The sequence below is a fragment of the Enterobacter sp. Sphag1F genome (assembly GCF_014193275.1).
Taxonomy (GTDB): Bacteria; Pseudomonadota; Gammaproteobacteria; order Enterobacterales; family Enterobacteriaceae; genus Pantoea; species Pantoea symbiotica.
The window spans coordinates 862,865-1,192,292 of record NZ_JACHZD010000001.1 but is presented as its reverse complement, the minus strand read 5'-3'; the positions used below and the strand labels follow the sequence as shown (position 1 = coordinate 1,192,292).

The window sequence follows — 329,428 nt, the reverse complement described above, 5'->3', positions numbered from 1 at the left end:
ACGTGGCGGTTCCTGACGTCGATGACGGATGCGATGCGCTATCCGGGGAAAGAGATAGCGGACCTGTACAGCCATCGCTGGGAGATAGAGCTGGGGTATCGGGAAATCAAGCAGGGGCTGCAGGATAACCGGCTGACGCTGCGCAGCAAAAAACCGGAGATGGTGCGTCAGGAGCTGTGGGGCGCGCTGCTTGCGTATAATCTGGTGAGATATCAGATGATAAAAATGGCGTCGACGCTTAAGGGATACTGGCCTAATCAGCTGAGCTTCAGCGAGTCTGCGGCCTGGGTCATGAAGCTGCTCTGGACGCTTGAGGGCGCGTCACCGGGGCGGATCCCGGAACTGGTGAAAAATGTGGACGCGATAGCGCAGATAGTCAAACTGCCGGGGCGACGGGAGAGGTCGTTCCCGAGAGTGGTGAAAGAGAGGCCCTGGAAGTACCCGACAGCCAAAAGAAGAAATGCCAGTCAGGCTTAACTGACTGGCATTAGGCCGTAAGGCCCGTTTTTATTTGTATCGCTTAGTGAGCGCCACCACCGCCACTGCCCGCACCAAATGGTGGACGCGCAAACCACACCAGAACCAGCAAGATCAAGAACACTCCCGCCGATGCCCAGAAGATCTCATTCGCCGAGATAATCAGACCCTGATTAGTAATTTGCTGCGCGATATACGCCGAGGCCTGCTGCTGGGTCATGCCCAGACTTTCCAGCTGGTCATACATCTGCTGTGAATTGACGTTGTACGGATTCACCGACTCCGACAGATAGCTGTGATGCATCGATTCACGGTTACTCCACATGGTGGTGGTGATCGAGGTACCAATGGAACCCGCCAGCGTACGCACGAAGTTCGACAGGCTCGATGCCGCCGCCATACGTTCTGGCGGTAAGCCTGAGAGCGTAATGGTGGTGAGCGGCATAAAGAAGCACGCTACCGCAAAGCCCTGAATAAACTGCGGCCACGCCGATGCACCAAAATCCATTCCCGGCTCAAACGTGTAGGCGCGCCAGTAGAAACAGACGGCATACATGATGAAGCTGAAGGTCACCAGCTTACGCATATCCAGCTTGTGCGCGAAGCGGCCAATGATCGGCGACAGGATTACCGGCAGAATCCCCACCGGCGCCGACGCCAATCCGGCCCAGGTGGCGGTGTAGCCATATACCTCCTGTAACAGCTGCGGCAGTAACACTATCGAGCCGAAGTAGAGCATATAGGCGAGGCTTATCGACAAACAGCCGATGGTGAAGTTGCGCATCTTGAACAACGACAGATCGACTATCGGATGGTCGTCGGTGAGCTCCCACACCAGTAACACCAATAGCGCCACCACGGCGACCACCATCAGCACAATGATTTCGGTGGAGCTAAACCAGTCGAGCTCTTTACCGCGATCCAGCATCACCTGCAGCGAGCCAATGCCCACCACCAACAGCACCAAACCCACCATATCGATCGGGCGAATTTCGGTTTTGGTTTCACGTCCGCGCAGCGTTTGCAGCGTCAGTAACACCACCACCAAACCAATCGGTACGTTGATGAAGAAGATCCAGCCCCAATGATAGTTATCGCTGATCCAGCCGCCCAAAATCGGGCCGCAGATCGGCGCGACAATCACCGTCATCGCCCACAGCGATAGCGCCACGCTGCGTTTCGCGGGTGGATAGTTGTTCAGCAGCAAACTCTGCGACAGCGGAATCAGCGGACCGGCAACCACGCCCTGAATGATACGGAAGAAGATCAGCATCTCAAGGCTTTCGGACATGCCGCACGCCCATGAGGCGATCACAAACAGGATGGTCGCCCAGGTAAACAGCTTCACTTCACCGATGCGCTTCGCCAGCCAACCGGTAATCGGAATCGAGATGGCGTTTGCCACCCCGAAAGAGGTAATCACCCATGTGCCCTGCGAGTTCGAGGCACCGAGGTTACCGGCGATGGTCGGAATCGCCACGTTAGCGATGGTGGAGTCGAGTACCTGCATAAACGTCGCCAGCGACAGGGCGATGGTCATCAGGACTAACGGCGCACCTTCAAGCGGTTTTTGTGCCATAACAGCCTCCCGCGGCGTTAGTCAGCGTTGGCACGAACGATGTCAGTAATCAGCTGGTTAACCGGCGCGAGGTCGATTGCCAACGCATTACTTTCATACGCGGCTTGCGAACGCGCGGCACTGGCCAGCGTGGCGCCATCTTTGTTCTGCGTGTCTACTTTCACCAGCGTGGAGAGGCCGATACGCAGCGGATGTTCCGCCACTTGTTTCGGATCCAGCTCGATACGCACTGGCAGACGCTGAACCACTTTGATCCAGTTACCGGTGGCGTTCTGCGCAGGCAGCAGCGAGAAGGCGCTGCCGGTACCCATATCCAGACCTACCACTTTGCCATGATACTCCACGTCATCGCCGTAGATATCGCTGATCACCGTGGCCGATTGGCCAATACGCACACCCGCAAGCTGTGTCTCTTTGAAGTTCGCGTCGATCCACAGATTGGTGGACGGCACCACCGCCAGCAGCGGCGTGGTAGTGGAGATTTGCGAACCCACCTGCACGCTACGACGTGAAATGAAGCCATCGATCGGGCTACGGATTTCAGTACGCTGCAGCGCCAGCCAGGCATCGCGCAATTCAGCCGCACTCTGCTGTACCGCCGGCTGGTTTTCCAGCGCGGTATTCAGAATCATCGCCTGGTTAGCGTTGTATTGCTGCACTGCCACATCCAGCTGTGCTTTGGCGGTTGCCACGGCATCACGCGAGTGTTGCAGTTCTTCGCGACCAATCAAATTAGACGCGCCCAGCGGCTCGCGGCGTTTCAGGTCAGCTTCGGCCTGTTCCAGCGCGGTTTGTTGCAGCTTGATGGTGGCTTGATACTGCTTGCCATTGATCATCAGCTGGTGGGTTTGACGCACGCTGGTGGCCAACGCGGTCTGCGCTTTTTCAAACGCCTGCTCGGCATCGGTTTTATCCAGCGACACTAAGACGTCGCCTTTCTTCACCACGTCAGTGTTATCAAACCACACTTTGTTTACGCTGCCGGAAACCTGCGCCATCACCTGCACCTGGTTACCTGCCACGTAGGCATCATCGGTTTCCTGGAAGTGACGCAGCACCAGATACCAGTAAGCCAGATACGAAACACCAATAATTACAAACACGATAGCCAGCAGGATCAGCACACCTTTGCGCTTCTTCTTTTTATTCGCTGGCTGTTGCGGGCTTTGAGCTTCCGCTGTCGCACTCATGTCGTTCTCCACGTTTTCCATTTAGTCGGGATGTGCTGATCCTTCAACACGGTTGCCCGAGTCGAAAAAGCCAGCGCTTGAGCGCTGGCCGGACAAAAGGGGATTAAAATAGCGATTTCGGAAGGTGATTGTGTCGCACTTCTTGCTATTAGCGTGACAGGGAAGCGATAACCTGATCTTCGTCCATTTTATCGAGACGGTTAAGTAACTTACGGGTAATCGATTCCAGCTGATCCTGCTCGTTAGTGGAGAGCGAAGACCACAAGTATTGCAGGCTCTGATGCTGCGGTGGCAGCAGCTGACGCAGGAACTCATTACCTTTTTCGGTCAAATGCAGATGCAGGCAGCGACGGTCGTTCTCGCTTTCACGGCGTTCGATCCAGCCGCGCTTCTCCAGCTCATCGGCGATACGCGTGGCATTGGTGCGTGAAGAGCCGAGAGCAGAACTCAGTTCTGAAGGCTGAATGCTCTGATTTTCCTGCGCATCAAGGGTAATCAGCGCCATGAATAAGGTCTCGTTAATTCCCTGCGCCTTCAACATTTTGTTGCGATTATCCAGCAGTTTTCCCTGCATATGCATGCACAAGCGGGTCAGAATGATCTCCTGCAGCGGAAAATCTTTATGGCGGTTAGCACGGATGTTTAGCATCTGTTCAATGGGAGTAAACGAACTTTCCATTTTAAAAAAACCTCTTAGTTGCAACTGGTATAGTAATGATGGTGACAGATTAAGCGTAGTCACAATTTCCGCAGGTGATTGTTAGTACGATCACATTGTCAACATCTGACATTCCAGGTTGTTCCTTAACCCAGGGCATTTCGCCCTGACATCCCGCCTGATCATGCAAGCAGCCGATGTCATCAATTGATCCCGGGAAACCTTTTTACTGATAAATAATTTCGCGAGAAAAAATAACTCTGGTGAATAACTGCGCTGCTAACCATAACAAAGCCAATCATCAATGAACAGTATCGCTCAGCGGTTTGGTCTCATCTTTACGATTTCTAAACACTTTTAGCACGCAGCTTGTCCACTAAAATCAAGGTGTTGATTAACATGCTCTTAACAACGTCCGCGCGGAAGCGATACCAGCAAAAATGATGGAATTCGATCGCTAAGCGGGAAGCATTCATTGCGCGAGGAGAAGAGAGATAATCATTTGTGGGTAATAGTAACCGAAAAAATTATTTCAATGGTGTGTTAATTAACAGGACGTACCAGTGCGCTATAGCGCACGCTTCGCTTATTGGGGAGAGGGAAAGATTGAGACAGTCACTTACCGTAGCGGCGCAATTTATTGCGCAAAGTGATTTTAGTGCATTTATCGCAAGAAAAACGGCGCGATAAATCGCGCCGCCACAATACCAACGCTAATGTAAATTGCGTTACTTCGCTGCCGCCAGTGCGTCCTGAATCCACTTATCGAATTCCGCCTGGTGACCTTTGATCCAGCCATCAACGTGGCCATTGATATCGGCTTCAGAAGCGTGGCCCGCATGCATCGCTGCATTCTCGGCGTTGATGTCGCCAATTGGCAGCTTCATCTCAGCAAACAGTTTTGCTGCTGCCGGATTTTTCTCGGTCCAGGCTTTGTTGGCGACAATGTGCATGGTGTTCACCGGGAAACCGTAGTTAGCACCGTTCGCCAGCTTGGTATCAACTTTGCTCTGTTCGCCTGGCAGTGAAGAGAACGGCACCTGCAGCCATACCACATCTTTACCCGGCTTCAGCACATCGCTGACCCAATACGGTGTCCAGGTGTAGTAGAACACCGGTTTGCCCTGCTTAAAGCGCGTGATGGTATCGGCGATCATCGCCGAGTAGTTGCCCTGATTGTGCTCTACGGTATTGCTTAGCTTGTAGGCATCAATCTGGTGATTAATCACCGCTTCACAGCCCCAGCCTGGCGTACAGCCCGTCAAATCAGCTTTGCCATCGCCATTGGTATCAAACAGCTTGGCGATTTTTGGATCTTTCAGCTGCTCAATATTGGTGATGTGATACTGCTCGGCGGTTTTCTTATCGATCAGGTAACCCTGCGCAGCGCCACCGACGTAAGTGCCTTGACGATAAAACTTCGCATCGCCGCCCGCTGCTTTATACATATCGTCGTGCAGCGGTTTCCAGTTGGTGGCAATAAAGGTGGCATCACCGGCTGCGATAGTGGTGTACGCCACGTTGTAATCAATCTCGCTTGGCTTCTCAACGGTATAGCCGAGTTTCTCCAGAGCGCGGCTCACCAGCAGCGTCTGGAAGGTCTCTTCAGATATGGTGCTTTGAGTCGGTTTAACGGTGATGCCTTTACCGGGCAGGTCGGCGGCGGACACGTGCGTCGCGGCGAACGTCGTCAGGACGGCAGCGATGAGAGCTGTCTTGCGCATAGTCATTCCTTATTTTACGTGTTACGTCGGAGACGGGCGGCCGCAGCGGACCGCCCATTGAAATCAGGCTTTTTTACTGAAGGGGCGTAGCAGCAGACCCAGCGGTCCAGTGCTGTACCAGTGACGGCTGCCACGGCTGCGGCTGTCGCGGCCCATCGACTGCGTCAAACGATCGAGGATGATAGCGAGAATCACGATGCCCACGCCGCCGACGGTGGCGAGGCCCATATCCAGGCGACCAATGCCGCGCAGCACCATCTGACCGAGACCGCCAACCGCGATCATCGAGGCGATGACTACCATCGACAGCGCCAGCATCAGCGTCTGGTTTACGCCGGCCATGATGGTCGGCATCGCCAGCGGCAGCTGCACTTTGAATAGCATCTGACGCGGACTGGCACCGAAGGATTCACTCGCTTCAATCAGATCGGCCGGCACCTGCTTAATGCCAAGAATGGTGAGGCGCACAATCGGTGGCAGCGCAAAGATAATGGTCACCACCACGCCCGGCACGTTGCCGATACCAAACAGCATCACGATCGGCACCAGATAGACGAAGGCGGGCGTGGTCTGCATCGCATCCAGCAGCGGACGAATAATGCGCGCGGCACGTTCGCTGCGCGCCAGCCAGATGCCGAGTGGCAAGCCGATGATGATGCAGAACAGCAGGGCGGTTAGCACTAGCGCCAGCGTTACCATCGCCTGCGACCAGGCACCAATCGCGCCGATGGCAATCAGCGAGACCAGCGTGGCAATACCCATCGCCGGGCTGGCAATCTGCCAGGCGATCAGCGCAAACACTACAATCGCCACCGGCGCGGGCATGCCAAGCAGTAACTGCTGGAACGCGCTGAGGATGTAATCCACCGGCACGCGAATGCCCTGAAACACCGGACGGAAATGGCTCACCACCCAATCGATGCCTTCGGTTACCCAGCTATCGAGTGGAATCCAGGTTTTATGGAACGGATCCATGATGTTGAAATGTTCTGGCGCGGGAGCGGGCGCGCTGCTCAGCCAGTCGCTGCTGCTGGCAGCATTGCTGGCGGCATCGTGGCCACCGCTGCTGGCGGCGGAGGGATCGCCCCATGCATCGGCGCTGTTATTATCAGCAGGCGCGGCACCGCCGCTCGCCCAGGGATCGCTGCTGCTGGCGGCGGCGCTGGTATCGGTTGTGGCAGGTTGCTGGGTGGTTTGGCTGGCGCTTTCCCACGGATTCGCTGTTTGTTCACTCATAATTAGGCTCCTTCACGGTCTAAAGCACGCAACAGCATGCTTTTCGAAATGATACCGATGTACTGATTCTCCTCGCTGACCACCGGCACCGCGCAGGGCGCTTGTGCCACATGCGACAGCAGATCATTCAGGGAGGTATCGGCAGGAACCGCTAACGGCGTGTCGAGCAGGGCGCTATCCAGCCCTTCACCGGCCGCCAGCGCGGCTTTCAGTGAATCGGTGGAGACCACACCAACAAACTTCTGTTTCTCCAGCACATAGCCATATTCGCGATCTTCATCCTGCAGCAGCTTGATGGCGGATCGCGGGCCAAAACCGGCGGCTTTACGGATCAGTGAACCTGCGCTGCGACGCGCAATATCTTTGGCGCTAAACACGTGACTGATATCGACGCCGCGGAAGAAGGTGCGTACATAATCGTTGGCAGGATTATTGAGGATTTCATCCGGTGTGCCGACCTGCACCACTTCGCCGCCCTGCATAATGGCAATACGGTCGCCAATACGCATCGCTTCATCGAGGTCGTGAGAAATAAATACGATGGTACGCTGATGTTTCGCCTGCAGTTTTACCAGTTCATCCTGCATTTCGGTACGAATCAGCGGATCAAGTGCTGAGAAGGCTTCATCCATTAATAAAATATCAGGATTAATCGCCAATGCGCGGGCTAATCCAACGCGTTGACGCATGCCGCCAGAAAGTTCATCGGGATAAGAGTGAGCGTAATTATCCAGGCCAACCTGACGCAATGCTTCCAGCGCTTTTTCCTGACGTTCCGCCAAAGCGACGCCGGCTAATTCCATGCCAAAAGCAGCGTTATTTAGCACCGTCATGTGCGGCATTAATGCGAAGGATTGGAATACCATGCTGATCTTATTTCTGCGTACTTCACGCAGTTCCGATTCCGATATTTTGGCAATATCGACACCGTCTATGATTACCTGGCCGCGAGTGGGCTCGATCAGACGATTGAGAAGGCGAACCATGGTGGACTTACCTGAACCTGAAAGCCCCATGATGACGAAGATCTCGCCTTCTTCAATGGCCAGACTGGCATTTTTGACGCCAACAGAGAGACCGATTTTTGCCAGAATACTCTCTTTGCTTTCGCCTTTATCGATCAGCTTAAATGCCTTTTCGGGATTATCCCCAAATACCTTATATAAATTCTTTACTTCGAGTTTAATTGCCATGCAGTAATTAATTTCCCGGTTAAATGTTTAACTATTTCTTGTTGTGGTCCTGATTAAATTTAAGCGCCCTATACCCTAACATAGTGAAATTATCTGACAACCCTAAGTGGCGATATTCGGCGGCGCGCGCAACGGTCGATAGCTAAAATCGTCAGTGCTCACAAGGGATGCGAGTGGATTAATTTTTTATGAAGGAGAGTGGGGTTTATCACTATTTCATGGCGAAAATGGTGTCAATGACGTGAAAAAAGATGTTGTGAGGGAAAATAGAGAAGTGCGGTTTAGGGATATTTAAATATCAATTATGACGAGGCGATGGAAATAAATGTGGAATCCAGGTCGCCATCAATGGCGACCCTACGACGTAGGGTGCGCATTAATGCGCACCGGGTTTTAATGTTAAAAGTTCCAGTCTTCGTCTTCGGTCTCGACGGCTTTGCCCATAACGTATGAGGAACCGGAGCCGGAGAAGAAGTCGTGGTTTTCATCGGCGTTAGGCGACAGCGCGGACAAGATCGCCGGGTTCACTGCGGTCAGTTCCGCCGGGAACAGCGCTTCGTAGCCGAGATTCATCAGCGCTTTATTGGCGTTGTAGTGCAGGAAGGTTTTCACCTCTTCAGCCCAGCCGACTTCGCCGTACAACGCTTCGGTATACACCACTTCGTTTTCGTACAGCGCCAGCAGCAAATCAATCGCGAACTGTTGCAACTCTTCGCGGCGACCAGCATCAACGTTTTCCAGCGCTTTTTGGTACTTATAGCCGATGTAGTAACCGTGAACCGCTTCGTCACGAATGATCAGACGAATCAGGTCAGCGGTGTTGGTCAGCTTGCCACGGCTTGACCAATACATTGGCAGCCAGAAACCGGAGTAGAACAGGAACGATTCAAGGAACACGCTGGCGATTTTCTTCTTCAGCGGATCTTCGGCGCGATAGTGCTCCAGCACAATCTTCGCCTTGTTCTGCAACGCTTCATTCTCTTCACTCCAGCGATACGCCGCATCGACATCTGCGGTGTTACACAGCGTGGAGAAAATCGAACTGTACGAACGCGCATGCACCGCTTCCATAAAGGAGACGTTCGACAGCACGGCTTCTTCATGCGGTGTAATCGCATCGTCCATCAGACCCGGCGCACCAATCACGTTCTGGATGGTGTCGAGCAGCGTCAAACCGGTAAACACCCGAATGGTCAGCTGCTGTTGCTGGTGGTCCAGCGACTGCCACGCCGGCAGATCGTTGGAGAGCGGCACTTTTTCCGGCAGCCAGAAGTTGCTGGTAAGTCGGTTCCACACTTCGAGGTCTTTCTCGTCCTGGATGCGGTTCCAGTTAATCGCTTGAATCTGTTTTAGTTGCATAGTTTTCATCACAGTGAGCAGGAGACGCAGCCCTGCACCTCGGTGCCTTGAAGCGCCATCTGGCGCAGACGAATGTAATAGAGCGTTTTGATGCCTTTCTTCCACGCGTAAATTTGCGCTTTATTGATATCGCGCGTGGTGACGTCGTCGCGGAAGAACAGCGTCAGCGACAAGCCTTGATCGACGTGCTGCGTGGCTTCGGCGTAGGTATCAATAATCGCTTCCGGCCCAATCGAGTACGCATCCTGATAAAGGTCGAGATTGTCGTTGGTCATAAACGGTGCCGGATAATAGACGCGGCCGGTTTTGCCCTCTTTACGGATCTCAATGCGCGACACAATCGGGTGAATACTGGAGGTCGCATGGTTGATGTACGAGATCGAACCGGTTGGCGGAATCGCCTGCAGGTTCTGGTTGTACAGCCCATGCTGCATCACCGCTGCACGCAGCGCTTGCCAGTCGGCCTGCGTTGGCAGAGCCAGTCCGGCATCAGCGAACAGTTTTGCCACGCGCGCAGTACGCGGTTGCCACGCTTGTTGTGTGTACTTATCGAAATATTGACCGCTGGCGTATTTCGACTCGGCGAAACCGTCAAAACTCTTCTGATGCTCCTGCGCCAGCAGATTCGAGGTGCGCACGGCGTGATAGGTGACGCAATAGAAGTAGAGATTGGTGAAATCCAGCGCCTCTTCTGAACCGTACGCCATGCCTTCGCGCGCCAGATAACCGTGCAGGTTCATCTGACCCAAGCCAATTGCGTGCGAGCGGCGATTGCCTTCCGCCACCGACGGCACCGAATTGATCTCACTCATCTCGGAAACGGCGGTCAGCGCCCGCACGGCGGTTTCCACGGTTTGCGCCAGATTGCGCGAATCCATGGCATGGGCAATGTTGAGCGAGCCAAGGTTGCAGGAGATATCTTTGCCGACGCGACGGTAGCTGAGATCGTCATAGAACTCGCTGGCGCTATTAACCTGCAAAATCTCGGAACAGAGATTACTCATGTTGATGCGGCCGGCAATCGGGTTGCTGCGGTTCACGCTGTCTTCGAACATGATGTACGGATAGCCCGACTCAAACTGAATCTCTGCCAGCGTCTGGAAGAAATCACGCGGCTTGATGTAGGTTTTGGTGATGCGATCGTCCGCCAGCATTTCGTCGTAATGCTCGCTGATGCTGATGTCACCAAAGGCTTTGCCGTAGATGCGCTCAACATCGTACGGCGAGAACAGCGCCATATCGCGATTCTCTTTCGCCAGCTGGAAGGTGATATCCGGGATCACCACGCCAAGCGACAGCGTTTTGATGCGGATCTTCTCGTCGGCGTTTTCGCGTTTGGTATCGAGAAAACGGAAAATATCCGGGTGATGCGCATTCAGCCACACCGCGCCTGCGCCCTGACGCGCACCGAGCTGGTTGGCATAGGAAAACGCATCTTCCAGCATCTTCATCACCGGAATCACGCCCGATGACTGGTTCTCAATGCGCTTAATCGGCGCACCTGATTCACGCAGGTTGGAGAGCAGGAACGCCACGCCGCCGCCGCGTTTCGACAGCTGCAACGCCGAGTTCACTGCGCGACCAATCGATTCCATATTGTCTTCGATGCGCAACAGGAAGCAGGAGACCAGCTCGCCGCGCTGCTGCTTACCGCAGTTAAGGAAGGTTGGCGTAGCCGGCTGGAAGCGACCGCTCAGCATTTCTGCCAGCAGCTCGCGCGCTAAGGTTTCATTGCCGCGTGCCAGCGTCAGCGCCACCATGCAGGCGCGCTGTTCGAAACTTTCCAGATAGCGTTTGCCGTCGAAAGTTTTCAGCGTGTAGCTGGTGTAAAACTTCCATGCACCGAGGAAGGTGTGAAAAGTGAAACCTGCCGCATCGGCTTCATCGTGCAGCTGGCACAGGAAAGCGAAATCGTACTGATTCAGCACTTCGGCTTCGTAGTAGCCTTCGGCCACCAGATAGCGCAGGCGTTCACCCGCAGAGGCAAACTGCACGGTATTGGGTTGCACATGCTGCAGGAAGAACTGGCGCGTCGCTTCGTGATCTTTGCTGAACTGGATGCGGCCATCGGCGTCATACAGGTTCAGCATCGCGTTAAGCGCGTGGTAATCCGTTAGCGAGCTGTTTAGGGTGTCTGTCGTTGCCAAAATTGGGTCACTCCCGCTTTTACATTAGCGATATCGTCGGGGGTTCCCATCAGCTCAAAGCGGTAGAGATAGGGAACCTGACATTTCTGCGCAATGATGTCGCCCGCCAGGCAATAGCCTTCACCGAAGTTGCGGTTACCGGCAGCAATCACCCCGCGAATCCCGCGTCGGTTGGCATCATCATTGAGGAATTGAATCACTTGTCTCGGCACGGCTCCGCGCGAACTGCCGCCGCCGTAGCTCGGCACCACTAAAATGTAGGGCTGTTCGATCTGCAGGCGCTGCGTGCCGTCAACCGGAATACGGCGGGCAGGCAGCCCAAGACGCGTGATGAATCGGTGCGTGTTTTCCGACTGGCTAGAGAAATAGACCAGTGGAAACATGGCTTATCCCCCGACGGCCGCGAGCTGGCGCAGGCTGGCAATTTTGTCGGGACGGAAGCCACTCCAGTGATCGTCTTGCGTCATCACCACCGGCACCTGGCGATAGCCGAGAGATTTGAGGTTGTCGATGGCTTCTGGTTGGGTATCAAGGTTGATCAGCTGATAGTCGATACCTTTGCGGTCCATGGCATTTTTTGTCGCATTGCACTGGACACAGTTGTCTTTGGTGTAAATAATAATGCGCATGATTCGTATTTCCCTTTGATTGCGGTCAGATTGCGAGATACGAAGCAAATTCCTGTTTGCATCGAACTTCGTCCTTGACGACATTTGGTAGCTGGTTGATGAGTTGAATACTAGATGTAGTGATTAAAAGGGTCAAGCCCACCAGATATAGGGTTTTGTTATTTTGATCTTCGGATAATCGCTAAGCCCAGAGATCATGCGCCTTCCAGGCCGGAAAAATTTTTTGTAAAGGGAATGAGGTGGGAAGGTTGGTTGGATTTTGTGCGATCTGGACCTCATCCCAGCCTTCTCCCGCAAGCGGGAGAAGGAGCCGACCGAGCGAATCATTCCCTCTCCCGCTTGCGGGAGAGGGCTAGGGTGAGGGAAAGCGCGCACCCCCTCGCGCCCACAAAAAAGCCCCGCATCAGCGAGGCTTATTGAGTCTACTTTCAGGCTTATCGGCGTGAAGACACCAGCAGCGCGCCGAGCACTAAACCGATTGCCGCACCCACGCCGACGCCGTGCCACGGCTTGTCGTGTACATACGCATCAACCTGCGTACCGGCGTCACGCGCCGCTTGCGATACGCGACTCTGTCCGCCGCTCAGTTTGGCACGCGTCTGCTTCAGCAGCGCCTGCGCCTGGCTGCGTGCATTATCAACCTCATCTTTAGCTTCACTGCCATAAGATTTAAGTAACGCCTCTAGCGAATCGGCCAGTTCGTTTACATCCTGATTAATATCAATGTCATCGTTTTTTGCGCTTCGATTAAACATTTTTTAGCTCCCTTTGATTTAAAACGTAATACTCAGTGTAGACGAAGCGTGATTAAACGCAGGGATGTGCCAGGCTTTAGGGAAAATTCCGAATGCCCATGCCATCCTGCTGCTGTAAGGTTGCGGGGCTGTGAGAAGAGAGGAGCAAGCATGTATTTACGACCAGATGAGGTAGCGCGCGTACTTGAGAAAGTGGGCTTCGAAATGGATACCCAAACGCCAAAAATTTACGGTTATCGTCGCGGCGAAAACTATGTGTACGTCAATCGCGAAGCGCGTATGGGACGGACCGCCTTAATCATTCACCCGACGCTGAAAGAGAAAAGCCAGAGCTTTGCTGAACCGGCTTCAGAGATGAAAACCTGCGATCACTACACGCAATTCCCACTCTATTTAATGGGCGATTCGCAGGAGCATTACGGTATTCCGCACGGCTTCAGCTCGCGCGTTGCGCTTGAGCGTTATCTGCAAGGCGTATTCGGCGCCTGATCTTGCGCCCCGTCAACGCGGGGCCGCAAATCCTCACTTAATCCTTACCTTCTGCCCCGTTGCAAATCCGCACGCTGACGCGTATAACCCTGTGTCCATATAGATGTTCAGACGTCCATACGGATAAATATGATGCAAACTCAGGATACGCCTCCGCAGGAAAATTTTAAGCGCACCATGAAAGTACGGCATCTGGTGATGCTGTCGCTTGGCGGTGTGATCGGAACCGGACTGTTCTTCAATACCGGCTACATCATCTCCACCACCGGCGCAGCCGGTACGTTGCTGGCCTATCTGATTGGTGCGCTGGTGGTGTGGCTGGTGATGGTATGTCTCGGCGAATTGGCCGTGGCGATGCCGGAAACCGGTGCTTTCCACGTCTATGCCGCGCGCTATCTCAGCCCGGCCACCGGTTATACCGTCGCCTGGCTTTACTGGCTCACCTGGACGGTGGCGCTGGGTTCCAGCCTGACCGCCGCCGGATTCTGCATGCAGTATTGGTTCCCGAGCGTGCCGGTATGGATGTGGTGTCTGGTGTTCTGCATCGCCATTTATCTGCTGAATATCGTCTCGACGCGCTTCTTTGCCGAAGGTGAATTCTGGTTCTCCATCATCAAAGTGATCACCATCATCGCCTTTATTATTCTCGGTGCGGGCGCGATCTTTGGTTTTATCCCGATGAAAGACGGCAGCGCCGCGCCGGGATTGCACAATCTCACCGCTTCCGGCTGGCTGCCGCATGGCACGTTGCCGATTCTGATGACCATGGTGGCGGTCAACTTCGCTTTCTCGGGCACGGAATTGATTGGCATCGCCGCCGGTGAAACCGAGCAGCCGCAAAAAGCGCTGCCGCTGGCGATCCGCACCACCGTTGCACGGTTGATCATCTTCTTTATCGGCACGGTATTCGTGCTGGCGGCGCTGATCCCGATGGATCAGGCCGGGATCGTCAAAAGCCCGTTTGTGCTGGTGTTTGAAAAGATCGGCATTCCGTACGCGGCAGATATCTTCAACTTCGTGATCCTGACCGCCATCCTCTCCGCCGCCAACTCCGGCCTGTATGCTTCTGGCCGCATGTTGTGGTCGCTGGCCAATGAGAAGACGCTGCCGCGCTGTTTTGCGCGCGTTAATCGTCGCGGTATTCCGGTGCTGGCGTTGACCGTGAGCATGATTGGTGGCCTGCTGGCACTCTTCTCCAGCGTGATTGCGCCGGACACGGTGTTTGTGGCGCTGTCGGCGATTTCCGGTTTTGCGGTGGTGGCGGTGTGGCTCAGCATCTGCGCCTCGCACTATGTGTTCCGTCGTCGCCATCTGCAGGCGGGCGGCACCTTGCAACAGCTGGCGTATCGCGCGCCGCTCTATCCGCTGACGCCGATTCTGGGTTTCCTGCTTTGCCTGCTGGCATGTGTCGGACTGGCGTTCGATCCGTCGCAGCGTATTGCGCTGTGGTGCGGCATTCCGTTTGTGCTGTTCTGCTATGCCGCATACCATGTCACGCAACGACGTAAGTCATCCCTTAAGGCTGAGGAGGCCAACGATGTCGCGTAATCCCATCGCGCAGGCACTAACCCAAACTGACACGCTGATTCTCGATGGTGCGCTGGCGACCGAGCTGGAAGCGCGCGGCTGCAATCTGGCCGATGCGTTGTGGTCGGCCAAAGTGCTGATGGAAAATCCTGAGCTGATTTATCAGGTGCATCACGACTACTTTGCCGCTGGCGCACATGTGGCGATCACCGCCAGCTATCAGGCCACGCCGCAGGGTTTTGCGGCGCGTGGATTAGATGAAGCGCAGGCGCTGGCACTGATCACCCAGAGCGTACAGCTGGCGCAGCGCGCGCGTGACGACTATCGCGCATCCTCGGCCAGCACCGCGCCGCTGCTGGTGGCCGGATCCGTCGGGCCATATGGCGCGTTTCTGGCGAATGGTGCGGAGTATCGCGGTGATTACGCGCTGCCGGAAGAGCAGATGAAAGCGTTCCACCGTCCGCGCGTGAAGGCGTTGCTGGAAGCGGGAGTCGATCTGCTAGCCTGCGAAACGTTGCCGTCCTTCGCTGAGGCGCAGGCGCTGGTGAGTTTACTGGCCGAATTCCCTGCCAGCAGCGCGTGGTTCTCCTTTACCCTGCGCGATGCCGAACACATCAGCGACGGTACGCCGCTGAGCAAAGTGGCGGAGCTGGTGAATGCGGCACCGCAGGTGGTGGCGATTGGCATCAACTGCGTGGCGTTGGAGAGCGTGACGCCCGCACTGCGCAGCTTACAGGCGCTGTGTGACAAGCCGCTGCTGGTCTATCCGAACTCCGGCGAGCAGTACGATGCCAGCAGCAAAACCTGGCACTCGGCGCCATCGGGTTGCACGCTGCACGATAAGTTCGCCGAATGGCAGCAGGCTGGCGCACGTCTGATTGGCGGCTGCTGCCGCACCACGCCGCAGGATATCGCGGCGATTGCTGCTTGTTGTCAACCGCAATAAAGCGCAGAAAATCATCAGTGATAGCGCGATTAAGCACAGAAGGGCAGTTTACACTGTCCTATCTGATGCTGAAGCGGACCTGCTATGAACCTGCAACCTCTTTTTCCTGCCTGTGCGCTGCTGCTGAGCGGCTGCGCCACCATTGTCGGCACTGAAACGCAACCGGTAAAAATTGACTCCTTGCCACAAGGCGCGCGTTTCACCGTGCAGGATGAGACCGGCCGCGCGGTGGCGCAGGGTTATACGCCGCAAACCGTTGAGCTGGCGAAATCTACCGGGAATTATTTTGGTAAGAAGCACTATCAGGTGATGCTGGAGAGTCCGGGCTACGTGCCGCTAACCTTGCCGATCGAGGCCAACGCCAATTTGTGGTATTTGCTGGGAAATATTCCGCTGTTGGGCTTCCCCGGCTGGCTGCTGGTCGATCCCTTTTATGGCGGTATGTACGATCTCAAACCTGAACATCCGCAGCCGAAGCTGAACGTCGTCGGCGCGCGCGGTTAATCATGGCTGTTACATTACGCTATGCGCTGAAGATGTCACCCAACACCAACGTCTGTTATTAGCGCATTTAGGCGCACCAGGTCGCCATGAATGGCGACCCTACGGGGTTTAGCGATTGTGAGTCAGGAAAATGCACTGTTGCTGCAGCGCGGGTGTTGAGGCGACATCCTAATCCGCTGAACGATTGAGGGATTCTAGGGCGAGCCGCATGGATGCGGCGAGAGGTGGCGCTGAGCAGGAGCGAATCGACACCGGTCCGTCAGGAATCGTGAATGAGTGAAGGTACCGCGCAGCGGCGGATTGGGCTGGCGCAAGGCCGGGGAGTGCAGAGGGCGCGGCCAGGCGTCCTCTGCTCGGTCGCCGCACCAAGGTGCTGTAACTGCCTCAGCTCAAGGCGAACGAAAGTCGCTTAGCGCTCAACCGAGCGGCATTGCGCCATTCATGGCGACCAAACGATTACTGCGCGGTGGGCTTAACCATCGCATTGGCGCTTTTATGCTGTGCCAGATGTTGCTGCTGGAAAATGCACATGCGGATGGTGTTGCGGTATTCGCCGTTGATGAAAAATTCGTGCTTCAGTACGCCTTCCACCTCAAAACCCAACTTGGTGTAGATATGCACCGCCTTCTTATTCTCTTCATCAACAATCAGATAGAGTTTGTAGAGATTCAGCACCGAAAAGCCGTAATCCATCGCTAACTTTGCCGCTTTCGTGGCTAAGCCTTTGCCCTGATGTGAAGGATCGATAATGATCTGAAACTCAGCGCGGCGATGCACGTGATTAATCTCGACCAACTCCACCAAACCGGCTTTGTGTCCATCATGCTCCACCACAAAGCGACGCTCGGTTTGATCGTGGATGTGTTTGTCATACAGGTCAGAAAGCTCGACGAAGGCTTCGTACGGCTCTTCAAACCAGTAACGCATCACGCTGGCGTTGTTATCTAATTGATGCACAAAGCGTAAATCTTCCCGCTCCAGCGGACGTAACTTAACCGTCATACGGTGTTCCTTGTTGTTGAATGTTGTTCCACGATGCGGCCCTGCGCCATGCGCGCCGCGCGATCGCACATGTGATCGATCACATCCGGATCGTGGCTGACCAGCACCATGGTTAATCCATCTTTCTGCTTCAGATCGTTGAGCAGGTTGAGGATCTCGGCCTGCACCGACATGTCCAGCGCCGAGGTCGGCTCATCCAGCAGCAGGATCTTCGGTTCCAGCAGCAGGGCGCGCACAATTGCCACGCGCTGGCGCTGACCACCTGAAAGCTGATGCGGATAGCGATCCGCCAGCGCCGGATCCAGCCCGACATGGCGGAAGCCGGCATTAATGCGGTCATCGATATTATCACGCTTGAGCATTTTCAGCGGTTCCGCCAGCGTGCGACGCAGGCGATGGCGCGGATGCAGTGAAGCGTAGGGATCCTGAAACACCATCTGCACATCGCGACGCAGTTGGCCGGTGAAGGCTTTACCGGGCTGCACGGCGGTGCCTGCCAGCGACATGCTGCCGCTCCAGTGCGGATTCAATCCCGCCAGCACCCACAGCAGCGACGACTTGCCGCAGCCGGACGGGCCAACCAGACCAAAACACTCGCCGGCCGCAACCTGCAGCGACACATCGTGCACCACGGTGCGCAGCTCGTAACCTTGCTTGTGCGAAACGCTGAGGTTCGATAACTCAATCATCATTCTTCTCCAGCGCAGCACGATCCAGCACCGGCAAGCGCTCGCCGTGCGTAGCTTTACTCGGACGACAGGCCCACAAGGTGCTGGTATAAGGATGGCTGGCGTTGGAGAGCTCGGACGCCGGCAAGGTATCCAGCACGCGGCCCTGATACATCACCATCACGCGCTCGCAGTGTTCAGAAACCTGTTGTAGATCGTGGCTGATCAGCAGCAAACCCATGTTGCGCTGCTCCACCAGACGACGAATCAGCGCCAGCACCTGATCGCGCATTGCGTGATCGAGCGCTGATGTAGGCTCATCGGCAATCAGCAGTTCAGGATCGGTGATCAAGGCGATCGCCAGCATCACACGTTGGCCCATGCCGCCAGAGAGTTGATGCGGATAGCGTTTCATCAACTGACGCGGATCGGGCAAGCCAACCGCATCCAGCATCTCGCACACTTTCTCTTTGCGCTCGGCGCGGCTCAGTTTGTGGTGTAGCACCAGCGGTTCTTCCACCTGCCAGCCGATAGTGCGTGTGGGATTGAGTGCATATTTCGGATCCTGCATCACCATCGCCACTTTACTGCCGCGCAGCTGGATCCAGTCACGCTCGCGCAGGCTCAGCGCATCGGTGCCAACAATCTGCAAACGCTCGGCCTGCAAATGCAGCGAAGGCGACAGCAAGCCCATCAGCGTGCGCGCGGTGAGCGATTTACCGGAACCGGATTCACCCACCAGCGCCACGCGCTCGCGGCCAATTTGAAAGCCGATGTTATCGACCAGCAGCGCATCATCGCTGCGAATCGTCAGGCCTTGTACATCAATTAACAGATCATTTGGCATGGCGAGTATCCAGTCGGTCACGCAGGCCATCGCCTGTCAGGTTAAACGCCAGGCTGGCGAACAGAATCGCGCCGCCGGGTGCGGCGGCAACCCACCATTGGTCGAAGATCACTTTACTGCCTTCCGCCACCATCGAACCCCATTCAGCGGTAGGCGGTTGCACGCCCATGCCGAGGAAGCCGAGGCCAGCGGCAGAAAGAATAATGCCGCCGAGGCTCAGCGCGGCGCGCACCACCGCCGTTGGCATACACAGCGGCAGAATATGACCAAACATCAGGCGCAAGCCGGTGATACCCTGCATGCGCGCGGCGGCGAGGTAATCACTGCGGCGCAGCGCCAGCGTTTCCGCACGCGCCTGACGGGCAAACGGCGGCCAGCTGGTAAGCGCCAGCGCCAATGCGCCATTCATCAGGCCGGGGCCGAGCATGGCGACCAGCGCCAGCGCAATCACCAGATTCGGCAGCGACAGGAAGATATCGGTAATGCGCATCAACACGCGCTCGGTCCAGCCGCCAATGTAACCGGCGGTGATGCCGACCAGCAGGCCAACCGGGATGGTCAACACCAGAATCAGTGACACCAGCAGCAGCGTTGGGCGCGCGCCGTAAATCACGCGTGACAGCAGATCGCGGCCAAAGCCATCGGTGCCGAACCAGTGCAGCGCCGACGGCGCTTGTAAACGTTGGGAGATGATCTGCGCATTGGGATCAAAAGGTGCCAGCAACGGCGCGAACAACGCCATCGCCACCACAATCAGCACCAGCGTCAGGCCGATGGTGAGCGAGGTCACGCGCGCGCGGCGGCGGCGCGGACGCAGCGTTTCCAGTTCAGAGAGTTGTTGAGTCATCGGGTTCTCGGATCGGTTAACCAGGTCAGGGCATCGGCCAGCGCGTTGAGCAGAATAAAGCAGCTGCCAATCAGCAAGGTCGAGCCGAGAATCGCCGGTACATCAGAGGAAAACAGCGCGTTGGTCATGTAGCGACCGACGCCCGGCCAGGCAAATACCGTTTCGGTCAATACCGAACCTTCCAGCAGCGTGGCGTAGGAGAGGGCGATAACGGTAATCAGCGTGCCCAGCACGTTGGGGAAAATATGACGCAGCAAAATGCGGCCACGGCTGGCACCTTTGGCGCGCGCCAGCACCACGTACTCTTTGCTGCTCTCTTCCAGCAGCGCCGCGCGCAGCAGGCGTGTAATGCCCGCCATCGCCAGCAGGCCGAGAATCACTACCGGCAGCCACAAATGGGCAATCGCATTGCGGAACATCTCGGGATCGCCGGACATCCAGCTATCAATCAGCACAAAGCCGGTTTTCGGCTCCAGCGTGTAGATCCAGATGTCATCGAGCTGGCCCGGTCCGGCTGACCAGTGCAGCACGGCGTAAAACAGCAGCAAACCCAGCAGGCCGAGCCAGAACACCGGCACCGAGTAGCCAAGCAGCGACACAAAGCGTGCCACGTTATCGATGATGCTGCCCGGTTTCCATGCCGCCAGCAGCGCCAGGGCAATGCCGAAAACTGCAGCAAAAATCATCGCGCAGGTCGCCAGCTCAATGGTGGCGGGGAAGGTACGCATCAGGTCGGCGCTGACCGGTTGATTGGTTAGATGCGATAAGCCGAGATCGCCGCGCGCCAGATGGCTGATATAGCGCCAGAACTGCACCAGCACCGGCTGATCGAGGCCGAGATCGTGGCGCACCTGCGCGTAGGTGGCTTCGCTGGCGTGATCGCCGGCGATCTGCTGCACCGGATCGACAGGCGACAGGTGCGACAGCATAAAAGTGAACGCTAACAAACCGACCAACGTCACCAGCAGCGAAAGCAGGCTGGTGACGATGTGGCTAACGCGTTGCCAGAGTGGCCGGGCGAACCCGGCCTGTGAAGCTGACACTGCCATTACTTAGAAACCTGCGAGTAATAGACCATGTCCGGGTTGATGCCCTGCACATAGCCTTGCAGATTGTCGCGCAGCGCAATCAGGTTTTTCGCCTGCAAGCCAATCACGTACGGCGAGTTCTTCAGCACTTCACGCTGCATCGCCTGATAAAGTTCGACGCGCTTGTTGTTATCGCTTTCGGCGGTGGCGGCCAGCGTTTGCTTGTTCAGCTCTGGGATATGCCAGTCAGAACGGTAAGCCACGGTTTTGCTGCCATCTTCCGGGTTGTAAGCGAACGACGCGGCGTTGGTATTAGGATCGAAATAGTCTGCGCCCCAGGCGTTGAGGGTGGCTTCGTATTTGTGCGCCTTCACGCGGGTAGAGACTTCAGAGCTCAGGCCAGGCTGCACTTCAACCTTCACGCCGCCTTTAGCAAAGCTGCCCTGCAGCGCCTGCGCGATATCGAGGTAAGGCGGCTGATTGCTGGTGGAGAGCTTAAAGCTGACGTTAGTCAGACCGGCTTTCTTCAGAATCGCTTTGGCTTTCTCAGGATCGTAGGTGTAAGGCGTGTCGTTGATTGCGCCGAGGAAACCTTTCGGCAGGAAGGTCTGATGCACGTCGAACTGGCCTTTCAGCAGGTCGTTTGCGATACCTTTATAGTCGAACAGGTAACGAGCCGCTTCCCACAGCGCCGGGTTCTTCAGCACCGGATTTTCACCAATGTTGAACTGGATGTAGTAGAGCGACGCCATCGGGATCGCTTCGGTCTTCACGCCCGCTTTGCCTTTCAGCGAGGCGATCTGATCCGCGCCGAGGTTACGCGCGATATCTACATCGCCCTGTTCCAGCAGCAGACGGCGCGCCGCCGGTTCCGGAACGTTTTTGATCAGGATGTTTTTCAGCTTCGGTGCGCCCGCCGGAGAGGTTGGGTTGGCGCTCAGCAGAATCGCTTCATGCAGCACCACTTTACGAATCTGATACGGGCCGCTACCGGCAGAGTGGGTGCCGAGCCATGCGTGGCCGAAGTCACCGTTCTTCGCGTTGGCCTGCGCGGTTTTCTCATCAACAATCGAAGAGACCGGCGCAGAGAGTAGGCTGAGTACATACGCCGGGCTGACGTTGGCGCTCCAGCTGATCTGTACGTGGTTGTCATCAACCTTCTTCAGGAAGGTATCGACGTTATCTTTATTCCAGCCAAGTTGGGTAAGAATAAAGGAGGGATCGAGGTTGAGTTTCACCACGCGGCCCAGCGAGAAGATCACATCTTCCGGACGCAGCGGATTGCCGCTGGCGAACTGAGCGCCTTTGCGCAGTTCAAACGTCAGGCTGCGATTATCGCTGCCCGCTTGCCAGGAAGTAGCCAGCGTTGGCTTTAAATCGGTGGGATTGGTCGGATCGGACTGAACCAGGCGCTGATAAATGTTAGTGAACGCTTGCACTGTTGTGAGTTCAAAGCCCTGCGCGGGATCGAAGCTGTCGGCATCGTCGGTAGACTGGGCAATTACCAGCGTATCTTTCGGCGTCGCTGCCTGAACAGAGAAGGCGGCTACCAGCGATAACGCCAGCAGTGATGGAATAATTTTTTTCATGTTGTTTCCTTGCCTAAAAAAAGTAACGCGAGTTTACGAGAGCGCAGCAGTGAAGAATAGTCAATTTCAGGCTATGCATATGCATTAATGATCTAAGTCGGGTGGTTCAGTTATAAGGGTTGAAGGTTGCATGGCCATCGTAGGGTCGCCATTCATGGCGACCAATAATTCTTATATCAACTCAACTGCAACGAAATATAAATGATCTGTGATTAACCAATAATTAACTTTACTTCGTTCCTTCCGGGAATATAATGGCCGCAATTTCAAAGCAGGAGAGTTCAGTTGGACAGTCACCCTTTTAGTTGGCATCACAAGGCAAGCTGACGCGCGAACTTTTTTGTCGCTGCTTGCCACCCTGGCGGGCAGCAATCCTCCCTTTTCTGATGATTGTTCCCTTAAAACGACACTGTAACGGGCCAAAGCCCGTGGGAAGATCATCATGCACATGATTTTTAACACACTTTTCCCTCCGCCTCGATACGCGCGCTGAACCCCAGCGTGCTGATTTGCGCTGCGCATTAGACAGCTTTTCGCTGTTCGATTGCGTGGTGTTTACCTTCGTCTTTATTTATTACTCGTTATTTTGCGAGCGACTCTTTTCGTCTTTAATTTCCGGGAGGTGATATGGAAATTCCCGACAGGTTATTTTTAATTTAAAAAACGCATTGCCGTTAATTTAATTTGTGTGCCACGCACGCAGGGATTTTTATTGCCGTAATAAAGAGGAATGTCACTATGACTGACATGAAACTCAACCAGGAAAAAAAGGCCTGGAATACCACGCGCCAGCCGCGTCAAAAAACACCTCGTTACCTGATTGAAGATGAAGCCGGTTTCACTGCCGATGAAACGCTGGTGCGTCTGCGCAGCGATGCCCTTGGTCTGAGTGAACGTGAAGCCGAGGCACGTTTAGGCGTCTATGGCCGCAATCAGGTTGAGCACGACAAAGCGCCACCGGCGTTATTGCAGTTGCTACAGGCGTTCAACAATCCGTTTATCTATGTCCTGATGGCGCTGGCGTTGGTGAGCTTTTTCACTGATTTCTGGCTGCCGCTGCGCAACGGCGAGGAGACCGACCTGACCGGTGTCATCATCATTGTGACGATGGTAACGCTCAGCGGTTTGCTGCGCTTCTGGCAGGAGTTCCGTACCAATAAAGCGGCGCAGGCGCTGAAATCAATGGTGCGCACCACCGCAACGGTGCTGCGTCGTGAGTCAGCGCAGCAAGCGCCGCTCAAACAGGAAGTGGATATCGCCACGCTGGTGCCGGGTGACATCATCTATCTGTCGGCGGGAGATTTGGTGCCTGCCGATGTGCGCCTGCTTGATTCACGCGATCTGTTTATCAGCCAGGCGATTTTGACTGGCGAATCGTTACCGGTTGAAAAATATGACGTCACCGGCCACGTCACCAGTAAAAGCAGCGGGGCCAGCGAGCAGGGCACCTCGCTGCTGGAACTGGGTAGCGTTTGCCTGATGGGCACCAACGTGTCCAGCGGTAGCGCGAAAGCGGTAGTGGTGGCGACAGGCAGCGAAACCTATTTCGGCAGCCTGGCGAAATCGATTGTTGGTAACCGCTCACAAACCGCCTTTGATCGCGGGGTAAACAGCGTGAGCTGGCTGCTGATCCGCTTCATGCTGGTGATGGTGCCGATAGTGCTGCTGATTAATGGCCTAACCAAAGGTGACTGGCTTGACGCGTCACTGTTTGCGCTGGCGGTGGCGGTAGGTTTAACGCCTGAAATGTTGCCGATGATCGTCAGCTCGAATCTGGCGAAAGGTGCCATCGCCATGTCGCGGCGTAAAGTGATCGTCAAACGCCTGAATGCGATTCAAAACCTTGGCGCGATGGATATTCTCTGCACCGACAAAACCGGCACGCTGACGCAGGACAACATCATTCTGGAGCATCATCTGGATTGTGCTGGCGTGGAGAACTCACGCGTGCTGATGCTGAGCTGGCTCAACAGCCATTATCAAAGTGGCACGTTGAACCTGATGGATCGCGCCATTTTGCAGTACGGCAAAAACCGCGTCAGCGAGGCGGTGGGCGATACCTATATCAAAGTGGATGAACTGCCGTTCGATTTCATTCGCCGTCGCGTTTCGGTGGTGGTGCGCGATCGTCGTCTCAATCAACAGATGTTGATCTGCAAAGGCGCGGTGGAAGAGATGCTGAGCATCGCGACTGCCGAGCGTGAAGGCAAACTGGTGCAACCGCTGAACGAAACGCGTCGTGCAGAACTGCTGGCGCTGGCACATCAATACAATGAGCAGGGTTTCCGCGTGCTGCTGGTGGCGAGCCGCGTGCTGGCGGAGCCGGGTTTACAACAGCCGCTGAGCGTGGCGGATGAGCAAGGATTAACGGTTGAAGGGCTGCTGACTTTCCTCGATCCACCGAAAGAGAGCGCCGCCAAAGCCATCGGCGCGCTGCGCGACAATGGCGTCAGCGTCAAAGTGCTGACCGGCGATAATCCGGTGGTGACCGCGCGCATTTGCCAGCAGGTTGGCATCGACAGCGGCGCCATCATCACCGGCGACCAGATTGCCCTGATGAGCGACGAGCAGTTGGCAGACGCCGCCGCGCAAAGTTCGGTATTCGCTAAACTCACGCCGCTGCAAAAATCACGTATTCTGCGCGCGCTGCAGCAGCAAGGGCATACCGTTGGCTTCCTCGGCGACGGGATTAATGATGCCCCGGCGCTGCGTGATGCCGATGTCGGGATTTCCGTTGATAGCGCGGCGGATATTGCCAAAGAGTCCTCCGATATCATCCTGCTGGAAAAAGATTTGATGGTGCTGGAAGAGGGCGTAATGAAGGGACGCGAAACCTTCGGCAACATCATCAAGTACCTGAACATGACCGCCAGCTCGAACTTCGGCAACGTGTTCTCGGTGTTGGTGGCGAGCGCCTTTATTCCGTTCCTGCCGATGCTGGCGATTCATCTGTTGATTCAGAACCTGATGTACGATCTGTCCCAGCTGGCGCTGCCGTGGGACAAAATGGACCGCGAGTTCCTGCGCAAACCGCGTAAATGGGACGCGCGTAATATCAAACGCTTTATGCTGTGGATTGGGCCAACATCGTCGATTTTCGATATCACCACCTTCGCACTGATGTGGTACGTGTTCGCGGCGAATACGCCAGAAATGCAGTCACTGTTCCAGTCCGGCTGGTTTATTGAAGGCTTGCTGTCGCAGACGCTGGTGGTGCACATGCTGCGCACACAAAAGATTCCGTTTATCCAGAGCCGTGCAGCGCTGCCGGTGCTGCTGACCACTGCGTGTGTGATGATCGCCGGCATTCTGCTGCCGTTCTCACCGCTGGGTGCGATGGTGGGATTAGTGCCGCTGCCGTGGTCTTACTTCCCATGGCTGGTGGCAACGCTGCTGGGTTATTGCGTAGTCGCGCAGGGCATGAAAATTCTCTACATCAAGCGCTTTGGTCAGTGGTTTTAAACACATGGAGGCGAAATGCGTAACCGCAATCTCAATAAGGTGGTGTTTCACCTGATACTGATGATGATCGTCATCGTGGTGTTGACGCTGGTGTTTCGTTAACGAAAAAGGGCAGGATTTCCTGCCCTTTTCTTTACTCTTCGTCTGGCTGGTAATACTGCACGCCGATCTCAATGCGCTCGCGGCCGCTGGCTACGCGATGGCGATTACTGTCGCGCAGCGAATAGATGCAGCCGCAATACTCTTGCTGATAGAAGCGTTCGCGCTTGCTGATCTCAATCATGCGTGATGAGCCGCCACCTTTACGCCAGTTAAACTCCCAATAAAGCATATCGGGGTAGTGCGCCGCAGCGCGCACGCCGCAGTCGTTGATCTGCTGCATATTCTTCCAACGCGAAATACCGAGTGAACTGGTGATCACCGGGAAGCCGTTTTCATGTGCATACAGCGCGGTGCGTTCAAAGCGCATGTCGAAACACATGGTGCAGCGCACGCCACGTTCCGGTTCCCACTCCATGCCGCGCGCCCGCTCAAACCAGTTATCTTTGTCGTAATCGGCATCAACAAAGGGCACGCCAAACTGCTCGGCAAAACGGATGTTCTCCTCTTTACGCAGCTCGTACTCTTTCAGCGGATGAATGTTTGGATTGTAGAAGAAGATGGTGTAATCGATGCCGGAAGCCAGCATCGCTTCCATCACTTCGCCCGAGCAGGGCGCACAGCAAGAGTGCAACAGCACTTTGTTGTGACCGTTGGGTAAGGGCAGCGGCTGGCGGGTAAAAGTGTCAGACATGAGCTTTAGTGGGTAATGGAGTGTTGCGTAAAGTCTAAGGGGATAGGGCGGAAGATGCAAAGTTGAGGAAAAACAGGCAATAAAAAGGCCGCAAAAGCGGCCTCTTGGTTGAGCGAAGAAAGTTATTCAGTCACTTTCTTTTTCAGATCGCTGGCACCTTCTTTGGTTTTATTCCAGCCTTTCTGCGTGCCTTCTTTAGTGGCATCCCAACCTTTCTCAGAACCTTCTTTGGTTTTGTTCCAGGCTTTCTGCGTACCTTCGCTGGCTTTGCTGGTCATGCTGTCGCTTTTACCTTCAGCGGCATGCTTGGCTTTGAGCTGCTGCTCTTTGCCTTCGTTCTGCGCCTGATGCAGTTTTTCTTTAGCGGTGTTAGCACCGGCCTGCGCGTTAGCGACAGTCTCATCAGTTGCATGTGTGGTCGCGGCAAAAGCCGAAGAAGCCATCAGAATGGCTGACAGTGCAATAATGGTCTTTTTCATAATTCCCTCTTTCATGAAATATGTCTTCTCAGGTATTCATCCTGGCATAGGCCGGGATGGAAAGATTTAAGAATAAACCAGGAATGAAAAAGGTCTAGTTTCGTTGGTTAAATCGACACCAGATAGCATTTTAGGTTGTTGCAGAGAGTGAAGGGAGCCACCTTAACGGTGGCCCCCGTAGCATTAATCTGCCAACTGCTGCGCAATCGCGCTATACATTAACGCCGCTTCAAGTGGCTGAGCATTCATCTTTGGTTCAGCTTCAGGCCAGGTTGACCATTGCACGATCACCAGGTTTTCAGCACGGTTCACCATAATCACCTGACCATAAATTCCCAGCGCCCACAGGGAATTTTTCAACGCTTTATCGGCGGTTGGAGCGACATGTTGCGCATTGGCGGCAACCGCGTTGTTCCACCATTGATAGCCATAGGTGCCGTCGGGATGAGCGGCGGATACCGAGTTGCGCGCCTGCGTCCAGTTGGATGCATCATCCAGCCAGTGATCGGGCAACATCTGCTGACCATTTGGCAAACGACCATCATTCATGATGAACAAGCCGAAGCGGCCCCAATCCTCCAGCGTGGCGTTAAAGCCATGTGCGCCCACGTCGTGCTGGCCTTTGGCATAGGCATGCCATACGCCATCGCTGGCCATGCCGTAAGGCTTCCAGATGGATTGCTCCAGCCAGGAGGCGATTGACATGCCGGTCGCTTTCTCCAGCACATCGCCGAGCAACCATGCACCGCCGGATGAGTACGACCAGAATTCTCCCGCCGGATGTGCGCGACGCAGCTGTTTGATGATATTGCGCACGCAATCGTAGGTGCCAGAGCGCGCTTCACACTGCGTCAGATGCGCAAAGTCAGAGTTGGGATTAGTGTAATCCTCGTTCCAGGCGACACCGGAAGTGTGCTGGATCAATTGTTTCAGCGTGACGCCATCCCAGGCGGTGCCTTTGAGATCTGGCTCGTATTCCGTCACCCGATCGTCAAGCGAATGGATTTTACCTTGCTTGATGGCGATACCTACCAGCGTGGAAACGACCGATTTGCCCACTGAGCGAGACGTCCATAATGTCTGGTCGGTATTGCCTGCGCCAAGATACTTATAGGCAATTTGACCCTTTTTCAGCACCAGCATGCCGCTGACATTTTCCCGTTTCAGGTAATCGGACAATGAATAGCGTTCGCCGTTAAAGGTGTAAGAAGCATCGGTCAGCGGCTTGCTGGCGGCTTTCAATAGCGTTGAATCGCCATGATGAAATACATCGCCCGCGTAGTTGCGGTAATCATTGCGGAATCCCACCACACGATCGGCCTGGCTCCAGCTCAGCATCTGATGCGGATCCGGCAGCTTTTTATCAAAAGGCTGCGGGCAAGATTGCAGCATTACGCCACCGCAATTCTTTGTTTCCGCCGCGAAGGAGTGCGAGGAGAAGGAAAGGGCGATCGCGCTTAGCGATGCGGCCATCAGGATGGCTTGTAAAAGACGTTTTTGCATTTTGTTCTCTGCGCGTGAGGAGTGAATAAGCAACAGTATATGAATGGTTAATCCCCTGATAAAATCACTCAATGGGGGAAAAACCCTCTAAATTATGGAGTCTGCTATGACCGCGTTGCGCTACTCTTTTTCGCAAATTGAAGCCTTTGCCACGATTGCTGAAACCGGCAGCGTCTCGAAAGCTGCCCTGTTGCTGGGGAAGGATCGCACCACGGTGCGTGACTTGCTGGATTATCTTGAAGATGCGTTGGGTTACACGCTTTTCTTACGGGAAGGGCGCAGGTTGCTGCTAACGGAGAAAGGTCAACAGCTGCATCGTCAGGCGCATCTTTTTCTGCGTCAGGCGCAGGCATTTGAATCCTATGCGCGCGCATTGCCTGCTGCCGTCAAGCAGGAACTGGTGCTGGTTTACGATCCTTTCGTTCCGCACGCTTTTCTTCACGCGGTGATTGAATACATGGCTGAGAAAAACATCCGTTTTAACGCATGGAGTGGTACGCGTGATGAGGCTGAAGCGGCGCTCAAAAGTGGGACGGCGCATGTTGCTATCTGCCAGGCGCAGCACCGTACGTTGGGAAATGAGATGGAATGGCAGGCGCTGGGCACCATCGAACTTAATTTTTTCGCCGCCCGCACGCTGTTTCGCGATCAGCCGCGGCCGGTGACGCTGCTCAATCTGTCACTGATTCCGCAGTTGGTGATGCATCCACACCACGATGAACAGATTAGCCGACGCCTGCAAATTTCTGGCAAATCCCTGTTCGTTAACGATCGCGCCATCCTGCAACATTTGCTGGAAAGTGGTGCGGGTTGGGGATTCCTGCCGATGCATTTTCAGGCTCAGCAGTGGCGCAATGTGCAACTATTGCCCACCGAAGTCGGCAATCAGGGATTGAATGTTACGCTGGTAACGTTATGGAATCCGGGGGGCAATAAACATGCGATAGCCGAGGCGTTTATTGCCAGCCTGCCCGAGCTGTGGAGCAGCATCTACTCTTCGTCGCGTTCTTTAGCGGCGCGCTGACGATCGTAGAACTCATCTTCTGCGGCGATGATCTCATCCATCAGCGAATTCATATCCACTTCATGCAACTCTTCGACAAAGAGACCGGTAAGCGGCGTTTCTGGCGTCAGCTTTCCGTCTTCATATAACTGCCAGATCTCTTTCGCATAGCGCGTTTGCAAAATCTGCGGAGCGTATTGCCCGTAATAGGCGGTGATGTTATTCACATCGCGCTCAAACATTGATTCCGCGTGGTTGTTTGCTGCGGCATCGACAGCTTGCGGCAAGTCGATAATGACCGGTCCGTTGGCATCCTGTAGCACGTTGAATTCCGACAGATCGCCATGAACAATACCGGCGCACAGCATGCGCACGATATTACGGATCATGGTATCGAAATCCTTTAAGGCGTTCTCTTCGGACAGGAACACATCGCTCAGGCGTGGCGCAACCAGGCCTTCTGCGTCTATGACCAGCTCCATCAACAATACGCCGTCGATGCAAATGTAGGGCTGTGGGACGCGCACGCCAGCATTCGCCAGGCGGAATAACGCATCAACTTCAGCGCTTTGCCAGGTCTCTTCTTGCTGCTTACGCCCGAATTTCGACCCTTTCTGCATCGCACGTGAATTGCGGCTGTTACGGACTTTACGTCCTTCCTGATAATGCACGGCCTGCTTAAAACTTCGTTGCGTGGCGTCCTTGTACACTTTGGCACATTGGATTTTGCCGCCCGTTAACACGGTATAAACGTCAGCTTCTTTGCCGCTTCTTAGTCTCTGTAGTACTTCATCTACCAAGCCATCATCGACGAGAGGCTGGAGTCGGTTTGGGATTTTCATGCGAGTCGCCTTGAAAGAGTCCAGATACAAAAAAGCCCGTAAGGCTTGCGCCATACGGGCTCTTAGGACTTCATCGAATGACTCTGGTAATCATCGATGGAGAATTTTGGTGGAGCTGGCGGGAGTTGAACCCGCGTCCGAAATTACTACACCGTCGGCACTACATGCTTAGTCAGTCTTTACATTCGCCGGCCAGCTGCGGACAGACACGCCACTGACAAACTAGCCTGATTAGATTTAGTGCTTCAACCCCAGGCAAGGCATCCACACGATCTCTTTTGGGTTTGACCTCTCTTGATCCCCGTCTTAAGAGCGGAAGCTAGGGAGAGAGGGCTTCAAAGCAGGTTATTAAGCTGCTAAAGCGTAGTTTTCGTCGTTTGCGACTATTTTTTTGCGGCTTTTTACGAGGCAAACCGCCCCTCGGCATGCTCCTAAGGCTTCACAATCCCGTCGAGTCCAGAATCAGCCCCAAGAAATTTCAATACTACAGACAAGTGGCGTCAAGATCCAGCGCTTAACGCTTTGAATTCTTCATAATACGTGCTTTATCCATCTTCCATTCGCGCTCTTTAACGTCGTCACGCTTGTCGTGCTCTTTCTTACCGCGCGCCACACCAATCTTCAGTTTGGCCCAGGCATTTTTCCAGTACATCGACAGTGCAACCACGGTAAAGCCTTCACGGTTAACGCGACCATACAGCGAATCGAGTTCGCGTTGTTTAAGCAGCAGCTTGCGGCTTCGCGTGGGATCACACACCACATGCGTTGAAGCAACCGCCAGCGGCTGGAAAGTGGAGCCGAACAGGTAAGCTTCACCATCGCGCAGCAGAATGTAGCTATCGCTGATGTTTGCCTTACCGGCACGCAGTGATTTGACTTCCCATCCTTGTAACGACATACCCGCCTCGAACTCTTCTTCAATGAAGTATTCATGACGTGCGCGTTTATTGAGGGCAATAGTGGCTGAACCGGGTTTGTTAACTTTTTTCTTTGTCATAGTGCGGCGTAGTCTACATCACTCAGTTTATGGGCGCATCCCCTGTCCTGCAGGGCGGTAAAAAACACTCCATTTTAGCACAGCAAGCAAAGCCGTGAATTTTTGTTTGGTGTCCGAAAATGGTATTATTCAATGGTTTTGTGATGAACAGGAACCATTATGGCCCAGATTAGTCGTTCAGCGCTGGTCCCTTATAGCGCTGAGCAGATGTACCGTCTTGTGAATGACGTGGATGCTTATCCTCAGTTTCTGCCGGGCTGCACCGGCAGTCGCGTGCTGGATAACAGCGGAGATCAAATGACCGCGGCCGTTGATGTCTCGAAAGCCGGCATCAGTAAAACTTTCACCACACGCAATACGCTGATCAGCAACCAAAGCATATTGATGCAGTTGGTTGATGGCCCGTTTCGTAAATTAACCGGCGGCTGGCACTTCACCTCATTGGGTGATGATGCCTGCAAAGTTGAGTTAAACCTCGATTTTGAGTTCACCAATATGCTGGTAGAAATGGCGTTCGGCCGCATCTTTAAAGAGCTGGCGAACAGCATGGTGCAGGCATTCAGTCAGCGCGCGAAAGAGGTTTATCGTGCCTGATATCAGTGTGGAAGTGGTTTACGCACTGCCGGATAAGCAGTATTTAAGAGCCGTCACGCTTAAGGAAGGCGCTACCGTTGAGCAAGCGATCAAGGCGTCGGGTTTGCTGTCACTGCGTAAAGATATTGACCTGAACTCGAACAAGGTCGGGATTTATAGCCGCCCGGTAAAACTGGCTGATGTCGTGCAGGATGGTGATCGCATTGAGATTTATCGTCCGCTGATTGCCGATCCGAAAGAGTTGCGGCGTCAGCGAGCAGAGCGTTCAGCTGAAAAGAAATAGTCAGAAGTAAAAACTAAAAAAGGCGCTTAAGCGCCTTTTTTATTGCCGTTCACTTAGCCTTCTTTGCCAGTGAGCTTCGGCTTATTGTCGATGTTGGTCAGCGTTCCGTTGCTGTCAAAGGTCAGCGTCAGCGTTTGCTGTTTCACACCTTCATGGCCTGGTTCCTGGCGGAACACGTAATACCAAACGTTGCTGCCAAACGGATCGCGCATCATCGGCGTACCGAGCGTGTAGGCAACCTGCTGCTGCGTCATGCCGTTATGAATCTTCGACACATCGTTGGCGACCAGGTAATTCCCCTGATTGATATCCGGACGATACACAACGCGCTCAAGGGTGGAACATCCAGCGGTCATCATCAACATTACTACTGCCGCGGCAGTCAGCGTTTTACAGCGCATCTATACATTCCTTTTCTGGGGCCAAACGCCTTTCAGCAGGCTATTTTTTTGCCATCAAATTCTGAACTCTGCCTGCGGCAGGCTTTATTACTCAGACGACATAACTGCCGATGATAATAAACCTTTTCGCTATTTGAAACCTCTACAGAGCAAGCATATGACCACCAGCCGGGAAAAAAGTGCGGTATCAGGCGGCTAAAAGTTCTTTAGCGTTGGCCAGCGTGTTGCGAGTCACCTCGCTGCCACCCAGCAAACGCGCCAACTCTTGCAGACGCGCGCGTTTATCCAGCGGCTGCATATGGGTTTCTGTCATCGCGCCATCGGTCTCTTTGCTGACGTAGAAGTGCTGATGACCGCAGCCAGCAACCTGCGGCAGGTGCGTAACACACATCACCTGGGTTGACTCGCCTAGCTGACGCAGCATTTGGCCTACCACTGCGGCGGTTGGGCCGCTGATACCGACATCAACTTCATCGAAGATCATCGCTGGCGTTTCCATTTTCTGTGCGGTGATCACCTGAATCGCCAGCGCAATACGCGACAGCTCACCGCCGGATGCCACTTTGCCCAGCGGCTGGAGCGGTTGACCTGGGTTAGTTGTGACGCGGAAATCAATGCGCGTTGCGCCATCTGCAGTGAGTTGATCGGCATTGAACTCCAGCACGATAGCGAACTGGCCGTGCGGCATCGCCAGCGTGCGCATGCTTTGGGTAATCAGCTGGCTCAACTCTTGAGCGGAGTGTTCACGCAGTTGATGCAGATTTTCAGCACTCACTAACGCGGCTTTGTGGTGCGCGACGACTTCAGATTGCAGGGTTTCCTGATCGCTTTCTTGCTGCGAAAGCAGTTCCGCTTCATCCAGCAACTGCTGATAAAGTACCGGCAAGGTTTCAGGTGAGACATGATGCTTGCGCGCCAGTGCGATCTGCCGTGACAGACGTTGCTCCAGCTCATGCAGGCGATTGGGATCGAGATCCAGACGTTCACAATAGTGACGCAATTCATCGCTGGCTTCACTGAGTTGAATTGCGGCTTCTTCCAATAGATTGAACACGCCGCTGACTTTATTATCCAGCGTCACTAATTCACCCAGCATGTGACGGGCGCTATACAGCAGGCTCTGCAGGTTGGTGTCATCACCATCGGCGAGAATTTGCAGCGCTTGCTGGCTGGTAGAAAGCAACTGGCCGCTGTTCGCCAGACGTTTGTACTCTTCATCAATCTGTTCAAATTCGCCCAGCTGCGGGGCAAATTCATTGAGTTCTTTCAATTGATATTGCAGCAGCTCGCGACGTGACTCACGCTCTTGCGAGAGCTGCTGATGCTGCGCTAGTGCGCGGCAACTCTGATGCCAGCGCTGATAGTGCTGGCGCATTTCAGACAGCAAATCATCGTGGGCTGCATAAGCATCCAGTAGATGTTTTTGGTGATCGGATTTGAGCAACAGCTGATGCGCATGCTGGCCGTGAATCTGAATCAACAATTGACCCAGTTCACGCAGCTGCGACAGCGGCACCGACGTGCCGTTGATAAAGCCACGCGAACGACCATCCGCGCTAATCACACGACGCAGCAGACACTCATTGCCTTCATCCAGTTGATTCTCCACCAGCCAGCGCTGTGCGGAAGGCGAGGCTTTAAGTTGGAAGCGGGCGCAGATATCCGCGCGACTGGCACCCTGACGCACCATATCTGCTTCAGCGCGTCCGCCCAAACACAGGCCCAGCGCATCGATGGCGATAGATTTACCTGCGCCGGTTTCACCCGTGATCGCCGTCATACCACGATGAAAGTCGATCTCCAGTTCACGAACGATAGCAAAGTTACTGATGGTCAGTTGTGCCAGCATAGAATCACCTGTATGTAAAAACAGATATGGTTTTACATACAGTATATCCTGGTATTTTATACAGTAAAGTAGTCAGTGCTGATTTTCAGAACAATTTTTTAGACCAACCCAACTTTGAACTTAAGGTATTGAAATAGTTGTAATTTTTAGGGTGGATGAGATTGAGGTGATTGGCACTGCGGCGAATCAGGACGTCTTCACCTTCCTGAATCGGCAAGGCAATCTGGCTGTCACAGCTGATCTCCAGATCGCTGCGCAGGGAAGAAAAACGCAGGCGGATGGTGCTGCTGCTGTTGATCACCAGCGGACGCGCTGAGAGCGTATGCGGGAACATCGGCACCAGCGTAATGGCATCCAGTGACGGCGTCAGAATGGGGCCGCCAGCCGAGAGCGAATAGGCGGTGGAGCCGGTTGGCGTAGAGATGATCAAGCCATCGGAGCGCTGCGAAAAGGCAAATACCTCATCAATATAGACTTCGAATTCAATCATGTGCGCGACTTTGCCGGGATGCAGCACTACTTCATTAATGGCGCTACCAATACGCGGCGAGCAATCTTCTTTGCACACCTGCGCCTCCAGCAGGAAGCGGCTTTCGACGAAGTAATCGCCCTGCAGCACATCGTCCAGCTGCTGCTGCGCGTTGTCCGGATCGAGATCGGTAAGAAAACCGAGGTTGCCACGGTTAATGCCAATGACTTTGATGTCATAGCGCGCTAGCACGCGGGCAGCACCAAGCATGTTGCCATCGCCACCTACTACAACCGCTAAATCAGCGCGTTGACCAATATCCGCAAGGCTGCCGGTTTCGGCATTTTTCAAATCCAGTTCGCGCGCAATCTGCTGCTCGACAATCACCTCATAACCCTTTGCCGTTAGCCAGCGCCAGAGCATTTCATGGGTGGTTAACGCAGTAGGATGGCGCGGATGGCCGACAATCCCGATGCAGTTAAAGTGTTTGTTCATTTAGCGCGAGTTCCTTATAAGCCAAAACGGCCAGGCAATGTGATGGGTTTACTTGAAACCGTCAAACTGATCCCCATAATAAGCCAACCAGCGAGATGAATGTGCAAAACGCGGAGAAATTCATGAGTAGTAAAGAACAGAACACCCCAAACGAGCAAGTCTCAGACGAAATTCAACTGGATCAGCAGCACGTGGACGCAGAGACAACCGCTGAGGTGGATCCGCGTGATGAGCGTATCGCGCAACTGGAAGCCGAGTTAGCCGTGTCGCAAACCGGCGTGCGTGATGCACAGCTGCGTGCGCAGGCGGAAATCGAGAATATCCGTCGTCGTACTGAAATGGATGTGGAAAAGGCGCATAAATTTGCGCTGGAAAAATTTGCCAACGAGCTGCTGCCAGTGATCGATAGCCTGGAGCGCGCGCTGGAAGTCGCAAACAAAGATAACGCTGAGCTGGCTTCGATGATTGAAGGTATCGAGCTGACGCTGAAGTCGCTGTTGGGCGCGGTGCGTAAGTTTGGCGTGGAAGTGGTTGGCGAAACCAATGTGCCATTCAATCCAGAGATCCATCAGGCGATGTCGATGATGGAATCAGAAGAGATGGCGCCAAATCACGTGCTGATGGTGATGCAGCGCGGTTACACCCTCAACGGTCGCCTGCTGCGTCCGGCGATGGTGGCAGTGACCAAAGCCAAAGGCTAATTCATCGCTATCATAACAACGGCCGCTTAATGCGGCCGTTTGTTTTTTCAAGGCAGCACCGGCATCCAATCGATCGGTGACTGGCCTGATTGGTTCAGCAGCGCATTCGCCTGCGAGAAGTGTTTGCTGCCAAAAAAGCCGCGATGCGCGGAGAGCGGGGAAGGATGAGGCGCTTTCAGCACATGATGACGTTGCGTATCAATGATGCTGCCTTTCTTCTGCGCGTGCGATCCCCACAGCAAGAAAATCACCCCTTCGCGATGCTGGTTGATGGCGCTGATAACATTATCGGTAAAGGTTTCCCAGCCAAAGCGCGCGTGCGAATGCGCCTTACTGGCTTCCACCGTTAACACGGTGTTCAACAGCATCACGCCTTGCGTTGCCCAGCTTTCAAGAAAACCGTGCGTAGGGCGCACAAAGCCGGGCATATCCTGCTCCAGCTCTTTGTACATATTCAGTAATGACGGTGGAATCGCCACGCCGGGCAGCACAGAAAAGGCCAGACCATGTGCCTGATTCGGGCCGTGATAAGGATCCTGACCCAAAATCACCACTTTGATATCGCCCAGTTCGGTCAGCCGAAAGGCATTAAACACATCCTTCTGCGGCGGATACACCGTTACGCCGGCAGCGCGTTCATTGGCCACCGCTTTCAGCGTTTCCACGAAGTAAGGTTTCTCTTTCTCTTCAGCCAGCACGTCGTGCCAGGTCAGCTTCTCAGCCATCATTGACTCCCTGCAAAATAGTGCGCCTAGCTTAACGTGTCGAACTCAACAGCAGAAGGGTAAAAATAATTTGAATATTTACGTAAATTTTTAATTGTCGAAGTTGTTATGAATCAAGTTGTTAGGTTTTCAGCTTGCAATAGTGACTGGACGAAATTGATACAAGTCAAAACGGCGGGTTTCATGCAGTGATATACCACATCATTCCATAACCTCATGAACCTCGCTGTCCGGTTGCGACAGCGTAAAGCCCTGGAGACCTACTATGATTACCGGCATTCAAATTACTCAGGCAAATAATCCACAGCTGTTGAACTCATTCTGGCTGCTGGACGATGATAAAGCCGAAGCGCGCTGCCTGTGCGCCAAAGGGGATTTCGCGGAAGATCAGGTTGTTGCTATCAGCGACCTCGGCGAAATCGCTTACCGTGAAATTCCACTTGAGCAGAAGCCGCAAGTGCGCATCGAAGGTGGTCAGCATCTGAACGTTAACGTGCTGCGCCGCGAAACGCTGGAAGATGCCGTCAATCATCCGGAAAAATATCCGCAGTTGACCATTCGCGTATCTGGCTATGCCGTGCGCTTTAACGCGCTGACGCCAGAGCAGCAGCGTGACGTGATTACACGTACATTCACCGAAAGCCTGTAATTGCAGCGCTGACGAAAAGACACACAGCAATACAAGCCGCGCCAATGTTGATTGGCGCGGCTTTTTTTATATGGCTTGATGACAAAGAAAGGCTTCTTGAGGCCGTTTGATAGCGAAAGCGCTCTTTCGCTACGCTTAAAACAAAAAATCGCCTCAAAAGAGGCGATTAATTACAGCGAGTGCTGTTTTATTCCGCACCAGACTCTGGTGCATCGCTACCGCTTGGCTTGCGGCGTTTACCCACATTTTTGGTATCGCGATGGCGTTGTTTGACGCGCGGTTTCTCTTGTTCTTTTTCTTTACGCTCTTGACGCTTCGCAAGGGCTTTTTTCGACGGTTTCCCCGTCACTTTGGCACTTGGCGCACGGCTTTCTGGACGCAGCTCATCAATCACACGCGCTTTCAACGGCTCGTTGATGTAACGGGTGATTTTGCCCAGCAGCACGTGGTCATGAGCTTCGACCAGCGAGATTGCGGTACCTTTACGGCCCGCACGCGCGGTACGGCCGATGCGGTGCAAATAGGTATCAGCGGTGCGCGGCAAATCGTAGTTAATGACGTGTGAGATATCGTCAATGTCGATACCGCGCGCAGCAACGTCGGTGGCAATCATCACCGTAACGCGGCCATCATTCATACGTTTGATCGCTTCGTTACGATTGACCTGCACCATTTCTCCTTCGAGATAGCTGGTGCGAATACCGGCTTCATGAAGCCAGGTGACCAGCTCATGTAGGCGCTCACGTTTACGCACAAATACGATGACGCGCGTGGCGTCTGGCTGTTTCAACAGGTGAATCAGCAGCTTGTTTTTATGCTGCAGATCGTCGGCGCGGTAATACCATTGCTGAATCTTTTTACGTTCGCTTTTGCTTGGGTCGGCTTCAATAAACACCGGCTCGTTGAGCAAGCGCTCGGCGAAGTCTTTAATGTGATCGCCTTCCAGCGTCGCTGAGAACAGCAGCGTCTGTTTGCGCCAGCGGGTTTCTGCGGCGATGGTTTCGATGTCCTGCGCAAAGCCCATATCGAGCATGCGGTCAGCTTCATCAAGAATCAGCGTTTCTACTGCGCGGCAGTCAAAGTTCTCTTCTTTGATGTACTGCAGCAAACGGCCAGTAGTCGCGACAACAATGTCCTGGTTTTCGCTGAACACTTCGGCATGGTTCATATACGCCACACCACCGGTGATGGTGGCGATATCCAGATGCGTGTGTTTAGCCAGTTCGCGCGCGTGATCGGCAACCTGCATCGCCAGTTCGCGCGTTGGGGTGATGATCAGAATGCGTGGTGGGCCTGATTTCTTGCGCGGGAAATCGAGCAAATGCTGTAAAGCGGGCAGCAAAAACGCTGCAGTTTTCCCCGTCCCGGTTGGAGCCGAACCCAGAACGTCACGGCCTTCCAGCGCGGCAGGAATGGTCTCGGCCTGAATAACAGTAGGGCGAGTAAAGCCTTTTTCCTGCAAAGCTTGTAGCAGGCTTTCGTCGAGTTCGAGTTCGGAGAATGTGGTTACGGTCATGGTCTACCTCAGTTTGGGGCGCTGATTATAGACAGAACGAATATAATCTTCATCTGTTTGTGTAGGTATTACAGGCGCAGGTGAATTCCCATCGCCACCACGTTACACTTCCGGCAGTAAAAAATTCAATGGTAGTGAAGTATGTCTCAGGACCAGCCGCAGGTGCGGCCGACGTTAAGAAAAGATGGTTTTACCTTTAAGCAATTTTTCGTGGCGCACGATCGCTGTGCGATGAAAGTCGGCACCGATGGCGTGTTAATCGGGGCCTGGGCGCCAGTAGCAGGCGCGCGTCGCATCCTCGATATTGGCTGCGGCAGCGGGTTGATAGCGCTGATGCTGGCGCAACGCACGCCCGATTCGGTAGAGATTGATGCCGTCGAACTGGAAGCCAGCGCGGCGCAGCAGGCGCAGGAAAATATGCAGGCCTCGCCGTGGGCAGATCGCATTCATGTGCATCATCAGGATATTGTCAGCTGGAGTGAACAGTGTGAAAAACGCTTTTCACTCATCGTCAGCAACCCGCCGTTTTTTGCGCCCGGCATGGCAACAGGCTGTGTCGCGCGTGATACCGCACGCAGCACCGCCACGCTCGACCATCTTACGCTGCTGCGCTGTGCCGCCCAGTTGATTGAAGAAGAAGGGCTATTTTGCGTGGTGCTGCCGGCTGAAGCAGGCGAAGCATTGATTTCACTGGCGCTGGCGGATGGCTGGCATTTGCGTTATCGCTACGATGTCGCCGCCTATGCGCAGCGCCCGCCGAATCGCGTGGTGTTGGGCTTTTCTCCCTCCGCCGGCGAAACGTTGCTGGAACGTCTCGCCATTCGTGATGAAGATAAAAGCTATTCAGCCGACTGGCTCAGCCTGGTGAAAGACTTTTACCTGTTTCGCTAACTTCGGGCTGCAGGATGGTCGGTAACGCCTCATCCAGCAAATCGGGATTGTCGAGGGTAAAGTGCAGCCCTCGACTCTCCTTTCTCTCTAGCGCACAGCGCACCATCAGTTCGGCGACCTGCACCAGATTGCGTAGCTCGAGCAAATTGTTAGAGAGGCGGAAGTGCGCGTAGTACTCATCAATTTCCTGTTGCAGCAAATTAATGCGCCGCAGTGCGCGCTCCAGACGCTTAGTGGTGCGCACAATGCCCACGTAATCCCACATGAATAGCCGCAGTTCATGCCAGTTATGCTGGATCACTACGCGTTCATCGGCATCATCAACGCGGCTTTCGTCCCACGGGGGCAGATGTTCTACCGCCGCGACGTCCGGCAAGCGGGCGATCATATCTTCAGCCGCTGACCAACCATAAACCAGGCACTCCAGCAAAGAGTTGGATGCCATACGGTTTGCGCCATGTAAGCCGGTGTAGCTCACTTCGCCTATCGCATAAAGCCCATCTACGTCAGTGCGGCCTTGCTGGTCGACCATCACGCCGCCGCAGGTGTAATGCGCGGCTGGCACAATCGGAATTGGCTGTTTGGTGAGATCGAGGCCAAAGGTCAGCAGCTTTTCGTAAATCATTGGGAAGTGCGCGCGCACAAAGCTTTCAGGCTGGTGGCTAATGTCGAGATACATACAATCGACGCCCAGCCGTTTCATCTCATGGTCAATGGCGCGCGCCACAATATCGCGCGGCGCCAGCTCGGCACGCTGATCAAAATCAGGCATAAAGCGCGTGCCGTCGGGACGTAACAGCCAGGCGCCTTCACCGCGCAGTGCTTCAGTCAGCAGGAAGTTTTGCGCCTGCGGATGGAATAAACAGGTGGGATGGAATTGATTGAATTCCAGATTTGCCACGCGGCAACCGGCGCGCCATGCCATCGCAATGCCATCGCCAGACGCTACGTCCGGATTGGTGGTGTACTGATAGACTTTCGCTGCGCCGCCGGTAGCTAACACCACGGCGCGCGCGCGACAGGTTTCCACCTGTTCACGCTTGCGGTTCCAGATCCACGCGCCAACCACGCGACGCTTGCCTGGCAGGCCAAGCTTATCGGAGAGAATCAAATCCACCGCATTGGTGCGCTCTATAATGCGGATGTTGGGATGGCTCAACGCCTGGCTTACCAGCGTGGTTTCTACCGCGCGTCCGGTAGCATCGGCGCTGTGTAGAATGCGGCGATGACTGTGTCCGCCTTCGCGCGTGAGGTGATAACGCGCTTCGCCATCAGCCTGCGGCTCTTTATCGAAGGCGACGCCGTTATCAATCAGCCACTGTACGCAGTGACGCGCGTTGCTGGCGATAAAGCTAACCGTATCGCGATCGCACAAGCCTGAGCCAGCAACCAGCGTGTCTTCAACGTGTGATTCGATGCTGTCTGTTTCGTCAAACACCGCCGCAATCCCGCCCTGCGCATACAGCGTTGAGCCCTCATTCACCTGCGCTTTACTCAGCACGGTAACCTGATAATGCGGCGCTAAGCGCAGCGCTAACGATAAACCTGCCGCACCGCTGCCGACGATGAGGACATCACACTGATATTCCGGGAGAGAAGTCATGGTGTTTAATTTACTAAACAAAAGGTGGCTTGAGCATAAGCCGGGATAGGGATGCTGTGAAGTATTTTGAACAAATTGCGCGGAAAAATTATTCAGCAGAGGGAGATAATAACGTGAATTCAGTAAGTTAACTCTGAAATTAAGCACAATGTGTTTTTTATATCAAACACTCTGAAAATTCAGGTAATAAAGGTGAAAATGACGGCGTCATAAGGTACTCTGCCAGCGATTATCGGTGCCGCAAAAGACACCACCAGCGTGGCAAGTCGCTACACTGAAAGACAATCAACAACAATGATGTCGTGGTTCCGATACGGAAAAATTCTGGTCGTAGTGAACTTCAGACCATTAGGTCACTCTAAGCGCATGCTTGCTCAGAACAATGAGATGTGCTGGCAGTTCACTTACGCATAAAAAAGTTTTGGGGAGATATTACCTCGGATGAGCGAGCAGTTAACGGATCAGGTTCTCGTTGAGCGGGTTCAGAAGGGAGATCAAAAGTCCTTTAATTTACTGGTGATTCGATACCAGCATAAAGTGGCGAGCCTGGTTTCACGCTATGTTCCGTCAGGCGATGTGCCTGATGTGGTTCAGGAATCTTTTATTAAAGCGTATCGCGCACTGGAATCATTCCGTGGCGACAGCGCCTTTTATACATGGCTGTACCGCATCGCGGTCAATACAGCGAAAAATTATCTGGTTGCTCAGGGGCGACGTCCGCCATCCAGTGATGTGGATGCAATTGATGCGGAAAATTTCGAAAGTGCAGGTGCACTGAAAGAAATTTCGAACCCTGAGAACTTAATGTTGTCTGAGGAACTGAAACAAATCGTCTTTCGTACCATTGAGGCGCTTCCCGAAGATCTTCGTATGGCCATTACCCTCAGGGAATTGGATGGCCTGAGTTACGAAGAGATTGCCGTCATCATGGATTGTCCGGTCGGTACCGTACGTTCGCGTATCTTCCGTGCACGAGAGGCTATTGATAATAAAGTTCAACCGCTTATCCAACGTCAGTGATAACGGCTACTGGAAGGGTACCAAGGCATGCAGAAAGAAAAACTTTCCGCTTTAATGGATGGTGAAACTTTAGATAACGAGCTGTTGGCGTCGTTATCTAAGGATGCGGATCTTCAGCAAAGCTGGGAAAGCTACCATCTCATCCGCGACACCTTACGAGGTGATATCGGAGAAGTGCTGCATTTTGATATCTCAGCACGTGTGGCTGCGGCCATCGAAAACGAGCCGGCACGCAAAGTCACTCCGCTGATCCCTGAAGCGCAGCCTGAGCCGTCACGTTACGAAAAGATGCCGTTCTGGCGTCGCGGTGGCAGTTGGGCGGCACAGCTGACGCAAGTCGGTGTTGCTGCTTGTGTTTCACTGGCGGTGATTGTCGGTGTTCAGCACTACAACAGTTCACCAACCGGCAGCGCGACTGAAGCGTCCGATTCACCGGCATTCAACACCTTGCCGATGATGGGTAAAGCGTCGCCGGTCAGCTTGGGCGTGCCTTCTGAAGCCTTTGACACTAACAGCTCTAATCAGCAGGTGCAGGAACAGCGTCGTCGCGTCAATGCCATGCTGCAGGATTATGAACTGCAACGTCGTCTGCATGCCGATCAGGTTCAGTTTGAGAAAAACGATCCGCAACAGGCTCAGGCTAATGTTCCCGGAAATCAGTCGTTAGGAACTCAGCAGCAGTAATGAAGCAGCTTTGGTGTGCCGTTAGCCTGCTGGCAGGCAGCCTGTTTTGCTCATCTATCGCCTCGGCGCAGACCTCTGCGTCCGGGGCGTTGTTACAACAGATGGAGCAGGCAAGCCAGAACCTCAACTACGAATTTGCCTACATCAATGTCTCGCGTCTCGGCATTGAATCTCTGCGTTATCGTCACGCGGTTATCGACAATCGTATCTTCGCCCAACTGTTGCAGATGGACGGGCCGCGCCGTGAAGTGATCCAGCGCGGAAACGACATCAGCTATTTCGAGCCGGGATTAGATCCCTTTTCGCTGCCGGGCAATCACATCATCGATGCGTTACCTGGTTTGATGTTCGCCGACTTCTCCCGTTTGGGTGAAGCCTACGATTTCATTCCGGTTGGCCGCTCGCGCATGGCCGATCAAATGTGCGAAGTGGTGCGCATCGTGTCACGTGATGGCACGCGCTACAGCTATGTGGTGTGGCTGGATGTGGATACCAAATTGCCGCTGCGCATCGATCTGCTCGATCGCGACGGTGAAACGCTGGAGCAGTTCCGCGTCATCAGCTTTGCCGTCGATGAAGGCGTGCGCAACTTGATGCAAGGGCTGGAGAAAGCCAACTTGCCGCCATCGCTGTCTTTGCCGGCGGGTGACAAAGTTGAACTCAGCTGGCAGCCAGGCTGGCTTCCGGCGGGCATGAAACTGATCTCACAAAGTCGCCGTGATATCCCATCGATGAACAAAACGGTCGAATCGCGCCTGTACAGCGATGGCCTGTTTAGCTTCGCCATCAACGTTACGCCAGCCGATAAAAGCAGCAGCGTGCAGGCATTGCGCACTGGGCGTCGTACGGTGCAGACAGAAGTGCGCAATAATAACGAAATCACGGTGGTGGGCGAGTTACCGCCAGCCACGGCTAAACGTATTGCGGACAGCATAGATTCGGGTTCACCAAAATGATGAGAGAATGGGCCACCGTGGTGGCGTGGAAAGAAGGCATTGCCACACTGCACACGGAAGCGAAAACGTCTTGTAACAGCTGCTCAGCGCGTAAAGGCTGCGGCAGCCACGCGCTTAATCAGCTGGGGCCGAAAAATGCCCACGTGATGACTATCGCCAGCGCGGAGCCGTTGCAACCCGGCCAGCGCATTGAGTTAGGCATCCGCGAAAGCAGCTTGTTGGGTTCCGCTTTGCTGGTTTACATGACGCCGCTGTTTGGCCTGTTTTTAGTGGCGGGCATCTTCCAGATGCTGTTCGCCAGCGATCTGGCTGCGGCCTGTGGCGCGTTGTTAGGCGGCATTGGCGGCTTTATCGTCGCGAAAGGTGTATCCAAACTCTTCGGCGATCGCGAGGCTTTCCAGCCGGTGATTCTTAGCGTTGCGTTACCGCCTGATGCGTTGCGCGTGGAAAGCGAAGCGTGATCCCCGTCCAGGCCGCATTTGATGCGGCCTTTCTCAATCGGCTTAACCGCTGAAATCTGTTGCGATTCCCCACAGTTCCATTCTTTAACGCGCGGCGTTAACAGTGTAATATGCGTCGTCATTAATGAGGCCGACAGGGTTCCGGGTAAAGCTCACTTTCCTGAATGTGTCCGTGCTCAAGTTTCCCACTGATTTTCTACGTGAAGATATTCATATAAATGAAGCACATACGAAATTTCTCCATCATCGCTCACATTGACCACGGCAAATCAACGCTCTCTGACCGTTTGATTCAAATTTGTGGTGGCCTGAGCGATCGTGAGATGGCGGCGCAGGTTCTGGACTCCATGGATCTGGAACGTGAGCGCGGCATTACCATTAAAGCGCAGAGCGTGACGCTCGATTACAAAGCGCTGAACGGTGAAACTTACCAGCTCAATTTTATCGATACTCCCGGTCACGTTGACTTCTCCTATGAAGTTTCCCGCTCGCTGGCGGCGTGTGAAGGAGCATTGCTGGTGGTCGATGCAGGGCAGGGCGTTGAAGCGCAGACGCTGGCAAACTGCTACACCGCAATGGAAATGGATCTGGAAGTGGTACCGGTACTGAACAAAATCGACCTGCCTGCCGCCGATCCAGAGCGTGTAGCGGAAGAGATTGAAGATATCGTCGGCATTGACGCGACCGATGCGGTGCGTTGCTCGGCGAAAACCGGCGTCGGCGTGCCCGACGTGCTGGAACGTCTGGTGCGTGACATCCCGCCGCCAGAAGGCGATCCGGAAGGGCCGCTGCAGGCGCTGATCATCGACTCCTGGTTCGATAACTACCTTGGCGTGGTATCGCTGATTCGCATTAAGAACGGCACGCTGCGCAAAGGCGACAAAGTTAAAGTCATGAGCTCCGGTCAAAGCTACAACGCGGATCGTCTCGGCATCTTCACGCCGAAGCGTGTTGATCGCAACGAACTGAACTGCGGTGAAGTAGGCTGGCTGGTGTGTGCGATTAAAGACATCCTCGGCGCACCAGTGGGCGATACCTTGACCTTGCAGCGCAATCCGGCGGAGAAAGTGTTGCCAGGCTTCAAAAAAGTGAAGCCACAGGTTTACGCCGGTCTGTTCCCGATCAGCTCTGACGACTATGAAGCGTTTCGTGATGCGCTGGGCAAATTGAGCCTGAACGATGCGTCACTGTTCTACGAGCCAGAGAGCTCAACGGCGCTGGGCTTCGGTTTCCGCATCGGCTTCCTCGGTCTGCTGCACATGGAGATCATTCAGGAGCGTCTGGAGCGTGAATACGATCTGGATCTGATCACCACCGCGCCAACCGTAGTGTATGAAGTGGAAACCACCGACGGCGAAACTATCTACGTTGATAGCCCGTCGAAGCTGCCACCATTGAACAATATTGCCGAGCTGCGTGAGCCGATTGCGGAGTGTCACATGCTGCTGCCGCAGGAGTTCCTCGGCAACGTCATTACGCTGTGTATCGAAAAACGTGGCGTGCAGACCAACATGGTTTACCACGGCAAGCAGGTTGCGCTGACGTATGAGATTCCGATGGCAGAAGTGGTTCTCGACTTCTTCGACCGTCTGAAATCAACTTCGCGCGGTTATGCCTCGTTGGATTATAACTTCAAACGTTTCCAGACCTCTGACATGGTGCGTGTCGACGTGATGATTAACTCAGAACGTGTTGATGCGCTGGCGCTGATTACTCACCGTGATAACTCACAATATCGTGGCCGCGATCTGGTAGAGAAGATGAAAGATCTGATCCCACGTCAGCAGTTTGATATTGCGATTCAGGCGGCAATCGGCAACCACATTATCGCTCGCTCAACGGTAAAACAGCTGCGTAAAAACGTCCTGGCGAAATGCTATGGCGGTGACGTTAGCCGTAAGAAGAAACTGTTGCAGAAGCAGAAAGACGGTAAGAAGCGAATGAAGCAGGTCGGCAACGTTGAGCTGCCGCAGGAAGCATTCCTTGCCATTCTGCATGTCGGTAAAGACAGCAAATAAGGATTTTTAATGGCTAACATGTTTGCCCTGGTTTTAGTGATCGCCACACTGGTCACTGGCATTATCTGGTGTATCGATCGCTTTAAATGGGCACCGGCGCGTCGTGCGAAACAGGCTGCTGCGCAAGCGCAGGCTGGCAATGCACTCGACAGTAAAACGCTGGCGAAAGTAGCCGCGCAGCCGGGTTGGGTTGAAACCACCGCATCGGTGTTCCCGGTGCTGGCAGTGGTGTTGATCGTGCGTTCGTTTATTTTTGAGCCGTTCCAGATTCCATCGGGCTCAATGATGCCAACGCTGCTGATTGGCGACTTCATCCTCGTGGAGAAGTTTGCTTACGGCATTAAAGATCCGATTACTCAAACCACGCTGATCCCAACCGGCCATCCGCAGCGCGGTGATGTCGCGGTATTCAAATACCCGAAAGATCCCAGCGTGGATTACATTAAGCGCGTGATTGGCTTGCCGGGCGACAAAGTGGTGTTTGATCCTTACAGCAAAACCCTGACCATCAATCCGGGTTGCAGCAGCGGCAATTGCGACACGGCGCTGCCGGTGACTTACACTAACGTTGAGCCAAGCAACTTCATTCAGACCTTCAGCGGCTTTGATGGCAATGAAACCGGCAACGGCTTCTTCCAGGCGCCGCAGGGCGAAACCATGAAGGGCGGCCTGCGTCTCGGCACCCGTAAAGAGACATTGGGCAGCGTAACGCACGATATCTTGCTGGTAAACGAAGCGCAAAGTCAGGCAAGCATGTATTATCAGCAGCCGGGCCAGCCGCAATCGACCTGGATTGTGCCGCAAGGGCAGTATTTCATGATGGGCGATAACCGCGATAACAGCGCCGACAGCCGCTACTGGGGCTTTGTGCCCGAGAAGAATCTGGTCGGCAAAGCGGTGGCTATCTGGATGAGCTTCGAGAAACAAGAAGGACAGTGGCCGACCGGCGTGCGCTTTAGCCGCATTGGTGGGATTCACTAATTAGCTTCAAAAAAGGTTGGCCTCTCTTTCGGGAGGCCAGTGCACACCAAACAGAACAGGTTGGAACCTCAGCCCTGTTTCGTATGCAGTGATAGACGCACAGAACAACTGGAATAGCATGAACCCCATCGTCATTAACAAGCTGCAGCGCAAACTGGGCTACACTTTTACTCATCCGGATTTATTGCAGCAGGCACTGACGCATCGTAGCGCCAGCAGCAAACACAATGAACGTCTTGAATTTCTTGGCGATTCTATTCTCAGCTACGTGATCGCCAATGCGCTCTATCACCGCTTCCCGCGCGTGGACGAAGGCGACATGAGCCGCATGCGTGCCACCTTGGTGCGCGGCAATACGCTGGCGGAGATGGCGCGCGAGTTCGACCTTGGCGAATGTTTACGTCTCGGTCCGGGCGAGCTGAAAAGCGGCGGTTTCCGTCGTGAATCGATCCTCGCGGATACCGTTGAAGCCTTGATTGGCGGCATTTTCCTCGATAGCAGCATTCAAACCGTCGAAAAGTTAATTCTCGACTGGTATCACTCGCGACTGGAACAGATCAGTCCGGGCGATAAACAAAAAGATCCGAAAACGCGCCTGCAGGAGTATTTGCAGGGACGTCATCTGCCGCTGCCATCGTATTTGGTGGTGCAGGTGCGTGGCGAAGCCCACGATCAGGAATTCACCATTCACTGTCAGGTGAGTGGCATGGCAGAACCGGTGGTGGGCATTGGCTCAAGCCGCCGTAAAGCCGAGCAAGCAGCCGCCGAACAGGCGTTAATTAAGCTTGGCCTCGAATAAATAGTCACATCGCAGCGTCGAAAGCGACGCTGCCCAAGTCAGGACTCGAATGAGCGAACTCGAAACATATAGCGGCTTTGTCGCGATTGTAGGCCGACCAAACGTCGGTAAATCCACTTTGCTGAACCAGTTGCTGGGGCAGAAAGTGTCGATCACTTCACGCAAGCCGCAAACCACGCGTCACCGCATCATGGGCATCCACACCGAAGGCGCTTATCAGGCGATCTACGTGGATACGCCAGGGCTGCACATGGAAGAGAAGCGGGCAATCAACCGCCTGATGAACCGTGCCGCCAGCAGCTCCATCGGTGACGTTGAGCTGGTGATCTTTGTGGTTGAAGGCACGCGCTGGACGCCAGACGACGAGATGGTGCTCAACAAGCTGCGTGATAACAAAGTTCCTGTGGTATTGGCGATCAATAAAGTCGACAACATTCAGGACAAGAGCATTCTGTTGCCGCATCTGCAGTTCCTTAGCCAGCAGATGAACTTCCTCGAAATCGTTCCGATCTCAGCGGAAAGCGGCAAAAACGTTGACGCTATTGCGGCGATTGCGCGCAAATGTCTGCCAAAATCTGAGCATCATTTCCCGGAAGATTATGTCACTGACCGCTCTCAGCGTTTTATGGCATCTGAGATCATTCGTGAAAAATTGATGCGCTTCCTTGGCGCTGAGCTGCCTTACTCGGTTACCGTAGAAATTGAGCAGTTTGTTTCGAACGATCGCGGTGGCTACGACATCAATGGCCTAATCCTCGTTGAGCGCGAAGGCCAGAAGAAAATGGTCATCGGCAATAAAGGCGCCAAGATCAAAACCATCGGCATTGAATCGCGTAAAGACATGGAAGAGATGTTTGAAGCGAAAGTGCATCTCGAATTGTGGGTTAAAGTGAAATCTGGCTGGGCGGACGATGAACGTGCGCTGCGCAGCTTAGGTTACTCTGACGAAGGTTAATTGATGGAAGGCTGGCAACGCGCCTTTGTGCTGCACAGTCGCCCTTACAGCGAAACCAGCCTGCTCCTCGATCTCTTCAGCGAAAGTGAAGGACGCGTCCGCGTCCTTGCCAAAGGCGCCCGATCGCGCCGCTCCCAACTGAAAGGTGCGCTGCAACCCTTCACGCCACTGCTGGTGCGCTGGGGTGGACGCGGTGACGTCAAAACGCTGCGCAATGCCGAAGCCGTTTCGCTGGCATTGCCGCTCAGCGGCATCACGCTTTATTGCGGACTCTACGTCAACGAGCTGCTATCGCGCGTGCTGGAGCAGCAAATTCCCTTCTCTGACATGTTCTTTGATTACCTGAATTGCATCCAAACGCTGGCGGCAGGCAACGGCTCGCCTGAACCGGCGCTGCGCCGCTTTGAGCTGGCGCTACTCGGGCATCTCGGCTACGGCGTGGATTTTCTGCATTGCGCCGGCAGCGGGGAAGAGGTTGCTGACGGCATGACCTACAGCTACCGGGAAGAGAAGGGCTTCATCGCCAGTTTGGTGGTCAATCAGCGTAGCTTTACCGGCCGCCAGCTGCGGGCGTTGTGGGAACGCGAATTCCCGGATGCTGATACGCTGCGCGCCGCTAAACGCTTTACGCGCATCGCGCTGAAGCCCTATCTTGGCGGCAAACCGCTGAAGAGTCAGGAACTGTTTCGCCAGTTTGTGCCAAAAAAGAAACCAGATGTGGCAAACGACTAGCGCTGGTCGTACCGCCTGATATATTCAGCGCGGTACACTGCAAACACACTGAACACATTTAAGGACTGTCATGGCTGAGTTGCTGTTAGGCGTCAACATTGACCACATTGCCACCGTTCGTAACGCGCGTGGCACAAACTATCCCGATCCGGTGCAGGCCGCGTTTGTTGCTGAGCAGGCTGGCGCCGACGGCATTACCGTGCATCTGCGTGAAGATCGCCGCCACATCACCGATCGCGATGTGCGCATTCTGCGTGACACCATCCAGACGCGCATGAATCTGGAGATGGCGGTCACTGACGAGATGATCGACATTGCCTGCGAAATCAAGCCGCACTTCGTTTGCCTTGTGCCAGAAAAGCGTCAGGAAGTGACCACCGAAGGTGGGCTGGATGTGGCGGGTCAGCAGGATAAAATCAATGCTGCGGTGCGCCTGTTAAGCGACGCCGGCATTCTGGTATCACTGTTTATCGATGCCGATCACCGCCAGATTGAAGCAGCGGTTACCAGCGGCGCGCCTTATATCGAAATTCACACCGGAGCTTATGCCGAAGCACCCGAAGGTCTTGAGCGTCAGGCGGAGCTGTCGCGCATCCGTAAAGCCGCGACTTTTGCCGCCAGCCTTGGCCTGAAGGTGAATGCCGGTCACGGTTTGACCTACCACAACGTGCAGCCGATTGCTGAACTGCCGGAAATGCACGAGCTGAATATCGGCCATGCGATTATTGGTCGCGCGCTGTTCAGCGGTCTGGCCGATGCGGTCAGTGAAATGAAGCAACTGATGCGGGAAGCGCGTCGCTAATGGCAATTCTCGGACTCGGCAGCGATATCGTAGAGATCGAGCGCATTGCTGGCGTCATTGAGCGCTCCGGCGACCGTCTGGCGCGCCGCGTATTGAGCGAAGCCGAGTGGCAACAATATCAGGCGCACCAGCAACCGGTGCGCTTTCTTGCCAAACGTTTTGCGGTGAAAGAGGCGGCAGCAAAAGCCTTCGGCACCGGCATTCGCGGTGGGCTGGCTTTCAATCAGTTCGAAGTGTACAACGATGCACTGGGCAAGCCGGGATTACGTTTCTTTGAGCAGGCCAAAGTGATTGCCAGCCAGCTCGGCGTGAAGTACGTGCATGTGACGTTAGCGGATGAACGCCATTACGCCTGTGCAACGGTGATTATCGAGAACTAAGGATGCAACACCACGAACTTCTCCCACAGCGCCTCGCGGCTCTCCGGGTGCTGTGGATCGAGAATAATGGTGTTATCAATCGGGCAGACGCTTTGGCAGGTCGGCACATCGTAATGGCCCACGCACTCGGTGCAGCGGTCTACATCAATCTCATAGATCGCATCGCCTAAGCTAATTGCCTGGTTTGGGCATTCAGGTTCGCACATATCGCAATTGATGCATTTAGTGGTGATGAGCAGGGCCATAGCGGAAGTCCAATAACAGCAGAAAAGGCGCGGGTATTATACGCGCCTGATCTCATCAGACCAGCTTTTTCACCAACTCTTCGCTGTGGCGAATGTGGCTGGAAGCACGTTCGGGATCGTTTTGTACCAGCGCCATAAACAGCAGATCGGTCAGCGCCAGCTGCGCGCTGGTCGACGAGATCGCCGCGCTGCGCGTGCTTTGCTCTTCCGCCACGGTGTAGAGGCAAACCGTGGCGCATTGCTGCAGGGCATTCGGCGTAAAGCCGGTGAAGGCAAGCACATCGGCACCGACCTGCGCCGCTTCCTGTGCCGCCAGATTGATTTCGCGTCGTTCGCCGGTGTAGGAAATCGCCAGCAGCACATCGCCCGGCGCCATCGCTTGCACGCTGGCAAGCAACGCGTGCATATCCTGTTCCGCCACCGCATTGATGCCGATCTTCATCAGCTTCCACGAAAAATCTTTCGCCACTAAACCGGACGCACCGATGCCAACCAGCAAAATACGATTGGCGTTCTTCAACAGCTGTAAGGTTTGCAGCAGCTTCTCTTCGCTGTTGATATCCAGCGTGGCGCGGATCGCTGAGATCTTCTCGGTCAGCAGCTTTTCACCGACCACTTTCAGCGGATCGTCGCTGAGAATATGGTTATGCACGGTGATCGCATCGCGATCGGCCATCGACTCGCTCAGCGCCAGCTTCAGCGCCGGAAAGCCTTTATAGCCCAGCTTCTGGGCAAACTTCACCACGCTGGACTGGCTAACGCCCGATTCCTCAGCGAGTTTTTGTGAACTGAGATGCCGTGCACGATCCGGCTGCGACAGCAAAAAATCCGCCAGCCGACGCTCATTTAGCGCCAGTCGAGGGTAGAGCTGACGAATGCGCAGCAATGAACTCATGGTTCGATCCTTAATTCCTTTATCCGCAAACAGCGCGTAAACGCGAAGAATAAACTATTCAAATGGCATTGTAGTCATTGGAATTAAAAATAGCAGCTTTCGCCTCGAACGCCGAAGCTGGCTACACTGTAGTGCAGAAACCGCGAAGGATAGAGAAGGAGTGCTGTTTGACAAAGGGTACACAACGACGCGTGGTGTTTTTCGATCTCGATGGCACGCTACATCAGCAAGACATGTTTGGCACCTTTATGCGCTATCTGCTGCGACGTCAGCCGATCAATCTGCTGCTGGTGGTGCCGCTGTTGCCGGTGATCGGTCTTGGGATGCTGTTCAAAGGGCGCGCCGCACGCTGGCCGATGAGTTTATTACTGTGGGCGATCACCTTCGGCCATAGCGAAACACGTCTGCGCCAGCGTGAGGCTGAATTCGCCGAGTGGTTCCGCCAGCGTGTTACCGCGTTTCCGGTGGTACAGCAGCGACTTACCGACTATCTCAGCAGTAATGATGCTGATGTCTGGCTGATTACCGGTTCGCCGCAGTCGCTGGTGGAGCAAGTCTATTTCGATTCGGCATTTTTACCGCGCGTGCAGCTGATCGCCAGCCAGATGAAACCGGGCCGTGGCGGACGTTTACTGTCGATGCGCTGTCTTGGTCATGAAAAGGTGGCGCAGCTGGAGGAGAAAATCGGCACGCCGCTGCAACTGTATAGCGGTTACAGCGACAGCAAACAGGACAACCCGCTACTGTTCTTCTGCCAGCATCGCTGGCGCGTCACGCCAAGCGGTGAGCTGCAACAGCTGGAATAACGCTTCGATTCCAGCTGCAGCATCGCTATAATGCGCCGCCTTAAATGTCCGCAGGAGTTGCCCGGTGAACCCACAAACTGATGAATATTGGATGCGTTATGCGCTGGAACTGGCGAAGCGCGCGTGGGAGCAGGGCGAAGTGCCGGTCGGTGCGGTGCTGGTGCAGGGCGACAAGGTGATTGGCGAAGGCTGGAATCGGCCGATTGGTCAGCACGATCCTACCGCACATGCCGAGATCATGGCGCTGCGCCAGGGCGGCAAAGTACTGGAAAACTATCGTCTGCTGGATACCACGCTGTACGTCACGCTGGAACCCTGTGTGATGTGCGCCGGTGCGATGGTGCATAGCCGCATCACGCGACTGGTGTATGGCGCTAAAGATGAGAAAACCGGCGCGGCCGGTTCACTGCTGGATGTGATTGGTCATCCTGGCATGAATCATCAAATTCAGATTGATTGCGGCGTGCTGGCGGAAGAGTGTGCCGGGATGCTGAGTGACTTCTTCCGCATGCGTCGCGAGCAGAAGAAGGCGCTGCGTCAGGCGCAGCGCACCGGTTAATTCATCGCAATTTTCGGTTCGACCGCCGGGTAACCGGCGCCTAACTCCGCTTCCAACGCCGACTGCTGCGCTAAACGCTTCTCCTGCTCCTGCAAATATCCTACCAAACTGATCTGATACTTACGGATGTTCTCAACGTAGTTATAGGCTTCGTGGCCGCGCGCGTAGCCGTAGGTGGTTTGCGTGTAGTAGCGCTTCTGGCTCAGCATCGGCAAACGCAGCTTCACGTCGGCCCAGCTGTCCGGATTGCCGCCCTGTTTCGCCGTTAGCTTGCGTACATCCAGCATGTGCGCGTAGCCCATGTTATATGCCGCCAGCGCGAACCAGATGCGTTCATCCTCCGGAATGGTCTCCGGCACTTTCTCCATCATGCGCTTGAGATATTCGCTGCCGCCGCGAATGCTCTGTTCGGGATCGAGGCGATCGTCAACGTCAAGGCTATCGGCGGTATTGCGCGTCAGCATCATCATGCCACGCACGCCGGTTGGCGACGTAGCCTGCGGATTCCAGTGCGATTCCTGATAAGAGATTGCCGCCAGTAAACGCCAATCCATGCTGGCAGAATATTTCTCAAACAGCGGTTTGATATCCGGCAGCGTGTTATCAATAGCGCGCAGGAAGGTGCGGGTATCAACGTAATCGAAGGTGCCAACGTGGCCGAGATACTTCTCTTCCAGTCGCGCCATGGTGCCTTCCTCGCCCATCTGGCTGTAGAAGTCGAGCATCGCCGCGCTCAGGCTGTCGTCATCGTTACGCGGCAAATACCAGGTTACCGGCTCTTCATCGGTCACATCAAACGCCACCGCCAGCTGCGGATGAATGCGCTGCAACAGGCCGATGGTGACCGAATCGCCCACCGTGTAATCGAGTTTGCCGTCTGCAACCGCTTCAAGCAGCGCTTTCTGGCCCTGATCGGTGGAGATCGCCCAGTCGAGATCGGGATAGCTGTCAGCTTTGGCGGAACGTAAAGTTGACAGATATGCCGAACCGGACTGCACAATCAGGCGGCCTTTGAGATCGCCGAGATTTTTCGGCCGGGGCTTATCAATGCGGTACACCAGCTGCTGCGACACCGAATAGTAGCTCGGGCCACTTTGGTAGTGCGCGAGGCGCTCGCTGTTGTAGATCAAGCCGGCAGCCAGCAAATCCGCTTTACCGTCATCGAGGTCGTCAAACAGGTCGCCAAGGTTAGGACGCACCTCAACTTCCAGTTTCACGCCCAGGTAATCGGCGAAGCGCTTCGCCAGCTCGTAATCCATACCGGCTGGTGCATTGTTAATGGTGTAGTAAGTCAGCGGAGAGTTAACGGTACTGATGCGCAGCACTCCGCGTGATTTGATCTGTGATAGCGCGTCTGTTCCGCCCCCGTACCACGGGATGGAAGGCCACAATGCTAGCGCAAGTAGCACGGTGATCAGACCGATAAACAGATAGTTTATTTTTAGGCGTTTCAAATAGTTGTCTCGTAATGGCTCACAGGCCTCTGTCTTTTAAAGGCAGTATTTATGTTGTTTTAACTCCCAGAGCGAGGGGCATTTTGCGCAACAAAAAGGGGCAGGGCAACTTTTATAGCAAGAATTGTGCAAAATTCAGCCAAGCGCCAGGTGCCAGAATTTATGCGCAAACGGTTTCGTAACCCGTGCTGTTTCTCTATAATACCGCCCGTTTTCCCCTGTTGCGCCCAATGAAGCGTCGCCCGGCACTTCAAAGACGAGAGATCTTTAATGATGGAAATTCTGCGTGGTTCGCCCGCTCTGTCGGCATTTCGTGTAAACAAACTGCTGACCCGCTTTCAGGACGCTCACCTTGCGGTGAGTGATATTTACGCCGAGTACGTCCATTTTGCCGATGTTAGTGCACCGCTCAGCGCGGATGAGCAAGCCCGCCTGCAACGCCTGCTGAAATACGGTCCTTCTCTCGCCGAACACGCGCCACAAGGGCGTCTGTTGCTGGTAACGCCGCGTCCCGGCACCATCTCTCCGTGGTCATCGAAAGCCACCGACATCGCCCACAACTGCGATCTGCCACAGGTATTGCGTCTTGAGCGCGGCATGGCCTTCTATGTGCAGGCACCTGAGCTGACGGAAGCACAGTGGCAGCAGCTGGCTAGCCTGCTGCATGACCGCATGATGGAAACGGTGTTCGCTGACCTCAACGATGCGCAGCAGCTATTTGCTCACCATCAGCCGCAACCGCTGAAAAGCGTTGACGTGCTGGGCGCCGGTCGCAGTGCGCTGGAGCAGGCCAACACCACGCTGGGCCTGGCGCTGGCCGATGATGAGATCGATTACCTGCTTGATGCCTTTACTAAGCTGGGCCGCAATCCAAACGACATTGAGCTCTACATGTTTGCGCAGGCAAACTCTGAGCACTGTCGTCACAAGATCTTCAACGCCGACTGGATTATCGACGGCGAAAAGCAGCCGAAGTCGCTGTTTAAAATGATCAAAAACACCTTTGAACATAATCCTGAGCATGTGCTGTCTGCTTATAAAGACAACGCAGCGGTAATGGAAGGTTCTGAGGTTGGCCGCTTCTACGCCGATGCGCAGAAGGGCGAATATGAATTCCATCAGGAAGAAGCGCATATCCTGATGAAGGTCGAAACCCATAACCACCCAACCGCCATTTCACCGTGGCCGGGTGCCGCGACCGGTTCCGGTGGCGAAATCCGTGATGAAGGCGCAACCGGACGTGGCGCGAAGCCAAAAGCCGGTCTGGTCGGTTTCTCGGTATCGAACCTGCGTATTCCTGGTTTTGAACAGCCGTGGGAAGAGGATTTCGGTAAGCCGGATCGCATTGTCACCGCGCTGGATATCATGACTGAAGGCCCACTGGGCGGCGCGGCGTTCAACAACGAATTTGGTCGTCCAGCCCTGAACGGCTACTTCCGTACCTACGAAGAGCGCGTAAACAGCCACAATGGCGTTGAGCTGCGCGGCTATCACAAGCCAATCATGCTGGCGGGCGGCATCGGTAACATCCGTGCCGATCACGTGCAGAAAGGCGAAATCGTGGTGGGCGCCAAACTGATCGTGCTGGGTGGACCGGCGATGAACATCGGTTTAGGCGGCGGCGCGGCATCTTCGATGGCGTCTGGCCAATCGGATGCCGATCTCGACTTTGCGTCAGTACAGCGCGACAACCCAGAAATGGAACGTCGTTGCCAGGAAGTGATCGACCGCTGCTGGCAGCTGGGGGAAGCCAACCCGATTCTGTTTATCCACGACGTCGGCGCGGGCGGTTTGTCGAACGCCATGCCAGAACTGGTGAGCGACGGTAATCGTGGCGGTAACTTCAACCTGCGCGACATCCTCAGCGATGAGCCAGGCATGAGCCCGCTGGAAGTGTGGTGTAACGAGTCGCAGGAACGTTATGTGCTGGCGGTTGCCCCTGCACAACTGGCGCTGTTTGACGAGCTGTGTAAGCGTGAACGCGCACCTTATGCCGTCATCGGTGAAGCCACCGAAGAGCTACATCTGAACCTTGCCGACAGCCATTTCGACAACAAGCCAATCGACATGCCGCTCGACGTGCTGCTGGGCAAAACGCCGAAGATGACGCGTGATGTTGCCAGCCAGCAGGCTAAAGGTGATGCGCTGCAGCGTGACGGCATTAGCGTGGCGGATGCGGTAAATCGCGTGCTGCACTTGCCGACCGTGGCAGAAAAAACCTTCCTGATCACCATTGGTGACCGCAGCGTAACCGGCATGGTCGCGCGCGATCAGATGGTAGGTCCGTGGCAGATTCCGGTTGCGAACTGCGCTGTCACCACCGCCAGCCTCGATAGCTATCACGGTGAAGCATTCTCCCTCGGCGAGCGCGCGCCAGTGGCGTTGCTCGACTTCGCCGCCTCAGGTCGTCTGGCCGTCGGTGAAGCGCTGACCAACATCGCAGCAACCTCAATTGGTTCGCTGCAACGCGTTAAGCTGTCTGCGAACTGGATGGCCGCTGCTGGTCACCCGGGCGAAGACGCCGGCTTGTACGCTGCGGTGAAAGCGGTCGGCGAAGAGCTGTGTCCGGCGCTGGGCATCACCATTCCGGTGGGCAAAGACTCGATGTCGATGAAAACCCGCTGGCAGAATGGCACCGAGCAGCGCGAAATGACCTCGCCGCTGTCGCTGGTGATCACCGCTTTTGCCCGCGTTGAAGATGTGCGTCGCACCGTGACGCCACAGCTGCAAGCGGATCAAGACAACCTGCTGTTGCTGGTGGATCTCGGCAACGGCGCGAACACGCTTGGCGCGACTGCGCTGTCGCAGGTTTATCGTCAGCTGGGCGACAAGCCTGCCGACGTGCGTGACGCCACGCAGCTGGCGGGCTTCTTCAACGCCATTCAGGCGCTGGTGGCCGAGCAGAAACTGCTGGCTTACCACGACCGTTCTGACGGCGGCCTGCTGGTCACGCTGGCGGAGATGGCCTTCACCGGTCACTGCGGCATCGAAGCGGATATCGCCGCGCTGGGCAGCGATGCGTTAGCCGCATTGTTCACCGAAGAGCTGGGCGCGGTGCTGCAGATCAACGCAGCGGATCGTGCAGCAGTCGAGAAGGTGTTTGCTGACCACGGCCTGAGCGCTAACCTGCATGTGATTGGTAAAGCACTGCCGGGCGATCGCTTCGTGATCCGTTCTGGCGACAGCGCGGTGTACAGCGAAAGCCGTACCACGTTGCGTACATGGTGGGCAGAAACCACCTGGCAGATGCAGCGTCTGCGTGATAACCCAGCCTGCGCCGATCAGGAGCATGAAGCGAAGAAAGACGATAACGATCCAGGTCTGAACGTCCATCTGACCTTCAAGCCAGAAGAAGATGTTGCGGCACCGATGATCGCAACGGGCGCGCGTCCGCGTGTGGCAGTGCTGCGTGAGCAGGGCGTCAACTCACACGTGGAAATGGCTGCCGCCTTCCATCGTGCGGGCTTTACTGCGGTTGACGTGCACATGAGCGATCTGCTGGCTGGCCGTCGCGGTCTGGAAGAGTTCCAGGCGCTGGTCGCCTGCGGCGGCTTCTCGTACGGTGACGTGCTGGGCGCGGGCGAAGGCTGGGCGAAATCCATCCTGTTCAATGGCCGCGTGCGTGATGAGTTCGAGAACTTCTTCCATCGCCCACAAACGCTGGCACTTGGCGTGTGTAACGGTTGCCAGATGATGTCGAACCTGCGTGAACTGATTCCAGGCAGCGAGCTGTGGCCACGCTTTGTGCGCAACCAGTCCGAGCGTTTCGAAGCGCGTTTCAGTCTGGTTGAAGTGGCGGCGAGTCCATCGCTGCTGCTGGATGGCATGGTCGGATCGCATATGCCAATCGCGGTATCGCACGGTGAAGGTTTTGTCGAAGTGCGTGACGGCGCGCATCTGGCACAGCTGGAGAGCAAAGGTTTAGTGGCGCTGCGCTTCGTCGATAACTTCGGCAAAGTGACAGAAAGCTATCCGGCCAACCCGAATGGCTCGCCAAACGGCATCACTGCGGTGACCAACGAAAGCGGTCGCGTCACCATTATGATGCCGCACCCAGAGCGTGTGTTCCGTACCGTGAGCAACTCATGGCATCCGGCAGAGTGGGGCGAGGACAGCCCGTGGATGCGTATCTTCCGCAACGCGCGCAAGCAGTTGGGATAAGCAAAACAAAGGCCGCTAAATAGCGGCCTTTTTTATTCTTCTGCGTGTTTTGTAAGGTCGCCATTCATGGCGACCTTGCTAAAATCCGCATAAGTTTCAAACTGTCGGAAAACAACGACAATCCCGCCATTACACTGTCGCCAAAAGGTGACATTTAACTCATTGATTTATATGAATGGGAAATTAACACGCCAAACTCGTTGCTAATTAGCGACACTTTTCACTGACCGTCCGGTCCGCTTTTCTCAAGGATCCCGCTTCCTGTCTGGCATTCCTCTGATAATAAACGCTATTTATTTATTGGCACGATACTTGCTATACTCCTTGCGTGGCTCATTCACCTGTTTATGATTGCCCCGCTTTAGCGGCTGAGCTCATAAAAACCGAATGACGCACCAAACGGAGCCTGTCGTCCACCTCACCGATAATCGTTTGCTTTGCAACGTTATCAAACATCGGACGCAACGTTGAGTTAGGCTCCACCTAATTTGCAAGCGATGCTGCGGCGTCGCTCTCACGGCAGGCCAAAAGGCCTGCCGTTTTCATATCTGGCCTTTCTTCCGTTTTGATACTTCGCTAGCATGCCTGCAGCTCACATTTAAGGAAGCGCGGTTGTGATGAAATGGCGTCTGTTTCCCCGATCCCTGCGGCAGTTAGTGTTAATGGCTTTCCTGCTGGTACTGCTGCCGTTGCTGGTGCTGGCGTGGCAAGCGTGGGAAAGTCTTTCGGCGTTAAGCAACCAGGCAGCGGATACCAACCGCAACACCTTTACCGATGTGCGTCGCAGCGAAGCGATGGCGCGAACCGCGCTGGAGCTGGAGCGCAGCTACCGCCAATATTGCGTGCTCGGTGATGCGTCGCTGGCGAAGCTGTATCAAACGCAGTGGACGCGCTACGGCCAAATGCTCAGCAGCCACGCCGCCAGTTTGCCCGATCTGCCCTCCTTCAAAGTGCTGCAAACCACCTTGCCGCAGCTGCAGCAGTTGCAGTGCGACAACGGCAACCCCGAGGCGCAAGCCGCCAGCGCGCTGGAGCGCTTTTCCGATACCAACACGCAAATGGTGCAGGCAACGCGCGAAGTGGTGTTTTCGCGTGGATTACAGCTGCAGCGTGAAATCGCCGATCGCGGTCAGTTTTTTGGCTGGCAGGCGCTGATTTTGTTCCTGATAAGCCTGGTGTTGGTCTTGCTGTTTACCGGGATGATCATCGGTCCGGTGAAACGGGTCGAACGCATGATCAATCGATTGGGCGAAGGTAAAGCGCTGGGTGATAGCGGCAGCTTCCGTGGCCCGCGTGAGATCCGGTCGCTGGGGCAGCGCATCGTCTGGCTGAGTGAGCGCTTAAGCTGGCTGGAAGAGCAGCGCCACGAATTTTTGCGTCACCTGTCGCACGAGCTAAAAACGCCGCTCGCCAGCCTGCGTGAAGGCACTGAACTGCTGGCCGATCAGGTCGCCGGTCCATTGAATACCGAACAGCAGGAAGTGGTGGCAATCCTCGATACCAGCAGCCGCCATTTACAGCGGCTGATCGAGCAGTTACTCGATTACAACCGCAAACTGGCCGATGGGCCGATGGCGCTTAAGCCCGTGGCGCTAAATGAAATCATTGATTCAGTGGTAAAAGTGCACTCGTTGCCCGCCAATGCGCGTGAAATGACCACTCATGTTGATCTGCAAGTGCATCACTGTCTGGCGGAAGCGACGCTGCTGCAGCGGGTGATTGATAACCTCTATTCGAACGCCGTGAACTACGGCAGCGAATCCGGTAACATCTGGCTGCAGAGCCAGCAGAAGGGCAACCAGGTGTGGATTGAGGTGGCAAACACCGGCACACCGATTCCGGCTGAAGAGCAGGCGATGATTTTTGAGCCCTTTTATCAGGGCAGCCAACAGCGCAAAGGGCCGGTCAAAGGCAGCGGGCTGGGCTTAAGCATCGCCAAAGATTGTCTGCGCAGGATGCACGGCGATCTGCAGTTGGTAACGCGCAAGGATGCGGATGTCTGTTTTCGTATCATTCTGACGACCAGCGCCGGGAATGCCTGATTAATGAAATTAACCCTATTCAAACTTGTGGCCAGTGCAGTGCTGGTTTTGGGCCTCAGCGCCTGCCAGGCACCGTCACAAGATCGTACGCAGCATAATGGCGTCAGCGTGCCTGAACCGGACGTGCGCCTGCCGGATTATCTGGCGACCGATTGCCAAAACGTGTGGCAAATCGAAACGCCAGCCGCCTCCGGCAATCCGCTCTATTGGCAGCGCGCCATTGATTGCGCTGAGCGCTTATCGCCAGCCGAAGCGCGGGCAGAAGCACGTCGTTGGCCGGTGCAAGGCTGGGCGCGCGCCTTCAAGCAGGGCATCTTGCTCGCTAACGGTAACGTCACGCCGGTTGAGCGCCGTGATTTTGTCACCACCTTAGACGGTTACAGCGCCGCTTATCCGGCGGCGGTGCGTCCGTTGTTGCAGCTGTGGCGTAGCAATCAGGCGGCACAACTGGAGCTGAGTGAAGCGCGTGGACGTTACGCCGCTTTGCAGCAGAGTAATGACGCCGAGATGGATAACCTGCGCCAGCAGCAAACCAAAATGCGTCAGTCGCTGGCCGATACCCAACGCAAGTTAGAGCGTTTAACCGATATTGAACGCCAGCTGTCGTCGCGCAAAGCGCCCGACAGCAGCGACACATCGCACGGCGGCAGCGATGTGCAAAGTGAGGATCAGTAACCATGAAACAAGCCGCACGTTTATTGCTGGTGGATGACGATCCGGGCTTATTGAAACTGCTCGGCATGCGCCTGAGCAGTGAAGGCTATCAGGTTGCGACGGCCGCCAGTGGGCCAGAAGCGCTGCGCCATCTGCAGAAAGAGAAGGTCGATCTGGTGATTAGCGACCTGCGCATGGATGAAATGGATGGTCTGGCGCTGTTCGGTGAAGTGCAGAAACGTCATGCGGGCTTGCCGGTGATTATCCTCACCGCGCACGGATCGATCCCCGAAGCCGTGTCCGCCACGCAACAAGGCGTGTTCAGCTTTCTGACCAAACCGGTTGATCGTGACGCCTTGTACAAAGCTATAGATGAAGCATTGGCCCAACGCGCGCCGATCAGCGATGACGGCTGGCGAGAAGCGATTGTGACCCGCAATCCGCAGATGCTGCGTTTGCTGGAGCAGTCGCACATGGTGGCGCAATCTGACGTCAGCGTGTTGATCAATGGTCAAAGCGGCACCGGTAAAGAGGTGCTGGCGCAGGCAATTCACGCCGCCAGCCCGCGCGCCACTAAGCCGTTCATCGCCATCAACTGCGGTGCGCTGCCGGAACAACTTTTAGAGTCCGAACTGTTTGGCCACGCTAAAGGCGCTTTTACCGGCGCGGTCAGCGCACGTGAAGGTTTGTTTCAGGCGGCCGAAGGCGGCACGCTGTTTCTCGATGAGATTGGCGACATGCCGCAGGCGCTGCAGGTGAAACTGCTGCGTGTGCTGCAGGAGCGCAAAGTGCGTCCGTTAGGCAGCAACCGCGATCTGGATATCAACGTGCGGATTATTTCCGCGACGCACCGCGATTTGCCCAAAGCAATGGAGAAGAAGAGTTTCCGCGAAGATCTCTACTATCGTCTTAACGTGGTGAACCTGAAAATTCCCGCGCTGCACGAGCGTGCTGAAGATATCCCGCTGCTGGCAAATCATCTGCTGCGCCAATCGGCCGATCGCCATAAACCTTTTGTGCGTAGCTTCTCGGTGGATGCAATGAAGCGGTTGGTCAGCGCCGCATGGCCGGGCAATGTGCGCCAACTGGTCAACGTGATTGAGCAGTGCGTCGCCTTAAGTACCGCGCCGGTCATCAGTGATGCTTTAGTTGAACAGGCGCTGGCGGGCGAAAATACCGCGCTGCCCACTTTCGTCGAAGCGCGTAATCAGTTTGAACTCAACTATCTGCGTAAATTGCTGCAGATGACCAAAGGAAATGTCACCAACGCTGCGCGTCTGGCTGGACGTAACCGCACTGAATTCTATAAGCTGCTGTCGCGCCATGAATTGGACGCCAGCGAATTTAAAGAGTAGCTTGCTGCGGCGGCGGCAGGAACACGTATACTATATTTATCCGTCCATCATGGAGGGAGTTAAAAAGGATCTGTCATGAAAAAGATCGATGCAATTATCAAACCATTCAAACTCGATGATGTACGTGAAGCGTTAGCTGAAGTGGGCATCACCGGGATGACGGTCAGTGAAGTGAAAGGCTTTGGACGTCAGAAAGGTCACACTGAGCTGTATCGTGGCGCTGAGTACATGGTCGATTTTCTGCCAAAAGTGAAAATCGAAATGGTGGTAGGTGACGATATCGTCGATACCTGCGTAGAAACCATTATGAAAACCGCGCAGACCGGCAAAATCGGCGACGGCAAAATCTTTGTTTTTGACGTGGCGCGCGTTGTGCGTATCCGTACCGGTGAAGAGGACGAAGAGGCGATTTAAGCCCCTTCGCGCATTGCCTGAAAAGCCTGCCTTGTGCAGGCTTTTTTGTTTTACAGCACCTTGTGCGGACCAAACACTTCGTAGTGGATGCGATCGGCATTGATGCCGGCATCAACCAATTGACGCGCGACAAACTGCATAAATGGCAGCGGACCACAGATCCAGAACTGACGCTCGGCCTGGTTAAGCGCGGCGGATACGCTCGCTAAATCCATCAAGCCTTGCGCGTCGTAGCGTCCGGCATCTGCACTTTCTGGCTGACGATACCAAACGTGGCTGGTGAAGTTTGGCAGGCGTGCGCCAAGGGATTTCACCTCTTCGGCAAATGCATGCTGCGAACCGGCTTCTGCGGCGTGCAGCCAGTTAACCGCCGCCGCATGTTGCTGCTGCGCCAGGTTAGCCAGCATCGCCAGCATGGGGGTTTGGCCGACGCCAGCCGAGATCAGCGTAATCGGCGTAACTGCTTCAGCCTGCAGGAAGAAATCACCGGCTGGTGCCGCGCACTGCACGATATCACCCACCTGCGCGTTATCGTGCAGCCAGCCCGACACGCTGCCCAGCGCTTCGCGTTTAACTGCGATGCGATAAAACTGCCCATTTGGTTGGTGCGTCAGCGAATACTGGCGATGCTGGATATTTTCAAAACCTGCCGGTTGTAAGCTGATCGCCAGATACTGACCGGGCAGGAAGGTTGCCACCGGCTGACCGTCGTTTGGCACCAGTTCAAAACTCTTGATCACCGAACTTTCCTGATTGATGGCGCGAATACGGAAATCACGCGCACCGCGCCAGCCGCCGGTTTTATCTTCGGAGGCCGAATAGATGGCTTCTTCACGCTGGATAAACACATCGGCCAGCACACCATATGCTTTGCCCCACGCGGTCAGCACTTCTTCACCCGGATGTAGCAGCTCATCAATCGTCGCCAGCAGATTTTCACCGACAATGGCGTACTGCTCAGGCTGAATGTTCAGGCTGGCATGCTTCTGCGCAATTTTCTCCACCGCCGGCAACAGCACGGCCAAATTCTCCAGGTTGCTGCCATACGCCACAATGGCGTTGAACAACGCTTCCCGCTGATTGCCGCTGCGCTGATTGTTCATGTTGAACACATTTTTCAGTTCAGGATGTTGCGTCAGTAAACGCTGGTAGAAATGGCCTGTAAGTTGCGGACCGATCTGGGCAATGGCGGGCAAGGTAGATTTGATGGTAGCGATGGTTTGCGCGTCGAGCATGGTGAAATCCTTAGGGTGAATTTAAACATGTATTTAAAATGCATCTTATGAGTAATCGAAGCGCCTGTAAATCCCTCTTTTTGATTAAGGATTAAGCAAAAAAGGTGCGGGCTGGCCCGCAAAGCTGAAATTCTTTCGCGATGAAAGTGAGCAAATTTCGTGATTTTCCGGCTTGCAAAAAAGCGTAAAAAACCCGTTCCAGCGCCATGCCAATCGTTTGCGCAAAAAGAGGGGATTGACGCTACCGTCACCTGTCAAAACCGTTTACACTGTTCGCCTTCGCCCCCTAGCCGGGGCCTAAACTGCCGTTAAAAAGTTAGCTGAGTCAGGAGAGTCCGGATGTTAAAGCGTGATATGAACATTGCCGATTATGATGCCGCGTTGTGGCAGGCTATGGAGCAAGAGAAAGTGCGTCAGGAAGAGCACATTGAACTGATTGCTTCTGAAAACTACACCAGCCCACGCGTAATGCAGGCCCAAGGTTCACAGCTCACCAACAAATATGCCGAAGGCTATCCGGGCAAACGTTATTACGGCGGATGTGAATACGTCGATATCGTTGAGCAGCTGGCAATCGATCGCGCTAAAGAGCTGTTCGGCGCAGATTTCGCTAACGTGCAGCCGCACTCTGGTTCTCAGGCCAACTTCGCGGTTTACACCGCGCTGCTGCAGCCGGGCGACACCATTCTGGGTATGAACCTGGCGCACGGTGGTCACCTGACGCACGGTTCTCCGGTGAACCTGTCTGGTAAGTTGTACAACGTTATCCCTTACGGCATCGATGAAACCGGCAAAATCAACTACGAAGAGCTGGCTGAACTGGCGCAAACCCACAAGCCAAAAATGATCGTCGGCGGCTTCTCTGCTTACTCTGGCGTGTGCGACTGGGCCAAAATGCGTGAAATCGCAGACAGCGTTGGCGCGTACCTGTTCGTTGATATGGCGCACGTTGCGGGCCTGATCGCCGCAGACGTTTACCCGAATCCGGTTCCTCATGCACATATCGTGACCTCAACCACCCATAAAACCCTGGCAGGTCCGCGTGGCGGCCTGATCCTGGCGAAAAACGGTGACGAAGATCTGTATAAAAAACTGAACTCCGCGGTGTTCCCGGGTGGTCAGGGCGGTCCTCTGATGCACGTGATCGCTGGTAAAGCGGTGGCGTTCAAAGAAGCGATGGAGCCAGAGTTCAAAACTTATCAGCAGCAGGTTGCTAAGAACGCGAAAGCAATGGTGGAAGTTCTGCTGGAGCGCGGTTACAACATCGTTTCCGGTGGCACTTACAACCACCTTTTCCTGATCGATCTGGTCAGCAAAAACCTGACCGGTAAAGAAGCCGATGCCGCTCTGGGCCGCGCTAACATTACCGTGAACAAAAACAGCGTACCAAACGATCCGAAGAGCCCGTTCGTGACTTCAGGCGTGCGTATTGGTACCCCAGCGGTGACGCGTCGTGGTTTCCAGGAAGCTGACGTTCGCGAGCTGGCTGGCTGGATCGCTGACGTGCTGGACAACATCAACGACGAAGCGACCATCGAACGTACTAAACAGAAAGTGCTGGAAATCTGCAGCCGTCTGCCGGTGTACGCGTAAGTTTTACGCTGACCGATGCAGTTCAAAAAAGGATGGCGCAAGCCATCCTTTTTTTATTGCCGTCGCGGCAGCGCTCTGACAAAGTAGCGGCCACTCGTGCTGCTCAGCAGCATTTTTGCTGGAGGGAATATGGCAATCGGCTCCGCCAAATGGCTCGGTTTGGGCTACTTCACTTACTTCTTCTGTTACGGCATTTACCTACCTTTCTGGAGCGTCTGGCTAAAAGGCACCGGACTCGATGCGGAAAAAATCGGCCTGCTGCTGGGTTGTGGCATGGTGGCGCGTTTTGTCGGCAGCTTGCTGATTGCTTCGCAGGTAAAAAATCCCTCCCAGCTGATCACCGCGCTGCGCCTGCTGGCGCTGATGACTTGCCTGTTCGCCATCGGTTATTGGCTGGGGCAACAGTGGATGTGGCTGCTGTTCGTGATGATCGGCTTCAACCTGTTTTTCTCCCCGCTGGTGCCGTTAAGCGATGCGCTGGCCGCCACCTGGACGCAGCAAATCGGTCTGACTTATGGTCCGGTTCGTTTGTGGGGGTCGCTGGCGTTTGTCATCAGTTCTGCCTTAACCGGCATGCTAGTTACTGCGTTCTCGTCGCAGGCGATTCTGGTGCTGCTGTCACTGGGCGCGATCAGCATGTTGGGTGGGATGATGTTAACGCCTGCGACTAAGCCGCAGGGCAGTGAACGTCAGACATCCACCGACGGTGGCTGGCAGGCATGGCGTGATTTGCTGCGTGAAAATGCGGTTTGGCGCTTTATGTTATGCGTGACATTGTTGCAGGGCGCACATGCGGCTTACTACAGCTTCAGCGCGATTTGGTGGCAGGAGAGCGGTTATTCCGCGTCGATTATCGGCTATTTGTGGTCGCTGGGCGTCGTGGCTGAAATCATCATTTTTGCCCTTAGCAGCCGACTGTTCCGCCGCTGGAGCGCACGCGATCTGCTGCTGTTATCGGGTGTGTGCGCCATTATCCGCTGGACGATGCTCGGCTCCAGCACCGCCTTGCCGTTGCTGATCGTGGCGCAGATTCTGCACTGCGGCAGCTTTACCGTCTGCCATTTAGCGGCGATGCGATTTATTGCCGCGCGCAAAGGTGCGGAAGTGATTCGTCTGCAATCGCTCTACTCGGCGCTTGCCATGGGCGGCGGTATTGCGGTGATGACCATGATTTGCGGTGTGCTGTTTGCTCATCTGCAAGGACATCTGTTCTGGGTGATGGCGTTAGTGGCGCTGCCGGCGTTGTTCCTGCGTCCGCGTGCCGCTTAACTCTCCAGCAACTGGCGAATGCGCTGCTGCTGATGGCTACTCAGCGGCAGCTCAGCCTGGATCAGCGGCGGTGAAAACAACGGCAACGAAATGGCGTACGGCGTGATCACCAGCGCGATATCGCGCGGCGCGCCTTCACGCTGAAAGTGCACGACGTCCTGATAGCTGATGTTAATCGGTAGCAATGTCATTTCACGTAGCTGCTGCTCCAGCAACTGCTCCAGCGCGGCATCCGCGCCTGTCAGCAGCAGCACCTGCTTTTCCTGCAATGCACTCTCCTGCATCAGCCAGGCACCAAATAATACCGCCACCAAACTCACCTCTTCGGCACTAAAGCGCGTGGCAAAATTACGGCTGAAATGCTCAAGCGCGCGCTCCGTGGTGCGCAGCAGGCGCGGGTAGAGTCGTGCGACATCCAGTGCCACGCTGTTATCAATGCCGATGGCGAAATGACTGCGATCCAGCGCCTGCGCCAGATGTGTAAAGAGTTGCTGAGTAAGTTCGGATCGATTCTTAAAGGTGGTTTGTGCCAGCTGCTCAAAGCGCGTAATCAGCGCTTCCACTGACTGCATCAGCTTTACCGCTTGTGGATGCTCCAGCTGCGTAGCGGTTGGCGCGTGAATCAAGCTAAACAACAGCGTCCAGAAGTCGGTTTCGCTCACATCCGGCGCTATATGGCAGCGTTTCTGCCAGTGATGGATCACGTCGTCGGCGGCAGCACGTTCGGCTTTTTCCGCCAGCCATGCACGTTGCCCGTCATTGAACAGGGCGTTTTGCCGCTGACACAGCGAGTATTTCATGAAGATTTGCAGAAACAGGCGGTCGCGCGCGCTGAAGTCGCGCGCCAGGCGCAAACTACAGTGCTGGATCAGCGCCTGCAGGTTGGTTTCATCCCACAGCGCTTTCTCGATTTTCAGTACTTTCAGGCGCTGACGCAGCACCGGGGCAAAATGCTCGCAGACAAAATCCTGCGACAAACGCAGCGCGCGTCGCAGCCAGTGGATCAGGCACAGCCGCCTGTCCAGTTCCGTCCCATGAATGCGGAAGCTGCCATCGACCATCTGGTGTAGCTCCAGTTGATGGTAACGCTGTATCTCCTCTCCCACATCCGCGATATCCTGTCGGGCGACAACAGGCGCCACGCCATTTAACTGGCAGAGCTTATCAAGCGTCAACGCGGGAGCGGGCAGAAATAGCAGCAGTAACAGATGACAACGACGCTGGGAGCGGCTGAAGAGTGGTGCAGAGGAAGGTGCAGAACTCATCAATGGTTTATCCGCAGGTCACTTTTGAGCTAAGAATAGCTAACTCCACGCGGTAACCTTGCACTTTGTCGTGACTTTTGTTCAGAGCTTTAGGGCGGGTCACAATTTTTCTGGACCACTCTACACTTCACTTTAAAATTGTTACTTTATAACACATGAAAATTGCACTCATTACGTTCACGCTGTTGTTCAGCACCGCAGCCTGGTCACATCCGCACAGCTTTATTGACATGAAAACCGAGTTCATCAGTGACAACCAACATCTCAGCGGCATGAAAATGGTGTGGACCATGGATGAGATTACTTCTGCCGATCTGCTATACGACGCAGGTAAGGCCAAACCTGGCGATGTGGTATGGAAAAAGCTGGCGGCGCAGGTGATGGCCAACGTGCTCGGTCAGCACTATTTCACTGAAGTGTGGCAGGACAAGAATCGGGTCAAGTTCCTCAATCTGCCGAAAGAGTACAACTTATCGCGTAACGGCAACAAAGCGGTGCTTGAGTTCATCGTGCCGTTTGGCGAGCCACAGTTATTAAGTGCGAAGCAGTATCGCATTCAGACCTTTGATCCCAGCTATTTCGTTGATATGTATTACGATAATCCACAGGCATTAACCATGGACGACACCGTTAAATCGCACTGCCAAATCGAACTGCACACGCCGAAACCGGATGACTCGCTGAAACAATATGCGCTGTCGCTGGATAAAGCCGATGCGCCGCCGGAGGATATGGATCTTGGCCAGCAATTCGCCCAAACGGTGACGCTGACATGTCATTGATTTCGCTGCCTTCCCGCTCACGTCGTTTGTGGCCGCTGTGGCTGATGGCGGCGTTATTGCTGATGGCGGGCGTGTTGCTGTGGCAGCACTGGTCACAGATTTTGCTGCAAAGCGTGCTGTGGCAAAAAGTTCTGAATCGCGAGATGACGCAGCTTTTGCAGCAGGTCGCTGAACAGCCGCAGCAAGCGGGCGTGACTTTGATGCTGTTCAGCCTTGCGTATGGCGTGTTGCATGCGCTGGGTCCGGGACACGGCAAGGTGGTGATCACCACCTTCCTCGCCACCCATCCGGCAAAGTTGAAAACCAGCATGAAACTGACGCTATTGGCGGCATTGCTGCAGGGCGGCGTGGCGATTGGTTTGGTGACGCTGATGCTGGTGGTGCTGCAAACCTCGTCACGGCAGATGCATCTCGGCAGTTACTGGCTGGAGAAGGGCAGTTATCTGCTCGTTGTCGCGCTGGGTGTTTGGGTCGGTTGGCGTGCACTACGATCGCTGCGCCAGCAACTGCGTTCTCAGCCAAAGCTGCAGATCCACGCTATTCGTCCCACACATCAGCATGATGAACACTGCGGCTGCGGTCATGCGCATCTGCCCAGCGCCGCACAGATGGATCAGGCGGTTAGCGCTAAAACTCAGGCGCTGGTGGTGTTTTCCATGGGGCTGCGGCCCTGTTCCGGTGCCATCATGATGCTGCTGTTTGCCAAAGTGATCGGCGTTTATGCATGGGGCGTTGCCTCTGCCGTGGCGATGGCGGCGGGCACGGCGTTGACGGTTTCGGCGCTCGGCTTGTTAGTGCAGCGTTCCCGTGTACTGGCGCAACGTTTAGGACAGGCTGGCGGCAGCCATCCTTCTGCTAAGCTGCTGGTGCCGCTGCTCGCCTTGTTGGGTAGCTTGCTGTTAATCGTTGCGGGCGTTGCATTATGGCAAAGTGCTTCACCAGGCATTGGCGGCGGAATTCGTCCTTTCTTGTAGTCTAAAAAATAATAAACGCAGCGGTAATAGTATCGTCTGCGTTTAAACCGTTATCCGCCTCATATAATTAAATCTCATCCCTGTACTAATCTGGTGGAAATAGCGTTCACCGACTACGCTAATTGTTACCAGTCAGGCTTCTGGTCCATTCAGTAACAATAATTATTTATCGTAATATTTTGCGAGGAAAAAACGATGCCTGAAACCCGGATTAATAATGGCGGAGTAGAAACTGTTCATGAAAATCATGTCGGTTTGCCGTTGAAGCGTATTTCCTGGAGCGCGGTATTTGCAGGCGTTATCGCTGCGCTAATCATTCATATTTTATTAGGTATATTGGGCACGGCAATTGGTGCGACCACCATCGATCCGCAGCAGGAACAAAACCCACTGCAGCATCTGGGAACTGGCGCGTTAATCTGGACTGGCGTGAGTATGTTAATCGCCATGGCCGTGGGTAGCTACGTTGCGGGGCGCCTGGCGCAGCGCGAAGGGGCGATGCACGGATTACTTATGTTTGGTGTCAGCACCATTCTCACGCTGTGGCTGGCGATTACCTTAGCCACTGGAATAATTGGAGGAGCCTTTAATATTTTAGGCGCTGGGGTTAATGCGGTTGGCAGTGGAATTTCCGCTGCGGCGCCTTCACTCACCAATATGGCAAAAGAGAAGCTGCAGGAAAGTAATATCAATTTAGATGATTTAAAAAATGAATTACAAACCACGCTGCGTCAAACCGGCAAGTCAGAATTACAACCTGAGAATCTGCAAAAGGATGTAAATAACGAAGCCAATAACGCGCAAAATCAAGCAGAGCAAACGGCACAAAATCCACAGAATGCTGACAATGATCTGGCTAATTGGTTGAAAGGCGTTATGAATCGTCATTCAGATACATTGCAGGCTGCCGATCGTGATGCGCTGAAAAATATAATTAAGGCGCGTACCGGTAAAAGCGATCAGGAAGTTGAGCAGATCGTGACGAAGACTGAAGAGAGCTACAAAAAAGCCGTACAGCAATATCAGCAGTTGAAACAGCAGGCAGAGCAGAAAGCGCGTGAAGTGGCTGAGCAAGCCGCTGCCGCAACGGCGAAAGCAAGCTGGTTCACCTTCTTTATGCTGGTGATTGAAGCGGTACTGGCGGCGTTGATGGGACGCGTGGGGCGCAAGACGCAGCCGCGTCAGGTATTAAGTCACGAACGTCGGTAAATAAAAAAGGCGGCTGATTCAGCCGCCTTTTCTCACTTAGCGCTTCAGCGCTTCACTCAATTCTTCACGCATCGATGCCAGCATCGCTTTCACTACGCGTGGGTTACCCGCAACGATGTTACCTGACATTACGTAACCGTGGTTGCCGGTAAAGTCAGTCACCAGGCCGCCCGCTTCACGCACCAGCAGTTCGCCCGCGGCAAAATCCCACGGCTTCAGGCCAATTTCGAAGAAACCATCAACGCGACCCGCAGCGGTGTAAGCCAGATCCAGCGCCGCTGAACCGGTACGACGGAAATCCGCACACTGAGTGAACAGTTTGCCAACGATGTTGATGTATGGCGTTGCGTGCTGTTTCAACTTGAACGGGAAGCCGGTAGCCAGAATGGTGCCATCCAGATCTCGAGCCGTGCTGCCGCGCAGGCGATAGCCGTTCAGCTGTGCGCCCTGACCGCGTACGGCGGTGAAGAGTTCGTTACGCATTGGATCGTAAACCACAGCGACTTCGGTGCGGCCTTTGATGCGCACAGCGATAGATACTGAGAAGTGTGGAAGACGTTTGATGAAGTTGGTGGTGCCATCCAGCGGATCGATTACCCATTGAATGTCCTGATCTTCGCCCGCCAGTTCACCGCTTTCTTCGGTGATGATGGTGTGTTTCGGGTACGATTTACGAATTACTTCGATAATCAGACGTTCTGCGTCACGGTCAACATTGGTAACGAAGTCGTTGCTGCCTTTCTGGCTAGCTTCAACTGCGTCCGGGGTTTCATAATTCTTGGCAATTAAATTTCCGGCCTTGCGCGCTGCGCGCACGGCGATGTTGAGCATCGGATGCATCGGTATCTCTCGCTGGATGTTAAAGAACGGGGAAAACGGCGCGGAGTATATCAGCGTGTTCAGCAAATGTCCTCTTTTTATGTTAGGATGCGCGCCATCATTTCCCTGACCGCCTCTAATTATGCTGCAGAATATCCGAATCGTACTGGTAGAAACCTCGCACACTGGCAACATGGGCTCCGTCGCACGCGCGATGAAAACCATGGGCTTAACCAACCTTTATCTGGTCAATCCGCTGGTGAAACCGGATTCACAGGCCATTTCCCTCGCCGCCGGTGCCAGCGATGTCATTGGTAATGCGCGCATTGTCGATACCATGGATGAAGCCATTGCCGGCTGTAGTTTGGTGGTTGGCACCAGCGCACGCTCACGTTCACTGCCGTGGCCAATGTTGGATTCACGCGAATGCGGCATTAAAAGCGTGGAAGAGGGCCAGCAGGCGCCGGTTGCGTTGGTGTTTGGTCGCGAGCGCGTCGGCCTGACCAACGAAGAGTTGCAGAAGTGTCACTATCACGTCGCGATTCAGGCCAATCCGGAATACAGCTCACTGAATCTGGCGATGGCGGTGCAGATTATCGCTTACGAAGTGCGCATGGCCTGGCTGGACGCGCAGGAAAAAGCCGCGCCGACGGAACAAGCTGTTGAGTCGCCGTATCCGCTGGTTGACGATCTCGAACGCTTCTATCAGCACATCGAGCAGATGATGCTGAACAGCGGCTTTATCCGTGAAGGCACGCCAAGCCAGGTCATGAGCAAGCTGCGTCGTTTATATACGCGTGCGCGTCCGGAACGCGATGAACTGAACATCCTGCGCGGCATGATGGCATCGTTCGAAAAGCGCAAAGGTAATGTGGATAATAGTTGAGTAAAACACTTGGTTAAATAGTTGAGCAAATTACTCGGTTAAATAGTTGACCGTTTTACTCAGGAATGTCAGACTGCATCCAATTCATCAGATAACCCGCCGATAACCGGACGGACGCTTACGAGGTTGTATGCTATGAGACTGACATCCAAAGGACGTTATGCCGTAACCGCTATGCTGGACGTTGCACTGCACTCCAATGAGGGCCCGGTGCCGCTAGCTGACATTTCTGAGCGTCAGGGCATCTCGTTGTCCTATCTGGAGCAGTTATTCTCACGTCTGCGTAAGCACGGCTTGGTTGCCAGCGTTCGTGGTCCAGGTGGCGGTTATCTGTTAGGTAAAGATTCAAGCGCGATTGCTGTGGGCGCGGTCATTACCGCCGTTGACGAATCTGTCGATGCCACCAAATGCCAGGGCAAAGAAGGCTGCCAGGGCGGCGAGCGTTGCCTGACCCACGTTTTGTGGCGTGATCTGAGTGAGCGCATTAGCGATTTCCTCAACAACATCACGCTGGCGGAACTGGTGAATAATCAGGAAATCCTCGAAGTGGCCGATCGTCAGAACACGGTCGATAATCGCCGCTTCCAGCAGCATCGTGTGCAAGAAACCATCAACGTCAATCTGCGCGCTTAATCTATTCTGGCTCGGCCTTTCCTGTTAACTCAGGATGGGCCGATTCGTGCTATAAAGACGTATGATTTTTTATACGGAGTTTTAGCGCAATGAAATTACCGATTTACCTGGATTACGCAGCCACTACGCCTGCGGATCCGCGTGTCGCCACCAAAATGATGCAGTTCCTCACGATGGATGGCACTTTCGGTAACCCCGCGTCCCGTTCCCACCGTTTTGGCTGGCAGGCTGAAGAAGCCGTTGATGTGGCTCGCAATCAGATTGCGGAGCTGGTCAACGCCGATCCGCGTGAAATCGTCTTTACCTCCGGCGCGACCGAAGCGGACAACCTTGCCATTAAAGGTGCCGCACAATGCCATCAGGCGCGCGGCAAGCACATTATTACCAGCCAAACCGAACACAAAGCAGTGCTCGACAGTTGCCAGCAACTGGCGCACGAAGGCTTTGAAGTCACCTTCTTACAGCCGGGCAGCGACGGTATCGTCACGCCGCAGATGCTCGAATCTGCACTGCGCGACGACACGGTGCTGGTGTCGCTGATGCACGTCAATAATGAAACCGGTGTGATTCAGGATATCGCCGCCCTCGGCGCGCTGTGCCGTGCGCGTGACATCCTGTTCCACGTTGATGCCACGCAAAGCGTCGGCAAACTGCCGATTGACGTCACTGAACTGCCGGTGGATTTGATGTCCTTCTCGGCGCACAAGTTGTATGGACCGAAAGGCATCGGCGCGCTGTGGGTGCGCCGCAAACCGCGCCTGCAAATTGATGCGCAGATGCACGGTGGCGGCCACGAGCGCGGCATGCGTTCTGGCACTTTGCCGGTGCATCAGATTGTCGGCATGGGCGAAGCCTACCGCATTGCGCGTGAAGAGATGAGCAGCGAAATGGCGCGTCTGGCCGAGTTGCGCCAGCGTCTGTGGAGTGGCATCAGTCAACTGGGTAACGTGAACCTCAACGGTTCGCTGGAGCAGGGCGCTCCGAACATCCTCAATATCAGTTTTGCCCACGTCGATGGCGAATCGCTGATTATGGCGCTGAAAGATTTGGCGCTGTCATCCGGTTCCGCCTGTACCTCGGCCAGTCTCGAACCTTCCTATGTGCTGCGCGCGATGGGCGTTGAGCAGGAGCTGGCACACAGCTCGCTGCGTTTTTCGCTCGGACGCTTCACCAGCGCAGAGGAAATTGAGTACGCTATCGAGCTGGTTAACAAAGCGGTAACACGTCTGCGGGCGCTCTTGCCGGCAACAAACGCCCGCTAATTCATGCACCCCTTGCGCCGGTTCTGGCGCAAGGTGACACCTAACGCAAACGGAGCCACGCGATGACAACACAACCGATGATAATTACGCTCAGCTCCCAGGCCGCCGACGCGCGCTGGGGTGACAAAGCGCTGCTGAGCAGCAACGAAAGTGGCATGACCATTCACCTGACTGGCGCAGATGCGCTGATGAGCATCCAGCGCGCGGGTCGCAAGCTGGACGGTCAGGGCATTCGTCACGTCTCACTGCAGGGCGAAGGCTGGGATTTAGATAAGTGCTGGGCATTCTGGCAAGGCTATCGCAGCCCGAAAGGCAAACGCCAGGTCGAGTGGCCGGAATTCAATGAGGCCGATCAGGCTGAATTTGCGCGTCGCCTGAAGATCGTTGATTGGGTGCGCGACACCATCAACCTGCCGGCGGAAGATCTTAGTCCAGAGCAGCTGGCGCATAACGCGGTTGATCTGATCAATGAAGTGGGCGGCAAAGCGGTGAGCTATCGCATCACCAAAGGCGACGATCTGCGCGAGCAGGGTTATGCCGGTATTCACACCGTGGGCCGTGGTTCAACGCGCGCGCCGGTATTGCTGGCGCTGGATTACAACCCAAGCGGCGATGAAAGTGCGCCGGTTTATGCTTGTCTGGTCGGTAAAGGTATCACCTTCGATACCGGCGGTTACAGCCTGAAGCAAAGCGCCTTCATGGACTCGATGAAGTCCGATATGGGCGGCGCGGCAACCTTGACCGGCGCACTGGCGCTGGCGATTTCGCGCGGTCTGAATAAGCGCGTGAAACTGTATCTGTGCTGCGCCGACAACATGGTCAGCGGCAACGCGTTCCGTCTGGGCGACATCATTCGCTATCGCAACGGTAAAACCGTAGAAGTGATGAACACCGATGCGGAAGGTCGCTTGGTATTGGCCGATGGCCTGATTGATGCCAGCGAGCAGAATCCTGAACTGCTGATCGATGCGGCAACCCTGACCGGCGCGGCGAAAACCGCTCTGGGTAACGATTACCACGCGCTGTTTACCTTTGACGATGTGCTGGCGGAATCGCTGCTCGGCAGCGCGACCGGCGAAAACGAAGCCTTCTGGCGCTTGCCGCTGGCCGAGTTCCATCGCAGCCATCTGCCTTCGAACTTTGCCGATCTGAATAACATCGCCAGCCCGTCTCACGCAGCAGGTGCGAGCAGCGCGGCGGCGTTCCTGTCGCATTTCGTCAGCAAATATCAGCAAGGCTGGCTGCACATTGACTGCTCCGCGACGTATCGCAAAGGCGCGGTGGATCAGTGGTCCGCTGGTGCGACCGGTCTGGGTGTGCGCACCGTCGCCAATCTGTTACTGAAATAGTACTCATCACGGCAGGCGTAAGCTTGCCGTCTTTTTTGGAATACGATAAATGAGTAACCGTCTTGAAGAGGTGCTGAAGCTGGCGGCCACTGAGCCTGCGCACCGTCCGGAATTTTTCCAACTGCTGCTGGAAGCCGATGTTTGGGTGCCAGGCGAAAGTCCCGCTGAGCAGTTTGATGCGACTTCGCCGGTCGAATTACAGCATTGGGAAAAAGAGGGTGGCGGCAGCGTGATCCCGTTCTTCACCTCTGAAGAAGCGATGGGCGAGGCAATCAAAGATGAGCAGCCTTATCTGCGCATGCCGGTGCGTACGCTGTTTGAGATTACGCAAGGCGAAACGCTGTTCCTCAATCCGAAGCTGCCAGCGGGCAAAGAGTTTTCGCCGGGTGAAATCGCGCATCTGATTGGAGAAGAGGGCAGTGCGCTGAGCCAGCAAACCGTGCTGGAAGGCGGCCAGGCGCTGCTGCTGTCTGAAGTGGCCGAGCCGCCAGCGCAGATGATTGATTCACTGACGCAGCTGTTTGCCAAGTACAAGCAGGTGCGCCGTGCTTACATCGCCAGCATTCGTGAAAGCGCCACCGAAGAACCTAACCTGCTGATTGGTATCGAAGCCGATAGCGATATCGATGAGATTATTCAAGCGGCGGGCGGCGTAGCAACGGATACGCTGGCCGATGATGCACCCATTGATATTTGTGAAGTGGTGAATGAAGATCGCGGCGTGAGCCACTTCTTTACTGCCCACATCACGCCATTCTATGAACGTCGCTGGGGCAGTTTCCTGCGCGATTTTAAGGGCAGTCAGCGGATTATATAATCCGCACCTTACATGTAGGGTCGCCATTTATGGCGACCTGCTATCACTTCTCGATCGGTAAATCGTCGCGGCTGCCCCATTCGCCCCACGAACCGTCGTACAGCGTCACATCCCGTACACCCAGCGACGTCAGCGCCAGAATCACCACCACCGCCGTAACACCTGAACCGCAGCTGGCAATCACCGGCTGATCCAGTTTTACGCCCGCCTGAGCAAACAGATCGCGCAGTTCCGCTGCCGGTTTCAGTTCACCATTTACCACCAAATTGTTCCACGGCACGTTCAGGCTGTGAGGAATATGCCCGCGCAGCAAGCCCGGACGCGGTTCATCTACTTCGGCATTAAAACGGTTGGCCGCGCGTGCATCGACAATTTGCGCGCCGCCTTCGTGGCTGATCAGCAGCACGTCAGTCAGACGTTTCACCTGTGCGCCATCATAAGTCGCTTCGAATTCGCCTTCCGGTAAACTTACTGGTCCGGTGGCGACATCGAAACCGGCCGCTTTCCAGCCCTGTAATCCTCCGGCCAGAATCGACACATTTTCGCAGCCAAAGGCGCGCAGCATCCACCATGCGCGCGGTGCCGAGAACAGGTTTCCTTCGTCATACACCACCAGATGTTTATCCTGGCTGACGCCCAATTCGCGCATCGCCACCGCAAAGGATTCGGCGCGCGGCATCATGTGCGGATAAGGCGAGGTGTGATCGGACAAGGCTTCGATATCAAAGAACGGGGCATTCGGCAGATGGCCAGCCAGATATTCAGCCTGCAGATCGCGTACGGCTTCCTGGCCAGGCGGCAACATGCGGGCATCAAGCACCTGCAATGTTTCCTCGGTGTAATGTTCTTTCAACCAATCAGCGGACACAAATATGGCTGTCATAGCAACCTCTTCTCAGCAAACGGGAAACGACCAGTGTCCGGGAATGTGAACGCTATCTCAAGGGTGTGATTGCTAAAGTTGGCGGGTTGATGTGAAATTGCGCGAAATTACGTTTTCTTAATTTATGGGACTGGTGAGGGAATTACCATGGCAAAACGTTTTAATCGGCTGCTGCTCAGCGCGCTGATTGGTGGTGTATTACTGGGCGGCGTAACCTCGACGATTCACGCGCAGGAAACGGCAGCCGCAGCAACAACGCCGCAATCGCTGTCCGTTATCGATCTCTCCGAACTGCAACTCGACGGCGCTGCCGCGCTGGTGTTGACCTTCAACTCGCCGCTAGATAGCAAACAGGATTTTGCCGCACACGTGCAAATTACCGATGATAAAAGCGGCAAGGTCGACGGCGGCTGGGAGCTGGCGCAAAACGGTAAAGCGTTGCGTTTTCGTCATCCTGAACCGTCGCGCAAGTTGACGGTTAACGTCGATGCCGGTCTCAAAGCGGCCGATGGCAGCACCTTATCCACGCCTTTTAATCAAACGCTCACCACGCGCGATATCCAGCCGATGGTGGGTTTTGCCAGTCGCGGATCGCTGTTGCCGCTGCGCCTGATGCAGGGTTTGCCGGTGCTGGCATTAAATGTGAATAACGTCGACGTCGATTTCTTCCGCGTGAAAAGTGCCTCGCTAGCCGATTTTCTCGCCCAGTGGAATTACGGCAACAACATGTCGTACTGGGAATCGCGCGAGCTGCTGAAAAATGCCGATCTGGTTTACGGCGCACGCTTCGATCTCAATCCGGCGCGCAATACGCGCGAGAAAATGCAGCTGCCGCTGGGCGATGTCGATGCGCTGAAACAGCCGGGCGTCTATCTGGCGGTGATGAAACAGGCTGGAACCTACAACTATACGCAGCCGGCGACACTCTTCACATTGAGCGACATCGGTTTGTCGCTGCACCAATTCCCCGAACAGCTGGAACTGTTCGCCCAAAGCCTGGCCAACGGCGCGCCGCTGGATGATGTCAGCGTGCAGTTGCTGGATGAAAAAGGCAAACAACTCGCCAGCGGCACCAGCGACAGCAACGGTCATCTGCGCTTACCAGCGAATGCCAAAGGCAAGTTGCTGCTGGCGACACAAAAGGGCCAAACCTCGCTGATCGATCTCAATCGTCCGGCGCTGGATCTGGCTGAGTTTCCGATTGATGGTCCGCAAGGCTATGACAAACAGTTCTTCGTATTTGGTCCGCGCGATCTCTATCGTCCAGGTGAAACGGTGATCGTCAACGCGCTACTGCGTGATGCTGATGGCAAACCGTTGCCGCCGCAGCCGGTGAAAGCCGAAGTGGTGCAGCCGAATGGCGAAGTGTCGCAGACTTTTGTCTGGCAGTCGGAAAACGGCGTCTATCAACATCGCTTCGCGTTACCCGCTTCCGCAATGACTGGCGAATGGACGCTGCGCATCAACAGCGGCGACAACCAGCCGCGCAGTTGGCCGTTCCACGTAGAAGACTTCCTGCCGGAGCGCATGGCACTGGATCTAACCAACAGCGCGCAGCCGGTGACGCCAGATGACGACATTACTTTTGCGGTCGAAGGCCGCTATTTGTACGGTGCGCCTGCCGCAGGTAACGAGTTGCAAGGGCAGCTGTTCCTGCGCCCGGCACGTGAAGCGGTTGCCGCGCTGCCAGGCTATCAATTTGGCGACATCACTGAAGAGCTGAAACGCTCGCTCGATGATGTGGACGAGAAGCTGGATGAGAGCGGCAAGTTGCAGCTCAACGTTGAGAGCAGTTGGAAAGAGAGCCATTCGCCGCTCAATCTGATTCTGCAAGCCAGCCTGCTGGAAACTGGCGGCCGTCCGGTGACGCGCCGCGCAACTCAGGCGATTTGGCCGGCTCCGGCGCTGCCCGGCATTCGTCCGCTGTTTAACAGCGAATCGGTATATGACTATCGCAGCGATCGTTATCACGATGAGCCGACCGTGGCGGAAAACAGTCTGGCGGAGTTCGACGTGGTCTACGCCAATCCGCAGGGCGAGAAACTGGCGGCATCAGATCTTGATGTGCGCCTGATCCACGAACGCCGCGACTATTACTGGAGCTTCTCCGACAGCGAAGGCTGGCAATCGCGCTTCGATCAAAAGGATCTGCAGGAGGAGCAGCAGCGCATCACTATTGCGGCGGGCGGCAGCCAGAAAGTGAGCTTCCCGGTGGAGTGGGGTACCTATCGTTTGGAAGTGCATGCCGGCGACAACATCATTAGCAGCGTGCGTTTCCAGGCCGGATATTGGTGGCAGGACAACACCAACGGCACCGGCGCGCTGCGTCCGGATCAGGTCAAACTGAAAATCGATAAAACCGCCTATCAAGCGGGCGACACCGCGCATGTAAAGGTGGAATCGCCTGCTGCCGGTAAAGGCTATCTGATGGTGGAATCCAGCAGTGGCACGCTGTGGTGGCAACCGCTGAACGTTCCAGCGGGCGGCGCAACCATTGATGTACCGATTAGCGATAGCTGGAAGCGACACGATCTCTATCTCAGCGCTATCGTGGTGCGTGACGGCGACAAAGCCAGCGGCGTCACGCCGAAGCGCGCGGTGGGCTTGCTGCATCTGCCGATGGCGACTGAAGCGCGTCGCCTCAGCTTAGCGCTCGACGCGCCGGATAAAATCCGTCCTGAGCAGACGCTAAAAGTGAAGGTCAAAGCCAGCCGTGAAGGTGGCGCATTGCCGCAGCAGGTTCAGGTATTGCTCTCGGCGGTGGACAGCGGCGTGCTTAATATCACTGACTACAAAACCCCGAATCCGTGGGACGCGTTTTTTGGCCGTAAGCGCTACAACGCCGATCAGTACGATGTGTTCGGTCAGCTGATTGAAGGCGGTGGCAAGCTGGCCGCGCTGCGCTTTGGTGGTGACGGCGACGATGCGGATGCGCTGTCGCGCGGCGGTAAAAAACCGGTCACAGAGGTGCAGATTGTGGCGCAGCAGTTGCAGCCCGTAACGCTGGATGCCAATGGCGAAGGTACGCTGGAACTGCCAATTCCGGCGTTTAATGGCGAACTGCGTTTGATGGCGCAGGTGTGGAGCGACGACAGCTTCGGCTCGGTCGATCGCAAGCTGGTGGTTGCTGCACCGTTGATCAGTGAACTGGCGACGCCGCGCTTCCTGGCCAGCGGCGATCAATCTACGCTGGCGCTGGATCTCACCAACCTCACCGATCAACCGCAGACGCTGAAAATCAACGTCACGGCCAGCGGCCAGATCGCCCTTAACGGCCAGATCCCCGCCAGCGTGCAGCTAGCGAAAGGCGCGCGCACCACTTTGCAAATTCCGGTCAAAGCGCAGGGCGGCTTTGGTGAGGGCGATGTGCAGGTCAAGGTTTCCGGCATGAGTTTGCCGGGCGAAACGCTGGCAGCAAGTGAGCGCAAATGGAAAATTGGCGTGCGTCCGGCTTATCCGGCACAAACGCTGAGCTTCGATAACGTGATGCAAACCGGCCAAAACTGGCAGGTGATGGCGGGCGCCTTCAATGGTTTGCAGCAGGATACCTTGAGCGGACAGCTGTCACTCAGCAACCGTCCACCGCTGAATATCGCCAGCTATATCAGTTCGCTGTATGCCTATCCTTATGGCTGCCTTGAACAGACCGCCAGCGGCATTTGGCCGTCGGTGTTCACCAACCATGCGCAGCTGACGGCTATGGGCATCAAAACCAGCAACGATGAAGCGCGTCGCGCCTCGATTGATACCGGCATCGCGCGCCTTGCCGGTATGCAGCGCGGCAACGGCAGCTTTGGTTTGTGGAGCAAAGAGAGTCAGGAAGAGTTTTGGCTGACGGCTTACGTCACTGATTTCCTGCTGCGCGCCAGCGAAGCCGGTTACAGCGTGCCGGATGGCGTGATTATCCGCGCCGACGAACGTCTGCTGCGCTATCTGCAGGATCCCACGCAAATCGAAACCAGCTGGAGCAGCGATGCAGATGGTTTGCGTTTCAGCGTGCAGGCCTATGCCGGATTGGTGTTGGCACGTCAGCAGCAGGCACCGCTCGGCGCGTTGCGTGCGCTGTATGAAAAGCGCGATCAGGCTAAATCCGGCCTGGCGATGGTGCAGCTTGGCGTGGCGTTGAAGCTGATGGGCGATCAACAGCGCGCACAACTGGCGCTGGCGCAGGGCATTGGGCTGGAACGTAAGCCTAACAGCTGGCTCGGCGATTACGGCAGCCCGGTGCGCGATCGCGCACTGATTTTGTCGCTGTTGACGGAAAACCAGCTGCTGCCGGAGATGCAAGGTCCGCTGCTGATCGATCTGGCGAAAGCCGTGCATGGACAGCACTGGTTCTCGACGCAGGAAAACAACGCGTTGTTCCTAGCCGCCCGCACCTTGCAGCAACATAAAGGCGAAAGCTGGCAGGCGACACTACAAGGCAAAGCGGAACCGCTCAGCAGCAATCAGCCGCTCAATATTGGTATGACGGAAGATCAGCTGCGCCAGGGCGTGTCGGTGAAAAGCGACAACGCGTCGCCGCTTTACGGCACGCTAAATGTGGTGGGCTATCCGCGCACCGCACCGTCGCCGATGAGCAACGTGCTGCAGATCAGTCGTGAGTACTTCACGCTGGATGGTAAGCCAGCGGATCTCACCAACCTGAAAAGTGGTGAACTGCTGGTGGTACGTCTCAAAGTCGCGGCCAGCGAGCGCGTCAGTGATGCGCTGGTGGTGGATCTGCTGCCTGCTGGACTTGAGCTGGAAAACCAGAACCTGAGCGACAGCAGCGCCAGTTTAGGCGACAGTGCCGATGCGCTGAAAGAGAGCATGATGGATATGCAGCAAGCCAACATTAAGCATATCGAATTCCGTGACGACCGCTTTGTCGCCGCGCTGGCGCTGGATGGCTACACGCCGGGCACGCTGTTGTATCTGGCGCGTGCGGTTACGCCAGGCAACTATCGCTTGCCGCCGCCGCAGGTGGAATCGATGTATGTGCCGGAATGGCGCGCGATTGGCAGCACGCCGGAAAAACTCAATGTGCGTTAACCATTGATGTTTGGAAGTAAGCAACTACAGCGGTGGCGCTGGCTGCCGCTTTTTTTAGTGCTGCTAATGGCTGCGCTGTGGCTGCTGGATCGACTTACGCCTCTGCCGCTGCGTGAGTTGCAGCCGGCGCGCGTGGTGGTAGCCGAAGACGGTACGCCGCTGTGGCGCTTTGCTGACCAGCAAGGCATATGGCGCTATCCGGTGACGCTGGAGGATGTCTCACCCGCTTATATCGAGGCGCTGCTGACCTACGAAGATCGCTGGTTCTGGCATCATCCCGGCATCAATCCGATGGCGATTGTGCGTGCAGTCGGGCAGAACGTGCTGCATCACGGCGTGGTCTCCGGCGGTAGCACGCTCACCATGCAGGTGGCGCGGCTTATCGATCCGCAACCGCGCACGCTGCGCGGTAAAGTGGTGCAGGCGTGGCGCGCGCTGCAGCTCGAATATCATCTCTCCAAACGCGACATCCTCACGCTGTACCTCAATCGCGCCCCTTTTGGCGGCACGGTTGAGGGCGTTGGCGCGGCGAGCTGGATGTGGCTGGGCAAACCGCCGTCCCAGCTAACCAAAGGTGAAGCGGCGCTGCTGGCGGTGCTGCCACAGGCGCCGAGCCGCCTGCGTCCGGACCGCTGGCCACAGCGCGCCGAAGCCGCACGCAATAAAGTGTTGGATCGCCTCGCGCAATATCACGTCTGGTCAGCGCAGGATGTCGCCGATATCAAACAAGAAGCGGTGTGGCTGCCGCCTCGCCAAATGCCGCAACGTGCGCCGCTGCTGGCCCGCCGCTTGTTGTCGCTGTCACCCGACAACAAAATCACCTCAACTATTGATGTGTCGCTGCAGCGCGAACTGGAGAATCTGTCGGCGTCGCTAAAAAGCAACTTGCCGCCGCGCACCTCGCTGGCGCTGCTGGTGGTGGATCATCAAAACATGAAAGTGCGCGGCTATGTCGGTTCGGTGGATTTCAATGACGACAGCCGTTTTGGTCACGTCGATATGATCGCCAGCGTGCGATCGCCCGGATCGGTGCTGAAGCCCTTTGTCTACGGCATGGCGCTGGACGATGGGTTGATACATGGTGAATCGCTGCTGCAGGATGTGCCGCGCCGCTTCGGTGACTATCGTCCCGGTAACTTCGACTCGGGTTTTCACGGACCGGTGAGCGCCAGCGATGCGCTGGAGCGATCGCTCAATCTCCCTGCGGTCCAGCTGCTGGATGCGCTGGGGCCAAAAAGTGTCGCCGCGCGCTTGCGTAACGTGGGATTGAATCTGCGCTTTCCAGCCAGCGCAGAACCCAATCTGTCGCTGGTGCTGGGCGGTACCGGCGCGCGCATGGATGAGATTGTGGCGGCCTACAGCGCCTTTGCCCGTCACGGCAATGCGGCACAGTTGCGCTGGCTGACGACACAACCGCTGCAGGAAAGGCCGCTGTTGTCGCCGGGTGCGGCATGGATTGTGCGGCGCATTTTGGCTGGCGCGGCGCAACCTCCGGCCAGCGGCACGGTGCCGGATATCGCGCCTTTGGCGTGGAAAACCGGGACCAGCTACGGCTATCGCGATGCATGGACGATTGGTATTACGCCACGCTATCTGATTGGCGTGTGGGTTGGGCGACCGGATGCGACACCGGTCGCCGGGCAATTTGGTTTTGCTTCGGCGGTACCGGTGATGAATCAGGTTAATAATTTGTTGGCTGGCCATATGCCGGTGAACGGTGCGCCGCGCGATCCGCGTCCGCAAGCGGTCAGCGCCATGAGCATTTGCTGGCCTGGCGGTCAGCCGTTGCCCATCGGCGACGTGAACTGTCGCCAGCGTCGTCAGAGTTGGGTATTGAATCAAACCGTGCCGCCAACGCTGCTGGCGCCGGGGCAGGAAGGCGTTAATGGTTTGCGCCAGCGTTACTGGCAGAACAGCCGGGGATTGCGCGTAGCAGCAGACTGCCCGGATGCACAAAGTCATGAGCGCCTGATGTGGCCGCTGCCGCTTGAGCCCTGGCTGCCGGTTGCTGAACGCCGTGCGCAGCGCCTGCCGCCGATCGATCCTGCTTGTCCGCCGCTCAATCAGGGCAACGCGCCGCCGATGGTGATTACCGGTGTGATCAACGGCCAGCGCGTTCAACCGCTTCCGGGTAAAGTTGTGCTGGTGATGCCGGTAGCGGTGCAGGGCGGACAAGGTGAGCAGCGCTGGTGGTTTTTAAACGGACAGCCGCTGGAGCGGGACGCGAATAATAATAGTGCGGCGCTGGTGCTGGATGAGCCGGGAAGTTATCAACTGGTGGTGATGGATGAAGCGGGGCAGCTCTCATCGGTGGCCTTTACCCGCGGTTGAGTGCATGGATATGGCATACTTTTTGCCTGCGCGCCCCGACAAAAATCAATTATTTTCAATAATTCCGCTAATCGCTAATAGGCAACGCGCCATGATATCCCTATAATCGGCGCGTTTTCTTACCGGGAGGAGCTCCCGGATTCTTCAGGATGCTAACTAGAGGTCAACATGGCAATCGAACGTACTTTCTCAATCGTGAAACCAAACGCCGTCGCTAAGAACGTGATTGGTGCAATCTATAACCGTTTTGAAAGCGCGGGCTTCAAAATCGTTGGCGCAAAAATGCTGCACCTGACCAAAGAGCAGGCTGAAGGCTTCTACGCTGAGCACAAAGGCCGTCCATTCTTTGATGGTCTGGTTGAATTCATGACTTCTGGCCCAGTTGTGGTTTCTGTACTGGAAGGCGAAAACGCCGTTCAGCGTCACCGCGATCTGATGGGTGCAACTAACCCAGACAACGCGCTGGCAGGTACTCTGCGTGCTGATTACGCGGACAGCTTCACCGAGAACGCGACCCACGGTTCTGACTCTGCTGAATCTGCAGCACGCGAAATCGCGTACTTCTTCGCAGAAAACGAAGTCTGCCCACGCACTCGCTAAGTGCGTTGATCGCCTAAGCGGACACGCGTCTTTACAGCTGTTCAACATCTGTGAAACGGTTCCCCTGGCATCATGCAGCAGATGTAGTACAATTATGCGCCCTTGTTGAGCCAGCCTCAGCGAGGGCGCTGTTTTTTCCTACTATTAACCAGAGCCGTAACGTGTAACAACGAGGCCAGAGAACATTATGTCCGAACAGATTGTGACGCCGTCGTCCGCTTCCCCCGTGGTTGTTTCCCCAAAAAACGAAAAAATTAACCTGCTGGATCTTAACCGTCAGCAGATGCGCGAATTCTTTCTTGAGATGGGCGAAAAGCCGTTCCGTGCCGATCAGGTCATGAAGTGGATGTATCACTACTGCTGCGATGATTTCGAGCAGATGACCGACATCAACAAAGTGCTGCGCGGTAAGCTGATGCAGCGCGCTGAAATCCGTGCGCCGGAAGTGGCGGAAGAGATGCGTTCCACCGATGGCACCATTAAATGGGCGATCCGCGTGGGCGACCAGCTGGTTGAAACCGTCTATATCCCGGAAGCAGATCGCGCAACTTTGTGCGTCTCTTCGCAGGTAGGCTGTGCGCTGGAGTGCAAGTTCTGTTCGACGGCGCAGCAGGGCTTTAACCGTAACCTGCGCGTATCAGAAATTATCGGCCAGGTATGGCGCGCCGCGAAAATCATCGGTGCCGCAAAAATTACCGGTCAGCGCCCGATCACCAACGTGGTGATGATGGGCATGGGCGAGCCGCTGCTGAACCTGAACAACGTGGTACCGGCAATGGACATCATGCTGGACGACTTTGGTTTCGGCCTGTCAAAACGTCGCGTTACGCTCTCCACTTCGGGTGTAGTGCCGGCGCTGGACAAGCTGGGCGACATGATCGACGTAGCGCTGGCGATTTCGCTGCATGCGCCAAACGATGCGATTCGTGACGAGATCGTGCCGATCAACAAAAAGTACAACATCGAGACTTTCCTTGCGGCGGTAAAACGCTACATCGGCAAATCCAACGCCAATCAGGGCCGTGTCACCATTGAGTACGTGATGTTGGATCACGTCAATGACAGCACCGACAACGCGCATGAGCTGGCGGCACTGCTGAAAGAGACGCCGTGCAAAATCAACCTGATTCCGTGGAACCCGTTCCCCGGCGCGCCGTATGGCCGTAGCTCCAACAGCCGTATCGACCGCTTCTCCAAAGTCCTGATGGATTACGGTTTCACCACCATCGTGCGTAAAACCCGTGGTGACGATATCGACGCCGCTTGTGGTCAGCTGGCGGGTGATGTAATCGACCGTACCAAGCGTACGCTGCGTAAGAAAATGGCAGGCGAAGCCATCTCTGTGAAGGCGCTCTGAAAGCCAGCGCCTGCTGATATTCACCGGGCGTAACTCATGTCAGTCTCTCCGCATATTTTTCATGGAGAGACTGAAATGCGTAAAGGATTACCCGCAGCGATTCTGGCTGGCTTTGTTGTAACCGGTTGTGTCAATCATCCCGCACAGCAAAGCGCAGCGGATATTCGTTTGCAGCTTGGATTGCACTACCTGGCGGTGAAGGATTATGCCGCCGCACAGCGCAATTTATTGCGTGCTCAGCAGGCAGCGCCAAAAGATTATCGTGTCCCGTTGGCCCTTGCTCGGGTGGCGCAGGCTCAGCAGAATAGCGCGCAAACTCGCTGGCACTACCAGCGGGCGCAGCAGTTAGCGCCGTTGAATGGTTATGTGGCTAACAATTACGGTGCGTTTCTCTGCGGTTTAAGGCAGTATGACGAAGCGCATCAACAGTTTAAGCTGGCAATTGAGGCGCAGGAAATCGATGCTCGTCAGGATGCATTCCTGTTTTCGGGCTATTGTTACCTGCAGGCTGATGAGAGTGCCGCAGCGCGCGAGCAGTTAGGTTACGCGCTGGATGCCGCACCGGAGCAGGGCAGTCAACTGCTAAGGGAAGTGGAAAGGCGGCTTGAACAGCAGGAACAGCAGTCGGTTCCGCTGCTTTTAGAAGTGTACCATCAGCGTTTGCCGGCAACGGCAGAGAGCCTGTGGTTACAGATACGTTTCGCCGCGCAACAGGGAAACGCTGCTGACGTTACACGTTATGGCGACCGGTTGGCGCGAAGTTTTCCACAATCGATACAGTACCAGCGTTATTTAGCTAATGAATACTGAAGCCACTCAAGAGAATTCTGCAGTACATTCCACAGGTGAACGCCTGCGTCTGGCCCGTGAGCAGATGGGGCTGACCCAGCAAAACGTCGCTGAACGCCTGTGCCTGAAACTTACTACCGTGCGTGATATTGAAGAGGATAAGTCACCTGCTGATTTAGCGTCGACATTCCTGCGCGGATACATTCGCTCCTATGCCCGACTGGTGCATGTACCGGAAGATGACCTGCTGCCGATGATGGCAAAACAGGCTCCGGTGCGCGCGGCCAAGATCGAGCCGATGCAGAGCTTCTCATTGGGTAAGCGTCGTAAAAAGCGCGATGGCTGGCTGATGATCTTCACCTGGTTGGTGATTTTTGTCGTAGTCGGTTTAACCGGTGCGTGGTGGTGGCAGAACCATAAAGCGTCACAGGCTGATTTGGTGTCGATGGCCGATCAAAACGGCAGCGGCGACAATAGCCAGTCCATTCCATTGGGCGATAACAGCACCGACAGTAATGCCGATGCGGATACCAACGCTGCCGGTACGCCAGTTGATAACGGTGCTGGCGCTGTCGCCACGCCGGAAAGCAATACCGCCGCACCTGCGGCGAGCACGAGTAATACCGCGCAAACCAACGGCAGCGACAACGCCGTGGTTTCGCCAAGCCAGGCGCCGATTGATACGGCACCGCCAGCGGCGACGTCTCCGGCCCCAGCCAACAGCGTTCCTGCCGGCCAAATGCCTACCGGAAATGCGGCAGTCAGCCAACCGGCAGGCGATCCGAATGCCATCGTGATGAACTTCAAAGCCGATTGCTGGCTGGAAGTCAGCGATGCGACCGGCAGGAAGTTGTTCAGCGGTCTGCAACGTAGCGGCGGTAAGCTGAGTTTGTCCGGAACGGCTCCGTATCGTCTGAAAATTGGCGCACCAAGTGCGGTTGACGTGCAATATCAGAATCAGCCCGTTGATTTAAGTCGTTTTATCCGTAATAACCAGGTTGCCCGTCTGACGCTGGGTGCGCAATAACGCGCAGCGCGCTTTCCGGGTAATTGTGGAGAGAGAATATGCATAACGAAGCACCCATTATCCGTCGCAAATCAACACGGATTTACGTCGGCAAGGTGCCAGTTGGCGATGGTGCGCCCATCGCCGTTCAGTCAATGACCAACACCCGCACCACTGATGTGGACGCCACCGTTAACCAGATTCGCCAGCTTGAGCGCGTCGGGGTTGATATCGTGCGCGTCTCCGTTCCCACGATGGATGCGGCTGAAGCCTTCAAACTGATTAAGCAACAGGTCAACGTGCCGCTGGTAGCGGACATTCACTTTGACTATCGCATCGCACTGAAAGTCGCTGAATATGGCGTGGATTGTTTGCGTATCAATCCAGGCAACATCGGCAACAATGAGCGTATCCGCCAGGTGGTGGATTGTGCGCGTCATTACAATATTCCGATCCGTATCGGCGTGAATGCCGGTTCGCTGGAAAAAGATCTGCAGGAAAAATACGGCGAGCCAACGCCGCAAGCGCTGCTCGAATCCGCCATGCGCCATGTTGATCACCTCGATCGCCTCAACTTTGATCAGTTCAAAGTGAGCGTCAAAGCCTCCGACGTCTTCCTTGCCGTTGAATCCTATCGTCTGCTGGCGAAAGCCATCGATCAGCCGCTGCACCTCGGTATCACCGAAGCGGGCGGCGCGCGTGCGGGTTCTGTGAAATCGGCGATCGGTTTAGGTCTGCTGCTGGCCGAAGGCATTGGCGATACGCTGCGTATTTCGCTGGCGGCCGATCCGGTTGAAGAAGTGAAAGTCGGCTACGACATCCTCAAATCTCTGCGCATCCGCGCGCGCGGCATCAACTTTATTGCTTGCCCGACTTGCTCGCGTCAGGAGTTTGATGTCATCGGTACGGTGAATGCGCTGGAAGAGCGTTTGGAAGACATCATCACGCCGATGGATATTTCCATCATCGGTTGCGTGGTGAACGGTCCGGGTGAAGCGACAGTTTCAACTCTCGGCGTGACCGGCGGCGCCAAGAAAAGCGGCTTTTACGAAGATGGTGTGCGCCAGCGCGATCGTCTCGATAACAACGACATGATCGACCAGCTGGAAGCGCGTATTCGCGCCAAGGCTAGCATGCTGGATGAAAGCCGCCGCATCAACGTGCAGCAGCTGGAAAAATAATCGTGGTGCGCGCCTGTCGCGTGCCAGTTTGTGATTGAACCTGTGCGGTTTCATCCTCATAAGGTATGATGCCGCTCAGGTTTTTTTGTCTTAAAGAGATTCTAACGTGGCGAAGAATATTCAAGCGATTCGCGGGATGAACGATTACCTGCCGGCGGATACCGCGATTTGGCAGCGTATTGAAGGCACCCTTAAGCAGGTGCTGGCCAGCTATGGTTACAGTGAAATCCGTTTGCCAATCGTTGAGCACACCCCGTTGTTCAGCCGCGCGATCGGTGAAGTCACCGACGTGGTTGAGAAAGAGATGTACACCTTTGAAGACCGCAACGGCGAAAGCCTGACGCTGCGTCCGGAAGGCACCGCAGGTTGCGTGCGCGCCGGTATCGAGCACGGTCTGCTGTACAATCAGGAACAGCGTCTGTGGTACACCGGCCCGATGTTCCGCTACGAGCGTCCGCAGAAAGGTCGTTATCGCCAGTTCCACCAGATGGGTGTGGAAGTCTTTGGTCTGCAAGGCCCGGACGTGGATGCTGAGCTGATCATGATGACCGCGCGCTGGTGGAAAGCGTTGGGTATCGCCGATCACGTTGAGCTTGAGCTGAACTCTATCGGTTCGCTGGACGCGCGCGCCAACTACCGCAGCGCGCTGGTAGCGTTCCTGGAGCAACATCAGGACGTACTCGACGAAGATTGCAAACGCCGCATGTACACCAATCCACTGCGCGTGCTCGACAGCAAAAATCCTGACATCCAGAAACTGTTAAACGATGCGCCAACGCTGGGCGAATTCCTTGATGAGGAGTCACGCGAGCACTTCAGCGGGTTGTGCGCCTTGCTGGACGACGCGGACATTAAATATCGCATTAACCAGCGCCTGGTACGCGGCCTCGATTACTACAACCGTACCGTGTTTGAATGGGTGACCAGCAGCCTCGGTTCGCAGGGCACCGTATGCGGCGGCGGACGTTACGATGGTTTAGTTGAACAGTTGGGTGGCCGTGCCACGCCAGCGGTTGGTTTTGCCATGGGCATGGAGCGTTTGGTATTGCTGGTGCAAGCGGTTAATCCAGAATTTGAACCGACGCGCATTGTTGATGTCTATGTTATCGCTTCGGGGCAGGGCGTTCAGTCCGCCGCGATGCAACTGGCGGAAAAACTACGTGATGCTGATCCGGCATTGAAGCTGATGACCAACTTCGGTGGCGGTAACTTCAAGAAGCAGTTTGGACGTGCAGACAAGTGGGGCGCACGCATTGCGCTGGTGCTGGGCGAAGATGAAGTGAAAGCGGGCCAGGTTGTGGTGAAAGACTTGCGTACTGGCGATCAACAGACGCTGGCTCAGAGCGACGCCGCTGCGACGTTGCGCACGCTGCTGCAGTAAGCGCAGCACTGCAACAGCCATTTTAAAGAGAGGGATTGCGTGGAAGTTTACAGCAACGAAAACGAACAAGTTGACGCACTGCGTCAGTTCTTTGCCAACAATGGCAAATTCCTGGCCGTTGGCGTAATCATCGGTATCGCTGCGCTGGGTGGCTGGCGTTTCTGGTCCAGCCATCAGGAAGGAACCGATAAAGCGGCATCAGCAGAATATCAACAGCTTACCAGTGCGATGCAGGCGGACAAGCCGGATTCGCTGGCAGCGGTAGCCACTTTCGCTAGCGAAAACAACAGCACCTATGGTGCGTTGGCGTCGCTGGATCTGGCGAAGCAGTATGTTGAAACCAATCAGCTCGATAAAGCTATCACTCTGTTACAGAGTGGGCTGAAAGATACCAAAGATGCCAACCTGCAGGCGGTGATTAACCTGCGTCTGGCACGCATTCAGTTGCAGCAAAGTCAGGCCGATGCCGCACTTTCTACCCTTAACAATGTTAAAGGTGATGGCTGGACAGCCATTGTGGCGGACATTCGTGGCGAAGCACTGCTGAGCAAAGGCGATAAGCAGGGCGCGCGTGATGCCTGGAGCAAAGGTGCTGAATCGCAGGCCTCTCCTGCGCTGAAGCAAATGCTGCAGATGAAGATGAATAACTTAAGTTAAGCCAGTCAAGAGAGCGCACATGGAATTACGTAAATACCTGCTGCCAGGGCTGATTTCAGTCACTCTGCTCAGCGGTTGCTCGCTGTTCAGCGGCGAAGAAGATGTAGTGAAAATGGCCCCGCTGCCTAAAGTGGAAAACCAGTTTACGCCGCAGACCGCGTGGAGCACCTCAGTCGGAGACGGCGTTGGTGATTTCTATTCCAATCTGCATCCAGCCTGGCTGGACGGTACCGTGTATGCTGCGGATCGTTTTGGTGTGGTTAAAGCGCTTGATGCCAGCAATGGTAAAGAGAAATGGAAAGTCGATCTCTCTGAGAAAACCGGCTTCTTCTCGAAAAACATCTCGGCACTGCTTTCTGGCGGCGTAACGGCCAGCGGCGATCGCATCTATATCGGTAGCGAACGTGGTCAGGTATTTGCGTTGAATACCAGCGATGGTGGCATTGCCTGGCAGACCAAGGTCGCCGGTGAAGCGCTGTCGCGTCCGGTAGTGAGCGACGGTTTAGTGCTGATCCACACCAGCAACGGTATGTTGCAAGGTCTTGATCAGAGCACTGGCGTGATCAAATGGACCGTCAACCTCGATATGCCTGCGCTGTCACTGCGCGGTGAATCGGCTCCGACCGTGGCCTTTGGTGGCGCAATTGTTGGTGGCGACAATGGCCGCGTGAGCGCAGTCATCGTCAACCAAGGTCAGCTGATTTGGCAGCAGCGTATTTCGCAGCCAAGCGGCGCAACGGAAATCGATCGCCTGAGCGACGTCGATACCACGCCAGTCGTGGTAAACGGTGTGATTTATGCGCTGGCGTATAACGGCAACCTCACCGCACTTGAACTGCGTTCTGGTCAGGTTCTGTGGAAGCGTGAGATTGGCGGCGTGAAAGACATGGTGGTGGATGCGGGTCGTATCTATCTGGTCGATCAGGATGACCGCGTGATTGCCCTGAATGCTGACGGTGGCGTGGCCATCTGGCGTCAAAGCGATCTGCTGCATCGTAATCTAACCTCGCCGGTGCTGTTCAACGGTTATCTGGTGGTGGGTGATAGCGAAGGTTATCTGCACTGGATCAACACCCTTGACGGCCGCTTCGTGGCGCAGCAGAAACTGGACAGCGATGGCTTCCAGACTGAACCGGTTGTCGCCGGTGACAAGCTGCTGATCCAGGCGAAAGGCGGAGAAGTTTACGCCATCACCCGTTAAGGAATTGGCTCTGCGGGAACCCGTTTCCCGCTCGCTTACACGGCTCCTGATTCGTCAGGGGCCGTTTCGTTTTTAGTCAGGCATGGTATTCTTTGCGCCTTCAGCCTGACGCCTGGCGTCAAATGTCGTTATAATCAAGCCATTCGGGCGAATTATTTTAAAAACTGAGGCAAGTGTTATGGTACCTGTGGTCGCGCTGGTTGGGCGTCCCAATGTGGGAAAATCTACGCTATTTAACCGTTTAACACGCACACGTGATGCGCTGGTGGCGGATTTTCCTGGACTGACTCGCGATCGCAAATATGGTCGCGCCGAAGTGGAAGGGCGCGAATTCATTGTTATTGATACCGGCGGTATCGATGGCACCGAAGAGGGCGTTGAAAACCGCATGGCGGAGCAGTCGCTGCTGGCGATTGAAGAAGCCGATGTGGTGCTGTTTATGGTGGATGCGCGCGCGGGCGTGATGCCGGCGGATCAGCAGATCGCCAATCATCTGCGTGCGCGTGAGAAAGCCACCTTTGTGGTCGCCAACAAAACTGACGGTATCGACCCGGAAGCAGCGGTGCTGGATTTCTATGCGCTGGGCTTAGGTGAGATTCACGCCATTGCGGCTTCGCATGGTCGTGGCGTTAACAGCCTGCTGGAAACCGCACTGTTGCCGTGGATGGAAGAAATTGTTCCAGAAGTCGAACTCACTGAAGAAGAAGAGAACGCCGCCTATTGGGCCGATTTAGAAGAAGAGACTGAGAATGCGCTGGAGGAAGAGGAAGAAGAAGACTTCGACCCAACCACACTGCCGATCAAACTCGCTATCGTTGGCCGCCCGAATGTGGGTAAGTCAACGCTAACTAACCGCATTCTTGGCGAAGACCGTGTCGTGGTCTTCGACATGCCGGGCACCACGCGTGACAGCATATACATTCCGATGGAACGCGACGATCGTGAGTATGTGCTGATTGATACCGCTGGCGTACGTAAGCGCGGTAAAATCACCGAAACCGTCGAGAAATTCTCAGTTATCAAAACGTTGCAAGCGATCGAAGACGCTAACGTTGTAATGCTGGTGATTGATGCACGTGCCGGAATTTCCGATCAGGATCTGTCGCTGCTGGGCTTTATCCTGAATAGTGGGCGCTCACTGGTGATCGTGGTCAACAAGTGGGATGGCATGACGCAGGAAGCCCGAGATGAAGTCAAAGAGATGTTGGACTTCCGCCTGGGCTTTATCGATTTTGCGCGCATCCACTTCATTTCAGCCCTGCACGGCAGCGGCGTCGGTAACCTGTTCGAATCGGTGACCGAAGCCTACGACTGCTCCACCAAACGTGTGGGCACCGCAATGTTGACGCGCATCATGACCATGGCCGCCGACGATCACCAGCCGCCATTGGTGCGTGGTCGCCGCGTGAAGCTGAAATATGCGCACGCCGGTGGTTATAACCCGCCAATCGTGGTGATTCACGGCAATCAGGTGAAAGATCTGGCCGATTCCTACAAGCGTTACCTGATGAACTACTTCCGTCGTTCACTCAACGTGATGGGCACGCCAATTCGCATTCAGTTCAAAGAGGGCGATAACCCGTACGCGGGCAAACGCAACCTGTTGACGCCAACGCAGCAGCGTAAACGTCAGCGTCTGATGTCGCATCTGAAGAAGAACAAGCGTTAAGATGAGAAGGGCCCAGCAGGGCCCTTTTTTTATGAACCTGTAACGCGTAGGGTCGCCATTCATGGCGACCGATGCGCACCACGCAGAGGACAATTGATGAATTTTTCCTGCCCAGCCTGTCAGCAACTACTCACTCACAATGAAACCGGTTTTAACTGCCCCAGCTGTGAACGTCATTTCGCACTCATCGCCTTATGCCCGGATTGCCATCAACCGTTGCAGGTGCTGAAAGCCTGCGGTGCGGTGGACTACTTCTGCCAGCACGTCGACGGCCTTATTTCCAAAAAACGTGTCGAATTCATCCCCGACTTAACGTCGCAATAAGAAAAGTCACGATACGCCGTCATATTTATTAATAGCTTACGACTGGATTTGTAGCAAAAATGCTATTAACCAGTGACTGCCGCGTTATGGATATTCACTTTTTATTGTACCAGGTGGTACAATCCTGCCGCCTTGTAGCGAGAATAACTCTCACCTGCGTTGTGTCCTCGCTCACAAGCGCCGAATCACGGGCATTGCACCCGTACCAATAGATATAAAATAAAGCGTAACGGAATTATTCCTGTCTCCCGCTGCGGCTGGAGCCTTGTTATCGGCTGCCACAGATTTACTGGCGCCAGCGCTTTATTTTTTCAGGAGAGTTTTTGTTATGGCAGAAAATTCCGCTCGTCCCGGCAAAGGGCTGAGCATCTGGTCCGTACTGTTTGGCCTGGTCCTGCTGGCTATCGGCTTGTTCTTCGCTATCGGCGGCGGCAAGCTGGTTGCGCTGGGCGGCAGCTGGTACTTCCTCATCGCCGGTATCGTCATGCTGCTGTCGGCCATTCAGTTCTTCCGTCGCAAATCATCCGCCGTCACCCTGTTTATTCTGGTGTTTGCTGGCACGTTGATTTGGTCACTGTTTGATGCAGGCTTGCATTTCTGGCCGCTGGTATCACGTTTGATGGTGCCGGCCGGCTTGATGCTGTTTGCATTCCTCACCTGGCCAGCTCTGCGTAAAAGCGAAGGCAAAAGCTCTCTGGCGAAAGCCTCTTATGTGCTCTCTGCGGTGATCGCGGTGGGCATGGTGGCGACCTTCGTGCAGATGTTCCAGCCGCATCCTACCGTGGCGTTTGACGGCAAACAGCTGCCGCTGATTCCGGTCGATAAAGCAAAACCTCAGCAAGACTGGAGCAGCTACGGCCGTACGCCGGGTGGCGACCGCTTCGCTGCCATCGATCAGATTACCCGCGACAACGTGAAAGACTTACAGGTCGCCTGGACTTTCCACACCGGTGACACGCCGATCAGCCCAACCGGTAACGGTGCGGAAGATCAGCAAACTCCGCTGCAGGTCGGCAACACGCTGTTCCTGTGCACCCCGCACAACAATGTGATTGCGGTTGCAGCTGACAGCGGTAAGGAAATCTGGAAACGCGAAATCAACGCGCAGGCAGAAGTGTGGAACCGCTGCCGTGGCTTAGCCTATTTCGATGCCACCAAACCGCTGCAGCAGCCAACAGAGCCGGGCTCAACGCCGGTGACTGCCGCTGTGCTTCCTGCGGGCGATACCTGTCAGCGTCGTATTCTGATGAACACCATTGATGCGCGTCTGATTGCTATTAACGCCGATAACGGTGAGCTGTGCGACACCTTCGGTACGCACGGTGTGGTTGACCTGAAAACTGGTCTCGGCAGTGCGCCAGATCCGCAGTATCAGCTGACGTCACCGCCAGCGATGGCCGGTACCACCGTTGTGGTGGGCGGTCGCGTTGCAGATAACGTACAGACCGACATGCCTGGCGGCGTGCTGCGTGGTTTTGACGTGATCACCGGTCAGATGCGTTGGGCGTTTGACCCAGGCAACGATGACCCCAATGCGGTGCTGATGCCGGGTAAAGATTACACCCGCAGTACGCCGAACTCATGGGCGCCAATGTCTTACGATCCGGCAATGAACACCGTGTTCCTGCCAATGGGAAGCTCGTCAGTGGATCTGTGGGGTGCAAACCGTACCAAACTGGATCACACCTACGGTGCATCAATCCTGGCGCTGGATGCCACCACCGGTAAGCAGAAGTGGGTTTATCAGACCGTGCATAACGATCTGTGGGACTTCGACCTGCCAATGCAGCCGAGCCTGGTAGACTTCCCGATGAAGGATGGCACCAACAAGCCGGCCGTGGTTATCGGCGCGAAAACCGGCATGATTTGGGTGCTGGACCGCCTGACCGGCAAGCCTTTGACCAAAGTTGAAGAGCTGCCGATGCCGCAGGGTCACATTCCGAACGAGCAGTACACCAAAACTCAGCCGCACTCAGTGGAAATGCCAAACATTGGCAACCAGAAAATGAGTGAGTCGGATATGTGGGGCGCAACGCCGTTTGATCAGCTGGCGTGCCGTATTGCCTTTAAAGGCATGCGTTACGATGGTCTGTTCACCGTGCCGGATACCGATAAATCCCTCAGCTTCCCAGGTTCGCTGGGCGGTATGAACTGGGGCGGTATCTCGTTTGACCCGAACAACCAGTATATGTTCGTTAACGACATGCGTCTGGGCCTGTGGGTACAGATGATCCCACAAGACACTAGCAAAACTGCGGCCAGCAACGGTGGCGAAGCCATCAACACCGGTATGGGTGCGGTTCCGCTGAAAGGCACACCGTACGCGGTTAACAAAAATCGCTTCATGTCGCCGCTGGGCATTCCGTGTCAGGCTCCGCCGTTCGGTACGCTGTCGGCGATTGACATGAAAACCCGTCAGATCGTGTGGCAGGTGCCGGTTGGTACCGTTGAAGATACCGGTCCGTTTGGTATCAAAATGCGCGCGAAGATGCCAATTGGTATGCCGACCTTAGGCGGCACGCTGGCAACGCAGGGCGGCCTGGTGTTCATCGCCGGTACGCAGGATTACTATCTGCGCGCTTTCGATAGCTCAACCGGTAAAGAAGTGTGGAAAGCACGTCTGCCAGTTGGCAGCCAGGGCGGTCCTATCAGCTACGTTTCGCCGAAAACCGGCAAACAGTACATCCTGATCTCCGCAGGCGGCGCACGTCAGTCGCCAGACCGTGGTGATTACGTGATTGCTTACGCGCTGCCAGACAGCAAGTAAGTTCTCAATATGAGAAAGGCCGACATCATGATGTCGGCCTTTTTTTTAACCATCCGTGGCACAACACTTCCTTTAAGGCACCTTAATTACTGCTGCTTGGAAGGGCGACGGCTTTTTTGACCTCCTTTTCTTCCAGCTTCCCTGGCTCTTTCAGGATCGTTTCTGAAATTACCCCCGCTGACTTTGCCGCCAGCGCTACCTGCTTCCCTGGCGCGCTCCGGGTCCTCTGCAAAGTTCCCGGCACCACCTCGTTGCTTTTTTTGTGTCATAGCAGAGACCTCATCTAAGGGTGTTTTCTTCGACGTGGACTAGCTAGCCACATAATGAGTATAGTCAATCAGTTACGCTCTGCCTTGAGAGATCTCTGATAACCTATTCACCGTCTCGCCACAGCGATTGCAGTTCGGGTGGTGCCAGTTGTTCGGGAATTAAAATCACTAAGCTTGCCGCCTCGCGATGAGTGGCGTAGGTGATTTGAATGCGGTAATAGCGTTGATCGCCGCTACCCATGTTTGCCGCCTGATCTTCTGGCTCGCCCAGCGGCATTGCCTGCTCCAGCACCTCGCAGACGCGCTGCTTTTGCGGTTCCGGCAGTTCCGCCAGCGCAAAGCGCCGTTCGCCGCGTAGTTTGGGAATAAAAGCGATACCGCCTTCGCGTGCCAGCTCGATGATTGCGTCATCGGTCAGTTGGATGTCCATGTTACGCCTACCTGCTGCCAGGCGGATTGGATCTTCTCCGCCACTGAGTTGTTGAACCGCTGTTTCGCGTGCTGCACGGTAAAGCGTGCAAAGGTGCTGAAATCGGCATCCTGCGGCAGCGTTTTATCACACAGCGTGTCGTACCAGGCTTGACCCGCCTGTTCCCACGCGAAGCCGCCCAGCGCTTTAGCGGCGAGATAGAAGGCGCGATTGGGAATGCCAGAATTGAGATGCACGCCGCCGTTGTCGTCACGCGTTTCGATGTAGTGAGCCATATCGGCCGGTTGCGGATCTTTGCCCAGCACCGGATCGTCGTAGGCGGTGCCGGGTGATGACATCGATCGCAATCCGCGCCCGTTGATGCCCTGCGCCAGCAAACCTTCGCCGATGATCCAGTCGGCCTGATCGGCGCTCTGCTTGAGGTGGAATTGCTTAACCAGCGAGCCAAAGACGTCAGACATCGATTCGTTCAGCGCACCTGCCTGTTGGAAATAGATCAATCCCGCTTCGGTTTCCGTCACGCCGTGCGTCAACTCGTGCGCCACAACATCCAGCGCGATGGTGAAGCGATTGAAAATCTCGCCGTCGCCGTCACCAAACACCATCTGCTGCCCGTTCCAGAAGGCGTTCTGATACTCCTTGCCGTAATGCACAGTGCCATCCAGCTTGAGGCCTTTGTTGTCCAGAGAGTTGCGTTGATATGTTTGCCAAAAGAAATCGTAGGTAATGCCGAGATAGTTCCACGCCTCTTCGGCTGCGACATCTCCATTGCCCGGCTGGTCTTCATCGCGCACCAAAGTGCCGGGCAGATTTTGTGTTCCTTCGGCGTCGTAGATAGCCCGCAGCACCGTGCCAGGCTGCGCTGTGGCGGTGCTTGCCGGTTTAGCATTGTGTTCGCCCATTAAGTGCTGGACGTGGGTGAGGGTGCGGCGCGCGTAGTCTTGTTGCGCGCCGGAGCAGTTATCAATGATATTGCGCAGAATGTAGGGTGGGATAACGCTGTAAGACATACCAATCTCCCTGGCTCTTTAACGAATGTGCCAGAAAGTATAGTTTTCATACTATGAACGTGCTTTGCGACTCCGGGATTTCTGCGGTTCGAGGGCGGTAACCTGGCTTTCCACCCAACCATCGTCCAGCCGGGTACGTAGCAAGTCGCCTTTGCTGAGCTGCTGGGTTTTCTTTACCACCTGACCTTGCGTGTCGGTAGTGACGCTGAAGCCACGCGCCAGCGTCGCCAGTGGGCTCACGCCTTCCAGCTGTGCTGCCAGCGTGCCAAAGCGCTGACGATTGTGATTGAGCTGCTTTTCCATGCCCTGCTGTAAGCGATAGTGCCACTGCTGGAGCTGCTGCTGAGCGCGCAGAATACGTCCCTGCGGCTGCTGGGCATTGAGGCGTTGCAGCAGGCGATCCTGCTGACGATTAGCCACACGCAGGCGCTGGTCCATAGCTTCACCGAGACGACGCTGCAGCTGGAAGAGCGCAGTCTGCTGACGTGCCAGACGCAGCTGCGGATGCTGCTGCTGCAAACGGTGCTGGATGCGCGTGAAGCGACGCTGCTGCTGTGCCAGATAGAAATCCATCGCCATCTCCATGCGCTGCTGCTGCGACTGCAAACGGCGCAGCAGTTCGAGCTGGTTACGGCTCACCAGTTCTGCCGCAGCAGAAGGCGTTGGCGCGCGTAAATCCGCTACGAAGTCAGCGATAGTGACATCGGTTTCATGCCCAACGGCGCTGACAATAGGCAGGCGGCTGGCAAAGATCGCCCGCGCTACACGCTCGTCATTGAAACTCCACAAATCTTCCAGCGAACCGCCGCCACGGCCCACAATCAGTACGTCACACTCATCGCGCTGGTTGGCCAGCTCAATGGCACGCACAATGCTGGCTGGCGCATCCACGCCTTGCACCGCCGTTGGATAAATAATCACCGGCAAGGAGGGATCGCGTCGATGCAGTACGCGTAGTACGTCGTGCAGCGCCGCCCCGGTAGCGGAGGTAATCACGCCGACCTGACGCGCCGGATCCGGCAGCGGCTGTTTGAACTGTTGATCGAATAAGCCTTCCGCAGCCAAACGCGCTTTCAGCTGTTCAAATTGCTGCTGCAGCAAGCCTTCACCAGCGGGATGCATGCTTTCGATAATCAGCTGATAATCACCGCGCGGCTCATACAGCGTGATGCTGGCACGCACTAAAACCTGCTGGCCATGCTGAGGACGGAAGGTGACGCGCCTATTACTATTGCGGAACATCGCGCAGCGCACTTGTGCGCCATCATCCTTCAACGTGAAGTACCAATGACCGGAAGAGGGCTGAGTGAAATTTGAAATTTCAGCACTGAGCCACACCAGGCCCATCTCATTTTCCAGCAGTTGGCGCACCGTGGTGTTCAGGCGGCTGACAGTAAAAATATTGGCGGTTGGCGGTAGCGACATGTGATGTAGATCAAATTTTAAATCAGAGGGTTAATCAACTGATACTACATTGCTTGCCCTGAGGATCAAGACTTTTTCTGAAAAAACACTGGAGGCAATCGGTTTCGGCCTGTATAATGCCGCGGCAATATTTTATCTGTTTTAATCGCCCCCAGGTGGAGATATTGCAATGTTAAGAATCGCTAAAGAAGCCCTCACATTTGACGACGTTCTGCTCGTTCCCGCTCACTCCACTGTCTTACCGAACACCGCTGATCTCAGCACTCAACTGACGAAAAATATCCGTCTGAACATCCCAATGCTCTCTGCTGCCATGGACACCGTGACCGAAGCCGGTCTGGCCATTGCGCTGGCGCAGGAAGGTGGTTTGGGCTTTATTCACAAAAACATGTCAATTGAGCGCCAGGCGGATGAAGTTCGTAAGGTGAAAAAACACGAAAGCGGTGTAGTTACCGATCCGCAAACCGTGCTGCCAACCACCGCGCTGGCGGCGGTGAAAGAGCTGACCGAACGTAACGGTTTCGCCGGTTATCCGGTGGTGAACACCGAGAACGAGTTGGTGGGTATCATCACTGGCCGTGACGTGCGTTTTGTTACCGACCTGACCTTGCCAGTTTCTGCGGTGATGACCCCGAAAGAGCGTCTGGTAACGGTGAAAGAAGGTGAAGCACGCGAAGTTGTGCTGCACAAAATGCATGAAAAACGTGTTGAGAAAGCGCTGGTTGTTGATGACAGCTTCCACCTGCTGGGCATGATCACCGTTAAAGATTTCCAGAAAGCCGAACGTAAACCTAACGCCTGTAAAGATGCGGAAGGCCGTCTGCGCGTAGGCGCGGCGGTAGGTGCTGGTGCAGGCAACGAAGAGCGTGTCGATGCGCTGGTGGCTGCCGGTGTTGACGTGCTGCTGATTGACTCGTCACACGGTCACTCAGAAGGTGTGCTGCAGCGTATTCGGGAAACCCGTGCAAAATACCCGAACCTGGAAATCATCGGCGGCAACGTCGCTACTGGCGCAGGCGCACTGGCGCTGGCGCAGGCAGGCGTGAGCGCGGTGAAAGTGGGTATCGGCCCTGGCTCAATCTGTACCACACGTATCGTTACCGGCGTTGGCGTTCCACAGATCACCGCCGTTTCTGATGCAGTTGCCGCGCTGGAAGGCACCGGAATTCCGGTTATTGCTGATGGCGGTATTCGCTTCTCTGGCGACATCGCGAAAGCGATTGCAGCAGGCGCAGCGGCCGTCATGGTTGGCTCAATGCTGGCCGGTACCGAAGAGTCTCCGGGCGAAATCGAGCTGTATCAGGGCCGTTCGTTCAAATCTTATCGCGGTATGGGTTCACTGGGCGCGATGTCCAAAGGCTCTTCAGACCGTTACTTCCAGAGCGATAACGCCGCAGACAAACTGGTACCGGAAGGTATCGAAGGTCGCGTTGCCTATAAAGGCCGCCTGAAAGAGATCGTGCACCAGCAGATGGGCGGCTTGCGCTCTTGCATGGGCCTGACCGGTTGCCCAACCATCGACGATCTGCGTACCAAAGCGGAGTTCGTGCGTATCAGCGGCGCGGGCATCAATGAAAGCCACGTGCATGACGTGACCATCACCAAAGAGTCACCAAACTACCGCATGGGTTCATAATCCCGTAAAATTTAGCGCCCGGCACCCGCCGGGCGCTTTTATTATTAAGTCCATCCCAATGGAAACGCCTCAATGACGACTGAAAATATTCATAAACATCGTATTTTGATCCTCGATTTTGGTTCTCAGTATACGCAGCTGGTTGCGCGCCGCGTGCGCGAACTGGGTGTTTACTGCGAGCTCTGGGCGTGGGATGTCACCGAAGAGCAAATTCGCCAGTTCAACCCGAACGGCATCATTCTCTCTGGCGGTCCGGAGAGCACCACCGAGCTGAACAGCCCGCGTGCCCCGGAATACGTGTTTAACGCCGGCGTGCCTGTGTTGGGCGTTTGCTACGGCATGCAGACCATGGCGATGCAACTGGGCGGCAAGGTAGAAGGCTCTAACGAGCGTGAATTTGGTTATGCGCAGGTTGAAGTGCTGACCCAGAGCGCGCTGGTGCGTGACATCGAAGATGCGATTAGCGCAGCAGGTAAACCGCTGCTGGACGTGTGGATGAGCCACGGCGACAAAGTCACCGCCATCCCAGCCGGTTTCGAAACCGTTGCCAGCACCGAAACCTGTCCGTTCGCCATCATGGCCAACGAAGAGAAGAAATTCTATGGCGTGCAGTTCCACCCGGAAGTGACGCACACGCGTCAGGGCCTGCGCATGCTGGAGCGTTTCATTCGTGACATCTGCGGCTGTGAAGCGTTGTGGACGCCAGCCAAAATCATCGAAGATGCGGTTGAGCGTATTCGTCAGCAGGTTGGCGAAGACAAAGTGATCCTCGGCCTGTCTGGCGGTGTGGACTCTTCTGTGACCGCGATGCTGCTGCACCGCGCCATCGGCGAGCGTCTGACCTGTGTGTTCGTCGACAACGGTTTGCTGCGTCTGAATGAAGCTGAGCAGGTGCTCGACATGTTTGGCGACCACTTCGGCCTGAACATCGTGCACGTTGCCGCTGAAGCGCGCTTCCTTGATGCGCTGGCGGGCGAGAACGATCCAGAAGCCAAACGTAAAATCATCGGCCGCGTATTCGTTGAAGTATTCGACGAGCAGGCACTGCGTCTGGAAGACGTGAAGTGGCTGGCGCAGGGCACCATCTATCCTGACGTGATCGAATCCGCGGCTTCGGCCACCGGTAAAGCGCACGTGATCAAATCGCACCACAACGTGGGCGGTTTGCCGAAAGAGATGAAGATGGGCCTGGTTGAGCCGCTGAAAGAGCTGTTCAAAGACGAAGTGCGTAAAATCGGTCTGGAACTCGGCTTGCCATACGACATGCTGTATCGTCACCCGTTCCCAGGTCCAGGTTTGGGCGTGCGCGTGCTGGGCGAAGTGAAGAAAGAGTACTGCGACCTGCTGCGCCGTGCAGACGCTATCTTCATCGAAGAGCTGCATAAAGCTGACCTGTACAACAAAGTCAGCCAGGCGTTCACCGTGTTCCTGCCAGTGCGTTCTGTTGGCGTAATGGGCGATGGTCGTAAATATGATTGGGTGGTTTCACTGCGTGCGGTGGAAACCATCGACTTCATGACCGCGCACTGGGCGCACCTGCCGTACGATTTCCTCGGCCGCGTCTCTAACCGCATCATCAACGAAGTGAACGGCATTTCCCGCGTGGTTTATGATATTTCAGGTAAACCACCTGCGACGATCGAGTGGGAATAAATCCTGCTCTGATTACTGCGTAAAAACGAAGCCCGCTTAATTGCGGGCTTTTTTATGACATCTGCTATTTAAGGTTGTGGAATAAGCCGTACACCTGCTGCACGGGTGATCTCCGTGAGAGTCGTCAAGGTAGGATTGCCGTTTTCAGATAGCGTTTTATAAAGTTGCTGACGTGACAGACCTGATTTTTTAGATATTTCACTGATGCCACCTCGCGCTTCAACAACACGGCGCAAGGCGATAAGGAAGGCTGCAATACCCCCTTCTTCATAAATATCTTCAAGAGCGGTCTGCAGATAAATTTGTGCATATTCAGGGTTTTCGCGCAGCTCTGCGACCATCGCATCATCGTGGCTGATTGCTTTTTTCTTGTTAGCAGACTGAATGATGATAGTCATATTCTTACCTCTTTTGATAATCCCGCCAAAATTTTACAGCTTTCGTTAAATCACTTGCCTGGGTGGATTTATCTCCACCAATGAGGAGTAAAATTATTCTGTCGCCATCAAGCGCGTAATAGACTCGATAACCGGGGCCGTAATCAATTCTCAGCTCCCAAACACCATCCAATTCAAACTTATGATCGCCAAAATTGCCGCTCTCAGCGCGGTCAATGCGGATATCAATTTTTGCTGCAGCACGAGGATCTTTTTTGCGTAACTTTTTAATCCACTCAGTGTAGGGAACCTTTCCGGTTGCGTCCTGATAACGTTGAGTCGTGTACAGCATAGCATCCTCGCAAGCACTGAATCCTGTCCGTAGTGTCGTTTATAAATGACAATGGGGCAATCAAATTTTGTACAATCACAGTACTTTTGTTAGGCATGTCGTTTTTTCGCCTCATCGCATAGTTCGTGAATACAAAGCCAACCGTTTCGTTGCAAGATAGCGAGTGATTTTTACTCATCAGGATGCCGTCGATGTTGCCTTTCAAAGCCGTACTGATCTCTTTTCTTTGCATCATCTTGCTTTCATTAGGCGCGAGTCTGGCGCAGGCAACGCGTAGCGGTGAGCTCACCTCTGAACGCGGTGGCTGGGCGTCCGCAAGGCGGGATTCTGCCGGTATCGCACCGGATCCACAGCGTTATGCGGCTGAAGCTATCGTGCAGGTTTATGCTGCGCCAACCTATGGTTGGAAGGGCGCCGTAGCGGTGCATCCATGGATTATCTTTAAACGCGCCGGTGAAACCCGCTACAACCGCTATGAAGTGATTAGCTGGGGCAGCGGCGATAAAGTGCGGCGCAACAGTAATCTCCCGGATGGCTACTGGTACGGCGCGAAGCCGCGTCTGCTGGTTGATCATCGCGGCAGTAGCGCAGAAGCGATGATTCCGCAGATCGAAGCGGCAATTAAATCCTATCCGTGGCCAACGACCTATCACGCCTGGCCGGGACCCAACAGCAATACTTTTATGGCGCACATTGGCCGCGAGGTACCGGCGTTGAAACTGGATCTACCGGCTAACGCGCTCGGCAAAGATTATCGCTCGCTACTCAATCCGGTGGGTTTACCGCCGTCAGGTCGTGGCGTACAGCTTTCCCTGCTGGGTGTGCTGGGCGTAACGGTTGGCGCGGAAGAGGGGCTGGAAGTGAACTTGCTGGGATTAAACATGGGGCTGGATTTCACACCGTTCAGGCTGCGTCTGCCGTTTATTGGCGGTATCGGGCAGAACAATGTGCAGCGCGACAACCCATAAAAAATTGCCTATATATGCAGGTGCGCATGAATGCGCACCCTACAAAATCCTGCCAAATAAACGTAGGGTCGCCATTCATGGCGACCGATTCACGCTTAACTGACAAGCATTACGTTTTTTAACAGACGCCGAAATCGCCGTCTTCATGATACAGATTCACGGTATCGGCTCTGACTTCAATTTCTCGTTTGATGTGATCATCAACGCGAGCGCACCACAGCATATCTCCTTCCACGCGCAGCACCTGCATCTTTGGGCCGCCGGTCTTAGACTGCACAAAATCATCCACGTTAAACATGCTTCTTCTCCGTCAGGTCAGTGATAACAACAGAGTCTATATGCACTTCAGGCACTGTGCGCTTGATTTTGTGCGCTGTCTTCCAGCATAAATTGAATCAAAGCGCGTTGAGACCGTTCTGGTTATTTTCTGCAGCATTCGCCGCTGAAAATAGTATCGAAACATCTCTAGTTGTCAGTTGACAACTTTTTGCAGTGAGCATAAGGTAACCAGCGATATCAGACAGGAAGCGGCATCCGCATAAAGCGGTAGAAGAAGCTTTGCGATATGCAGAAGCAAGAGGTTGGAAAATTGCAGTCGGCGGCCACCATGCGTGGGGCAAGATGTACTGCCCAGATAACTCGGCAGAGTGTCGATGTGGGGATTACTGTATTACCTGCATCTGGAGCACGCCAAAAAATCCTGAAACGCATGCCAAATTGCTAAGGCGGGTGGTGGATAACTGCAGTGAAAGTCCTAAGCGGATTAAGTGACGAGGAGTGAAACATGGAATTTGAGTTTACGCTGCGTTTTCAGCTCAGTGATGAGATCGACACCGATGAAACGCTTGAGCGTCTTGGTTCGCAAGGTTGCACTGATGCGTTAATTGGCGCGGGTGTAGCGGGAAAATTAAGCATGACGTTCTGCCGCGAAGCCAGCACTGCACAGGACGCGGTACGCAGCGCGTTAGATGATGTTTTTCAGGCATTGCCAGATGCTGAACTGATTGAAGCCGCACCGGATTTAGTCGGGCTGACTGATATTGCAGAGTTGATAGGTGTTTCGCGGCAGAATATGCGCAAGCTAATGCTGAGCCACAGCCCGCAGTTTCCGCGTCCGATTCATGATGGAAAAACAGCGTTATGGCATTTAATCGATGTACTGGAGTGGTTAAATCAGCGTGGTTCAACGCGGGTCAATCCAGCATTGAGTGAACTGGCGCGCGCAACGTTGCAACTCAATTTACAGCATATGCTGCAACGTTACGCACACTGTTTAAAGCCTTAATGATGCAGCAAAAATATCGTCGCCAGACCAAGGAAGATAAAGAATCCGCCGGTATCGGTGATGGCGGTGATCAGCACGCTGGAGCCGACGGCGGGATCGCGTTTCATCTTAGTCATGATTAACGGAATCAGCACGCCCATCAGCGCGGCCAGCAGCAGGTTTAGCACCATCGCCAGCATCATCACGCCGCCGAGTTGCAGATTGTCATACATCAGCCAGGTGACGCCGCCCATAATGCCGCCCCAGAACAGGCCGTTTATTAATGCCACGCCGAGTTCACGCATAATCAGGAATGAGAAGTTACCCGGTTCAACCTGATGCAGCGCCAATGCGCGCACAATCATGGTGATGGTTTGATTGCCGGTATTGCCGCCGATGCCCGCAACGATAGGCATCAGAGCCGCCAGCGCAACCAACTGCGATATGGTTGCTTCAAACAGGCCAATCACGCGCGAAGCGACAAATGCGGTGCACAGGTTAACTGCCAGCCAGGCCCAGCGTTTGCCCACCGCTTTGCGCACCGGCGCAAACACGTCTTCGCCCTGGCTGATACCACCCATTTTACGGATGTTGCTTTCATTCTCCTCGTTCACCAAATCGACCACGTCTTCAATGGTGATACGGCCAATCAGCTTGCCTTGTGCATCGGTTACCGCAGCGGAGATCAGGTTATAACGTTCGAACGCACTGGCGGCGTCTTCCGCTTTATCGTTGAGTTGAAACGTAGTGGGATGCGGATTCATCACTTCGGCGACCAGCATCTTCGGTTTGTTGAGCAGAATATCCGTGAGCGTCAGCTCACCCTGCAGTTGATTCTGTTCGTCAGTGATAAAGATCTTATCGGTGCCGTCAGGCATTTTTTTGCCTTTACGCAGATAGCGCTGCACCGTGGCTAAGGTTACGTCTGAGCGTACCGTCAGGATGTTGAAATCCATGATCTGCCCGACGCGGTCGCGATCCAGCTCGATCACGCTCATTAACCGTGCGCGCAGGCTTGGCTCAAGAGTGGTGAGCAGACGTCCGGTTAAATCGCGCGGCAAATAGCGCGCCAGATATACCTGATCGTCGATATCCAGCGGCTCGATGGCGTGCAGAATATCGCGATCAGACATTTCTTCCGTCAGGCTGGCCCAAACGGTTTCTGAAGCCTCAACCAGCACGTGACCGCGCTGCGCCGTCGGCACTAAACGCCACAGCGCCTGACGCTCTTCTTCTGGCAAGGCTTCGAGGATGTCGGCCAAATCCGCGGCGTGTAATTGCTGCAGCTCACGCTCTAATTCATGACGCCAGTCGGTGATATCACGCAGTTCACCCGCATTAAGATCGACGGATTTATCCAGCAGAACATCAACCAGATCATGCTCGTTGAGCAGCAGGTTAAGGATGTGATGGCGGGTTTCAGCTAATTTTTGTGAATGCGAAGCAGACATAACGCGTTCCTTGTGTCTGTAAAGTCAGCTCACAGTGTAGCGCGTTGCGGGTAACAGGACGTAAAAAGCAGCATTGTCTCAAAGGACAATGTTTAGCAGCGACAGGCGACCCGCAAAGTATTTAGCGCGAATCACTGGTACTCAGAGTGACCGGTTCAGGGATGGCTTTCTTTTGCTGATGATGCTCAATAGCACCGGGAATGATGAAAAGCAGGCGGCCGAACAAAATTAAGAAGCTGACCAGTAAAACCACGCGGGTCATGGTACCGGTTTTGGGACGTCTTCGTGCAGAGATAGCGCTGTTCACGCGGGGTGGTTCCTGTAATTGCCCGGTTGGGCGGAGGCAATATTTAGTCACACTTGGATCGCTAAAGCAATCGCTGTGTGAAAAATGAGCAAAAAAGGTGCGGCGGATTGATCGACATCAGACAAAGTAACGGCCGCGCAAGGCGGCCGTTGGCTTAGTAGCTGGCTTTCTGCGCCAGCAGCGTGGCGAAACGGATTTTAATACGGTTACCGTTTTCATCACGACGATGCAGTTCACCGACATCTTCGTTGTACTTCACGATGTGCCAGTTGCGGTAATAGTGGCTGAGCTCACCGGATTTAAACGCAAACGGGAAATTTTGCGTATTGGGATAATCATCGGTATCCATCGCCGCCACAATCAGGTTGTAGCCATATTTACGCGTGCTGGCCTGCATATCGGCAATCAGCTGGGGAATGGTTGCCGGTTGCAGGAACATCATCACCACGGTCGACAGCACAAATTGATAGGCGCCGTTGAACCGCACGCTATTGAGATCGCAAAGCTCGGTGTGAATGTTCTGCAGATTCTCTTCCGCAATGATGCTGTTCAGGCGTTCCAGGCTGGCGGGATTGCTGTCCCAGGCCGTCACCTCAAAGCCATGCTGATTGAGAAACAGGCTATTGCGGCCCTGGCCGCAGCCCAAATCCAGCGCTTTCCCCACCTCAAGATGTGGCAGGGCCGCCAGCACTTCAGAATGGGTCGGCGTGAGACCGTATTTTTCAGCGTAATAGTTATCGGGGCGTGTAGTCATAACCAGATTGCGGGCCAGCTGCCCGCTTTACTCCTCTTCTTCCAGCATCAGTTTCCAGCCGGTGACATCATTCCAGTAGGCTTGCTCACGCTCCAGATCCAGCTGCACCAGCGTATTCTGGCTGAGGAAGCCGGCAGGGAAGGTCAGCGTCCAGTGGCCATCATCGGTGCTCAGCTTGAGCGAATCCGGTTTGGTAGTCGCCTGGCGCTGATTATTCAGCAGCGTGCCCAGACGCAACAGGAATACCATCGGCAGAAACTGTTTCTTTTTAAACAAGGTGAAACGCGGCATCTCATCCTGCTTCACCGCTTTGCGGTGATAACGTACCAGCGTCGCCAACAGCATCTGTTGATCCTGATTAAAGCCCGGCATGTTGGAGTTTTGCAGGATGTAGGCCGAATGGCGCTGCATGCCGCTGTGATTGATGGTCAATCCCACTTCATGCAGCAGCGCGGCCCACTTTAATAGCGCCGACAGTTGTGGATTGGCTTGCTTTGGATTCTGCTCCTGCCACTGGAGATAAAGCTTCTCGGTGGTTTCCAGCACGCGGCGCGCCTGATCGCTATCAATCGCGTAGTGATTGGCCAGACTTTGCGCAGTGCGGCTGCGGATGTCCTGATGGCGGAAACGGCCTTCCATCTCATACAGCACGCCTTCACGCAGTGCGCCGTCAGAAAGACGCAGTTCGCGAATCGCTAACGCATCAAACACGCCACACAAAATCGCTAAACCCGGCACAAACACCGCTTTACGCTCTTCCGACAAGCCTGGCAGGCTCAGCGCGTTGAACGACTTATGCTTCAGCACTTCGGTGGTCAGTAACTCCAGCGTTTCCGGCGTAATCAGCTTCTCTTTTTCGCCCATCGCCAGCAGCACTTCGCAGGCCGCTTTGATGGAGCCCGAAGCGCCCAGCGCATATTGCCAGCCGTGCAGACGATATTGCCACGCCATGGTTTCCAGCTTTTGCGCAGCGGAGAGGCGCGCACGGCGGAAGTTTTCGGGCGTGATTTCCCCTTTCGAGAAAAACAGATTGGCGAAGCTAACGCAGCCCATGCGGCGGCTTTCTACCAGCTGTGGCTCAAAGTCTTCACCAATCACCAGTTCAGTTGAACCGCCGCCGATATCAATCACCAGCTTGCGACCTTTTTCCGGCTGCGTGTGTTCCACGCCCATGAAGATCAAACGTGCTTCTTCGTTGCCGGAAATCACTTCGATCGGATAGGGAATCACTTCAGCCGCGCGCTGCAAGAACTCTTCGGCGTTGCTGGCGATACGCAGCGTGTGCGTACCGACGATCGTCACGTTGGCGGCACTGAAGCCCTGCAAACGTTCGGCGAACAACGCCAGACAGCTTAGCCCGCGCTCAATCGCTTCTTCGCTCAGGCGATTGTGCGCATCCAGCCCATCGGCAAGATGCACGCGCTGTTTCAGGCGTCCCAGCACTTGCAAAGCGCCATCCACCACGCGGGCAATGACCATATGGAAGCTGTTCGAGCCGAGGTCGATTGCCGCGAATTCTTGAGGTTTCGGCGTACTTTTATGTGAGATTGGCATAGGCGTTATTCGGGTTGTTCCAGTTTCTTGATGTAGTCGTAAATGGCCAGCTGCGAACGCACCTTTTTACGGTTGCCGCGCGGCACATAACGATTACTCAGCTCTTTATCGACGATGCGGGCTTTCACCGTATCACTAAACAGAATGGCGATAATGTCCAGAATGCGTTGCTTCACGCGTGGATCAAGAATCGCCACGGCAACTTCAATGCGGTGATCAATGTTACGCGTCATCCAGTCCGCGGAAGAGAGGAACACCTTTTTCTCGCCGCCGTTCTCAAAAATATAGACGCGGTCGTGCTCGAGATAGCGGTCAACGATGCTGGTAATGCGAATATTTTCACTGATGCCCGGTAAATCGGGGATCAGCGAACACATACCGCGCACCAGCAAATTCACTTTCACGCCTGCCGACGAGGCGGCATACAGCCGATCAACTAAACCATTATCCACCAGGTTGTTGATCTTCAATGTAATGCCAGCAGGATTGCCTTGCTGCGCGTTGGCGATCTCGGCATCAATGAATTTATACAGCATGTCGCGCGAGTTCTGCGGTGATACCAGCAGATGCTCGAAGGTCACCGGGCGATACGGATTCTCAATGAAGTTGAACACGCGGCGCACTTCATTGGTGATGCGCGCATCGGCGGTCAGCAATGAATAGTCAGTATAAATGCGCGCGGTTTTTTCGTTGAAGTTCCCGGTACCGATATGCGCATAACGCACTATTTCTTCGCCTTCACGGCGCGAAATCAGGAACAACTTGGCGTGAATTTTCAGACCTGGCGCGGAGAAGATCACATGCACGCCCGCTTCGGTCAGGCGTTTCGCCCAGCGGATGTTGGCCTCTTCATCGAAGCGCGCCTGCAGTTCCACCACTACCGTGACTTTCTTACCGTTATAGGCGGCGTGAATCATCGCATCCATGATGCGCGAGTTTTTTGCTACGCGGTAAATGTTGATCTTAATCGCCAGCACGTTCGGGTCGAACGAGGCCTGACGCAGCAGCTCCAGCACATGCTCAAAGGTGTGATACGGATAGTAGAGCAGCACATCGCGATTACGGATGGCGTCGAAACCGTTGCGGAAGCCGTCAAAACCGATGTGACGAATCTGCGGCAGCGGACGGTTTTCCAGATTGCTTTTGCCGACGTTCGGGAAGCCGATGAAATCTTTAAAGTTATGGTAGCGGCCGCCGGGCACAATCGAATCGTAATTCGAAATCGACAGCTTATGGCGCAGCATTTCCACCATCGCATCCGGCATATCGCGCTGATAAACGAAACGTACCGGCTCGGCATTGAGACGCTGCTTCAGGCTCGAGGACATCAGCTCCAGCAGGCTCGATTCCATTTCTGTTACCAGATCGTATTCGGCATCGCGCGTCATCTTCATCGAATAGGCATTCAGCGTATCGTAATCGAAGAAGCCTTTGAAAATTTCATCAAGGCAATAGCGCAGGATGTTATCTAGCAGAATCATTGGTTTGCGGCGACGTGGCGACTCAGCCGGCAGGTTAATAAAGCGCGGCACTTTATCCGACGGAATCTCCAGCAGCGCATAACGAATATCGTCGCCGCGAATGATCTCCACCGCCAGATAGGTGTAATCGTCTTTCAGGAATTCGATCAGGTCGGTGTCATGGTTAATCAGAATCGGCGTAACGTGCTGGCGTAATTGATGTTTGAAGTAGTAGCGCAGCCACTCTTGCTGATTCGGTGACAGCTGACGTTCGTTAATCAGGAAGATCTGATTACGCGCCATTTCCAGCAGCAGATCGTTATACAGCGCATCAAACTCCTGATCCGACTTCTGTACCCGCAGCTGAATTTTCTTTAACAAATGTCGCAAAGAGGTCGGTTTGCCTTGCTCTTCGCTGATCAGAATCCGCCGCTTGAGATCGGCAAAACGGACTTTATAGAACTCTTCGAGGTTATTGGAATAAATTCCCAGAAAGCGCATGCGCTCAATCAGCGGATTACTTTTATCCGAGGCTTCCTGTAACACACGTTCATTGAAGCTTAACCAGCTTAATTCTTTTTCTATATACAGCTTATCCTGACCCATTCTGACTCCGAGATGCTGATGCTGGACGGAATGTCCGGCGGAAAATGCACAAAAATGCGTTACCGCTCAGTGTCCGTCACCATTATGGCGAGAGTATGGCAGGCTTGTCCAACGTCAAAGGTTGTCTTATCAATCAGCTACGGGCAACATAGCGACTTGTTTCCACCGGTAACCTGGCCTGCATGAGCATAAATCGTATTCCCGTCCACTTTAGCGACCGTCGTCGACGCGCCACTGATAATTTAGTGCGCCGCGTTGTCACAGCTTGCGGCGTGGGAATTTTGCTGCTGATGTTACTGCTGTTCTTCTGGCTGATCTGGGTGGTGCTGCCGCTGTTTAGCGCGCCAGGGATGCATGCCACCACCAATATTCAGCTGTGGGACAAATCCCCGATGCTGGCGATGGGCAGCGACGGCCATTTGGGCTGGCGCATTAGCCGCAACGAAGCGCGCTTTATTCCGCTCGATGGTCAACCCGCGGCACCGGCACTGGCGCTGAATGGCAAGCCCGATGCGGCGATCGTAAGCTTTGATAACCGCAGCGTGCTGCTCAATATGCAGGGCGAACTGCTGTTAATGCAACCGGTTATCCGCAACGGCAGCGGCGAATGGGGTTTCCCGCTGGGCGATCGTCCGCTGCGCTTGCCGCAAGGCCCGGTCAGTAACATGGCGCTGACGTCGCTCAACGACCATCAATGGTTGATTGCTGCGCAAACTGCAGCTGGCATCAGCCTGCTCACGCTGGAAAATCAGCAAAAAGTGAATCAGATCCTGTTGCCGCAGCAGCAGGCCGATCATCTGCTGTTGTCGCCGGATGGCACCTTGCTTTACGCCAGCAGCGGGCGTTTGCTGCGCGTGTGGCAAATCACGCCGGATGGCGCGCAGCTACGCGAAACCCAAACCCTCAATCTGCCGCCGCAAAGCCTGCATATGTTGGCCGGTGGACGAACTTTGCTGATTCAGGATGCAAAGGGCGTGCAGCAATGGTTCGCTATCGCCAGTGATAAAGGGCCGCGTCTGCAACAGATTCACACCTTCAACGGCAGCCAGCAGGCGCGCGGCATCACGCCGGAACCGCAGCGCCGCGTGTTTGCCACTTACGATGCGCAGGGCAAGGTTCAGCTGTTCGCCAGCAAGCAGCAGGGCGCGATCTTAGCGCGTCAGCTGGCGACGGGCATTCAGGCGCTGGCCTTCGCGCCGCGTGGTGATGCCTTGATCATTGAACGCGCCGGGGAATGGCAGCAGTTTGCTTTAGATAATCCGTGGCCGGACTTCACCTGGCGTAACCTGTGGCAGAAAATCTGGTACGAAAACTATCCGCAGGCCGATTGGGTATGGCAATCCACCGCAGCGGGCGACAGCTATCAAGCCAAGTTCAGCCTGATGCCGCTGGTGCTGGGCACGCTGAAAGCCGCCAGTCTGGCGCTGTTGTTCGCCACGCCGCTGGCGCTGGCCGCCGCGATGTATACCGCGTGGTTTATGTCGCCGGGTTTACGTCGCTGGGTGAAGCCCGCTATCGAAATGATGGGCGCGCTGCCAAGCGTGGTGATTGGTTTGATCGCTGGCGTGTGGCTGGCACCGCACATCAGCACCGCGCTGGTTGGCGTGTTGCTGCTGCCGCTGGTGCTGGCGGCCACCTTACTGTTGTGCGGCGTGCTCAGTCCGCGTTTGCCTGCCAGCTGGCGACGTCCCGGCTTTGAAGTGATTCTGCTGCTGCCGGTATTGCTTGTGGTTACGCTGTTAACGCTATGGCTGCCGACGCTGTTGTGGCCGGAAATTGGCGAGCGTTTAGCCCATTACGAACAGCGCAACCTATTAGTCGCTGCGCTGGCGATGGGTTTTGCGCTGGTGCCGCTGATTTTCACCTTATCGGAAGATGCGCTGTTTAGCGTGCCGGGCGCGCTCGGGCAGGGCTCGCTGGCGCTGGGTGCCACGCCGTGGCAAACCCTGACGCGTGTGGTGCTGCCGGGCGCCTCGGCGGGCATCTTTGCCGCCTTGATGATTGGCTTTGGACGCGCCGTCGGCGAGACGATGATTGTGCTGATGGCCACCGGCAATACGCCGGTCAGCGAAGGCGGCTTATTTGCTGGTCTGCGTGCGCTCTCCGCCAACATTGCCATTGAGATGCCCGAAGCCGCAGCGGGAAGCGCGCATTACCGCATTCTGTTCCTTAGCGCGTTGATACTGTTGATCTTCACGTTGGTGATCAACACCATCGCCGAGTTGATTCGTCAGCGCCTGCGTCAACGTTACAGCCAGCATGAGGGCCACGGATGACGGCGATGAAACAGAACGATCGCTGGCGCTGGCTCACCGCCGGAGCTGTCGCGGTTTGCCTGCTGGCGTTTACCTTACTGATTGGTTTGCTCGGCTGGCAGGGCGTGCGCGCTTTCTGGCCGCAGCCGGTCGATCAATATCAGTTCCAGCCGCCGGAAGGCAGTGCGGTGATGGTGCTAGGCGAAACCTTGCAAAAGCAGCAGCAGGGCGAACAGTGGCGCTATGTGGTGAAAACCGGTAACCGTGACTTTGCCGCGCCGGATTTCCGTGTGCTTTACAGCCAGGGCGAGGCGAAAACCCGTCGTCCTGTCGATGTGTTGGTGCTACAGCGCCGCAACGGCGGCAATGCTTATGGTTGGCTGATAGAGCTGCGCCAGGATAATGAAGTGATGACCGCGCAAAGCCGCGATGCCTTGCTGCATCAGCGTTTGCAGCAGGTACATGAGCAACTTCGCCAGGCGAGTAACATCCGTCGCATCAAGATGGCGCGCCTCAATGCACAGCTGGAAAGCCTGCAGCAGCAGGCCGATGAGCAGCAGCGTAACGGCAGCTTCACTCTGGAAGTGCAGTCCGAGTTTGATGCCAATCGCACGGCGTTACAGCGCCGCTCCAACGCGCTGGCGCAGCAGTTAACCCATCTGCAGCACGAAAGTCAGCGCGATACGCTGGTGCTGCGCGATGTGAACGGCGTGGATCACACCATCCCGTTGGCGCAGGTGGTTGATGCGTGGTATCCGAATGCCATGACATTAACCAACAAAACGCTGCACTTCTTCAGCCAGATTTGGCAATTCGTCAGCGACTCACCGACTTCCGGTGGCGGCGAAAGCGGGGCGTTTCCGGCAATTTTTGGCACCGTGCTGATGGTGCTGTTGATGTCGATCATCGTCATGCCGCTCGGCGTCATCGCTGCGGTTTGGTTGCACGAATACGCCGGACGCAATGCGCTGACGCGGCTGGTGCGCATCGCGGTGGTGAATCTCGCGGGCGTGCCGTCGATCGTTTATGGCGTGTTTGGCCTCGGTTTCTTTGTCTGGCTGATTGGCGGCACCATCGACCAGCTGTTCTTCTCCAGCGCCTTACCCAATCCCACTTTTGGTACGCCGGGCTTGCTGTGGGCCGCGCTGACGCTGGCGCTGCTGACGCTGCCGGTGGTGATTGTTGCCACAGAAGAGGGATTGTCGCGCATTCCGGATAATCTGCGTCAGGGATCGCTGGCGCTGGGCGCAACCCAGGCGGAAACGTTGTGGCGCGTGGTGCTGCCATTGGCGGTACCCGCCATGCTCACCGGCCTGATTCTGGCGGTGGCGCGTGCGGCCGGAGAAACCGCGCCGCTGATGCTGGTGGGCGTGGTGAAAATGGTGCCAGAGCTGCCGGTTGATGCGGTGTTCCCTTATCTGCACCTCGATCGTAAATTCATGCACCTCGGTTTTCAGATCTACGATTTGGCGTTCCAGAGTCCCAATATCGATGCTGATCGACCGCTGGTTTACGCCACCGCTTTGCTGCTGGTGGTGATCATCCTGTCGCTCAATTTGCTGGCGATGGCGCTGCGCCATCGGCTGCGTGAGCGTTACCGGCTTATGACGCACTAAAAAGGTTTCTGATGACGCCCGATTACGACATTGCCCTTCGCGTTAATCAGCTGTCGCTGTGGTATGGCGAACGCCAGGCGCTGAATAACATTGATCTGCAGATCCCGAAAAACCGCATCACGGCGTTGATTGGTCCTTCCGGCTGCGGCAAATCGACGCTGCTGCGCTGCTTTAATCGCATGAATGATGTGATCGATCGCTGCCGCATTGAGGGTGAGATTCTGCTGGATGATTACGCGGTGATGCAGGCGAATCAGGATCTTCCCGCGCTGCGACGCCGCATTGGCATGGTATTCCAGCGGCCAAATCCGTTTCCTAAATCGATTTACGAAAACGTGGTTTACGGCCTGCGCTTGCAGGGCGTGCGCGACCGTCGCGTGTTGAATGAAGCCTGTGAGCGTGCGCTGCGTGCGGCGGCCTTGTGGGCCGAAGTGAAAGATCAGCTGGGGCAGAACGCCTTAACGCTCTCTAACGGCCAGCAGCAACGTTTGGTGATTGCGCGTGCCATTGCCATTGAGCCGGAAGTATTGTTGCTGGATGAGCCCACCTCGGCACTTGATCCGATCTCAACGCTGGTGATCGAGGAGTTGATGACCACGCTGAAGCAGCATTTCACGCTGGTGTTAGTGACGCACAATATGCAGCAGGCGGCGCGCGTGTCGGATTACACCGCGTTTATGCATAACGGACAATTAGTTGAGTTTGACGAAACCGATCGTATCTTCACCTCGCCAAAAGCGCGGCGTACCGAAGATTACATTACGGGACGGTTTGGGTGATGGTGCGGACGTGATGAAGGTCGCCATAAATGGCGACCCTACATTAGTCGTGTGCATATCCTTCAGGCGGCAACGGCTGACCATCCAGCCACGCTTTACCCTCACGCATCTGCAAACGCCCATCAACAAACCAGCTGATCACCAGCGGATAGATCGCGTGTTCCTGATGCTGCACGCGCGCGCTGATTTCGTCTTCGCTGTCGCCAGCAAACACCGGCACGCGCGCCTGCAAAATAATCGGTCCGCCATCCAGCTCGTCAGTGACAAAGTGCACTGAAGTGCCATGCTCTTCGTCGCCGTTTTCCAACGCCTGACGATGCGTGTGCAAGCCCGGATATTTCGGCAACAGCGACGGATGAATATTCACCAGACGATCGTGATAGTGCGCGACAAAAGCGCTGCTGAGGATGCGCATATAACCGGCCAGCACCACCAGATCCGGCGCGTAAGCATCAATCTCCTGCATTAGCTGGCGATCAAAGGCTTCGCGGTCGGCAAAATCACTGGCAGCTAACGCATGCGGCGGGACATTGGCTTCCTGCGCGCGCATTAAACCATAGGCACTGGCTTTATTACTGAAAACGGCAGCGACGCTGCCGTTGATACGCCCGCTTGCGCAAGCGTCGAGGATGGACTGAAGATTGCTTCCGTTGCCGGAGATCAGTACAACCAGTTTTTTCATGGATTAATAACCACACGCTCTTCAGAATCAGACGCTTTAATCACACCGATTTTCCATGCTTTTTCGCCCGCGTCGCTCATCAGCTGTACTGCTTTATCGGCTTCTGCCGGGCTCAGTGCAATCACCATGCCCACGCCGCAGTTAAAGGTGCGATACATTTCGTGACGGCTAACGTTGCCCGCCTGCTGCAACCAGCTGAACACAGACGGCCACTGCCAGCTGCTCTCTTCCAGCACCGCTTGGGTGTTGTCTGGCAGAACGCGTGGGATGTTTTCCCAGAAGCCGCCGCCGGTCAGATGCGAAATCGCATGCACATCAACCTGTTCGATCAGGCTAAGGATGTTTTTCACATAGATGCGGGTTGGCGCCAGCAGGTGATCGGCCAGTGATTTGCCATCCAGCTGTTTGGTGGCCGGATCGGTCTGGCTGACTTCAAGAATCTTGCGCACCAGAGAATAACCGTTCGAGTGTGGACCGCTGGAACCCAGCGCGATCAGCACGTCGCCGTCCTGCACTTTCGAACCGTCAATGATTTCTGATTTTTCCACCACGCCGACGCAGAAACCCGCCACGTCGTAATCTTCGCCGTGGTACATGCCTGGCATTTCAGCGGTCTCACCGCCGACCAGCGCACAACCCGACTGCAAGCAACCTTCGGCGATGCCGGTGATTACCGATGAAGCGGTATCCACATCCAGCTTGCCGGTCGCGTAATAATCGAGGAAGAACAGCGGCTCAGCACCCTGAACAATCAGGTCGTTAACACACATGGCGACCAGGTCGATGCCGATGCTGTCATGGCGTTTGAGATCCATCGCCAGACGCAGCTTGGTGCCGACGCCATCGGTTCCGGAGACCAGCACAGGCTCGCGGTACTTCTGCGGCAGCGCACAGAGCGCGCCGAATCCGCCCAATCCACCCATGACTTCCGGGCGGCGGGTTTTTTTCACTACGCCTTTAATACGGTCAACCAGATCGTTACCAGCATCGATATCAACACCGGCGTCTTTGTAGCTGAGAGAGGTTTTGTCGGTCACTGCGGAATCCCCACGCGAGTTGCGGTTGGTGGCAAAAATTAAGCGCGGCAATTCTAACAGCGCAGGCAAACGTTTGCGAGTCCCATCTCATGCTGCCTTTGCATAGCCTCATATTTTCGCCAATCCTTAGATGACGCAGGCTATTGACCGATGACATGTGGCGCAGCGGCGAAAAGGCGGTATAATCCGGCGATTTTTTTTAGCTCAACTCAATTCCGGGAGAACAATCATGAAGATCGTGGAAGTCAAACACCCGCTGGTCAAACATAAACTGGGCCTGATGCGTGAGCATGATATCAGCACCAAGCGTTTCCGCGAGCTGGCCTCGGAAGTGGGCAGCTTGCTGACCTATGAAGCCACCGCCGATCTGGAAACCGAGCGCGTCACCATCGAAGGCTGGAATGGTCCGGTTGAAATCGATCAGATCAAAGGTAAAAAAATCACTGTAGTTCCGATTCTACGTGCTGGCCTCGGCATGATGGAAGGTGTGCTCGAGCACGTACCAAGCGCGCGCATCAGCGTGGTTGGTGTGTATCGTGATGAAGAGACGCTGGAGCCGGTGCCGTATTTCCAGAAGCTGGTGTCGAACATTGAAGAGCGCCTGGCGCTGGTGGTCGACCCGATGCTGGCAACCGGTGGTTCAATGATCGCCACTATCGATCTGCTGAAGAAAGCCGGTTGTACCAGCATTAAAGTGCTGGTGCTGGTGGCCGCACCTGAAGGTATTGCCGCGCTGGAGAAAGCGCATCCGGATGTGGAGCTTTACACCGCATCAATCGATCAGGGACTGAACGAGAAGGGCTACATCATTCCTGGACTCGGCGATGCCGGGGACAAGATTTTCGGAACCAAATAAAAGAAACCAGCCGGCCAGAGAGTCGGCTTTTTTTTGGCAAAAACACAACATTGTCATCCTCGAGTTATTCGAGCCAGGGCAAGGCGGCAAACGAGTTCATCCCGATGAGCTTACTTAAGTAAGTGATTCGGGTGAACGAGAGCAGCCAACGCAGCCATGGCTCGAAGAACGAAGAGGATAGGGGATAATAATGACTCGTCGTGCAATCGGCGTTAGCGAACGCCCACCGCTTTTACAAACCATTCCACTCAGCTTGCAGCATCTGTTCGCCATGTTTGGCGCAACTGTGCTGGTGCCGATTCTGTTCCACATCAACCCGGCCACGGTGTTGCTGTTTAACGGCGTTGGAACACTGCTCTATCTGTTTATCTGTAAAGGCAAAATCCCGGCTTATCTCGGTTCGAGCTTTGCCTTTATTTCGCCGGTGCTGCTGCTGTTGCCGCTGGGTTACGAAGTGGCGCTGGGCGGTTTTATACTCTGCGGTTTGCTGTTCTGCATTGTGGCGCTGATCGTCAAGAAAGCCGGTACCGGCTGGCTTGATGTGATGTTCCCACCGGCGGCGATGGGCGCGATTGTCGCGGTTATCGGTCTGGAACTGGCGGGCGTGGCGGCGAATATGGCAGGTTTACTGCCCGCTGACGGCACCTCGCCAGACAGCAAAACCGTGATCATCTCGATGGTGACGTTGGCGGTGACCGTGTTTGGTTCAGTGCTGTTCCGTGGTTTCCTCGCCATCATCCCGATTTTAGTCGGCGTGTTGGTGGGCTATGCGCTCTCTTACATGATGGGGATTGTGGACTGGACCGCGGTGGAAAATGCACCGTGGTTTGCGCTGCCAACCTTCTACACGCCGCGTTTTGAGTGGGTAGCGATGCTGACCATTCTGCCGGCCGCGCTGGTGGTGATTGCCGAGCACGTGGGTCACTTAGTGGTTACCGCCAACATCGTGAAGAAAGATCTGATCCGCGATCCGGGCCTGCACCGCTCGATGTTCGCCAACGGATTATCCACCATGATCTCCGGTTTCTTCGGCTCCACGCCGAACACCACTTACGGCGAGAACATCGGCGTGATGGCGATTACCCGCGTCTACAGCACCTGGGTAATTGGCGGCGCGGCGATCTTTGCCATTCTGCTCTCCTGCGTTGGCAAACTGGCGGCGGCGATTCAGGCGGTTCCCGTGCCGGTGATGGGCGGCGTTTCGCTGCTGCTGTACGGCGTGATCGGCGCGTCCGGTATTCGTGTATTGATCGAATCTAAAGTGGATTACAACAAGGCGCAGAACCTGATCCTGACCTCGGTGATCCTGATCATTGGCGTGAGCGGTGCCAAAGTGCATATCGGTGCGGCCGAGCTGAAAGGCATGGCGCTGGCAACCATCGTTGGTGTCGGCCTGGCTTTGATCTTCCGTTTAATCAGCGTATTACGTCCGGAAGAAGTGGTGCTGGACGCTGAAGAGAAGCGCGAAAGTTAAGGCTTTTAGCCGGGCAGGGAAGCCCGGTTCATCTCCGGCAAAGATCGTGATAAACTTGCGCGGTTTTCTGCCCGCTCATCCGTTGAGGTACTTCTGAACACGCCGGCACAGCTCTCATTGCCACTCTATTTACCCGATGATGAAACCTTCGCCAGTTTCTGGCCGGGGGAAAACACGTCTCTGCTGGCGGCGCTGCAAGGCGCACTCTCTCAGCAACACGGTAGCTATCTCTATTTCTGGTCGCGCGAAGGCGGTGGCCGCAGTCATCTGCTGCACGCAGCCTGTGCGGAACTCTCGGCGCGCGGCGAAGCGGTGGGCTATGTGCCGCTGGATAAGCGCACGTGGTTTGTACCGGAAGTACTGGAAGGGATGGAGAATCTGGCGCTGGTGTGCATCGATAATATCGAATGCATTGCAGGCGATCCGGAGTGGGAAATGGCGATCTTTGATCTCTACAACCGCATTCTGGAAATCGGTAAAACGCGTTTGCTGATTACCGGCGATCGACCGCCGCGCCAGCTCAATCTCGGCTTACCGGATTTGGCATCACGCCTCGATTGGGGGCAAATTTACCGTTTGCAGCCGCTCTCGGATGACGACAAATTACAGGCGATGCAGCTGCGCGCTGGGCTGCGTGGTTTTGAGTTGCCGGAAGATGTCGGGCGCTTTCTGCTGAAACGCCTCGACCGTGAGATGCGCACGCTGTTTGATACGCTGGATCGTCTTGATCGCGCCTCAATCAGCGCCCAGCGCAAACTTACCATTCCCTTTGTTAAAGAAGCGCTGGAGCTTTAGAGAATCTCCAGCACCGCTTCTGGCGGACGACCAATGCGCGCCTGTTCGCCATTGATCACGATTGGGCGTTCGATCAGTTTCGGATGATCCACCATCGCCTGCAGCAGTTGATCCTCGCTTAACTCGCTATTCGCCAAAGCCAGCTCTTTATACAGATCCTCTTTGCGGCGCATCAGTTCGCGCGCGCTGTGCATGCCGAGTTGTTTCAGCAGACGTTTTAACGTTGGCACGTCGGGTGGCGTTTCGAGATAGAGCACCACTTCGGGCTCGATGCCTTTCTCCTGCAACAGCGCCAGCGTCTCGCGGCTCTTGCTGCAGCGCGGGTTGTGATAAATGCTGATCATAGTTTGGGCATTCCTTTGATCTGTTGAAACCGGCGGTCGCCATAAATGGCGGCCCTACGCGTGTTCGATGTGGGTTTTGTAGGGTGCGCATTTATGCGCACCGGGGAAATTACCCTTTCTGATACACCTTAAAACGCTTCTGCAGTTCACGGAACTGATCGATGCGGGCGTCATAGCGCGCTTGTTTTAGGCTGCCGAGCGGTACTTGGGCGCTGGCGCTGCTCAAGGTAGAGATCGCCTGATCAAGCTGGCCGTTGAGCGCCAAACCTTCAGCGCGCGCTGAAAGTTCTTCATCCCGTAAACCCTGCGCCGCCGAAGCCTGCGCCAGCAGATCAAAGGCGTTAACATCGTCCGGATGCGCAAAGGTATAGCGATTGAGGATGCGGCTGGCGTTGGCCGGCTGTTTCGCTTCGACATAGGCGTTAGCCAGGTTCAGTTGCAGCACCGGATTGGTGCTGCTGCCTTTGGCGCTGGTCAGCATGGCAATCGCCTGCTGCGGCTGGTTCAGGCCGATGTCGATGTCGGTCATGATATCGAGGAACCAGACGTTATCCGGCTGCTTCGCCAGCAGCGGGGCGATCACGCGTTTGGCGCTTTCAAAGCTTTTAGCCTGCAGGAACTGCACCGCTTTGCCGTACTGCGCCGCCTGCTGCTCGCGCACGTTGCCTTTGGCGTATTCGTTCAGCAGGTCATCGGTCAGCTGATTGCGGCCGGTGGCGTACATGCCGAGCGAACGCACTTTCGCCATGTAGAAATCCTGCGACGACTGCACCACCACCGGACGCATCTGGTTGGCGCGGTTACGCGCATCGGCCAGTCGGCTGTCGGGTAACGGGTGCGTCAGCAAAATTTCCGGTGGCTTGGAGGAGAAGCGGCTCTGATCCGCCAGCTTCTGCAGGAAAGTCGGCATCGCTTGCGGATCGAAGCCGGCGCGTTGCAGCACCTGAATGCCGATGCGGTCGGCTTCCTGCTCGTTGCCCTGGGTAAAGCTGATAATGCCTTGCTGCGCGCCTGCCAACGTACCGGTCAGGGCCGCCATGCCCGCTTGCGGACTGGCCATCGCCAGCAGAATCGACCCCAATGCGCCCACCCAGGTCAGCGGCGCATTGCGTCGCTGCTCTTCCATGGCGCGCGCCAGATGGCGCTGCGTGACGTGCGAGATTTCGTGCGCCATCACCGATGCCAGTTGGCTTTCGTTATCGGTGTAGCGGAACAGCGACGAATGCAGCACCACGTTGCCGCCAAAGAAGGCGAAGGCGTTGAGTTCATCGTTCTGGATCAAAAAGAAGTGAAACGGCGTGCGTACCGAGTTGGCATGCGCCACCAGACGCTGACCGAGCTCATTAATATATTGATTCAACAGCGGATCGTTAATCAGAGGCGCACTGGCGCGCAGCTGGCGCACGTAGAAGTCGCCCATCTGCAGTTCCTGATTAATCGAGAGCGTCGAACCTGCTGTGGTGCCCATGTCGGGCAGCGTATCGCTGACGTCAGCGCGCGCACTCAGCGCAGGCGTCAGCAGCAGCGTAGGAATAAGGGCCGCCAGCAATGATTTTTTCAACCGGTTAAACATGCCTTGATCCTGTAAAAGTCACCCGAAATTGGACAGGTAAGTGGTTCAAATGTTCTGCACTATTTTCCATTTGCGTAACGCGCTCTATCTTAACCAGACTGCTGCAACAAGCAAATGACGAAGCTTGATGGGGTATAAATGAAAAAATGGTTACAGCGCGACGAAATTGCAGCAAAAAATTGAATAGGCTGCAGCGAGATAAACAGGCTTCTTAACCGGAAAAAGTTAAAGTTACGTAAAGTTGCTCAAAATTATTGAGCCTGGCATGAACTTTTCCAGGTTTACTCTGAAAAGAAGAGGCAAATCAGCGCTGTTGGCCCGCGCTATCCATCAGTGATTTTAATCGTGATTATGGTGTTAAGGGCATTTTGCACAGTAATTGTTGGACGGATTTTAAACGCACGTAAACTTATCCCTTCTGGATAATGGTCACAATTTCACATCCACTCTTTTCTCAACTCCTGCCAAAGCGTCAATCGAAAGCTTTTTTCAATTAACCCTACTAATTATTTTGCACGCAACCATTCAGCCGGACAGCCCGTCACTACAGGACTTTTGCCCTGCTCACGCTGTGGTATAGATAAGGCACTTTATTCAAACGGACTGTGAATTGACGCGCAGTGCATGCCGGAGAGTTTTTATGCGTTCTGTAGTCTCATACGCCCTTATCGCGATTGTCGGTGGCTTTGTTGGCGCCACCGTGAGCAAAGGTGATGACTTATATCAGCGTGTTGTCAGCCATTTTTCTGCCGAACCTACCGATCCCGACGGTTTCTGGAGCACGCCGGCCGTCGACGGCTACGGCAAAATCCATTACGAGCCGGATGCCGCCTTCAAACCGGTGGTCGGTTTAAGCAACAAAGTGGTGTTTCAAATCACCAAAAGTGAAGGAGAGATGACGCGGCCAAATCTTGGTCTTGAACGTGTCGCGCGCGTGGTGAATCTCTATATCGCTTCGGGCGTACCGGCCGACGACCTGCACTTTGTGGTGTCAGTTACCGGCGATGCCACGCCTGCGATGCTGGATAACGCGCATTTCCAGCAGTTCTACAAAGCGGACAACCCTAATCTGGCGCTGATTGGCGCGCTGAATAAGTTGGGCGTGAAAGTTTCAGTGTGCGATCAGTCGGTGGCGTTCCATCACTTCCCGAAAGAGTGGATTGACCCATCGGTGATTCATGCACTCTCCAGCCCGACCACCGTGTCGACGCTGGAAAATCAGGGTTATGCACTCTTACAGATGTAAATCTCAGGCACAGGAGAAGTGAAATGCGTCCAGCATCCTATATCGTTATTGCGGCCCTGGCAGGTTTTGTCGGCGGCAATGTATTACAACTGCCCGATTTGGTCGACAAGGTCAGCGATAAATTTGCCGACAAGAAAACCGAACCGGCTGACTTCTGGAGCACGCCGGCGATCGACGGCTACGGCAAAATCCATTATGTGAGTGTGCCGGACTACAATCCGGCCACCACGCCAGGATTGAGCAATAAAATCGTCTTTCAGATCAACCGTAATGAAGGGGATATTCATCAGGCCAACCTGGGGCTGGAGCGCGTGGCGCGCGTCACCAACCTTTATTACGCGGCGGGCGTACCGCTAGATCAGCTGAAGTTTGTGGTGTCGATCAACAGCGATGCGGTTCCTGCTGCGCTGAACAACGATCAGTTCCGCAAAGCGTACGGCACCGATAACCCGAATCTCAAGCTAATTGATGAGCTGAGAAAAGCCGGCGTGAAGGTGACTATTTGCGATCAGTCGGTGGCTTTCCATCAGCTGGAACGTGACTGGATTGATACGCGCGTTACTCACACGCTGTCGAGCGGCACCACCGTGGCGTCGCTGCAAAACGAAGGTTACGCCTTCCTGATGTTGTAATGCCTGCCTGACAGCAGTTCGCGCTGCTGTCATCTCGCTGTCATTTATCCGCGATGTTGCTGTCACAGTTCGCCGCTAGTTTAAGCGCCAATGAGATCGATCTCATTGGCACTTTACGAGGCGAACATGTCCGATTTAATCAGCGTGGCCAAACTGGCTGGCGTTTCTCGCGCCACCGCTGCACGCGCATTCTCTGATCCGCATCTGCTGCGTGCTGACACGCTGGAAAAAGTGTTGAGCGCCTCCGAGCAGCTCGGCTTTCGCCCCAATCACATTGCCCGCCAACTGCGTACCCAGAGTTCAACCACCTTCGGCGTGCTGCTGCCGTCGCTGCTCAATCCGATCTTCGCCCGCCAACTGCAAGCGATGGAGCGGCAGGCGCGTGCCGCCGGTTACGGTCTGCTGGTGGCAACCAGTGATTATCAGCCAGAGCGCGAAGCGGCGATTGTCGAGCACATGCTGAATCAGCGTGTTGCCGGTTTGGTTCTTACCGTTGCCGACGCCGATAACAGCGCCATCCTGCATACGCTGCATCAAGCCAGCATGCCGTTTGTCCTGACGCACAACGTGCCGCAGGAAACCCATTGGCCGGCCATTTGCGTCGATAACCGTCAGGCGATGCAAGAAGCCACTCAACATCTGCTGAATCTCGGTCATCGCCACATCGGCATGGTGGCCGGGCCGATGCTGCAATCGGATCGCGCACGTCTGCGCTATCAAGGCTATTGCGATGCGATGCAACAAGCCGGACTCGACGCGCTGCCGGTGATTGAAATGCCCAGCCATACCCAATCTGATTTCGCGCTGCTGCAGCCGCAGCTGAGTGGCGGCACGCCGCTGAGCGCGGTGATTTGCACTAACGATCTGCTCGCCATCAGCCTGATTGGTGCGGCGGCGCGCGCCGGTGTGCGCATTCCGCAGCAGCTGTCGGTAATGGGTTTTGATGGCATCGATATCGGCGAGCAAATCGCGCCGTCGCTGGCGAGCGTAACGCAACCCGCCGACATGCTCGGCGCGGGTGCCATCGACATGTTGTTACAACAAGCCAGCCGCGGTACCCGCGTACTGGCGCATCGGTTGCGCAGCGGCGAAAGCATCGCTGCGCCAGCAACCGCTTTTTCTTCAATTGCCAACATCAGGGAACCATCATGAAAAAAGTCACCATCATTGCTGGGGCGCTCGCACTGACCGCCGGTTCGCTGTTCAGTAGTTTCACCCAGGCCGCTGAGACGGCGATTTGCTACAACTGTCCTCCCGAGTGGGCGGATTGGGGAACCCAGCTTGGCGCCATTGCCAAAGACACCGGGATTCAGGTGCCGCAGGACAACAAAAACTCCGGCCAGGCGCTGGCGCAAATGGTGGCGGAGAAGGGTAATCCGGTGGCAGATGTGGTTTATTACGGCGTCAGTTTTGGCATCCAGGCGGACAGCGCCGGTGTCATCAGCAGCTATAAGCCCGCGCATTGGGACGAAATCCCAGCCGGAATGAAAGATCCCGACGGCAAATGGGTGGCGCTGCACTCCGGCACCATGGGCTTTATGGTTAACGTCGATGCGCTGGGCGGCGCGCCGGTGCCGCAATCCTGGGACGATCTGCTGAAGCCAGAATACAAAGGGATGATCGGCTACCTCGATCCGGCCAGTGCGTTTGTCGGTTACGTGGCGGCCGTAGCGGTCAACCAGGCGAAGGGCGGCAATATGAATGACTTCACGCCTGCGCTGACCTGGTTCAAAAAACTACAGGCAAACCAGCCGATCGTACCGAAGCAGACCGCCTATGCGCGCCTGATCTCCGGTGAGATTCCAATCCTGCTCGACTACGACTTCAACGCCTATCGCGCCAAATATAAAGATCGCGCCAATGTCGCCTTTGTGATTCCGAAAGAGGGCACGGTAACGGTGCCGTACGTTATCAGCCTGGTGAAGAACGCGCCGCACGCAGACAACGGCAAGAAAGTGATCGACTACGTGTTGTCGGATAAAGGTCAGGCGATTTGGGCCAATGCCTTCCTGCGTCCGGTGCGCACCTCGGCGATGTCCGCAGAGGCGAAGAAATTCTTCCTGCCAGACAGCGATTATGCGCGCGCGCAAACCGTGAACTATCAGCAGATGGCCGATGCGCAGAAAGCCTTCTCGGCGAAATACCTGAGCGAGATTCGTTAATGTCGATGGCTGACACCCTGGCGGCCTCGCGCCGCCAGATTCGTACGCAACCGGGCAGCCGCTGGCTGTGGCTGACGCTGCCCGCGCTGCTGTTCTTCTGCGCTTTCTGGCTGCTGCCGTTTGCCCGTTTGTTGCAAATCGGCATGCAGGACGATCGCAGCACCCAGCACAGCGGTTACTGGACGGTGATCACCCAGCCGCACTATCTGCTGAGCCTGCTGAACACCGTGCTGCTGTCGCTGGCGGTGACGCTGGTGACGTTACTGATTGCCGCTATCGTCGGTTGTTTTCTGGCGCGTCAGCGCTTTACCGGGCGCGGCACCTTGCTGGCGTTGCTGACTTTCCCGCTGGCGTTTCCCGGTGTGGTGGTGGGTTTTCTGGTGGTGATGCTGGCCGGGCGTCAGGGATTGCTGGCGCAAATCAGCATGAGCCTGGTGCATGAGCGCTGGACGCTGGCCTATTCGCTGGCGGGGCTGTTTATCGGTTACCTCTATTTCTCGCTGCCGCGCGCCATCATCACGCTGGTGGCGGCCAGTGAAAAACTCGATCGCTCGCTGGAAGAAGCGGCGCGTTCCCTTGGTGCCAGCCAGTGGCGCATCACCTGGGATGTGATTGTGCCGGGCCTGCAACCGGCGCTGCTCTCTACCGGCGCGCTGTGCTTCGCTACCAGCATGGGCGCCTTTGGCACCGCCTTTACGCTCGGCACCGATTTAGCGGTGCTGCCGCTGACCATTTACGGCGAGTTTACCAACTACGCCAACTTTGCCACCGCCGCTGCGCTGTCGGTGTTGATGGGCGGATTCGCCTGGCTGGCGCTGATGCTGGCGCGCCGTCTGGCGCAGGCTAAGGAAGCGCAATCATGAAACGTCGTGGACTGTTTAGCCTGCAACTGTTGATCACCGCCATCACCGCGCTGTTTATGATCGTGCCGGTGGTGCTGTCGATGCTGGCGGGCGTCACCAATAACTATTTTATCGGCCTGCGCAGCGGCTTCACGCTGAAGTGGGTGGAGCAAGTGTGGCAGATGTACGCCGATACCTTCTGGCTGTCGCTGCTGATCGCGCTGTTCTGCCTGTTGCTCACGCTGGTGATTGGCGTTCCCGCCGCGTGGGGATTGTTGAAAGCGCCGGGCCGCTGGGCGGCGCGTATTGAAGAGTGTTTGATGCTACCGGTGGCGCTGCCCGGTCTGGCGACCGCGCTTGGCATCATTCTGCTCTACGGTCAGTTTTCCGGCCTGCGCGATAGCTGGCTGTTTATTCTGATTGGTCACGTGCTGTTTACCTTGCCGTTTATGATGCGGCCGGTGCTGGCGGTGATGCAGGCGGTGGATATGCCGCGTCTGGAAGAAGCCTCGGCTAGTCTCGGCGCCAGCTTGTGGCAGCGCTTCTTTACCGTGGTGGTGCCGAACTGCCGCAACGGCATTCTCGCCGGTGCTTTCATGGTGATCACGCTATCGGTGGGCGAATTCAACATCACCTGGATGCTGCACACGCCGCTGACTAAAACCTTGCCGGTTGGCCTCGCCGACAGCTACGCCTCGATGCGGCTGGAAGTGGGTTCCGCCTACACGCTGATTTTCATTCTGATGATTCTGCCGCTGCTGCTGATGCTCAATGCCGTGAATCACTGGCTTAACCGCGCGGTTTCGCGCCAACACAAGGAGGCAGCATGAATTCTGCGGCCGTTACCGTGACGCTGCGCGGCTGCGCACGTCACTTTAATCATCATCAGGCGCTGCAACCGCTCGATCTCACCGTTCATCCCGGCGAAACGCTGGTGTTGCTAGGGCCCTCCGGCTGCGGCAAAACCACCACGCTGCGCATTATCAGTGGGCTGGAGAGCTGCGACGTCGGCGGCGAAGTGTGGTTTGACGATCGCAATGTTACCGCGTTGCCGATTGAAAAACGCAACGTCGGCATGGTGTTCCAGAACTACGCGCTGTTCCCGAATCTCAATGTGGCCGAGAACGTGGCGTATGGCCTGAAAGTGCAGGGCGTGGCGCGTGCCGAACGCGAAGCGCGCGTGCAGGAGATGCTGGCGCTGGTGGATCTCACCGCGCTGGCACAGCGCAGCATCGACAAACTCTCCGGCGGGCAGAAGCAGCGTGTGGCGCTGGCGCGCGCATTAGCTGCGCGGCCTAAAGTGCTGCTGTTTGATGAGCCGCTGGCGGCATTGGATGCGCGCCTGCGCGATCGTCTGCGTTTGGAGATCGGCGCGCTGCTGAAGAAGCTGGCGATCACCGCAGTCTACGTGACGCACGATCAGCAGGAAGCGATGGCGCTCGGCGACCGTATCGCGGTGATGGAGCAGGGACGTTTGGTGCAAATCGATACGCCGCAGAACATCTATCAGCATCCGGCATCAAAATTTGTCGCCGATTTTGTTGGCGCGATTAACTGCGTAGATGTCGATACGCGCGGCAATCCGCAGCGTTTCTGCCGCCCGGAAGATGTGCTGCTGGCCAGCGATGATCGCTATCAGCGTCAGGGCTTTATTGTTGCCAGCACCTTTTTGGGCGCGTCGCAGCGGCTGATGATCGATATCGGGCTGGCCACGCCGATTCAGGTGGATCGCCACGCACGTGAAGCCTGGCATGCCGGACAAGCGGTGAGCTGGACGCTGGCGCAGGACGCTGCGCTGCAGTTCTCTTAATTGGCCCGGTCGCCATAAATGGCGCCCCTACAAAAGCGTGCGGTGCCGTCGTAGGGTCGCCATTAATGGCGACCGGCCGGCGTTTCATATCTAAAGGAAAAAATTCGTGTCTGAAGCAATGACGCTAATCGCGCAAATTAGCGATTTACACATCAAGGCCAACGGCCGTTTGTCCTACAAAAAAGTCGACACCCAAGCCGCGCTGCTGCGGGTCATCGAGACGCTAAACCGCCTTACTCCGCGCCCGGACATGGTGGTGATTACCGGCGACCTGGTCGATTTCGGCACGGCAGAAGAGTATCAAACGTTGAAGCAGGCGCTGCGCCAGCTGCAGCTGCCATTTTTGCTGATGCCAGGCAACCACGACGATCGTCAGGCGCTGCGTGCGGCATTCCCGGATCATCACTATCTGCAGCGCGGTGAAACCCTGAACTGGCAAATGCAGGTAAAAGGCGTGCAACTGCTGGCGCTCGATTCAAGCGTGCCGCAGCAGCCGTGGGGCTATGTGGATGAAGCGCAGCTGCAGTGGCTTGATGAGCAGTTGCAGCGCCAGCCGCAGTTGCCGACGCTGGTGATGCTGCATCATCCGCCGTTTCTCTGCGGCATAGAACATATGGATAACCAACCGCTGCGCAATCCGGCGGCGCTGGCGGCGATTATCCAGCGTCATCCGCAGGTGGAACGCGTGCTGAGCGGCCATCTGCATCGTTCGGTGCAGGCGCGTTTTGCCGGTACGCTGGCTTGTGTTGCGCCGGGCGTATCGCATCAGGTGGCGTTTGATCTCGCCGAAAATGGCCCTGCCAATTTTGTGCTGGAGCCGCCGGGTTTCCTGCTGCATCGCTGGCATGCGCAGCAGGGCATGAGCACGCATTTGTGTGCTATCGGCGATTATCCCGGTCCGTGGCCGTTTTACGATACCAACGGTTTGATCGATTAGCGCCAGCGCAGAGAAAGAATTGTGTGTGGCTGACAGGATGCTTCGTGCTCAATTTGCGTTGTGGGTGTACAATCGCCCGTTAGCTCACCAGGGCAAGTGCATCCAACAATAACAAGACTGTCAGGCACACATATTGATGAATCTATTCACTAAGGCCGGCGCGTCATGTTAATGCGCCTGCGGCCAAAAACTGACCTGCGAACGCTGATCGCGCTATTGGCGATCACCAGCATCGTCATCACGCTTGCCAACACCTTGTACGCCACCTGGCGCGTGCAACGTATGGTCCTGATCGAAAGCACCCTCGAAGCCAATCGCGCCTACGCTACCAAACTGGCGGCGACCACTGAGGTCTTCTTTCAGCTGGCTCAGTCGCAGCTGCACTACAGCGCGACGCAGTTAGGCAATGATTTTGATAATGCCGATCTGTCGCAGCAGGAAGTGAATCGCCTGCGTGAGCAAACCAACAGCTTCAACTCGGTGGCAGTTGTGGACAGCAACGGCATCGTGAAAGCCATTTCACCCGAATCGCTGATGCTGAAAGGCATGCAGCTGACCAGCCAGGCTTCGCGTGAGGCGCTGGCGCAGCGTCAGCCGATGGTCAGCAAACCCAGCATCTCCGCCGCCAATAACCTGATTGTGTTTGTCTCCTGGCCGATCTGGAGCAAAGACGGACGCTACCTCGGCTACGTCGGCGGCACCATTTACCTGAAGAAGAAAAGCATCCTCAACGCGCTGCTCGGTGAGCAGTTCTATCGCGATGGCACCCACGTTTACGTGCTGGATCGCAACAATCAGGTGCTCTATCACCAGAACAGCCAGCTGATTGGTAAAAGCGTGCCGGGCATCGTCAGCGATCGCCAGCGCGAAGAGAAAAGCAACGGTGAAGTGCAACTGACGGAAGAGAACGTGCCTAAGCTGGCCGGTTACGCCATCGTGCCGACCACCGGCTGGATGGTGGTGGCGCTGAAACCCACCGATGTCACGCTGGCACCGCTCACCGGTTTACTGCTGAAAGTATTGAAAAACTCGGTGCCGTTTGCGCTGCTGACCTTGCTGGTGGCGGTGATTCTGGCGCGTCTGATTGCGCTGCCGCTGTGGCAACTGGCGCGTAAAGCCAGCCAGATGGATTCACAAGGCGTATCGAGCGAGATTGGCGGTATTCGCGCCTGGTATTTCGAAGCGGCGCAGGTCAAACGCGCGCTGCTTACCGGCATTGGTTTAGTACAGGACAAAATTGGTCGCCTGAAATCCGAAGTGCAGAGCGATCCAATGACCAACCTGCTCAACCGCCGTGGCCTGAGCGCGGTGCTCGACTATTTCGCCACCATGCGTCAACCGTTCTCGGTGCTGGCGCTGGATATCGATCACTTCAAACGGGTCAACGATACCTTTGGTCATGACGTCGGTGATGAAGTCATTAAACATGTGGCGCGAACCTTACGCAGCAGCGCACGTCAAACCGATGTGGTGTGCCGTAACGGCGGGGAAGAGTTTCTGATGCTGCTGCCTGCGACTTCGGTTGAAGATGCGCGTATTCTGGCTGAACGTGTGCGTGTCAGCATTGCGGAAAACTGGATCGATCAGGTCGGCAATGTCACGCTGTCGGTGGGCATTGCCGACTGGCAGCCGGAAAGTGGTTCGCAGGAGCAGAGTCTCAAGCAGGCCGATGCCGCGCTCTATCAGGCGAAAAATGCCGGACGCAACTGCGTGATGATCTCCGGCCAGGATGCGTTGGTCAGTAGCATTACACACTAAGTTTTTTGTAGGGTCGCCATTCATGGCGACCACATTTTTAGTATCAAGGATGTTTTAATGCTCGTTCTGCTTTATCAATGGTACAAACGCCGCTTCAGCGATCCGCAGGCCATCGGGCTGCTAGTGATTCTGCTGGCGGCGTTTTGCATTCTGTTCTTCCTCAGCGGTTTGCTGGCACCGCTGTTAGTGGCGTTGGTGCTGGCTTATCTGCTGGAATGGCCAACGGTGCGCTTGCAGCGCGTCGGCTGCAGCAGAACCTGGGCAACCAGCGCGGTGCTGGTGGTGTTTGCCGGCATCTTGCTGGTGATGGTGCTGATTGTCGCGCCGGTGGCGTGGCAGCAGGGCATCAACCTGACGCGTGACCTGCCTAACATGCTGAATAAGCTCTATGTGTTTGCCGCTGGCCTGCCGAAGCGTTATCCGGCGCTGGTCGATGCCGGCATCATCGATATCATCGTCGAAAATTTACGCAGCCGTCTCACCGGCCTGGGCGAATCGCTGGTGAAGTATTCGCTGGCATCACTGGTCGGTTTGATGACGCTGATGATCTATCTGGTTCTGGTACCGCTGATGGTGTTCTTCCTGCTGAAAGACAAAGAGCAGATGCTGAATGCGGTACGCCGCGTGCTGCCGCGCAATCGCGGTTTGGCGGGCGTGGTGTGGCAAGAGATGAATCAGCAGATCACCAATTACATTCGCGGCAAAGTGCTGGAGATGGTGGCGGTGGGATTTGTCACCTGGCTGGCGTTCCTGCTGCTGGGCCTCAACTATTCGCTTCTGCTGGCGGTGCTGGTGGGTATTTCGGTGCTGATTCCCTATATCGGCGCAATGGTGGTGACCATTCCGGTGATTGGCGTTGGCCTGTTCCAGTGGGGATTGGGCAGCGATTTCTGGACCATGATCGCCATTTATCTGGTGATTCAGGCGCTGGATGGCAACGTGCTGGTGCCGATTCTGTTCTCTGAAGCGGTCAACCTGCATCCGTTGGTGATCATTCTGTCGGTGGTGATTTTCGGCGGGATGTGGGGATTCTGGGGCGTGTTCTTTGCGATTCCGCTGGCGACGCTGGTGAAAGCGGTGGTGCGTGCATGGCCGGAAACCCCGGCGCTCGACGAGCCGCGCGCCGAGTAAAATAAAACGGGTGCGACCTGCGCACCCGTTAACATCAGGCTGACTTCAGATAATCCAGCACAATGTCGTGATGGTTGGAGGTTTTGAAATCGTCGAACACTTTCTCAACTTTGCCATTGGCATCAATCAGGAAACTGATGCGGTGAATGCCGTCATAGGTTTTGCCCATAAAGGTTTTCTCACCCCAAACGCCAAACTGCTCACACACCTGATGATCTTCATCGGATAACAGCGTGAAGTTCAGCAACTCTTTATCGGCAAAGCGCGACAGTTTCTCTGGCTTGTCGGTGCTGATACCCAGAATCTCAACGCTAATTTTTTTCAACTCATCCATGTTGTCGCGCAGTCCGCAAGCCTGCACGGTGCAACCCGGCGTCATGGCTTTCGGATAGAAATAGACCAGAACGCGCTGTCCCTGGAAGTCGGCCAAATTTACTTGTTCGCCGTCCTGATCGGGCAAGCTAAATTTCGGTGCAGTATCACCGGCTTTCAGTGGATTCATCACAACTCTCCATTTTTTCTACATGCTGTGGGTAATACACCATCAAGAGCAAAAGTGCCAGGTGGTGTTTACCGTCAGGGTTATTTCACAACACGGTTTGCCGCAGCGGCAGAGTGTGTGGCGAAATAACCCGGAGCCTGATTAAACGGTGCTGTCAGCATCGTCGGTGACACTATAAAGACGAATTGAGCCTTGTGCATGCAGTTCTTCGCACAGCTGATTGAAAGCCTGTTCGATGGGCGCACTGAACTGATTGGCCGGGCTGTGCGCCGTCATTTGAATATAGAGCGTGGGCGCAACGTCGTCCTGAGCAGGTTGAATCCGCGAGACCAGTTCGGCGATGTTCATTTGATGTTTATCGAACAGATCGGTAAAGCGTTCAATGATGTGTGGTGAATCCGGCACTTCAACCTGCACCCATACGGTGGCAGGCATCGGTGGCGTGACGCGTGCATTGGTGCGCTTCATCACAATCAGCAGTTCCAGCTCGGCCCCTTTCATCGGCAGCGTTGATTCAATCAGGGTTATCGCGTTCCAGCTACCGGAAAGCAGCATGATAAAGGTGAACTCATCGCCCAGCATCGCCAAACGGCTGTCTTCGATATTACAGCCGCAGCTGCTGACGTGGCGGGTGATGGTATTGACGATACCCGGACGATCAACGCCCAGTGCGGTGATCACCAGATGGTGAGGCTGTGACTGCGACAAAATGGCATTTCCTGTACGTTCGCTAATAACTATAAGGTAAACATAAAAAAAACTGCTGACAAGCGCGGGAATGGCGTGGCTCGCTTGCTTTTCTTTCAATGTAAAACGTAACATGAGGCACTTGTTTGTCGAGGGGATAGCCCATGTTCACCGGAAGTATTGTTGCGCTCATTACGCCAATGAATGAAAAAGGTAATGTCTGCCGCGAAAGTTTGAAAAAACTGATTGATTATCATGTTGCCAGCGGCACCGCGGCGATTGTTTCTGTTGGCACCACCGGCGAATCTGCCACGCTCAGCCATGACGAGCACGGTGATGTGGTTATGCAAACGCTGGAACTGGCGGATGGCCGTATTCCGGTTATCGCTGGCACCGGCGCAAATGCTACTGCTGAAGGCATCTCTCTGACCAAACGCTTTACCGGCAGCGGTGTCGTGGGCTGTTTGACGGTCACGCCTTATTACAACCGTCCGACGCAGGAAGGTCTGTTCCAGCACTTTAAAGCCATTGCGGAAAGTACCGATCTGCCGCAGATGCTGTATAACGTTCCTTCGCGTACCGGTTGCGACATGCTGCCGGAAACCGTTGCGCGCTTAGCCGAAATTAAAAATATTATCGGAATCAAAGAAGCCACCGGGAACTTATCACGCATCTCACAGATCCAAGAGCTGGTTAATGATGAGTTCATCATCGTCAGCGGCGATGACGCGACGGCGCTGGACTCCATGCAACTGGGCGGCAAAGGCGTAATTTCGGTCACGGCTAACATTGCAGCGCGTGAAATGGTTGAACTCTGTGCCTTGGCGCAACAGGGCAAATTCGCCGAAGCGCGTCGCCTGAATCAGCGTCTGATGCATCTGCACCAGACGCTTTTCTGTGAACCCAATCCAATCCCGGTGAAATGGGCAGCAAAACAGCTAGGATTAATCGCGGATGACACGCTGCGTTTGCCAATGACGCCACTGACCGAAGCCGGTCAGGCGAAAACGGCGCAAGCGCTGATTAAAGCGGGTCTGCGATAATTTAGGGAGAATCAATGAGTTATTCAGTTAAGCGCTCGACGCTGGCAACGGTAGTGAGCCTTTCCACCCTGATGCTGCTAACAGCGTGTTCCAACGATCAGCGTTATAAGCGCCAGGTCAGCGGTGATGAATCTTACCTGCAGGCGCCTGAGCTGCACGATTTAAAAGCCCCAGCGGGCATGATTCTGCCGTTGCAGAATGGTGATTACGATGTTCCGCACAGCGTGGCGAAAGGCGCGGTTGGCAAAGAGCTGGATATTCGTCCGCCAGCCCAGCCGCTGGCGCTGTTGAACGGCACGCGTGCACAGTTCACCGGTAATACCGGCGTGCTGGCAGTAGAAAGCAGCCGTGGTTCGATCTGGTCGCAAGTGGTTGGTGTGGTTCAGTCGTACAAGTTCCCGATCGCGCAACGTGATGATGCTGGCCAACAGCTGACCACCGATTGGGTGCAGTGGAACCGTGCTGATGAAGATAACCAGTATCGCGGTCGCTATCAGATCAGCGTGCAGAATCAGAGCTATCAGCAAGTGTTGACCGTTCGTCTGCTGGAACTGCAGCAGTCTGGTCAGGCGGTGACGTCTCCGGCACAGATTCAACGCTATACCGGCCAGATGTTGAACGACATCAGCACCGGTCTGGATAAAGTGGATTCTGCCAGCCAGGATGCGGCGGCAAACCGTGCCACCGGACAGATTGATGTCCAGAGCGGCGCGGATGACACCGGTTTACCGCTGTTGATTCTGCGTGCACCGTTTAACGTCACCTGGCAGCGTTTGCCAGCGGCGCTGAAACGCGTGGGCATGGAAGTCACTGATGACAACCGTTCACAGGGCAGCCTGAAAGTGACCTACAAACAGCCGGGCAGCGGCGTGTGGGATCAGATCGGCGCCAAAGATCCAGAATTACCCAACGGCGATTACAAATTGCAGGTTGGCGATCTGGATAACCGCAGCAGTCTGCAGTTCATCGATCCGAAAGGTCACGTGCTAACCCAGGCGCAGAACGACGCGCTGGTGCAGGTGATTCAAGGCGCGCTGAAATAAATTGCCAAAGGGCCGGAGATTCTCCGGCCTTTTTTGATTTGGCATATACACAAACCCTTTAAGCATTTTGTGTATAATAGCGCCCGGCGAAGTAAACGATTGCGTCACGCAATCGGCGCGCGGTGAAACACCGCTGAACACGGGTTCTTTCATGTTTGGAGTTAACAAGATGCAAAAGCGAGCTGAGTTGTATCGCGGTAAAGCGAAAACCGTATACAGCACCGATAATCCGGATCTGCTGGTACTTGAATTCCGCAACGATACGTCAGCAGGAGACGGTGCACGAATCGAGCAGTTTGATCGCAAAGGAATGGTAAACAACAAGTTTAACCATTTCATCATGACCAAATTGCAGGAAGCGGGCATTCCGACCCAGATGGAAGCGCTGCTGTCGGATAACGAAGCGCTGGTGAAAAAGCTGGAGATGGTGCCGGTAGAGTGCGTGGTACGCAACCGTGCGGCAGGATCGCTGGTAAAACGTCTGGGCGTGGAAGAGGGCATTGTGCTCAATCCACCGCTGTTTGATCTCTTCCTCAAAGATGACGCCAAACACGACCCGATGGTCAACGAATCCTATTGCGAAACCTTCGGCTGGGTGAGCAAAGCGAATCTTGCACGCATGCAAGAGCTGACCTTCAAAGCCAACGAAGTGCTGAGCAAACTGTTTGATGACGCAGGTTTGATCCTTGTCGACTTCAAACTGGAGTTTGGTCTGTTCAACGGCGAAGTGGTGCTGGGCGATGAGTTCTCACCAGATGGCGCACGTCTGTGGGACAAAAACACCATGGACAAAATGGACAAAGACCGTTTCCGTCAGAGCCTCGGTGGCCTGGTCGAAGCGTACGAAGAAGTTGCACACCGTTTAGGTGTCAAGCTGGACTAATTCTGTCCACCTCTCTTGTAGGGTCGTCATTTATGACGACCTTTTTTATGCCCGCAATTCAGGTCGTCATAAATCACGGCCCTACAATGTTCTGCAACGACAACACTGGTGCTTCCTGCTGCCGCCAACTAAAATCATGCCAAACATGTTTAAAGGAGTTAGACCATGCGCTGGCAAGGGCGTCGTGAGAGCGACAACGTAGAAGATCGACGCAATGATTCACCTGGCCTTGGCGGCGGCGGTGGACGACAAATCCGCATTCCACGCGGCAAAGGCGGCCTTATCTTGCTGGTGGTGGTCGCCGTGGCAGGCTATTACGGCTACGACCTCACCGCGCTATTGGAAGGTGGCGGCGGCAGTGTTGCGCCAACTTCGCAGCAGCGTCAGGTAAACAGCGCGCAGAGCAACGAAGATGCCAAATTCACCTCGGTGATTCTGGCGACCACCGAAGATACCTGGAGCAAGCTGTTCCAGCAGATGAACAAGCAATACGTGCCGCCGAAGCTGGTGATGTATCGCGGGGCGACGCGCACCAACTGCGGTACCGGCCAATCAGCGATGGGGCCGTTTTACTGTCCTGCCGACCAAACCGTATACATCGATTTGTCGTTCTACGATGACATGAAAACCAAACTCGGTGCTGGTGGCGATTTTGCGCAAGGCTACGTGATCGCCCATGAAGTGGGTCATCACGTACAAAAACTGCTGGGCATTGAGCCGAAAGTGCGTCAGATGCAGCAGGGCGCGAGCCAGGCGCAGGCGAACCAGCTGTCGGTGAAAATGGAGCTGCAGGCGGACTGCTTCGCCGGCGTTTGGGGCCATTACATGCAGCAGCAAAACATTCTGGAAGTGGGCGATCTGCAGGAAGCGCTCAACGCCGCTGAAGCGATTGGTGACGATCGTCTGCAGCAGAAAGGTCAGGGCCGCGTGGTACCGGACAGCTTCACGCACGGCACCTCTCAGCAGCGTTACACCTGGCTGAAACGCGGTTTCGATAGCGGCGATCCTGGCCAGTGCAACACCTTTGCTAGCAAGTGATCTCCTTGATTGAACAGACGGCGGCGATGCAGCGTGCAGGCATTCGCCGCCTTTGCGTTATAGCGGGTGATGTGGGTTGGGCGCAGCAGCAGGCCATAAATTGGCACACCGCGCTGCCCGGCGACTGGCTGACGGTGAGCGACAGCGTTGATTTCCCACAGGCCGTCGCGCCCGCTGCTTTACGTACCTTGCTGGGACGTGAATTCCAGCACGCAATATTCGATGCGCGCAGCGGTTTTCACGCCGAAGCTTTTGCCGCGCTGGCCGGAACCTTACGCGCGGGCAGCTGGTTGTTGCTGTTAACGCCTGCCTGGGAACGTTGGCCCAACCAAACCGATGCCGACAGCCTGCGCTGGGCGGATGTCGCCGAGCCGATCGCCACGCCGCACTTTATCCGCCATCTGCAATTCCTCATGCTTAACGATGCACAAGTGATGTTGCAACGTCAGCATCAAGCGGTGCGTTATCCCGTGGAAACGCATCAGCCCGACTGGCGCTGCCGGGCGCCGCAGCAGCAGGCGCAAATCCTCGAACAGCTTGAAGCGATGCCGCATGGCGTTGCGGTGATCACCGCCGCGCGCGGTCGAGGAAAATCCGCGTTGGCCGGCATGCTGGCGCAGCGCAATCAACACTGTTTAGTCACGGCGCCAGCCAAAGTCTCCACGGCGGTATTGGCCGAGTTTGCCGGTGAGCATTTCAGTTTCATGGCGCCTGATGCCATCCTCGCGCAGGAAAATCCGCCTCAGGCACAATGGCTGATTATCGATGAAGCTGCCGCCATTCCCGCGCCGATCCTGCAGCAACTGGTGCATCGTTTCCCGCGCGTGCTGCTTATTACCACAGTGCAAGGTTACGAAGGCACCGGACGCGGCTTTATGCTGCGCTTCTGCGCCACCTTGCCGGATGTGCGCTATTTCCAGCTCGACGAGCCGTTGCGCTGGTCGCCAAACGATCCGCTGGAACAGTGGCTCAGCCAGGCATTGCTGTTTGAAGATGCGCAGGAGAGCAATGTAAGCGGTGAGATCGCAATTTATCCGGCAACGCCAGACCACAACTTAGCGGCGCTGGAAGCGGGATATCGCCTGCTTGCCAGCGCGCACTATCGCACTTCGCCACTGGATTTGCGGCGCATGCTGGATGCGCCCGGCATGCGCTTTTGGTTGGCAGGTGAAGCCGATCAGGTAACTGGCGCGCTGTGGCTGGTGGAAGAGGGCGGATTGGATCAGCCATTGGCCGACGCGGTGTGGGCCGGTCATCGTCGGCCGCGCGGTAATCTGGTGGCACAATCGCTGGCGGCCCATGCCGGTTTCGCGCAGGCGGCGACGTTGCGCTCACAGCGCATTAGCCGAATCGCGGTGCAGGCATCACAACGTCAGCGTGGGATTGGCAAAGCGCTGGTAGCAACCGCACGTCAGCAGGCGCAGGGCTGTGATTATCTCTCCGTAAGTTTCGGCTACACCGAATCCTTGTGGCACTTCTGGCGTGCCTGCGGTTTTACGCTGGTGCGTATTGGCTCGCAGCGCGAAGCCAGCAGCGGTTGCTATGCCGCAATGGCGATGATAGCAACATCTGCGGCAGGTGAGGCGCTGCAACAGCAGGCAGCGCAGCGCCTGGCGCGGGATTGGCCGTGGCTGCGAGAAATCATCGAACTGCCGTTAGCGCTGGCAAACGATGCCAGCCAGCAACTCAGCGACGATGATTGGGGGTTGTTAGCCGGTTTTGCCTGGGCGCAGCGCCCGTTCGAAGCCAGTTACGCGGCGCTACAGCGGCTGGTGCGCCAGTCTCCTTCACCGCTGTTGAATGCCATCCTGCTGCAAAATCAGACGCTAACCCAAGCTGCGCAACATGCCGGTCTCAGCGGGCGCAAAGCCTTGATAAACCAGCTGCGCCTGGAAGCGGCCTCAGCACTGATTCACCTCAATCCCGATGCCGCGCAGCGGCTGCGTTCATTGCAATAAATCCATTATCTCGTTCAAATTTTCCCAATATCTCTGTGCCAGCAGCGGCGTATAGTGATTTGAGGAGGATCTTATGGCACTACGATATGTAATTGTTCAGCAACCCAGCAGTGCAGCGCAGCTGTTTCTGCTTTATCACGGCATCAACGACAACCCGGATTCAATGGCGCAGATTGGCAGCTGGTTCGCGAAAGCGTTCCCGCAAGCGCTGGTGGTGTCGGTTGGCGCACCTTACGCAGGCAGCGTGCCGCAAGGACGTCAGTGGTTTGCCGATATTCCGCCGCACGATCGTTCGGAACAGCAGGGCGTGGATGCGATCATGCCAGAATTCGTGGGATCGGTGCGTCACTGGCAGCAGGAGAGCGGCGTGCGTGCCGAAGCAACGGCGCTGGTGGGTTTTTCACAGGGCGGCATCATGGTGCTGGAAGGCATAAAAGCGCAGCCGGATTTAGCCGGACGCGCGATTGTGTTCAGCGGCCGCTATGCCACTCTGCCGCTGCGGGCCAGCACGCGTAACACCATTCATCTGATTCACGGTGATTACGACGAACAGATCCCGCTGCAACGCGCCGAAGAGGCGAAGCAACGTCTGATGTCCTTGGGCGGCGATGTCACGCTGGATGTGGTGGAGGATTTACCGCACGCGATTAACGATCGCAGCATGGAGCTGGCGCTGAATCATTTGCGTTATACCGTGCCGCGTCGTTACTTCGATGAGGCGCTCAGCGGTGCCAAGCCGGGCGATGATGATGTGGTGATAATGATGTAGCAGAAAGCGTAACGGCGCGATTTTCGCGCCGTTAGCGATATGGAGGTTATTTCTTTTTCGGCCAGTCGTCTTCGTCGTTCCATTTATCGTTGAAATCACGATGTGGCGGCAACGTCGGTTTGTTATCCATGAATTTTTTATGATCGATACGTTTTAGGTCTTTGTAAACGTTCATCAAAATACCAACCATCAGCAGGATCACCAGGATCCACCAGTACTCTTTAAAGAATTCCATCCCCTTTCTCCTTCTGCGCGCTTAGGCGATCAGCTGTTCCATGATGCGCTGATACATACGGCTCAGCATCTGCAAATCTGACGCTTTCACGCACTCATTGATCTTATGAATGGTGGCGTTCACCGGGCCCAGTTCCACCACCTGCGCACCCATGCGCGCGATAAAGCGCCCATCGGAGGTGCCGCCGGTAGTCAGTAACTGTGGCTTAATCTCATTATAGTGCGCCACAGCGTTTACCACGGCATCCACCAGCTTGCCGCGTGAGGTCAGGAACGGCTGACCGGAAACATTCCACTCCAGCGTGTAGCGCAGCTGATGACGATCAAGCAGCTCCGCCACGCGATCTTTGATCATCTGGTCGGTCAATTGGGTGCTGAAACGGAAGTTGAACTGCACGAAGAATTCGCCAGGAATCACGTTGTTGCTGCCGGTGCCGGCCTGCACGTTGGCGATCTGCATGCTGGTCGGCGGGAAGAATTCGTTGCCTTCATCCCAAACTGTCTCCACCAGCTCATTCAGCGCAGGCATGGCGCGATGCACCGGATTATCCGCCAAATGCGGGTAGGCCACGTGGCCCTGCACGCCATGAATGGTGAGATTCGCGGTCATCGAGCCGCGACGGCCATTCTTCACCACGTCACCTACGATCTCGGTGCTTGAGGGTTCGCCGACCAGACAATAATCCATACGTTCGTTGCGCGCCATCAGGCGTTCAACCACTTTCACCGTGCCGTTAACCGCGCTGGCTTCTTCATCGGAGGTAATCAGAAACGCCAGACGACCTTTATGCTGCGGATTAGCGGCAACAAAGCGCTCCGCTGCCACCACCATCGCTGCCAGCGAGCCTTTCATATCTGCCGCGCCACGACCAAACAGCATGCCGTCGCGGATGCTTGGTTCAAACGGCGGGCTGATCCAGCGGTTGGCGTCACCCGGCGGCACCACATCGGTATGACCGGCAAACGCCAGCGTTTCGCCCTGGCCGCGCGTCGCCCAAAAGTTCAGCGTATCGCCAATGTGCATCGGCTCAACGGTGAAGCCGATGGCTTCCAGACGCGCAATCAGCAGCGCCTGACAACCGGCATCATCCGGGCTGAGAGACGGGCGACGGATAAGCTGCTGAGCCAGCTCAATAACCGGACAGAACATGTTATGACTTCTCCTGGATAAAGGCGGAATAAAGGGAATCGTTGAAGCCGACCAGCAGATCGCCATTCGGTGCGGCTAACACCGGACGCTTGATGATGGCAGGCTGCGCCAGCATCACCGCTTTGGCGCTGGCGGCATCGTTAACCGCTTCGCGTTCGGCTTCCGGCAGCTTGCGCCACGTGGTACCGCGCGTGTTGAGCAGCGCCTCATAACCGAGCTGATCGATAAACGATTGCAGCAGCGCGTCATCAATGCCATCCACGCGATAGTCATGAAAACAGTAGTCGATACCGGAAGACGCTAAATAGTTGCGTGCTTTTTTAATCGTGTCGCAATTTTTAATTCCGTACATCACCCACTGCGCTGTCATCGCTTATTCCCGTTTAGTAAAAAATAAAGCGCGAGTTTACCACAGCGCTCTAAGGGCTGTGAGCGCTGACGGCGAAAGCCTGCCTGATTCACGTTTTTTTCATGACCATTTTGCCGTTATAAATTTTATTACTTAGGGCCGGGAAGCGCTTTCACTTACGCACTTAATAATTGCCTGTAACATCATTAAGCAACTAAGGATTATCCTAATCGCCATTTTCTGCTACGCGATTTAAGTCAGGCATTTTTCCTGACGCATTATAGAGTTGCTGAAATGTGCGTCAGTACGCAATTTCAACAGATTGCAGCTTTTCTACGCTTTTGCCGATAGTGATAACAGGTGGAAACGTATTCACCTGTAGAAAAAAACGGCGTAGAATTGCCGCTACAATAAGAGAGGATTTTTATGGTCGACACCGAAATGGGAAACTGGAAAGAATTCATCGAAGCGATGTTACGTAACAAGTAACGCGTGAAGAGAAAAGCAGGGCATTTCCCCACTTGCTGTAATTCTTACCACACACAACAATAAAGCCGCCATGACGTTCATGGCGGCTTTTTTTGTACGGTCGCCATAAATGGCGCCCCTACGGATGAGGTATGCATGGATGTAGGGTCGCCATTCATGGCGACCGAATAAATACACGCAGCAGAATGGCATGCTTAATCGTGCGGCTTCTCTTTCAGCGGGAAGCGGCGGCGCACCACCACAAAGAACAGCGGCACAAAGAAAATCGCCAGCACGGTAGCGGAAATCATCCCGCCCATTACGCCGGTACCCACCGCGTGCTGGCTGCCGGAACCGGCACCGCTGCTGATGGCCATCGGCAGCACGCCGAAGATAAACGCCAGCGAGGTCATCAGAATCGGGCGCAGACGTTGACGCGAGGCTTCCAGCGTCGACTCCATCAGTTCGCGCCCTTTGCTGTTGATCTCATTAGCGAACTCCACAATCAAAATGGCATTCTTTGCCGACAAGCCGATCACCGTAAGCAAGCCCACCTGGAAATAGACATCGTTCTCCAGCCCGCGCATCCAGGTTGCAACCAACGCACCGACCACGCCGAGCGGCACCACCAGCATTACCGAGAACGGAATTGACCAGCTCTCATACAACGCCGCCAGACACAGGAACACCACCAGCAGCGAAATCGCGTACAGCGCGGGTGCCTGCGAGCCGGACAAGCGTTCCTGATAGGATGCGCCGGTCCACTGGAAGCCGACGCCGAGCGGCAGCTGCCCAACCAGTTTTTCCATCACGTCCATCGCTGTACCGCTACTGACGCCGTTCGCCGCTTCACCAACAATCTCCAGTGCGGAGTAACCGTTGTAGCGTTCAAGGCGCGGTGAACCGGTTTGCCAGTGGCTGGTGGCGAAAGCAGAGAAGGGCACCATGCCGCCGCTGCTGTTACGCACGTACCACTTGTTGACGTCTTCCGGCAGCATGCGGAACTCTGCCGCTGCCTGCACGTAGACTTTCTTCACGCGACCGCGATCGAGGAAGTCATTGACGTAGGTCGAGCCCCACGCGGTGGTTAAGGTGTCATTGATGGTATCCAGCGACACGCCCAGCGCCTGCGCTTTGCGCTGGTCGACATCAATCTGCAACTGCGGGCTGTCGTCGAGGCCGTTGTGACGCACGCGCGACAGCGCCGGATTGCTGTCAGCCAGCTCCAGCAGCTTATCGCGCATCGCCATTAACTGCGTGTGGCCGATGCCACCGTGATCCTGCAGCTCCATATCGAAGCCCGACGAACTGCCCATACCGGTAATCGCGGGCGGACTGCTGGCGATAACGCGCGCTTCGTTGATCTTGTGGAAGGCTTTAGTTGCGCGCTCAATGATGGCGAAAGAGGTGCGATCGCTGCCCGGACGCTCTTCCCAATCTTTCAAACGAACAAACAGGCGCGCCACGTTCTGGCCGTTACCGCCGGGGCCCGCACCGATGGTGGAGAACACCGAGACCACATTGTCTTTCTCCTGGGTCATGTAGTAGTTCTCGACCTTCGCCACCACGTTTGAGGTCTGCTCCAGCGTTGCACCGGCAGGTAATTGCACCTGCGTCAGGAACACGCCGCGATCTTCCAACGGCAGGAACGAGGTGGGCAGACGGATAAACAGGAACGCCATCAGGCCGATAATCGCGAGATAAAGCAGCAGCCAGCGGCCGCCTTTGCGCAGAATTTTGGCGACGCCGCGTTCATAGCGTTCCGCGCTGGCGTTGAAGGTGCGGTTAAACCAGCCAAAGAAGCCACGACGGCCGTGATGATGGCCTTGCTCCAATGGTTTCAGCAGCGTGGAACAGAGCGCGGGCGTCAGAATCATCGCCACCAATACCGACAGCACCATCGCCGAAACGATAGTGATCGAGAACTGGCGATAGATGGCGCCGACGGTGCCGCCAAAGAACGCCATCGGTACAAACACCGCCGACAGCACCAGCGCAATACCGACCAGTGCGCCCTGAATCTGCCCCATCGATTTACGCGTGGCGGCGCGCGGCGACAGACCTTCCTCGCTCATGATGCGCTCGACGTTTTCCACCACCACAATGGCGTCATCCACCAGCAAGCCGATGGCGAGCACCATCGCAAACATCGTCAAGGTGTTGATGCTGTAACCAAAGGCGTAGAGCACCGCAAAGGTGCCGAGCAGCACCACCGGCACTGCAATGGTTGGGATCAGCGTGGCGCGGAAGTTTTGCAGGAACAGATACATCACGAGGAACACCAGCAGGATCGCTTCCAGCAGGGTTTTTACCACGTCTTTAATTGAGGCCTTAACGAACGGCGTGGTTTCATAGGCGACTTTGGCTTCCAGCCCGTGCGGGAAGTAGTGCGACAGCTCAGCAATGCGCGCTCGCACCAGTTTGTCGGTGTTCATCTCATTGGCGCCGGAAGCCAGCTTAATGCCAAGTCCCGATGCCGCCTGGCCATTGTAGCGGCTGAGGAAGTCATATTTTTCCGCGCCCATCGCCACATCCGCCACATCGCCGAGCGTCACCACCGATCCGTCGCTGTTGGTTTTCAGCGTCACCGCTTTGAACTGCTCAGGTGTTTGCAGCATCGACTGCGCATTTACCGTGGCGTTGAGCGCTTGCTTGTCCACCGACGGCAATCCGCCAACCTGACCCACCGCCACCTGCGCGTTCTGTGATTCAATCGCGCTCACCACGTCTTCGGTGGTCAGCGCGTAGGCAATCAGCTTGTTAGGATCTAGCCAGATGCGCATTGCATATTGCGAGCCGTAGGCATCAACCTGGCCGACGCCATCGATACGGCTGAGCGGATCCTGAATGTTACTGGCGACATAATCTGAAATATCCTGTTTGTCCATACTTCCGTCGGTGGAGACGAAGGCAATCATCAGGATGTTGCTATCACCGGTTTTATTCACCGTCACGCCTTGTGACTGTACCGCTGCGGGCAGTTTGCGCAGCGCACTTTGCAACTGGTTTTGTACCTGCTGACGCGCTTCGTCGGGATTGGTGCCGGCGGTGAAGGTGAGGGTGATTTGGGCCTGGCCGGTGTTACTGCTGTTGGAGGACATGTACATCAAATTATCGATGCCGGTCATGTTCTGTTCGATAACTTGCGTGACGGTGTTTTCCAGTGTTTCTGCGGATGCGCCGGGATAGTTGGCGGTGATGCGCACGTTGGGTGGTGCGAGGTCGGGATATTGTTCAATCGGTAGCGAGATGATCGCCAGCGTGCCGCACAGGCAGAGCAAAATAGACAGAACCCAGGCAAAAATGGGGCGGTCGATAAAAAAATTCGACATGTAACCGACACTCCTCAACTGCGTATTTTTTACTTTTATTATGATGAGCGCGATGCGCGGATGGCGTCACGCTGGCGGAGTGCAAGGTCCTCTAACGAAAACGCCTGCTGATAATACTTTACGCTGAGCAAATTAGAGAATCGTGAGTAAATTATGGAGAAAGTGTGAATGTAGTGACGATTTTATGTGCGCGATTACACATGTCGGCTCTCCAGCCACAGCACCGTCGCGGCAACGCGCGAACGGACATCCAGCTTGCGCAGCAGGTTGCGAATGTGCACTTTTACCGTCTCTTCGGAGATATGCAAGGTGGTGGCGATCTCCTTGTTCGATAATCCGCGCGCCACTTCCTGCAGCACATCCAGCTCGCGTTCCGTCAGCTGTTTGAACGGATTCGACGTTGGCTGGCGCGTCGCAAGATAATCGGCCACCGCATCGCTGAACACGTTTTCACCCTTCGCACCGCGCATCACCTGCGCCAGCAGCAGTTCGGGTTCGCTGTCTTTCAGCAAATAGCCGTCGGCACCGGCATCCACCATCGCGTAGATATCATTGCGCGCATCAGAAACCGTCAGCACCAAAATGCGTGCGGCGATGCCTTCGTTACGCAGCGCTTTTAACGTATCCAGCCCGGACATACCTTTCATGTTGAGATCGAGCAGGATGACATCCGGCGACAAACGCCGCGCTTCGGCCAGCGCTTCAGTGCCGTTATTGGCTTCGGCCACCACTTCCAGCCGAGGCTCCAGCGCCAGCAGCTGGCGAATACCACGGCGCATCAGCGGATGATCGTCAACGATCATAATTGTCAGGGAAGGGTTAGCCATAATCTCTCCAATATTTCATTTTGTAGGGTCGCCATTCATGGCGACCTGGTTCCAGGTGCGCATGAATGCGCACCCTACCAAACCACCGTAGGGTCGCCATTCATGGCGACCTCATTCTCATTGTTAACTCAACCGATGCGCCGGGCGCGGCGGAAAACGCAGCGTAACGCGCGTGCCTTGCGCCTGCGGGGTAATCATCAACGTGCCGGATAAGCGCGCGGCACGCTCCGCCATAATCGTTAATCCATAATGTCCCGGCGGCTCTTCAAGGCTGCTAATACCGCAGCCATCGTCTTCAATCGTCAGCAGGTGGTCCTCATCAGCGACACGCTGATAATGAATCTGAATATTCTGCGCCTGCGCATGCCGAATCGCGTTGAGCAGCGCTTCGCGCGCAATCTGCAGCACATGCACTTGCTGCTGGGCATCCAGCGTCTGCAGGCCGGGCTGATAATCGAAGTCGATGACCGCCTGCGATTGCTCCTGCAGCGGCGCAATCATCGCCTGCATCGCCTGCACCAAATCAGCCTGTTCGATGGTCAGGCGGAAAGTGGTCAGCAGCTCGCGCAGTTGCTGATAGGCTTCGGCCAGCGCGCGATCAAAATCAGCGATAATCGCCAGCGCCTGCGGTTGCGACTCATCGACATTACGCCGCAGCAGCGCCAACTGGATGCGCAGGAAAGAGAGCGACTGCGCCAGCGAATCGTGCAATTCGCGCGCAATGGTGGCGCGCTCTTCTATTAATAGCATCTGCTGATACTGTTTTTGCGTCTGCCAGATCCATAGCGCGCGCGCCAGCATGTTCGCCAGGCTCTGCATCAGTTCGTCGGCGGGCGGTGCGCGGCGGGTTTGCCAGCACAGCTCGCCCAGCCGCTGCTCTTCCTGCATTAACGGTAATCGCTGCCAGCTTAAATCATCCGCCGCCACGCCGGCCTGAAACTCAATCCCCTCGCTGGCAATTTGCAGCACCGTTAATGCTTCACGCCGCTGCACCAGACGCAGCAATCCCTGAAACAGTTCGGGATTGGGTGGGCTGCTGGTGAGAATTTGTGAGCTTTCATACAGCAGGGAAAGCGTGCGATTGGCTTGCGTGAGATCTTCTGTTTTATCCCGCACCGCGCACTCAAGCAGGCGATAGTGCGAATGCAGCCGTTCCGCCATGGTGGTGAAGGCCTGCGCTAGCACGCCCAGTTCATTGGGTTGTTGCACCGGCAGCGGCGGAAAAGCGAAATTCGCCTGCTCAACATATTGGCTGGCGGTCACCAGCGCGTTGAGCGGCCGCACTACGTTGCGGCGGATAAAGCGAATCGTCCACAGCGCCAGCGCCACAATCGCCAGAAAACCAAACAGGCTGCTGGCGGCCACCAGATGCATTTTCAGCTCAGCGTAATGCTGCAATGCCAGCACGAAGCGGTCGATCTCACTGACGTAACCCGCGACACGCTGCTGGTAGATTTGCGCCCGCTCGGGCTGTAATGTCTCCTGCAACATCGGCCAGCTGTCACGCAGATAGCGATAGCGGCTGCTCACTTCAAGCGGCACCCACGCGCGCTCCAGATGTTGTAGTGCCGGGGATTCCAGCGTTTGCCGGTAGAGTTGAATGTGATGTTCCAGCTGCTGCGGATCGCGCGTGCTGTCCCACGCCAGCCGGTAAATCTGCATGCGCAGCGATCCGGCGACATTTACCGCTTCGGCATCGCGCAGGCTGCTGGAGAGCGTCATCAGCGCCAGCCCGGTGGTTAACAGCGACAGCAGCACAATCACACTGAGTGCGCGGGCAATGGTTCGAGTAACGGGACGTTTCACAATCACAGTAATAACCCTTGTAAGAGCGGGGGATTATAGGGCAGCCGTGCGGTAACGGCGAGTTCGATCTCGTCACATCAGGTTACTTTTATCAGATAAAACCCTTTCTCTTTACCTTTCCCTAAATAACCCGCGCTAAGCTGGCGAATTATTAAACGGCTTTACCGCTTGCTCAACCTGGTTTTCATTCCCTGCGTGATAATGAGTCCTGTAACCCTTAACGGAAGACAACAGGAGCATCACATGAAGAGACGTTATGCCGTTCTGACTGCTGCACTGCTTGCCACCGCAAGTTTCTCGACGCTGGCAGCCCAGCCCGTAAGCGCTACACAAGCGCAAAACCTGCAAAGTGCGGGCACCGTTTCCATCAGCGGCGTGCGCGGTACGCTGGATGATGCAACGCGCCATCTGTCGCAAAAAGCGCAGGAGGAAGGCGCCAGCGGCTATCGCGTTATTGGTGTACAAACTCCAGGCGATTCCAGCCTGTGGAGCGGCACCGCAGAGATTTATCGTTAATTCCCTCCAGTAGTTACCCCTGTAGTAAGAGTTATCCCTGTAGCCATCCCTTTTACCGGTCAGCCCTCTGACCGGTTTTTTTGTGCACCGCGACGGATTATTACAATTCATCTTGTGCAGCTTGGCGGTATTTTTTGCTTCGTTCTTGCAGAACGGGTAGGATTCATCGCCGTAAATTCCCACCCCGCCACGCGACATCGTTCCGCCGCGTGACACCGGGTTTTTACCCCATTTCGCACCGCCATACGCAATCGTTTGGTTCAGCGGTGATTGATGGTCAGGACAAACAGGATAGCTATGAAATCAACTAAAAAAACCGCAGCCGAACAACGCGCTGCGAAAAGACGCTGGCTCAACTCGCACGACAGCGGTTACCACAAAGCAATGGGTAATCGTCAGGTACAAATGATCGCCATCGGCGGTGCTATCGGTACCGGTCTGTTCCTCGGTGCTGGCGCGCGCCTGCAAATGGCCGGTCCTGCACTGGCGCTGGTTTATCTGGTGTGCGGTATCTTCTCCTTCTTTATCCTCCGTGCGTTGGGCGAACTGGTATTACACCGTCCTTCCAGCGGCAGCTTTGTTTCTTATGCACGTGAATTCCTTGGGGAAAAAGCGTCTTACGTAGCGGGCTGGATGTACTTCGTTAACTGGGCGATGACCGGTATCGTCGATATCACCGCCGTCGCGCTTTACATGCACTATTGGGGCGCGTTTGGCGATGTGCCGCAGTGGGTGTTTGCGTTGGGCGCGCTGGCGATTGTCGGCACCATGAACATGATCGGCGTGAAGTGGTTCGCCGAGATGGAGTTCTGGTTCGCGCTGGTCAAAGTGCTGGCGATTGTGGCGTTCCTGATTGTGGGAACGATATTCCTGGGCAGCGGTAAGCCGCTCGACGGCAACACCACAGGATTCCACTTGATCACCGATAACGGCGGCTTCTTCCCGCACGGTTTGCTGCCAGCGCTGGTGTTGGTGCAGGGCGTAGTATTCGCCTTCGCCTCGATTGAGCTGGTCGGTACGGCGGCGGGCGAGTGTAAAGATCCCAAAACCATGCTGCCGAAAGCCATCAACAGCGTGATTTGGCGTATCGGCCTGTTCTACGTCGGTTCCGTGGTGCTGCTGGTGCTGCTGCTGCCGTGGAACGCCTATCAGGCGGGGCAAAGTCCGTTCGTGACCTTCTTCTCTAAACTTGGCGTGCCTTACATCGGTAGCGTGATGAACATCGTGGTGCTGAGCGCCGCGCTGTCGAGCCTCAACTCGGGGCTTTATTCTACCGGTCGTATCCTGCGTTCGATGTCGATGGGAGGTTCTGCACCGCAGTTCATGTCGAAGATGAGCAAACAGCAGGTGCCGTATGCCGGTATTTTAGTGACCATCGGTGTATACATATTTGGTGTGGTACTCAACTACTACGTGCCTTCACAGGTATTTGAAATCGTTCTGAACTTTGCTTCGCTCGGCATCATTTCGTCGTGGGGCTTTATCGTGGTGTGTCAGATGCGTCTGCGCAAAGCGATTAAAGAAGGCAAGGCAGACGATGTCAGCTTCAAACTGCCGTGGGCGCCGTTTACTTCATGGTTGACGCTGCTGTTCCTGGCGAGCGTCTTAGTGTTGATGGCGTTTGACTATCCAAACGGCACCTACACCATCGCCTCAATTCCGTTAATTGCCGTGATTCTGGTGCTGGGCTGGTTTGGCGTGCGCAAACGCGTGCATGCTGAAGCGCAGAAAGAGCATGAACATCATGCTGAGAACCACGATACGCTGGCGGAAGATTCACCGCGCTAATCACAGCGATTCTCATCTGCGGGGGCCTTTTGGCCCCCGTTTTTATTTCAATTCCCCTTCACTTGATCCCACGTCGGGATTTACCCCTTTGGGGTAATATAGCCCTCATTAGCGTCAGGTTATTTTACGCACCATCTCTCTTTCCCCCGTTTAAGGTGAACCGATGGCGCTGTCGCGACGTGAACTCTTTACCGGGCAGCGCGTAGCGTCTGCTAACGGCATCGCTTTGCCGTGGTGGCGGGAAGAGAACGGTTGTGATGGCTGCGGCAAATGCGTGGCGGCCTGCGAAACCCACATCATCCGTCTCGCTGCCGGTGAAGTGCCGCACCTCGATTTTTTGCAGGGTGAATGCACGTTCTGCGCCGCCTGCGCAGACGCTTGCCCGCAGCCGCTGTTCCACGCGCGTGAAACCGAACCGTTTCCGCAACGCATTCGCATCGACAACCGCTGCATCACCTTTCTTGGCGTGAATTGCCGCAGCTGTCAGGAGAGTTGCGAACAGCAAGCCATCCGTTTCCATTTGATGCCGAATGGCATCGCACAGCCTGAAACCCTTCCGCAGCATTGTACCGGTTGCGGCGCCTGCATCGCGCCTTGCCCGGTCTCAGCCACAGGATTACATCATGAACCATGAACACAGTTGGCACGTCTGCGGCCTGGTGATTCAGGCGCGCCCGGCGTCGATTCCCGCCGTGAAAAGTGCGTTGCTGGCCTTTGACGATTGCGATATCGCTGCCGAAGACGCCGCGCGCGGCACGCTGGCGGTGACGCTGGGTGCGGCAGATAGCGCCGCGCTGCTGCGCAATATTGAAGAGAGCCGCAACATCGCTGGCGTGTTGGCGGTATCGCTGGTGTATCACCAGCAAGACGAAATTGAAGAACCTTGTAAGGAAGCATCATGAGTATAAGTCGTCGTGATTTTATGAAGGCCAATGCGGCGGCTGCTGCTGCCACGGCTGCAGGACTCACCATTCCTACCGTGACCAAAGCCGCGACCTCGCTGGCTGCGCCGATTCGCTGGGAAAAAGCGCCGTGCCGATTCTGCGGCACCGGCTGTGGCGTGTTGGTCGGCACCCAGGATGGCCGCGTAGTGGCTTCGCAGGGCGATCCGCAGGCAGAAGTGAACCGTGGTCTGAACTGTATCAAAGGCTACTTCCTGCCGAAGATCATGTACGGAAAAGATCGTCTGACCCAGCCGCTGCTGCGCATGACCGACGGCAAATATGCCAAAGAGGGCGAGTTCACGCCGGTCAGTTGGGATCAAGCCTTCGACATCATGGAAGAGAAGTTCAAAGCGGCGCTGAAAGCCAACGGCCCGGATTCGGTCGGCATGTTCGGTTCCGGTCAGTGGACGGTATGGGAAGGTTATGCGGCCTCCAAGCTGATGAAAGCCGGTTTCCGCACCAACAACCTCGATCCCAATGCGCGTCACTGCATGGCTTCGGCGGTGGTCGGCTTTATGCGCACCTTCGGCATGGATGAACCGATGGGCTGCTACGACGACATCGAGCAGGCCGACGCCTTTGTGCTGTGGGGCTCGAACATGGCTGAGATGCACCCGATTCTCTGGTCACGTATCACCGCGCGTCGTCTCAGCAATGACAACGTCAAAGTGGCGGTGCTTTCCACTTATCGTCATCGCAGTTTTGAGCTGGCCGATAACGCGATAGTGTTCACGCCGCAGAGTGATTTGGTGATCCTCAACTTCATCGCCAACTACATTATTCAGAACAATAAGGTCGATAAAACCTTCCTGCAGAACCACGTGACACTGCGCAAAGGCGTGACTGACATCGGTTACGGCTTGCGTCCCACCGATCCGCGTCAGGCTGCGGCGAAGAACCCGGACAGTGGCGAATCCACGCCGATGAGCTTCGACGAGTTTGCGAAGTTTGTTTCCGAGTACACGGTGGAAAAAACCAGCGAAATGAGCGGCGTGGAGAAAGATCAGCTGATCGCCCTCGCCGAACTGTATGCCGACCCGAAAGTGAACGTGGTGTCGTACTGGACCATGGGCTTTAACCAGCATACGCGCGGCGTGTGGGCCAATAACCTGTGCTACAACCTGCACTTATTGACCGGTAAAATTTCGCGTCCTGGCACCGGTCCGTTCTCGCTCACCGGCCAGCCGTCGGCGTGTGGCACGGCGCGTGAAGTCGGTACTTTCGCCCACCGTTTACCGGCGGACATGGTGGTCAACAATGACAAACACCGCGCCACCGCCGAGAAGCTGTGGAAGCTGCCGCAGGGCACGGTGCCAGCCAAAATTGGCTTGCACGCCGTGGCGCAGGATCGCGCGCTGAAAGATGGCAAGCTCAACGCCTATTGGGTGATGTGTAACAACAATATGCAGGCCGGTCCGAACCTGACGCAGGAGCGTATGCCGGGCTGGCGCGATGAGCGCAACTTCATCGTGGTGTCCGATCCCTATCCCACCGTCAGCGCCTTGTCGGCTGACCTGATTCTGCCTACCGCGATGTGGGTGGAGAAAGAGGGCGCCTACGGCAACGCCGAGCGTCGCACCCAGTTCTGGCATCAGCAGGTCAAAGCGCCGGGCGATGCGAAATCCGATCTGTGGCAGCTGGTGAATTTCTCCAAACGTTTCAAAGTGGCGGAAGTGTGGCCGGAAGCGCTGCTGGCGCAGAATCCTGAGCTGCGTGACAAAACGCTGTTTGATGTGCTGTACGCCAATGGCCAGGTCAACCAGTTCCCGCTGAGTGAAGTGGCAGATGGCCAGTTGAATGATGAAGCGCGCGAGTTTGGATTCTACATCCAGAAAGGCTTGTTCGAGGAGTACGCCAGCTTTGGTCGCGGTCACGGCCACGATCTCGCGCCTTTCGATGTTTACCATCAGGCGCGCGGCTTGCGCTGGCCGGTTGTCGATGGCAAAGAGACGCGCTGGCGCTATCGCGAAGGTTACGACAGCTACGTTAAAGCCGGTGAAGGCGTGCGTTTCTACGGCAAGCCGGATGGCAAAGCCACCATTTTCGCGCTGCCCTACGAAGCGCCAGCGGAATCGCCGGATGAAGAGTACGACCTATGGTTCTGTACCGGTCGCGTACTCGAGCACTGGCATACCGGCACCATGACGCGTCGCGTGCCGGAGCTGCACCGCGCGGTGCCGCAGGCGCTACTCTATATACATCCGCTGGATGCCAAAGAGCGCAATTTCCGCCGCGGCGAGAAGGTCCGTGTGGTGTCGCGTCGTGGTGAAACCCTTGCCACCGTGGAAACGCGCGGTCGCAATCAGCCGCCAAAAGGTCTGGTATTTATGCCGTTCTTTGATGCGGGCGTGCTGGCCAACAACGTCACGCTGGACGCCACCGATCCGCTGTCGAAGCAGACCGATTACAAAAAATGCGCCGTCAAGCTGGTTAAAATTTAAGGCAGGATGCAATGAAACCCTTAATCACACTCGTTACTTTGGCCGCCCTGATGCTGGGCGGCACGGTTTACGCCAATAACGGCGTCGATCTTAATCAGTCACCGGAAGTGACGGCCACGCAGCAGGGCACCATTCATCAGCCCAAAGAGCAGAGCCGCCAACCGTTGAACTACGTAAATCAGCCGCCGGTGATCCCGCACAGCGTCGATGGCTATCAGGTGACGAAAAACGTTAACCGTTGCCTGCAGTGTCACGGCACGCAGAGCTATCTCACCACCGGCGCGCCGCGCGTCAGCCCAACACACTTCACCGATCGCGATGGTCTGGTGAGCAGCACCGTGTCGCCGCGCCGCTACTTCTGCCTGCAGTGTCACGTACCGCAAACTGATGCCAAACCGGTGGTGGAAAACACCTTCAAACCGGCTGACGGCTTCGGTAAGTGAGGAAATGATGAAAGAGAAACTTCTGCGCATCTGGCGCTGGTGGCGACGTCCAAGTCGTCTGGCGCTCGGTACCTTGCTAATTCTGGGCTTTGCTGGCGGGATTATTTTCTGGGGCGGATTCAATACCGCGATGGAGATGACCAACCGCGAGCAGTTCTGTATCGGCTGCCATGAAATGCGCAATAACGTCTATCAGGAATATATGCAGACGGTGCACTACAACAACCGCAGCGGCGTGCGCGCCACCTGTCCGGATTGTCACGTGCCGCACGAGTGGGGCCCGAAAATGCTGCGTAAGATCCAGGCGAGCAAAGAGGTGTATGCCAAGATTTTCGGCATCATCGATACGCCGCAAAAGTTCGAGGATCACCGCATCGAGCTAGCGCAAAACGAGTGGCGCAGGATGAAAAACAACAATTCGCAGGAGTGTCGTAACTGCCACAACTTCGATTATATGGATTTCACCGCGCAGAAAACCGTGGCCGCGAAGATGCACAGCAAAGCGATTGAGGAAGGGAAAACCTGTATCGATTGTCACAAAGGCATCGCGCACCATCTGCCGGATATGAAAGACCAGCCAAACGGTTTTTGAAACGGTTGCCATAAATGGCAACCCTACGTTCGAGCGTGTTTCACCCGTAGGGTCGCCATTTATGGCGACCTCGCTCACAATTCAGATAGTTTTCCCCGCCGCTTCGGCCTATTATCTCAGGCTCCCTCAATTTAGCAGTGGAGCGGTTATGTCGTTAAAGATCAACATCATCAAAGACAAGTTGCTGTCAGAAAACTGGTTTGTGCTGCGCAACTTCACCTACGAACTCACCCGCAACAACGGCGAAGTCGTGCGTCACAAGCGCGAAGTTTACGATCGCGGTAACGGCGCCACCATCCTGCTGTACAACACTGAAAAAAATAGCGTTCTGCTGGTGCGTCAGTTCCGCATTGCCACCTATGTGAATGGCAACGAAAGCGGCGAGCTGATTGAGACCTGCGCGGGGCTGCTGGATGACGACTCGCCGGAAGAGTGCATTCGCAAAGAAGCGATTGAAGAGACCGGTTATCAGGTGGGCAAGGTGGAGAAACTCTACGAAGTCTATATGTCGCCGGGCGGCGTGACCGAATTGATCCACTTCTTCGCCGCGCAATACAGCGATGCGCAGCGCGCCAACAATGGCGGTGGTGTTGAGGATGAAGAGATTACCGTACTGGAGCTGAGTTTCCCGGAAGCGCTGGCGATGGTAAAAGATGGCCGCATTCGTGACGGTAAAGCCATTATGCTGTTGCAGCATGCGCAGATTGCCGGTTGGTTAAAGCCGTAATTTGGCCAGGTCGCCATAAATGGCGACCCTACAACACCCGTAGGGGCGGCATTCATGCCGACCTTGTCCATTACCGCACAGGATTATACCAACTCACCCAACGCTTCCGGCACGCACTCGGGATACGCCTGCAAACGCGCCAGCGCTTCGGCGTAAGAGGGCATCGAATGTGCCGCACCAGATCGCTCCACGCACAGCGAAGCATAAGCCGAAGCAAACAGCGCCGCCTGCGGCAGTTCATCGCCAGAAGCCAGCCGCGCCGCCAGTGCGCCGTTAAACGCATCGCCCGCGCCGGTGGTATCCAGCGGCTGAGCCGGGAACAGCGGAATACGCAGCGGCGGCTGCCCGGCTACTGAAAGCAACGCGCCGGAAACCCCCAAGGTAATAATCACCTGACGCGCGCCTTTGCGGTGCAGCTTTTCTGCCGCTTGCTGCGCGCTGGCGAAGTCGGTGACCTTCACGCCGGTCAACTGCATCGCTTCGGTGCTGTTCGGCGTCAACAAGTCCACTTTCGCCAGCAGCGCATCAGTGACTTTCTGCCACGGCGCGGGATTCATAATCACAAAGGTGCCGCCAGCGCGCGCGTTGTCGATCATGCGCTGTATCGCGCTGAGATTATTCTCCAGCTGCACCAGCAGAATATCGGCGGCGGCAACGGTGGGTTGGCAGCGCGTCACTTCGGCGGCAGTTACCGTGGTGTTCGCGCCGGGATAGACCGAAATCATGTTCTCGGCATCGTCACCAGCAACGTAAATCAGCGCGTTGCCGGTTGGTTTCTCCTTGCAGGTAAACAAGGTGATGGCATCGAAACCGGTCTTTTCCAGATGACGACGCGCAAACATGCCGAAGTCATCATTACCAATCTTTCCGATATAGTGCACGCGCGCCCCGGCACGCAGCGCGGCCGTGGCCTGGTTGGCACCTTTGCCGCCCGGTCCCATCATGCTGGTATGGGCGGTGAGCGATTCGCCCGGCATCGGAAAACGGTTCATCACCGCGACCACGTCGAGGTTGAACGAGCCAAACACACACACTTTTCCTTTCATCATGCACTCCTGAACAGACGTTCGGCGGCTAAACAGGCACCGCGACAACCGGTGTGATCGGTGGATTGGCTAAACACGATCTTCAAACCGTCGCGCGTGGCGGGTGGACGAAGATGCTGCTGAATCTGGCTGCGTAATTGCGCCAGCGGGAAGTCCGCCATCGCCAGCACGCCGCCGCCCAGAATCAGGTATTCCGGATCGAGGATGTTCATCTCGGTGGCAATCAACTGCGCCAGGCGCTGCACAAAAGCCTGTAGCTCCGGATGCTCGCGATGCTGGGTAAACAGCACCGACATATTGGTTTTCGGCACGTTGGCGCTCGCCCAGCGGCTTAGCCAGTGGCCGGAAGTGACGGTTTCCGCACAGCCACGATTGCCGCACGGGCAGGGCAGATCGTTGCCAGTAATCGGCACATGGCCGAGCTCACCTGCGCCGCCGTGCTGACCATGATAAAACTGACCGTTGATCCACAAACTGTTGCCCATGCCGGTGCCGGGATACAAACCCACCGCGCTGTCCGGCAGCTGCTCCAGCTGCAGTAAATCCCACAGCATCAGATGGTTAACATCTTTATCCATCGCTACCGGCACGCCAAGACGTTCGGTGAGCAGCGCGGCAACCGGTTGTTGATCCAGCGCCTGGATAAACGGCAGCGAAATCACCTGCTGGCGGTCGCGACTGAGAATGCCGGGTAATCCGAGCATCACGCCGCTCACCGGCTGCTGCTCCAGCGTTTCACTGATTAACTCGCCCAACGCGCTCAGCGCATCAGGTTGCTGCGCCCAGCTGGCCGTCGGCACTTTACGGAAGCTCGACCAAACGCGGCCTGCTTCCATCAGCTGCAGACGTGTGCCGGTGCCGCCAATGTCGATACCGAGCCAGCATTTTTTCATGCGGATACCTGCGCCAATCCCTGAGCCTCATCGATGCTTTCGCGCATCATATTCCAGGCGGTTTCCAGATCGTCGTGAATATTGAACAAACCGGAGGTGCCAACAATCAGCACTTCTGCGCCTGCGCCAACCAGCGTGTTATAGGTGCGGGTGTTGCAGGAACCGTCGATCTCAATCAGGTATTGATAGCCGTTGGCCTGCTTCAGCGCTTTCAGCTCCTGTACCTTCTGCACCATTTCCGGAATAAACGGTTGCCCGGCGTAGCCCGGATCCACCGTCATCACGGTGATCTTATCCACCAGATGAATGTAGTGATGGATAAAGGAGACCGGCGTCGCGGGGTTGAGCACCACGCCAACTTTCTTGCCGAAGCTGCGGATCATATTGATCACGCGGAACGCATCGCGGTTGATGGTTTCGGCGTGCGGGCAGATGTAATCCGCACCCGCTTTGGCAATCACTTCAATGAAATCGGTGGGCTGCTCGACCATCAAATGCACATCCAGCGCCACTTTGGTAAACGGGCGAATCTGCTCAATAAAGAACGGCGACAGCGTGATATTTTTCACGTAGTGACCATCCATAATGTCGATATGCAGGAAGTCGGCGCGGGAGTCCAGCACGGCGAGCTGGTGCTTGATCTCCATCAGATTCATACACATCAACGACGGGGAGACTTGAATACGCATCATACTTCCTTTTTTTCGGTCAAAGGGTTAAGCGCCGCAGCCAGCTTGCTGAGTTTGACGGCACGATGTTCGTTAAAGCGGGTTTTAAATTGTTTGAAGGCCAGCACCACAATCAGCACCGCGCCCCACATTGCCAGGCTGACGTGCTGGCTGATGTTCATCAGGTTGAAGCCGGTGGATAGCACTTGCAGCGCGATCAGCGCCAGCACCACGCCAGTCACGCGACCAAAGCCGCCGTTGGGATCGGTGCCACCAAGGATGATCGCCAGCACCGTCAGCAGCAGATACGCATCGCCGTAACCCATACGCGCCGAGTTGAAGCGCGCCATCATGATCAATCCGGCCAACACGCACAGCAGGCTGGAGATGACGTACACCAGAATCACCATGCGATGGGTATTGATGCCGCTAAACCAGGTGGCGTTGATGTTGCTGCCGCCCATGTAGATGCATTTACCGGCGCGGGTTTTGCCGAGGAACAGCGCCAGCAGCGCGGCAGCAATCAGGAACACCCACAGCGGCAGCGGAACGCCAAGCAACGTGTTAGAACCGAGCGCCTGCACCACCGACGGCATACCGCTGACCGCTGCACCTTTGGTCAGCCAGATGCCGATGCCGTTGAGCGTCATCATGGTCGCCAGCGTCACCAGAATCGGGTGTGCCCCGATGCGCGTTACCATCACGCCGGTAATCACGCCAATCAGCGCCGCAATCAGCATCGCGCCGATGATGGCGATGAACAGCCACAGCAGTTGCATACCGGTTCCCGCATCGGCGGGCAGGGCGCGCATCAGCGTCCAGGCGATAAACAGCGCTGTCAGGTTGGCGGTGGCGATGATCGCCAGATTCAGTCCGCCGCTGAGAATGGCGATAAACATCGCCAGCGTCAGCAGACCGAGCTCAGGCAACTGGAACGCCATGCTCATAAAGGTCGAATCAGTGAGAAAGCGGCCCGGCAGCATGATGGTGAAGGTCGCCAGCGCCAGCGCAATTAACAGCATCAGGCCGATATTGGTGCCGTCCGGACGCAGAGCAGAGAGTGATTTCATGTGAATGCGCCTTCCGTTAGACGAAACTGACATCAGTTTCTTTACGTTTTTTGTAGTGAGTCACGGCGATGGCCACCATGATCACGCCGCCCACCACGATGTTCATGAAGTAGTTGGAGACGCCAATCAGGTTGAGGCCGTTCTTCAGGATGGCGATGAGGAACACGCCCATTAAGGTGCCGCTCACCGTGCCTTTGCCGCCCATCAGGCTGGCACCGCCCAGCACTGTGGCCGCCAGCACATCCAGCTCGCCGCCAACCAGCGCATTCGGCACCACTTCACCCATGCGATAGACCTGCACTAAGCCGCCAATCGCCGCCATCGCGCCGAGCCAGCCGTAAGCGAAGATGTGAATCAGACCGACGCGAATACCGATGCGGCGCGCTGATTCCGCATCACCGCCCACCGCATACAGCTGGCGACCGAGATTGGTTTTGTTCAGCAGCAGCGCGGTGAGTCCGGCAATTACCAGCATGGTCACCAGCGGCAATCCAATCTGGAAGCTGTTGCCTTGCCAGGTGAATGGCAGCACGCTGCGCAGCGTGATCCACCAATCCGGCAGCGAATAGAGGCTTTTGCCGCCGGTCACCCACATCAGCAGGCCAAACAGCAGCGACTGCATGCTGATGGTGATGATGATCGACACCACGCGCAGCGAGGTAATCAGCAGGGCGTTGATCACGCCAAACAGCGTGCCGCACACCACCGCCAGCAGAATGCTGAGCAGGGCGTTATCAAACTGGAACTGCACAAACAGCGAGGCGATCAGGTATTGCACCACCGACGCCACCGCAGCAAAGGAGATATCGATGCCGCCGGTCACCAGCACCACAAACAGGCCGAGGGCAAAGATGCCGGTCACGGCGTAGCTTTCAGCCAGATCCAGCAGGTTTTGCACCGTCAGGAACTGGTCGCTGGCGGCAGAGAAAAACACGATGAACGCCAGCAAAACCCAGGCAAGCCAGCCCTGGCTGGAGCTCGGACGTAAACGAGAAAAATCAGGCATTGATCACCTCCGCCAGCTGCTGTTGCTCAACGGTATCGGGTTGGTATTCGGCATGAACGGTGCCATCACGGAAGTGCAGGATGCGGTCGCAGTTGTACCAAACCTCAGGCATTTCGTCGGAAATCAGGATGATCGACAAACCTTCCTTCGCCAGCAGATGAATCAGCTGATAGATGCTGGCTTTAGCGCCGACATCCACGCCAACGGTGGGCGAATCGAGGATCAGGATGCGCGGCTGGGTCAGCACCCATTTCGCCAGCACGATTTTCTGCTGGTTGCCGCCGGAGAGCGTTGAGATCGCCAGATTGGGATCGGCAACGCGCACGCCAAGCTGCTGAATCCACTGCAGGATCAGCTTGTTCTTGCGGTATTCGTCAATCAGGTGGAAACGGTTTTGCAGCTTGTCGAGGATCGGCAGCACCATATTGTCGGCCACCGATTGCTGCTGCACCAAACCCAGCGTTAAGCGATCTTCGGAGACGTAGCCGATACCGGCTTTGATCGCGTCCTCGTGTCCACGAAAGCGCACCGGTTTGCTGTCGAGCCAGATCTTGCCGCTGTCCGGTTTGGTCATGCCAAACAGCGACAGTGCCAGTTCGGTACGGCCAGATCCCAGCAGGCCGCACAGGCCCAGCACTTCGCCCTGATAGAGTTTGAAATTAACGTCGTGATATTGTCCGGCGCGCGTCAGTTTTTCGACTTCGAGGATCAGGCGGTCGTCATTGCGCGTCGGCGTTTTTAACTGGTAGTCGAGCTTCAGGCCGGTCATCAGTTCGGTCAGATGGTGCGGCGTCATCTCTTTGGCGGGCCAGCAGCCCATTTTGCGGCCGTCGCGGATCACCGTCACGCGATCCGAGATCTCCAGCACTTCATCCAGGCGATGGCTGACAAACACCACGCAGATGTTTTTGTCTTTCAGGTAACGCACGGTGCGCAGCAGCTGATTCACCTCGGTGCGCGTCAATGAAGCCGTGGGTTCATCCATGATCACCAGCCGCGCATCGGCGACCAGCGCACGGCAAATCGCCACCTGCTGGCGGGCGGCAATCGACAGCGATGCCACTTTCTCATCGAGGTTGAGGTCAAACTTCAGCTCATCAATGATGCGCTGCGCCGATTCACGCAGTTTGGCTTTGCGGTGCCAGCCGAGCAGGCTACTTAAGTTGTGCTCGAAGGCGATGTTTTCCGCCACGCTGAGATTAGGGAACAGCGACAGATCCTGATAGATCACCTGGATGCCGAAGTCACGCGCCTGACGTGTGGTCAGACGCGGGAAGCTTGGGCCTTCGCCCAGCGTGATGCGGCTGCCGCTATCCGGTGCATGCACCCCGGAAATGACTTTGATTAAGGTGCTCTTGCCACAGCCGTTGGTGCCAGCGAGACAGTGCACTTCGCCAGCCAGTAAGGTCAGCGAGATATCGCTCAGTGCGCGGTTGCCACCAAATGTTTTCGACAGGTTGTCGAGCGCAATCAGCGTCTGTGGGATCACCTCTTTCATCATTACAGCCCCATTTTCACCAGTTTTGGCAGGTTCTCTTTGTCCAGGCTTTCGGTGTTATTGCCGAGGATGGTGTGGGTCGCCTCGTCAACTTTCACTTTGCCCAAACCCTCGATGGTCATTCCGTCGGTGATTGGCTCTTTCTTCTGCATCATGTCGGCGATGCGCACGAACACTTCGCCTGCGGTCTGCGGATTCCAGATGTAGCCGCCTTTGATCGCGCCGCGCTGCACCAGTGACGCGCCCTGACCAGGACTGAAGGCTCCAATCACGCAAACCTGATCCATCTTGTTACGGTTCATCACCGCACGACCGGCGCCAATAGGACCTTGTGAACCAAAGGCCATAATCCCTTTCAAATCCGGGTACTTGGACATCAGCTCATTGGTAGTACGAATCGAGTCATCCAGTGATTCGCCGACGCCAAACTTGTCGGTGACCATCTGCATCTTCGGATAGTGTTCTTTCTGGTAATTTAGCGCGGCATCGGTCCACTGCTGATGCAATGGCACGGTCAGGCTGCCGACGTACATGGCGTATTTGCCCTCTTCATGCATGCATTTTGCCAGCGCTTTCATATGGTTAATGCCGTGCGTCGGCGCATCCACCAGTTCGAAGTCCCAGTTGGCGCCTTTCTGATCCGGCGATTCGTGAGTGATGACTTCAATGCCGGCATCACGGGCGCGCTTCAGCACCGGCTCCAGCACTTTCGGGTCATTCGGCACCACGCCAATGATGTCGACCTTCTGGGCGATCAAATCTTCGATAGCGCGTACCTGCAGAGCCGGATCGGCCGCCGTTGGGCCCACCATCCACGCGTCAATGCCGCGTTTCGCCGCTTCACTCTTGATGCCCGCTTCCATGGCGTTGAACCACGGAATACCGCCAATTTTCACCACGATGCCCATGCGTAATTTGTCAGCAGCGTGCGCGCCGGAGGCGGCAAACAGGGCGAGCAGAGAACAGGCGATAAGATGTTTTTTCATAAAGACTCCGATTTAATTTTTTATTAGCTGCATAGAATGGCTGCGCTGGGAGCAATCAATAATATTGACGCCGTTCCACGCTAATTCTTGTTCCAGCTCTTTGTCTTTTAATTGGTCAGTAATAAGAAAGTCCACATCGCGATAATGACAAATACGCGCGAATGAGGGCCGCAGGAATTTACTTCCGTCCAGCAACAGATGTTTTCTTTCCGCTGCTAATAACATTTGCTGTTTTAAATGTGCGTTGTTTTCGTTACCTTCACGTAAATAACCGTCATTGCCTAAACTGCTACAGGAAAAAAAGATCTTATTAATCTGAAATTCCCTGAGCGGTTGCTCGGCGACTACGCCGTGGAAATCTTCATAACGGTCAGAATATTCTCCCCCCAGACAGATAGTGCGGATGCTGCCGCGTGCCGCAAGGGTTTGCACAATCCTGATGGAATTGGTTAATACCGTTAATTCAATATCCGGGAGCTGTCGCGCTAAATACCAGCAAGTGGTGCTGCTATCGAGTAATATACAATCGCCGGGGCTAATGAAATCGAGTGCGCGTTTGGCAATAGCCATCTTGGCATCAACGTGTTCATTTATTCTCTGGCGGAAAGATAATTCACACTCGTTAACGCCTCTTGTATTCCCCTGAATGTTAGCGGCCTGTCGTTTTGCTGGTACCGCACCACCGTGACTGCGTTGTAACAGACCACGTTTCTCCAGCTGAGTTAAATCACGCCGAATGGTTTCTTGTGAAACCTGACATAACGTGACTAATTCAGCGACAATGACCCGACCATTTAAATTTAATTCGTCAATAATTCGCTGCTGTCTTTCAATCGGCAACATACTAACCTCCGATGGTTATAAATTACTGGATTGCGCATTTAGAAAGTGTGGGCTGCGCACGAGTCCACAGTCACCAAAACGCCTTAGCTGATTAGAGTGATCTGGATCTGTCTTTAATGTAAATGAGATGTCTGGTTATCAAAATTACGTGATGCACTTCACATAAATGCGCCTGATGTCGCGAAATCCGCGTTCTACGCGCGTTGCATAGCCGCAACATGGATTTAACCTAGCATGACTGTTTATGACCGTTTGTGTGTATTTGACCGTTTTGTGATGCGTCAACAAGAGTGCGACGAATCCGATTGAGCAGGAATCGGTCAAAACGGATGATGAGCCATTGCGTTATCCAATACCCGATTGCCACAAGGTGATGTCTTTTTCAGCGGTTGACCCCGCTTTTAGGGCCGGCTCACAGTTTAGGCCTGCTGACAGCGTTCCCGTTGCGCTATTATTTTCTTTCCAGGAATTTGGGGACCGATTTTTTTGATGTCGTATTGGATGAAGTTACTGCTTTTATTGCCCTTTCTTTTTGTCGCATGCGTACAGGCTCAGCCACTGCAAAAGTCATTTTCTGACTGGCAACTGACCTGCAACAATGCGGCTTTTTGCGTGGCACGCAGTTTTCCCGGTGACAATGGCTTAGTGATGACGATTTCACGTCATGCTGGCGTCAACGATCGCCCCTTGTTGCGCATTGATTACGGCAGCGGCTACAGCGGTGAGCTGCCGGGCGGCCCGCTAAAGGATAATTTGCTGCTCGATCAACGCCGTTTGACGCCGGATCTCAAACACTGGACGGTGGAGCCGCACCATCTGGCGACCAGCAATGCTATCGCCATCGACGAGTTCCTGGCGCAGACGCTGGATGCGCAAAATCTGCAATTGACCTACAAAGCCAACGCCACCATTCCGCTCAGCGGCATGAAGGCAGCGTTATTGTTGATGGATGATGTGCAGGGCCGCGTTAACGGTGCCAGCGCCTGGGTAAAACGTGGCGACCGCGTGCAGTGGGATGTGCCGCCGCAGCCCGCGTTGCCGGCGTTACCTGCGCCGTTACCGTCGCCGCCACCGCTGACGCAGGAAGAGACCAGCGGTTTGATTGATTTTGGTACCTGGCGGGTAAATACCGATAACTGCTCGCTCGATCCGCTGCGACGTGAAGTGAGCGTGTCGCCGCTGACCGACAGCAAAGCGCTGCTGCTGATCAGCTGTGAAACCGGTGCTTATAACGTTATCGATCTGGCATTTGAAGTGACGCGTGATGCGCCTTATGTGTCGCGTGGCTTGAGCTTAACGCTGCCGTTTACCCCAGCATCACGCAGCGATAATCAGCTGGAGTTGGTGAATGCGGAGTTCGATGCCAGCCATGGATTGCTTTACACCTTCAGTAAAGGACGGGGATTGGGTGATTGCGGCGTGGCGACGCGCTGGCAGTATGACGGCAACGAATTTGTACTGGCAGAGTATGCGGAAGAGAAGACCTGCGATGCGTGGCACAGCAGTGAAGACTGGCCAACACTCTGGGTCACTGAATCGCAAAATCCGGTGCAGTCGCGTTAATCAGTAGGGTCGCCATTAATGGCGACCTTCCCCCATATGATTAACGAATCGCTTGAACCGTCATTGGTGAACCCGACTGATTCCCAACCAGCTCGGTCAGCATATTATTCACGCCATCGCTCATCGGGGTGAAACGCGTTAACGGCGAGCGCGTCACCACCACAAATACACCAACGTTGTGCTGCGGCACCATCGCCATATAGGTAATAAAACCGCCGCCGCCGCCAGTTTTCTGAATAATCCCCGGACGACCTTCCTTCGGCCCCATATAAACCCAACCCATGCCCAGCGCATCGGCTCGGCCCGGCACATCCATGCCTTCCACTTTGGTTAGCTGGTCACGACGATAAATCAGCGTTTGCAGGCGATCAATTTGCGGTGTGCGGTGATTCACCGCCGAGTTGAGGAACTGCTGCATCCAGCGGCCCATATCGTCTGGCGTTGAGTAAACGCCGCCGCTGCCGATAGCCGCCAGCGTGTTGTTGCACGGACTGGCGCCTTTCTCCGCAATCATCAGACGCTGACACTGATCCGGTGACGGCGTGAAAGTGGTGTCTTTCATGCCCAACGGACGCGTTATCAACTGCTGAAACAGCGCCGGATACGGCATGCCCGCCGCTTTGGCGAGTGCATCGCTCAGCAGATCAAAGCCAAGATTGGAATAGGCGGCATTGGTGCCCGGCGCGGCTTTTAATGCGGCGCCGCTCAGCCATTGCCAGCGATCGGACTTGGTCGGCCAGACAAACACCGGACGATGCGGTTTACCGCCGGGCTGCTCGCGCGGCAGGCCGCTGGTATGCGTGGAGAGGTTAATCAGGCGAATTGGCTGGCCGTTATAGCTCGGCACGCGCGCGCCAGGCTGCGCGTATTTGCTTAGCGGATCGTCAAGACGCAGCTGGCCGCGTTCGGCCATCTTCACCATCACTTCGCTGGTCATCAGCTTGCTGAGTGAGGCAATACGAATCACCGAATCGGGCTGCGGACGCACGTTGTTGCCGGGGCGCGTATCACCAAAGCTGGCGAAAACCCGCTGATTGCCATCAATCGCCACCAGCGCCATGCCGGTTGCGCCGCTGCCATAGAAAATGTGCTCGGCGTAGCGATCAACAATTTGCGATGCCAACAGTGGATCGGGCGATGACTGCGCCATGCTTTTTAATGGAAGCACTGAAACCATTAAGGCCAGTAAAAAAGGAGTACGTTTTTTCAACGGGAAAGCGTCCGCTATAGGAATCGGAGGAAAGCTTATAGTAATCAGTTTGAGCGAGGCGTGAAGAGGGCAGGGCGGATTTTTTTCTGTATCAGGCTGTGATCAAAAAATGGCCCTTACGCCAAAAAGACGCAGGGCCAGATCGATTAGTGCGGCTTGAGTAATGCTTCGGTATGGCTAACGATGTTCTCGACGGTGAAACCGAATTCCGGGAACAGTTTGCCAGCGGGAGCTGACTCACCAAAGGTGGTCATACCGACAATCGCGCCGTCCAGCCCGACATACTTGTACCAGTAATCAGCGATACCGGCTTCGACTGCCACGCGCGCTTTCACGCCGGATGGCAGCACCGATTCGCGATAAGCGGCATCCTGCTTATCAAATACGTCGGTACTCGGCAGCGACACTACGCGAATTTTGTGGCCGTTGGCGGTGAGTTTTTCCGCCGCGCCCAGCGCGATTTCAATCTCTGAACCAGTGGCGATAATGATCGCTTCCGGTGTGCCCGCGCTATCTTTCAGCACGTAACCACCGCGCGCGATATTCGCCACCTGCTCTTTGCTGCGATCCGGCTGCAACAGATTCTGACGCGACAGAATCAGCGCGGTTGGCCCGTGATGGCGCTCAACTGCGGCTTTCCATGCCACGGCGGTTTCCACCTGATCGCATGGACGCCACAGGCTGAGGTTTGGCGTAACGCGCAAGCCGGCGATTTGCTCAACCGGCTGGTGCGTCGGGCCATCTTCACCAAGGCCGATGGAGTCATGCGTATACACCAGCACCTGACGCGCCTTCATCAGTGCCGCCATGCGCACCGCGTTACGCGCATACTCGACGAACATCAGAAAGGTGGCGGTGTACGGCACGAATCCGCCGTGCGTGGCGATGCCGTTGCCAATCGCCGTCATACCAAACTCACGTACGCCATAGTGAATGTAGTTACCGGCGAGGTCATCTTTGATCGATTTCGAACCCGACCAAATAGTGAGGTTGCTTGGTGCTAAATCCGCCGAACCACCGAGGAATTCCGGCAGCAGCTTGCCATACACTTCCAGCGTATTTTGTGAGGCTTTACGGCTGGCAATTTTTTGCGGATTAGCCTGCAACTGCTCAATAAATTTCTGGGTTTCCGTTTCCCAATTTACCGGCATTTCGCCACTCACGCGGCGGCTGAATTCCTCTGCCAGCTGCGGATGGGCAGCTTTGTAGGCGGCAAATTTCTCATCCCAGGATTTTTCACGCTGGCTACCGGCTTCTTTAGCATCCCACTGCTGATAAATCTCTTTAGGGATTTCAAATGCCGGGTATTTCCAGCCGAGTTTCTGTCGCGTCAGCGCCACTTCCTCTTCGCCCAGCGCTGCGCCGTGCGACTCTTCTTTACCGGCTTTATTCGGCGAACCGAAACCAATCACCGTGCGGCAGATGATCAACGATGGCTTATCGGTGACGCTTTGCGCTTCCTTGATCGCCGCCGCAATGGCTTCTGGATCGTGGCCATCAATACCTTCTGCGCTGCCGATCACATGCCAGTTATAGGCTTCGAAGCGTTTATGGGTATCGTCGGTGAACCAGCCCTCGGTTTCACCATCAATGGAGATGCCGTTGTGGTCGTAGAAACCAATCAGCTTGCCAAGACCGAGCGTACCGGCCAGCGAGCTCACTTCATGCGAGATGCCTTCCATCAAACAGCCATCGCCCATAAACACGTAGGTGTAATGGTCAACGATATCGTGATCGGGTTGGTTAAACTGCGCCGCCAGCGTGCGCTCGGCAATCGCCATGCCTACGGCATTGGCTAAACCCTGGCCGAGCGGACCGGTGGTGGTTTCGATGCCTGGCGTGTAACCGAGTTCCGGGTGACCTGGCGTTTTGGAATGCAACTGGCGGAAGTTTTTCAGCTCTTCCATCGGCAAATCGTAACCGGTGAGATGCAGCAAACTGTATTGCAGCATCGAACCGTGACCGTTGGAAAGAATAAAGCGGTCGCGATCAATCCATGCCGGATTATTGGGATTATGGTGGAGGAAATCGCGCCATAAAACTTCGGCGATATCTGCCATGCCCATCGGCATGCCGGGGTGTCCGGAATTTGCTTTTTGTACCGCATCCATGCTGAGTGCACGAATCGCGTTAGCCAACTCTCTGCGTGAAGACATAAGGTTCTCCCTTGTGATTTGGCGATAGCGGATGAGCCAATGCCCATCCGCCATAAGAGTGAGTGCGGATTACAGACGAGAAGAGAGCACGTCTTCCAGCTTCTGCTGGTCGATGGCGAACTGACGGATGCCGTCTGACAGTTTTTCTACCGCCATCGGATCCTGATTGTGTTCCCAGCGGAATTCCGCTTCAGACAGTGAAGCAGGCTGATGGAAGCCTTCGGTTGATGGCTCCAGCTTACGCTCCAGTGGCGCATCACTGTTGGCCAGCTCTTCGAGCAGGTTAGGGGAAATGGTCAGTCGGTCGCAGCCGGCCAGCGCCTGAATCTGTTCCACTTTACGGAAGCTGGCCCCCATGATGACGGTGCTATAACGGTGCTTCTTGTAGTAATCGTAGATACGACGCACAGATTTCACGCCCGGATCTTCATCAACCACATACGGGTCGATCGGTTTGCGTGAGTTGTACCAGTCATAAATACGACCAACAAACGGCGAGATCAGGAACACACCGGCTTCAGCACAGGCACGCGCCTGAGCGAAGGAGAACAGCAGCGTCAGGTTGCACTGAATACCGTTTTTTTCCAGCTCCTCGGCGGCTTTGATGCCTTCCCAGGTCGAAGCCAGTTTGATCAGAATGCGTGAGCGGTCGATGCCGTACTCTTCGTAAAGACGTACCAGCTTCTCGGCTTTGGTAACGCACATGCCACGATCGAAGGAGAGGCGCGCATCCACTTCGGTCGAAACACGGCCCGGTACGCTCTTCAGAATTTCCATACCGAGGTTGATCGCCACTTTGTCGCTGGCGTTAATGATTTGCGTCTCTTTGCTGCCGCCCTGTTTTTTTGCGTAGTCGATGGCGTCATCAATCAGATGTTTATAAGCGTCAAGGCCGGCGGCTTTCAGAATCAATGATGGGTTGGTGGTGGCATCTTCCGGGTGGTAATGGCGAATGGATTCGATATCGCCGCTGTCCGCCACCACGGTGGTGTACTGTTTTAATGCATCTAGCTGGTTCATCACTTAACTCCTTGATTAGCAATAATGTGGGCAAAGGTGTTGCACCCATTCCTGTTAAGTATTGGTCCAACACAGTGCTACAGACGTTGCACGAAGAAAATGCGTTTTCTCTGATTGTGACGTCGTGGCGCTTAAGAGGTGCGATAGTGAAAGGAGGTCTAGCCTAAACGGTTCAGCTACGCTTTTTGCCATCAATAAGAATAGCAGGCTGTGCCGATCCCGCAGGCGAAGCGGTGGCAATCTGTGCCTTTCAGACTGTGCGTTCTTTGAGCGCCTTCACCCTCTTTTGTGCCGCACATTCCTATACTGAACGCTCACTTAGCTGCGCCAAAGGATGCCTAATGGACGATCAACTCAAGCAAAGCGCTCTCGATTTTCACCAATTCCCCACGCCCGGAAAAATTCAGGTTTCACCCACCAAACCTCTCGCCACACAGCGCGATTTGGCGCTGGCCTATTCGCCCGGCGTCGCCGCACCTTGTCTGGAAATTGCTGCCGATCCGCTGGCGGCGCGCAAATACACCGCGCGCGGTAATCTGGTGGCGGTGATCTCTAACGGCACGGCGGTGCTGGGATTGGGCAATATTGGCGCGCTGGCGAGTAAGCCGGTAATGGAAGGCAAGGGCGTGCTGTTTAAAAAGTTTGCCGGTATTGACGTGTTTGATATCGAAATCGATGAGCGCGATCCCGACAAGTTGATAGAGGTGATTGCCGCGCTGGAACCCACTTTTGGCGGTATCAACCTGGAAGATATCAAAGCGCCCGAGTGCTTCTATATTGAGCAACAGCTGCGTGAGCGCATGCAGATTCCGGTGTTCCACGACGATCAGCACGGCACGGCGATCATCTGTACTGCCGCAGTGCTCAACGGTTTAACCATCGTCAAAAAAGCCATCAGCGATGTGCGGCTGGTGGTCTCCGGCGCGGGTGCTTCGGCGATTGCCTGCCTGAATCTGCTGGTGGCGCTCGGCATGCAGCAGCACAACATTGTGGTGTGTGATTCCAAAGGCGTGATCTATCGCGATCGCGAGCCGAATATGACGCCAACTAAAGCCGCGTACGCAGTAGACGACAGCGGCGCACGCACGCTGGACGAGGTGATTAGCGGCGCGGATATCTTCCTCGGCTGTTCTGGCCCCAAAGCATTGACGCCGGAGATGGTGCAGAAGATGGCGCAGGATCCGCTGATTCTGGCGCTGGCCAATCCCGAACCGGAAATCATGCCGCCGCTGGCAAAACAGGTGCGGCCCGATGCGATTATCTGTACCGGCCGCTCTGATTTCCCCAATCAGGTGAACAACGTGCTGTGTTTCCCGTTTATCTTTCGCGGTGCGCTGGATGTAGGCGCCACGGCGATCAACGAAGAGATGAAGCTGGCGGCGGTACACGCGATTGCGGCGCTGGCGCAGGCGGAACAGAGCGATGTGGTGGCATCGGCATATGACGATCAGGATCTGAGTTTCGGCCCGGAATATCTGATTCCCAAACCTTTCGATCCGCGCTTGATTGTGCAAATCGCGCCAGCGGTAGCCAAAGCGGCGATGGAATCGGGCGTCGCCACGCGACCAATTGAAGACTTTGATGCTTATCGCGAGCAGCTCACCGAGTTCGTCTACAAAACCAACCTGTTTATGAAACCGATCTTCTCGCAGGCGCGTAAAGATCCGAAACGCGTGGTGCTGGCCGAAGGCGAAGAGGTGCGCGTGTTGCACGCCACGCAGGAGCTGGTGACGCTGGGGCTGGCGAGGCCGATTCTGATTGGCCGCCCGAACGTCATCGCCATGCGTCTGCAAAAGCAGGGTTTAAAGATCGAGGCGGGCAAAGATTTTGAGATCGTTAATAACGAGTCGGATCCGCGTTTCAAAGAGTACTGGAACGAGTATTACCAGATCATGAAACGGCGCGGCGTGACGCCGGAAACCGCCCAGCGCGCGGTGATCGGCAATCCTACGTTGATTGGCGCAATCATGGTGCATCGCGGCGAGGCTGACGCGCTGATCTGCGGCACCATCGGCGATTATCAGGAACATTACGACGTGGTGGAGAAAGTGTTTGGACTGCGTGAAGACGTGAAGGTGGCGGGCGCGATGAATGCGCTGCTGTTGCCGAGCGGCAACACCTTTATCGCCGACACCTACGTTAATGAAGATCCCAGCGCGGAACAGCTGGCGGATATCACGCTGCTGGCGGCAGAAACGGTGCGACGCTTCGGCATTGAACCACGCGTGGCGCTACTGTCGCACTCCAGCTTTGGCACTTCGAATGCGCCGGGCGCGCGCAAAATGCGCGAAGTGCTGGCGCTGATTCAGCAACGCGCCCCGGATCTGGAGATCGACGGCGAGATGCACGGCGACGCGGCGCTGGTCGAGAGCATTCGCCGCGAACTGATGCCAGATAGCCCGCTGAAAGGCACCGCAAATTTGCTGATTATGCCGAACGTTGAAGCGGCGCGTATCAGCTATAACCTGCTGCGCGTCTCCTGCTCCGAAGGTGTCACGGTGGGACCGGTACTGATGGGGATCAGCAAACCGGTGCACGTATTGACGCGCATCGCCTCGGTGCGGCGCATCGTGAATATGGTGGCGTTAGCGGTGGTGGAGGCGCAGACAGAACCGTTATAGAACCATCAAAAAGGTCGCCATGAATGGCGACCCTACGGGTTATTTCAGCCAATCTTTCACTGGCAGGAAATCGCGGTACAGCGAGGCTTCGGGGGAATTGGCTGCTGGCTGATAATCGTATTCCCAGCGCACCAGCGGTGGCATCGACATCAAAATGGATTCGGTGCGACCGCCGGTTTGCAGGCCAAACAGCGTGCCGCGATCCCACACCAGATTGAACTCGACGTAGCGACCACGACGGTAAAGCTGGAACTGGCGCTCGCGATCGCCCCACGGCAGCGCTTTGCGCCTGACCACAATCGGCAGATAGGCCTCGGCGAAACCGTTGCCGACCGTCTGCATGAAATCGAAGCAGTAATCGAAATCGGGCATGTTTAAATCGTCATAGAACAGGCCACCGATGCCGCGCTGCTCGTCGCGATGCTTGAGATAGAAGTAATCGTCGCACCACTTTTTGTAGCGCGGATAAACCTCTTCACCAAACGGCTGGCACAGATCGTGTGCGGTTTGATGCCAGTGCAGCGCATCCTCTTCGAAGCCGTAGTAAGGCGTGAGATCAAAACCGCCGCCAAACCACCACACCGGATCGGCACCCGGTTTTTCCGCAATAAAGAAGCGCACGTTGGCGTGACTGGTTGGTACGTAAGGATTGGACGGATGTACCACCAGCGACACGCCCATCGCTTCAAAGCTGCGGCCAGCCAGTTCGGGACGATGTGCGGTAGCGGAAGCGGGCATTTGATCGCCGTGCACGTGCGAGAAGTTAACGCCAGCTTGTTCAAATACCGCGCCATCACGCAAGACGCGACTGCGTCCGCCGCCGCCGCCGGGACGCTGCCACTCATCTTCGGCAAAGCTCGCCTTGCCATCTTCCGCCGCTAATTGGGCGCAAATATCATCTTGCAGCGCCAGCAAAAAGGCTTTGACGCGGGAAATATCGGGATTGCTCATCAGTCACTCGTTCCGGAAATTTGCCGCGATTCTACCACAGGATAAAGGCTATGCTTCGCGACGATCGACCTCATCGAAGTAGCGGGCGATGCCGTCGGCAATGGCGCTGGCAATTTTCTGGCGGAACGCCTGCGTACCCAGCAATTGCTCTTCACGCGGATTGGTAATGAAGGAGGTTTCCACCAGCACCGACGGAATCGACGGCGATTTCAGCACTGCAAACGCGGCCTGCTCGGTGTGCTGGCTGTGTAGATGATGCACCGGGCGAATCTGATCCAGCACGTGCTTGCCGAGCGTCAGGCTGTTGCGGATGGTATCGGTCTGCACCAGATCGAACAGAATCTGATTGAGGTAATGATCTTTATCCTGCACCTCGGCACCGCCCACTTTGTCGGCGTCGTTTTCACGCTGCGACAGGTAACGCGCCATCGCGCTGCTGGCACCGCGATTGGAGAGGGCAAACACCGATGCGCCGTTTGCATCCGGGCTGGTGTAGCCGTCGGCGTGAATCGACATAAACAGGTTAGCGCCGTGCTGATGGGCAATTTCAACGCGCTGATAGAGCGGAATAAAGTGGTCGCTGTCGCGCGTCAGTCGCACTTCGATACGCGGATGCGATTGCAGCAGCGTCTTCACGGTGTTAGCGATCGCCAGCACGATGTGTTTCTCTTCTGAACCCTCTTCGCCGACAGCACCGGAATCAATGCCGCCGTGGCCGGGATCGATCATCACGATGCGTTTGCCGTTGCTGGCGGGTTTCGGTGGCGTATGGCGCGGACTGACGCGCAAATCGCTGTTCTGTTCTTTGGCCTGTACCGCGCGCGGTGACAACACCGCCAGCGCTAAACCGGAAAGTATCAGTTGGCGACGATTGGTAAGGCGCTTAAGCAGTGAAATCTTCTTCATTTACGGGTCCATGGCAGGTAAATCCTGCCCAGTGTTATAGCGTAACAATTGCCAGGCGGCGACCTCGTAACTATTTCAAGTGTTTACTTTCTATTGCAACTGACTAACAGCGATGTCGCGCTTTTTTTGCCCCGTTGTCACGCGTGAGGGTTGCGCCTGGCAAAGAATGCGTGATAATCAGCGAATTGTGCCTAACAGCAGGGTAACGTCGATGGAAATCCGTTCTTTCCGCCAGGAAGATTTTGAAGAAGTGATCACGCTCTGGGAGCGTTGCGATTTGTTACGCCCATGGAACGATCCCGAGCTGGACATCGAACGCAAAATGAACCACGACCCGGAACTGTTTCTGGTTGCGGAAGTCGGTGGCGAAGTGGTCGGGACGGTGATGGGCGGCTACGACGGCCATCGCGGCTCCGTCTACTATCTGGCGGTCCATCCTGATTATCAGGGCCGTGGCTTTGCCAATGCGTTGATGAATCGTCTTGAGAAGAAGCTGATTGCGCGCGGTTGCCCAAAAATCAATTTGATGGTGCGCGAAGAGAACGATCAGGTGGTGGCGTTCTATGAAAAGCTTGAGTACGAGCCGGTGGATTCGCTGCTGCTGGGCAAGCGTTTGATTGAAGATCGCGAGTATTAATGGTCGGTTTGAAATACCTTCCCGAAGAGTACGATGCGAAAGGGCAGCTGCGGCTGCCGTTTCTTTTCTGGCTGATCCTGTTATTGCAGGCGCGCACCTGGCTGCTGCTGGTGATGGCGGGCGCATCGCGTCAGCAGGGCAATGATTTGCTGGCGCTGTTTTATCCCGATCGCCAAAGCTTCTGGCTGGGACTGGCGTTAGGCATTCCGGCGGCTATCGGCTTGTTGCTGACCGGCTATCGCCAGCGCTGGCCGCGCCTGTGGCAAAGCTGGCGCCATGTATTAAGTGCATCGTTACTCATCAGCCTGCTATGGCAAGGTTTCAGTCTGCTGCAAGGTGCCTTTCCCGACTCGCCGCTGCCGCTGTTATTGACGCTGTTTGACTTGCTGGCGCTGTTCTGGCTGCAAACGCAACATCGCCTGCGCGACTGCTTTCTGCCGGAACATCAGCACATCGAATAAACTTTTTGCCGGTTTGCGACTCCAACAGGCACGCCAATCGGCTTAGCAGATCAAGGAGTTTTCATGAAAGTTGTTCGTCACGCACTGCTGGTTAGCAGCATGATTTTGGCCGGCTGCGCCAGTTCGGGTTCCTCAACCAACGCGAGCGATAGCGAAAGTCATTGGTACAATCCGCTGAACTATCACTGGTCGGCGCTCAATCCGCTCGGCTGGTTTGGTGGATCGCTGGAGGTCACCGAGCAAGGCGTTGCGGGCCTGACGAGCACCACTTCAATGTCGGAAGACGCCATTAATAAAGCGCTGAACGGCGATTACAAATTGCGTCAGGGCATGCGCACGCAAAATGGTCAGGTGGTGGATTTCTGGCAGGCGCTGGATGGCGATAAAGTTAAATTGGTGATTAACGGCAGCACCAGCGTTGAGCGCATTGAAGTGCAGGATGCCGATGCCAAAGCGGCCGACGGCAGCAAGATCGGCGATCTGTTCAGCGCTAAGTTCAGCAAAGCCTTTAATAACTGCAAAATGGTTACCGGTCTCGATGCACGTGATGTTGAGTGCCGTGCGCCGGGTAGCCAGCACATCTCCTACATCTACAGTGGTGAGTGGCATGGTCCGGAAGGTTTGATGCCGTCGGACGATACTCTGAAAAGCTGGAAAATCAGCAAGATTGTCTGGCAGCGTTAAACAAGATAAAACTTGCTTAAACACCCGCTCAAAGAGTGTGGCTTTCCGGTATGATATGGGCGAAAAAAACATCGTCTAACTTTCATGCCGGAGAGCAGTTCAATGTCTCAGTTTCAGAGCGGGATCCTGTTGGAACACCGCCGTTTCGCCATTTGGCTCGAAGCCCGCGTCACGGGCGATCTTGACGCGCTGCGCCAGGGCAGCAAATCCTTCCTGCAGCAGCTTGAAGCGCTGCAAACCAAATTCAGTGATGCCGGATTGGGCGCGGTGATCGCCTTTGGCGATGCGCTGTGGCGCGATCTGCAAGGCAACGCTTCCGCACCTGAACTCAAAGCGTTTGCGCCGCTCGGCAACGGCATTGCGCCTGCCACGCAGCGCGATTTGCTGATCCATATTCAATCTCAACGACACGACGTGAACTTCGCGCTGGCTCAGGCGGCACTCAGCGCCTTTGCTGCTGCCGTAAATATCGAAGAAGAGACGCACGGTTTCCGCTGGATTGAAGATCGCGATCTGTCGGGCTTCGTCGATGGCACGGAAAACCCGCAGGGCGAAGCGCGTAAGGATGTGGCGATTATCAGCGCGGGCGCGGATGCGGGCGGAAGCTATGTGTTTACCCAACGCTGGGAGCATAACCTCAAGCTGTGGAATCGTATGGCAGTTGAGAAGCAGGAAGCGATTATTGGCCGTACTAAAGAAACAGATGAAGAGCTGCCGGGCGATCAGCGTCCTGCTACTTCGCATCTCAGCCGTGTCGATCTGAAAGAAGAGGGCAAAGGGCTGAAGATTCTGCGCCAAAGCCTGCCGTACGGCAGCGCCAGCGGTACGCATGGCCTGTACTTCATCTCTTACTGTCATCGTCTCTACAATATCGAGCAGCAGCTGCTGAGCATGTTCGGCGAGCGCGACGGCAAAATGGACGCGATGTTGCGCTTCACTAAACCGGTGAGTGGTAGCTATTTCTTTGCGCCGTCATTGGATGTGCTGACAGCGTTGTAATTAAGCGAGGTCGCCATAAATGGCGACCCTACGGTGTGAGATTTCGTAGGGTCGCCATTTATGGTGACCTGGACAAAACGCCGCACAATTCATTCCCACTCACCGCATAAACTCTCCCGCCGTCTTATGCCTTTTTAGACTTTGAAATCCCTAAACGATATATAAAACCGTTACAGCTTTCCCTTGAGTTATAAATACACTGACAGCATCTAATGGCATTGGCTTAACTGCCGTCTTTCAGGGTGCAGCATGACACTTCCGATTTCGAAAAAATGGCTTGGCGGTATCGCGCTGTCGTGTGCTTTAGCCAGTGCGGCGCAAGCGACCGAGTTGCTGAATAGCTCCTACGACGTTTCACGCGAACTGTTTGTTGCCCTGAATGCACCCTTTGAAAAGCAGTGGGACGCTGCGCATCCCAATGACAAGCTGACCATCAAGCAGTCACACGCCGGTTCTTCAAAGCAGGCGCTGGCGATTCTGCAAGGCTTGCGCGCCGATGTGGTGACGTACAATCAGGTTACCGATGTGCAGGTGCTGCATGACAAAGGCCAACTGATTCCCGCTGACTGGCAACAGCGTCTGCCAAACAGCAGCTCACCGTTTTACTCCACCATGGCGTTTCTGGTGCGTAAAGGTAATCCAAAGCAGATTCACAGCTGGGCCGATCTGGCACGCGATAACGTGAAGCTGATTTTTCCGAATCCGAAAACGTCCGGTAACGGCCGTTATACCTATCTTGCCGCGTGGGGCGCTGCCGATCAGGCCGATGGCAAAGATATAGCCAAAACCAGAGCCTTTATGGCGAAGTTCCTGAAGAACGTTGAAGTGTTTGATACCGGCGGTCGCGGCGCTACCACTACGTTTGCCGAGCGCGGTCTCGGCGATGTGCTGATCAGCTTTGAATCGGAAGTGAATAACATCCGTAATCAGTACGGCAAAGACCAGTACGAAGTGATCGTGCCGAAAACCAATATTCTGGCGGAGTTCCCGGTGGCGTGGGTCGACAAAAATGTCGAGCACAACGGCACCACAGACGCGGCCAAAGCCTATCTGAATTATCTCTACACGCCTGAAGCGCAGAAAATTATCACCAGTTACTACTATCGCGTGAACAATCCGCAGTTGATGGCGGAGCAGAAAGATCGCTTCCCGCAGACTGAACTGTTCAACGTCAAAGATGCCTTTGGCGGCTGGGACAATGTGATGAAAGTCCATTTCGCCAGTGACGGTGAGCTGGATAAATTACTGGCAGCGGGGCGCGGTTAATGTTTGCGCTTGCTCAAAAACGTGTCTTGCCGGGCTTTGGATTGAGCCTCGGCACCAGCTTACTCTTCACCTGCCTGATTCTGCTGCTGCCGATCAGTGCTTTGCTGATGCAGCTGTCGCAGATGACGCTGGCGCAATACTGGGCGGTGATCACCCATCCGCAGCTAATTGCCGCGTATAAAGTGACGATTCTGGCGGCGGGCGTGGCTTCGCTGTTCAATGCGGTATTCGGCATGCTGATGGCGTGGATTTTAACGCGTTATCGCTTTCCGGGACGCACGCTGCTTGATGGTTTGATGGATCTGCCTTTTGCGTTGCCAACCGCAGTGGCGGGCTTAACGCTGGCAGGCCTGTTTTCGGTCAACGGCTGGTACGGTCAGTGGCTGGCGCATTTTGATATCAAAGTCTCTTACACCTGGCTCGGTATCGCCGTGGCGATGGCCTTTACCAGCATCCCGTTTGTGGTGCGTACCGTGCAGCCGGTGCTGGAAGAGTTAGGTCCGGAATATGAAGAAGCAGCGGAAACCCTCGGCGCAACGCGCTGGCAGAGCTTCCGTCGCGTGGTGCTGCCAGAAGTGGCGCCGGCGTTGCTGGCGGGTACTGCACTGTCGTTTACCCGCAGCATCGGTGAGTTCGGCGCAGTGATCTTTATCGCCGGTAACATCGCGTGGAAAACCGAAGTGACCTCACTGATGATTTTTGTGCGTCTGCAGGAGTTTGATTATCCGGCGGCGAGCGCCATCGCTTCAGTGATCATGGCCGCTTCCTTACTGCTGCTGTTCGCGATTAACACCTTGCAGAGCCGCTTTGGCCGTCGCTTAGGAGGCCACTGATGGCGGAGATTTCACACATTAATCACGCTGACCGCCAGCCAATCAACTGGGGCAAGTGGCTGCTGATTGGCATCGGTGCGCTGGTTTCCATCCTGCTGCTGGTGGTGCCGATGGTTTCCATCTTCTGGGAAGCGCTCAACCAGGGTTTGGTTGCCTCGCTGAATAACCTGAAAGATGGCGACATGCTGCACGCCATCTGGCTGACGCTGTTAGTGGCGCTGATTACCGTGCCGGTCAACATGGTGTTCGGGACGCTACTGGCGTGGCTGGTGACGCGCTTTACTTTCCCCGGCCGCCAACTCCTGTTGACGCTGTTTGATATCCCCTTTGCGGTGTCGCCGGTAGTTGCCGGTTTGATGTATCTGCTGTTCTGGGGCGTCAACGGTCCTGCCGGTGGCTGGCTGGATGCGCACAACATTCAGATTATGTTCTCCTGGCCGGGCATGGTGCTGGCCACCATCTTCGTTACCTGTCCGTTTGTGGTGCGTGAGTTGGTGCCGGTGATGCTGAGCCAGGGCAGCCACGAAGATGAAGCTGCGGTGCTGCTCGGCGCATCAGGCTGGCAGATGTTCCGCCGCGTGACGTTGCCGAATATCCGCTGGGCGCTGATGTATGGCGTGGTGCTGACCAACGCACGCGCGATTGGCGAATTTGGTGCGGTTTCGGTAGTTTCGGGATCGATTCGCGGCGAAACCTATACCTTGCCGCTTCAGGTTGAATTACTGCATCAGGATTACAACACCGTGGGCGCCTTTACCGCCGCCGCGCTGCTGACCCTGATGGCAATTGTAACGCTGTTTCTGAAAAGCGTGGTGCAGTGGCGATTAGAGCATCAGCAGAAGCGCCTACAGGAGGAAAATCATGAGCATTGAGATTAAACAAATCAACAAATCGTTTGACCGCACGTCGGTTCTGAACGACATCTCTCTGGATATTCCTTCCGGCAAGATGGTAGGGCTGCTGGGGCCGTCCGGCTCCGGTAAAACAACGCTGCTGCGTATCATCGCTGGGCTGGAACATCAGAACAGCGGGCAAATCCACTTCAATGGCAAAGACGTCAGCCGCATCCATGCGCGCGATCGTCAGGTTGGATTTGTGTTCCAGCACTATGCGCTGTTCCGCCACATGACGGTGTTCGACAACATCGCCTTTGGCCTGACGGTGCTGCCACGTCGCGAACGTCCGAGTGCTGCTGAGATCAAACAGCGCGTTACGCGTCTGCTTGAGATGGTACAACTTTCCCATCTGGGCAACCGCTTCCCGGCGCAGTTGTCTGGTGGACAGAAACAGCGTGTGGCGTTAGCGCGAGCGTTGGCGGTAGAACCACAAATTCTGCTGCTGGATGAGCCGTTTGGCGCGCTTGATGCGCAGGTGCGTAAAGAGCTGCGTCGCTGGTTGCGTCAGCTGCATGAAGAGTTGAAATTCACCAGCGTGTTCGTCACCCACGATCAGGAAGAAGCGATGGAAGTGGCGGACACGGTGGTGGTGATGAGCCAGGGTAATATCGAACAGGTTGGCACGCCAGATGATGTGTGGCGCGACCCGGCGACGCGCTTTGTGCTCGAATTCCTCGGTGAAGTGAATCGCTTTGCAGGCGAAGTGCACGGCTCGCAGTTCCATGTTGCAGCACATCGCTGGCCGTTGGGCTACACGCCGGCGCATCAGGGCGAAGTTGAGCTGTTCCTGCGTCCGTGGGAAATCGATATTTCCCGCCAAAGCAGCCTGGAAACACCTTTGCCGGTGCAGGTGCTGGAGATCAGTCCGCGTGGTCACTTCTGGCAGTTGGTGGTACAGCCGAGCGGTTGGCAGGGTGATGTGTTCTCGGTGGTGTTTGATGGCGATCATAACGCGCCGATTCGCGGTGAACGCCTGTTCGTTGGCCTGCAACAGGCGCGAATTTACCATGGCACTACGCCGCTGCGCCCGGTTGCCTTTGCCGAGAGCGCCTGATATTTTTGACACTCCTTCGGGCGGGACTTTCCCGCCCGTTTTATTTGCACTTCTTTCGTCTGGAATCAAACCGTGACCACACTGGAAAATACCATCGGCAATACGCCGTTGATTAAGTTGCAGCGCCTGACGCCTGATAACGGCAGCGAGATCTGGCTAAAGCTGGAAGGCAACAATCCAGCGGGTTCCGTGAAAGATCGTGCGGCCTGGTCGATGATTCATCAGGCGGAGTTGCGCGGTGATATCAAGCCAGGCGATACCTTGATTGAAGCCACCAGCGGCAATACCGGCATTGCGCTGGCGATGATCGCCGCGATGAAAGGTTACAAGCTGCGCCTGCTGATGCCCGATAACATGAGCCAGGAGCGTCAGGACGCGATGCGTGCTTACGGCGCTGAATTGCTGCTGGTAACGCGCGAGCAGGGCATGGAAGGGGCGCGCGATTTGGCGCAGGCGATGGCTGATCGTGGCGAAGGGCGCGTGTTGGATCAGTTCAACAATCCCGATAATCCGCTGGGACACTACCTCACCACAGGCCCGGAAATCTGGCAGCAAACCGCTGGCCGCATGACGCATTTTGTCTCCAGCATGGGCACTACCGGCACCATTACCGGCGTGGGACGTTACCTGAAAGAGTTCGCGCCTGCGGTGCAGGTGATTGGCCTGCAGCCGCAAGAGGGCAGCAGCATTCCCGGTATACGTCGCTGGCCCGAAGCCTATCTGCCCGGCATTTTCCGTCCGGAGCTAGTGGATGAGGTGATCGATATGGCGCAGCGCGAGGCGGAAGAGACCATGCGCGCGCTGGCACAGCGTGAAGGGATTTTCTGTGGCGTTAGCTCTGGCGGCGCGGTGGCTGGCGCATTGCGTATTGCGACGGCTCAGCCAGGCAGCGTGGTGGTGGCGATTGTTTGCGATCGTGGCGATCGCTATCTCTCCACTGGCGTTTTCCATTGAGTGATTTTCCCCGCATTTAATTTGGCCTATGCGTACCTTTAAAGTATGACTGGGCCATTTTTGTCTATAGTTCCCCTAATAATCGTCTAGCGTAAGCACTGTAAGGATCGCGTAAAACCGGCTGCGCTCGCGGCGGAGTCAGGACAAAATAGCGGCAATTTTGTACGAGAGATAAAAATGAAAATCCTGCTGGTAGATGATGATGTAGAGCTTGGCACCATGCTGAGCCAATACCTGATTGCGGAGGGCTTTGAAACGCAATTGGTTTTAACCGGAAGCGCCGGTGTTGAAGGTGCGCTGTCGGGTAATTATACCGCGATGATTCTCGACATCATGCTGCCTGATATGAGCGGCATCGATGTGCTGCGTCAGGTGCGCCAGAACAGCCGCTTGCCGGTGATTATGCTGACGGCGAAAGGCGACAACATCGATCGTGTTATCGGCCTGGAAATGGGCGCGGATGATTACATGCCGAAACCGTGCTATCCGCGTGAACTGGTGGCCCGCCTGCGTGCCGTGCTGCGTCGCTTTGAAGATCAAACTCCGCTGCCGGATAAGAAAGAGCTGCTGCGCTGGGGCGATCTGAGCCTTAATCCTGCGACACGTATCACCGAATGGCAGGGCAAACCGTTCGACCTGACGGCTTCAGAGTTCAATTTGCTGGATCTGCTGCTGCGTGCGCCGGACCGCGTGGTATCGAAAGATGAGCTGTCGGAAAAAGGCCTTGGCCGTCCGCGCGAAGCTTACGATCGTAGCGTTGATGTGCATATCAGCAACATCCGTCAAAAGCTGGCTGCGTTAACCGCCGACAGCGTCAACATTGAAACTGTGCGCAGTATTGGTTATCGCATTCGATGAAACACAGCTATCGCGGCCGCATGTTCTGGAAGATTTTGCTGGGCTTCTGGATCGTGTTTGTCATCATCAGCCAGCTGTTGTGGCTGGGCTTTACGCTCTCCGGTAATCGACATGAGCCGCCCGAGATTGTCGCGATTCGCCGTATCGTTAATCTGCAAATGGCTTCCGCCGTCTCAGTGCTGGAACGCGGCGGGCTGAGCTCGCTGGATGACATGATGGCGGATTGGGAGCCGAACGATCGTCAGTTTTTCTCCGTCATTCAGCACGATAAACCCGTTACCACGCCGGGCGATGCGCCACCGGAAACCTTTAGCGCTCCGTTTCATGGTCCTTTTCCCAATGTGATTGTGCGTTGGGTGAAAGGACAGGATGGTAAACAGTACGAGTTGCGTTATGACGTTAAAGGCCTACGTGAAGATAGCTCGATGGGCGGCGGCGGCCCGCGTCGCATCCTCAATATCCCAGAACCGATGTTTACCTTCGCCGGTGCGCTGGGGCTGCTGTTTAGCCTGTTGCTGGCGTGGAACCTGACGCGACCGATGCGGCAGTTGCGCGAGGGCTTTGCGCGTGTCTCCAGCGGTGATTTGTCGGTGCGGCTCTATCCGGTGATGCGTAAACGCCATGATGAGCTGTCAAACGTTGCGCAGGATTTCGATGCGATGGTTGAGCGCCTCGATACGCTGGTAAAAGCGCGCGAGGAGCTGCTGCATGATATCTCCCACGAGCTGCGTTCACCGCTGGCACGCTTGCAGCTGGCGACCGGCTTAGCGCGGCAGACACCGGAATCTGTGGAATCCTCACTCAATCGTATTGATGAGGAGGCCCGACGCCTGGACAAGATGATTGGCGAACTGCTGACGCTTTCGCGTGCTGAACACGAGAGTATGCCGGGCGAACAGTATTTCGACCTTACCGGCCTGCTGCATGCGGTGGTGACTGATGTGCGCTACGAGGCGCAAATTCCTGGCGTGAAAGTCGATTTTCAGGTTGATGAGAATGCGGATTACACCGTTCACGGCAATGCAGAGCTGATTCGCCGCGGCGTGGAGAATGTACTGCGCAATGCGCTGCGTTTCTCGCATAAAGGTCAGCACATCAATGTGCGCCTGCAGGCGGAGAATCAGTGGCTGGCGATAAGCGTGCGCGATCAAGGACCGGGCGTTGACGATGAGAAGCTCTCAAGTATCTTCGATCCTTTTGTCCGCGTAAATTCTCCGCTGATGGGCAAAGGCTACGGTTTGGGGCTTTCAATTGTGCGTAAGGTGATTCTGGCGCATCACGGTGAAGTGCAGGCGGTAAATCGCCCGGAAGGGGGTTTGGAGCTGACGTTAAGGTTGCCGCGCTGGAAGCAGGAATGATTTTTCCTGATAAAGCGCACATTTGCTGCACCGGGCAGGACGACGGGGCAGAGGAGTAAAGCGTCCCGCGCCATGGACGGCGCGGGCCGAGGCCCAGGGACGGTTTATGCCGTCTTTACGATCTGGCCCGTCGTCCTGACCGCACCTCGCGCATTCAGAGCTCTAATTTTTAAGTAAACAAAAACGGCACCCATTGGGTGCCGTTTTACAATTCTCACGAATCAGCCGAAGCTTACTTCTTGATGCGGATAACCGGAGTCTCGCCCACAGTTACCTGACCGGAGAGTTTGATCAGGTCTTTAATCTCGTCCATGTTCGAGATTACAACCGGCGTCAGCGTGGATTTCGCTTTCTCTTCCAGCAGTGCCAGATCAAACTCGATCACCACGTCGCCTTTCTTAACCTTCTGGCCTTCTTCAGCGATGCGTTTGAAACCTTCACCTTTGAGCTCAACCGTGTCGATACCGAAGTGAACAAACAGTTCGATGCCGTTATCAGACTCGATTGAAAATGCGTGGTTAGTTTCGAAAATCTTGCCGATAGTACCATCAACCGGTGCAACCATTTTGTTGCCGGTTGGTTTGATTGCGATACCGTCACCAACGATTTTCTCAGCGAATACCACATCAGGTACGTCTTCGATATTTACGATTTCGCCTGACAGAGGCGCAACGATATCGATAGTGCCTGACGCGCTCTCTGATTTTTCGCCAAAAAGTTTAGAAAACAAACCCATGATCTTCTCCTAAGCAGTAATTTGAGGCTAGCGTCCGTGGATCAGCAGAGCGTTTTTTCTTTAATGAACTTGTTGACCAAATTCATCAAATCATCCGCTGTTGGTTGATCCAGAGCCTGCTCCGCCAATGCCTTCGCATCTTCGAAATTAGTATTACGAATGATTTTCTTGATGCTTGGGATTGAAATGGCGCTCATGCTGAATTCGTCCAGCCCCATTCCCAGTAACAGTAGTGTAGCACGTTCATCACCAGCCAGCTCACCACACATGCCGGTCCATTTCCCTTCGGCATGTGATGCGTCGATCACTTGCTTAATGAGGCCCAGAACAGACGGCGTCATTGGGTTATAGAGGTGTGAAATCAAATCATTACCACGATCGACCGCCAGAGTATACTGCGTCAGGTCATTTGTCCCAATACTAAAGAAGTCGACTTCTTTCGCCAGATGGCGCGCAATCACTGCGGATGCTGGCGTTTCAACCATGATGCCCACTTCAATGGACTCATCAAAGGATTTGCCTTCTTCACGCAGTTGCGCTTTCAGCAGCTCCAGCTCGCCTTTCAGAATGCGAACTTCTTCTACTGAAATGATCATTGGGAACATGATGCGCAGTTTACCGAAAGAGGATGCACGCAGAATCGCGCGCAGCTGCGCATGCAGAATCTCTTTGCGGTCCATGGCGATACGAATTGCGCGCCAGCCGAGGAACGGGTTGTCTTCTTTTGGCAGGTTCATGTAAGGCAGATCTTTGTCGCCGCCGATGTCCATGGTACGCACGATAACCGCCTGCGAACCCACAGCTTCAGCAACCGCTTTGTATGCCTGGAACTGCTCTTCTTCGGTTGGCAGTGAATCGCGGTCCATAAACAGGAACTCGGTACGATACAGGCCAACACCTTCTGCGCCGTTACGCTCTGCACCAGCGACATCGCGCACGGTACCGATGTTAGCGCAGACTTCAACCTGATGGCCGTCCAGCGTAATGGCTGGCAGATCTTTCAGTTTCGCCAGTTCATGCTTCTCAGACAGATATTGAGTCTGGATCGCTTTCAGCTCTTCCAGCTCCTGCTCGGAAGGATTGACGTAAATCTTGTTGTTCACGCCATCAATAATCAGGAAATCACCGTTTTTCACGGTGGTGGTCACGTTACCGGTGCCGACAATGGCTGGCAACTCGAGTGAACGCGCCATGATAGAGGTGTGAGAGGTACGTCCACCAATATCGGTGATAAAGCCCAGCACCTTTTTCAGGTTCAGCTGTGCGGTTTCTGACGGCGTTAAATCCTTCGCCACCAGAATAGATTCTTCAGCAATCGCGCTCAGATCAACAATGTGCAGACCGAGAATGTTCTGCAGCAGACGCTTACCGATATCACGTACGTCAGCTGCACGCTCTTTCAGGTATTCGTCATCCAGCTCTTCCAGGGCAACAGCCTGGCCTTCAATCACGGTGTGAGCGGCGGCGTCAGCGGTAGCGTGGTCTTTTTTGATGAGGTCGATGATTTCCTGCTCAAGCTCTTCGTCTTCGAGCAGCATGATGTGACCTTCAAAGATCGCAGCTTTCTCTTCACCGAAGGTTTCACCGGCTTTAATGCGAATGGCTTCGAGCTGTGAAGCAGCTTTGCTGCGTCCATCGAGGAAGCGCTGAACTTCCTGCTCAACCTGATCGTCAGTAATTTTTTTACGGCTAATGACGATCTCATCTTCCTTCAGCAAAAGTGCGTTGCCGAAAGCGATACCCGGTGATGCTAAAATGCCTGAAATCATAACCCTACCTTTTAATCACGATGGCTCATTGACCCGATGCGTCGCCACTGTCGCGGAGCAGTACTCTAAAGATGCAATAACGCGGACAGGTTGTCCGCGATCAAGATATTTGCACTCAATGGGGCAAAGGGGTCGGTTTAGTTGCGAACTGAGCCGGTTACTCCAGCTCAGCCATCAGCTTGACCAGGTGCTCAACCGCATTCTGCTCATCTTCACCTTCGGCAGACAGCGTAACAACCGTACCTTGCGTCAGACCCAAAGTCTGCAGTTTGAACAGGCTTTTCGCGCTGGCAGATTTGCCATTGGAAGTCACAGTGATTTCTGACTGGAAAGCCTTTGCTTCTTTAACGAACTGGGCTGCAGGACGAGTATGAAGGCCGTTAGGTGCGGTAATGGTAACTTCTTGCTGGAACATTCTATTTCCCCAACTTTATCAGGTTTGGTGTTATGGATCTAAAGTCTAGCCTGGAGCCGTAACTTTAGCCTGTGTAGGTGCGCTGGTATGGCTTTAAGCTCACCACAAAATGCGCTCGAATGAGTACGTCATTAACAGTGACAGATCAAAAACTGCACGAATGCGCCACTCTTCTCATTATGCCGTGATTCGCCGTTTCGCCAAATCAGTAAATCGATTCAGCTTGATCCACTTCAAAGGCAGATTAATTTCAGGCACCGAAATAATTGGAAGCTTAAATACCAGAGCCGCATCACTGAAAGCAATCTGTCTGGTGATAAAAGTGAGATCTGCACCACAAAAAAGCACCCATTCGGGTGCTTTTTTCGTCAGTTTCAGACTTTGAGCATCACTGCTGCAGCTCTTTCTCAGTGAAGAGATCGGCAAACAGTGCGGTACTTAAATAGCGTTCGCCGGAGGAGGGCAGGATCACCACGATGTTCTTGTTGGCGAAGGCTTCATCCTCTTGCAGCTTCAGCGCGGCAGCAACGGCAGCACCTGAAGAGATACCCGCCAGAATGCCTTCTTCTTCCATCAGCTGACGTGCGGTGCTAATGGCTTCTTCGTTAGTGATGGCGATTACGCGGTCAATCAATTTCAGGTCAAGGTTGCCAGGAATGAAGCCGGCACCGATGCCCTGAATTTTATGTGGACCCGGCTTAATCTCTTCGCCCGCCAGCGCCTGAGCAATAACCGGTGAATCGGTTGGCTCTACGGCAACGGTAATCAGCTCTTTCTTGCCTTTGGTGTTCTTGATGTAGCGGCTCACGCCAGTCAGCGTACCGCCGGTGCCCACGCCCGCGATGAACACGTCAACTTCGCCATCGGTATCTTCCCAGATTTCTGGGCCGGTGGTTTTCTCGTGGATTTCCGGGTTGGCTGGGTTGCTGAATTGCTGCAGCAGCACATATTTATCCGGATCGCTGGCGACTATCTCTTCTGCCTTCGCGATGGCACCTTTCATGCCTTTTGGACCTTCGGTCAGCACCAGGTTAGCACCCAACGCTTTCAGCAGCTTGCGGCGCTCAATTGACATGGTTTCTGGCATGGTCAGCGTCAGCTTGTAACCGCGCGCTGCGGCGACGTAAGCCAGCGCAATACCGGTGTTACCGCTAGTTGGCTCAACCAGCTCAACGCCCGGTTTCAAAATACCGCGTTTTTCCGCGTCCCAAATCATATTGGCACCGATACGGCATTTGATGCTGAAGCTCGGGTTGCGCGACTCGACCTTAGCCAGAATGCGGCCGTTACCGATGCGGTTCAGTCGAACCAGCGGCGTATGACCAATTGTCAGAGAGTTGTCTTCATAGATCTTACTCATAGCTCGTCCTTAACTGTATGAAATATTGGGAACCCTCAGAGCATACCTTTTCTAATGATGTGCGGAAGGAAAGAAATCGCATATCTATATAGCGCACAACCATAAGCCTTACGCAAAAATGCATAAGGCATTTTAAAGCTTTAACGGCGCGCATGTTGTGCATGATAACGATCAACCCACATGGCCGTCGCACCGCATACCGCCACCGGCAGAATCGCCAGATTGATAATCGGGATCATGGTGAACAGGCTGACCAGCGCACCAAACTGCATATTGGCGCTTTTGTGCTGGCGCAGCGCCTGGCGCATCTGCTGAAAACTCACTTTGTGGTTATCAAAGGGGTAATCGCAATACTGCACGGACAGCATCCACGCACTGAATAAAAACCATAGAACCGGTGCCACCGTTTGTCCAAATCCAGGGATGAAGTGCAGCAACAGCAAACCAATTGCACGCGGCAAATAGTAGCCAAGCTTCTGTAACTCTCGTTTCATGATGCGCGGTACATCTTTAACCATGGCCATCCAGCCACTATCGGGCAGTGGCGTTCCGGTCAATCTCCCTTCAAGCTGCTCGGCGAGCAAGCCACAGAAGGGCGCAGCAATCAGGTTTGCCAGCGTCGAAAAGAAGTAACTGAACACCAACACAATCGAAATCACCGATAGCGGCCACAGCAGATAACTCAGCCACTGCAACCAGTCGGGGATATGTGACATTAAAGCTGGGATCCACTGCCCCAAACGCTGAAACAGCCAGACAAAGGCACCGCCGAGCAGCACAATGTTGATCAGTAGCGGCATGATGACATAGCGACGAATGCCGGGCAGGCGCACCAGTTTCCATCCTTCAGCGAAGTAGTGAACACCATTAAAAGTTGAGACCGAATTTCCTGCGGGCATAGCGAGCCTTTCTCCTAAATATAGCGGCGCGACCATCATAACCTGGCTTTTTGTCGGCTTCAGGTCTGGTTTGCGCGAAAAAACAGCAAAAAAACGTGGGGCAGCTATCTAATTTGTCAGAAAATACTGCACAGACTTGCACTTGTTTAGCTGGGCAAATACAGTTAGAGGATAAAGTTTGCCGTGGTGGCAAGGTATTGGAACAACAGAGAATACAATGATGCAGGATTTGCGTCTGATATTAATCGTTGTTGGCGCGATCGCCATAATAGCGCTGCTACTTCATGGACTGTGGACCAGCCGTAAAGAGCGCTCCTCCGTGTTTCGTGATCGCCCGCACAAACGTCTGAAACAGCGCGAAGAAGCCGATGAAGATCTGCTGAGCGAAGAAGATGATGGCGTCGGCGAAGTCCGTGTACGTCGTCATCGTGATGCGGATGAAGAACCCGAATTCACTGCGCGTCCAGCGAGCGCGCCGCGTGCGCCTGAACCTGTGCGTCAACCGGCATCACGTCAGGCTGACCCGTTATTGGGCGATCCGTTGCTGGATGACGAACCTGAAGTGCGTAAGCCGGTGGCGCCACAAGCGCCCGTGGCGAAGCCAACGCCAGCGCCTGCACCACAACCGATTCAGGCCGATCCGCTGCTGGATAACGAACCGCTTTCCGCAACGCAGCCTGCGCCAGAGTTCCAGGCGGCAGAAGAGCCAGAATTTGAACCTGAAGTGCCAGTTGCGCATCAACCCGAAGCGCAACAGCCAGCGGCGGCTGCGCCGGGCAGTAAAAAAGAAGCCGTATTAGTGCTGCATGTTGCTGCACACGCGGGCGGCGAACTGAATGGTGAAGCGCTGTTGCAGGGCATTCTGCAGGCCGGATTCCAGTTTGGTGAGATGAACATTTTCCATCGCCACCTGAGTCCAGCAGGCAGCGGTCCGGTGCTGTTTAGCCTGGCGAACATGGTGAAACCGGGTTCATTCGATCCGGATCAAATGGGCAACTTCTCAACGCCCGGCATCTCCATCTTCATGATGGTGCCGTCGTACGGCGATGCGAACCAGAACTTCAAGCTGATGCTGCAATCCGCACAGCGTATCGCCGATGATGTGGGTGGCGTGGTGCTGGACGATGAGCGTCGTATGATGACGCCGCAGAAGCTGGAAACCTACAAAACGCGTATTCGCGAAGTTATCGGTTAATCGCCGCTAGCTGAGTCAAAACAAATACAACCCCCGCATGTCGGGGGTTTTTTATCGGATAAGAGACTATGAAATCGGTTCAGGAGCAGATCACCGCGCTGCGCACCACGTTACGTCACCACGAATATCTCTACCACGTGATGGATACGCCGGAGATTCCGGATGCAGAGTATGACCGATTGATGGTTCAGCTGCGCGAGCTGGAAAGCGCTCATCCTGATTTGATTACACCTGATTCTCCGACACAACGCGTGGGCGCGGCACCGCTGGCAGCTTTTGAGCAAGTGCGGCATGAAGTGCCGATGTTGTCGCTGGATAACACCTTTGATGAAGCGGGCTTCCTTGCCTTCAACAAACGCGTGCAGGATCGCCTTAAAAGCACTGACGAATTGACTTATTGCTGCGAGCTCAAGCTGGATGGCTTAGCGGTGAGTTTGCTGTATGAAGATGGTTTGCTGGTGCGCGCAGCAACGCGTGGAGATGGCACCACCGGCGAGAACATCACGGCGAACGTGCGCACTATTCACGCCATTCCACTGCGTCTGCATGGCGACAACATTCCCGCACGCGTTGAAGTGCGTGGCGAAGTGTTTATCACCGAAAGCGGCTTTGAAAAGCTGAATGAAGAAGCGCGTCGCACCGGCGCGAAAGTCTTTGCAAACCCACGTAACGCAGCTGCCGGTTCGCTGCGTCAGCTCGATCCGCGCATTACCGCCAAACGTCCGCTGACCTTCTTCTGCTACGGTTTTGGTCTGCTGGAAGGCGGTGAAATGCCCGCCAGCCATTGGCAACGTTTGCAACAGTTTAAGGCGTGGGGATTGCCGGTCACCGATCGTATTCGTCTGGCTCATAGCGCCGGTGAAGTGCTGGCGTTTTATCGTCAGGTTGAGCTGGAGCGCCCGTCGCTCGGCTTCGACATTGATGGCGTGGTTATCAAGGTCGATTCACAGGCGCTGCAGGAGCAACTCGGCTTTGTGGCGCGTGCGCCGCGCTGGGCTGTGGCCTTTAAATTCCCGGCGCAGGAACAGATGACGTTCGTGCGCGATGTCGAATTTCAGGTAGGCCGCACCGGCGCGATTACGCCAGTCGCGCGTCTGGAGCCGGTTCAGGTTGCGGGCGTTGTGGTGAGCAACGCTACCCTGCATAACGCTGATGAAATCGCCCGATTGGGTTTGCGCATCGGCGACAAAGTCGTGATTCGCCGCGCCGGTGACGTGATTCCGCAAGTGGTAAATGTGGTGGAATCGGAGCGCCCGCAAGAGACGCGTGAAATCGTCTTCCCGAGTCATTGCCCGGTGTGCGGTTCAGACGTTGAGCGCGTGGAAGGTGAAGTGGTAACGCGCTGCACCGGCGGCCTGATTTGTGGCGCGCAGCGCAAAGAAGCACTCAAACATTTCGTTTCGCGTCGTGCGATGGATGTCGATGGCATGGGCGACAAAATCATCGATCAGCTGGTAGAGAAAGAGTACGTCTTAACGCCAGCAGATCTGTTCCGTCTTACGGCCGGTAAGCTGACCGGCCTCGATCGCATGGGGCCGAAATCGGCGCAGAACGTGGTTGATGCGCTGGAAAAGGCCAAATCCACCACGCTGGCGCGTTTCCTCTATGCGCTGGGTATTCGTGAAGTCGGCGAAGCCACCGCTGCTAACCTTGCCAATCACTTTGGCGAGCTGGAAAAGGTGATGAACGCCGATCTCGATGCCCTAATTGAAGTGCAGGATGTCGGCAAAGTGGTGGCAACGCATGTGCGTAACTTTATGGATGAAGAGAGCAATCGCGCCGTTATTCGCGATCTTACCGAAGAGATTGGCGTGCATTGGCCGCAGGTTGAAGTGGTGAATGTCGAAGAGATTGATAGTCCGTTTGCCGGTAAAACCGTGGTACTGACTGGTTCTTTGTCGCAGATGAATCGTGATGATGCCAAAGAGCGTTTGGTGGCGCTGGGCGCTAAAGTGAGTGGCAGCGTGTCGAAGAAAACCGATTTGCTGATAGCGGGCGAAGCGGCCGGTTCCAAGCTGGCGAAAGCGCAGGAACTCGGCATTCCGGTGATCGATGAAGCGGAAATGATTCGCCTGCTCGGAGCCTAACGTGGATAAACAGCAACTGGTAGAAATCGCCAATACCGTGATGCCGTTCGGCAAGTACAAGGGCAGAGTGCTGATTGATGTGCCGGAGGAGTATTTGCTGTGGTTCGCCCGCAAAGATGAATTTCCGGCCGGTAAGTTAGGCGAATTGATGCAGCTGACGCTGACAATTAAGATTGAAGGGCTGGAAGGTTTAATCAAACCGCTCAAGCGCAGTGAATAACCAAACGGCCCGCATTTGCGGGCCGTTCTATTTAGGATTTCTGCGCTTCTACTGGCTGCTGCGCCAGCCGTTTTTCATTGCCGGCTTTATAGCGCTGGGCAATGAAAGAACACACCATTAACTGTACCTGATGGAAGATCATCAGCGGCAGCACGATAATACCCACAGATGCGGCCGGGAACAGGATGTTGGCCATCGGCACACCGTTTGCCAGACTCTTTTTCGAGCCGCAGAACAGTACGGTGATTTCATCGGCACGGCTAAAGCCAAACAGGCGTGATGCTCCGAGATTAATCGCCAGCGCAACAAACAGAATGAGCAGGCTGCCCGCCAGAATCCATAACAGCGTATCCAAACCGACGCGGTGCCAAATACCGTTCACAACTGCTTCACTGAAGGCTGAGTAAACCACCAGCAGAATGGATGTCTGGTCAGTTTTACCAATCAGGCTGCGATTTTTTTCCACCCAACCGCCGATCCAGCGGCGTGACAGATGACCAATAACAAACGGTACCAGTAACTGCAGCATGATTTTGCCAATCTGCTCCAGCCCATTACCCGGCATTTCGCTATGTACATTCATTACCAGATTCACCAGCAGCGGCGAGATAAATACGCCGAGCAGGCTGGATGCCGACGCTGCACATACCGCTGCGGCAACATTACCGCCCGCCATCGAGGTAAAGGCGATGGCTGACTGCACGGTAGCAGGCAGAATGCAGAGATAGATAAAGCCGGTATAAATCTCCGGACCGACATTCACCGGATGCCACCACACCAGCAGCAATCCTAAAATTGGGAATACCACAAAGGTGCTGCACATAATCCACAAGTGCAAACGCCAGTGGCTGCTGCCGGCAATGATTTTCTCGCGCGACAGTTTAGCGCCATGCATAAAGAACAGCAGGGCGATGGCGGCGGTGGTCAAATATTCAAAGATGTCGACAAAGACGCCTTTGGCAGGAATAAAGCTGGCCAGCAGCACGGTGATGATGAGTTTAATCATCATCGGATCGAGGCGTAAAAATCCCATTGTTAAAATCCGGTTAAATTTAAAAAATTGATGGTGCTGATTGTGCGCCCGCTAGGTTTAGAAATAAAATTGATTTATTGCATTAATCTATGAGCGATATCGATGAATTACACCTTACGTCAGTTGCGCACCTTTGTAGCCGTGGCGCATCACGGCAGCTTTAGTTTGGCCGGACAAGCGATTGGTTTGAGTCAGTCTGCGGTTAGCCACAGCATTAAAGAGCTGGAAGCGGAAATGGGCGTACGCTTACTGGATCGCACCACGCGAGAAGTGATGCTGACCGAAGCGGGGCAGCAGCTGGCTACGCGGCTTAATCGTCTGCTGGAAGATCTCAATACCACCGTGTTGGATGTGCGCAGCTATGGCGAACAGCGCAGCGGCACGGTGCGTGTTGCCGCCAGTCAAACGCCTTCTGCCCACCTGATGCCGCAGTGTCTGGCCAGCAGCCAGCAGCGCTATCCGGATATCCGCGTCATCCTGCATGACCGCGTGCAGCAATGGGTGTTGCAAAGCGTACGCAATGCGGAGGTCGATTTTGGCATTGTGATTGGCCCGCTCAACGACACCGATTTCGCTAGCGAAGAGATTCTGCAGGAGCCTTTTTTACTGCTGTGTCATGAAGATGACGAGCTGGCGCACATTGAACAGGCAAAGTGGTCGATGCTGGCCGGACGCAATATGGTGCTGCAGGATTATGCTTCTGGCAGTCGCGTATTAGTCGATGCCGCGCTGCAACAACTGGTGTTAAATGTGCATGTGGTGCAGGAAATCGGCCATCCCGCCACGCTTTATCCGATGGTGGAAGCGGGGATTGGCATCAGCATTCTGCCCGCGCTGGCCTTGCCGTTGCCGTCAGGACGCAAACTCACGGTGCGACGTCTCTATCCGGAAATTAATCGCAGCCTGATGCTGATAAAGCGCAAAAACCGCTCGCTGACACCCGCCGCAGAAGCGATCTGGCAGGAAGTGCGTCAGCAGGCGGCCCTGCTGACGCAACAACGCATGCTGAAGCCGGCGTTTTAAACGTACACGTTGATCTGATTGGTATCCGTCGGACGGTTAATTCCATCGGCTTTGTTCGCCGCAGGTTGCTGGGCTTCCTGTTTCTGTTGCGCTTTCTCGGCTTGCTGCTGCTCAATCTGCGCGATTTGCGCTTCAATCATTTGAATCTGTGATTGCAGCATCTGCTCCTGTTCCGATTTTTGTTCATCGGTGAGCGTATCGTCGCTGGAAAGATCTTTCAGCTGCTTGGTGATGGATTGAATCTGTTTGTTAAGGCTGGCGATTTCTGAGGTCGATCCGCCGCCGCTACTTGCGGTACTGACACTACTAACGCTGGATATAGACATGGTTTTCTCCTTGCAATAGACCATTATCGTTATCGGTCAGAGCAGCGGGAGGCTTGAGGGCAGGGAGTGTTAAGCTTGCGAAAAGGTTTTGTTGGGTTTTGGTTCGCTAACGTGCAGGCGATAGAAACGAAAAAAGCGCCTAAAAGGCGCTTTTCTCTGAATTGGTGGGTCGTGCAGGATTCGAACCTGCGACCAATTGATTAAAAGTCAACTGCTCTACCAACTGAGCTAACGACCCGAAGTGGTGGGTGATGACGGGCTCGAACCGCCGACCCCCTCCTTGTAAGGGAGATGCTCTACCAACTGAGCTAATCACCCACTTCGTACTGCTTAACAAGAGCGTCATCTGACTAAGATATGGTGGGTGATGACGGGCTCGAACCGCCGACCCCCTCCTTGTAAGGGAGATGCTCTACCAACTGAGCTAATCACCCATATCTTATCTCTTGTTCACTGCGGGCCACCTCTAAACCTTCTAAAGAGTGGTGGGTGATGACGGGCTCGAACCGCCGACCCCCTCCTTGTAAGGGAGATGCTCTACCAACTGAGCTAATCACCCCCGCTGTGTGGAGTCGCATTATAGGGATCCTTCAAAGTGAGTCAACGGTTTTTAAAACTTAAATGTGCGTTCGCTTTAAAAATAATCATCGTGGGGCGCTTTTCGCCAATGTGCTGGTTTTATTAGCAGAAAAGCGCACAGCAAACCGGGATGCCACCGCGACAATCATTGAGGAATCAGCCTCACCTGCTAGAATGTGCGCACTGTTTTTTCGCGTTAACCCGTTTTTTTGTCATCCAGACAATAAAACCTGCGCATTTAAGGCAATGCTGAATGAAAATCAAAACTCGCTTCGCACCCAGCCCAACCGGCTATTTGCACGTAGGCGGTGCTCGTACTGCTCTTTACTCATGGCTTTATGCTCGCCATAACAAGGGCGAATTTGTTCTGCGTATCGAAGATACCGATCTGGAGCGTTCCACACCGGAAGCCATTGAAGCCATCATGGATGGTATGAACTGGCTGAGCCTTAACTGGGATGAAGGTCCGTATTATCAGACTAAGCGTTTTGATCGCTACAACGCGGTGATCGACGACATGCTGGAAGCGGGCACGGCCTATAAATGCTACTGCAGTAAAGAACGTCTTGATGCGCTGCGTGAAGAGCAGATGGAAAAGGGCGAAAAGCCGCGTTATGACGGCCGCTGCCGCGACAGCCATGAACATCACGCTGCTGATGAGCCGTGCGTGGTGCGCTTCCGCAACCCGCAGGATGGTTCTGTCATCTTTGACGATCAGATTCGTGGCCCGATTGAATTCAGCAACCAGGAACTGGATGACCTGATCATTCGTCGTACCGACGGTTCGCCAACCTACAACTTCTGTGTGGTGGTGGATGACTGGGATATGGGCATCACTCACGTGATTCGTGGTGAAGACCATATCAACAACACGCCACGCCAGATCAACATCCTGAAAGCGATCGGTGCAGAAGTGCCAACCTATGCGCACGTCTCAATGATCCTTGGCGATGACAGTAAGAAGCTGTCTAAGCGTCATGGCGCTGTCGGCGTGATGCAATATCGTGATGACGGTTATCTGCCGGAAGCGCTGCTCAACTATTTGGTGCGCCTCGGCTGGTCACATGGCGATCAGGAGATCTTCAGCGTGCCGGAAATGGCAGAGCTGTTCACCCTGGATGCGGTGAGCAAATCGGCCAGTGCTTTCAACACTGAAAAGCTGCAGTGGCTGAACCATCACTACATTAATACGCTGCCGCCGGAATACGTTGCTACACAGCTGCAATGGCATATTGAGCAGCAGAAGATTGATACCCGCACCGGTCCGGAACTGGCTAAGCTGGTTACCTTGCTGGGCGAGCGTTGCAAAACTCTGGTAGAGATCGCGGCATCTTGCCGTTACTTCTATGAAGAGTTCGAAGCCTTTGATGCTGACGCGGCGAAGAAGCATCTGCGTCCGGTCGCGCGTCAGCCGCTGGAAGTGGTGCGTGACAAACTGGCCGCGATCAGCGACAGCAACTGGAACGCTGAGAATGTGCATCATGCAATTCAGTCTGCGGCAGATGAGCTGGAGCTGGGCATGGGTAAAGTCGGTATGCCACTGCGTGTTGCGGTGACCGGTTCAGGCCAGTCACCGGCGCTGGATGTGACCGTGGAAGCGATTGGTCGCAGCCGCAGCGTTGCACGTATTGAGAAAGCGCTGGCCTTCATCGCTGAGCGTGAAGCAAACGCATAATATGAAAAAGCCGGAAGCATCTGCTTCCGGCTTATTTATTCTTCCTGAATCCCCAGACGCTCCAGTACGCCTCGAATTCCCTCCCGCAATAACAACGCCGCAAATTGCTCTTGCTCCGCTGCCGTCATTTGCTGGACAGAATTTATTAATAACGCAGGTAACGTATTTTGTTGTGCACCGTAATTAGCCGCCGGTTCGTTCGCGTGGCGGGTGGACTGAACAAAGCTCTTTACACGCTCATCAATATGGATCAATCGCGCTTTACCGCCCTGAACACCGGGCTTTGGCGTGGTTGTCCAGTTTTCACGCTTGATCCATTTATTCACCGTTTGCCGACTGTAGCCCGTTTCCAGCGCGAGCTCCTCGGGAGTAAGCCATTCCTTTTTCACGATGCAGTCCCTGTTAAATACATTAGTTCTACATATTACAACAAAACGTAACGGGGAAAAGTAACCTGGGCAGAAAATGCCTTCTGCTCTCCAACAAAAGGCAAAATTCGGTTATTGCGCTTCGCTCACTGCGGGTTGTTCAGGACGGAAAGCGATGAAATAGGTGAGGCCAACAAAAATTGCACCGCCCACGCCGTTACCAAGGAACACCGCAATTACGTTTGGCGCAAACTCCGCCCAGCTCATCTGGCCGGCAAAAATCGCTGCCGGAACAATAAACATGTTAGCGACAACGTGCTGGAAGCCAATCGCCACGAACGCCATCACCGGGAACCACATACCGAAGATTTTACCTACCACATCTTTACTGGCGAAGGCGAGCCACACCGCCAAACACACCAGCCAGTTGCAGCCTACGCCGGAAATAAAGGCGTGCAGGAAATCGGCATTCACTTTAGCGTGCGCAATCGCCACGGTTTTCTTCAGGTAATCGCCCTCTGTCATGCCCAGCATGTGACCAAAAAACCATGCTACTGCAACGCTGCCAATAAAATTGGCGACGGTAACCCAAAACCAGTTACGCAGTACGCTGAAGCCACTGATGCGACGCGCGAACCAGGCGATTGGCATCGTCATCATATTGCCGGTCAGCAGCTCACCGCCCGCCAGCACCGTCATGATCAAACCAACCGGGAACACCGCAGCGCCGAGCAGCACGCCGAATGAGCCCCATTCAGCAGGCAGTTGGTTAATCACATGTAGATCTAGCAGGAAGCCAGTGGCGATAAACGCACCGGCCATGAAGCCAAGAATTAACAAGGTGGAGATAGGAAGGCGGCTTTTAGCCACGCCAGCTTGAATCGCCAGTTGGGCGATCTCTTTAGGTGTATGCAGCGACATAATTCACTTTTCTTGTATGGATTAATGGGGACGTTGCTGGCCGGTCATTGAGAGAACACCCTGGCAGGATGACCGGTTAATTAGCGCGCTAAGTTTTACACGCACTTTTAACGAAAACAAGACTGCTCCTAACATCTTTAACCTTAAATTAACGCTGGGTTGAGGTTGGGTTTGGTGAGCATTGTTGGATAGCGCATATAAATAGAGGCGATTTGGGATGAAGTGTAGAAAAAAAAGCCATGCTGACGCGGGGTTGACGCCTTTTTCAGCGATCAAACACAGAACGAGAATTTGACGTTGACACTCAAGAGGCGGTTTCATATTATCCCGTCCGTCGAGTTTACTCGGCAGTTTTTCGGTTCGGGGGTATAGCTCAGCTGGGAGAGCGCTTGCATGGCATGCAAGAGGTCAGCGGTTCGATCCCGCTTATCTCCACCAAACCGCTCCCAACGGTTTGACCGAAAAATGATTTCCAGATGTGGGGGTATAGCTCAGCTGGGAGAGCGCTTGCATGGCATGCAAGAGGTCAGCGGTTCGATCCCGCTTATCTCCACCAAATCTCTGTTCGTTCTGAACACATTCAAAAAATCACCTTCTAAACGCAACGCAATAAATTGCGGTTTTGTCGTTTGTAGGGTCGCCATTTATGGCGACCACATTACTGCATAACGCGGAATTATTGTCAGGCTGTAACAGCTTGCGGCTGCAATTGCAGCACACGGAAACCATGCGTGCCATCGCGATCCAGCTGCGCCACTAAACCGTATTCCCAGTCCAGATAAGCCTGCATCACGCCCGCTTCAATATCGGTGCCTTCATACGGGCGACGATAGCGCTCGATAGCCGGTGACAGCAGTTGCTGCTCTCCTTGCTCCGTTGGCAAACCCGCGCCGCGCCATGCAGCGTTACCGCCTTCCAGCACAAACACCGGCTTGCCGGTCAGCTCAGCCACCTGTTCCACCGCATAACCCGCCAGCAGGCTGCTGCCACAGGTTAATACATAGCGACGCGCCTCCGGCAACAACGCTTTGCCTTGCTGTTGCAGAGTAGAGCGCAGCAACCAGGCCGCGCCCGGAATATGGCTGTTAAGATGGTTTGCGCGCGTGGTGAAATCCAGCACCTGCGTTTGCCCTTCCTGCAACCATTCCGCTAACTGCTGCGGTGAGATGAGTTCGGGTTGAGCAACGGGCGGCACCTGCGCTTTCCAGTTACCGCTTTCACTGAAATCACTGGCCTGCAGCTCCTCCAGCACTGAAACCTGCCAGCCAAGCTGTGCCAGCCAGGATGCGGTCATATTGGCGCGCACGCCATCATCATCAATCAGCACGATACGTGCCCCACGTACGCTGGCGTAGTGATCGGTCTCCTGCACTAATTGGCCCCCCGGCACGTGGCGGCTGCCCGGCAGATGCCCGGCGGCGTACTCGTCGGCATCACGTACATCAAACAGATAAGTGGTGCGCGCCTCCTGCTGCCAACGCTTGAGCGTAGCGAGTGGGATACGTTCCACACCCGCGCGATCGGCGATACTGCGCGCATTGTTCGCCGCCTGACGCTGAGCCGTTTCGCTGGCCTCGCCGTAGCGGCGCGACTGGCCTTTATCCAGCGCATGTCCGGCCAACGTCCAGCCGATGGTGCCATTGCGTAGTGCAAACACCGGATTGCGAATTCCGGCATTGACCAGCGATTGCGTACCGATGATGCTGCGTGTGCGACCGGCGCAGTTGACAATCACCGTGGTCTCCGGCGATGGGGCGATATCACGCACGCGCAGCACCAGCTCACCGCCCGGCACGCTGGTAGCGCCTGGAATACTCATGGTTTGATATTCATCGAAACGGCGTGCATCCAGCACCACCACGTTAGCATCGCTGTTAATCAGCTGATGCACTTCGTCCGCTGACAAAGAAGGCGTGTGATTGTAATGCTCAACCAGCTCGCCAAACGATTTGCTGGGTGAATTAACGTCGATAAATAGTTCGCCGCCCGCCGCTTGCCAGCCAGCCAAATCATCCGCCAGCAGCGCGACATTGCTGTAACCCAGTGCGGCAATGCGCTCGGCAGCGGTTTGCGCCAGGCCTTCGCCGCCGTCATACAGCGTGATGGCGGTGGTGCGCTGTGGAATGCGGTCCAGTAGCTCAAGCTCCAGCTTTGACAGCGGAATATTCACCGCAAACAGCGGATGCGCGGTGGCAAACAGCGCTTCATCGCGCACATCGACAATCGCCACTTCCTGCTGCTGACGCAGCGCATCAATAATGTCCGCCGCCTGGCGTAAAGGGAAAACCGGTTTAGTCATGTGAAAGGTCCCAAATGTTCGGTAAGTAGCGGTTGCTGTAACCGGAGATAAACGTTTTTTCGCTGCCGTCTTCGCGGTAGACCGCGCGTTTGACCGCGCCAATGTTGGCGCCATAAACGTGAATGCTGATGGAGACGCGGTCGTCATAGGCGTTGCTGACGCGATGAATATCGCCGACCGTTGGTGATACCGCTTCAACGCTGCCGGGATCGAGTCGAACGGGTGCGCCTTCCGGCTGTAATCCGTTCGGCCCCGGCTGCCAGGATTGTGAAATTTCCGCGCCGCGCAGCATGCCAATCAATCCCCATACGCGATGGTCGTGAATTGGCGTTTGCTGGCCCGGCCCCCAAACGAAACTCACCACCGAGAAGCGCTGCTGCGCATCGGCATACAACAAATATTGTTGATAGTGTTCGGGATGAGGTTGGCTAAAGGCGTCGTCTAGCCAATCGTCGTGGCGAATCAGCTCGCCAAGCCACTCGCTGCCACGCTGTAACACCGTGGCTTCCTCGGGCTTTGTATCCAGCAAATTAGCCAGATTTGCGACGAAATCGCGCAGGCGTTGGTGCTGATAATGGCTCATCAGATTCAGGCGCTCCTTTTATCTGCGGCGGAGAGCGCATCGACTTTCTCGCGCGTCAGCGGAATCAGCTCACGGCCATATTCCACCGCATCGTTAAGCGGGTCGAAGCCGCGAATCAGCACGCTATGGATGCCAAGGCGATAATATTCCAGCAGCGCATCGGAGACTTGTTCCGGCGTTCCCACCAGCGCGGTGGAGTTGTAGCCGCCCTGAACCAGTTTTGCGACGCCGGTCCACAGCACTTTATCCAGACGATCGCCTTCATTGGCGGCGGCGAGTAAACGCTGTGCGCCAACGCTCTGCGGTTTCGCCTTGCCAAAGGCAAAGCCAGTTTCGTTGAGCTGTTTCTCTGCCGTGGCGCGGATGTGTTCCGCGCGTTCCCAGGCTTCTTTTTCAGTTTTGCCAAGAATCGGGCGGAACGAGATGTTGAAGTTGATTTCGCGCCCCTGTCTGGCAGCAGCAGCGCGCACGTTGCGTACTGTCTCCTCCGCGCCTTTCAGCGGTTCGCCCCACAGCGCAAACACATCGGCATGCCGTGCTGCGACATCAATCGCTTCCTGCGACGATCCGCCAAAATAGATTGGCAGTTTTTTCTGCAACGGTTTGATGGCCGAAAACGCCTGCTCGACCTGATAAAATTGACCTTGATGATCGTACGGCTGCGCGGATTCGAGGCTCTGCTTCAGCACCGTAAGAAACTCATCGCTGCGCGCATAGCGCTCGGCTTTGTTGAGGAAGTCACCGTCGCGGCGCTGCTCGGCATCGCTGCCGCCGCTGATAATGTGCACCGCTAAACGGCCGTCGGTTAAGTGATCCAGCGAAGCCAGTTTGCGCGCCGCCAGGGTTGGCGACACAAAGCCGGGGCGATGCGCCAGCAAAAATTTCAGCGTTGAGGTGTGCGCCGCCGCGTGCGCGGTGACCAGAAAGCCATCCGGCTGATCCGACCAATAGCCCTCCAGAATGCGATCAAAACCGGCGTCTTCGTGCGCCCGCGCAAATCGCGCAATGTACTCTTTATCAAACAGCGGGCCGCTAGCCGGGATAATCTCGGAGGCGAGGCGGTGGCCAATCATGCCAAGGAATTGAATGCTCATGCGGTTCTCCTGAAGTGACGTCATGGAGAAAAACTACGGGCGCAGGCGGTGTGAACGGAAATTCAATATTGTGCAAAGGTTTTGCGTTTGATGGTGAAGCGGGTGATGGCGGGGGAAAAGCCGGGGCGAGGTGGGATAGAACCGATTGAAATAAATAAGAAGAGAAGGGCGAGCCGCAGCTCGCCCCTTTGATCAGAAGGCCAACACCAGGCCAGCGATAGCGGCTGATAGCACGCTCACCAGCGTTGAACCGTACAGCAGTTTCAGGCCGAAGCGTGAAACCACGTTACCTTGCTCTTCGTGCAGACCTTTAATCGCACCCGCCACAATCCCGATAGAGGAGAAGTTAGCAAAGGAGACGAGGAACACCGAGAGAATACCTTCCGAATGAGGTGACAGCTGACCGGCGATTTTCTGCAGATCCATCATCGCCACGAATTCGTTGGAAACCAGTTTGGTTGCCATGATGCTGCCCACTTGCAGCGCTTCGTGTGAAGGAACGCCCATCACCCACGCAAATGGATAGAACACATAACCCAGCACGCCCTGGAAGCTGATGCCGAAAATCAGATCGAACAGCGCGTTCAGACCCGTAATCAAGGCAATAAAACCAATCAGCATCGCAGCGACAATCATTGCCACTTTAAAACCGGCGAGGATGTATTCGCCCAGCATTTCAAAGAAGCTCTGGCCTTTGTGCAGGTCCTGCAATTGCAGATCTTCTTCGCTATCAACGCGGTACGGGTTAATCAGCGACAGCACGATAAAGGTGCTGAACATGTTCAATACCAGCGCGGCAACCACATATTTTGGCTGCAGCATGGTCATGTAGGCGCCGACAATCGACATGGAAACCGTCGACATGGCGGTCGCTGCCATGGTGTACATGCGACGCTGTGACATTTTGCCGAGGATATCTTTATAGGCGATAAAGTTTTCTGACTGTCCCAAAATCAGAGAGCTTACGGCGTTGAAAGATTCCAGTTTTCCCATACCGTTTACTTTTGACAGTACGGTACCAATGCCGCGAATCACCCAAGGTAAGATGCGGAAGTGCTGCAAAATACCAATCAACGCCGAGATGAAGATGATCGGGCAAAGCACGTTGAGGAAGAAGAAGGCGAGACCTTTTTCACTCATATTGCCAAACACGAAGTTGGTGCCTTCGGCGGCATATTTGAGCAGATGATCAAAGAAACCAGCGAAGCCCTGCACGAAGCCGAGACCGATGGAGGAGTTCAGGAAGAACCACGCCAACAACAATTCGATGACCAGAAGCTGTACGATAAAACGAAGACGGATGCTTTTACGATCGTTGCTGACCAGCAAGGCCAGCACCGCTACCACCACTAGTGCTAAAATAAAATGCAAAACATGGGACATGTCGGCTCCAAATTTGAGGAGGGTTGTATTTTGTTGCGTATTCTATGTAACGCGTTACTTAAAAACGAGATCAAAACCACATTATAAGTATTCGCTATCGCGATTTTTCTCAGATAAGTCTGACCGCTCACAACCCCATTACAAATTCATCACAAGAAATATCCACAAAAACATTGTCTATAAAATGACCCAAGCGTAGAGTCATTTGCGTTGCACGTATTTTTGGCAAGAACTGGCTTTACCGCAATGTATAGCAATGGCTATACTTCATAGCACCATCTATTAATATAATAACTATAACCAAATTTCATCTGCCTTGAATGACCCTTAATCTGGTCGGGTCAACAAGCGTTAAGACAGGGTAAAACTATGCTAGAAAGCCGCACCGCTGAGCGCGCCGCTCGCGGAGCCAGAAAGATCAAACTCGCGCTGCTGGGTCCCGCTTTTATTGCGGCGATTGGCTATATCGATCCCGGTAACTTCGCGACCAACATTCAGGCAGGCGCCGCATACGGCTACAAGCTGTTGTGGGTGGTGGTGTGGGCCAATGTCATGGCGATGCTGATCCAGCTGATGTCCGCCAAGCTCGGTATTGCCACCGGCAAAAATCTTGCAGAACACATCCGCGATCGTTTCCCGCGTCCGGCGGTGTGGTTCTATTGGGTGCAGGCGGAAATCATCGCCATGGCCACCGATCTCGCTGAATTTATCGGCGCGGCGCTCGGCTTCAAGCTTTTACTCGGCATTTCGCTGCTGCAGGGCGCGGTGTTAACCGGTATCGCGACTTACCTGATTCTGATGTTGCAAAGTCGCGGGCAGAAGCCACTGGAATTGGTGATTGGCGGCCTGCTGCTGTTTGTGGCGGCGGCGTATATTGTGGAGCTGTTTTTCTCCCAGCCAAAAGTGAGTGAGCTGGTGGTCGGTATGGCGCTGCCATCGCTGCCGACGTCAGATGCGGTCTTCCTCGCCGCGGGCGTGTTAGGCGCCACCATTATGCCGCACGTGATTTATCTGCACTCGGCGCTGACGCAGCACGGTAATAAAGGCAGCAAGGCGCAACGCTACAGCTCAACCAAACTGGATGTGGCGATTGCCATGACCATCGCTGGCTTTGTAAATCTGGCGATGATGGCAACCGCCGCCGCAGCGTTCCACTTCAGCGGTCACTCCAGCATCGTCGATCTCGATCAGGCTTACTTAACGCTGCAACCGCTGTTGGGCGAAGCGGCGGCAATTGTATTTGGTTTGAGCCTGGTGGCCGCCGGTCTCTCATCTACCGTGGTTGGCACGCTAGCGGGACAAGTGGTGATGCAGGGCTTTATTCGTTTCCACATTCCGCTGTGGTTCCGCCGCACTATTACCATGTTGCCCTCGTTTATTGTCATCTGGGCGGGCTGGGATCCCACGCGCATTCTGGTAATGAGCCAAGTGCTGCTGAGTTTCGGTATCGCGCTGGCGCTGATTCCGCTGCTGTCATTTACCGGCAATCGTGAATTGATGGGTGATGAGATGGTGAACTCGCGCCTGATGCAGAATGCCGGCCGGTTGATTGTGGTGCTGGTTATCGCCCTCAATCTCTATTTGCTGGTCGGCGAAGCGCTCGGTTGGTAACAGCTTTATAAAAGAAAAATCCCGCTCATTAGCGGGATTTTTTGTTTAGTGATGATGGTGGTCGTGGTGATCACGACGATCATCATGGCGATGATCGTGACGCCAATGGTCACGACGTTCACGTTCATGCCAGCGACGTTCGCGCTCACGTTCATAGGCGCGATGACGTTTCCACTCTTCATGACGCCACCAGCGATGGTCATCGTAACGATAACGATCGTTCCACCAGCGCGGTTCACGCCAGCGACCGCCGTCCCAGTAATTACCGTGACGATCGCGATCGCCGAGATGCAGCGTAACGCCCGGACCCAAATTGATGGTGGCGCTGTCGGCTTGTGCTGTGCTGATAGCCAACGGGGATAAAGTTGCCAGCAAGGCGGCAAACAAAATGGCACGTTTCATAACTTCTCCTTTTCAGTAGCTTATCACTGCCACCGTTGCGCTAGTTTGCCACATCGGACCAGGTAAGCCTTGAGAATCAGTCTGAAAACGCTGAGGGAAATCTGAAATGAGAATTTTCTGCTGCGGAAAGCGCCCGACAAATGCCGGGCGGGTAAACGTTTACACTAAGATATTGTGGATGGCGTCAATCTCGTCCTGGCTCAGCACCGGCTGGCTCAACATCTCAACCGCATCATCAATTTGCGCAGTTTTACTGGCGCCAATCAACACCGAGGTGACACGCGCATCGCGCAGCACCCAGCTCAGCGCCATCTGCGCCAGCTTCTGGCCGCGCTGTTGGGCAATCGCCTGCAACTGACGCACTTTTTCCATCTTCTCTTGCGTCAACTGGTTTTCATTCAGGAACTTACTGCCGCTGGCGATACGTGAATCTTGCGGAATGCCCTGCAAATAGCGGTCGGTTAACACGCCACCCGCCAGCGGCGAGAAGGCAATGCAGCCAACGCCGTTATCGCCTAGCACATCCAGCAAACCCTGCTCTGGCGTACGTTCAAACATCGAATAACGTGGCTGGTGGATAAGGCATGGCGTGCCGAGATCGCGCAGAATCGCAATCGCTTCGGCGGCTTTGTCTGCCGGATAGTTAGAGATGGCGGCATACAGCGCCTTGCCCTGACGCACTACCTGATCCAGCGCGCGCATGGTCTCTTCCAGCGGCGTTTCGGGATCGGGACGATGGTGATAGAAGATATCAACGTACTCTAATCCCATGCGCTTCAGGCTTTGATCGAGACTAGAAATCAGATACTTGCGTGAACCCCAATCGCCGTACGGGCCGTCCCACATGGTGTAACCGGCTTTGGTTGAGATCACCAGCTCATCGCGCAGTCCCTGAAAATCCTCGCGCAGAATGCGACCAAAGTTAGATTCAGCCGATCCCGGCGGAGGCCCGTAATTATTGGCGAGATCGAAATGGGTGATGCCGCGATCAAAGGCGTGGCGCAGCAGTTCACGGCTATTATCGACGCGGGTACTGTCGCCAAAGTTATGCCACAAACCCAGGGAAATTGCCGGTAACTTCAGGCCGCTACGGCCACTGCGACGGTATTGCATCTGTTGATAACGTTCGGGATGGGGAAAAGCACTCATGCAGCGTTCCTGTCTCAATAGGGGAGAAAGTGACATCAGCATAGCAGTGTATGCGTTTACACTAAGGCGAAACGCGCCGAAGATCGCAACTTACAGAATTATCTGTCGTCGTAACGAATGCTTGCCACAAATCAGCACCACACGATGGTGAATATCTCGCCAATTCAGCCACATCGCTAATACTCCTGATTATCCCCTTAACAAGGAGCTGTCGATGAAAACCCCCAACGTTGGCGATTATTTACTGCACCGAATACAGCAAAGCGGCATCCGACATCTGTTCGGCGTGCCGGGCGATTACAACCTGCAATTCCTCGACAGTGTGATTGCGCATCCCGAAATTGCCTGGGTTGGCTGCGCCAATGAACTGAATGCGGCCTATGCGGCGGATGGATACGGGCGCTGCAACGGCGCGGCGGCACTGCTGACCACGTTTGGCGTCGGCGAGCTTAGCGCTATCAACGGCATCGCCGGCAGCTATGCCGAATATGTACCGGTGATTCATATCGTTGGCGCGCCCGCGAGTCAGGCGCAGCAGCAGGGGGATTGCGTGCATCATTCGCTGGGTGACGGCGATTTTGGTCACTTCCTGCGAATGGCGCAGGAAGTGAGTGTGGCATCTGCGGTGCTGACGGCGGAAAACGCAGTGGTGGAGATCGATCGCGTTATCAGCGAGGCGCTAACGCAACATCGTCCCGGCTATTTATTGCTGGCGGTGGATGTGGCGGCGGCTGAGATTTCGCTGCCAGAGAAAAAAATTACAGCCGCAGATAACCATCAGCAGGTTGCCGCAGCCTTTGCCGATGCGGCCGAGCGCTTACTGGCACCGGCGCAGCGCGTGTCGCTGTTGGCGGATTTCCTTGCCGCGCGCTGGCAGTTGCAGCCGCAGCTTGAGGCATTGCGCCAGCTGCGCGCGATTCCTGCCGCCACCTTATTGATGGGCAAAGGCGTGCTCAATGAGCAGCAGCCAGGTTACGTCGGCACTTACGCCGCGCAAGGCAGCAGCGATGCGGTGCGCCAGGCGATCGAAGATACCGATGTCACGCTGTGCGTCGGCGTGCGATTTACCGACACCTTAACCGCCGGCTTCACGCAAAATCTGCCCGCCGAACGTGTGATCGATCTGCAGCCGTTTCAGGCCACGGTCGCTGGCGAGGTGTTTGCGCCGTTGAGCATGCAGCAGGCGCTGGCGGCGCTGACGCCGATTTATCAGCGTCACTGTGCGCACTGGCGGCTGGCGGATGCGCCTGAGTGCGAAGAAAGTGAGCAAATTGCTGCGGCGGTAATCAGTCAGCAGGCATTCTGGCAGGCGATGCAGCGCTTCCTGCAGCCGGGTGATATTATCCTCGCCGATCAAGGCACCGCGGCCTTTGGTGCGGCGGCGCTGCGGTTACCGCAGGATGCGCAATTGCTGGTGCAACCGCTGTGGGGATCGATTGGCTATACTTTACCCGCCACCTTTGGTGCGCAAACCGCGCAGCCGGCTCGTCGGGTCATCCTGATTATTGGCGATGGCTCCGCGCAGCTGACGATTCAGGAGTTGGGTTCGATGCTACGCGACGGCCAGCAGCCGATCATTTTCCTGATTAACAATGATGGTTACACGGTTGAGCGCGCGATTCACGGTGCTGAGCAACGCTACAACGATATCGCGCAGTGGAACTGGACCGCGCTACCGCAGGCGCTGAGCCAACAGTGCGCGGCGCAGAGCTGGCGCGTCAGCGAAACGGTGCAGCTGGACGCGGTGATGGAGCAATTAATGCGGAATCGGCGTCTGTCGCTGGTGGAAGTGGTGATGGACAAACAGGACTTGCCGCCGCTGCTGCGTAAGGTCACCGCCGCACTGCATCAGCGTAACAGTGGCTAAATTTCGGAAAGTTGCCGCTGGGAAGTCGGGCAGGCGACCGGTAGGCTGTGCAGCATCTTTAAATGGATTACGCCCATCGTGTAGGTGGGCGTTGTTGTTTTATTGGCAGGCTTTTATAGTGTCCTGCAATTGTTTATGACCCAAGCGGAGCAGCAGAAGAATGACAACATACGCCCTGGTCGGCGATGTGGGCGGTACCAATGCCCGTCTCGCATTGTGTGAGGTAGAAAACGGTGCTATCTCCCAAGCCCAAACCTTCTCAACATCAGACTACGACAATCTTGAAGCGGTGATCCGTCACTATCTTGACGAGCAAAAACAGGACATTAAGCACGCTTGTATCGCCATTGCCTGTCCGATCACCGGCGATTGGGTAGAGATGACCAACCACGATTGGGCGTTCTCCACCAAAGTGATGAAAGAGCATCTGGCGCTGGAAAGCCTGGAAATCATCAATGATTTCACCGCCGTTTCGATGGCGATTCCGATGCTGAGCGAAAAGGAAGTGATTCAGTTTGGCGGCAAAGCGCCCGTTGAAGGCAAGCCCATCGCGATTTACGGTGCCGGCACCGGCCTCGGCGTCAGCCATTTGGTGCATGTGGATAAGCGCTGGATCAGCTTGCCGGGCGAGGGCGGCCACGTTGACTTCGCGCCAAATAGCGAAGAAGAGGGTGAAATTCTCGAAGTGCTGCGCGCGGAGATTGGTCACGTTTCGGCTGAACGCGTACTGTCCGGTGCCGGTTTGGTCAATCTTTATCGCGCCATCGTGAAGTCTGATGAGCGTGAGCCAGAAAACCTCAAGCCAAAAGATGTTACCGAGCGGGCGTTGCAAGACAGCTGCATCGATTGCCGTCGCGCACTGTCGCTGTTCTGCGTCATTATGGGTCGTTTCGGCGGCAACCTGGCGTTGAATCTGGGCACTTTCGGCGGCGTCTATATCGCCGGCGGTATCGTGCCGCGCTTCCTTGACTTCTTTAAAGCGTCCGGTTTCCGCGCGGCGTTTGAAGATAAAGGTCGCTTCCGCGATTACCTGGTCGATATTCCGGTGTATATGATCACTCACGATCAGCCGGGCTTGCTGGGCGCCGGTGCGCACCTGCGTCAGGTGCTGGGCCGCGAACTGTAAGCACGCAGGCGAGCGGCATCCGCCGTTCGCCTTATAACCTCATCAACTGCCGAAAGGCTTTCACCTTGCTGCGACTCACCGGCACCTGCGCATCCAAATCACGCAACTTCACCAAATAGGTATTGTTAAACCACGGCTCGATTTCACGAATCTTGCTCAGATTGACGCAGTAAGATCGATGGCAGCGGAAGAACTGCTGTTCTGGCAAACGGCTGCAAAACTCACTGATCACCATCGACATCACATAGGCTTCGCGCCGCGTATAAACAAACGTCAGCTTCTCGTGCGCCTCAACGTAATAGATCTCATTGATGTCGGTGACGATGATGCGTTCATCTTTCACCAGATTGACGGTTTGTGGCGAGCTGGCCGCCGCGTTTTGCGGTTGCGACTGCTGCTGGGCGCTGGCTTCCAGTTTTTGCAGCATCGTCATGATGCGCGACTCGTGATAGGGCTTGAGAATGTAGTCAAACGCGTCCAGTTCAAACGCGTCAACCGCATGCTCTTTCCATGCTGTAATAAACACAATCAACGGCTTATGGGCAAACTGATTGATGTTTTGCGCCAGCAGCATGCCATCCAGCGACGGAATGTTGATGTCGAGGAAAATCACATCCACCCGATGGTTCTGCAGATATTTCAGCACCTCCAGCCCATCATCAAAGCAGGCCTCAACGCTGATTTGGCTGTGTTGCTGAATCATCCAGCTTAACTCTTGCTGGGCGAGAAACTCGTCTTCAACGATGATGGCTTTCACGTGGCGGTTTCCGTGGTAGGGCGCAGGGGCGCAGGTAGCGGCTGACCATTCTTGCTAAGCGTAAAGGCGATTTCAGTGCCGGGATGATGGCGGGTGATAACCAAACCCTGACCAAACAGCAATTTTACGCGATGATGTACATTCAGCAGACCAATCTTGTTGCCGGGCATTTCATTACGCGCCACGCGGCTCATCACATCCTCGCTGATGCCGTCGCCGGTATCACGCACCGCGACGCGCACCCGATCGCCCAAATCTTTCACGCTCAGCGTTACCACGCCTTTGCCGCGACAAGGCTGAATGCCGTGTACAATGGCGTTCTCCACCAGCGGTTGAATCAGCAGGCTAGGCAGCGTGAAGTGCAGATCCTCATCCACGTCATAAATCATCGACAGCTTATCGCCGAAACGCGCCTGCTCAATCGCGATGTAGTCCTTCACCTGCCACAACTCTTTCTTGATATCGATAAGCTCGTCATCGTTGAGTTCGAGGTTGTAGCGCAGGTAACGCGACAGGTTGATCACCAACTGGCGCGCGGTGTCTGGATTAAGGCGAATCGATGAGGAAATAGCATTCAGCGCGTTAAACAGGAAATGCGGGTTAATTTTGCTCTGCAGCGCGCGCAGTTCAGCCTTGTTCGCCATTTCGCGCAGCTGCTCAGCTCGCGACACTTCCAGCTGGGTGGAGATAATTTGCGACAGCCCAATCGCCATCTCTTTTAGCGAGCCGGTGATGCGATGCGCACGGCGATAATAGATTTTTAGCGTGCCGGTCACTTCCCCTTTTTCCCAAAGGGGAATAACCAGCATAGAGTGAATATCTTTGGTGCGGTGCGCCTCATCGTTGTTCTTGATAATGATTTTGCCGCTGGCGATCGCCTGCGCGGTGGTCGGGCTGATGGCATCATCGCCATTGTGATAGTTCTGCTCGCCATAACCGACGTAAGCGAGGATCTGTTTGTTATTGGTGATGGCGACCGCATCGGCGTGAATGTCGCTGCGGATGATGTCACACACTTTATGCAGTGACTGGCTATCAACCTGACGAAACAGCGGCAGCGTTTTGTTGGCGATCTCCAGCGCCAGCTTGGCCTGACGCGCCGCAATTGCCTCTTTTTCACCCTCAACGCTCTGTACCAGCAGCACGATTAAACCGATGCTCGATGCGCCCAGAATCATTGGCAGCGCAATCTCAGTAACGATCGCCAGACCAAGCGCCATCGGCTTGGCCCACAGCACAATCAGCAGCATGGTCAGGCTTTCGCACAACATGCCGCCGAGAATACCGGCGCGCCAGCGCTGCTCTTTACTCACCCGCCGATTAATCACGCCCGAGGCGATGCCGGCAATGATGCTGGTGATCAAGCAAGGCACCGCCGTGACGCCATCCATATCAATCAGATAGCGATGCAAACCGGCAATCACCCCGGTGGCGATGCCCACCCAAGGACCAAACAGAATGCCGCCGGACATCACCGCAATTACACGCACATTGAGCAGCGAACCGTCGACGTTAATGCCCGACCAGGTGCTGAACAGTGCAAACAGCGAGAATATTGCCGTCACCACCACTTTTTCGCGCACCGAATGCTCATCTTTTTGCAGCAGCTGACGGAACACCCGTGTGCGAGTGAGGAAGAACAGGCAAATCAGCATCAGCGCCGCGCGGTCAAAAACCGCCAGCAGCATGTCGAAGTGGGAAGGCAAGGGCATCTCTCAGGCAAGAAACGGGAGGCTATGATAAAAAATGTGATCACGATCCGCCAGCGCCACGGCAATCTGCAGACCTTTCTCGTAGTCGAGATCAATTTTTAACATGCAGGTCGCCATAAATGGCAATCGTACTCCGCCTTTGTAGGGTCGCCATTCATGGTGACCTCCCGAAAAGAGGAATACCTGACTAACAAAAAGAGGATTAGCGAAAGCGTGCGCCGATCGCTGGTTGTGAATACGCCGGTTTGCTATGTTGCCGTATAAAAAAATGGGAGCTCAACCATGCAATTACTCACTCCACGTTTATCCCTCAGCCGGCTTCAGCCAGAAGACTGGCAGATTTTCAAAGCGGTACACCAGGACGCCGCCACCATGACGTGGGTTAGTGAAATCCCGGATGAAAACGATATCCGTCAACGCTTTAACGAGCGTTTGGCGCCGTGGCAGGCGAGCAGTTTTCATATGCTGTGTCTGGTGGCGCGCATCCGGGAAAGCGGTGAGCCGATTGGGTTGTTTGGCTGTAGCGCCGAATGGCATCCGTATCGTCAGGCCGAAGTGGGTTACATGCTACGCGCGGCGTTTACCGGCTTGGGCTATGGCAGTGAAGCGCTCGACGCGCTGTGCCAGTTTTTACTGCAGGCAGAATTTCATAAGTTAAAAGCGATGGTGATTGAGGGGAATTGGCCGTCGCGCCGTATTCTGGAGAAGAATGGTTTCGCCCTTGAGGGCACGCTACGGGATAATTATCTGCTAAACGGCCAATGGGTAAGCGATTGGGTGTTTGGTCGCCTGAATCCAAATAATTAAAATTATTTTATTCCGCTCTCGACAATCTTGTTATCAGCGCGTTATGTTCTTGGTGCGGTCACCACAGTGACCCACGTCGCTCGGACGGTCCGGGCGCTTACGTAAACCAGAGGACATCATGGCTGATAACAGCACACCCCGTCGTTTCTCGCGTATTGAACGCCTTCCACCGTATGTTTTTAACATCACCGCTGAATTAAAGATGGCTGCGCGTCGGCGCGGCGAAGACATCATCGATTTTTCGATGGGCAATCCGGATGGCCCTACGCCGCCGCATATCGTTGAAAAACTTTGTCAGGTGGCGCAGCGCGAAGACACGCACGGTTATTCAACCTCTAAAGGCATTCCCCGTTTGCGTCGCGCGATTTCGCGCTGGTACGCAGACCGTTATCAGGTGGAGATCGATCCGGAATCGGAAGCGATTGTCACCATCGGCTCCAAAGAGGGTTTGGCGCACTTAATGCTGGCCACGCTCGATCACGGCGACACTGTGCTGGTGCCGAATCCCAGCTATCCGATTCACATTTACGGCGCGGTGATTGCCGGTGCGCAGGTGCGTTCTGTCCCGCTGGTGGCGGGCGTTGATTTCTTCAACGAGCTGGAGCGGGCGATTCGAGAAAGCTATCCCAAGCCGAAAATGATGATTCTTGGCTTCCCGTCGAATCCTACGGCGCAATGCGTTGAGCTCGATTTCTTCGAGCGCGTCATCGCGCTGGCGAAACAGTATAACGTGTTGGTCATTCACGATCTCGCCTATGCCGACATCACCTACGATGGCTGGAAAGCGCCGTCGATTATGCAGGTGCCGGGTGCGCGCGATGTGGCGGTTGAATTCTTTACCCTGTCGAAAAGTTACAACATGGCGGGCTGGCGTATCGGCTTTATGGTTGGAAACAAAGAGCTGGTCTCGGCGCTGGCGCGTATCAAGAGTTATCACGATTACGGCACCTTCACGCCGTTGCAGGTGGCGGCGATTGCGGCGCTGGAGGGCGATCAACAGTGCGTGCGCGATATCGCTGAGCAGTACAAACGCCGCCGTGATGTGCTGGTGAAAGGCCTGCACGAAGCGGGCTGGATGGTCGATCTGCCGAAGGCGTCGATGTACGTTTGGGCGAAAATCCCCGATCACTACGCGCATCTTGGCTCGCTGGAGTTCGCCAAATTACTGATGCAGGAAGCCAAAGTGTGCGTCTCGCCAGGCATCGGTTTTGGTGATTACGGTGATACCCATGTGCGTTTCGCGCTGATTGAAAACAGCGATCGTATTCGTCAGGCGGTGCGGGGGATTAAATCGATGTTCCGTGCCGATGGCATTTTGCCGGGAACGGTGAAAGCGCTGGAAGAAGAAGAGGAATAAACAGTAAGTGGGGCGACTCAGCGTCGCCCCGCCTGGCGGCTCTACAGCATCAGTACAAAGGTACCGACCCAAAGCAACAGGAAGAAAGAAATTCCCATCAAAGCGTATCTCACAAAAACAACTCCTCTGAGCGGCTACCCGGCGGGCGATCCCAAACCCGCGTAACCCGAACAGAATAAGAGAAAGGTGGAGTTCATCAGCGCTACACGCTTTCTTCTCAGGTCGCTCCAGGCAAGCCCGGAACAGGATCGAGGGCTAATTTACGCGGATTTGTCCCAAAAATAAATAGGCCGCTTCTGAGATATTGCTCACATTTTCAGCGGGTCTCAATCTCCGGTATCGCCGACATTCCCACGCGCAGTTTTGCCAGATCCGGCTGGTTCTCATCGAGCACAATTTTCACCGGTAAACGCTGTACCACTTTGGTGTAATTGCCGGTGGCGTTGTCAGGCGAAATGGCGGAAAACGTCGCGCCCGTTGCCGGAGCAATACTATCAACGCGACCGCTGAATACCTTGCCCGGCAAGGCATCTACCTTCACGTTCACTTTCTGCCCTTGCTGCACATCCGCCAGCTGCGTTTCCAGATAATTAGCGGTGATATAGGTTTGCTGCAGCGGCACCACCGCCAGCAAACGCGTGCCCGAGCTAACGTAAGCGCCGAGGCGCACCGAACGCTGACCGACCATGCCATCCACCGGCGCCATAATGCGCGTATAGGAAAGATTAAGCTGTGCCTGATCGACGCTGGCCTGCGCGGCGGTGACATCGGCGGCAGCCTGACGTACTGCGGCTTGCAGCACGCCAACTTGCTTGACGGCGGAAGCCAGCGCTGCTTCGCTCTGGCGCACGGTGGCTGAGGCGGAACGCTGCGTTGAGTTGGCTTTTTGCTGATCGTCTGCAGCGATGGTGCCACTTTTATACAGCTGGTTGTAACGCGCAGCGCTCTGTCCGGCGTACTGCGCTGAAGCCTGGCTCGCCGCTAACGTGGCTTTCGCCTGGTCGATAGTGGATTGCTGCTGTTCCAGCTGCGCCTGGCTACTCAAACGCTTGGCCTCGCTGACCTGCAAATTGGCCTGCGCGGTTTCTAACGCTACGCGGTAGTCGCGATCGTCGAGCGTGGCCAGCAGTTCGCCAGCCTTCACGCGCTGGTTATCCTGCACGTTCACGCTGGCGATGTAGCCGGAAACTTTTGGCGCAACCAGCGTGTAATCGGCATTCAAATAGGCATCGGTGGTGCGATGATCGTTGCCGGTCATCGATGACCAGACAAAAAAGGCCATCGCTAATAACACCAGTAATAAGGCGCTCAACAGCACCGTTCTTTTCAGAGCAAAAGCTTGCATATCAATTATCTCGACGTCGTCGTAACAGGTTGAATCAGAGTTTGCGGTGGCCACACGCGTTTCGGCAGCCAGGCGGTTAACAGTAAAAGCAGGGCGGCGAAGGCAATCAGCATCTGGTAGCAATCACTCAGGCTCAGCACCATCGCCTGCTGCTTCAGCAAGGTGGCGAAGCCGCTGAGATTTTCCGCGCTGCTGGCGCTGCCATCCGGCAGCAACGGCAAGCTGCTGCTGGATTGCGCGCTGTTCGGAGCGGTCATCAGCCACGCACGGCTGGCGGCGCTATCGACCAGCACATTGGAGTGGAATTTTTCACGGTGGCTGATAAACCACTCCACCAGCGTGCTGGCGGCGATGCTGGAGAAACCGCGCACGGTGTTGAACATCGCCGAGGCGAACGGGCCTTCCGGCGGCGCGACCACGCTGGTGGCGCTCATCAGCACTGGCAAAATCACCATCGGCTGACCAAACGCCTGCAGAATCTGTATCAGCCAGAAATTCTGCCGCGCCCAATCAGTAGTGATGTGCATGCCCATCAGGCAGGACGTCACCAACAGCGCCACGCCCGCCGTCAACATCCAGCGACAATCCACCCAGCGAATATTCAGCAGCGCGGCAACAAAAGGGGCGATCAGCAGCTGCGGCAAGCCAATGGTCAGCGCCAGCGGTGCGAACTGCAGCGTGCGGAAGCCTTGCACCTGCGCCAGATAGGCCGACGGCAGCGCCGAACCAGACAGTGACAGAATCAGCACGCCCGCCAGCACCAGCAAGCCGTGCGCGAGATTGCGCCGTCCCAGCATCTGCAATTTGAACAGCGGCAGCGGGTGAAACCATTCATTAATAAAGAACACAGTCAGCAACGCCAGCGCGCTGAATAATAGGCCGCTGAATAACGGCGATTCGAGCCAGTCGAGCCGCTCGCCTTGCGTCAGCGCCAGGATCAGCAGCGCCATACCGGAACAGCCGGTTAGCATGCCAAACAGATCGATCTGTTTGAAACGCTCAAGGCGCAGCGGATCCTGCGGTATACCCCAGCTAATCAGCAGCATGGCGATCAGCATGGCCGGCACCACTTGCCAGAAAACAAATAGCCAGCTGACGTCATCGGTCCAGAACGCCGCCAGCGAAGCGGCCATATTCGGGCCGAAGGTGGCCGTCAGCGCATAACCCGCTAAACCGTATAATTTGATCGGCGGCGGCAAAAAGCGCAGCGCAACGGTCATCAGCATCGGCGGCAGCGCACCGCCAAACAATCCCTGCACCACGCGTAAGGCGATAAACAGCGTTGCGTTGGGCATCAGCGGCAGCAGCAGGCCGCTCAGCATAAATCCGGCCGAGACGGTGAGCGCAAAACGGCGCAAAGAAAAGGTGACGGCGAACCAGGGCGCAATCATCATTGCCGTCACTTCAGCAGCCTGGTACGCGGAGATGATCCAGCTGCCTTGATCGTAACTGATGCCGATGGCGGCGCGGATATCGGCTAGCGCGATATCGGTGACGCGATCGTTTAATCCCGATGTGAGCGCGGCAATCAGCACGCCAACCAATCCCAGCGCCAGGCGCAGAGTAAACGGATGGGGTGCCGGAGCCGCAATGGGCTGGGCGTTCATAGCAGGCTTCTCGTTATATTGTTGATGCAGTGTATTGCGATGTGATACAGATGGCATCTTACATATCGATATGCTGTATTGCAATGTGATACAGGGTGTAAAAGTGCGATCATTCGCGTTAAAGTAGGGCAGGCCAAAAAGGAACGCATCATGGTTGAACTTCCCTCAAGCCGTGAGGATGAAAAAGCGGGTGGCATTCAGGTCATCGCGCGTGCGGCAAAAATTCTGAATGCGCTGGGTGAGCATCCCGGCGGCATGAGTTTGGGTGAAATTGCGCAGGTGGTCGATCTGCCGCGCTCAACGGTGCAGCGCATTATTGGCGCACTTGACAGCGCACAGCTGGTGCGCAGCAGCGGTGCCGGCGGTTTACGTCTCGGTCCGGCGCTGCTCAAGCTGATCTCCAGCGTGCACAGCGACGTGGTGGAAATCGTGCGTCCGTTCCTCGAACAACTCTCTGCCGAAATCAACGAAACGGTATCGCTGGCGCGGGCCAGCGGCACGCAGCTGGCGATCGTGCATTATGTGGTGGCCTCGCGCGAACTGCGTGTGGTGCCGCGCATTGGTCTGAATCTGCCGCTCTACAGCACATCGGGCGGCCGCGCGTTGTTGGCGCTGGAGAGCGATGAAGATGTGCGCGTGATGGTGGGCGAAGCCTATAAAGAGTTAACCGAGATGACGGTGAAAACCCTGCCGCAATTGCTGGAGCTGATTGCCGAAGTGCGCGCCAGCGGATTGGCGATCGATCGCGGTGAGACGCTGGAGGGCATTTCGACCATAGCAGTCGCCATTGATACGCTGTTTGGCCGCTTCTCCATCTCATTGCTGGTGCCGACGGCGCGTTTTCATAAGCAGGAAGCGCACTATCGTGAGCAAATCATCAAGTGCAAAGACGCCTTGATTCGTGAAATTGGCAAAATGACCGCTGTGGAAGGATAACCAACTGATGAAAACCTTGCTGATGGCCATCGATAACTCTCCGGTGGCGGAAAAAGTGATTGCGTTGACCATTGAACAGGCGCTGGCGCATCAGGCGCAGGTCACGGTGTTGTGCTGCGTTGATCCCGCTTACTCCTCCTGCAATCAACCGATTGAGATTGATGCTGGTGAAGATCCGGATGATTTTGTTGCGGCGAAAGATGAGCAGAACACCGCCGAAATGGTGGTGCGTCATGCGCTGGCGCCGCTGCTGCGTGCGGGCGTGGCGGCAAAGGGATTGATTCTGGCGGGTGAAGCGGCGGAAACCATTGTGGCGCAATCCACACTTTTGCAGGCCAGCATGATCATCATGGGACGTCGCCATCTGTCGCCGTTTAATCGTCTGCTGAAAGGTTCGGTCAGCGCCGCAGTGATTGAGCGCGCCAATTGCCCCGTTTTAATCGATGTACGTAAGGATTAACCCCGCTCGATGCTCTCGCTTTTTCCGATTACGCTAGCGGCTTTCGCGCTGCTGGCGATCATTATTATTCTGCTGGTGCGCACCACTTCTTTACGACTGTGGCAAGGCGTGCTGTTGTTTATCTTACCGCTGATTTTGGCGAATCTGCTGTGGTTCAGCTGGTTGCATCCGCGTCAGGAGCGTCAGGCGCTGGTGGAAGAGGTGGCAACCCAACTCCGCCTCGCGCCCGGTTATCGTCTGCTAAAAATTCAGGAACCGGCATTGTGGCAGTTGCTCAATCGCGAACTGCTGCATAAACGGCTTGAAGGCGTTCCCGCCGATCAGGCGCTGGGGGATATGCGCGGCTGGTTGATGGATCTGGTCAATCAACGTCTGACGCGTGCCAGCGATGCGGCGATCATTGACTACATCCGCGTCTCGGTCGAGGAGATGCAGGCGTTGCAGCAGCAGGAACCGCAGCGCTGCTTCCGTTTCCTCTATCCGCAGGTGAATGGCGGCGTCAATTTGCAACAGGTGCTGTCACCGGAATTGAATCAGCGCGATGCGCAGGCGCTCGAAACACTGCTACAGCAAAGCACCGGCAATGAACAGCAGCTGGATCAGGCTGCCGCGCAGCGCGATCTGCAAAGCGTGGTGGAAAAGCTGTATGGCAAGTGGGGCGATCGGCTGCAACAGCTGAACATGCCGGCGGATACCGCGGTTGATCGCGGCGCGATGTGCGCGATGTCGATTGATCTCTACAGCGGGATTCTCGCATTGCCTGTCAAACAAGCGGCCAATCTTTTACGTAAGATGGTCAGCCTTACCGGTTAGCGGGCAAAAAAAAGCCCGCTCAGCGCGGGCATGAAGGTCACTATCAGTATGTTTATTATTAACTCACCTGGTGTGGTGCAGACTTCGTTTTGTCTGGGTACATAGTCGCACCGCTGAGTTGATAAGGGAAACCGTTTGGTTTTATCGATTTGATTGGCAAAAGCTTCACTAATCCCGGACATTTCGCGCTTTAATCCTATAGATAAGCGCGGCGTTGCATTTTAGACTGCGACGCTTTAGAGGAAACCCTAATGAAAAAAATGCTTATTAGCGCATTGGCGCTTTTTATGCTGGCCGGCTGTAGCGTCAGCAAACCAGAAGGATTTGAGCGTGTCGATGAAGATACCAGCTCAAATACCGTGCAGTATCGTTACGATCCGCACACGCTGAATAAAGACGCAATGGAGATCGACCTTGCGAATTATTGCAGTCAGCGTGGATTTGATAAGGTGGAATCACTGCCGTCGCAAAATAGCCATTTGCCCGGATTAAAGAAAGCCTGGTATCAATGTAATTACGCGGTAAAAAGCTAAAAAAATAGGGCGGGATAATTTCCCGCCCTTTTTATTTTCTTATTATTTGCTGTGTATATTCTTTGCCCAACTATCTGCGGTGTCCATAACCGCCGTACCCATGATGCCAGCCGCCGCCACCATGATGGCCCCAACCTGGGCCGCCGCCTCCACGATGATGATCGATAATACAGCCACTCAACATCGTCATAATGGCTACAACCGATGCAACCTTAATAACTTTCTTCATGGAGAGTCCTCCTCTGTTCCAATGACGCCAGATTACAGGGGAATAGTGGAGTGAAGATGCAGGAAATGTAGAGTTATTGCTGAATGTATTACGGAGTGTGTCAATTAAATGCTAAAAAAGTCGCGGGGTAAAATAAGCCAATCGGAATAAGCTGAATGCCTGCTAATAATAACGAGATTACTCCGAAAGGCAAGACTTAATAATAGTGGTTCTCAATTAACGCTTTATAGTGGATCAATTGTGGAGAAATGGGATGCCGCAAATTGCTGCGGCATCCCAGCGAACTTAATTATGCAGTAAAGGTTCAGCCACGTTTTGGCGATTTGGCAGACGGATGCTCAGCGACAGCACCAGTGAAATCACCAGCAAGGTCATAATCAGGCTGAAGGTGACGGTGAAGCCACCAAAGGCGGAGGCAACCAGTGAACCCAGCACGCTGCCGATACCGAAGCCAAGGTAAATCAATCCATAGTTCTTCGTCAGGTTGTTCAGACCAAAGAAATCGCTGACCAGCGACGGGAAAACGGTGATGGTGCCGCCGAAACTGAAGGCCACGCAGGCTAAGGAGAGGAAGAAGGTCGATTCGTTCATATGGGTGAACAGCAGAATGCTCATGCCCACCAGCGAGACGATTTGCGCCAGCGTAATCACACGGATGCGCGCCATTTTATCCGACAATACGCCAAGAATCAGGCGACCGCTGAGGTTGGCGATCGCAATCACCGTGACCGCATTAGCTGCGGTTTGCGCGCTAAGATGCACCATGCCTTCACCAATATCTTTTGCCACGCCAATCACGTACAGGCCGCTCATGCAGGCAGTCAGGAACATCAGCGCCAGCATCCAGTACTGCGGTAAACGCACCGATTGCGCCAGCGTGTAATCTTTGGCTTCCAACTGCGCATTGCCGCCTCTCTTCTGCATTGGCGCATCACGCATCAGCAACGCGCCGACAATGATCATGCTCATCGCCAGCACGCCCCAGATCATGAAGGTATTCTCCAGACCTTGTGCGCTCAGCAGTGCGCCGCAGATGAATTTGAAGCCGAGGCTACCCAACCCATACGCACCAATTGAGCAGGCCGAAATGAGCCCTTTGCGCTCCGGGAACCACTTCACGCAGTTAGAGAGCGTCATCAGATATCCGGCACCATCGGCCAGTCCCACCAATATCCCGGCGCTGAGGTAGAGCATCATCAGATTATCGGCATGCGCGGTCAGCCAGAAACCGACAGCCATCAAAATGCCCGCGCCGATGGTGACGTTGCGCACGCCAAAGCGTTCCTGCAATTTCCCGGCAAGCGAAGAAGCGATTGCCAGGCCAAGACTGAGCAGACCGAACGAGAACGCCACTTCACTGATAGGCGCATCCAGTTTATTCGCCAGCGGGCCGTTAAACAGGCTCCAGGTATAAACCGAGCCCAAAGCGAACTGCGTGATAATGGTGCCAATAAGGGTCAACGTGCGGGTACGTTGGTAATTCGCGGGGGTTGCTGTTGTCATTTTTATCTCTCACTCGAGAAAGCGGAATCTGTGGAGATAATAAGTTGCTCTCGCGCGAGCGGGGGAAACCGTGGCGTGAATGAACCCGACGGTGGCATGAAATGCAGCTAAACGGGTATGAATGACATTGTGATGACAGTAAGTGATGTCATTTAAAGCGTAGCGGTTGCTACGGGTAACCATGTGTAAGTATTTGTATCGATCGCGCCATAATGCCTGCAAAGTCGCGGATGTTTGCCAGGCTTAGAATTCATTCAAGAGGAGGAAATATGAAAGACCGAACATATGAATCCGCGTCTAATGAGGATGAGGTTTGCTGCATTATCGGTCAGGCGGTGATCGAGTTAAGCGATGAGCATCAACCAGTGAACAAATCCACGTTGTCGCTGAAATTACTGGCTATGGCCGACCGCGACAAAGATGATGAACGCGTCCTGCTTTACTGGATTGCCAGAAAAGCCATAACTAAACCTCACCAGCTCAATATCGGCGTTCAGGGCTGGCGTTAGAGGAACAAAAGAGCGGGCGCAATGCCCGCTCTCGTTATTTAGGCGGTACGTAATCGACCCATCGTCGGCCAGCGTACAAACATCACCATATTCCCCGCCAGAATCATCACCAATCCGATAATCGCATTGCTATGCCAGTGATAACCTTCATAAAGCGTGGAGAGCGTGAGCGCTACCAGCGGGAACAGCAAGGTGCTGTAGGCGGCCTGACTGGCACCAATGCGACCGACTAGCGTGAAGTAGGCGCCAAATCCCAATACCGAACCAAATATTGCCAGATAACTCATCGCACCCAACCACTGCATATTTAGCGCGGGTGCCAGTGAATCGCCATTCACTAACGCCAGTGCGGCCATCACCAAGGCGCCATACAGCATCGCGTAGCTATTGGTGGTCAGAATATCGAGTTGACGACGCTGATGGCGCATTGAAATCATATTGCCGAAGGAGAAGCCTAGCGTGCCAAGTGCGCTGAGGCCTACGCCCCACAGCAATTGCGGAGCGGGATGCGCCGCCTGAATATCATTCCAGAACAGCGCAACAATGCCGCCCAGGCCAAGCACCGCCGCTGGCAACAGGCGAAACGAAGGGCGCTGACGGAAGAAGATCCAGCTGTTGAGCGCGTTATACAGCACGGCCATCGAGAAGATCACCGACTCCAGTCCGCTGCTGATCCACGCGGCAGCATGATAGAAGCAGACAAAGTTGAAACCAAACACGCAGCAGCCCTGCAGCAGACAAAACAGATGATCGCGCTTATCCAGCGTTCGCAGCCGACGCAGCAGTTTGAGGATCACCAGCATCACCAGCGACGCCAGTAAGAAGCGCCAAAATACCGCCACCAGAACCGGTGTATCAGCCGCTTCCTGCTGCAGGAAAATGGCAATCCACGTGGTTCCCCAAATCATCACCACGGCAAGGTATAACATCACATTCATAACGCACTCTCCGACACAATCTGGCCCGCAGTGTGGCGTGAAAAGCAACGCGCGGCTTGCACGTTTTTGCGCGGCAATTGCAAAATCTTGCGCTTTTTACTTTTGCGTCCGGCTGTGACCTGTTTTCTGTCTGCGGAGATCCGTACACTAGGCGCTCATGAACTGCGAGTGATATCAACCATGGCCGATTACCAGACCTTCAACATGCTACAGCGCCACAAAGCGCAGCTGCGCGACAGCGTGCAGTTGTCTAGTGGTATTAAGCTGGCGGCCTGGTTTAACAGCGGCGACCGCGTCACCAATCTTAGCGATCATCACACGTTGAGCCTGTATACCGCCGACGGCTATGAAACCTGGCATAAAACCCAGCACGGCTGGCGCAACGGCGGTGGCCCGGATCGCTTTTGCCTGATGCCGAGCGGAGTGGAATCGGTGTGGGATATTCGTGCCGATTTATCGTTTGTACATCTCTACTGCACCGATGAACATCTGCGCCATCTGGGCGAACAGATCTGGGACCGCAGTCCTTCGCAGCTCAATCTGCATGAAAAGATCTTCGCGGCGGACGATCGTATCACCCAACTTTATCGTCACTTCTTGCTGAGCACTGACTGGCAACAGCCGGCGAATCAATTGATGCTCAGCAGCGCATCAACCTTGCTGATGACGCATCTGTTGCAACGCTACAGCGATGTGCAATGGCAAGCGCCGCAAGTGCGTGGTGGACTGGCGCCCGCCGTGTTGCGACGAGTGATGGCGTATATTGATGCGCAGCTTGATCAGCCATTAACGCTGGCGCAACTGGCCGCCGAAGCGGCGCTGAGCGAATACCATTTTGCACGCATGTTCCGTAGCAGCGTAGGCGAGGCACCGCACCAATATGTGATGCGCCGTCGCATGGATGCTGCGTTACAGCTGCTGAAATTCAGCCGTTTACCGCTAACAGAAATCGCGCTGCGCTGCGGTTTTCACTCCTCAAGTCACTTCAGTAACCGCTTTCGGCAGCTGCACGGCGTGACGCCATCGGCATGGCGACACGATCAGGCCTGATTACGATCTCACTCTTAAACCGATGTAATCCGCTGCAATAACCCCTGTTTTTTTCTGAACACATCTCTCAGTTAGGTACTCTCACACTCAGTGAGGCATTTTTTCCATGGATTTTGGAGTAGGATGCTTTGCAGGAATATTAAGCTATCGCATTGATTACAATGACAAGTTACGAGAGGCCGTAATTATGGAAAAGCGCGTTTCAAAGCTGGAAGCGGATATTGATGGTCTTAAAACCGATATGGCCCAGGTGAAAATGGATATTGCGGTGATCAAATCGAATTACGTCACCAAAAGTGAGTTTCATCAGGAGATCGGCAAAATTCACCAGGAGATCAGCAAACAGACGAAATGGATCGTGGCGGGCATGATGAGCACCGCAGGTATGACGTTGGGGCTGGCTCGCTGGTTGTTTTAAGTGAATGATCAAGGAGTGAACATGGAAAGGCGCGTTTCAAAGCTTGAAGCGGATATCGACGATATCAAAACCGATATGGCGCTGATGAAAACGGATATTGCAGTGATCAAGTCGAATTACGTCACCAAGAGCGATCTTTATCAGGAGATCGGCAAAGTGCATCAGGAAATTAGGAGAATTCATCAGGAATTAAGTAAGCAGACAAAATGGATAGTCGCTGGGATGCTGAGTACTGCGGGCATGACGCTGGCACTGGCTCGTTGGCTGTTTTAAGCGGGAGAACGATGAGAATCTGGTGTCCCCTGCAGGAATCGAACCTGCAACTAGCCCTTAGGAGGGGCTCGTTATATCCATTTAACTAAGGAGACGCCGGGCGCGCAGTATAGCGCACCGCGAACCTTATTTTAACTATGCAGCGGTTGTTTGCTCAATCTATCAGCAATTTAAGACCAGGCTTACGCCTGTTTTTGCTTCTCTTTCCGCTTCTGTTCCGCACGCGCTTTGGCTTTTGCCGCTTCACTCATATCGTTACGAATCTGCGCATGGCTAATCAAGGCAAATATCAGCGTACCGCCCGTGATGTTGCCAAGCAGCGTTGGTAGAGCAAATGGCCAGAAGAATTCGTACCACGGCAGCGTGCCGGCAAACACCAGATAAAGCACCTCGACCGAACCGACCACGATATGCGCTAAATCCCCTAACGCCACCAGCCAGGTCATCATGACGATCACCACAATTTTTGCTGCGCCCGCATACGGGAACATCCACACCATGGTGGCGATAATCCAGCCGGAAATCACCGCATTGGCGAACATTTCGCTGGGTGAATTGACCATCACTTTTTCACTGATGGCGGTAAACGCCTGACGCGTCGCATCATCGAATATTGGCATATGATTAAAGGCGAGCGCGCCCAATGCGGTACCAATTAGATTGCCGAGTAGCACCACGCTCCAAAGTCGTAACAGCAGCGCAAAGTTGCTGCCGGTCGGTTTGTGCATTACCGGCAAAACGGCGGTAACGGTGTTCTCGGTGAACAGTTGCTGGCGCGCCATAATCACAATGACAAAGCCAAAGGTATAACCCAGATTTTCCAGTAAAAATGCGCCGGGTACGCCTTTGAGGTGGACCTGAAAAATGCCTTTCGCCATCAGCGAAGCGCTCATCGACAATCCCGCCGCTACCGCAGACCAAAGCAGCGCCATACCGTCGCGCTCAAGCTCTTTTTCACCGTCCTGACGTATCTCCTCATGAATTGCCGCAGCCTGCGAGGGCAGGGCATCTTCATCGACTTCAATCTCCTTGCCTTGTTCCTTTTCATCACTCTCTACATCGTTGTCACTCTTTGAAATCGATGGTGATTGTTTCATGTTTCCCTCGGGTGATAATGCCATTGCGTAATAAGCGTAGCTGGTTTTGGCAAGGTCAATTTGTTACGAAGATTCAATTTAAGAGTAACGAAATTTTAACTGAGTTGGTTTTTTGAACGATTTCTTGATCTGATGCGCACGAATACCCCATTTGGGGTAAGTGGGAGCCAGCTCACAGACTTCGGCCCACAGATTCAATGTGGTATTATCGCCGCCTCATTCATTGCCGTGATTCTCCCTTCTATGCTCGAAGTCATTAATCTCTCATGCGTTCGTGATGAGCGAACCTTGTTTCATGGGTTGAGCTTCCGTGTGCAACCGGGTGACATTGTGCAAATTGAAGGGCCAAACGGAGCCGGGAAAACCTCGCTGCTACGCCTGTTGGCGGGATTAAGCCGGGCGGAAGAGGGCGACGTGATGTGGCAGTCACAGCCGATTCGTCAACAGCGCGAAATATGGCAACAAAATCTGCTCTATCTTGGCCATCACCCCGGCGTGAAATCAGTACTCTCACCGCTGGAGAATCTGCATTTCTGGCACGGCAGCAGCCATGAAGACGCGATTTTTGATGCGCTTGAGCAGGTCGAGCTGCTGGGTTTTGAAGAGGTGCCGGTGGCGCAACTCTCTGCCGGACAGCAGCGGCGCGTGGCATTAGCCCGTCTTTGGCTCAGCCCGGCGTCGGTGTGGATCCTCGATGAGCCCTTAACCGCCATCGATAAAGGCGGCGTAGAAAAATTAATGGCGCGATTCGCCACCCATGCCGATAACGGCGGAGCGGTGATTCTGACCACGCATCAGGATCTGCCCGATAACAGCGCGCGCGTGCGTAAAATTCGTCTTACTTCGGAGTGGGCTTGATGTTAGGCCGGGTCATTCAGCGTGAATTAAAAATCGCCTTTCGCAGCGGCGCGGAAGTGATCAATCCGCTGTGGTTTTTCCTGATTGTTATCACGCTGTTTCCGTTAGGTATCGGACCGGAGCCGCAGCAACTGGCGCGCATTGCGCCGGGCGTAGCGTGGGTTGCCGCGTTACTGGCCTCATTGCTGGCGCTGGAGCGGCTGTTTCGTGACGATTTTCTTGATGGTTCGCTTGAGCAACTACTTCTGTTGCCAACGCCGTTGCCGGTCACGGTGCTGGGCAAAGTGATTGCTCACTGGCTGATTACCGGGCTGCCGCTGATCTTATTGTCGCCGCTGGCGGCATTGTTGCTGTCGCTGGATTTTGCCGGCTGGCGCGCGATGGCATTAACGCTGCTACTTGGCACGCCAACGCTGAGCTTTCTCGGCGCAATTGGTACCGGATTAACCGTTGGGCTGCGGCGCGGCGGTGTATTACTGAGTTTGCTGGTATTGCCGTTGTCGATACCGGTTTTGATATTCGCCAGCGCGGCGATTGATGCTGCCGGAATGGGATTGCCGATCGGTGGTTATCTGGCGATTCTCGGCGCGATGCTGGCCGTCAGCGCAACGTTGTCACCGTTTGCGACAGCGGCGGCCTTACGTATCAGTCTGCATTAATTCGTGTCGCCTCAGAGCGGCCGAAACCTGAATTCTCTTTATTGTGAGCTATGCAAAATGTGGAAATGGTTACACCAGTGGGCAAAGCCTGAGCGGCTTTACCAGCTATGCGGTCGCTTAATTCCGTGGTTCGCGGTGCTGGGTGTTGGCACGCTGTTACTCGGTTGGGTTTGGGGCTTCGGCTTTGCACCGGCGGATTATCAGCAGGGCAACAGCTTCCGGATTATGTACATTCACGTGCCTGCGGCGATGTGGTCGATGGGCGTGTACGCGTCAATGGCTATCGCGGCGTTTATCGGCCTGGTGTGGCAGATGAAGATGGCCGATCTGGTCTCGGCGGCGATGGCGCCGATTGGCGCGGTGTTCACCTTTATCGCGCTGATCACCGGTTCCGCCTGGGGTAAACCGATGTGGGGAACCTGGTGGATCTGGGATGCCCGTCTGACATCCGAGCTGGTGCTGCTGTTCCTCTATATGGGCGTAATTGCGCTCTATCACTCTTTCGAAGACCGCCGCACTGCCGGGCGCGCCGCCGGCATTTTGATTCTGGTTGGCGTGGTTAATCTGCCGATCATTCACTTCTCGGTACAGTGGTGGAACACGCTGCATCAGGGCTCATCCGGTATTCTGCAGCAGGCCATCGATCCGAGCATGCGTACACCGCTGCGCTGGTCCATTCTCGGCTACCTGCTGGTGTTTGGCGCGCTGACCTTGATGCGCCTGCGTAACCTGATTTTGTTTACTGAGCGTCATCGTCCGTGGGCGATTGATGTGGCGCAGCGAGGAAGCAAATCATGACGCCAGCCTTTGCATCGTGGAGCGATTTCTTCGCCATGGGCGGCTATGCCTTTTACGTCTGGCTCGCCGTTATCCTCACCTTGATTCCATTATTCGGCCTGGTGCTGCACACCGTGCTGTTCCGCCGCCGTTTGCTGGCAGAAATTCGCCAGCGTCAGTCCAGGGAGCGCCGCATTCGCGCGGCTAAATCGAAAAAAGCTGCCGATGAAGCAGCGGGAGAATCCGTGTGAATATCCGTCGTCGTAATCGCCTATATGTGGCGATCGCGGTGTTGATCGGGCTTGGCCTGGCGACCGCGCTGGTAATGTACGCGCTGCGTTCCAACATCGACCTGTTTTATACCCCGAGTGAAATTATCAACGGCAAGGGCGAAGATCATCAGAAGCCTGAGCCGGGCCAGCGCCTGCGCATTGGCGGCATGGTGATGCCGGGCAGCGTTAAGCGCGATCCAAAAACCCTCGCGGTCTCTTTCAAACTGTATGACGCCAACGGCGTGGTCAGTGTTACTTATGAAGGCATTCTGCCGGACCTGTTCCGTGAAGGGCAGGGCGTGGTGGCGCAAGGTGTGCTCGAAGAGGGCAATCTGGTGAACGCCAAAGAAGTGCTGGCGAAACACGATGAAAAATACACGCCACCTGAAATTGAAGATGCCATGAAGAAGAATCACACGGGACCTGCGGCAGCTTATCAGCAGTCAGGTGCGCAATCATGATGCCGGAAATTGGTAGCTTCCTGCTGTGTCTGGCGCTGGGTTTAGCGCTACTGTTGAGTGTCTATCCGCTATGGGGTGCTGCGCGTCAGGATGCACGTTTGATGGCGATGGCGCGCCCGCTAACCTGGGGCATGTTTATTTGTGTCGCCGCCTCCTTTGCCGTGTTGGTGCACGCCTTTGTGGTGAATGATTTCACCGTTGGCTATGTCGCCACCAACTCCAACACCTTGTTGCCGGTTTACTATCGTATCGCCGCAACCTGGGGCGCGCACGAAGGTTCACTGCTCCTATGGGTGCTGCTGCTGAGCACCTGGACGCTGGCGGTGGCGATCTTCAGTCGCGGCATGCCGCAGGATGCGCTGGCGCGCGTGCTGGCGGTGATGGGCATGATTAATCTCGGCTTCCTGCTGTTTATTATTCTCACCTCGAATCCGTTTACCCGCACTTTGCCAAACTTCCCGATTGACGGGCGCGACCTCAACCCGATGCTGCAGGACATCGGTCTGATCTTCCATCCGCCGCTGCTGTACATGGGTTACGTTGGATTCTCGGTGGCGTTTGCGTTTGCCATCGCCTCACTAATGGCCGGACGTCTGGATACTGCATGGGCGCGCTGGTCACGTCCGTGGACCACCGCCGCGTGGGTGTTCCTGACCATCGGCATCGTGCTCGGTTCGGCATGGGCCTATTACGAGCTTGGCTGGGGCGGCTGGTGGTTCTGGGATCCGGTCGAAAACGCCTCCTTTATGCCGTGGCTGGCCGGTACCGCGCTGATGCACTCGCTGGCGGTAACGGAAAAACGCGGTAGCTTCAAATCGTGGACGGTATTGCTGGCGATCACCGCGTTCTCATTAAGCCTGCTTGGCACTTTCCTCGTGCGCTCCGGCGTGCTGGTTTCCGTGCACTCGTTCGCCTCCGATCCGGCGCGCGGCATGTTTATTCTCGCCTTCCTGGTGATTGTGATTGGCAGTTCGCTGCTGCTGTACGCGCTGAAAGGCGGTCAGGTGCGCAGCCGTGTGCAGAGTGAAGCCTGGTCACGCGAATCCTTCCTGCTGGGTAACAACGTGCTGCTGATCGCCGCGATGCTGGTGGTGTTACTCGGCACGCTGCTGCCGCTGGTGCATAAACAGCTGGGTCTCGGCAGCATCTCGGTGGGCGAGCCGTTCTTTAACACCATGTTTACCTGGCTGATGGCACCGTTCGCGCTGATGCTCGGTATCGGTCCGCTGGTGCGCTGGCGTCGTGACCAGCCGCAGAAACTGTGGAAACGCCTTGGCGTTGGCCTGTTGGTCACGCTGATTCTGTCGATCGCCCTGCCGTGGCTGCTGCAGGATCGCATTGAGGCGATGACGGTTATCGGCCTGCTGATGTCGATCTGGGTGATCATGCTGACGTTGATGGAACTGCACGAGCGCGCCACCCATCGCCACTCCTTCTTCAAAGGTTTGCGTCATCTGTCGCGCAGCCATTGGGGCATGGTGCTGGGGCATTTAGGCGTGGCGGTGACCGTGGTGGGTATCGCCTTTAGCACCCAATACAGCGTTGAGCGTGATGTACGCATGAAGGCGGGCGATACCGTCGATATCCACAATTACCACTTTACCTTCCACGGCGTGCGCAACCTGCAAGGACCGAACTACAGCGGCGGCGTGGCGGTGATTGAAGTGACGCGCAACGGTAAGCTGGAAGCGGTGATGCAGGCGGAAAAACGCTTCTATGCAGCAGCGCGCACCATGATGACCGAAGCGGCGATCAGCGGCGGTTTCACCCGCGATCTCTATGCGGCGCTGGGCGAAGAGCTGGACGACGGTTCATGGGCAGTGCGGATTTACTACAAACCGTTCGTGCGCTGGATCTGGTACGGCGGCGTGTTTATGGCGGTGGGCGGCTTGTTCTGCCTGTTTGATCCGCGCTATCGCTCACGTAAAAAAGAGCAGCGCGAGGAGCTGGTATGAACAAAAAAATCCTGTTTATCCCGTTAGTTCTGTTTCTGCTGCTGGCCGCGGCGCTGCTGTGGCAGCTGTCGCGCAACGCCAACGGCGATGATCCCACGCGTCTTGAATCGGCGCTGATCGGCAAGCCAGTTCCAGTGTTCAAACTGGAAGCGCTGGATCAGCCCGGTAAAATCTACGATCAGCAGGTGCTGACCGACGGCAAACCGATTCTGCTCAACGTCTGGGCTACCTGGTGTCCAACCTGCCGCGCTGAGCATCAATACCTCAATACGCTGGCGGAAAAAGGCATTCGCGTAGTTGGCCTGAATTATAAGGACGATCGTACCAAAGCGGTCACCTGGCTGAACACGCTGGGTAATCCGTATGCGCTCAGCCTGTATGACGGCAACGGGATGCTCGGTCTGGATCTTGGCGTTTACGGCGCACCGGAGACATTCCTGATCGACGGCAAAGGGATCATTCGTTATCGCCATGCGGGCGACATGAACGATCGCGTCTGGCTCGAAGAAGTGAAACCGCTGTGGGACAAATACAGCAAGGAGGCGGGCGTATGAAGCGGCTGCTTCTCCTTTTAGCGGGCATTCTGCTCAGCACCAGCCTGTGGGCGGCGATTGATACTTATCAATTCGATTCGGTGCAGCAGGAAGAGCAATACCGCGATCTCACTGCATCGTTGCGTTGCCCGAAATGCCAGAACAACAGCATTGCCGATTCCAATGCGATGATTGCGGCGGATATGCGTCTCAAAGTCTACGAGTTGATGAAGCAGGGCGAAAATCGCCAGCAAATCATTGATTACATGGTGGCGCGTTACGGTAATTTCGTGACGTATGAGCCGCCGGTAACACCTTCCACGCTGATTTTGTGGGTGGGTCCAGCGCTGTTTGTGGTGCTGGGTGCGCTGATCATCATTCTGCGCAATCGCCGCGGCAGAGCGCGTAGCGAACTCGATGACAGTGAACAACAGCGCCTTGCGGCGTTACTTAAGCGTGACGGGAAGCCGTAATGACTGGATTCTGGATTACCCTGATTATTTTACTGCTGGCGGCTATCGCGCTGTTTCTGCGTGCCGGCTGGCGTCAGCGCGAGGCGAGCAGTGGCGATCGCGATCGTCTCAACACCGATTTCTATCAGCAACGCCTGCGCGAGCTGGAGCGTGATGAAGAAGAGGGCGTGGTGGCTGAGCGCCCGGAAATGGTGCGCGAGCTGCAACAAACGCTGTTAACCGATGTGCCGCAGCAGGATGCCGCAACCATTCATCGCAGTAGCCGCTGGGTATTGCTGCCCGGCGTGATTGTGCTGTTGGTGGTGTCGGTTGGCATGTATCTGAAAACCGGCGGACTGGTGCAGCAAACCGCGTTTGTTAGCGTGCAACAAGAGTATCCTGCCTTACGTGCGCGCGTAATGGATCCCAAAGCGCAGCCGCTGACTATGGAAGAGCTGGCGCGTCTGCAGCTGGGTCTGCGCAGCTCGCTGCAAAATGACTCTTCAAACCTCAACGATTGGGCGATGCTGGGCCGCCTGGGCATGGTGCTGAATAACGCCACCGATGCCAGCCAGGCATTTGAACATGCGCTGCAGCTCGCGCCAGACAATATCGAACTGCAGCAGGATTACGCCGAAGTGCTGACGCGCTCCAGCGATCCGCAGGACAATCGTCAGGCCAACGTGTTGCTGAAAGAGCTGCTGAAACGCGATCACAGCGATGTGCGCACGCTGAGTCTGCTGGCGTTTAACGCCTTTGAACAGCAGCAGTACAACGAGGCGATTGGTGCGTGGCAGGTGATGCTGAAACTGTTACCGGCAGGCGATCGTCGTATTACCATGATCGAGCGCAGCATTGAACAAGCGAAAACCGACGCGGGACAGCAAAATAGCAATCTGGCATTGACGGTGAGTTTGACGCCGCAGGCAGAAAAAATGTTACCGCAAGGCGGAGTGTTGTATATTTCTGTGTCTGACGGTGTTTCACCGGTGCCTGTGGCTGTGAAGCGTTTACCGCTGAGCCACTTCCCGTTATCGCTCACGCTAGATGACAGCAATGCCATGATGCCCGATCGCCTGCTTTCGGCGCAGCATCAGGTGCAAGTCAGGGTGCGCATTTCGCGCGACGGCAGTGCCAATCCGCAGTCTGGCGACTGGTTTGGATTAAGCGCGGTCACACCCTGGAATGGTCATCAGCAACTGGCTGTGGAAATTAATCAACAGCAGCCCTGAAGCGATACCTTACTGATCCGCACAGGGAGAGAAGAATGAATAACCGCCTGACCGGTTTGGCGTTAGCCAGCTTACTGCTGGTGGGTTGTGCCAGCTCAAAACCGGCTGACAATACGGAACCTGCGCAGCGCAGCGATCCGCTGGAAGGCTTTAACCGCACGATGTTTAACTTTAACTACAACGTGCTGGATCCGTATGTTCTGCGCCCGGTGGCGGTAGCCTGGCGCGATTATGTGCCGGTTCCGGCACGTAGCGGCATAAGTAATGTATTAGCTAACGTGGAAGAACCTGCCAGCATGGTCAACGCCATTCTGGTTGGTGAGCCGCGCCAGGCAGGTATCCACTTTACCCGCTTCTTCCTGAACACCGTGTTAGGGCTGGGTGGCTTTATCGACGTGGCAGGCAAAGCCAATCCGGAGTTGGCGCGTGAAGTGCCGCATCGCTTTGGTAGCACGCTGGGACGTTATGGCGTCGGTTATGGCCCGTATGTTGAATTGCCGGCCTACGGCAGTTTCACCATCCGTGAAGATGGTGGTGACTTCGTCGATACGCTCTATCCAGTATTAAGCTGGTTGAGCTGGCCGATCTCGGTGGGCAAATGGACGCTGGAAGGGATTGAAACCCGTGCGCAGTTGCTGGATTCGGATGCCATTTTGCGTCAGCAGCAAGATCCATATGCCTTCATTCGTAATGCCTACTTCCAGCGACATGACTTTATCGCCAACGGTGGCAAGCTGAAGCCGGAAGATAATCCGAACGCCAGCGCGATTCAGGATGATCTGAAAGATATCGATTCGCAATAAAAAAAGGCGACTCATTGAGTCGCCATTTTTTTATCTCGGTAGCGTTGGCCGTGTCAGTAAAAATCCAATCATCCCTGTACACACCAGCGTGATCGCCGCTAATCCGTACAACAAAACCTGATAAGCATATTGAACATTGTGCACCAGTTCGCGAACCGTCAGTTGCGGCAGCAACTTGCTGGCTTCTGCGATATGGCTACCGGAAAGCCAGCCAGCAACGGCCTCGTGTGTGCTGGCGTCCAGCGCAGGTAATGTCTGGTGAAGTTGCCACTGATTGAACAGCGTCAGCAGCGCCATCACTACCGCCAGCGCAATACCTTCACCGGCCACACGTACCGTATTAAACAAACCGGCCGCCATGCCCGCTCGTTCTACCGATACGGCAGAAACCGCCAATCCATCCATCAAACCCCAGGGCAACGCCGCGCCTGCGCCGGTAACGAACATCGCGATACTTAATCCGGTGATATCGGCAGTTGCGATGGCCTGCGCCATACCCAGCAATCCCAATGTCGCCAGTAGCAAGCCAAATACCGCTACATTGCCAGCACGGAACCAGCGTGTTAGCCAGGCCGCGATACCCGGAAAAATCAGCATCGGCGCGGTCAGTGACAGCAAAGTAACGGCGCTTTGCGTTTCGCTCAATCCCTGTGCGCCCATCAAAAACAGCGGGATTACAATCAGCAGCACCACATAGCAGTAACAGGTGGCGACGGGCAGCAATAGCACGCCAGCAAAGTGCGGCTGGCGCAGCAGCGTCAAACTAAACACCGGCATCTCAGCCCGCTTGGTATGACGATAAAATTCCCCGCCCGCCAGCAGCGTTAATACTGCGCACAGCAGCAGCGGCCATGAAATCGCGCCGTATTGCGGCAGCAGAATTAGCGCAATGGTGAAGGCCAGCAGCGCCATGCTGAATAGCGCGGTGCCGCGCATATCCACAGGTCCGGATGCGCGCACCTGCGGTGCGGCGAGGAATAGCTGGCTGGTTAACGCGATGAGCGTGGCTATTAACGCCAGCACCAGATAAACCCAGCGCCAGCCAAATCCATCGGTAATCAATCCCATCATCAACGGACCAAATGCCAATCCGACACCAAACAGCGTACCGAGCAAACTGAACACCCGCGTACGCGCATTACCACTGTGTAGATGCGCCAGCGCGGTAGCGCCTCCCGCTAACGTCATGGCGGCGGCAATGCCTTGCAGCGCGCGATAGACGCCGAGGGCAAACGCACTTTGGGTGAGAAAAATCAAAAGAGAACTAACAGCGAACAGCGCCAGACCGGCGATAAAAATGCGTTTGTAGCTGAGCTTATCGGCGGCGACGCCTGCAGCAAGCAGACCGCTGCCGAAGGTCAGCATAAAGCCGTTGGTCAGCCAGGCCAGAGAAAGCGGTCCGCCCTGCAGTTCGTGACTGATCGCCGGTGTTGTCACAACACCGCCGGTAAAACTCAGTGGCAATAATAACGCTGCCAGCAGAATCGCCAGCGTTGCACTGCTTTTAGCGCTGATAGTAAGTGCCGTACTGATTTCCGTCATCAAAGGGTCTCGCAAAAAGTGAAGGGATGACGAAGGATGCTATTGCGGATATAAAGATGAATAAATGGGGTGGATATCCATTCTTTGCGGACAAAAGGTTTATCAGCATGGACAGTTTGACGTCGTTAACTTCCTTTGTGCGTACTGCAGAGACGCTGAGTTTTGTGCAAGCGGCGCAGCTGCTTGGCATTTCCGCGTCTGCGGTGGGGAAGAATGTGGCACGATTAGAGCAGCAGCTTGGCGTGCGCCTGTTCCATCGCAGTACGCGCAGTGTCAGCCTGACGGCTGAGGGCGCATTGTTGCTGGAACGATCGCGGCTTATCCTCGAACAAATTCGCGATGTCGAAGCGGAGATCACTCAGGCGGTAAGCCATCCCAGTGGCAAACTGCGCATTTCGCTGCCGGTGGTTGGTTATCGGCTGATCACGCCGCTGCTGCCGCACTTCAGCCGGCTTTATCCGGATATTGAACTGGAGTTGGATTTTAGCGATCGGCTGGTGAACGTCATTGATGAAGGATTTGATGTGGCGATTCGCAGCGGTGAAATGCAGGATTCACGCCTGCAGGCGCGCACGCTGGGCGCGTTTCGCTTTGTGTTGTGCGCCAGTCCTGGCTATTTGCAAAGCCATCAGCCACCAAAGCGCAGCGACGAGTTATCCCGACATCACTGCATTCTGTTTCGCTTCCCGGCAACCGGCTTGCTTCAAAGCTGGGAGCTGGCAAATTTGCGTGTGACTGGCGAATTCCAGCCGTTAAAACTATTAACCGTCAACAACATCGAAGCGATGGTGCATAGCACACTGGCAGGAATGGGCATCAGCTATGTGCCGGATTTTGTCGTGGGTGAACTGCTGAAAAGAGGCGAGTTACAGGAAGTGTTGCCGGGCAGTTGCGTGCGGGAGAGCCGTTTTTCTGCTATCTGGCCCGCCAGCCGTTATCTGTCGCCGCGCGTGCGCTGCTTTGTCGATTTTCTTGCGGCTCACTGGCCGATGGTACATCGCGTGCAGGTTTAATAATAAAAACGGCGACATCACTGTCGCCGTTTTCATTGCTATCTGCACATCAGAACTTGTAGTTGAAGTTCGCGCCGTACAGCCAGGCTTTACCTTCAGAGTTAAAGGTATACGGGCCTTCTTTGACGGTGACTTTCTGACCGTGCATGTAAGAAATACCCAAGTCGACGGAAGCATCTTCATTGAACGCGTATGACGCACCGGCGCTCAGCCACAGACGATCCTGATCCGGGATGGAGATAGAGCGCTTATCGGCCGGAACCGGGCTGTCATCAAAGGCGATACCGGTACGGAAGGTCCAGTTGTCGTCATAGAAGTACGAGGTACCTAACGCGATGCGATAAGCATCGTGGAAGCCTTCATCCTTATAGAACAGCGTCTGGCCATTGCTGCCGGTGGCTTTCAGCTCCTGGAATTGGCTCCAACTGGTATACGTGAGGCTATAGTGAACCGCCCATTGTGGTGCGACTTTATGGTAGCCGGACAATTCCCACATCTCAGGCAGATTCAGCGTCAGAGAACCCGGAATGGTTGAGCCGCCGGTACCGTAAGGCAGACCTAACAACTGCGCCTGCGGCAGGGAGTTCACGTAACCCGGCAGACTGCTTTTGTAATCGCCGTCAAAGTCGATTTTAACTTCTGAACGATAAGTGAAACCGAAGCGGTTGTTCTTATCCACTTCATACAAAATGCCGGCGTTCCAGCCGTAGCCCCATTCATCGCCCTTTAAATGGGCAATTTGGGTATCGGCAGGAATGCCCAGCGCTGCGCCAGATTCACCGGCATAACGCTCAATTTTCGCCTTGGCATAAACCGCATCAAAGCCGATACCGAAGCTGAAATTCTCATTCAGTCGATAAGCGGTGCTGATATTAAAGTTGCCGGTCATCAGGTCGGTTTTGCCGCCATAACCACCAGCGGTATAGCCATTATTAAATTCGGTTGCCAGACCATAGTTGGAGGTTGCAGACGCACCAATCCACCACTGATCGTTAATCGGATGCACGTAGTGAAGATTAGGGATCCACTGATTCGGTGCAATATTCTTGGCATCAAGGCTGCGACCAGACGGGCTTTGGCCGCTAATATCGACTTCAGGATCAATATAAACCGCACCAATCGAGAAAGAAGGGCGATCCATTAACGCCATGGTTGCCGGGTTACGGCTGGCAGAGGCGGCGGTATCACCCATCGCACCTTCACCGGAATACGCACGACCTAAACCAATTGCTGAGAATTCATTCAGTTGAAAGCCCGCGGCGTAAACATGAGAACAGACGAGCGTTACTGCAGCTGCCACAGCTGACTTTGCAAACAGGTTTTTATGGTTCATGACCACAACCTCATCTAGATTTATTATTTAACGTTGTTACGTCGCGTAACAAAGAGCGGCGAATTGTAGGGACTGACGTCAAAACCACATATCAGACCAGTGCGACGAGTATAGGTCCGACCTGTGTATTTGTTGCAATATTGTTTTTTAAATATTTCTGATTTGATCGATAAAATCAGATCTGCTTAACAAAATCTTAGCGGTTCGCCTTCAACATAGCTTTCAATTTTGTTCTGGATCAATTTTTAGTGTGATATTCGTCACTTAGCGGCTTGATCGTGGATGTGAAAACCCAGCAGGCGTACACTTTGCGGCAGAAAAGGATCCGATTGTGTTGAATTTATCGTCAGGAGAAAACCATGACTGATGCCATTAAAAAATGTAGTGCGAACGAAACGGCCGCCTGCTGCTGCGTAGATGTGGGAACCGTGATGGACAATACCGATTGCACCGCGAGCTGGTCTGGCGTGTTTGCCGATCGTCATGCGGCAGATGCGATGCTGGCGCATTTGACGGAGCGCGCGCGTCAGGTGGAATCCGATCCCTGCGATATTCGTGCAGAATTTGCCAACGAAGGCGATGCAGTGCGCCTGTCTATCGACTTCACCTTTGCCTGCCAGGCGGAAACCCTGATTTTCCAACTCGGCCTACGCTAATCCCGCCGCTGCCGAAACCCCTTCGGCAGCCTTAACTCATTTTCGTGTATTCCCTCGCACTTTTTTCCTCTGCTTATTGGCTACTTAGCAACACTTAGTTAACACTGATGATCAGGTCAGACCTGTTTGGCAATGATGCCCCGGTCGAAAATTACAGGTGATTGCAATGAGCAAAGCGCAGCCGCTGCTGACGCGTCAGGGCGAACGTATCGCCATAACCCACGGATTACGCACCCCTTTTGCCCGTCAGGCGACCGATTTTCACGGCATTCCCGCGCTGGAGTTGGGACGCATGTTGATCAGCGAACTGATGGCGCGCAGTGAATTACCGGTCGAGGTTATCGATCAACTGGTGTTTGGCCAGGTGGTGCAGATGCCGGAAGCGCCGAATATTGCGCGTGAAATTGTTCTGAGCAGCGGATTAAGCGTGCATACCGATGCATATAGCGTCAGTCGCGCCTGCGCCACCAGTTTTCAGGCGGTGGCAAACGTCGCGGAAAGTTTGATGGCGGGCACCATTGATGCCGGTATTGCCGGTGGCGCGGATTCATCCTCGGTGCTGCCGATCGGCGTCAGTAAAACGCTGGCGCGTGCGCTGGTGGATCTCAATAAAGCGCGCAGCTTCAGTCAAAAACTCAGCATCCTGCGTCGTTTGCGTCCGCGCGATTTGTTGCCAGTGCCACCGGCGGTGGCGGAGTATTCCACCGGATTACGCATGGGCGATACCGCCGAGCAGATGGCGAAAAGTCACGGCATCACGCGTGAACAGCAGGATGCGTTAGCGCTGCGTTCGCACCAGCATGCGGCGCGCGCCTGGCACTCGGGCGTGCTAACTCAGGAAGTGATGCCGGCATTTGTGCCGCCGTGGAAAGCGCCCATCGAGCAGGACAACAATATTCGCTTCAACGCCAGCGCCGCCGATTACGCCAAACTGCGTCCGGCATTTGATCGTCGCCACGGTTCAGTGACCGCCGCCAACAGCACGCCGCTGACCGATGGCGCGGCGGCAGTGATCCTGATGCGCGAAGGGCGCGCACGTGAACTCGGCATCCAGCCGCTCGGCTATCTGCGCAGCTACGCCTTTACGGCGATTGATGTCTGGCAGGACATGTTGCTTGGACCGGCGTACGCCTCGCCGCTGGCGCTGGACCGCGCTGGCATCACGCTCAACGATCTGACGCTGATTGATATGCATGAAGCTTTTGCCGCACAAACCTTAGCCAACCTGAAAATGTTCCGCGATGAACGCTTTGCGCGCGAGGTGTTGAATCGTCCGCATGCGCTGGGCGAAGTGAATGAAGAGCGCTTTAACGTGCTCGGCGGATCGATTGCTTATGGTCATCCGTTTGCCGCCACCGGCGCGCGCATGATCACGCAAACGCTGCAGGAACTGCGGCGGCGCGGTGGCGGTTTAGGATTGGTCACCGCCTGCGCGGCGGGCGGCTTGGGCACGGCAATGGTTCTGGAGGCCGAATAATGAGTGAATCCGCCTTTCATTTACATATGCGACTCGACCATGTCGGTGTGATTACCATCGATGTGCCGGGCGAGAAGATGAACACGCTGAAGGCCGAATTTGTGCCGCAGATCAAAGCGGTGCTGGATGAAGCGCGCAGCCATCAGGATTTAGCCGGATTAGTGTTGATCTCCGGCAAGCCAGACAACTTTGTTGCCGGTGCGGATATCAGCATGATCGCCAGCTGCAAAACGGCTGAAGAAGCTGAAGCGCTGGCAAAGCAGGGACAAGATGTGATGGCGATGATTGCCGCGCTGCCGTTTCCGGTGGTGGCGGCGATTCACGGTGCCTGCCTTGGCGGCGGCCTCGAGCTGGCGCTGGCCTGCGATGCGCGCATCTGTTCACTGGATGACAAAACGCGCCTCGGTTTGCCGGAAGTACAGCTCGGTTTGCTGCCGGGTTCTGGCGGTACGCAACGTTTGCCGCGCCTGATTGGCTTGCAGCAGGCGCTGCCGCTGATTCTCACTGGCAAACAGCTGCGCGCCAAACAGGCGCTCAAACTCGGGATTGTGGATGACGCGGTGCCGCAATCGATTCTGCTGGAAACGGCGATTGCGCGCGTACATAAAGGAAAAGGCGCTCGCCGTGAACTTTCGCGCCGCGATCGTTTGCTGCAGGGACCGATTGCGCGTCAGGTGCAGTTTTCACTGGCACAGCGTCAAACCCACAGCAAAACCCAGGGCAACTATCCTGCGGCTGACCGTATTCTTGAAGTGGTGCGCATCGGTCTGGAGCAGGGCAGCAGTGCTGGGCATGAAGCAGAAGCGCGCGCCTTTGGTCAACTGGCGATGACGCCAGAATCGGCCGCGCTGCGCAGCCTGTTCTTCGCCTCAACCGCCTTAAAGAAAGAGTCGATGGCCAGTGTTGAACCGCAAGCGCTGAAGCAGATTGGCGTGCTTGGCGGCGGATTGATGGGCGGCGGCATCGCCAGCGTCACGGCGCTGAAAGCCGGTTTGCCGGTGCGCATTAAAGACATCAATCTCGTCGGCGTAAATCATGCACTGCAATACAGCTGGGACTTGTTGAGCAACAAGGTGAAGCAGCGTCACCTGAAAGCGGCTGAACGTCAGCAGCAGATGGCGCGCATCAGCGGCGGCATCGATTATCAAGGGTTCAGCCAGCGCGATCTGGTGATCGAAGCGGTATTTGAGGATCTGGCGCTCAAGCAGCAGATGGTCAGCGAAATCGAAAGTCATTGCCAGCCGCACACCATATTTGCCTCCAATACCTCGTCGCTACCGATTGCCGACATTGCCGCCCATGCGCAGCGACCGGAAAATATTATCGGCCTGCATTACTTCAGCCCGGTGGACAAAATGCCGCTGGTGGAGGTGATTCCACATGCCAATACCTCAGCGCAAACGCTGGCGAACACGGTGCAGCTGGCGCGGCAACAGGGTAAAACAGCGGTGGTGGTAGCAGATCGTCCTGGCTTTTATGTAAACCGCATTCTCGCAACTTATATAAATGAAGCGATGCAATGTTTGCAGGAAGGTGAGCCGATTGAGCATATTGATCGTGCTTTAGTGAAATTCGGTTTTCCTGTTGGGCCGTTGCAACTGCTGGACGAAGTGGGGATTGATGTCGGCAGCAAAATCAGCCCGATTCTTGAGCAGGCTTACGGTTCTCGCTTCAGCGCACCCAACGCCGCGAACGCCATTCTGGCTGACGGCAGAAAAGGGCGTAAGAACCACAAAGGGTTCTACCTCTACCAACGTTCGCGCTGGCCGGGCAAGCGCAAAGCTGATGCGTCAATCTACACGCTGCTGAACATCAAACCGCAGGCTAAGCAGAGCGAAGCGCAGATCGCCGAGCGTTGCGTATTAATGATGCTGAACGAAGCGGCACGTTGTCTCGATGAAGCGGTGATTCGCAACGCGCGCGATGGCGATATTGCAGCGGTATTTGGCATCGGTTTCCCGCCGTTCCTCGGCGGTCCGTTCCGCTATATGGATCAGCGCGGCATTGGCGAAATCGTCAAAGCATTAAGGTCATTAATGCAGCAACACGGCGAACGTTTTACGCCAAGTGAGGCGCTGATCGCATTGTCAGAACAGCAAACGAATTTTTACACTTCTGCATAATCATGAATAGGCGCACAGATTCAGCGGGTTAGTCGGAGGGCTGCGCAGCGGTAAGCGCAGCACCATTCTGAGATATGCTCATTTAATAAACAACCGGTTGACTATACTGAAGCCATTGGGGTAAAACACACCGTTCATTCGCAGAATGAAGCGTCTGGTGCTGTGGTACCGGGCGATATCGACAAACAACAGCGGTGCTTTATGCAAGTTTTTATCATGCGTCATGGCGACGCAGCTCTGGAAGCAGCGAGTGATTCAGTTCGACCTCTCACCCTCTGTGGCTGTGATGAATCGAGAGCAATGGCGAGTTGGCTCAACAGCAAAACGCCAGCAATCGATCGGGTATTAGTGAGTCCGTATCTGCGCGCCGAGCAAACGCTGGCAACGGTACGTGAAACGCTGAATTTGCCGGAAGGGCAGGATGTGTTGCCGGAACTGACGCCAGGCGGCGATCCCGCGATGGTAGCCAGCTATTTGCTGGTGCTGGCGCAGAAAGGGGTTAAATCGGCGCTGGTGATTTCGCATCTGCCGCTGGTAGGTTATTTAGTGTCTGAACTCTGCCCGCAGGAAGCGCCGCCGATGTTCGCCACCTCCGCGATAGCCTGTGTGGACTTTGATGCAGATGCCTGCGAAGGCAAGCTGGAGTGGCAGGTCAGCCCGTCAAAACTGGCTAAAGCAATCTAATCTCTGTGGGCCGCTAGCAAACGCGGCCCTATCCTTTTGCGGCACGTCACGGCAATTCAGGCGGCTGCCACTCTTCTACTTCTATCAGCACCAGCAGCGCGGCGTCGCCGCCGAACATTTTCGGTGCCTGATGAAACGCCATTACATGCGGATGTTGTGCCAGCCAAAGCGGTGTTTGCTGCTTGAGGATGTGTTTACCGTGCCCGGTCATGACGCTGGCGCAGAACAGATGCTCACGGCGACAGGCAGCGATCAGCGCGCCGAGCTCTTGCTTGGCCTGCATCTGCGTTAAGCCATGCAGATCGAGAAAAATTTCCGGCGTGTAATCGCCACGACGCAACTTTTTCTGCTCGTAATGGCTGACATCAGCGCGCACGTAGCGTACCGGACCTTCGCTGGAAAGCAGCGGCTGAAACTCGTCAGAGAAATAATGACTGTTGTCGGCTTGCTCTGATATCAGGCGTTTCAACGGCAGTTGGCGCGTTTTCACCACCGGTTTGTGCACGATGGTGTCCTGTTTCAGCTTGCGCGTTCCGGTCATTAACTGGCGGAACATCTGCTGATCGTCCTGGCTTAGCGGCGTTTTTTTACTCATGGCTCTGTGCTGGGGTCAGAAAAGGCTGATAAACATCAAGTCGCATACCTTAACCGTTAGCGTTAACAAATGTCAGCTTTTTCGCCTCGCTGCGCTGAATTCTGCCCGGCTTCGTGGCACACTATCGGCCGATTGATTTTATGGCCTGCGGAGGGCTACGTGGACAAGATATTCGTCGATGAGGCAGTGAATGAACTGCACACCATTCAGGACATGCTGCGCTGGGCTGTCAGCCGTTTTTCGGCGGCAGGCATTTGGTACGGCCACGGCACGGATAATCCCTGGGACGAAGCAGTCCAACTGGTTCTGCCCACGCTGTGGCTGCCGCTGGATATTCCAGAAGATATGCGCAATGCGCGCCTGACCGCCAGCGAGCGTCATCGCATTGTTGAGCGCGTGATTCGCCGCGTAAACGAGCGTATTCCGGTGGCGTATCTCACCAACAAAGCCTGGTTCTGCGGCCACGAATTTTACGTTGATGAGCGCGTGTTAGTGCCGCGTTCACCGATTGGTGAACTGATTGAGAACCATTTTGCCGGTTTGATCAGCGATTCGCCTAATCACATTCTCGATATGTGTACCGGCAGCGGCTGCATCGCTATTGCCTGCGCATACGCCTTCCCTGAAGCGGAAGTGGATGCGGTGGATATCTCCACCGATGCGCTGGCGGTTGCCGAGCAGAACATCGAAGAGCACGGCCTGCTGAACCACGTCACGCCAATCCGCGCCGATCTGTTCCGCAACTTGCCGCCGGTGAAATACGATCTAATCGTCACCAATCCACCTTACGTGGATGCGGAAGATATGGACGATCTGCCGAACGAATATCGCCACGAGCCGGAACTCGGTCTGGCGGCGGGCAGCGACGGCCTGAAACTGGTGCGCCGTATTCTGGCCTGTGCGCCGGATTACCTCACCGAACAAGGCGTGCTGATTTGCGAAGTCGGTAACAGCATGGTGCACATGATCGATCAGTATCCAGACGTGCCGTTTACCTGGCTGGAGTTTGATAACGGCGGTGACGGCGTGTTTATGCTAACGCGCGAGCAAATCGTCGCGGCACAGCATCACTTCTCATTCTACAAAGACTAAATAAGAGGGCGAGCGCTCGCCCGCAACATCGCAACAAGGAACCAGCATGGCCGGAAACAGCATCGGACAAGTTTTTCGCGTAACCACTTTTGGCGAGTCGCATGGTATTGCGCTGGGCTGCATCGTTGACGGTGTGCCGCCCGGCATTCCGTTAACGGAAGCTGATATTCAGCACGATCTCGATCGTCGTCGTCCTGGTACGTCGCGCTACACCACGCAGCGCCGCGAGCCGGATCAGGTGAAAATTTTGTCCGGCGTGTTTGAGGGCGTGACGACGGGGACCTCAATCGGTTTGCTGATTGAGAACACCGACCAGCGTTCACAGGATTACGGCGCGATCAAAGATCTGTTCCGTCCTGGCCATGCCGATTATACCTACGAACAGAAATACGGCCTGCGCGACTATCGTGGCGGCGGACGCTCTTCGGCGCGTGAAACCGCGATGCGCGTAGCGGCCGGTGCGATTGCTAAGAAGTATTTGCAGATGAAGCACGGCATCGTGGTGCGCGGCTATCTGGCGCAGATTGGCGATGTGGCTTGCGAGCTGAAAGACTGGGGCATCGTGGAAGAGAACCCGTTCTTCTGCCCGGATGCCTCCAAGCTGGAAGCGCTGGATGAACTGATGCGCGGCCTGAAGAAAGAGGGCGACTCCATCGGCGCCAAAGTCACGGTGCTGGCAGAAAACGTGCCGCCGGGATTGGGCGAGCCGGTATTTGATCGTCTGGATGCGGATTTGGCGCATGCGCTGATGAGTATCAACGCGGTGAAAGGCGTGGAGATTGGCGACGGTTTCGCAGTCATCAATCAGCGCGGCAGCCAGCATCGCGATGAGATTCGTGCCAACGGTTTCCAGAGCAACCACGCGGGCGGCATTTTAGGCGGCATTAGCAGCGGCCAAACCATCAGCGCCAATCTGGCGATGAAACCGACCTCGAGCATTACCGTGCCGGGCAACACCATCACCCGCAACGGCGAAGAAGTTGAGATGATCACCAAAGGCCGTCACGATCCGTGCGTTGGTATTCGCGCGGTGCCAATTGCCGAAGCGATGATGGCGATTGTGTTGATGGATCACCTGCTGCGCCAGCGTGCGCAAAACGGTGACGTCAACAGCAGCGTACCGCGCTGGTAAGCCCGATGATGCGCCGTCTGCTCATCACCTGTGCCGCGCTGTTATGCAGTGCGGCTGCGGTTGCCGCCACGCCGTGGCAGCAAATTCATCAGCCGATCGCCGGCAGCCCGCAGTCGATTGGCGGCTTCGCCAACGGCTGTATTGTTGGTGCGCAACAGCTGCCGCTCAACTCACCCAATTATCAGGTGATGCGTCAGGATCAGCGTCGTTATTACGGCCATCCCGATTTAATTGCCTTTATTCAGCGTCTCAGCACCCAGGTTCATCAGCTTCAGCTGGGACAAGTGCTTATTGGCGATATGGGCATGGCGGCGGGCGGTCGTTTTAGCAGCGGCCACGCCAGCCATCAAACCGGTCTGGATGTTGATATCTGGCTGCAACTGCCGAAAACCCGCTGGACGGCGCAGCAATTGCTCAAGCCGCAGCCGCTCGATTTGGTTTCTGCCGATGATAAGCAGGTGATCGCACGTCACTGGCAACCACAAATTGATAGCCTGATTAAACTGGCAGCGAAAGACGACGAAGTGACGCGTATCTTCGTCAATCCAGCGATTAAACGGCAGCTTTGTGCCGATGCCGGTAACGATCGTGCGTGGCTGAATAAAGTACGTCCGTGGTTTGCCCATCGCGCGCACATGCATGTGCGTTTGCGTTGCCCGGCGGGCAGTCTGGAGTGTGAAGATCAGGCTCCTCAACCTGCAGGCGATGGCTGTGGCGCAGAGCTGGATAGCTGGTTCCTGCCGAAAAAACCAGGCAGCACGCCGCCGGTGAAGAAAACGCCGCCGCCACTACCGCCGTCTTGTCAGGCTTTACTCGATAAGCATCTTCTGTAGGTATTTCAATGGATTGGTTCGTTGTTAGCCCGCTAGTCGTTGGTGTGCTGTTTTTTGTGGCAATGCTGGCGGCGTTTATCGACTCGATCGCGGGCGGTGGTGGATTGCTTACCGTGCCGTCATTGCTGGCGGCCGGGCTGTCGCCTGCACAGGCGTTAGCCACCAATAAGTTGCAATCGGTCGGTGGTTCGTTCTCTGCCAGCCTCTATTTCATCCGTCGCGGTGCGGTGAAGCTTAACGAGCAGTGGCTGAATATCGCCATGACCTTTCTCGGCGCGATTGCCGGCACCATTCTGATTCAGCACCTACAAGCGGATGTGCTGCGCCAAATCTTACCGCTGCTGCTGATCTGCATCGGTTTGTGGTTCCTGCTGATGCCGCGTTTGGGTGAAGCAGATCGCGAACGTCGTCTGCACGGTTTGCCTTATGCGCTGGTGGGCGGCGGCTGTGTCGGTTTCTACGACGGCTTTTTTGGTCCCGGCGCCGGTTCGTTCTATGCGCTGGCCTTCGTTACGCTGTGTGGTTTCAATCTGGCAAAAGCCACCGCCCACGCCAAAATCCTAAATTTCACCTCGAATTTTGGCAGTCTGCTGTTCTTTATGTTCGGCGGCAAAGTGGTGTGGGGCACCGGCGCGATTATGCTGCTCGGCGCGGTTATCGGCGCGCGTCTCGGCGCCAGGCTGGTGTTGAGCCGCGGTCAGAAACTGATTCGCCCCATGGTGGTGATCGTTTCTGCGGTAATGAGCGCCAAATTGTTATGGGACAGTCACGGCGGAGAATTGATGGCCTGGCTGGCCACGCTGTAATCCAACACTCGTCAAGACCGGCTGCCAATGCGACAATGGCGCCGGTTTTTTTTAAAGATTAAAAATTATGAGTACAACACACCATTACGATCAGCTGATTGCCATCTTTGATGGCTGCTTCGTTGACGATTTTCAGACCCGTCTAATTAAAGGCGACGACGAACCTATTTATCTTCCAGCGGATGAAACCTCACCGTGGAATCGCGTGGTGTTCGCACACGGCTACTACGCCAGCGGACTGCATGAAATTTCCCACTGGTGCATTGCCGGTGAAGCGCGCCGCAAGCTGGTGGATTTTGGTTATTGGTATTGCCCTGATGGACGCGATGCGCAAACGCAGAGCCAGTTCGAATCGGTTGAGGTGAAACCGCAGGCGCTGGAGTGGTTGTTCTGCGTGGCGGCGGGCTTTCCCTTCAACGTCAGTTGTGACAATCTCGAAGGTGATTGTGAGCCAGATCGCATCGCGTTTCAGCGCAAGGTTCATGCGCAAGTGATGACGTATCTGGAGCAGGGCATTCCGCTGCGACCGGCCCGTTTCATTGATGCACTGACGAATTATTACGGCACGCCGGCACTGACGGCGGCACAATTCCCCTGGCCGGAAGATCTGTAATCCGCGAAGGTTATAAGAAGAGAGGAAGAGATGATCGTAGAATTTGAAACCCGAATTCTGGCCCTGATTGACGATATGGTCGATCACGCCAGCGATGACGAGTTGTTTGCGGGCGGCTATCTGCGTGGTCATCTGACCCTGGCAGTGGCGGAGATTGAGCTGAGCGGTGAACACACGCCGGAAGCGCTGCAAACTCACGTTACCAACAGCCTGCAAAAAGCCATTGCTGCCGGTGAACTGTCGCCACGCGATCAGGCGCTGGTCACCGGCATGTGGGACAATCTGTTCCTGCAGGCACGTCAAACCGCTTAACGTCTCGGGGCGATCGCTCGCCCCGCAGATTATCGACCCGCTTTTTTACCCTTCAGCAGTTTTCGTACCCAGTAGCGATTTGGATTCATCGCCGCCAGCGTGGCAGCATCCAGCGGCTGCGGTTCGCCGCTCATCTGCGCTGCCAGCACTTCGGCCGCCAGCGGTGCGCTGCACAAGCCACGCGAACCTAATGCTCCCAACACAAACAAACCGTTATGCACCGGCGCATCAGCTACATTTGCAGCGTTCGCGCGCTGTTCTGGCAGATCGGCATACTGCGCCAGGGTGGCGTCATAATCTGGCGTGCTACCGCTCATCGGCAGATGATCGCGCGTGGCGCAGCGCACGCCGTTGCGCGCCTGGTTATCTGACACATCAACCTGTTGCGGCCATTGACTTTCCGGCAGACAGTTGATCAGCCGCTGGCGATTCTCCTGCTGATCGTCAGCACGGAAATCCGTCGCGGTATCGCCGCGATGATAGCTGGCGCCGATGCAATGGGTGGCGAAATTCGGGCTAACTGGCGTGAGATAGCCGTCGTAGCACAGCACGGTACGCAGCGCGCCTAATGACGGATTGGTCGGCGCGTGGCTCACCTGTCCCGCCACCGCGTAGACCGGCAGCATTTTGCTTTGCTCGAGTTCCAGCAACGCGTGACCATTCGCCAGCACCACTTGGGGATGATGCACTGGCGGCTGCTGGCTAAAGTGCAGCGTCCAGCTATCTTCATCGTGCGTTAACTGCGTGACGCGATGCAGCCAGTGAAGGCGTAATCCCAGCGATTGCGCGTATTCCAGCAGATTGCTGGTTAGCTGAGAAGGCGACAGCCAGCCGCCTTGCGGATAGAAAATCCCACCGACGCCGAGTTCGACGCCCGCCAGCTGTTGCGCTTCTTCTTTATTAACGGCATACGCGATGTCATGCGGCAGTTCCATGTTGAGCATCTGCGCGATTTTCTCCGCGCTTTTTTGATCCCAGCCCAGCTGCAACACGCCGCTCCAGTCATGCTCAAACTCCACTGGCAGCCGATCGTACAGACGTCGGGCAAAACCAAAAGCCGCCGGGAAGAAGGTGGCCAGCGCGGGATCGTGCTGGTTCAGCAGCGGATAGAGTGCTCCCTGACGATTACCGGATGCGCCCAGCGCGGGCGCATCATCCGCGCAATAGAGTGTCACGCGCCAACCGCGTCGCAACAGCGCCAGCGCCAATACTGCACTGGCGACGCCGCCGCCGATCAGCGCCACATCCTGGCTGCTGGCCGGCGGGCGCGCATACCACGGCTGGCTGTGCGGCAATTCAGCAGCCTGTTCCATTACGCCGACCAGCATTTCACGCTTGTGACCAAAGCCTTTGCGCTTCTGCATGCTGAAACCGGCGTCCTGCAACCCGCGACGCACAAAACCCGACGCGGTGAAGGTCGCCAGCGTGCCGCCCGGACGGGCGAGGCGCGCCATCGCGGCAAACAGCTCTGGCGTCCACATCTCCGGATTTTTCGCCGGTGCGAAGCCATCAAGGAACCATGCATCCACCTGACGATTAAGACTGTCATCAAAGGTGTGAATTAGCGCGTTAATATCACCAAGCCAGAGATCCAGCGTGACTTCGCCGCCGTTAAACAGCAGGCGCTGACAACCCGGCAACGCCTGCGGCCACTGCTGTTGCAGCTGTTCGGCCCACGGCTGCAGCTCCGGCCAATGGGCATGTGCGGCAGCAAGATCAGCGTGCGTCAGCGGAAATTTCTCGCAGCTGATAAAGTGCAGACGCTGCAAAGTGGCGTTGGGTTGCTCATTACGGAAGCGATCGAAGGCTTGCCACAGGGTGAGAAAGTTCAGACCAGTCCCAAAACCGCTCTCGGCGACAATAAATAAATCGCGCGCATGTGCGGCAAAACGGTGTGGAATGTGGTTGCCATCGAGGAACACGTAGCGCGTTTCCTCCAGTCCATTATCGTTGGAGAAATAGACGTCGCCGAACGCTCGGGACACAGGTGTACCCTGTTCATTCCAGTTTATTTGGGCGTGTTCAACCGGGGTTAATTTCACGGGAAAGGCTCATATTTCAGGCAGTGGCGCGAGTTTAGCGATAGACGTCACATGACGCAAATTTACAAAGGGAAATGGCTGATCGGACTTGTTCGGCTTACAACTGTACGCTAGAGTGCACGTCATCCAAATATGTGGAACGAGGATTATTGAATGAAACGTGCAGTGATTACTGGCCTGGGTATTGTTTCCAGCATTGGTAATAACCAGCAAGAAGTGCTGGCTTCTCTGCGTGAAGGCCGTTCCGGTATTACTTTCTCTGAAGAGATGAGAGATGCCGGTATGCGCAGCCACGTATGGGGCAACGTCAAACTGGATACCAACGGGCTCATCGATCGCAAAATCGTGCGTTTTATGAGTGATGCCTCTATTTATGCTTACCTTTCCATGGCCGAAGCGATCAAAGATTCTGGCCTGACTGAAGAGCAGTATCAGCAGAATCCACGTGTCGGTTTGATTGCTGGTTCTGGCGGCGGTTCTCCGCGTTATCAGGTATTTGGTGCTGACGCGATGCGTAGCCCACGCGGCCTGAAAGCGGTCGGTCCTTATGTGGTGACCAAAGCGATGGGTTCAGGTGTTTCTGCTTGCCTGGCAACCCCGTTCAAAATTCACGGCGTGAACTACTCAATCAGTTCAGCCTGTGCCACTTCTGCACACTGCATCGGTAACGCGGTTGAGCAGATTCAGCTGGGTAAACAGGACATCGTTTTTGCTGGCGGCGGCGAAGAGCTGAGCTGGGAAATGGCCTGTGAGTTCGATGCGATGGGCGCACTGTCGACCAAGTACAACGAAACCCCAGAAAAAGCCTCACGTACTTACGATGCCAACCGTGACGGTTTCGTCATCGCTGGCGGCGGCGGTATGGTGGTGGTTGAAGAGCTGGAACACGCTCTGGCTCGCGGCGCACACATCTACGCTGAGATCGTTGGCTACGGCGCAACTTCAGATGGCGCAGATATGGTGGCTCCTTCAGGCGAAGGCGCAGTGCGCTGCATGAAGATGGCGATGCAAGGTCTCGATACCCCAATCGATTACCTCAACACCCACGGCACTTCTACGCCGGTTGGTGATGTGAAAGAGCTGGGTGCGATTCGCGAAGTGTTCGGCGATAACTGCCCATCACTGTCTGCTACCAAAGCCATGACCGGTCACTCACTGGGTGCGGCGGGCGTGCAGGAAGCGATCTACACCTTGCTGATGTTGGAGCACGGTTTCATCGCGCCAAGCATCAACGTGGAAGAGCTGGATGAAGCGGGTAAAGGTCTGAACATCGTGACCAAGCCAACTGAAAAAGCGCTGACCACCGTGATGTCGAACAGCTTCGGTTTTGGCGGAACTAACGCCACGCTGACTATGCGTAAATTGCCATCATAATCCCGTAGGGTCGCCATTCATGGCGACCTAATTATGCCAGCAGTATCTCAAGGGCCGGTTATCCGGCCCTTGTTGTTTTTGACAATCCACCTTCTGCTTGCCTACACTCTCACTCCATCCGAAATAAAATTATCACTTCACACTAACGTGAACCAAATATCCCGTTTCTGTTTTGGCAGCAAGCGCGTGTCTGGTTATTACAAGGAGTTCGACCCATCATGACCACGACTGCTGACGCGCAGACGCAATCCGTTATGCCGCTGGCCTGCACCTCATTTGCGGTGTTCCTCACCTATCTGACCGCCGGCCTCGCGCTGCCGGTGATCCCGCTGTATGTCCATCATGAACTTGGCATGAGTAACCTGATGGTTGGCGTGGCAGTCGGGATTCAGTTCTTTGCCACGCTGTTAACGCGCAGCTTTGCCGGACGTCGTGCCGATCAGCACGGTGCGAAACTCACCACGCAGCACGGCATGCTGGCCATCGCGCTGGTGGGCGTGGCGTATCTGGCGGCGGCGTTGTTACCGGTTTCTCCGTGGACGAAGTTTGGTTTGCTGGCGATAGGGCGCTTGATGCTGGGATTCGGCGAAAGCCTGCTGCTGACCGGCAATCTGACCTGGGGCATGGGATTGGTGGGCAGCAAACGTTCCGGATTAGTAATGTCGTGGAACGGTATGGCGATTTACGGATCGCTGGCGGCTGGCGCACCGCTCGGCTTGCTGATTAATCAGTACGGCGGCTTTGCTGCGTTGGGCGCTGTCGCGCTGGTTCTGCCGTTGTTGGCGCTGGGGATCAACAGCTGGATTGGTAAAGTGCCGGTCGCGGGTGGCGAGCGGCCATCGCTGTTCAGCGTAGTGAAGATTATCTTTCAGCCGGGATTGGCGCTGGCGCTGCAGGGCACCGGCTTTGCGGTAATCGGCACCTTTACGTCACTCTATTTTGCTGCGGAAAACTGGGGCAATGCCGGTTTCGCGTTGACCGCTTTTGGCTGTGCGTTTGTGCTGGTGCGAGTGTTCTTTGGCGGCTTGCCGGATCGACACGGTGGCGTAAAAGTGGCGATGGTCTCTTTGCTGGTGGAAACCGCCGGTCTGCTGCTGCTGGCGTTCGCCAGTTCCGGCTGGATGGCGCTGATTGGCGCGGCCCTGACCGGCTGCGGCTGCTCGCTGATCTTCCCGGCGCTGGGCGTCGAAGTAATCAAGCGCGTATCGCCGCAGATTCGCGGCACCGCGCTCGGCGGTTTCTCGGCGTTTCAGGATATCGCCTACGGTGCCAGCGGTCCGTTGACCGGCTTGCTGGCGACGGCGTTGGGTTACGGATCGGTCTATGTCGCGGGTGCCTGCTGTGCGGCGCTGGGCATTCTGGTCACCTGGACGTTTGCGCGGAGTGCGACAACAGCGTAACCAGCTTATCGCAGGCGCTGACAATCTCACCGGGCGTCAGCGCGGCAAAGCCTAGCAGCCAGCCCGCTTGCTGCACTTCACCGGCATAAAGCTGCGACAGGCGCGGCAGCAGCAATCCGACTTCGCAGGCTTGTTGAGTGAGTCGCGCTTCATCTCCTTGCAACAGCTGTACCGTCAACTGTAAGCCGCCGGTCGCTGGCAGCGGTTTGAGCCACGGTTGTAAGCGCGTTTCAATTTGCGCCAGCAAGCAGTCACGTCGGCTGCGATAGAGTTGACGCATCAGGCGCAAATGGCTGGCGAAATGGCCTTGCTGCAGAAACTCCGCGCTAATCGCCTGCGGCAGCAACGCGCTGTGACCATCCATCACGCTGCGCGCGCGGCCCAACGGCTCCACCAGTTGTGGCGGCACCACCATCCACGCCAGGCGCAGCGACGGGAACAGCGTTTTGGAAAAGGTACCAAGGCAAATCACCCGACCATCCGCTGCTAATCCTTGCAGCGCCGGAGCGGGGCGATCCTCGTATTGAAATTCGCTGTCGTAATCGTCCTCAATCAACCAGCTATCCTGCTGTTGCGCCCACGCCAGCCACTGCAAGCGCCGCGCCAGGCTCATCGCTGTGCCGGTGGGATAGTGATGTGCCGGTGTCAGATAAACCAGTTTCGCGCTGCCGCTCAGCGGCACTGCACCTTCAGCATCCAGCGGCATGGCGCGACAGCGCGCTCCGGCGGCAAGAAACGCATTACGTGCGCCGGGATAACCCGGCTCTTCCAGCCACACTTCGTCACCCGCATCGAGGAACATCAGCGCCAGCAACTGCAGCGCCTGCTGCGAGCTGGTGAGGATCACCACTTGCTCCGCCGTGCAGCGTACGCCGCGCGACAGCGCCAGATAATCCGCCACCGCTTGGCGCAGCGATGGCAATCCAAGCGGATCGCCGTAACCCATCACTTTGCTGCCCAGCGAGCGCTGAACCTGATTGCTGATGCGACGCCACTGCGCGTGCGGGAAGGCGCGTAACTCGGGTGACCCGGCGGCAAAGGCGTGAGGAAAGGGCGGATCCTGACAGCCGCCGGTTGCCAAAACCTGCTGGCCGCGCCGGGAAAAGTGTGGCGAGCGCTCGATGCGGGTTTTCTGGGTAGGCGACGCCATGCGAATCGACACAAACGTCCCGCGTCCAGCGTGACGCTGCAGATAACCTTCGCTCTCTAACTGTGCGTAAGCCGCCTCCACCGTGACGCGCGACAGCGATAAATCGCTGGCTAACTGGCGGCTGGACGGCAACTTCTGCTCATGCCGCAGATGCCCATTGGCGATGGCCTGACGCAAGGTATTGCACAATCGCTCACGTAAACCGCCCTGAGTTTGATGGCTAAACAGCGCGAGAAATGATGTGGTCACAATGGTCTTATCGCTCTGCTGGAAGTGGTATCAATATGCAGACCACTTTGCCGTAAACTGAGGGGAAATCACAACAGGAGAATGCGATGTCAGCGGTCTTAAAAATTGCTCCAGCCAGCGCCAGTGAAAGCGTGGCGTATCTGCAACATAAACTGGCGTACTACACCGATGCGTGGGATTTAGCGGAGGATCTGGCGCAGGGCATCAAGGCAGTCGTGGTGATCGATGCGCGCTCTGACGAGGTGTATCAGGCCGGCCATATTTGCGGAGCTCTCTCTTTTCCGCATCGCACCATGAATGCGGAATCCACTGCGCATCTCGATCGCAGCAAAGTTTACATCACCTATTGCGACGGCATCGGTTGTAACGGTTCAACCAAAGCTGCGCTCAAGCTGGCGTCGCTGGGTTTTCAGGTCAAGGAGTTAATTGGCGGGCTGGATTTCTGGAAACGCGATGGCCATCCAATGGCGTGGGGCGCGGCAGCGGGTGAATGGCCGCACGCCACGCCCGCTGCCAACTGCGGCTGCTAGATAAACAGCCACAGCAGGAAGATAAACAGGAAAATACCGGCAATCAGCGTGAGTGCCGGGCGCTGGGCCAGCGGCTGCGGCAGCATCTGGATAAACGGCGACCAGATTGGCTGCGGACGAATTTGGCTATCGGCCAGCGGCTGTTCGTGCAGTTTCTCGGCGCGGCGGCTAAACAGCAGATTCAGCAGATCCTGCGTCTGCGCTGGCGTCAGCACGGTGGTCGGCAGCGCCTGGAAACGTTGCTGGCTGTAATCTTCCAGCAGTCGCTGCTCATCGTGGGTTAACGGCTGGCGCAGCGAAGTTTCCAGCATCTGCAAGGTTGGCGCACTGTGCTGAGCCAGCGTCTGACGCACCTGCAAATATTGCGTCAGCAGCGGGAAGTGGCGTGATGGAATTGGATCGCCACTTTTCAGATGTACCAGCTTCAGCGTATCGGCCAGCAGTTTCACCGGCGATTCACCGGTTTTCGCCGCAAGACGCGTAACCTGCTGATTTAGCGATTGCTGCTCTGCCGGCAGCAAGCTGCGATCGGACACGCGCGTTTGCTGAGGCTGCGGGATCGCCATCTGGCCGTTTTGCAACATGGTCAGCACCTGACGCAGCTGATCCTGCGACAACGCGCTCAATACCGTTTGGTTAAACTGCTGACGAATAAATTCGCTCACCGCCTGGCGATTATTGCCCTGCGGCAATTTCTCCAGCAGTTGCTGCAACAGCTGGCGCGTAGCGAGGCTGTTTTGCACTTGCGTCAAGCGACCATTGAGATGCTGTTCCGCCGCCGGGAAGTGGCGCGATTGCAGCTCCGCTTCACTCTTCACCCCAACTTCATGCCGCACGCCAGCCCAGAGTTCCGGCGCTTTCAGCGTACTCAAAGACATGATGCGCACAATCAGGCGTTCCAGCGTGGTGCGCTGGGCAGGAGAGAGCGGCTGCTCACCGGCTGGACCGCCAGGACGCGTCGGGCCAGTGGCCTGAGATAAAGGGGAACGATCGCCCGCGGGCACACCGGGACCGCTGAGAGGTTGCATGGCGGAATCCTTGAAAACGGGTCAGATCCGGGTGCGCCGGAAAAAAGAGGCCACATGATAGCAAAAGCCCCCAGGAAATCCACGGGGGCTGCGGCCTTTCCGGATAATAAAATCAGGCGGCGGGATCGGCAAGGGTTGCGCTACGCGGCTTACGCAGCGGGGTTTTCAGGCGTTGCGCCAGAATCACGCCGACTAACGTCATGCCGCCGCCAATCCAGTGATAGCCATGCAGCTGCTCATGCAGGAACATCACGGCAATAATGGCCGTAAATGCCGGTACGAAATTCATAAAAATGCTGGTGGTGCTGGCACCCAGACGCTGCACGCCAAGGATCCACAGGAACGGTGCGATGATCGACGCAAACAGTCCGGCATACAGCACCAGCGGCAGATTGTGCATATTGAGCGTGACATCCGGCGCATGCAGGAAGCCAGGCAGCAACAGCAGCACGCCAAAGAAAATCTGCACATACAGGCTTTGCCAGGTTGGCAGCGGAATCGCCCAGCGTTTGGTCAGCACGCCGTACAAGGCGTAGGAAGTGGACGCTGCCAGCATCATCAATTCACCATTGCCAAGCCGTTGATTCAGCAACTGTGCCGGATTGCCTTCGCTCACCAGCCACACCAAACCGGCGAAAGAAAGTAAGCCGCCAATCAAAATGCCGCGCGTCGGCGCAAGGCGCAGCACAACAAGGCTAAGCAGAATGGTCAGCAGCGGAATGGTCGCGCCGAGTATCCCCATCATCACCGCAGAAACGCTGTGCGCTGCGTAATAGGCGAGGCTTTGATACAGCACCATGCCGAGCAGGCCGAGGATCAGCAATCGCCAGCCATTGGCTTTGATGGTGTGACGATGGCGCCACACGCCCGGCAGGCAAAATGGTGCCAGCACCACCAGCGCTAGCAGCCAGCGATAGAAGGAGATCGCCGCAGGATCGATACTTCCCGCTGAGAGTTTGCTGACGATAGTGTTGATCGACCAGATCAGCACCGCGATCAGCGGAAACAGTAAATTCATGATACAGCTCCTCAGATAATCGCGAATAGTTTACGTTTGACCGGTTTAAAGTAGATAGTTAAAATCGGACAATATTTGTTAGTGACCGGACAGAATGAATCTACAAGTCGAATACCAGCCGCCGATTGATGCGCCCTTGCTGCGCTTCTTCATGCGTTACGACGAGGTCAACGCCAAAACCGAATACCTCACGCATGCGCATGATTGGGGCCAGGTGATTTTTGTCACCAGCCACGTACTGGAGATGGAAGTCGAGGGCGAACGTCTGCTGACGCCTGCCGATATTCCGATCTGGATCCCGGCCGGTCATCGTCACAGCAGCTACAACCACAACGATGCGCGTTTTCGCACCTTTAACCTTGCCGCCGATCTCTGCGCGGGCCTGCCGGATAAAGCCTGCTTATTGCATGTCGATGCCATTGGGCACGCCATCATGAATGATTTTGCCCGCCGTGAACTGGAGCAGCCGCAAACGCAAGCCGACTGGCGCATGTGTGAAGTATTGATCGATCGCCTACGTCTGGCGCCGGTGCACAACAGCTATTTACCGATGTCGGATGACAAATTCCTCGCGCCGATTCTGCGTGCGCTTGAAGCGCATCCCGGCGATAACACCACGCTGGCACAATGGGCGAAGCGCGTGTTCACCACCGAGCGTACGCTAGCGCGACGCTGTCAGCAGCAGTTGAATATGTCGTTCAGCGAGTGGCGGCAGCGTTTACGCTTTCTGCGCGCTATCGCGCTGCTGGAGCAGGGCTGCAGCGTGCAGGGCATCGCCCATGAGCTGGGCTACAGTTCCGCCTCGGCGCTGATTGTGATGTTCCAGCAGCAGGCCGGTACCACCCCCGATCGCTATCGCAGTCGGTTAGGTTAATCCCCGGCTTTATGGCAAAATACGCGCCTTTAAATTCTCAGCAGACAGGACCGCCGCAGTGAAAATTCTCGTCGATGAAAATATGCCTTATGCCCGTGAACTGTTCAGCCGCACCGGCGATGTTGTGGCGGTGCCGGGACGTCCGTTGCCGGAAGCCGAGTTGCAAGATGCCGATGGCCTGATGGTGCGTTCCGTCACCAAAGTGAATGCGGCGCTGCTGGCCGGTACGCCGGTGAAGTTTGTCGGCACCGCGACGGCGGGCACCGATCATATTGATGATGCATCGCTGGCGGCGGCAGGCGTCAGCTTCTCTGCGGCGCCAGGCTGTAACGCCATTGCGGTGGTGGAGTATGTGTTCTCCTCGCTGCTGCTGCTGGCGGAGCGCGATGGTTTTGAACTGCGCGATCGTACGGTGGGCATTGTTGGCGTGGGTAATGTTGGCGGCCGCCTGCAGAAGCGTCTGCAAGCCTGGGGCGTGAAAACGCTGCTGTGCGATCCGCCACGCGCCGATCGTGGCGATCAGGAAACTTTCCATTCGCTGGATGATCTGGTGGCGCAGGCCGACATCCTAACCTTCCACACGCCGCTGTTCAAAGATGGCCCGTATAAAAGCTGGCATCTGGCCGATGCGGCGTTGCTGATGGCGCTTAAACCCAACACCATTTTGATCAACGCCTGCCGCGGTCCGGTGGTGGATAACGCAGCGCTGCTGGAAGTGCTGAAAATGCGCCACGATCTCAGCGTGGTGCTGGATGTGTGGGAGCCGGAACCGGATCTGTCGCTTGATCTGCTGGATAAAGTCGATATCGCCACCGCGCATATCGCCGGTTACACGCTGGAAGGTAAAGCGCGCGGCACCACGCAAGTGTTTGAAGCCTGGTGCGACTTTATCGGCCAGCCGCAGCAGGTGGCGCTGGAAAGCCTGCTGCCGGCACCGGAATTTGGTTCTATCACCCTGCGCGGCAAGCTCGATCAGCCAACGCTAAAACGCTTAGTGCATCTGGTGTATGATGTGCGCCGCGACGATGCGCCACTGCGTAAAGTGGCGGCAAAGCCAGGCGAGTTTGATCGCCTGCGCAAGCAATATGAAGAGCGTCGTGAATGGTCATCGCTGCAGGTGCATTGCGATGATGCGGAGACGGCGGCGATGCTCAATCAACTTGGCTTCCGCGCCAGTTTGTAAAGAAATTTCAATCACCTGCAATATTGCGGGGGATAATTCCTAAATCTCGGGCGATGTTTTCATCGCCTTCTGTTTTTGTGTCAATCTCTGGAGTAACCAACATGTCTGACGGCTGGAATATCGCGCTTTTGGGCGCAACAGGCGCAGTAGGGAACGCTGTACTGGAACTGCTGGCTGAACGCCAGTTCCCGGTTGGTGAGTTGTATCTGCTGGCGAGTGAAAACGGTGCCGGTGAGAACAAACGTTTTGAGGGACGTACCGTGCTGGTGCAGGACGTGGCCGAATTTGACTGGACACAAGTGCAGCTGGCGTTCTTCACTGCAGGTCGTGAAGCCTCGGCGCGCTATGCCGAAGAAGCCGCCAGCCAGGGTTGTCTGGTGATCGATAGCAGCGATCTGTTCGCGCTCGAACCGGATGTGCCGCTGGTGGTGCCTGATGTGAATCCACAAGTGCTGGCGGATTACCGCAATCGCAACATCATTACTGTTGCCGACAGCCTGGTGAGCCAGCTGCTGTGTGCAATCAAACCGCTGGTGGATCTCGCGGGTCTGAGCCGTTTACAGGTTACCAACCTGATTGCGGCTTCCAGTCACGGCAAAGCGGCGGTTGATGGTTTGGCCGGTGAAAGTGCGCGTTTGTTGAATGGCGTACCTGCGGAGCAGCACTACTTTGGCCGCCAGCTGGCGTTCAACATTTTGCCGCTGCTGGCTGACAGCAATGGCAGCGTCGAGAGTGAGCGCCGCGTGGTTGAGCAGGTGCGTAAAGTGCTGCAGGACGAAGGTTTGCCGATTGCGGTAAGCAGCGTGCAGGCGCCAGTGTTCTACGGCAATGCGCAGATCGTGCACGTGGAGAATCTGCGCCCGCTTTCTGCAGAAGAAGCGCGCGATGAACTGGGCCGCTCCGGGGATATCAACCTGAGCGAAGAGAGCGATTACCCAACGCAGGTGGGTGATGCATCTGGCAGCGACGTGCTGAGCATTGGCTGCGTGCGCAATGATTACGGCATCCCAGAGCTGCTACAGTTCTGGTCTGTGGCAGACAACATCCGTTTCGGCGGTGCACTGATGGCGGTAAAAACTGCTGAAAAACTGGTGCAGGAGTATTTCTATTAATGTTGCCTGAAGGTAAGACGCTTAAGCTGGCGTTGGGTATTGAATACGATGGCAGCCGTTATTACGGCTGGCAGCGGCAAAATGAAGTGCGCAGCGTGCAGGAAAAGCTGGAAAAAGCGCTGTCGAAAGTGGCCGATCATCCGGTGGTGGTGTTCTGCGCGGGCCGCACCGATGCTGGCGTGCACGGTACCGGACAAGTGGTGCATTTCGAAACCACTTCGCCGCGTGCTGACGCGGCCTGGACGTTGGGCGTGAACGCCAATCTGCCCGATGACATCGCGGTGCGTTGGGTGAAAGCGGTGCCGGAGGAGTTCCATGCGCGTTTTAGCGCGACGGCACGCCGCTATCGCTACGTGATTTACAACCATCGACTGCGTCCGGCGATTCTGGGCAATGGCATTACCCATTATTACCATCCGCTGGATGCGGAGAAGATGCAGCGCGCCGGGCAGGCGCTGATTGGCGAGAATGACTTCACCTCATTCCGCGCGGTGCAGTGCCAGTCACGCACGCCGTGGCGCAATGTGATGCATCTTAACGTCACGCGTCATGGACCGTATGTGGTGGTGGATATCAAAGCCAATGCTTTTGTGCATCACATGGTGCGTAACATTGTTGGCAGCCTGATGGAAATCGGCACCGGTAATCAGCCGGAAGAGTGGATGGCGACGCTGCTGGCGGCCAAAGATCGTAAGCTGGCGGCGGCGACCGCCAAAGCCGAGGGGCTTTATCTGGTGGCGGTGGATTATCCATCCCACTTTGCATTACCTCAGCCTGCGTTGGGACCCTTGTTCCTCGCGGATTAACCGTTAATTGATGGATTTTTGGGGAGTTGTGGTTATATGGAGTTCATCCACTTTTTAGTCGATTTTATTCTGCATATTGATGTGCATTTGGCCGAGCTGGTGGCGCAGTACGGCATCTGGATTTACGCCATTCTGTTCCTGATTCTGTTCTGTGAAACCGGTTTAGTGGTTACACCGTTCCTGCCAGGCGATTCCCTGCTGTTTGTTGCCGGTGCGCTGGCGGCGCTGCCGGGTAACGATCTCAACGTGCATCTGATGGTGACGCTGTTGGTGATCGCCGCCATCCTCGGTGATGCGGTGAACTACACTATTGGGCGTCTGTTCGGTGAGAAGCTGTTCAGTAACCCGAACTCGAAAATTTTCCGTCGCAGTTACCTGGATAAAACCCACGCGTTCTACGATCGCCACGGTGGCAAAACCATTATACTTGCGCGCTTTGTACCAATCGTGCGAACCTTTGCCCCCTTTGTGGCAGGGATGGGACACATGTCTTATCGCCACTTCGCGCTCTACAATGTTACGGGCGCACTGCTGTGGGTGCTGCTGTTCTCTTACGCCGGTTACCTGTTTGGCGACCTGCCGATTGTGCAGGAGAACCTGAAGCTGCTGATCGTCGGCATCATCGTGGTTTCCATACTGCCAGGCGTAATTGAAGTGTGGCGTCACCGCCGTCAGCAGAAGTCACAGTAAGCTCGTAACCAGATTTTTATCCACAGCGTGAACGGGTTGTGGTTTAATGAGCGACATTTACGGCCTGCTGAAGGTGATTTCAGCAGCAATGAGAAGACTGGACCAGGTCAGCATTAAATAGAAAGGTCATCAATGAGCTGGATTGAACGCATACTGAATAAAAGCACTGCCACGCCAACGCGCAAAGCCAGCATCCCGGAAGGGGTGTGGACCAAGTGCGATAGCTGTGGACAGGTGCTGTACCGCGCCGAGCTGGAGCGTAACCTCGAGGTCTGCCCGAAGTGCGACCATCACATGCGCATGCACGCCCGTGAGCGTCTGCATAGCATGCTGGATGAAGGTTCGCTGGTTGAGCTAGGTAGCGAGCTGGAACCGAAGGATCTGCTGAAGTTCCGCGACTCGAAGAAGTATAAAGACCGTTTGGTCGCCGCACAGAAAGATACCGGCGAGAAAGACGCGCTGGTGGCGATGAAAGGCACGCTGCACGGCATGCCGATTGTTGCTGTGGCCTTTGAGTTCTCCTTTATGGGCGGCTCAATGGGTTCAGTGGTTGGCGCGCGCTTTGTGCGTGGCGTTGAGCAGGCGTTGGAAGACAACTGCCCACTGATCTGCTTCTCCGCGTCAGGCGGTGCTCGTATGCAGGAAGCGCTGCAGTCGCTGATGCAGATGGCGAAAACCAGTGCTGCACTGGCGAAAATGCAGGAGCGCGGCTTGCCGTACATCTCCGTGCTGACCGATCCAACCATGGGCGGCGTTTCAGCCAGCTTCGCGATGTTGGGCGATCTCAACGTGGCGGAACCGAAAGCGCTGATCGGCTTTGCCGGTCCACGCGTTATCGAGCAGACCGTGCGTGAAAAACTGCCGCCGGGCTTCCAGCGCAGTGAGTTCCTGATTGAGAAAGGCGCGATCGACATGATCATCCGTCGTCCGGAAATGCGCTTTAAGCTGGCAAGCCTGCTGGCGAAAATGATGAACCTGCCAGCGCCGCAGCTGGATGGTGATCAGCCGAATGTGGCTGAGCCGGAGAGCAACGAAGCCTGACAGGCAACGGAAAGGCACTTAACGTCCTTTCCTCCAATGCACCGTCTACATTGAATACTTAAGGTTGCATCCGACATGGCCCGCGACCTTAAGTTATTTAATGTATTGATTTTTAACGGGACACATGGATAATTCTCTTCCTCAAGCCACGTCGCCTTTGGCCACGTGGCTTCATTATCTTGAGCATCTGCACTCGCAGGCCATTGAACTGGGTCTGGATCGTATTCAACGCGTCGCAGAACGCCTCGACCTGCTTAAACCCGCTCCTTTTGTCTTCACCGTCGCCGGTACTAATGGCAAAGGCACCACCTGTCGCACACTGGAAACGCTGTTGATGGCCGCGGGCTATCGCGTGGGCGTTTACAGCTCGCCACATCTGGTGCGTTACACCGAACGCGTACGTGTGCAGGGCGCTGAACTGGATGAAGCGCAGCACAGCGCCAGTTTTGCCGCGATTGAAGCCGGGCGCGGTGACATTTCACTGACCTACTTTGAGTTCGGCACCTTGTCGGCCTTCAATCTGTTCCGCGCGGCGAATCTCGACGTGGTGATCCTTGAAGTCGGCCTGGGCGGACGTCTTGATGCCACCAATATTGTCGATGCCGATGTGGCGGTGATCACCAGCATCGCGCTGGATCACACCGATTGGCTCGGCCCGGATCGTGAAAGTATCGGCCGGGAAAAGGCTGGCGTGTTCCGTGCAGGTAAACCGGCGATAGTCGGTGAAGCCGATATGCCGGGTACCATCGCCGACGTCGCGGCAGAGAAGGGTGCAGTGTTGCTGCAGCGCAATCGCGACTGGCAGTGGCAGCAAACCGGTGCCAGCTGGACGTTGCAGGATGCGCACGGCGAACTGCGTGATTTACCGCTACCGCAGGTGCCGTTACCCAATGCCGCCACCGCGCTGACCGCGCTGCGTGCGTCGGGCTTAACGGTGAGCGAAGCGATTATTCGTCAGCATCTGCCGCTCGCGATTCTGCCGGGGCGTTTCCAGACCGTCAGCGAAGCGCCGCGCGTCATTCTCGATGTGGCGCACAATCCGCATGCCGCTTATTATCTGGCTTCACGCCTGGCAGAAGAGCCGCACAGCGGTGAAGTGCATGCGGTGGTCGGTATGTTGCACGATAAAGATATCGCGGGGACTTTGGCGGCGCTGGCGCCTCAGGTTGACCGCTGGTACTGCGCGCCGCTCGACGGCCCGCGCGGTGCCTCCGCCGATGAGCTCCTCGCTCATCTGGATGGCGGCGTGGCTTACAGCAATGTTGATGCAGCCTGGCAAGCGGCGCGTCAGCAGGCGCGTCCCGAAGATGTGATTCTGGTGTGTGGCTCTTTCCACACCGTAGCGCAGGTTATGGAATCGATGGCAGCGGAGAACGGAAGTGGCAAGTAAGTTCCAAAATCGCTTAGTCGGTACGGTCATTCTGGTGGCGATTGGTGTCATCGTATTGCCCGGCCTGCTGGACGGTAAGAAGAAGCACTATAAAGAAGAGTTCGCCGCCATTCCGCTGGTGCCAAAACCGGACGATCAGCAGGATAGCGAAATGGTGCCGCCGGTAACGCAACCCTTACCGGCGCAGCCGCCGGAAGGGGCGGGCGCGGCACAAAATCAGAACGGCGGTAAGACCGCCACCAACGGCAGCGAGCAGCCAACGCAGAATAGCGAGCCAAGCGTGGTAACGCCGCCGCCTGTGCATCAGCAAGTGCAGCCGAAACCGGTTGAACAGCCGAAGCCAAAACCGGTCGAGCAGCCGAAACCGAAGCCGGTTGAACAGCCGAAGCCAAAACCGGTTGAGCAACCGAAGCCGAAGCCTGTTGAGCAGCCGAAGCCGGTGGAACAGCCAAAACCGGTGGAAACGCCGAAGCAGAGTGAACCTGCAGCGCCCGCCGGTCAGGCGTTTGTGGTACAGCTCGGTGCGCTGAAGAATGCGGCGAAAGTAAGCGAGATTGTGGCACAGCTGCGGCTTTCCGGTTATCGCGCCTTCACCGTGCCGTCGACGCCGGTGCAGGGACAAATCACCCGTATTTATGTCGGTCCGGATGCGAACAAAGCCAAGCTGCAAGGCTCGCTGAGTGAGCTGCAAAGCATTTCCGGCCTTGGTGGTGTGGTGAAACCCTATAGCGCCAGATAAAGCGCTGATAAGCCGCGCCGATAACAGTAAAAGGCGCGGCTTTACAAAATTTTCGTAGCGAAGCGCGGCGATAAAATCATTGAATATCAGGGGATTAAATCCCTGATAATACACAGGGCGAGGAAAGTTTTTTTCATCGCCCTTTTTGCGGAAACAGAACCGGAAAACCCTACGCAAACGTTTTCTTTTTCTGTTAGAATGCGCCCCGAACTGGATGCAGGGGTGCGATAGCACTGGGCTGGAAGAGTTCATGATCTGGATTGATTACGTCATTATTGCGGTAGTTGGTTTTTCGGCTCTGGTCAGCCTGATTCGTGGGTTTGTCCGGGAAGCCTTATCTCTCGTTACCTGGGGATGCGCGTTTTTTGTCGCCAGTCATTATTACGCCTACCTTGCAGTCTGGTTTACCGGTTTTAGCGACGAACTGGTGCGCAACGGCATCGCCATCGCGGTGTTATTCGTTGCTACCCTGATTGTGGGTGCCATCGTCAACTATGTCATCGGCTCGCTGGTTGAAAAAACTGGCTTGTCGGGAACCGACAGGGTGTTGGGTGTCTGTTTCGGGGCGTTGCGTGGCGTGCTGATCGTATCTGCTATGCTGTTCTTCCTCGATACATTCACCGGCTTTTCGAAAAGTCCGGACTGGCAACAGTCGCAACTTATCCCCGAATTCAGTTACATCATCAGGTGGTTTTTCGATTACCTGAAAAGTACGTCGAGTTTTTTACCCCGGTGACACCATCGGGCGTGCGGCTAATGAGGAAAAGACAATATGTGCGGTATTGTTGGTATCACCGGTTTTATGCCAGTAAACCAGTCAATCTATGACGCGTTAACGGTGCTTCAGCACCGCGGGCAGGATGCCGCCGGCATTTGTACCATCGATGCTATTAACTGCTTCCGTTTGCGTAAGGCTAACGGCCTGGTCAGCGATGTGTTCGAAGCGCGCCACATGCAGCGTTTGCAGGGCAACATCGGCATTGGCCATGTGCGCTACCCAACAGCAGGCAGCTCCAGCGCCTCTGAAGCGCAGCCTTTTTACGTGAACTCCCCTTACGGCATCACGTTGGCGCATAACGGCAACCTGACCAACGCCCATGAACTGCGTAAACAGTTGTTCGAAACGGGTCGCCGTCACGTCAATACCACCTCAGATTCCGAAATCCTGCTGAATATCTTTGCGCAGGAGCTGGACCGTTTTCAGCACTATCCGCTGGAAGCTGACAACATTTTTGCTGCGGTGGCGGCGGTGCATCAGCAGGTGCGCGGCGCTTACGCAGTGGTTTCAATGATTATCGGACACGGCATGGTCGCCTTCCGCGATCCAAACGGTATTCGTCCGCTGGTGCTGGGCAAGCGCGTTATTGCTGACGGCCGCACCGAATATATGGTGGCGTCAGAAAGTGTGGCGCTGGATACGCTGGGCTTCGAGTTCATTCGTGACGTAGCACCAGGCGAAGCGGTGTACATCACCGAGCAGGGCCAGCTCTCGACGCGTCAGTGCGCTGAGAACCCGAAAACCAATCCATGCCTGTTCGAGTACGTCTATTTTGCCCGTCCGGATTCGTTCCTCGATAAAATCTCGGTGTACAGCGCTCGCGTGCGCATGGGCACCAAGCTGGGCAACAAAATTGCCCGCGAGTGGGAAGATCTGGATATCGACGTGGTGATTCCGATTCCGGAAACCTCCACCGATATCGCGCTGGAAATCGCACGCATCCTCGACAAGCCGTATCGTCAGGGCTTCGTGAAAAACCGCTACGTTGGCCGCACCTTTATCATGCCAGGACAGCAGCAGCGTCGCAGCGCGGTTCGCCGTAAGTTGAACGCCAACCGTGCTGAGTTCCGTGATAAGAACGTGTTGCTGGTGGATGACTCCATCGTACGCGGCACCACATCTGAGCAAATCATTGAGATGGCACGTGAAGCGGGCGCGAAAAAAGTGTATCTCGCCTCGGCGGCACCGGAAATCCGTTTCCCGAACGTGTACGGCATCGACATGCCAAGCGCGACTGAACTGATTGCACACGGCCGTGAAGTGGATGAGATTTGCCAGCTGATCAAAGCCGATGCGCTGATTTTCCAGGATCTCAACGATCTGATCGAAGCGGTTCGTGAAGAGAACCCGGATATCGCCAACTTCGAGTGCTCGGTATTTAACGGTATCTACGTCACCAAAGACGTCGATCAACAGTACCTTGAGTATCTGCAGTCGCTGCGTAATGACGATTCCAAAGCCATTGCGCGTCAGACCGAAGTGGAAGGGCTGGAGCTGCACAACGAAGGTTAAGCCGGAGGTTGTGGCAGAGTAAAAGCAGGGCGGGCGCAATCCCGCCCTGTTTGTTTTTGTATTTTTGCTCAGCGAGCCGCTATCATTGCCGCAATCTGAACCTGCAAGGCTGAATTATGAAACGACTGATCATTGGCATTTCCGGCGCCAGCGGCGCGATCTACGGCGTACGCATGTTGCAAGTGCTGCAACCGCTGGCAGAAGTGGAAACCCATTTGGTGATCAGCCCCGCCGCGCGGCAAACGCTGGCGCTGGAGACCGATTTCAGCCTGCGCGAGGTGCAAGCGATGGCCGATGTGGTGCATGACGTGCGCGACATCGCTGCCAGCATCTCATCCGGATCCTACAAAACTCTCGGCATGGCGATTGCGCCGTGCTCAATGAAAACGCTGTCGGGCATTGTGCACAGCTACAGCGACAGTTTGCTGACCCGCGCCGCTGACGTGGTACTGAAAGAGCAGCGTAAGCTAGTGCTGTGCGTGCGTGAAACGCCGCTGCATCTGGGACATCTGCGCATGATGACCACCGCAGCAGAGTTGGGCGCGCTGATTATGCCGCCGGTGCCGGCGTTCTATCATCGTCCGCAATCCATCGGCGATTTAGTCGATCAAACGGTGAATCGCGTGCTCGATCAGTTCGATATTGAGCTGCCGGAAGATCTTTTCACTCGCTGGAATGGCGCATAATGGTGCATTAATGCACTGCTCGTGTGCAAATTCGCGTGTGCGATCACTCTTCGTGCATCTTGTGCACCAAAAGTTAACAATGTCGCTTTTTCTTCCTCACACCGCTGTTATATTTCCCTCACAAACTAAGTGCTTGCGCCGCTAACCGGCGCAGTATTTAGCGCGCTTGCGCAGCGTTTAGCCAATTCGCACAACTGGCATGAAACGTGCACAGCTTACAGCGCAAACCAACACATCACGCACCACATAACAATAAGCACTTCACTTGAGGGTTACCTATGAAAAAGCGAGTTCTGGCTCTTTCTCTGATGCTGACAATGGTAAGTAGCGCGAGTGTCTTCGCCGCTGTACCGCAGTCGCTGCGCATCGGAACTGACCCGACTTATCCGCCATTCGAATCCAAGAACGCGCAAGGTCAGCTGGTTGGCTTTGATATCGATCTGGCGAACGAAATTTGTAAGCGTATCAAGACTAAATGTACTTATGTGGAAAGTGATTTCGATGCGCTGATCCCGTCGCTGAAAGCGAAGAAGATCGACGCCATCATCTCTTCTCTCTCAATCACCGAAAAGCGTCAGGAAGAGATTAACTTCTCTGAAAAACTGTACGCCGCCAACGCGCGCTTAGTGGCACCGAAAGGTTCTACGCTGCAACCGACCATTGAATCGCTGAAAGGCAAAAATATCGGTCTGCTGCAGGGCACCACCCAGGAAACCTATGCAAAAGAGTACTGGCAGCCAAAAGGTGTCACCGTTACGCCTTACGCTAACCAGGATCTGGTGTATCAGGATCTGAATGCCGGTCGTATTGATGCCGCGTTCCAGGACGAAGTGCAGGCGAGCGAAGGCTTCCTGAAACAGCCTGTTGGCGCTAAATATGCGTTTGCGGGTCCAGCGGTGAAAGATGAAAAAGTCTTTGGCGTGGGTACCGGTATGGGCTTGCGTAAAGATGACGCAGACCTGAAAGCGGCGATCGATAAAGCCTTTAACGAGATGCGTAAAGACGGCACTTACGACAAAATTGCCAAGAAGTACTTTGATTTCAACGTGTACGGCGATTAATTATCCTGTTTCCTAATCCTGGTCTGTGAAATGCAGGAAGGTTGCACATAAGTATTCACTCCGGGCGCTTACATATGTAAACTGCCCGGCTTCATACGCTTGCCGCCATCCATCCTGCGATTCAAATTTCCTGGTTAGGACTGTCCGTCAGTTGGGCAGCGTTTGTAATTTACCCTCACGACAGGATTGAACCCATGTTGTATGGCTATTCCGAAGTAATCCTCAAGGGCACCCTTGTGACGCTGGAGCTGGCACTCAGTTCCGTGTTGCTGGCGGTGGTGCTCGGCTTAATTGGCGCTGGCGCCAAACTTTCCCGCAGTCGCCCGCTGGCGATGCTGTTTGAAGGCTACACCACCTTAATCCGCGGTGTGCCTGATTTGGTGTTGATGCTGCTGATCTTCTACGGTCTGCAGATCGCGCTGAATACTCTCACCGATGCGCTGGGACTGGCGCAGTTTGATATCGATCCGATGGTCGCCGGTATCATCACGCTCGGCTTTATTTACGGCGCTTACTTCACCGAAACCTTCCGTGGTGCATTTCTGGCGGTGCCTAAAGGGCAGATCGAAGCGGCAACCGCGTTTGGTTTCACCGGCTCGCAAACCTTCCGCCGCATTCTGTTCCCGGCGATGATGCGTTTTGCGCTGCCGGGCATCGGCAACAACTGGCAGGTTATTCTCAAAGCCACGGCGCTGGTTTCACTGCTGGGGCTGGAAGATGTGGTGAAAGCCACGCAGTTGGCTGGCAAAAGTACCTGGCAGCCGTTCTACTTCGCCATTGTGGCGGGTGTGATTTATCTGGTGTTTACCACGCTGTCGAACGGCGTGCTGTGGTGGCTTGAACGTCGCTACACGGTGGGTGTGAAAAGGGCAGAGCTATGATTGAGATTATTCAGGAGTATTGGAAACAGCTGCTCTGGACCGATGGTTACCGTTTTACCGGCATCGCGATTACGCTGTGGTTATTGATCATCTCGGTGGTGATCGGCGGTTCGCTCGCGGTGCTGCTGGCGATTGCGCGCGTCTCCTCTAACCGCTTTATCTCCACGCCTGTTTGGCTGTTCACCTACGTGTTTCGCGGCACGCCGCTGTATGTGCAGCTGCTGGTGTTCTACTCCGGCATGTACACGCTGGAAGTGGTGAAAGGCACTGAGCTGCTGAACGCTTTCTTCCGCAGTGGACTTAACTGTACGCTGCTGGCGTTCACGTTGAATACCTGCGCCTATACCACCGAAATCTTTGCCGGTGCGATTCGTTCGGTGCCGCACGGGGAAATCGAAGCGGCGCGCGCCTATGGCTTCTCGCCGTTTAAATTGTATCGCTGCATCATTCTGCCTTCGGCGCTGCGCACTGCGCTGCCGGCGTACAGCAATGAAGTGATCCTGATGCTGCACTCCACCGCGCTGGCATTTACCGCGACGGTGCCGGATCTGTTAAAAATCGCGCGCGATATCAACTCGGCCACCTATCAGCCGTTTACCGCGTTTGGCATCGCGGCGGTGCTGTATCTGATTATCTCTTACGGGCTGATTAGCTTGTTCCGCAAAGCTGAACAACGCTTCCTGGCGCACGTAAAACCTTCTTCATCGCATTGAGTATCACTATGGCTGACAATAAATTAAGCGTTACCGAACTGCACAAACGTTACGGTGAACATGAAGTTCTGAAAGGCGTATCGCTGCAGGCGAATGCCGGCGATGTGATCAGCATTATTGGCTCGTCCGGTTCCGGGAAAAGTACCTTCCTACGCTGCATTAACTTCCTCGAGAAACCGAGCGAAGGCACCATTGTGGTCAACAACCAGCAGATCAATCTGGTGCGCGACACCGATGGCCAACTGAAAGTCGCGAACAAAGAGCAGCTGCGTATGCTGCGTACGCGCCTGACGATGGTGTTTCAGCACTTCAACCTGTGGAGCCACATGACGGTGCTGGATAACGTCACCGAAGCACCGATTCAGGTGCTGGGGCTGAGCAAAGCGGAAGCGCGTGAGCGGGCGATTAAGTATCTGGATAAAGTCGGCATTGATGCGCGTGCGCGTGCCAAATATCCGGTGCATCTCTCAGGTGGTCAGCAGCAGCGCGTGTCAATTGCGCGTGCGTTGGCGATGGAGCCCGAAGTGTTGCTGTTTGATGAACCCACTTCGGCGCTTGATCCGGAGCTGGTCGGCGAAGTGCTGCGCATCATGCAGAAGCTGGCGGAAGAGGGCAAAACCATGGTGGTGGTGACGCACGAGATGGAGTTTGCTCGTCACGTCTCTAATCACGTGATCTTCCTGCATCAGGGCAAGATTGAGGAACAAGGTTCACCAGATGAGCTGTTCGGTAACCCGAAAAGCCCACGCTTGCAGCAGTTTTTAAAGGGATCGTTGAAGTAGTTCCAGGTCGCCATAAATGGCGACCCTACGGCCTAAGGTGCGCATTTATGCGCACTCTTTTATTCCCGCAACAACTCCAGCGCTGTATCCTCATCGGTCACCAGACCTGACACCCAGCCGCCCTGCAGCGCGGCGCGGATCGCTGGATATTTACGTTCGCTGCCGGCAAAGCCAATAATCTGGCGTTGCGTCTTACTCTCCAGCAACACGCTGGTGAGCAGCTCATCGGTTTCACCCAACACGCGTTCACCTTGCTGATTGAAAAAGTGCCCAAGCATTTCGCCGACCACGCCGCGTGCGTTGAGCGCAGCCACTTGCGCATCGGTGATAAAGCCTTCGGCATGCAGCGGGCAGCCGGGTTGCACTTCACCAATGCCGACGAAGGCGACATCCGCCTGCAATGCGCGCTGTGTTACGCGTTGGTAAACCTGATGCTGAATCCACATCTCTTTGTCTTCGGGCGTATCCGCATACAGCGGCGCAGGAATGAAGAAATATTTGCCCTGCATCTTCTCCGCCATCTTCAGCGGCACGTCGTAGCGCGTACCCGAGTCGTCCCGCGCAATCGCGCCAATCATCGACACGCATTGATGCTGTGGTCGCTCAACCCAGGGAAGCACATCGATCATCGAGCGCAGCGTCTTACCAGAACCAATGCCAAACACCTGCGGTTGCTCCTCGCTGATGTATTGCGCCATCACCGCCGCGCCTTCAACTGCCAGCATCTGCTGAATAGCGCCATCATCAAGATTGGCGGACGGCACCACGCGGCACAGCTGCAGGCCAAACTTCTCCTGAACCTCGCGCGCCAGATGCAAACAGTGGGTGACGGGATGATCGATCTTAACGCTGACCATGCCCATTTCACGCGCGCTGGAGACCAAACGCTGCGCCACCTGACGCGACAATCCTAATGCGCGCGCAATCTCCTGCTGCGTCACGCCCGCCACGTAATACATCCAGGCCGCACGTGCTGCCAGTTCTTGTTTTTTCTCTTCTCTGCTCATCGCGCTGTTCCGTCAAAACCGGTGCGCCATGTTAACGCGAGATGCTGGTTAAGTGTTAACTGAGCAAAAGCCCTAAAAAAGAGCAAAAGTATTAATTGTGATTTGGCTCGCAGAACATGGCTGCGGGGTCGCACTATGCTACGCGTTATCGGGCAAATGCCCTTAATCGTGGCAAATGTTTACTTTGAGGCAGCTATGACCAATCAATCAGTGTGGATGCATATCGGCGCAGGCTCTTTCCACCGTGCTCATCAGGCGTGGTATCTGCATAAATTACGTGAGCAGGGCGATGATAGCTGGAGCATCGCTCTCGGCAATATCCGCAATGATGCCGCGCCATTGCTGCAGCAACTCGCTGCGCAAGATGGCGAATATGTGCTGGAAACTGTGACGCCAGACGGCGAACGGGCCTACGAAACTATTACTTCTCTTCGTAAAATCCTGCCGTGGGATAGCAACATCAGCGCGCTGGTTGAGCAGGGGGCGAAAAGTGAAACCCGTGTGATCGGTTTTACCGTCACTGAAGCCGGTTACTATTTGACGCCGGAGTTCGAACTGGACCTAACCCAGCCGGATGTGCAGGCCGATGTGAAAGGCGACATCCGCACGATTTATGGCGCGCTGGCGCGCATCCTCACTCAGCGCGTGGCGAACGGTGGCGCGCCGGTTACGCTGCTCAACTGCGATAACCTGCGCCACAACGGCGAACGTTTCCGTCACGGCTTCCTCGCGTTTCTTGCGGCCAAAGGCGATAACGCCTTAGCGAATTGGGTGCGCGAAAATACCACGTCGCCCAATACCATGGTCGATCGCATTACGCCGCGCCCGACGCCGGATGTGGCTGAGCGCGTCAAGGCCGCCACCGGTAAAGACGATGGCGCGGCGGTGATGGCCGAATCCTTTATTCAATGGGTGATTGAAGATGACTTCATTGCCGGACGTCCGGCGCTGGAGAAGGTCGGCGTTGAACTGGTGGAATCGGTATTGCCGTGGGAAGAGGCGAAAATCCGTATCCTCAACGCCACGCATGCGGCGATTGCCTGGGCAGGCACGCTGATTGGCCTCAGTTACATCGATGACAGCACGCGTCAGCCAACGATCTATCAGTTGGCGTATGACTACGTGACGCAGGATGTGATGCCATCGCTGTCGCCGAGCCCGCTGGATTTAGCCGAGTACCGCGATGTGGTTCTGGCACGCTTCAGTAATCCCTACATCAAAGACACCAACCAGCGTGTAGGTGCAGATGGTTTATCGAAAATCCCCGGCATGGTGACGCCAACTCTGCGCGAATGCTATCAACGCGGCGCAGAACCAGCGGCCACCGCCGTGCTGCCTGCGCTGTTCTTCCTGTTCCTTCAGCGCTGGGCCAGTGATGATTTGCCTTACACCTATCAGGATGGCGTGCTGCAAGCCGATGCGCTGCGCCAGCAGTTTGGCCGCTCCGATGCACTGAACGCTTTCCTCAGCGATAGCGCGCTGTTTGGCGAGCTGGCACAGGACAAGGCGTTTCATGCGCTGGTGACGCGCAGCGTGGCGGATCTGCAGCTGTGGCTGAAACAGCCAGAACGCGCGCTGGCCGCGGTGTAAGGAGCGCAGCATGTATCTGGGAATTGATATTGGTACCTCGGAGCTCAAAGCGCTGATCATCAATGCGCAGGGCGAGATCATCGCCTCGAATCACGCCACGCTCAACGTGCAGCGCCCGCATGCGCATTGGGCGGAGCAGGATCCGGAACGCTGGTGGCAAGCGTGCGGTGAAGTGCTTGCTGGATTACGCCAGCAGGCTGCACAGGCGTGGAGCGAGATTCGCGCCATTGGCTTGTCGGGACAAATGCACGGCGCGGTGCTGATGGATGCGCAGGGCGAGGTGCTGCGTCCGTGCATTCTGTGGAATGACACGCGCAGCGCGCCGCAGTGTGAAGCGTTGAGCAGGCAACATCCAGAGATGATGCAAGTTAGCGGCAATATGATCATGCCTGGCTTCACCGCACCCAAACTGCGCTGGGTGGCAGAACATGAGCCAGAGATTTTTCGTCGCATCGACAAAGTGCTGCTGCCGAAAGATTATCTGCGCTGGCGTTTGACTGGACGCTTTGTCAGTGAACCTTCAGATGCGGCGGGCACGCTGTGGCTCGACGTAGCAAAGCGCGATTGGTCCGACGAACTGTTGGCCATCACCGGACTGACGCGCGCCAACATGCCGGAGTTAGTGGAAGGCAGCGCCGTCAGCGCCACATTAAAAGCCGATCTGGCAAGTGAATGGGGCTTGTCGGCCGCGGTGTGCGTGGCGGGTGGCGCTGGCGACAATGCTGCTTCGGCAGTCGGCGTTGGTGCGGTCAATCCGGGCGATGCCTTTATCTCGCTGGGAACCTCCGGCGTGATTTTTGTGGTCAACGACCGTTTGCTGGCCGATCCGCAATCGGGCGTGCACGCTTTCTGCCACGCCTTGCCCGGACGCTGGCACCAGATGAGCGTGATGCTCAGTGCCGCCAGCTGCCTGCGTTGGTTGTGCAATCTGCTATCAGTGACCGAAAGCCAACTAATGGAAGAGATGGCACAGCTCAGCGAAGAACAGCGGCGGCATGCGCCGGTTTTCCTGCCCTATCTCTCCGGTGAACGCACACCGCACAACGATCCTGACGCCTCCGGTTCCTTCTTCAATCTGCGCCATGAAACGCCACGCGCGCTACTCGGCTACGCGGTGATTGAAGGCGTGGCATTTGGTCTGGCCGACGGTTTTGCGGTGCTCGGCGATGCGCAGCGCCAGATTCAGCAGTGCAGCCTGACCGGCGGCGGGGCGCGCAGCACGCTGTGGGCACAGTTGATCGCCGATGTGCTGCAACTGCCGATCGTCACGCATCCCGCCAGCGCGTCCGGCGCTTTAGGAGCTGCGCGTCTGGCGTGGCTGGCCGCTGGTGGTGTGGAGAGCGAAGTTTGCCTTAAACCGCCAGTGCAGGCGCGCTATCAGCCCGATGCTGCGCGCGGCAAGGTGCTGCAGCAGCGATTGCAGCTGTTCCGCACGCTCTATGCCCAACAGCAGCAGGCGCGAGCGTTGCTACCTGAATAATTCCAAACAGAGGATGAATGAGATGCAATCGAATGATTACTGGTTTGGCTTACCGAAAAAGATGTTCTGGGGCTTCCTCGCCATCGCTATTTTTATGGCGGGCGATGGCTTTGAGATGGCGTTCCTGTCGCGTCACATCACCGATATGGGCTTCACGCCGGCGCAGTCAGCGGTGGTGTTTACCTTCTACGGATTGGCGGCAGCATTGGCAGCCTGGGCATCGGGCGTGGTGGCGGAACTGATTACGCCTCAGCGTGCCATGATGATTGGCTTCGTGCTGTGGATTGTGATGCACACGCTGTTTATGTCGCTCGGCCTTGGCATGCGCAACTATCCGTTAATGGTGCTGTTCTACGGCATTCGCGGCCTGGCGTATCCGCTATTTATCTACTCATTCATGATGATGCTGGTGCAGGTGCTGCCGCGTGAAAAACTGGCGGCCGCCACCGGTTGGTTCTGGGCGATGTATTCAGTTGGCATCGGTGTGGTCGGCAGCTATTTGCCGAGTCTGACCATCCCGATGCTGGGCGAAACTGGCACGCTGTGGCTGGCGATCATTTGGGTTGCTTGCGGTGGCGTGCTGGCATACTTCAGCTTGCGTCATGTGCCGGTTGACCGTTCGCGCGTCAATTTGCCGATGCGTGACAAAATGACCGAAATGTCGCGCGCGGTAACCATTCTGTTTACCAACCAGCACGTGTTTTATGCCTGCCTGATTCGCATCATTAACACGCTGTCGTTATTTGGTTTCGCTATTATCATGCCGTTGCTGTTCGTCGATCGCCTTGGTTTTACCATTTCCGAGTGGCTGCAAATCTGGGCGGTATTCTTCTTCGTCACCATTTTTACTAACATCTTCTGGGGCATTACCGGCGAGAAACTGGGTTGGATCCGTCAGGTGCGCTGGTTTGGCTGCCTCGGTATGGCGATTTCCAGTCTGGCGTTTTACTACCTGCCGCTGTATGCCGGACATAACTTCTGGGTGGCGTTGATTCCGGCGGTGATGTTGGGGATTTTTGTCGCGGCCTTTGTGCCGATGACTGCGGTGTTTCCAACGCTGGAGCCGCATCATAAAGGTGCTGCGGTATCCATTTACAATCTGTCGGCTGGGCTGAGTAACTTTGTTGCGCCCGCGATCGCTTCGGTGATGTTGCCGTTTTTCGATATCGTTGGTGTGGTGTGGGCGTATACCGCGTTGTATGTGTTTGCTGGTGTGCTGACCTTTATTATTCGTGTGCCGCAGCCGGGACATACGCGCGAACCGGCTGCGTTGAAATCAAGTGTTGTGCAGCAGCGGAGTTAGTTTAACCAGGGCGCCATTAATGGCGCCCCTACACGACATCCCGCAAGGCTTCCTCCAGGTCGTACCAGCGAAAACCAAAGCCAGACTCTTCTAAGCGCTTCGGCAACACATGTTGTCCGCCGAGCACCAGCACCGCCGATTCGCCCATCATCAGCTTGATGGCGCTGGCTGGCGTGCGCATAAAGGCCGGACGATGCATCACATGGCCGAGCGTGGCGGCTAACTGCTCATTGCGCACCGCATAGGGCGCAACCATGTTGAAGGGGCCGCGCAGTTCAGCATGGTCGATCAACCACAGCATCGCGTTAACCAAATCGTCAATGTGAATCCACGGCAGATACTGTTTGCCGCTGCCAATCGGGCCGCCGACGCCAAGCTTAAACGGCAGTTTCATCTTCGATAACGCGCCACCTTCTTTCGCCAGCACCACGCCAGTTCGCATTAGACAAACGCGGGTGCGATCGCTCTGCGCAGTGAGCGCCAATTGCTCCCAACGGGCGCACAGCGCATGGGTAAACTCGTCGTGCCCCGGATCCTCTTCGGTCAGCACCAGATCGCCGGTATCGCCATAAAAACCGGTAGCCGAGCCGGAAATCAAAAATTGCGGGGGATTGCTGCTGGCGTGAATCAGCGACACCAGCTGCTCGGTAATCTGCCAGCGGCTTTCGCATAGCCGCTGCTTCTGCTGTTCGGTCCAGCGTTTATCAGCGATTGGTTCGCCCGCGAGGTTGATAACACCATCAATGCCATTTAAATCAGTTTGCTGATTAATGCCGGACCACAGTGCGACGCTGGCGTCGAGGTTCTCGCGTGCGGCGGCGACATCGCGCGTGACGACGCTCACCTGATGGCCAAGCTGCAACAGACGCGGAATCAGGTGGCGGCCAATCAGGCCGGTGCCGCCGGTGATCAGTAAATGCATGTTGAGCCTCCTTGTCATTTTTTATCTGCTCAGATTGAGCATAGAAGAGAAGCGTGCGCGCGGCGTGACTCGGCTTACGCTTATGAAGAAAAAGGAAAAGTCAGCGCTGGTCTTAGCAGCTAAAGATCCGACCAGCGCACCATTGCCTTAACAAATAAAAATCGGTAAACATGATGCACACCTGACGCTTTCCTGAGGCAGCCAATGAATTATCCAACCATTACCTTGTGGTCAGATTCCTGCTTTTTCAGTCCTTACGCCATGTCGGTTTATGTTGCGCTAACCGAGAAGGGCATTCCCTTCACCCTGAAGCGCGTCGATTTATCGCAGAATGCGCAGTGGGATGAGGAATACCGCGCGCTGTCGCTGACCTGCCGCGTGCCTACGCTGCAAATCGATGATGTGCTGTTGACGGAATCTTCAGCGATTGCCGAGTATCTGGAAGAGCGCTTTCCGGCGCCAGAGTTCGAGCGGCTTTATCCGCGCGATCGCGAGAAACGCGCGCATGCGCGCGAAGTGCAGGCGTGGCTGCGCAGTGATTTGATAGCGCTGCGCTCCGAGCGTCCCACCGAAGTGTTGTTCGCCGGCGAACGCTTTGCGCCGCTTACGCCAGCGGGTGAGCAAGCCGCTAATAAACTCATTGCTGCGGTGCAGCGCCTTTTACCTGACGGACAGCAAAATCTGTTTGGCGAATGGTCGATTGCGGATACCGATTTAGCCGTGATGATTAATCGTCTGGCGCTGCACGGCGATGCGCTGCCAGTGAAGCTACAGCACTATGCTGAGTTCCAGTGGCAGCGTGCTTCGGTGCAACTTTGGTTAGCGGAATCGGGTAAAACACGCTGAGCACGATGCGCCTTGCGATGGCGAAAAGAACGCTTTACCTTACCGCCTATTCTAATAAAGCATGGCAAACAGGCGCGTGCTGGGCACGCCGAAAACAGAAAAGGGTTACGGATGGTGGATCAAACGGCAGGTGACGGTATCGAGTGGGTTGATATCGTTAACGAAGAGAACGAAGTCATTGCGCAGGCCAGCCGTGCGCAGATGCGTGCGCAGTGTCTGCGTCATCGCGCGACCTATATTGTGGTGCACGATGGCATGGGCAAAATTCTGGTACAGCGTCGCACTGAAATCAAAGACTTCATGCCGGGTATGCTGGATGCCACTGCCGGTGGCGTGGTGCAGAGCGGGGAAGACCTGCTGGAATCTGCACGTCGTGAAGCGGAAGAGGAGTTGGGTATTGCGGCCGTTCCGTTCGCCGAGCACGGACAGTTCTACTTTGAAGATCAGCATTGCCGCGTATGGGGCGGGCTGTTCAGCTGCGTTTCCCATGGTCCGTTTGCCATGCAGGAAGAGGAAGTAGACGAGATCTTCTGGATGACGCCGGAAGAGATCACCGCGCGCTGTGACGAGTTCACCGATGATTCGCTTAAGGCGTTGTCACTGTGGCTGAGCCGTAACAGCGATGCCGCACGTCGTAAACAGAGCAGCGAAGCATAATCATGCCGTAGGGTCGCCATTTATGGCGACCTTATACACATTGTTAATGTTCCCGCAGAATACCCGTCAACAGCGCCAAAGCATCCTCGAACTGCGCATCCGGAATGGTCAGCGGATAAAGGAAGCGAATCACGTTGCCGTACACGCCGCAGGTTAGCAGAATCAAACCTTGCTCCAGCGCCTGCTGCTGAATAGCTCTGGCAATCTCCGCCGACGGTTTACCCGCCGCATCATTAAATTCTGCCGCTATCATCGAACCGTATCCGCGTATCTCCGCCAGCGCTTTACAATCCGCACGCTGTAATGCCTGTTTTAATCGGCTGCCTAATTGATTGGCGCGGCTGCACAGCGCTTCCTCTTCGATGATCTCTAACACCGCCAGCGCCGCCGCAATCGCCGGTGGACTGCCAGCATAGGTTCCGCCCAGGCCGCCAGGCTCAGGCGCGTCCATGACTTCCGCGCGTCCCGACACCGCCGAGAGCGGGAAGCCACCGGCCAGACTTTTAGCCATGGTAATAAGATCGGGCTGCACGGCGTAATAGTCGCTGGCGAACAGCTTGCCGGTGCGCGCAAAACCGCTCTGAATCTCATCGGCGATCAGCAGAATGCCGTGACGATCGCATAACTCACGCAGTGCAACGACAAACTCTGGCGGCGCAATGTAGAAACCGCCTTCGCCCTGAATCGGTTCAAAGATAATGGTCGCCACCTGCTGCGGGCTGATATCGCTGCGGAAAATCGCTTCCAGGCTATCGAGCGCATCACTAACTGTGACGTTGTGCAGCGCGTTGGGATAGCGCGCGTGAAATACCGGGCTGGCGAAGGGGCCGAAGCCGGTTTTATACGGCACCACTTTACCGGTTAGCGACATTGTCATATTGGTGCGGCCGTGAAACGCGCCGGTGAAGGCGATGATGCCGGGACGACCGGTGGCCGCGCGCGCAATTTTGACCGCGTTTTCGACCGCTTCTGCACCGGTTGAGAAAAAGGTGGTTTTCACCGCGCCGTTAATCGGTACCAACGCATTTAGCCGCTCAGCGAGATGAATGTAGTTCTCATAAGGGATAATTTGAAATGCGGTGTGGGTAAAACATTCAAGCTGCTGTTGCACCGCCGCCATCACTTTCGGGTGACGATGCCCGGTGTTAAGCACCGCGATGCCTGCGGCAAAATCGGTGTATTCGCGGCCATGCTGATCCCACACCGTGGCATTCTCGGCTTTCACCGCATAGAAATCACACATCACGCCTACGCCGCGCGGCGTGGCTTGTAAACGACGGCTGTGCACATCACTGTTGCTCATTATTCACCTCGCAATTAGCGGCAGACTTCAATCAGTGTTAGCGCAGCGCAGGGTTTATGCCAGTGAAGTGCAGGGCAAAAAAAAAGCACGCACCGAAGTGCATGCTTTTTTGCCGGGCCGGGAAGGGATTAGCCTTCGGCCTGCTGGGATTGAATCGCCGTCAATGCGATGGTGTAGACGATGTCATCCACCAGTGCGCCGCGTGACAGATCGTTCACCGGCTTACGCATGCCTTGCAGCATCGGCCCGATGGAGATCAGGTCAGCAGAACGCTGTACCGCTTTGTAAGTGGTGTTACCGGTGTTCAGATCCGGGAAGATGAACACGGTAGCACGACCGGCAACCGCAGAGTTTGGCGCTTTGGATTTGGCGACGTCTTCCATAATCGCGGCGTCGTACTGCAGCGGACCATCGATCACCAGGTCCGGACGTTTTTCCTGCGCGATGCGCGTGGCTTCTCGCACTTTCTCAACGTCGCTACCGGCACCGGAGTTACCGGTTGAGTAGGAGATCATCGCGACGCGTGGATCGATACCGAAGGCTTTGGCTGAATCGGCAGACTGAATCGCGATTTCTGCCAGCTGTTCTGGATTAGGATCCGGGTTGATGGCGCAGTCGCCATACACCAGAACCTGCTCTGGCAGCAGCATGAAGAACACCGACGACACCAGCGAGCTGTTTGGCGCGGTTTTGATCAGCTGCAGCGGTGGACGAATGGTGTTCGCCGTGGTGTGAACCGCGCCGGATACCAGACCGTCAACTTCGCCGCTCTCCAGCATCATGGTGCCCAGCACCACGTTGTCTTCCAGTTGCTCCTGCGCCACCACTTCGGTCATGCCTTTGCTCTTACGCAGCTCAACCAGACGCGGCACATAGTTTTCGCGTACCACTTCTGGATCCACGATCACGATGCCTTTGCCGAGTTCAACGCCCTGCGCAGCCGCAACACGCTGAATCTCTTCCGGGTTGCCGAGCAGCACACAGGTGGCGATGCCGCGTTCGGCGCAAATCGCCGCCGCTTTGACGGTACGCGGCTCGTCACCTTCTGGCAGCACGATGCGTTTGCCGGCTTTGCGCGCCAGCTCGGTGAGCTGGTAGCGGAATGCCGGTGGAGACAGGCGACGGCTGCGCTCTGAAGTTGCAGTCAGCGATTCCACCCAATCTTCATTGATGAAGCTGGCCACGTACTCCTGCACTTTTTCGATGCGTTGCGTATCGTCAGTCGGCACTTCGAGGTTGAAGCTCTGCAGGCTGAGTGACGTCTGCCAGGTGTTGGTTTTCACCATAAATACTGGCAGGCCGGTCTGGAACGCACGTTCGCACAGGCGTGCGATTGGCGCTTCAATCTGATATCCACCGGTCAACAGCACAGCACCGATTTCAACGCCGTTCATCGCGGCCAGACAGGCGGCGACCAGCACATCAGGACGATCTGCTGAAGTCACCAGCAGTGAACCCGGACGGAAGTGCTCCAGCATGTGCGGAATGCTACGCGCACAGAAGGTCACGGATTTCACACGGCGCGTCTGGATTTCACCTTCGTTGATGATATCGGCGTTCAGGTGACGGCACATGTCGATGGCGCGGGTAGCAATCAGGTCAAAGCTCCACGGCACACAACCCAGTACCGGCAGCGGGCTGTTGGCAAACAGCTGCTTAGGATCGATGTTGGCGATGCTGGCTTTAGTGGAATCATCGAAAATCTCTGACAGATCCGGGCGCGTACGGCCTTGCTCATCCACCGGCGCATTCAGTTTGTTGATGATCACGCCAGTGATGTTTTTGTTCTTGCTGCCGCCAAAGCTGCTTTGCGTCAGCTCGATACGCTCTTTCAGCTGCGCCGGAGAATCGTTGCCCAGCGACATCACGAAGACGATTTCTGCATTCAGGGTTTTGGCGATTTCATAGTTCAGCGCAGAGGCGAACTGATGTTTACGCGTAGGAACCAGGCCTTCTACCAGCACCACTTCCGCGTCTTTGGCGTTCGCGTGGTAGTTGGCAATGATCTCTTCCATCAGCACGTCTTGCTGGTTAGAACCAAGAAGCGACTCAACGCGTGACATCTGCAGCGGTTCAGCGGCAGGAATCGCGGAGCTTTTACGGATAATGCTGGTGGTTTGGTCTGGCGCATCGCCGCCCGCACGTGGCTGGGCAATGGGCTTGAATACGCTCAGGCGCACGCCTTTGCGCTCCATGGCACGGATCACGCCGAGGCTGACGCTGGTCAGACCGACGCTGGTACCGGTAGGAATGAGCATAATTGTACGTGACACGATAGAAACCTCTCAGGTGTTGCAGACTGTCTAAAACAACTCCGTCAGCCTAAGCTGACGGAGAGAAGTATTTTTAAGCGGTGAGACGCGCGGCGTCTTGAGCAATCACCAACTCTTCGTTGGTTGGGATCACCACGGCCGGGCGTGTACCTTCTTTGTTGATGAAGCCAGAGTTGCCGAAGCGTGCCGCCAGGTTGCGCTCGTGATCGACTTCGAAGCCGAGTAGGCCCAGTTTCTGCAGCGCCAGCTCGCGTACCATCGCGGCGTTTTCACCGATACCGCCGGTGAAGACCACGGCGTCCAGACGGCCTTCCATCAGCGCGGTGTAGCTGCCGATGTACTTCGCCAGACGGTGGCAGAACACATCCATCGCACGCTTGGCATCTTCTTTGGTGGCGTAGTTGTCTTCCACATAGCGGCAGTCGCTGGTGACTTCGGTCAGACCCAGCAGACCAGACTCTTTGGTCAGCAGCTTGTTGATGGAATCAACGCTCATGCCCAGGGAATCATGCAGGAAGAAGATAATGGCCGGATCGATGTCACCGCTGCGGGTGCCCATCACCAAACCTTCCAGTGGTGTCAGGCCCATTGAGGTATCAACACACTGGCCGTTGCGAATAGCAGAAACAGAACCGCCATTGCCGAGGTGGCAAGTGATGATGTTCAGTTCGCTAACCGGTTTGTTCAGCATTTTCGCGGCTTCCTGCGTCACATAGTAGTGGCTGGTGCCGTGTGCGCCGTAGCGACGAACGCCGTGCTCTTTATACAATTTGTACGGTAGAGCATAGAGATAGGACTCTTCCGGCATTGTCTGATGGAATGCGGTGTCAAAAACCGCCACATTTTTATCGGAAAGATGCGGGAAGTTTTTCAGCGCTTCATCTATACCGATTAGATGCGCAGGGTTATGCAGTGGCGCAAAAGAAGAGGCGTCTTTGATGCCCTGAATAACAGATTCGTCGATGATGACCGATTTGGTCAGCTGCTCGCCGCCGTGAACAATACGATGGCCGATTGCAGCGATTTGTGCCGAAAGCTCTGGTTTTTGTGCCAGAATAGTTTTAACCATGAAGTTCAGTGCTTCGCTGTGTGCCGCACCCGCGCCAAGCTGAGCTTCTTGTTTGCTGCCGTCCAGTTTCCACTTAATGCGTGCTTCCGGTAAGTGGAAGCATTCAGCCAGACCGGACAGATATTCGTCGCCGGTAACAGGGTTAAGGATGGCAAACTTAAGTGAAGAACTGCCGCAGTTCAGAACCAGAACTAACTTCGTCGACATGGAAGTACCTATTTTGTTAAATAGTGGCTAAAAAAAACGCAATCAGACTAACAGCGTAGCCCATGAAAGCTGGTAGGTTAATGATAAACATCATGTGCTAGTCAAAATTTCACTGACATGCAAAAAATTTTGGTGATTTTACGCTTATTTTTGATAAGCACTTAGCGAAACATGGCTCTGGCCGCTCTTTTATTGAGCTAAAGCTTCCGGTAATGTTACTGAAACGGCGTCAGAATACTCACTGTCACCCGCAAAGACAAAAACTTTTGAAGGATGTCACGTAAAGTTGTGTAGTTATCGGTTTATTTTAAATATTGCAGATTTAGTTGAGGTCTATCATGGCGAATGAGACAGACAATCCCGGCTGGTTCGGCTTGTTCCAGCGCGGACAGCGATACATGAAGACCTGGCCTACAGACAAGCGCCTGGCGCCGGTGTTTCCTGAAAATCGCGTGGTCAATGCAACCCGCTTTGCCATTCGTTTTATGCCGCCGCTGGCGATTTTCACGCTGACGTGGCAAATCGCGATGGGTGGACAACTCGGCCCTGCGATTGCAACTGCGCTGTTTGCCTGCAGCCTGCCGATGCAAGGATTGTGGTGGTTGGGGAAACGTTCTGTGACGCCGTTGCCGCCGACGTTGCTGCAGTGGTTTCATGAAGTGCGCACCAAGCTGGAAGAAGCGGGGCAGGCGATAGCACCGGTTGATGGTAAGCCGACATATCAGTCACTCGCCGAAGTGTTGAAACGTGCCTTTAAGCAGCTTGATCGCACTTTCCTCGACGATCTTTGATCTGCTGACGCTTTTACCTGCCAGAGAATTTGAGCCAAATCCCGGTTCAAATCAAAGAAAAGTGGTGCGGACATACACGCATCACTCTCCTTGTGTAATCATTTCTTCATTGTTTAAATCTTAAGCGGCCTGCTGGCCCGGGAGAAAACCATGGAAATGACCCACGCACAACGACTGATCCTCTCCAATCAATACAAAATGATGGCGATGCTTGAGCCGGATAACGCTGAGCGCTATCGTCGTTATCAAACCATTATTGAACGCGGCTATGGCTTGCAGTTACGCGAGCTCGACAAAGAGTTCGGCGAGTTAACGGAAGCGACCTGTCGCCTGCTCATCGATATTATGGAAATGCACCATGCGCTGCATGTTTCCTGGTCGAACCTCAAAGATGGCAGCGCGATTGACGAGCGTCGCCTGGCGTTTCTTGGTTTTGATGCGGCCACCGAAGCGCGCTATCTCGGCTACGTGCGCTTTATGGTGAATGTTGAAGGGCGCTATACCCACTTTGATTCCGGCACCCACGGCTTCAATGCTCAAACGCCGATGTGGGAAAAATACCAACGCATGTTAACGGTGTGGCACACTTGTCCGCGTCAATATCATCTCAGCGCGAATGAGATCGCGCAGATTATCAATGCCTGAATAAGGAGCGATGCGTGAAGTACAGGGGTTTTCTGTTTGATTTAGACGGTACGCTGGTGGATTCATTGCCTGCAGTGATTCGCGCATGGTCACTGTGGGGCGAGCGCCATGGTTTGTCGGCGGAAGAAGTCCTGAGCTATATACACGGGAAGCCTGCCATCAATTCGTTGCGCCATTTCATGGCAGGGCAATCTGAAGAGGCGATTCAGGCGGAATTTCTCTGGCTTGAACGTCTCGAAGCGGAAGACACGCAAGGCGTACAGGCGATTCCGGGCGCGTTAGCGTTACTGTCAACGTTGAATGAGTTGCAGATCCCGTGGGCGATTGTAACCTCGGGTTCGATTCCGGTCGCCCACGCGCGCCATAAAGCCGCAAATCTACCGATGCCAAAAGTGTTTATTACCGCTGAGAATATCAAGCGCGGTAAGCCTAATCCCGAACCTTACCTGCTGGGTGCTGAGCGTTTGGGGCTTTCAGCTACGCATTGCGTGGTAGTTGAGGATGCGCCTGCGGGCATTATTTCTGGTTTGGATGCAGGCAGTGCGGTGATCGCCATGAATGCGCCAGCCGATGCCCCACGCCTTAATGAAGTGGCCTACCGCGTTGCAACGCTTGAACCGGTAAACGTCACCAAATTTGATAACGGCGAGTTTACTCTTTCTATCACCGCATAAAGTAACGGGCCGTTCCGGCCCGTTTTTTTACAGCGGCGTATCTTGTGATATTTCATCCAGCGACAGGCTAAAGCTGGGAATAAACACCTCAACAAAATAATCCATTTCCGGTGAACGGCGCTGCGTAAGGGTTTTTTCCAGGCGTGCTTTGGCTAGCAGAAACTCGTTATTACCTGCCGACAACTCTTCCAGACACTTCACGTAGGCGCAAAGTGCATCCGCTTGCTTCACCACGGATTGCTCACTTTCGGTATGCAAATGTTCATCAATCAGCGGACGATAAGCGTCCTGCAGTTCGGGCGGCAGCATATCAATGAGCTTCTGCTGCGCAATCTTCTCGATCTTTTTGTATTCGTGGGCAATCTGCGCGTTGTAATACTTCACTGGCGTCGGTAAATCTCCGGTCAGCACTTCGCTGGCATCGTGATAGAGCGCCAGCATGGCAATGCGCTCGGCATTGAGGTTGCCGTTAAATTTTTTGTTTTTGATGATGGCGAGCGCGTGAGCAACCATCGCCACCTGCAAGCTATGCTCGGAGACGTTTTCAGTGCGTACATTGCGCATCAATGGCCAGCGATTGATCAGTTTAAGACGGGAAAGGTGGGCGAAAAAATGGCTACGAGTCATGGACGGTTCCTGTTCGCACGGCGGGGAAGATATCTTTTCCCCGAAATGCGAACAGTATACGCGTCACAATTTACTGGCGATACCCTTGTAAGAAACGACCAAACTTGCTGACGGCCATTTCCAGATCGTCCACGCGTGGTAGTGTAACAATGCGTACGTGATCCGGCCACGGCCAGTTGAACGCGGTGCCCTGAACCAACAGCACTTTCTCTTGCAGCAGGAAATCCAGCACCATCTTTTGATCGTCAAAGATGTTGAATTTCTTGGCATCAATACGCGGGAACATGTACAGCGCACCTTGCGGCTTCACACAACTGACGCCAGGAATATCATTAATTAATTCCCACGCACGCTGGCGCTGTTCATACAAGCGCCCGCCGGGCGCGATAAATTCGCTAATACTTTGATAACCACCCAGCGCGGTCTGAATCGCATGTTGTGCCGGAACGTTGGCACACAGGCGCATCGACGCCAGCATCTCCAGTCCTTCAATGTAACCTTTTGCATGTTTCTTCGGACCGTTCAAAACCATCCAGCCCTGACGGAAGCCCGCCACGCGATAGGTTTTCGACAAGCCGTTAAAGGTCACGGTCAGCAGATCGGGAGCCAGCGCAGCAATTGAATGATGTTGTGCTTCGTCGTAGAGAATCTTGTCGTAGATTTCATCGGCGAAAATAATCAGATTGTGCTGGCGCGCAATTTCAACAATCTCAAGTAACAACTCTTTGCTGTAAACCGCGCCGGTCGGGTTATTCGGGTTAATAATGACAATGCCACGCGTACGCGGGGTGATCTTGCTACGAATGTCATCCAGGTCAGGGAACCAACCCGCTGATTCATCACACAGATAATGCACTGCTTTGCCGCTCGACAGCGAAACAGCGGCGGTCCACAGCGGATAATCCGGTGCAGGCACCAGCATTTCATCGCCGCTGTTGAGCAATGCCTGCATCGCTTGCACAATCAGTTCAGATACGCCGTTACCAATATAGATGTCTTCAACGGTGACATCGCGCATGTCACGTGCCTGGTAATGCTGCATGATCGCTTTACGCGCTGAATACAGCCCTTTCGAGTCGCAATAACCTTGCGAGCTCGGCAGATTGCGAATGACATCCACCAGGATTTCATCAGGTGCTTCAAAACCGAATGGGGCAGGGTTGCCGATGTTCAGTTTGAGAACTTTGTTGCCTTCTTCTTCGAGACGTTTAGCTTCTTTCAGTACCGGCCCACGGATGTCATAACAGACATTTTCCAGCTTGCCGGATTTATCAATTTGAAAATTCATTTTTACCGCCTTTACGGGCAGAGTCCTTTAACCTGCCACCAAAAATCAAACTTGCCCAATTTACTCTTCTCACCTTAACAAAAGAAGGGTAGCGCTTGGTTTTGGCGCGTTTGCCATTTTTTCTCTCGCCATATGGCGTAAAAGTCATTGAAAATCTATTAATCTGGTTCATTAATCCACTAATGCGAAAAAAAGTGAGATTAAAAACTGGTAAGGTGGGCTGGACGTGTAAATGCCTTCTTCCATCGCCACAGGAGACTATTCAGAAATTTTTCAGTCACTATTGGTGCAAAAAAAGAATAGCGACCTAACGAAATAGTTAAGTGATTCTTGTTAGATGGCGAAAAAATGTCTGGCAATGATTAAGCTCTGGCTGGCGTCTTAAAATGAAGTGCATTCTTATTCACTTATCAAGGGCGAGATTAAGCGTCAGTAACGGACCTAATATCGTGTAAAACAGTCTTAAAATAGCATTTGCACTGTCACTTTAACGCTGATGCTCAAGATTCAGAACCTGGGGGGCTTAAAAAAAGAGCAGCGTTATGGCAGGATCTGTGCGGAAAGGCTTTTGGTCAAAAATTGCGATGTTTTGAACAAAAACATTTCCATTTATAACGTAAAAATGATTAAGTATAATTTATTATTTGATGCACTTTATCGCTTCGCATCTACATAACATGATGTTATTTCTTTTTAACCCGCAGGGACTTTACGCGGGATACATAGACAACTACGCAGCTTCCAGCACCTGTACGACATACGTTTTCGGCCCAGAAGTTCTGCTGTCTATAATGACGACGCTGCTCTGATCTCAGAGTGGTGCGATCGTCGGCATCCGCCTGACAAAATTTTTTCATGGCAGCTCCACACAGGGCTGTCATTAAGCACCATTGCCTCTTATCTCTTTGATAAGTCGGGTAATACACCAGGGTAGTAGTTTTAAAAAATCTTATAAGTGAAGAAAAAACATGACTAATGCAAATCGTCCGATACTGAATCTCGACCTCGATCTGCTGCGTACATTTGTTGCCGTTGCCGATCTGAACACTTTTGCAGCAGCCGCTGCCGCCGTGTGCAGAACGCAGTCAGCAGTGAGCCAGCAGATGCAACGTCTGGAACAATTGGTAGGTAAAGAGCTGTTTGCCAGACATGGACGTAATAAATTGCTGACGGAGCATGGCATTCAACTGCTGGGTTACGCCAGGAAAATCCTTCGTTTTAATGACGAAGCTTGCACCTCTTTAATGTACAGCAACATCCAGGGCGTTCTGACCATTGGCGCTTCAGATGATACCTCAGATACCATTCTGCCGTTCCTGCTTAACCGCGTAACGTCGGTCTATCCGAAGCTGGCCATTGATGTGCGTGTTAAGCGCAACCCGTTCATGATGGAAATGCTTAATCAAGGTGAAGTCGATCTGGTTGTGACGACGTCCAGCCCAGGAAACTTTACTCATCAGGTACTGCGTACTTCGCCAACGTTGTGGTACTGCGCGGCAGATTATATCTTCCAGCGCGGGGAAGCCATTCCTTTGGTCCTGCTGGATGAGCCAAGCCCGTATCGCGATATGGCGATTGATCACCTCAACGAAGCTGGCATTCCGTGGCGCATCTCGTATGTTGCTTCTACACTGGCTGCCGTTCGTGCGGCGGTTAAAGCTGGCTTGGGTGTGACAGCGCGTCCAGTCGAGATGATGAGCCCAGAATTGCGAGTGATGGGCGCTGCAGAAGGTTTGCCAGTGCTGCCGGATACCCAATATCTGCTGTGCCGTAATCCAGACAGCGATAACGAACTGGCGTTGGCCATCTTCAATGCCATGCAGTCTACCAATGATCCTTACAATCTGAGCGCTAATCCAGACGGTACTTTGCTGCTGGATGACGAAGAGTAAGGGTTACAGTTGCTGGTAATTCCTCGCAAATGGAATACCAGTTAATTGTTAAAACGTATAAAAATGGGCCTTAGCGTGGTAATTACCGGCTAAGGCTTTTTTTTTACCATTCTAGTTGCCGCTTTAAATGTAATTCCCTCGACTTTATTTCAATCTCATTCTTAAAAATGAAACGTGTTCCATTTTTATCTATTTTGGAATGGTTTTATCAATTCGTGCCAACTTTACCAGGGCATTTGTTCATCCACTTCGCTGTTTTTTGCAGCATAAAACCCAGTTATGTGCTTTAGATCAAAAAAATACCCCTGATAAGGGGGGGGAATCTCGGGCGAGACCTGTCAAAATATGATTGTTAAATGCACGATCCACGCATGTGAATACCCGCTACACTAAAATTAACCTCACAAACTGAAGCGATTTAGCTGGCGCTTCGAGGGTTGAATGTTAATAATATGATGCAGCTGTAAAATAATGTTTGGATACTTTTGTCAAAGTTGACAAAAGGTTATAGAAAGGAGTAAAAACCCCTATAAAATTGCTGCTTTATTGCTAATGACAGCAAAATTTATAAGGTTTTTTATCCTTCCCTTGAATCGATGTGGTGTGTTTGCTGCAACAGAGCAGGATGCCATCACCACTTTTGATGAGTAAGCAAAGAGTATGTCGACAACTACAGAAGTGATCGCTCATCACTGGGCATTTATTGTTTTTATCGTTATCGCATTCGGCCTGTGTGCCTTTATGTTGACCGGTGGCTGGTTGTTAGGTGGTCGTGCGCGTGCACGACACAAGGACACTCCGTTCGAATCGGGTATTGAGTCGGTCGGTGACACTCATATTCGCCTCTCTGCAAAATTCTATCTGGTTGCGATGTTCTTCGTCATATTCGACGTCGAAGCCCTCTATTTATACGCATGGTCGACGTCCATTCGCGAAAGCGGTTGGGTCGGCTTTGTCGAAGCCGCAATTTTCATTTTGGTGCTCTTGGCAGGCCTGGTTTATCTGGTGCGCATCGGTGCGCTGGATTGGGCTCCTGCGCGTCGTCGCGTAGTGGTCAAATCTGTCCCGGTCAGTCACAGCCACACCAACCCTCATAAGCAGTAAAAGCGAGGCAATAAGATGGACTACACGCTGACACGCGTAGACCCGAACGGGGGCGGCGATAACGATCGTTATCCTCTGCAGAAACAGGAAACGGTTACCGATCCGCTGGAACAACATGTTCACCGCAGCGTCTACATGGGCAAGCTCGAGCATGCCCTGCATGACATGGTGAACTGGGGTCGTAAAAACTCTCTCTGGCCGTATAACTTCGGCCTTTCCTGTTGCTACGTGGAAATGACCACATCCTTTACCGCGGTGCACGACGTGGCACGTTTTGGTGCTGAAGTTATGCGCGCCTCGCCACGTCAGGCTGACTTCATGGTGATCGCCGGTACGCCATTTACCAAAATGGCACCGGTTATTCAGCGTTTATATGACCAAATGCTGGAGCCTAAATGGGTGATTTCCATGGGCGCTTGCGCTAACTCGGGTGGCATGTACGACATTTACTCGGTGGTGCAGGGCGTGGATAAATTCCTGCCGGTTGACGTTTACATTCCTGGCTGCCCGCCGCGCCCAGAAGCGTATATGCAGGCTTTATTGCTGCTGCGTGAGTCGATTGGCAAAGAGCGTCGTCCACTGTCTTGGGTGGTAGGTGATCAGGGTGTTTATCGCGCCAACATGCAGCCAGAGCGTGAAAGAAAGCGTGGCGAGCGTATTGCCGTCACCAATCTGAGATCGCCAGACGAAGTTTAAGCTTCCCGTACACGGATGGAGCCACGGCCACAGCAGAACATCACAATTTAATGTGCGCCGCCATCCTGACGCCTTCTTTTGAGCGCCTGATTACAGGCCGGAATGGTGAGTAACGTATGACTGATTTAACCACGCAAGATCTCGCACAGCCTTCATGGCAAACCCGCGATCACCTGGATGACCCAGTGGTCGGCGAGCTGCGTAACCGTTTTGGGCCGGATGCCTTTACCGTTCAGGCTACCCGCACCGGGATTCCGGTTGTCTGGGTAAAGCGTGAACAGCTTTTAGAAATCGTTGAATTCCTGCGCAAGCTGCCAAAGCCGTATGTGATGCTTTATGACTTACATGGTTTTGATGAGCGCTTACGCACTAACCGCGCCGGTTTGCCCGCCGCGGATTTTTCCGTTTTCTATCATCTGCTTTCAATTGAACGCAACCGCGACATCATGCTTAAGGTTGCTTTATCTGAAAACGATCTGAATGTGCCAACCATCACCAAAATTTTCGCCAACGCCAACTGGTATGAGCGCGAAACCTGGGAGATGTTTGGCATCACTTTCAATGGTCACCCGCACCTGACGCGCATCATGATGCCGCAGACGTGGGAAGGCCATCCGCTGCGTAAAGATTATCCGGCGCGCGCCACAGAGTTCGATCCCTTCGAGCTGACTAAGCAGAAAGAAGATCTGGAGATGGAGGCGCTGACCTTCAAGCCTGAAGATTGGGGCATGAAGCGCAGCACTACCAACGAGGACTTCATGTTCCTCAACCTCGGTCCAAACCACCCGTCTGCGCACGGTGCGTTCCGTATCATTCTGCAGTTGGATGGTGAAGAGATCGTCGATTGTGTTCCCGATGTCGGCTACCACCATCGTGGTGCTGAGAAGATGGGCGAGCGGCAATCCTGGCACAGCTACATTCCGTATACCGACCGTATCGAATATCTTGGCGGCTGCGTAAATGAAATGCCGTACGTGCTGGCGGTGGAAAAACTGGCGGGCATCACCGTGCCGGATCGCGTCAATGTGATCCGCGTGATGCTGTCTGAGCTGTTCCGCATCAACAGCCATCTGCTCTATATCTCCACCTTTATTCAGGACGTCGGTGCGATGACGCCGGTGTTCTTCGCCTTTACCGACCGTCAGAAAATTTATGACGTGGTTGAAGCGATTACCGGTTTCCGTATGCACCCGGCATGGTTCCGCATCGGCGGCGTAGCGCATGACCTGCCGAAAGGCTGGGAACGTCTGCTGCGCGACTTCCTCGACTGGATGCCGAAGCGTCTGAAAGAGTATGACAAAGCCGCACTGCGCAATACCGTGTTGATGGGTCGTTCGCAAGGCGTTGCGGCGTATAACATGGATGAAGCACTGGCGTGGGGCACCACCGGTGCTGGTTTGCGTGCCACCGGTTTAGATTTTGACGTGCGTAAATGGCGTCCGTATTCAGGCTACGAAAACTTCGATTTCGAGATTCCGGTTGGCGCTGGCATCAGTGATGCGTACACCCGCGTGCAGCTGAAAATGGAAGAGATGTGGCAGTCACTGCGCATTCTGGAACAGTGCCTGAACAACATGCCTGAAGGCCCGTTCAAAGCGGATCATCCGCTGACAACGCCGCCGCCGAAAGAGCGCACGCTGCAGCACATTGAAACCCTGATCACTCACTTCCTGCAGGTTTCGTGGGGCCCAATCATGCCGGCCAACGAATCCTTCCAGATGATTGAGGCGACCAAAGGGATCAACAGTTACTACCTGACCAGCGATGGCAGCACCATGAGCTATCGCACCCGCGTGCGTACGCCGAGCTTCCCGCACCTGCAGCAGATCCCATCGGTGATCCGCGGCAGCCTGGTATCCGACTTGATCGTTTACCTCGGTAGTATCGATTTTGTTATGTCAGACGTGGACCGCTAATTATGCACGATCAAAAAATTGCTATTCACACCATCGACCCTACAGAGGTCTTCGTGCTGAGCGAGGCCGAGCACCACGCTATCGAGCACGAGAAACACCATTACGAAGATGCACGCGCCGCTTCGATCGAAGCGTTGAAGATCGTGCAGAAACAGCGCGGCTGGGTGCCAGATGGCGCGATTAACGCCATCGCAGACGTTCTGGGTATTCCTGCCAGTGATGTTGAAGGTGTGGCGACTTTCTATAGCCAAATCTACCGCACGCCGGTTGGCCGTCACGTCATTCGCTACTGTGACAGCGTGGTGTGCCACATCACGGGTTATCAGGGGATTCAGGATGCGCTGGAGCAGAAGCTGAACATCAAGCCGGGCCAAACCACGGCGGATGGTCGCTTTACGCTGCTGCCCACTTGCTGCCTCGGTAACTGCGATAAAGGGCCGACCATGATGGTGGATGAAGATACCCACGTTCATCTGACGCCTGAAGGCATCGCCAACTTGCTGGAGCAGTATCAATGACCATTAAACAGATCATTCGTACTGCCGAAACGCATCCGCTGACCTGGCGTCTTCGTGACGACAAGCAGCCGATCTGGATCGATGAATATCGCAGTAAAAACGGTTATGTCGGCGCAGAAAAAGCGTTGAAAGATTTCAGCCAGGACGAAATCGTCGCGGCGGTCAAAGACTCCGGTCTGAAAGGCCGCGGTGGCGCAGGCTTTAACACCGGCCTGAAGTGGAGTCTGATGCCTAAAGACGAATCCATGAACATCCGTTACCTGCTGTGTAATGCCGATGAAATGGAGCCGGGCACGTATAAAGACCGCTTGCTGATGGAGCAACTGCCGCACCAGTTGGTGGAAGGCATGCTGATCAGTGCGTTCGCGCTGAAAGCTTATCGTGGCTACATCTTCTTACGTGGTGAGTACATCGAAGCGGCCGTCAATTTGCGTCGCGCGATTGCGGAAGCCACCGAAGCGGGCTATCTCGGCAAGAATATTCTCGGCACCGGTTTTGATTTCGAGCTGATCGTCCACACCGGCGCGGGTCGTTATATCTGCGGTGAAGAGACAGCGCTGATCAACTCGCTGGAAGGGCGTCGTGCTAACCCACGTTCTAAGCCGCCATTCCCGGCCAGTGCTGGCGTGTGGGGCAAGCCGACCTGCGTTAACAACGTGGAAACGCTGTCGAACGTGCCTGCCATCTTCCTTAACGGCGTTGACTGGTACAAAAACATCTCTACCAGCGAAGACACCGGCACCAAAATGATGGGCTTTTCTGGCCGCGTGAAAAATCCTGGCGTCTGGGAATTACCGTTCGGTACCACCGCGCGTGAAATCCTCGAAGATTACGCTGGCGGCATGCGCGATGGCTTAAAATTCAAAGCCTGGCAGCCAGGCGGCGCAGGAACTGACTTCCTTACCGATCAGCACCTCGATCTGCCGATGGAATTTGCCAGCATTGGTAAAGCCGGCAGCCGTTTGGGTACGGCGCTGGCGATGGCGGTCGATCACGAAATCAACATGGTTTCGCTGGTGCGTAACCTTGAAGAGTTCTTTGCGCGTGAGTCCTGCGGCTGGTGTACGCCGTGCCGTGATGGCTTGCCATGGAGCGTGAAGATCCTGCGTGCGCTGGAGCAGAAGAAAGGTCAGCCGGGTGATATCGAAACCCTGCAGCAACTCTGCCGCCAGCTTGGCCCAGGTAAAACCTTCTGTGCCCACGCACCGGGCGCCGTCGAGCCATTGCAGAGCGCGATTAAATATTTCCGTGAAGAGTTTGAAGCTGGCATTGCGCCGCAGGTGTTTGGCAATACCCGAGCCATCGGCGGTATTCAGCCGAACCTGCTGAAAGCGCGCTGGTAATCAGCCGCCATACACGGAACTCACCTCACGCCGAAATGGCGTGGGGAAAGAATTAGATGTTTAACGCTCGTCTTAGGGCGAGCCTTACGGAAGCATGTTCACTATGGCTACAATCCATGTAGACGGTAAAGAATATGATGTGAACGGAGCGGACAACCTGCTACAGGCGTGTCTCTCTCTGGGCCTTGATATTCCTTATTTTTGCTGGCATCCGGCGCTGGGAAGCGTAGGGGCCTGCCGCCAGTGCGCGGTGAAGCAATTCCAGAATGCCGAAGATACCCGCGGTCGCCTTGTCATGTCCTGCATGACACCAGCGTCAGACGGCACCTTTATCTCCATCGACGATGGCGAAGCCAAAGAGTTTCGTGAAAGCGTGGTGGAATGGCTGATGACCAACCATCCGCACGATTGCCCGGTGTGTGAAGAGGGCGGTAACTGCCATCTGCAAGATATGACGGTAATGACCGGACACAGTTTCCGTCGTTATCGCTTCACCAAGCGCACCCACCAGAATCAGGATCTCGGTCCGTTCATTTCGCATGAAATGAACCGCTGTATCGCCTGCTATCGCTGTGTGCGCTACTACAAAGATTATGCTGACGGCAAAGATCTCGGCGTTTATGGCGCTCACGACAACGTCTATTTTGGTCGCCCGGAAGATGGCACGCTGGAAAGCGAATTCTCCGGTAACCTGGTGGAAATTTGTCCGACCGGCGTATTTACCGATAAAACGCACTCCGAACGCTATAACCGTAAATGGGATATGCAGTTCGCGCCAAGCATCTGCCAGCAGTGCAGCGTGGGTTGTAATACCAGCCCAGGCGAACGCTATGGTGAATTGCGTCGTATCGAAAACCGTTACAACGGCACCGTAAACCACTACTTCCTGTGCGATCGCGGTCGTTTCGGTTACGGCTACGTCAACCGCAAAGATCGTCCACGTCATCCCGTTCAGCAACGCGGCAACGATTGGGTCAGCCTGAATGCTGAACAAGCGGTGAATGCGGCGGCGGATGTATTGCGTCGGGCGAAAAAAGTGATCGGTATCGGTTCTCCACGCGCCAGCATTGAAAGCAACTTCGCGCTGCGTGAGCTGGTTGGCGCAGCCAACTTCTCAACCGGTATGCCAGCAGGTGAGCAGGCTCGCGTTGAGCTGATGCTTAAAGTCCTGCAGGACGGCGGCATCTACACGCCATCACTGCGCGAAATTGAAAGCTACGATGCGGTGCTGGTGCTGGGTGAAGATTTGACTCAGGTCGGCGCGCGCGTGGCGTTGTCTGTTCGTCAGGCAGTAAAAGGCAAAGCACGTGAGATGGCAGCGGCGCAGAAAGTAGCTGACTGGCAGATCGCGGCCATCCTTAATATCGGTCAGCACGCCAAACATCCGCTGTTCGTCACCAACGTCGACGAAACCCGCCTGGATGATATCGCTGCGTGGAGCTATCGCGCTCCGGTGGAAGATCAGGCGCGTCTCGGCTTCGCGATTGCCAATGCGCTGGATGAAAGCGCGCCGGCAGTTAGCGGTTTCGACAGCAAACTCAACGGCAAGGTTGATGTGGTGGTTCAGGCGTTGGCAGGTGCGAAAAAACCGCTGATTATCTCCGGAACCCATTCCGGTAGCATCGCGATGATTGAAGCCGCAGCTAATGTGGCGAAAGCGCTGAAAGCGCGTGGTGCCGATGTCGGTATTACCTTCCTCGCGGGTGCGGCAAACAGCTTTGGCCTCGGCCTAATGGGCGGCCAATCGCTGGATAGCGCGCTGGAACAGCTGAGCAAAGGCGAAGCTGATGCGCTGGTGGTGCTGGAAAACGATCTCTATCGTCATGCACTTAAAGCCAAAGTCGATGCGGCGCTGGATACTACCGCTAACGTGATTGTGGTCGATCATCAACGTACCGCCACGCTGGAAAAAGCCGGTCTGGTGCTTTCCACCGCCAGCTTCGCAGAGAGCGATGGCACCTCTATCAACCACGAAGGCCGCGCGCAGCGCTTCTTCCAGGTTTACGATCCCGCTTATTACGATGACAGCGTAGTGATGCTGGAAAGCTGGCGCTGGTTGCGTTCGCTGCACAGCGCGGTTGAAAGCCGTCACATCGACTGGACTCAGCTGGATCACGTGATTGATGCCACCGTTGCGGCGCTGCCACAGCTGAAAGGCATTAAGGATGCTGCGCCAGACGCCAGCTTCCGTATCCGTGGTCAAAAACTGGCACGTTCACCGCACCGTAACAGTGGCCGTACTGCGATGCGCGCCAACATCAGCGTGCATGAACCGCGTCAGCCGCAAGATAAAGACACCATGTTTGCCTTCTCCATGGAAGGTAACAACCAACCAAGCGCACCGCGTTCGCAGATTCCATTTGCCTGGGCACCAGGCTGGAACTCACCGCAAGCATGGAACAAGTTCCAGGCAGAAGTGGGCGGCAAACTGCGTCATGGCGATCCAGGCGTACGTCTGTTCGAAGCCAGCGATCGTTCGCTGCCGTGGTTTACCGCGATTCCGGAAAGCTTTGTTGAAGGCAGCCAGTGGCGCGTCGCACCTTACTACCAGCTATTTGGTAGCGAGGAGATGACCCAGCGTTCAACCACCTTCCAGAAACGCATGTCGCCAGCCATGCTGGTGATTAACCCGGCTGATGCTGAGAAACTGGGCGTCAATAACGGTGCTTCCGTTGAGCTGGTCTGTGCGGGCGAAACACTGCGCTTGCCGGTACGTTTCTCTGCGTCGCTGCAAGCAGGGCAGGTTGGTTTACCGCTCGGTATGCCGGGTGTGCCACCGTTCCTCTCAGGTGCGCAAATTGACAAACTGCAGGAGGCCGCGCAATGAGTTGGCTGACACCGGACGTTATTGAAATCCTGATCAACATCGGCAAAGCGCTGGTCATCTTGTTGGTGGTTGTCGGTTGCGGTGCTTTCATGAGTTTCGCCGAGCGTCGTCTGCTCGGCCTGTGGCAGAACCGTTACGGACCGAACCGTGTTGGCTGGGGCGGCTCGCTGCAGCTGGCTGCCGACATGATCAAAATGTTCTTTAAAGAGGACTGGGTTCCGCCGTTTACCGACCGCTTCATCTTTACGCTGGCACCGGTTATTGCCTTCGTATCGCTGCTGCTGGCCTTCGCCATTGTGCCGGTTTCACCGACCTGGATGGTCACCGACCTGAACATTGGTCTGCTGTTCTTCCTGATGATGGCGGGTCTGGCGGTGTATGCGGTGCTGTTCGCGGGCTGGTCCAGTAACAACAAATACTCGCTGTTGGGTGCGATGCGTGCATCGGCGCAGACGCTGAGCTACGAAGTGTTCCTTGGTTTGTCACTGATGGGCGTGGTGGCGCAAGCCGGCTCGTTCAACATGAATGCCATCGTCGAAAGCCAGGCGCATCTGTGGAACATCATTCCTCAGTTCTTTGGCTTCCTTACTTTCTGCATCGCGGGCGTAGCGGTATGTCACCGTCATCCATTTGACCAACCCGAAGCAGAGCAGGAGCTGGCGGACGGTTACCACATCGAATACGCCGGTATGAAGTTCGGCCTGTTCTTCGTGGGTGAATACGTAGCGATCACCACCGTATCAGCGCTGATCGTGACGCTGTTCTTCGGTGGCTGGCACGGTCCGTTCTTGCCGCCATTCATCTGGTTCGCTCTGAAAACAGCGTTCTTTATGGTGATGTTTATCCTGATTCGTGCTGCGCTGCCGCGTCCACGCTATGACCAGGTGCTGTCGTTCGGCTGGAAAGTGTGTCTGCCGTTGACGCTGTTGAACCTGCTGGCGACCGCCGCAGTGATTCTGTACACCGCGCAGTAAGGGACATTGAGATGACTTTAAAAGATATTGTCGTTGGCTTCGGCACGACAGTGCGCAGTATCTGGATGATAGGCATGCATGCCTTCGCCAAGCGCGAAACCCAAATGTATCCGGAAGAGCCGGTTTACCTGCCGCCACGTTATCGTGGCCGTATCGTGCTGACGCGCGATCCGGACGGCGCAGAGCGTTGCGTTGCCTGTAACTTATGTGCGGTAGCTTGTCCTGTCGGCTGTATCTCACTGCAGAAAGCCGAGACGCAGGATGGACGCTGGTATCCGGAATTCTTCCGCATCAACTTCTCACGCTGCATCTTCTGCGGCCTGTGTGAAGAGGCTTGCCCAACCACCGCGATCCAGCTGACACCCGATTTCGAACTGGGTGAGTTTAAGCGTCAGGATCTGGTGTATGAGAAAGAAGACCTGCTGATTTCCGGTCCGGGTAAATATCCGGAGTACAACTTCTATCGTATGGCTGGTATGGCGATCGACGGAAAAGAGAAGGGCGAAGCGGAAAACGAAGCCAAGCCGATCGACGTCAAAGGGTTGTTACCTTAAGGAGCCAGGTATGGAATTTGCGTTTTATCTTTGCGGACTGGTGGCGGTGTTGACGACGCTGCGCGTCATCACCCACACCAATCCGGTACATGCGCTGCTGTACCTAATCGTTTCGCTGCTGTCGATTGCAGGCGTGTTCTTCTCGATGGGCGCCTACTTTGCCGGTGCGCTGGAAATCATCGTCTACGCAGGCGCCATCATGGTGCTGTTCGTCTTCGTGGTGATGATGCTGAACCTGGGCAAAACCCAGCAGGATCAAGAGCGCGAGTGGCTGAAGCCTTCGCTGTGGATTGGTCCAGGCATCGTCTCTTTACTGCTGCTGGCGGTAATGATTTACGCGATTAGCACAGCAACCGATCAAGGCATTGATGGCACCGTCATCGACGCTAAAGCAGTCGGTATCAGCTTGTTTGGTCCCTATGTTCTGGCGGTTGAGCTGGCATCAATGCTGCTGCTCGCCGGTCTGGTCGTGGCCTTCCATATTGGACGTGAAGAGCGTCATGGCGAAGTGCTGAGCAATCGTCAAGCTGATGCGCAAGCGAATAAGGAGGATCACGCATGATCCCGTTACAACACGGCCTGATGCTGGCCGCTGTGCTGTTTGTTCTCGGCCTAACCTCCGTGGTGCTGCGTCGTAACATCCTGTTTATGCTGATTGGTCTGGAAATCATGATCAATGCCTCCGCGTTAGCGCTGGTGGTAGCAGGCAGCTATTGGGGACAAGCTGATGGTCAGGTGATGTACATCCTGGCGATCAGCCTTGCGGCGGCGGAAGCGAGTATTGGTCTGGCGCTGTTGCTCCAGCTCTATCGTCGTCGTCAGACGCTGAACATTGACACAGTGAGCGAGATGCGCGGATGAATCTTCTCTATTTAACCGTATTATTTCCGCTAATTGGCTTCCTGCTATTGGCGTTTTCACGCGGTCGCTGGTCGGAGAACCTGTCGGCAGCAATCGGTATGGGTTCTGTTGGTCTGGCAGCATTAACCACTATTTATGCCGGTTTCGACTTCTTCAACCAGGGTCAGCAGCCGTTTACCCAGGCGCTGTGGACCTGGATTCACGTCGGCAACTTTGACATCAAAGTGAATCTGGTGCTGGACGGTCTTTCTCTGACCATGCTGTCCGTCGTCACCGGCGTTGGCTTCTTCATCCATATGTTCGCTTCGTGGTACATGCGTGGTGAAGAGGGTTATTCGCGCTTCTTCGCTTATACCAACTTGTTCATCGCGAGCATGGTGGTGTTGGTGCTGGCCGATAACCTGATGCTGATGTATCTCGGCTGGGAAGGCGTGGGCCTGTGCTCATATCTGCTGATTGGTTTCTACTACAGCAATCCAGAGAACGGCAAAGCGGCGATGAAAGCTTTTATCATCACCCGTGTAGGTGATGTGTTCCTCGCTTTCGCCTTGTTCATTCTTTATAACGAGCTGGGCACGCTGAACTTCCGTGAACTGGTTGAACTGGCACCAGCGCACTTCGCTGCAGACAACCATATGCTGCAGTGGGCAACTCTGATGCTGTTGGGTGGCGCGGTCGGTAAATCTGCACAGCTGCCATTACAAACCTGGCTGGCGGATGCGATGGCCGGTCCAACTCCGGTTTCGGCACTGATTCACGCCGCGACCATGGTGACCGCCGGTGTTTACCTGATTGCACGTACGCACGGCTTGTTCCTGTTAACGCCGGAAGTGCTGCATCTGGTGGGTATCATTGGTGCGATTACCTTGGTGCTGGCAGGTTTTGCGGCGCTGGTGCAAACCGACATCAAACGCGTGCTGGCTTACTCGACCATGAGTCAGATCGGCTACATGTTCCTCGCGCTGGGCGTGCAGGCATGGGACGCGGCGATTTTCCACCTGATGACGCATGCATTCTTTAAAGCTTTGCTGTTCCTCTCCTCAGGCTCGGTCATTCTGGCCTGCCATCACGAGCAGAACATTTTCAAAATGGGCGGCCTGCGTAAAAGCATCCCGCTGGTGTATGTCTGCTTCCTGGTGGGTGGCGCCGCGCTGGCTGCGCTGCCGCTGATCACCGCAGGTTTCTACAGTAAAGATGAAATCCTGTTTGGTGCGATGGCAAATGGCCACATCAATCTGATGGTGGCGGGTCTGGTGGGTGCATTCCTCACCTCGATCTACACCTTCCGCATGATCTTTATCGTGTTCCACGGTGAAGAGAAAATTCATGCTCACGCCGGTAAAGGCATTACACATCACCTGCCACTGATTGTTCTGATGGTGCTCTCCACCTTTATTGGTGCGCTGATTACGCCTCCTCTGGCGGGCGTGCTGCCGCAGAACGAGTTTGGTGAAGGCGGCAAAGTGATGCTGGAAATCACCTCAGGCGTAGTGGCTATCGTCGGTATCCTGATCGCTGCAGCGCTGTGGCTGGGTAAACGTCAGCTGGTGACCAGCATTGCCAACAGTGCGCCGGGTCGTTTCTTCGGCACCTGGTGGTTTGCGGCCTGGGGCTTCGACTGGCTGTATGACAAGGTGTTTGTAAAACCTTATCTCGGCATTGCCTGGTTACTGAAAAGCGATCCGCTGAATTCACTTATGAACCTGCCTGCGCTGCTGTCGCGCATTGGTAACAAAGGTTTGGTAGTGAGTGAAAATGGTTATCTGCGCTGGTACGTGGCTTCAATGAGTGTCGGTGCCGTTGTGGTACTGGCGCTGCTGCTGGTGATTTAAAGATTGATGAGCGGGGCGGGTTCGCTCGCCCAATTAGAATGTCAAAAATTGCCTGAAGTAAGGCAATAAAAAGGGAAGTTCGCCGTGTTATTACCTTGGCTAATAATTATCCCCTTCGTTGGGGGCTTACTCTGCTGGTTGGCAGAGCGCCTCGGCGCAAAGGTACCGCGCTGGATTGCCATGATTACCATGGGCCTGACGCTAGCGCTTGGCCTGCAGCTGTGGTTGCAGGGAGGCTATTCACTGACGCAGGCTGCGGGCATTCCGCAATGGCAATCGACTTTCTCAGTACCGTGGATTCCGCGCTTTGGCATCAACTTCCATCTGGCGATTGATGGTCTGTCGCTGCTGATGGTGGTGCTGACCGGACTGCTCGGTTTGATGGCGGTGCTGTGCTCCTGGAACGAAATTGAGAAATATCAGGGCTTCTTCCACCTCAACCTGATGTGGATTCTCGGTGGTGTGATTGGCGTGTTCCTCTCCATCGACATGTTCCTGTTCTTCTTCTTCTGGGAAATGATGCTGGTGCCGATGTACTTCCTCATCGCACTTTGGGGCCATAAAGCATCCGACGGTAAAACGCGTATTAGCGCCGCGACCAAGTTCTTCATCTACACCCAGGCTTCTGGTCTGATCATGTTGGTGTCGATTCTGGCGCTGTTGTTTGTGCATTACAACGCCACTGGCGTATGGACTTTCAGCTACGAAGAGTTGCTGAAAACGCCAATGTCACACACCGTTGAGTATCTGCTGATGCTCGGCTTCTTCATCGCCTTTGCGGTGAAAATGCCGGTGGTGCCATTGCACGGTTGGCTGCCAGATGCGCATAGCCAGGCACCAACCGCTGGTTCGGTTGACCTCGCAGGTATCTTGCTGAAAACTGCGGCCTACGGCTTGCTGCGCTTCAGCCTGCCGCTGTTCCCGAATGCGTCAGCAGAGTTCGCACCGATTGCCATGTGGCTCGGTATCATCGGCATCTTCTACGGTGCATGGATGGCGTTCTCGCAGTTCGATATTAAACGTTTGATTGCTTACACCTCTATTTCGCACATGGGCTTCGTGTTGATCGCTATCTACACCGGCAGCCAACTGGCCTTCCAGGGTGCGGTCATTCAGATGATTGCGCACGGTCTTTCTGCTGCGGCACTGTTCATCTTGTGTGGTCAGCTGTATGAGCGTCTGCATACCCGCGACCTTCGTCAGATGGGCGGTTTGTGGTCACGTATCAAATGGATTCCGGGTCTGTCACTGTTCTTTGCGGTTGCGAACCTCGGTATGCCGGGAACCGGTAACTTTGTTGGCGAATTCATGATTCTGACCGGCAGTTTCCAGGTGGTGCCGGTGATTATCGTCATCGCAACCTTTGGTCTGGTGTTTGCTTCGGTTTACTCCCTGATCATGATGCAGCGCGCTTACTTCGGCGAAGCCAAGTCGAAAGATCCGCTGCCAGGCATGTCACCGCGTGAGTTCCTGACTATCGGCGTATTGGTGGTGTTGTTGGTGCTGCTGGGGATTTATCCACAGCCAATCCTCGACACATCCCATGCTGCGATGAGCAATATTCAGCAGTGGTTTACCGCTTCAATTTCAACTACAAGGCCGTAATTCGCCATGACAATAACTCCTCAACATCTGATCGCGTTACTGCCGCTGTTGATCGTCGGATTGACGGTGGTGGTGGTGATGCTGTCCATTGCGTGGCGACGCAATCACTTTGTTAATGCCACGCTGACGGTGATCGGACTTAACATTGCGCTATTTTCTCTGTGGTTTGTTGGCCAGGCGGGAGCGATGGATGTCACGCCGCTGCTGCGCGTTGATGGCTATTCGATGTTCTACACCGCGCTGGTGGTGCTGGCGAGTCTAGCCACCTGCACCTTCGCTTATCCGTGGCTGGCCGGTTTCCCGGACAACAAAGATGAGTTCTATCTGCTGGTGCTGATTGCGGCACTCGGCGGGATTGTGCTGGCAAGCGCCAACCATCTGGCGGCGCTGTTCATCGGTATCGAGCTGTTGTCACTGCCGCTGTTTGGTTTGATTGGCTACGCTTTCCGCCAGAAACGTTCGCTGGAAGCGTCGCTGAAATACACCATTCTGTCGGCGGCGGCCTCATCGTTCCTGCTGTTCGGTATCGCGCTGATTTATGCTGATTCCGGCAGCCTGAGCTTTGTGCAGCTGGGTAAAAGTCTGAGCGATAGCATGATTCAGGAGCCGCTGTTGCTGCTCGGTCTTGGCATGATGATTATCGGTCTGGGCTTCAAACTGTCGCTGGTTCCGTTCCACTTGTGGACGCCGGACGTTTATCAGGGTGCGCCTGCGCCGGTTTCAACCTTCCTCGCCACCGCCAGCAAGATCGCCATCTTTGGCGTGATTATGCGCCTGTTCATGTACGCACCAGTCACTGACAGCGAAGCCGTTCGTACCGTGCTGGGCATCATTGCCTTCGCATCGATTCTGTTTGGTAACCTGATGGCGATTTCTCAGAGCAACATCAAGCGTCTGCTTGGTTACTCGTCAATCGCGCACCTTGGTTATCTGTTAGTTGCCTTGATTGCGGTGAAAACCCATCAGCTGTCGCTGGAAACCGCGGGCGTATATCTGGCCGGTTACCTGTTCAGCAGCCTGGGCGCGTTCGGCGTTGTAAGCTTGATGTCGAGCCCATATCGCGGTCCGGATGCTGATACGCTCTATTCCTATCGCGGTCTGTTCTGGCATCGTCCGATTCTGTCTGCGGTAATGACGGTGATGATGTTGTCACTGGCCGGTATCCCAATGACGCTCGGCTTCATCGGTAAGTTCTACGTTATCGCCTCGAGTGTGAACGCACATCTGTGGTGGTTGAGTGGTGCGGTGGTTGCAGGTAGTGCGATTGGTCTTTACTACTATCTGCGCGTAACGGTGAGTCTGTATCTCAGCCCGCCGGAACTGCACAACCGCGATACGCAAGCCAACTGGGCGTTTACGGCGGGTGGTGTTGTGGTGCTGATCTCTGCGATTCTGGTATTGCTGCTCGGTATTTATCCGCAGCCGCTGATTACACTGGTGCAGATGGCTCAGCCGCTGATGTAATAAAGACTCGCGTCATGACTGAATCAGGCCTTCGGGCCTGATTTTTTTTGCCTGCAATTCACGGCGTAGTGAGAGATTGAGCACAGAGTCACCACGAGGTTTTCAGCTGCCGCTGCTGCTCACTGCGTTTGGCGTAGCCGGTGTGATATTCTCAACGGATCACTTTTTTTGCTCAGACAAGGAAGCACCATGGAAATGCTTTGGCTTGATTGCCACCACAGTGAACTGACGACGCAGCAACTCTACACGCTGCTGGCGCTGCGCAATCATGTCTTCATCGTGGAACAAAACTGTCCGTATCAGGATATTGATGGTCAGGATTTAGCCGCCGATAACCGCCACATTTTGGGATTTCTCGACGGTAAGCTGCTGGCCTATGCACGGGTGTTAACGCCCGCGCTAGACTCTGCACCGGTGCTGATTGGTCGTGTGATCGTTTCTGAAGAGGCGCGCGGTTTGAAGCTGGGATATCGCTTGATGGAGAAGGCGCTGGAGAGCTGCGAGAAGCATTGGTCGCAGCGCGCTATCTATCTTTCTGCGCAGGCACATCTGGAAGGTTTCTACGGTCGTCTGGGCTTTAAAGCGGTAACCGAAGTGTATATGGAAGATGACATTCCCCACATCGGCATGCAGAAAGCATAACGGCGAGGATTGCTCCTCGCCGTTATCATCAGCCCGGCGTCATCTGCCGGTCATCAACATATTTACGTTGATCCGGCGGCGGCGGGAAGTACTGATAAAGCCAGGTTTCACTCAGCGTCTCATCCTTGGTACGCAGGAACAGGCGCATATCAACCGGTTTGGTCGAGTCGCTATTCGGATACCAGTCAAACAGTATGCGGTAACCGTTCAGTGGCTCGACGTAGAGAATCTCAACCTGCTTGAATGTGCCTTCTGAAACGGTAATCACCGGCTCAATGCCTTTCGGCGCTGCGGCTTTCAGATCGCCACCAACAAAATCAATGGCAAAGCGACGTGACCAGGTTTCCGGGAAGTGTTCGCCTGGTGCCCAACCTTCCGGGAAGCCACCGATACCGGTGCGAGTGGCATCAACACGCGCCAAACCACTGCGCACTGGCGGCAACTGACTCCAGTAGAGCTTGTACTGGAAGTTGAACTCGCTGCCGGCTTTCACTGGTTCTGATGGCTGCCAGAAGCACACCACGTTATCCAGCGTTTCACCGGTGGTTGGAATCTCCATTACGTTAATGGCGCCTTTGCCCCATTTACCAATCGGTTCCACCCACAGGCTTGGACGTTTGTCGTACCAGCCAATCACATCCTGATAATTTTTGAAGTCATGATCCAGCTGCAACAGGCCAAAACCACGCGGGTTTTCGTCCTGATAGGCGTTGAACTGCAAACGCTGCGGGTTGTTCAGCGGACGCGCAATCCATTCGCCCTCACCGGTCCACATCGCCAGGCGATCGGAGTCGTGAATTTGCGGATGGTAAGTGTTGCACATGCGGCGCTCGTTGGTGCCACAGCTGAACATGCTGGTCATCGGCGCGATGCCGAGCTGGCGGATGTCGTTACGTGCAAACAGGTGGTTTTCTACCTCCATCACCACGCGTTTTTCTTCGCAGTGAATGGTGAACTTATACGCACCGGTAACGCTCGCGCCATCCAGCAGGGCATAAACTACAAAAGTGGTGTCATCCGCTTTTGGCGTTTCGAACCAGAATGCAGTGAAGTCCGGGAACTCTTCTTTGCCGTTGCTAAAGGTGTTGACCGCCACGCCGCGTGCGGAGAGGCCGTACTGGAAGGTCTCATCAACTGCACGGAAATAGCTGGCGCCGAGGAAAGAGACGATATCGCGGCGCGCCAGTTCTGGCTTCTTAAACGCGCGGAAACCGGCAAAGCCGAGATCGGTTTTACCCACCAGCTGTTTGGTATCAACGTTGGCGTTGTGATAGTTGAACAGCTCCGGACGGAAGTGGATCTCACGTGCTTCGCGGCTCTGGGCATCGACCGAGAACATGCGGATGCGGCGCTTGAAGCCCATACCGACGTGGAAGAATTGCACGTCCAGCTCGCGGTCGGCGATGTTGTTCCACAGCGAGTGATTGGCGTCGTACTGAATTTCGTTATAGGCCTGCGGAGTTAGATTGGCCAGGGTGTCGGGCAAGGGGCCGGGTGCGCCGCCCCAGGGCTGTTTTGCCAGTGCGGAGGCTTTCTTTTTCAGTGAGTCGAAATCGAAGCGCACTGCGGTACCGTCGGCGATACCATCATCAGCCCAGGCGGATTGTGCAAACAGCGTGGAGAGACCCGTCATGCCGCTAACAGCGGAGAGGGCCATGGACGCTTTCATAAATTTTCTACGATTCATGCCGGAAATCTAATCCTTAGCTGCTCGGGTGTATTTTGACTCTCGTAAGACGAGAAACGTCTGACTACAGGGGGTTACGACAGTCGTGGAAATAAAAAATTCAGTCTGCGGAAAATTTATCAGATTAATCAAATAAGCGAAGCAGAATTCGCGCCGCTCGGCCGTGCATGACACAACTTTGCATTGAGATGGACGAAACTCGGTTAAATCCTGGCAGTCGCCGTCCAGCAAAGCTGGAATTTAAGACTATAGTTAAACCACAACGAGTTAGGAACATGGAGGAACTACATAGTGTCATCTTCAGACCAATTTGAAACGCACCTTGACGACGACCTGGCGCTGCTGACGGAAACGCTGGAAGAAGTGTTACGCGCATCAGGCGATCCGGCCGATCAGAAATACATCGAACTGAAACTCAAAGCTGAACAAGCGCTGGAAGACGTGAAATCGCGCGTTAGCCAGGCGTCAGACAGCTATTACTATCGTGCCAAAAACGCGGCTTACCGCGCCGATGATTATGTGCACGAAAAACCGTGGCAGGGGATTGGCATCGGTGCCGCCGCTGGCCTGTTTGTCGGTTTACTGCTGGCTCGACGTTAAGTTCCAACGGGCGCGACACGCTTCGCGCCCGCTTCCTGATGATCCCGCCGCTTATTCCCGCTAAATCCCTGTTTCGCATCATCCGCGATTGTGTTTCGCCTGCGCGCTTCCTACAGTAAAGCGACAGGGAAAAGGAGAACGCAACGTGATACGTGTAGAAATGCTCTCAACGGGCGATGAAGTGTTACATGGGCAGATTGTCGATACCAACGCCGCGTGGCTGGCCGATGTGCTGTTCCAGCACGGTTTGCCGATGACCAGCCGCAGCACCGTCGGTGATGCGATGAGCTCGCTGGTGGAGGCGCTGCAGAGCCGCAGCCAGATTGCAGATGTGCTGATCGTTAACGGTGGTTTAGGACCGACCAGTGACGATCTCAGCGCGCAGGCCGCAGCCATTGCCAGCGGCAGTGAATTAGTTATCCAGCAAGACTGGCTGGAAAAAATGGAAGCCTGGTTCGCCAGTCGCGGACGCGTGATGGCGCCGAGCAATCGCAAGCAGGCAGAGATCCCCGCCATCGCCGAGATGCTGGATAATCCGGTCGGCACCGCGTGCGGTTTTGCCATGCAGCTCAATCGCTGCTGGATTTTTTTCACGCCTGGCGTGCCGTCGGAATTTAAAGTGATGGTCGAGCAGGAGATCATTCCGCGCCTCAAAGCACGCTTTGAATTGCCAGAACCACCGTTGTGTTTACGCCTCACAACCTTTGGCCGTGGCGAGAGTGATATTGCCGCCGAGTTGGAGCCGCTACCGCTGCCGGAAGGGGTGGTGATGGGCTATCGATCATCTATGCCGATTATCGAAATCAAACTTACCGGACCCGCCAGCCAGCGTGTTGCGATGGAGCAAGTGTGGCAGCAGGTAAAACTGTTGCTGGCTGAGTGCACCATCTTTGAAGGCACCGAAGGTTTACCGGCGCTGCTGGCGCGCGAGTTGCAGCAGCGCGGCTTCCATTTGGCGCTGAGCGAGCAGTTCACCGCTGGTTTGCTTAACTGGCAGCTAGCCGCTGCAGACGTGGCGCTCAGCAAAGCAGAAATTCTGCCGCCGCAGGATGAAGATCTGGAAACTCAGGTTGCGCGCACACGTGATTGGGCGAAACAGCAGGGCGCGGCGCTGGCATTGTCGGTAGGAAATTTGGTGGAAGGTGAAGTGTCGATTGCCTTGCATACGCCGGAAGCGAGCTGGGGCCAACGCGTGAAGTTCACCCATGGACGTCATAACGTGGAAACGCGGCAGAAAGTGGTGGCGATGATGGCGATGAACATGCTGCGTCGCTGGCTGCACGGCAGCGAAGTCAGCACCGGACACGGTTGGATTGATATTCTAGAAACAGTCAAAAACTAACGCGCTGTAGGGTCGCCATTCATGGCGACCTACTCAATCACAACTCGATCTCAATCTCCCCTTTGGCGCGACAGCAGCACGGCAAAATCTCGCCTTGCTGCACAAACGCCAACGGGGTTTCCGCATAATCCACTTCGCCTTTCAGCAAACGCATACGGCAAGAGCCGCAGTAGCCTTCGCGACACTGAAACTCAATGCACAGATTATTGGCTTCCAGCGTCGCCAGCAGATTGGGGTGATCTTCTGCGCACTCCAGCCGGGAGCCGGAGCTACGCAGAATAACAACAGAGCGGCTCATGCTTACAGCTGGAAGCCGTCGAAATCGTCTTCGCCCACTTCAGAATCAATCTGACCGACCAAGTACGAGCTCACTTCAACTTCCTGCGGTGCAACCTGCACGTTGTCCGACACCAGCCACGAGTTGATCCATGGAATCGGGTTCGAACGCGTCTGGAACGGCAGATCAAGACCCACCGCCTGCATACGGATGTTGGTGATGTACTCGATGTACTGGCACAGAATGTCTTTGTTCAGGCCAATCATTGAGCCGCCGCTGAACAGATATTCTGCCCACTCTTTTTCCTGCTCGGCTGCCTTCTTGAACAGGTCGTAGCATTCGTCGCGGCACTCTGCGGCGATGGCTTTCATCTCTGGATCGTCTTCACCGGTGCGCAGCAGGTTCAGCATGTGCTGGGTGCCAGTCAGATGTAGCGCTTCATCGCGTGCAATCAGCTTGATGATTTTGGCGTTACCTTCCATCAGCTCGCGCTCGGCAAAAGCAAATGAACAGGCGAAGCTGACGTAGAAGCGAATCGCTTCCAGCGCGTTGACGCTCATCAGGCAGATATACAGCTGCTTTTTCAGATCGCGCAGGTTCACGGTAACGGTTTTACCGTTGACCTGATGCGTACCTTCGCCCAGCAGATGCCAGTAGCTGGTCATCTCGATCAGATCATCGTAGTACTTCGAGATATCTTCGGCGCGGGCCAGAATCTGCTCGTTGGTTACGATATCGTCAAACACCACCGCTGGATCGTTAACGATGTTACGGATGATGTGGGTGTAAGAGCGCGAGTGAATGGTCTCGGAGAAGGCCCAGGTTTCAATCCAGGTTTCCAGCTCAGGAATAGAGATCAGCGGCAGCAGCGCCACGTTCGGGCTACGGCCCTGAATGGAGTCCAGCAGCGTTTGATACTTCAGGTTGCTGATGAAGATGTGCTTTTCATGCTCCGGCAGCGCTTGGTAATCGATGCGATCGCGCGAGACGTCCACTTCTTCCGGACGCCAGAAGAAGGAGAGCTGCTTCTCAATCAGCTTTTCAAAGATGTCATATTTCTGCTGATCGAAACGGGCAACGTTGACGGACTGGCCGAAGAACATCGGTTCTAACAGCTGGTTATTCTTGTTCTGCGAGAATGTGGAGTAAGCCATTTTGAGTCCAAATGTGAAGAGGGCCGACCAATGCCGGCCCTGACAAGATGAGATTAGATCTTACAAGCGCCGCTTTCGCAGCCATCATCCTGAATGGAAGGCGCCATATCGTCCTGTGCATCTTCCGCACCGTCGCGGGTGTTTTGATAGTACAGGGTTTTCACGCCGAACTTGTACGCGGTCAACAGGTCTTTCAGCAACTGTTTCATCGGCACTTTGCCATTAGCAAAACGGCTCGGATCGTAGTTGGTGTTCGACGAAATCGCCTGATCGATGAACTTCTGCATCACGCCAACCAGCTGCAGATAACCGTCGTTAGACGGCATTTCCCACAGCAGTTCGTACTGATCTTTCAGACGCTCATACTCAGGCACCACCTGACGCAGAATGCCGTCTTTCGATGCTTTGATGCTGATATGTCCACGTGGCGGCTCAATACCGTTGGTGGCGTTCGAAATCTGCGAAGAGGTTTCAGACGGCATCAGCGCAGAAAGTGTTGAGTTGCGCAGACCGTGCGTGGTGATGGACTCACGCAGACCTTCCCAATCCAGATGCAGCGGCTCGTTGCACACCGCGTCGAGATCCTTTTTATAGGTATCGATCGGCAGAATGCCCTGCGAGTAAGTGGTCTCTTTGAACCACGGGCAGGCACCTTGCTCTTTCGCCAATTCGTTCGAGGCTTTCAGCAGGTAGTACTGAATGGCTTCGAAGGTTTTGTGCGTCAGGTTGTTCGCGCTGCCATCGGAATAGCGCACGCCGTTTTTCGCCAGATAATACGCGTAGTTGATCACGCCAATACCCAGCGTACGACGGCCCATAGCGCCACGTTGTGCTGCCGGGATTGGGTAATCCTGATAATCCAGCAGCGCATCCAGTGCACGTACCGCAAGGGTGGCCAGCTCTTCCAGATCGTCAAGGCTGTTAATCGCGCCGAGGTTAAAGGCAGACAGCGTACACAGGGCGATTTCGCCGCTTTCGTCATTGACGTCGTTCAGCGGTTTGGTCGGCAGTGCGATCTCAAGGCACAGGTTCGACTGACGAACCGGCGCGATGCTTGGGTCGAACGGGCTGTGCGTATTGCAGTGATCGACGTTCTGGATGTAGATACGGCCAGTAGAAGCACGTTCCTGCATCATCAGTGAGAACAGCTCAACGGCTTTCACACGCTGCTTACGGATGCTGTCGTCTTTTTCGTATTTGGTGTACAGACGCTCGAACTCGTCCTGATCGGCGAAGAACGCATCGTACAGGCCAGGCACGTCAGACGGGCTGAACAGCGTGATGTCTTCACCTTTCAGCAGGCGGGTGTACATCAGTTTGTTGATCTGCACGCCGTAATCCATGTGACGCACGCGGTTGCCTTCAACACCACGGTTGTTTTTCAGCACCAGCAGGCTTTCAACTTCCAGATGCCACATTGGGTAGAACAGCGTCGCTGCGCCACCGCGCACGCCACCTTGTGAGCAGGACTTCACGGCAGTCTGGAAATGCTTGTAGAACGGAATACAGCCGGTGTGGAACGCTTCGCCACCGCGAATCGGGCTGCCCAGCGCACGAATGCGGCCAGCGTTGATGCCGATACCGGCGCGCTGGGAAACGTATTTCACAATGGCGCTAGAGGTGGCGTTGATGGAGTCGAGGCTGTCGCCGCACTCGATCAGTACGCAAGAGCTGAACTGGCGCGTTGGAGTACGCACGCCGGACATGATTGGCGTTGGCAGTGAGATCTTAAAGGTTGAGATCGCATCGTAGAAGCGCTTCACGTAGTCCATACGGGTTTCGCGCGGATAGCCGGAGAACAGGCACGCCGCCACCAGGATGTAGAGGAACTGGGCGCTTTCGTAGATTTCGCCGCTCACGCGGTTCTGCACCAGATATTTCCCTTCCAGCTGCTTAACCGCTGCGTAGGAGAAGTTCATATCGCGCCAATGGTCGATAAACTCGTCCATCTGCTCGAACTCTTCGGTGCTGTAATCTTCCAGCAGATGACGGTCGTATTTGCCCATCTCAACCATCTTCACCACCTGATCGTACAGCTTCGGCGGCTCAAACTGGCCGTACGCTTTTTTACGCAGGTGGAAGATAGCCAGACGCGCGGCCAGGTATTGGTAATCCGGCGCATCACGAGAGATCAGGTCTGCGGCAGCCTTGATGATGGTCTCATGAATATCAGAGGTTCTGATGCCATCGTAGAACTGAATGTGTGAGCGCAGTTCAACCTGTGAAACGGAAACGTTGTTCAGCCCTTCGGCTGCCCAATCCAGTACACGGTGAATTTTGTCGAGATCAATGCGCTCCTGGCGGCCATCGCGTTTAGTAACGAGCAGACTTTGGTTCATGTCGCGTTTTTACCTGTCCATGCATGAATGACGTATTTATCCCCCATCTATGCACAAGGTTTATGCACAAGCCGCTCGTTGTGAGTAAGCCTGTGGATAAACACTATATATAGGGGGTGCGGGAAGTTTGAACAACAATATGGTGAGTATTCTAGTCAGCAATCTCTTCTTAACAAGAGTTGATTTTCACTCAAAAATCGTCCTTAGCGGCTGGCTAAAATCCTGGATCCGCATGCCGCAAGGCCTGCACTTAGTGTCAACCGCTCAGCACTTTTTTTTCACTTTATGATCGGACGCGTGTTTCTTGCTCAACCATCGCGCTTACGGAATTTTCTTAGATGAAAAAAGCCCCGACAAGGCCGCCAGCAGCGAACTTATCTAAAATTGCTTATGAATTTTTTGTGACTTGCTTAGCCTATAAAAAAGACTGGTACGCGTCTAAAAGGAAATTGATCTGGATAAGAGGTCGCCATGAATGGCGACCCTACGGTGATGCTGCGTATTGATGCGCGCCGGTATGAATACGGTGATGGTGCGATTTTTCGTAGGGTGCGCATTCATGCGCACCGGGATGACATCACTCCTGACGATGCGTATGAACCATATAGTTAACATCGACACCGCGCCCCAAACGGAACTGGTTGGTCAGCGGATTGTAGTGCAGGCCAATCATGTTTCTTTCACGCAGCGGGGTTTCATCGACCCAGTTCAGCAACTCGGCAGGACGGATGAACTTCTTCACGTCGTGCGTCCCGCGCGGCACCATGCGCAGCACATACTCCGCACCAAACACTGCCAGCAGCCAGGCTTTTGGATTGCGGTTGATGGTGGAGAAGAACACTTCGCCGCCGGGCTTCACCAGCTGCGCGCAGGCTAATACCACCGAGCGCGGATCCGGAACATGCTCCAGCATCTCCATGCAGGTCACCACATCATATTGTCCGGCGTGGCTTGCGGCGTGATCTTCCACGGTTTGCTGCACATAGTTAACACTAACGCCGCTCTCCAGCGCGTGCAGACGCGCCACTTCCAGCGGTTCCGCGCCCATATCCAGGCCAGTAACCTCAGCGCCTTCACGCGCCATGCTCTCCGCCAGAATGCCGCCGCCGCAGCCGACATCGAGCACTTTCTTACCGAACAGGCCATTGCTGTGCTGCGCTATCCAGCCGAGCCGCAGGGGATTGATACGGTGCAACGGCTTAAATTCACCCTCTAAATCCCACCAGCGGGATGCCACGGCCTCAAACTTAGCAATCTCGGCGTGGTCAACGTTCTGGCGGCTTTCCTGCGGTTGTTCACTCATTGAATCATCACTCCAGACAAAATATTCCCTCAGTATAAACGCTTAAGTCACGCGAACGCATCTCTCACGCTAAAGGAAAAGCGGGATTAAGGCCTGGTTAACGTTCACCGAAGGGAAGCGATGTGATATACTTTCGCACCTTTAAATCCGGGATTATGTAGAGGGATAGCGGCTCCATGAGCGACCTTGCGAGAGAAATTACACCGGTCAATATCGAAGAAGAGTTAAAAAACTCCTACCTCGATTACGCCATGTCGGTCATTGTTGGCCGAGCCTTACCCGATGTGCGTGATGGTCTGAAGCCGGTACACCGCCGTGTGCTTTTTGCCATGAGCGAACTGGGCAACGACTGGAATAAACCCTATAAAAAATCCGCCCGTGTGGTCGGTGACGTCATCGGTAAATATCACCCGCACGGCGATTCCGCGGTATACGAAAGTATCGTGCGTATGGCCCAGCCATTCTCCCTGCGCTACATGCTGGTTGACGGTCAGGGTAACTTTGGTTCGGTCGACGGCGACTCCGCCGCAGCGATGCGTTATACCGAAGTGCGCATGGCAAAGATCTCTTCGGAGCTGCTGGCTGACCTGGAAAAGGAAACCGTCGATTTCGTGCCGAACTATGACGGCACCGAGCAGATCCCTGAAGTCCTGCCAACCAAAATTCCTAACCTGCTGGTAAACGGTTCGTCCGGTATCGCGGTAGGTATGGCAACCAACATTCCACCGCACAACCTCACGGAAGTGATCAACGGCTGTCTGGCGTTCATCGAAGATGAAGACATCACCGTTGAAGGTTTGATGGAGCACATCACCGGGCCAGATTTCCCGACTGCTGCGTTCATCAATGGTCGTCGCGGTATCGAAGAAGCCTATCGCACCGGGCGCGGTAAGATTTACATCCGCGCACGTGGTGAAGTGGAAACCGATGCCAAGACCGGCCGTGAAACCATCATCGTGCACGAACTGCCGTATCAGGTGAACAAAGCGCGCCTGATCGAGAAGATCGCCGAGCTGGTGAAAGAGAAGCGCGTGGAAGGCATCAGCGCGCTGCGTGACGAATCTGATAAAGACGGCATGCGTGTTGTCATTGAGATCAAACGCGATGCGGTCGGTGAAGTGGTTCTCAACAACCTCTACTCGCTGACCCAGCTGCAGGTCTCTTTCGGCATCAACATGGTGGCGCTGCATCAGGGCCAGCCGAAGATCATGACGCTGAAAGGCATCATCGAAGCCTTCGTACGTCATCGTCGTGAAGTGGTTACGCGTCGTACCATTTTCGAACTGCGTAAAGCGCGCGATCGTGCTCACATCCTTGAAGGCCTGGCGATTGCGCTGGCGAACATCGATCCGATCATCGAACTGATTCGTCGTGCACCAACGCCAGCCGAAGCGAAACTGGGCCTGTTGGCACAGTCGTGGGATCTGGGTAACGTTGCCGCGATGCTGGAACGTGCCGGTAACGATGCCGCGCGTCCAGAGTGGCTGGAAGCCGAGTTTGGTATTCGCGATGGTCAATATTATCTGACCGAACAGCAAGCGCAGGCGATTCTGGATCTGCGTCTGCAGAAACTGACCGGTCTTGAGCACGAAAAACTGCTCGACGAATACAAAGAGCTGCTGGATCAGATCGCTGAGCTGCTGCACATCCTGCAGAGCGCTGAGCGCCTGATGGAAGTGATCCGTGAAGAGCTGGAGCTGATGCGCGATCAGTTCGGCGATGCACGTCGTACTGAAATCACCGCGAACAGTGCAGACATCAACATCGAAGACCTGATCAATCAGGAAGACGTTGTGGTGACGCTGTCGCATCAGGGTTATGTCAAATACCAACCGCTGACGGACTATGAAGCCCAGCGTCGCGGTGGTAAAGGCAAATCCGCCGCACGTATTAAAGAAGAAGACTTTATCGATCGTCTGCTGGTGGCCAACACCCACGACACCATTCTGTGCTTCTCCAGCCGTGGCCGTCTCTACTGGATGAAAGTCTATCAGCTGCCGGAAGCCAGCCGTGGTGCGCGCGGTCGTCCAATCGTCAACCTGTTGCCGCTGGAAGCCAACGAACGTATCACCGCCATTCTGCCGGTGCGTGAATACACCGAAGGCTTCAACATCTTCATGGCCACCGCGAGCGGTACCGTGAAGAAAACCGCGTTGCAGGAGTTCAGCCGTCCGCGTAGCGCGGGCATCATCGCCATCAACCTGCGTGAGGATGATGAGCTAATTGGTGTGGCGCTGACCAACGGTAGCGACGAAGCGATGCTGTTCTCTGCCGCCGGTAAAGTGGTGCGCTTCGCTGAGACTGCGGTACGTGCGATGGGCCGTTCGGCTTCGGGCGTGCGCGGTATTAAGCTGGCTGAAAGTGACAAAGTGGTGTCGCTGATTGTGCCACGTGAAGAGGGCGCGATCCTCACCGTGACGCAGAACGGTTACGGTAAACGTACCGCCAATACCGAGTATCCAACCAAGTCGCGTGCGACCCAGGGTGTGATCTCGATTAAAGTCACCGATCGTAACGGACCGGTTATCGGTGCGGTACAGGTGGTGGATGGCGATCAGATCATGATGATCACCGATGCTGGTACGCTGGTGCGAACTCGCGTGTCGGAAGTCAGCGTGGTTGGCCGTAACACCCAAGGCGTGATTCTGATCCGTACTGCGGAAGATGAAAACGTGGTGGGTCTGCAACGCGTTGCTGAGCCGGTGGAAGAGGAAGAACTCGACGCCATCGACGGTAGCGTAGCGGAAGGCGAGGATGACATCGCGCCGGAAGTGGACAGCGACGACGAAGCACCAGAAGCTGACGACGAAGAGTAATTCGTAACGGCTTTATGAAACGGCAGGTCAGGAAACTGACCTGCCGTTTTTTTATCTGAGTTTTCCGCTAAAGGCGCGGGCTAGCTGGCTTTTTAGGGCCGATAAAGCTAGTGTATGAAAGCTTTTCAACATCCTGATAACTCTTACCGCCAGTGAGCCTCTTTTGAAATATCTTGTCTCCTTTCGCACCACGCTTCGAATTTCGCGCTATCTATTTCGTGCGCTGGCGTTGTTGCTCTGGGCGCTGGGTGCGCTGCTGACCACTTTCTACATCATCAACGTGCTGCACGAGAAAGAGAACGCGGTGCGTCAGGAGTTTGCCACCAATTACGGTCAGGCTGAATGGTACGTTCGCCATTCGGCGGATGTAATGCGCGAGCTGAAATACATCACCGAAAATCGCCTGAGCAGCAGCGCTAATGGTCTGGATGTGCTCAACGGTTTGCCGCCAGGCAAAGGCGCGCTGCCGCAGTTTACGCCGCTGTTTTCCGATGGCGACTGCACCTCAATGAGCAACACCTGGCGCAACTCGCTGGATTCGCTCAGCTACTACATCAATTACTGGAAAAGCAATTTTGCTTCGGCGTATGAATTGAACCGCGTGTTCTTCATCGGTGGCGAAAACCAGTGTCTGGCCGATTTCACCATCGGCAGCAACAATTCGGTCGATCGTGAACGTAGCCTGAAAGCGCTGCGTGAACGCGTGCTGCACTATCGCAACGGCAATGAAGAAGAGCGCCGCCAGCCGATGTACTGGATCACCAGCAGCGCGCAGCCGGGCGTCGGCAACTTCTATATGGTGATGCCGGTGTATGTGGCGAACAAGCTGCAGGCGCTGCTGGGCGTGGAGCAGAACATCCGCCTTGATGAGTTCATTCAGCCGGGCGGTTTGCCGCTGGTGGCCACCATCACCGATGAAAACTACCGTCCGCTGCTCAGTTCACGTCGTGGCGGGCCGGGCTACTCGCTTGACGATCTGCCGGACAACAGCACCTGGTTCGGCTATCTCGACAGCTATCGCCAGCTGGTGCTGAAGAAGCCGCTGCCGCCGTCAAACCTCAATGTGGTGTGGTCGCTTTCCACCGACGTGTTAATGGATCAGCTCAAGCTGATGCTGATTAACGCGCTGCTGCTCAACATCTTTACGGCGGTGATTTTGTTCACGCTGGCGTGGATTTTTGAGCGCCGCATGTTCTTGCCGGCCGAAGAGAATGCGCATCGGCTGGAGGAGCACGAACAGTTCAACCGCAAGATTGTCGCCTCGGCGCCGGTCGGCATCTGTATTCTGCGCACCAGCGACGGCACCAACATTCTGAGTAACGAGCTGGCACATAACTATCTGACGCTGCTGACGCAGGAAGATCGCCAGCGTCTGAATGAAATCATCGGTGGTCAGCAGGTCAACTTTGTCGATGTGCTGACCGGCAGCAATACCAACCTGCAGATCAGCTTTGTGCATTCGCGTTATCGCAATGAAAACGTGGCGATTTGCGTGCTGGTCGATGTCTCGGCGCGCGTGCGCATGGAGCAGTCGCTGCAGGAGATGGCGCACTCGGCCGAGCAGGCCAGTCAGTCGAAATCGATGTTTCTTGCCACCGTCAGCCATGAACTGCGCACGCCGCTGTACGGCATTATCGGTAACCTCGATCTGCTGCAAACCAAAGTGCTGCCGAAAGGCGTAGATTCACTGGTGACGGCGATGAACAACTCGTCGAGCCTGCTGCTGAAGATCATCAGCGACATCCTCGACTTCTCGAAGATTGAATCCGAGCAGCTGAAAATCGAGCCACATCCTTTCTCGCCGCGAGAAGTGGTCAATCATATTGCCAGCAACTATCTGTCGCTGGTGGTGCGTAAACGCCTGACGCTGTATGTATTTATCGAAAACGATGTACCGCTGACCCTGGATGGCGATGCCATGCGTCTGCAGCAGGTGATATCTAACCTGCTGAACAACGCCATCAAATTCACCCATACCGGCTGCATCATCCTGCATGCTTACGTTAAAGAGGGATATCTGGCGTTCCGCGTGCGTGATACCGGCGTCGGTATTCCGGCCAAAGAGGTGACGCGCCTGTTTGACCCGTTCTTCCAGGTAGGTTCGGGCGTGCAGCGTAACTTCCAGGGAACCGGCTTAGGGCTGGCGATCTGTGAAAAGCTGATCAACATGATGGACGGTGATATCGAAGTCGATTCCGAACCGGGCATGGGCAGCCAGTTTATCGTGCGTATTCCGATCTATTCCGGTCAGATGGCGGCACCACCGCTGCTGGACGGCTTGCAGGAAAAAGCCATCTGGCTGGATATGCGCAATGAATATCTCGCCAGCTTCCTGCTGCGTCTGCTGCAACAGCAGGGTATTCAGGTGGCGTATTATCACGGCCAGGCGGCAGCGGATGATGTGATCATCAGCGATCACGATGAGCCCGCTGCGCAAAGCGGACGCGCGCATATTCGTATCTGTGGTCAGCACATCGATATGCCGTACGAAACCGCGCCGGGGCAATGGATTCAGAGCAGCGCGATGCTGCACGATCTGCCGCAGCTGCTCGGCCGCATCTACCGCATCAACATCAATAGCGAAACCGCCACGCCGCTGCCGTTAACCGAGGCAAAAGCAGCCGCGACCTTCGAAGATATCATCGTGCTGATTGTTGATGACCATCCGATCAACCGCATGCTGCTGTCGGAACAGTTAGGCACCGTGGGTTATCAGACCAAAACCGCGCAGGACGGCGTGGATGCGCTGAACGTGCTGAGCCGCAACCATATCGATATCGTACTGAGCGATGTGAACATGCCGAACATGGATGGTTATCGCCTGACACAACGTCTGCGTCAGTTAGGACATACTTTCCCGGTGATTGGCGTCACGGCCAATGCGTTAGCGGAAGAGAAGCAGCGCTGTATGGATGCGGGCATGGATAACTGTTTGTCGAAGCCGGTTACGCTGGATGTGCTGAAAAGTACGCTGGCGGTGTATGCGGAACGCGTCAGAAAGGGCAGGGAAGAGACGTAATACGCGAGCAAAAAAACGGGCGGTGTCAGAAGACGCCGCCCATTCAGGATTACTCTTTGTCGACCTGAGTGGCGCTAACAGAAGAGAGATAGTTCAGCAGCGCGATATCATTTTCCACGCCCAGTTTCATCATGGCTGATTTCTTCTGGCTACTGATGGTTTTGATACTGCGGTTCAGTTTCTTAGCGATCTCAGTCACCAGGAAACCTTCTGCGAACAGACGCAGTACTTCACTCTCTTTCGGCGACAAACGTTTGTCACCGTAACCGCCAGCGCTGATGCGCTCCAGCAGTTTTGCCACGCTTTCCGGCGTATATTTTTTGCCTTTCTGCAGAGCAGCCAGCGCTTTTGGCAGATCGGTTGGCGCGCCTTGCTTCAGTACGATCCCTTCAATATCCAGATCCAACACCGCGCTCAGGATCGCTGGGTTATTGTTCATGGTAAGAACGATAATCGAGAGATCCGGATAGTGACGTTTGATGTATTTAATCAGGGTGATACCGTCACCGTACTTCTCGCCTGGCATGGAGAGGTCGGTAATCAGGACATTGGCGTCCAGTTTAGGCAAGCTGTTTACTAATGCTGTTGAGTCTTCAAACTCACCTACAACGTTAACCCATTCAATCTGTTCCAGTGACTTACGGATACCGAACAGAACGATCGGATGGTCATCGGCAATAATTACGTTCAAGTTATTCATCTTATTGGTTACCTTGCTGCAGCAGTTGGCTGACGTACGCGTCAATTTCACTGGTGGTATTTTTAATGGTTAAATCGTCACATACTTTAATGTGTTGTTCTAACGCTTCACAAAGCAGTTTACCTGACCCCAGATTGAGCATGGCAAACACGCCTTTCAGGCGATGTGCTGTCTGAGCAAGCGAGGGATAATCCTTTTCCGCCGCTTCAGTATACAGTCTCTTCACATCTGGCGGTACTGTCTCGGTAAACAGCTGGAAATAGCCTCCGCTCATCAGCGGCGTGGCTTCTTCATCTTCGCGACTCTCCTCTAACAAATCATGAGAAAGCTGCTTTTCAATCAGGGCCAGCAGCGCATCAAGCAGTGCATTACTGAGATTGAAGTTGACCCGGAATTGTTGATCGTTCAACGCGTGATGACCCATTTCGTCACCGGCCAGCAACAGCGCCCAACCGTTCAGGCGGGCGGGATCGTCGGTTACCAGCACATCATGATCCTGACCGGTTAAACGTTCATCCGACGTAAGGCATTTCGCTCCCCAGTTTTCGAGGTGGCGACAAACGATCTTGTGTACATCTTCGACGGCGATATCCACCAACGCGGTCACGCCTTCCAGCAGTTTCTCTTCCTGCTCGCCTTGCTGCTCTAACGCCAGCGGCAATTGGATGTTGTAGCGTGTGCCGATATCAGGTTTAGCGATGATCTCCAGCTGGCCGCCCATCTGTTTGCACAGTTGCTTACAGAGGAAAAATGCCATGCCGGACGCCTGGCCGAAGCGGTCTTGCGTGGTTTCACCAAGATAGGGGAAATCGACGTTCGCCAGTTCATCGACGCTTAAGCCAGAGCCGGTATCCACCAGCTGCAGCAACACCTGATTGGGCTTGTCTTCAGTGGTTTTAATCTCCAGCGAAATCTTGCCCCAGCGCGTGGTGGTCAGCGAATAGTGCATCAACGTGGTCAGCACTTTACGCAGCGCACGACGATCGCCAAAGCGCATCTCGTCATTGGCTAAATGGTTGTTCACCACCAGCGCTAAACCTTTACGGCGCAGCAGCGGCAGGCTTTCCAGTGCGATCTCATCCAGCATATCCTGCAGGTTGAACACGCTGGCATCCGGCGACCAGTCATGCGCTTCAAGGCGATTGAGCAGCACGATGTCATCCACCAGGCGCGCCAACCCTTGGCTCTCGTCGAGCAGATCGAGCACGCTTTCATCATCGTCGCGCTGGCTGAGTTGCACTAACTGCTTAACCATGCTTTGCAGCGGACGATTGAGCGCGTGACCGAGATTGTGCATCAGCTGCTGGCGCATCTGGTGATTGCGATCCAGCACTTGTTGCGCCTTCTGTAGCTTCTTATTCACCAGCAATTCACGGTCCTGATCGCGCATCATAAACAGCTGGGTATGCGGTGACAGCACGCTGCGCGCGTGGCGAATCTCATACACTTCGTTATTGATGGTCGCCTGCAATACGCCCTGATGCTGATCCGACATATTGATGATTTTCTGCAAATTCAGGTGCGGCAGCAGATGTTCAGCGATTTTATTGCTAAGCAGCGTGCGATTGGTGGCGAAGTCGTACACCAGCAAGCCGACCGGCAAACTGGCGACAATCTCTTCATTCAGCATGCGCAGCGAATCCAGCTCGGCGCTCTGGTTTTCGTTCGGGCGCAGCGACTGCTGACGCAGCAGCGTAATACCGGCAATTGACAGCAAAAACAGCACAAGGTTAATCAGCAGCGGCCACATCAGGTTATGCAGTGTATCCAGCGCCAGACTGGTGAGCGGTACGCGATATACAAGCTGCAGCGACGTACTTGGCAGCGATGCGGCGATCTCCAGATTCGGGTTTACCAGCGCCACGTGGGTGCTTTCGCTGCTGGTATCGTCGCTGGTGGTGGCGGTGGTGGAAGTTTGCGCGGCGTCCTGACGTAACTGGAAATTCTCCAGCGGCATATTGCGCGGGATCAGATCGTTAACCGGCAAATCGAACGCCACCACGGTGGCTAAATGGCCTGGCTGATTGAAGGTGGTGCGCAGCGTAAAGTAGTGATCGTTCTGCCAGGCGAAATGACGCAGCGGCGAGAAGCTTTCACGCTCATCCAGCGCATTAGCCTGCTGCAACATTTCGGCGCGGCGGCTATCAACCAGCGTATTAATCGCGCTCTCTTTATAACGTGTCGCCATGTCTTTCAGCGGCAGCGTGGAGATCATAATCAGGCTGTTATCCTGACCATTAAGGAAATACATCGACCAGGTCGGATTTTCCGCGCCCCACAGCGTATCGAGATAGTTGGACATGCGCATGGTCATATCCAGCGTGCTGCTATCGTGCGAACCAAAAATCAGCGCTTCGGTTTTGCGGCGGGTTTTTTCCAGATAATAGACATCCGGGCGCAGGCGGGTTTCCTGAAGATTGCTGTTCGGCGACGATCCGGCGGCGCTGGTGGCCAGGTTTTCATAGATCTGCCACGTAGCGAAGCGCGACGCATCGATGCGTTTCTGCATCGCGCGCGCCAAATCGGTCATCGCATAGCGCTTCTCTGTAATCCAGGCATTGACGCTATTGTGCACCATCGCGCCCAGCGCCAGAAAAAGCACCAGGTTAAACACCACGAAAAAGCGCGTTACATTGCCGGATGTCAGAGGAAATTTATAAGGCAGCATAGTGTCTCAGGATCATGGAATTAGCGCGCAACCCGTCGGGCACTGGCAGCGACGGCCAGCAGCAGCAGAGCGATAAGCAAAAATGCACCACTCAGGCTGATCCACTGGGAAATTAATCCGATTAAAGCCGGACCTGAAAGAATACCTGCATAGCCTAACGTTGTCATGGCCGAAATCGCC

The 329,428-nt window shown here is 55.2% G+C and carries 304 protein-coding genes, 7 tRNA genes and 1 other RNA gene (1 of these 312 only partly in view); 188 read left to right on the top strand and 124 right to left on the bottom strand.

Annotated features, from left to right (window positions below):
• A partial coding sequence (locus tag FHW71_RS05440) for a transposase (RefSeq protein ID WP_179449808.1) occupies positions 1–477 on the top strand: 477 nt, incomplete at its 5' end.
• A 43-nt stretch (positions 478–520) separates the two neighbouring features.
• Here FHW71_RS05440 and emrB read toward each other — a convergent pair.
• The 11 genes from emrB to FHW71_RS05385 form a co-directional block, all read right to left on the bottom strand.
• The gene (gene emrB / locus FHW71_RS05435) at positions 521–2,056 is read right to left on the bottom strand and encodes a multidrug efflux MFS transporter permease subunit EmrB (RefSeq protein WP_179449809.1); all 1,536 of its coding nucleotides are present in this window, start codon (positions 2,054–2,056) and stop codon (positions 521–523) included.
• Between the two features lie 17 nt (positions 2,057–2,073).
• Positions 2,074–3,246, bottom strand: coding sequence for a multidrug efflux MFS transporter periplasmic adaptor subunit EmrA (gene emrA, locus FHW71_RS05430; protein WP_008101640.1), 1,173 nt, complete (start codon positions 3,244–3,246; stop codon positions 2,074–2,076).
• A gap of 148 nt (positions 3,247–3,394) precedes the next feature.
• The gene (gene mprA / locus FHW71_RS05425) at positions 3,395–3,925 is read right to left on the bottom strand and encodes a transcriptional repressor MprA (protein ID WP_008101638.1); all 531 of its coding nucleotides are present in this window, start codon (positions 3,923–3,925) and stop codon (positions 3,395–3,397) included.
• A 707-nt stretch (positions 3,926–4,632) separates the two neighbouring features.
• Positions 4,633–5,628, bottom strand: a complete 996-nt coding sequence (proX, locus tag FHW71_RS05420; RefSeq protein WP_008101636.1) for a glycine betaine/L-proline ABC transporter substrate-binding protein ProX — start codon at positions 5,626–5,628, stop codon at positions 4,633–4,635.
• Between the two features lie 63 nt (positions 5,629–5,691).
• The gene (proW, locus tag FHW71_RS05415; RefSeq protein WP_179449810.1) at positions 5,692–6,864 is read right to left on the bottom strand and encodes a glycine betaine/L-proline ABC transporter permease ProW; all 1,173 of its coding nucleotides are present in this window, start codon (positions 6,862–6,864) and stop codon (positions 5,692–5,694) included.
• Positions 6,865–6,866: 2 nt separating this feature from the next.
• The gene (gene proV, locus FHW71_RS05410) at positions 6,867–8,057 is read right to left on the bottom strand and encodes a glycine betaine/L-proline ABC transporter ATP-binding protein ProV (RefSeq protein WP_179449811.1); all 1,191 of its coding nucleotides are present in this window, start codon (positions 8,055–8,057) and stop codon (positions 6,867–6,869) included.
• Positions 8,058–8,456: 399 nt separating this feature from the next.
• A complete protein-coding gene (nrdF, locus tag FHW71_RS05405) occupies positions 8,457–9,416 on the bottom strand; it encodes a class 1b ribonucleoside-diphosphate reductase subunit beta (protein WP_179449812.1) in 960 nt (319 codons plus the stop codon).
• 8 nt (positions 9,417–9,424) lie between these two features.
• Complete coding sequence (nrdE, locus tag FHW71_RS05400; RefSeq protein ID WP_179449813.1) at positions 9,425–11,563, bottom strand: class 1b ribonucleoside-diphosphate reductase subunit alpha; 2,139 nt, start codon at positions 11,561–11,563, stop codon at positions 9,425–9,427.
• Positions 11,542–11,946 (bottom strand): class Ib ribonucleoside-diphosphate reductase assembly flavoprotein NrdI, encoded by a 405-nt coding sequence (gene nrdI / locus FHW71_RS05395; RefSeq protein ID WP_179449814.1) that lies wholly within the window; start codon positions 11,944–11,946, stop codon positions 11,542–11,544. The genes nrdE and nrdI overlap by 22 nt, the downstream gene beginning before the upstream one ends.
• Positions 11,947–11,949: 3 nt before the next feature.
• Entirely contained in the window at positions 11,950–12,192 is a 243-nt protein-coding gene (gene nrdH / locus FHW71_RS05390; RefSeq protein ID WP_008101624.1) for a glutaredoxin-like protein NrdH, read from the bottom strand.
• A 434-nt stretch (positions 12,193–12,626) separates the two neighbouring features.
• Complete coding sequence (locus tag FHW71_RS05385; protein WP_008101623.1) at positions 12,627–12,947, bottom strand: DUF883 family protein; 321 nt, start codon at positions 12,945–12,947, stop codon at positions 12,627–12,629.
• Positions 12,948–13,097: 150 nt separating this feature from the next.
• On the opposite strand from FHW71_RS05385, the gene FHW71_RS05380 reads away from it, so the two are divergent.
• The 4 genes from FHW71_RS05380 to FHW71_RS05365 all read left to right on the top strand — a co-directional run bounded on the left by FHW71_RS05380 (position 13,098) and on the right by FHW71_RS05365 (position 16,413).
• Positions 13,098–13,436 carry a DUF2002 family protein gene (locus FHW71_RS05380; protein ID WP_008101622.1) on the top strand — a complete coding sequence of 113 codons (339 nt, stop codon included), beginning with the start codon at positions 13,098–13,100 and terminating at the stop codon, positions 13,434–13,436.
• A 132-nt stretch (positions 13,437–13,568) separates the two neighbouring features.
• Entirely contained in the window at positions 13,569–14,984 is a 1,416-nt protein-coding gene (mmuP, locus tag FHW71_RS05375) for an S-methylmethionine permease (protein ID WP_179450852.1), read from the top strand.
• The gene (gene mmuM / locus FHW71_RS05370) at positions 14,974–15,909 is read left to right on the top strand and encodes a homocysteine S-methyltransferase (RefSeq protein WP_179449816.1); all 936 of its coding nucleotides are present in this window, start codon (positions 14,974–14,976) and stop codon (positions 15,907–15,909) included. The genes mmuP and mmuM overlap by 11 nt, the downstream gene beginning before the upstream one ends.
• Positions 15,910–15,993: 84 nt before the next feature.
• A complete protein-coding gene (locus FHW71_RS05365) occupies positions 15,994–16,413 on the top strand; it encodes a hypothetical protein (RefSeq protein ID WP_179449818.1) in 420 nt (139 codons plus the stop codon).
• 456 nt (positions 16,414–16,869) lie between these two features.
• On the opposite strand, the gene speG is transcribed toward FHW71_RS05365, so the two are convergent.
• From speG to FHW71_RS05335, 6 genes are read right to left on the bottom strand one after another with little or no spacing between them, the layout of a single operon-like run.
• Positions 16,870–17,415: a spermidine N1-acetyltransferase gene (gene speG / locus FHW71_RS05360; RefSeq protein ID WP_008101618.1), complete on the bottom strand. Its 546-nt coding sequence runs from the start codon at positions 17,413–17,415 to the stop codon at positions 16,870–16,872.
• The gene (locus FHW71_RS05355; protein ID WP_061718040.1) at positions 17,412–18,104 is read right to left on the bottom strand and encodes an ABC transporter ATP-binding protein; all 693 of its coding nucleotides are present in this window, start codon (positions 18,102–18,104) and stop codon (positions 17,412–17,414) included. Before FHW71_RS05355 ends, speG begins: the two co-directional genes overlap by 4 nt.
• Positions 18,097–18,930, bottom strand: a complete 834-nt coding sequence (locus FHW71_RS05350; RefSeq protein WP_179449820.1) for an ABC transporter ATP-binding protein — start codon at positions 18,928–18,930, stop codon at positions 18,097–18,099. The genes FHW71_RS05355 and FHW71_RS05350 overlap by 8 nt, the downstream gene beginning before the upstream one ends.
• Entirely contained in the window at positions 18,920–19,777 is an 858-nt protein-coding gene (locus FHW71_RS05345; protein WP_179449822.1) for an ABC transporter permease, read from the bottom strand. The genes FHW71_RS05350 and FHW71_RS05345 overlap by 11 nt, the downstream gene beginning before the upstream one ends.
• Entirely contained in the window at positions 19,774–20,826 is a 1,053-nt protein-coding gene (locus FHW71_RS05340) for an ABC transporter permease (protein WP_110868285.1), read from the bottom strand. The genes FHW71_RS05345 and FHW71_RS05340 overlap by 4 nt, the downstream gene beginning before the upstream one ends.
• A complete protein-coding gene (locus FHW71_RS05335) occupies positions 20,826–22,394 on the bottom strand; it encodes an ABC transporter substrate-binding protein (RefSeq protein ID WP_008101588.1) in 1,569 nt (522 codons plus the stop codon). The genes FHW71_RS05340 and FHW71_RS05335 overlap by 1 nt, the downstream gene beginning before the upstream one ends.
• Before the next feature lie 738 nt (positions 22,395–23,132).
• Here FHW71_RS05335 and mgtA point away from each other — a divergent pair.
• Positions 23,133–25,856, top strand: a complete 2,724-nt coding sequence (gene mgtA, locus FHW71_RS05330; protein ID WP_179449825.1) for a magnesium-translocating P-type ATPase — start codon at positions 23,133–23,135, stop codon at positions 25,854–25,856.
• A 133-nt stretch (positions 25,857–25,989) separates the two neighbouring features.
• Here the strand turns inward: mgtA and FHW71_RS05325 are convergent, their stop codons facing one another.
• The 3 genes from FHW71_RS05325 to FHW71_RS05315 all read right to left on the bottom strand — a co-directional run bounded on the left by FHW71_RS05325 (position 25,990) and on the right by FHW71_RS05315 (position 28,631).
• Positions 25,990–26,649, bottom strand: a complete 660-nt coding sequence (locus FHW71_RS05325) for an epoxyqueuosine reductase QueH (protein WP_008101584.1) — start codon at positions 26,647–26,649, stop codon at positions 25,990–25,992.
• Between the two features lie 122 nt (positions 26,650–26,771).
• The gene (locus tag FHW71_RS05320) at positions 26,772–27,128 is read right to left on the bottom strand and encodes a hypothetical protein (protein WP_008101580.1); all 357 of its coding nucleotides are present in this window, start codon (positions 27,126–27,128) and stop codon (positions 26,772–26,774) included.
• 183 nt (positions 27,129–27,311) lie between these two features.
• The gene (locus FHW71_RS05315) at positions 27,312–28,631 is read right to left on the bottom strand and encodes a serine hydrolase (protein ID WP_179449827.1); all 1,320 of its coding nucleotides are present in this window, start codon (positions 28,629–28,631) and stop codon (positions 27,312–27,314) included.
• Between the two features lie 106 nt (positions 28,632–28,737).
• On the opposite strand from FHW71_RS05315, the gene FHW71_RS05310 reads away from it, so the two are divergent.
• Complete coding sequence (locus FHW71_RS05310; RefSeq protein ID WP_179449829.1) at positions 28,738–29,655, top strand: LysR family transcriptional regulator; 918 nt, start codon at positions 28,738–28,740, stop codon at positions 29,653–29,655.
• Here FHW71_RS05310 and FHW71_RS05305 read toward each other — a convergent pair.
• From FHW71_RS05305 to smpB, 3 genes are all read right to left on the bottom strand, one after another.
• Complete coding sequence (locus FHW71_RS05305; RefSeq protein ID WP_179449831.1) at positions 29,622–30,476, bottom strand: PA4780 family RIO1-like protein kinase; 855 nt, start codon at positions 30,474–30,476, stop codon at positions 29,622–29,624. The two genes, FHW71_RS05310 and FHW71_RS05305, sit on opposite strands and share 34 nt — an antisense overlap.
• A gap of 107 nt (positions 30,477–30,583) precedes the next feature.
• Positions 30,584–30,946: a transfer-messenger RNA gene (gene ssrA / locus FHW71_RS05300) on the bottom strand.
• 44 nt (positions 30,947–30,990) lie between these two features.
• Positions 30,991–31,473 carry an SsrA-binding protein SmpB gene (gene smpB / locus FHW71_RS05295; RefSeq protein WP_007886141.1) on the bottom strand — a complete coding sequence of 161 codons (483 nt, stop codon included), beginning with the start codon at positions 31,471–31,473 and terminating at the stop codon, positions 30,991–30,993.
• A 159-nt stretch (positions 31,474–31,632) separates the two neighbouring features.
• On the opposite strand from smpB, the gene FHW71_RS05290 reads away from it, so the two are divergent.
• Both FHW71_RS05290 and FHW71_RS05285 read left to right on the top strand, forming a co-directional pair.
• Positions 31,633–32,067, top strand: a complete 435-nt coding sequence (locus FHW71_RS05290) for a type II toxin-antitoxin system RatA family toxin (RefSeq protein WP_008101549.1) — start codon at positions 31,633–31,635, stop codon at positions 32,065–32,067.
• Positions 32,060–32,350 (top strand): RnfH family protein, encoded by a 291-nt coding sequence (locus tag FHW71_RS05285; RefSeq protein ID WP_179449834.1) that lies wholly within the window; start codon positions 32,060–32,062, stop codon positions 32,348–32,350. The genes FHW71_RS05290 and FHW71_RS05285 overlap by 8 nt, the downstream gene beginning before the upstream one ends.
• A 53-nt stretch (positions 32,351–32,403) precedes the next feature.
• Here FHW71_RS05285 and bamE read toward each other — a convergent pair whose 3' ends face one another.
• The 3 genes from bamE to nadK all read right to left on the bottom strand — a co-directional run bounded on the left by bamE (position 32,404) and on the right by nadK (position 35,564).
• Positions 32,404–32,751: an outer membrane protein assembly factor BamE gene (gene bamE, locus FHW71_RS05280; protein ID WP_064739594.1), complete on the bottom strand. Its 348-nt coding sequence runs from the start codon at positions 32,749–32,751 to the stop codon at positions 32,404–32,406.
• A 187-nt stretch (positions 32,752–32,938) separates the two neighbouring features.
• Positions 32,939–34,600, bottom strand: coding sequence for a DNA repair protein RecN (gene recN, locus FHW71_RS05275; RefSeq protein ID WP_154155625.1), 1,662 nt, complete (start codon positions 34,598–34,600; stop codon positions 32,939–32,941).
• An 85-nt stretch (positions 34,601–34,685) separates the two neighbouring features.
• On the bottom strand, positions 34,686–35,564 hold the full coding sequence (gene nadK / locus FHW71_RS05270; protein ID WP_008101540.1) for an NAD(+) kinase: 879 nt from the start codon (positions 35,562–35,564) through the stop codon (positions 34,686–34,688).
• Positions 35,565–35,686: 122 nt separating this feature from the next.
• Between nadK and grpE the strand changes: the two genes are divergently transcribed.
• On the top strand, positions 35,687–36,265 hold the full coding sequence (grpE, locus tag FHW71_RS05265; protein WP_179449836.1) for a nucleotide exchange factor GrpE: 579 nt from the start codon (positions 35,687–35,689) through the stop codon (positions 36,263–36,265).
• A gap of 47 nt (positions 36,266–36,312) precedes the next feature.
• On the opposite strand, the gene ung is transcribed toward grpE, so the two are convergent.
• Positions 36,313–36,990, bottom strand: coding sequence for a uracil-DNA glycosylase (ung, locus tag FHW71_RS05260; protein WP_179449838.1), 678 nt, complete (start codon positions 36,988–36,990; stop codon positions 36,313–36,315).
• A gap of 265 nt (positions 36,991–37,255) precedes the next feature.
• On the opposite strand from ung, the gene grcA reads away from it, so the two are divergent.
• Positions 37,256–37,639: an autonomous glycyl radical cofactor GrcA gene (gene grcA, locus FHW71_RS05255; RefSeq protein ID WP_008101535.1), complete on the top strand. Its 384-nt coding sequence runs from the start codon at positions 37,256–37,258 to the stop codon at positions 37,637–37,639.
• A gap of 187 nt (positions 37,640–37,826) precedes the next feature.
• Here grcA and srmB read toward each other — a convergent pair whose 3' ends face one another.
• Positions 37,827–39,155 carry an ATP-dependent RNA helicase SrmB gene (gene srmB, locus FHW71_RS05250; RefSeq protein ID WP_008101533.1) on the bottom strand — a complete coding sequence of 443 codons (1,329 nt, stop codon included), beginning with the start codon at positions 39,153–39,155 and terminating at the stop codon, positions 37,827–37,829.
• A 141-nt stretch (positions 39,156–39,296) separates the two neighbouring features.
• Between srmB and FHW71_RS05245 the strand changes: the two genes are divergently transcribed.
• Positions 39,297–40,046, top strand: a complete 750-nt coding sequence (locus FHW71_RS05245; protein ID WP_179449840.1) for a tRNA1(Val) (adenine(37)-N6)-methyltransferase — start codon at positions 39,297–39,299, stop codon at positions 40,044–40,046.
• Here the strand turns inward: FHW71_RS05245 and nadB are convergent.
• A complete protein-coding gene (gene nadB / locus FHW71_RS05240) occupies positions 40,012–41,649 on the bottom strand; it encodes an L-aspartate oxidase (RefSeq protein ID WP_179449842.1) in 1,638 nt (545 codons plus the stop codon). The two genes, FHW71_RS05245 and nadB, sit on opposite strands and share 35 nt — an antisense overlap.
• Positions 41,650–42,090: 441 nt before the next feature.
• Between nadB and rpoE the strand changes: the two genes are divergently transcribed.
• The 11 genes from rpoE to acpS all read left to right on the top strand — a co-directional run bounded on the left by rpoE (position 42,091) and on the right by acpS (position 51,437).
• The gene (rpoE, locus tag FHW71_RS05235) at positions 42,091–42,669 is read left to right on the top strand and encodes an RNA polymerase sigma factor RpoE (protein WP_007886161.1); all 579 of its coding nucleotides are present in this window, start codon (positions 42,091–42,093) and stop codon (positions 42,667–42,669) included.
• A gap of 27 nt (positions 42,670–42,696) precedes the next feature.
• Entirely contained in the window at positions 42,697–43,353 is a 657-nt protein-coding gene (gene rseA / locus FHW71_RS05230; protein ID WP_008101525.1) for an anti-sigma-E factor RseA, read from the top strand.
• The gene (gene rseB / locus FHW71_RS05225) at positions 43,353–44,309 is read left to right on the top strand and encodes a sigma-E factor regulatory protein RseB (RefSeq protein WP_008101523.1); all 957 of its coding nucleotides are present in this window, start codon (positions 43,353–43,355) and stop codon (positions 44,307–44,309) included. Before rseA ends, rseB begins: the two co-directional genes overlap by 1 nt.
• Positions 44,306–44,770 (top strand): SoxR-reducing system protein RseC, encoded by a 465-nt coding sequence (gene rseC, locus FHW71_RS05220; protein ID WP_008101521.1) that lies wholly within the window; start codon positions 44,306–44,308, stop codon positions 44,768–44,770. The genes rseB and rseC overlap by 4 nt, the downstream gene beginning before the upstream one ends.
• A 218-nt stretch (positions 44,771–44,988) precedes the next feature.
• Entirely contained in the window at positions 44,989–46,788 is a 1,800-nt protein-coding gene (gene lepA, locus FHW71_RS05215) for a translation elongation factor 4 (RefSeq protein ID WP_008101519.1), read from the top strand.
• A 9-nt stretch (positions 46,789–46,797) separates the two neighbouring features.
• Positions 46,798–47,769: a signal peptidase I gene (gene lepB / locus FHW71_RS05210; RefSeq protein WP_008101516.1), complete on the top strand. Its 972-nt coding sequence runs from the start codon at positions 46,798–46,800 to the stop codon at positions 47,767–47,769.
• A 118-nt stretch (positions 47,770–47,887) separates the two neighbouring features.
• The gene (rnc, locus tag FHW71_RS05205; protein WP_036620136.1) at positions 47,888–48,568 is read left to right on the top strand and encodes a ribonuclease III; all 681 of its coding nucleotides are present in this window, start codon (positions 47,888–47,890) and stop codon (positions 48,566–48,568) included.
• Positions 48,569–48,617: 49 nt separating this feature from the next.
• Positions 48,618–49,523, top strand: coding sequence for a GTPase Era (gene era, locus FHW71_RS05200; RefSeq protein WP_008101512.1), 906 nt, complete (start codon positions 48,618–48,620; stop codon positions 49,521–49,523).
• Positions 49,524–49,526: 3 nt separating this feature from the next.
• The gene (gene recO, locus FHW71_RS05195; RefSeq protein ID WP_179449844.1) at positions 49,527–50,255 is read left to right on the top strand and encodes a DNA repair protein RecO; all 729 of its coding nucleotides are present in this window, start codon (positions 49,527–49,529) and stop codon (positions 50,253–50,255) included.
• Positions 50,256–50,325: 70 nt separating this feature from the next.
• Positions 50,326–51,057 (top strand): pyridoxine 5'-phosphate synthase, encoded by a 732-nt coding sequence (pdxJ, locus tag FHW71_RS05190; protein ID WP_008101508.1) that lies wholly within the window; start codon positions 50,326–50,328, stop codon positions 51,055–51,057.
• Entirely contained in the window at positions 51,057–51,437 is a 381-nt protein-coding gene (gene acpS / locus FHW71_RS05185; protein WP_179449846.1) for a holo-ACP synthase, read from the top strand. Before pdxJ ends, acpS begins: the two co-directional genes overlap by 1 nt.
• On the opposite strand, the gene FHW71_RS05180 is transcribed toward acpS, so the two are convergent.
• Entirely contained in the window at positions 51,434–51,682 is a 249-nt protein-coding gene (locus tag FHW71_RS05180) for a YfhL family 4Fe-4S dicluster ferredoxin (RefSeq protein ID WP_008101505.1), read from the bottom strand. The two genes, acpS and FHW71_RS05180, sit on opposite strands and share 4 nt — an antisense overlap.
• 55 nt (positions 51,683–51,737) lie before the next feature.
• Entirely contained in the window at positions 51,738–52,577 is an 840-nt protein-coding gene (locus FHW71_RS05175) for a MurR/RpiR family transcriptional regulator (protein WP_007886185.1), read from the bottom strand.
• Positions 52,578–52,744: 167 nt separating this feature from the next.
• On the opposite strand from FHW71_RS05175, the gene yfhb reads away from it, so the two are divergent.
• Together yfhb and tadA are read left to right on the top strand one after the other, a co-directional pair.
• Positions 52,745–53,383: a phosphatidylglycerophosphatase C gene (gene yfhb, locus FHW71_RS05170; RefSeq protein WP_008101503.1), complete on the top strand. Its 639-nt coding sequence runs from the start codon at positions 52,745–52,747 to the stop codon at positions 53,381–53,383.
• A gap of 64 nt (positions 53,384–53,447) precedes the next feature.
• A complete protein-coding gene (gene tadA / locus FHW71_RS05165; protein ID WP_008101500.1) occupies positions 53,448–53,942 on the top strand; it encodes a tRNA adenosine(34) deaminase TadA in 495 nt (164 codons plus the stop codon).
• Here tadA and mltF read toward each other — a convergent pair.
• Positions 53,939–55,396 (bottom strand): membrane-bound lytic murein transglycosylase MltF, encoded by a 1,458-nt coding sequence (gene mltF, locus FHW71_RS05160; RefSeq protein WP_008101499.1) that lies wholly within the window; start codon positions 55,394–55,396, stop codon positions 53,939–53,941. The genes tadA and mltF overlap by 4 nt on opposite strands.
• A 270-nt stretch (positions 55,397–55,666) precedes the next feature.
• Here mltF and purL point away from each other — a divergent pair, with 270 nt between their 5' ends.
• The 5 genes from purL to glnB all read left to right on the top strand — a co-directional run bounded on the left by purL (position 55,667) and on the right by glnB (position 64,022).
• Entirely contained in the window at positions 55,667–59,557 is a 3,891-nt protein-coding gene (gene purL, locus FHW71_RS05155; protein ID WP_179449848.1) for a phosphoribosylformylglycinamidine synthase, read from the top strand.
• Positions 59,558–60,171: 614 nt separating this feature from the next.
• Positions 60,172–61,599 carry a HAMP domain-containing sensor histidine kinase gene (locus FHW71_RS05150; RefSeq protein ID WP_179449850.1) on the top strand — a complete coding sequence of 476 codons (1,428 nt, stop codon included), beginning with the start codon at positions 60,172–60,174 and terminating at the stop codon, positions 61,597–61,599.
• Between the two features lie 3 nt (positions 61,600–61,602).
• On the top strand, positions 61,603–62,274 hold the full coding sequence (gene qseG, locus FHW71_RS05145) for a two-component system QseEF-associated lipoprotein QseG (RefSeq protein WP_179449852.1): 672 nt from the start codon (positions 61,603–61,605) through the stop codon (positions 62,272–62,274).
• Between the two features lie 2 nt (positions 62,275–62,276).
• On the top strand, positions 62,277–63,608 hold the full coding sequence (gene glrR / locus FHW71_RS05140; RefSeq protein WP_008101491.1) for a two-component system response regulator GlrR: 1,332 nt from the start codon (positions 62,277–62,279) through the stop codon (positions 63,606–63,608).
• Between the two features lie 75 nt (positions 63,609–63,683).
• Positions 63,684–64,022: a nitrogen regulatory protein P-II gene (glnB, locus tag FHW71_RS05135; RefSeq protein ID WP_007886217.1), complete on the top strand. Its 339-nt coding sequence runs from the start codon at positions 63,684–63,686 to the stop codon at positions 64,020–64,022.
• Positions 64,023–64,072: 50 nt separating this feature from the next.
• Here the strand turns inward: glnB and hmpA are convergent, their stop codons facing one another.
• Entirely contained in the window at positions 64,073–65,257 is a 1,185-nt protein-coding gene (hmpA, locus tag FHW71_RS05130; protein ID WP_179449854.1) for an NO-inducible flavohemoprotein, read from the bottom strand.
• Positions 65,258–65,596: 339 nt separating this feature from the next.
• Here hmpA and glyA point away from each other — a divergent pair, with 339 nt between their 5' ends.
• Together glyA and FHW71_RS05120 are read left to right on the top strand one after the other, a co-directional pair.
• Positions 65,597–66,850 carry a serine hydroxymethyltransferase gene (gene glyA / locus FHW71_RS05125; RefSeq protein ID WP_008101485.1) on the top strand — a complete coding sequence of 418 codons (1,254 nt, stop codon included), beginning with the start codon at positions 65,597–65,599 and terminating at the stop codon, positions 66,848–66,850.
• Between the two features lie 129 nt (positions 66,851–66,979).
• Complete coding sequence (locus tag FHW71_RS05120; protein ID WP_061717987.1) at positions 66,980–68,119, top strand: 3-phenylpropionate MFS transporter; 1,140 nt, start codon at positions 66,980–66,982, stop codon at positions 68,117–68,119.
• Here FHW71_RS05120 and csiE read toward each other — a convergent pair.
• On the bottom strand, positions 68,116–69,384 hold the full coding sequence (csiE, locus tag FHW71_RS05115) for a stationary phase inducible protein CsiE (RefSeq protein ID WP_179449856.1): 1,269 nt from the start codon (positions 69,382–69,384) through the stop codon (positions 68,116–68,118). The two genes, FHW71_RS05120 and csiE, sit on opposite strands and share 4 nt — an antisense overlap.
• Before the next feature lie 155 nt (positions 69,385–69,539).
• Between csiE and FHW71_RS05110 the strand changes: the two genes are divergently transcribed.
• The 3 genes from FHW71_RS05110 to FHW71_RS05100 all read left to right on the top strand — a co-directional run bounded on the left by FHW71_RS05110 (position 69,540) and on the right by FHW71_RS05100 (position 72,349).
• Positions 69,540–70,166, top strand: coding sequence for a DUF1007 family protein (locus tag FHW71_RS05110; protein WP_061717983.1), 627 nt, complete (start codon positions 69,540–69,542; stop codon positions 70,164–70,166).
• On the top strand, positions 70,157–71,140 hold the full coding sequence (locus tag FHW71_RS05105) for a nickel/cobalt transporter (RefSeq protein ID WP_179449858.1): 984 nt from the start codon (positions 70,157–70,159) through the stop codon (positions 71,138–71,140). Before FHW71_RS05110 ends, FHW71_RS05105 begins: the two co-directional genes overlap by 10 nt.
• Positions 71,141–71,335: 195 nt before the next feature.
• A complete protein-coding gene (locus tag FHW71_RS05100) occupies positions 71,336–72,349 on the top strand; it encodes an MFS transporter (RefSeq protein ID WP_061717979.1) in 1,014 nt (337 codons plus the stop codon).
• A gap of 36 nt (positions 72,350–72,385) precedes the next feature.
• Here FHW71_RS05100 and suhB read toward each other — a convergent pair whose 3' ends face one another.
• Positions 72,386–73,189, bottom strand: a complete 804-nt coding sequence (gene suhB / locus FHW71_RS05095) for an inositol-1-monophosphatase (RefSeq protein ID WP_008108283.1) — start codon at positions 73,187–73,189, stop codon at positions 72,386–72,388.
• Positions 73,190–73,310: 121 nt separating this feature from the next.
• Between suhB and trmJ the strand changes: the two genes are divergently transcribed.
• The 5 genes from trmJ (at position 73,311) to sseB (ending at position 78,115) form a co-directional block, all read left to right on the top strand.
• Positions 73,311–74,054, top strand: a complete 744-nt coding sequence (trmJ, locus tag FHW71_RS05090) for a tRNA (cytosine(32)/uridine(32)-2'-O)-methyltransferase TrmJ (RefSeq protein ID WP_008108285.1) — start codon at positions 73,311–73,313, stop codon at positions 74,052–74,054.
• Positions 74,055–74,189: 135 nt separating this feature from the next.
• A complete protein-coding gene (gene iscR, locus FHW71_RS05085; protein ID WP_008108287.1) occupies positions 74,190–74,687 on the top strand; it encodes a Fe-S cluster assembly transcriptional regulator IscR in 498 nt (165 codons plus the stop codon).
• A gap of 89 nt (positions 74,688–74,776) precedes the next feature.
• Positions 74,777–75,949, top strand: coding sequence for an IscS subfamily cysteine desulfurase (locus FHW71_RS05080; RefSeq protein WP_179449860.1), 1,173 nt, complete (start codon positions 74,777–74,779; stop codon positions 75,947–75,949).
• A gap of 62 nt (positions 75,950–76,011) precedes the next feature.
• Positions 76,012–77,298, top strand: coding sequence for an aminopeptidase PepB (gene pepB / locus FHW71_RS05075; protein WP_179449862.1), 1,287 nt, complete (start codon positions 76,012–76,014; stop codon positions 77,296–77,298).
• Positions 77,299–77,347: 49 nt separating this feature from the next.
• Complete coding sequence (gene sseB, locus FHW71_RS05070) at positions 77,348–78,115, top strand: enhanced serine sensitivity protein SseB (protein WP_179449864.1); 768 nt, start codon at positions 77,348–77,350, stop codon at positions 78,113–78,115.
• Between the two features lie 43 nt (positions 78,116–78,158).
• On the opposite strand, the gene sseA is transcribed toward sseB, so the two are convergent.
• Positions 78,159–78,998, bottom strand: coding sequence for a 3-mercaptopyruvate sulfurtransferase (sseA, locus tag FHW71_RS05065; protein ID WP_179449866.1), 840 nt, complete (start codon positions 78,996–78,998; stop codon positions 78,159–78,161).
• A gap of 147 nt (positions 78,999–79,145) precedes the next feature.
• On the opposite strand from sseA, the gene FHW71_RS05060 reads away from it, so the two are divergent.
• The 13 genes from FHW71_RS05060 to FHW71_RS05000 all read left to right on the top strand — a co-directional run bounded on the left by FHW71_RS05060 (position 79,146) and on the right by FHW71_RS05000 (position 99,295).
• Positions 79,146–84,032 carry an alpha-2-macroglobulin gene (locus FHW71_RS05060; protein WP_179449868.1) on the top strand — a complete coding sequence of 1,629 codons (4,887 nt, stop codon included), beginning with the start codon at positions 79,146–79,148 and terminating at the stop codon, positions 84,030–84,032.
• 6 nt (positions 84,033–84,038) lie between these two features.
• A complete protein-coding gene (gene pbpC / locus FHW71_RS05055; RefSeq protein WP_179449870.1) occupies positions 84,039–86,363 on the top strand; it encodes a peptidoglycan glycosyltransferase PbpC in 2,325 nt (774 codons plus the stop codon).
• 168 nt (positions 86,364–86,531) lie between these two features.
• Positions 86,532–86,963: a nucleoside-diphosphate kinase gene (gene ndk / locus FHW71_RS05050; protein WP_007884899.1), complete on the top strand. Its 432-nt coding sequence runs from the start codon at positions 86,532–86,534 to the stop codon at positions 86,961–86,963.
• 187 nt (positions 86,964–87,150) lie between these two features.
• Positions 87,151–88,320, top strand: a complete 1,170-nt coding sequence (locus FHW71_RS05045; protein ID WP_007884898.1) for a bifunctional tRNA (adenosine(37)-C2)-methyltransferase TrmG/ribosomal RNA large subunit methyltransferase RlmN — start codon at positions 87,151–87,153, stop codon at positions 88,318–88,320.
• Positions 88,321–88,395: 75 nt separating this feature from the next.
• Positions 88,396–89,130, top strand: coding sequence for a type IV pilus biogenesis/stability protein PilW (pilW, locus tag FHW71_RS05040; RefSeq protein ID WP_154155660.1), 735 nt, complete (start codon positions 88,396–88,398; stop codon positions 89,128–89,130).
• Positions 89,120–90,136, top strand: a complete 1,017-nt coding sequence (gene rodZ / locus FHW71_RS05035; RefSeq protein WP_179449872.1) for a cytoskeleton protein RodZ — start codon at positions 89,120–89,122, stop codon at positions 90,134–90,136. Before pilW ends, rodZ begins: the two co-directional genes overlap by 11 nt.
• Before the next feature lie 38 nt (positions 90,137–90,174).
• The gene (gene ispG / locus FHW71_RS05030; protein WP_008108306.1) at positions 90,175–91,296 is read left to right on the top strand and encodes a flavodoxin-dependent (E)-4-hydroxy-3-methylbut-2-enyl-diphosphate synthase; all 1,122 of its coding nucleotides are present in this window, start codon (positions 90,175–90,177) and stop codon (positions 91,294–91,296) included.
• Between the two features lie 106 nt (positions 91,297–91,402).
• The gene (gene hisS / locus FHW71_RS05025) at positions 91,403–92,677 is read left to right on the top strand and encodes a histidine--tRNA ligase (protein WP_179449875.1); all 1,275 of its coding nucleotides are present in this window, start codon (positions 91,403–91,405) and stop codon (positions 92,675–92,677) included.
• A gap of 39 nt (positions 92,678–92,716) precedes the next feature.
• Positions 92,717–93,334, top strand: coding sequence for a YfgM family protein (locus tag FHW71_RS05020; protein ID WP_179449877.1), 618 nt, complete (start codon positions 92,717–92,719; stop codon positions 93,332–93,334).
• Positions 93,335–93,353: 19 nt separating this feature from the next.
• Complete coding sequence (gene bamB / locus FHW71_RS05015) at positions 93,354–94,535, top strand: outer membrane protein assembly factor BamB (protein ID WP_154155662.1); 1,182 nt, start codon at positions 93,354–93,356, stop codon at positions 94,533–94,535.
• 178 nt (positions 94,536–94,713) lie between these two features.
• Positions 94,714–96,204 carry a ribosome biogenesis GTPase Der gene (gene der, locus FHW71_RS05010; RefSeq protein ID WP_179449879.1) on the top strand — a complete coding sequence of 497 codons (1,491 nt, stop codon included), beginning with the start codon at positions 94,714–94,716 and terminating at the stop codon, positions 96,202–96,204.
• A 96-nt stretch (positions 96,205–96,300) separates the two neighbouring features.
• A complete protein-coding gene (locus FHW71_RS05005) occupies positions 96,301–96,528 on the top strand; it encodes a zinc ribbon domain-containing protein (RefSeq protein WP_179449881.1) in 228 nt (75 codons plus the stop codon).
• Positions 96,529–96,856: 328 nt separating this feature from the next.
• A complete protein-coding gene (locus FHW71_RS05000; RefSeq protein WP_061717961.1) occupies positions 96,857–99,295 on the top strand; it encodes a glucose/quinate/shikimate family membrane-bound PQQ-dependent dehydrogenase in 2,439 nt (812 codons plus the stop codon).
• A gap of 86 nt (positions 99,296–99,381) precedes the next feature.
• Here FHW71_RS05000 and FHW71_RS04995 read toward each other — a convergent pair whose 3' ends face one another.
• From FHW71_RS04995 to xseA, 4 genes are all read right to left on the bottom strand, one after another.
• Positions 99,382–99,564, bottom strand: a complete 183-nt coding sequence (locus FHW71_RS04995; protein WP_045814915.1) for a general stress protein — start codon at positions 99,562–99,564, stop codon at positions 99,382–99,384.
• A 103-nt stretch (positions 99,565–99,667) separates the two neighbouring features.
• Positions 99,668–99,994: a protealysin inhibitor emfourin gene (locus FHW71_RS04990; protein ID WP_179449883.1), complete on the bottom strand. Its 327-nt coding sequence runs from the start codon at positions 99,992–99,994 to the stop codon at positions 99,668–99,670.
• Complete coding sequence (locus tag FHW71_RS04985; protein ID WP_179449885.1) at positions 99,979–101,004, bottom strand: M4 family metallopeptidase; 1,026 nt, start codon at positions 101,002–101,004, stop codon at positions 99,979–99,981. The genes FHW71_RS04990 and FHW71_RS04985 overlap by 16 nt, the downstream gene beginning before the upstream one ends.
• 51 nt (positions 101,005–101,055) lie before the next feature.
• The gene (xseA, locus tag FHW71_RS04980) at positions 101,056–102,429 is read right to left on the bottom strand and encodes an exodeoxyribonuclease VII large subunit (RefSeq protein ID WP_179449887.1); all 1,374 of its coding nucleotides are present in this window, start codon (positions 102,427–102,429) and stop codon (positions 101,056–101,058) included.
• Between the two features lie 169 nt (positions 102,430–102,598).
• Here xseA and guaB point away from each other — a divergent pair, with 169 nt between their 5' ends.
• Positions 102,599–104,065 (top strand): IMP dehydrogenase, encoded by a 1,467-nt coding sequence (gene guaB / locus FHW71_RS04975; RefSeq protein ID WP_008108316.1) that lies wholly within the window; start codon positions 102,599–102,601, stop codon positions 104,063–104,065.
• A gap of 72 nt (positions 104,066–104,137) precedes the next feature.
• The gene (gene guaA, locus FHW71_RS04970) at positions 104,138–105,718 is read left to right on the top strand and encodes a glutamine-hydrolyzing GMP synthase (protein WP_008108317.1); all 1,581 of its coding nucleotides are present in this window, start codon (positions 104,138–104,140) and stop codon (positions 105,716–105,718) included.
• A gap of 68 nt (positions 105,719–105,786) precedes the next feature.
• On the opposite strand, the gene FHW71_RS04965 is transcribed toward guaA, so the two are convergent.
• Positions 105,787–106,116 carry an addiction module antidote protein gene (locus FHW71_RS04965; RefSeq protein ID WP_154155677.1) on the bottom strand — a complete coding sequence of 110 codons (330 nt, stop codon included), beginning with the start codon at positions 106,114–106,116 and terminating at the stop codon, positions 105,787–105,789.
• Between the two features lie 4 nt (positions 106,117–106,120).
• Positions 106,121–106,447 (bottom strand): type II toxin-antitoxin system RelE/ParE family toxin, encoded by a 327-nt coding sequence (locus tag FHW71_RS04960; protein WP_179449889.1) that lies wholly within the window; start codon positions 106,445–106,447, stop codon positions 106,121–106,123.
• A 191-nt stretch (positions 106,448–106,638) separates the two neighbouring features.
• On the opposite strand from FHW71_RS04960, the gene FHW71_RS04955 reads away from it, so the two are divergent.
• Positions 106,639–107,415 (top strand): DUF3750 domain-containing protein, encoded by a 777-nt coding sequence (locus FHW71_RS04955; protein ID WP_008108318.1) that lies wholly within the window; start codon positions 106,639–106,641, stop codon positions 107,413–107,415.
• A 118-nt stretch (positions 107,416–107,533) separates the two neighbouring features.
• Here the strand turns inward: FHW71_RS04955 and FHW71_RS04950 are convergent, their stop codons facing one another.
• Positions 107,534–107,713: a hypothetical protein gene (locus tag FHW71_RS04950; protein ID WP_008108319.1), complete on the bottom strand. Its 180-nt coding sequence runs from the start codon at positions 107,711–107,713 to the stop codon at positions 107,534–107,536.
• Between the two features lie 215 nt (positions 107,714–107,928).
• Between FHW71_RS04950 and FHW71_RS24005 the strand changes: the two genes are divergently transcribed.
• Together FHW71_RS24005 and FHW71_RS04945 are read left to right on the top strand one after the other, a co-directional pair.
• A complete protein-coding gene (locus FHW71_RS24005) occupies positions 107,929–108,186 on the top strand; it encodes a hypothetical protein (RefSeq protein WP_353620987.1) in 258 nt (85 codons plus the stop codon).
• A 13-nt stretch (positions 108,187–108,199) separates the two neighbouring features.
• On the top strand, positions 108,200–108,700 hold the full coding sequence (locus FHW71_RS04945; RefSeq protein WP_179449891.1) for a DNA-binding protein: 501 nt from the start codon (positions 108,200–108,202) through the stop codon (positions 108,698–108,700).
• Here the strand turns inward: FHW71_RS04945 and mgtE are convergent.
• From mgtE to ppk1, 5 genes are all read right to left on the bottom strand, one after another.
• Complete coding sequence (gene mgtE, locus FHW71_RS04940) at positions 108,697–110,130, bottom strand: magnesium transporter (protein WP_008108321.1); 1,434 nt, start codon at positions 110,128–110,130, stop codon at positions 108,697–108,699. The genes FHW71_RS04945 and mgtE overlap by 4 nt on opposite strands.
• Before the next feature lie 121 nt (positions 110,131–110,251).
• A complete protein-coding gene (locus tag FHW71_RS04935) occupies positions 110,252–110,437 on the bottom strand; it encodes a YfgG family protein (protein ID WP_008108322.1) in 186 nt (61 codons plus the stop codon).
• 154 nt (positions 110,438–110,591) lie between these two features.
• Positions 110,592–111,191 (bottom strand): tellurite resistance methyltransferase TehB, encoded by a 600-nt coding sequence (tehB, locus tag FHW71_RS04930; RefSeq protein WP_036649510.1) that lies wholly within the window; start codon positions 111,189–111,191, stop codon positions 110,592–110,594.
• A gap of 27 nt (positions 111,192–111,218) precedes the next feature.
• Complete coding sequence (gene ppx, locus FHW71_RS04925; RefSeq protein ID WP_179449893.1) at positions 111,219–112,745, bottom strand: exopolyphosphatase; 1,527 nt, start codon at positions 112,743–112,745, stop codon at positions 111,219–111,221.
• A 5-nt stretch (positions 112,746–112,750) separates the two neighbouring features.
• Positions 112,751–114,811 (bottom strand): polyphosphate kinase 1, encoded by a 2,061-nt coding sequence (gene ppk1 / locus FHW71_RS04920; protein ID WP_008108325.1) that lies wholly within the window; start codon positions 114,809–114,811, stop codon positions 112,751–112,753.
• 182 nt (positions 114,812–114,993) lie between these two features.
• Here ppk1 and FHW71_RS04915 point away from each other — a divergent pair, with 182 nt between their 5' ends.
• Genes FHW71_RS04915 through pstB form a run of 3 tightly spaced genes read left to right on the top strand, consistent with a single transcriptional unit; the run spans position 114,994 to position 119,461 of the window.
• The gene (locus FHW71_RS04915) at positions 114,994–117,087 is read left to right on the top strand and encodes an ABC transporter permease subunit (RefSeq protein ID WP_179449895.1); all 2,094 of its coding nucleotides are present in this window, start codon (positions 114,994–114,996) and stop codon (positions 117,085–117,087) included.
• Positions 117,084–118,682, top strand: a complete 1,599-nt coding sequence (gene pstA / locus FHW71_RS04910; RefSeq protein ID WP_179449897.1) for a phosphate ABC transporter permease PstA — start codon at positions 117,084–117,086, stop codon at positions 118,680–118,682. Before FHW71_RS04915 ends, pstA begins: the two co-directional genes overlap by 4 nt.
• 11 nt (positions 118,683–118,693) lie before the next feature.
• The gene (gene pstB / locus FHW71_RS04905) at positions 118,694–119,461 is read left to right on the top strand and encodes a phosphate ABC transporter ATP-binding protein PstB (protein ID WP_008108328.1); all 768 of its coding nucleotides are present in this window, start codon (positions 118,694–118,696) and stop codon (positions 119,459–119,461) included.
• A 43-nt stretch (positions 119,462–119,504) separates the two neighbouring features.
• Here the strand turns inward: pstB and purN are convergent, their stop codons facing one another.
• Together purN and purM are read right to left on the bottom strand one after the other, a co-directional pair.
• Positions 119,505–120,143, bottom strand: coding sequence for a phosphoribosylglycinamide formyltransferase (gene purN / locus FHW71_RS04900; protein ID WP_179449899.1), 639 nt, complete (start codon positions 120,141–120,143; stop codon positions 119,505–119,507).
• A complete protein-coding gene (purM, locus tag FHW71_RS04895) occupies positions 120,140–121,180 on the bottom strand; it encodes a phosphoribosylformylglycinamidine cyclo-ligase (RefSeq protein ID WP_061718439.1) in 1,041 nt (346 codons plus the stop codon). Before purM ends, purN begins: the two co-directional genes overlap by 4 nt.
• Before the next feature lie 229 nt (positions 121,181–121,409).
• Here purM and upp point away from each other — a divergent pair, with 229 nt between their 5' ends.
• The 3 genes from upp to hda all read left to right on the top strand — a co-directional run bounded on the left by upp (position 121,410) and on the right by hda (position 124,305).
• Entirely contained in the window at positions 121,410–122,036 is a 627-nt protein-coding gene (gene upp, locus FHW71_RS04890) for a uracil phosphoribosyltransferase (RefSeq protein WP_008108331.1), read from the top strand.
• Between the two features lie 190 nt (positions 122,037–122,226).
• Positions 122,227–123,510 carry a uracil permease gene (uraA, locus tag FHW71_RS04885; RefSeq protein WP_154181602.1) on the top strand — a complete coding sequence of 428 codons (1,284 nt, stop codon included), beginning with the start codon at positions 122,227–122,229 and terminating at the stop codon, positions 123,508–123,510.
• A gap of 93 nt (positions 123,511–123,603) precedes the next feature.
• The gene (gene hda, locus FHW71_RS04880; protein ID WP_036649513.1) at positions 123,604–124,305 is read left to right on the top strand and encodes a DnaA inactivator Hda; all 702 of its coding nucleotides are present in this window, start codon (positions 123,604–123,606) and stop codon (positions 124,303–124,305) included.
• On the opposite strand, the gene arsC is transcribed toward hda, so the two are convergent.
• Together arsC and FHW71_RS04870 are read right to left on the bottom strand one after the other, a co-directional pair.
• Positions 124,302–124,649, bottom strand: a complete 348-nt coding sequence (arsC, locus tag FHW71_RS04875) for an arsenate reductase (glutaredoxin) (RefSeq protein ID WP_179449901.1) — start codon at positions 124,647–124,649, stop codon at positions 124,302–124,304. The genes hda and arsC overlap by 4 nt on opposite strands.
• A gap of 109 nt (positions 124,650–124,758) precedes the next feature.
• Positions 124,759–126,222, bottom strand: a complete 1,464-nt coding sequence (locus FHW71_RS04870) for a M48 family metallopeptidase (protein ID WP_179449903.1) — start codon at positions 126,220–126,222, stop codon at positions 124,759–124,761.
• Between the two features lie 640 nt (positions 126,223–126,862).
• Here FHW71_RS04870 and FHW71_RS04865 point away from each other — a divergent pair.
• From FHW71_RS04865 to FHW71_RS04820, 10 genes are all read left to right on the top strand, one after another.
• On the top strand, positions 126,863–127,468 hold the full coding sequence (locus FHW71_RS04865; protein WP_008108336.1) for a DsrE family protein: 606 nt from the start codon (positions 126,863–126,865) through the stop codon (positions 127,466–127,468).
• 23 nt (positions 127,469–127,491) lie between these two features.
• Positions 127,492–128,100: a DsrE family protein gene (locus FHW71_RS04860; protein ID WP_008108337.1), complete on the top strand. Its 609-nt coding sequence runs from the start codon at positions 127,492–127,494 to the stop codon at positions 128,098–128,100.
• A gap of 126 nt (positions 128,101–128,226) precedes the next feature.
• On the top strand, positions 128,227–129,252 hold the full coding sequence (locus FHW71_RS04855) for a substrate-binding domain-containing protein (RefSeq protein ID WP_179449907.1): 1,026 nt from the start codon (positions 128,227–128,229) through the stop codon (positions 129,250–129,252).
• Positions 129,249–130,262, top strand: coding sequence for an ABC transporter substrate-binding protein (locus FHW71_RS04850; protein ID WP_179449910.1), 1,014 nt, complete (start codon positions 129,249–129,251; stop codon positions 130,260–130,262). The genes FHW71_RS04855 and FHW71_RS04850 overlap by 4 nt, the downstream gene beginning before the upstream one ends.
• Positions 130,262–131,125: an ABC transporter permease gene (locus FHW71_RS04845; protein WP_179449913.1), complete on the top strand. Its 864-nt coding sequence runs from the start codon at positions 130,262–130,264 to the stop codon at positions 131,123–131,125. The genes FHW71_RS04850 and FHW71_RS04845 overlap by 1 nt, the downstream gene beginning before the upstream one ends.
• A complete protein-coding gene (locus tag FHW71_RS04840; RefSeq protein WP_008108344.1) occupies positions 131,122–131,934 on the top strand; it encodes an ABC transporter permease subunit in 813 nt (270 codons plus the stop codon). The genes FHW71_RS04845 and FHW71_RS04840 overlap by 4 nt, the downstream gene beginning before the upstream one ends.
• Positions 131,931–132,914: an ABC transporter ATP-binding protein gene (locus FHW71_RS04835; protein WP_179449915.1), complete on the top strand. Its 984-nt coding sequence runs from the start codon at positions 131,931–131,933 to the stop codon at positions 132,912–132,914. Before FHW71_RS04840 ends, FHW71_RS04835 begins: the two co-directional genes overlap by 4 nt.
• A gap of 106 nt (positions 132,915–133,020) precedes the next feature.
• The gene (locus tag FHW71_RS04830; RefSeq protein ID WP_179449917.1) at positions 133,021–133,851 is read left to right on the top strand and encodes a phosphodiesterase; all 831 of its coding nucleotides are present in this window, start codon (positions 133,021–133,023) and stop codon (positions 133,849–133,851) included.
• A 165-nt stretch (positions 133,852–134,016) separates the two neighbouring features.
• Entirely contained in the window at positions 134,017–135,609 is a 1,593-nt protein-coding gene (locus FHW71_RS04825; RefSeq protein WP_179449919.1) for a sensor domain-containing diguanylate cyclase, read from the top strand.
• A 57-nt stretch (positions 135,610–135,666) separates the two neighbouring features.
• Positions 135,667–136,740 carry an AI-2E family transporter gene (locus FHW71_RS04820; RefSeq protein WP_008108349.1) on the top strand — a complete coding sequence of 358 codons (1,074 nt, stop codon included), beginning with the start codon at positions 135,667–135,669 and terminating at the stop codon, positions 136,738–136,740.
• A gap of 34 nt (positions 136,741–136,774) precedes the next feature.
• Here the strand turns inward: FHW71_RS04820 and bcp are convergent, their stop codons facing one another.
• Both bcp and FHW71_RS04810 read right to left on the bottom strand, forming a co-directional pair.
• Positions 136,775–137,242: a thioredoxin-dependent thiol peroxidase gene (bcp, locus tag FHW71_RS04815; RefSeq protein ID WP_008108351.1), complete on the bottom strand. Its 468-nt coding sequence runs from the start codon at positions 137,240–137,242 to the stop codon at positions 136,775–136,777.
• Positions 137,243–137,383: 141 nt separating this feature from the next.
• Positions 137,384–137,950, bottom strand: a complete 567-nt coding sequence (locus FHW71_RS04810; protein ID WP_036649519.1) for a glycine cleavage system transcriptional repressor — start codon at positions 137,948–137,950, stop codon at positions 137,384–137,386.
• 143 nt (positions 137,951–138,093) lie between these two features.
• On the opposite strand from FHW71_RS04810, the gene dapA reads away from it, so the two are divergent.
• From dapA to ypfH, 6 genes are all read left to right on the top strand, one after another.
• The gene (gene dapA, locus FHW71_RS04805; RefSeq protein ID WP_007884824.1) at positions 138,094–138,972 is read left to right on the top strand and encodes a 4-hydroxy-tetrahydrodipicolinate synthase; all 879 of its coding nucleotides are present in this window, start codon (positions 138,094–138,096) and stop codon (positions 138,970–138,972) included.
• A 14-nt stretch (positions 138,973–138,986) separates the two neighbouring features.
• Positions 138,987–140,015 carry an outer membrane protein assembly factor BamC gene (gene bamC / locus FHW71_RS04800; RefSeq protein WP_179449921.1) on the top strand — a complete coding sequence of 343 codons (1,029 nt, stop codon included), beginning with the start codon at positions 138,987–138,989 and terminating at the stop codon, positions 140,013–140,015.
• Positions 140,016–140,184: 169 nt separating this feature from the next.
• Positions 140,185–140,898: a phosphoribosylaminoimidazolesuccinocarboxamide synthase gene (gene purC / locus FHW71_RS04795; RefSeq protein ID WP_061718438.1), complete on the top strand. Its 714-nt coding sequence runs from the start codon at positions 140,185–140,187 to the stop codon at positions 140,896–140,898.
• 165 nt (positions 140,899–141,063) lie between these two features.
• Positions 141,064–141,936, top strand: a complete 873-nt coding sequence (locus FHW71_RS04790; RefSeq protein WP_061723539.1) for a neutral zinc metallopeptidase — start codon at positions 141,064–141,066, stop codon at positions 141,934–141,936.
• Positions 141,936–143,894, top strand: a complete 1,959-nt coding sequence (locus FHW71_RS04785; RefSeq protein ID WP_353620985.1) for a GNAT family N-acetyltransferase — start codon at positions 141,936–141,938, stop codon at positions 143,892–143,894. The genes FHW71_RS04790 and FHW71_RS04785 overlap by 1 nt, the downstream gene beginning before the upstream one ends.
• A gap of 73 nt (positions 143,895–143,967) precedes the next feature.
• Positions 143,968–144,663, top strand: coding sequence for an esterase (gene ypfH / locus FHW71_RS04780; protein ID WP_179449923.1), 696 nt, complete (start codon positions 143,968–143,970; stop codon positions 144,661–144,663).
• Positions 144,664–144,709: 46 nt separating this feature from the next.
• Here ypfH and FHW71_RS04775 read toward each other — a convergent pair whose 3' ends face one another.
• From FHW71_RS04775 to FHW71_RS04765, 3 genes are read right to left on the bottom strand one after another with little or no spacing between them, the layout of a single operon-like run.
• Complete coding sequence (locus tag FHW71_RS04775; RefSeq protein ID WP_179449925.1) at positions 144,710–144,898, bottom strand: YpfN family protein; 189 nt, start codon at positions 144,896–144,898, stop codon at positions 144,710–144,712.
• Positions 144,899–144,919: 21 nt separating this feature from the next.
• A complete protein-coding gene (gene dapE / locus FHW71_RS04770; RefSeq protein ID WP_179449927.1) occupies positions 144,920–146,047 on the bottom strand; it encodes a succinyl-diaminopimelate desuccinylase in 1,128 nt (375 codons plus the stop codon).
• Position 146,048: 1 nt separating this feature from the next.
• Positions 146,049–146,417 carry an ArsC family reductase gene (locus FHW71_RS04765; RefSeq protein WP_179449929.1) on the bottom strand — a complete coding sequence of 123 codons (369 nt, stop codon included), beginning with the start codon at positions 146,415–146,417 and terminating at the stop codon, positions 146,049–146,051.
• A gap of 405 nt (positions 146,418–146,822) precedes the next feature.
• Here FHW71_RS04765 and ypfM point away from each other — a divergent pair, with 405 nt between their 5' ends.
• Positions 146,823–146,885 carry a protein YpfM gene (ypfM, locus tag FHW71_RS24115; RefSeq protein WP_139221414.1) on the top strand — a complete coding sequence of 21 codons (63 nt, stop codon included), beginning with the start codon at positions 146,823–146,825 and terminating at the stop codon, positions 146,883–146,885.
• 194 nt (positions 146,886–147,079) lie between these two features.
• Here ypfM and acrD read toward each other — a convergent pair whose 3' ends face one another.
• The 3 genes from acrD to narQ form a co-directional block, all read right to left on the bottom strand.
• Positions 147,080–150,196: a multidrug efflux RND transporter permease AcrD gene (gene acrD / locus FHW71_RS04755; protein WP_061717936.1), complete on the bottom strand. Its 3,117-nt coding sequence runs from the start codon at positions 150,194–150,196 to the stop codon at positions 147,080–147,082.
• A gap of 194 nt (positions 150,197–150,390) precedes the next feature.
• Positions 150,391–151,023, bottom strand: a complete 633-nt coding sequence (locus tag FHW71_RS04750) for a response regulator (protein ID WP_179449931.1) — start codon at positions 151,021–151,023, stop codon at positions 150,391–150,393.
• Positions 151,024–151,146: 123 nt separating this feature from the next.
• Positions 151,147–152,835 carry a nitrate/nitrite two-component system sensor histidine kinase NarQ gene (gene narQ, locus FHW71_RS04745; RefSeq protein WP_179449933.1) on the bottom strand — a complete coding sequence of 563 codons (1,689 nt, stop codon included), beginning with the start codon at positions 152,833–152,835 and terminating at the stop codon, positions 151,147–151,149.
• A 237-nt stretch (positions 152,836–153,072) separates the two neighbouring features.
• On the opposite strand from narQ, the gene FHW71_RS04740 reads away from it, so the two are divergent.
• The 8 genes from FHW71_RS04740 to nudK all read left to right on the top strand — a co-directional run bounded on the left by FHW71_RS04740 (position 153,073) and on the right by nudK (position 160,280).
• Complete coding sequence (locus FHW71_RS04740) at positions 153,073–153,345, top strand: YdgH/BhsA/McbA-like domain containing protein (RefSeq protein ID WP_008107875.1); 273 nt, start codon at positions 153,073–153,075, stop codon at positions 153,343–153,345.
• Between the two features lie 297 nt (positions 153,346–153,642).
• Positions 153,643–155,133 (top strand): L-asparagine permease, encoded by a 1,491-nt coding sequence (gene ansP, locus FHW71_RS04735; protein WP_008107869.1) that lies wholly within the window; start codon positions 153,643–153,645, stop codon positions 155,131–155,133.
• A gap of 163 nt (positions 155,134–155,296) precedes the next feature.
• Positions 155,297–155,767, top strand: a complete 471-nt coding sequence (napF, locus tag FHW71_RS04730) for a ferredoxin-type protein NapF (RefSeq protein WP_179449935.1) — start codon at positions 155,297–155,299, stop codon at positions 155,765–155,767.
• On the top strand, positions 155,757–156,035 hold the full coding sequence (locus tag FHW71_RS04725) for a chaperone NapD (protein WP_008107865.1): 279 nt from the start codon (positions 155,757–155,759) through the stop codon (positions 156,033–156,035). The genes napF and FHW71_RS04725 overlap by 11 nt, the downstream gene beginning before the upstream one ends.
• On the top strand, positions 156,032–158,518 hold the full coding sequence (napA, locus tag FHW71_RS04720; RefSeq protein ID WP_179449937.1) for a nitrate reductase catalytic subunit NapA: 2,487 nt from the start codon (positions 156,032–156,034) through the stop codon (positions 158,516–158,518). Before FHW71_RS04725 ends, napA begins: the two co-directional genes overlap by 4 nt.
• Before the next feature lie 11 nt (positions 158,519–158,529).
• Positions 158,530–158,961: a nitrate reductase cytochrome c-type subunit gene (gene napB / locus FHW71_RS04715; RefSeq protein ID WP_154155720.1), complete on the top strand. Its 432-nt coding sequence runs from the start codon at positions 158,530–158,532 to the stop codon at positions 158,959–158,961.
• A 7-nt stretch (positions 158,962–158,968) separates the two neighbouring features.
• Positions 158,969–159,553, top strand: a complete 585-nt coding sequence (napC, locus tag FHW71_RS04710) for a cytochrome c-type protein NapC (protein ID WP_008107860.1) — start codon at positions 158,969–158,971, stop codon at positions 159,551–159,553.
• A 148-nt stretch (positions 159,554–159,701) separates the two neighbouring features.
• Complete coding sequence (gene nudK / locus FHW71_RS04705) at positions 159,702–160,280, top strand: GDP-mannose pyrophosphatase NudK (protein WP_061717931.1); 579 nt, start codon at positions 159,702–159,704, stop codon at positions 160,278–160,280.
• 83 nt (positions 160,281–160,363) lie between these two features.
• Here nudK and FHW71_RS04700 read toward each other — a convergent pair whose 3' ends face one another.
• The 8 genes from FHW71_RS04700 to FHW71_RS04665 are packed head-to-tail and all read right to left on the bottom strand — an operon-like array spanning position 160,364 to position 168,290.
• Positions 160,364–161,326, bottom strand: a complete 963-nt coding sequence (locus FHW71_RS04700; RefSeq protein WP_061717930.1) for a ribokinase — start codon at positions 161,324–161,326, stop codon at positions 160,364–160,366.
• Complete coding sequence (gene alsK, locus FHW71_RS04695; RefSeq protein WP_179449940.1) at positions 161,326–162,219, bottom strand: allose kinase; 894 nt, start codon at positions 162,217–162,219, stop codon at positions 161,326–161,328. The genes FHW71_RS04700 and alsK overlap by 1 nt, the downstream gene beginning before the upstream one ends.
• Positions 162,216–162,908 (bottom strand): D-allulose 6-phosphate 3-epimerase, encoded by a 693-nt coding sequence (gene alsE, locus FHW71_RS04690; RefSeq protein ID WP_061717928.1) that lies wholly within the window; start codon positions 162,906–162,908, stop codon positions 162,216–162,218. The genes alsK and alsE overlap by 4 nt, the downstream gene beginning before the upstream one ends.
• Positions 162,908–163,957 carry an ABC transporter permease gene (locus tag FHW71_RS04685; RefSeq protein ID WP_179449942.1) on the bottom strand — a complete coding sequence of 350 codons (1,050 nt, stop codon included), beginning with the start codon at positions 163,955–163,957 and terminating at the stop codon, positions 162,908–162,910. The genes alsE and FHW71_RS04685 overlap by 1 nt, the downstream gene beginning before the upstream one ends.
• 16 nt (positions 163,958–163,973) lie before the next feature.
• Complete coding sequence (locus FHW71_RS04680) at positions 163,974–164,963, bottom strand: ABC transporter permease (protein ID WP_154155726.1); 990 nt, start codon at positions 164,961–164,963, stop codon at positions 163,974–163,976.
• A complete protein-coding gene (locus FHW71_RS04675; RefSeq protein WP_179450856.1) occupies positions 164,956–166,461 on the bottom strand; it encodes a sugar ABC transporter ATP-binding protein in 1,506 nt (501 codons plus the stop codon). The genes FHW71_RS04680 and FHW71_RS04675 overlap by 8 nt, the downstream gene beginning before the upstream one ends.
• A 2-nt stretch (positions 166,462–166,463) precedes the next feature.
• Positions 166,464–167,447, bottom strand: coding sequence for a substrate-binding domain-containing protein (locus FHW71_RS04670; protein WP_061717926.1), 984 nt, complete (start codon positions 167,445–167,447; stop codon positions 166,464–166,466).
• Positions 167,448–167,459: 12 nt separating this feature from the next.
• The gene (locus tag FHW71_RS04665; protein ID WP_179449944.1) at positions 167,460–168,290 is read right to left on the bottom strand and encodes a DeoR/GlpR family DNA-binding transcription regulator; all 831 of its coding nucleotides are present in this window, start codon (positions 168,288–168,290) and stop codon (positions 167,460–167,462) included.
• A gap of 489 nt (positions 168,291–168,779) precedes the next feature.
• Between FHW71_RS04665 and FHW71_RS04660 the strand changes: the two genes are divergently transcribed.
• The gene (locus FHW71_RS04660; RefSeq protein ID WP_179449946.1) at positions 168,780–169,853 is read left to right on the top strand and encodes a DUF1176 domain-containing protein; all 1,074 of its coding nucleotides are present in this window, start codon (positions 168,780–168,782) and stop codon (positions 169,851–169,853) included.
• Positions 169,854–169,893: 40 nt separating this feature from the next.
• Here the strand turns inward: FHW71_RS04660 and ampH are convergent, their stop codons facing one another.
• The 3 genes from ampH to tal form a co-directional block, all read right to left on the bottom strand.
• Complete coding sequence (gene ampH, locus FHW71_RS04655; RefSeq protein WP_179449948.1) at positions 169,894–171,063, bottom strand: D-alanyl-D-alanine-carboxypeptidase/endopeptidase AmpH; 1,170 nt, start codon at positions 171,061–171,063, stop codon at positions 169,894–169,896.
• Between the two features lie 146 nt (positions 171,064–171,209).
• Positions 171,210–173,219, bottom strand: coding sequence for a transketolase (tkt, locus tag FHW71_RS04650; RefSeq protein WP_154190448.1), 2,010 nt, complete (start codon positions 173,217–173,219; stop codon positions 171,210–171,212).
• A gap of 69 nt (positions 173,220–173,288) precedes the next feature.
• Positions 173,289–174,239, bottom strand: coding sequence for a transaldolase (gene tal, locus FHW71_RS04645; RefSeq protein ID WP_008107843.1), 951 nt, complete (start codon positions 174,237–174,239; stop codon positions 173,289–173,291).
• 341 nt (positions 174,240–174,580) lie between these two features.
• Here tal and maeB point away from each other — a divergent pair, with 341 nt between their 5' ends.
• Positions 174,581–176,860, top strand: coding sequence for an NADP-dependent oxaloacetate-decarboxylating malate dehydrogenase (gene maeB / locus FHW71_RS04640; RefSeq protein ID WP_179449950.1), 2,280 nt, complete (start codon positions 174,581–174,583; stop codon positions 176,858–176,860).
• 39 nt (positions 176,861–176,899) lie between these two features.
• On the opposite strand, the gene hemF is transcribed toward maeB, so the two are convergent.
• Positions 176,900–177,811, bottom strand: coding sequence for an oxygen-dependent coproporphyrinogen oxidase (hemF, locus tag FHW71_RS04635; protein ID WP_179449952.1), 912 nt, complete (start codon positions 177,809–177,811; stop codon positions 176,900–176,902).
• 48 nt (positions 177,812–177,859) lie between these two features.
• On the bottom strand, positions 177,860–178,717 hold the full coding sequence (gene amiA / locus FHW71_RS04630; RefSeq protein WP_008107837.1) for an N-acetylmuramoyl-L-alanine amidase AmiA: 858 nt from the start codon (positions 178,715–178,717) through the stop codon (positions 177,860–177,862).
• Positions 178,718–178,928: 211 nt separating this feature from the next.
• On the opposite strand from amiA, the gene FHW71_RS04625 reads away from it, so the two are divergent.
• From FHW71_RS04625 to FHW71_RS04575, 11 genes are all read left to right on the top strand, one after another.
• Positions 178,929–179,354, top strand: coding sequence for a GNAT family acetyltransferase (locus FHW71_RS04625; RefSeq protein WP_007889032.1), 426 nt, complete (start codon positions 178,929–178,931; stop codon positions 179,352–179,354).
• On the top strand, positions 179,354–179,815 hold the full coding sequence (locus FHW71_RS04620) for a DUF2919 domain-containing protein (protein ID WP_179449954.1): 462 nt from the start codon (positions 179,354–179,356) through the stop codon (positions 179,813–179,815). Before FHW71_RS04625 ends, FHW71_RS04620 begins: the two co-directional genes overlap by 1 nt.
• Before the next feature lie 63 nt (positions 179,816–179,878).
• The gene (locus tag FHW71_RS04615) at positions 179,879–180,499 is read left to right on the top strand and encodes an RpoE-regulated lipoprotein (RefSeq protein WP_179449955.1); all 621 of its coding nucleotides are present in this window, start codon (positions 179,879–179,881) and stop codon (positions 180,497–180,499) included.
• A 102-nt stretch (positions 180,500–180,601) separates the two neighbouring features.
• Positions 180,602–181,498: a Dyp-type peroxidase gene (locus FHW71_RS04610; RefSeq protein ID WP_154190438.1), complete on the top strand. Its 897-nt coding sequence runs from the start codon at positions 180,602–180,604 to the stop codon at positions 181,496–181,498.
• A 249-nt stretch (positions 181,499–181,747) separates the two neighbouring features.
• Positions 181,748–182,764 carry a sulfate ABC transporter substrate-binding protein gene (locus FHW71_RS04605; protein WP_154155744.1) on the top strand — a complete coding sequence of 339 codons (1,017 nt, stop codon included), beginning with the start codon at positions 181,748–181,750 and terminating at the stop codon, positions 182,762–182,764.
• Entirely contained in the window at positions 182,764–183,597 is an 834-nt protein-coding gene (gene cysT, locus FHW71_RS04600) for a sulfate/thiosulfate ABC transporter permease CysT (RefSeq protein ID WP_008107816.1), read from the top strand. Before FHW71_RS04605 ends, cysT begins: the two co-directional genes overlap by 1 nt.
• On the top strand, positions 183,597–184,469 hold the full coding sequence (gene cysW / locus FHW71_RS04595) for a sulfate/thiosulfate ABC transporter permease CysW (RefSeq protein ID WP_008107814.1): 873 nt from the start codon (positions 183,597–183,599) through the stop codon (positions 184,467–184,469). Before cysT ends, cysW begins: the two co-directional genes overlap by 1 nt.
• Positions 184,459–185,547, top strand: a complete 1,089-nt coding sequence (cysA, locus tag FHW71_RS04590) for a sulfate/thiosulfate ABC transporter ATP-binding protein CysA (protein ID WP_008107812.1) — start codon at positions 184,459–184,461, stop codon at positions 185,545–185,547. Before cysW ends, cysA begins: the two co-directional genes overlap by 11 nt.
• Positions 185,548–185,619: 72 nt before the next feature.
• A complete protein-coding gene (gene cysM / locus FHW71_RS04585) occupies positions 185,620–186,501 on the top strand; it encodes a cysteine synthase CysM (RefSeq protein ID WP_008107811.1) in 882 nt (293 codons plus the stop codon).
• A gap of 177 nt (positions 186,502–186,678) precedes the next feature.
• On the top strand, positions 186,679–187,359 hold the full coding sequence (locus tag FHW71_RS04580) for a response regulator transcription factor (RefSeq protein ID WP_061717906.1): 681 nt from the start codon (positions 186,679–186,681) through the stop codon (positions 187,357–187,359).
• Positions 187,356–188,717, top strand: coding sequence for an ATP-binding protein (locus FHW71_RS04575; RefSeq protein WP_008107807.1), 1,362 nt, complete (start codon positions 187,356–187,358; stop codon positions 188,715–188,717). Before FHW71_RS04580 ends, FHW71_RS04575 begins: the two co-directional genes overlap by 4 nt.
• Positions 188,718–188,949: 232 nt before the next feature.
• On the opposite strand, the gene crr is transcribed toward FHW71_RS04575, so the two are convergent.
• The 5 genes from crr to cysZ form a co-directional block, all read right to left on the bottom strand.
• Positions 188,950–189,453, bottom strand: a complete 504-nt coding sequence (gene crr / locus FHW71_RS04570) for a PTS glucose transporter subunit IIA (protein ID WP_008107804.1) — start codon at positions 189,451–189,453, stop codon at positions 188,950–188,952.
• Positions 189,454–189,494: 41 nt separating this feature from the next.
• Positions 189,495–191,222: a phosphoenolpyruvate-protein phosphotransferase PtsI gene (gene ptsI / locus FHW71_RS04565; RefSeq protein ID WP_008107802.1), complete on the bottom strand. Its 1,728-nt coding sequence runs from the start codon at positions 191,220–191,222 to the stop codon at positions 189,495–189,497.
• 157 nt (positions 191,223–191,379) lie between these two features.
• On the bottom strand, positions 191,380–191,637 hold the full coding sequence (gene ptsH / locus FHW71_RS04560; RefSeq protein WP_008107792.1) for a phosphocarrier protein Hpr: 258 nt from the start codon (positions 191,635–191,637) through the stop codon (positions 191,380–191,382).
• A gap of 388 nt (positions 191,638–192,025) precedes the next feature.
• Positions 192,026–192,997 carry a cysteine synthase A gene (cysK, locus tag FHW71_RS04555; RefSeq protein ID WP_008107790.1) on the bottom strand — a complete coding sequence of 324 codons (972 nt, stop codon included), beginning with the start codon at positions 192,995–192,997 and terminating at the stop codon, positions 192,026–192,028.
• A gap of 140 nt (positions 192,998–193,137) precedes the next feature.
• On the bottom strand, positions 193,138–193,896 hold the full coding sequence (cysZ, locus tag FHW71_RS04550) for a sulfate transporter CysZ (protein ID WP_179449956.1): 759 nt from the start codon (positions 193,894–193,896) through the stop codon (positions 193,138–193,140).
• A gap of 217 nt (positions 193,897–194,113) precedes the next feature.
• Between cysZ and zipA the strand changes: the two genes are divergently transcribed.
• From zipA to FHW71_RS04535, 3 genes are all read left to right on the top strand, one after another.
• Positions 194,114–195,091, top strand: a complete 978-nt coding sequence (zipA, locus tag FHW71_RS04545) for a cell division protein ZipA (RefSeq protein WP_179449957.1) — start codon at positions 194,114–194,116, stop codon at positions 195,089–195,091.
• A 68-nt stretch (positions 195,092–195,159) separates the two neighbouring features.
• Positions 195,160–197,178, top strand: coding sequence for an NAD-dependent DNA ligase LigA (gene ligA, locus FHW71_RS04540; protein ID WP_179449958.1), 2,019 nt, complete (start codon positions 195,160–195,162; stop codon positions 197,176–197,178).
• A gap of 1 nt (position 197,179) precedes the next feature.
• On the top strand, positions 197,180–197,398 hold the full coding sequence (locus FHW71_RS04535; RefSeq protein ID WP_008107783.1) for a DUF3820 family protein: 219 nt from the start codon (positions 197,180–197,182) through the stop codon (positions 197,396–197,398).
• 31 nt (positions 197,399–197,429) lie between these two features.
• Here the strand turns inward: FHW71_RS04535 and FHW71_RS04530 are convergent, their stop codons facing one another.
• Positions 197,430–198,431, bottom strand: coding sequence for a bile acid:sodium symporter family protein (locus FHW71_RS04530; RefSeq protein ID WP_179449959.1), 1,002 nt, complete (start codon positions 198,429–198,431; stop codon positions 197,430–197,432).
• Between the two features lie 102 nt (positions 198,432–198,533).
• On the opposite strand from FHW71_RS04530, the gene FHW71_RS04525 reads away from it, so the two are divergent.
• Positions 198,534–199,454, top strand: a complete 921-nt coding sequence (locus tag FHW71_RS04525; protein ID WP_179449960.1) for a LysR family transcriptional regulator — start codon at positions 198,534–198,536, stop codon at positions 199,452–199,454.
• Here FHW71_RS04525 and FHW71_RS04520 read toward each other — a convergent pair.
• The 5 genes from FHW71_RS04520 to FHW71_RS04500 form a co-directional block, all read right to left on the bottom strand.
• On the bottom strand, positions 199,451–199,780 hold the full coding sequence (locus FHW71_RS04520) for a FlxA-like family protein (protein WP_154155757.1): 330 nt from the start codon (positions 199,778–199,780) through the stop codon (positions 199,451–199,453). The two genes, FHW71_RS04525 and FHW71_RS04520, sit on opposite strands and share 4 nt — an antisense overlap.
• Positions 199,781–199,942: 162 nt before the next feature.
• A tRNA-Lys gene (locus FHW71_RS04515) sits at positions 199,943–200,018 on the bottom strand.
• A gap of 4 nt (positions 200,019–200,022) precedes the next feature.
• Positions 200,023–200,098: transfer RNA gene (locus tag FHW71_RS04510), tRNA-Val, on the bottom strand.
• A gap of 40 nt (positions 200,099–200,138) precedes the next feature.
• Positions 200,139–200,214: transfer RNA gene (locus tag FHW71_RS04505), tRNA-Val, on the bottom strand.
• A gap of 49 nt (positions 200,215–200,263) precedes the next feature.
• Positions 200,264–200,339, bottom strand: a tRNA-Val gene (locus FHW71_RS04500).
• A gap of 273 nt (positions 200,340–200,612) precedes the next feature.
• Between FHW71_RS04500 and gltX the strand changes: the two genes are divergently transcribed.
• Positions 200,613–202,034, top strand: a complete 1,422-nt coding sequence (gltX, locus tag FHW71_RS04495; RefSeq protein WP_101763585.1) for a glutamate--tRNA ligase — start codon at positions 200,613–200,615, stop codon at positions 202,032–202,034.
• Between the two features lie 35 nt (positions 202,035–202,069).
• Here the strand turns inward: gltX and FHW71_RS04490 are convergent, their stop codons facing one another.
• Positions 202,070–202,423, bottom strand: a complete 354-nt coding sequence (locus FHW71_RS04490; RefSeq protein WP_008102134.1) for a YfeC-like transcriptional regulator — start codon at positions 202,421–202,423, stop codon at positions 202,070–202,072.
• Positions 202,424–202,534: 111 nt separating this feature from the next.
• Positions 202,535–203,323 carry a formate/nitrite transporter family protein gene (locus FHW71_RS04485; RefSeq protein ID WP_008102137.1) on the bottom strand — a complete coding sequence of 263 codons (789 nt, stop codon included), beginning with the start codon at positions 203,321–203,323 and terminating at the stop codon, positions 202,535–202,537.
• Positions 203,324–203,685: 362 nt separating this feature from the next.
• On the opposite strand from FHW71_RS04485, the gene FHW71_RS04480 reads away from it, so the two are divergent.
• Positions 203,686–203,761 (top strand) — tRNA-Ala (locus FHW71_RS04480).
• Positions 203,762–203,803: 42 nt separating this feature from the next.
• A tRNA-Ala gene (locus tag FHW71_RS04475) sits at positions 203,804–203,879 on the top strand.
• 126 nt (positions 203,880–204,005) lie between these two features.
• Here FHW71_RS04475 and FHW71_RS04470 read toward each other — a convergent pair.
• The 4 genes from FHW71_RS04470 to FHW71_RS04455 form a co-directional block, all read right to left on the bottom strand.
• On the bottom strand, positions 204,006–205,622 hold the full coding sequence (locus FHW71_RS04470; RefSeq protein WP_179449961.1) for a rhodanese homology domain-containing protein: 1,617 nt from the start codon (positions 205,620–205,622) through the stop codon (positions 204,006–204,008).
• Positions 205,615–206,205 (bottom strand): cysteine dioxygenase, encoded by a 591-nt coding sequence (locus FHW71_RS04465; RefSeq protein WP_179449962.1) that lies wholly within the window; start codon positions 206,203–206,205, stop codon positions 205,615–205,617. The genes FHW71_RS04470 and FHW71_RS04465 overlap by 8 nt, the downstream gene beginning before the upstream one ends.
• Positions 206,206–206,210: 5 nt before the next feature.
• Positions 206,211–207,299 (bottom strand): LLM class flavin-dependent oxidoreductase, encoded by a 1,089-nt coding sequence (locus tag FHW71_RS04460; protein WP_179449963.1) that lies wholly within the window; start codon positions 207,297–207,299, stop codon positions 206,211–206,213.
• Between the two features lie 192 nt (positions 207,300–207,491).
• A complete protein-coding gene (locus FHW71_RS04455) occupies positions 207,492–208,682 on the bottom strand; it encodes a NupC/NupG family nucleoside CNT transporter (protein WP_008101354.1) in 1,191 nt (396 codons plus the stop codon).
• A 369-nt stretch (positions 208,683–209,051) separates the two neighbouring features.
• Here FHW71_RS04455 and FHW71_RS04450 point away from each other — a divergent pair, with 369 nt between their 5' ends.
• The gene (locus tag FHW71_RS04450; RefSeq protein ID WP_008101352.1) at positions 209,052–210,293 is read left to right on the top strand and encodes an Nramp family divalent metal transporter; all 1,242 of its coding nucleotides are present in this window, start codon (positions 209,052–209,054) and stop codon (positions 210,291–210,293) included.
• 45 nt (positions 210,294–210,338) lie between these two features.
• On the opposite strand, the gene FHW71_RS04445 is transcribed toward FHW71_RS04450, so the two are convergent.
• Positions 210,339–210,695, bottom strand: a complete 357-nt coding sequence (locus FHW71_RS04445; protein WP_061717893.1) for a DUF2502 domain-containing protein — start codon at positions 210,693–210,695, stop codon at positions 210,339–210,341.
• 159 nt (positions 210,696–210,854) lie between these two features.
• A complete protein-coding gene (gene mgrA / locus FHW71_RS04440) occupies positions 210,855–211,844 on the bottom strand; it encodes an L-glyceraldehyde 3-phosphate reductase (RefSeq protein ID WP_008101348.1) in 990 nt (329 codons plus the stop codon).
• A gap of 214 nt (positions 211,845–212,058) precedes the next feature.
• Between mgrA and FHW71_RS04435 the strand changes: the two genes are divergently transcribed.
• Together FHW71_RS04435 and glk are read left to right on the top strand one after the other, a co-directional pair.
• Positions 212,059–213,711: a thiamine pyrophosphate-binding protein gene (locus tag FHW71_RS04435; RefSeq protein WP_179449964.1), complete on the top strand. Its 1,653-nt coding sequence runs from the start codon at positions 212,059–212,061 to the stop codon at positions 213,709–213,711.
• Positions 213,712–213,871: 160 nt separating this feature from the next.
• Positions 213,872–214,837 (top strand): glucokinase, encoded by a 966-nt coding sequence (glk, locus tag FHW71_RS04430; protein ID WP_061717891.1) that lies wholly within the window; start codon positions 213,872–213,874, stop codon positions 214,835–214,837.
• A gap of 31 nt (positions 214,838–214,868) precedes the next feature.
• Here the strand turns inward: glk and FHW71_RS04425 are convergent, their stop codons facing one another.
• Entirely contained in the window at positions 214,869–215,594 is a 726-nt protein-coding gene (locus tag FHW71_RS04425; RefSeq protein ID WP_008101343.1) for a LytTR family DNA-binding domain-containing protein, read from the bottom strand.
• A complete protein-coding gene (locus tag FHW71_RS04420; protein ID WP_286176094.1) occupies positions 215,591–217,282 on the bottom strand; it encodes a sensor histidine kinase in 1,692 nt (563 codons plus the stop codon). Before FHW71_RS04420 ends, FHW71_RS04425 begins: the two co-directional genes overlap by 4 nt.
• Positions 217,283–217,588: 306 nt before the next feature.
• Here FHW71_RS04420 and FHW71_RS04415 point away from each other — a divergent pair, with 306 nt between their 5' ends.
• Together FHW71_RS04415 and alaC are read left to right on the top strand one after the other, a co-directional pair.
• The gene (locus FHW71_RS04415; RefSeq protein WP_061717889.1) at positions 217,589–218,113 is read left to right on the top strand and encodes a GNAT family protein; all 525 of its coding nucleotides are present in this window, start codon (positions 217,589–217,591) and stop codon (positions 218,111–218,113) included.
• A gap of 118 nt (positions 218,114–218,231) precedes the next feature.
• Positions 218,232–219,470, top strand: coding sequence for an alanine transaminase (alaC, locus tag FHW71_RS04410; RefSeq protein ID WP_008101332.1), 1,239 nt, complete (start codon positions 218,232–218,234; stop codon positions 219,468–219,470).
• Between the two features lie 41 nt (positions 219,471–219,511).
• Here alaC and ypdK read toward each other — a convergent pair whose 3' ends face one another.
• The 3 genes from ypdK to FHW71_RS04395 form a co-directional block, all read right to left on the bottom strand.
• The gene (gene ypdK / locus FHW71_RS04405; RefSeq protein ID WP_099686956.1) at positions 219,512–219,583 is read right to left on the bottom strand and encodes a membrane protein YpdK; all 72 of its coding nucleotides are present in this window, start codon (positions 219,581–219,583) and stop codon (positions 219,512–219,514) included.
• A 203-nt stretch (positions 219,584–219,786) separates the two neighbouring features.
• A complete protein-coding gene (locus FHW71_RS04400; RefSeq protein WP_179449965.1) occupies positions 219,787–220,815 on the bottom strand; it encodes an HlyD family secretion protein in 1,029 nt (342 codons plus the stop codon).
• Between the two features lie 5 nt (positions 220,816–220,820).
• Positions 220,821–222,422 carry an MFS transporter gene (locus FHW71_RS04395; protein ID WP_179449966.1) on the bottom strand — a complete coding sequence of 534 codons (1,602 nt, stop codon included), beginning with the start codon at positions 222,420–222,422 and terminating at the stop codon, positions 220,821–220,823.
• Between the two features lie 150 nt (positions 222,423–222,572).
• Here FHW71_RS04395 and FHW71_RS04390 point away from each other — a divergent pair, with 150 nt between their 5' ends.
• The 4 genes from FHW71_RS04390 (at position 222,573) to FHW71_RS04375 (ending at position 225,164) form a co-directional block, all read left to right on the top strand.
• Positions 222,573–223,358 (top strand): IclR family transcriptional regulator, encoded by a 786-nt coding sequence (locus FHW71_RS04390; protein WP_101763601.1) that lies wholly within the window; start codon positions 222,573–222,575, stop codon positions 223,356–223,358.
• Positions 223,359–223,365: 7 nt separating this feature from the next.
• A complete protein-coding gene (locus FHW71_RS04385) occupies positions 223,366–223,818 on the top strand; it encodes a universal stress protein (RefSeq protein WP_008101323.1) in 453 nt (150 codons plus the stop codon).
• A gap of 9 nt (positions 223,819–223,827) precedes the next feature.
• The gene (locus tag FHW71_RS04380) at positions 223,828–224,631 is read left to right on the top strand and encodes a hypothetical protein (protein WP_179449967.1); all 804 of its coding nucleotides are present in this window, start codon (positions 223,828–223,830) and stop codon (positions 224,629–224,631) included.
• Between the two features lie 251 nt (positions 224,632–224,882).
• Complete coding sequence (locus tag FHW71_RS04375) at positions 224,883–225,164, top strand: membrane lipoprotein lipid attachment site-containing protein (protein WP_179449969.1); 282 nt, start codon at positions 224,883–224,885, stop codon at positions 225,162–225,164.
• A gap of 514 nt (positions 225,165–225,678) precedes the next feature.
• On the opposite strand, the gene FHW71_RS04370 is transcribed toward FHW71_RS04375, so the two are convergent.
• Entirely contained in the window at positions 225,679–226,896 is a 1,218-nt protein-coding gene (locus FHW71_RS04370; protein WP_179449971.1) for an MFS transporter, read from the bottom strand.
• A 269-nt stretch (positions 226,897–227,165) separates the two neighbouring features.
• Here FHW71_RS04370 and FHW71_RS04365 point away from each other — a divergent pair, with 269 nt between their 5' ends.
• Complete coding sequence (locus FHW71_RS04365; protein ID WP_008101313.1) at positions 227,166–227,405, top strand: hypothetical protein; 240 nt, start codon at positions 227,166–227,168, stop codon at positions 227,403–227,405.
• Between the two features lie 38 nt (positions 227,406–227,443).
• Here FHW71_RS04365 and FHW71_RS04360 read toward each other — a convergent pair whose 3' ends face one another.
• Positions 227,444–228,343 carry an EamA family transporter gene (locus FHW71_RS04360; protein ID WP_179449973.1) on the bottom strand — a complete coding sequence of 300 codons (900 nt, stop codon included), beginning with the start codon at positions 228,341–228,343 and terminating at the stop codon, positions 227,444–227,446.
• 180 nt (positions 228,344–228,523) lie between these two features.
• Between FHW71_RS04360 and FHW71_RS04355 the strand changes: the two genes are divergently transcribed.
• The 3 genes from FHW71_RS04355 (at position 228,524) to FHW71_RS04345 (ending at position 230,084) form a co-directional block, all read left to right on the top strand.
• Positions 228,524–229,393, top strand: coding sequence for an AraC family transcriptional regulator (locus FHW71_RS04355; protein WP_179449975.1), 870 nt, complete (start codon positions 228,524–228,526; stop codon positions 229,391–229,393).
• A 187-nt stretch (positions 229,394–229,580) separates the two neighbouring features.
• Positions 229,581–229,811: a hypothetical protein gene (locus FHW71_RS04350; RefSeq protein ID WP_036647387.1), complete on the top strand. Its 231-nt coding sequence runs from the start codon at positions 229,581–229,583 to the stop codon at positions 229,809–229,811.
• Between the two features lie 21 nt (positions 229,812–229,832).
• Entirely contained in the window at positions 229,833–230,084 is a 252-nt protein-coding gene (locus FHW71_RS04345) for a hypothetical protein (RefSeq protein ID WP_179449978.1), read from the top strand.
• 20 nt (positions 230,085–230,104) lie between these two features.
• On the opposite strand, the gene FHW71_RS04340 is transcribed toward FHW71_RS04345, so the two are convergent.
• Both FHW71_RS04340 and FHW71_RS04335 read right to left on the bottom strand, forming a co-directional pair.
• A tRNA-Arg gene (locus FHW71_RS04340) sits at positions 230,105–230,179 on the bottom strand.
• Between the two features lie 87 nt (positions 230,180–230,266).
• Entirely contained in the window at positions 230,267–231,181 is a 915-nt protein-coding gene (locus FHW71_RS04335; protein WP_061717881.1) for a formate/nitrite transporter family protein, read from the bottom strand.
• Between the two features lie 243 nt (positions 231,182–231,424).
• On the opposite strand from FHW71_RS04335, the gene ccmA reads away from it, so the two are divergent.
• The 10 genes from ccmA to mlaA are packed head-to-tail and all read left to right on the top strand — an operon-like array spanning position 231,425 to position 239,183.
• Positions 231,425–232,039 carry a cytochrome c biogenesis heme-transporting ATPase CcmA gene (ccmA, locus tag FHW71_RS04330; protein WP_179449980.1) on the top strand — a complete coding sequence of 205 codons (615 nt, stop codon included), beginning with the start codon at positions 231,425–231,427 and terminating at the stop codon, positions 232,037–232,039.
• Positions 232,039–232,698 (top strand): heme exporter protein CcmB, encoded by a 660-nt coding sequence (gene ccmB / locus FHW71_RS04325; protein WP_008101298.1) that lies wholly within the window; start codon positions 232,039–232,041, stop codon positions 232,696–232,698. Before ccmA ends, ccmB begins: the two co-directional genes overlap by 1 nt.
• A 57-nt stretch (positions 232,699–232,755) precedes the next feature.
• The gene (locus FHW71_RS04320) at positions 232,756–233,496 is read left to right on the top strand and encodes a heme ABC transporter permease (protein ID WP_008101296.1); all 741 of its coding nucleotides are present in this window, start codon (positions 232,756–232,758) and stop codon (positions 233,494–233,496) included.
• Complete coding sequence (gene ccmD, locus FHW71_RS04315) at positions 233,493–233,726, top strand: heme exporter protein CcmD (RefSeq protein WP_179449982.1); 234 nt, start codon at positions 233,493–233,495, stop codon at positions 233,724–233,726. Before FHW71_RS04320 ends, ccmD begins: the two co-directional genes overlap by 4 nt.
• Entirely contained in the window at positions 233,723–234,208 is a 486-nt protein-coding gene (ccmE, locus tag FHW71_RS04310; RefSeq protein ID WP_008101293.1) for a cytochrome c maturation protein CcmE, read from the top strand. Before ccmD ends, ccmE begins: the two co-directional genes overlap by 4 nt.
• Positions 234,205–236,163, top strand: coding sequence for a heme lyase CcmF/NrfE family subunit (locus tag FHW71_RS04305; protein WP_179449984.1), 1,959 nt, complete (start codon positions 234,205–234,207; stop codon positions 236,161–236,163). The genes ccmE and FHW71_RS04305 overlap by 4 nt, the downstream gene beginning before the upstream one ends.
• Positions 236,160–236,717 (top strand): DsbE family thiol:disulfide interchange protein, encoded by a 558-nt coding sequence (locus FHW71_RS04300; RefSeq protein ID WP_061717875.1) that lies wholly within the window; start codon positions 236,160–236,162, stop codon positions 236,715–236,717. The genes FHW71_RS04305 and FHW71_RS04300 overlap by 4 nt, the downstream gene beginning before the upstream one ends.
• Positions 236,714–237,169, top strand: coding sequence for a cytochrome c-type biogenesis protein (locus FHW71_RS04295; protein ID WP_008101286.1), 456 nt, complete (start codon positions 236,714–236,716; stop codon positions 237,167–237,169). Before FHW71_RS04300 ends, FHW71_RS04295 begins: the two co-directional genes overlap by 4 nt.
• On the top strand, positions 237,169–238,380 hold the full coding sequence (ccmI, locus tag FHW71_RS04290; protein WP_179449986.1) for a c-type cytochrome biogenesis protein CcmI: 1,212 nt from the start codon (positions 237,169–237,171) through the stop codon (positions 238,378–238,380). The genes FHW71_RS04295 and ccmI overlap by 1 nt, the downstream gene beginning before the upstream one ends.
• Positions 238,381–238,415: 35 nt before the next feature.
• A complete protein-coding gene (mlaA, locus tag FHW71_RS04285) occupies positions 238,416–239,183 on the top strand; it encodes a phospholipid-binding lipoprotein MlaA (protein ID WP_061717873.1) in 768 nt (255 codons plus the stop codon).
• A gap of 30 nt (positions 239,184–239,213) precedes the next feature.
• Here the strand turns inward: mlaA and FHW71_RS04280 are convergent, their stop codons facing one another.
• Entirely contained in the window at positions 239,214–240,725 is a 1,512-nt protein-coding gene (locus tag FHW71_RS04280) for an MFS transporter (protein ID WP_179449988.1), read from the bottom strand.
• A 107-nt stretch (positions 240,726–240,832) separates the two neighbouring features.
• On the opposite strand from FHW71_RS04280, the gene FHW71_RS04275 reads away from it, so the two are divergent.
• Positions 240,833–241,738, top strand: a complete 906-nt coding sequence (locus tag FHW71_RS04275; protein ID WP_179449990.1) for a LysR family transcriptional regulator — start codon at positions 240,833–240,835, stop codon at positions 241,736–241,738.
• A 49-nt stretch (positions 241,739–241,787) separates the two neighbouring features.
• Here the strand turns inward: FHW71_RS04275 and fadL are convergent, their stop codons facing one another.
• Positions 241,788–243,071 carry a long-chain fatty acid transporter FadL gene (gene fadL / locus FHW71_RS04270; protein WP_008101276.1) on the bottom strand — a complete coding sequence of 428 codons (1,284 nt, stop codon included), beginning with the start codon at positions 243,069–243,071 and terminating at the stop codon, positions 241,788–241,790.
• 359 nt (positions 243,072–243,430) lie between these two features.
• On the opposite strand from fadL, the gene FHW71_RS04265 reads away from it, so the two are divergent.
• The 4 genes from FHW71_RS04265 to sixA all read left to right on the top strand — a co-directional run bounded on the left by FHW71_RS04265 (position 243,431) and on the right by sixA (position 248,011).
• Positions 243,431–243,727, top strand: coding sequence for a YfcZ/YiiS family protein (locus FHW71_RS04265; RefSeq protein WP_073980747.1), 297 nt, complete (start codon positions 243,431–243,433; stop codon positions 243,725–243,727).
• 166 nt (positions 243,728–243,893) lie between these two features.
• Positions 243,894–245,204: an acetyl-CoA C-acyltransferase FadI gene (gene fadI / locus FHW71_RS04260; RefSeq protein WP_179449992.1), complete on the top strand. Its 1,311-nt coding sequence runs from the start codon at positions 243,894–243,896 to the stop codon at positions 245,202–245,204.
• The gene (fadJ, locus tag FHW71_RS04255; RefSeq protein WP_179449994.1) at positions 245,204–247,327 is read left to right on the top strand and encodes a fatty acid oxidation complex subunit alpha FadJ; all 2,124 of its coding nucleotides are present in this window, start codon (positions 245,204–245,206) and stop codon (positions 247,325–247,327) included. The genes fadI and fadJ overlap by 1 nt, the downstream gene beginning before the upstream one ends.
• Before the next feature lie 201 nt (positions 247,328–247,528).
• Positions 247,529–248,011 carry a phosphohistidine phosphatase SixA gene (gene sixA / locus FHW71_RS04250; protein ID WP_179449996.1) on the top strand — a complete coding sequence of 161 codons (483 nt, stop codon included), beginning with the start codon at positions 247,529–247,531 and terminating at the stop codon, positions 248,009–248,011.
• Positions 248,012–248,057: 46 nt separating this feature from the next.
• Here the strand turns inward: sixA and smrB are convergent, their stop codons facing one another.
• Complete coding sequence (gene smrB, locus FHW71_RS04245) at positions 248,058–248,606, bottom strand: endonuclease SmrB (protein WP_061717868.1); 549 nt, start codon at positions 248,604–248,606, stop codon at positions 248,058–248,060.
• 159 nt (positions 248,607–248,765) lie between these two features.
• On the opposite strand from smrB, the gene prmB reads away from it, so the two are divergent.
• The 6 genes from prmB (at position 248,766) to FHW71_RS04215 (ending at position 253,394) form a co-directional block, all read left to right on the top strand.
• The gene (gene prmB, locus FHW71_RS04240) at positions 248,766–249,698 is read left to right on the top strand and encodes a 50S ribosomal protein L3 N(5)-glutamine methyltransferase (RefSeq protein ID WP_179449998.1); all 933 of its coding nucleotides are present in this window, start codon (positions 248,766–248,768) and stop codon (positions 249,696–249,698) included.
• 46 nt (positions 249,699–249,744) lie between these two features.
• Positions 249,745–250,830, top strand: coding sequence for a chorismate synthase (gene aroC, locus FHW71_RS04235; RefSeq protein ID WP_179450000.1), 1,086 nt, complete (start codon positions 249,745–249,747; stop codon positions 250,828–250,830).
• A gap of 8 nt (positions 250,831–250,838) precedes the next feature.
• Complete coding sequence (gene mepA / locus FHW71_RS04230; RefSeq protein ID WP_179450860.1) at positions 250,839–251,663, top strand: penicillin-insensitive murein endopeptidase; 825 nt, start codon at positions 250,839–250,841, stop codon at positions 251,661–251,663.
• 8 nt (positions 251,664–251,671) lie between these two features.
• On the top strand, positions 251,672–252,469 hold the full coding sequence (locus FHW71_RS04225) for a sulfite exporter TauE/SafE family protein (RefSeq protein WP_008101255.1): 798 nt from the start codon (positions 251,672–251,674) through the stop codon (positions 252,467–252,469).
• A 67-nt stretch (positions 252,470–252,536) separates the two neighbouring features.
• Positions 252,537–253,082 (top strand): elongation factor P hydroxylase, encoded by a 546-nt coding sequence (locus FHW71_RS04220; protein WP_008101253.1) that lies wholly within the window; start codon positions 252,537–252,539, stop codon positions 253,080–253,082.
• Between the two features lie 30 nt (positions 253,083–253,112).
• Positions 253,113–253,394: a YfcL family protein gene (locus tag FHW71_RS04215; protein ID WP_008101252.1), complete on the top strand. Its 282-nt coding sequence runs from the start codon at positions 253,113–253,115 to the stop codon at positions 253,392–253,394.
• A 29-nt stretch (positions 253,395–253,423) separates the two neighbouring features.
• Here FHW71_RS04215 and mnmC read toward each other — a convergent pair whose 3' ends face one another.
• Positions 253,424–255,436, bottom strand: coding sequence for a bifunctional tRNA (5-methylaminomethyl-2-thiouridine)(34)-methyltransferase MnmD/FAD-dependent 5-carboxymethylaminomethyl-2-thiouridine(34) oxidoreductase MnmC (gene mnmC / locus FHW71_RS04210; protein WP_179450002.1), 2,013 nt, complete (start codon positions 255,434–255,436; stop codon positions 253,424–253,426).
• Positions 255,437–255,589: 153 nt separating this feature from the next.
• Here mnmC and fabB point away from each other — a divergent pair, with 153 nt between their 5' ends.
• Both fabB and FHW71_RS04200 read left to right on the top strand, forming a co-directional pair.
• Positions 255,590–256,810, top strand: coding sequence for a beta-ketoacyl-ACP synthase I (gene fabB, locus FHW71_RS04205; protein WP_179450003.1), 1,221 nt, complete (start codon positions 255,590–255,592; stop codon positions 256,808–256,810).
• 218 nt (positions 256,811–257,028) lie between these two features.
• The gene (locus FHW71_RS04200; protein ID WP_154155806.1) at positions 257,029–258,210 is read left to right on the top strand and encodes an MFS transporter; all 1,182 of its coding nucleotides are present in this window, start codon (positions 257,029–257,031) and stop codon (positions 258,208–258,210) included.
• Here FHW71_RS04200 and FHW71_RS04195 read toward each other — a convergent pair.
• Complete coding sequence (locus tag FHW71_RS04195) at positions 258,173–259,609, bottom strand: PLP-dependent aminotransferase family protein (protein WP_179450004.1); 1,437 nt, start codon at positions 259,607–259,609, stop codon at positions 258,173–258,175. The genes FHW71_RS04200 and FHW71_RS04195 overlap by 38 nt on opposite strands.
• 86 nt (positions 259,610–259,695) lie before the next feature.
• Here FHW71_RS04195 and FHW71_RS04190 point away from each other — a divergent pair, with 86 nt between their 5' ends.
• Positions 259,696–260,139 (top strand): rhodanese-like domain-containing protein, encoded by a 444-nt coding sequence (locus tag FHW71_RS04190; protein ID WP_179450005.1) that lies wholly within the window; start codon positions 259,696–259,698, stop codon positions 260,137–260,139.
• On the opposite strand, the gene flk is transcribed toward FHW71_RS04190, so the two are convergent.
• Positions 260,136–261,167 (bottom strand): flagella biosynthesis regulator Flk, encoded by a 1,032-nt coding sequence (flk, locus tag FHW71_RS04185; protein ID WP_008101238.1) that lies wholly within the window; start codon positions 261,165–261,167, stop codon positions 260,136–260,138. The two genes, FHW71_RS04190 and flk, sit on opposite strands and share 4 nt — an antisense overlap.
• Positions 261,168–261,279: 112 nt before the next feature.
• The gene (locus FHW71_RS04180; protein ID WP_179450006.1) at positions 261,280–262,185 is read right to left on the bottom strand and encodes a DMT family transporter; all 906 of its coding nucleotides are present in this window, start codon (positions 262,183–262,185) and stop codon (positions 261,280–261,282) included.
• A 94-nt stretch (positions 262,186–262,279) separates the two neighbouring features.
• Here FHW71_RS04180 and FHW71_RS04175 point away from each other — a divergent pair, with 94 nt between their 5' ends.
• The 15 genes from FHW71_RS04175 to hisP all read left to right on the top strand — a co-directional run bounded on the left by FHW71_RS04175 (position 262,280) and on the right by hisP (position 276,433).
• The gene (locus FHW71_RS04175; RefSeq protein WP_008101234.1) at positions 262,280–263,059 is read left to right on the top strand and encodes a helix-turn-helix transcriptional regulator; all 780 of its coding nucleotides are present in this window, start codon (positions 262,280–262,282) and stop codon (positions 263,057–263,059) included.
• 58 nt (positions 263,060–263,117) lie between these two features.
• Positions 263,118–264,242, top strand: coding sequence for a 4-phosphoerythronate dehydrogenase PdxB (gene pdxB / locus FHW71_RS04170; protein WP_179450007.1), 1,125 nt, complete (start codon positions 263,118–263,120; stop codon positions 264,240–264,242).
• A 101-nt stretch (positions 264,243–264,343) separates the two neighbouring features.
• On the top strand, positions 264,344–265,354 hold the full coding sequence (locus FHW71_RS04165; protein WP_008101230.1) for an aspartate-semialdehyde dehydrogenase: 1,011 nt from the start codon (positions 264,344–264,346) through the stop codon (positions 265,352–265,354).
• Complete coding sequence (gene truA / locus FHW71_RS04160; protein WP_091003723.1) at positions 265,354–266,160, top strand: tRNA pseudouridine(38-40) synthase TruA; 807 nt, start codon at positions 265,354–265,356, stop codon at positions 266,158–266,160. Before FHW71_RS04165 ends, truA begins: the two co-directional genes overlap by 1 nt.
• A 36-nt stretch (positions 266,161–266,196) precedes the next feature.
• Positions 266,197–266,850 (top strand): DedA family protein, encoded by a 654-nt coding sequence (locus FHW71_RS04155; protein WP_008105206.1) that lies wholly within the window; start codon positions 266,197–266,199, stop codon positions 266,848–266,850.
• A 132-nt stretch (positions 266,851–266,982) separates the two neighbouring features.
• Positions 266,983–267,891: an acetyl-CoA carboxylase, carboxyltransferase subunit beta gene (accD, locus tag FHW71_RS04150; protein WP_008105205.1), complete on the top strand. Its 909-nt coding sequence runs from the start codon at positions 266,983–266,985 to the stop codon at positions 267,889–267,891.
• A gap of 124 nt (positions 267,892–268,015) precedes the next feature.
• Positions 268,016–269,281: a bifunctional tetrahydrofolate synthase/dihydrofolate synthase gene (gene folC, locus FHW71_RS04145; protein WP_179450008.1), complete on the top strand. Its 1,266-nt coding sequence runs from the start codon at positions 268,016–268,018 to the stop codon at positions 269,279–269,281.
• Positions 269,271–270,020 (top strand): cell division protein DedD, encoded by a 750-nt coding sequence (gene dedD / locus FHW71_RS04140; RefSeq protein WP_008105201.1) that lies wholly within the window; start codon positions 269,271–269,273, stop codon positions 270,018–270,020. The genes folC and dedD overlap by 11 nt, the downstream gene beginning before the upstream one ends.
• Positions 270,021–270,270: 250 nt before the next feature.
• Positions 270,271–270,756 carry a colicin V production protein gene (gene cvpA, locus FHW71_RS04135; protein WP_008105200.1) on the top strand — a complete coding sequence of 162 codons (486 nt, stop codon included), beginning with the start codon at positions 270,271–270,273 and terminating at the stop codon, positions 270,754–270,756.
• A gap of 36 nt (positions 270,757–270,792) precedes the next feature.
• Positions 270,793–272,310, top strand: coding sequence for an amidophosphoribosyltransferase (gene purF / locus FHW71_RS04130; protein WP_008105199.1), 1,518 nt, complete (start codon positions 270,793–270,795; stop codon positions 272,308–272,310).
• Between the two features lie 116 nt (positions 272,311–272,426).
• Positions 272,427–272,996 (top strand): UbiX family flavin prenyltransferase, encoded by a 570-nt coding sequence (locus FHW71_RS04125; protein ID WP_179450010.1) that lies wholly within the window; start codon positions 272,427–272,429, stop codon positions 272,994–272,996.
• 278 nt (positions 272,997–273,274) lie between these two features.
• Positions 273,275–274,057 carry a lysine/arginine/ornithine ABC transporter substrate-binding protein ArgT gene (gene argT, locus FHW71_RS04120; protein ID WP_008105195.1) on the top strand — a complete coding sequence of 261 codons (783 nt, stop codon included), beginning with the start codon at positions 273,275–273,277 and terminating at the stop codon, positions 274,055–274,057.
• A gap of 194 nt (positions 274,058–274,251) precedes the next feature.
• Positions 274,252–274,938 carry a histidine ABC transporter permease HisQ gene (locus FHW71_RS04115; protein ID WP_008105192.1) on the top strand — a complete coding sequence of 229 codons (687 nt, stop codon included), beginning with the start codon at positions 274,252–274,254 and terminating at the stop codon, positions 274,936–274,938.
• Positions 274,935–275,651, top strand: a complete 717-nt coding sequence (locus FHW71_RS04110; RefSeq protein ID WP_008105190.1) for an ABC transporter permease — start codon at positions 274,935–274,937, stop codon at positions 275,649–275,651. Before FHW71_RS04115 ends, FHW71_RS04110 begins: the two co-directional genes overlap by 4 nt.
• A gap of 8 nt (positions 275,652–275,659) precedes the next feature.
• Positions 275,660–276,433: a histidine ABC transporter ATP-binding protein HisP gene (gene hisP, locus FHW71_RS04105; RefSeq protein ID WP_008105186.1), complete on the top strand. Its 774-nt coding sequence runs from the start codon at positions 275,660–275,662 to the stop codon at positions 276,431–276,433.
• A gap of 59 nt (positions 276,434–276,492) precedes the next feature.
• Here the strand turns inward: hisP and FHW71_RS04100 are convergent, their stop codons facing one another.
• On the bottom strand, positions 276,493–277,440 hold the full coding sequence (locus FHW71_RS04100; protein ID WP_179450012.1) for a sugar-binding transcriptional regulator: 948 nt from the start codon (positions 277,438–277,440) through the stop codon (positions 276,493–276,495).
• A 195-nt stretch (positions 277,441–277,635) separates the two neighbouring features.
• On the opposite strand from FHW71_RS04100, the gene dalD reads away from it, so the two are divergent.
• The 3 genes from dalD to FHW71_RS04085 are packed head-to-tail and all read left to right on the top strand — an operon-like array spanning position 277,636 to position 281,813.
• Complete coding sequence (gene dalD / locus FHW71_RS04095; RefSeq protein WP_179450014.1) at positions 277,636–279,030, top strand: D-arabinitol 4-dehydrogenase; 1,395 nt, start codon at positions 277,636–277,638, stop codon at positions 279,028–279,030.
• A gap of 10 nt (positions 279,031–279,040) precedes the next feature.
• Positions 279,041–280,510 (top strand): xylulokinase, encoded by a 1,470-nt coding sequence (gene xylB, locus FHW71_RS04090; protein ID WP_179450016.1) that lies wholly within the window; start codon positions 279,041–279,043, stop codon positions 280,508–280,510.
• Positions 280,511–280,532: 22 nt separating this feature from the next.
• Positions 280,533–281,813, top strand: a complete 1,281-nt coding sequence (locus tag FHW71_RS04085) for an MFS transporter (RefSeq protein ID WP_154190342.1) — start codon at positions 280,533–280,535, stop codon at positions 281,811–281,813.
• A gap of 28 nt (positions 281,814–281,841) precedes the next feature.
• Here the strand turns inward: FHW71_RS04085 and FHW71_RS04080 are convergent, their stop codons facing one another.
• The gene (locus FHW71_RS04080) at positions 281,842–282,735 is read right to left on the bottom strand and encodes a TIGR01777 family oxidoreductase (protein ID WP_179450018.1); all 894 of its coding nucleotides are present in this window, start codon (positions 282,733–282,735) and stop codon (positions 281,842–281,844) included.
• A 204-nt stretch (positions 282,736–282,939) separates the two neighbouring features.
• Here FHW71_RS04080 and yfcF point away from each other — a divergent pair, with 204 nt between their 5' ends.
• Both yfcF and yfcD read left to right on the top strand, forming a co-directional pair.
• Positions 282,940–283,581 (top strand): glutathione transferase, encoded by a 642-nt coding sequence (yfcF, locus tag FHW71_RS04075; RefSeq protein ID WP_179450020.1) that lies wholly within the window; start codon positions 282,940–282,942, stop codon positions 283,579–283,581.
• Positions 283,582–283,692: 111 nt separating this feature from the next.
• Positions 283,693–284,238, top strand: a complete 546-nt coding sequence (yfcD, locus tag FHW71_RS04070; protein WP_007889295.1) for an NUDIX hydrolase YfcD — start codon at positions 283,693–283,695, stop codon at positions 284,236–284,238.
• Positions 284,239–284,281: 43 nt separating this feature from the next.
• Here yfcD and FHW71_RS04065 read toward each other — a convergent pair whose 3' ends face one another.
• The 3 genes from FHW71_RS04065 to ackA all read right to left on the bottom strand — a co-directional run bounded on the left by FHW71_RS04065 (position 284,282) and on the right by ackA (position 289,090).
• Positions 284,282–285,541, bottom strand: a complete 1,260-nt coding sequence (locus FHW71_RS04065) for a 4-aminobutyrate--2-oxoglutarate transaminase (RefSeq protein WP_179450022.1) — start codon at positions 285,539–285,541, stop codon at positions 284,282–284,284.
• A 128-nt stretch (positions 285,542–285,669) separates the two neighbouring features.
• Positions 285,670–287,814 carry a phosphate acetyltransferase gene (gene pta / locus FHW71_RS04060; RefSeq protein ID WP_008105167.1) on the bottom strand — a complete coding sequence of 715 codons (2,145 nt, stop codon included), beginning with the start codon at positions 287,812–287,814 and terminating at the stop codon, positions 285,670–285,672.
• Positions 287,815–287,887: 73 nt separating this feature from the next.
• A complete protein-coding gene (gene ackA / locus FHW71_RS04055; RefSeq protein ID WP_179450024.1) occupies positions 287,888–289,090 on the bottom strand; it encodes an acetate kinase in 1,203 nt (400 codons plus the stop codon).
• A 338-nt stretch (positions 289,091–289,428) separates the two neighbouring features.
• On the opposite strand from ackA, the gene yfbV reads away from it, so the two are divergent.
• The 3 genes from yfbV to FHW71_RS04040 all read left to right on the top strand — a co-directional run bounded on the left by yfbV (position 289,429) and on the right by FHW71_RS04040 (position 291,200).
• Positions 289,429–289,881, top strand: coding sequence for a terminus macrodomain insulation protein YfbV (gene yfbV, locus FHW71_RS04050; RefSeq protein WP_008105162.1), 453 nt, complete (start codon positions 289,429–289,431; stop codon positions 289,879–289,881).
• 150 nt (positions 289,882–290,031) lie between these two features.
• Positions 290,032–290,526 (top strand): YfbU family protein, encoded by a 495-nt coding sequence (locus tag FHW71_RS04045; RefSeq protein WP_008105160.1) that lies wholly within the window; start codon positions 290,032–290,034, stop codon positions 290,524–290,526.
• A 14-nt stretch (positions 290,527–290,540) separates the two neighbouring features.
• On the top strand, positions 290,541–291,200 hold the full coding sequence (locus FHW71_RS04040; RefSeq protein ID WP_061717842.1) for a sugar phosphatase: 660 nt from the start codon (positions 290,541–290,543) through the stop codon (positions 291,198–291,200).
• Between the two features lie 27 nt (positions 291,201–291,227).
• On the opposite strand, the gene yfbR is transcribed toward FHW71_RS04040, so the two are convergent.
• The 3 genes from yfbR to FHW71_RS04025 form a co-directional block, all read right to left on the bottom strand.
• Complete coding sequence (yfbR, locus tag FHW71_RS04035; protein WP_008105157.1) at positions 291,228–291,827, bottom strand: 5'-deoxynucleotidase; 600 nt, start codon at positions 291,825–291,827, stop codon at positions 291,228–291,230.
• Between the two features lie 70 nt (positions 291,828–291,897).
• Complete coding sequence (locus FHW71_RS04030; RefSeq protein WP_008105154.1) at positions 291,898–293,115, bottom strand: pyridoxal phosphate-dependent aminotransferase; 1,218 nt, start codon at positions 293,113–293,115, stop codon at positions 291,898–291,900.
• Positions 293,099–293,287: a hypothetical protein gene (locus tag FHW71_RS04025; protein WP_139221411.1), complete on the bottom strand. Its 189-nt coding sequence runs from the start codon at positions 293,285–293,287 to the stop codon at positions 293,099–293,101. The genes FHW71_RS04030 and FHW71_RS04025 overlap by 17 nt, the downstream gene beginning before the upstream one ends.
• 796 nt (positions 293,288–294,083) lie before the next feature.
• Between FHW71_RS04025 and lrhA the strand changes: the two genes are divergently transcribed.
• The 15 genes from lrhA to FHW71_RS03950 all read left to right on the top strand — a co-directional run bounded on the left by lrhA (position 294,084) and on the right by FHW71_RS03950 (position 311,343).
• Positions 294,084–295,007 carry a transcriptional regulator LrhA gene (gene lrhA / locus FHW71_RS04020; RefSeq protein ID WP_007889314.1) on the top strand — a complete coding sequence of 308 codons (924 nt, stop codon included), beginning with the start codon at positions 294,084–294,086 and terminating at the stop codon, positions 295,005–295,007.
• A 660-nt stretch (positions 295,008–295,667) separates the two neighbouring features.
• Positions 295,668–296,111: an NADH-quinone oxidoreductase subunit A gene (locus FHW71_RS04015; protein WP_007889316.1), complete on the top strand. Its 444-nt coding sequence runs from the start codon at positions 295,668–295,670 to the stop codon at positions 296,109–296,111.
• A gap of 15 nt (positions 296,112–296,126) precedes the next feature.
• On the top strand, positions 296,127–296,807 hold the full coding sequence (locus FHW71_RS04010) for an NADH-quinone oxidoreductase subunit B (RefSeq protein ID WP_008105151.1): 681 nt from the start codon (positions 296,127–296,129) through the stop codon (positions 296,805–296,807).
• 116 nt (positions 296,808–296,923) lie between these two features.
• A complete protein-coding gene (nuoC, locus tag FHW71_RS04005) occupies positions 296,924–298,723 on the top strand; it encodes an NADH-quinone oxidoreductase subunit C/D (RefSeq protein WP_008105149.1) in 1,800 nt (599 codons plus the stop codon).
• A gap of 2 nt (positions 298,724–298,725) precedes the next feature.
• The gene (gene nuoE, locus FHW71_RS04000) at positions 298,726–299,241 is read left to right on the top strand and encodes an NADH-quinone oxidoreductase subunit NuoE (RefSeq protein ID WP_008105146.1); all 516 of its coding nucleotides are present in this window, start codon (positions 298,726–298,728) and stop codon (positions 299,239–299,241) included.
• A gap of 2 nt (positions 299,242–299,243) precedes the next feature.
• Positions 299,244–300,584: an NADH-quinone oxidoreductase subunit NuoF gene (nuoF, locus tag FHW71_RS03995; protein WP_176519213.1), complete on the top strand. Its 1,341-nt coding sequence runs from the start codon at positions 299,244–299,246 to the stop codon at positions 300,582–300,584.
• Between the two features lie 103 nt (positions 300,585–300,687).
• Entirely contained in the window at positions 300,688–303,411 is a 2,724-nt protein-coding gene (gene nuoG / locus FHW71_RS03990) for an NADH-quinone oxidoreductase subunit NuoG (protein WP_179450026.1), read from the top strand.
• The gene (gene nuoH, locus FHW71_RS03985; protein WP_008105140.1) at positions 303,408–304,385 is read left to right on the top strand and encodes an NADH-quinone oxidoreductase subunit NuoH; all 978 of its coding nucleotides are present in this window, start codon (positions 303,408–303,410) and stop codon (positions 304,383–304,385) included. Before nuoG ends, nuoH begins: the two co-directional genes overlap by 4 nt.
• An 11-nt stretch (positions 304,386–304,396) precedes the next feature.
• A complete protein-coding gene (nuoI, locus tag FHW71_RS03980) occupies positions 304,397–304,939 on the top strand; it encodes an NADH-quinone oxidoreductase subunit NuoI (protein WP_007889332.1) in 543 nt (180 codons plus the stop codon).
• Positions 304,940–304,949: 10 nt separating this feature from the next.
• Positions 304,950–305,501, top strand: coding sequence for an NADH-quinone oxidoreductase subunit J (gene nuoJ / locus FHW71_RS03975; RefSeq protein WP_008105138.1), 552 nt, complete (start codon positions 304,950–304,952; stop codon positions 305,499–305,501).
• Entirely contained in the window at positions 305,498–305,800 is a 303-nt protein-coding gene (gene nuoK, locus FHW71_RS03970) for an NADH-quinone oxidoreductase subunit NuoK (RefSeq protein ID WP_007889334.1), read from the top strand. The genes nuoJ and nuoK overlap by 4 nt, the downstream gene beginning before the upstream one ends.
• Positions 305,797–307,632, top strand: coding sequence for an NADH-quinone oxidoreductase subunit L (gene nuoL / locus FHW71_RS03965; protein WP_179450028.1), 1,836 nt, complete (start codon positions 305,797–305,799; stop codon positions 307,630–307,632). The genes nuoK and nuoL overlap by 4 nt, the downstream gene beginning before the upstream one ends.
• Positions 307,633–307,716: 84 nt before the next feature.
• Complete coding sequence (gene nuoM, locus FHW71_RS03960; RefSeq protein ID WP_179450030.1) at positions 307,717–309,237, top strand: NADH-quinone oxidoreductase subunit M; 1,521 nt, start codon at positions 307,717–307,719, stop codon at positions 309,235–309,237.
• Between the two features lie 6 nt (positions 309,238–309,243).
• Positions 309,244–310,701 carry an NADH-quinone oxidoreductase subunit NuoN gene (nuoN, locus tag FHW71_RS03955; RefSeq protein ID WP_179450032.1) on the top strand — a complete coding sequence of 486 codons (1,458 nt, stop codon included), beginning with the start codon at positions 309,244–309,246 and terminating at the stop codon, positions 310,699–310,701.
• A 189-nt stretch (positions 310,702–310,890) separates the two neighbouring features.
• Positions 310,891–311,343 carry a GNAT family N-acetyltransferase gene (locus FHW71_RS03950; RefSeq protein WP_008105129.1) on the top strand — a complete coding sequence of 151 codons (453 nt, stop codon included), beginning with the start codon at positions 310,891–310,893 and terminating at the stop codon, positions 311,341–311,343.
• Positions 311,344–311,371: 28 nt separating this feature from the next.
• On the opposite strand, the gene FHW71_RS03945 is transcribed toward FHW71_RS03950, so the two are convergent.
• Positions 311,372–313,030 (bottom strand): glucan biosynthesis protein, encoded by a 1,659-nt coding sequence (locus FHW71_RS03945; protein WP_179450034.1) that lies wholly within the window; start codon positions 313,028–313,030, stop codon positions 311,372–311,374.
• 291 nt (positions 313,031–313,321) lie between these two features.
• Here FHW71_RS03945 and elaB point away from each other — a divergent pair, with 291 nt between their 5' ends.
• Positions 313,322–313,630: a stress response protein ElaB gene (gene elaB, locus FHW71_RS03940; RefSeq protein ID WP_008105125.1), complete on the top strand. Its 309-nt coding sequence runs from the start codon at positions 313,322–313,324 to the stop codon at positions 313,628–313,630.
• A gap of 145 nt (positions 313,631–313,775) precedes the next feature.
• Positions 313,776–314,972: a nicotinamide mononucleotide deamidase-related protein YfaY gene (locus FHW71_RS03935; protein ID WP_179450036.1), complete on the top strand. Its 1,197-nt coding sequence runs from the start codon at positions 313,776–313,778 to the stop codon at positions 314,970–314,972.
• Positions 314,973–315,009: 37 nt separating this feature from the next.
• Here FHW71_RS03935 and yfaE read toward each other — a convergent pair whose 3' ends face one another.
• The 4 genes from yfaE to ubiG form a co-directional block, all read right to left on the bottom strand.
• The gene (gene yfaE, locus FHW71_RS03930) at positions 315,010–315,270 is read right to left on the bottom strand and encodes a class I ribonucleotide reductase maintenance protein YfaE (RefSeq protein WP_179450038.1); all 261 of its coding nucleotides are present in this window, start codon (positions 315,268–315,270) and stop codon (positions 315,010–315,012) included.
• 2 nt (positions 315,271–315,272) lie between these two features.
• Positions 315,273–316,403 carry a class Ia ribonucleoside-diphosphate reductase subunit beta gene (gene nrdB, locus FHW71_RS03925; protein ID WP_008105120.1) on the bottom strand — a complete coding sequence of 377 codons (1,131 nt, stop codon included), beginning with the start codon at positions 316,401–316,403 and terminating at the stop codon, positions 315,273–315,275.
• A 53-nt stretch (positions 316,404–316,456) separates the two neighbouring features.
• On the bottom strand, positions 316,457–318,742 hold the full coding sequence (gene nrdA, locus FHW71_RS03920; protein WP_154190330.1) for a class 1a ribonucleoside-diphosphate reductase subunit alpha: 2,286 nt from the start codon (positions 318,740–318,742) through the stop codon (positions 316,457–316,459).
• Positions 318,743–319,319: 577 nt separating this feature from the next.
• Positions 319,320–320,045, bottom strand: a complete 726-nt coding sequence (ubiG, locus tag FHW71_RS03915) for a bifunctional 2-polyprenyl-6-hydroxyphenol methylase/3-demethylubiquinol 3-O-methyltransferase UbiG (RefSeq protein ID WP_179450040.1) — start codon at positions 320,043–320,045, stop codon at positions 319,320–319,322.
• A gap of 176 nt (positions 320,046–320,221) precedes the next feature.
• On the opposite strand from ubiG, the gene gyrA reads away from it, so the two are divergent.
• Complete coding sequence (gyrA, locus tag FHW71_RS03910) at positions 320,222–322,861, top strand: DNA topoisomerase (ATP-hydrolyzing) subunit A (protein WP_008105113.1); 2,640 nt, start codon at positions 320,222–320,224, stop codon at positions 322,859–322,861.
• 163 nt (positions 322,862–323,024) lie between these two features.
• Positions 323,025–325,880 (top strand): two-component system sensor histidine kinase RcsC, encoded by a 2,856-nt coding sequence (gene rcsC / locus FHW71_RS03905; RefSeq protein ID WP_179450042.1) that lies wholly within the window; start codon positions 323,025–323,027, stop codon positions 325,878–325,880.
• A gap of 49 nt (positions 325,881–325,929) precedes the next feature.
• On the opposite strand, the gene rcsB is transcribed toward rcsC, so the two are convergent.
• The 3 genes in view from rcsB to FHW71_RS03890 are tightly spaced (at most 23 nt apart) and all read right to left on the bottom strand, a layout consistent with a single transcriptional unit that may run on beyond the window.
• Entirely contained in the window at positions 325,930–326,580 is a 651-nt protein-coding gene (rcsB, locus tag FHW71_RS03900; protein WP_007889370.1) for a response regulator transcription factor RcsB, read from the bottom strand.
• Between the two features lies 1 nt (position 326,581).
• Positions 326,582–329,245: a phosphotransferase RcsD gene (gene rcsD / locus FHW71_RS03895; protein ID WP_061718432.1), complete on the bottom strand. Its 2,664-nt coding sequence runs from the start codon at positions 329,243–329,245 to the stop codon at positions 326,582–326,584.
• Positions 329,246–329,268: 23 nt separating this feature from the next.
• Positions 329,269–329,428, bottom strand: partial view of an MFS transporter gene (locus FHW71_RS03890; RefSeq protein WP_176973734.1) — the final stretch only. The gene runs 995 nt beyond the window's last position; the window shows 160 of its 1,155 coding nt (coding positions 996–1,155); its start codon lies off the right edge, out of view; the stop codon is at positions 329,269–329,271.

Coding starts and splice junctions, on each gene's coding strand:
- emrB (WP_179449809.1), bottom strand. CDS start 2,056: ATGGCACAAAAACCGCTTGAAGGTGCGCCGTTAGTCCTGATGACCATC.
- emrA (WP_008101640.1), bottom strand. CDS start 3,246: ATGAGTGCGACAGCGGAAGCTCAAAGCCCGCAACAGCCAGCGAATAAA.
- mprA (WP_008101638.1), bottom strand. CDS start 3,925: ATGGAAAGTTCGTTTACTCCCATTGAACAGATGCTAAACATCCGTGCT.
- proX (WP_008101636.1), bottom strand. CDS start 5,628: ATGCGCAAGACAGCTCTCATCGCTGCCGTCCTGACGACGTTCGCCGCG.
- proW (WP_179449810.1), bottom strand. CDS start 6,864: ATGAGTGAACAAACAGCGAATCCGTGGGAAAGCGCCAGCCAAACCACC.
- proV (WP_179449811.1), bottom strand. CDS start 8,057: ATGGCAATTAAACTCGAAGTAAAGAATTTATATAAGGTATTTGGGGAT.
- nrdF (WP_179449812.1), bottom strand. CDS start 9,416: ATGCAACTAAAACAGATTCAAGCGATTAACTGGAACCGCATCCAGGAC.
- nrdI (WP_179449814.1), bottom strand. CDS start 11,946: ATGTTTCCACTGGTCTATTTCTCTAGCCAGTCGGAAAACACGCACCGA.
- nrdH (WP_008101624.1), bottom strand. CDS start 12,192: ATGCGCATTATTATTTACACCAAAGACAACTGTGTCCAGTGCAATGCG.
- FHW71_RS05385 (WP_008101623.1), bottom strand. CDS start 12,947: ATGTTTAATCGAAGCGCAAAAAACGATGACATTGATATTAATCAGGAT.
- FHW71_RS05380 (WP_008101622.1), top strand. CDS start 13,098: ATGTATTTACGACCAGATGAGGTAGCGCGCGTACTTGAGAAAGTGGGC.
- mmuP (WP_179450852.1), top strand. CDS start 13,569: ATGCAAACTCAGGATACGCCTCCGCAGGAAAATTTTAAGCGCACCATG.
- mmuM (WP_179449816.1), top strand. CDS start 14,974: ATGTCGCGTAATCCCATCGCGCAGGCACTAACCCAAACTGACACGCTG.
- FHW71_RS05365 (WP_179449818.1), top strand. CDS start 15,994: ATGAACCTGCAACCTCTTTTTCCTGCCTGTGCGCTGCTGCTGAGCGGC.
- speG (WP_008101618.1), bottom strand. CDS start 17,415: ATGACGGTTAAGTTACGTCCGCTGGAGCGGGAAGATTTACGCTTTGTG.
- FHW71_RS05355 (WP_061718040.1), bottom strand. CDS start 18,104: ATGATTGAGTTATCGAACCTCAGCGTTTCGCACAAGCAAGGTTACGAG.
- FHW71_RS05350 (WP_179449820.1), bottom strand. CDS start 18,930: ATGCCAAATGATCTGTTAATTGATGTACAAGGCCTGACGATTCGCAGC.
- FHW71_RS05345 (WP_179449822.1), bottom strand. CDS start 19,777: ATGACTCAACAACTCTCTGAACTGGAAACGCTGCGTCCGCGCCGCCGC.
- FHW71_RS05340 (WP_110868285.1), bottom strand. CDS start 20,826: ATGGCAGTGTCAGCTTCACAGGCCGGGTTCGCCCGGCCACTCTGGCAA.
- FHW71_RS05335 (WP_008101588.1), bottom strand. CDS start 22,394: ATGAAAAAAATTATTCCATCACTGCTGGCGTTATCGCTGGTAGCCGCC.
- mgtA (WP_179449825.1), top strand. CDS start 23,133: ATGACTGACATGAAACTCAACCAGGAAAAAAAGGCCTGGAATACCACG.
- FHW71_RS05325 (WP_008101584.1), bottom strand. CDS start 26,649: ATGTCTGACACTTTTACCCGCCAGCCGCTGCCCTTACCCAACGGTCAC.
- FHW71_RS05320 (WP_008101580.1), bottom strand. CDS start 27,128: ATGAAAAAGACCATTATTGCACTGTCAGCCATTCTGATGGCTTCTTCG.
- FHW71_RS05315 (WP_179449827.1), bottom strand. CDS start 28,631: ATGCAAAAACGTCTTTTACAAGCCATCCTGATGGCCGCATCGCTAAGC.
- FHW71_RS05310 (WP_179449829.1), top strand. CDS start 28,738: ATGACCGCGTTGCGCTACTCTTTTTCGCAAATTGAAGCCTTTGCCACG.
- FHW71_RS05305 (WP_179449831.1), bottom strand. CDS start 30,476: ATGAAAATCCCAAACCGACTCCAGCCTCTCGTCGATGATGGCTTGGTA.
- smpB (WP_007886141.1), bottom strand. CDS start 31,473: ATGACAAAGAAAAAAGTTAACAAACCCGGTTCAGCCACTATTGCCCTC.
- FHW71_RS05290 (WP_008101549.1), top strand. CDS start 31,633: ATGGCCCAGATTAGTCGTTCAGCGCTGGTCCCTTATAGCGCTGAGCAG.
- bamE (WP_064739594.1), bottom strand. CDS start 32,751: ATGCGCTGTAAAACGCTGACTGCCGCGGCAGTAGTAATGTTGATGATG.
- recN (WP_154155625.1), bottom strand. CDS start 34,600: ATGCTGGCACAACTGACCATCAGTAACTTTGCTATCGTTCGTGAACTG.
- nadK (WP_008101540.1), bottom strand. CDS start 35,564: ATGAACAAACACTTTAACTGCATCGGGATTGTCGGCCATCCGCGCCAT.
- grpE (WP_179449836.1), top strand. CDS start 35,687: ATGAGTAGTAAAGAACAGAACACCCCAAACGAGCAAGTCTCAGACGAA.
- ung (WP_179449838.1), bottom strand. CDS start 36,990: ATGGCTGAGAAGCTGACCTGGCACGACGTGCTGGCTGAAGAGAAAGAG.
- grcA (WP_008101535.1), top strand. CDS start 37,256: ATGATTACCGGCATTCAAATTACTCAGGCAAATAATCCACAGCTGTTG.
- srmB (WP_008101533.1), bottom strand. CDS start 39,155: ATGACCGTAACCACATTCTCCGAACTCGAACTCGACGAAAGCCTGCTA.
- FHW71_RS05245 (WP_179449840.1), top strand. CDS start 39,297: ATGTCTCAGGACCAGCCGCAGGTGCGGCCGACGTTAAGAAAAGATGGT.
- nadB (WP_179449842.1), bottom strand. CDS start 41,649: ATGACTTCTCTCCCGGAATATCAGTGTGATGTCCTCATCGTCGGCAGC.
- rpoE (WP_007886161.1), top strand. CDS start 42,091: ATGAGCGAGCAGTTAACGGATCAGGTTCTCGTTGAGCGGGTTCAGAAG.
- rseA (WP_008101525.1), top strand. CDS start 42,697: ATGCAGAAAGAAAAACTTTCCGCTTTAATGGATGGTGAAACTTTAGAT.
- rseB (WP_008101523.1), top strand. CDS start 43,353: ATGAAGCAGCTTTGGTGTGCCGTTAGCCTGCTGGCAGGCAGCCTGTTT.
- rseC (WP_008101521.1), top strand. CDS start 44,306: ATGATGAGAGAATGGGCCACCGTGGTGGCGTGGAAAGAAGGCATTGCC.
- lepA (WP_008101519.1), top strand. CDS start 44,989: ATGAAGCACATACGAAATTTCTCCATCATCGCTCACATTGACCACGGC.
- lepB (WP_008101516.1), top strand. CDS start 46,798: ATGGCTAACATGTTTGCCCTGGTTTTAGTGATCGCCACACTGGTCACT.
- rnc (WP_036620136.1), top strand. CDS start 47,888: ATGAACCCCATCGTCATTAACAAGCTGCAGCGCAAACTGGGCTACACT.
- era (WP_008101512.1), top strand. CDS start 48,618: ATGAGCGAACTCGAAACATATAGCGGCTTTGTCGCGATTGTAGGCCGA.
- recO (WP_179449844.1), top strand. CDS start 49,527: ATGGAAGGCTGGCAACGCGCCTTTGTGCTGCACAGTCGCCCTTACAGC.
- pdxJ (WP_008101508.1), top strand. CDS start 50,326: ATGGCTGAGTTGCTGTTAGGCGTCAACATTGACCACATTGCCACCGTT.
- acpS (WP_179449846.1), top strand. CDS start 51,057: ATGGCAATTCTCGGACTCGGCAGCGATATCGTAGAGATCGAGCGCATT.
- FHW71_RS05180 (WP_008101505.1), bottom strand. CDS start 51,682: ATGGCCCTGCTCATCACCACTAAATGCATCAATTGCGATATGTGCGAA.
- FHW71_RS05175 (WP_007886185.1), bottom strand. CDS start 52,577: ATGAGTTCATTGCTGCGCATTCGTCAGCTCTACCCTCGACTGGCGCTA.
- purL (WP_179449848.1), top strand. CDS start 55,667: ATGATGGAAATTCTGCGTGGTTCGCCCGCTCTGTCGGCATTTCGTGTA.
- qseG (WP_179449852.1), top strand. CDS start 61,603: ATGAAATTAACCCTATTCAAACTTGTGGCCAGTGCAGTGCTGGTTTTG.
- glrR (WP_008101491.1), top strand. CDS start 62,277: ATGAAACAAGCCGCACGTTTATTGCTGGTGGATGACGATCCGGGCTTA.
- glnB (WP_007886217.1), top strand. CDS start 63,684: ATGAAAAAGATCGATGCAATTATCAAACCATTCAAACTCGATGATGTA.
- hmpA (WP_179449854.1), bottom strand. CDS start 65,257: ATGCTCGACGCGCAAACCATCGCTACCATCAAATCTACCTTGCCCGCC.
- glyA (WP_008101485.1), top strand. CDS start 65,597: ATGTTAAAGCGTGATATGAACATTGCCGATTATGATGCCGCGTTGTGG.
- FHW71_RS05120 (WP_061717987.1), top strand. CDS start 66,980: ATGGCAATCGGCTCCGCCAAATGGCTCGGTTTGGGCTACTTCACTTAC.
- csiE (WP_179449856.1), bottom strand. CDS start 69,384: ATGAGTTCTGCACCTTCCTCTGCACCACTCTTCAGCCGCTCCCAGCGT.
- FHW71_RS05110 (WP_061717983.1), top strand. CDS start 69,540: ATGAAAATTGCACTCATTACGTTCACGCTGTTGTTCAGCACCGCAGCC.
- FHW71_RS05105 (WP_179449858.1), top strand. CDS start 70,157: ATGTCATTGATTTCGCTGCCTTCCCGCTCACGTCGTTTGTGGCCGCTG.
- FHW71_RS05100 (WP_061717979.1), top strand. CDS start 71,336: ATGCCTGAAACCCGGATTAATAATGGCGGAGTAGAAACTGTTCATGAA.
- suhB (WP_008108283.1), bottom strand. CDS start 73,189: ATGCATCCGATGCTCAACATCGCCGTGCGCGCAGCGCGCAAGGCCGGA.
- trmJ (WP_008108285.1), top strand. CDS start 73,311: ATGCTGCAGAATATCCGAATCGTACTGGTAGAAACCTCGCACACTGGC.
- iscR (WP_008108287.1), top strand. CDS start 74,190: ATGAGACTGACATCCAAAGGACGTTATGCCGTAACCGCTATGCTGGAC.
- FHW71_RS05080 (WP_179449860.1), top strand. CDS start 74,777: ATGAAATTACCGATTTACCTGGATTACGCAGCCACTACGCCTGCGGAT.
- pepB (WP_179449862.1), top strand. CDS start 76,012: ATGACAACACAACCGATGATAATTACGCTCAGCTCCCAGGCCGCCGAC.
- sseB (WP_179449864.1), top strand. CDS start 77,348: ATGAGTAACCGTCTTGAAGAGGTGCTGAAGCTGGCGGCCACTGAGCCT.
- sseA (WP_179449866.1), bottom strand. CDS start 78,998: ATGACAGCCATATTTGTGTCCGCTGATTGGTTGAAAGAACATTACACC.
- FHW71_RS05060 (WP_179449868.1), top strand. CDS start 79,146: ATGGCAAAACGTTTTAATCGGCTGCTGCTCAGCGCGCTGATTGGTGGT.
- pbpC (WP_179449870.1), top strand. CDS start 84,039: ATGTTTGGAAGTAAGCAACTACAGCGGTGGCGCTGGCTGCCGCTTTTT.
- ndk (WP_007884899.1), top strand. CDS start 86,532: ATGGCAATCGAACGTACTTTCTCAATCGTGAAACCAAACGCCGTCGCT.
- FHW71_RS05045 (WP_007884898.1), top strand. CDS start 87,151: ATGTCCGAACAGATTGTGACGCCGTCGTCCGCTTCCCCCGTGGTTGTT.
- pilW (WP_154155660.1), top strand. CDS start 88,396: ATGCGTAAAGGATTACCCGCAGCGATTCTGGCTGGCTTTGTTGTAACC.
- rodZ (WP_179449872.1), top strand. CDS start 89,120: ATGAATACTGAAGCCACTCAAGAGAATTCTGCAGTACATTCCACAGGT.
- ispG (WP_008108306.1), top strand. CDS start 90,175: ATGCATAACGAAGCACCCATTATCCGTCGCAAATCAACACGGATTTAC.
- bamB (WP_154155662.1), top strand. CDS start 93,354: ATGGAATTACGTAAATACCTGCTGCCAGGGCTGATTTCAGTCACTCTG.
- der (WP_179449879.1), top strand. CDS start 94,714: ATGGTACCTGTGGTCGCGCTGGTTGGGCGTCCCAATGTGGGAAAATCT.
- FHW71_RS05005 (WP_179449881.1), top strand. CDS start 96,301: ATGAATTTTTCCTGCCCAGCCTGTCAGCAACTACTCACTCACAATGAA.
- FHW71_RS05000 (WP_061717961.1), top strand. CDS start 96,857: ATGGCAGAAAATTCCGCTCGTCCCGGCAAAGGGCTGAGCATCTGGTCC.
- FHW71_RS04995 (WP_045814915.1), bottom strand. CDS start 99,564: ATGACACAAAAAAAGCAACGAGGTGGTGCCGGGAACTTTGCAGAGGAC.
- FHW71_RS04990 (WP_179449883.1), bottom strand. CDS start 99,994: ATGGACATCCAACTGACCGATGACGCAATCATCGAGCTGGCACGCGAA.
- FHW71_RS04985 (WP_179449885.1), bottom strand. CDS start 101,004: ATGTCTTACAGCGTTATCCCACCCTACATTCTGCGCAATATCATTGAT.
- xseA (WP_179449887.1), bottom strand. CDS start 102,429: ATGTCGCTACCGCCAACCGCCAATATTTTTACTGTCAGCCGCCTGAAC.
- guaB (WP_008108316.1), top strand. CDS start 102,599: ATGTTAAGAATCGCTAAAGAAGCCCTCACATTTGACGACGTTCTGCTC.
- guaA (WP_008108317.1), top strand. CDS start 104,138: ATGACGACTGAAAATATTCATAAACATCGTATTTTGATCCTCGATTTT.
- FHW71_RS04965 (WP_154155677.1), bottom strand. CDS start 106,116: ATGACTATCATCATTCAGTCTGCTAACAAGAAAAAAGCAATCAGCCAC.
- FHW71_RS04960 (WP_179449889.1), bottom strand. CDS start 106,447: ATGCTGTACACGACTCAACGTTATCAGGACGCAACCGGAAAGGTTCCC.
- FHW71_RS04955 (WP_008108318.1), top strand. CDS start 106,639: ATGTTGCCTTTCAAAGCCGTACTGATCTCTTTTCTTTGCATCATCTTG.
- FHW71_RS04950 (WP_008108319.1), bottom strand. CDS start 107,713: ATGTTTAACGTGGATGATTTTGTGCAGTCTAAGACCGGCGGCCCAAAG.
- FHW71_RS04945 (WP_179449891.1), top strand. CDS start 108,200: ATGGAATTTGAGTTTACGCTGCGTTTTCAGCTCAGTGATGAGATCGAC.
- mgtE (WP_008108321.1), bottom strand. CDS start 110,130: ATGTCTGCTTCGCATTCACAAAAATTAGCTGAAACCCGCCATCACATC.
- tehB (WP_036649510.1), bottom strand. CDS start 111,191: ATGACTACACGCCCCGATAACTATTACGCTGAAAAATACGGTCTCACG.
- ppx (WP_179449893.1), bottom strand. CDS start 112,745: ATGCCAATCTCACATAAAAGTACGCCGAAACCTCAAGAATTCGCGGCA.
- ppk1 (WP_008108325.1), bottom strand. CDS start 114,811: ATGGGTCAGGATAAGCTGTATATAGAAAAAGAATTAAGCTGGTTAAGC.
- FHW71_RS04915 (WP_179449895.1), top strand. CDS start 114,994: ATGAGCATAAATCGTATTCCCGTCCACTTTAGCGACCGTCGTCGACGC.
- pstA (WP_179449897.1), top strand. CDS start 117,084: ATGACGGCGATGAAACAGAACGATCGCTGGCGCTGGCTCACCGCCGGA.
- pstB (WP_008108328.1), top strand. CDS start 118,694: ATGACGCCCGATTACGACATTGCCCTTCGCGTTAATCAGCTGTCGCTG.
- purN (WP_179449899.1), bottom strand. CDS start 120,143: ATGAAAAAACTGGTTGTACTGATCTCCGGCAACGGAAGCAATCTTCAG.
- upp (WP_008108331.1), top strand. CDS start 121,410: ATGAAGATCGTGGAAGTCAAACACCCGCTGGTCAAACATAAACTGGGC.
- uraA (WP_154181602.1), top strand. CDS start 122,227: ATGACTCGTCGTGCAATCGGCGTTAGCGAACGCCCACCGCTTTTACAA.
- arsC (WP_179449901.1), bottom strand. CDS start 124,649: ATGATCAGCATTTATCACAACCCGCGCTGCAGCAAGAGCCGCGAGACG.
- FHW71_RS04870 (WP_179449903.1), bottom strand. CDS start 126,222: ATGTTTAACCGGTTGAAAAAATCATTGCTGGCGGCCCTTATTCCTACG.
- FHW71_RS04865 (WP_008108336.1), top strand. CDS start 126,863: ATGCGTTCTGTAGTCTCATACGCCCTTATCGCGATTGTCGGTGGCTTT.
- FHW71_RS04860 (WP_008108337.1), top strand. CDS start 127,492: ATGCGTCCAGCATCCTATATCGTTATTGCGGCCCTGGCAGGTTTTGTC.
- FHW71_RS04855 (WP_179449907.1), top strand. CDS start 128,227: ATGTCCGATTTAATCAGCGTGGCCAAACTGGCTGGCGTTTCTCGCGCC.
- FHW71_RS04850 (WP_179449910.1), top strand. CDS start 129,249: ATGAAAAAAGTCACCATCATTGCTGGGGCGCTCGCACTGACCGCCGGT.
- FHW71_RS04845 (WP_179449913.1), top strand. CDS start 130,262: ATGTCGATGGCTGACACCCTGGCGGCCTCGCGCCGCCAGATTCGTACG.
- FHW71_RS04840 (WP_008108344.1), top strand. CDS start 131,122: ATGAAACGTCGTGGACTGTTTAGCCTGCAACTGTTGATCACCGCCATC.
- FHW71_RS04835 (WP_179449915.1), top strand. CDS start 131,931: ATGAATTCTGCGGCCGTTACCGTGACGCTGCGCGGCTGCGCACGTCAC.
- FHW71_RS04825 (WP_179449919.1), top strand. CDS start 134,017: ATGTTAATGCGCCTGCGGCCAAAAACTGACCTGCGAACGCTGATCGCG.
- FHW71_RS04820 (WP_008108349.1), top strand. CDS start 135,667: ATGCTCGTTCTGCTTTATCAATGGTACAAACGCCGCTTCAGCGATCCG.
- bcp (WP_008108351.1), bottom strand. CDS start 137,242: ATGAATCCACTGAAAGCCGGTGATACTGCACCGAAATTTAGCTTGCCC.
- dapA (WP_007884824.1), top strand. CDS start 138,094: ATGTTCACCGGAAGTATTGTTGCGCTCATTACGCCAATGAATGAAAAA.
- bamC (WP_179449921.1), top strand. CDS start 138,987: ATGAGTTATTCAGTTAAGCGCTCGACGCTGGCAACGGTAGTGAGCCTT.
- purC (WP_061718438.1), top strand. CDS start 140,185: ATGCAAAAGCGAGCTGAGTTGTATCGCGGTAAAGCGAAAACCGTATAC.
- FHW71_RS04790 (WP_061723539.1), top strand. CDS start 141,064: ATGCGCTGGCAAGGGCGTCGTGAGAGCGACAACGTAGAAGATCGACGC.
- ypfH (WP_179449923.1), top strand. CDS start 143,968: ATGGCACTACGATATGTAATTGTTCAGCAACCCAGCAGTGCAGCGCAG.
- FHW71_RS04775 (WP_179449925.1), bottom strand. CDS start 144,898: ATGGAATTCTTTAAAGAGTACTGGTGGATCCTGGTGATCCTGCTGATG.
- dapE (WP_179449927.1), bottom strand. CDS start 146,047: ATGTTCTGTCCGGTTATTGAGCTGGCTCAGCAGCTTATCCGTCGCCCG.
- FHW71_RS04765 (WP_179449929.1), bottom strand. CDS start 146,417: ATGACAGCGCAGTGGGTGATGTACGGAATTAAAAATTGCGACACGATT.
- acrD (WP_061717936.1), bottom strand. CDS start 150,196: ATGTCGAATTTTTTTATCGACCGCCCCATTTTTGCCTGGGTTCTGTCT.
- FHW71_RS04750 (WP_179449931.1), bottom strand. CDS start 151,023: ATGGCTAACCCTTCCCTGACAATTATGATCGTTGACGATCATCCGCTG.
- FHW71_RS04740 (WP_008107875.1), top strand. CDS start 153,073: ATGAAGAGACGTTATGCCGTTCTGACTGCTGCACTGCTTGCCACCGCA.
- ansP (WP_008107869.1), top strand. CDS start 153,643: ATGAAATCAACTAAAAAAACCGCAGCCGAACAACGCGCTGCGAAAAGA.
- napF (WP_179449935.1), top strand. CDS start 155,297: ATGGCGCTGTCGCGACGTGAACTCTTTACCGGGCAGCGCGTAGCGTCT.
- FHW71_RS04725 (WP_008107865.1), top strand. CDS start 155,757: ATGAACCATGAACACAGTTGGCACGTCTGCGGCCTGGTGATTCAGGCG.
- napA (WP_179449937.1), top strand. CDS start 156,032: ATGAGTATAAGTCGTCGTGATTTTATGAAGGCCAATGCGGCGGCTGCT.
- napB (WP_154155720.1), top strand. CDS start 158,530: ATGAAACCCTTAATCACACTCGTTACTTTGGCCGCCCTGATGCTGGGC.
- napC (WP_008107860.1), top strand. CDS start 158,969: ATGAAAGAGAAACTTCTGCGCATCTGGCGCTGGTGGCGACGTCCAAGT.
- nudK (WP_061717931.1), top strand. CDS start 159,702: ATGTCGTTAAAGATCAACATCATCAAAGACAAGTTGCTGTCAGAAAAC.
- FHW71_RS04700 (WP_061717930.1), bottom strand. CDS start 161,326: ATGAAAGGAAAAGTGTGTGTGTTTGGCTCGTTCAACCTCGACGTGGTC.
- alsK (WP_179449940.1), bottom strand. CDS start 162,219: ATGAAAAAATGCTGGCTCGGTATCGACATTGGCGGCACCGGCACACGT.
- alsE (WP_061717928.1), bottom strand. CDS start 162,908: ATGCGTATTCAAGTCTCCCCGTCGTTGATGTGTATGAATCTGATGGAG.
- FHW71_RS04685 (WP_179449942.1), bottom strand. CDS start 163,957: ATGAAATCACTCTCTGCTCTGCGTCCGGACGGCACCAATATCGGCCTG.
- FHW71_RS04680 (WP_154155726.1), bottom strand. CDS start 164,963: ATGCCTGATTTTTCTCGTTTACGTCCGAGCTCCAGCCAGGGCTGGCTT.
- FHW71_RS04675 (WP_179450856.1), bottom strand. CDS start 166,461: ATGAAAGAGGTGATCCCACAGACGCTGATTGCGCTCGACAACCTGTCG.
- FHW71_RS04670 (WP_061717926.1), bottom strand. CDS start 167,447: ATGAAAAAACATCTTATCGCCTGTTCTCTGCTCGCCCTGTTTGCCGCC.
- FHW71_RS04665 (WP_179449944.1), bottom strand. CDS start 168,290: ATGTTGCCGATTGAAAGACAGCAGCGAATTATTGACGAATTAAATTTA.
- FHW71_RS04660 (WP_179449946.1), top strand. CDS start 168,780: ATGTCGTATTGGATGAAGTTACTGCTTTTATTGCCCTTTCTTTTTGTC.
- tkt (WP_154190448.1), bottom strand. CDS start 173,219: ATGTCTTCACGCAGAGAGTTGGCTAACGCGATTCGTGCACTCAGCATG.
- tal (WP_008107843.1), bottom strand. CDS start 174,239: ATGAACCAGCTAGATGCATTAAAACAGTACACCACCGTGGTGGCGGAC.
- maeB (WP_179449950.1), top strand. CDS start 174,581: ATGGACGATCAACTCAAGCAAAGCGCTCTCGATTTTCACCAATTCCCC.
- hemF (WP_179449952.1), bottom strand. CDS start 177,811: ATGAGCAATCCCGATATTTCCCGCGTCAAAGCCTTTTTGCTGGCGCTG.
- amiA (WP_008107837.1), bottom strand. CDS start 178,717: ATGAAGAAGATTTCACTGCTTAAGCGCCTTACCAATCGTCGCCAACTG.
- FHW71_RS04625 (WP_007889032.1), top strand. CDS start 178,929: ATGGAAATCCGTTCTTTCCGCCAGGAAGATTTTGAAGAAGTGATCACG.
- FHW71_RS04620 (WP_179449954.1), top strand. CDS start 179,354: ATGGTCGGTTTGAAATACCTTCCCGAAGAGTACGATGCGAAAGGGCAG.
- FHW71_RS04615 (WP_179449955.1), top strand. CDS start 179,879: ATGAAAGTTGTTCGTCACGCACTGCTGGTTAGCAGCATGATTTTGGCC.
- FHW71_RS04610 (WP_154190438.1), top strand. CDS start 180,602: ATGTCTCAGTTTCAGAGCGGGATCCTGTTGGAACACCGCCGTTTCGCC.
- FHW71_RS04605 (WP_154155744.1), top strand. CDS start 181,748: ATGACACTTCCGATTTCGAAAAAATGGCTTGGCGGTATCGCGCTGTCG.
- cysT (WP_008107816.1), top strand. CDS start 182,764: ATGTTTGCGCTTGCTCAAAAACGTGTCTTGCCGGGCTTTGGATTGAGC.
- cysW (WP_008107814.1), top strand. CDS start 183,597: ATGGCGGAGATTTCACACATTAATCACGCTGACCGCCAGCCAATCAAC.
- cysA (WP_008107812.1), top strand. CDS start 184,459: ATGAGCATTGAGATTAAACAAATCAACAAATCGTTTGACCGCACGTCG.
- FHW71_RS04580 (WP_061717906.1), top strand. CDS start 186,679: ATGAAAATCCTGCTGGTAGATGATGATGTAGAGCTTGGCACCATGCTG.
- FHW71_RS04575 (WP_008107807.1), top strand. CDS start 187,356: ATGAAACACAGCTATCGCGGCCGCATGTTCTGGAAGATTTTGCTGGGC.
- crr (WP_008107804.1), bottom strand. CDS start 189,453: ATGGGTTTGTTTTCTAAACTTTTTGGCGAAAAATCAGAGAGCGCGTCA.
- ptsI (WP_008107802.1), bottom strand. CDS start 191,222: ATGATTTCAGGCATTTTAGCATCACCGGGTATCGCTTTCGGCAACGCA.
- ptsH (WP_008107792.1), bottom strand. CDS start 191,637: ATGTTCCAGCAAGAAGTTACCATTACCGCACCTAACGGCCTTCATACT.
- cysK (WP_008107790.1), bottom strand. CDS start 192,997: ATGAGTAAGATCTATGAAGACAACTCTCTGACAATTGGTCATACGCCG.
- cysZ (WP_179449956.1), bottom strand. CDS start 193,896: ATGCCCGCAGGAAATTCGGTCTCAACTTTTAATGGTGTTCACTACTTC.
- zipA (WP_179449957.1), top strand. CDS start 194,114: ATGATGCAGGATTTGCGTCTGATATTAATCGTTGTTGGCGCGATCGCC.
- ligA (WP_179449958.1), top strand. CDS start 195,160: ATGAAATCGGTTCAGGAGCAGATCACCGCGCTGCGCACCACGTTACGT.
- FHW71_RS04530 (WP_179449959.1), bottom strand. CDS start 198,431: ATGGGATTTTTACGCCTCGATCCGATGATGATTAAACTCATCATCACC.
- FHW71_RS04525 (WP_179449960.1), top strand. CDS start 198,534: ATGAATTACACCTTACGTCAGTTGCGCACCTTTGTAGCCGTGGCGCAT.
- FHW71_RS04520 (WP_154155757.1), bottom strand. CDS start 199,780: ATGTCTATATCCAGCGTTAGTAGTGTCAGTACCGCAAGTAGCGGCGGC.
- gltX (WP_101763585.1), top strand. CDS start 200,613: ATGAAAATCAAAACTCGCTTCGCACCCAGCCCAACCGGCTATTTGCAC.
- FHW71_RS04485 (WP_008102137.1), bottom strand. CDS start 203,323: ATGTCGCTGCATACACCTAAAGAGATCGCCCAACTGGCGATTCAAGCT.
- FHW71_RS04470 (WP_179449961.1), bottom strand. CDS start 205,622: ATGACTAAACCGGTTTTCCCTTTACGCCAGGCGGCGGACATTATTGAT.
- FHW71_RS04465 (WP_179449962.1), bottom strand. CDS start 206,205: ATGAGCCATTATCAGCACCAACGCCTGCGCGATTTCGTCGCAAATCTG.
- FHW71_RS04460 (WP_179449963.1), bottom strand. CDS start 207,299: ATGAGCATTCAATTCCTTGGCATGATTGGCCACCGCCTCGCCTCCGAG.
- FHW71_RS04455 (WP_008101354.1), bottom strand. CDS start 208,682: ATGTCCCATGTTTTGCATTTTATTTTAGCACTAGTGGTGGTAGCGGTG.
- FHW71_RS04450 (WP_008101352.1), top strand. CDS start 209,052: ATGCTAGAAAGCCGCACCGCTGAGCGCGCCGCTCGCGGAGCCAGAAAG.
- FHW71_RS04445 (WP_061717893.1), bottom strand. CDS start 210,695: ATGAAACGTGCCATTTTGTTTGCCGCCTTGCTGGCAACTTTATCCCCG.
- mgrA (WP_008101348.1), bottom strand. CDS start 211,844: ATGAGTGCTTTTCCCCATCCCGAACGTTATCAACAGATGCAATACCGT.
- FHW71_RS04435 (WP_179449964.1), top strand. CDS start 212,059: ATGAAAACCCCCAACGTTGGCGATTATTTACTGCACCGAATACAGCAA.
- glk (WP_061717891.1), top strand. CDS start 213,872: ATGACAACATACGCCCTGGTCGGCGATGTGGGCGGTACCAATGCCCGT.
- FHW71_RS04420 (WP_286176094.1), bottom strand. CDS start 217,282: ATGCTGCTGGCGGTTTTTGACCGCGCGGCGCTGATGCTGATTTGCCTG.
- FHW71_RS04415 (WP_061717889.1), top strand. CDS start 217,589: ATGCAATTACTCACTCCACGTTTATCCCTCAGCCGGCTTCAGCCAGAA.
- alaC (WP_008101332.1), top strand. CDS start 218,232: ATGGCTGATAACAGCACACCCCGTCGTTTCTCGCGTATTGAACGCCTT.
- FHW71_RS04400 (WP_179449965.1), bottom strand. CDS start 220,815: ATGCAAGCTTTTGCTCTGAAAAGAACGGTGCTGTTGAGCGCCTTATTA.
- FHW71_RS04395 (WP_179449966.1), bottom strand. CDS start 222,422: ATGAACGCCCAGCCCATTGCGGCTCCGGCACCCCATCCGTTTACTCTG.
- FHW71_RS04390 (WP_101763601.1), top strand. CDS start 222,573: ATGGTTGAACTTCCCTCAAGCCGTGAGGATGAAAAAGCGGGTGGCATT.
- FHW71_RS04385 (WP_008101323.1), top strand. CDS start 223,366: ATGAAAACCTTGCTGATGGCCATCGATAACTCTCCGGTGGCGGAAAAA.
- FHW71_RS04380 (WP_179449967.1), top strand. CDS start 223,828: ATGCTCTCGCTTTTTCCGATTACGCTAGCGGCTTTCGCGCTGCTGGCG.
- FHW71_RS04375 (WP_179449969.1), top strand. CDS start 224,883: ATGAAAAAAATGCTTATTAGCGCATTGGCGCTTTTTATGCTGGCCGGC.
- FHW71_RS04370 (WP_179449971.1), bottom strand. CDS start 226,896: ATGACAACAGCAACCCCCGCGAATTACCAACGTACCCGCACGTTGACC.
- FHW71_RS04365 (WP_008101313.1), top strand. CDS start 227,166: ATGAAAGACCGAACATATGAATCCGCGTCTAATGAGGATGAGGTTTGC.
- FHW71_RS04360 (WP_179449973.1), bottom strand. CDS start 228,343: ATGAATGTGATGTTATACCTTGCCGTGGTGATGATTTGGGGAACCACG.
- FHW71_RS04355 (WP_179449975.1), top strand. CDS start 228,524: ATGGCCGATTACCAGACCTTCAACATGCTACAGCGCCACAAAGCGCAG.
- FHW71_RS04350 (WP_036647387.1), top strand. CDS start 229,581: ATGGAAAAGCGCGTTTCAAAGCTGGAAGCGGATATTGATGGTCTTAAA.
- FHW71_RS04345 (WP_179449978.1), top strand. CDS start 229,833: ATGGAAAGGCGCGTTTCAAAGCTTGAAGCGGATATCGACGATATCAAA.
- FHW71_RS04335 (WP_061717881.1), bottom strand. CDS start 231,181: ATGAAACAATCACCATCGATTTCAAAGAGTGACAACGATGTAGAGAGT.
- ccmA (WP_179449980.1), top strand. CDS start 231,425: ATGCTCGAAGTCATTAATCTCTCATGCGTTCGTGATGAGCGAACCTTG.
- ccmB (WP_008101298.1), top strand. CDS start 232,039: ATGTTAGGCCGGGTCATTCAGCGTGAATTAAAAATCGCCTTTCGCAGC.
- FHW71_RS04320 (WP_008101296.1), top strand. CDS start 232,756: ATGTGGAAATGGTTACACCAGTGGGCAAAGCCTGAGCGGCTTTACCAG.
- ccmD (WP_179449982.1), top strand. CDS start 233,493: ATGACGCCAGCCTTTGCATCGTGGAGCGATTTCTTCGCCATGGGCGGC.
- FHW71_RS04305 (WP_179449984.1), top strand. CDS start 234,205: ATGATGCCGGAAATTGGTAGCTTCCTGCTGTGTCTGGCGCTGGGTTTA.
- FHW71_RS04300 (WP_061717875.1), top strand. CDS start 236,160: ATGAACAAAAAAATCCTGTTTATCCCGTTAGTTCTGTTTCTGCTGCTG.
- FHW71_RS04295 (WP_008101286.1), top strand. CDS start 236,714: ATGAAGCGGCTGCTTCTCCTTTTAGCGGGCATTCTGCTCAGCACCAGC.
- ccmI (WP_179449986.1), top strand. CDS start 237,169: ATGACTGGATTCTGGATTACCCTGATTATTTTACTGCTGGCGGCTATC.
- mlaA (WP_061717873.1), top strand. CDS start 238,416: ATGAATAACCGCCTGACCGGTTTGGCGTTAGCCAGCTTACTGCTGGTG.
- FHW71_RS04280 (WP_179449988.1), bottom strand. CDS start 240,725: ATGACGGAAATCAGTACGGCACTTACTATCAGCGCTAAAAGCAGTGCA.
- FHW71_RS04275 (WP_179449990.1), top strand. CDS start 240,833: ATGGACAGTTTGACGTCGTTAACTTCCTTTGTGCGTACTGCAGAGACG.
- fadL (WP_008101276.1), bottom strand. CDS start 243,071: ATGAACCATAAAAACCTGTTTGCAAAGTCAGCTGTGGCAGCTGCAGTA.
- FHW71_RS04265 (WP_073980747.1), top strand. CDS start 243,431: ATGACTGATGCCATTAAAAAATGTAGTGCGAACGAAACGGCCGCCTGC.
- fadI (WP_179449992.1), top strand. CDS start 243,894: ATGAGCAAAGCGCAGCCGCTGCTGACGCGTCAGGGCGAACGTATCGCC.
- fadJ (WP_179449994.1), top strand. CDS start 245,204: ATGAGTGAATCCGCCTTTCATTTACATATGCGACTCGACCATGTCGGT.
- sixA (WP_179449996.1), top strand. CDS start 247,529: ATGCAAGTTTTTATCATGCGTCATGGCGACGCAGCTCTGGAAGCAGCG.
- smrB (WP_061717868.1), bottom strand. CDS start 248,606: ATGAGTAAAAAAACGCCGCTAAGCCAGGACGATCAGCAGATGTTCCGC.
- aroC (WP_179450000.1), top strand. CDS start 249,745: ATGGCCGGAAACAGCATCGGACAAGTTTTTCGCGTAACCACTTTTGGC.
- mepA (WP_179450860.1), top strand. CDS start 250,839: ATGCGCCGTCTGCTCATCACCTGTGCCGCGCTGTTATGCAGTGCGGCT.
- FHW71_RS04225 (WP_008101255.1), top strand. CDS start 251,672: ATGGATTGGTTCGTTGTTAGCCCGCTAGTCGTTGGTGTGCTGTTTTTT.
- FHW71_RS04220 (WP_008101253.1), top strand. CDS start 252,537: ATGAGTACAACACACCATTACGATCAGCTGATTGCCATCTTTGATGGC.
- FHW71_RS04215 (WP_008101252.1), top strand. CDS start 253,113: ATGATCGTAGAATTTGAAACCCGAATTCTGGCCCTGATTGACGATATG.
- fabB (WP_179450003.1), top strand. CDS start 255,590: ATGAAACGTGCAGTGATTACTGGCCTGGGTATTGTTTCCAGCATTGGT.
- FHW71_RS04200 (WP_154155806.1), top strand. CDS start 257,029: ATGACCACGACTGCTGACGCGCAGACGCAATCCGTTATGCCGCTGGCC.
- FHW71_RS04190 (WP_179450005.1), top strand. CDS start 259,696: ATGTCAGCGGTCTTAAAAATTGCTCCAGCCAGCGCCAGTGAAAGCGTG.
- flk (WP_008101238.1), bottom strand. CDS start 261,167: ATGCAACCTCTCAGCGGTCCCGGTGTGCCCGCGGGCGATCGTTCCCCT.
- FHW71_RS04180 (WP_179450006.1), bottom strand. CDS start 262,185: ATGAATTTACTGTTTCCGCTGATCGCGGTGCTGATCTGGTCGATCAAC.
- FHW71_RS04175 (WP_008101234.1), top strand. CDS start 262,280: ATGAATCTACAAGTCGAATACCAGCCGCCGATTGATGCGCCCTTGCTG.
- FHW71_RS04165 (WP_008101230.1), top strand. CDS start 264,344: ATGTCTGACGGCTGGAATATCGCGCTTTTGGGCGCAACAGGCGCAGTA.
- truA (WP_091003723.1), top strand. CDS start 265,354: ATGTTGCCTGAAGGTAAGACGCTTAAGCTGGCGTTGGGTATTGAATAC.
- FHW71_RS04155 (WP_008105206.1), top strand. CDS start 266,197: ATGGAGTTCATCCACTTTTTAGTCGATTTTATTCTGCATATTGATGTG.
- accD (WP_008105205.1), top strand. CDS start 266,983: ATGAGCTGGATTGAACGCATACTGAATAAAAGCACTGCCACGCCAACG.
- folC (WP_179450008.1), top strand. CDS start 268,016: ATGGATAATTCTCTTCCTCAAGCCACGTCGCCTTTGGCCACGTGGCTT.
- cvpA (WP_008105200.1), top strand. CDS start 270,271: ATGATCTGGATTGATTACGTCATTATTGCGGTAGTTGGTTTTTCGGCT.
- purF (WP_008105199.1), top strand. CDS start 270,793: ATGTGCGGTATTGTTGGTATCACCGGTTTTATGCCAGTAAACCAGTCA.
- FHW71_RS04125 (WP_179450010.1), top strand. CDS start 272,427: ATGAAACGACTGATCATTGGCATTTCCGGCGCCAGCGGCGCGATCTAC.
- argT (WP_008105195.1), top strand. CDS start 273,275: ATGAAAAAGCGAGTTCTGGCTCTTTCTCTGATGCTGACAATGGTAAGT.
- FHW71_RS04115 (WP_008105192.1), top strand. CDS start 274,252: ATGTTGTATGGCTATTCCGAAGTAATCCTCAAGGGCACCCTTGTGACG.
- FHW71_RS04110 (WP_008105190.1), top strand. CDS start 274,935: ATGATTGAGATTATTCAGGAGTATTGGAAACAGCTGCTCTGGACCGAT.
- hisP (WP_008105186.1), top strand. CDS start 275,660: ATGGCTGACAATAAATTAAGCGTTACCGAACTGCACAAACGTTACGGT.
- FHW71_RS04100 (WP_179450012.1), bottom strand. CDS start 277,440: ATGAGCAGAGAAGAGAAAAAACAAGAACTGGCAGCACGTGCGGCCTGG.
- dalD (WP_179450014.1), top strand. CDS start 277,636: ATGACCAATCAATCAGTGTGGATGCATATCGGCGCAGGCTCTTTCCAC.
- xylB (WP_179450016.1), top strand. CDS start 279,041: ATGTATCTGGGAATTGATATTGGTACCTCGGAGCTCAAAGCGCTGATC.
- FHW71_RS04085 (WP_154190342.1), top strand. CDS start 280,533: ATGCAATCGAATGATTACTGGTTTGGCTTACCGAAAAAGATGTTCTGG.
- FHW71_RS04080 (WP_179450018.1), bottom strand. CDS start 282,735: ATGCATTTACTGATCACCGGCGGCACCGGCCTGATTGGCCGCCACCTG.
- yfcF (WP_179450020.1), top strand. CDS start 282,940: ATGAATTATCCAACCATTACCTTGTGGTCAGATTCCTGCTTTTTCAGT.
- yfcD (WP_007889295.1), top strand. CDS start 283,693: ATGGTGGATCAAACGGCAGGTGACGGTATCGAGTGGGTTGATATCGTT.
- FHW71_RS04065 (WP_179450022.1), bottom strand. CDS start 285,541: ATGAGCAACAGTGATGTGCACAGCCGTCGTTTACAAGCCACGCCGCGC.
- ackA (WP_179450024.1), bottom strand. CDS start 289,090: ATGTCGACGAAGTTAGTTCTGGTTCTGAACTGCGGCAGTTCTTCACTT.
- yfbV (WP_008105162.1), top strand. CDS start 289,429: ATGGCGAATGAGACAGACAATCCCGGCTGGTTCGGCTTGTTCCAGCGC.
- FHW71_RS04045 (WP_008105160.1), top strand. CDS start 290,032: ATGGAAATGACCCACGCACAACGACTGATCCTCTCCAATCAATACAAA.
- yfbR (WP_008105157.1), bottom strand. CDS start 291,827: ATGACTCGTAGCCATTTTTTCGCCCACCTTTCCCGTCTTAAACTGATC.
- FHW71_RS04030 (WP_008105154.1), bottom strand. CDS start 293,115: ATGAATTTTCAAATTGATAAATCCGGCAAGCTGGAAAATGTCTGTTAT.
- FHW71_RS04025 (WP_139221411.1), bottom strand. CDS start 293,287: ATGAACCAGATTAATAGATTTTCAATGACTTTTACGCCATATGGCGAG.
- lrhA (WP_007889314.1), top strand. CDS start 294,084: ATGACTAATGCAAATCGTCCGATACTGAATCTCGACCTCGATCTGCTG.
- FHW71_RS04015 (WP_007889316.1), top strand. CDS start 295,668: ATGTCGACAACTACAGAAGTGATCGCTCATCACTGGGCATTTATTGTT.
- FHW71_RS04010 (WP_008105151.1), top strand. CDS start 296,127: ATGGACTACACGCTGACACGCGTAGACCCGAACGGGGGCGGCGATAAC.
- nuoC (WP_008105149.1), top strand. CDS start 296,924: ATGACTGATTTAACCACGCAAGATCTCGCACAGCCTTCATGGCAAACC.
- nuoE (WP_008105146.1), top strand. CDS start 298,726: ATGCACGATCAAAAAATTGCTATTCACACCATCGACCCTACAGAGGTC.
- nuoG (WP_179450026.1), top strand. CDS start 300,688: ATGGCTACAATCCATGTAGACGGTAAAGAATATGATGTGAACGGAGCG.
- nuoH (WP_008105140.1), top strand. CDS start 303,408: ATGAGTTGGCTGACACCGGACGTTATTGAAATCCTGATCAACATCGGC.
- nuoI (WP_007889332.1), top strand. CDS start 304,397: ATGACTTTAAAAGATATTGTCGTTGGCTTCGGCACGACAGTGCGCAGT.
- nuoJ (WP_008105138.1), top strand. CDS start 304,950: ATGGAATTTGCGTTTTATCTTTGCGGACTGGTGGCGGTGTTGACGACG.
- nuoK (WP_007889334.1), top strand. CDS start 305,498: ATGATCCCGTTACAACACGGCCTGATGCTGGCCGCTGTGCTGTTTGTT.
- nuoL (WP_179450028.1), top strand. CDS start 305,797: ATGAATCTTCTCTATTTAACCGTATTATTTCCGCTAATTGGCTTCCTG.
- nuoN (WP_179450032.1), top strand. CDS start 309,244: ATGACAATAACTCCTCAACATCTGATCGCGTTACTGCCGCTGTTGATC.
- FHW71_RS03950 (WP_008105129.1), top strand. CDS start 310,891: ATGGAAATGCTTTGGCTTGATTGCCACCACAGTGAACTGACGACGCAG.
- FHW71_RS03945 (WP_179450034.1), bottom strand. CDS start 313,030: ATGAATCGTAGAAAATTTATGAAAGCGTCCATGGCCCTCTCCGCTGTT.
- yfaE (WP_179450038.1), bottom strand. CDS start 315,270: ATGAGCCGCTCTGTTGTTATTCTGCGTAGCTCCGGCTCCCGGCTGGAG.
- nrdB (WP_008105120.1), bottom strand. CDS start 316,403: ATGGCTTACTCCACATTCTCGCAGAACAAGAATAACCAGCTGTTAGAA.
- nrdA (WP_154190330.1), bottom strand. CDS start 318,742: ATGAACCAAAGTCTGCTCGTTACTAAACGCGATGGCCGCCAGGAGCGC.
- ubiG (WP_179450040.1), bottom strand. CDS start 320,045: ATGAGTGAACAACCGCAGGAAAGCCGCCAGAACGTTGACCACGCCGAG.
- gyrA (WP_008105113.1), top strand. CDS start 320,222: ATGAGCGACCTTGCGAGAGAAATTACACCGGTCAATATCGAAGAAGAG.
- rcsB (WP_007889370.1), bottom strand. CDS start 326,580: ATGAATAACTTGAACGTAATTATTGCCGATGACCATCCGATCGTTCTG.